The 450,367-nt window shown below is 60.3% G+C and carries 431 protein-coding genes, 10 tRNA genes, 5 pseudogenes and 2 riboswitches (2 of these 448 cut by a window edge); of the genes and pseudogenes, 256 read left to right on the forward strand and 190 right to left on the reverse strand.

Annotation, left to right across the window (positions count from 1 at the left end):
* The 5 genes from tatC to FHT93_RS00655 form a co-directional block, all read left to right on the forward strand.
* Positions 1-702, forward strand: the 3' portion of a protein-coding gene (gene tatC / locus FHT93_RS00635; protein ID WP_183845889.1) for a twin-arginine translocase subunit TatC. It extends 126 nt beyond the left edge of the window; 702 of the gene's 828 nt are visible here — the last part of the coding sequence; its start codon lies off the left edge, out of view; its stop codon occupies positions 700-702.
* 94 nt (positions 703-796) lie between these two features.
* Entirely contained in the window at positions 797-2,080 is a 1,284-nt protein-coding gene (gene serS, locus FHT93_RS00640) for a serine--tRNA ligase (protein ID WP_183845890.1), read from the forward strand.
* A 4-nt stretch (positions 2,081-2,084) separates the two neighbouring features.
* The gene (gene surE, locus FHT93_RS00645; protein ID WP_183845891.1) at positions 2,085-2,858 is read left to right on the forward strand and encodes a 5'/3'-nucleotidase SurE; all 774 of its coding nucleotides are present in this window, start codon (positions 2,085-2,087) and stop codon (positions 2,856-2,858) included.
* Entirely contained in the window at positions 2,855-3,508 is a 654-nt protein-coding gene (locus tag FHT93_RS00650; protein ID WP_112545771.1) for a protein-L-isoaspartate(D-aspartate) O-methyltransferase, read from the forward strand. The genes surE and FHT93_RS00650 overlap by 4 nt, the downstream gene beginning before the upstream one ends.
* 260 nt (positions 3,509-3,768) lie before the next feature.
* Positions 3,769-5,376, forward strand: coding sequence for a peptidoglycan DD-metalloendopeptidase family protein (locus tag FHT93_RS00655; protein WP_183845892.1), 1,608 nt, complete (start codon positions 3,769-3,771; stop codon positions 5,374-5,376).
* Positions 5,377-5,474: 98 nt separating this feature from the next.
* On the opposite strand, the gene FHT93_RS00660 is transcribed toward FHT93_RS00655, so the two are convergent.
* Positions 5,475-6,347 carry an ATP-binding protein gene (locus FHT93_RS00660; protein WP_183845893.1) on the reverse strand — a complete coding sequence of 291 codons (873 nt, stop codon included), beginning with the start codon at positions 6,345-6,347 and terminating at the stop codon, positions 5,475-5,477.
* Between the two features lie 209 nt (positions 6,348-6,556).
* Between FHT93_RS00660 and yajC the strand changes: the two genes are divergently transcribed.
* The 5 genes from yajC (at position 6,557) to FHT93_RS00685 (ending at position 11,246) form a co-directional block, all read left to right on the forward strand.
* Positions 6,557-6,904 carry a preprotein translocase subunit YajC gene (yajC, locus tag FHT93_RS00665; RefSeq protein WP_112545768.1) on the forward strand — a complete coding sequence of 116 codons (348 nt, stop codon included), beginning with the start codon at positions 6,557-6,559 and terminating at the stop codon, positions 6,902-6,904.
* Between the two features lie 43 nt (positions 6,905-6,947).
* The gene (gene secDF / locus FHT93_RS00670; protein ID WP_183845894.1) at positions 6,948-9,467 is read left to right on the forward strand and encodes a protein translocase subunit SecDF; all 2,520 of its coding nucleotides are present in this window, start codon (positions 6,948-6,950) and stop codon (positions 9,465-9,467) included.
* A 4-nt stretch (positions 9,468-9,471) separates the two neighbouring features.
* Positions 9,472-9,858 carry an Mth938-like domain-containing protein gene (locus tag FHT93_RS00675; RefSeq protein WP_112545766.1) on the forward strand — a complete coding sequence of 129 codons (387 nt, stop codon included), beginning with the start codon at positions 9,472-9,474 and terminating at the stop codon, positions 9,856-9,858.
* Positions 9,859-9,860: 2 nt separating this feature from the next.
* Positions 9,861-10,709 (forward strand): phytoene/squalene synthase family protein, encoded by an 849-nt coding sequence (locus tag FHT93_RS00680; RefSeq protein WP_183845895.1) that lies wholly within the window; start codon positions 9,861-9,863, stop codon positions 10,707-10,709.
* A 69-nt stretch (positions 10,710-10,778) separates the two neighbouring features.
* A complete protein-coding gene (locus FHT93_RS00685) occupies positions 10,779-11,246 on the forward strand; it encodes a hypothetical protein (protein ID WP_112968504.1) in 468 nt (155 codons plus the stop codon).
* 11 nt (positions 11,247-11,257) lie between these two features.
* Here FHT93_RS00685 and trmFO read toward each other — a convergent pair whose 3' ends face one another.
* The 5 genes from trmFO to FHT93_RS00710 form a co-directional block, all read right to left on the reverse strand.
* The gene (trmFO, locus tag FHT93_RS00690; protein ID WP_183845896.1) at positions 11,258-12,691 is read right to left on the reverse strand and encodes a methylenetetrahydrofolate--tRNA-(uracil(54)-C(5))-methyltransferase (FADH(2)-oxidizing) TrmFO; all 1,434 of its coding nucleotides are present in this window, start codon (positions 12,689-12,691) and stop codon (positions 11,258-11,260) included.
* A gap of 76 nt (positions 12,692-12,767) precedes the next feature.
* Positions 12,768-13,082: a hypothetical protein gene (locus FHT93_RS00695; protein WP_183845897.1), complete on the reverse strand. Its 315-nt coding sequence runs from the start codon at positions 13,080-13,082 to the stop codon at positions 12,768-12,770.
* A gap of 4 nt (positions 13,083-13,086) precedes the next feature.
* Positions 13,087-13,326 carry a hypothetical protein gene (locus FHT93_RS00700; protein WP_112545761.1) on the reverse strand — a complete coding sequence of 80 codons (240 nt, stop codon included), beginning with the start codon at positions 13,324-13,326 and terminating at the stop codon, positions 13,087-13,089.
* 124 nt (positions 13,327-13,450) lie between these two features.
* Entirely contained in the window at positions 13,451-13,594 is a 144-nt protein-coding gene (locus tag FHT93_RS00705; protein WP_112545790.1) for a DUF1127 domain-containing protein, read from the reverse strand.
* Positions 13,595-13,888: 294 nt separating this feature from the next.
* The gene (locus tag FHT93_RS00710) at positions 13,889-14,035 is read right to left on the reverse strand and encodes a DUF1127 domain-containing protein (protein WP_112968501.1); all 147 of its coding nucleotides are present in this window, start codon (positions 14,033-14,035) and stop codon (positions 13,889-13,891) included.
* 856 nt (positions 14,036-14,891) lie between these two features.
* Here FHT93_RS00710 and FHT93_RS00715 point away from each other — a divergent pair.
* From FHT93_RS00715 to tig, 4 genes are all read left to right on the forward strand, one after another.
* The gene (locus FHT93_RS00715; RefSeq protein ID WP_183845898.1) at positions 14,892-16,010 is read left to right on the forward strand and encodes a DUF2157 domain-containing protein; all 1,119 of its coding nucleotides are present in this window, start codon (positions 14,892-14,894) and stop codon (positions 16,008-16,010) included.
* Positions 16,007-16,597, forward strand: coding sequence for a GDYXXLXY domain-containing protein (locus tag FHT93_RS00720; protein ID WP_112968499.1), 591 nt, complete (start codon positions 16,007-16,009; stop codon positions 16,595-16,597). Before FHT93_RS00715 ends, FHT93_RS00720 begins: the two co-directional genes overlap by 4 nt.
* Positions 16,598-16,751: 154 nt before the next feature.
* Positions 16,752-16,836 (forward strand) — tRNA-Leu (locus FHT93_RS00725).
* 187 nt (positions 16,837-17,023) lie between these two features.
* Complete coding sequence (gene tig / locus FHT93_RS00730; protein ID WP_113117152.1) at positions 17,024-18,517, forward strand: trigger factor; 1,494 nt, start codon at positions 17,024-17,026, stop codon at positions 18,515-18,517.
* A 564-nt stretch (positions 18,518-19,081) separates the two neighbouring features.
* Here tig and FHT93_RS00735 read toward each other — a convergent pair.
* From FHT93_RS00735 to map, 5 genes are all read right to left on the reverse strand, one after another.
* The gene (locus tag FHT93_RS00735) at positions 19,082-20,863 is read right to left on the reverse strand and encodes a radical SAM protein (RefSeq protein WP_183845899.1); all 1,782 of its coding nucleotides are present in this window, start codon (positions 20,861-20,863) and stop codon (positions 19,082-19,084) included.
* 310 nt (positions 20,864-21,173) lie between these two features.
* The gene (gene sthA / locus FHT93_RS00740; protein ID WP_112545756.1) at positions 21,174-22,580 is read right to left on the reverse strand and encodes a Si-specific NAD(P)(+) transhydrogenase; all 1,407 of its coding nucleotides are present in this window, start codon (positions 22,578-22,580) and stop codon (positions 21,174-21,176) included.
* Between the two features lie 99 nt (positions 22,581-22,679).
* The gene (locus FHT93_RS00745) at positions 22,680-23,270 is read right to left on the reverse strand and encodes a dual specificity protein phosphatase family protein (RefSeq protein WP_112968497.1); all 591 of its coding nucleotides are present in this window, start codon (positions 23,268-23,270) and stop codon (positions 22,680-22,682) included.
* A 71-nt stretch (positions 23,271-23,341) separates the two neighbouring features.
* Positions 23,342-24,154, reverse strand: a complete 813-nt coding sequence (gene radC / locus FHT93_RS00750; RefSeq protein ID WP_112968496.1) for a DNA repair protein RadC — start codon at positions 24,152-24,154, stop codon at positions 23,342-23,344.
* Positions 24,155-24,162: 8 nt separating this feature from the next.
* Positions 24,163-24,999 (reverse strand): type I methionyl aminopeptidase, encoded by an 837-nt coding sequence (map, locus tag FHT93_RS00755; RefSeq protein ID WP_183845900.1) that lies wholly within the window; start codon positions 24,997-24,999, stop codon positions 24,163-24,165.
* Between the two features lie 246 nt (positions 25,000-25,245).
* Between map and FHT93_RS00760 the strand changes: the two genes are divergently transcribed.
* The 3 genes from FHT93_RS00760 (at position 25,246) to FHT93_RS00770 (ending at position 26,525) form a co-directional block, all read left to right on the forward strand.
* Positions 25,246-25,905: a TetR/AcrR family transcriptional regulator gene (locus FHT93_RS00760; RefSeq protein ID WP_112545752.1), complete on the forward strand. Its 660-nt coding sequence runs from the start codon at positions 25,246-25,248 to the stop codon at positions 25,903-25,905.
* Positions 25,906-26,025: 120 nt separating this feature from the next.
* On the forward strand, positions 26,026-26,199 hold the full coding sequence (locus tag FHT93_RS00765; protein ID WP_183845901.1) for a hypothetical protein: 174 nt from the start codon (positions 26,026-26,028) through the stop codon (positions 26,197-26,199).
* Positions 26,196-26,525 (forward strand): DUF6105 family protein, encoded by a 330-nt coding sequence (locus FHT93_RS00770; RefSeq protein ID WP_112545751.1) that lies wholly within the window; start codon positions 26,196-26,198, stop codon positions 26,523-26,525. The genes FHT93_RS00765 and FHT93_RS00770 overlap by 4 nt, the downstream gene beginning before the upstream one ends.
* Here the strand turns inward: FHT93_RS00770 and ruvX are convergent.
* Positions 26,465-26,956, reverse strand: coding sequence for a Holliday junction resolvase RuvX (gene ruvX, locus FHT93_RS00775; RefSeq protein WP_112968495.1), 492 nt, complete (start codon positions 26,954-26,956; stop codon positions 26,465-26,467). The genes FHT93_RS00770 and ruvX overlap by 61 nt on opposite strands.
* Before the next feature lie 178 nt (positions 26,957-27,134).
* Between ruvX and FHT93_RS00780 the strand changes: the two genes are divergently transcribed.
* From FHT93_RS00780 to FHT93_RS00800, 5 genes are all read left to right on the forward strand, one after another.
* A complete protein-coding gene (locus FHT93_RS00780; protein WP_112545749.1) occupies positions 27,135-27,839 on the forward strand; it encodes a metal-dependent hydrolase in 705 nt (234 codons plus the stop codon).
* Between the two features lie 125 nt (positions 27,840-27,964).
* Complete coding sequence (gene gatC / locus FHT93_RS00785; protein ID WP_112545748.1) at positions 27,965-28,252, forward strand: Asp-tRNA(Asn)/Glu-tRNA(Gln) amidotransferase subunit GatC; 288 nt, start codon at positions 27,965-27,967, stop codon at positions 28,250-28,252.
* A 60-nt stretch (positions 28,253-28,312) separates the two neighbouring features.
* On the forward strand, positions 28,313-29,794 hold the full coding sequence (gatA, locus tag FHT93_RS00790) for an Asp-tRNA(Asn)/Glu-tRNA(Gln) amidotransferase subunit GatA (protein ID WP_113013589.1): 1,482 nt from the start codon (positions 28,313-28,315) through the stop codon (positions 29,792-29,794).
* A gap of 103 nt (positions 29,795-29,897) precedes the next feature.
* Positions 29,898-30,032, forward strand: coding sequence for a hypothetical protein (locus FHT93_RS35875; RefSeq protein WP_281413499.1), 135 nt, complete (start codon positions 29,898-29,900; stop codon positions 30,030-30,032).
* A 72-nt stretch (positions 30,033-30,104) separates the two neighbouring features.
* Positions 30,105-30,380, forward strand: a complete 276-nt coding sequence (locus FHT93_RS00800; protein ID WP_112968492.1) for a hypothetical protein — start codon at positions 30,105-30,107, stop codon at positions 30,378-30,380.
* 52 nt (positions 30,381-30,432) lie between these two features.
* On the opposite strand, the gene FHT93_RS00805 is transcribed toward FHT93_RS00800, so the two are convergent.
* On the reverse strand, positions 30,433-30,690 hold the full coding sequence (locus FHT93_RS00805; protein WP_112545745.1) for a YjhX family toxin: 258 nt from the start codon (positions 30,688-30,690) through the stop codon (positions 30,433-30,435).
* 416 nt (positions 30,691-31,106) lie between these two features.
* Between FHT93_RS00805 and FHT93_RS00810 the strand changes: the two genes are divergently transcribed.
* The 6 genes from FHT93_RS00810 (at position 31,107) to FHT93_RS00835 (ending at position 35,405) form a co-directional block, all read left to right on the forward strand.
* Positions 31,107-31,616 carry a GNAT family N-acetyltransferase gene (locus FHT93_RS00810; RefSeq protein WP_112968491.1) on the forward strand — a complete coding sequence of 170 codons (510 nt, stop codon included), beginning with the start codon at positions 31,107-31,109 and terminating at the stop codon, positions 31,614-31,616.
* A gap of 88 nt (positions 31,617-31,704) precedes the next feature.
* A complete protein-coding gene (gene gatB / locus FHT93_RS00815; RefSeq protein WP_112545743.1) occupies positions 31,705-33,210 on the forward strand; it encodes an Asp-tRNA(Asn)/Glu-tRNA(Gln) amidotransferase subunit GatB in 1,506 nt (501 codons plus the stop codon).
* Positions 33,211-33,376: 166 nt separating this feature from the next.
* Positions 33,377-33,883, forward strand: coding sequence for a GNAT family N-acetyltransferase (locus tag FHT93_RS00820; protein ID WP_112545742.1), 507 nt, complete (start codon positions 33,377-33,379; stop codon positions 33,881-33,883).
* On the forward strand, positions 33,883-34,350 hold the full coding sequence (locus FHT93_RS00825) for a GNAT family N-acetyltransferase (RefSeq protein WP_112545741.1): 468 nt from the start codon (positions 33,883-33,885) through the stop codon (positions 34,348-34,350). The genes FHT93_RS00820 and FHT93_RS00825 overlap by 1 nt, the downstream gene beginning before the upstream one ends.
* A 102-nt stretch (positions 34,351-34,452) precedes the next feature.
* On the forward strand, positions 34,453-34,848 hold the full coding sequence (locus FHT93_RS00830) for an NADH:ubiquinone oxidoreductase subunit NDUFA12 (RefSeq protein WP_112545740.1): 396 nt from the start codon (positions 34,453-34,455) through the stop codon (positions 34,846-34,848).
* A 116-nt stretch (positions 34,849-34,964) separates the two neighbouring features.
* Positions 34,965-35,405 (forward strand): DUF2155 domain-containing protein, encoded by a 441-nt coding sequence (locus FHT93_RS00835; RefSeq protein ID WP_112545739.1) that lies wholly within the window; start codon positions 34,965-34,967, stop codon positions 35,403-35,405.
* A gap of 122 nt (positions 35,406-35,527) precedes the next feature.
* Here FHT93_RS00835 and FHT93_RS00840 read toward each other — a convergent pair whose 3' ends face one another.
* From FHT93_RS00840 to FHT93_RS00865, 6 genes are all read right to left on the reverse strand, one after another.
* Complete coding sequence (locus FHT93_RS00840; protein ID WP_183845902.1) at positions 35,528-36,457, reverse strand: DUF2167 domain-containing protein; 930 nt, start codon at positions 36,455-36,457, stop codon at positions 35,528-35,530.
* Between the two features lie 74 nt (positions 36,458-36,531).
* Positions 36,532-37,149, reverse strand: a complete 618-nt coding sequence (aat, locus tag FHT93_RS00845) for a leucyl/phenylalanyl-tRNA--protein transferase (RefSeq protein WP_112545737.1) — start codon at positions 37,147-37,149, stop codon at positions 36,532-36,534.
* 6 nt (positions 37,150-37,155) lie between these two features.
* Positions 37,156-38,508, reverse strand: a complete 1,353-nt coding sequence (gene accC / locus FHT93_RS00850; RefSeq protein ID WP_112545736.1) for an acetyl-CoA carboxylase biotin carboxylase subunit — start codon at positions 38,506-38,508, stop codon at positions 37,156-37,158.
* A 10-nt stretch (positions 38,509-38,518) separates the two neighbouring features.
* Complete coding sequence (accB, locus tag FHT93_RS00855; protein WP_112545735.1) at positions 38,519-38,995, reverse strand: acetyl-CoA carboxylase biotin carboxyl carrier protein; 477 nt, start codon at positions 38,993-38,995, stop codon at positions 38,519-38,521.
* Between the two features lie 21 nt (positions 38,996-39,016).
* Positions 39,017-39,454 carry a type II 3-dehydroquinate dehydratase gene (gene aroQ / locus FHT93_RS00860; RefSeq protein ID WP_112545734.1) on the reverse strand — a complete coding sequence of 146 codons (438 nt, stop codon included), beginning with the start codon at positions 39,452-39,454 and terminating at the stop codon, positions 39,017-39,019.
* 242 nt (positions 39,455-39,696) lie between these two features.
* Complete coding sequence (locus tag FHT93_RS00865) at positions 39,697-40,455, reverse strand: DsbA family protein (RefSeq protein WP_112545733.1); 759 nt, start codon at positions 40,453-40,455, stop codon at positions 39,697-39,699.
* A gap of 206 nt (positions 40,456-40,661) precedes the next feature.
* Between FHT93_RS00865 and FHT93_RS00870 the strand changes: the two genes are divergently transcribed.
* Complete coding sequence (locus FHT93_RS00870) at positions 40,662-41,819, forward strand: aminotransferase class I/II-fold pyridoxal phosphate-dependent enzyme (protein ID WP_112545789.1); 1,158 nt, start codon at positions 40,662-40,664, stop codon at positions 41,817-41,819.
* A 6-nt stretch (positions 41,820-41,825) separates the two neighbouring features.
* Here FHT93_RS00870 and FHT93_RS00875 read toward each other — a convergent pair whose 3' ends face one another.
* Positions 41,826-42,617 carry an aldolase gene (locus FHT93_RS00875; RefSeq protein WP_112545732.1) on the reverse strand — a complete coding sequence of 264 codons (792 nt, stop codon included), beginning with the start codon at positions 42,615-42,617 and terminating at the stop codon, positions 41,826-41,828.
* Positions 42,618-42,639: 22 nt separating this feature from the next.
* Positions 42,640-43,341, reverse strand: a complete 702-nt coding sequence (locus tag FHT93_RS00880; protein WP_112545731.1) for a haloacid dehalogenase type II — start codon at positions 43,339-43,341, stop codon at positions 42,640-42,642.
* A gap of 87 nt (positions 43,342-43,428) precedes the next feature.
* On the opposite strand from FHT93_RS00880, the gene FHT93_RS00885 reads away from it, so the two are divergent.
* Complete coding sequence (locus FHT93_RS00885) at positions 43,429-44,280, forward strand: LysR substrate-binding domain-containing protein (RefSeq protein WP_112545730.1); 852 nt, start codon at positions 43,429-43,431, stop codon at positions 44,278-44,280.
* On the opposite strand, the gene FHT93_RS00890 is transcribed toward FHT93_RS00885, so the two are convergent.
* Entirely contained in the window at positions 44,277-45,614 is a 1,338-nt protein-coding gene (locus FHT93_RS00890) for a tlde1 domain-containing protein (RefSeq protein ID WP_112545729.1), read from the reverse strand. The two genes, FHT93_RS00885 and FHT93_RS00890, sit on opposite strands and share 4 nt — an antisense overlap.
* Before the next feature lie 278 nt (positions 45,615-45,892).
* Positions 45,893-47,722, reverse strand: a complete 1,830-nt coding sequence (phaC, locus tag FHT93_RS00895) for a class I poly(R)-hydroxyalkanoic acid synthase (RefSeq protein WP_112545728.1) — start codon at positions 47,720-47,722, stop codon at positions 45,893-45,895.
* A 148-nt stretch (positions 47,723-47,870) separates the two neighbouring features.
* On the opposite strand from phaC, the gene FHT93_RS00900 reads away from it, so the two are divergent.
* The 4 genes from FHT93_RS00900 to recJ all read left to right on the forward strand — a co-directional run bounded on the left by FHT93_RS00900 (position 47,871) and on the right by recJ (position 53,362).
* Entirely contained in the window at positions 47,871-48,293 is a 423-nt protein-coding gene (locus FHT93_RS00900) for a hypothetical protein (protein WP_112545727.1), read from the forward strand.
* Positions 48,294-48,517: 224 nt separating this feature from the next.
* A complete protein-coding gene (locus FHT93_RS00905) occupies positions 48,518-49,735 on the forward strand; it encodes an LL-diaminopimelate aminotransferase (RefSeq protein WP_112545726.1) in 1,218 nt (405 codons plus the stop codon).
* A 65-nt stretch (positions 49,736-49,800) separates the two neighbouring features.
* Positions 49,801-51,126 (forward strand): homoserine dehydrogenase, encoded by a 1,326-nt coding sequence (locus FHT93_RS00910; RefSeq protein WP_112545725.1) that lies wholly within the window; start codon positions 49,801-49,803, stop codon positions 51,124-51,126.
* A 433-nt stretch (positions 51,127-51,559) separates the two neighbouring features.
* Complete coding sequence (gene recJ / locus FHT93_RS00915; RefSeq protein WP_183845903.1) at positions 51,560-53,362, forward strand: single-stranded-DNA-specific exonuclease RecJ; 1,803 nt, start codon at positions 51,560-51,562, stop codon at positions 53,360-53,362.
* Positions 53,363-53,377: 15 nt separating this feature from the next.
* Here the strand turns inward: recJ and FHT93_RS00920 are convergent, their stop codons facing one another.
* From FHT93_RS00920 to gloA, 6 genes are all read right to left on the reverse strand, one after another.
* A complete protein-coding gene (locus tag FHT93_RS00920; RefSeq protein WP_183845904.1) occupies positions 53,378-54,547 on the reverse strand; it encodes a TMEM43 family protein in 1,170 nt (389 codons plus the stop codon).
* Between the two features lie 304 nt (positions 54,548-54,851).
* Positions 54,852-54,926, reverse strand: a tRNA-Glu gene (locus tag FHT93_RS00925).
* A 338-nt stretch (positions 54,927-55,264) separates the two neighbouring features.
* Positions 55,265-55,339 (reverse strand) — tRNA-Glu (locus FHT93_RS00930).
* 74 nt (positions 55,340-55,413) lie between these two features.
* Positions 55,414-55,488 (reverse strand) — tRNA-Glu (locus FHT93_RS00935).
* Between the two features lie 194 nt (positions 55,489-55,682).
* Complete coding sequence (locus FHT93_RS00940; protein WP_183845905.1) at positions 55,683-56,780, reverse strand: D-Ala-D-Ala carboxypeptidase family metallohydrolase; 1,098 nt, start codon at positions 56,778-56,780, stop codon at positions 55,683-55,685.
* A 101-nt stretch (positions 56,781-56,881) separates the two neighbouring features.
* Positions 56,882-57,322, reverse strand: a complete 441-nt coding sequence (gloA, locus tag FHT93_RS00945) for a lactoylglutathione lyase (protein ID WP_112545722.1) — start codon at positions 57,320-57,322, stop codon at positions 56,882-56,884.
* Positions 57,323-57,516: 194 nt separating this feature from the next.
* Between gloA and FHT93_RS00950 the strand changes: the two genes are divergently transcribed.
* From FHT93_RS00950 to FHT93_RS00980, 7 genes are all read left to right on the forward strand, one after another.
* Positions 57,517-58,095 carry a cold-shock protein gene (locus FHT93_RS00950; RefSeq protein WP_112545721.1) on the forward strand — a complete coding sequence of 193 codons (579 nt, stop codon included), beginning with the start codon at positions 57,517-57,519 and terminating at the stop codon, positions 58,093-58,095.
* A complete protein-coding gene (locus FHT93_RS00955; RefSeq protein ID WP_113013603.1) occupies positions 58,095-58,583 on the forward strand; it encodes a DUF192 domain-containing protein in 489 nt (162 codons plus the stop codon). The genes FHT93_RS00950 and FHT93_RS00955 overlap by 1 nt, the downstream gene beginning before the upstream one ends.
* 83 nt (positions 58,584-58,666) lie before the next feature.
* Positions 58,667-58,743, forward strand: a tRNA-Pro gene (locus tag FHT93_RS00960).
* A 632-nt stretch (positions 58,744-59,375) separates the two neighbouring features.
* Positions 59,376-59,681, forward strand: coding sequence for an ETC complex I subunit (locus FHT93_RS00965; RefSeq protein ID WP_112545719.1), 306 nt, complete (start codon positions 59,376-59,378; stop codon positions 59,679-59,681).
* 54 nt (positions 59,682-59,735) lie between these two features.
* Positions 59,736-59,812: transfer RNA gene (locus tag FHT93_RS00970), tRNA-Arg, on the forward strand.
* A 1,176-nt stretch (positions 59,813-60,988) separates the two neighbouring features.
* Positions 60,989-61,519, forward strand: a complete 531-nt coding sequence (locus tag FHT93_RS00975; RefSeq protein ID WP_183845906.1) for a DUF4231 domain-containing protein — start codon at positions 60,989-60,991, stop codon at positions 61,517-61,519.
* 64 nt (positions 61,520-61,583) lie between these two features.
* Positions 61,584-61,859 (forward strand): hypothetical protein, encoded by a 276-nt coding sequence (locus tag FHT93_RS00980; RefSeq protein WP_183845907.1) that lies wholly within the window; start codon positions 61,584-61,586, stop codon positions 61,857-61,859.
* A 14-nt stretch (positions 61,860-61,873) separates the two neighbouring features.
* Here the strand turns inward: FHT93_RS00980 and FHT93_RS00985 are convergent, their stop codons facing one another.
* Positions 61,874-62,398, reverse strand: coding sequence for a DUF992 domain-containing protein (locus FHT93_RS00985; protein WP_112545716.1), 525 nt, complete (start codon positions 62,396-62,398; stop codon positions 61,874-61,876).
* A 188-nt stretch (positions 62,399-62,586) separates the two neighbouring features.
* On the opposite strand from FHT93_RS00985, the gene FHT93_RS00990 reads away from it, so the two are divergent.
* Together FHT93_RS00990 and FHT93_RS00995 are read left to right on the forward strand one after the other, a co-directional pair.
* Positions 62,587-62,760 carry a hypothetical protein gene (locus FHT93_RS00990; protein WP_183729581.1) on the forward strand — a complete coding sequence of 58 codons (174 nt, stop codon included), beginning with the start codon at positions 62,587-62,589 and terminating at the stop codon, positions 62,758-62,760.
* 276 nt (positions 62,761-63,036) lie between these two features.
* Positions 63,037-63,768: a hypothetical protein gene (locus FHT93_RS00995; RefSeq protein WP_113013606.1), complete on the forward strand. Its 732-nt coding sequence runs from the start codon at positions 63,037-63,039 to the stop codon at positions 63,766-63,768.
* Between the two features lie 63 nt (positions 63,769-63,831).
* Here FHT93_RS00995 and FHT93_RS01000 read toward each other — a convergent pair whose 3' ends face one another.
* The 4 genes from FHT93_RS01000 to FHT93_RS01015 all read right to left on the reverse strand — a co-directional run bounded on the left by FHT93_RS01000 (position 63,832) and on the right by FHT93_RS01015 (position 68,100).
* Positions 63,832-64,605 carry an amino acid ABC transporter ATP-binding protein gene (locus FHT93_RS01000; protein WP_112968471.1) on the reverse strand — a complete coding sequence of 258 codons (774 nt, stop codon included), beginning with the start codon at positions 64,603-64,605 and terminating at the stop codon, positions 63,832-63,834.
* A gap of 15 nt (positions 64,606-64,620) precedes the next feature.
* A complete protein-coding gene (locus FHT93_RS01005; protein WP_112547849.1) occupies positions 64,621-65,766 on the reverse strand; it encodes an amino acid ABC transporter permease in 1,146 nt (381 codons plus the stop codon).
* Position 65,767: 1 nt separating this feature from the next.
* Positions 65,768-66,970, reverse strand: a complete 1,203-nt coding sequence (locus FHT93_RS01010) for an amino acid ABC transporter permease (RefSeq protein WP_112547848.1) — start codon at positions 66,968-66,970, stop codon at positions 65,768-65,770.
* A gap of 104 nt (positions 66,971-67,074) precedes the next feature.
* Positions 67,075-68,100, reverse strand: coding sequence for an amino acid ABC transporter substrate-binding protein (locus FHT93_RS01015; protein WP_112547847.1), 1,026 nt, complete (start codon positions 68,098-68,100; stop codon positions 67,075-67,077).
* Positions 68,101-68,480: 380 nt separating this feature from the next.
* Between FHT93_RS01015 and FHT93_RS01020 the strand changes: the two genes are divergently transcribed.
* Positions 68,481-69,671: a cystathionine beta-lyase gene (locus tag FHT93_RS01020; protein WP_113013672.1), complete on the forward strand. Its 1,191-nt coding sequence runs from the start codon at positions 68,481-68,483 to the stop codon at positions 69,669-69,671.
* Between the two features lie 15 nt (positions 69,672-69,686).
* Here FHT93_RS01020 and FHT93_RS01025 read toward each other — a convergent pair whose 3' ends face one another.
* Together FHT93_RS01025 and FHT93_RS01030 are read right to left on the reverse strand one after the other, a co-directional pair.
* Positions 69,687-70,835 (reverse strand): FAD-dependent monooxygenase, encoded by a 1,149-nt coding sequence (locus FHT93_RS01025; RefSeq protein ID WP_183845908.1) that lies wholly within the window; start codon positions 70,833-70,835, stop codon positions 69,687-69,689.
* A 28-nt stretch (positions 70,836-70,863) separates the two neighbouring features.
* Positions 70,864-71,109 carry a zinc-finger domain-containing protein gene (locus tag FHT93_RS01030; RefSeq protein WP_183845909.1) on the reverse strand — a complete coding sequence of 82 codons (246 nt, stop codon included), beginning with the start codon at positions 71,107-71,109 and terminating at the stop codon, positions 70,864-70,866.
* A gap of 146 nt (positions 71,110-71,255) precedes the next feature.
* Here FHT93_RS01030 and FHT93_RS01035 point away from each other — a divergent pair, with 146 nt between their 5' ends.
* From FHT93_RS01035 to clpA, 6 genes are all read left to right on the forward strand, one after another.
* Positions 71,256-72,041 (forward strand): alpha/beta hydrolase, encoded by a 786-nt coding sequence (locus tag FHT93_RS01035; protein WP_183845910.1) that lies wholly within the window; start codon positions 71,256-71,258, stop codon positions 72,039-72,041.
* A gap of 131 nt (positions 72,042-72,172) precedes the next feature.
* The gene (gene cysE, locus FHT93_RS01040; protein ID WP_112547844.1) at positions 72,173-73,006 is read left to right on the forward strand and encodes a serine O-acetyltransferase; all 834 of its coding nucleotides are present in this window, start codon (positions 72,173-72,175) and stop codon (positions 73,004-73,006) included.
* Between the two features lie 137 nt (positions 73,007-73,143).
* Positions 73,144-73,347, forward strand: coding sequence for a DUF3126 family protein (locus tag FHT93_RS01045; RefSeq protein ID WP_007827403.1), 204 nt, complete (start codon positions 73,144-73,146; stop codon positions 73,345-73,347).
* Between the two features lie 286 nt (positions 73,348-73,633).
* A complete protein-coding gene (locus FHT93_RS01050) occupies positions 73,634-74,002 on the forward strand; it encodes a phasin family protein (protein ID WP_112968468.1) in 369 nt (122 codons plus the stop codon).
* A 263-nt stretch (positions 74,003-74,265) separates the two neighbouring features.
* Positions 74,266-74,616, forward strand: a complete 351-nt coding sequence (gene clpS, locus FHT93_RS01055) for an ATP-dependent Clp protease adapter ClpS (protein WP_112547853.1) — start codon at positions 74,266-74,268, stop codon at positions 74,614-74,616.
* Positions 74,617-74,626: 10 nt separating this feature from the next.
* Entirely contained in the window at positions 74,627-77,119 is a 2,493-nt protein-coding gene (clpA, locus tag FHT93_RS01060; RefSeq protein WP_112547842.1) for an ATP-dependent Clp protease ATP-binding subunit ClpA, read from the forward strand.
* A 64-nt stretch (positions 77,120-77,183) separates the two neighbouring features.
* On the opposite strand, the gene FHT93_RS01065 is transcribed toward clpA, so the two are convergent.
* The 5 genes from FHT93_RS01065 to FHT93_RS01085 all read right to left on the reverse strand — a co-directional run bounded on the left by FHT93_RS01065 (position 77,184) and on the right by FHT93_RS01085 (position 80,481).
* Positions 77,184-77,474, reverse strand: coding sequence for a Dabb family protein (locus FHT93_RS01065; RefSeq protein WP_112547841.1), 291 nt, complete (start codon positions 77,472-77,474; stop codon positions 77,184-77,186).
* Between the two features lie 59 nt (positions 77,475-77,533).
* The gene (locus FHT93_RS01070; protein WP_037106265.1) at positions 77,534-77,962 is read right to left on the reverse strand and encodes an HIT family protein; all 429 of its coding nucleotides are present in this window, start codon (positions 77,960-77,962) and stop codon (positions 77,534-77,536) included.
* A gap of 51 nt (positions 77,963-78,013) precedes the next feature.
* A complete protein-coding gene (locus FHT93_RS01075; protein WP_183845911.1) occupies positions 78,014-79,216 on the reverse strand; it encodes a GNAT family N-acetyltransferase in 1,203 nt (400 codons plus the stop codon).
* Between the two features lie 78 nt (positions 79,217-79,294).
* Positions 79,295-80,014, reverse strand: coding sequence for a glycerophosphodiester phosphodiesterase (locus FHT93_RS01080; RefSeq protein WP_113013610.1), 720 nt, complete (start codon positions 80,012-80,014; stop codon positions 79,295-79,297).
* On the reverse strand, positions 80,014-80,481 hold the full coding sequence (locus FHT93_RS01085; protein ID WP_029868877.1) for a RidA family protein: 468 nt from the start codon (positions 80,479-80,481) through the stop codon (positions 80,014-80,016). The genes FHT93_RS01080 and FHT93_RS01085 overlap by 1 nt, the downstream gene beginning before the upstream one ends.
* A gap of 150 nt (positions 80,482-80,631) precedes the next feature.
* Between FHT93_RS01085 and FHT93_RS01090 the strand changes: the two genes are divergently transcribed.
* The 18 genes from FHT93_RS01090 to lpxB all read left to right on the forward strand — a co-directional run bounded on the left by FHT93_RS01090 (position 80,632) and on the right by lpxB (position 99,389).
* Positions 80,632-81,471, forward strand: a complete 840-nt coding sequence (locus FHT93_RS01090; RefSeq protein WP_029868876.1) for a cell envelope integrity EipB family protein — start codon at positions 80,632-80,634, stop codon at positions 81,469-81,471.
* 205 nt (positions 81,472-81,676) lie between these two features.
* The gene (locus tag FHT93_RS01095) at positions 81,677-82,753 is read left to right on the forward strand and encodes a toxic anion resistance protein (protein ID WP_183845912.1); all 1,077 of its coding nucleotides are present in this window, start codon (positions 81,677-81,679) and stop codon (positions 82,751-82,753) included.
* Positions 82,750-84,336 carry a substrate-binding domain-containing protein gene (locus tag FHT93_RS01100; protein WP_183845913.1) on the forward strand — a complete coding sequence of 529 codons (1,587 nt, stop codon included), beginning with the start codon at positions 82,750-82,752 and terminating at the stop codon, positions 84,334-84,336. The genes FHT93_RS01095 and FHT93_RS01100 overlap by 4 nt, the downstream gene beginning before the upstream one ends.
* 7 nt (positions 84,337-84,343) lie before the next feature.
* Positions 84,344-84,961 carry a 5-bromo-4-chloroindolyl phosphate hydrolysis family protein gene (locus FHT93_RS01105; RefSeq protein WP_113117123.1) on the forward strand — a complete coding sequence of 206 codons (618 nt, stop codon included), beginning with the start codon at positions 84,344-84,346 and terminating at the stop codon, positions 84,959-84,961.
* Positions 84,961-86,064, forward strand: a complete 1,104-nt coding sequence (locus FHT93_RS01110; RefSeq protein WP_183845914.1) for a substrate-binding domain-containing protein — start codon at positions 84,961-84,963, stop codon at positions 86,062-86,064. Before FHT93_RS01105 ends, FHT93_RS01110 begins: the two co-directional genes overlap by 1 nt.
* A gap of 208 nt (positions 86,065-86,272) precedes the next feature.
* Positions 86,273-87,040 carry a 30S ribosomal protein S2 gene (rpsB, locus tag FHT93_RS01115; RefSeq protein WP_029869058.1) on the forward strand — a complete coding sequence of 256 codons (768 nt, stop codon included), beginning with the start codon at positions 86,273-86,275 and terminating at the stop codon, positions 87,038-87,040.
* A gap of 239 nt (positions 87,041-87,279) precedes the next feature.
* A complete protein-coding gene (tsf, locus tag FHT93_RS01120) occupies positions 87,280-88,206 on the forward strand; it encodes a translation elongation factor Ts (protein ID WP_029869057.1) in 927 nt (308 codons plus the stop codon).
* A gap of 95 nt (positions 88,207-88,301) precedes the next feature.
* Positions 88,302-89,024, forward strand: a complete 723-nt coding sequence (pyrH, locus tag FHT93_RS01125) for a UMP kinase (protein ID WP_029869056.1) — start codon at positions 88,302-88,304, stop codon at positions 89,022-89,024.
* Positions 89,025-89,075: 51 nt separating this feature from the next.
* Positions 89,076-89,636 carry a ribosome recycling factor gene (gene frr / locus FHT93_RS01130; protein ID WP_029869055.1) on the forward strand — a complete coding sequence of 187 codons (561 nt, stop codon included), beginning with the start codon at positions 89,076-89,078 and terminating at the stop codon, positions 89,634-89,636.
* A gap of 37 nt (positions 89,637-89,673) precedes the next feature.
* Positions 89,674-90,417, forward strand: a complete 744-nt coding sequence (locus tag FHT93_RS01135) for an isoprenyl transferase (protein ID WP_029869054.1) — start codon at positions 89,674-89,676, stop codon at positions 90,415-90,417.
* Positions 90,418-90,419: 2 nt separating this feature from the next.
* Entirely contained in the window at positions 90,420-91,250 is an 831-nt protein-coding gene (locus FHT93_RS01140; RefSeq protein WP_113212642.1) for a phosphatidate cytidylyltransferase, read from the forward strand.
* Positions 91,251-91,279: 29 nt separating this feature from the next.
* On the forward strand, positions 91,280-92,413 hold the full coding sequence (gene rseP, locus FHT93_RS01145) for an RIP metalloprotease RseP (RefSeq protein ID WP_112968462.1): 1,134 nt from the start codon (positions 91,280-91,282) through the stop codon (positions 92,411-92,413).
* A gap of 198 nt (positions 92,414-92,611) precedes the next feature.
* Complete coding sequence (gene bamA / locus FHT93_RS01150) at positions 92,612-94,951, forward strand: outer membrane protein assembly factor BamA (protein ID WP_112547851.1); 2,340 nt, start codon at positions 92,612-92,614, stop codon at positions 94,949-94,951.
* A 50-nt stretch (positions 94,952-95,001) separates the two neighbouring features.
* Entirely contained in the window at positions 95,002-96,063 is a 1,062-nt protein-coding gene (gene lpxD, locus FHT93_RS01155) for a UDP-3-O-(3-hydroxymyristoyl)glucosamine N-acyltransferase (RefSeq protein ID WP_112968461.1), read from the forward strand.
* Complete coding sequence (gene fabZ / locus FHT93_RS01160) at positions 96,056-96,523, forward strand: 3-hydroxyacyl-ACP dehydratase FabZ (protein WP_112547831.1); 468 nt, start codon at positions 96,056-96,058, stop codon at positions 96,521-96,523. Before lpxD ends, fabZ begins: the two co-directional genes overlap by 8 nt.
* Entirely contained in the window at positions 96,520-97,338 is an 819-nt protein-coding gene (gene lpxA, locus FHT93_RS01165) for an acyl-ACP--UDP-N-acetylglucosamine O-acyltransferase (protein ID WP_112547830.1), read from the forward strand. Before fabZ ends, lpxA begins: the two co-directional genes overlap by 4 nt.
* Positions 97,339-97,341: 3 nt before the next feature.
* Entirely contained in the window at positions 97,342-98,223 is an 882-nt protein-coding gene (locus FHT93_RS01170) for an LpxI family protein (RefSeq protein ID WP_112547829.1), read from the forward strand.
* The gene (lpxB, locus tag FHT93_RS01175; protein ID WP_112547828.1) at positions 98,220-99,389 is read left to right on the forward strand and encodes a lipid-A-disaccharide synthase; all 1,170 of its coding nucleotides are present in this window, start codon (positions 98,220-98,222) and stop codon (positions 99,387-99,389) included. Before FHT93_RS01170 ends, lpxB begins: the two co-directional genes overlap by 4 nt.
* Positions 99,390-99,419: 30 nt before the next feature.
* On the opposite strand, the gene gltA is transcribed toward lpxB, so the two are convergent.
* Complete coding sequence (gltA, locus tag FHT93_RS01180) at positions 99,420-100,709, reverse strand: citrate synthase (protein ID WP_112547827.1); 1,290 nt, start codon at positions 100,707-100,709, stop codon at positions 99,420-99,422.
* A 464-nt stretch (positions 100,710-101,173) separates the two neighbouring features.
* On the opposite strand from gltA, the gene FHT93_RS01185 reads away from it, so the two are divergent.
* Positions 101,174-103,426, forward strand: coding sequence for a ComEC/Rec2 family competence protein (locus FHT93_RS01185; RefSeq protein WP_210299170.1), 2,253 nt, complete (start codon positions 101,174-101,176; stop codon positions 103,424-103,426).
* On the opposite strand, the gene lexA is transcribed toward FHT93_RS01185, so the two are convergent.
* Positions 103,407-104,132, reverse strand: coding sequence for a transcriptional repressor LexA (lexA, locus tag FHT93_RS01190; protein ID WP_183845916.1), 726 nt, complete (start codon positions 104,130-104,132; stop codon positions 103,407-103,409). The two genes, FHT93_RS01185 and lexA, sit on opposite strands and share 20 nt — an antisense overlap.
* Before the next feature lie 195 nt (positions 104,133-104,327).
* Here lexA and FHT93_RS01195 point away from each other — a divergent pair, with 195 nt between their 5' ends.
* Positions 104,328-105,215, forward strand: a complete 888-nt coding sequence (locus tag FHT93_RS01195) for a VOC family protein (RefSeq protein WP_183845917.1) — start codon at positions 104,328-104,330, stop codon at positions 105,213-105,215.
* A complete protein-coding gene (gene kdsA, locus FHT93_RS01200) occupies positions 105,212-106,060 on the forward strand; it encodes a 3-deoxy-8-phosphooctulonate synthase (RefSeq protein ID WP_112547824.1) in 849 nt (282 codons plus the stop codon). The genes FHT93_RS01195 and kdsA overlap by 4 nt, the downstream gene beginning before the upstream one ends.
* A 13-nt stretch (positions 106,061-106,073) precedes the next feature.
* Here kdsA and FHT93_RS01205 read toward each other — a convergent pair whose 3' ends face one another.
* Entirely contained in the window at positions 106,074-107,885 is a 1,812-nt protein-coding gene (locus FHT93_RS01205; RefSeq protein ID WP_113202922.1) for a methyl-accepting chemotaxis protein, read from the reverse strand.
* Positions 107,886-108,360: 475 nt separating this feature from the next.
* Between FHT93_RS01205 and eno the strand changes: the two genes are divergently transcribed.
* The 13 genes from eno to FHT93_RS01270 all read left to right on the forward strand — a co-directional run bounded on the left by eno (position 108,361) and on the right by FHT93_RS01270 (position 119,647).
* Positions 108,361-109,635, forward strand: coding sequence for a phosphopyruvate hydratase (gene eno, locus FHT93_RS01210; protein WP_112547822.1), 1,275 nt, complete (start codon positions 108,361-108,363; stop codon positions 109,633-109,635).
* A 145-nt stretch (positions 109,636-109,780) separates the two neighbouring features.
* Positions 109,781-110,101 carry a septum formation initiator family protein gene (locus FHT93_RS01215; RefSeq protein ID WP_112547821.1) on the forward strand — a complete coding sequence of 107 codons (321 nt, stop codon included), beginning with the start codon at positions 109,781-109,783 and terminating at the stop codon, positions 110,099-110,101.
* A 146-nt stretch (positions 110,102-110,247) separates the two neighbouring features.
* On the forward strand, positions 110,248-111,294 hold the full coding sequence (gene pdhA / locus FHT93_RS01220) for a pyruvate dehydrogenase (acetyl-transferring) E1 component subunit alpha (RefSeq protein ID WP_112547820.1): 1,047 nt from the start codon (positions 110,248-110,250) through the stop codon (positions 111,292-111,294).
* Positions 111,295-111,309: 15 nt separating this feature from the next.
* Positions 111,310-112,707 carry a pyruvate dehydrogenase complex E1 component subunit beta gene (locus FHT93_RS01225; RefSeq protein ID WP_112547819.1) on the forward strand — a complete coding sequence of 466 codons (1,398 nt, stop codon included), beginning with the start codon at positions 111,310-111,312 and terminating at the stop codon, positions 112,705-112,707.
* 15 nt (positions 112,708-112,722) lie between these two features.
* Entirely contained in the window at positions 112,723-114,072 is a 1,350-nt protein-coding gene (locus tag FHT93_RS01230) for a pyruvate dehydrogenase complex dihydrolipoamide acetyltransferase (protein WP_113202919.1), read from the forward strand.
* A gap of 21 nt (positions 114,073-114,093) precedes the next feature.
* Entirely contained in the window at positions 114,094-114,735 is a 642-nt protein-coding gene (locus FHT93_RS01235; protein WP_112547155.1) for an SGNH/GDSL hydrolase family protein, read from the forward strand.
* 2 nt (positions 114,736-114,737) lie between these two features.
* On the forward strand, positions 114,738-115,316 hold the full coding sequence (locus FHT93_RS01240) for a GNAT family N-acetyltransferase (RefSeq protein WP_183845918.1): 579 nt from the start codon (positions 114,738-114,740) through the stop codon (positions 115,314-115,316).
* Positions 115,317-115,332: 16 nt separating this feature from the next.
* Positions 115,333-116,778: a dihydrolipoyl dehydrogenase gene (lpdA, locus tag FHT93_RS01245; RefSeq protein ID WP_112968452.1), complete on the forward strand. Its 1,446-nt coding sequence runs from the start codon at positions 115,333-115,335 to the stop codon at positions 116,776-116,778.
* A gap of 78 nt (positions 116,779-116,856) precedes the next feature.
* Positions 116,857-117,111 carry a GlsB/YeaQ/YmgE family stress response membrane protein gene (locus FHT93_RS01250; protein WP_183845919.1) on the forward strand — a complete coding sequence of 85 codons (255 nt, stop codon included), beginning with the start codon at positions 116,857-116,859 and terminating at the stop codon, positions 117,109-117,111.
* 13 nt (positions 117,112-117,124) lie between these two features.
* The gene (locus FHT93_RS01255; protein WP_112547158.1) at positions 117,125-117,373 is read left to right on the forward strand and encodes a GlsB/YeaQ/YmgE family stress response membrane protein; all 249 of its coding nucleotides are present in this window, start codon (positions 117,125-117,127) and stop codon (positions 117,371-117,373) included.
* Between the two features lie 104 nt (positions 117,374-117,477).
* Entirely contained in the window at positions 117,478-118,449 is a 972-nt protein-coding gene (gene lipA / locus FHT93_RS01260) for a lipoyl synthase (protein WP_112547159.1), read from the forward strand.
* A gap of 151 nt (positions 118,450-118,600) precedes the next feature.
* On the forward strand, positions 118,601-119,188 hold the full coding sequence (locus tag FHT93_RS01265; RefSeq protein ID WP_112968451.1) for an AAA family ATPase: 588 nt from the start codon (positions 118,601-118,603) through the stop codon (positions 119,186-119,188).
* A gap of 9 nt (positions 119,189-119,197) precedes the next feature.
* Positions 119,198-119,647 carry a type II toxin-antitoxin system RatA family toxin gene (locus FHT93_RS01270; protein ID WP_183845920.1) on the forward strand — a complete coding sequence of 150 codons (450 nt, stop codon included), beginning with the start codon at positions 119,198-119,200 and terminating at the stop codon, positions 119,645-119,647.
* Positions 119,648-119,655: 8 nt separating this feature from the next.
* Here the strand turns inward: FHT93_RS01270 and FHT93_RS01275 are convergent, their stop codons facing one another.
* From FHT93_RS01275 to FHT93_RS01285, 3 genes are all read right to left on the reverse strand, one after another.
* Complete coding sequence (locus FHT93_RS01275; RefSeq protein WP_113013624.1) at positions 119,656-119,961, reverse strand: hypothetical protein; 306 nt, start codon at positions 119,959-119,961, stop codon at positions 119,656-119,658.
* A gap of 78 nt (positions 119,962-120,039) precedes the next feature.
* Positions 120,040-120,534: a CinA family protein gene (locus FHT93_RS01280; protein WP_183845921.1), complete on the reverse strand. Its 495-nt coding sequence runs from the start codon at positions 120,532-120,534 to the stop codon at positions 120,040-120,042.
* Positions 120,531-121,751 (reverse strand): bifunctional 2-C-methyl-D-erythritol 4-phosphate cytidylyltransferase/2-C-methyl-D-erythritol 2,4-cyclodiphosphate synthase, encoded by a 1,221-nt coding sequence (locus FHT93_RS01285; RefSeq protein ID WP_183845922.1) that lies wholly within the window; start codon positions 121,749-121,751, stop codon positions 120,531-120,533. Before FHT93_RS01285 ends, FHT93_RS01280 begins: the two co-directional genes overlap by 4 nt.
* A 141-nt stretch (positions 121,752-121,892) precedes the next feature.
* Between FHT93_RS01285 and dusB the strand changes: the two genes are divergently transcribed.
* The 8 genes from dusB (at position 121,893) to hflX (ending at position 131,997) form a co-directional block, all read left to right on the forward strand.
* Positions 121,893-122,912 (forward strand): tRNA dihydrouridine synthase DusB, encoded by a 1,020-nt coding sequence (gene dusB, locus FHT93_RS01290; protein WP_112968447.1) that lies wholly within the window; start codon positions 121,893-121,895, stop codon positions 122,910-122,912.
* Positions 122,909-124,063 (forward strand): nitrogen regulation protein NR(II), encoded by a 1,155-nt coding sequence (locus tag FHT93_RS01295; RefSeq protein ID WP_183845923.1) that lies wholly within the window; start codon positions 122,909-122,911, stop codon positions 124,061-124,063. The genes dusB and FHT93_RS01295 overlap by 4 nt, the downstream gene beginning before the upstream one ends.
* On the forward strand, positions 124,060-125,511 hold the full coding sequence (gene ntrC / locus FHT93_RS01300; protein ID WP_112547167.1) for a nitrogen regulation protein NR(I): 1,452 nt from the start codon (positions 124,060-124,062) through the stop codon (positions 125,509-125,511). The genes FHT93_RS01295 and ntrC overlap by 4 nt, the downstream gene beginning before the upstream one ends.
* A 183-nt stretch (positions 125,512-125,694) precedes the next feature.
* Positions 125,695-127,962, forward strand: coding sequence for a PAS domain-containing sensor histidine kinase (locus FHT93_RS01305; RefSeq protein ID WP_112547168.1), 2,268 nt, complete (start codon positions 125,695-125,697; stop codon positions 127,960-127,962).
* The gene (locus FHT93_RS01310; protein ID WP_112547169.1) at positions 127,952-129,316 is read left to right on the forward strand and encodes a sigma-54 dependent transcriptional regulator; all 1,365 of its coding nucleotides are present in this window, start codon (positions 127,952-127,954) and stop codon (positions 129,314-129,316) included. The genes FHT93_RS01305 and FHT93_RS01310 overlap by 11 nt, the downstream gene beginning before the upstream one ends.
* A gap of 60 nt (positions 129,317-129,376) precedes the next feature.
* Positions 129,377-130,240, forward strand: a complete 864-nt coding sequence (locus FHT93_RS01315) for a D-amino-acid transaminase (protein WP_183845924.1) — start codon at positions 129,377-129,379, stop codon at positions 130,238-130,240.
* Between the two features lie 110 nt (positions 130,241-130,350).
* A complete protein-coding gene (hfq, locus tag FHT93_RS01320) occupies positions 130,351-130,593 on the forward strand; it encodes an RNA chaperone Hfq (RefSeq protein WP_003539403.1) in 243 nt (80 codons plus the stop codon).
* Positions 130,594-130,671: 78 nt separating this feature from the next.
* Positions 130,672-131,997 carry a GTPase HflX gene (hflX, locus tag FHT93_RS01325; protein WP_113013629.1) on the forward strand — a complete coding sequence of 442 codons (1,326 nt, stop codon included), beginning with the start codon at positions 130,672-130,674 and terminating at the stop codon, positions 131,995-131,997.
* Between the two features lie 18 nt (positions 131,998-132,015).
* Here hflX and mazG read toward each other — a convergent pair whose 3' ends face one another.
* Both mazG and FHT93_RS01335 read right to left on the reverse strand, forming a co-directional pair.
* The gene (gene mazG / locus FHT93_RS01330) at positions 132,016-132,861 is read right to left on the reverse strand and encodes a nucleoside triphosphate pyrophosphohydrolase (protein WP_183845925.1); all 846 of its coding nucleotides are present in this window, start codon (positions 132,859-132,861) and stop codon (positions 132,016-132,018) included.
* Between the two features lie 6 nt (positions 132,862-132,867).
* Positions 132,868-133,455, reverse strand: a complete 588-nt coding sequence (locus tag FHT93_RS01335) for a nucleoside deaminase (protein ID WP_113117113.1) — start codon at positions 133,453-133,455, stop codon at positions 132,868-132,870.
* Positions 133,456-133,755: 300 nt separating this feature from the next.
* Between FHT93_RS01335 and cysG the strand changes: the two genes are divergently transcribed.
* From cysG to FHT93_RS01360, 5 genes are read left to right on the forward strand one after another with little or no spacing between them, the layout of a single operon-like run.
* Positions 133,756-135,192 (forward strand): siroheme synthase CysG, encoded by a 1,437-nt coding sequence (cysG, locus tag FHT93_RS01340; protein ID WP_183845926.1) that lies wholly within the window; start codon positions 133,756-133,758, stop codon positions 135,190-135,192.
* Position 135,193: 1 nt separating this feature from the next.
* Positions 135,194-135,508, forward strand: a complete 315-nt coding sequence (locus FHT93_RS01345; protein WP_112547175.1) for a DUF2849 domain-containing protein — start codon at positions 135,194-135,196, stop codon at positions 135,506-135,508.
* 8 nt (positions 135,509-135,516) lie between these two features.
* Positions 135,517-137,187 carry a nitrite/sulfite reductase gene (locus FHT93_RS01350; RefSeq protein ID WP_183845927.1) on the forward strand — a complete coding sequence of 557 codons (1,671 nt, stop codon included), beginning with the start codon at positions 135,517-135,519 and terminating at the stop codon, positions 137,185-137,187.
* A 10-nt stretch (positions 137,188-137,197) separates the two neighbouring features.
* A complete protein-coding gene (locus FHT93_RS01355; protein WP_112547233.1) occupies positions 137,198-137,710 on the forward strand; it encodes a DUF934 domain-containing protein in 513 nt (170 codons plus the stop codon).
* A gap of 41 nt (positions 137,711-137,751) precedes the next feature.
* The gene (locus FHT93_RS01360) at positions 137,752-138,963 is read left to right on the forward strand and encodes a UbiH/UbiF family hydroxylase (protein ID WP_113013634.1); all 1,212 of its coding nucleotides are present in this window, start codon (positions 137,752-137,754) and stop codon (positions 138,961-138,963) included.
* Positions 138,964-138,994: 31 nt separating this feature from the next.
* Here the strand turns inward: FHT93_RS01360 and FHT93_RS01365 are convergent, their stop codons facing one another.
* Complete coding sequence (locus FHT93_RS01365; RefSeq protein WP_112547178.1) at positions 138,995-139,744, reverse strand: cytochrome c biogenesis CcdA family protein; 750 nt, start codon at positions 139,742-139,744, stop codon at positions 138,995-138,997.
* Between the two features lie 318 nt (positions 139,745-140,062).
* On the reverse strand, positions 140,063-140,998 hold the full coding sequence (locus FHT93_RS01370; RefSeq protein WP_112968438.1) for a flagellin: 936 nt from the start codon (positions 140,996-140,998) through the stop codon (positions 140,063-140,065).
* 322 nt (positions 140,999-141,320) lie between these two features.
* On the opposite strand from FHT93_RS01370, the gene FHT93_RS35470 reads away from it, so the two are divergent.
* The gene (locus FHT93_RS35470; RefSeq protein ID WP_112547180.1) at positions 141,321-141,500 is read left to right on the forward strand and encodes a hypothetical protein; all 180 of its coding nucleotides are present in this window, start codon (positions 141,321-141,323) and stop codon (positions 141,498-141,500) included.
* 53 nt (positions 141,501-141,553) lie between these two features.
* Here the strand turns inward: FHT93_RS35470 and FHT93_RS01375 are convergent, their stop codons facing one another.
* The 5 genes from FHT93_RS01375 to FHT93_RS01395 form a co-directional block, all read right to left on the reverse strand.
* Positions 141,554-141,823 carry a hypothetical protein gene (locus tag FHT93_RS01375; protein WP_112547181.1) on the reverse strand — a complete coding sequence of 90 codons (270 nt, stop codon included), beginning with the start codon at positions 141,821-141,823 and terminating at the stop codon, positions 141,554-141,556.
* Positions 141,824-141,873: 50 nt separating this feature from the next.
* A tRNA-Lys gene (locus tag FHT93_RS01380) sits at positions 141,874-141,949 on the reverse strand.
* A 212-nt stretch (positions 141,950-142,161) separates the two neighbouring features.
* Positions 142,162-143,028, reverse strand: coding sequence for a DMT family transporter (locus FHT93_RS01385; protein WP_113013635.1), 867 nt, complete (start codon positions 143,026-143,028; stop codon positions 142,162-142,164).
* Positions 143,029-143,038: 10 nt separating this feature from the next.
* The gene (locus FHT93_RS01390; RefSeq protein ID WP_183845928.1) at positions 143,039-145,435 is read right to left on the reverse strand and encodes a PIG-L family deacetylase; all 2,397 of its coding nucleotides are present in this window, start codon (positions 145,433-145,435) and stop codon (positions 143,039-143,041) included.
* A 33-nt stretch (positions 145,436-145,468) separates the two neighbouring features.
* Entirely contained in the window at positions 145,469-146,686 is a 1,218-nt protein-coding gene (locus FHT93_RS01395; protein ID WP_183845929.1) for an ROK family protein, read from the reverse strand.
* A 262-nt stretch (positions 146,687-146,948) separates the two neighbouring features.
* Here FHT93_RS01395 and FHT93_RS01400 point away from each other — a divergent pair, with 262 nt between their 5' ends.
* From FHT93_RS01400 to FHT93_RS01445, 10 genes are all read left to right on the forward strand, one after another.
* Entirely contained in the window at positions 146,949-148,205 is a 1,257-nt protein-coding gene (locus FHT93_RS01400; RefSeq protein WP_113013638.1) for an extracellular solute-binding protein, read from the forward strand.
* Between the two features lie 84 nt (positions 148,206-148,289).
* A complete protein-coding gene (locus FHT93_RS01405) occupies positions 148,290-149,162 on the forward strand; it encodes a sugar ABC transporter permease (RefSeq protein WP_162710215.1) in 873 nt (290 codons plus the stop codon).
* A complete protein-coding gene (locus FHT93_RS01410) occupies positions 149,159-150,016 on the forward strand; it encodes a carbohydrate ABC transporter permease (RefSeq protein WP_112547187.1) in 858 nt (285 codons plus the stop codon). Before FHT93_RS01405 ends, FHT93_RS01410 begins: the two co-directional genes overlap by 4 nt.
* Before the next feature lie 3 nt (positions 150,017-150,019).
* Positions 150,020-151,534 carry an argininosuccinate lyase gene (argH, locus tag FHT93_RS01415; RefSeq protein ID WP_183845930.1) on the forward strand — a complete coding sequence of 505 codons (1,515 nt, stop codon included), beginning with the start codon at positions 150,020-150,022 and terminating at the stop codon, positions 151,532-151,534.
* The gene (gene ugpC / locus FHT93_RS01420) at positions 151,534-152,565 is read left to right on the forward strand and encodes a sn-glycerol-3-phosphate ABC transporter ATP-binding protein UgpC (protein ID WP_112547189.1); all 1,032 of its coding nucleotides are present in this window, start codon (positions 151,534-151,536) and stop codon (positions 152,563-152,565) included. Before argH ends, ugpC begins: the two co-directional genes overlap by 1 nt.
* Complete coding sequence (locus tag FHT93_RS01425; RefSeq protein WP_183845931.1) at positions 152,562-153,458, forward strand: sugar kinase; 897 nt, start codon at positions 152,562-152,564, stop codon at positions 153,456-153,458. Before ugpC ends, FHT93_RS01425 begins: the two co-directional genes overlap by 4 nt.
* A gap of 291 nt (positions 153,459-153,749) precedes the next feature.
* Positions 153,750-155,048, forward strand: a complete 1,299-nt coding sequence (locus FHT93_RS01430) for an efflux RND transporter periplasmic adaptor subunit (protein ID WP_112547191.1) — start codon at positions 153,750-153,752, stop codon at positions 155,046-155,048.
* A gap of 12 nt (positions 155,049-155,060) precedes the next feature.
* Positions 155,061-155,777 (forward strand): ABC transporter ATP-binding protein, encoded by a 717-nt coding sequence (locus tag FHT93_RS01435; RefSeq protein WP_113206917.1) that lies wholly within the window; start codon positions 155,061-155,063, stop codon positions 155,775-155,777.
* Positions 155,767-156,969, forward strand: coding sequence for an ABC transporter permease (locus FHT93_RS01440; RefSeq protein WP_112547193.1), 1,203 nt, complete (start codon positions 155,767-155,769; stop codon positions 156,967-156,969). The genes FHT93_RS01435 and FHT93_RS01440 overlap by 11 nt, the downstream gene beginning before the upstream one ends.
* Positions 156,970-157,071: 102 nt before the next feature.
* Positions 157,072-157,686 (forward strand): GntR family transcriptional regulator, encoded by a 615-nt coding sequence (locus FHT93_RS01445; RefSeq protein ID WP_113210598.1) that lies wholly within the window; start codon positions 157,072-157,074, stop codon positions 157,684-157,686.
* Positions 157,687-157,734: 48 nt separating this feature from the next.
* Here FHT93_RS01445 and FHT93_RS01450 read toward each other — a convergent pair whose 3' ends face one another.
* Positions 157,735-158,547: a ferredoxin--NADP reductase gene (locus FHT93_RS01450; RefSeq protein WP_112968646.1), complete on the reverse strand. Its 813-nt coding sequence runs from the start codon at positions 158,545-158,547 to the stop codon at positions 157,735-157,737.
* Between the two features lie 345 nt (positions 158,548-158,892).
* Here FHT93_RS01450 and pcsA point away from each other — a divergent pair, with 345 nt between their 5' ends.
* From pcsA to FHT93_RS01520, 14 genes are all read left to right on the forward strand, one after another.
* Positions 158,893-159,618, forward strand: coding sequence for a phosphatidylcholine synthase (gene pcsA, locus FHT93_RS01455; RefSeq protein ID WP_112547195.1), 726 nt, complete (start codon positions 158,893-158,895; stop codon positions 159,616-159,618).
* Between the two features lie 11 nt (positions 159,619-159,629).
* Entirely contained in the window at positions 159,630-160,610 is a 981-nt protein-coding gene (locus FHT93_RS01460; protein ID WP_183845932.1) for a quinone oxidoreductase, read from the forward strand.
* Positions 160,611-160,649: 39 nt separating this feature from the next.
* On the forward strand, positions 160,650-162,218 hold the full coding sequence (locus FHT93_RS01465) for an ABC transporter ATP-binding protein (protein WP_183845933.1): 1,569 nt from the start codon (positions 160,650-160,652) through the stop codon (positions 162,216-162,218).
* Positions 162,208-163,293: an ABC transporter permease gene (locus FHT93_RS01470; RefSeq protein WP_112968645.1), complete on the forward strand. Its 1,086-nt coding sequence runs from the start codon at positions 162,208-162,210 to the stop codon at positions 163,291-163,293. Before FHT93_RS01465 ends, FHT93_RS01470 begins: the two co-directional genes overlap by 11 nt.
* Positions 163,290-164,210, forward strand: a complete 921-nt coding sequence (locus FHT93_RS01475) for an ABC transporter permease (RefSeq protein WP_112547198.1) — start codon at positions 163,290-163,292, stop codon at positions 164,208-164,210. Before FHT93_RS01470 ends, FHT93_RS01475 begins: the two co-directional genes overlap by 4 nt.
* A gap of 52 nt (positions 164,211-164,262) precedes the next feature.
* Positions 164,263-165,339 carry a BMP family ABC transporter substrate-binding protein gene (locus FHT93_RS01480; protein ID WP_112547199.1) on the forward strand — a complete coding sequence of 359 codons (1,077 nt, stop codon included), beginning with the start codon at positions 164,263-164,265 and terminating at the stop codon, positions 165,337-165,339.
* Between the two features lie 148 nt (positions 165,340-165,487).
* The gene (gene ytfQ, locus FHT93_RS01485; protein WP_063475569.1) at positions 165,488-166,450 is read left to right on the forward strand and encodes a galactofuranose ABC transporter, galactofuranose-binding protein YtfQ; all 963 of its coding nucleotides are present in this window, start codon (positions 165,488-165,490) and stop codon (positions 166,448-166,450) included.
* A 120-nt stretch (positions 166,451-166,570) separates the two neighbouring features.
* Positions 166,571-168,094, forward strand: a complete 1,524-nt coding sequence (gene ytfR / locus FHT93_RS01490) for a galactofuranose ABC transporter, ATP-binding protein YtfR (RefSeq protein ID WP_113148373.1) — start codon at positions 166,571-166,573, stop codon at positions 168,092-168,094.
* Complete coding sequence (locus tag FHT93_RS01495; RefSeq protein ID WP_183845934.1) at positions 168,091-169,101, forward strand: ABC transporter permease; 1,011 nt, start codon at positions 168,091-168,093, stop codon at positions 169,099-169,101. Before ytfR ends, FHT93_RS01495 begins: the two co-directional genes overlap by 4 nt.
* Positions 169,098-170,066, forward strand: coding sequence for a galactofuranose ABC transporter, permease protein YjfF (yjfF, locus tag FHT93_RS01500; protein ID WP_183845935.1), 969 nt, complete (start codon positions 169,098-169,100; stop codon positions 170,064-170,066). The genes FHT93_RS01495 and yjfF overlap by 4 nt, the downstream gene beginning before the upstream one ends.
* Positions 170,067-170,079: 13 nt before the next feature.
* The gene (locus tag FHT93_RS01505) at positions 170,080-170,853 is read left to right on the forward strand and encodes a FadR/GntR family transcriptional regulator (protein ID WP_183845936.1); all 774 of its coding nucleotides are present in this window, start codon (positions 170,080-170,082) and stop codon (positions 170,851-170,853) included.
* A gap of 63 nt (positions 170,854-170,916) precedes the next feature.
* Entirely contained in the window at positions 170,917-172,278 is a 1,362-nt protein-coding gene (gene glmU / locus FHT93_RS01510) for a bifunctional UDP-N-acetylglucosamine diphosphorylase/glucosamine-1-phosphate N-acetyltransferase GlmU (protein WP_183845937.1), read from the forward strand.
* A gap of 108 nt (positions 172,279-172,386) precedes the next feature.
* On the forward strand, positions 172,387-174,213 hold the full coding sequence (gene glmS, locus FHT93_RS01515; RefSeq protein ID WP_183845938.1) for a glutamine--fructose-6-phosphate transaminase (isomerizing): 1,827 nt from the start codon (positions 172,387-172,389) through the stop codon (positions 174,211-174,213).
* 124 nt (positions 174,214-174,337) lie between these two features.
* A complete protein-coding gene (locus FHT93_RS01520) occupies positions 174,338-175,024 on the forward strand; it encodes a DUF502 domain-containing protein (RefSeq protein ID WP_112968420.1) in 687 nt (228 codons plus the stop codon).
* Positions 175,025-175,046: 22 nt separating this feature from the next.
* On the opposite strand, the gene recG is transcribed toward FHT93_RS01520, so the two are convergent.
* Entirely contained in the window at positions 175,047-177,152 is a 2,106-nt protein-coding gene (gene recG, locus FHT93_RS01525; RefSeq protein WP_183845939.1) for an ATP-dependent DNA helicase RecG, read from the reverse strand.
* A gap of 94 nt (positions 177,153-177,246) precedes the next feature.
* Between recG and FHT93_RS01530 the strand changes: the two genes are divergently transcribed.
* Together FHT93_RS01530 and mfd are read left to right on the forward strand one after the other, a co-directional pair.
* A complete protein-coding gene (locus tag FHT93_RS01530; protein ID WP_112547208.1) occupies positions 177,247-177,549 on the forward strand; it encodes a succinate dehydrogenase assembly factor 2 in 303 nt (100 codons plus the stop codon).
* Positions 177,546-181,052, forward strand: coding sequence for a transcription-repair coupling factor (gene mfd, locus FHT93_RS01535; protein WP_113013653.1), 3,507 nt, complete (start codon positions 177,546-177,548; stop codon positions 181,050-181,052). Before FHT93_RS01530 ends, mfd begins: the two co-directional genes overlap by 4 nt.
* A gap of 59 nt (positions 181,053-181,111) precedes the next feature.
* Here the strand turns inward: mfd and FHT93_RS01540 are convergent, their stop codons facing one another.
* Together FHT93_RS01540 and FHT93_RS01545 are read right to left on the reverse strand one after the other, a co-directional pair.
* Positions 181,112-181,783 (reverse strand): DsbA family oxidoreductase, encoded by a 672-nt coding sequence (locus FHT93_RS01540; protein ID WP_112547210.1) that lies wholly within the window; start codon positions 181,781-181,783, stop codon positions 181,112-181,114.
* Positions 181,784-181,908: 125 nt separating this feature from the next.
* Positions 181,909-183,711: an extracellular solute-binding protein gene (locus FHT93_RS01545; RefSeq protein ID WP_183845940.1), complete on the reverse strand. Its 1,803-nt coding sequence runs from the start codon at positions 183,709-183,711 to the stop codon at positions 181,909-181,911.
* 284 nt (positions 183,712-183,995) lie between these two features.
* On the opposite strand from FHT93_RS01545, the gene FHT93_RS01550 reads away from it, so the two are divergent.
* Complete coding sequence (locus FHT93_RS01550) at positions 183,996-184,667, forward strand: invasion associated locus B family protein (RefSeq protein WP_112547212.1); 672 nt, start codon at positions 183,996-183,998, stop codon at positions 184,665-184,667.
* Between the two features lie 155 nt (positions 184,668-184,822).
* Here FHT93_RS01550 and hspQ read toward each other — a convergent pair whose 3' ends face one another.
* From hspQ to FHT93_RS01565, 3 genes are all read right to left on the reverse strand, one after another.
* Positions 184,823-185,152, reverse strand: coding sequence for a heat shock protein HspQ (gene hspQ, locus FHT93_RS01555; RefSeq protein ID WP_007811955.1), 330 nt, complete (start codon positions 185,150-185,152; stop codon positions 184,823-184,825).
* A 154-nt stretch (positions 185,153-185,306) separates the two neighbouring features.
* Entirely contained in the window at positions 185,307-186,716 is a 1,410-nt protein-coding gene (glnA, locus tag FHT93_RS01560; RefSeq protein WP_112547213.1) for a type I glutamate--ammonia ligase, read from the reverse strand.
* Positions 186,717-186,793: 77 nt separating this feature from the next.
* Entirely contained in the window at positions 186,794-187,132 is a 339-nt protein-coding gene (locus tag FHT93_RS01565) for a P-II family nitrogen regulator (RefSeq protein ID WP_003539626.1), read from the reverse strand.
* Positions 187,133-187,476: 344 nt separating this feature from the next.
* Between FHT93_RS01565 and FHT93_RS01570 the strand changes: the two genes are divergently transcribed.
* The gene (locus tag FHT93_RS01570; protein ID WP_183845941.1) at positions 187,477-188,949 is read left to right on the forward strand and encodes an NAD(P)H-hydrate dehydratase; all 1,473 of its coding nucleotides are present in this window, start codon (positions 187,477-187,479) and stop codon (positions 188,947-188,949) included.
* 4 nt (positions 188,950-188,953) lie between these two features.
* On the opposite strand, the gene FHT93_RS01575 is transcribed toward FHT93_RS01570, so the two are convergent.
* Genes FHT93_RS01575 through uvrA form a run of 3 tightly spaced genes read right to left on the reverse strand, consistent with a single transcriptional unit; the run spans position 188,954 to position 193,185 of the window.
* The gene (locus tag FHT93_RS01575) at positions 188,954-189,760 is read right to left on the reverse strand and encodes a DUF72 domain-containing protein (protein WP_183845942.1); all 807 of its coding nucleotides are present in this window, start codon (positions 189,758-189,760) and stop codon (positions 188,954-188,956) included.
* A gap of 24 nt (positions 189,761-189,784) precedes the next feature.
* A complete protein-coding gene (locus tag FHT93_RS01580; RefSeq protein WP_183845943.1) occupies positions 189,785-190,264 on the reverse strand; it encodes a GNAT family N-acetyltransferase in 480 nt (159 codons plus the stop codon).
* Positions 190,261-193,185 (reverse strand): excinuclease ABC subunit UvrA, encoded by a 2,925-nt coding sequence (gene uvrA, locus FHT93_RS01585; protein ID WP_112547218.1) that lies wholly within the window; start codon positions 193,183-193,185, stop codon positions 190,261-190,263. Before uvrA ends, FHT93_RS01580 begins: the two co-directional genes overlap by 4 nt.
* 253 nt (positions 193,186-193,438) lie before the next feature.
* Between uvrA and FHT93_RS01590 the strand changes: the two genes are divergently transcribed.
* A complete protein-coding gene (locus FHT93_RS01590) occupies positions 193,439-193,993 on the forward strand; it encodes a single-stranded DNA-binding protein (RefSeq protein ID WP_183845944.1) in 555 nt (184 codons plus the stop codon).
* Between the two features lie 47 nt (positions 193,994-194,040).
* Here FHT93_RS01590 and FHT93_RS01595 read toward each other — a convergent pair whose 3' ends face one another.
* Positions 194,041-194,688, reverse strand: coding sequence for a MarC family protein (locus FHT93_RS01595; RefSeq protein ID WP_112968411.1), 648 nt, complete (start codon positions 194,686-194,688; stop codon positions 194,041-194,043).
* 225 nt (positions 194,689-194,913) lie between these two features.
* On the opposite strand from FHT93_RS01595, the gene gyrA reads away from it, so the two are divergent.
* Both gyrA and FHT93_RS01605 read left to right on the forward strand, forming a co-directional pair.
* Positions 194,914-197,715, forward strand: coding sequence for a DNA gyrase subunit A (gene gyrA, locus FHT93_RS01600; RefSeq protein WP_183845945.1), 2,802 nt, complete (start codon positions 194,914-194,916; stop codon positions 197,713-197,715).
* Positions 197,716-197,890: 175 nt separating this feature from the next.
* Positions 197,891-198,319: a hypothetical protein gene (locus FHT93_RS01605; protein WP_183847606.1), complete on the forward strand. Its 429-nt coding sequence runs from the start codon at positions 197,891-197,893 to the stop codon at positions 198,317-198,319.
* Between the two features lie 85 nt (positions 198,320-198,404).
* On the opposite strand, the gene FHT93_RS01610 is transcribed toward FHT93_RS01605, so the two are convergent.
* Positions 198,405-198,614, reverse strand: a complete 210-nt coding sequence (locus FHT93_RS01610) for a hypothetical protein (RefSeq protein WP_112547223.1) — start codon at positions 198,612-198,614, stop codon at positions 198,405-198,407.
* A gap of 97 nt (positions 198,615-198,711) precedes the next feature.
* Positions 198,712-198,882 (reverse strand): hypothetical protein, encoded by a 171-nt coding sequence (locus FHT93_RS35985; protein ID WP_348649754.1) that lies wholly within the window; start codon positions 198,880-198,882, stop codon positions 198,712-198,714.
* 197 nt (positions 198,883-199,079) lie between these two features.
* Here FHT93_RS35985 and coaD point away from each other — a divergent pair, with 197 nt between their 5' ends.
* From coaD to tgt, 5 genes are all read left to right on the forward strand, one after another.
* Entirely contained in the window at positions 199,080-199,574 is a 495-nt protein-coding gene (coaD, locus tag FHT93_RS01620; protein WP_112547224.1) for a pantetheine-phosphate adenylyltransferase, read from the forward strand.
* Between the two features lie 26 nt (positions 199,575-199,600).
* The gene (locus FHT93_RS01625; protein WP_112547225.1) at positions 199,601-200,173 is read left to right on the forward strand and encodes a peptidylprolyl isomerase; all 573 of its coding nucleotides are present in this window, start codon (positions 199,601-199,603) and stop codon (positions 200,171-200,173) included.
* 25 nt (positions 200,174-200,198) lie between these two features.
* On the forward strand, positions 200,199-200,708 hold the full coding sequence (locus FHT93_RS01630) for a peptidylprolyl isomerase (protein WP_112547226.1): 510 nt from the start codon (positions 200,199-200,201) through the stop codon (positions 200,706-200,708).
* Positions 200,709-200,779: 71 nt separating this feature from the next.
* Positions 200,780-201,865, forward strand: a complete 1,086-nt coding sequence (queA, locus tag FHT93_RS01635; RefSeq protein WP_183845946.1) for a tRNA preQ1(34) S-adenosylmethionine ribosyltransferase-isomerase QueA — start codon at positions 200,780-200,782, stop codon at positions 201,863-201,865.
* Positions 201,862-202,995, forward strand: coding sequence for a tRNA guanosine(34) transglycosylase Tgt (gene tgt / locus FHT93_RS01640; protein ID WP_112968405.1), 1,134 nt, complete (start codon positions 201,862-201,864; stop codon positions 202,993-202,995). The genes queA and tgt overlap by 4 nt, the downstream gene beginning before the upstream one ends.
* On the opposite strand, the gene FHT93_RS01645 is transcribed toward tgt, so the two are convergent.
* The 6 genes from FHT93_RS01645 to fdhA form a co-directional block, all read right to left on the reverse strand.
* Positions 202,996-203,424: a DUF4864 domain-containing protein gene (locus FHT93_RS01645; protein WP_112547229.1), complete on the reverse strand. Its 429-nt coding sequence runs from the start codon at positions 203,422-203,424 to the stop codon at positions 202,996-202,998.
* 74 nt (positions 203,425-203,498) lie between these two features.
* Positions 203,499-204,764 (reverse strand): beta-ketoacyl-ACP synthase II, encoded by a 1,266-nt coding sequence (gene fabF / locus FHT93_RS01650; protein WP_183845947.1) that lies wholly within the window; start codon positions 204,762-204,764, stop codon positions 203,499-203,501.
* Positions 204,765-204,859: 95 nt separating this feature from the next.
* The gene (locus FHT93_RS01655) at positions 204,860-205,366 is read right to left on the reverse strand and encodes a helix-turn-helix domain-containing protein (RefSeq protein ID WP_183845948.1); all 507 of its coding nucleotides are present in this window, start codon (positions 205,364-205,366) and stop codon (positions 204,860-204,862) included.
* Between the two features lie 62 nt (positions 205,367-205,428).
* Positions 205,429-205,737 carry a hypothetical protein gene (locus tag FHT93_RS01660; RefSeq protein ID WP_113148389.1) on the reverse strand — a complete coding sequence of 103 codons (309 nt, stop codon included), beginning with the start codon at positions 205,735-205,737 and terminating at the stop codon, positions 205,429-205,431.
* A gap of 128 nt (positions 205,738-205,865) precedes the next feature.
* Positions 205,866-208,214, reverse strand: coding sequence for a calcium-binding protein (locus FHT93_RS01665; protein ID WP_183845949.1), 2,349 nt, complete (start codon positions 208,212-208,214; stop codon positions 205,866-205,868).
* 660 nt (positions 208,215-208,874) lie between these two features.
* Positions 208,875-210,065, reverse strand: a complete 1,191-nt coding sequence (fdhA, locus tag FHT93_RS01670) for a formaldehyde dehydrogenase, glutathione-independent (protein WP_112543842.1) — start codon at positions 210,063-210,065, stop codon at positions 208,875-208,877.
* 332 nt (positions 210,066-210,397) lie between these two features.
* Here fdhA and FHT93_RS01675 point away from each other — a divergent pair, with 332 nt between their 5' ends.
* The gene (locus FHT93_RS01675; RefSeq protein WP_112543843.1) at positions 210,398-210,880 is read left to right on the forward strand and encodes a phage regulatory CII family protein; all 483 of its coding nucleotides are present in this window, start codon (positions 210,398-210,400) and stop codon (positions 210,878-210,880) included.
* Here FHT93_RS01675 and FHT93_RS01680 read toward each other — a convergent pair.
* The 4 genes and pseudogenes from FHT93_RS01680 to FHT93_RS01690 form a co-directional block, all read right to left on the reverse strand.
* Positions 210,844-211,008, reverse strand: a complete 165-nt coding sequence (locus FHT93_RS01680; RefSeq protein WP_162710070.1) for a hypothetical protein — start codon at positions 211,006-211,008, stop codon at positions 210,844-210,846. The two genes, FHT93_RS01675 and FHT93_RS01680, sit on opposite strands and share 37 nt — an antisense overlap.
* A 210-nt stretch (positions 211,009-211,218) precedes the next feature.
* Positions 211,219-214,071: a M16 family metallopeptidase gene (locus FHT93_RS01685; protein ID WP_183845950.1), complete on the reverse strand. Its 2,853-nt coding sequence runs from the start codon at positions 214,069-214,071 to the stop codon at positions 211,219-211,221.
* Positions 214,072-214,279: 208 nt separating this feature from the next.
* Positions 214,280-214,479, reverse strand: a pseudogene (locus FHT93_RS35475) (IS30 family transposase); the annotation flags it as partial.
* Positions 214,480-214,591: 112 nt separating this feature from the next.
* Positions 214,592-215,260, reverse strand: a complete 669-nt coding sequence (locus FHT93_RS01690; protein ID WP_183845951.1) for a DUF2161 domain-containing phosphodiesterase — start codon at positions 215,258-215,260, stop codon at positions 214,592-214,594.
* Between the two features lie 190 nt (positions 215,261-215,450).
* Between FHT93_RS01690 and FHT93_RS01695 the strand changes: the two genes are divergently transcribed.
* Entirely contained in the window at positions 215,451-216,062 is a 612-nt protein-coding gene (locus tag FHT93_RS01695) for a TerC family protein (RefSeq protein WP_112543847.1), read from the forward strand.
* On the opposite strand, the gene FHT93_RS01700 is transcribed toward FHT93_RS01695, so the two are convergent.
* From FHT93_RS01700 to metG, 3 genes are read right to left on the reverse strand one after another with little or no spacing between them, the layout of a single operon-like run.
* Positions 216,059-216,871: an MBL fold metallo-hydrolase gene (locus tag FHT93_RS01700; protein ID WP_113117079.1), complete on the reverse strand. Its 813-nt coding sequence runs from the start codon at positions 216,869-216,871 to the stop codon at positions 216,059-216,061. The two genes, FHT93_RS01695 and FHT93_RS01700, sit on opposite strands and share 4 nt — an antisense overlap.
* A gap of 4 nt (positions 216,872-216,875) precedes the next feature.
* Positions 216,876-217,658: a TatD family hydrolase gene (locus tag FHT93_RS01705; RefSeq protein WP_112543849.1), complete on the reverse strand. Its 783-nt coding sequence runs from the start codon at positions 217,656-217,658 to the stop codon at positions 216,876-216,878.
* Between the two features lie 4 nt (positions 217,659-217,662).
* Positions 217,663-219,213: a methionine--tRNA ligase gene (gene metG, locus FHT93_RS01710; protein WP_183845952.1), complete on the reverse strand. Its 1,551-nt coding sequence runs from the start codon at positions 219,211-219,213 to the stop codon at positions 217,663-217,665.
* Positions 219,214-219,445: 232 nt separating this feature from the next.
* Between metG and FHT93_RS01715 the strand changes: the two genes are divergently transcribed.
* Positions 219,446-220,234, forward strand: coding sequence for a sulfite exporter TauE/SafE family protein (locus FHT93_RS01715; protein WP_112968127.1), 789 nt, complete (start codon positions 219,446-219,448; stop codon positions 220,232-220,234).
* Positions 220,235-220,299: 65 nt separating this feature from the next.
* Here FHT93_RS01715 and FHT93_RS01720 read toward each other — a convergent pair whose 3' ends face one another.
* The 4 genes from FHT93_RS01720 to FHT93_RS01735 form a co-directional block, all read right to left on the reverse strand.
* Positions 220,300-221,325 (reverse strand): DNA polymerase III subunit delta', encoded by a 1,026-nt coding sequence (locus FHT93_RS01720; RefSeq protein WP_113015900.1) that lies wholly within the window; start codon positions 221,323-221,325, stop codon positions 220,300-220,302.
* Positions 221,318-221,995, reverse strand: coding sequence for a dTMP kinase (tmk, locus tag FHT93_RS01725; RefSeq protein WP_113015899.1), 678 nt, complete (start codon positions 221,993-221,995; stop codon positions 221,318-221,320). Before tmk ends, FHT93_RS01720 begins: the two co-directional genes overlap by 8 nt.
* A 134-nt stretch (positions 221,996-222,129) precedes the next feature.
* Positions 222,130-223,323: a D-alanyl-D-alanine carboxypeptidase family protein gene (locus tag FHT93_RS01730; protein ID WP_113015898.1), complete on the reverse strand. Its 1,194-nt coding sequence runs from the start codon at positions 223,321-223,323 to the stop codon at positions 222,130-222,132.
* An 83-nt stretch (positions 223,324-223,406) separates the two neighbouring features.
* Positions 223,407-224,537: a septal ring lytic transglycosylase RlpA family protein gene (locus FHT93_RS01735; RefSeq protein ID WP_112968131.1), complete on the reverse strand. Its 1,131-nt coding sequence runs from the start codon at positions 224,535-224,537 to the stop codon at positions 223,407-223,409.
* Positions 224,538-224,976: 439 nt separating this feature from the next.
* Between FHT93_RS01735 and FHT93_RS01740 the strand changes: the two genes are divergently transcribed.
* The 3 genes from FHT93_RS01740 (at position 224,977) to FHT93_RS01750 (ending at position 227,091) form a co-directional block, all read left to right on the forward strand.
* Positions 224,977-225,066, forward strand: a tRNA-Ser gene (locus FHT93_RS01740).
* Positions 225,067-225,285: 219 nt separating this feature from the next.
* Positions 225,286-226,398: an NAD(P)/FAD-dependent oxidoreductase gene (locus FHT93_RS01745; protein ID WP_113015897.1), complete on the forward strand. Its 1,113-nt coding sequence runs from the start codon at positions 225,286-225,288 to the stop codon at positions 226,396-226,398.
* Between the two features lie 438 nt (positions 226,399-226,836).
* Positions 226,837-227,091: a GlsB/YeaQ/YmgE family stress response membrane protein gene (locus FHT93_RS01750; protein WP_112547644.1), complete on the forward strand. Its 255-nt coding sequence runs from the start codon at positions 226,837-226,839 to the stop codon at positions 227,089-227,091.
* A gap of 63 nt (positions 227,092-227,154) precedes the next feature.
* On the opposite strand, the gene FHT93_RS01755 is transcribed toward FHT93_RS01750, so the two are convergent.
* Positions 227,155-227,436 (reverse strand): hypothetical protein, encoded by a 282-nt coding sequence (locus FHT93_RS01755; protein WP_112547781.1) that lies wholly within the window; start codon positions 227,434-227,436, stop codon positions 227,155-227,157.
* A 218-nt stretch (positions 227,437-227,654) separates the two neighbouring features.
* Between FHT93_RS01755 and FHT93_RS01760 the strand changes: the two genes are divergently transcribed.
* The 5 genes from FHT93_RS01760 to glp are packed head-to-tail and all read left to right on the forward strand — an operon-like array spanning position 227,655 to position 233,119.
* Positions 227,655-229,547, forward strand: a complete 1,893-nt coding sequence (locus FHT93_RS01760; protein ID WP_113015896.1) for a SurA N-terminal domain-containing protein — start codon at positions 227,655-227,657, stop codon at positions 229,545-229,547.
* 13 nt (positions 229,548-229,560) lie between these two features.
* Positions 229,561-230,577 (forward strand): anthranilate phosphoribosyltransferase, encoded by a 1,017-nt coding sequence (gene trpD / locus FHT93_RS01765; RefSeq protein ID WP_113015895.1) that lies wholly within the window; start codon positions 229,561-229,563, stop codon positions 230,575-230,577.
* 9 nt (positions 230,578-230,586) lie between these two features.
* Entirely contained in the window at positions 230,587-231,399 is an 813-nt protein-coding gene (trpC, locus tag FHT93_RS01770; RefSeq protein ID WP_113015894.1) for an indole-3-glycerol phosphate synthase TrpC, read from the forward strand.
* Between the two features lie 2 nt (positions 231,400-231,401).
* Positions 231,402-231,899 (forward strand): cyclic pyranopterin monophosphate synthase MoaC, encoded by a 498-nt coding sequence (moaC, locus tag FHT93_RS01775; RefSeq protein ID WP_113015893.1) that lies wholly within the window; start codon positions 231,402-231,404, stop codon positions 231,897-231,899.
* The gene (gene glp, locus FHT93_RS01780) at positions 231,896-233,119 is read left to right on the forward strand and encodes a gephyrin-like molybdotransferase Glp (protein WP_113015892.1); all 1,224 of its coding nucleotides are present in this window, start codon (positions 231,896-231,898) and stop codon (positions 233,117-233,119) included. The genes moaC and glp overlap by 4 nt, the downstream gene beginning before the upstream one ends.
* Here glp and FHT93_RS01785 read toward each other — a convergent pair.
* From FHT93_RS01785 to FHT93_RS01795, 3 genes are all read right to left on the reverse strand, one after another.
* Positions 233,088-234,329, reverse strand: a complete 1,242-nt coding sequence (locus FHT93_RS01785) for a multidrug effflux MFS transporter (RefSeq protein WP_348649755.1) — start codon at positions 234,327-234,329, stop codon at positions 233,088-233,090. The two genes, glp and FHT93_RS01785, sit on opposite strands and share 32 nt — an antisense overlap.
* Positions 234,326-234,778: a MarR family transcriptional regulator gene (locus tag FHT93_RS01790; protein ID WP_113015890.1), complete on the reverse strand. Its 453-nt coding sequence runs from the start codon at positions 234,776-234,778 to the stop codon at positions 234,326-234,328. The genes FHT93_RS01785 and FHT93_RS01790 overlap by 4 nt, the downstream gene beginning before the upstream one ends.
* Positions 234,779-234,878: 100 nt before the next feature.
* Positions 234,879-235,541: a 50S ribosomal protein L11 methyltransferase gene (locus FHT93_RS01795; RefSeq protein WP_113015889.1), complete on the reverse strand. Its 663-nt coding sequence runs from the start codon at positions 235,539-235,541 to the stop codon at positions 234,879-234,881.
* 158 nt (positions 235,542-235,699) lie between these two features.
* Between FHT93_RS01795 and FHT93_RS01800 the strand changes: the two genes are divergently transcribed.
* The gene (locus tag FHT93_RS01800) at positions 235,700-236,482 is read left to right on the forward strand and encodes an alpha/beta hydrolase (RefSeq protein ID WP_113015888.1); all 783 of its coding nucleotides are present in this window, start codon (positions 235,700-235,702) and stop codon (positions 236,480-236,482) included.
* A gap of 53 nt (positions 236,483-236,535) precedes the next feature.
* Here the strand turns inward: FHT93_RS01800 and FHT93_RS01805 are convergent, their stop codons facing one another.
* From FHT93_RS01805 to FHT93_RS01820, 4 genes are all read right to left on the reverse strand, one after another.
* Complete coding sequence (locus FHT93_RS01805; protein WP_113015887.1) at positions 236,536-238,407, reverse strand: DEAD/DEAH box helicase; 1,872 nt, start codon at positions 238,405-238,407, stop codon at positions 236,536-236,538.
* A gap of 98 nt (positions 238,408-238,505) precedes the next feature.
* Positions 238,506-240,368: an adenylate/guanylate cyclase domain-containing protein gene (locus tag FHT93_RS01810; protein ID WP_183845953.1), complete on the reverse strand. Its 1,863-nt coding sequence runs from the start codon at positions 240,366-240,368 to the stop codon at positions 238,506-238,508.
* An 8-nt stretch (positions 240,369-240,376) separates the two neighbouring features.
* Positions 240,377-240,904, reverse strand: a complete 528-nt coding sequence (locus FHT93_RS01815; RefSeq protein ID WP_183845954.1) for a FecR domain-containing protein — start codon at positions 240,902-240,904, stop codon at positions 240,377-240,379.
* A gap of 116 nt (positions 240,905-241,020) precedes the next feature.
* A complete protein-coding gene (locus tag FHT93_RS01820; protein ID WP_183845955.1) occupies positions 241,021-242,160 on the reverse strand; it encodes a citrate synthase in 1,140 nt (379 codons plus the stop codon).
* A gap of 83 nt (positions 242,161-242,243) precedes the next feature.
* Here FHT93_RS01820 and FHT93_RS01825 point away from each other — a divergent pair, with 83 nt between their 5' ends.
* The gene (locus FHT93_RS01825; protein WP_183845956.1) at positions 242,244-243,332 is read left to right on the forward strand and encodes a citrate synthase/methylcitrate synthase; all 1,089 of its coding nucleotides are present in this window, start codon (positions 242,244-242,246) and stop codon (positions 243,330-243,332) included.
* 64 nt (positions 243,333-243,396) lie between these two features.
* On the opposite strand, the gene FHT93_RS01830 is transcribed toward FHT93_RS01825, so the two are convergent.
* The 4 genes from FHT93_RS01830 to FHT93_RS01845 all read right to left on the reverse strand — a co-directional run bounded on the left by FHT93_RS01830 (position 243,397) and on the right by FHT93_RS01845 (position 247,603).
* A complete protein-coding gene (locus FHT93_RS01830) occupies positions 243,397-245,025 on the reverse strand; it encodes a CTP synthase (protein ID WP_112547657.1) in 1,629 nt (542 codons plus the stop codon).
* 143 nt (positions 245,026-245,168) lie between these two features.
* Positions 245,169-245,714: a preprotein translocase subunit SecG gene (gene secG / locus FHT93_RS01835; protein ID WP_112968145.1), complete on the reverse strand. Its 546-nt coding sequence runs from the start codon at positions 245,712-245,714 to the stop codon at positions 245,169-245,171.
* A gap of 108 nt (positions 245,715-245,822) precedes the next feature.
* Positions 245,823-246,593 (reverse strand): triose-phosphate isomerase, encoded by a 771-nt coding sequence (gene tpiA, locus FHT93_RS01840; protein WP_112547659.1) that lies wholly within the window; start codon positions 246,591-246,593, stop codon positions 245,823-245,825.
* Positions 246,594-246,718: 125 nt separating this feature from the next.
* Entirely contained in the window at positions 246,719-247,603 is an 885-nt protein-coding gene (locus FHT93_RS01845) for an alpha/beta hydrolase (protein ID WP_183845957.1), read from the reverse strand.
* Positions 247,604-247,808: 205 nt separating this feature from the next.
* On the opposite strand from FHT93_RS01845, the gene parE reads away from it, so the two are divergent.
* From parE to FHT93_RS01860, 3 genes are all read left to right on the forward strand, one after another.
* Positions 247,809-249,881 carry a DNA topoisomerase IV subunit B gene (gene parE, locus FHT93_RS01850; RefSeq protein ID WP_112547661.1) on the forward strand — a complete coding sequence of 691 codons (2,073 nt, stop codon included), beginning with the start codon at positions 247,809-247,811 and terminating at the stop codon, positions 249,879-249,881.
* A 143-nt stretch (positions 249,882-250,024) separates the two neighbouring features.
* Positions 250,025-251,161, forward strand: coding sequence for an esterase-like activity of phytase family protein (locus FHT93_RS01855; RefSeq protein WP_183845958.1), 1,137 nt, complete (start codon positions 250,025-250,027; stop codon positions 251,159-251,161).
* Between the two features lie 117 nt (positions 251,162-251,278).
* Entirely contained in the window at positions 251,279-252,463 is a 1,185-nt protein-coding gene (locus tag FHT93_RS01860; RefSeq protein WP_112547663.1) for an AI-2E family transporter, read from the forward strand.
* 21 nt (positions 252,464-252,484) lie between these two features.
* Here FHT93_RS01860 and FHT93_RS01865 read toward each other — a convergent pair whose 3' ends face one another.
* Positions 252,485-252,946: a GNAT family N-acetyltransferase gene (locus FHT93_RS01865; protein ID WP_183845959.1), complete on the reverse strand. Its 462-nt coding sequence runs from the start codon at positions 252,944-252,946 to the stop codon at positions 252,485-252,487.
* Positions 252,947-253,073: 127 nt separating this feature from the next.
* On the opposite strand from FHT93_RS01865, the gene FHT93_RS01870 reads away from it, so the two are divergent.
* A complete protein-coding gene (locus tag FHT93_RS01870) occupies positions 253,074-253,481 on the forward strand; it encodes a hypothetical protein (RefSeq protein ID WP_183845960.1) in 408 nt (135 codons plus the stop codon).
* Here the strand turns inward: FHT93_RS01870 and FHT93_RS01875 are convergent.
* From FHT93_RS01875 to FHT93_RS01885, 3 genes are all read right to left on the reverse strand, one after another.
* The gene (locus tag FHT93_RS01875; protein WP_183845961.1) at positions 253,478-254,608 is read right to left on the reverse strand and encodes a DUF2336 domain-containing protein; all 1,131 of its coding nucleotides are present in this window, start codon (positions 254,606-254,608) and stop codon (positions 253,478-253,480) included. The two genes, FHT93_RS01870 and FHT93_RS01875, sit on opposite strands and share 4 nt — an antisense overlap.
* 124 nt (positions 254,609-254,732) lie before the next feature.
* Entirely contained in the window at positions 254,733-255,335 is a 603-nt protein-coding gene (locus FHT93_RS01880; RefSeq protein WP_183845962.1) for a flavin reductase family protein, read from the reverse strand.
* Entirely contained in the window at positions 255,335-255,919 is a 585-nt protein-coding gene (locus FHT93_RS01885) for a nitroreductase (RefSeq protein ID WP_113117057.1), read from the reverse strand. The genes FHT93_RS01880 and FHT93_RS01885 overlap by 1 nt, the downstream gene beginning before the upstream one ends.
* Positions 255,920-256,032: 113 nt before the next feature.
* On the opposite strand from FHT93_RS01885, the gene FHT93_RS01890 reads away from it, so the two are divergent.
* Positions 256,033-257,136 carry a hypothetical protein gene (locus tag FHT93_RS01890; protein WP_112547668.1) on the forward strand — a complete coding sequence of 368 codons (1,104 nt, stop codon included), beginning with the start codon at positions 256,033-256,035 and terminating at the stop codon, positions 257,134-257,136.
* Between the two features lie 29 nt (positions 257,137-257,165).
* On the opposite strand, the gene FHT93_RS01895 is transcribed toward FHT93_RS01890, so the two are convergent.
* The 6 genes from FHT93_RS01895 to FHT93_RS01920 all read right to left on the reverse strand — a co-directional run bounded on the left by FHT93_RS01895 (position 257,166) and on the right by FHT93_RS01920 (position 264,386).
* On the reverse strand, positions 257,166-258,005 hold the full coding sequence (locus FHT93_RS01895) for a lysophospholipid acyltransferase family protein (RefSeq protein WP_112547669.1): 840 nt from the start codon (positions 258,003-258,005) through the stop codon (positions 257,166-257,168).
* A gap of 124 nt (positions 258,006-258,129) precedes the next feature.
* Positions 258,130-260,136, reverse strand: a complete 2,007-nt coding sequence (gene thrS, locus FHT93_RS01900) for a threonine--tRNA ligase (protein WP_112968151.1) — start codon at positions 260,134-260,136, stop codon at positions 258,130-258,132.
* A 152-nt stretch (positions 260,137-260,288) separates the two neighbouring features.
* The gene (locus tag FHT93_RS01905) at positions 260,289-262,886 is read right to left on the reverse strand and encodes an SEL1-like repeat protein (protein WP_183845963.1); all 2,598 of its coding nucleotides are present in this window, start codon (positions 262,884-262,886) and stop codon (positions 260,289-260,291) included.
* Positions 262,887-263,005: 119 nt separating this feature from the next.
* Positions 263,006-263,533, reverse strand: coding sequence for a DUF1697 domain-containing protein (locus tag FHT93_RS01910; protein ID WP_112968153.1), 528 nt, complete (start codon positions 263,531-263,533; stop codon positions 263,006-263,008).
* 1 nt (position 263,534) lies between these two features.
* Positions 263,535-263,936: a membrane protein insertion efficiency factor YidD gene (gene yidD, locus FHT93_RS01915; RefSeq protein ID WP_183845964.1), complete on the reverse strand. Its 402-nt coding sequence runs from the start codon at positions 263,934-263,936 to the stop codon at positions 263,535-263,537.
* Between the two features lie 3 nt (positions 263,937-263,939).
* Positions 263,940-264,386 carry an iron-sulfur cluster assembly scaffold protein gene (locus FHT93_RS01920; protein ID WP_183845965.1) on the reverse strand — a complete coding sequence of 149 codons (447 nt, stop codon included), beginning with the start codon at positions 264,384-264,386 and terminating at the stop codon, positions 263,940-263,942.
* A gap of 340 nt (positions 264,387-264,726) precedes the next feature.
* Here FHT93_RS01920 and folE point away from each other — a divergent pair, with 340 nt between their 5' ends.
* From folE to FHT93_RS01935, 3 genes are all read left to right on the forward strand, one after another.
* Positions 264,727-265,341, forward strand: a complete 615-nt coding sequence (gene folE / locus FHT93_RS01925; RefSeq protein WP_029869256.1) for a GTP cyclohydrolase I FolE — start codon at positions 264,727-264,729, stop codon at positions 265,339-265,341.
* A gap of 25 nt (positions 265,342-265,366) precedes the next feature.
* Positions 265,367-265,819, forward strand: coding sequence for a phosphoribosyl-AMP cyclohydrolase (gene hisI / locus FHT93_RS01930; RefSeq protein ID WP_029869255.1), 453 nt, complete (start codon positions 265,367-265,369; stop codon positions 265,817-265,819).
* Positions 265,820-265,935: 116 nt separating this feature from the next.
* Positions 265,936-266,904, forward strand: a complete 969-nt coding sequence (locus tag FHT93_RS01935) for a patatin-like phospholipase family protein (protein WP_029869208.1) — start codon at positions 265,936-265,938, stop codon at positions 266,902-266,904.
* Positions 266,905-266,928: 24 nt separating this feature from the next.
* On the opposite strand, the gene FHT93_RS01940 is transcribed toward FHT93_RS01935, so the two are convergent.
* Both FHT93_RS01940 and FHT93_RS01945 read right to left on the reverse strand, forming a co-directional pair.
* Positions 266,929-267,363 carry a CBS domain-containing protein gene (locus FHT93_RS01940; protein WP_029869207.1) on the reverse strand — a complete coding sequence of 145 codons (435 nt, stop codon included), beginning with the start codon at positions 267,361-267,363 and terminating at the stop codon, positions 266,929-266,931.
* Positions 267,364-267,460: 97 nt separating this feature from the next.
* Positions 267,461-268,246, reverse strand: a complete 786-nt coding sequence (locus FHT93_RS01945; RefSeq protein WP_183845966.1) for a rhomboid family intramembrane serine protease — start codon at positions 268,244-268,246, stop codon at positions 267,461-267,463.
* A 292-nt stretch (positions 268,247-268,538) separates the two neighbouring features.
* Between FHT93_RS01945 and FHT93_RS01950 the strand changes: the two genes are divergently transcribed.
* The 7 genes from FHT93_RS01950 to FHT93_RS01980 all read left to right on the forward strand — a co-directional run bounded on the left by FHT93_RS01950 (position 268,539) and on the right by FHT93_RS01980 (position 275,073).
* On the forward strand, positions 268,539-269,156 hold the full coding sequence (locus FHT93_RS01950; protein WP_113015872.1) for a PAS domain-containing protein: 618 nt from the start codon (positions 268,539-268,541) through the stop codon (positions 269,154-269,156).
* 122 nt (positions 269,157-269,278) lie between these two features.
* The gene (locus FHT93_RS01955; protein WP_113015871.1) at positions 269,279-269,890 is read left to right on the forward strand and encodes a PilZ domain-containing protein; all 612 of its coding nucleotides are present in this window, start codon (positions 269,279-269,281) and stop codon (positions 269,888-269,890) included.
* A gap of 186 nt (positions 269,891-270,076) precedes the next feature.
* Positions 270,077-271,036 (forward strand): prolyl aminopeptidase, encoded by a 960-nt coding sequence (gene pip, locus FHT93_RS01960; RefSeq protein WP_183845967.1) that lies wholly within the window; start codon positions 270,077-270,079, stop codon positions 271,034-271,036.
* A 383-nt stretch (positions 271,037-271,419) separates the two neighbouring features.
* Entirely contained in the window at positions 271,420-272,025 is a 606-nt protein-coding gene (locus FHT93_RS01965; protein ID WP_113117052.1) for a transglutaminase-like cysteine peptidase, read from the forward strand.
* 217 nt (positions 272,026-272,242) lie between these two features.
* Positions 272,243-272,989: a hypothetical protein gene (locus FHT93_RS01970; protein ID WP_183845968.1), complete on the forward strand. Its 747-nt coding sequence runs from the start codon at positions 272,243-272,245 to the stop codon at positions 272,987-272,989.
* Between the two features lie 119 nt (positions 272,990-273,108).
* Positions 273,109-274,686 carry a D-alanyl-D-alanine carboxypeptidase gene (locus tag FHT93_RS01975; RefSeq protein WP_113117051.1) on the forward strand — a complete coding sequence of 526 codons (1,578 nt, stop codon included), beginning with the start codon at positions 273,109-273,111 and terminating at the stop codon, positions 274,684-274,686.
* A gap of 111 nt (positions 274,687-274,797) precedes the next feature.
* The gene (locus tag FHT93_RS01980) at positions 274,798-275,073 is read left to right on the forward strand and encodes a hypothetical protein (RefSeq protein ID WP_183845969.1); all 276 of its coding nucleotides are present in this window, start codon (positions 274,798-274,800) and stop codon (positions 275,071-275,073) included.
* A gap of 60 nt (positions 275,074-275,133) precedes the next feature.
* On the opposite strand, the gene FHT93_RS01985 is transcribed toward FHT93_RS01980, so the two are convergent.
* From FHT93_RS01985 to FHT93_RS01995, 3 genes are all read right to left on the reverse strand, one after another.
* Entirely contained in the window at positions 275,134-275,571 is a 438-nt protein-coding gene (locus FHT93_RS01985) for a DUF1489 family protein (RefSeq protein WP_112547681.1), read from the reverse strand.
* A 172-nt stretch (positions 275,572-275,743) separates the two neighbouring features.
* On the reverse strand, positions 275,744-277,150 hold the full coding sequence (locus FHT93_RS01990) for an L-serine ammonia-lyase (protein ID WP_112968159.1): 1,407 nt from the start codon (positions 277,148-277,150) through the stop codon (positions 275,744-275,746).
* Between the two features lie 11 nt (positions 277,151-277,161).
* Positions 277,162-277,302, reverse strand: a complete 141-nt coding sequence (locus tag FHT93_RS01995) for a hypothetical protein (protein WP_162710233.1) — start codon at positions 277,300-277,302, stop codon at positions 277,162-277,164.
* Between the two features lie 60 nt (positions 277,303-277,362).
* On the opposite strand from FHT93_RS01995, the gene FHT93_RS02000 reads away from it, so the two are divergent.
* Together FHT93_RS02000 and FHT93_RS02005 are read left to right on the forward strand one after the other, a co-directional pair.
* Positions 277,363-278,130: a DUF599 domain-containing protein gene (locus tag FHT93_RS02000; RefSeq protein ID WP_183847468.1), complete on the forward strand. Its 768-nt coding sequence runs from the start codon at positions 277,363-277,365 to the stop codon at positions 278,128-278,130.
* Positions 278,131-279,144, forward strand: coding sequence for a heparan-alpha-glucosaminide N-acetyltransferase (locus tag FHT93_RS02005; RefSeq protein WP_183845970.1), 1,014 nt, complete (start codon positions 278,131-278,133; stop codon positions 279,142-279,144).
* 11 nt (positions 279,145-279,155) lie between these two features.
* On the opposite strand, the gene FHT93_RS02010 is transcribed toward FHT93_RS02005, so the two are convergent.
* On the reverse strand, positions 279,156-279,548 hold the full coding sequence (locus FHT93_RS02010) for a MerR family DNA-binding transcriptional regulator (protein ID WP_007826104.1): 393 nt from the start codon (positions 279,546-279,548) through the stop codon (positions 279,156-279,158).
* Between the two features lie 63 nt (positions 279,549-279,611).
* A complete protein-coding gene (gene mgtE / locus FHT93_RS02015) occupies positions 279,612-281,027 on the reverse strand; it encodes a magnesium transporter (protein WP_112547684.1) in 1,416 nt (471 codons plus the stop codon).
* Positions 281,028-281,270: 243 nt separating this feature from the next.
* On the opposite strand from mgtE, the gene FHT93_RS02020 reads away from it, so the two are divergent.
* From FHT93_RS02020 to FHT93_RS02045, 6 genes are all read left to right on the forward strand, one after another.
* Positions 281,271-281,765 (forward strand): peptide deformylase, encoded by a 495-nt coding sequence (locus FHT93_RS02020; RefSeq protein WP_113015866.1) that lies wholly within the window; start codon positions 281,271-281,273, stop codon positions 281,763-281,765.
* 75 nt (positions 281,766-281,840) lie between these two features.
* Positions 281,841-282,338, forward strand: a complete 498-nt coding sequence (locus FHT93_RS02025; RefSeq protein WP_183845971.1) for a BON domain-containing protein — start codon at positions 281,841-281,843, stop codon at positions 282,336-282,338.
* A 328-nt stretch (positions 282,339-282,666) separates the two neighbouring features.
* A complete protein-coding gene (locus FHT93_RS02030) occupies positions 282,667-283,038 on the forward strand; it encodes a hypothetical protein (RefSeq protein WP_112968163.1) in 372 nt (123 codons plus the stop codon).
* A gap of 173 nt (positions 283,039-283,211) precedes the next feature.
* Positions 283,212-283,296, forward strand: a tRNA-Leu gene (locus FHT93_RS02035).
* A gap of 438 nt (positions 283,297-283,734) precedes the next feature.
* Positions 283,735-284,307, forward strand: coding sequence for a DUF1190 domain-containing protein (locus FHT93_RS02040; protein ID WP_162710234.1), 573 nt, complete (start codon positions 283,735-283,737; stop codon positions 284,305-284,307).
* Between the two features lie 8 nt (positions 284,308-284,315).
* The gene (locus FHT93_RS02045) at positions 284,316-285,479 is read left to right on the forward strand and encodes a glutathionylspermidine synthase family protein (RefSeq protein ID WP_183845972.1); all 1,164 of its coding nucleotides are present in this window, start codon (positions 284,316-284,318) and stop codon (positions 285,477-285,479) included.
* Between the two features lie 117 nt (positions 285,480-285,596).
* Here the strand turns inward: FHT93_RS02045 and FHT93_RS02050 are convergent, their stop codons facing one another.
* Positions 285,597-285,926, reverse strand: a complete 330-nt coding sequence (locus tag FHT93_RS02050; RefSeq protein ID WP_112547690.1) for a hypothetical protein — start codon at positions 285,924-285,926, stop codon at positions 285,597-285,599.
* Between the two features lie 226 nt (positions 285,927-286,152).
* On the opposite strand from FHT93_RS02050, the gene lipB reads away from it, so the two are divergent.
* From lipB to FHT93_RS02100, 10 genes are all read left to right on the forward strand, one after another.
* A complete protein-coding gene (gene lipB, locus FHT93_RS02055) occupies positions 286,153-286,878 on the forward strand; it encodes a lipoyl(octanoyl) transferase LipB (RefSeq protein ID WP_113117047.1) in 726 nt (241 codons plus the stop codon).
* A 63-nt stretch (positions 286,879-286,941) separates the two neighbouring features.
* Complete coding sequence (locus tag FHT93_RS02060; protein WP_183845973.1) at positions 286,942-287,868, forward strand: DMT family transporter; 927 nt, start codon at positions 286,942-286,944, stop codon at positions 287,866-287,868.
* A 97-nt stretch (positions 287,869-287,965) separates the two neighbouring features.
* Entirely contained in the window at positions 287,966-288,670 is a 705-nt protein-coding gene (locus FHT93_RS02065) for a hypothetical protein (RefSeq protein WP_112547693.1), read from the forward strand.
* Positions 288,671-288,754: 84 nt separating this feature from the next.
* Positions 288,755-290,767: an acetyl/propionyl/methylcrotonyl-CoA carboxylase subunit alpha gene (locus FHT93_RS02070; RefSeq protein ID WP_183845974.1), complete on the forward strand. Its 2,013-nt coding sequence runs from the start codon at positions 288,755-288,757 to the stop codon at positions 290,765-290,767.
* Between the two features lie 105 nt (positions 290,768-290,872).
* The gene (locus tag FHT93_RS02075; RefSeq protein ID WP_183845975.1) at positions 290,873-292,000 is read left to right on the forward strand and encodes an S-(hydroxymethyl)glutathione dehydrogenase/class III alcohol dehydrogenase; all 1,128 of its coding nucleotides are present in this window, start codon (positions 290,873-290,875) and stop codon (positions 291,998-292,000) included.
* Between the two features lie 6 nt (positions 292,001-292,006).
* Positions 292,007-292,378, forward strand: coding sequence for a hypothetical protein (locus FHT93_RS02080; RefSeq protein ID WP_112547696.1), 372 nt, complete (start codon positions 292,007-292,009; stop codon positions 292,376-292,378).
* A 101-nt stretch (positions 292,379-292,479) separates the two neighbouring features.
* The gene (locus tag FHT93_RS02085) at positions 292,480-292,953 is read left to right on the forward strand and encodes a GNAT family N-acetyltransferase (protein WP_183845976.1); all 474 of its coding nucleotides are present in this window, start codon (positions 292,480-292,482) and stop codon (positions 292,951-292,953) included.
* 10 nt (positions 292,954-292,963) lie between these two features.
* The gene (locus FHT93_RS02090) at positions 292,964-293,407 is read left to right on the forward strand and encodes a YaiI/YqxD family protein (RefSeq protein ID WP_112547697.1); all 444 of its coding nucleotides are present in this window, start codon (positions 292,964-292,966) and stop codon (positions 293,405-293,407) included.
* 171 nt (positions 293,408-293,578) lie between these two features.
* Entirely contained in the window at positions 293,579-293,893 is a 315-nt protein-coding gene (sugE, locus tag FHT93_RS02095) for a quaternary ammonium compound efflux SMR transporter SugE (RefSeq protein ID WP_113117043.1), read from the forward strand.
* A gap of 396 nt (positions 293,894-294,289) precedes the next feature.
* On the forward strand, positions 294,290-294,589 hold the full coding sequence (locus FHT93_RS02100) for a hypothetical protein (protein WP_246715530.1): 300 nt from the start codon (positions 294,290-294,292) through the stop codon (positions 294,587-294,589).
* Between the two features lie 63 nt (positions 294,590-294,652).
* On the opposite strand, the gene FHT93_RS02105 is transcribed toward FHT93_RS02100, so the two are convergent.
* From FHT93_RS02105 to crcB, 7 genes are all read right to left on the reverse strand, one after another.
* Positions 294,653-295,048 carry a DoxX family protein gene (locus FHT93_RS02105; protein WP_112547700.1) on the reverse strand — a complete coding sequence of 132 codons (396 nt, stop codon included), beginning with the start codon at positions 295,046-295,048 and terminating at the stop codon, positions 294,653-294,655.
* 128 nt (positions 295,049-295,176) lie between these two features.
* Entirely contained in the window at positions 295,177-296,709 is a 1,533-nt protein-coding gene (locus tag FHT93_RS02110; RefSeq protein WP_029868833.1) for an acyl-CoA carboxylase subunit beta, read from the reverse strand.
* A 138-nt stretch (positions 296,710-296,847) separates the two neighbouring features.
* Positions 296,848-297,300 (reverse strand): hypothetical protein, encoded by a 453-nt coding sequence (locus FHT93_RS02115; RefSeq protein WP_183845977.1) that lies wholly within the window; start codon positions 297,298-297,300, stop codon positions 296,848-296,850.
* A 68-nt stretch (positions 297,301-297,368) separates the two neighbouring features.
* Complete coding sequence (locus tag FHT93_RS02120) at positions 297,369-298,154, reverse strand: ATP12 family chaperone protein (protein WP_183845978.1); 786 nt, start codon at positions 298,152-298,154, stop codon at positions 297,369-297,371.
* A 9-nt stretch (positions 298,155-298,163) separates the two neighbouring features.
* The gene (locus FHT93_RS02125; protein ID WP_112968172.1) at positions 298,164-298,817 is read right to left on the reverse strand and encodes an HAD-IA family hydrolase; all 654 of its coding nucleotides are present in this window, start codon (positions 298,815-298,817) and stop codon (positions 298,164-298,166) included.
* Positions 298,814-299,806, reverse strand: coding sequence for an RluA family pseudouridine synthase (locus FHT93_RS02130; protein ID WP_029868837.1), 993 nt, complete (start codon positions 299,804-299,806; stop codon positions 298,814-298,816). The genes FHT93_RS02125 and FHT93_RS02130 overlap by 4 nt, the downstream gene beginning before the upstream one ends.
* Positions 299,807-299,902: 96 nt before the next feature.
* Positions 299,903-300,280, reverse strand: coding sequence for a fluoride efflux transporter CrcB (crcB, locus tag FHT93_RS02135; RefSeq protein ID WP_029868838.1), 378 nt, complete (start codon positions 300,278-300,280; stop codon positions 299,903-299,905).
* Between the two features lie 121 nt (positions 300,281-300,401).
* Here crcB and FHT93_RS02140 point away from each other — a divergent pair, with 121 nt between their 5' ends.
* A complete protein-coding gene (locus FHT93_RS02140; protein ID WP_029868839.1) occupies positions 300,402-300,665 on the forward strand; it encodes a hypothetical protein in 264 nt (87 codons plus the stop codon).
* A 76-nt stretch (positions 300,666-300,741) separates the two neighbouring features.
* On the opposite strand, the pseudogene FHT93_RS02145 reads toward FHT93_RS02140, so the two are convergent.
* Positions 300,742-301,203: pseudogene (locus tag FHT93_RS02145) on the reverse strand (copper chaperone PCu(A)C); the annotation flags it as partial.
* Positions 301,204-301,476: 273 nt separating this feature from the next.
* Positions 301,477-301,569, forward strand: a riboswitch (glycine riboswitch).
* 155 nt (positions 301,570-301,724) lie between these two features.
* On the opposite strand from FHT93_RS02145, the gene gcvT reads away from it, so the two are divergent.
* The 5 genes from gcvT to FHT93_RS02170 all read left to right on the forward strand — a co-directional run bounded on the left by gcvT (position 301,725) and on the right by FHT93_RS02170 (position 306,868).
* Entirely contained in the window at positions 301,725-302,861 is a 1,137-nt protein-coding gene (gene gcvT, locus FHT93_RS02150) for a glycine cleavage system aminomethyltransferase GcvT (protein WP_112547704.1), read from the forward strand.
* Positions 302,862-302,885: 24 nt separating this feature from the next.
* Positions 302,886-303,248 (forward strand): glycine cleavage system protein GcvH, encoded by a 363-nt coding sequence (gcvH, locus tag FHT93_RS02155; protein WP_029868842.1) that lies wholly within the window; start codon positions 302,886-302,888, stop codon positions 303,246-303,248.
* Positions 303,248-306,112, forward strand: coding sequence for an aminomethyl-transferring glycine dehydrogenase (gcvP, locus tag FHT93_RS02160; RefSeq protein ID WP_183845979.1), 2,865 nt, complete (start codon positions 303,248-303,250; stop codon positions 306,110-306,112). Before gcvH ends, gcvP begins: the two co-directional genes overlap by 1 nt.
* 139 nt (positions 306,113-306,251) lie before the next feature.
* Entirely contained in the window at positions 306,252-306,497 is a 246-nt protein-coding gene (locus tag FHT93_RS02165; RefSeq protein ID WP_029869121.1) for a DUF982 domain-containing protein, read from the forward strand.
* 295 nt (positions 306,498-306,792) lie between these two features.
* A tRNA-Thr gene (locus tag FHT93_RS02170) sits at positions 306,793-306,868 on the forward strand.
* Between the two features lie 49 nt (positions 306,869-306,917).
* Here FHT93_RS02170 and FHT93_RS02175 read toward each other — a convergent pair.
* Positions 306,918-307,886: an SDR family NAD(P)-dependent oxidoreductase gene (locus FHT93_RS02175; protein WP_183845980.1), complete on the reverse strand. Its 969-nt coding sequence runs from the start codon at positions 307,884-307,886 to the stop codon at positions 306,918-306,920.
* Between the two features lie 135 nt (positions 307,887-308,021).
* On the opposite strand from FHT93_RS02175, the gene FHT93_RS02180 reads away from it, so the two are divergent.
* Entirely contained in the window at positions 308,022-308,606 is a 585-nt protein-coding gene (locus tag FHT93_RS02180; protein WP_113148210.1) for a TetR/AcrR family transcriptional regulator, read from the forward strand.
* A 120-nt stretch (positions 308,607-308,726) separates the two neighbouring features.
* A complete protein-coding gene (locus FHT93_RS02185) occupies positions 308,727-309,032 on the forward strand; it encodes a flagellar basal body protein (protein WP_183845981.1) in 306 nt (101 codons plus the stop codon).
* A 14-nt stretch (positions 309,033-309,046) separates the two neighbouring features.
* Here the strand turns inward: FHT93_RS02185 and FHT93_RS02190 are convergent, their stop codons facing one another.
* The 9 genes from FHT93_RS02190 to FHT93_RS02230 all read right to left on the reverse strand — a co-directional run bounded on the left by FHT93_RS02190 (position 309,047) and on the right by FHT93_RS02230 (position 317,073).
* On the reverse strand, positions 309,047-309,667 hold the full coding sequence (locus tag FHT93_RS02190) for a LysE family transporter (protein WP_112968178.1): 621 nt from the start codon (positions 309,665-309,667) through the stop codon (positions 309,047-309,049).
* 105 nt (positions 309,668-309,772) lie between these two features.
* Positions 309,773-310,168: a Fe-S cluster assembly scaffold SufA gene (sufA, locus tag FHT93_RS02195; RefSeq protein WP_112547711.1), complete on the reverse strand. Its 396-nt coding sequence runs from the start codon at positions 310,166-310,168 to the stop codon at positions 309,773-309,775.
* A 95-nt stretch (positions 310,169-310,263) separates the two neighbouring features.
* Positions 310,264-310,638 (reverse strand): SUF system Fe-S cluster assembly protein, encoded by a 375-nt coding sequence (locus tag FHT93_RS02200; RefSeq protein WP_112547712.1) that lies wholly within the window; start codon positions 310,636-310,638, stop codon positions 310,264-310,266.
* Between the two features lie 10 nt (positions 310,639-310,648).
* Positions 310,649-311,890, reverse strand: a complete 1,242-nt coding sequence (locus tag FHT93_RS02205) for a cysteine desulfurase (protein ID WP_183845982.1) — start codon at positions 311,888-311,890, stop codon at positions 310,649-310,651.
* A 12-nt stretch (positions 311,891-311,902) separates the two neighbouring features.
* Complete coding sequence (sufD, locus tag FHT93_RS02210) at positions 311,903-313,177, reverse strand: Fe-S cluster assembly protein SufD (RefSeq protein ID WP_183845983.1); 1,275 nt, start codon at positions 313,175-313,177, stop codon at positions 311,903-311,905.
* Positions 313,178-313,200: 23 nt separating this feature from the next.
* Positions 313,201-313,956, reverse strand: a complete 756-nt coding sequence (gene sufC / locus FHT93_RS02215; protein WP_183845984.1) for a Fe-S cluster assembly ATPase SufC — start codon at positions 313,954-313,956, stop codon at positions 313,201-313,203.
* Positions 313,957-314,036: 80 nt separating this feature from the next.
* Entirely contained in the window at positions 314,037-314,291 is a 255-nt protein-coding gene (locus FHT93_RS02220) for a hypothetical protein (RefSeq protein ID WP_183845985.1), read from the reverse strand.
* Position 314,292: 1 nt separating this feature from the next.
* Entirely contained in the window at positions 314,293-315,762 is a 1,470-nt protein-coding gene (gene sufB / locus FHT93_RS02225) for a Fe-S cluster assembly protein SufB (protein ID WP_112547717.1), read from the reverse strand.
* A gap of 144 nt (positions 315,763-315,906) precedes the next feature.
* Positions 315,907-317,073: a cysteine desulfurase family protein gene (locus FHT93_RS02230; RefSeq protein ID WP_113202585.1), complete on the reverse strand. Its 1,167-nt coding sequence runs from the start codon at positions 317,071-317,073 to the stop codon at positions 315,907-315,909.
* A gap of 215 nt (positions 317,074-317,288) precedes the next feature.
* Between FHT93_RS02230 and FHT93_RS02235 the strand changes: the two genes are divergently transcribed.
* The gene (locus tag FHT93_RS02235) at positions 317,289-317,966 is read left to right on the forward strand and encodes an alpha/beta hydrolase (RefSeq protein ID WP_025668882.1); all 678 of its coding nucleotides are present in this window, start codon (positions 317,289-317,291) and stop codon (positions 317,964-317,966) included.
* Here FHT93_RS02235 and FHT93_RS02240 read toward each other — a convergent pair.
* Positions 317,959-318,486 (reverse strand): GNAT family N-acetyltransferase, encoded by a 528-nt coding sequence (locus FHT93_RS02240; RefSeq protein WP_183845986.1) that lies wholly within the window; start codon positions 318,484-318,486, stop codon positions 317,959-317,961. The genes FHT93_RS02235 and FHT93_RS02240 overlap by 8 nt on opposite strands.
* Complete coding sequence (locus FHT93_RS02245; protein ID WP_183845987.1) at positions 318,483-319,607, reverse strand: anhydro-N-acetylmuramic acid kinase; 1,125 nt, start codon at positions 319,605-319,607, stop codon at positions 318,483-318,485. The genes FHT93_RS02240 and FHT93_RS02245 overlap by 4 nt, the downstream gene beginning before the upstream one ends.
* 120 nt (positions 319,608-319,727) lie before the next feature.
* On the opposite strand from FHT93_RS02245, the gene tyrS (FHT93_RS02250) reads away from it, so the two are divergent.
* Complete coding sequence (gene tyrS / locus FHT93_RS02250) at positions 319,728-320,984, forward strand: tyrosine--tRNA ligase (RefSeq protein ID WP_112547721.1); 1,257 nt, start codon at positions 319,728-319,730, stop codon at positions 320,982-320,984.
* A 126-nt stretch (positions 320,985-321,110) separates the two neighbouring features.
* Here tyrS (FHT93_RS02250) and FHT93_RS02255 read toward each other — a convergent pair whose 3' ends face one another.
* Positions 321,111-324,497 carry a DUF3971 domain-containing protein gene (locus FHT93_RS02255; protein WP_183845988.1) on the reverse strand — a complete coding sequence of 1,129 codons (3,387 nt, stop codon included), beginning with the start codon at positions 324,495-324,497 and terminating at the stop codon, positions 321,111-321,113.
* Positions 324,498-324,614: 117 nt separating this feature from the next.
* Between FHT93_RS02255 and FHT93_RS02260 the strand changes: the two genes are divergently transcribed.
* From FHT93_RS02260 to FHT93_RS02280, 5 genes are all read left to right on the forward strand, one after another.
* Positions 324,615-325,088: a peroxiredoxin gene (locus tag FHT93_RS02260; RefSeq protein WP_112547723.1), complete on the forward strand. Its 474-nt coding sequence runs from the start codon at positions 324,615-324,617 to the stop codon at positions 325,086-325,088.
* Positions 325,085-325,903, forward strand: a complete 819-nt coding sequence (locus FHT93_RS02265; RefSeq protein WP_183845989.1) for a ferritin-like domain-containing protein — start codon at positions 325,085-325,087, stop codon at positions 325,901-325,903. The genes FHT93_RS02260 and FHT93_RS02265 overlap by 4 nt, the downstream gene beginning before the upstream one ends.
* 106 nt (positions 325,904-326,009) lie before the next feature.
* Positions 326,010-327,329, forward strand: coding sequence for a peptidoglycan DD-metalloendopeptidase family protein (locus FHT93_RS02270; protein ID WP_183845990.1), 1,320 nt, complete (start codon positions 326,010-326,012; stop codon positions 327,327-327,329).
* A 97-nt stretch (positions 327,330-327,426) separates the two neighbouring features.
* Positions 327,427-328,974: a DEAD/DEAH box helicase gene (locus tag FHT93_RS02275; protein ID WP_183845991.1), complete on the forward strand. Its 1,548-nt coding sequence runs from the start codon at positions 327,427-327,429 to the stop codon at positions 328,972-328,974.
* 8 nt (positions 328,975-328,982) lie between these two features.
* A complete protein-coding gene (locus tag FHT93_RS02280) occupies positions 328,983-329,405 on the forward strand; it encodes an NUDIX domain-containing protein (RefSeq protein WP_183845992.1) in 423 nt (140 codons plus the stop codon).
* On the opposite strand, the gene FHT93_RS02285 is transcribed toward FHT93_RS02280, so the two are convergent.
* Both FHT93_RS02285 and FHT93_RS02290 read right to left on the reverse strand, forming a co-directional pair.
* Positions 329,406-329,723 carry a TfoX/Sxy family protein gene (locus FHT93_RS02285; protein WP_112968188.1) on the reverse strand — a complete coding sequence of 106 codons (318 nt, stop codon included), beginning with the start codon at positions 329,721-329,723 and terminating at the stop codon, positions 329,406-329,408. It lies immediately after the preceding gene.
* A gap of 10 nt (positions 329,724-329,733) precedes the next feature.
* Positions 329,734-330,228: a flavin reductase gene (locus FHT93_RS02290; protein WP_112547729.1), complete on the reverse strand. Its 495-nt coding sequence runs from the start codon at positions 330,226-330,228 to the stop codon at positions 329,734-329,736.
* A gap of 172 nt (positions 330,229-330,400) precedes the next feature.
* Here FHT93_RS02290 and FHT93_RS02295 point away from each other — a divergent pair, with 172 nt between their 5' ends.
* The 5 genes from FHT93_RS02295 (at position 330,401) to purB (ending at position 334,808) form a co-directional block, all read left to right on the forward strand.
* On the forward strand, positions 330,401-331,483 hold the full coding sequence (locus FHT93_RS02295; RefSeq protein ID WP_183845993.1) for an ABC transporter substrate-binding protein: 1,083 nt from the start codon (positions 330,401-330,403) through the stop codon (positions 331,481-331,483).
* 61 nt (positions 331,484-331,544) lie between these two features.
* A complete protein-coding gene (gene rpe, locus FHT93_RS02300; protein WP_113117022.1) occupies positions 331,545-332,222 on the forward strand; it encodes a ribulose-phosphate 3-epimerase in 678 nt (225 codons plus the stop codon).
* Complete coding sequence (locus FHT93_RS02305; RefSeq protein WP_113117021.1) at positions 332,222-332,950, forward strand: DUF2259 domain-containing protein; 729 nt, start codon at positions 332,222-332,224, stop codon at positions 332,948-332,950. The genes rpe and FHT93_RS02305 overlap by 1 nt, the downstream gene beginning before the upstream one ends.
* Positions 332,951-332,952: 2 nt before the next feature.
* On the forward strand, positions 332,953-333,438 hold the full coding sequence (locus FHT93_RS02310) for a hypothetical protein (RefSeq protein ID WP_183845994.1): 486 nt from the start codon (positions 332,953-332,955) through the stop codon (positions 333,436-333,438).
* A gap of 62 nt (positions 333,439-333,500) precedes the next feature.
* Complete coding sequence (gene purB, locus FHT93_RS02315; protein ID WP_113117020.1) at positions 333,501-334,808, forward strand: adenylosuccinate lyase; 1,308 nt, start codon at positions 333,501-333,503, stop codon at positions 334,806-334,808.
* Between the two features lie 45 nt (positions 334,809-334,853).
* Here purB and FHT93_RS02320 read toward each other — a convergent pair.
* Both FHT93_RS02320 and FHT93_RS02325 read right to left on the reverse strand, forming a co-directional pair.
* Positions 334,854-335,320: pseudogene (locus FHT93_RS02320) on the reverse strand (low affinity iron permease family protein).
* Between the two features lie 118 nt (positions 335,321-335,438).
* Positions 335,439-336,242: a DUF2189 domain-containing protein gene (locus FHT93_RS02325; RefSeq protein ID WP_112547736.1), complete on the reverse strand. Its 804-nt coding sequence runs from the start codon at positions 336,240-336,242 to the stop codon at positions 335,439-335,441.
* A gap of 162 nt (positions 336,243-336,404) precedes the next feature.
* Between FHT93_RS02325 and FHT93_RS02330 the strand changes: the two genes are divergently transcribed.
* The 7 genes from FHT93_RS02330 to FHT93_RS02360 all read left to right on the forward strand — a co-directional run bounded on the left by FHT93_RS02330 (position 336,405) and on the right by FHT93_RS02360 (position 342,324).
* The gene (locus FHT93_RS02330) at positions 336,405-336,959 is read left to right on the forward strand and encodes an alpha/beta hydrolase (RefSeq protein WP_112547737.1); all 555 of its coding nucleotides are present in this window, start codon (positions 336,405-336,407) and stop codon (positions 336,957-336,959) included.
* Positions 336,960-337,069: 110 nt separating this feature from the next.
* Positions 337,070-339,373 (forward strand): EAL domain-containing protein, encoded by a 2,304-nt coding sequence (locus FHT93_RS02335; RefSeq protein WP_183845995.1) that lies wholly within the window; start codon positions 337,070-337,072, stop codon positions 339,371-339,373.
* Between the two features lie 231 nt (positions 339,374-339,604).
* A complete protein-coding gene (gene purC / locus FHT93_RS02340; RefSeq protein WP_007826228.1) occupies positions 339,605-340,369 on the forward strand; it encodes a phosphoribosylaminoimidazolesuccinocarboxamide synthase in 765 nt (254 codons plus the stop codon).
* Between the two features lie 20 nt (positions 340,370-340,389).
* Positions 340,390-340,632: a phosphoribosylformylglycinamidine synthase subunit PurS gene (gene purS, locus FHT93_RS02345; protein ID WP_007826230.1), complete on the forward strand. Its 243-nt coding sequence runs from the start codon at positions 340,390-340,392 to the stop codon at positions 340,630-340,632.
* Positions 340,633-340,677: 45 nt separating this feature from the next.
* Positions 340,678-341,229, forward strand: a complete 552-nt coding sequence (locus FHT93_RS02350; RefSeq protein ID WP_183845996.1) for an RNA 2'-phosphotransferase — start codon at positions 340,678-340,680, stop codon at positions 341,227-341,229.
* Entirely contained in the window at positions 341,226-341,897 is a 672-nt protein-coding gene (gene purQ, locus FHT93_RS02355) for a phosphoribosylformylglycinamidine synthase subunit PurQ (protein ID WP_112968194.1), read from the forward strand. Before FHT93_RS02350 ends, purQ begins: the two co-directional genes overlap by 4 nt.
* Before the next feature lie 22 nt (positions 341,898-341,919).
* On the forward strand, positions 341,920-342,324 hold the full coding sequence (locus tag FHT93_RS02360; RefSeq protein WP_183845997.1) for a hypothetical protein: 405 nt from the start codon (positions 341,920-341,922) through the stop codon (positions 342,322-342,324).
* 93 nt (positions 342,325-342,417) lie between these two features.
* On the opposite strand, the gene FHT93_RS02365 is transcribed toward FHT93_RS02360, so the two are convergent.
* Complete coding sequence (locus FHT93_RS02365; RefSeq protein WP_183845998.1) at positions 342,418-342,678, reverse strand: DUF1127 domain-containing protein; 261 nt, start codon at positions 342,676-342,678, stop codon at positions 342,418-342,420.
* Positions 342,679-342,758: 80 nt separating this feature from the next.
* Between FHT93_RS02365 and FHT93_RS02370 the strand changes: the two genes are divergently transcribed.
* The 4 genes from FHT93_RS02370 to FHT93_RS02385 all read left to right on the forward strand — a co-directional run bounded on the left by FHT93_RS02370 (position 342,759) and on the right by FHT93_RS02385 (position 347,608).
* Positions 342,759-344,177 (forward strand): PLP-dependent aminotransferase family protein, encoded by a 1,419-nt coding sequence (locus FHT93_RS02370; protein ID WP_112547743.1) that lies wholly within the window; start codon positions 342,759-342,761, stop codon positions 344,175-344,177.
* Positions 344,178-344,302: 125 nt separating this feature from the next.
* A complete protein-coding gene (locus tag FHT93_RS02375) occupies positions 344,303-344,881 on the forward strand; it encodes an acyloxyacyl hydrolase (protein ID WP_183845999.1) in 579 nt (192 codons plus the stop codon).
* Between the two features lie 239 nt (positions 344,882-345,120).
* Positions 345,121-347,355, forward strand: a complete 2,235-nt coding sequence (gene purL / locus FHT93_RS02380; RefSeq protein WP_183846000.1) for a phosphoribosylformylglycinamidine synthase subunit PurL — start codon at positions 345,121-345,123, stop codon at positions 347,353-347,355.
* Between the two features lie 19 nt (positions 347,356-347,374).
* Positions 347,375-347,608 carry a BolA family transcriptional regulator gene (locus FHT93_RS02385; protein ID WP_010010652.1) on the forward strand — a complete coding sequence of 78 codons (234 nt, stop codon included), beginning with the start codon at positions 347,375-347,377 and terminating at the stop codon, positions 347,606-347,608.
* Positions 347,609-347,744: 136 nt separating this feature from the next.
* Here FHT93_RS02385 and FHT93_RS02390 read toward each other — a convergent pair whose 3' ends face one another.
* On the reverse strand, positions 347,745-348,890 hold the full coding sequence (locus FHT93_RS02390; protein ID WP_183846001.1) for a hypothetical protein: 1,146 nt from the start codon (positions 348,888-348,890) through the stop codon (positions 347,745-347,747).
* A gap of 166 nt (positions 348,891-349,056) precedes the next feature.
* On the opposite strand from FHT93_RS02390, the gene FHT93_RS02395 reads away from it, so the two are divergent.
* The 5 genes from FHT93_RS02395 to hisC all read left to right on the forward strand — a co-directional run bounded on the left by FHT93_RS02395 (position 349,057) and on the right by hisC (position 353,823).
* Positions 349,057-349,290: a hypothetical protein gene (locus FHT93_RS02395; protein ID WP_112968200.1), complete on the forward strand. Its 234-nt coding sequence runs from the start codon at positions 349,057-349,059 to the stop codon at positions 349,288-349,290.
* Between the two features lie 204 nt (positions 349,291-349,494).
* Positions 349,495-349,833 (forward strand): Grx4 family monothiol glutaredoxin, encoded by a 339-nt coding sequence (gene grxD, locus FHT93_RS02400; RefSeq protein ID WP_112547748.1) that lies wholly within the window; start codon positions 349,495-349,497, stop codon positions 349,831-349,833.
* A gap of 137 nt (positions 349,834-349,970) precedes the next feature.
* On the forward strand, positions 349,971-351,218 hold the full coding sequence (locus FHT93_RS02405; protein WP_113148262.1) for a multidrug effflux MFS transporter: 1,248 nt from the start codon (positions 349,971-349,973) through the stop codon (positions 351,216-351,218).
* Positions 351,219-351,351: 133 nt separating this feature from the next.
* Positions 351,352-352,632, forward strand: a complete 1,281-nt coding sequence (locus tag FHT93_RS02410; protein ID WP_113148193.1) for a multidrug effflux MFS transporter — start codon at positions 351,352-351,354, stop codon at positions 352,630-352,632.
* Between the two features lie 132 nt (positions 352,633-352,764).
* The gene (gene hisC / locus FHT93_RS02415; protein WP_183846002.1) at positions 352,765-353,823 is read left to right on the forward strand and encodes a histidinol-phosphate transaminase; all 1,059 of its coding nucleotides are present in this window, start codon (positions 352,765-352,767) and stop codon (positions 353,821-353,823) included.
* Positions 353,824-353,847: 24 nt separating this feature from the next.
* On the opposite strand, the gene FHT93_RS02420 is transcribed toward hisC, so the two are convergent.
* The 6 genes from FHT93_RS02420 to FHT93_RS02445 form a co-directional block, all read right to left on the reverse strand.
* Positions 353,848-354,672, reverse strand: a complete 825-nt coding sequence (locus tag FHT93_RS02420) for an inositol monophosphatase family protein (RefSeq protein ID WP_112547751.1) — start codon at positions 354,670-354,672, stop codon at positions 353,848-353,850.
* A 16-nt stretch (positions 354,673-354,688) separates the two neighbouring features.
* Positions 354,689-355,519: an inositol monophosphatase gene (locus tag FHT93_RS02425; protein ID WP_112968204.1), complete on the reverse strand. Its 831-nt coding sequence runs from the start codon at positions 355,517-355,519 to the stop codon at positions 354,689-354,691.
* Positions 355,520-355,563: 44 nt separating this feature from the next.
* Positions 355,564-356,430, reverse strand: coding sequence for a tRNA 2-thiocytidine(32) synthetase TtcA (gene ttcA, locus FHT93_RS02430; protein WP_113015824.1), 867 nt, complete (start codon positions 356,428-356,430; stop codon positions 355,564-355,566).
* Between the two features lie 59 nt (positions 356,431-356,489).
* On the reverse strand, positions 356,490-357,419 hold the full coding sequence (locus FHT93_RS02435) for a glutaminase (RefSeq protein ID WP_112547754.1): 930 nt from the start codon (positions 357,417-357,419) through the stop codon (positions 356,490-356,492).
* A 69-nt stretch (positions 357,420-357,488) separates the two neighbouring features.
* Positions 357,489-358,106, reverse strand: a complete 618-nt coding sequence (gene rpsD, locus FHT93_RS02440; RefSeq protein ID WP_112547755.1) for a 30S ribosomal protein S4 — start codon at positions 358,104-358,106, stop codon at positions 357,489-357,491.
* 197 nt (positions 358,107-358,303) lie between these two features.
* Entirely contained in the window at positions 358,304-358,834 is a 531-nt protein-coding gene (locus tag FHT93_RS02445) for a MarR family transcriptional regulator (RefSeq protein WP_113015823.1), read from the reverse strand.
* A 102-nt stretch (positions 358,835-358,936) separates the two neighbouring features.
* Between FHT93_RS02445 and FHT93_RS02450 the strand changes: the two genes are divergently transcribed.
* Positions 358,937-359,272: a cupin domain-containing protein gene (locus FHT93_RS02450; protein WP_112547757.1), complete on the forward strand. Its 336-nt coding sequence runs from the start codon at positions 358,937-358,939 to the stop codon at positions 359,270-359,272.
* Positions 359,273-359,275: 3 nt separating this feature from the next.
* On the opposite strand, the gene FHT93_RS02455 is transcribed toward FHT93_RS02450, so the two are convergent.
* The 6 genes from FHT93_RS02455 to FHT93_RS02480 form a co-directional block, all read right to left on the reverse strand.
* Positions 359,276-360,790 (reverse strand): ATP-binding protein, encoded by a 1,515-nt coding sequence (locus tag FHT93_RS02455; RefSeq protein ID WP_183846003.1) that lies wholly within the window; start codon positions 360,788-360,790, stop codon positions 359,276-359,278.
* A gap of 108 nt (positions 360,791-360,898) precedes the next feature.
* Positions 360,899-362,074 carry an MFS transporter gene (locus FHT93_RS02460; protein WP_113148260.1) on the reverse strand — a complete coding sequence of 392 codons (1,176 nt, stop codon included), beginning with the start codon at positions 362,072-362,074 and terminating at the stop codon, positions 360,899-360,901.
* A 96-nt stretch (positions 362,075-362,170) separates the two neighbouring features.
* Positions 362,171-362,974, reverse strand: coding sequence for a glutamate racemase (gene murI, locus FHT93_RS02465; protein WP_113118027.1), 804 nt, complete (start codon positions 362,972-362,974; stop codon positions 362,171-362,173).
* Positions 362,955-363,785: an RNA methyltransferase gene (locus tag FHT93_RS02470; RefSeq protein WP_112547759.1), complete on the reverse strand. Its 831-nt coding sequence runs from the start codon at positions 363,783-363,785 to the stop codon at positions 362,955-362,957. The genes murI and FHT93_RS02470 overlap by 20 nt, the downstream gene beginning before the upstream one ends.
* A gap of 18 nt (positions 363,786-363,803) precedes the next feature.
* A complete protein-coding gene (locus FHT93_RS02475; protein WP_183846004.1) occupies positions 363,804-365,840 on the reverse strand; it encodes an FUSC family protein in 2,037 nt (678 codons plus the stop codon).
* Positions 365,841-365,990: 150 nt separating this feature from the next.
* Positions 365,991-366,533, reverse strand: a complete 543-nt coding sequence (locus tag FHT93_RS02480; RefSeq protein WP_183846005.1) for a hypothetical protein — start codon at positions 366,531-366,533, stop codon at positions 365,991-365,993.
* A gap of 193 nt (positions 366,534-366,726) precedes the next feature.
* On the opposite strand from FHT93_RS02480, the gene FHT93_RS02485 reads away from it, so the two are divergent.
* Both FHT93_RS02485 and FHT93_RS02490 read left to right on the forward strand, forming a co-directional pair.
* Complete coding sequence (locus tag FHT93_RS02485; RefSeq protein WP_037102662.1) at positions 366,727-367,938, forward strand: NADP-dependent isocitrate dehydrogenase; 1,212 nt, start codon at positions 366,727-366,729, stop codon at positions 367,936-367,938.
* Positions 367,939-368,382: 444 nt separating this feature from the next.
* The gene (locus FHT93_RS02490; RefSeq protein WP_113015819.1) at positions 368,383-369,012 is read left to right on the forward strand and encodes a glutathione S-transferase family protein; all 630 of its coding nucleotides are present in this window, start codon (positions 368,383-368,385) and stop codon (positions 369,010-369,012) included.
* A gap of 62 nt (positions 369,013-369,074) precedes the next feature.
* Here the strand turns inward: FHT93_RS02490 and FHT93_RS02495 are convergent, their stop codons facing one another.
* Positions 369,075-369,926 (reverse strand): AraC family transcriptional regulator, encoded by an 852-nt coding sequence (locus FHT93_RS02495; RefSeq protein WP_113015818.1) that lies wholly within the window; start codon positions 369,924-369,926, stop codon positions 369,075-369,077.
* A 234-nt stretch (positions 369,927-370,160) separates the two neighbouring features.
* On the opposite strand from FHT93_RS02495, the gene FHT93_RS02500 reads away from it, so the two are divergent.
* On the forward strand, positions 370,161-370,793 hold the full coding sequence (locus FHT93_RS02500) for a LysE family translocator (protein WP_113015817.1): 633 nt from the start codon (positions 370,161-370,163) through the stop codon (positions 370,791-370,793).
* An 85-nt stretch (positions 370,794-370,878) separates the two neighbouring features.
* On the opposite strand, the gene alaS is transcribed toward FHT93_RS02500, so the two are convergent.
* Positions 370,879-373,533, reverse strand: coding sequence for an alanine--tRNA ligase (alaS, locus tag FHT93_RS02505; protein WP_183846006.1), 2,655 nt, complete (start codon positions 373,531-373,533; stop codon positions 370,879-370,881).
* 150 nt (positions 373,534-373,683) lie between these two features.
* Positions 373,684-374,772: a recombinase RecA gene (gene recA / locus FHT93_RS02510; protein ID WP_183846007.1), complete on the reverse strand. Its 1,089-nt coding sequence runs from the start codon at positions 374,770-374,772 to the stop codon at positions 373,684-373,686.
* Positions 374,773-375,001: 229 nt separating this feature from the next.
* On the opposite strand from recA, the gene FHT93_RS02515 reads away from it, so the two are divergent.
* Positions 375,002-375,946, forward strand: a complete 945-nt coding sequence (locus tag FHT93_RS02515) for a carbohydrate kinase family protein (RefSeq protein ID WP_113206269.1) — start codon at positions 375,002-375,004, stop codon at positions 375,944-375,946.
* 30 nt (positions 375,947-375,976) lie between these two features.
* Positions 375,977-376,903: a pseudouridine-5'-phosphate glycosidase gene (locus FHT93_RS02520; RefSeq protein ID WP_183846008.1), complete on the forward strand. Its 927-nt coding sequence runs from the start codon at positions 375,977-375,979 to the stop codon at positions 376,901-376,903.
* Between the two features lie 74 nt (positions 376,904-376,977).
* Here FHT93_RS02520 and FHT93_RS02525 read toward each other — a convergent pair whose 3' ends face one another.
* Positions 376,978-379,581: a PAS domain-containing sensor histidine kinase gene (locus tag FHT93_RS02525; RefSeq protein WP_112547768.1), complete on the reverse strand. Its 2,604-nt coding sequence runs from the start codon at positions 379,579-379,581 to the stop codon at positions 376,978-376,980.
* A 307-nt stretch (positions 379,582-379,888) separates the two neighbouring features.
* On the opposite strand from FHT93_RS02525, the gene FHT93_RS02530 reads away from it, so the two are divergent.
* The gene (locus FHT93_RS02530) at positions 379,889-380,989 is read left to right on the forward strand and encodes a flagellar biosynthetic protein FliO (RefSeq protein ID WP_183846009.1); all 1,101 of its coding nucleotides are present in this window, start codon (positions 379,889-379,891) and stop codon (positions 380,987-380,989) included.
* Positions 380,990-381,079: 90 nt separating this feature from the next.
* Here FHT93_RS02530 and dksA read toward each other — a convergent pair whose 3' ends face one another.
* Entirely contained in the window at positions 381,080-381,499 is a 420-nt protein-coding gene (gene dksA / locus FHT93_RS02535) for an RNA polymerase-binding protein DksA (protein WP_007826301.1), read from the reverse strand.
* Between the two features lie 277 nt (positions 381,500-381,776).
* Between dksA and FHT93_RS02540 the strand changes: the two genes are divergently transcribed.
* From FHT93_RS02540 to FHT93_RS02560, 5 genes are all read left to right on the forward strand, one after another.
* The gene (locus FHT93_RS02540) at positions 381,777-382,271 is read left to right on the forward strand and encodes a histidine phosphatase family protein (RefSeq protein WP_183846010.1); all 495 of its coding nucleotides are present in this window, start codon (positions 381,777-381,779) and stop codon (positions 382,269-382,271) included.
* A gap of 72 nt (positions 382,272-382,343) precedes the next feature.
* Positions 382,344-383,819 carry a YcjX family protein gene (locus tag FHT93_RS02545; RefSeq protein ID WP_112547771.1) on the forward strand — a complete coding sequence of 492 codons (1,476 nt, stop codon included), beginning with the start codon at positions 382,344-382,346 and terminating at the stop codon, positions 383,817-383,819.
* Entirely contained in the window at positions 383,816-384,895 is a 1,080-nt protein-coding gene (locus FHT93_RS02550; RefSeq protein WP_113206271.1) for a TIGR01620 family protein, read from the forward strand. Before FHT93_RS02545 ends, FHT93_RS02550 begins: the two co-directional genes overlap by 4 nt.
* Before the next feature lie 210 nt (positions 384,896-385,105).
* Positions 385,106-385,657: a hypothetical protein gene (locus FHT93_RS02555; RefSeq protein ID WP_183846011.1), complete on the forward strand. Its 552-nt coding sequence runs from the start codon at positions 385,106-385,108 to the stop codon at positions 385,655-385,657.
* Between the two features lie 121 nt (positions 385,658-385,778).
* Complete coding sequence (locus tag FHT93_RS02560; protein WP_183846012.1) at positions 385,779-386,393, forward strand: flavodoxin family protein; 615 nt, start codon at positions 385,779-385,781, stop codon at positions 386,391-386,393.
* Positions 386,394-386,485: 92 nt separating this feature from the next.
* Here FHT93_RS02560 and FHT93_RS02565 read toward each other — a convergent pair whose 3' ends face one another.
* On the reverse strand, positions 386,486-386,665 hold the full coding sequence (locus FHT93_RS02565) for a hypothetical protein (protein WP_112547775.1): 180 nt from the start codon (positions 386,663-386,665) through the stop codon (positions 386,486-386,488).
* A 199-nt stretch (positions 386,666-386,864) separates the two neighbouring features.
* On the opposite strand from FHT93_RS02565, the pseudogene FHT93_RS02570 reads away from it, so the two are divergent.
* A pseudogene (locus FHT93_RS02570) lies at positions 386,865-387,080 on the forward strand (hypothetical protein); the annotation flags it as partial.
* A 21-nt stretch (positions 387,081-387,101) separates the two neighbouring features.
* Positions 387,102-387,677, forward strand: a complete 576-nt coding sequence (locus FHT93_RS02575) for an isochorismatase family cysteine hydrolase (RefSeq protein WP_183846013.1) — start codon at positions 387,102-387,104, stop codon at positions 387,675-387,677.
* A gap of 57 nt (positions 387,678-387,734) precedes the next feature.
* On the opposite strand, the gene folK is transcribed toward FHT93_RS02575, so the two are convergent.
* The 3 genes from folK to folP all read right to left on the reverse strand — a co-directional run bounded on the left by folK (position 387,735) and on the right by folP (position 389,581).
* Positions 387,735-388,253 carry a 2-amino-4-hydroxy-6-hydroxymethyldihydropteridine diphosphokinase gene (gene folK, locus FHT93_RS02580; protein ID WP_183847470.1) on the reverse strand — a complete coding sequence of 173 codons (519 nt, stop codon included), beginning with the start codon at positions 388,251-388,253 and terminating at the stop codon, positions 387,735-387,737.
* Positions 388,243-388,611, reverse strand: a complete 369-nt coding sequence (gene folB / locus FHT93_RS02585) for a dihydroneopterin aldolase (protein ID WP_112547776.1) — start codon at positions 388,609-388,611, stop codon at positions 388,243-388,245. The genes folK and folB overlap by 11 nt, the downstream gene beginning before the upstream one ends.
* A gap of 76 nt (positions 388,612-388,687) precedes the next feature.
* Positions 388,688-389,581: a dihydropteroate synthase gene (gene folP / locus FHT93_RS02590; RefSeq protein ID WP_183846014.1), complete on the reverse strand. Its 894-nt coding sequence runs from the start codon at positions 389,579-389,581 to the stop codon at positions 388,688-388,690.
* 207 nt (positions 389,582-389,788) lie between these two features.
* Here folP and FHT93_RS02595 point away from each other — a divergent pair, with 207 nt between their 5' ends.
* Positions 389,789-390,418 carry a DUF922 domain-containing protein gene (locus FHT93_RS02595; protein ID WP_183847472.1) on the forward strand — a complete coding sequence of 210 codons (630 nt, stop codon included), beginning with the start codon at positions 389,789-389,791 and terminating at the stop codon, positions 390,416-390,418.
* A gap of 299 nt (positions 390,419-390,717) precedes the next feature.
* Here FHT93_RS02595 and FHT93_RS02600 read toward each other — a convergent pair whose 3' ends face one another.
* Positions 390,718-391,038, reverse strand: a complete 321-nt coding sequence (locus FHT93_RS02600; protein WP_112547779.1) for a 2Fe-2S iron-sulfur cluster-binding protein — start codon at positions 391,036-391,038, stop codon at positions 390,718-390,720.
* Positions 391,039-391,242: 204 nt separating this feature from the next.
* Positions 391,243-391,614: an Hpt domain-containing protein gene (locus FHT93_RS02605; RefSeq protein ID WP_112547780.1), complete on the reverse strand. Its 372-nt coding sequence runs from the start codon at positions 391,612-391,614 to the stop codon at positions 391,243-391,245.
* A gap of 464 nt (positions 391,615-392,078) precedes the next feature.
* On the opposite strand from FHT93_RS02605, the gene FHT93_RS02610 reads away from it, so the two are divergent.
* Positions 392,079-399,059 carry a hypothetical protein gene (locus tag FHT93_RS02610; RefSeq protein ID WP_183846015.1) on the forward strand — a complete coding sequence of 2,327 codons (6,981 nt, stop codon included), beginning with the start codon at positions 392,079-392,081 and terminating at the stop codon, positions 399,057-399,059.
* Between the two features lie 181 nt (positions 399,060-399,240).
* The gene (locus FHT93_RS02615) at positions 399,241-400,107 is read left to right on the forward strand and encodes a D-alanyl-D-alanine carboxypeptidase family protein (RefSeq protein WP_183846016.1); all 867 of its coding nucleotides are present in this window, start codon (positions 399,241-399,243) and stop codon (positions 400,105-400,107) included.
* Positions 400,108-400,183: 76 nt separating this feature from the next.
* On the opposite strand, the gene FHT93_RS02620 is transcribed toward FHT93_RS02615, so the two are convergent.
* Genes FHT93_RS02620 through FHT93_RS02635 form a run of 4 tightly spaced genes read right to left on the reverse strand, consistent with a single transcriptional unit; the run spans position 400,184 to position 404,256 of the window.
* Entirely contained in the window at positions 400,184-400,798 is a 615-nt protein-coding gene (locus FHT93_RS02620; RefSeq protein ID WP_112547312.1) for an ABC-type transport auxiliary lipoprotein family protein, read from the reverse strand.
* A gap of 55 nt (positions 400,799-400,853) precedes the next feature.
* A complete protein-coding gene (locus tag FHT93_RS02625) occupies positions 400,854-402,224 on the reverse strand; it encodes an MlaD family protein (RefSeq protein ID WP_112547313.1) in 1,371 nt (456 codons plus the stop codon).
* A 9-nt stretch (positions 402,225-402,233) separates the two neighbouring features.
* Positions 402,234-403,085, reverse strand: a complete 852-nt coding sequence (locus FHT93_RS02630) for an ABC transporter ATP-binding protein (protein WP_112968227.1) — start codon at positions 403,083-403,085, stop codon at positions 402,234-402,236.
* A gap of 1 nt (position 403,086) precedes the next feature.
* On the reverse strand, positions 403,087-404,256 hold the full coding sequence (locus FHT93_RS02635) for an MlaE family lipid ABC transporter permease subunit (protein ID WP_183847474.1): 1,170 nt from the start codon (positions 404,254-404,256) through the stop codon (positions 403,087-403,089).
* Between the two features lie 101 nt (positions 404,257-404,357).
* Between FHT93_RS02635 and dgcA the strand changes: the two genes are divergently transcribed.
* Complete coding sequence (gene dgcA, locus FHT93_RS02640; protein WP_112547315.1) at positions 404,358-405,341, forward strand: N-acetyl-D-Glu racemase DgcA; 984 nt, start codon at positions 404,358-404,360, stop codon at positions 405,339-405,341.
* Here the strand turns inward: dgcA and FHT93_RS02645 are convergent.
* Positions 405,293-406,513 carry an MFS transporter gene (locus FHT93_RS02645; protein WP_029869149.1) on the reverse strand — a complete coding sequence of 407 codons (1,221 nt, stop codon included), beginning with the start codon at positions 406,511-406,513 and terminating at the stop codon, positions 405,293-405,295. The two genes, dgcA and FHT93_RS02645, sit on opposite strands and share 49 nt — an antisense overlap.
* Positions 406,514-406,702: 189 nt before the next feature.
* Positions 406,703-407,515, reverse strand: a complete 813-nt coding sequence (locus tag FHT93_RS02650; protein WP_112547317.1) for a UDP-2,3-diacylglucosamine diphosphatase — start codon at positions 407,513-407,515, stop codon at positions 406,703-406,705.
* A 293-nt stretch (positions 407,516-407,808) separates the two neighbouring features.
* On the opposite strand from FHT93_RS02650, the gene FHT93_RS02655 reads away from it, so the two are divergent.
* Entirely contained in the window at positions 407,809-410,121 is a 2,313-nt protein-coding gene (locus tag FHT93_RS02655) for an NADP-dependent malic enzyme (protein WP_112547318.1), read from the forward strand.
* Positions 410,122-410,169: 48 nt separating this feature from the next.
* Here the strand turns inward: FHT93_RS02655 and FHT93_RS02660 are convergent, their stop codons facing one another.
* Positions 410,170-410,703 (reverse strand): ribonuclease H, encoded by a 534-nt coding sequence (locus FHT93_RS02660; protein WP_183846017.1) that lies wholly within the window; start codon positions 410,701-410,703, stop codon positions 410,170-410,172.
* Positions 410,704-410,901: 198 nt separating this feature from the next.
* On the opposite strand from FHT93_RS02660, the gene FHT93_RS02665 reads away from it, so the two are divergent.
* Positions 410,902-411,984, forward strand: a complete 1,083-nt coding sequence (locus tag FHT93_RS02665; protein ID WP_183846018.1) for a DUF2865 domain-containing protein — start codon at positions 410,902-410,904, stop codon at positions 411,982-411,984.
* A gap of 31 nt (positions 411,985-412,015) precedes the next feature.
* On the opposite strand, the gene FHT93_RS02670 is transcribed toward FHT93_RS02665, so the two are convergent.
* Entirely contained in the window at positions 412,016-412,864 is an 849-nt protein-coding gene (locus FHT93_RS02670) for a LysR family transcriptional regulator (RefSeq protein WP_183846019.1), read from the reverse strand.
* Between the two features lie 140 nt (positions 412,865-413,004).
* Here FHT93_RS02670 and FHT93_RS02675 point away from each other — a divergent pair, with 140 nt between their 5' ends.
* Complete coding sequence (locus tag FHT93_RS02675; protein ID WP_183846020.1) at positions 413,005-414,549, forward strand: MFS transporter; 1,545 nt, start codon at positions 413,005-413,007, stop codon at positions 414,547-414,549.
* A gap of 17 nt (positions 414,550-414,566) precedes the next feature.
* Here FHT93_RS02675 and bluB read toward each other — a convergent pair whose 3' ends face one another.
* Positions 414,567-415,268: a 5,6-dimethylbenzimidazole synthase gene (gene bluB, locus FHT93_RS02680; RefSeq protein ID WP_183846021.1), complete on the reverse strand. Its 702-nt coding sequence runs from the start codon at positions 415,266-415,268 to the stop codon at positions 414,567-414,569.
* Positions 415,269-415,309: 41 nt separating this feature from the next.
* Positions 415,310-415,502: riboswitch (cobalamin riboswitch) on the reverse strand.
* 152 nt (positions 415,503-415,654) lie between these two features.
* Between bluB and FHT93_RS02685 the strand changes: the two genes are divergently transcribed.
* Both FHT93_RS02685 and FHT93_RS02690 read left to right on the forward strand, forming a co-directional pair.
* The gene (locus tag FHT93_RS02685; protein WP_183847476.1) at positions 415,655-417,079 is read left to right on the forward strand and encodes a DHA2 family efflux MFS transporter permease subunit; all 1,425 of its coding nucleotides are present in this window, start codon (positions 415,655-415,657) and stop codon (positions 417,077-417,079) included.
* Positions 417,080-417,320: 241 nt separating this feature from the next.
* Positions 417,321-418,388, forward strand: a complete 1,068-nt coding sequence (locus FHT93_RS02690) for a 3-deoxy-7-phosphoheptulonate synthase (protein ID WP_183846022.1) — start codon at positions 417,321-417,323, stop codon at positions 418,386-418,388.
* A 107-nt stretch (positions 418,389-418,495) separates the two neighbouring features.
* Here the strand turns inward: FHT93_RS02690 and FHT93_RS02695 are convergent, their stop codons facing one another.
* From FHT93_RS02695 to FHT93_RS02710, 4 genes are all read right to left on the reverse strand, one after another.
* The gene (locus FHT93_RS02695; RefSeq protein ID WP_183846023.1) at positions 418,496-418,897 is read right to left on the reverse strand and encodes a hypothetical protein; all 402 of its coding nucleotides are present in this window, start codon (positions 418,895-418,897) and stop codon (positions 418,496-418,498) included.
* Between the two features lie 101 nt (positions 418,898-418,998).
* Positions 418,999-419,832, reverse strand: coding sequence for a PD40 domain-containing protein (locus tag FHT93_RS02700; RefSeq protein ID WP_183846024.1), 834 nt, complete (start codon positions 419,830-419,832; stop codon positions 418,999-419,001).
* 27 nt (positions 419,833-419,859) lie between these two features.
* The gene (locus tag FHT93_RS02705) at positions 419,860-421,539 is read right to left on the reverse strand and encodes an NAD+ synthase (RefSeq protein ID WP_183847478.1); all 1,680 of its coding nucleotides are present in this window, start codon (positions 421,537-421,539) and stop codon (positions 419,860-419,862) included.
* A 1-nt stretch (position 421,540) separates the two neighbouring features.
* Positions 421,541-421,729: a hypothetical protein gene (locus FHT93_RS02710; protein WP_113202541.1), complete on the reverse strand. Its 189-nt coding sequence runs from the start codon at positions 421,727-421,729 to the stop codon at positions 421,541-421,543.
* Here FHT93_RS02710 and FHT93_RS02715 point away from each other — a divergent pair.
* The 8 genes from FHT93_RS02715 to FHT93_RS02750 all read left to right on the forward strand — a co-directional run bounded on the left by FHT93_RS02715 (position 421,728) and on the right by FHT93_RS02750 (position 430,859).
* Positions 421,728-422,264 carry a DUF1003 domain-containing protein gene (locus tag FHT93_RS02715; RefSeq protein ID WP_112547326.1) on the forward strand — a complete coding sequence of 179 codons (537 nt, stop codon included), beginning with the start codon at positions 421,728-421,730 and terminating at the stop codon, positions 422,262-422,264. The genes FHT93_RS02710 and FHT93_RS02715 overlap by 2 nt on opposite strands.
* A 127-nt stretch (positions 422,265-422,391) precedes the next feature.
* Entirely contained in the window at positions 422,392-425,124 is a 2,733-nt protein-coding gene (locus FHT93_RS02720) for a winged helix-turn-helix domain-containing protein (RefSeq protein WP_183846025.1), read from the forward strand.
* Between the two features lie 80 nt (positions 425,125-425,204).
* Positions 425,205-425,738 (forward strand): transporter, encoded by a 534-nt coding sequence (locus tag FHT93_RS02725; protein WP_183846026.1) that lies wholly within the window; start codon positions 425,205-425,207, stop codon positions 425,736-425,738.
* Positions 425,739-425,803: 65 nt separating this feature from the next.
* Positions 425,804-426,442: a helix-turn-helix domain-containing protein gene (locus tag FHT93_RS02730; protein ID WP_183846027.1), complete on the forward strand. Its 639-nt coding sequence runs from the start codon at positions 425,804-425,806 to the stop codon at positions 426,440-426,442.
* Positions 426,439-427,674, forward strand: a complete 1,236-nt coding sequence (locus FHT93_RS02735) for an MFS transporter (protein ID WP_113116829.1) — start codon at positions 426,439-426,441, stop codon at positions 427,672-427,674. The genes FHT93_RS02730 and FHT93_RS02735 overlap by 4 nt, the downstream gene beginning before the upstream one ends.
* A gap of 78 nt (positions 427,675-427,752) precedes the next feature.
* Entirely contained in the window at positions 427,753-428,547 is a 795-nt protein-coding gene (locus FHT93_RS02740) for a phosphotransferase (RefSeq protein WP_183846028.1), read from the forward strand.
* A 330-nt stretch (positions 428,548-428,877) separates the two neighbouring features.
* Positions 428,878-429,708: an alpha/beta hydrolase gene (locus tag FHT93_RS02745; RefSeq protein ID WP_183847480.1), complete on the forward strand. Its 831-nt coding sequence runs from the start codon at positions 428,878-428,880 to the stop codon at positions 429,706-429,708.
* A 209-nt stretch (positions 429,709-429,917) separates the two neighbouring features.
* Positions 429,918-430,859: an MBL fold metallo-hydrolase gene (locus FHT93_RS02750; protein WP_183846029.1), complete on the forward strand. Its 942-nt coding sequence runs from the start codon at positions 429,918-429,920 to the stop codon at positions 430,857-430,859.
* A 60-nt stretch (positions 430,860-430,919) separates the two neighbouring features.
* Here the strand turns inward: FHT93_RS02750 and FHT93_RS02755 are convergent, their stop codons facing one another.
* Entirely contained in the window at positions 430,920-431,318 is a 399-nt protein-coding gene (locus tag FHT93_RS02755; RefSeq protein WP_112968242.1) for a GFA family protein, read from the reverse strand.
* 126 nt (positions 431,319-431,444) lie between these two features.
* Between FHT93_RS02755 and FHT93_RS02760 the strand changes: the two are divergent.
* Positions 431,445-431,991 (forward strand): annotated as a pseudogene (locus tag FHT93_RS02760) (hypothetical protein); the annotation flags it as partial.
* A gap of 19 nt (positions 431,992-432,010) precedes the next feature.
* Here FHT93_RS02760 and FHT93_RS02765 read toward each other — a convergent pair.
* Entirely contained in the window at positions 432,011-432,472 is a 462-nt protein-coding gene (locus FHT93_RS02765) for a DUF4440 domain-containing protein (RefSeq protein ID WP_246781530.1), read from the reverse strand.
* Positions 432,473-432,656: 184 nt separating this feature from the next.
* Here FHT93_RS02765 and FHT93_RS02770 point away from each other — a divergent pair, with 184 nt between their 5' ends.
* A complete protein-coding gene (locus tag FHT93_RS02770) occupies positions 432,657-433,406 on the forward strand; it encodes an aminoacyl--tRNA ligase-related protein (protein ID WP_183846030.1) in 750 nt (249 codons plus the stop codon).
* A 94-nt stretch (positions 433,407-433,500) separates the two neighbouring features.
* Here FHT93_RS02770 and FHT93_RS02775 read toward each other — a convergent pair whose 3' ends face one another.
* Entirely contained in the window at positions 433,501-433,911 is a 411-nt protein-coding gene (locus tag FHT93_RS02775; RefSeq protein WP_183846031.1) for an NUDIX domain-containing protein, read from the reverse strand.
* 129 nt (positions 433,912-434,040) lie between these two features.
* Here FHT93_RS02775 and FHT93_RS02780 point away from each other — a divergent pair, with 129 nt between their 5' ends.
* Positions 434,041-434,523: an HIT family protein gene (locus FHT93_RS02780; RefSeq protein WP_183846032.1), complete on the forward strand. Its 483-nt coding sequence runs from the start codon at positions 434,041-434,043 to the stop codon at positions 434,521-434,523.
* Positions 434,520-435,278, forward strand: coding sequence for an NUDIX hydrolase (locus tag FHT93_RS02785; RefSeq protein WP_183846033.1), 759 nt, complete (start codon positions 434,520-434,522; stop codon positions 435,276-435,278). Before FHT93_RS02780 ends, FHT93_RS02785 begins: the two co-directional genes overlap by 4 nt.
* Before the next feature lie 50 nt (positions 435,279-435,328).
* On the opposite strand, the gene tyrS (FHT93_RS02790) is transcribed toward FHT93_RS02785, so the two are convergent.
* Both tyrS (FHT93_RS02790) and FHT93_RS02795 read right to left on the reverse strand, forming a co-directional pair.
* Positions 435,329-436,603 (reverse strand): tyrosine--tRNA ligase, encoded by a 1,275-nt coding sequence (gene tyrS, locus FHT93_RS02790; protein WP_183846034.1) that lies wholly within the window; start codon positions 436,601-436,603, stop codon positions 435,329-435,331.
* A 195-nt stretch (positions 436,604-436,798) separates the two neighbouring features.
* Positions 436,799-437,275: an NUDIX domain-containing protein gene (locus FHT93_RS02795; protein WP_183846035.1), complete on the reverse strand. Its 477-nt coding sequence runs from the start codon at positions 437,273-437,275 to the stop codon at positions 436,799-436,801.
* 78 nt (positions 437,276-437,353) lie between these two features.
* On the opposite strand from FHT93_RS02795, the gene FHT93_RS02800 reads away from it, so the two are divergent.
* Positions 437,354-438,166: a hypothetical protein gene (locus FHT93_RS02800; RefSeq protein WP_183846036.1), complete on the forward strand. Its 813-nt coding sequence runs from the start codon at positions 437,354-437,356 to the stop codon at positions 438,164-438,166.
* 117 nt (positions 438,167-438,283) lie between these two features.
* On the opposite strand, the gene FHT93_RS02805 is transcribed toward FHT93_RS02800, so the two are convergent.
* Positions 438,284-439,657, reverse strand: coding sequence for a 3-deoxy-7-phosphoheptulonate synthase class II (locus tag FHT93_RS02805; RefSeq protein ID WP_183847484.1), 1,374 nt, complete (start codon positions 439,655-439,657; stop codon positions 438,284-438,286).
* Between the two features lie 257 nt (positions 439,658-439,914).
* Here FHT93_RS02805 and FHT93_RS02810 point away from each other — a divergent pair, with 257 nt between their 5' ends.
* Complete coding sequence (locus FHT93_RS02810) at positions 439,915-441,198, forward strand: pilus assembly protein TadG-related protein (RefSeq protein ID WP_183846037.1); 1,284 nt, start codon at positions 439,915-439,917, stop codon at positions 441,196-441,198.
* Positions 441,199-441,303: 105 nt separating this feature from the next.
* Here the strand turns inward: FHT93_RS02810 and gor are convergent, their stop codons facing one another.
* From gor to rpiA, 3 genes are all read right to left on the reverse strand, one after another.
* Positions 441,304-442,689, reverse strand: a complete 1,386-nt coding sequence (gene gor, locus FHT93_RS02815) for a glutathione-disulfide reductase (protein ID WP_183846038.1) — start codon at positions 442,687-442,689, stop codon at positions 441,304-441,306.
* A 108-nt stretch (positions 442,690-442,797) separates the two neighbouring features.
* Positions 442,798-443,388 (reverse strand): DUF2059 domain-containing protein, encoded by a 591-nt coding sequence (locus FHT93_RS02820; protein ID WP_112547343.1) that lies wholly within the window; start codon positions 443,386-443,388, stop codon positions 442,798-442,800.
* Positions 443,389-443,405: 17 nt separating this feature from the next.
* Positions 443,406-444,104 (reverse strand): ribose-5-phosphate isomerase RpiA, encoded by a 699-nt coding sequence (rpiA, locus tag FHT93_RS02825; RefSeq protein ID WP_112547344.1) that lies wholly within the window; start codon positions 444,102-444,104, stop codon positions 443,406-443,408.
* 194 nt (positions 444,105-444,298) lie between these two features.
* On the opposite strand from rpiA, the gene FHT93_RS02830 reads away from it, so the two are divergent.
* Positions 444,299-445,033, forward strand: a complete 735-nt coding sequence (locus FHT93_RS02830; RefSeq protein WP_112547345.1) for an HAD family hydrolase — start codon at positions 444,299-444,301, stop codon at positions 445,031-445,033.
* A gap of 121 nt (positions 445,034-445,154) precedes the next feature.
* Here FHT93_RS02830 and FHT93_RS02835 read toward each other — a convergent pair whose 3' ends face one another.
* Together FHT93_RS02835 and FHT93_RS02840 are read right to left on the reverse strand one after the other, a co-directional pair.
* Complete coding sequence (locus tag FHT93_RS02835) at positions 445,155-447,053, reverse strand: murein L,D-transpeptidase (RefSeq protein WP_183846039.1); 1,899 nt, start codon at positions 447,051-447,053, stop codon at positions 445,155-445,157.
* An 80-nt stretch (positions 447,054-447,133) separates the two neighbouring features.
* Positions 447,134-447,472: a hypothetical protein gene (locus FHT93_RS02840; RefSeq protein WP_162732763.1), complete on the reverse strand. Its 339-nt coding sequence runs from the start codon at positions 447,470-447,472 to the stop codon at positions 447,134-447,136.
* Here FHT93_RS02840 and fumC point away from each other — a divergent pair.
* Together fumC and FHT93_RS02850 are read left to right on the forward strand one after the other, a co-directional pair.
* The gene (gene fumC / locus FHT93_RS02845) at positions 447,471-448,862 is read left to right on the forward strand and encodes a class II fumarate hydratase (protein ID WP_112547347.1); all 1,392 of its coding nucleotides are present in this window, start codon (positions 447,471-447,473) and stop codon (positions 448,860-448,862) included. The genes FHT93_RS02840 and fumC overlap by 2 nt on opposite strands.
* 425 nt (positions 448,863-449,287) lie before the next feature.
* Positions 449,288-450,367: the 5' portion of a fumarate hydratase gene (locus FHT93_RS02850; protein WP_183846040.1), read on the forward strand. Its footprint extends 528 nt past the window's final position; only the first 1,080 of its 1,608 coding nucleotides appear in the window; the start codon lies at positions 449,288-449,290; its stop codon lies beyond the right edge, outside the window.

Genomic DNA, 450,367 nt, shown 5'->3' on the forward strand with positions numbered 1-450,367 from the left:
CACATCTTCAATTACCTCGTCTATCCCTACAAGCTTGCTGTCAGCTGGGCGCATCTCGATGTCGAGAAAGCGCAGCTGATCTATACGGCGCCGCAGGAGTTCTTCTTCACGCAGGTCAAGGTGGCGATGTTCGGCGGTCTGGTGATCGCCTTCCCGATCATCGCTGCACAGATCTACAAGTTCGTCGCTCCCGGCCTCTACAAGAACGAACGCCAGGCCTTTTTGCCGTTCCTGATCGCATCGCCGATCCTGTTCCTGATGGGCGGGGCGCTGGTCTATTTCTTCTTCACGCCGATGGTCATGTGGTTCTTCCTGTCGATGCAGCAGGCGCCGGGTCATGACGAGGTGGCAATTTCGCTGCTCCCGAAGGTCTCGGAATATCTGAGCCTGATCATGACGCTGGTCTTCTCCTTCGGCCTCGTCTTTCAGCTACCGGTGATCACGACGCTTCTGGCTCGTGTCGGCCTTCTGACGTCGCAATGGCTCGCCGAAAAGCGCAAGTTCGCGATCGTGCTTGCCTTCGTGGTCGCCGCGGTGCTCACACCGCCCGATCCCATGTCCCAGATCGGTCTTGCGCTACCGACGATCCTTCTCTACGAGATTTCCATTTACGCGGCACGATTCGTGGAGCGTCAGCGTTCCAAACAGGCGGTTGAAGAGGCCAGCGAATCCTCTGACGTCGCCAACACGGACAGCGTCTGAGCGCATCAGGACGTTTCACTGAGTTCTGCCGTTTCCCATCCGGTCGGGGTTTCCTCCGACCGGTTCATTTATGTTGAAACGATCTGGAACGACGATGCTCGATATCAAATGGATCCGTGAGAATCCCGAGGCTCTCGATGCTGCCCTTGCCAAGCGCGGCGCGGAACCTCTGTCGCAATCTCTCGTCGCCCTTGACGAAAAGCGCCGCTCCGCCGTGCAGAAAGCGCAGGACCTGCTCTCCCGCCGTAACGCCGCCTCCAAGGAGATCGGCGCGGCCATGGCGCAGAAGAACACCGAGCTTGCCGACACGCTGAAGGCCGAGGTCGCCGAGATCAAGGAGACCCTGCCGGCAGCCGAGGAAGAAGAGCGCGCGTTTTCCGCCGATCTCTACGACCAGCTCTCGCGCATTCCGAACGTACCGCTTGACGAAGTGCCTGTCGGCAAGGACGAGAACGACAATGTCGTCACCCGTATCGTCGGCGAAAAACCGCGCTGGAACCATACGCCGAAGGAACATTTCGAAATCGGCGAAGCCCTCGGCTATATGGATTTTGAACGTGCCACCAAGCTTTCCGGCTCGCGCTTCACGGTCCTGACCAACCAGCTCGCCAGGCTCGAGCGCGCGCTCGGCCAGTTCATGATTGATCTGCACACGACCGAACACGGCTATACCGAAGTGTCTTCGCCGCTGATGGTGCGCGCTGAAGCCCTGTTCGGCACCGGCAACCTGCCGAAGTTCGAAGAGGATCTCTTCAAGACGACGGATGGTCGCTATCTGATCCCGACTGCGGAAGTCACGTTGACCAACCTCGTGCGTGAGGAAATCCTCGATCAGGAGAAGCTGCCGCTGCGCTTCACGGCGCTGACGCCGTCCTTCCGTTCCGAGGCGGGCTCCGCCGGCCGCGACACGCGCGGCATGCTGCGCCAGCACCAGTTCTGGAAGTGCGAGCTGGTCTCGATCACCGATGCCGAGAGCTCGCTTGCCGAGCACGAGCGGATGACGGCCTGCGCAGAGGAAGTACTGAAGCGCCTCGGCCTGCATTTCCGCACCATGACGCTCTGCACCGGCGACATGGGCTTCGGTTCGCGCAAGACCTACGATCTTGAAGTCTGGCTGCCGGGCCAGAATACGTTCCGCGAGATCTCGTCCTGCTCCGTCTGCGGCGATTTCCAGGCACGGCGCATGAACGCCCGCTATCGCGGCAAGGACGACAAGGCGACGAAATTCGTTCACACGCTGAACGGTTCCGGAACTGCGGTTGGCCGCTGCCTGATCGCCGTTCTCGAAAATTATCTGAACGAGGATGGCTCGGTCACGATTCCGGACGTTTTGCTGCCCTATATGGGCGGTCTGACGAAGATCGAACGGGCGGCCTGAGCCAATGCGCATCCTGCTGACGAATGACGACGGTATCCATGCCGAAGGCTTGGGTGCGCTGGAACGGATAGCAAGGGCGCTTTCTGACGATGTCTGGATCGTTGCCCCCGAAACCGACCAGAGCGGTCTTGCGCATTCGCTCAGCCTTTCGGAGCCGCTGAGGCTCCGGAAGATTTCTGATAAGCATTATGCGCTGCGCGGCACGCCGACCGATTGCGTCATCATGGGCATCAAGCAGGTGCTGGATATCAAGCCGGACCTCGTCCTGTCGGGTGTCAATTCCGGCTCAAACGTTGCAGACGACGTAACCTATTCCGGTACCATCGCCGGCGCCATCGAAGGAACGATGCAGGGCGTGCGCTCCTTCGCCCTCAGCCAGGCATACGTTTACGATAATGGCGCGCGAATCCTGCCCTGGGAGGTCTGCGAGGCGCACGCGCCTGCGCTCCTCGAAAAGCTGATGACCGTCGATCTGCCCGAAGGCACTTTCCTTAACCTCAACTTCCCGAACTGTCGCCCTGAAGATGTCGAGGGCGTGGAAGTGACGGCCCAGGGCAAGCTTGCCTTCAACCTGCAGGTCGATGCGCGCACCGACGGCCGCGGCTTTCCCTATTACTGGCTGAAATTCGGCGAGCGTGCCGGCGCCTTTACCGAGGGCAGCGATATCCACGCCCTCAAGCATAATAGGATTTCGGTAACACCTTTGAAACTTGATCTGACCGATTATTCCGTGACGGACCGCGTGGCGCGGGCCCTCGGACACGGAGTAAAGGGTTGACGGCAAAACTGGCCGAGAAGGAAGGCTTTGCAGCGCTGGTCTTGAGATTGCGCGCGGAAGGCATTTCCGACATCGATCTGCTGACGGCAGTCGAGCAAACGCCGCGCTCGCTTTTCGTACCACCGCAATTTACCGAGAACGCCTATTCCAGCCGCACGATCCCGATCGAATGCGGCTCCTTTCTGGAGGGCGTCGATTTTGTGGTCCGTCTTTTGCATCATCTGAAGGTCCGACCCGGTCAGCGTGTGCTCGAAATCGGAACAGGCAGCGGCTTCACCGCGGCGGTCATCGGTCGCATCGCGGAGCGTGTGCTGACGGTCGATCGCTACAAGACGCTGACACTTTCGGCCCAGCGCCGAATGGAAGCCCTCAGCCTGCGCAGCGTCATCATCCGCCAGGCTGATGGCAGCGGCGGCATGCAGGGCGAGGGCACTTTCGACCGCATTCTTGTCACGGCTGCTTTCAACTCCATGCCGCGCTTCTATGCCGATCAGCTGGTCTCCGGCGGTTCGATGATTGCGCCGCTGATGATCTCTGAAAACGAATGCCGCATGGTTCGCCTGACGAAAACCGGAAGCCGCTTCGAGCGGGAAGAGCTTTTTGACGCTCCCTATCTGCCGATTGTTCCCCGCCTCGCATCCCAGCTTTAAAGCAAGACACGCAAAACGGGTGCACCGGTTTGCAACAACGACATCCGTAAAACAAAGATCAGAAGCATGGCATGCGAACCTGGAGACTCGCGACATGCATCGGCAGACCGCAAAGCCCTGCGGGCTATGATTTTTTGCCCGCAAACTTATGGTTATCAAGTTCTCAAAAATATAGCACTGATTCCAGCGCCTTAACCGCATGGTAACACTAACGCGCTTTAATAGACTCACAAATGGTTGCGTTCTAAGTGGGTCGAGTCATGCGTTTCAGTCTTTCGCCGAAGTTCGGGAAATCGGCCGGCAATCTTCTGGTCGTCACCTTGCTGGCGAGTGCAGCAACAGGCTGCAGCTCCGATGTAACACGTTTCGGCAGTCTGTTTTCCTCCTCCGGGCAGGATCAGATGACGACGAATTCGATCCCGCGCAGGGGTTTCAACGGGCCGCAGGGCGACCCGGTGCCGCGCGCCGATCTCGGTGGTTCGGCCGTGCAGCCGGCCTACGCTCAGAATGGTGCGATGAACCAGCCCTATCCGGGCCGTCCGAGCTATGATCCGGTTGCCACTTCCCCCGCACGGATGGCATCCGCACCGGTTTCTGTTCAGCGCACCGAACTCGCGCCGCCGAGTGCTGGGTCCGTTTCTCCCCGGCAGCAGGAAAGGAATGTCGCTCTCGCTCAGCCGTTCCCGTCGGCTCCGAAGCCTGATCGCATCGCCCCGGCAGGCGTGAATGCTCCGAGGGATGCTGCCGATACACTGACGACGGGCACGACGCCGAAAGTCTCGGGCTGGTCGGCGGCCAATGCGCCTTCCGTCACGCTGCGTCCCGGTGAAAACATCGCGGTGCTTTCACGCCGGTTTGGCGTTCCGGAAAAAGAAATTCTCCGCGTCAACAATCTGAAGACGGCTTCCGCAGCGCAGCCCGGCCAGGCGATCCTCATCCCGACCTTCAATGGCGGCAACAATCCCGCCAAGGCCGCGGCCCAGTCCGCCGATCTGTCCAAGCCCGGCAACCTGCCGCAGCCGACGAAGGGCCAGGAACAGAAAGTCGCTGTCGTTCCGGGTGCCAACTCGGCTCGCGATAAGGCTGTCGCAAGCGCCGATCCGACAAGCAAGGCTCCTGCAGGCGGCGGCAAGAACCCGAACGGTGGCGCCGGTACCTACACGGTCAAGCAGGGCGACTCGCTTGCCAAGATCGCCAAGGCGACGGGTGCCAACATCGACGATATCAAGGCGGCCAACAATCTGTCGGCAAGCTCGATCCGCATCGGGCAGGAGCTGAAGATTCCGAATGGCACAGCCTCGGCCGACACGATCAAGACGGCCTCCATCCCGGCCCAGAAGGTGGAGCAGGTGAAGCCCGCCCAGCCGGCTGCAGCTCCGGTCCAGACGGCCTCCGCACAGCCGGCGCCTTACAAGGCTCCTGCCGCGACACAGACGGTCGATGATGTCGAGAAGAAGTCCGATGTCAGTGCTGCCGCGCCCGAAGCAACCGGCATCGGCAAGTATCGCTGGCCGGTTCGCGGACAGGTGATCGCGGCCTACGGTGCAAACGTCAACGGCAGCCGCAACGACGGCATCGATATCTCGGTTCCGCAGGGCACGGCGATCAAGGCTGCTGAAAACGGCGTGGTCATTTATGCCGGCAACGGTCTGAAGGAGCTCGGTAACACGGTTCTCGTCCGTCACGACGACGGCACCGTCACGGTTTACGGCAATGCCGATACGCTGAGCGTCACGCGTGGCCAGAAGATCCAGCGCGGCCAGACGGTTGCCGTGTCGGGCATGAGCGGCAACGTCAAGCAGCCGCAGGTGCACTTCGAAGTTCGCAAGGATGCGTCCCCGGTCAACCCGATGACATTCCTTGAGTAGAGAATACTTCCTGAGCAGGTAGAGCGTTTCAGGAATGTGCAAAAGCCCGGCCAGCAGCCGGGCTTTTGTCGTCTTTCAGCTGTGCCGCCAGGTCGTGCTCAAGCGCGGTCGAGATGGATGCGCATGCGGCCGGCCAGATCCTGGATATACTGCCATGCGACACGGCCGGAGCGGGCGCCGCGGGTGGTCGCCCATTCCAGCGCCTCGGCATGCATCTTCTCGCGCTCGAGGCCAAGCTTGAAGTATTCGGCATAGCCATCGATCATCGCCAGATAATCTTCCTGGCTGCATTTGTGGAAGCCGAGCCACAGGCCGAAGCGATCGGAGAGTGAAACCTTCTCCTCCACGGCTTCGGATGGGTTGATGGCCGTCGACTGCTCGTTCTCCATCATGTGGCGCGGCAAGAGATGGCGCCGGTTGGAGGTCGCATAGAAGAGCACATTGTCCGGACGCCCTTCCACGCCGCCGTCAAGCGCCGCCTTGAGCGACTTATAGGCGGTATCGTCGTGATCGAAGGAAAGATCGTCACAGAATACGATGACACGGTGCGGCGTATCCTTGAGGAGGTCAAGAAGCGTCGGCAGGCTGGCAATATCTTCGCGATGCACCTCGACGAGCTTTAGCGATACGCCGCTTTCGAGACGCACATCTTCGTGCACGGCCTTGACGAGCGAGGACTTGCCCATGCCGCGGGCGCCCCAGAGCAGCACGTTGTTGGCTGCGTAACCCTCGGCAAAGCGCACCGTGTTTTCGTGCAGGATATCGCGCACGTGATCGACGCCGCGGATGAGCTTCAACGCCACGCGGTTGGGGCGCTTGACAGGCTGCAGATACTGGCGGGCAGGGGACCAGACGAAACAGTTGGCGGCGGTCCAATCATTGGCGGCAGGTGGGGCGCCGGCTAGCCGTTCGACTGCATCCGCAAGCCTCTTCAGCTCCTGAAGCAGAACGCTATTGATTTCCTCGGCCATCGGGTGCCTCCTTCATAGATTGCAGCGATCATCCGCTTTCGTTTTTTTGATGCCGGGTAGCATGGCCTTTCCACAGCGGAAAGGTTATGAGGCAGCGGAATCGGTACGCTTTCCGGCTGTTTTTGTTGCATTCATCAAGGCTGCAACTATAGTCCGGCGACCTGAAAAGAGAGGCGGGGTTCCGCCGCCCACAGCCTGAGGAGCTTAGCATGTTTATCACCCCGGCATTTGCCCAGAGCGCAACCGACGCTACGAGCGCTTTCGGCGGCTCAGGCCTCGAAATGATCATCCTGTTCGTGCCGCTGATGGTAGTCTGGTATTTCCTGCTCATCCGCCCGCAGCGGGCGCAGGCCAAGAAGCGTGAGGAAACCCTGAAGGCGATCCGTCGCGGCGACCAGATCGTCACCGGCGGCGGCCTCGTTGGCAAGGTCACGAAGGTCGTCGACGAGAAGGAAGTCGAAGTTGAAATCGCCGAAGGCGTGCGCGTGCGCATCGTCCGCACCGGTATTTCCGAAATCCGCGTCAAGGGCGAGCCGGTCAAGGCCGACGCTGCATAACATGCGATAGCAACACCCGCCGGATCGGAAGATAGTCGAGAGAATGCACCATTTTTCCCGCTTGAAAACACTTCTGATCTGGCTGGTCGCGATTGCGGCTGTTGTCGTCGCTGCGCCTAATCTTTTAAGCCAGGCGCAGCTCTCCTCCCTGCCCAACTGGGTTCGTCAGGACCGCGTCACCCTTGGTCTCGATCTGCAGGGCGGTTCCCGCATCGTACTGCGCCTCGAACGCTCCGACATTGTCCGGGATCGGCTGGAGGCCACGGTTGCCAGCGTTCGCGACAAGCTGCGCGGCGCCAACATCCGCTATACGGGGCTCGCCGGTACCGCGCAGACGGTGACGGTCAAGGTCACCGATATGGCCCAGTTGCAGCCCGCAGCCGATCTCCTGAAGTCGCTGACATCGGCCGACGTCTCGCTGCAGCAGAACAATGATGGTCAGTTGACGCTGCAGATCTCCGACAAGGCGATCGATGCTGACACGCTCGCAGCGCAGACCCGCTCGCTCGATATCGTCGCCCGCCGGATCGCCGGTTTCGGCAAAGAGAATTTCACCGTTCGTCCTGATGGTGACGATCGCATCGCCGTGCAGGTGCTGGGCTCCGTCGATGCCGAGCGGCTGAAGAACCTGCTGAACGAACCTGCAGCACTCTCGTTTCACCTCATCGATGAGAGCATGACCGGCCAGCAGGCGCTTGCCGGCCGTTGGCCCGCGACGTCGCAGGTGCTGTATTCTCTGGATGACCCGCCGGTTCCCTATCTCGTCGATCGCACGGTAATCGCTACAGGTGCCGATTTTGCCGAAGTCGATAGCAAGACCGATCCGCAGACCCAGGACAGCGCGATTGTCTACAAGCTGAATGCCGAGGCGGCAAAACGTCTGGCTCAGGCAACGACGGCCAATGTCGGAAAACATCTTGCCATCGTCTTCGACGATCAGGTCATGGCAAACCCGGTCATCGAAGCACCGATTTCAGATGGAAACGGCGAGATATCAGCCAATTTCTCGGAGGAGGGCGTTCAGGATCTTGTCGTCATGCTACGGGCCGGTGCGCTGCCGGCGACGCTGACGTCAGTGGAAGAGCGCACCGTCAGTCCGCTCTTTGGTTCTGAATCTGTTTTCTCCGGCCTGATCGCCGGTATCGTCGCCGTCGTGCTTGTCGCAGCGCTGATGATAGCGCTCTATCGCATGCTCGGCATCATCGCAGTCGTGTCGCTTGCCTTCAATCTGGTGCTGATCGTCGCGGTGCTGAGTGTTGCCGGCGCGATACTGACGCTTCCGGGTATTGCCGGCCTCGTCCTGATCGTCGGCATGGCAGTCGATTCCAATGTTCTGATCTATGAGCGCATTCGCGAAGAGGAGAGGGTACCGCATACGGCTTTCGCACAGGCGGTCGAGCGCGGCTTCTCGCGCGCCTTTTCAACCATCGTCGATGCCAATGTAACGATCTTCATCGCCGCCGTCATTCTGTTTTTCGTCGGCAGTGAATCCATCCGCGGCTTTGCTGTGACGCTCGCCGTCGGCATTCTCACAACCATCCTGACCGCCTTCACGCTGACGCGCGGCTTGGTGGCCGCCTGGCTTGCAAGGCTCAATCCGCGCCATCTGCCGAAGACTGCGCTGACCGGGCTGTTCGAGCACGCCAATATTCGTTTCATGGGCATTCGCCGCTATGTCTTCACGGCATCTGCAGCGCTCTGCATCGCCGCAATGCTCGCCTTCGCAACGGTCGGCCTGCAGCTCGGTATCGACTTCACCGGCGGTTCGCTGATCGAGGTCAAGGCGAAGCAGGGCAATGCCGATATTGCCGATCTGAGCGCCCGTCTGAACGAACTGAACCTCGGACCGGTGCGCGTCGAGCGCATCGGCGATGCCACCAACGCCCTCATCCGTGTCGGCTCGCAGGATGGCGGCGAGAATGCCGAGCAGTCAGTCGCAACGTTCATTCGCGGCGAACTGGCCGAGGACTACGATTTCCGTCGTGTCGAGGTCGTCGGCCCCTCCGTTTCCGGTGAATTGACGATGCTGGCGACGGTCGGCATCCTTGCCTCGCTATTCGCAATCCTAATCTATATCTGGATCCGCTTCGAATGGCAGTTTGCGGTCGGCGCAATCGTTGCGACGCTGCACGATGTCATCATCATGCTCGGCCTCTTCGTGCTCAGTGGGATGGAGTTCAATCTGACGAGTGTCGCAGCGCTTCTGACCGTCGTCGGCTATTCGCTGAACGACACCGTTGTCGTGTACGACCGCATGCGCGAAAATCTGAAGCGCTACAGGAAGATGCCGCTGCCGATCCTGATCGATGCGGCAATCAACCAGACGCTGTCGCGCACCATCCTGACGGCCGCCACGACCCTGCTGGCGCTGCTTGCGCTCTATATTTTCGGCGGTGCCGTCATTCGCTCCTTCACATTCACCATGCTCTTCGGCGTTGCGCTTGGAACATTCTCCTCCATCTATATAGCGGCGCCAGTTCTCATCATCTTCCGGCTGCGCCGGGAGAGCGATGGCGAGGACGAGGGCGATATCAGCATGAAATCCGGCAAGCCGGCGGTATAGGCATATGGCAAAAGGCATTGAAATCCGCGACGCCCATTTCCCGGGCCGCGCTCCCATCGACACCTATGGCAATGGTGGCTTCCGTTTTGCGGATATGTCGCATCGCGGCTCCATCCTTTGCCTGCCGTCGGGCATTCACGGTTGGGACATGGATATGACGAAGCCTCTGTCGGTCGAGAATTTCCGCCAGGTGCTCGATGAGGCGGCCGATATTGAAGTGCTGCTGGTCGGCACCGGCACGGAGCTTCGACGCCTGCCTGCAGAGTTGCGTGCCGCGCTCAAGGCGCGCGGTATCTCCTCAGACCCGATGAGCACGGGTGCCGCCGTGCGAACCTTCAATATCATGCTCTCCGAGCAGCGTGCCGTCGCCGCCGCCCTGATCGCAGTCTGAACATGAGCGATACAAGGACGAACCAGGATATCAGCCTGGCGATGCTGCGCGACACCGATCGCGACCGTTACCTCGCCTGCCTGCTGTCGCCTGATGACAAGCGCGGTGCGCTCGCCGCCCTCTACGCCTTCAATGCCGAGCTCGCCCGCATCCGCGACCTCGTGCACGAACCGCTGCCCGGCGAAATCCGCATGCAATATTGGCGCGATCTCCTGGAAGGCAATGCACACGGTTCGACCGAGGCCAATCCGCTCGCGGCAGCCCTTCTTTCGGCCGTCGAGGCGCACCGGCTGCCACGCCAGACGCTCGTCAACATGATAGAGGCCCGGATTTTCGATCTCTATGACGACCCGATGGAGAGCCGTACCTCGCTGGAGGGCTATGCGGGTGAAACGGCCTCGGCGCTCATCCAGCTTGCAGGCCTCATCCTTTCCCCTGACGAGGCGATGAAATCCGCCGATGCCGCCGGTCATGCCGGTGTGGCGCAGGCTATTTCAGGCATGCTACTCCTGATGCCGCTCCATCAACGCCGCGGTCAGGTCTATATCCCGCTTGAAATCCTGTCCGCGACAGGTCTCGACCGGGAGACTTTTTTGGCTGGCGAGGACAAGCCGCGCATCTCTGCGGCCATCGAAGCTCTTGCCGGGCTTGGTCGCGATCACCTTGCGAAGGCGAGGGCGTCCGTCCTGCCGCCATCGGTCCTGCCCGCCTTCCTGCCTGCTGTGCTTGCGGAACCTGTACTGATGAAGGCGCAGAAGCGCGGTGCCGCCGTTCTGGAGGCCGCGCTTCAGGAGCCGCAATGGCGGCGTCAGATGCGCATGGCATTTGCCGGCATGCGCAAGAAAATCTGACAACGGTCAAACTCGCGCAAGTCTCGTGCGTTATGTCAGGCGTAACCCCATTCTAAACGGAGAATCCGCGTGGGCATTATCGTCTGGTGCGTTCTTTTCGCCATCGTCATCTTCTTCGCCTTCGTGGCGACTCGCATGGCTGCTCAGAACAAGGAAGATGGCCTGCACGATACGGGCCTTGCCATCATCGAATTCGGCCGGGCTTTCCCCAACGAAGCAATCCGCCAGCTCCAGGCGACCGTTGACGGTCAGGCCGTCTTCGTACGCCTGCATGACAACAAGGCTGGTTTCATGCGCAACATGTCGCGCCATTTCGCTTGCCATTTGATCGAGCCGGGAACGGTGCGCGTCCTTGCTTCCGAAACGGGCAGGGGTTTGAACATCGAATTTGTCAATGCACCCTCTCACAACGGCACCTACGAGTTCACCTCGGCCAAGGAGGCGTCGGAGGTCTCGTTATGGCTGCTCGGCAACTATGTTGCCGAGCCGGATAAGGAATTGTCCGCGCCGAATACCTCAGCGGCAAACGGGCATTAGCCGCAGTAATTTCAGGCGCTTTCGGCGAGCTTGATGTCCTGACCCAGCCAGGCGGCGCAATCTGCAAGCGCCCGCTTGGCAATCAACTGTCGCTTCATGATCGTCTTGTCCTTGCCGCGGAAGCGCTTGACGCCTTCTGGCTTGACGATCGAGCCCGGCTGCAATTCCGGAAAAAGACCGAAATTGATGTTCATCGGCTGGAACGAGCGTTTGCCCGGCTCCTCGTCGGTGACGAGATGGCCGCCAGTAATGTGCCCGAGCAGCGAGCCAAGCGCCGTTGTAGCTGGCGGAAGGGAAACTGGCTCGCCCTTGCGTTCTGCCGCGGCAAAGCGGCCTGCCAGCAGACCGACGCTTGCGCTTTCCACATAGCCTTCGCAGCCGGTGATCTGACCGGCAAACCGCAGGCCCGGGCGCGATTTCAGCATCAGTGATGGATCGAGCAAAGTCGGCGAGTTGATGTAGGTGTTGCGATGCAGGCCGCCGAGCCGCGCGAATTCGGCATTCTCGAGGCCCGGGATCAGCCGGAAGATCTCTGCCTGGGCACCATATTTCAGCTTCGTCTGGAACCCGACCATATTGTAGAGCGTGCCGAGCGCATTGTCCTGGCGCAGCTGCACGACGGCATAGGCTTTCACCGTCGGATTGTGCTCATTGGTAAGGCCCATCGGCTTCATCGGTCCATGGCGCAGCGTCTCGCGTCCGCGCTCGGCCATCACCTCGATCGGCAGGCAGCCGTCGAAATAGGGCGTGCCCTCCCACTCCTTGAAACCGACCGCATCGCCGGCAATCAACGCGTCGACGAATGCATTGTACTGCTCCTCGGTCATCGGGCAGTTGATATAGTCCTTGCCGGTGCCGCCGGGGCCGACCTTGTCATAGCGCGACTGATACCAGCAGATATCCATGTCGATGCTGTCACGGTAGACGATCGGTGCGATGGCATCGAAGAACGCAAGGGAATCTTCGCCCGTTTCCGCCTGGATGGCGCCTGCAAGCGATGCCGCCGTCAGTGGACCGGTGGCGATGATCGTCTGATCCCATTCCTGCGGCGGCAGGCCCGAAACCTCTTCACGCACCACGGTGATCAGCGGATGCTCGTGGATTGCCTTGGTCACGGCATCAGAGAAGCCATCACGATCGACAGCCAGTGCGCCGCCTGCTGGCACCTGATGTTTGTCAGCCGACGCCATGATCAGCGAACCGGCCATGCGCATTTCCGCATGGATGACGCCGACGGCGTTGCTGGTAGCATCATCCGAGCGGAAGGAGTTGGAACAGACGAGTTCCGCAAGTCCATCGGTCTTGTGCGCATCCGTGCCGCGCACGCCGCGCATTTCATGCAGGATCACCGGAACGCCCGCATGGGCGATCTGCCACGCGGCCTCAGAGCCGGCTAGTCCGCCGCCAATGACATGAATGGGGGAATAGGAGGAATTATTGGTCATTGGCGGCTGATATCACGCCGGGACATGCGATCCAACAATAGAATCGAAAACGGTGCCCGGCGCCGCCGCAAGCTGGTCAGTCCTGCTCTCGCGTTCCGGGCGACGCTTCGCGCTGGTCGGCATCTTCGAGATCGGCAGCGACGACGTAGGCATCGCCATGTTCCCGCACCGCTTCGCGTTGTGCAGCAAGGTTTGGGAGATCATCGGGAGCCATTTCTTCCGCGTGCTCGCCGAAAGTGTCTATTTCACCCTTCGGTGTTCCGCCGTCCTTACGCCGGGCATCCATCGCACGGGCAGTTTCGTCGGCAATCTCACGCCGGCGAGCGTCGGCTGCCGGGCTGTCTTCTGCCCGCGCATCGTCAGTTGCTTTTTCGAGAAAGGTTCTGGTCAAGGTATCACCTCCAGAAACGGCTGGTCTCGACGGATTGGCGGCCGAGCAGATAGCCGATGCTGAAAGCCAGCACGCCGATACCGACAACGACCGAGCTGGCAGTGTGGGGATGATCGGCCGCGCCCGTTGCGACGGCCTGTACTTCTCGCTTGACCGCGGAGGCGGTGTTCGACGCGGCCTTTCGGATACCTTCGGGTTTGTTCGCGGGCTGGCCGGTAAAGCCTGCATTGAGCTGATTTGCCATGTTGGTCTCCTTTCGTGAAGGAGAACTGACGGAAGGCGCTAGGGTTCCGACAAAGAAGGAGCAAGGCCCAAAAACGAAAACGGCGCCTGATGGCGCCGTCTTGGGGAATGGTTCGTCCGCTTTCTTAGCGGAACGAGCGGGATGCGATGCCGCGGATGTCGTAACGGCTCACACCGATATCGGCGAGCGTCTGGTTGGACAGGTTGCCAAGTTCGTTGAGCGTACGGCGGTAGCTAATCCAGCTCTTTGCAATGCGGATCGGGTTCATGGTTTTTTCCTCGGATGTCTTGTGCAGGCGGCGGGTATCGCCGTTGCTGCGGTTGACATCTATATAGTCGAGGTCCCGCTTTTTGTGCAGTGCAAATAAAAGGCGTCTGCTATGCAAATGTGCAGTCTGATGCTCGCAAATTATGCAGCGCGCGATTTTTGAGCGCGCCAGAAATTAACACTTTCGCAACCTTTGCGGCAGCGAGTGTAGTGCGCAAAAAGAAAACGCCCGCTGCGGGAGCAGCAGGCGTTTTGGGAAGGCAATCTGCTTGGGAGGAGCAGCGATTACCTGTACTTAGCGGGTGGCAGCTTCGCGAGCAACGCGATGGATGTCCGAACGGTCGATACCGAGGTCATGCAATTCGCGGTTGGTCATGCGGCCGAGTTCAGTAACGGTCTGACGATACTTGCGCCAGTTATTGAAAGAGCGAGAGAAGTTCATGTTAATCCCCTTTCCTAGGGCTTGATCCTGCCAGCAGCCATCTCTTCGGCGCTGACCTCTATTTGATGACCAGAATATATGTTGCGCCGCGAAGAACTAACAGAGACAACATTTCAATCCACCTATGCATGATTCGCAGAGCTCTGGCTGTGATTTACAAGCTTTGGCCATTTTCTGGTCAATGAATAGGCAGAATGATTTTTCGCTGATCACCCGGCTTTTGCGAATTGATATTTGGTCCGCGTGCCTGCTTGCGGGAAGTCTTTTCTCCCGGGAACGCCGTCCTGAAAATCCGTGACACCAGATCGCTGCGTATCGGCGTCGATGCTGCCCGCCCCGCTTTGCCGACCGTGCTTAACGAACGCTTGACGATGATTCTCGTGAAAGCCCGAGAAGTCAGGATGCTAATCGTTTAACCATACGTTAAACAAAACGCCCACCGGGGGAGGATCCGGTGGGCGTCATGATGGTGACTGGCAACTGGGAGGAGGAGTGTTGCCAGTCTATCGCAGGGCGCTGGGAGGAGGAGTGCGCATCTGCGAATCTCGTCACGGATATATGGTCCGCAGGCATCCGGAAATCCGGGCCGGGGCGCCATCCCCGTGCTTCGATATCAAGCTAAATAGTATGACTTTTGATGATTTTGCAGTGCAATATATTCATGAGGGCTATGCGGTTCATGCATGCCTCTTTGTAATGGTCGTATATTAGCAATGGTGCGGTTAGTGTTTCGTTAATGCCTGATCCAATTTAGACCAGTGAGGAACTTGTACTTTTGAAATACCGGCATTTCCGTGCGGCGATCCTGCGCTATAAATGCAGAAGCCGAAATTGGCGGGTCGATGCGGGGTAGGGCATGTATCGCGGCAGGTTGGAGCGGGATTTCTCTCTCTGGGTGGAGAAGGGGCTTCTTGAGGAAGGAACGGCCAGGACGCTGCTGGCCGAATACGACGCGCGTCCGGCAAGTTTCAGCCTCGGTCGCGTGCTGATGGGATTGGCGGCCCTACTGCTCGGAGCTGCCCTTTTGCTTCTTGTCGCTTCGAACTGGGAGTACATCCCGCGCCTCGTTCGTGTCGGCCTGATGCTGGCGCTCATCTGGGCGGTGCACATCGGCGCTGCACTCCTTCTTATGCGCGGGGCGCAGGCGACGGCGAGCGGCCTGCTCATTATCGGTGCGCTGAGCTTCGGCGGTGCCATATCGCTCACCGGCCAGATGTATCATCTCTCCGGCGACGAACAGGTGGTCATGTATCTCTGGTTCGCCGTTGCGACCGTTTCAGCCATCCTTTTCCGCTCGGCCGCCGTGACCGTAGTCGCAGGTTTTCTCTCCTGGGCCTCCTTTGCCGTCTACCTCGAGAATTTCGACACGCGCTGGTTCGGCTTCGGTCCTTATGCGCCGCTTGTCATGGCGGCTGTCATCATCGGGCTCGTGCGCTTCACAGGCGCTGCCCGGGCGCGCCATCTCGCCTATCTGCTGGTGGTCGGCTGGCTCGCATGGCTTTATATGATGACGGAGGAAATATCCGTGGCGATCGTCTTCGCCGTTCTCGGCATGCTGGCCTTCTTGCTGACTGCCTTGCCCGTCCGCCCGATTTCCTCGCTCGTCAGAACCGCGGGTGCAGCCCCGGCCTTCTATAGTTTCCTCGTCGCCCTCATGGGGTTGCTCCTGCTCCATATCGAAATGGATGAAGGCGGACGTATGGTGGTGATCGGCCTGCTGACACTGGCTGCCGCCATTGTGGCGCTCGTGCTCCATGGCCGGGATAATGGAGCGGTGCGCTATCTGGCCTACGGCGCTTTCGCCGCCGAGATGTTGTACCTCGCCTCGGTAACGGTTGGCACGATCTTGGGCACGTCGAGCCTCTTCCTTTTCTCGGGCCTGGTGGTCGCTGCCGTGGCCTGGGTCGTCATCCGTCTGGAAAGGCGCTTCGCGTCTGGGCCAGGATCCGTCGAGGCAGGGGAGGAACGCGCATGAGCTTGGCCTTCGCAAGACTGCAAACCGGTCGCTTCTATCTTGTTGCCGCAATCCTCGTCGCGGGCCTGCAGACGCTGATCCTCGGCTACATTATCCAGAGCCGTGCCTCTATCCTCGCAAGCGGTACCGAAGTCTTGCTGAAGACGGCTCCGGTTGATCCGCGCGATTTCCTGCGCGGCGACTACGTCGTGCTGAACTACGACATATCGTCGGTCCCTGTCTCGACAGTCACCGGCGGCATTCCGGCGGAAGCCGGCGAGCAGACCCTGTGGGTGCGCCTCAAACGCCAGCCCGACGGATTCTGGGGCATTGTCGAATCGTCATTCGCCGAATTGCCGGCGGCATCGGATACAGTCGTCCTGCGCAGCCTGCCTTTCTATAGCTATGGTCCCGGTAGCGGCGAAACCATCCGCGTCGAATACGGGATAGAGCGCTATTACGTGCCGGAAGGCGAAGGCAAGCCGCTGGAGGAGGCCCGCAACGAGGGCGTCGTTTCGATCGCCGCCAGCGTTTCCTCCTCCGGTGCAGCGCAGATCCGTAGCCTCGTCGTGGACGGCAAGCCGGCCTATGAAGAGCCTCTCTATTGAGAGCCGGCATGGCTGGCGGGAACGATGCGATTTTGGCCGAAAATCCCTGTCATTTGCCGTTCATTTTTCCTTTGCCTGTTCTAAATCGGGTGTTATAGAGACGCCGCGCTCCGGAAGGCCTCATGCGCAGGCATATGCATGCGGTTTTGCGAACGCGGGTATGGTGAAATTGGTAGACACGCCAGATTTAGGTTCTGGTGCCGCAAGGCGTGGGAGTTCAAGTCTCTCTACCCGCACCAAGCTGCCTTGCAGGGCGGGAGGACTGGAACTCGGTTGTCCCGGATACCCGGAAAGCGAGTGCAGTTCCGCTTAAGGCGGAACGAACAGGAATTGAGAAAAAGCCACGCGCGGCAGTTGGCCGGCGTCGTGCTCACCGAAACGAACGGCGTCTGGGCACGGCCGCCACGGAAATGAAGGTAGGAAGACATGCAGGTTACCGAAACGCTCGCTGAAGGGCTGAAGCGCGAAATCAAGGTCGTTATCCCGGCCAAGGACATGGAAAACAAGCTGAACGAGCGCCTTGCCGACGTGAAGGACAAGGTTCGCATCAACGGCTTCCGTCCGGGCAAGGTTCCGGCCGCTCACCTCAAGAAGGTTTATGGCAAGTCCATCATGGTCGACCTCGTCAACGAGATCGTCCGCGACCAGCCGACGCAGATCCTGTCGAGCCGTGGTGAAAAGTCGGCGACCCAGCCGGAAATCGATATGACGGAAGACCAGGCCGAGGTCGAAAAGATCCTCGCTGCCCAGCAGGATTTTGAGTTCACGCTCTCCTACGAAGTTCTCCCGCCGATCGAACTGAAGTCCAACAAGGGCATCAAGGTCACGCGCGAAGTCGTTGACATCTCCGACGACGAAGTCAACGAGCAGGTTCTCAAGGTCGCTGAAAGCGCCCGCGACTATGCCGAAAAGAAGGGCAAGGCCGCCAACGGCGACCGCGTCAAGATGGACTATGTCGGCAAGGTCGACGGCGTTGCCTTCGACGGCGGCACCGATCAGGACGCTGAACTGGTTCTCGGTTCCGGCCGTTTCATCCCGGGCTTCGAAGACCAGCTCGTCGGCGCCAAGGCTGGCGATGAGAAGACCATCAACGTAACCTTCCCGGCCGACTATCCGGCCAAGAACCTCGCTGGCGCGGAAGCCACCTTCGACGTCACCGTCAAGGAAGTTGCTGCTCCGGCCGACGTTGAAATCAACGACGAACTTGCCAAGAAGCTCGGTCTCGAATCGGCTGACCGTCTCAAGGAAATCGTCCGCGGCCAGATCGAATCCCAGTACGGTTCGCTGACGCGCCAGAAGCTGAAGCGCCAGATCCTCGACCAGCTCGACGAACTGTACAAGTTCGAAACCCCGTCCAAGCTCGTCGAAGCCGAATATAATGGCATCTGGAACCAGGTCAGCAATGACCTCGCCCAGTCCGGCAAGACCTTCGAAGACGAAGACACGACCGAAGAGAAGGCTCGCGAAGAGTACCAGAAGCTCGCCGAGCGCCGCGTTCGCCTCGGTCTCGTTCTCTCCGAAATCGGCGAAAAGGCCGGCGTCGAAGTAAGCGAAGACGAAATGCAGCGCGCGGTCTACGAACAGCTGCGCCAGTATCCGGGCCAGGAAAAGCAGATCCTTGAGTTCTTCCGCAGCCAGCCGGGTGCCGCCGCCTCGATCCGCGCTCCGATCTTCGAAGAAAAGGTCATCGACCACCTGCTGACCGAAATCGACGTCACCGACAAGAAGGTGACCAAGGAAGAACTGCTCGCCGACGAAGAAGGCGAAGCTTCTGAAAAGGCTGACACCAAGAAGGCTGCTCCGAAGAAGAAGGCTGCCGCCAAGACGGAAGCTGCTGCAGACGCTGCTGAAGGCGAAGAAGCTGCTCCGAAGAAGAAGGCTGCTCCGAAGAAGAAGGCTTCCGAGGATAGCGCCGAGTAATCGGTTTTTCCGGACTGAAATTCGAAAGGCCCCGCCGACGTGCGGGGCCTTTTCTTTTTGATCGTGTCAAGATCGTCGAATTCCTGGATACTCTGCAAATGGCCGAGGCTGGCCAGATCATTCAAATTGCTTGAGCCAGAACAAAAGTCGGATTCTTACGGCTTCGGCTTGTTTGGCAACGAGTGATAGCCAATTCAGTTTGGTGTCGGCAGGCGGCGCGTGACCGCATCTGAATACGCAGCGCTGTGAATATCGCCGGCCGCCGCACTCCGCGAGCCTATTGGGGCGACGAGATGCTGGGACGAACAACAGCGCGCCTTTGCTTTGCCGATTGGATGATATAGAGGCTGAGGCAGGACGCGACCGCCATTAACTTAAGAATGGGGTCGGGCGGCAGATTGACGTCACGTCGCTGCCACGAGATCACGTGGCCGTTCTCTCTCGATCGCTCAATCGTCGCTATTACCACGCCGGCCCGAAAATCGGAGTCGATTCTCGGGAAGCTCAATGGTTGGTTCAACGAGACAAAGCACCCCTGGTGCGTCCGGATGGACGCACGGTACTCTAGACAGCCTTGCGTGAGTGGGTCAGTTCGGCGACCTTCTTGATATGGCTGACGGCAGCGGTGCCACCAGCCGTCTTTGTGAAGAGGTCGAGAACATCTTCGTCATCATCGGCAACGGGTGTCAGAGCCTTGTCCATGTAGCTTTTGGCAGCGACATCGCGGGCGATAAAGAAAGCCGAAATGCTAAGCTTGATGATCGTGCCGGCAAGGGAGAGATGCTTGCGGGCGGTGTCGAAGGCAAAGCGCGGCCAGAACAGCAGCGGATGCTCGCGCTTCAGGCCGGGGCGGCGCTCCGAAGGATGCTTCAGGCGAACAAGGCCGCTCTGCAGCGGATGAACGTTCTCGAGCGGCACGGTTGTCGCAAACGAGACGAGAACCTTGACGAGGCTGCTGAGCTTGATGCCGGTTGCCGCGCCGCGCCGCAGCAGGGTCTTCATATGCTCAGGCGAGTAGTAGAGCGGCCAGGCCTCCTGATAGATATCTTCCCACTCCTTCTTGCTCATCTTCGGATGAGCCGTGCAGACATGCTCGACATCGTAGATATTGAGATCGGCGTCCATCTCGACGCCCTTCTTCCAGAGAACCTGATGGTCCTCGGAGCCGGGCAGTGGCGTCAGAACGAAGAATTCGATGACGTCGAGCGGCAGCTCTTCCTGAATGATCTTGATATCGCGGCGGATCGATTCCGGCGTGTCGGCCGGGAAGCCCAGAATATAGCCGGCAAGCGTCATGATGCCCTGTGCCTTCCAGGCCAGCAGCATCTTGCGATATTCGGTGATCTTGTTCTGGTTCTTCTTGGCGGCGGTCAGATTATCAGGATTGACGTTTTCCAGGCCGATGAAGACACGGGTGACGCCGGCGCGTTTCGACTTTTCGATGAAGTTCGGGATCTTGTGGCAGAGCGTGTCCACCTGGATCATCAGGCCGAGCGGAATGCCATCCTTTTCCCTGAGTTCGATCAGGCGGTCGAAGATCGCTTCCCAATCCTTGTTGCGGGCGAAGTTGTCGTCGGTGATGAAGAACTTATGGATGCCCTGCGCCCAGTTCATCCGCACCAGCCGTTCGACATCGTCAGCGGATCGAAAACGCGACTTGCGGCCCTGCACGTTGATAATCGTGCAGAAGGAACATTGATAGGGGCAGCCGCGGCCGGCATCGAAACTGGTGCTGAGGCCGAGCGTGCGCTGGATATTGTCCTTCGGCAGGAAGGGCACCGGCGTGCCGCCGATGCCGGGAAGGTCGTTCATGAAATTGTAGAGTGGCTTCAGTTCGCCGGCTACTGCATCGCGCAGCACCATCTCCAGCCGCCCCTCGGCCTCGCCGGCAAACATGGAAATACCCATCTTGCGGCATTCCTCGAGGCCGATCGCGTCGCCGTCGAGCATCGACAGGCATCCCGAGATGTGAAAGCCACCCATCGAAACCGGCAATCCGGCATCGCGGAAGGGGCGGGCGATGTCGAGTGCGCGGGGGTACTGATTGGATTGGACGCCGATCAGCGCGATCATTCCGAAATTGTCGTTGCGTTTGAACTGCGCCAGGATCGCTGCGAAGTCGATGCGCGTATTGGTCTCGTCGATGACGGTAATGTCGATTGCCGTATCGGCGCCCAATATTTGCCGCTCGGCACAGTCAGCGGCGATCCCGTAAATGGCCGCCAGCGAATTGGAGGGAATCATCGCCCGCCACCAGCGGATCACGTAGCCGTCGTCATCATAGTGCGACGGCTTTATCAGGATAAGTTGAAACCGCCTGCGAGCAGTCTCTGAAATGTGGGCCAAAATATTATCTTTCGTTTTTGGCTGCGGACCGGTCCTTGGTGGCGTCGCAGGCTAGTCTAAGACATGGATTTCATGCTGTCGAAAGGCGCGCACCATACTTGGGAAGGCAACAGACAAAACGCAATAGAACGACCCCCGGTGCGAACAGCTCGAACTTTACCAATATCTTTTGACATAGGATATAGGCAGTTTGCAGGCCTCATATCAGACTACCACAGGATGTGCACATGTTAGCGTCATCGAGAAAAGGCCTGCAGATGCGGGGATGTCACACCTCGATGCTAACGTGGTTGGTCTCCGTCTTGCGTTCTCAAAGTTCGGATTTTATATCGCCCATCCGGTTCCAGGCATCGAGACCGGCGATCTTGTAGGCTTCGGCAAGCGTCGGATAGTTGAAGGTATTTTCGACGAAATATTCGACTGTGCCCTTCAAGTTCAGCACAGCCTGGCCGATATGCACCAGTTCCGTCGCACCTTCGCCCACGATGTGCACGCCAAGCAGGCGACGCGTCTTCAGCGAGAAGATCAGCTTCAGCAGACCGGTCTCAAGGCCCATGATATGGCCGCGTGATGTCTCGCGGAAACGGGCGATGCCGCATTCATAGGGAATGCCGCGTTCTTTCATCTCCTCTTCCGTCAGGCCGCAGGTCGAAATTTCCGGTACGGCATAGATGCCGTAGGGGAAATACTTTTGCGGCTCCTTGGCGACGGCACCGATGGCGACGCGCGCTGCGATGCGGCCCTGTTCCATCGAGGTGGAGGCAAGGCTCGGGAAGCCGACGACGTCGCCGGCGGCATAGATGTTAGGCACGGATGTCTGGAACGTCTCGGGATTGACCTTCAGGCGTCCGCGGCTGTCGGCTTCGAGGCCGATGGCCTCCAGGTTGAGTGTATCGGTGGCGCCCATGCGCCCGGCGGCGAAAAGCACCATGTCGGTCACGAGATGCCGGCCGCTGTCGAGTGTCAGCTGCACCTTGCCTGTCTCAAGTCGCTCGACCTTCTCGGCCTTCGTGCCGAGCAGCAGCTTCATATTGCGGTCGCGCAGCTGATAGGTGAAATCCTCGATGATTTCCTTGTCGATGAAGTCGAGCATGGTCGATTTTGGATCGATGACGGTAACGGCCGTATCCAGCGCCGAAAAGATCGTTGCATACTCGATACCAATGACGCCGGCGCCGATGACGACCATGCTGCGTGGCAGTTCCTCGATATCAAGCAGCTCGTCGCTATCGAGCACGGTCTTGTTGTCGAAGGGCATGTAATCAGGCCGAAACGGCTTGGTGCCGACGGCAAGCAGGATGCTGGCGCCAGTCACCGTCATTGTGTCGCCGTCGTCCTTGATGATCTGCAGAGTATTGGCATCGACGAAGCTTGCCTTGCCGCGAATGTGCTGCACGCGGTTGCGGGCGAACTGATGTTCGAGCACTTCCACTTCGTGGTCGAGTGTGATCAGCAGGCGTCGGCGCAGGTCTTCAGCGCTGATCTCCTGCTTGACGCGGTAGCTGCGGCCGTAAAAGCCGCGCTCGCGCCAGCCGGAAAGATTGAGTGCGGTTTCGCGCAGCGTCTTCGAGGGGATCGTACCGGTATGGACCGAGACGCCACCGACGCGTTTTCCCGCCTCGATGACCAGCACTTTCTTGCCGAGTTTTGCAGCCTGGATTGCGCCACGGCGCCCTGCCGGGCCGCTGCCCACTACCACGAGATCGTACTGGAACATCCTTTAGCCCCGAACTGGAATTGGAATCATATTGCGACGCGAAATGTCGCGCGTTCATCGGTAGCCGGTCAATGTTACAGTTTCTATTTCCGGTACAGTTTAGGAGTTCAGAAAGCCGAACATCGGCTCAAGCCGCTCGAATGTGCGATCCATTGCATAGGCGCCGATGAAGAAAAGCGACAGATGGCCGTAGGTCAGCGAGATCTGCGACTCCGCCGCCATCTCTCCTTCCTTGGCAACGCCGGCGACATAGATCGCCGAAGCCAGCCCCGTACGGTCAGCGCCGGCCTTGCAGTGGATGAGCAACGGCTTGGGTGCAGCGGCCATGATCGCCATCAGCTGGCGCCCTTCCTCGACGGAGAGTTCCTTTGTCGCCGACATACGGAAATCGATATGCTGGACATTGAGTCCCTTTGCCGCGGCGATCTCGTTGTCGTACCAGGCCTCGCCGCTGCTGTCGCCGCGCAGGTTCAGTACGGATTTGATGCCGTATTCCTTGACGAGTTCGCCAAGCTTCGCGGGGGAGGGCTGGGCGGAGCGGTATACCTGGCCATCGACGACCGCATGCACATTCGTCGAAAGCTGCAGGTAACCGAGATAGAGGCCGGTTACGACAAGCAGCAAAAGTGTCAGCCGTATCAGCGATCGAAGGCTTGGCGGCGCGTACAAGCGACCAGGAGAAATGCCCATAATTCCCATCCTGTTTCAGTCGTTCAGCTTGGAGAACGCCAAGATGGCTTTTTCATGCCTTGGTCGCAGTCTTATATCAGGCGCAGCCCTTTGAGGCTTGCTTGTCCATCTTTGCCGATGATGATGTGATCGTGGATGGCGATGCCGAGCGGCTTCGCAGCATCGATGATCATCTTCGTCATGTCGATATCGGCGCGTGATGGTGTGGGGTCGCCCGAGGGGTGGTTGTGCACGAGAATGAGCGCCGTTGCGGAAAGCTCCAGCGCCCGCCTCACGACCTCGCGTGGATAGACGGGTGTGTGATCCACGGTTCCGCGTCCCTGCACCTCGTCGGCGATCAGCGCATTGCGCTTGTCGAGGAACAGGATGCGGAACTGCTCGCGCGTTTCATGCGCCATAGCCGCGTGACAATACTGGATGACCGACGACCACGAGGAGAGCACCTGCTTGCCCCGAAGCTCGCTCTTAAGGGCGCGATGGCCGATGGTGGATATCAGCTTCAGATCCAGTGCCACAGCCTCTCCGACGCCTTTGACCTCCTGCAGCAGTGCGGCCGGTGCGCCGAAGACGCCGGCAAGCGATCCGAAGCGGTCGATCAACGCCTTGGCAATGGGTTTCGTGTCGCGGCGCGGGATCAGTCGGAAAAGCAGGAGTTCGAGGATTTCGTAATCGACGAGCGCCGTATCGCCGTGCTCTCGAAAACGGCTGCGCAGCCTTTCGCGATGGCCGTGATAATGTTCTTCCTTGGCGGGCAGGGCGGCCTTTTTGGTAGAAGCGGCCGCCTTTGCCGGCTGTCCGAAAAACGCTCGTTCATCAGTGACAATGTCCTCGTCCGTATCGAAAGGCAGTTCGTCGCCAGACTGCGGAGCAGGCGCCTTCGCCATGGACAGCGTCACCCGTTCAATGGCGGCAGGCCCGGCCGGTCGAGGCCGGCGGGCGAAAGCGTGAAGATTTCGCAGCCATTGGCGGTGACGCCGACCGTATGTTCGTATTGCGCCGACAGCGAGCGATCGCGCGTCACGGCCGTCCAACCGTCGGCCAGTACCTTCACATGCGGGCGTCCGAGATTGATCATCGGTTCGATGGTGAAAATCATGCCCTCGCGCAGTTCCGGCCCTTCATTGGCGCGGCCATAATGCAGGATGTTTGGCGAATCGTGGAAGAGGCGGCCGACACCATGGCCGCAGAAGTCGCGCACCACCGAACAGCGCTCGGCTTCCGCATAGGCCTGGATCGCTTCGCCGATCGCGCCGGTGCGCGCGCCGGGATGGACGGCAGCGATGCCGCGCATCAAGGACTCATAGGTCACTTCCAGCAGCCGTTCCGCCGCACGCTTGACCTGGCCGACCGGATACATCCGGCTCGAATCCCCGTGCCAGCCGTCCACAACGAAGGTAACGTCGATATTGACGACATCGCCTTCGCGCAGCGGCTTGTCGTCGGGTATGCCGTGACAGACGACGTGGTTGATCGAGGTGCACGTCGATTTCGTATAGCCGCGATAGTTCAACGTCGCCGGATAGGCGCCGTTATCCATGCCGAATTCGAAAACGAAGCGGTCGATTTCATTGGTGGCAAGACCCGGCTTGACGACATCGGCAAGCGCATCGAGGCAACGTGCGGTCAACTGGCACGCGTTGCGCATTCCCTCGAATGCTTCAGGGCCGTAAAGCCTGATGGCGCCGGTATTTTTCGGCGGCGCGGTTGCGGCTTCGATATAATTCACCATTGCAAGGCCTTAGCAGAAATTGTCGTCTCTTTTCATAATGCAGCTATGCCGGGTTCGTCCATCGCGATCAACCGCATGGGCAAGATTTCTCGGCGTGTTATGTCGGGTGAAAAATGCCGCCGGGCCGCCCACCAGCGTCAACAGGGCTGCGGATCATCAATATCCACAGTCTTCTCAATTAGATAGGATTGTAGACGGAAAATTCCACTGTTACTCACCGATTGGTGACAGACCGGGGTTGACCGAATGCTGAATGAAACTGCCGTGGCCGTGCTCGAAAAGACGGGTGCCGCTGAACCTGAAAAGCGCATCCGCGACAGAAGCGCCACCGAGCGCGCTATCTTGAAAGCCGCAAAGAATCTGCTGGCCGAAGAGGGCTTCCAGAATTTCGGCATCAATGCCGTCGCCCGCCGCGCCGGCTGCGACAAGCAGCTCATCTACCGCTACTATGGCGGTCTCGACGGTCTTGTCGAGGCGATCGGCGCCGATCTCGGCAATTGGGTCAAGGACCGGATTCCCGAAGATACCGGCGGCATGTTCCTTTTGACCTATGGCGACCTGATGGAGCGGCTGTCGCTGCTCTTCCTGGAAGCGCTGCGTGACGATCCCTTGATGCGCCGTATCGTCGCCTGGGAGGTTTCGGAAAATACCGAGCAGGTGAAGCGCCTTTCCGAAGCGCGTTCGAAAGCGCTGGGGCTCTGGCTCGACCGCATGCGCGGTTCGCTGATGCCGCCCAAGGGCGTCGATACCGCGGCCGTCAATGCCCTGATCTTTGCTTCCATCCAGCACCTCGTGCTTTCGGCCGCTGCCGGCGGCCAGTGCGCGGGCCTGGTGTTGAAGAACGGCAAGGACTGGGAGAAGGCGGCAGGCGCGTTGAAGCGGCTGGTGCGCGGCGTCTACGGCTGAGCTATTCACAGCCTCCGCTCCCGCGTTAACCTTAACATTTGGTTTACGTTGCGTGGTGCTGGTTAACTCGCCAGTGTGGCCCACATTAGAAATGTAACGAATGTGGACCCGAGTTCAGTGATGGGAACCAGAGCAGCCAGAACCGCGTTGCTTGTCGCGGCGATGATGTTTTTCGCCGTACTGGCGCTGGATATCGCCGTGCCCACGCTCGTACTCTGCGTCATGGCGTCGTCGGTCTGGCTCGTGTCTCTTGATATGCCGGTCCTGCGCAAGCACGAAGGAGGGGCCGCATGAAGTGGTTTCTGATCTTCTGGGCCGGTCCGATCGTCTTCCTGGCGGGATGGTACTGGCTTTCCTACTATGATCTGAACTTCGGCATCTTCATGCTGACGCGGCAGGTCCATGACCTGACCTTCCAGATCTACGGCAAGGCGCTCGGCCTGCCGCCGCAGGAAATCCCGCCGCTCGTCGCCCGCGCCATCGCCGTCGACAGCCTCGTCGTTTTTGCCATCATGGGCTTCCGCAAGCGCGGCCAGATCTCCGCCTGGTGGAAGGCGCGTCACGCCTCCGTGTCGTCAGCCGATCTCGCCAGCAAGGAAAGCCTGTCGAGCGCGCCCTGAAGGATGAAGCTTGCGGCGGCCGAATCGATCCGTTCGGCCCGTTTTGCCCGCGAGACATCCATTTCCAGCAAGGCCCGTTCTGCCGCCACCGTCGATAGTCGCTCATCCCAGTAAACGAAGGGTGTGGCAGTCTTCTGCTCCATGTTGCGCACGAAGGCCCGAGTCGCCTGTACGCGCGGCCCCGCTGATCCGTCCATGTTCATCGGCAGGCCGATGACAAAGGCTGTGACCTTTTCCTTTGCAGCAAAACCCAGCAAGATCTCGGCATCGATGGAGAACTTCTCCCGCTTGAGGACGGGACGCGGCGTCGCAAAGCGGCGTCCGAGATCGGACATGGCAAGGCCGATCGTCTTGGTGCCGAGATCGAGGCCGGCGATCGCCTGCCCAGGGGCGAGTATTCCGGCCAGTTCCTCGATCGTCAGCACCGTCATTGCCATGTCATCCTGTCAAGAGAAATTGAAGTTCCCGCCGCTTTTCTTTGCGGCCATATCGGCTATGTCCTTAGAGCAATTCCAGAAAAAGTGCGAAACGGTTTTCCGAACCGGAACCACGTTAAACCATTCTGGTCCCGGAAATCGCTTTTGTATCATGTGATTAAGGAGACTTTTCATGAAGATCATCTGGCTCGGGCATTCCGCTTTCCGTATCGAGACGAAAGCCGCCAAAATCCTGATCGATCCCTTCCTGAGCTATAATTCGTCCTTCGAGGGTCAGGATATCAAGAATGTGACCAACGGCATTACCCACATCCTGCTGACCCACGGCCACGGCGACCATGTCGGCGATACCGTAGCGATCGCCAAGGAAACGGGCGCCGTCGTTCTCGCCAATGCCGATCTTGCCTCCTGGCTCGGGACCAAGGGCGTTGAAAAGCTGGAAATGGGCAATACCGGTGGCACGGTTTCGCTCGGCAGCTTCACCGCCACCTTCACCAACGCGCTGCATTCTTCGGCCCAGATGACGGAAGACGGCGTTTCCCATTCGCTCGGCAACGCGAACGGCCTCATGCTGCATTTCGACGATGAGCCGAGCCTCCTCCACATGGGCGACACGGACATCTTTTCGGATATGGCGCTGATCAACGAACTGCATCAGCCCGATATCGGTATTGTGCCGATCGGAGATCGCTTCACCATGGGCGGCGCGGTGGCCGCACTTGCCTGCCAGCGCTACTTCAACTTCAAGACGGCTATTCCCTGCCACTACGGCACCTTCCCGATCATCGACCAGACGCCGGAAAAATTCATCGCCGGCATGGAAGCCTCCAAGACGCAAGTGAAGGCGCCGAAGCCCGGCGAAAGCCTGTCGCTCTGACGCGCTAGCCCTCAAATCCCGCGGTGTTTGAGGGCAGGAATTCTGCATTGTCCAAAAGGCAAACCCGTTGCACAGGACGGACATGGTCTTTATAGCGATAGGAAAATTCCTATCCGGAGAATGCCATGTCCGTTGACCTCGCCACCGTTAAGCGCGTTGCGCGCCTTGCCCGTATTGCCGTCTCGGAAGAAGAGGCAAATCGCATGGTCGGCGAATTGAATGGTATCCTCGGCTTTGTCGAGCAGCTCTCCGAAGTCAATGTCGACGGCGTCGAGGCCATGACCTCGGTAACGCCGATGGACATGAAGAAGCGCACGGATGTCGTCAACGACGGCAACAAGGCTGAGGACGTCGTTGCCAATGCGCCGATCACCGACCACAATTTCTTCCTGGTGCCGAAAGTCGTCGAATAAGGCGCTTTATCCGCCTCTTTCCGACCCTGTTGCCATTTTCAGATCTGAAGCGAAAACACGATGAGCGAACTCACCAGCCTGACCATTGCCGAAGCCCGCCGCAAGCTGCGCGCCAAGGAAATCACCGCGACCGAACTGACCGAGGCCTATATCTCGGCGATCGATGCGGCCAATGCTCATCTCAACGCTTACATCAAGGTCACGCCGGATCTCGCCCGTCTCATGGCGAAGAATTCCGACGAGCGGATCGCCGCCGGCAAGGCAGGCGAACTCGAAGGTATCCCGCTCGGCATCAAGGACCTGTTCGCCACCGTCGGTGTGCATACCCAGGCTTGCAGCCACATTCTCGACGGTTTCGAGCCCCGTTATGAATCGACCGTGACCCGGAACCTCTGGGATGACGGTGCGGTCATGCTCGGCAAGCTGAACATGGACGAGTTCGCGATGGGCTCTTCCAACGAAACCTCGCACTATGGCGCGGTCATCAACCCCTGGCGCGCCGCCGGCTCCAATCAGCAGCTCGTTCCGGGCGGCTCTTCCGGTGGTTCGGCTGCAGCCGTTGCCGCCCATCTTTGCGCAGGTGCAACTGCAACCGACACAGGCGGCTCGATCCGCCAGCCGGCTGCCTTCACAGGCACCGTCGGCATCAAGCCGACCTATGGCCGCTGCTCGCGCTGGGGCACGGTTGCTTTCGCGTCCTCGCTCGATCAGGCCGGCCCGATCGCCCGCGACGTGCGCGATGCTGCAATCCTGTTGAAGTCGATGGCGAGCGTCGATGCCAAGGACACGACCTCCGTCGACCTGCCGGTTCCGGATTACGAAGCCGCCATCGGCCAGTCGCTGAAGGGCATGAAGATCGGTATTCCGAACGAATACCGCGTCGACGGCATGCCCGACGAAATCGAATCCATCTGGCAGCAGGGCATCGCCTGGCTGAAGGATGCTGGTGCCGAGATCGTCAACATCTCTCTGCCCCACACGAAATACGCCCTTCCGGCCTATTATATCGTGGCTCCCGCCGAAGCCTCTTCGAACCTCGCTCGTTATGATGGCGTGCGTTACGGGCTCCGGGTCGACGGCAAGGATATCGTCGATATGTACGAGAAGACGCGCGCTGCCGGCTTCGGCCAGGAAGTCAAGCGCCGCATCATGATCGGCACCTATGTTCTGTCGGCCGGTTACTACGACGCCTATTACCTGCGCGCCCAGAAGGTCCGCACGCTGATCAAGCGCGATTTCGAACTTGCCTTCGATGCCGGCGTCGATGCCATTCTGACGCCCGCAACCCCGTCATCGGCCTTCGGCGTTGCCGACGAGGACCTCGCATCCGATCCGGTCAAGATGTACCTCAACGACATCTTCACGGTGACGGTCAACATGGCCGGTCTGCCGGGCATCGCCGTTCCCGCCGGCCTCGATCACAAGGGCCTGCCGCTCGGCCTGCAGCTCATCGGCAAGGCCTTCGACGAGGAAACCCTCTTCAAGACCGCTCATGTCATCGAGCAGGCCGCAGGCAAGTTCACTGCCGCCAAATGGTGGTGATGGCCCAACGATCCGAAAGAATGCAGACGCCGGCCACAAGATGGTCGGCGTTTCTCTTTTGCCGATGCATTTGAGGATCAGTTGAGTCGGACCGGCGAAGGTCATGGCTGAAAACCCGGTCATGCTGTGTCTGAAGGAGCTTGAAGTCCTGGAAACCATTGCCGGCAAGGTTGGTCACCTGACCGTCCACAACGGTACGGGCGGATTGATGAACGACATCATCAATCTCCGCGATTGAGGAAAAGCAGGCGCCGTCTCGGTTTTTGAGGCGGCGCCTGCTATAGAGGGCCGACTCTGCAGGGAGGGCCTCATGCCGAAACAGGATCTTGCGCGGTTGATCGAGGCCTTTGATCGCCTCGCTGCCAAAGGCTTCAAAATGGGGCCGGAGTGGGAGGCAGTTCATGAGATCTGCCAGAACCACGAGGGCGAACAGCCCTTCGACTGGGGGCATGCACTTTGTCACCGTGTCGAAGGTGACGACTGGAATGCAGGCTACTGGTATCGCCGTGCCGGCAAGGTGATCGGCGCCGGCACGATCGCCGACGAGTGGACGGCGACCCGCGCAGAGCTTTCGGAAAAGCTTTGAAACCGTCCTGGCCGCGCGAAGACCTCGTCGCGCGGCCAGGCTTTTGTCAGTCCTATCTGTTATCGACCTGTGCCCTGACGAGCTTCAGCCCCCGTTCGGTGATCCGGTATGGCTGACCGGCTGAAGACTTTATTGCCTTCAGCCGCTTCAGTTTGCGGAAAAGCTCCATGCCGAAGCCGGGATAGACCCAGCCGTCGCGGGTGAAGCAACTTACCGTTTCGATCTTTCTGTTGTCGTTGCGGGTAATTTCGATGCGGCCGCCTTGGGCCATAAGGTGCAGGATGCGCTGTTCTGTGCGCGAGATGTCCATTGCTGTTGATCCGGAAACGCGCCTTCATGAAGGCGCACGAAAACGATCTGGCGCTCGGGCTTATCCGATACGCCGCGGCTTCGTTTTTCGGGCCCATGCGCGCGAGGCTGTGCTTGCGGGCAGGGCCTTTACCGGGTCTCAGACAGGTTAGACATAAACACCTCTTGGGCAATTCCAGCAAAAGCGTTCAGCGGTTTGCGTCCGGAATTGCGTGTAGAAAGAGATAGGGCATTTCCGTGTTTCGCAGAAAAGCGGAAATACCCTTACGTGCTTTCTATCAATAACCACAATTTGGTCAAGCGAAGGCAACCTGCAGAAAGTGGCGGATAAACCCGGTTTGGCTGTTTATCTCATTGGAGGCACTGGAAAATTGCCCGACTCAATGGTCTACTTCGTACTCTAGCGCGGAGGTGCCATTGATCCACATTCGCAATGCCCGCGAAGGCGAAACGGAACTCTTGAGCGAAATCGGCTTGAGAGCCTGGCAAAGAGCGATGGCATTGATCGGCGAATCGGACGCAATGACGGATGGCGCCCGCAACGCCTTCCGGACCTTCGTGGACAATAACTGGCTCACCATTACGGTCGTCGAGCAGAACGGGCAGGTTGCCGGCTGGGCGGCGCGCGAGGGGCTGGACGAGACCATTTCCGACTTCTGGATCGATCCGAGCTTCAACCGCCAGGGGTTGGGCACGGCACTTCTCGAACATATCGAAGCCGACATTTTCGAGCAGGGCTTCGAGGAGGCGGCGATGCAGACCCATTCGGGAAATACCGAGGCGATCTCCTTCTTCCAGAAGCATGGCTACGCCATCCACTGGCTTTCTGTCGCCTATAATCCGAAGCTCGACCGCGACGTGCCCTCCGTCGGTCTCAGCAAACATCTCGGCCCGCAGGAGCCGGAAGGTTACGGTCCCGGTTTCTAGACCCTTGTCGAGGCACTGAAAGCCTTGCACCGGCAGGCCATTTCCTTTACCTCACCAGATGAAAAGAACAGCCTTTAAAGAGCATCCAATGACCCTTGTCGACGTTCGCACGCCTGATCCGAAACGTTATATCCCCGGCGCCACTGGCGATTGGGAAGTCATCATCGGCATGGAAGTCCATGCTCAGGTGCTCTCCAACTCCAAGCTTTTTTCCGGTGCGTCGACGGAATTCGGCAAGCCGCAGAATTCGAACGTCTCGCTCGTCGATGCCGCCATGCCCGGCATGCTGCCTGTCATCAACGAGGAATGCGTCAAGCAGGCGGTGCGCACCGGTCTTGGCCTGAAGGCTCAGATCAACAAGCGCTCTATCTTCGACCGCAAGAACTACTTTTATCCGGACCTGCCGCAGGGCTACCAGATCTCGCAGTTCAAGGATCCGATTGTCGGCGAGGGCAAGATCGTCATCTCGCTCGGCCCCGATCGTCAGGGCCAGTTCGAGGATATCGAGATCGGCATCGAGCGCCTGCACCTGGAGCAGGATGCCGGCAAGTCGATGCACGACCAGCATCCGACCATGTCCTATGTCGATCTTAACCGTTCCGGCGTGGCGTTGATGGAAATCGTCTCCAAGCCGGATATGCGCACGTCGGATGAGGCCAAGGCCTACATGACGAAGCTGCGCTCGATCGTGCGCTACCTCGGCACCTGCGACGGCAATATGGATGAAGGCTCCATGCGCGCCGACGTCAACGTCTCCGTCCGCCGCCCGGGCGAAGCCTTTGGCACGCGCTGCGAAATCAAGAACGTCAATTCCATCCGCTTCATCGGCCAGGCGATCGAATACGAAGCCCGCCGCCAGATCGGCATCCTGGAAGATGGCGGTTCGATCGATCAGGAAACCCGCCTCTTCGACCCGAACAAGGGCGAGACGCGGTCCATGCGCACCAAGGAAGATGCGCATGACTATCGCTACTTCCCCGATCCGGATCTGCTGCCGCTCGAATTCGACGACGCCTTCGTCCGCGAGCTTGCCCAGCATCTGCCGGAACTGCCCGACGACAAGAAGGAGCGTTTCGTCCGCGAGTTGGGTCTCTCTATCTACGATGCCTCCGTGCTTGTCTCGGAAAAGGCGATTGCCGATTATTTCGAAGCCGTTGCCGAAGGCCGTGACGGCAAGGCGGCCGCCAACTGGGTCATCAACGATCTGCTCGGTGCCCTGAACCGCACCGGCAAGGATATAGAGGAAACGCCGGTCTCTCCGGCACAGCTCGGCGGCATCATCGACCTCATCAAGGCCGAGACCATTTCCGGCAAGATCGCCAAGGATGTTTTCGAAATCATCCTCAACGAAGGCGGCGACCCCGCCGAGATCGTCGAAAGCCGTGGCTTGAAGCAGGTGACGGATACCGGCGCCATCGAGAAGGCTGTCGACGAGATTATCGCCGCCAACCCGGACCAGGTCGCCAAGGTCAAGGCAAAGCCGACGCTTGCCGGCTGGTTCGTCGGTCAGGTCATGAAGTCGACCGGCGGCAAGGCCAATCCGCAGGCCGTTCAGGCCCTCGTCAAGGCCAAGCTCGGTATCGAGGAAGAATAGGCCGAAGGCTGGAGCGTTGTGCGTCCACTCGGACGCACGAAGGACGCTCTAATTCTTTGAAGCTACGCATAGGCTTTCCGAGAATCGTTTCCGATTTTCGGGCCGGTGCTGTAGGCCGAATGGTCAGAAGCGGTTTTCGGAAGACCGATGCCGCAAGGAGAAGGTCTTGGTCTATTTTGTCCGAACGGCTGGCGAGCGCGATCTGGAAAAGGTTCGCGCTCTCCTGGTCGAGAGCTTCCATAGGGCCTATGACGCCAGTCACGGCGTCGCAAAGGTCGATGAGCTGATCACCAATCTCTTTTCGCCGACCGCGCTGAAGGCGCGGCTGACGAAGAAGAACGCCGAATTCCTCGTGGCCGATGATGGCAGGAATATTGGCGGCATGGGTTATGCGGCGATGTCGTCCGAGATGACGAAAACCGTGATGTTGCACCTTCTCTACGTGAAGCCGGATCTGCAGCGCCAGGGCATCGGCCGCGATATCTTCGCAGAGCTCGAAACCTGCTTCCCGGATGCGGAGATCATGCGGCTGGAGGTCGAGGTTCAGAACCAGGAAGCCATCCATTTCTATACCCGGCTCGGCTTTGTCGAAGCTGGCCGCAACGAGAATACTGGCCCCAGCCAGTCCGGCATTCCGACGCTGGTTTTCGAGAAAGCGCTCGAGTTCCACTAATGGCATCCGGCGAGATTATCATCCGCGAAGCACGTGAAGCCGATCTGCCGGTATTGATCGCCATGTTTGCCGCCGATCCGCTTGGCGGTCATGGTGACACGATTGATCCTGAGGCCTATCCCGATTACGTCCGGGCCTTTGCGACGATTGCGGCATCCTCCACCCAGACGCTTTATGTTGCCGAATGGGACGCTGACGTCGTCGGCACCTTCCAGACGATGATCACCACCTCGCTTAACGCACGCGGCTCATCCGCCATGATTGTCGAAGCGGTGCAGACGCGCGCCGATTTGCGCGGGCAGGGGATCGGTGCGCAGATGATCGAATTTGCCATTGCCGAGGCGAAAAGTCGCGGTGTCAGGCTCATCCAGCTGACATCGAATGCGGTACGCAAGGATGCCCATCGTTTCTATGAAAGGCTGGGCTTCAAGCCGTCGCATCTTGGTTTCAAGATGGCTCTGAAATGACCGCGTTTTCGGTCGGAATCACTGGACAATTGGGCTTGGCGGCGCCATAAGCGAAAAAGCCTATCTGCTTTCGTCCGCGTCCTGCGGCCACGAGGAAAAGACATGATCAAGTTCCTGCTGCACACCTTCACCTGGTGGAACAATTACACCTTCGGCACGCTGTTCGCCCTTCGTGGCTTCAAGCGGGTTGGTGAAGACGAGTTGGGCAATGTCTATTACGAAGGCGGTCTTTCCTCCTACGGTCTGCCGAAGCGCTGGGTGATCTACAGCGGCTATGCCGAAGCCTCCGCCATTCCTCCGGGCTGGCATGGCTGGATGCATCACCGCACCGATGTTCCTCCGTCCAAGGAAACCTACGTCGCCAAGGAATGGCAGAAACCGCATCGCGCCAACCCGACCGGTTCGCCGCAGGCCTATCGTCCGCCAGGCTCGCTGTCCGTTGCTGGTGAGCGTCCGCGTGTGACGGGCGACTACGACGCCTGGACGCCCGGTAACTGAGATCAAGGCATCCGATGGCGGGTTTCACCCCGCGCTTTGGCCACAATTGACCTTTACCCGCAGGTTGGCCGCAATCGCTGCGGCCATGAACCTGATACTTGCTGGAGACGGGTAGTATGAAGCTTTCCCTGCGAAACATGGTCCTGCCAGCTGCGGGAGCTGTATCGCTGTTGGCGCTCTCCGCCGGGCTTCTTTCCAATCAGGCACAGGCCGCCCGCATCGACAATCCGGTCGCTGTCTTCTCCGGCCTCGACAAGATCACCGGTCGCATCACCACGTTTGACGTCTATGTCAACGAAACGGTCCAGTTCGGTGCCCTGCAGGTGACGCCGAAGGCCTGCTATTCGCGCGACCAGTCAGAAGCCCAGAAGATCGATGGTTTCGTCGAAGTCGACGAGATCACACTGGATCGCAAGATCCGCCGCATCTTCACCGGCTGGATGTTTGCCGACAGCCCGGGCCTCAATGCCGTCGAGCATCCGATCTATGACGTCTGGCTGAAGGACTGCAAGCAGAACTCCGACGTCCCGCCACCGGACAGCGCCGGCGCCAAGTAAAAGCGAGCACCTGATCGGCCAGACTTTCGGCTGCGAGATACGATTTACAGCAAGATGATGGCGGCGCCGGATGCGTGTCGCATACAATCGGTTCGATGCGACACGCCTGTTGATGCTGGTCGCTATGCGTTGGGCGTTTTGTTGCCCGTGAAGAGCTTCTTCACAAAGCTGACCGCCCCGCCAAATACCACGAAGACGAGGATCCAAGCCTTCTTCAGGAAGGCGGCGGCGATAGCCAGCAGCCCGATCTTGGCGGCAACCTTGGCGCCAGCACCTGCAGCGATCATGCCTGCCATCCCATAGGCAGCGATCTTGTCGCCATCCACGTGATCGCCGTAGGCCATTCCCTTGTCGAACTGTACCAGCTTGGTCACGGTTGGAACGGCGGTCTCGATTTCCTTCAGCTGCTCGAGACCGGCAACGAAGTCGAATTGAAAGACCCCCTCACGGCCTAGCGTGCGCACGGAATAGTTCAGTGTATGCTGCGTGTTTCCATTCTCGTTGAACAGCAGGTCGCGCGCCCAGTGCAGGGCGTGTGCGGACTGATCATAATGCGGGGCAGAAGCCCAGCCGACGAGTGTCACCGTCGGAAAGCCCTGCTTCTGTCGCTCGGTATTGCTCTCCGAAATGGAGTCCTTGATGTTCTGCAGCAGGTCATCGTAGTCGATCGTCGCTGCGTCGGCGTCCGATACATAGCCATCCGCGCTGTATTCGACGACCGAACCCCATGACCCGGCATCAGTCGGGGAGTATTGCGCAGGAAATAGCATGCCCAGTGCGTCAGCCGCCGCTCCCGGAGGGTTTCCCCAGATGTCGACAAGCACGGTTTTCGTATCTTCGGGGCTTAGAAAATAAAACCCTTCAGGTACGTTCAGCGTCGCCTTCGCAGTCGGCAGCTTGATTGCCCCTTGCTGGAAATCGAGCTTCTCCAGAAGCGGCTTCTCTTCATCGGAGAAGTCGGTCCTGTTCGGAAATATTTCCTGATAGGGGCGCGCATCTGCTGCTCCGGCAGCGAGTGCGAGCAGGATCGCAGCCGCAATATATCGCTTCAAAATTCCATCCTCCATTGTATTTCGACCTTAATTGAATCAGTCAAAAAATCAACGCAGGGATGAAAATTTCAACCTTAAAACTGCAGATGTGGTGATTCCATCGCATCGGCGAGCAGCAGCGCATAATCCGCCTTTGGCACGTCGAGCGCCCCGAACGTCTTCAGATGCTCTGTGGTGAACTGCGTATCGAGTAGCGTGAAGTGTTTCTGCCGCAAACGCTCCACCAGATGTACGAGACAGATCTTCGAAGCATCGGTGCGCCGCGAGAACATGCTTTCCCCGAAGAAGGCGGAACCGAGCGATACGCCATAGAGACCTCCGACGAGTTCATCGCCATCCCAGGCTTCTACGGAATGGGCATGGCCCATGCCGTGCAGAGCGGAATAGAGCGTTCGGATCGTCTCGTTGATCCAGGTGCTCGGGCGATCGGCCGTCTCTTGCGCGCAAGCGGTCATGACGGCATCGAAGGCGCTGTTGAAGCGGATCTCGAAGGGCTTTTGCCGGATCGTCTTTCGAAGACTTTTGGAAACGTGGAAACGGTCGTCCAGCGGCAGGACGCCGCGGACATCAGGCTCTACCCAGAAGATTTCCGGATCGTCGGCAGATTCGGCCATGGGGAAGAGGCCGATCGAATAGGCGCGCAGGAGGATCTCCGGGGTAATACCTGGCGATTTCCTGCGCGCTCCTGCCATTCTGTCCTATGCTGCCGGCTTGCTGTTGGCGAGATACTTTTCCAGCCAATGGATATCATAGTCGCCATTGGCGATATCCTGGTTGGAAACGAGATCCTGGAACAGTGGCAGCGTTGTCTTGATGCCGTCAACGACAAATTCATCGAGCGCACGGCGCAGGCGCATCATGCATTCGACGCGCGTACGGCCATGGACAATCAGCTTGCCGATTAGGCTGTCGTAGTAGGGCGGGATCTTGTAGCCCTGATAGGCGCCGGAATCGATGCGCACGCCAAGACCACCCGGTGCATGGAAATGCGTGATCGTGCCGGGTGAGGGCACGAAGGTGCGCGCATCCTCGGCATTGATGCGGCATTCGATGGCATGACCCTGGAAATGCACCTCGTCCTGCGTGACCGACAGACCGCCGCCGGAGGCGACGCGGATCTGCTCATGCACAAGGTCGATGCCGGTGATGGCTTCGGTGACCGGATGCTCCACCTGCAGTCGGGTGTTCATTTCGATGAAATAGAACTCGCCATTTTCGTAGAGGAACTCGATCGTGCCGGCGCCACGGTATTTCAGCTTCTTCATCGCGTCGGCGCAGACCTGGCCGATCTTCATGCGCTGTTCGACGTTGAGCGCCGGAGAGTTGGCTTCTTCCCAGACCTTCTGGTGGCGACGCTGCAGCGAGCAGTCGCGTTCACCGAGATGGACCGCATTGCCTTCGCCATCACCGAATACCTGGATTTCGATATGGCGCGGCTTTTCGAGGTACTTTTCCATGTAGACGGCGTCGTTGCCGAAGGCTGCGGCTGCCTCGGTGCGGGCCGTCGACCAGGCCTCGATCAGATCGGCTTCGGTCTTGGCAACCTTCATGCCGCGTCCGCCACCGCCGGCCGTTGCCTTGATCAGCACCGGATAGCCGATATAGGCAGCCGTCTTCAGCGCATCCTCTTCGGTCTTCACCTCGCCGTCGGAACCGGGAACGACGGGAATGCCGAGTTCCTGCGCCGTCGTCTTGGCGGTGATCTTGTCGCCCATGATGCGGATATGCTCCGCCGTCGGGCCGATGAAGGTGATGCCGTGGGCTTCGAGGATATCGGCGAATTTGGCGTTTTCCGACAGGAAGCCATAGCCTGGATGCACGGCGTCAGCGCCAGTGATCTCGCAGGCCGCGACAATCTGATGGATGTTGAGATAGCTCTCACGCGACGGCGGCGGGCCGATGCACACACTCTCGTCAGCGAGGCGAACATGCATGGCGTCGGCGTCTGCCGTCGAATGCACGGCAACGCTTGCAATGCCGAGTTCCTTGCAGGCGCGCAGCACGCGAAGGGCGATCTCGCCGCGATTGGCTATGAGGATCTTCGAGATCATTGGCAAAGCCTTATTCGATGACGACGAGTGGCTGGCCGTATTCGACGGGCGAACCGTCTTCGACGAGGATCTCCGTGACCTTGCCGGACTTGGGCGAAGGGATCTGGTTCATCGTCTTCATCGCTTCGATAATGAGCAGCGTCTGGCCTTCCTTGACGGTGGCGCCGAGTTCGATGAACGCGCGCGCGCCCGGGGCCGGAGCCATGTAGACCGTGCCGACCATCGGCGCGTTGACGGTATTGGCCGGGTTACGTCCGACTGCCGCCGGAGCCGCAACTGCGGCAGCCGCGACCGGGGCTGCTGCAGCTGGCGCCGCATAGGCGGGAGCGCCGATCGGCGCCTGGATATACTGGGGCGTGCCTGCGCGCGAAACGCGGATACGCAGATCTTCCTGCTCGACTTCGATCTCGGTCAGATCCGTGTCCTTGAGGATGTTTGCGAGATCGCGGATCAGCGCCTGATCGATACCGGATTTCTTTTCAGCCATGAGTGTAGCCCTGTCTTCTTCTTATGCCGTGATGTTCTTCAGCGCGTGCAGCGCCAGGATGTAGCTGTGAGGCCCGAAGCCGCAGATCACGCCCTTGCATGCAGGCGCGATCATCGACTTGTGGCGGAATTCTTCCCGTGCATGCACGTTGGATATGTGGAGCTCGATGACGGGAATGGAAATGGCACGGATCGCATCGTGCAGTGCGACCGACGTATGCGTATAGGCGCCTGCATTGATGGCGACGCCGGCGGCCTTTTCATCCGCCTCGTGGAACCAGTCCACCAGCATGCCTTCGTGATTGCTTTGACGGAAGTCGATGTCGAACCCGAGTTCGCGGCCCGCAGCCTTGCAGTCCGCCTCGATGTCCTTGAGAGTCTTGCCACCATAGATGCCAGGTTCTCGCTTGCCCAGCATATTCAGGTTGGGCCCGTTCAGGACAAAAATCGTTTTCGTCATCGAATGTTCCGTTTGGCGCACCGGCTCTGGACCTCGGTGGATCAAGCAACCGTACGCGGTTCAGTGTATTCCTCGCGTCCGATGCCAGCCTCTCGGTGACAAAGGCACGGGAATGCGCGAGCGCCACCTATAGACTCCACGCGGACTTATTGAAAGCCCTTACGGAATCGGCAGGAGGCGCCGCGCCATGTTTGTCCACATGGCTGAAGCACTTCGATTTAGGCGATTTGATGGGCGGTGCGTCAGCAGCTCGTCTTGCCGCAGGCCCGCATGTTCTTCACCTTGGCCTCAAGATCGTCGATGCCGACGGCGCCGGGCACCATTTCATTGCCGATCACATAGGACGGCGTACCGCTGATGCCGAGATTGGCGGCGAGCTGATAGGTCGCCTGCACGATATCGTCGTTCGGGCTTTTTTTCATCTCCGCGCGGATCTTGTCTTCGCTGACACCAAGGGAAGAGGCGACCTGGATTGCAGTGTCCTCGGAGGCGCGGCCGTCACTGCCGAGCAGAGCGACGTGGAAATCGCTGTACTTTTCCGGCGCAATCCGGCGGAAGGCATCCGCAACGCGGTGCGCGGCAACCGAATCCGGCCCCAGGATCGGGAATTCCTTCAGCACGAAACGGACATTCTTGTCCTTCTTCAGGAGCGCCTGCATGTCGGGCAGGGCGTGGCGGCAATAGGTACAGTTGTAGTCGAAGAACTCGACGACGGTGACATCGCCCTTCGGGTTGCCGAGTGTCACGTCATTCTTGGAATCGAAGATGCCGTCGGTATTGTTCTCGATGGCCATGGTAGCCTTTACCTGCTGGGCCATCTGCTGTTTCTTCTGCAGCGCATCCTGCACGTCGAGCATGATCTCAGGATTTTCGATCAGATACTGCTTGATGAATTCACCAAGTTCCTTCTTCTGCTGGTCGTCGAATGCAAATGCCTGAGCCGGAAGGGCGATGGAGGCTGCAAGCGCCAGCGCGGTGAGCGTTTTGGAGAAGAAGGCCATGGTATCCTCGTCGTCGGCTGATGGGTTTTCGGAGCGAAATTACCATTGCCGGGTTAATGGGCTTGGATGCGTCCGCATCAAATTACGGCGCGTCGGGCCGCCATCAAACAGGAATTTTCCTCCGATCCAAGCCCTCGCGGGATTGTGATGAGCCGATTATTGCGGCAATTGTCTGGCCGTCATCTGAAGCCAGGCAGGAAGTGATCGTGTTTTCCATCTCGAAACGCAGCGAAGTCGAACCGTTCCATGCAATGGATGTTCTGGCCGAAGCGACGAAACGACGTGCAAGCGGCCATCCCGTCATTTCCATGGCCGTCGGCCAGCCCTCCCATCCGGCGCCCAAGGCCGCACTCGATGCTTCCCGCGCGGCACTTGCCGAAGGGCGCATCGGCTATACGGATGCGCTTGGCACGGCGCGGTTGAAGCAGGGGCTCGCCTCGCATTATCGCAACCGCCATGGCCTGGAGATCGATCCCGCCCGCATTGCCGTCACGACCGGCTCATCGGCCGCCTTCAATCTCGCCTTCCTGTCGCTCTTTGACGCCGGCGACGCGGTCGCAATCGCCCGGCCAGGCTACCCCGCCTACCGCAACATCCTCGGCGCTCTCGGCCTCGACGTTGTCGAAGTGCCGGTCACGGCGGACACGCATTTCACGCTGACGCCCGAAAGCCTCGAAGCGATCCAGCTGGAAAAGGGCGTGAAACTGAAGGGCGTGCTATTGGCAAGTCCTGCTAATCCAACCGGCACTGTGACCGGCCGCGAAGGCCTGAAGGCGCTCGCCGCCTATTGCGATGCCAATGACATCGCCTTCATCTCCGACGAAATCTATCACGGCCTGACCTTTGCAGGAGAAGAGACGAGCGCGCTGGAACTGACGGACGAGGCAATCGTCATCAATTCCTTCTCCAAATATTATTGCATGACCGGCTGGCGTATTGGCTGGATGGTGCTGCCCGAGCAGCTGGTGCGCCCGATCGAACGCGTGGCCCAGAGCCTCTATATCTCGCCGCCGGAACTTTCCCAGATCGCTGCCACGGCTGCCCTCGACGCCAACGAAGAATTGGATCGGGTCAAGGCAAGCTACGCGGCAAACCGCGAATTGCTGCTTGATCGGCTGCCCAAGATCGGGTTAGCGCCGGCTTCCCCGATGGACGGCGCTTTCTACGCCTATGTCGATGTCTCGCGCTTCACCAATGACAGTATGGATTTCGCCCGTCGCATGCTGGCCGAGATCAATGTCGCTGCCACGCCCGGCCTCGATTTCGACCCGGTCGAAGGACCGCGCACGCTGCGCATGTCCTATGCCGGTTCGCAGGCTGAGATCGCCGAGGCGGTGGAACGTATCGGCGCCTGGCTGAAGTAACGGCGCTTAGTTCCGGTATTCCGGCGCTTGGCGGTCGAGAACGCGCCTGACGCTTTCTAGATGCAGCCGCGCACTTTCCGGATCGCCTTCGCGCATCTGTCGGGCAGCCTGCTCGGCGATGTCTGTCGAAACCGGGATGAGCCGCCGACCGGTGCTCATCGCCTTGAGCTGAACCTCGGCTGCCCGCTCCAGATAATAGAGATCGTCCCAGGCTTCGGCGATATTGGGCGCGCAGACCATCACGCCATGGTTCTTCATGAATAGAATGTCCTTGTCGCCGAGCACGGCGGCAATCCTGTCACCCTCGCGTTCGTCCAGGGCCAGCCCGTTATAATTCTCGTCGACGGCAACGCGGCCGTAAAATTTCAGTGCCGTCTGACCGGCCCAGACGAAGGGATCGCCCTCGACCATGCTGAGTGCGGTTGCATTCGGCATATGCGTGTGGAAGGCGGCTCCGACGCGCGGCGACATCCTGTGCAGCCGGGCATGGATGAAAAAGGCGGTTGCTTCGGGCACGCCATCGCCGGCAACGACATTGCCTTCGAAATCGCAGATCAGCAGTGACGAGGCGGTCGCTTCCTGAAAGGCCCAGCCGAGCCTGTTGACGAGGAAAAAATCGGGATGACCGGGTACGACGGCCGAGAAATGGTTGCAAATGCCTTCCTCGAGCCCAAGCCGAGCCGCCATTCTGAGGCACGCCGCCAGATCAACGCGCGCCTGCCAGATCTCGTCAGTATCGAGCGGCAGGTTGCGCAATAATGCCGGCTGCCCTTTCGCGAGGTTCAATTCATGAGCCATGTCTCGTCTCCAGTCGCGTCAATTACATCCAGCCGTTCGCTGCAAAGATGGCAGGCACCTTGTCGAGCGTCGGCACGATCTCGCTGGGGCGGTAGTCGCTGAGGGGTTTGCGCCCGGTGCCGCGATCCACCCAGATTGCACGAAAACCGAGTTCGCGCGCCGCCACAAGGTCAAGATGCGGGCTTGCGCAGATATGCACGAGATCATTCATATCGATGCCGAGCGCTTTCCATGCATGCCGGAAGATTTGCGGCGACGGCTTGTAGGCTTCCGCCTGCTCGGCGGTGATCACCCGGTCGATGAAACCGCCAAGCTGCGCGACATTGCCGGCGATGATCGCGTCGTCGGTATTGGAGATAATGGCAAGCCTGAAGCCGGCAGCTTTCAGCTTGCCGAGCGTCGCAACGACTTCGGGGAAAGGTGGCATCCGGCCGATCGACGAAGTCAACAGGTCGGCATCGGCGCCATCGAAGGGCAGGCCGAATTCCTTCATCGCCAGTTCGAGCGCGAGCGCGGTGACCTGTTTGAAGGATCGGTGCGGCCTTTGCTCTTCGAGTTCATGTTCGTAACGGTCATAGACGGCGATAAAGGCTGGCTGGTCGATATTGCCGCCCTTTGCCGACAGGATTTCATTCATGGCGGCAAGCAGGCCTTCATCCCATTGAATCAGCGTGCCGTAGCAATCGAAGGTCAGCCAGCTCGGCCGGTTTCCGGGAAGTGTCATCTGTGGTCTCCGTGCTTTTCCTCATATTGACAAGAAAGCAGCTCATTGAGAAATTAAATGTCCTAATAACCGGCAGTGGAAAATCGAATGAGCTACCCCTTCGATCTCGATCTTCTCCGAACTTTTGCGGCTGTCGTCGACGCCGGTGGCTTCACACGGGCGGCCGAGCGCATTCATCTCACTCAGTCCACCGTCAGCCAGCAGGTCCGGAAGCTGGAGGCCAATATCGGCCACACCCTTCTTCTGCGCGACAAGTCGACGGGTGGCATTCAGACGACCGAAGAAGGGGAGCTTCTCTTGAGTTATGCTCGACGCCTGCTGGCGACAGCCGAAGAGGCGATGGAGCTTATGCGCAAGCCCGCGGCACCCAAGACAGTCAGGCTCGGCGTTCCCGAGGATTTTGCCGGCCGCAGGCTCATCGATCTCCTTTCGGGCTTTTCAGCGGCTTCTCCGCATATAAGGCTCGATACGGTGAGCGGCTGGAGCGTCGAGCTTCGCCGTCTTCTGGAAGCAGGTGAAATCGATCTTGCGCTCATCAAGCGTGAACCGGGCGATGGTAGCGCCCTGGCAAGCTGGACGGAGGAATTGGTCTGGGTTGAAAGCATGCATCGGCCGGTGCGGGACGAGACGGTACCGCTTGCCGTCTTTCCTGTCGGCTGCATTTACCGCGAAAGAGCAATCCGTTTCATCGAGCGCAGCGGGCGGCGCTGGCGTATCGCCTATACGAGCCAGGGGTTGATGGGTGTGCAGGCTGCTGTGGCTTCCGGCCTCGGCATCAGCCTGCTGCCGTCGGATGCGGTCCTGCCGGAGCATCGTCAGCTTGTGGCCGCGGATGGCTTCGATCCGCAGCCGGCGTCCGAACTCGCCCTGGTCAAAGGACGGCTCCGTCTGTCTGCGGAGAGCCGTTCCCTGGCGGATTTCCTCGCGGCTAAGCTTTAGGTCCGCGAAGAGAAGAGCGAAGCGAGCGTCGAAGCCGGCTTGTTGTTCATCCGTGGCACGACGACAAGCTGCCGGATGTCACCGCGCCTGTAGGCGGCCAGGAAGCGCTTGTAATCCTTGAAGGAAACGCAGCCGTTGGAATCGCCGTTCTTGCCGAGCATATAGGTGTGGGCCAGAAGGCCGACGCGGTTGAAGATCGCGTCCGAGCCCTGCACCGGCGTCAGGCGAATGGCGGCCACGCCATGGAACAGGGATTCGCGCATCGTCAGATTATAGGTATGTGGTGGCGTCGGTCCGCGCATTTTCTGATTAGTGTAGCGCGGATTGTCGCGCATCTTGCCGAGACCGGAATGGGCCTCCAGCCGCTCGCCGTTCGGCAGATAGACAGTCGCGTTTTCGATGTCGTAGATCGCGACACCAGCACGCACGCGCGGCGTAAAGACCGGCTTGTCATAGCGCGGCACCGCATCGTCATCGTCATCTTCGATTGGTGAGTTCGGCTTGGCATAGGCAAGCACGGGCTCGGCAGAGCGCTGAGAACCCTTGGAAGCAGGAGCCGGCTTGCCGACAAGACCGTCGGGCCGCGCCATCGGCAGCGGGACAGAATCCTCATCGGGGGCAAGAACCAGATCGAAAGGCGGTGCACCGTCGTCAGCTTCGGCAACTTCGATCTGCGCCGGCTTGTCGGCGGCAGGAGCAACTGCGCGGTTAAGCTGCTGCGGATCGACCGGAATAGGCATGACACGCGGACCCGCGTCGGCAAGGGCGACCATGGCGGGCATTTCGGCCGCAGCCACGGCTTCCTTCGACGGAATGATGATCCGGTCGGCGTCATCTTCACCGGCCGCCAATGAAGCGGTTTCCACGGTCGCATCGGGCGTCTTGATTGTGTCGTCCTTGCTGAAACGCGAATTGCCGGAGGCGGCTACCGGCTGAAGTTCCGCGACGGCAACGCCATTGGTCTTGGCCAGCGCCAGCTTTGCATTCGAGGCAGCCGATGTGCTTTGCGCATGCGACTGGATCAACTGTGCCGTCAAAGGCACCACCGGCTTTGCGTCGAATGCCGCAAGCCTTGAAGCCTTGTTCACATGGATGAGACGCTCATGCGTGACGGCAACCTGTGTCGCTCTTAACGCGGCAACCGGGGAAATCTCCTTTTGTGTGGAGAACGGCATCGACACCGATTGCATCGTCGCGACAGTGCCGATAAGCCACGTGGAGGTCAAAAATCCGGCGATTGCGATGCCGGTTAGAAAACCGCGAGATCTGCCTGAACGAACAGGGGATCCGCCAAAAGGGGCGACGTTATTGAACGTCCCTACCGCAAACGCCATACTCTACTCGTCTTCCAAAACGCGCCACGCAGGCCGGCAGCACTGGCTTACTGATTTTTGCCGGAGCCGCTAACTGCCCAAAAAGGCCGAATTTGGGCCTGTTCGCGACATGCGACCGTTTCTTAAGGATGACGAACTATAGTTTCCAATTGGTTTACAGGCGAAGCTCTCTGCTTCGATTGTCGCGAAAACAGACGCAATATTTTAGAAGAAGCTATTTTTCAAAGACTTGCCGTAGCCCGCTGAAGGCAAGCCGGCGACAGGGAATTTTTCCGCGTTCAGCTGCGCGCCATCACATAGCTTCCGGGAGCTTCCTCGATCGCATTGAGCGCTGCTCCTCCGACCTTGCGGGCAGCCACATGCTCGCCGGCTTGCGATTCGATCCATCCGTGCCAGTGCGGCCACCAGGAGCCTGCCGTCTCCTTCGCCTTGGTGAGCCATGCGTCATAATCGCCTTTGGCGGGGCCGCCCGTCCAGAACTGATACTTGTGCTTGTCTGGCGGGTTGACGACGCCGGCAATATGGCCGGAGCCTGCAACGACGAACTGCACCTTGCCGCCGAAGTACTGGCTGCCGACGAAGACAGACTTTGCCGGCGCGATGTGATCCTCGCGCGTCGCAAGATTATAGATCGGGATCTTGACGTCCTTCAGAGATAAGGTCTTGCCGTCGAGGATCATCTCGTCCTTGGTCAGCGCATTCCGCAGATAGCAGTTGCGCAGGTAGAAGGCATGGTTCGCCGCCGCCATGCGAGTCGAATCGGCATTCCAGAACAAGAGGTCGAAGGGCAGGGGCTCCTGGCCCTTCAGGTAGTTGTTGACGAAATAGGGCCAGATGAGCTCGCCCGCCCTGAGCATGTTGAAGGCGGTCGACATGCGTGAACCATCGAGATAGCCGAGCTCCTGCATGTGCGCTTCGAGCGCCTGAAGTTGCTCCTCGTCGACGAAAACCTTCAGATCGCCGGCGTGGGTGAAGTCGACCTGGGTGGTGAAAAGCGTTGCGCTCTTGATGCGCTTGTTCTTCTCCCTGGCGTGCAGGGCGAGGGTTGCGGCAAGGAGCGTGCCCCCGACGCAATAGCCGATGGCGTTGACTTCCTTTTCACCGGTCGCCTTTTCGATCGTTTCCAGCGCGAAATCGACCCCCTCCCGCGCATAAGCGGTCCAATCCTTCAGTGCATGGCGGCTATCCGGATTGACCCAGGAGATCACGAAAACCGTATGTCCCTGGTCCACGCACCATTTGATGAAGGATTTCTGCGGGTTGAGGTCGAGAATATAGAACTTGTTGATCCATGGCGGGCAAATCAGCAGCGGCCGCTTCAGCACGGTCTCCGTCGATGGCTCGTACTGGATGATCTGGCAGATCTCGTTCTGGGCGATCACCTTGCCCGGCGTCAGCGCCATATCGCGGCCAACGGCAAATTTGGTCATGTCGGTCTGGCGCAGCCGCAGCTCGCCGCGACCGGCGATAATATCCTCGGTCAGCATCTTCATGCCGCGGACGAGGTTTTCGCCGCTGGTCGCGATCGTCTCACGATAGACTTGGGGATTGGTGACCACGAAATTTGTGGGCGAGAGCGCCGCCGTAATCTGCTTCACGTAGAAGCCGGCCTTGTGCTTGGTGTGCTCGTCGAGCCCCTCGGTCTCGGCAACCAGCTTTTCGGCCCAGTCTGCAGTGACGAAATAGACCTGTTTCAAGAATTCGAAGAAGGGGTTCTTCTGCCAGTCCTCGTCGGCGAAGCGTTTGTCTTTGCGCTCGACCTCCTGTTCGACCGTCTCGCCTTGCATGCGCTGCATCGAGCGCATCCAGATGCCGAAGAAGGAGGTCATCAGCTGTGTCTGCGCTTCGAAAGTGCGGCGTGGATCGGCGATCCAGTATTCCGTCACCCTGGAGAGCGTTTTCACCATATCGGTGACGGGTTCTACGGCCGTGTCGGTGATTTCGCCCCGCTCGCGTGGGCCGAGCCATGCCGAAGCTGCCTTGCCGAGGTTTTCGAGCGCACGGGCGAAATTGAGCGCCATGGCCTCGGGATCCTTCAGCATATAGGGATCGAGATCCTTGGCGTCGAAATCCAGCTTGGCACCATTCTCCCGCTTGCTGTCGGTCACGCACTTCCTCCGGCGGCAGCATCCATTGTTTGTCCGTTGTACATCTGCTGCGTTGAAGAAAACAAGTTCCGCACACCCGCTCTCATGCTATTGCTTTGTCGCTGCGACGAATTTAACAGTCGAAGCAGGCAGGATTGGATCATCAGGCATGACGACGACAGGCATTGGGCATTTCGTGACCTTCACCCGCACCGCAGCAATCTGCGCGGCGGCCGCGGCCATGGCCTTTGCGCTTGCCGGATGCAACAAGACCGCCGAGGAGAAAAAGGCTTTCGCCCAGCGCATGGCAGCACCGACTGCAGTCGTGATGCCCGCTTCCAAGGGCGAACCCGTTGAAGGTGGCCTGACCAAGAGCCCCGACGGCTACCCGTCGTTCGGTGCGCCGCTGACGGCCGCCAACGTTCAGATGAACGACGAACAGGCGGCCGAGTTGCAGCATCAGCTGAGCGCCCTTGGTGCCAAGCGCCAGGCAGGCACAATCTCGGAGGCGGAGTATCAGCGCCGCGTTGCCGAGATGCGGAAGCTGGCTGCCGACCACGGGGCCGAAACGCTCTCCGAAATCACCAAATAAGCCTTGCCTTTCAGGCGATTTGGACGCAAAGCCTTCCGGATGGATCGGAAGACACAATTTTCCCGATAATGCGCTTCGTGCGCGGCCTCTCCGTCAAAGATTTGCCGCGCAGTTAAGTTGAAGAGGAATACGGCGCTGCGAGTCTGAAGCTCGTATCGCAGCTGCCGGGAGACGGAACGAGCTTCGACAGCGGTCACGTTGGCCGCATTTCCATGGGGAAAGAGATGGAAGAGTTTCACAAAGTCCGGCGTTTGCCGCCTTACGTTTTCGAACAGGTCAACCGTTTGAAAGCGAGCGCGCGAGCGGGCGGGGCCGATATCATCGATCTCGGCATGGGAAACCCCGACCTTCCGACCCCTCAGGCGATCGTCGACAAGCTCTGCGAAGTCGTCCAGGACCCGCGCACGCACCGTTATTCGTCCTCCAAGGGCATTCCCGGTCTGCGCCGCGCCCAGGCTGCCTACTATGCGCGCCGATTCGGCGTGAAGCTGAATCCCGACACGCAGGTGGTCGCGACCCTCGGCTCCAAGGAAGGCTTTGCCAACATGGCGCAGGCGATCACCGCGCCGGGTGACGTCATCCTCTGCCCGAACCCGACCTATCCAATCCATGCTTTCGGCTTCCTGATGGCCGGCGGCGTGATCCGTTCCATGTCGGTCGAGCCGGACGAAAGCTTCTTTCCGCCGCTCGAGCGCGCCGTGCGCCATTCAATCCCGAAGCCGCTGGCGCTGATCCTGAACTATCCGTCGAACCCGACGGCTCTCGTGGCGACCCTCGACTTCTACAAGGACGTCATTGCCTTCGCAAAGAAGCACGACATCATCGTGCTGTCGGATCTTGCCTATTCGGAAATCTATTTCGATGGCGAGCCGCCACCGTCGGTCCTGCAGGTTCCGGGAGCAATGGATGTGACCGTTGAGTTCACCTCCATGTCCAAGACCTTCTCCATGCCCGGCTGGCGCATGGGCTTTGCGGTCGGTAACGAGCGACTGATCGCCGCGCTGACGCGTGTGAAGTCCTACCTCGATTATGGCGCCTTCACGCCGATCCAGGTTGCCGCAACCCATGCCCTGAACGGCGATGGCTCCGACATTGCGGAAGTTCGCAATGTCTACAAGCGCCGCCGCGACGTCATGGTCGAAAGCTTCGGCAAGGCCGGATTCGACGTGCCTCCACCGGCCGCTACCATGTTTGCCTGGGCGAAGATCCCGGAAAAGTTCCGTCATCTCGGCTCGCTGGAGTTTTCCAAGCTCCTGGTCGAGAAGGCTGACGTTGCAGTTGCCCCCGGCATCGGCTTCGGCGAGCAGGGCGATGATTACGTTCGTCTGGCACTCGTCGAGAACGAACACCGCATCCGCCAGGCTGCACGCAACATCAAGAAGTTCATGTCGACGGCAGACGAGACGATGCACAACGTCATCTCGCTCAACGCCCACCGTTAATTCCAACCTCGAAAGACAGCCGCATTTTTGCGGCTGTCTCTCACCAGACATTTCAGGATCGATCCATGGCAGACGCCCTCAAAATCGGCATTGCGGGCTTGGGTACCGTTGGTGCCTCGCTTGTTCGCATCATCAAGCAGAAGAGCAATGAACTTGCAGTCACCTGCGGCCGTCCGATTACGATTACGGCAGTTTCGGCTCGTGACCGTTCGAAGGACCGTGGGATCGATCTGACCGGAATCACCTGGTTCGACCGTCCGGAAGATCTTGCCGAGAAGGCCGATATCGACGTTTTCGTTGAACTGATCGGCGGCGCTGAAGGCGCGGCCAACGTCGCTGTTCGCGCCGCTCTCTCCCGTGGTCTCCATGTGGTGACTGCCAACAAGGCGCTGCTTGCCTATCACGGCGTCGAGCTTGCAACGATTGCCGAGGAAAAAGGCTCGCTTCTGAATTTCGAAGCGGCCGTTGCGGGTGGCATCCCGGTCATCAAGGCGCTGCGTGAATCGCTGACGGGCAACACGATATCGCGCGTCTATGGCATCATGAACGGCACCTGCAACTACATCCTCACCAAGATGGAGAAGGAAGGCCTGTCCTTTGCCGATTGCCTGAAGGAAGCCCAGCGCCTCGGTTATGCCGAAGCCGATCCGGCCTTCGACATCGAAGGCAACGACACCGCCCATAAGCTCTCGATCCTGACCACGCTCGCCTTCGGCAACAGGATCGCGGCCGATGATATCTATCTCGAAGGCATCACCAATATCTCGATCGAGGATATCCGTGCCGCGGCCGACCTCGGCTACCGCATCAAGCTGCTCGGCGTCGCTCAGCGCACGGAGACCGGCATCGAACAGCGCGTGCATCCGACCATGGTGCCCGTCGATTCGGTCATCGCTCAGGTCGATGGTGTCACAAACGCCGTCGCGATCGAATCCGATATCCTCGGTGAGCTGCTGATGGTCGGCCCGGGTGCCGGCGGCAATGCCACGGCGTCCTCGGTGCTTGGCGATATCGCCGACATCGCCAAGAGCCAGCCGGGCGCACAGCGCGTTCCCGTTCTCGGCCATCCCGCCAAGTCGCTTGAGACTTACCGCAAGGCGCAGATCCAGAGCCATGAGGGCGGCTATTTTATCCGGCTGACCGTTCTCGACCGCACCGGCGTTTTCGCGAGCGTCGCCACGCGCATGGCGGAAAACCAGATTTCTTTGGAATCGATCGTCCAGCGTTCCAAGCAGCATCTGGCGCCCTCGCACCACCAGACGATCATCCTCGTCACCCACGCGACGATGGAAGACTCAGTGCGCAAGGCAGTTGCTGCGATCAAGGAAGAGGGCTACCTCGTCGGGGAGCCGCAGGTGATCCGCATCGAGCGTCCTAAGGAAGAATCCTGACATTTATTCCAGATTGGAGCAGATCAGCCCGTCCGGGATCACTCGGACGGGTTTTCTGTTATTAATCAAAGTACTTCACAAAAATTTATATTAACAGATATGCGGATATAGATATAATCATCCCGGGAGCCGTTGGAGTCGCGGGTGAGGAAGATCAAGCAGACGCATGACATACGCATCGAGCCCGAGAGCCCTCGGGCGGGTTCACCGAAATTTGATCCGACAGCGCTTGGAGCCGCCCTTGAATGCGAGCCGCCTCAGGGACGAAATTGGGCCACGCTGCTGATTCTGCTGTCGATCGTTTTCGTCCAGCTGTTTGTTATCGGATTGGTTATCTGGACAATTTTCCGGTAATCCACAGGGCCTGAAATCAACCGCTTTGCTATCCGTCCCGCATCTGTAAAAAGGGCAGATGATGAAAGCGGAGTTTGGCATGGCAGATCAGGTCGATCCGGTACCGCGCGCCTTCCTTGGCGTCGAAAAATCGGTTCTCGACAATCGCTGGGTTTCGCGCCTTGATCAGGCCGGGCAGAACCGCGCGCTCGCCATGTCGCAGATGCATGGTTTACCGGATCTGATCGCACGCGTCCTTGCCGGACGCGGTGTGACCGTCGACGAGGCCGTCGAATTTCTGGATCCGACGATCCGCAGCCTCATGCCCGATCCCTACAAGCTGACGGATTGCGAGAGGGCGGCCAAGCGTCTTGCGGCTGCGATCCGTGATGGCGAGCCGGTCGCGATCTTCGGCGACTATGATGTCGATGGCGCGGCATCCTCCGCACTCATGTATCGTTTCCTGACCCATTTCGGCGTCAAGGCGCATATCTACATTCCCGATCGCATCTTCGAAGGTTACGGCCCCAATCCAACGGCCATCAATCAGCTGATCGACAATGGCGCTAACATGATCGTCACGGTCGATTGCGGCTCCACCAGCCATGAGGCGCTGGCTGCTGCCGCGGACCGCAACATCGATGTCGTCGTCATCGATCACCATCAGGTGACACACGAGCTGCCGCCTTGCCATTCCCTCGTCAATCCAAACCGCGAAGACGATCTTTCCGGTCTGGGGCACCTTTGCGCGGCCGGCGTCGTCTTCATGGTGCTTGTCGCAACGTTGCGTCTGCTGCGTGAGGCAGGCGACAAGCGCATCCTCGCGATAGATCTCCTGCAGTGGCTGGATATCGTGGCACTTGCCACCGTCTGCGATGTCGTGCCCCTCAAGGGCCTCAACCGTGCCTATGTGGTCAAGGGATTGGTCGCCGCGCGCCACCAGAGCAATGCGGGCCTCGCCGCGCTATTCCGCAAGGCGGGCCTTGCTGGCCCGGTTACGCCCTATCATTTCGGTTTCCTGATTGGTCCGCGCATCAATGCCGGCGGGCGAATCGGCGATGCAGCGCTTGGAAGCCGTCTGCTGACGCTGGATGATGCCGTAGAGGCTGAAGCCATCGCCCAGCGGCTGGATGAGCTCAACCGCGAGCGTCAGGCCATGGAAGCCATCATGCTGCAGGAGGCCGAAGCCGAAGCGCTTGCCGAATATGGAGACGGCGAGGGCGCTTCCGTCATCGTTACCGCCCATGAGAAATGGCATCCCGGCATTGTCGGCCTCATTGCCGCGCGCCTGAAGGAAAGGTTCAAGCGACCTGCCTTCGCCATCGCCTTCGATCCATCCGGCAGGGGTACCGGCTCGGGCCGCTCGATCAATGGCTTCGACATGGGCAGGATGGTGCGCGCCGCGGTCGATGAGGGACTGCTCGTCAAGGGCGGCGGTCACGCCATGGCGGCAGGTCTGACTGTCGAGCGCAGCAAGCTCGGTCTCTTGCGCGCCTTCTTCACCGAGAAGGCACAGAAGACGGTCTCGGCCCTTGTCGCCAACGAAACGCTGAAGATCGATGGAGCCATCGCTGCAAGCGGTGCGACCATCGAGCTTATCGATCGTCTGGAAACCGCAGGCCCGTATGGCTCGGGACATTCCCAGCCGGTCTTTGCCGTGCCGGCGCATCGTGTGCGTGATTCCCGTCTGGTCGGCGAACGGCACGTGAAAGTGACATTGGAAGCCATGGATGGCGCGCGCCTTGACGGCATCGCCTTCAGGGCTGCGGAGACTCCGCTCGGCAACCTGCTCCTCAATTCACGCGGCGCCAATCTGCATGTCGCAGGCTCTCTCGGTGCTGAACATTATCAGGGCTCGCGCAGGATCCAGCTGCGCATTAGTGATGGCGCGCCGGCCAAGTGACCGCCCCAAGGGCCATCAGGCCGGCTGCGGCTGAGACAACGGCGCCTTTCTGCGAAGGCGGCTTACGGCCAGGGCAAGCAATAGACCGCCCGCGATGATGCCGATGGCAAGCAGCGGCCTGTAGGCGAACCAGGCAATGGCGATGACAACAGGGCCGATCAGCAGCGTCAGCACGAAGGCCGCGATGCTCGTACCGAAGCCAATGACCGTGCCGATAAATGGAATCAGGTCGCCAAGAATGGGCAGGAGTCCAAACATCAGCTTGAAGCTGACGAACAAGCCGATGAGGCCGGCGACGCGCACAAGCCAGGTGATGATATTGTTTTCACTCTCGGCCGATTTGAACATCCGGCTGGCGTCCACATCGCCGGCGGCGGTCAGGAAGATATCGCGGTGGTTCGTCGTTTCGTAGGGAACGAGCGCGCTGTGATTCTGCTTGGCGACAACGCTTGCCGTTTCCACGTCGATCCGATGATAGCTGATCCTGAGGTCGCCGATGGCAGGCAGGTTTTCGTTCAGGCCGATATAGGCACCCTCTGCATTTCGCTTTGCCGGCCGGCCAGCGCCAATCTCTGCTCCTATGCGCTGCACGTCGCTGTCAGCGAGCGCGAGGCGTGAAGAGTAGCCGATGCCTGCCATGTCCTTGCCAGGCACGGAGAAGACGCCGACATGGGCCGTTTTTGTGGTGAAGGTAGCGCCGTCAGGCATGCCGGTTGGATTTTGATGATCATCCGGCTGTTTGAAGCGGCTCGAATCGACCACATCCGGGCTCCATTCCCTGGTGTAGGAATAGGTGGTCGTCGTCTCCTCGCCGCCGCCCAGTGTCTTTTTGGTCTGGCTCTCGCTCTTTTCCACCCACTGATACATCTCGACTTCGCGGGAGAGACCCACAGCGCCATCGGCGGTGATACCGAATTGACTATCCTGCGGGAGCTGATCGGATTTCACCGATCCGCTGATATGGACCAGCTTGCCTTCATTGGCCGGATCGACAGCCATACCATCGACCGAAATCACCTGTGACGCACCTTCGGAAAGGGCGCGATAGGTCTGGATCGCACGCCCTTCGTTCCATACCAGCAGCCAGATACATCCAATAAGCAGCACAAGGCCGATCAGTGCACCGGTCAGCGCGTTTTTGATGCGCGCAAACCACGAAGTATAGGTCGTGTCCGTATAGCTCATGTCCGAAATCACCTGTCGCCGAGAGCCCGCTGGATTGGCGGTCTGCAAAAATATTTCAATAAACTAAGCGACGACGGCTAATCCCGGGTAAATGCCGAAAATGATTCTTGGCTGGTCATGCCATTGAAAACAATGACCTTTCGGCAAGATGGCCGAGAGGAGCCAGAAACCGAACTTTGCGTTACAGAAGGCAGTGCCGGATGGGGGAAATGTCACCCCATTTGCCTCATCAATTCGCATGGCAGGCGTAGCTGCGCCAGCAAAGGCAACACTATGAAAATACGGGGAAATAACAAGGAGACAGTGGCACGCCCTAGGGGAGTCGAACCCCTCTTTACAGAATGAAAATCTGTCGTCCTAACCGATAGACGAAGGGCGCGTGCTCTGTGGTGGCGCCCTTATAGTCAGCACCTTTCTGCGCCGCAAGCGGCAAAATGAGAATTTTTTACCGGATTATGCAGATTTTTTCCGGGCTTGTGGAAAAGTGGGAACCACACGGCCCTGCAGTCCCGTGCGGAGGCGCTGGAAATGCCCGGTGGCCTTACGCTCGCCTGCAGGACACTCCATCTATTCGATCCGCTCATCAGGCCTTCCGAGAATCGATTCCGAATTTCGGGCCGATGCTGGAATGGGAACGTGTAGGAAGAAGCACCAGCCGCTCAGGAGCTTCGACTCATCTGGTCGACTTGATAACAGCCAGGTGATTCTCAGAAATTCTGGTACGCCCTAGGGGAGTCGAACCCCTCTTTACAGAATGAGAATCTGTCGTCCTAACCGATAGACGAAGGGCGCAGGCACTCAGCTCAAATAGGAAGGCTAAAGGCTTTCCACAAGCGGTAGATAGGACATCGGATTGGAAGAAGAAGTGGCACGCCCTAGGGGAGTCGAACCCCTCTTTACAGAATGAAAATCTGTCGTCCTAACCGATAGACGAAGGGCGCGTGCTGTGGTGGCGCCCTTATAGTCAGGCACTTTCGATCCCGCAAGCGGCAAATTCGAAATTTTTCAAAAAAATGACAGGCCGTATCCGCATGTGGAAAATGTAGATTATTGCAGCCGAATCAAAGAGCTGCAGCGGGAGCCGGAATCGGGTTCCGGCCGCTTCACTCAACGTCAGGCTTTCAGAAGTCGAAGGTCAGATCGCTCTTGCAGAAGCGATCGGCGCGCTCTTGCGGCCGCAACCCCAGTTCCAGTCGCGGGCATTGCCCGTGTCCAGGTGGACCGAATCCGTATGGCAATAGGTGCCGACACCGCCGCGGTTCGGGAGTGACCGGATATATTGGGCGATATCCCATTTGCTGATGCCGTCGATCTGGATGTCGGCAGCTTCGCAGCTCTTGTGCATCGATTCTTCGGCGCCCCCGACTTCACGGTTATGCTTCGGGTCGCGGTAACCCGATGTGACAACGACTGGCTTGCCGAAATGAGTCTCAACTGTCTTGATGACCCGCATGAGATCAGGCTTGAAACAGCCGACCTGGACGCTGTCGTTCTGCACATGCAGGCCGTTTGGCGCGACGCGCGTCATCCCGGGCAGCGATGCCTTCTGCAAAAGACCGGAAAGGCTGCTGAGCAGGTTCTGCTTTGGCGCGCTGTAGAGCGCATTCATGGTCGATCCCGGAATGTTTCCGCCGGCAAGCGAGGCGGTTTGCACGGGCGCGATCTTCGTGCTGGTATTCTGCGATGATTGCTGTGGCAGCATCTCGCCCTGTTGCGGCTCGGGCGGCGCGCTGAACACGCTCGATCTTGGGCCGGCGTTCAGTGGCGCATAGGCGTTCCCACCCTGCGGCTGGATGATCGTCGAGGTCGAATTGTTCTGCGGCGGCGGCTGGCGATCGGAGAAGATGCTCATCGCTTGCGCGTTGATTCGCGTCGACTGCATGACCAGACCACCGATATTGGCCGGTTGCTGCTGCTGTTGCATTGACGGATCGACGGGTGCAGCAGCCGTTGCCGCATTCGGATCCTGCGCTGCTGCCTGCGGATTGACGCCGGAAACATTGGTCAGCATCGGATCGCGATAGAGCTGTTTCGGCGCGGGGGATGATGCGGCAGGCATTGCCGCTGCAAGTCGTGGCGCCGGCTGTCCCTCCGCAGCCGGTGTGGCGACGGCGGCCGAATCAAGCGCCTTCTTGTCGGAGACGCATCCGGAAAGCGCCAGGATAGAGCCGGCGATCAACAAAGCTCCGATAGCCTGCCGGCTCGGAGGGGCAATCTTGTTGTTTCTGGTCAACCGAGAAATCTCCGGTGAATGCGGAAGGCGCTCGAAAGCGCGCTTCCGTTACGATTGGGCCGGAGAGTGCCTTGTGAAGCTTGCCCGCAGCTTGGCTCGGCTTACCAGGCGCCGGTATTGCCCATGGACAGCCAGGGTTCGGCCGGGGCCAGTTTTTCGCCCTTCTGCAGGATCTCTATCGAGATGCCGTCGGGCGAGCGTACGAAGGCCATGTTGCCGTCGCGCGGGGGGCGGTTAATCGTAATACCATTATCCATCAACTTCTGGCAGATCGCGTAGATGTCATCCACCTCATAGGCGAGGTGACCGAAATTGCGTCCTCCGGTATAATCTTCCGTGTCCCAGTTATAAGTGAGCTCCAGACAGGGGGCTTTCTCGCTGCGGGCGCGGTCGAGATCATCGCGAGCGGCCAGGAAAACGAGCGTGAAGCGGCCCTTCTCGTTCTCATGGCGGCGGATTTCCTCGAGTCCGAAGAGTGTAGTGTAAAAATGGAGGGAAGCGTCGAGGTCTTTGACGCGAACCATGGTGTGGAGATAACGCATTGTGTTTCCTCTCTCTATTTAGGCTAGCCCATCTGGAGTAACAGACACCAGCTTCGGGCAAGTCATCTCGATAAAATGTACAGTTGGGAATAACCGAAAACTAGGACTTGCGCTTATCCGTTACCAAGATGTTAATCTTGATTTCAAGAATCAGTTAACCGTAACAGTGTGACGCGTATTGAGGGGCTGGCGACATGGCTGACAGGATTTCATCGAATGGCTTCACCGACATTGAAGAGTTGTCGGCGGAACCGGTTGACCTCGTTGAAATCACCGGCGTGGTGAAATGGTTCGACGTGGCCAAGGGCTTTGGCTTCATCGTACCAGACAATGGCATGCAGGATGTACTGCTGCACGTGACCTGCCTGCGCCGCGATGGCTACCAGACCATCCTTGAGGGCACCCGCATCGTCGCGCTCATCCAGCGTCGCGAACGTGGCTACCAGGCTTTCAAGATCCTTTCCATGGATCAGTCGACTGCGGTCCATCCGTCGCAGCTGCCGCCGGTTCGCACCCATGTGCAGGTCACGGCAACGAGCGGCCTCGAGCGCGCTCTGGTGAAGTGGTTCAACCGCACCAAGGGCTTCGGCTTCCTGACGCGCGGTGAGGGTACGGAAGACATCTTCGTGCATATGGAAACCCTGCGCCGCTTCGGCCTGACCGAACTGCGCCCCGGCCAGGTGGTGCTCGTGCGTTTCGGCGACGGCGAGAAGGGCCTGATGGCCGCCGAGATCCATCCTGACGTTCCGAGCCCGGTTGGCCGGTCTCACTGATGCGCAGCCTGTTTTCTGTTGAGATGATGAGAAGCGCCTTCATGGCGCTTTTTTTCATCGCCGCCCTGCCGGCATTCGCGCAGCAGGACATGCGCTTCGATAAAGAACCGCTGATCATCCAGACGGCCGCCGGCAAGATGCTGCACTTCACCGTGGAGATCGCCGCCACCGGCGAGCAGCGCGCCTACGGCCTGATGTTCCGCAAATCGATGGCCGAAAACGCCGGCATGATCTTCGATTTCGGCGTATCGCGGCGTGTGACCATGTGGATGGAAAATACCGTCCTGCCCCTCGACATGCTGTTTGCAGACGACAGGGGCGTGATCACCCATATCAAGGAAGACGCCACGCCCTATTCCCGCGACATCATCGATTCGATGGGGGAGGTCCGCTATGTGGTCGAGGTGAATGCCGGCGTCGCCCGCAAGCTCAATATCCGCCCCGGCGATCGCCTCGTCAGCGCCACGATAACGAAAAAGGCGAAGTAAGCCTGTGAAATCTGCCGGGTGCGGTGGATTTATGGGGTTGCTAGGGCAGGGGGAAGCGTGTATTCCCGCTGCCATTAACGGCTCGGAGTGTAGCGCAGTCTGGTAGCGCATCTGGTTTGGGACCAGAGGGTCGGGAGTTCGAATCTCTCCACTCCGACCATTATTCTCCCAATATTTTCCGCAATTTGAGGCAGTCTCGCATCTGACCGATGCCTGATGGGGATAGGCCCGATCTTGCTCGCGAGTTCGCAGTTGGGAAGATGGTGACGATGTCATCGATGTCGCGAAGCACGCCTATTCAGGCGTGCCGTGATTCAGCCCTGAGCAAGCAGGCCGACATACTGAGCATAGCTGATCACGGCATAAAAAAACGCAGTGATAGTAGCTCCGATCATGATGGCATGAAATTCTGCAGAGGTTCTCATAGCTCGCACCCGTGTCACAACGGTTGGTAGGCACCCTAGTCGCCTCCGCCGGTCATAACAATTAGAAAGCGATCAAAACATGCAACAATCCGAAACATATCGGATCGTGTGACAAGATTGCCCGCTTATCCACACCCGGCTGCGAACAAGGGCTGCGCTCAAGCGCTCAATCCAATAAACGCGCCACGAGACATTCGGTTTCGTTGCTCAGTCACTGCAGTGGCAAAGGCGCTTTTCCCTTGAAAAAACGGGGATTCGCGGATAATCAAAATTCACTTCTTCCTGCCATCTTCGGTGTGGAAGCGGCCTGTCCCTTGGCCGAGTTATGAAAGGCGGGAAATGCCCGCATATCGGAGGCGCCGCAGTCATGTCTGCTAAGATCTATCGTCCGGCCAAGACTGCAATGCAGTCCGGTAAGGCCAAGACCCACCTCTGGGTGCTGGAATTCGATCAGGAGCAGCCGCGCAAGATCGACCCGATCATGGGCTACACATCCTCAGGCGACATGCGCCAGCAGGTGAAGCTGACCTTCGAAACGCAGGAACTCGCCGAAGCCTACGCTAAGCGCAACGGCGTCGAATATCGCGTCATCCCGCCGAAGGATCCTGTTCGCCAGGTGGTCGCTTACCCGGATAATTTCCGCTATACCCGCACGCAGCCCTGGACGCACTGATCCGTCCGAGGTTCAGTCACAGAAATGCTGGTGCCGTTCGTGGCGGCATCCAGAGGCCCCTTAGCTCAACTGGATAGAGCAGCTGCCTTCTAAGCAGCAGGTCGCAGGTTCGAGTCCTGCAGGGGTCGCCATCTTTTCAATGACTTAGCAGAGCACCATTCTTGACTGATCGCTTTGGGGTAACGCCTGGGGTAATAGCAGCAGCAAGCAATGCTTTTGCAATCTCGACGCCAGAGCCATCGAAGGCTTCAGGGTATGGCAGGAGACAAATGACAGACCGTCATCTCGCGCTGAGATGAAGAGGCTCTTCCAGCGCGCCGCGCCGTTGCACCTGAAGCCAGGGGCACCGCCGAATTGTCCCCCATCCCGAATCCTCCACCCAGAAGTGCAATCAAAAATTGCATTGCTTGCTGCAGATGCCGAGCGCCCTGGGTCACATCACGCGAAAATTTTCAGCCGATCAGAAGGCAGGACCATGACAGGCAGACGTACCGAGGCGGACTTCGTCGTAGCCGCGATTGGTGGTGGCCGGCATGAAAGCGTTACCGCGGTTGGCTCGTGCGCCGCTGGTCGACGATACGACCATCTCTTTGACGAATGCTGATCTCGTAGCTCACCCCGCGGCGGACTCCGCGATAGGTAAAGTACCTGCCACGGCAATTAACCTGACGGACGCCGCGAAAGCCTCGCGTACGAAGCAGCCGCGCACCCTGAGGGCAGGATATACCTCGTCCGTGGTTTAGGCTGGTGCCGGAGCCGACGATAACCTGAGCGCTCGCTACTCGGGGAACCGCGACCGGTGAGACAAAGGAAGCCAGAGCAAGCGTACATGAGAGAAGCGAAGATCCAAGAAGAGACTTGATACTCATAATCAACCTCTGGGTTAGCCGCGAAAAAATCAGGCTATGAGAAGGTCGCCTAAGTTGTGAGTCAATACAAGATGTGAAGGTCATGCGGTCGTGTGGCTAGCTGGCGCGTAATCCTGTTCGAGCCGTTTTGCACCACTATAGGCCACCCCTGTGCTACGGAACGGGCTGACCCGGCGTGAAAAGCACCAGATACGCCACTGCGACAATGATCGCGATGACGAAAATCGTCAGCACGAACTTGATCATGCCTTTGCTGGCTTTTTGCTCTGTGTTGATCATGCGCTAGCAACAAGCTTGGTACGAAAAAGGTTCCGGGCGATGGCGCGGATAAGCAGCAATCCGCGCGATAGAAGAAGTGTGTCATTTCTATTGGCAAATCTCAGATTGTGCGCTTCCTTATTGAACCAGCGGAACGCCAATTGAACGAGAGGGGCCAATATGAGCGAACCGCAAATCTTATCACCGATTGCCGTGCCGGCGTCGAAACTAACGCCTGATCAGATTAGTTACGATGAGCAAGAAGACCGGCTTCTGCGGATCATCTCTGAATCTCTCGACTACTACCGCAAGCAAATCGAAAAAGCAGGAAAGTGGCATCGTAGACTGACCGTTTCCACGATGGTTCTGTCTCTTTTAGCGCCGGTTTTCGTTGCAGGGTCCGCGGCGGCGGATGCGCTAAAAATCCCGGGCGCAGCGCTCGGAGTAATCGGTGTGCTGATAACGCTCGCAATTGCAATTATAGAGGGTGTGAAGCAGATCTATAAATTTGGGGATCAGTGGTCGTCGGCCTACACCGCGAAGTTGGCTATCAGGCGAGCGCGTGATGAGTACAAGTTCAACCGAATTGGTCTCGTGCCAGGTGATGATGCTTGGAAGCAAAACTACCATTCGCTTCGGGCGGCTTACGAGAGCGCTTCAAACGCGCAGACGCAGGATTTTTTCAGGACTTTGCAGCAACCCGACAAATAGAGGATTGCTTATCACTGGGGCCGGGCAATGTTTGCCGCGTGCATATCCGCCAGATCTGGAACGGATGATCCGCCGTGTCTGCTTCAAGCGCGGTTTCGAAAACCGCCAGTGGCTCGCCGATCGGCTTGAGCTTCACTATTCGAAAATCGCTATCGGACCGCGTCTTGAGCGCGCTAAGGAAGTGCGTATGATCGATGACGTCGAAGAGAGCGTCGAGAACGGCGAATTCGATCCGAAGAAGCCGCTCAAGAAGTCCGCGCCATACCTGAAGCTGATCGCCCGGTACAACAAGGCCGGCCGCGCGACCTCAGTCGAATGCGCGGCCGGCCTTGTTTTTTAAGCCTTTTCGCCGTCTCAGCTGCCAGGCGTCAACGTCATGGAAGTGCCGGTTGCAGCCACATTGATGCCGAGCTGGCCGGTGACGCTGATGACCTGAAGATGGATCGAGCCGGACGTACCGCCGAAGAGAACGTTGGTGCCGATGCCGCCAACCAGCGTCGCTTCAGCGGTTGCGCCCTGGTAGAGGCCGGCCAACGAGCCGCGATGGTAGCCGGCGGTCGGGGCGAAGACAGCCCAAAGGAGGCGGCCGCGCGTCGTGAAACCAAGGTCGACGCCGAATTTGCGCAATGCGCCGCTATAGTGCTCCGGCGCTTCGGCATTGCTTGTCGGCTGGAAGACGCAATCGATCTGTTTGGAGGAGCCGAGCAGGTAGCCGACGCCGCCGCCGATATCGCAGCTGAGGTAGCCGATCTTTACGCCCCCGCTGACATCCGGTTCGACAGCCGGGCTTGCCCGTACCATGTCCGCGGCGCTGGCGCCCATGGCGAAGGTCTGAAGCAGTGCGGCTGTAGCGATTGTGGTTGCGAGTATCTTTTTCATCTCAATCTCCTATGGATATCGCAGGAAGGATATAGCGTCGGCTTTGTCATAACCAAGGCAGGAAAGTCTTTGCTGTTATTTTGGTTCCAGGAGCTGACTATGCCAAGCTGTCGCGGTCGTCTTTTAGGGAACCCTATTGGCCCGCATCGGTTGTCCAGATGTCCATTTTTCAAGCGATGGAGATTAGGATGAGTAAGACCAATGCAGACGATATCCGCAAGCGAACAGAGCGGCAGGTAGAAAATACCAGTGCCGGAGGACATCTTGGCGGAACTTATTTCGGCCAGCAGCCGGATGGCAAAACGGCTTCTTCCAGCAGCACAGAAGCGCGCAAGTCCCGCCCGAATGACGGTAGCAACTGACATAAAGGGACAACTGCAAGCATTGCGGCCGGCCGGAAAGGCCGGTCGCCCCTCATCCGAAAGGTGTATGTGTCTCATTGTGAAACAGGCTATGAGATTAATTTTAGATGTCCCTAACTATTCCGCCTTTCCAGATGCTTGCCTGAAACATTCACAACCTTACGGCGTTTAATTCGAACGGGTTACGTCCACTTACGGCTGGCTCGCTCGATCGAAGGTACGCGCGTTCCTCGGTTTATCGCCGGAACTATCCGGCTTAAAAAAACGGAGGAAGTCATGAAGTGCATTTCTCAAAGACGGTCGCTTGCGCTTTTCGCCTCGGCCTGCATTGCCCTGTCACTGCCTGCCGCTGCTGCGCGAGCGCTCGATCTCGGTGTTTCCGCAAATGTTGGAGGAATCAGTGCTGATGTCGGCGCGTCAACGAGTTCGCGTGGGCTGGATGCCAACGCGAACGCCTCCGCCGGCGGCGCCAACGGCGTCAATGCAGATGCCAACGCCTCCCTCGGCGGTAGCAGCGTTGCCAATGCTGACGTAGACGCGACAGTCGGTGGCAGCCGCGGGGTTGCAGCCCACGTGGATGCGGACGTCGGTGGTCGGGATGGCATCGACGCCAATGTCAATCTCGGTGCCGGCGGAAGCAATGGACTGAACGCTGACGTCAAAGCCCGCGCGCTCGGGCGCTCGGGGACGGGCGCAAACGTCAATGCCCGAATCGGCGGTGGAGGTGAAACAGGATCTACGCTTTTCGGCCCGAACGGGTTGAATCTCGGTCTTGGACTCGGCGGTGCAGGTGCAGCCTCAGGCGCTGGTAATGGTAGCGGCGCAGGCACAGGCACAGGCGCAGGGAGCGGCAGCACCCAGTCGGCTATCGTTCAACGATTTCGTGAAATGCCGGTCAATGACCAGCGTAAGCTGCTGATCCGTTGCCGAGATATATCTGTCTCCAGCGGCTATGATTCCGGCCTTGCAGGGCTTTGCGGCCTACTGCGCTCCACGGCCTCCCGCTAGAATGCACGAAAAACCCGCCGGCACGTCAACCGGCGGGTTTCATGCAATTTCAGATCGGCCCTGTTAATGCAGGATCTGGCTGAGGAACAGCTTGGTGCGCTCGTGCTGCGGATTGTCGAAGAATTCGGCCGGTGAATTCTGCTCGACGATCTGGCCCTGGTCCATGAAGATCACGCGGTTCGCAACCTGACGCGCAAAACCCATTTCGTGGGTGACGCAGAGCATGGTCATGCCTTCTTCGGCAAGGCCCACCATCGTATCCAGCACTTCCTTGATCATTTCCGGATCGAGGGCCGAGGTCGGCTCGTCGAACAGCATGATCTTCGGGTTCATGCAGAGCGAGCGGGCAATCGCCACGCGCTGCTGCTGGCCGCCCGAAAGCTGACCCGGATATTTGTTGGCCTGCTCCGGGATCTTGACGCGTCTCAGGAAGTGCATGGCGATTTCTTCCGCCTGCTTCTTCGGCATCTTGCGCACCCAGATCGGCGCCAGGGTGCAATTTTCCAGGATCGTCAGATGCGGAAAGAGGTTGAAGTGCTGGAATACCATGCCGACTTCGCGGCGCACTTCGTCGATCTTCTTGAGGTCGTTGGTCAGCTCGGTCCCATCGACGATGATCTGACCCTTCTGGTGTTCTTCCAGACGGTTGATACAGCGGATCATCGTCGACTTGCCGGAACCGGACGGGCCGGCGATGACGATGCGCTCGCCGCGCATGACCTTGAGGTTGATATCGCGAAGAACGTGGAAGTCACCGTACCACTTGTTCATATTGATGATCTCGACGGCAACATCGGTCGCCGACACGGTCATCTTTTTTGATTGGGCTTCTGCCATTGCTTGTTCCTCTTTTTATCGTTTGTGGCCGGTGTCGAGATGACGTTCCATGAATGCTGAATAGCGTGACATGCCGAAGCAGAAAAGCCAGAAGGTGAAGCCGGCGAAAATCAGCCCGGACAGCGGCGTTACGGCGGTTGCCCAATTGGCGTCGGTGAAGTTGAGGCGAACGATGCCAAGCAGATCGAACATGCTGATGATCGATACCAGCGACGTATCCTTGAACATGCCGATGAAGGTGTTGACGATGCCGGGGATCACCAGCTTGATCGCCTGCGGCATGATGATCAGCCGCATCTTCTGCCAGTAGCCAAGGCCGAGTGAATCGGCGCCCTCGAACTGGCCCTTCGGGATTGCCTGCAGGCCGCCGCGAATGACTTCGGCCATATAGGCGGAGGCAAAGATCGATACACCCACGATCGCGCGCAGCAGTTTGTCCACCGTCCAGCCTGCCGGCAGGAAGAGCGGCAGCACGACGCTTGCCATGAAGAGCACCGTGATCAGCGGCACTCCACGCACGACCTCGATGAAGATGATGCTCACCATGCGGATGACAGGCATATGCGAGCGCCTGCCGAGAGCCAGGAGAATGCCGACCGGGAAGGAGACGACGATGCCGACAAACGAGAGCACCAGCGTCACCATCAGTCCACCCCAGAGCGGCGTGTCGACGACCTCGAGGCCGAACCCGCCGTAGAGCAGGACGAAGGAGATGACCGGCAGCACGATGAAGAGCAGGATCGCATTCAGGCCTTTGCGCGGCACTGATGGAATAAGCATCGGCACGAGCAAGAGCACGAAGAGAATGCCGACCAGCGTCGGGCGCCAGCGCTCGTCGAGCGGGTAGCGCCCGTAGATGAACTGGTCGAACTTGGCATTGACGAAAGCCCAGCAGGCACCGCTCCACCCGTCCGGCTGAATGCCGCCCTGAACTGTCGTGGCACAGAAGGTGCGGTCCGGGCCTGTCCAGACCGCCTGTACGAACAGCCAGTCGATGGCATGCGGCAAGGCCCAGGCGAGGAAGGTCACTGCCAGAAGGGTGAGGACGATATCCTTGGGTGTCGCAAGCAGGTTGCGGCGTATCCAGGCTCCGGCGCCCTTTTCTCCGGATGGCGGCGGCTCCTGCGCCAGCATGGTGGTTCTGACAAAACTATTGCTCATCTTACCTCTCCACCAGGGCCATCTTGGCATTGAACCAGTTCATCAGCAGCGAGGTGAGGATGCTGAGGCTGAGGTAGATCACTGCCCAGATCAGGATCACTTCGACCGACTGACCGGTCTGGTTGAGGGTCGTGCTCCCGACGGCGACGAGATCGGCAAAACCGATGGCAATCGCCAGCGACGAGTTCTTGGTGAGGTTCAGATACTGGCTGCTCAGCGGCGGAATGATGATGCGGAAAGCCTGCGGAATGACCACCAGGCGGGTGATTGCTGAGGGATGCAGGCCGAGTGCCGCCGCCGCCTCCGTCTGCCCTTTCGGCACGCCACGAATGCCCGAGCGCACGATCTCGGCGATGAAGGCAGCCGTGTAGAAGGAAAGCGCCAGGAATAGCGACATGAATTCCGGGCCGACCACCGAACCGCCCGTCAGATTGAATTTGCCGGCGACCGGGAAATCGAAGGAAAGCGGCGCACCTGCGATGAGGAAGGCAAGGAGCGGGAGGCCGACGATGAGGCCGACCGAGACCCAGATCGTGTGGAAGGGCTGGCCCGTTGCCGCTTGCCGGCGATGCGCCCACCGGGCGGTGACGATGGCGGCGATGATCGCGACCAGGAAAGCAATGCCGACCAGCCAGAAACCGTCGCCGAAGATCGGCTTGGGGAAGGCGAGGCCGCGATTGTTCAGATATGATCCGAGCGGCAGATGCAGCGAGTCACGGGCGTTGGGCAGGATCGCCAGAACGCCCGAATACCAGAAGAAGATTACCAGCAGCGGCGGGATGTTGCGGAAGACTTCCACATAGACTGTGCAGAGCTTTGCAATCAGCCAGTTCCGCGACAAGCGGCCGATACCGATGATGAAACCGATGATGGTCGCGGTGATGATGCCGGTAACGGCGATCAGGATAGTATTCAGAAGGCCGACGAGCAGCGCACGGCCATAGGTCGAATCACTGGAATAAGGGATCAGCGACTGGCCGACTTCGAAGCCGGCGCGACCGTTCAGAAATCCGAAACCCGATGCGATATTGGCGCGCGCCAGATTGACTGCCGTATTGTGAGCAATCGACCAGATCAGTGCGACCAACAGGATAATGGTAAGAGCTTGGAAGAAGATGCCCCGAATTGTCGGGTCATAGAGGGCAGACTGGAAGCTCCAGCCGCTCCGAGTCAAAGACGATGAATCCGCAACCTGATGCGTCATGCCTGGCCAATTCCCCACGTTATGCGCCCCTTTTCGGAGCTTTTTTATAGGAGGATGAGGAAAGGCGGTTTCCCGCCTTTCCGGCTTTTCATGCCTGAAGCCGATTAGCGAACCGGCGGAGCGTACTGAATGCCGCCCTTGTTCCAGAGAGCGTTAAGGCCGCGTGCGATCTTCAGCGGGCTGCCCTGGCCGATGTTCTTTTCGAAGACTTCGCCATAGTTGCCGACATTCTTGACGACGTTGTAGGCCCAGTCATTGGTCAGGCCGAGGTCGGTACCGATCTTCGTATCGGCTTCCACGCCGAGGAAGCGCTTGATATCCGGGTTCGGCGAGTTCTTCATCTCGTCGACATTGGCCTGCGTGATGCCGAATTCTTCGGCATTGACCATCGCATAGCCGACCCAGCTGACAACATCGAACCACTGGTCGTCACCCTGGCGAACGGCCGGAGCAAGCGGCTCCTTGGAGATGATTTCCGGCAGGATCATGTGCTCGTCGGGGTTCTTCAGCGTCAGACGCAGTGAGTAGAGACCCGACTGGTCAGTCGTGTAGACGTCGCAACGGCCGGAGTCATAGGCAGCGTTGACTTCGTCAAGCTTCTCGAAGACCACCGGATTGTACTGCAGGTTGTTGGCCTTGAAATAGTCGGCGAGGTTGAGTTCGGTCGTGGTGCCCGACTGAACGCAAACCGATGCACCAGAAAGTTCGAGCGCCGACTTCACGTTCAGGCTCTTGCGAACCATGAAGCCCTGGCCGTCATAATAGTTGACGAAGCGGAAGTTCAGGCCGAGCGCGGTATCGCGGTTGATGGTCCATGTCGTGTTGCGGGCGAGCACGTCGACTTCGCCGGACTGCAGGGCAGGGAAGCGGTTGGCGGCGCTGAGGGGGGTGAACTTCACCTTGTTGGGATCGCCGAAGACCGCAGCGGAAACCGCGCGGCAGAAATCGACGTCGAAGCCCGACCAGTTGCCGGACGCGTCAGGAGCAGCAAAGCCGGCAAGACCGGTGTTGACGCCGCACTGAACAAAGCCTTTTGCCTTTACGTCTCCGAGAGTTGTGGCCGAAGCGGCCGAAGCGCCAAGAGCGAAAACTGCTGCGCCGACAGCTGCGGACAGGAGCTTGTACTTCATTTTTCCCAACCTTTTTTCCGTTGTCTTATATTTTATCATATTGGGGAGCGGCCGAATTGAAATTGCCCGTGTGCCTCCCCGTTTCCCGCAACCCTCCCGGCGCGAGTGGGTCTATCACAGTCGCAAATGTCACTATGGTCAAGTGTCGCGGCCAATAATTGCGGCAAATTTCAGCATTTTGACAGATTACGCTGTACGCATGGGCATTTGGCTAGAAATTGGGCGCCAAGGTGAGGAAAAATGGCGCTAAAATCGCGAGGTCAAACGTCGGCGGCTTCGCAAGGCGAGACGATGACGTCAAGTTGTAGGGGTTGACCCTGATGGCGACGGGGTTCAAAAGTTCGGGCTTCGCATACCCTCGCCAGAAGGCCATTTCCCAAATGAAAGATCTAGACAGTCTCCTGCCGGGCGCCGGCATAAATACCCGTCTTTCCCATATCGGCTATGATCCCAGCGACTATCACGGCTTCGTCAACCCGCCGGTGGTGCGTGCATCCACCGTGCTCTTTCCCGATGCCAAGTCCATGGAGACGCGCAACAAGAAATACACTTACGGCACCCGCGGGACGCCGACGACCGACGCCCTTGCCGAGGCAATCAATGCGCTCGAAGGTTCGGCCGGAACTGTGCTTGTGCCTTCCGGCCTCGCCGCCGTCACGGTCGCTATCCTTGCCTATGTAGCGGCAGGCGATCACGTCCTTATTGTCGACTCCGTCTACGGCCCCACTCGCCATTTCTGCGATACTGTCCTGAAGCGCATGGGTGTCGAAGTCGACTACTTCGACCCGGCGATCGAGGCGGGCATCGAAGCGCTCTTCAAGCCGAACACCACGGTCGTGCTGACCGAAGCCCCTGGTTCCAACACCTTCGAGATGCAGGATATCCCGGCCATTGCGGCTGTGGCGCACAAGCACAGCGCCGTGGTCCTGATGGATAACACCTGGGCCACGCCTCTCTATTTCCGGCCGCTGGACTTCGGCGTCGATGTGTCCATCCATGCCTCTACCAAATATCCGTCGGGCCATTCCGACATCCTAATGGGAACGATTTCAGCCAATGCCGAGCACTGGCCGAGGCTGATCGAGACGCATGGCACGCTCGGCCTTTGCGGCGCGCCCGACGATTCCTATCAGATCCTGCGCGGCCTGCGCACGATGGGCATCCGGCTGGAGCGCCACTACGAAAGCGCGCTTTCGATCGCCACCTGGCTCGAAAACCGCGAGGACGTTGCCCGCGTCCTGCACCCGGCTCTGCCGAGCTTCCCGTCGCACCATATCTGGAAACGTGACTTCAAGGGGGCCAGTGGCATCTTCTCCTTCGTGCTTGATGTAAACGATCCGCAGAAGGCGAAGCCGAAGGCGCATGCCTTCCTCGATGCACTCTCCTATTTTGGCCTCGGCTATTCCTGGGGCGGCTATGAAAGTCTCGCCGTGCTGGTCAATCTCTCCGACCGCAAGATCGCCAAGGCACCGGTCGAAGGCCCCGTCATTCGCCTGCAGATCGGTCTCGAGGATATCGTCGATCTCAAGGCCGACATCGAGCGCGGTTTTGCGGCCGCAAACGCCGTCTGATCAACCGCTGTCGGATCAGCCGACAGGGCGGTAGCCGTAAATCCAGTCGAGATCCGCCGCGAGGCTTTGCGGCGGTTTCAGCGACAGGACAATATCCCGGCCGAGCCGGATCGGTCCGCTTGCATGATAGGCAAAACGGTTGAAGGCGCCGCGCTGACGCAGCTTGGCGATGCGGGGCGCGCGGTGCCGTTCGAAGAGCGGGATGGCTTCGGAAGCTGGGCGGGTGGCGAGGAAGGCTGCGAGCTCGAATGCATCCTCGATCGCCATTGCCGCGCCCTGGGCCGCAAAGGGCATCATGGCATGTGCGGCATCGCCAATCAGCACGGTCTTGTTCCCATCCTGCCATTTGCCCGGCGTTACTTCGAACAGTGGCCAGAAAGTGATGTCGCTGTGCCGTCCGAGCAAGCCGGTGACAGACGGATGCCAGCGGCGGAAGCGTGACCGGAGAAACTCGATCTGAGCCTGTGTCGGTTCGCCTTGCCAGGCCTGCGGTAAAATATTGCCGGCGGTGATCGCCACCATGTTGAAGCCGCCGGTTTCCTTCAGCGGATAGCAGACCATATGCGCCGACGAGCCGAGCAGGGCTGAGACACTGGTAGGATCGAGAAACCCCGGTGCCTCTCCTTCTGCGATGGTAAAGCGGAAGGCGACATTTCCTGAGAATTGCGGGGCAGGGGCGCCTGGTATTGCCTGCCTCAACCGCGACCAGACGCCATCAGCGCCGATGACGACATCTGCCGGACGCTGGCCTTGCGGCAGATCCGACTCGAAGCGCGTTCCCAAATGGAGCGTACAGAGCGGATTGATGCCAACAGCATCCAGAAGCGCCTTCTGAAGCGTCTTGCGGTGCAGGACGCCGTATGGTGCTCCCCAGCGATTCCTGGCGAAGCTCCCAGCAGGAACCGCAGCGAGTTCGCGCAGCGAACTACCCGAAATCAACCGGATGGATTGCGGCTCGAGCCAGACGTCGGTCAGCTCGTCGAGAACACCGAGCTCGGCAAGCACGCGCGATGCATTGGGAGAGATTTGCAGGCCGGCACCCACCTCTGCAAGTTGGGTCGCCTGTTCGAAAATATCCGAGCTGATGCCGCGTCGCGCAAGCGCCAGAGCGGCTGTTAGCCCCGCAATTCCGGCGCCGATGATGGCGGCGTGTTCGACCGGCATGGGATATCCGATCTATAGAAGAGGGAAATTACGCCGCCTTGACGTGGAAGACGCAGCCGGGCGGGTTGGTCTGGTTGCACTTCAGCGAGGCGTTGTAACGATAGAGGGTCGAGCAGTAGGAGCAGACCTTCTCATTGTCGTCGCCCATATCGATGAAGATATGCGGATGATCGAAGGGAACGGATGCGCCGGTGCACATGAATTCCTTGACGCCGACTTCGATAACGCGGTGACCGCCGTCGTTCTGGAAGTGGGGAATGCTGTGGCCGGCCATGTCTGTCTCCGAATGCTTTGAATTCTGCGCGGACCTTATAGGCCTTCGAAACAAAAGTGTAGTGCCAAAGCATGGTTCCCCTGCGAGTTTTTGGCTTCACGCTTGGGGGGCGCTCGACTATGGTCGCGCCAAATAAGGACGGCCCGATGAACCTGAATACGCCTGCATTTTCAAGCTTCACGCATGATGGATTGAAACTCGCTTTCTTTGATGAGGGCGATCCCTCCGGCCCGCCGGTGCTGCTGATTCATGGTTTCGCCTCGTCAGCCAACGTCAATTGGGTTCATCCGGGCTGGCTGAAGACGCTGGGTGATGCCGGCTATCGTGTCATCGCCATCGACAACCGAGGTCATGGCGCCAGCGACAAGCCGCGCGATGCCGAAGCTTACAGGCCGTGGTTCATGGCGGGCGATGCGATCGCTCTGCTCGATCATCTCGGTATCCCCGAAGCCAATCTGATGGGCTACTCGATGGGTGCGCGTATTTCCGTCTTTGCTGCACTTGCCCATCCGAACCGCGTCCGCTCGCTGGTGCTTGGTGGCCTCGGTATCGGCATGACGGACGGAGTGGGCGACTGGGATCCGATCGCCGATGCACTGCTTGCCCCTTCTCTGGCCGATGTCACCCATCCACGTGGCCAGATGTTCCGCGCTTTTGCCGACCAGACGAAGAGTGACCGCGAGGCACTTGCCGCCTGCATCAAGGGTTCGCGTGATCTCGTCGCCCGCGCTGATATGGGCAAGATCGACGTGCCTACCCTGATCGGGGTCGGAACCAAGGACGATATTGCTGGTTCCCCCCAGGAGCTCGCGGCGCTGATGCCTGACGCCGAAGCGCTGGATATCCCCGGTCGCGACCACATGCTCGCCGTGGGTGACCGGGTCTTCAAAAAAGCCGTGTTGGAATTCTACGCAAAGGTTGCTGCCGGCTGATATCGCCAGCGGGTGACATAAACGTGATCTCCAGGAAAAAGCGTTGAATCGGTGTGCCCCCGGCACCCATTTATGTTATCGGCGTTTTCCTCTATATAATCGCATCCCAACGGGAAATGAGGAGGCCGGAAATGGTCGCTAAGACGGATATCCGCACGCTGGACGCAGCCCATCCGCTGAAAGTGATGGATCCTATCTGGGATAGTCTGCGAGAAGAAGCGCGCCTTGCGGCGGAAAGCGATCCGGTGCTGGCGGCTTTCCTCTATTCGACGGTCATCAACCATCGCTCGCTCGAAGAATGCGTCATCCATCGCATCTGCGAGCGCCTCGACCATCCCGACATGCAGGCAAACCTGCTGCGCCAGACCTTTGAGGAAATGCTCGACGACTGGCCGGAATGGAGCTCGATCCTGCGCGTAGATATTCAGGCAGTCTATGATCGCGACCCCGCCTGCCTGCGTTTCATGGAAGCCGTCCTCTACTTCAAGGGCTTCCACGCCCTGCAGACGCACCGGCTGGCGCATTGGCTGCTGAACCGCGGCCGTCGCGATTTCGCGCTTTATCTGCAGAGCCGCTCCTCCAGCGTCTTCCAGACGGATATCAATCCGGCCGCCCGCATCGGCAAGGGCATCTTTCTCGACCATGCGACCGGCCTCGTGGTCGGCGAAACGGCTGTCATCGGCGACAACGTCTCCATTCTGCACGGCGTCACACTCGGTGGCACCGGCAAGGAGGGCGCCGACCGTCACCCGAAGATCGGAACGGGCGTGATGATCGGCGCGGGTGCCAAGATTCTCGGCAATATCGAGATTGGCTTCTGTTCGCGTGTTGCCGCCGGGTCGGTCGTGCTGAAGCCGGTACCACCCAAGACGACAGTGGCCGGTGTGCCCGCCAAGGTCGTCGGCGAGGCAGGCTGCTCGGAGCCGGCACGCGTCATGGATCAGGTTATCGGCGCAGATATCTGAGCCTTCATTGGAAAAATGCGGAAAAGCGCCTAGTTCCTGGCATGGACAGTCATTGCTAACAGGATCTCGCGACCTTTACAGCGCCGCTTTACCTGTGCAAGAAGCGGCCAACCGAGATCGCTTACGGAGATGAGAGAGTGAAGCCAGAAGAAATCAAGAAGCTCGACGCCTATTTCAAACGCACGCTGAACCCGCAGATCGTGGTGAAGGCGCGCCCGCGCAAGAACGACTCCGCGGAAGTCTATATTGGCGAAGAATTTCTGGGCGTCATCTACATCGACGACGAGGACGGCGACCGTTCCTACAATTTCTCGATGGCAATTCTCGACGTCGATCTCTGATCGAACGTCACGTTGATCAAAAGCCGCGCATCGCCGGGCGATGCGCGGCTTTTTTGTTGGACGGCCGCCGCCAAATGGGCGTATTCGCCAAAATTTCTGCTAACCCTGCGGTTGCATGCGGCTGATATATTTTAGCAAAATCAATAAAAGACGGACGTGCCCAAAAAGTCGGTCTCTGGCGTGAATACTGACTACAACCACTGGATGTTTTGCAATGCACAAGACTACTTGACTCTTTGTGCGTTGCAGCTACCCTCTGCCTGCAACAGCCAATTGGAGGATGGTCATGTTCAATTTCGACGATGCGAACCGGAAGAGCAAGGAAACCGTGGATTCGGTGCTCAAGAGCTATTCCGATACCGCCAAGGGTTTTCAGGCGATCGCCTCTGAGGCGGCCGAATATTCCAAGAAGTCCTTTCAGGATGCCGTCACCCATTTCGAGACGCTGTCGGGCGTAAAGAGCTTCGAGGCGGCCTTCGAATTGCAGACCAACTATGCGAAGTCTTCCTATGAGGCTTTCATCACTGAGGCGACCAGGCTCGGCGAAATGTATGCCGACCTCGCTAAAAATGCTTATAAGCCCTACGAGGCGCCGATGGCTGCCGCTGCCGCCAAGGTTTCGAAAGCCTCTCCGGTAACCCCTGCCGCCGCATAAATCTGGTGGCGCATCGCGCCCCACCTATTGAAAATCAAAGACCGGCACCGCATTTGCGGCCGGTCTTTTTTGTTTCCCGAGGCATGCTCCGGTTTTTACGCAGACTTTTTTGGCCTTTGCGTCAAGTCCTGCGGAATTGTGATTGCAGTCGGAAACAAGGGGCTTAAAATCGCTCTATTATGAACTACCTTAGTGTTTCAGATATTCGGCGGGAAAGCACCCCTCCCATGCTGCTCGCCGGATTGATTGAGGAATGAATGAAAATGATCGCCAAACCGATCCGGATGCAGAACGACAGCGAAAGGAACGGGGACAACGGAAATCGAACCTCGGTCATCACGCGCACCAAGCCGAAGACCAAGAAGCCCAACGTTTATCGCGTACTGCTTTTGAATGACGACTACACCCCAATGGAATTCGTCATCCATATCCTGGAGCGTTTTTTTCAAAAGGATCGGGAAAGTGCCACCCGCATCATGTTGCATGTCCATAACCATGGCGTCGGCGAATGCGGAATATTCACATACGAGGTAGCGGAGACCAAGGTGAGCCAGGTGATGGACTTTGCCCGGCAGCATCAGCATCCGTTGCAATGCGTCATGGAAAAGAAGTGAGGAACTGAACGTGCCAACATTTTCGCCTAGTCTTGAGAAGGCGCTCCATCAGGCACTGACCTTTGCCAACGAGCGGCATCATGAATATGCGACGCTCGAGCATCTGCTGCTCGCCCTGATCGACGATGCCGATGCGGCTGCGGTCATGGGTGCCTGCAATGTCGACCTCGACGCGCTCCGTAAAACGCTCCTGGAATATGTCGATAACGAACTCTCCAACCTGGTCACCGGTTATGACGAGGACTCCAAGCCGACCTCCGGCTTCCAGCGCGTCATTCAGCGTGCGGTGATTCATGTCCAGTCTTCGGGCCGCGAGGAAGTAACCGGCGCCAACGTGCTGGTTGCGATCTTCGCCGAGCGCGAAAGCCATGCTGCCTATTTCCTGCAGGAGCAGGAAATGACCCGCTACGACGCCGTCAACTACATCTCCCACGGCATTGGAAAGCGCCCCGGCGCATCCGAGAACCGGCCGCCGCGCGGCGCTGAGGATGAGTCTGAATCCAAGCCGACCGCACGCGGCGGCAATGAGGAAGAAGGCGGGCCGAAGAAGCAGCAGGACGCCCTGAAGGCTTACTGCGTGAACCTCAACGAGAAGGCCAAGGGCGGCAAGATCGACCCGCTGATCGGCCGTCACGCCGAGGTCAACCGGACCATCCAAATCCTGTGCCGCCGCTCCAAGAACAATCCGCTCTATGTCGGGGATCCCGGCGTCGGCAAGACTGCCATTGCTGAAGGCCTCGCCAAGCGCATCGTCGAAGGCAAGGTGCCGGAAGCACTGGCTGACGCCACCATCTTCTCGCTCGACATGGGCACGCTGCTTGCCGGCACACGGTATCGCGGCGACTTCGAAGAGCGCCTGAAGCAGGTCGTCAAGGAACTGGAAGAATATCCGGGCGCCGTGCTCTTCATCGACGAAATCCACACCGTCATCGGTGCGGGTGCAACGTCGGGCGGCGCCATGGATGCCTCGAACCTCTTGAAGCCGGCCCTGTCTTCTGGAGCGATCCGCTGCATCGGTTCGACCACCTACAAGGAATATCGCCAGTTCTTCGAAAAGGATCGGGCTCTGGTCCGTCGCTTCCAGAAGATCGACGTCAACGAGCCGTCGATCGATGATGCGATCGAGATCATGAAGGGTCTGAAGCCCTATTTCGAAGAATACCACCACCTGCGCTACTCGAACGAGGCGATCAAGACGGCTGTCGAACTCTCGGCCCGTTACATCTCGGACCGCAAGCTGCCGGATAAGGCGATCGACGTCATCGATGAGACCGGTGCGGCCCAGATGCTGCTGCCGCCGTCAAAGCGCCGCAAGCTGATCACCGAAAAGGAGATCGAAGCGACGATTGCGACGATGGCCCGCATCCCGGCGAAGACCGTCTCGAAGGACGACGAAGCCGTTCTTGCCAATCTCGAGCAGGAACTGCGCTCGGTGGTCTATGGTCAGGATACGGCGATCGAAGCCCTGTCCACCTCGATCAAGTTGGCACGTGCCGGCCTGCGCGAGCCGAACAAGCCGATCGGTGCTTACGTCTTCTCCGGCCCCACTGGCGTCGGCAAGACGGAAGTCGCCAAGCAGCTTGCCGCCTCGCTCGGCGTCGAGATGCTGCGCTTCGACATGTCGGAATATATGGAGCGGCATACGGTTTCCCGTCTGCTCGGTGCACCTCCCGGCTATGTCGGTTTTGATCAGGGCGGCCTGCTGACCGATGGCGTCGACCAGCATCCGCATTGCGTGGTCCTGCTCGACGAAATCGAAAAGGCTCATCCGGATATCTACAATATCCTCTTGCAGGTCATGGACCACGGCACGCTGACCGACCATAACGGCAAGAAGATCGACTTCCGCAACGTCGTTCTGATCATGACGACCAACGCGGGCGCTTCGGAAATGGCCAAGGCCGCCATCGGCTTCGGTTCGTCCAAGCGTACCGGCGAAGACGAAGAGGCGCTGACCCGCCTGTTCACGCCGGAATTCCGCAACCGTCTCGACGCGATCATCCCGTTCGCACCGCTGCCGACGGCCGTCATTCACAAGGTCGTGCAGAAGTTCATCATGCAGCTGGAAGCTCAGCTCTCGGAACGCAACGTCACCTTCGACCTGCACGAGGATGCGATCGCCTGGCTATCGGAAAAGGGTTACGACGAGAAGATGGGCGCCCGCCCGCTTGCCCGCGTGATCCAGGATGCCATCAAGAAGCCGCTGGCGAACGAAATCCTCTTCGGCAAGCTGAAGAAGGGCGGCGTCGTCAACGTCACCGTCGGCACGAAGGAAGACGGCAAGCCCGGCCTCATTCTGGAAGCCATTCCGGAAACGGCGCCCATCAAGCCGAAGCCGGAAGCCGAACTGGTTCATCCGGAAGCGATCGACGAGGATGATGGCGAGCTGAAGACCAAGCCGGTCAAGAAGACGAAGGCGAAGACCGTGCCGCAGCCTGAGCCTGAAGTCCGCGACGCTCCCAAGAAGGGCTCGACGGTTCCTAAGGTTCCGCGCAAGAAGTAAGCTTCGGGACTGATAATAAACAAAGGCCGCTGAGAAGCGGCCTTTGTTGTTTTTAGCGGAATGTTCAGAGCTTCGCGTAGTCGATCTCGAGGAAATCCGCGACCTCAGGCACCCAGCGATCGCGCACGAAGGCCACATGCAGCGGGTGGACGTTATAGGCGTCGTAGCCAGCCTGATCGTCGAACTCCATCGAAAAGCCGAAGGTGAAATCGTTCTTCGGGCTTGTCTGGCGCAGTTGCTCGAAATTTCTGACACTCGGGATCTGCCTGAGCGTCAGCGCCTCTCCCAGGAAAGCCTTCTCTTCAGCGGATCCGGCAGGGTGTTTGAGGCGGAACGCAACAGTGTGGCGGATCATGGTTTTCTCCTAAATCGATGAAGCAACTTGGCATTTCGAAAAATGGGCTGGCGTTTCGGTTACGCGAGTTCCGCTTTGATCTTCTCTGCATTGGCGGCAAGCACGGCGCCGTCCTCCATCTTGCCGGAATGCGGCTTGAGCGCCACGCCCTCGTGCCGAGGGATGACGTGAAAATGCAGGTGGAAAACGGTCTGACCTGCCGCCGGCTCGTTAAACTGGGCGATGAACACACCATCAGCGTCGAAGGCTTCCTTGACCGCATTGGCGACTTTCTGGACGACGGTGATCGTATGGGAAAGGGAAGCGGGGTCGGCATCAAAGATATTGCGGGAAGGTGCCTTCGGCAGGACCAGAACATGACCCGGCGCTTGCGGCATCACATCCATGAAGACAACGGTCTTGTCGTCCTCGTAGACGCGATGTGACGGGATTTCACCGCGCAGGATCTTGGCGAAGATATTGTTGTCGTCATAGGCGGCGCTGGTCATGGCGAAATCTCCTCGTGTTTCCCATCGCGTAGCGCGGCGGAGCCAAGCGCGTCAATCCTCCTGCAGCCGTTCGCCCTTGCGGAAGGGCGTATGCTCGGCAAGCATCTCATTCATGTATTCGACATCCTCTCGCTCGCGCTCGAGATAGTCGGAAACCGCACGCCGCAATCCCGCATGGGCGATATAATGGGCGGAATGCGTTGTCACCGGCAGGTAACCGCGGGCAAGCTTATGTTCGCCCTGCGCGCCGGCCTCCACTTTCTTGAGGCCCTTTTCCAGTGCGAAATCGATGGCCTGATGGTAGCAGACCTCGAAATGCAGGAAGGGATGGTCCTCGATGCAGCCCCAGTGCCGCCCGTAGAGCGTATCGCCGCCGATGAAGTTGATGGCGCCTGCAACATAGCGGCCTTCGCGTTTTGCCATGACGAGCAGGATGTCGTCAGCCATCCGCTCGCCGATCAGCGAATAGAATTTGCGCGTCAGATAGGGCCGCCCCCATTTGCGGCCGCCAGTATCCATGTAGAAGGCAAAGAACTGGTCCCAGATCTTTTCGGTCAGATCCCGTCCCGTCAGCCAGTCGATGGAAATGCCGTTCTCCACCGCCGTTCGACGCTCCCTGCGGAGTGCCTTGCGCTTGCGGGAGGCGAGCGTTTCCAGGAATTCATCGTGGTTGGCATAACCTTCATTGATGAAATGGAACTGCTTGTCCGTGCGATGAAGATAGCCGTCGGTGTCGAAGACCGACATCTCGTCCTCGGGCACGAAAGTGATATGCGCCGAGGAAATATCGAGGCGGCGGACCACCTCCTTGAGGCTTTCCGCCATGGCATTCTGTATTGGCAGTCTTGCAAATCCATCGGCTACCAGCAGACGCGGACCGGTCGCGGGCGTGAAGGGGATCGAGCATTGCAGCTTCGGATAATAGCTGCCGCCGGCCCGTTCAAAAGCGTCGGCCCAGCCATGGTCGAAGACATATTCGCCCTGGCTGTGGTTCTTGAGATAGCCGGTAAGGGCGCCGACGAGCTCGCCCTTGTCCGTCTCCAGAAGCATGTGGTGGCCGAGCCAGCCCGTCTGGGCGGTGGCCGAGCCGGATTCTTCCAGCGACGAGAGAAAGGCATGCGAGACAAAGGGATTATAGGCGACGGTGTCGCACGTCCTCGATGCTCCCGAAAGGCTGGACCAGCGCTCGGAGGAAATCGCGGTGAATGATCGCTCGATGCGAATGGAAAGTTCGTCTGACGATTCGTCTGTCATGAAGCAAATGCGAAGCCGTTGGGAGGAGGGAGCGGGCTCCCTCCCAGTCTGCGCACGATCTTGTCGAAAAAGCGAGCGTCAAACCGCCGCGCGCGGATCGAAGCCCTCGAAAGTCATTTGGTCGGCATTGTCGAAGGTGCGCTTGCGGGCATCTTCGTCACGGACTGTCCAGGTTATGACAGGAATGCCCTTGTCGCGCTGGCGCGAGATGAAAGAGTTCGGCAGGTCCGCATAATAATAGGAGATGAAATCGAGGCCAAGCTCCATCGCCTTCTCATGCGTGGCATATTCTTCCGCCGTGTTGCCGTTGGCCGTCAGCCCGACCGGGTAGGGGGCGCCGAGCTCCTTCAGGTCCTTCAGCAGCCAATGGTCGAAGCTCATCAGCGCGACCTTGCCTTCATAGCCCTCGAGGACTTCGAGAACGCTTTCGGCAAAGCCTTCGTCATCGGCCTCGCGGCCCTTGAGTTCCAGAACCAGCGGCACCTTACCCTGCACGAGGTTGAGAAGCTGCTTCAGTGTCGGCACCTTGTCCTTCGTGCCACCGATGGCGATCAGCCCGAGCTCCCCGGAGGTCCGCTCACGCACGTCGCCCTTCAGGTTGCAGAGACGTTCCAGATCTTCGTCATGAAAGATGATTGGCACGCCATCCGACGCGTAATGCAGATCGCATTCGATGGCAAAGCCTGCTTCGACGGCTCGTGAAAAAGCCGAGAGCGTGTTTTCCCAGACGGTATTGTTGAGGTCGTGATAGCCACGGTGCGCAACCGGCAGCTCTTTGATCCAGGCGGCATTCGTCATTATGCGATTTCCATGATAGCATCGATTTCGACTGCAGCACCAAGGGGCAGGGCTGCCATGCCGACGGCAGCGCGGGCATGTTTGCCGGCTTCGCCAAGTACGTTGGCAATCAGGTTCGAAGCACCGTTGATGACAAGGTGCTGTTCGATGAAATCAGGCGTCGAGGCAACGAAGCCGTTGAGCTTGATGACGCGGCGGATGCGGCCGAGGTCGCCGCCGAGAGCCGCCTTTGCCTGAGCGAGAATATTGATGGCGCAAAGCTCTGCCGCGCGCTGGCCGGTGGCGACATCGACATTCTTGCCGAGATGGCCCGACACGGCGACCTTGCCGCCTTCAAGCGGCAGCTGGCCGGAGATGGTGAGCAGATTGCCGCTGATGACATAGGGGACATAATTGGCGGCGGGTGCGGCAGCTTCGGGCAGGGTTATCCCCATTTCCGAGAGACGCGTTGCGATTTGATCGGACATTTTCGTCTCCGCTTTTGTTGTCAATTCTTCAAAAATTATGCATCAAGACTAGAATCTTTAATGTGACAGTTTCGAGCCTCGACTTGGCCGCCTCGATTTGGCCGAAACGGTTCTTATAACATCGCGGACGAGTCCAACAGGAGTTAATGAATGTTCCGATCGTCACTTGCCGCTCTTCTTCTCGCAAGCGTCTCCGCCAATGTTTCGGCGGCCGCGCCGGCGACGAGCGCTGCGATCGCGACCGGGCTTGTCGCTCACCGCGCCGTCTACGACCTGGAACTGAAGGATGCTTCGGAACGCTCGGGCATCGCTTCCATGTATGGCCGCATGGTCTATGAGTTCGACGGCAATTACTGCGAAGGCTTCACCACCAACTTCCGCTTCGTCACCCAGATCGACACGGGCGACAACGTGCGCGTCAGCGATCAGCAGACCAAAACCTTTGAAAGCCTGAAGGACGGCAAGTTCACTTTCGACACCAAGTCCTTCACCGACGATCAGCTCGACAAGGAAGTCAACGGTGCGGCCGAAGACAAGCCGGAGGGTGTGAAGGTCGATCTCAAGCAGCCGGCAAGCCGTGAACTGCAGCTCGCGGAAAGCCGTTTTCCGACCGAGCACATGCTCGACGTCATCCAGAACGCCAAGGACGGCAAGCGTTTCTTCGAGGCGCGCGTTTTCGACGGCTCTGACGACGGCGACAAATCCCTGGTAACGACGACGATCGTCGGCAAGCAGGAAACTCCGGCTGCGGACGAGGCCGATGCCGACAATGCCGGCGAGTTTGCCAAGTCTTCGTTCTGGCCGGTGACGATCTCCTATTTTAACGAGAATGCCAAATCCGACACGCTGCCGGTCTATCGCATGTCGTTCAAGCTCTATGAGAACGGCATCACCCGGGATCTGACGATGGATTATGGAGACTTCGTCCTGACCGGCAAGCTCGCCAAGCTCGAGCTGCTCGACAAGAAGGCTGCGCCTGCCTGCCAGTAAGATGGCTTTTGCGCCGACGTAAGCGCCTGTCATAAAACAGTATTTCTAGTACAGCTAAACTGCCGTCCCGCAGATGAGTCGCCGCGGGCCGGTCTTTGCGGAATTCTGCCTTTCCGGTCCTGCGTGGCGTTTGACCCATTTGCTCCGATTATGGGGTCGCAATTCGTAACACCAATTGCGCCACAAGCCGAGAAAGACGACCCGAATGGCCGATACCGATCTCGCGACTGTCCAGAATGCTCCCCTGCCGGCGATTGCCGCCGACCCCCGGGAAGTCGCCCGCATTACGGACACCATCAGCATTGCAGACCGTGCCGGCATCTCCGTTTACGGCGACCGCGCGCAGCAAGCCGTCAGTGGCTATGCCGACAGGATCCTGCGCGAGGTGCGCAACAAGGATCTTGGCGAGGTCGGAAAGCTTTTGACCGACATCATCCTGAAATCGAAGAGCCTTGATCCCGCGTCGATCAAGGACAGGGGTTTCCTGAGCCGCGTGTTCCTCTCCGCGAAGGCGCGTCTCGAGCGCTTCAAGGAGGAGTTCGAGGATGTCGCCGGCCAGATCGACCGCATCGGCCTGGAGCTCGACCGCCACAAGGATACGCTGCGTCGCGACATTGCCCTTCTCGACGACCTGCATGAAGAGACGAAGCAGTCGATCGTGAAGCTCGATGCCTATGTCCAGGCAGGCAAGAATTTCGCCGAGCAGTTTCGTTTGATCGAGCTGCCGAAGTTGAAGAGCGCTGCCGATGCCGCATCCTCCAGCCCCGGCGGCGGCATGCTGGAAGCCCAGACCTATCAGGACAGTGTCCAGGCGCTCGACCGGCTTGAAAAGCGCATCTTCTATCTGCAGCAGGCGCGCCAGCTCGGCATTCAGCAGCTTCCGCAGATCCGCATCGTCCAGGCCGGCGACGAGACGCTGATCGAGAACCTGCAGGCGACCTCGGCGCTGACGGTTCCCGCCTGGAAGCAGAAGATGGTGATCCTTCTGGGGCTCACACGGCAGAAATCGGCCCTGGACCTGCAGAAGACGGTGACCAACGCCACCAATGATATGATCCGCCAGGCCTCCGAAATGATGAAGGATCAGGCGATCGCCATCGAGCAGCAGTCGCAGCGCGGCATTGTCGATATGGAAACACTTGCCAAGGCCAATCAGGATCTGATCGATACCGTCACCGGCGTGCTGCGCGTGCAGGAAGAGGGGCGCAAGAAGCGTGCACAGGCCGAGCAGCAGATGGAACAGCTGACAATCGACCTCAAGAAGGCGATGACCCAGGCGTGAGCGGCAAAATCATTATCCGATCACTCGTGTCCGCGCTCACCCTGTCCGGCCTGGTGGCACTTGCAGGATGCGATGCTTTCACCAGCGGCCCGAATTTTTCCATCGTTTCCGGCTCGGAAAATACCATCCTGCAGCCGATCGTCGAGGAATTCTGCAAGGAGAAGCACGCGACCTGCTCCTTCAAATATGAGGGCACCCTCGATATCGGCCTTGCGCTGCAAAGCGATCAAGGCGTGGAACAGGATGCCGTGTGGCCGGCCTCCAGCGTCTGGGTCGACATGTTCGATGCCAAACGCAGGGTCAAGGACCTGACATCGGTGGCGCAGACACCCGTCATCCTCGGCGTGCGCAAGTCGAAGGCCGAGCAGCTCGGTTGGGTCGGCAAGGATGTCTTCATGAAGGATATCCTGACAGCGGTGAACAGCGGATCGCTGAAATTCCTGATGACATCGGCCACCCAGTCGAATTCCGGTGCCAGCGCCTATCTCGCCATGCTTTCAAGCGCGCTCGGCAACAAGCCTGTCATCGAGCCGGGCGATCTCGACAACAAGACTGTGCAGGACACCGTTCGAAGCCTGCTTGCCGGCGTCGTGCGCTCCTCTGGCTCGTCGGGCTGGCTTGCCGACCTCTATACGGACTCGGCCGGCAAGGGCACGGTCTATGATGCGATGTGGAATTATGAGGCTGTCATAAAGGAAGCCAACGACAAGCTGTCAGGCATCGGCAAGGAGCCGCTCTATGCCATTTATCCCGCCGATGGCGTGGCGATGGCGGATTCGCCGATCGGCTTTGTGGATCATGGCCGGGGTCCCGAGGTCCAGGCCTTTTTCAAGGATCTGCTCACCTATCTACGTTCGCCCGATGTGCAGAAGAAGATTGCCGAAACCGGCCGCCGCCTGCCGCTCGGCAGCGTCACCGCCGAAGCTGAGCCGAGCTGGAATTTCGATCCTGCCAAACTGGTGACCGCGATCCGCATGCCGGAGCCGGCCGTGATCCGCCAGGCGCTCACGCTCTATCAGGCGGCGCTGCGCAAACCGTCATTGACGGTACTCTGCCTCGATTTCTCCGGCTCGATGCAGGGAGATGGCGAGAACAGTCTGCAGCAGGCGATGCGCTTCCTCTTCACGCCCGAGGAGGCAAGCAAGGTTCTGGTGCAATGGTCGCCGGCCGACCGCATCTTCATCATTCCGTTCGATGCCAATGTCCGCGATATCTTCTCGGCCTCGGGCGACACGATGGAACAGCAGGGGCTTCTCAACGCCGTTTCCGGACAGCATGCAGGCGGCGGCACCAATATGTATGCCTGCGCCGAACGCGCACTCCAGCAGATGACGAAGACCGGGGACCTCGGCAATTATCTGCCGGCGATCATCATCATGACTGACGGCAGATCGGATGACCAGAGTGCAGCCTTCATGAGCGACTGGAACGCGATGGAACCACGCGTGCCGATTTTCGGGATCACCTTCGGCGATGCGGACAAGACCCAGCTCGACAGTCTGGCGGCAGCGACCGCGGCACGTGTCTTCGATGGCCGGTCGGACCTTGCGACGGCTTTCCGCACCGCCCGCGGCTACAACTAGGACCGGCATGCGCAACTGGCTCGGCAATGACGGCAACTGGATCATGGCGGGATTGGTGACCGCCATTCTCGTCCCCGTCCTGACGTTTGCCGCCGGCATGCCGTTCTGGATTGCCGCCGTCATTGGCCTTCTGGTTTTTGCCGGCCTCGTTTTCCTTCTGGCGCCACGCAGGCTTTTCGAAGGTCTCGATATCAAGGTCATCGGCCGCGGTCGTCTCGCCTTCGCAAGGGAATTGCTGGAAGCGGCGGTGCCGTCCGCGCAAAGGCTGGAGGCGGCAGCCGACGATATCACCGATAAGCAGACCGCAGCGCGCGTGCGTCACCTGGCTGAAATAGCCGCCGATGTCTTCCGCACGGTGGAGGCAAAGCCGGAGAGCGCCAATGCCGTACGCCGTTTCCTCAGCTACTATCTGCCGCGTGCGGCCGAGGTTGCAGAGGGCTTTGCGGCAATCGAGGCGAAGCGCGCGCCTGACATCAAGCAGTTGGAGGACGTCCGCGCTGTACTGGTAAAGCTGGAGGATGCCTTCGTTCACTATGCCGACAGCCTTGTCGATGATGCGCTTGGCACGCTCGACACCGACCTGCGCCTCATTCAGGCATCGCTCAAAGAGGATCTCGGACGCTGATGGCTCTCTCCCGCCGCGCCTTTGGAGTTGGACTGCTTGCCACCGGTATCGCCGGCACGGGCGGTTATTTCGCCGTTCGCGACCGGCCAGAGCTGCAGGGCCTGCTGGGGACGCGTACAAAGCTGTTCGGCTTCGTCGGTGGCGAGAAAGAGGCTTTCCTTGCCGATCCCGACGTCGTCGGCGCCGTCAAGGACTACGGCCTATCGATCGACAGTCGCGTCGCCGGCTCGGTCGAGATGGTTCGCGAGCAGGCCTTGCTGTCGCAGAACCCGCAATTTCTCTGGCCGTCGTCGTCCATCATGGTGGATATCGCCCGCCAGAGCGGCGTGAAGATCCGCGATGACAGGGTCATGCTGAACACGCCTGTCGTCGTCTACACATGGCAGCCTGTCGTGGATGGACTGATCAATTCGGGTCTCGTGACCGTAGTCGACGGTCATCATCAGCTCGACCTTAAGGCCTTGCTCGACGCCATTCTTGCCGGCACCGACTGGTCGAAGCTCGGCGTCGCCACACTTTACGGCCGGGCGCGCATCGTCTCCACCGATCCGAACCGATCGAATTCCGGCTTCATCTTCTCGGGCCTTGCGCTCAGCCTCTTCAGCGGCAATGTCGCAACACCAGATGATCTCACCCGGTTTGGCGGCAAGGTGCAGTCGATCTTCCGCAACATGGGTTTCAAATCGCCGTCTTCAGGCAAGCTGTTCGATCAGTATCTGGCAGGCGGCCTCGGCGGCGAGCCGATGATCGTCGGCTACGAGAATCAGCTGGTCGAATGGGCGCTTGCCGATTCCGACAGGTGGAGCCGCATCCAGTCGGGGCAGGGGGCGAAGCCCGTCGTCCTCTATCCGCGCCCGACCGTCTACTCGGCCCACCCGCTGATCGTCGTCGACCAAACGGCCGAACGACTGATCGAGGCACTGACGAGCGCAAGGCTGCAGGAGCTTGCCTGGACCAAACATGGTTTCCGCGGACCGCTCGGCACGGCGACCGGCGATACGCAGGGGACGATTGCCGGCCTTCTGCCATCCGAGATCGATGCGGTGCTGCCGATCCCGGATGCCGGTGTCATGCTGGCGTTGCTCAACATGCTGGCAAACTGAACCGTTCGGGTCTATATATCGAGCGCTGTCCAAGGCAGATTTTTTGGCACAAGCCTTGCTTTTGCGGAAAATCGAATGTAAGGGCACGCGCATTCCACACGTAAGGCATGGGATCGTCCGGGAGAAATCCGGCTTTTCCGCCCGGTGGCATCTTCAAAGAGGATGCTGTTCGCCTTGCGGAGGTTCAACCGGCAAAGGAGTAAAAGGCATGGCATTGCCTGATTTTTCTATGCGCCAGCTTCTCGAAGCAGGCGTCCACTTCGGTCACCAGACGCACCGCTGGAACCCGAAGATGAAGCCCTACATTTTCGGCGATCGTAACAACATCCACATCATCGACCTGGCTCAGACCGTTCCGATGCTGTCGCGCGCCCTCCAGGTCGTGTCCGACACCGTTGCTCGTGGCGGCCGCGTTCTCTTCGTTGGCACCAAGCGTCAGGCTTCCGAGCTGATCGCTGACTCGGCCAAGCGTTCTGCCCAGTACTACGTCAATTCGCGTTGGCTCGGCGGCATGATGACGAACTGGAAGACGATCTCCAACTCGATCCAGCGCCTGCGCAAGCTCGACGAAATCCTGAGCTCCGAGCAGTCCGGCTACTCCAAGAAGGAGCGCCTGAACCTCGAGCGCGAGCGCGAAAAGCTCGACAAGGCCCTCGGTGGTATCAAGGACATGGGCGGCACGCCGGACCTGATGTTCATCATTGACACCAACAAGGAAAAGATCGCGATCGACGAAGCCAAGCGCCTCGGCATCCCGGTCGTCGCCATCATCGACTCGAACTGCGATCCGGACCTGATCGACTATCCGATCCCGGGCAACGACGACGCCTCGCGCGCCATCGCTCTGTACTGCGACCTGATCGCCCGCGCTGCGATCGACGGTATCGCCCGTCAGCAGAGCGGATCGGGCCGCGACCTCGGCGCTTCGACCGAAGTTCCGTTCGAGCCGGCGCTCGATGAGGCGAGCGAAGCCTGATAAAAGCGGGTGGAGCAAAGCTCCGCCCAAGCTTGCAAGGATTGGGAAAGGCCGCTCGCGACTCTCAGAAGTTCGGCGGCCTTGCCCGTTTCAGGCGGAAGCTGTGATTGCTTTTGCCTCCATGAATTCTGTATGGCGCGTCTTCATAACGCTGTCATACATACAGGTACATTTCGTGCCTCAATCCGGTGCCGCACCGCGTTCTGCGGGCCACCGAATAAACCGACAAGAGGAAGCTTATGACCGAGATTACGGCTGCACTGGTGAAGGAACTGCGCGAAAAGTCCGGCGCAGGCATGATGGACTGCAAGAAGGCGCTGACCGAGACCAACGGCGACATCGAAGCCGCGATCGACTGGCTGCGCGCCAAGGGCATCTCCAAGGCCGACAAGAAGTCCGGCCGCGCCGCTGCTGAAGGCCTGGTCGCCATCGCCGGCGCCGGTCACAAGGCTGTCGTCATCGAGCTCAATTCCGAAACCGACTTCGTTGCCCGTAACGATGCCTTCCAGGATCTCGCACGCGGCATCGCTGAAGTTGCGCTTTCCACCGACGGCACCGTCGAAGCCATTTCGGCTGCGACCTATCCGGCATCCGGCAAGCCGGTCGCCGACACCATCAAGGAAGCGATCGCAACCATCGGCGAGAACATGACGCTTCGTCGTGCAGCCAAGCTGGAAGTCGAGCACGGCGTCGTCGCCACTTACATCCACAACGCTGCCGGCGACGGCATCGGCAAGCTCGGCGTTCTCGTCGCGCTGAAGTCGGTGGGTGACAAGGCCGTCCTGTCCTCGATCGGCCGCCAGGTTGCCATGCACATTGCCGCGACCAACCCGCTGGCGATCCGTGCCGAAGAAGTCGATGCGGCAGTCGCCGAACGCGAACGCAACGTCTTCATCGAGCAGTCCCGCGAATCCGGCAAGCCGGAAGCCATCATCGAAAAGATGGTCGAAGGCCGCATGCGCAAGTTCTTCGAAGAAGTAGCCCTTCTCTCGCAGTCTTTCGTCATCAACCCGGAACTGACGGTCGGCGCTGCGGTCAAGGCAGCCGAAAAGGAAGCCGGCGCTGCGATCGAAGTCGTCGGCATGGCCCGTCTGCTCCTCGGCGAAGGCGTCGAGAAGGAAGAGACCGACTTCGCAGCCGAAGTCGCTGCTGTCGCCAAGGGCTGATCTTTCAGCCATATTTGGGAAAACCGAAGGGCATCGCGTGACAACGCGGTGCCCTTCGTGTATCGGGCAATTGCGGCAATATACGAGGAGCCAACATGACGTCGGAACCAATCTACAAACGTGTTCTACTCAAGGCTTCTGGGGAAGCCATGATGGGTTCGCAGGGCTTCGGTATCGACGTTGCGGTGGCAGACCGCATCGCGTCCGACATTGCCGATGCGCGGCAGATGGGTGTCGAAGTCGGCGTCGTCATCGGCGGTGGTAACATCTTCCGTGGCGTCGCGGTTGCGTCCAAGGGTGGCGACCGCGTCACCGGCGATCACATGGGCATGCTCGGCACGGTCATTAACGCGCTGGCGCTGGCGACCTCGCTGCGCAAGCTGAATATCGATACTGTGGTTCTGTCGGCAATCTCCATGCCGGAAATCTGCGAGAGCTTCTCGCAGCGCGCCACGTTGTATCATCTGTCGCTCGGCAGGGTGGTTATTTTCGCCGGCGGCACGGGCAATCCTTTCTTCACCACTGATTCTGCTGCAGCGCTGCGCGCCGCCGAAATGGGCGCCGAGGCAATCTTCAAGGGCACGCAGGTCGACGGCATATACACCGCCGATCCGAAGAAGGATCCGGAAGCGACGCGTTTCGACCATCTGACGCACAAGGAGGTTCTCGACCGGGGCCTTGCGGTCATGGATGTGGCCGCTGTTGCACTCGCGCGCGAGAATTCCATTCCGATCGTTGTTTTCTCGATTCACGAGAAGGGACGTTTCGCTGAAATCTTGACGGGTGGTGGTCTCAAGACCATCGTGTCCGACAACTGATAGGGAGCTGTGCCGTTGCCGGCGCAAATCTTCTGAGACAGGAGAATAGGTATGAGTGAAGGTATCGACATCAAGGAACTGAAGCGCCGCATGGATGGCGCGGTTTCCGCGTTCAAGAGCGACATTGCATCGCTGCGCACAGGCCGCGCTTCGGCCAACATTCTCGATCCGGTGACGGTGGAAGCCTATGGTTCGCGCATGCCGCTGAACCAGGTCGCCAACATCACGGTGCCGGAGCCACGCATGCTGACGGTATCCGTCTGGGACAAGAGCATGGTCGGCGCCGTGGACCGTTCGATTCGCGAATCAAATCTCGGCCTGAACCCGATCGTCGACGGTCAGAACCTTCGCATCCCGCTGCCGGAGCTCAACGAAGAGCGCCGCAAGTCACTCGTCAAGGTCGCCCATGACTATGCCGAAAAGAGCAAGGTTGCGATTCGCCACGTACGACGCGACGGCATGGACGGCCTTAAGAAAGCCGAAAAGGATGGCGTAATCGGCCAGGACGAAAGCCGGGCACAGTCGGAACGTGTTCAGAAAATGACGGACGATACGATTTTGGAAATCGACCGCTTGCTTGGCGAGAAAGAAAAGGAAATCATGCAAGTCTAGTATACTTGCGTCCCCGCCAAGAAAGACCGGACAGAAAATGTCGGAAACCTCATTTTTGACTGCGCCAGAACATGTTGCCATCATCATGGATGGCAACGGTCGTTGGGCAAAGCAGCGCGGCCTGCCGCGGACGATGGGACACCGCAGAGCGGTCGAGACCGTTCGCCAGACCGTGCGCACTGCCGGCGATCTTGGCATCAAATATCTGACGCTCTTTGCCTTTTCCTCCGAGAACTGGCGTCGCCCGGAGGCCGAGGTTACCGATCTTCTCGGCCTCCTGAAGGCTTTCATCCGCAGCGATCTCGCTGAGCTTCACCGGCAGAATGTGCGCATCAGAGTGATCGGCGACCGTGTCAACCTGCGCAGCGACATTCTCAAGCTCCTGCTGGAAGCCGAGGAAACGACCAAGGCCAATACGGCGCTGACACTCGTCATCGCCTTCAACTACGGATCTCGCGACGAGATCGCCCGCGCCATGATGAGCCTCGCCAAGGATGTGGAGGAGGGGCGTCTCAGGTCGCAGGACATCACGCCCGCGCTGATCGATGCCCGGCTGGATACGGCCGGCATTCCTGACCCCGATCTCATCATTCGCACCAGTGGCGAAGAGCGGCTCTCCAATTTCCTGTTATGGCAGGCTGCCTACTCGGAATTCGTCTTCCTGCCGGAATATTGGCCCGACTTCAGCCGCGAGCTCTTCCTATCGGCGCTTGAGAAGTTTGCCTCGCGCGATCGCCGCTTCGGTGGTCTTTCCGCTCAGGCCGCAGCAGTGAACACCTGACGATGAAGCAGGAACTGAAGCTCCGTATCGTTTCAGGCCTGATTCTCGCGATCATCATTCTTGCCGCCACCTGGTATGGCGGCTTTATCTTCCGCATTGTGGCGGCGGCGATCGCGCTCCTGATCTATTATGAATGGTCGACGATTACAGGCATCGCCCGCGACCGGGTCACGAACGTGCTCGGCTGGGTGGGCGAGGTGGTGGTTGCCCTGCTCGTTTTGGCAGGCGCATTCGAATATGCCTTGGGAATGCTGATCGCCTTGACCGCTCTCGGCATCGCCATGATCTTTCTGCATCGCGCCAGCCGCTGGTTCGCTCCGGGCCTTTTATATGCAGGGGGTACTGGACTGGCGCTTGCCGCGATCCGCGGCGATGAAACGCTTGGCCTCTATGCGATGCTCTTCATCTTCGCGGTGGTCTGGGCAACCGATATTCTCGCCTATTTCGTCGGACGCGCGATTGGCGGTCCAAAGCTTGCTCCGCGCATCTCGCCCGGGAAGACCTGGTCCGGGGCCGTAGGTGGTGCCATTTCGGCTGTCATTGCCGGAGCCGTCATTGTCCATTTTCTTGTTCCGGAAGCCGTGGATCGCGCCGCAGTGATCGCGCTCATCCTGTCCGTCTTCAGCCAGTCAGGCGATCTTTTCGAAAGTTTCATCAAGCGAAAATTCGGCGTGAAGGACTCCAGCCGTCTCATTCCGGGACATGGCGGGGTCATGGACCGTGTCGATGGACTGATTTTCGCCTGTTTTTCAGCGTTCTTGCTTGCTGGCCTTTTTTCGCTGATAAAGGGCACCGGGACGACCTCGCTCGGTGCGGCATTGTTCGGCCTTTGATCGTTGCGGCCAGATAGAAGAAGGAACTCATGGAAGCGGTGACCGGAATATTCGGTTTTTTGACGGGCTATATCGTCCCCTTCGTCATCGTGCTGTCGCTGCTCGTTTTCGTGCATGAAATGGGCCACTATCTCGTCGGGCGCTGGAGCGGTATCCGTATCCTCGCCTTTTCCGTGGGCTTTGGCCCGGAGATTGTTGGTTTTACCGATCGTCACGGAACGCGCTGGAAGATCTCGGCGATCCCGCTCGGCGGCTATGTTCGCTTTTTCGGGGACGAGGATGCGTCCAGCAAGCCGGATACCGACAAGCTGGCAGTGATGACGGACGAGGAGCGCGAGCGTTCCTTCGCCGGGGCAAAGCTGTGGAAGCGTGCCGCAACCGTCGCAGCCGGCCCGATCGCCAATTTCATCCTGGCTATTGCCATCTTCACGGTTCTTTTCGCGGTCTATGGCCGCACTGTGTCCGATCCGGTCGTCGCCGAAGTGAAGCCGGACAGCGCAGCTGCGGCGGCCGGCGTATTGCCGGGCGACCTGCTCGTCTCCATCGACGGGACCAAGGTCCAGACTTTTGACGACGTGCGCCGCTATGTCAGCATTCGTCCGAACCAGAATATTGTCGTCACGGTCGAGCGTAACGGCGAGAAGATGGATCTGCCGATGGTGCCGCAGCGCACCGACATCACCGACCAGTTCGGCAACAAGATCGAGGTCGGTCTGATCGGGATCGTCACCAACGAAGAGGTTGGCCACTTCCGACTGCAGACCTTTACGCCGCTGCAAGCGCTGCATGAAGGCGTCATCCAGACCTGGCATATCGTGACCGGCACCTTCAAATATATCGGCAACCTGCTCACCGGAGCAATGAAAGCCGATCAATTGGGTGGGCCGATCCGCGTGGCGCAAGCTTCGGGCCAGATGGCTACGCTTGGAATAGGCGCGCTGCTGCAGCTCGCTGCGGTTTTGTCAGTTTCGATTGGATTGCTGAATTTGATGCCGGTTCCGGTACTTGATGGCGGCCACCTGATGTTCTATGCGGTGGAAGCGGTCAGGGGAAGGCCGCTCGGTTCTTCGGCTCAGGAAATTGCGTTTCGCATTGGCCTGGCCATGGTGCTTACATTAATGGTTTTTGCGACCTGGAATGACATTAGCGCGCTCATTGGGTAGTGCGTATGAGTGAAGGAAAATTACTGTTTATTTACGATGTTTCAAAGCTGTAGTGGCGAATGGGTCACGGTTCGAAATGAAGTAAACAGAAATTAACGAGCTCCCTTGCTTGTATGTCAAAAGCGGGTAAAACGACACACGTGGCCGGAATCGGGTCTCTCCCGGGGCCGGAGACGAGGGAAAAAGGTAATGGGTGAAATGAAGGCTGGTTCAAGGTTTTTGAACGCAGTATCGGCGATTGCGCTGTCTGCTAGTGTTGTTGCTTCTGGCGCAGGTGCTTTGACTTTCGTTTCGGCTACAGCTGCGCAAGCTGCCGTCATTCAGCGGATTGACGTGCGCGGTGCGAGCCGTGTCGGTGCCGAAGCCGTTCGGTCGAACCTCACCATTACCCCCGGCAAGAGCTTCTCCAACACGGATATCGACGACTCCGTAAAGCAGCTTTACGGCACCGGCTATTTCTCTGACGTCAAGATTTCGGTTTCCGGCAGCACGCTCGTCGTCAACGTTCAGGAAGCCCAGCTCGTCAACCAGGTCGTCTTTAACGGCAACCGCAAGGTCAAGGACGACAAGCTCGCCGCCGTCGTCAAGACGCATGCCGCTGGCCCGTACAGCGATGCGCAGATCCAGTCCGACATCGCCGCGATCAAGGAAGCCTATGCGGCGACCGGCCGCAGTGAAGTCGAAGTGACGACGCAGGTCGTGCCGCTCGGCGAAGGCCGCGTCAACCTCGCTTTCGTCATCAACGAAGGCGACCGCACCAAGATCGCCGCCATCAATTTCGTCGGCAACCAGGCCTATAGCGCCGGTCGTCTTGCCGCTGTCATTCAGACCAAGCGTTCGAACTTTCTCTCGTTCCTGACCCGCAAGGACGTCTACAACGAAGACAAGCTGCACGCTGATGAAGACGCGCTGCGCCAGTTCTACTACAACCGCGGTTATGCCGACATGCGCATCGTTTCTTCCGATGCCGCGTTCGACGAATCCACGAACAAGTACACGCTGACCTTCAACATCGAAGAGGGCCCGCGTTATGACTTCGGTCCGGTCAGCGTCCAGTCGACCGTTGAGGGTGTCGATGCCCAGCAGCTTCAGTCGCTCGTCGATACGCGGGAAGGCCAGGTCTACAGCGCCAAGGAAGTCCAGAAATCCATCGAGGCGATTTCGGATCAAGTGGCTTCGGCCGGTTATCCCTTCGCGCGCGTCACGCCGCGCGGCAACCGCGACCTGAACAACAACACGATCGGCGTCGAATACCTGGTCGACCAGGGCGAGCGCGCCTATGTCGAGCGTATCGAAATCCGCGGCAACAGCCGCACGCGCGATTACGTTATCCGCCGCGAGTTCGATCTCAGCGAAGGCGATGCCTTCAATCAGCAGATGATTACCCGCGCAAAGCGCCGTCTTGAGGCGCTCGGCTACTTCTCCTCGGTCAACATTTCAACCCAGCCGGGCAGCTCGCCTGACCGTGTTGTCATCGTTGTCGATGTGCAGGATCAGTCGACCGGTTCGTTCGGTATCGGCGCCGGTTATGCGGCCGGCGGCGATGGCCTGCTGCTCGAAGCTTCGATCGAAGAAAAGAACTTCCTCGGCCGCGGTCAGTACATCCGCGTTTCGGCCGGTGGCGGTGAGGAAGGCTCGCGCTCCTACGGTATTAACTTCACCGAGCCCTACTTCCTCGGTTATCGCCTTGCTGCCGGTTTCGATGTCAATCACAGCGAGACGTCGAGCAACGACAACTACGATTACGAAGAAACCAGTGGTGTCCTCCGCGTAACGGCGCCGATCACCGAAGATCTGGCAACGACGTTCCGCTATAACTACAAGCAGATGAAGTACGATTCCAGCGGAAGCAGTCTGGACGATTTGTCCGCTACCTATCAAAACCTGGTCAACGAAAGCCCGTGGACTCGGTCTTCCATATCGCAGACGCTGACCTACAATACGCTGGACGATACCGTCCTGCCGCGTGAAGGTATCTATGCCACTGCGACGCAGGAAATTGCAGGCCTGGGCGGCGACTCCCAGTACTACAAGATCTACGGTAAGGCCCGTTACTACCACCTCCTCGCTGACGATGCCGACATCATCGGCTCCGTCTCGGCGTCAGCTGGTTATGTCGTTGGCTTCGGTGATCACCTGAACGTCTTCGACCAGTTCACGCTGACTAATTCCGATATCCGCGGCTTCGAGAACAAGGGCATCGGCCCGCGTATCACCAGCCCGGACGATCCGCTCGGTGGTACGACCTACTTCACCGCTTCTGCCGAAGCGACGTTCCCGATGCCGGGCTTCCCGCGTGACTTCAACCTGCGCGGCGCAGTCTTTGCGGACGCCGGTACGCTGTTCGGCAATGATGTCGAGCTTCTCGGCGCGGATACCGAAGAAGGTGATGGTTCGTCCCTGCGCGCTTCGGTCGGTGTCGGTGTGATCTGGCAGTCGCCCTTTGGCGCGTTGCGTGTCGACTATGCGATCCCAGTCTTGAAGGAAGACTTCGACAAGACTCAGCGCTTCAAGTTTGGCATTAACAACCAATTCTGATATCGGCAGTCCGGAACTGTAAATTTCAATTCCGTTCTGGAGTTTTGCCGATGGAGCAAAATACTTTTTTTCTGCCCCATGAAGGCGTGAAGCTCGTTGAGTTGGCGCAATTTCTTGGGGCGGAACTTGCCAATTCCGCTCATGGCGATGTCATCGTCCGTTCGGTCTCGCCGATCGCGAGAGCGCAAGCGGGCGATATCTGTTATATCCTCTCGCGCCGTAATCTTGACGAGTTCTCGACCTGTTCGGCATCGGCGGTGATTTGCGACAAGGCGATGGCCGGGTTCGTGCCGTCGAATATCCCGGTCGTGATCTCATCCAATCCACATGCAGCCTTTGCTATGGCCGGCGGATATCTTTATCCCGCAGCGCTGAAGCCGGTGACGTTTTCCTCCGGCGAGACGGAGATTGCGCCAAGCGCGATCATCGATCCGACCGCACGCCTCGAGAAGGGCGTGATCGTCGAACCGATGGCGATCATCGGCCCCGGAGCGGAAATCGGCGAAGGAACGCGCATCGGCGCGCAATCGATCATCGGTCCGAACGTCAAGATTGGCCGAAACGGCTCGATTGCGACGGGCGTGAGCATTCTCTGTGCGCTTATCGGCAATGGTGTCATCATCCATAACGGCGTGCGCATCGGTCAGGACGGCTTTGGTTACGCACCTGGCCCGCGTGGCATGATCAAGATCGTGCAGATTGGCCGGGTGATTATCCAGGACAATGTCGAGATCGGTGCCAATACCACGATCGACCGCGGCGCCATGGACGATACCGTCATCGGCGAGGGAACCAAAGTCGATAACCAGGTCCAGATCGGCCACAACGTTCGCATCGGCCGTCATTGCGCCATCGTTTCGCAGGTCGGCCTTGCCGGCAGCACGATTGTCGGCGATGGCGTGCAGATCGGTGGACAGGTCGGCCTGAAGGGGCATATCACCATTGGAGACGGCGTACAGATCGCTGCAAAGAGCGGTGTGATGACCGACCTTGCTGCGGGCGGCCGCTATGGCGGAATACCGGCGCGTCCTCTAAATGATTATCTGAAAGACGTTGCCCAGATCATGGCAAAATCTGGAGTGCGCGGAAAAAAGGGAGCCAAGAATGACTGAGGAAACAGCCAGCACGCTTTCTTCGGCAGACATCATGGAAATCATGAAGCTGTTGCCGCACCGCTATCCGTTTTTGATGGTCGACAAGATCATCAATATCGACGGCGACAATGCAGCCGTAGGCATCAAGAATGTCACGGTCAATGAGCCTCATTTCACCGGTCACTTCCCTGAAGCACCGATCATGCCAGGCGTACTGCTTGTCGAAGGCATGGCGCAGACGGCCGGCGCGATCTGCGCCAAGAAAGAAGGCCAGACCGGCAACCTCGTCTACTTCATGACGATCGACAATGCCCGCTTCCGCAAGCCGGTCGTGCCGGGCGACCGCGTTGAATATCACGTGCAAAAAATCAAGCAGCGCGGCAATATCTGGAAATTCCATTGCGACGCAAAGGTCGAGGGCGCGCTCGTCGCCGAGGCCGATATCGGCGCGATGATCGTACGTAAGGACAATGCATGAGCATGATTGCCGAAAGCGCCAGAATTCATCCCATGGCCGTTGTCGAGGACGGTGCCACGGTCGGTGAAGGCGTGGTGGTCGGCCCTTTTTGCCATGTTGGCCCCAAGGTCACGCTTCAAGACAATGTTGAACTGATCAGCCATGTGGTTGTACTCGGTCTGACGACCGTTGGTGCCGGTACGCGTATATTTCCTTCGGCCGTCATCGGCGGAGACTCCCAGAGTGCCCGTCACAGTCACGTTGATACGACCTTGATCATCGGCCGCAACTGCACCATTCGCGAAGGCGTCACGATGAACACCGGCACCGTCGAGCATGGCGGTTCGACTGTCATCGGCGACAACAGCCTTTTTCTCGCCTATTCGCATGTCGCGCATGATTGCCGGGTCGGCAACCATGTCATCATGTCCAACAATGTCATGCTGGCTGGCCACGTTGCGATCGGCGATCACGCAATCATCAGCGGTGGCGCGGCTGTGCACCAGTTCACCCGTGTCGGCAAATACGCCTTTGTCGGCGGTCTGTCCGCCGTGAGTTACGATGTCATTCCCTACGGTATGCTGAATGGCAATCCGGGCATCCTGAGCGGCCTCAACGTCGTCGGCATGACACGCGCCGGTGTTGATCGCGCTGTTATTCATACCGTTCGCCGTGCCTACAAGGCGATCTTCGAGGGTCCCGGCTCGATCCGCGAGAATGCCGCCCAAATTCGTGACGAATATGCCAATTGCGAGCAGGTGGTCGAAATCCTCGATTTTATCGCGGCCGAGAGTGATCGCGCGCTGTCTTCGCCGAGCCGGGGACAGAAGGGCTGATCGGTGGCTTCTGCTGGTGACACCGCTGAAGGCCGACTGGCGATTATTGCCGGCGGCGGCCTTCTGCCGTCCTATGTCGCCGAGGCTGCACGTTCTGCCGGCGAAAACCCTGTCATCGTTGTCCTGAAGGATGAGGGCGACCGTCGCTGGGACGGTTTCGACCATGCCACGATCGGTATCGGTGATTTCGCTGCCCTGGATAGGCTCTTCAAGAAATATCGCATTGACCGCGTCGTCATGTCGGGCAGCGTGCGCCGTCGGCCGGAATGGCGTGAGGTGCGGCCGACACTGCGCATACTGCGCAAGGTTCCCTCGGCCATCCGCACGCTCTTGTCCGGTGGAGACGACACGGTTCTGCAGATGGTCATCAAGCTGATCGAAGGCGAGGGATTGCGCGTGGTCGGCGCGCACGAGATCGCGCCGGATCTTCTTGCAACTGTCGGCCCTCTCGGCGCTATTGTGCCTGGGGATGACGATCGGCGCGATATCGCTCGTGCTGGCGAGGCGGCGGAGGCACTTGGCCGTCTGGACATCGGCCAGGGCGCTGTGTCGATCGGCGGTCGTGTTGTCGCGATGGAGGGGCTGGAGGGCACAGACGGCATGCTGGAGCGCGTGGCAGCGCTCAGGACCGCGGGACGTATTTCGCCGCGTCGCCGCGGTGTGCTCGTCAAGCTCTGCAAGCCGCAGCAGGATATCCGCGCCGATCTGCCTGCGATTGGCGTTTCCACTATTCTCAACGCCAAGGCCGCGGGTCTTGCGGGAGTCGCGATCGAGGCTGGACGATCTCTGGTGCTGGGTCGTGACGCACTTATCAAGGCAGCAGACGAGAACGGTCTTTTTGTCTGCGGTATCGACAAGGGGTTGCCGGGATGGGGGCTTCAATGAGCGAAAGACCGCTGAAGATTGCCGTCATAGCCGGCGAAGTCTCCGGCGATCTCTTGGGCGCAGATCTCATCGCCGGGCTCAGGAAGATCTATTCCGGACCTATCGAGCTTGTCGGCGTCGGCGGTGAGGGGCTGCAGGGCCAGGGACTGAAATCGCTGTTCGATTTCTCCGAGCTTTCCATCATGGGCATCACGCAGGTGCTGGCAAAGCTGCCGAAGCTCTGGTCCCTCATCCGGCAGACGACGGCGTCGATCATTGCCGCGAAACCCGATATTCTGCTCATCATCGATAGCCCGGATTTCACCCATCGCGTCGCAAAACGCGTGCGCACGGCGCTACCGGATCTGCCTGTCGTCAACTATGTCTGCCCGAGTGTCTGGGCTTGGAAGGAATACCGCGCGCAGCGCATGCTCGCCTACGTCGATCATGTGCTGGCCGTTCTGCCTTTTGAGCCCGAAGCGATGCAGCGCCTCAATGGCCCGACCACCACTTACGTCGGGCATCGTCTGGTCGCGGATCCCGCGCTTCTGGAAACCCGCCGCCTGCGCGACGGTCGGAGGCCGGGCAATGGCACGATCCTGCTTCTTCCCGGCTCGCGTTCGTCAGAGATCAGGAAGCTTCTGCCTTATTTCGAGGCTGCCGCTCATGAGCTCGTTGCCCGCAATGGCGCGATGCGCTTCATTCTGCCAACGGTAGCGCACAAGGAGGCACTCGTACGCGAACTGACGGCGGGATGGTCGGCCAAGCTTGACATCGTCGTCGGTGCCGAGGCGAAGTGGAAAGCCTTCGCTGAAGCCGATGCGGCCATGGCGGCATCCGGAACCGTGATCCTTGAACTGGCGCTTGCCGATGTTCCCGTCGTTTCCGCCTACAAGGTCGACTGGATCATGCGCATGCTGACATCGGGCATCAAGACCTGGACCGGCGCATTGCCCAATCTGATCGCCGACTACGCCGTCGTGCCGGAATATTTGAACGACATTGTTCGTGGTGCCAGCCTCGCACGCTGGATGGAAAGGCTGTCAGCCGACACCTACCAGCTCAAGGCGATGAAGGAGGGTTACGAGCTCATCTGGCAGCGCATGCGGACGAAAAGTCCGCCCGGAGAGCACGCGGCGCAGATATTGCTCGATGTTCTCGCCAACAAAAAACCCGGTCATTCCTGACCGGGTTCTTTTTTGTCTAAAGGTTAGCTCTTAGCGCTTGGAAACCGGCACGTAATCGCGCTTCGGCTCGCCGATATAGAGCTGGCGCGGACGACCAATGCGCTGTTCCGGATCTTCGATCATTTCGTTCCACTGTGCGATCCAGCCGACGGTGCGAGCGAGAGCGAAGAGCACGGTGAACATCGTCGTGGGGAAGCCCAGAGCCTTCAGCGTGATACCCGAATAGAAGTCGATGTTCGGATAGAGCTTCTTCTCGATGAAATAGGAGTCGGTCAGAGCGATACGCTCGAGTTCCATCGCAACTTCGAGAAGCGGATCGTCCTTGATGCCGAGTTCGCCGAGGACTTCATGCGTGGTCTTCTGCATGATCTTGGCGCGCGGATCGTAGTTCTTGTAGACGCGGTGACCAAAGCCCATCAGGCGGAACGGATCGTTCTTGTCCTTGGCGCGAGCGACATATTCCGGAATGCGGTCAACCGTGCCAATTTCCGTCAGCATGTTGAGAGCTGCTTCGTTAGCACCGCCGTGAGCGGGGCCCCAGAGGCAGGCGATGCCGGCAGCGATACAGGCGAACGGGTTGGCGCCCGAAGAGCCGGCGAGACGGACCGTCGAGGTCGACGCGTTCTGCTCGTGATCGGCATGCAGGATGAAGATACGGTCCATGGCGCGTGCAAGCACCGGATTGACGACATATTCTTCGCACGGAACGGCAAAGCACATACGCAGGAAGTTGGACGCGTAGTCCAGGTCGTTCTTCGGGTAAACGAAGGGCTGGCCGATATGGTACTTGTAGGCCATGGCAGCGAGCGTCGGCATCTTGGCGATCATGCGCAGGCTGGCGACCATGCGCTGGTGCGGATCGGTGATGTCGGTAGAGTCATGATAGAAGGCCGAAAGCGCGCCGACGCAGCCGCACATGACGGCCATCGGGTGGGCGTCGCGGCGGAAGCCGGTGAAGAAGCGGCTCATCTGCTCGTGCACCATGGTGTGGTGCGTGACGCGGTAGTCGAAGTCCTTCTTCTGAGCTGCGGTCGGCAGCTCGCCGTAAAGCAGCAGGTAGCAGGCTTCGAGGAAGTCGCCGTGCTCGGCCAGTTGCTCGATCGGATAGCCGCGATGCAGCAGCACACCCTCGTCACCGTCGATATAGGTGATCTTCGATTCACAGGATGCGGTCGACGTAAACCCGGGATCGTAGGTGAAGGAAGCCGTGTTCTTGTAGAGTGCACCGATATCGATGACATCAGGTCCAACCGTGCCTTTTCGCACGGGCAGGTCGACTGATTTTTCACCGATTTTGATTGTAGCGCTTTGATCCGTCATGCTGATCCTCCGGAGTGGCGGTGGCGCCGCAAAAGCGCCATAAGAGTTAAGCGTCCTCAGCGATAGCTATATGATCGGGAAGCTAATGCCAAGTTACCGTGATGCCATTTTGTGCATCGCGGCATCATCTTTTAGGCAGTGCAGCGATGAGCTGAATGCATAGCAGAACACCATGATTTGACTGGTTTTTTCGCTCCTGTGAATTTTCCTCGTATTTCAATCGATTATTGTTTGCGCGTTTTGATCTGAGGTTGCATTCTGACGGTATCCGGGGGCGGGTCCAGGCGATTATGACGGGGTTGGAGACAAGAGAACGGTACGAGCAATCCATTGATGAAAATATGGATTTTGCTGGTGTCGTGCCGCGCGCCGTTGTGCCTCTATCGGTTCGGACGCAGGTTGCGATCCCGTTTCGATGGCGATTGGCAACCGTTGCAAAACGATACGCCGGGTCGTCCGTGCGTATGGCGGCCGAAGAAGCCGGCCACGGTCGCCTCGTTCTCTTCTCGCCGGTCTTCCTTGGTGCGGGTGCTGCGACCTGGTTTCTGGCAGCCTCGAACGTTCCGGCGGTCTCGCTCGGCCTTTGCCTGCTCGTTCTCCTCATTGCCGTTGCGCTCTGCGGCCACGCCCGGACGAGACTGCGGGCAATACTGCTTGCCCTGCTTCTCTTTGCCGGCGGAATGCTCTCGGCACAGATCGAAACATGGCGGGCAAGGACGCTGATCCTCGATTCAGCCGTGACGACAACGCTGACTGGCCGGATCGAACGGCGAGAAGGCGATGGTGAAGGGCGCTGGCGTTATATCCTTGACGTCACCGGCACGGATGCCCCCGAAATCAAGCGTCCTCCCGAGCGCATCTCTGTGCTCGTACGCGGCGCCGCCCGGCCCTTTGAACTCGGCGATATCATTGAGGGCAGGGCGCGTCTGACGCCTCCGGCAGGACCCGCGCTTCCTCACCTCAACGATTTTGCCTTCAGCGCCTATTTTGACGGCATCGGTGCCAACGGCTTCTTCTATGGAGCACCGAAGAAGGTTACAGAACAGCCGGAACAAGCGAGCTCTGTCGGCGAAGCCGCCCTGGAGTGGTTCTACCGCCTGCGAAGCGGCATCGGCGATCGGATCCGCTCCACTCTGCCGGGCGACACCGGGGCCTTTGCCGCTTCACTTGTCACCGATGAGAGACGAGCGATCTCGGATGAAACGACGGAGGCACTGCGGCAGTCCGGCCTTGCCCACATCGTGGCGATCTCCGGCCTCAATATGGCACTCTCCGCCGGTATCTTCTTTGTCGGGCTGCGCGTCATTCTCAGCCTGTTCCCGGGTATTGCGCAGGCGTGGCCGATCAAGAAGATCGCGGCAGCCGGCGCACTCGCTGCGGTGACGGCTTACTATCTGATCTCGGGTTTTGCCGTTTCAGCCGAACGCGCCTTCATCATGATGGCGATCATGCTGGTTGCCGTCTTCTTCGACCGGCCGTCGATCAGCCTCAGAAACGTGGCGCTGTCGGCTCTCGTGATCCTCGCGGTCTCACCATCGGAAGTGCTCGGACCGAGCTTCCAGATGTCTTTCGCCGCAACACTTGCCCTGGTCGCCGGATACGACCTCTGGAAAGGGCGGCCGATGAGGGAGAATGCCTTTGCCAAACTTCCGATCATGAAACCTTTCTTCATGGTCGGCGGCTTCTTCGGCGGCATTTTCCTGACGTCTCTCATCGGTGGGTTCTCGACGGCGCTGTTTTCGATCGAACATTTCCACCGGCTGACTGCTTACGGCTTGCCGGCAAATCTCGCGGCCATGCCGGTTATTTCCTTCATCGTCATGCCGGCCGGCATGCTGGCGATGCTGCTGATGCCTTTTGGTCTGGATGGCTGGCTATGGCCGGTGGCAGGCTTCGGGCTAGACCTGGTGATCGCCATTGCAAAGGCGGTGGCGGGGTGGGGCGGCAATATAGATGTTGCCCGCTTACCCGGCTGGTACTTTCCGGCAGCCGTCTTCGGCTTCCTGTTGCTGACCTTGCTCAGAACCCGGTTGCGGCATATCGGAACCGCGATAATCACTGTTTCAACGTTCGCTGTTGTGTTGCTTCCATCAGAAGCGGTGCCCGACGTCGCCATCTCGGAAGACGGCAGCCTGGTCGCTGTAATCGATGGAGAGGCAATGGCTTCAAACCGTGAAAAGCCGCCAGCCTTCATTTTCGAACAATGGCAGAGGGCACTTGCCATCGAAGAGCATCAGAAGCCGGTTATGCTTCAAGCAACCAAGACACCCACCATGTCAGATGGCAAAAGATTGCAGCTGTCACCCGATCAACAGAATGAAGCCAGAGAGGCAATGAGGCAGGTACTCGCCATCAGCCCTACGTCACGATTCTCTTGCCAAAAGCGCGCCTGGTGTACTGCCTTGCTGGGCAATGGAAAGAAACTGACTGTCATCGAAAATGCTGCCTATCTCGGGCCAGCCTGCGATACGGCCGATATTGTCGTAACCCCTGTCCGATTGCGCTTCGACCGTTGTCGTTCCGGCGCGCTGCTCTTTACCGGCGAGACGCTGCGCAAGACAGGTTCTGTCGAGCTTCGCTTCACAGATAGTGGAATCGATGTCGCAACCGCATTCGGCCCCTTGCAACGCCCCTGGATGCGCCACCGCGCCTATGACTGGCGCAGCGATACATTCGCAGACGCAAGCCAGTCACCGGTCAGTGATAGCGGCGAATGAGGCCGACGAGCTTTCCCTGAACCTTCACTCGATCCGGCGGAAAAATGCGGGTCTCATAGGCAGGGTTTGCAGCCTCGAGCGCAATCGATGCGCCCTTGCGGCGGAAGCGCTTGAGTGTTGCTTCCTCGTCGTCGACGAGGGCAACGACGATATCACCCGGGTTGGCGGTGCTGCCATTGCGGATGATGACGGTGTCGCCATCGAAGATGCCGGCTTCGATCATCGAGTCGCCGCGAACTTCGAGCGCATAATGTTCGCCGGAGCCGAGCATATCGGCAGGAACGGTGATGTCATGCGTATTGTTCTGGATTGCCGAGATTGGCACACCGGCGGCGATACGGCCCATGACCGGGACGGAGACCGAGTTGCCGTTATCGGTAGCAGGCGCTGGCTTTGCCGGAGCGGGCGCTGCAACGGGCTGCGGCTTGCCGAGGCTGCCTTCGATGACGCTCGGTGAAAAGCCGCGACGTGGCTGCAGGCTGGGGCTGTAGGCCTCCGGCAGTTTGATGACTTCGAGCGCACGTGCGCGGTTCGGAAGCCGGCGAATGAAGCCGCGTTCCTCAAGCGCCGTGATCAGCCGGTGAATGCCGGATTTCGAGGCCAAATCCAGAGCATCCTTCATCTCGTCGAAAGACGGAGGAACGCCTGACTCCTTCATCCTTTCGTGAATGAAAAGAAGGAGTTCCTGTTGTTTGCGCGTAAGCATGGCGTGCACCCCAGTCTTGAAACAAATCCAGAACGGACACTATATGTTCCATATGTGTTCTGCAAGTAGCTAAATTTTCGTAAAACTTCTGTCCATTCTGGTGAGAATTTTATTTTTCTCGCGCCCGGGCCTTCCCGGCCTTGTCTCGCAACACCTGCTGAAGCACATCTCCTTGTGACTGTTGGAGGGGACCTAATGAGCCAAGATACGCTTGCAATCGATCATCTCGTTTTGCCGGTTACCGATATCGACCTTGCCCGCGAAAGACTGGGCAAGGTTGGTTTCACTGTGGCGCCGGATGCCCGTCATCCTTTTGGGACCGAAAATGCCTGCGTTTTCTTTGCCGACAAAACCTATCTGGAGCCCCTGGGTGTCGCGAGCGTCGAAGAGAGCGAGGAGGCAGCACACGATGGCAATGTGTTCACCGCCCGCAATCAAGCTTTTCGCTTCCGCTGCGGCAGCGAAGGACTGTCCGCGATTGCCTTTGCGACGGCAGATGCAAAGCACGAACATGCTCGATTTGTGAAGGACAGTATGAGTGCCGGTTCTGTGCTGCAGTTCGAGCGCCCTGTTAAAATGCCGGATGGCACGGAGAATATTGCCGGCTTCCGGCTGGCCTTCGCTGGCGACTTGCGGGCACCGGATTTCTTTCTCTTCGCAGTCGAACGCGTCAATCCGCTTCCTGCCGACCGGACCGCGCTTGAGACCCATGCCAATGGTGTCACAGGCATTGCCGAGATCGCGCTCGCGGCCCCCGAGCCGACAGCCTTCGGTGAGTTCGTTCGCTCCACGGCAAAAGGCGCATCTACTGAGGTCACGAGTTTCGGGCTGGACGTGCCCACCGGAAACGCAAAGATCAGCCTGATGACCCCGGAAGGGCTGGAGGCTTATTTCGATCTTGCCACGTCGGATACCGATCGTGGTCTGCGCGGTCGGGCGATCCGCTTTGCTGTCGGCGATCTGGCCGTGACAGAAGCGCATTTGGCTGCTAACGGGGTGACCTATACACGCAAGGGCAACCGTATTCTGGTGAAGCCTGCGCCCGGCCAGGGCGTACTCTTCGCCTTTGAGGAAACATCATGAGCTCTACTACCAACTCCGTGGTGACGGTCGGCGAAGGCGCCGGTAAGGTCACCTTCTCCAATGCTTCACGCCTGTCGCTGATTGCTGGCGCTTGCGAAATGGAAAGCCGCGATCATGCGTTCATGGTTGCCGGCACATTGAAGGAACTCTGCGCCAAGCTTGGCATCGGGCTCGTCTACAAGACCTCCTTCGATAAGGCGAACCGGTCTTCCTTGTCGAGCAAACGCGGTGTCGGCCTTGAAAAGGGGCTGGAAGTTTTCGCCGATCTCAAGAAAGAACTCGGCATTCCGGTTCTGACCGACATCCACAACGAAGAACAATGCGCCGAAGTGGGTAAGGTCGTCGATATCCTGCAGATACCAGCCTTTCTGTCTCGCCAGACGGATCTCCTGGTCGCGGCTGCCAAGACCGGCCGCGTTATCAACGTCAAGAAGGGCCAGTTCCTGGCGCCTTGGGACATGAAGAACGTGCTCGGCAAGCTGAACCAGAGCGGCAATCCGAACATTCTGCTCTGCGAGCGCGGTGCGTCCTTCGGTTACAATACGCTGGTCTCCGACATGCGTTCACTGCCGATCATGGCGGCAACGGGCGCCCCCGTCATTTTCGACGCCACGCATTCAGTCCAGCAGCCTGGCGGGCAGGGGGAAACCTCCGGAGGTGAGCGGCAGTTCGTGGAGACGCTGGCCCGTGCAGCCGTGGCAGTCGGCGTTGCCGGTGTCTTTATCGAGACCCATCAGGATCCTGATAACGCCCCCTGCGACGGGCCGAACATGGTCTACCTCAAGGACATGCCGCGACTTCTCGAGAAGCTTCTCGCCTTCGACGCGATCGCCAAGGCCGCCTGAACAGCGGGCGGCATCAGGCTGCCGCGCGGGACGGGCGCTTTTCCTCCAGTGCGAAGCGGGAGAGCATGCGCCCGAGCTGGGACGCCTCGGTGCCGAGCTCCTGGCATGCGGCGTTCGTTTCCTCGACCATGGCTGCATTCTGCTGGGTCACCTGATCCATCCGGTTGACGGCAGCGTTGACCTCGACGAGCGCGACCGACTGTTCCGAAGACGAGCGCACGATCGCTTCGATCAGCGCCGTCACCTGCAGCACCTGGCGGTCGATATCGCCGAGTGCCTCGCCGGTACGGTTGACAAGTGCAACACCCGCGGAAACCTGTCGCGACGACGTCTCGACGAGAAGCTTGATCTCCTTGGCGAGATTGGCGGAGCGTCCGGCGAGCTCGCGGACTTCCTGAGCGACGACGGCAAAGCCTTTCCCCGCGTCTCCGGCGCGTGCTGCCTCGACACCCGCGTTGAGCGCCAGAAGATTGGTCTGAAAGGCGATCTCATCGATGGCGTTGATAATATCGCCGATCCTGACCGCTGAGTCCTCGATCTTCTCCATGGCAGTCACTGCTTCACGAACAATCTCGGCGGAATGCGCCGCGCTCTCCTTCGTGGCTGACATCATCGCATTGGCTTCATGGGCCCGCTCCGAGGAGTTTTTCACCGTGACCGTGATCTGATCCAGTGCCGAAGCCGCCTGTTCGAGGGAAGCTGCCTGGCTCTCGGTGCGCTGTGCCAGATCATTGGTGCTGAGCGCGATTTCGCGCGAACTGTCGCCGACCGTATTCGTGGCGGCATAAATGTCTTTCATGGCATCGGAAAGAATGATGATGCTGGTGTTGAAGGTCTCGCGAAGCTTCTCGTAAGTATTGGCGAACTGCTCGTCGAGACGCACGGTCAGGTCGCCGCGTGAGAGACGTTCCAGGCCTGCGCTCAGGCTTTCGATAACGCGCTGGCGCGTGGCATTCTCCACGCTCTTCGATGCGTCCAGTTCGGCATCGCGGCGCATCTGTACCTGCCGTTCCTCGTCCTGCAGCGCGCGTATAGCGTTGCGTTCTTCTGCCGATTCGCGAAAGACCGTGACCGCGCGCGCCATTTCTCCGATTTCGTCGGATCGTCTGACATAGGGAACTTCGCGGGAATAGTCGCCGCTCGCAAGCACCGCCATATAATCGCGCATCGCCGATAGCGGCACGATTGCGCGCCGGCGGAACATGTAGAGCCCGACGACGATAATCACGAAGGAAAGCGCGGCGGCCGATAGCGTAACGGCGGAGAGCAGTTCCGTTTGATCCGCTGCCTGCTTTTCGGCGTCCATCTGGAAGGCGTTGGCCATCGCCACGAGTTCGTTTACGGCCGTTTCGTGAACATGAAAATTCGTAGCAAGCTTGGGGAGCGCCGATTCGATGGCGGCCTTGTCGCCCTTCAGGATTGCGGGTATCGCCTCCTCGTTCATGACTTGCCAGAACGCGTCGCCCTTGACGAGAACGTTGTCGAGAAGCTTGCGCTTGAGATCGGCGCTGAGCGGCGTTTCGGACCAATATTTGCGGCGGTCTTCATAAGCCGACTTCAGAACCGTTTGGATGCGTTCGATATTGGCCTTTGCCGAGGCTGGCTGCTCGACGGCTTCGAGCGCGAGCATGTAGGGTTCGATGACATAGAGCGGCGGCGGGAGAATATCGGCGACAAGATCCTTGCCGTAGATGATCTGCTTATACATCAGCCCGTTCACACGAAGCATGTTGAGTGCGTAGTTCTGCAAGCCGATGGAGGTCACCAGTCCGAGGATGACAACGGCACCGAAAATGGCAAGGCTGCGTGCAATATTGAGTTTCATCTGTGCCCCATGTGAAATGCCGCCAAGAGAGTCGATAAAATCGCGTTCTGGTTGTTTTTGGCGCGAGGCTGCAGCTTTTCATCCCTGCCGTTCCGTATCGCCCCAAGGGCTGAAACGACTGACTTCTGAGGATCTCACACGGGTATTAAAATTAAGCCGGGATGGTTACCGAAGGCTGAAATCAAGGGGCATGTAACCGTCCAAAATTGGGGCTATTCCAGGGATTTTCAGCCGTGGGTTGCTATCGACGGTGGCGGCCTGCCAACATTCTGCCCCGGATGGACTGTTTATCATCTTTCGACGGGTGGGATATGCTGACCGGCGACTGCCGTTCCCTTCAAAACCCTGACATGAATGTGCTATAGGCCACGTCTGATGCGCTGCTTGAACGTGCAAAATTGCGGCATTGTAATTTGCGCACCTTCGATTAAGACGATTTCAAACGATTTATCCACCCACCGAGCAGGAAGAGACCATGACTGCAATTACCGATATCATCGCCCGCGAGATTCTCGATAGCCGTGGTAACCCCACCGTCGAAGTCGACGTCTATCTCGAAGACGGCAGCATGGGCCGTGCAGCTGTTCCCTCGGGTGCTTCGACCGGCGCGCACGAAGCCGTCGAAGTCCGCGATGGCGGCAAGCGTTATCTCGGCAAGGGTGTTGAAAAGGCTGTCGAAGCTGCCAACACGGAAATCTTCGACGCCATCGGCGGCATCGATGCTGAAAACCAGATCCAGATCGACAAGATCATGATCGAACTCGACGGCACGCCAAACAAGTCGCGCCTCGGCGCCAACGCCATCCTCGGCGTTTCGCTTGCTGTCGCCAAGGCTGCAGCGCAGGCTGCCGGCCTGCCGCTCTACCGTTACGTCGGCGGTGCTTCCGCAAGCCTTTTGCCGGTCCCGATGATGAACATCATCAACGGCGGCGCGCATGCCGACAACCCGATCGACTTCCAGGAATTCATGATCCTGCCGGTCGGCGCAGATTCGATCCGCGAAGCCGTCCGCATGGGTTCGGAAGTTTTCCACACGCTGAAGAAGGAACTGGCGGCACAGGGCCACAATACCAACGTTGGCGATGAAGGCGGATTTGCGCCGGGCCTGAAGAGCGCTCCGGAAGCCCTCGACTTCATCATGAAGTCGATCGAGAAAGCCGGCTACAAGCCGGGCGACGACATGTGCCTCGGCCTCGATTGCGCCTCGACCGAATTCTTCAAGGACGGCAAGTACGTACTGGAAGGCGAAGGCCGCACGCTCGAGCCAGGCGCCATGGCCGAGTACCTGGCAGAACTCGCTGCCAAGTATCCGATCATCTCCATCGAAGACGGCATGGCTGAAGACGACTGGGAAGGCTGGAAGACGCTGACCGATCTCGCCGGCAAGAAGTGCCAGCTGGTTGGCGACGATTTGTTCGTCACCAATTCGGCTCGCCTGCGCGACGGTATCCGCATGGGCGTCGCCAACTCGATCCTGGTCAAGGTCAACCAGATCGGCTCGCTGACGGAAACGCTCGATGCCGTCAACACGGCGCACAAGGCGGCCTACACCGCCGTCATGTCGCACCGCTCCGGCGAAACCGAGGACTCCACGATCGCCGATCTCGCAGTTGCCACCAACTGCGGCCAGATCAAGACCGGCTCGCTGTCGCGCTCGGATCGCCTTGCCAAGTACAACCAGCTGATCCGTATCGAAGAAGGTCTCGGCCCGCAGGCTCAGTACGCTGGCCGCTCCATCATCCGCGCCTAATACGCGCTTATAAATCAGCCATTTGGAACCCGCGCTCCGGCGCGGGTTTTTTGTTGAGTCTGGCCGGGAATGGCTCAGAGTCAACGAACGGTTAATCTCTGCGCGCTAGATTGAAATGATTGGTAATGCGTTAGAGCATGCGTGTATGTGGACAAAGCATCATAAGAAGAGAAAGACAGGTCGCTTCGTCATTCCGGCCATGACGGTCGCCTTCCTCTCCTATTTCGGTTATCATTGCATTCACGGTGACTATGGTCTGCGTGCGACGGAGGCGTTCGAGCGTCAGCGTGTCGCGCGCGAGAAGGAACTGGCTGTGCTGAAGGCCAAGCGTGAGCATCTGGAGGCGCAGGTTGCGCTCTTGAGTGACGGCTCGCTGGACAAGGATATGCTCGACGAAAAGGCGCGGTATCAGCTCAACATGTCGCGCGCGGACGAGATCGTTATTTACAATCACTACCGCAATTAACCGAATTTAGGTTAATCTAAAATTCCATTTATTTATCAGTAATTTAACGGCGAATATGAGCCATGCAATTATGGCATTGCTGTGGTCATTTTTCTTCCCTATGGTACGCGCCACCTGAGAACCGATAAACCCATAGGGAGGGTTGAATGGCGTTGCGCAAAACCGCGACCGTTTCCAGCCGCAAGACAAACGCGAAATCTGCTGCCAAGGCATCGAATGGCGGTCCCATCGCCGATTTCGATCGCGATGAGGAGCTGAAGGCATATCGCGAGATGCTGCTGATCCGTCGTTTCGAAGAAAAGGCGGGCCAGCTTTACGGCATGGGCTTCATCGGTGGTTTCTGTCACCTTTATATCGGCCAGGAAGCTGTCGTCGTCGGCATGCAGATGGCGCAGAAGGAAGGCGATCAGGTCATTACCGCCTATCGCGACCATGGTCATATGCTGGCTACCGGCATGGAAGCCCGTGGCGTCATGGCGGAGCTGACCGGGCGTCGTAACGGCTATTCCCACGGGAAGGGCGGTTCGATGCACATGTTCTCCAAGGAAAAGCATTTCTACGGCGGCCACGGCATTGTCGGTGCCCAGGTTTCGCTCGGAACGGGCCTTGCCTTTGCAAACCGTTATCGCGGTAATGACAGCGTCTCGATCGCCTATTTCGGTGACGGTGCTGCCAACCAGGGTCAGGTCTACGAGAGCTTCAATATGGCTGCTCTCTGGAAGCTGCCGATCGTCTATATCGTCGAAAACAACCGCTACGCCATGGGCACCTCGACGGCTCGCGCCACGGCGCAGTCGAATTATTCGCTCCGTGGTTCCGGTTTCGGTATCCCCGGCGTGCAGGTCGACGGCATGGACGTTCGCGCCGTCAAGGCCGCTGCCGATGAGGCGCTTGAACATTGCCGCTCCGGCAAGGGCCCGATCATCCTGGAAATGCTGACCTATCGTTATCGCGGCCACTCCATGTCCGATCCGGCGAAGTACCGCACCAAGGAAGAAGTGCAGAAGATGCGCTCCGAGCAGGATCCGATCGAGCAGGTTCGCCTGCGTGTGATGGAAAAGGGCTGGGCAACCGAAGACGATCTCAAGGCGATCGACAAGGAAGTCCGCGACATCGTTGCCGACAGCGCCGATTTCGCCCAGGCCGATCCGGAGCCGGATGCATCCGAGCTCTATACCGACATTCTGCTCTAATCGGGGAGGGAACCCATGCCTATCGATATCCTCATGCCCGCCCTTTCTCCGACGATGGAAGAAGGCACGCTGTCCAAGTGGCTCAAGCAGGAAGGCGACAAGGTCACTTCAGGTGACGTGATTGCCGAAATCGAAACCGACAAGGCGACGATGGAAGTCGAAGCCGTTGACGAAGGCGTCATCGGCAAGTTGCTGGTTCCGGCCGGCACTGAAAACGTCAAGGTCAATGCCAAGATCGCCGTCCTGTTACAGGATGGCGAATCCGCCGACGCGATTTCCGCAGCCCCGGCTGCCGCTCAGCCGGCTCCAGTTGCCGCCCCCCAGGTCGCGCAGGAAGAGAAGCCGACGAATACTGGTTCGGCTGCCGCTCCAGTTCCGGCTGAACCCAAGGCTTTCGTACCGAACGATCCGGAAATCCCGGCTGGTACCGAAATGGTTTCGATGACGGTGCGTGAAGCGCTTCGCGATGCCATGGCTGAAGAAATGCGCGCCGATGACAGCGTTTTTGTCATGGGCGAGGAAGTCGCTGAATACCAGGGCGCCTACAAGGTGACCCAGGGTCTTCTGCAGGAATTCGGGGCTCGCCGCGTCATCGACACGCCGATCACCGAGCACGGCTTTGCTGGCGTCGGCGTCGGTGCTGCCATGGCCGGCCTGAAGCCGATCGTCGAATTCATGACCTTCAACTTCGCCATGCAGGCGATCGACCAGATCATCAACTCTGCTGCCAAGACGCTCTATATGTCGGGTGGCCAGATGGGCGCTCCGATAGTCTTCCGCGGCCCGAACGGTGCTGCTGCCCGCGTCGGCGCCCAGCACAGCCAGGACTACGCAGCCTGGTACAGCGCGATCCCGGGCCTGAAGGTCGTCATGCCCTATACGGCATCCGACGCCAAGGGTTTGCTGAAGGCTGCCATCCGTGATCCGAACCCGGTCGTCTTCCTCGAAAACGAGATTCTCTACGGCCAGCATTTCGATGTACCGAAGCTCGATAATTTCGTTCTGCCGATTGGCAAGGCCCGCATCCATCGTCCGGGCAAGGATGTCACCGTCGTCTCCTTCGGCATCGGCATGACCTATGCGACGAAGGCGGTCGCCGAACTCGAAAAGATCGGCATCGATGTCGAACTGATCGATCTGCGCACGCTTCGTCCGATGGACCTTCCGACCGTGATCGAATCGGTCAAGAAGACCGGTCGCCTGGTTACCGTCGAGGAAGGTTATCCGCAGAACTCGGTCGGCACGGAAATCGCCACCCGCGTCATGCAGCAGGCCTTCGACTATCTCGATGCGCCGATCCTGACGATCGCCGGCAAGGACGTTCCGATGCCTTACGCTGCCAATCTCGAGAAGCTCGCGCTTCCGAATGTCGGCGAAGTGGTCGATGCGGTGAAAGCCGTTTGCTACAAATAAGGAGAGGGCCTTTCGATGCCGATCAATATCACGATGCCCGCCCTCTCTCCGACCATGGAAGAAGGCAATCTGGCCAAGTGGCTGGTCAAGGAAGGCGATAAGGTCAAGTCCGGCGATGTGATCGCCGAGATTGAAACCGACAAGGCGACGATGGAAGTCGAAGCCGTTGACGAAGGAACGGTCGCCAAGATCGTCGTCGCGGCCGGCACCGAAGGCGTGAAGGTCAATGCCCTGATCGCTGTTCTCGCCGCTGATGGCGAAGATGTCGCCGCTGCTGCAAGCGGCGCCGGCTCTGCCGCTCCGGCACCGAAGGCTGCCGCCGCTCCGGCTCAGGCCGAAACAAAGGCTGAGGCCGCACCTGCTCCGGCACCGGCGGCTCCGGCCGCTGCCCCGGCGCCGGCTGCAGTCTCTTCGAACGGCGCACGCACCTTCTCCTCTCCGCTTGCCCGCCGCCTTGCGAAGGAAGCCGGTATCGATATTTCCGCCGTTGCCGGCACCGGTCCGCATGGCCGTGTCGTCAAGAGTGATATCGAGGCTGCCGCTGCAGGTGGTGGCGCCAAGGCGGCCCCGGCTGCTGCTGCAGCTGCCCCGCAGGCTGCTGCTCCGGCCGCTGCCGCTCCGAAGGGAGCTTCGGACGAAGCCGTGCTCAAGCTCTTCGAACAAGGCTCCTACGAGCTCGTACCGCACGACGGCATGCGCAAGACGATCGCCCGCCGTCTCGTTGAATCCAAGCAGACCGTTCCGCACTTCTACGTTTCGGTCGATTGCGAACTCGACGCGCTGATGGCGTTGCGTGCGCAGCTGAATGACGCCGCTCCCCGCAAGGACAGCGCGCCGGCCTACAAGATCTCGGTCAACGACATGGTCATCAAGGCCCTGGCGCTTGCACTGCGCGACGTTCCGGATGCCAACGTTTCCTGGACCGAAAACGCCATGGTCAAGCACAAGCATGCCGATGTCGGCGTCGCTGTCTCGATCCCCGGCGGTCTGATCACCCCGATCGTCCGCAAGGCCGAAGAGAAGACGCTCTCGACCATCTCGAACGAGATGCGCGATCTCGGCAAGCGCGCCAAGGACCGCAAGCTGAAGCCCGAGGAGTATCAGGGCGGCACGACCTCGGTCTCCAACATGGGCATGATGGGCGTGAAGAATTTCGCAGCCGTCATCAACCCGCCGCATGCGACGATCCTCGCAGTCGGCGCGGGCGAGCAGCGTGTCATCGTCAAGAACGGCGAAATGGCGATTGCAACGGTCATGACCGTCACGCTCTCGACTGACCATCGCTGCGTCGACGGTGCTCTCGGCGCCGAACTGCTTCAGGCTTTCAAGGGCTACATCGAAAATCCGATGGGCATGTTGGTCTAAGCAGGACGCGGGAGGGCGGACATGACGAAGACTGTTCTTTGCTATGGTGACTCGCTGACCTGGGGCTATGACGCCGACACGATCGGTCGTCATGCCTATGAGAACCTCTGGCCGAGCGTGCTTCAGGCTACGCTCGGAAGCGAGGCTCGCGTCATCGCGGAAGGCCTGAACGGCCGCACCACCGCCTTTGACGACCATCTTGCCGATTGCGATCGCAACGGCGCACGCGTTCTGCCGACCATCCTGCAGACGCATGCGCCGCTCGATCTCGTCATCTTGCTGCTCGGCACCAACGACATGAAGCCGGTTGTCGCCGGCTCGGCCTTTGCCGCATGCCAGGGCATCGGCCGTCTGGTGCGGCTGATCCGCAATCATGCCTGGCCCTTCGAATTCGACGGGCCGGAGATCCTGATCGTGGCGCCGCCGGCGATCTGCGAGACGGGCAATGTGCCCTTCGCGGCATCCTTCCCCGGCGGTATCGAGGAATCGGCAAAGCTTCCGACGCTTTACCGTGACCTTGCCGATGAACTCGGCTGTGGCTTCTTCGACGGCAATTCCGTCGCCAGGACCACGCCGCTCGACGGCATTCACCTCGATGCAGAAAATACACGCGCGCTCGGTCGGGGCCTGGAACCCATCGTGCGGGTGATGCTGGGGCTCTGACGGTGGCCGCCTTCCTCGCCCTCCGAGAGGCCTCCCGCCGGGATGCCTCGGAACTGGCGATCCTGGCGGATATCGCGTCTCACGGTTTTGCCTCATGGCTCTGGTTTGCCGATGTTGCCAGCGGCATGAGCGATACGCCGCTCGAGCGGGGCCGGCTGAAGATGAGCGATGAAGCGCTCGGCGGCTGGAAGAACGCCATCGTTGGCGAGGCCTATGACGAGATCGCCGGAATGGCGATCGGCTATGAAGTGGATGAAGGCATACGCGATCTCGAAGCCCGGCATCCGGCCCTGGAGCCGATGCTGGCGATGCAGAGATCGGTGATCGGGCATTGGTTCATTGGCAGTCTCGCGGTCTATCGCCATATGCGCGGTATCGGCATCGGCAAGAGGCTGCTGGGAGACCAGCTCGCAAGGGCAGATCGGCTGTCGGTCAGCCTGATCACGTCGGATAGTAACGAAGCGGCTCTGTCGCTTTACGGAAGAAACGGATTTTCGGAAGCGGCGCGTATGAATGCCGTGCCGCTCTTCGATAACAGCAAGAAGCACGCATGGGTTTTGATGACCCGCGCGGGAGCGTAACAAAGGCAGGAAAGCAATGGCTCAATCCTACGACGTCATCGTCATCGGTTCCGGTCCGGGCGGCTATATCGCCGCCATCCGCGCCGCACAGCTCGGCCTCAAGGTCGCCTGCGTCGAGCGCGAACATTTGGCTGGTATCTGCTCAAACTGGGGCTGCATCCCGACCAAGGCGCTGCTGCGCTCCGCAGACGTTCTTCATACCGCCCAGCATGGCAAGGACTACGGCCTCGTGCTGGAAGGCACGATCAAGCCCGATATCAAGGCGATCGTCACCCGTTCGCGCGGCATCGCACATCGCATGAACAACGGCGTCGGCTTCCTGTTCAAGAAGAACAAGGTCGATGTCATCTGGGGTGAAGCCAAGATCACCAAACCCGGCGAGATCGTCGTTTCAAAGACGACGAAGAAGCCGATGGAACCGATGGGCCCGGTGCCGAAGAATGCGCTGGGCGAGGGCACCTACACCGCCAAGCACATCATCGTTGCGACCGGCGCCCGTCCGCGCGCCCTGCCGGGCATCGAGCCGGATGGCAAGCTGATCTGGACCTATTTCGAAGCAATGAAGGCTGACGAACTGCCGAAATCCCTGCTCGTCATGGGCTCGGGCGCCATCGGCATCGAATTCGCAAGCTTCTATCGCACCATGGGTGTCGACGTTACTGTCGTCGAAATTATGAGCCAGGTCATGCCGGTCGAGGATGCGGAAATCTCTGCGCTCGCCAAAAAGCAGTTCGAACGCCAGGGCATGAAGATCCATCTCGAAGCCAAGGTGGCCAAGGTGGAGAAGGGTGCAAACTCGATCACCGCGACCATCGAGAAGAAGGACGGCACGACCGAGACGATCACCGCCGACCGCATGATCTCGGCCGTCGGCGTGCAGGCCAACGTCGAGGGCATCGGCCTGGAAGCTGTCGGCGTCAAGACCGATCGCGGCTTCATCGTCATCGATGGCTACGGCAAGACCAACGTGCCCGGCATTTACGCAATCGGTGACGTCGCCGGTGCGCCGCTTCTGGCGCATAAGGCAGAGCATGAAGGCGTCATCTGCGTCGAAAAGATTGCGGGCCTGCCGAATGTTCATCCGATGGACAGGCAGAAGATCCCGGGCTGCACCTACTGCAATCCCCAGGTCGCCTCCGTCGGCCTGACGGAAGCCAAGGCCAAGGAGCAGGGCCGCGATGTCAGAGTCGGCCGCTTCCCCTTCAGCGCCAATGGCAAGGCCGTCGCGCTTGGCGAAGACCAGGGTCTGGTCAAGACAATCTTCGACAAGAAGACCGGTGAACTGCTTGGCGCCCACATGGTCGGTGCCGAAGTCACCGAACTCATCCAGGGCTTCGTCGTTGCCATGAACCTGGAGACGACGGAAGAAGAACTGATGCACACGATCTTCCCGCATCCGACCATTTCGGAGACGATGAAGGAAAGCGTGCTGGATGCTTACGGCCGCGTTCTGAACGCTTGATAATTTCCTGATCTGCCCTTTATCCGGGGATGGAAAATTCCGTCCCCGTCAGGGTGGAAAAAACGAAAGGAAATCATCATGTCTATGGGCACGCAGTCGCTTCTCATCTTTCTGCTGATCGGCCTTGTCGCGGGCTTTCTCGCAAGCCTGGTCGTTGGTGGGGGTGGGTTGATACGGTGCCTGCTCAGCGGCATCATCGGCGCGTTCGTGGGCGGGTTTCTGTTCAATGCGCTGGGTATATCGCTGCGCATTGAAAATGCATTGGTGGTTCAGATCATCCACGCAACAGTCGGCGCCATTGTCGTGGTGCTGATCGCAAGGGCGATAGCGTAGGGCAAGGAATAGGATGGAAGGCGTCGGCTGGATATCGGCAATCATCATCGGCGGACTTGCAGGCTGGCTTGCGGGCAAGCTGATGGAAGCGCGTTATGGCGTCTTGCTGAACATTGTCCTCGGCATCGTCGGCTCGGTCGTCGCTACCGCCATCCTGGCGCAATTCCACATTGAGGTCGCCGGTGGAAGGTTCGGCTATTTCGTAACCGGCTTCATCGGCGCCTGTCTGCTGATATTCTTCGCGCGGCTGGTTCGAAGATAAAGTGCGAAGATCGGGCGCATCTCCTAGATCGAAAGATTTGAATTAAGGAGCGATGCGCAATATGAGAAGCCGGGCCGCATCGGGCGGCGGAAAGTTGAACTGACATGGTCACCATTCTCGACACGATCAATCCCGACGTAAAGCGCGTACGGCATCCGGAAAAGGCGCATCGCCCCGATACGGAAGTCCTGCGCAAGCCGGACTGGATCCGTGTGAAGGCGCCGACTTCGAAAGGCTATGCCGAGACCCGTTCGATCGTGAAGGAGCACAAGCTCGTCACCGTCTGCGAAGAGGCAGGCTGCCCGAATATTGGCGAGTGCTGGGACAAGAAGCACGCCACCTTCATGATCATGGGCGAGATCTGTACCCGCGCCTGCGCCTTCTGCAATGTCGCCACCGGCAAGCCGAATGCCCTCGACATGGCCGAGCCTGAAAACGTCGCAAAGGCCGTCAAGCAGATGGGCCTCAGCCACGTCGTCATCACCTCTGTCGATCGTGACGATCTGGAAGACGGTGGCGCCGAGCATTTCGAAAAGGTGATCTGGGCAATCCGTGCCGCATCGCCGCTGACGACGATCGAAATCCTGACGCCAGACTTCCTGAAGAAGCCCGGTGCGCTGGAACGTGTCGTCGCCGCCAAGCCCGATGTCTTCAACCACAATATGGAAACCGTTGCCGGCAACTACCTGACGGTTCGCCCTGGCGCACGCTATTTCCATTCCATCCGCCTGCTGCAGCGCGTGAAGGAACTCGACCCCACCATGTTCACCAAGTCCGGGATCATGGTCGGCCTCGGTGAAGAACGGAACGAGGTTCTTCAGCTCATGGATGACCTGCGCACCGCCGATGTCGATTTCCTGACGATCGGCCAGTATCTGCAGCCGACCCGCAAGCACCACAAAGTCGAAAGCTTCGTGACGCCGGAAGAGTTCAAGTCCTACGAGACGGTCGCCTACACCAAGGGCTTCCTGATGGTCGCTTCCAGTCCGCTGACCCGTTCCTCGCACCATGCCGGCGACGACTTCGCCCGCCTGAAGGCTGCACGCGAGAAGAAGCTGCTGCTAGCCGCGGAATAAGCCCTTACATCTTGACTTGAAGAGGCCGCGGCGATTTTTTGCCGTGGTCTTTCTTTGTGCGCTTCGTTGTCATCTTCAGGTCATGTGAAGCAGCTAGCCAGCACGCCGCTTTCCCGGTTGCCATCGGCAAACGGCTAGGAGGAGTGGAAGCATGCAAGGGCAGGCCGACCAAACGATCAACTATGTCGATGACGTCTTTGCAGCCGCCCGGATCCGTGATGCAAGGCGCATCATGGTGATCGGCTGCTCCGGCGGTGGCAAGTCGACGCTTGCGCAGAAGCTGGCGCGTCGGTTCGAACTCACCTATCTCTCGATCGACCGCGATATTCTCTGGCTGCCCGGCTGGGTGGAACGCAGCAAGGAAGAGCAGCGCCAGCGGATCGTCGAAAGGATCGCCGGCGAGCGCTGGATCATGGACGGCACCAATACCTCCACTTTCGATATCCGCCTGCCGCGCACCGATATCGTCATCTGGGTGCGCATGCCGCGCCTGCTCTGCGTCTGGGGTGTGGTGACGCGCTGGCTGAAGCATATCGGCCGCACACGTCCGGACATGGCACCGGGCTGCATAGAAAAGGTGGACTGGAAGTTTCTGGAATTCATCTGGACCTTCGAGACGAAATTTTCACCGCGGGTGACTGCCGCCATAGCAACCCATGGGCCGCATGTGCCGGTTTTGCAGGTGAAATCCCGCAGCCAAATGCGCGCGCTTCTTGATCTTCTCGGTGTGCCGGCTTAACTGCGCTTCATGCCGCAATTCGAAACGCATCGCCCCGTCCCGCACACGCCCGACCAGATGTTCGACCTCGTGTCCGATGTCGAACGTTATCCGGAATTTCTCCCGCTTTGCGAAGCCCTGTCGGTGAAGAACCGCAAGGAACGCGATGGCAAGTTGCTGCTGATCGCCGATATGACCGTCGGCTACAAGGCGATCCGCGAAACCTTTACCACGCAGGTGCTGCTGAACAGGGCCGAGCGCATCATCGATGTCAAATATATCGACGGTCCGTTCCGCTACCTCGACAACCGCTGGCGGTTTGTCGAGGCGGAAGGCGGCGGTTGCACGGTCGATTTCTTCATCGACTATGAGTTCAAGAGCCGTATTCTTGGCGCGCTGATGGGCTCAATGTTCGACAGGGCTTTCCGCATGTTCACGGAAGCCTTCGAAAAGCGGGCAGCGACGATCTACGGCCGGTAGAACCTTGGTCAACGATCGATGAAATGGTCGAAGATCTGTGTTGCCGGATAGGCATAGGAACCGCGATCGGTGAAGCTGTAGCGATACAGGCAGCCTCTGAGCGCAGCGTTGTAGAGCAGGCTGGTGGTATCAGGCGATCCGCGATAGCCCAACGCTTCCGGCTGGCAGCGGCTGAGCGCATGGTCGTATTTGCGCAGCAGGACCGGATCGGAATCCACCCGCACGCCGCCATAAACCTGATAGTTGGATGGTGCTTCAGCCGCAGAAACGCAGGCGAGGCTCAAGACGACACCGATGCATGCGAAATATCTCATTTGACTGGTTCCTCAATACGGCTCTTGCCTGGACGCGGCAGAAACTGACGTTACTGCCTTTTGTTGCGTTACTCAAAATCACACAATCTCGATAAGCATTTGAAGTGCCGTGCGGATCGTCGCCAGCCGGACATCCGTGCGGCCGATGTCTCCGTACAGCATCTTACGATGGACAAGCTTACCTGAACGTGATTTCGCCGCAAGATGCACCAGCCCGACCGGCTTTTCCGGCGATCCGCCTCCAGGACCGGCGATACCCGTGACAGCAACCGCCAGGTGAGCGCGGGAGCGGAAGAGGGCGCCATGCACCATTTGCCGGGCCGTCTCCTCCGAAACCGCACCGAAACGGGCAAGCGTTTCCTCCTGCACGCCGAGCATCTGCATCTTGGCCACGTTCGTATAGGTCACGAAGCCACGGTCAACGACAGCAGACGATCCCGAAATTTCCGTGAGCGCGCCGGCAATCAGTCCGCCCGTGCATGATTCCGCTGTCGAGACCATGAGGCCTGCAACCGTGAAGTCCCGGATGATGTCTTCCGCCATCGCCGTGATGTCTGCGGGAAACAGGCTCATCGCTTCGTGCTTCCATAGACGACGGTCGCGGTTGCGATTGCCGCGATGCCTTCGCGGCGGCCGACGAAGCCGATCTTTTCGTTGGTGGTGGCTTTTACCGAGCAACGCTCAATGTCTATGCCGAGAAATTCCGAAAGATTGGCGCGCATGGCCTCGCGATGTGGCCCGACCTTCGGCGCCTCCGCAATCAGCGAGACATCCGCATTGGTAATCGTGCCGCCGTGCGCGCGCACGATCTTTGCAGCATGCTCGATGAAGATACGGGATGCAGCACCCTTCCATTGCGGATCGGAGGGCGGGAAATGGTCTCCGATATCGCCGGCGCCACAGGTGGCAAGCAGCGCGTCCGTCAGCGCATGCAGCGCCACATCGGCATCCGAATGGCCCTTGAGCTTCTGGTCGTGCGGAATGAAGACGCCGCAGAGCGTCACGCCGTCGCCGGGCTCGAGCTGATGCACGTCATAGCCGTTGCCGGTCCGCACATCGGGAATACGGGCGCCCGAGAGTTTGTCGTCGGCCATGGTGATATCGCTCTTCACTGTCAGCTTCACGTTCGTTGCAGCGCTTTCGACGATGGTCACGGGAATGCCGAACCACTCGGCAATCGAGGCATCGTCGGTGAAATCCGTCCTGCCGCTTTCCGCTGCCTTTTCATGCGCTTCGAGGATCGTGGCAAAATCGAAGGATTGCGGCGTCTGGGCCGCATAGAGCTGATCGCGGGGGATGGTCTTGAGCACGGTTCCGTCGCTGCTGGCCTGCTTCAGCGTGTCGGCAATAGGCACGGCGGGCAGCACGGCTGGCGCGCCGGCTGAAAGCGTATCGGCGATCCGGTCGAGAAGCTGGTGGTCGAAGAAAGGACGCACCGCATCATGGATGAGTACATGGCTGATGCCCTTATCCCTAAGGTGCCGAAGACCTGCCAGCACCGACTGCTGTCGGGTCGCGCCACCGTGAACCGTCTCGATCGGCGTTGCCGAGATGATGTGTCGGGACGCTCTGGCAAAGAGTGCCTCGTCGTCGGGATGGATGACGACGACGATCTGCGTTGCCGGTTCCCATGTCATGAAATTTTCAAGCGTGTGGACGATAACCGGCTTGCCGCCGATCATCCGGTATTGCTTGGGGCCTTCTTCCGACGATCCGGCGCGTTCCCCACGGCCTGCCGCAACGACGACAATCCCAGCCGATATCGGTTGCTTAGTATGCATTTGCAGCATAAATCCCTGAAATATGCGGAATGGATGTCAGTTGCTCTATCGTCTTGCTTCGGCCTTTTCCAGCATTTGCCCAAAAAATATCAATTCGGGCTCGACCCTCTTGGCAAGCCGTAGATCTATGGCTAAAAATAATGCAGTTACATGGTGTGCCTGAAAGATAATCATTTGATTTCCAAGGACCTCGCAACGCCTTTTCGAATCGGACCGGTGTCCGTGCGGAACCGCGTTGTGCTTGCGCCGATGTCGGGTGTGACGGACATGCCGTTCCGAGAGCTCGCCTGGCGTTATGGCGCAGGCCTCGTCGTGACCGAAATGGTGGCGAGCCGGGAGCTGGTGAACGACACTGCCGAATCCTGGGCACGCCTTCGGGCCGCCGGTTTCCGTCCGCACATGGTGCAACTCGCCGGTCGCGAGGCATACTGGATGGCCGAAGCCGCCAAGATCGCGGCCGATCATGGCGCCGACATCATCGACATCAATATGGGCTGCCCGGCCAAGAAGGTCATCGGCGGCTATTCCGGTTCGGCGCTGATGCGCGACCCGGATCATGCGCTTGAACTTGTCGAGGCGACGGTCAGGGCTGTCGATATCCCCGTGACGCTGAAGATGCGTCTCGGCTGGGACGAGAATTCCATCAATGCGCCGCATATCGCGAAGCGCGCCGAAGAGGCGGGGGTAAAACTCATCACCATCCATGGCCGCACCCGCATGCAGTTTTACACGGGCAGGGCGGACTGGGATGCAATTCGCCCCGTACGCGATGTCATTTCCGTGCCCCTGATCGCCAACGGCGATGTCGAAACGGCTGAGGATGCGCAGGAGATCTTGCGCCGCTCGGGCGCCGATGCCGTGATGATCGGCCGCGGCAGCCAGGGCAGGCCGTGGCATGCCGGTGTCCTGGCAGGAGCCCGTGAACCCGAGCGCGAGGAGATTGCTGCAATTGCCATCGAGCACTATCGCATGATGCTGGAATTCTATGGCGAGGCAGTTGCCGTCAGGCATGCCCGCAAACATCTCGGCTGGTATCTGGAGCGCTTCGCGCCGGACCTTTCCGGCGAGGGAAAGGCTGCGATCATGACATCGCGCGATCCTGATGATGTGATCGCCCGCTTCGGCGATGCGATGGCGGCAGGTGCGGTAGAGCGGCGGGAGGCGGCATGAGCACGGACGGCACGACTTCCCCTGAAAATGCGGTCAACACCATGGCGATGGCAGTGCTGAACGCTATCCAGAACCCTGTCGTCATGGTCGATGAGGGCGGTTTCATCGTCTTTGCCAACTGGGAGGCCGAAGCCTTCTTTGGCGCCAGTGCCGCGCATCTCTCCCGCTACCGCATTTCGACCTTCATTCCCTTCGGCAGCCCGCTTCTGGCCTTGATCGACCAGGTGCGCGAACGCAAGGCCCCGGTCAATGAATACCGCGTCGATTTGAGCTCGCCGCGTCTCGGCCAGGACAAGCTCGTCGATCTCTACGTTGCCCCCGTCATTGCCGAGCCGGGCTCGGTCGTTGTCGTCTTCCAGGAACGGTCGATGGCAGACAAGATCGATCGGCAGCTGACACATCGTGCCGCAGCCCGCTCGGTCACGGGTCTCGCCTCCATGCTTGCGCATGAGATCAAGAATCCGCTCTCCGGTATCCGCGGTGCTGCACAGCTTCTCGAACAGTCCGTGATCGACGACGACCGCGCGCTGACGCGGCTGATCTGCGACGAGACCGACCGCATCGTTTCGCTGGTCGATCGCATGGAAGTGTTTTCCGATGAGCGCCCGGTCGACCGCGTGCCGGTCAACATCCATTCCGTGCTTGATCATGTGAAGGCCGTCGCAAAGGCGGGCTTTGCCCGCAATATCCGCGTGATGGAGAATTACGACCCGTCGCTGCCGGCCGTCTACGCCAATCGCGATCAGCTGGTTCAGGTCTTCCTCAATCTGGTCAAGAACGCTGCCGAAGCCGTCGGCGATCGTCCGGATGGTGAAATCATCCTGACGACCGCCTATCGCCCAGGCATCCGCCTTTCGGTCGCCGGCACGCGCGAAAAAATCTCGCTGCCGCTGGAATTCTGCGTCATCGATAATGGTCCTGGCGTGCCGACGGACCTGCTGCCGCATCTTTTCGACCCCTTCATCACCACCAAGACGAATGGCAGCGGCCTGGGTCTCGCCCTCGTTGCCAAGATCATCGGCGATCATGGCGGCATCATCGAATGCGACAGCCAGAACAACCGCACGATTTTCCGTGTCCTCATGCCGGCCTCCAAGGATGCCTCGCTTGACGACGCCGCTATTGCAAGCTCGACAGGACCCAATAGATGACAGCCACGATCCTCGTTGCAGATGACGATGCGGCCATCCGCACGGTGCTCAATCAGGCCTTGAGCCGCGCCGGTTACGATGTGCGCATTACTTCCAATGCCGCGACGCTGTGGCGCTGGGTTTCAGCCGGCGAGGGCGATCTCGTCGTCACCGATGTCGTCATGCCCGATGAGAATGCCTTCGACCTTCTGCCTCGCATCAAGAAGGCGAGACCGGAACTGCCCGTTCTCGTCATGAGCGCGCAGAATACGTTCATGACGGCGATCAAGGCATCGGAAAAAGGCGCCTATGACTACCTGCCGAAGCCGTTCGACCTGACGGAGCTGATCGGCATCATCGGCCGGGCGCTTGCCGAGCCGAAGAAGAAGCCGGCCAAGCTCGACGAAGACATGCAGGACGGCATGCCGCTCGTCGGTCGTTCCGCGGCCATGCAGGAAATCTACCGCGTTCTCGCCCGCCTGATGCAGACGGATCTGACGCTGATGATCACCGGCGAGTCCGGTACCGGCAAGGAGCTCGTGGCGCGTGCGCTGCACGATTACGGCAAGCGCCGCAACGGCCCCTTCGTCGCCATCAACATGGCCGCCATCCCGCGCGATCTCATCGAATCCGAACTCTTCGGCCATGAGAAGGGCGCCTTCACCGGCGCGCAGACCCGCTCCACCGGTCGTTTCGAACAGGCCGAAGGTGGGACGCTGTTCCTCGATGAAATCGGCGACATGCCGATGGATGCCCAGACGCGTCTTCTGCGCGTGCTGCAGCAGGGCGAATATACGACCGTCGGCGGCCGCACGCCGATCCGCACCGATGTGCGCATCGTGGCTGCCACCAACAAGGATCTGAAACAGGCGATCAATCAGGGTCTGTTCCGCGAAGACCTCTATTATCGCCTCAATGTCGTGCCGCTGCGCCTGCCGCCGCTGCGCGATCGTGCCGAAGATATCCCCGATCTCGTCCGTCATTTCGTCCAGCAGGCCGAAAAGGAAGGTCTCGGCTCCAAGCGCTTCGATCAGGAGGCGCTGGAGCTGATGAAGGCCTATGCCTGGCCCGGCAACGTGCGCGAACTGGAAAACCTTATCCGCCGCCTGATGGCGCTTTATCCACAGGATGTCATCACTCGCGAAATCATCGACGCCGAGCTTCGCTCCGATGTCCCCGATAGCCCGATCGACAAGGGCCCGATCCGCAGCGGCACGATGACGATTGCCCAGGCCGTCGAAGAGAATATGCGCACCTATTTCGCCAGTTTCGGCGAAAACCTGCCGCCGCCGGGCCTTTACGATCGCATATTAACGGAAATGGAATATCCGTTAATACTTGCGGCATTGACGGCCACCCGCGGCAACCAGATCAAAGCCGCCGATTTGCTGGGCCTGAACCGCAATACGCTGCGCAAAAAGATCCGCGAACTCGGCGTTTCCGTCTACAGAAGCTCCCGTACCGCCTGACCTTCGACCTTGACATTGTGGCGAAGTGCGTTGCATTTTCGCCACAATGCGTTGCTTAAAGGTCACGCACAGGGTTTGGACATTCGCCCACGATCGAGTCGTTTGGACGCCGGTTTTTCGAAACCGGCGTTGGTTTGGCTTTCTCGTTGGGCGCGGCGGCGCTGCCGACCGAAGAGAGGCTGGATGGACGAAGAAGGGGTATCGCCGGAAACGGCGAACGAGGCGGTGACAACGGTGACCGACCGTCGCGCCCTGTTTGCCGTACCCGGCCTTGTGCTTGCTGGCGGCGCGCTGGTTTGCGCGACCGTCACGCTCTTCGTGCTGCTCGGTGTGACGCCGATTGCTCCGACCTCGCACGTCGTAATCGGCTCTGTCGTCATCAATTCGTTCTTTGTCCTCGGCCTGATCGCGTTGATCGGTCGTGAAGTCGCGCGGCTTTTCAAGGCCCGCACGCGTGGCCGTGCGGCTGCCCGCCTGCACATCCGTATCGTCGTGCTTTTCTCGATCGTCGCGATCACGCCGGCGATCCTGGTGGCGATCTTTGCCAGTATCACACTGAATGCCGGCCTTGACCGGTGGTTTGCGCTCAGAACTCAGGCGATCGTCAGCTCGTCTCGCAACATCGGCCAGGCCTATATGCTGGAAAATGCCAGCTATCTGCAGGGTCAGACGGTTTCGATGGCAAATGATCTTGAGCGTAACCGCGCGCTCTACAGCCTCGACAAGACCGGCTTCGCCGACCTGATGACCCGCCAGGCAAGGGGCCGCGGCCTGCTCGGCGCCTTCCTCGTCGAGCGCGATGGCTCGGTCAATGTCCAGGCCGACATCACGACCGAAAAGCCGCTGCCCGCCATCCCGCAGGATGCGCTGGAAAAGGCGGCCGCGGGCCAGCCGACGCTGATCCCGCCGGGCGTGACCAACCTTGTCGGCGCCATCATCAGGCTCGAATCGATCCCCGGAACCTTCCTCTATACGGTGCGTGCCGTGGACCCCAAGGTCATGAATGCCATGCGCATGATGGAGGAGAACGCCACCGAATACCGTTCGATGGAAGCCGGCCGGGTTTCTCTGCAGATCGCCTTTGCGGTTCTCTACATCGGCTTTGCTCTGATCGTGCTGCTTGCGGCGATCTGGACCGCGATTGCGGTCGCCGACCGTATCGTGCGGCCGATCCGCCTGCTGATTACCGCCGCCGATAGCGTCGCATCGGGCAATATGGATATTGTCGTGCCTGTCCACGCTGTCGATGGCGACGTCGCCAGCCTGTCGCGCACCTTCAACAAGATGATCTCGGAAATTCGCACGCAGCGGGACGAAATCCTCGAGGCGAAGGATGAGGTGGACGATCGCCGCCGCTTCATCGAGGCCGTTCTGTCGGGTGTGACGGCTGCTGTGATCGGTGTCGAGCAGGACCGGCGCATTACCATCGTCAACAGTTCTGCCGAAACGCTGATGGCGCTGCAGGCCGACGAGTTGCTTGGCAAGCAGCTGTCGGAGGTCGCGCCGGAAGTGGATCAGGTGCTGACGGAAGCCGCCGCACGCTATCGCGGCGATTTTCGCAAGCAGATCGCGCTGGTGCGCGGCGGCACCGTGCGTACGCTGAGCGTCCAGGTGACGCGTGAGGAAGTGCGGGATCTGAGTGAATCCTATGTCATCACGCTCGATGACATCACCGATCTCGTCATTGCCCAGCGCTCCACCGCCTGGGGCGATGTCGCCCGCCGCATTGCTCACGAGATCAAGAATCCGCTGACGCCGATCCAGCTATCGGCCGAGCGCATCCAGCGTCGTTACGGCAAGCAGATCGACGAAAACGATCGCGCCGTTTTCGACCAGTGCACGGATACGATCATCCGCCAGGTCGGCGATATCGGCCGCATGGTCGACGAGTTTTCCGCATTTGCCCGTATGCCGAAGCCGACCAAGGAGCCAAGCGATCTGCGCTCCATCCTCCACGACGCGATTTTCCTGCGCGAGATGGGCAACAACCATATCGCCTTCCTGCAGGAACTTGGCGAGGAGCGGCTCGAAGGCATGTTCGACAGCCGCATGCTGGGGCAGGCTTTCGGCAATCTGATCAAGAACGCGGTGGAAGCGATCGAAGCCGTGCCGAGCGAGGAGCGCGAGGAGCGCAAGATCCTGGTGCGCACGTCGCTCGATGAGGCACGCGACCGCTTCACGGTCGATATCATCGACAACGGACGTGGCCTGCCGGTCGAAAACCGCCACAGCATTCTGGAGCCCTACATGACGATGCGCGAAAAGGGCACCGGTCTCGGCCTGGCCATCGTCAAGAAGATCATCGAAGAACATGGCGGGCAGCTCGAACTGCATGATGCGCCCGCAGATTTTGACCAGGGAAGAGGAGCCATGATCCGCGTGCATCTGCCACGCCGCGATGTGGCCACGGCCCCGGCAGCCAGTGACAAGGAAAGCGTTTATGGCCTCTGATATTCTCGTCGTCGACGATGAACACGACATTCGCGAGATCGTTGCCGGCATCCTGTCGGATGAAGGGCACGAAACCCGCATGGCGCATGACAGCGACAGCGCCCTGGCGGCGATTTCCGATCGCGTGCCGCGCCTGGTCTTTCTCGACATCTGGATGCAGGGCAGCAAGCTCGACGGCCTCTCGCTGCTGGACGAGATCAGGACCCGCCATCCCGAGCTTCCCGTGGTGATGATATCAGGTCACGGCAACATCGAGACGGCTGTTTCCGCCATCAAACGTGGCGCCTTCGATTTCATCGAAAAGCCCTTCAAGGCGGATCGCCTGATCCTGATCGCCGAACGGGCGTTGGAAAACTCCAAGCTGAAACGCGAAAATATCGAGCTCAAGCGCCGCGCCGGGGATGCGCTGGAGCTGATCGGCACCTCGGTCGCCGTTTCGCAGCTGCGCCAGACGATCGAAAAGGTCGCCCCCACCAACAGCCGCATCATGATCTTCGGCGCATCCGGCTCCGGCAAGGAGCTGGTGGCGCGCATGATCCACAAGAAGTCGACGCGCGCCAACGGCCCCTTTGTCGCGCTCAATGCCGCCAACATCACGCCCGACCGCATGGAAGTTGCACTGTTCGGCACCGAGGGCGCACCAGGGCAGGCGCGCAAGATCGGTGCACTGGAAGAGGCTCATCGCGGCATCCTCTATCTCGATGAAGTCGGCGAAATGCCGCGCGAGACGCAGAACAAGATCCTGCGCGTGCTGGTCGATCAGCAGTTCGAACGTGTCGGTGGTTCCAAGCGCGTCAAGGTCGATGTGCGCATCATCTCCTCGACCGCCTACAATCTGGAAAGCCGCATCGCCGAGGGCTGGTTCCGCGAAGACCTCTATCATCGCCTCGCGGTCGTGCCGGTGCGCGTGCCGCAGCTGTCCGAACGCCGGGAAGATATTCCCTTCCTAGTCGATCAGCTGATGCGCCAGATCTCCGAACAGGCGGGTATCCGGCCACGCCGCATCGGCGATGACGCCATGGCGGTGCTGCAGGCCCATGACTGGCCGGGCAATATCCGTCAGCTCCGCAATAATATCGAGCGGTTGATGATCCTTGCCCGCACGGACGGTCCGGATGCGCCGATCACTGCAGACATGCTGCCGACCGATCTCGGTGACATGCTGCCGAAGGTCTCGGCCAAGAACGACTACCACATCATGACACTGCCGCTGCGCGAAGCCCGCGAGATGTTCGAGAAGGATTATCTGATCGCCCAGATCAACCGCTTCGGCGGCAATATCTCGCGCACGGCCGAATTCGTCGGCATGGAGCGCTCGGCTCTGCATCGCAAGCTGAAGTCGCTCGGCGTCTGATGTTTTTCCGGCGCGGGCTCGTGTCGCGTCGGTTCCCTCCTTTGCCTGAAGCAGGTTTCAATGCCAAGAATTGCCTATGTGAATCGACGTTACGTCCCGCATTCCGATGCCATGGTGCACGTGGAGGATCGTGGCTATCAGTTTGCCGATGGTGTCTATGAAGTCTGCGAGGTCCGTCACGGGCTGATCGTCGACCTGACCCGGCATCTGAACCGTCTCGACCGTTCGCTCAGTGAACTGCGCATCGCCTGGCCGATGAGCCGTGCAGCGCTGACGCAGGTGATTCGCGAGACGCTGCGCCGCAACCACGTCCGCAACGGTCTCTTCTATCTGCAGGTGACGCGTGGCGTCGCCCGCCGTGACCATGTCTTCCCGGCAGCCGGCACCCCGCCCTCGATCGTCGTGACGGCCAAGAGCACGGATCCATCCATCATCGCCAGGAAGAATGCCACTGGCATAAAGGCGATCACCGTTCCGGACAATCGCTGGGACCGAGTCGACATCAAGTCGGTCGGGCTATTGCCGAACGCGCTTGCGCGCCAGCAGGCCAAGGAAGCTGGAGCCCAGGAAGCGATCTATATCGATGCCGAGGGCATGGTGAAGGAAGGGGCTGCAACGAATGTCTGGATCGTCGATGCCGACGGTACGCTGGTAACGCGGCCCGCCGACCATGGTATCCTGCGGGGTATCACGCGTACGACTCTCATCGATGTCGCAGCCAGATTGGGGGTCAAGATCGTCGAGCGGAAATTCTCCGTTTCGGAGATGATGGCAGCCCGCGAGGTCTTCATCACCGCCGCCACAAGCATTTGTTTTCCGGTCGTTTCCGTTGATGGACAGGCCATTGCGAATGGTCATCCCGGAAGCCTTTCGCAGAATATTCGGGAAGCCTTTTTCGACGTTGCGGAAAAGATTACGATTTGATACCAAGATTTGCTGGACAGGAGGAATGAGGGTGCCACCTGCCTTGCTGGAGAGGTTGATTGATATTCTACCGGCTTGATCAGGCCGGCAATAAAGAAAGAAGCGGCGCGATGGCGGAACGTTCTCAGAATCTGCAGGACTTATTTCTCAATACTGTACGTAAGCAAAAGATTTCCCTGACAATCTTTCTGATTAACGGCGTAAAACTCACAGGCGTTGTCACGTCTTTCGACAATTTCTGTGTTCTTCTCCGTCGTGACGGACATTCGCAGCTCGTGTATAAGCACGCGATCTCGACAATCATGCCTGGTCAGCCAATGCAGATGTTCGAGAGCGAAGAAGCAGCGTCCTAACCAAGGCCGGCCGTCATTTCGACACGCGATACAAAAAACGATTCCATCATCCCTGAAGCTGCCAAGCACAGGGATGATATGCGCGCGACCGTCGTTGTGCCGGTGCTCAAATCGCGCTCGCGCGGCGGGCAGAGCGAATCGGCATCGACCCGAACGCCGGAAAGCCGTCTCGACGAGGCGACCGGCCTGGCGCAGGCAATCGATCTCGACGTCGTCAATGGCTCGATCGTGCCGGTCAACGATCCACGCCCGGCTACGCTTCTCGGAACGGGCAAGATCGAGGAAATCAAACACCTACTGGACGAGCGCAACTCCGGTCTTGTGATCGTCGATCACCCGTTGACGCCGGTGCAGCAGCGGAATCTGGAAAAGGAATGGAACGCCAAGGTCATCGACCGGACGGGCCTGATCCTCGAAATCTTCGGCCGCCGTGCCTCGACCAAGGAAGGCACGCTGCAGGTCGATCTTGCGCATCTGAACTATCAGAAGGGCCGCCTGGTCCGAAGCTGGACCCACCTTGAACGCCAACGTGGCGGTGGCGGCTTCATGGGTGGTCCGGGTGAAACCCAGATCGAAGCCGACCGGCGCCTGCTGCAGGACCGCATCATCAAGCTTGAGCGTGAGCTGGAGCAGGTGGTCCGCACCCGCCAGCTACATCGCGCCAAGCGCAGGAAGGTGCCGCATCCGATCGTGGCGCTCGTCGGTTACACCAACGCCGGCAAGTCGACGCTGTTCAACCGCATTACCGGAGCAGGGGTCCTCGCTGAAGACATGCTCTTCGCCACGCTCGACCCGACACTGCGCCGCATGAAGCTGCCGCATGGCCGCACCGTCATCCTGTCCGATACCGTCGGCTTCATCTCCGATCTGCCGACCCATCTGGTCGCCGCCTTCCGCGCCACGCTGGAAGAGGTGCTGGAAGCCGATCTCATCCTCCATGTGCGCGATATGTCTGACGTCGACAGTCAGGCCCAGAGCGCTGACGTGCTGCGCATCCTGAATGACCTCGGTATCGACGAGGCTGAAGGCGAACGCCGCATTCTCGAGGTCTGGAACAAGATCGACCGGCTCGAACCCGAAGCCCATGATGCCATGGTGCAGAAGTCCTCCGGCATGAAGAATGTCATTGCCGTTTCCGCCATCAGCGGCGAGGGCGTGGACGGGCTTATGGATGAAATCAGCCGCCGTCTATCCGGCGTCATGACGGAAACGACTGTCACCTTGCCTGTCGACAGGCTGGCGCTATTGCCCTGGCTCTACGACCATGCCGTGGTCGACAGCCGCGAGGACAACGAGGACGGTTCCGTGACGCTGGACCTCCGCCTGTCCGAGACGGAGGCCGCCGAACTCGAGCGCCGCATCGGCAATGGTGCGAAGCCCGCCAAGGAAGACTGGGAGCGATAATCCCATTTGGGCGAAGTTTCACTCCGCCCCGGCTACGACAGCCCGCTCAATTGCCTTGGCCGCCTGCCAGATCTCTTCCATCCGCTCCAGGCTGGCTGCTTCCAAGCTCTCGCCTTCTGCATCAAGAACCGTCTCTATATGATTGAATCGGCGCCTGAACTTCGTGTTCGTTCCGCGCAGTGCCTGTTCCGGATCGGCCTTCACATGCCGACCGATATTGACGACAGCGAAGATCAGGTCGCCGAGTTCGTCGCTGACCTTTGACTTGTCGCCGTCGCGCAGTGCAACACGCAGTTCATCGACTTCCTCCTCGATTTTGTCGAGGATCGGTTCGGGCGCCGACCAATCGAAGCCGACCTTGGCCGCTCGTTCTTGTAGCTTCAGCGCTTCGGTCAGCGCCGGAAAGCTGCGTTGCACCGAGCCGAGGAAGCCGGCCTTGAAATCTTCTGTCATGCCGCGCCTCGCCCGGCGCTCGGCGCGCTCGCGCTTCTCTGCCTGCTTGATCTCGTCCCACTGTTTCTTCACGGCGTCGGGCGTGTCGGCATCCGAACGGGCAAACACATGCGGATGGCGGCGGATCATCTTGCGGGTGATGGCTTCCACGACATCGCCGAACGAGAATTCCCCGGCTTCCTCGGCCATGCGCGCATGAAAGACCACCTGCAGCAGCAGGTCGCCAAGTTCATCGCAGAGGTCGTCCATGTCCTTGCGCTCGATCGCGTCGGCAACTTCATAGGCTTCTTCGAGCGTATAGGGTTTGATGCTCTCGAAATCCTGCTCGACGTCCCACGGGCAGCCGGTCTCGGGATTGCGAAGTGCCGCCATGATTTCGATCAGGCGCGAAATGTCTTTCGAAGGTTCCATGGTCTCTCAGTTCAGCGGAATGTCGTTGGCACTCTTGGTTGCCTGATAGGTGTTGGAAAGGGCGTCATAGCGGGACTTGATCCGTGCGGTCTGCCGCTTGAGGTCGGCTTTCAGCTGTTCATCCTCGGTCTCAACGAGATCGGCGATCGCAAAGCTGTTCCAGAAGGCGTTCTGCCGCCGGTAGCCGCCGGGTTCAAGGCCGAAGACCTCCTTCAGGATTTTCAGGTCATGCGGGATCGCGAAGCTGTCGCGCGAATCCTCGTGGCTGAAGAAGTAGTAGAAATTATCGAAGCCGGCCCACGTGATCGCCGACATGCACATGGTGCAGGGTTCATGAGTGGAGAGAAAGATCAGGTCTTTCGTCGCGGGTTTGTCGTTGAGCTCGTAGAAGCGCTTCAGCGTGTGCACTTCGCCGTGCCAGAGCGGGTTTTCGAGCTCGTTATTGGTTTCGGCGACAATGAGCGAAAGATCGGATTTGCGCAGGATAGCCGCCCCGAAGACCTTGTTGCCGGTGGCGACACCAAGTTCCGTCATCGGCAGGATATTCTCTTCCATGACCTGCAGCAGGCGGGAGGCGATTGTCTTTTCCGGCATGAAATTCTCCTGTTCGTGTTATCCTACCGTCCATCGGAATGAAGCGGAATGCGCAACTGTTTCGCGGGCGACTTTGCCACAGGCTTTATTGGCGTCGCTTCCCGTGCAGCCCCGCAGTCCGCGGCGAAAAACCTAATCGACACGCTCAGGATATGTGGCTTTTGCGCCGCACGGGTGAGTTTTCTCAAATCACTGATCAACCGGGTAAAAGAATACGTGACTGGCCGGCCTTTGGAATTCTGTTTCTTCATTCGCTTGTCCAGAGAATGCATATTCGGGCAACTTCGAAGTGGATTGAGAATGCCTCCCAGGACTGAACAGCTTTCGGTATTTCCCGCCTTCTTTCGCGTGGAAGGCCGGATCGCCGCCGTTTTCGGCAATGGCGACGAAGCATTCGCCAAGGTTCGCCTGCTGTTGAATACGCAGGCGCGCATTGTTGCGCATACTGATCGCCCTGAAGCCGATTTCCACGCTTTTCTGATTGCCAACCGCATCGATACCGTCCGCGAAGCTTTTACGTCTGACCAGGTCGATGGTGCTGCTCTGGTGTTTGCGGCAACCGGCGACGCGGAACAGGATCGCCGTATCGTCGATGCGGCCCGCGCGGCCAAGATCCCGGCCAATGCCGTCGACCAGCCGGATTATTGTGATTTCTTCACCCCCGCTCTCGTCAATCGCGCGCCCGTTGCCGTCGCGATCGGCACGGAAGGGGCAGGGCCGGTGCTCGCCCAGATGATCCGCGCCCAGATCGATCAGCTCCTGTCACCCTCGCTCGGGCGTCTGGCGGCTCTGGCGACGAACTATCGCAAGACGGTTGAGCATCTCGTTCCACGCGGCGTTTCCCGTCGCATCTTTTGGCGTCGCTTCTTCTCCGGCCCTGTCGCCAATGCTGTCGCCAACGGCAACATCCCGCAAGCTCGCCGCGCCGCCAACGGTCTGCTGCGTTCGCTGGATCGCGTCGAAGGTCATGTCTGGCTTGTCGGCGCCGGTCCGGGCGCCGAGGATCTCCTGACCTTGCGTGCGCAGCGCGTGATGATGGAAGCCGATGTCATCGTCTATGACGCGCTCGTACCGCAGGCGATCGTCGATATGGGTCGCCGTGATGCGGAGCGTCTTTCGGTCGGCAAGCGCAAGGGCTGCCATTCGAAGTCTCAGGAAGAGATCAATGATCTCTTGGTCGATCTCGGTCGCCAGGGCAAACGCGTCGTACGCCTGAAGAGCGGCGATCCGCTTGTCTATGGCCGGGCAGGCGAAGAGATGGCCGCCCTGCGTGCCGCCGGCATCTCCTTTGAGATCGTGCCTGGCATCACCTCGGCATTTGCCGCTGCCGCTGATTTCGAGCTGCCATTGACGCTTCGCGGCGTCGCCTCTTCGCTGGTTTTCACGACCGGACATGATCTGACGGGTGACGTGCTCCCGGACTGGGCAAGCCTCGCCGTATCGGGCGCCACAATCGCCGTCTATATGGGCAGCACGGTTGCAGCTTCCGTTGCCGAGAAGCTGATGCAGGCAGGCATTCCCGCCGAAACCACGGTTGCCGTCATCGAGAATGCCAGCCGTGCCGATCGCCGGCTGCTTCATGGCATTTTGCGCGATCTTCCCGACCTGCAGCATCGTGACGAATTGACTGGCCCGGTCATGGTCATTATCGGCGATGCTGTCGCAGGCGCCAATTTCGAACTGTCCGAACCTCTGGTGCGTGAACGCGCCCGGTTCGATGAACTTGCAAGGAGCTGACATGGTAGACAAGGTTCTGACCGCCAACCGCCTGGGCGATGGCATCGCCGTCTGGCTGAACGCCAACGGCGAGTGGGTGACCTCGTTGCAGGAGGCACTCGTTGCCCGCCATGCCGAAGCCGTCGCTGCCCTTGAGGAGATCGGCAAGAAATCCTACGCCGACAACAAGGTCGTCGACGTTGCCGTCGTCGACGTCCAGGAGACCAACGGCCAGCTCTGGCCGCTGCGCCTGCGTGAGCGCATCCGCGCCCAGGGCCCGACCATGGAATATGCGCCCGGCTACAAGCCGGCCGATCCCGAATTCATTGCAGTCTGAGGAAGACGATGTACCGTTACGACGAATTTGACCACGCCTTTGTCGCCGAGCGCGTCGAGCAGTTTCGCGATCAGGTCCAGCGCCGCCTTTCCGGCGAACTGGCTGAGGACGCATTCAAGCCGCTGCGCCTGATGAACGGCGTTTACCTGCAGCTTCATGCCTACATGCTGCGTATTGCCATTCCCTACGGCACGCTGAGCTCGCGCCAGATGCGCATGCTCGCACATATCGCCCGCACCTATGACCGCGGTTACGGCCATTTCACCACGCGCCAGAACCTGCAGTTCAACTGGCCGAAGCTGTCGGACATGCCGGACGTTCTTGCCGAGCTCGCAACGGTCGAGATGCACGCCATGCAGACGTCGGGCAACTGCATCCGCAACGTGACGGCCGACCACTTCGCCGGTGCTGCCGCCGATGAAGTCGCCGATCCGCGCCCCTATGCCGAAATCCTGCGCCAGTGGTCTTCCGTCCATCCGGAATTCTCCTTCCTGCCGCGCAAGTTCAAGATTGCGGTAACAGGCGCCGAGCGCGACCGCGCAGCCATCCAGGTCCACGATATCGGCCTGCATCTCAAGAAGAACGACAAGGGCGAGATCGGCTTTGCCGTCTACGTCGGTGGCGGGCAGGGCCGCACGCCGATGGTCGCCAAGCTGATCCGCGACTTCCTGCCGGAAGAGGATCTTCTGTCCTACACGACCGCCGTAATGCGCGTGTATAACCTGCATGGTCGCCGCGACAACAAGTACAAGGCCCGCATCAAGATTCTCGTCCACGAAACCGGCGCCGAAGAACTCGCCCGTCAGGTCGAGGTCGAATTCGCCCAGTTGAAGGATAGCGAGCTGAAGCTGCCTGAACAGGACGTTCAAGCGATCACTGCCTATTTCGCACCGCCGTCCCTGCCGCAGCGTGCCGAGGGCTGGGAAAATCTTGCCCGCTGGAAGAAAGCCGATCCGGCTTTTGCCCGCTGGGTGCAGCAGAATGTCCAGCCGCACAAGAACCCCGATTACGGCATGGTGACGATCTCGTTGAAGCCGATCGGCGGAATCCCGGGCGACGCCTCCGACTCGCAGATGGATGCCATTGCCGATATCGCCGAGGAATATGCCTTGGACGAAATCCGCGTCAGCCATGAGCAGAACCTCATCCTGCCGCATGTGGCGCTCGCCGATCTCGAAGCCGTCTATCGTGGCCTCGTTGCGATTGATCTCGCCGAAGCCAATGCCGGCCTGATCACCGATATCATTGCCTGTCCGGGGCTGGACTATTGCGCACTTGCCAATGCGCGCTCCATTCCGGTTGCGCAGGAAATTTCCCGCCGCTTCGGCGATCCGGCCCGGCAGGCCGAGATCGGTGAGCTGAAGATCAAGATCTCCGGCTGCATCAACGCCTGCGGCCACCACCATGTCGGCCATATCGGTCTTCTGGGTGTTGAAAAGAAGGGCGCTGAACTCTACCAGATCACGCTTGGCGGTTCGGGCGACGAGCATACCTCGATCGGCGAAATCATCGGCCGCGGCTTCGAGCCGGACAAGGTGACGGATGCCATAGAGACGATCGTCGACACCTATCTCGGCCTGCGCCTCGATCCTTCGGAAATCTTCCTCGCGGCCTATCGCCGCGTCGGTCCGCAGCCTTTCAAGGATGCGCTCTACGGTTCGGCCCAGGAAGCGGCATAAGGAGGGGATGATGACGAAGATCTGGAGAGAGAGCGGTTTTGTCGAGAACGACCCGTGGGTGATCGAAACCGACGAGGTCAAGGCATCAGGCGACCAGAAGCCGCTGCTGACGCTCGACGAGCTGATCGCCAAGGCGGATGAAAGCAACGATGTTGGCCTCGGCGTGGTTATCAAGCCGGCTGACGACGTGCTGAAGCTTGAGCCCTATCTGTATCGCCTGGAGATTGTGGCTGTGGCATTTCCGGCCTTCAACGACGGCCGCGCCTTCAGCCATGCGTCGCTTCTTCGCCAGCGCCTCGGTTACACCAACGAGCTGCGTGCGGTCGGCGATGTGCTGATCGACCAGGTACCGCTGATGCTGCGCGTCGGCATCGACAGTTTCGCGGTCACCAACGAGACGGCGATCCGCCGCCTGTCGGAAAAGCGCCTGCCGTCCATTCCGCATCATTATCAGCCGGCGGTGCGTGACGCCGAAGCCGGCAAGGGCTATAGTTGGCGCCGTCAGGCAAAGCCGGCCGCCTGAGGCTGCCGGTTCTGCCGTCTTCTTGATGACGGAACGATAGCATGAGCAAATTCGAAGTGGCGGTGATCGGCGGCGGTCTCGCCGGCATGATCGCCGCAGTCGCCCTGGCGCGCGGCGGTCGCAATGTGGCGCTGGTCGCCCCTCCCGCTCCCAAGGAGGACCGCCGTACCACGGCACTGATGGACCAGTCGATTCGCTTCCTGGATCGGCTCACACTCTGGGAGAAGCTTCGTCCGGCAGCCGCACCTCTTAGCAGCATGCGCATCATCGACGGCACAAACCGCCTGCTGCGTGCTCCGACCACGACGTTCCGCTCTGCCGAAGTAGGGCTCGATGCCTTTGGCTACAACTTCCCGAACAAGGCGCTGATGGATGTGCTCGAAACCGCGATTGCGGCGGAGGGCAACATTACCCGTTTCACCGGCATGGCCGAGACGATCGGCGTCGCTCCTGACGCCGTGACGGTCGCGCTCGCGGACGGCGAAGAGATCGTTGCCGACTTCGCCGTCGGCGCCGATGGCCGCAAGTCGAAGCTCAGGGAAACGGTTGGCATCGATGTCCGCACCTGGTCCTATCCGCAATCGGCCATGGTGCTGAATTTCGCCCATACGCTGCCGCACCAGAATATCTCCACAGAGTTCCACACCGAGCACGGCCCCTTCACGCAGGTACCGCTGCCGGGCAATCGCTCCAGCCTCGTCTGGGTGCAGAACCCCTCCGATGCCGCCGCCCGCATCGAGCTGTCGCTGGCCGAGCTTGGCAATGTCGTGGAGGAGCGCATGCAATCCATACTCGGCAAGGTCACTGTCGAGGAAGGTGCGCAGATCTGGCCTCTGTCAGGCATGATGGCGCATCGTTTCGGCAAGGGCCGCGTAGCACTGGTCGGCGAGGCAGCACATGTCTTCCCGCCGATCGGCGCGCAGGGCCTCAATCTCAGCCTTCGTGATATCATGGCGCTGAGCGATCTCCTCTCTGCCCGCGCGGAATTGCCTGTCGCCGCCGACGCCGGCAGCAGCTTCGACCGCAAGCGTCGTGCCGACATCATGACGCGCACCGCAAGCGTCGATCTCCTCAATCGTTCGCTTCTCTCTGATTTCCTGCCGGTACAGGTGCTGCGCGCCGCAGGGCTGCATGTCCTGTCGGCCATCCCGCCCTTGCGCAATATCGTCATGCGCGAAGGCATCGAGCCGGGGCGCGGCTTCCGCGATATCCCGGATGCGATCAAGGAACGGTTGAAGCGGAAGAAAGCCTGAATTCCATTGCAATCGGCCAGAGCGTCTTTGCTCAGCCGATTTGCATCAGGATCGGAAAGCTCTGTTGAAACCATATCGCCACGTTGCTGACCCAGCCGAGCAGAAAGGCGAGGCCGGTCAGCACGAGGAAGACGCCCATGATCTTCTCCACCGTGCCAAGGTGCCGGCGGAAGCGCGACAGGAAGCGCATGAACGCGCCTGAAAAGCCGGCGGCAATCCAGAAGGGCACGGCAAGGCCGAGCGAATAGACGGCGAGCAAACCCGCACCTGAGCCAACCGTTTCGCGCGATGCCGCAACCCCAAGGATCGCCCCGAGCACCGGCCCGATGCACGGCGTCCAGCCGAAGGCGAAGGCAAGGCCCATGATATAGGCGCCTGTCAGGGTCGCCGGCTTGCCATTACCCTGAAAGCGGGCCTCGCGCGCCAGAAGGCCGATTCGGAAAAGCCCCAGAAAATTCAATCCCATGACGATGATGATCAGGCCGCCGATCTTTGCGAGCAGGTCGAGGTGCTGGCGCAGCACCATGCCGATCGTCGATGCACCGGCGCCAAGCGCCACGAAGACGGTCGCAAAGCCGAGGGTGAAGAAAAGCGCCGAGAAAAGCACGCCGCGCCGCACGTCCGGCCCGGCAGCAACCGCGCCGCCGCCACGGAACTGCTCGACAGAAATGCCCGCCATATAACAAAGGTAGGGTGGAACGAGCGGAAGCACGCAAGGCGACAGGAAGGAAAGCGCTCCGGCAAGCAGCGCGCTCCAAAGGGAAATATCGGCAATCGACACGCATTCTCTCCGGCGGCAGTCTGAGCGATGTTCCTAGCGCCGTGGCGGGGCGATTGCCAATCACCTTTTTGCGCGGACATAGCAGGACGGATCTCCACATTGCCGCAGGCCATGCGGGATGCTTCAATTATCCCAACATGAGACAAGGCGCGTGGATATTAACCGCGCGCAAACCATCATTGGCTCTCTGAGTAGATCGACTCAGACGTGACTGCTGGTATTGCGCGGCATTTGCAGGCACCCCACTGCAAATGCCGGGAGGTCCGGTCTGCGTCCATACGAGGCTGGCGCCGGACCTTCCGCGTGCTCTCCTGCCTGTTAACGACGGAATAGGATCAATATGTTCTGCGTCGATGCATTTGCGATCGATAGCGCCTGAATGGCGAGCTGCTGTTGCGTTTGAAGCGCCGCAAGCTTGGTTGCCTCTTCTTCCATATTGGCATCGACGAGGCGGCCAATGCCGGACTGGATCGAATCGCGGAGATCGCTGACGAAGTTCTGCTGCATGTCGATTCGTTTCTGCATCGAACCGAGCTTGGAAGCGGCATCCGTCATCTTGCCGATCGTTAGGTCCACGCCCTGGAGCGCCACCTGCAGATCGCCAAGGCTCATGTTGGTGACGTCGATTGAAAAAATCGAGGGCATGGTGATCGAAACGCCGCCATACGAACCGACGATGGATGAACCAAGCAGGCCGGACGATGTGTCAATCATGCCACTTGTATTGAGGCCAAAAAGGACGTTCCCGCTCGTGGAGCTGTCGAGAGCGTAATCGGTCGTCTTGACGCTGACACCATTGCTTGCATCGCGAACGAAGGAAGAGATGACATTCTTCGTGCTGTTGCCGCCGACGAGCCAGTTTTCGCCGGCAAAGGAGGCAGACTGGGCAATGCTGAGGAGCTGGGATTGAAGCTGGCTGATTTCGTCCTGGATCTTGGCCTTGTCCACACCCTTTTCGGTTGCGGCGACGATCTTGGCCTTGATCTCGTCGACGACGCTGATGGCGCTGTCCATTGCGGCATAGGCTGTATCGAGTTTGGCAGCGCCGAGACCCAGCGCATCCTGAACGGCGGAAAGCGCCTTGTCATCGGAACGCATTGTCGTGGCGATCGACCAGTAGGCCGGATTATCGGAGGCCTTGTTGATACGATAGCCGGTCGCCAGGCGTTGCTGCGTTTCAGCCAGTTGCTTGTTGATGCTGCGCAACGTTTTTAGCGCTGCCATTGCCGAAGTGTTCGTCAGGATACTGGTCATCGTCTCGTCACCAAAGAAGAGGAAGGCCTATCCGGCATCCTGCCGATCGACGGTACTCAGCATCATGCTCCGACTCGCAAAGGCATCGGGCCGTTCGTACGTCTGTTAAACGCCATGATGGCTAATACATTGCTAATAACGTAAAGCTAGAAGTTGCAATGCCGAGGCGGCCGCGATTGGAGGGCCGTGCGATTCCGAATAGGGATAGCCACGCGAATCAGTCAGGTGGAAATGGGCTGTAAGCCTTTTCCGGCATAAGGCCATTCCGTTGTTGTGACCGCGTGATAGATTATCGCGAGAGAATCCAAGAGGAGAAATATTGATGAGCAGGTTTCGGGCATTTGTGGCAGTTGGCGCGCTGATTGGCATTTCCGTGCTGACGGCATGCGCGACGCCCCCGAATTCTTATGGCTCCGCCTCCGGCTACGTGCCTGGAGATTCGATGAACCTTGCCTGCCGGGACGGTTTCAGGCCGAATGATGGACGCTCCTGCAGCTATTGAGAGTGAGTGAGTCGGGGCGTCAAGCTGCCAGGATTGTGCCTGGCAGTATCCCGTCAATGCAGCTGCGGCTCATCCTCATCGAGAAAGCTCTGCACGCCATCGCGTTCTGCGGTGGCCAGGAATTCTTCCCAAGCATCCAGATCTGTCGCGAACTTGTCTTCCCAGGTCGTCACGACTTCCGTCTGTGAGATGACCTCGAGCGTCCAATCGCCATTGGTGCCAGCCGGCCGATATATGTCGACCAGCACGGTCACTCCGCCGTCTTCGAATTCGCCGGAAAAGTCGGAATGCTCGAGTTTGGGTTCTTTGGGTGTTTTCGGCATTTGACTTCCAGCACCCTCACGCGGCGTACAGTTGGGAAACAAAAGGACTATGGTGAGAGCGTCGGGGTTCGAACCCGAGACCTACTGATTAAAAGTCAGTTGCTCTACCGGCTGAGCTACGCTCTCCCTTTCCGCGAGTGCGAAGCACCCCGGCTGGAAGTGCGCGGAACATATGCAGGCGACCTATCGCGGTCAACCGAAAAAATCTCCTTGTGGACGCATTGCGCACATTTCTTGATGCATGCCATCGTCAGAGGGCGGTATTGCAGCGTCCAGACATTCGAGCATCTGATGCAGGCGCTCGATTGGCGTGGACGATCGATCGACCGAGCGGGACGCTACCGCCGCCTGCGTTCCAGAAAGGCGACTGCCTGCAAGGTTGCGATGATGACGGCGATGCCGATGAATGTGCGGAGATCGGGCACTTCATCGAAGAAGATGTAGCCGCTGGCCGTCGCAAAGACGATCGACAGATAGCCGAAAGGCGCAAGCAGGCTGGCGCTCGCAATCTGATAGGCTCGAAGGAAACAGAATTGCCCGACCTGTGCCAGAAGCCCGATTCCGAGCAGGGCAGGCCAGTCTTCGCCGCGCACGGGTTGCCAGACGAAGAGTGCGGGAATGAAGGTGATGAGGGTCAGGCCCGCCGTATAGAAGACCATCATGACGGTCGTGTTCTCGTAATGCAGCATCCGTGTCTGGATCGTCGCCAGTGCCCCGAAGATGATCGACAACAGCACCGCAATCAGCCCGAGATTCCAGGCGAACGTATCCGGCGCCAGCATGATGAGCACGCCGACAAAGGCAAATACCGCGCCGACCCACCGCCAGCGGCTGACCTTTTCGCCAAGCATGATGACTGCCATCAGCATGGAGACGAGCGGCCGCGTGAAGCCGAGCGCATTGACGAGCAACAGCGGCAGCATGGTGAGCGCCACGAAATTGCTTGTCAGCGCGACGGCATTGCAGCTGATGCGCATGATGTTTCGCAAAGGATCTCTGGAATTGGCAAGCTGCCGGCGATGCCGCCAGATCAACGGCAGAATAAGCACCAGCCCGATCAGTGCGCGAATGAAGACAAGCTGGATGGCCGGGTAGGATGCGCCCTGCATCTTGACCAGCACCGTCATGCCCGTCACCAGTGTCGTATCGGAAAGCAGCCAGAGAATGCCGAAACGGCTATCCCTGGCTGTGGCAAGGCCATCCATCTCGCGTGCCTCAGGCGGGCTGCACGAGATTGGCAAGCAGCCGAAAGGCGCCAGATGTCAGCTTGTCGAGCTGGTGATGCAGCACAAGGCTCGTATGTGTATGCCGGCCCTTGCCGATCTCTGCTGATATCAAGGCACCCTTGAGCGGCTGCTCTTCAGGGTCATGCATGGCAAGCAGCGGCACATAGGCGTCGTCCCAGCGGGCAGCGAAATAAAGGCCCCGCTCTTTGTCCCAGCCATTCCAGTCTGCCGATGTGATTTTGTTCGGACCGCGCAGCAGCGGATGGTCAGGCTCCAGCACAGTCACCTCTGCCGTCGGATCGGTCACGCGCCAGCGGACGGAGGGCGAACCGATGTCGATCCGTTTCGGTGGCGTCGCATCCGGCTGCCAGCCATCAACAGGGCGGTGATAGAGCGTCAGCAGGTGGCCGCCCTCTTCGACGAAGCGATGCAGGCGGGCAGTTGCGGCCGCGAGATCCTTGCGGATGCCGAAGGCGAAGATGCCGACGACGATGGTCGTGAAGTGCGAAAGATCGCCTGACAAAGCCTGAGCATCGAGTTCGGTGACGTCGAGCCCCATGCGACCAAGCCACAGGCCGACGCGATCTGCGCCGCCGCCGACATAGCCGATTTTGGCGCCTTCAGGCAGTTTGAGGTCGAGGGCCAGAACCCGCAGCAGTTCCGGTTCGCGGAAGCTCGTATGGCCGATATGCGGATAGGCGATCGGCGAGATGCGCATGGCCGGTTGCCCGTCCACGAGCGGCGTGATGGTGACGAGGCCGGGTGTTATGGCATCAGGAGCTGAAAGGGTGGTCGCGCCATCAGCCTGGCTGATTGTCCAGCCGGGCGGCGTGGAAAGGCCGACATGCCCCGTTGATGCAGCCTTCATGGTCAGCTTCCGCCCATCGCTTTCTACCGGAATGATGAAGGCATTGGGCTGAAGGGTCAGCGAGTGCCGTGGGGCGATAACGAGCGGCTCTTCGAGATCGACGGCCACTGTGACCGAACGGCCGCCGATCTGCGCCCTGATATCGACGGAAGCATTGCCATTGCCGCCGAGGCTCGACCATCCCGGCTGATACTGCCGGGTCAGCGGCGCGTCCGCCGTCGACGTCAGCTCATAGGCGATTCGCAGCGGGGAGGTTTCTTTGAGGCTTGCCGAAATGCCTTCCGGCAATCTTGCATCGGCATTGACGACTGCAGCGCCGGCATTGCCGCTGAGATGAAGAGTGAGCGTGCCGATCGCGCCAGGCGAAAGCTCGGCCGGCTCGGCAACGGCGCGAACGAAGACCTGCTCGGCCTCGCAAAGGGCTGCATCGATTTCGACAAGCATTCGCCGCAGGCGATGCTCGTGAGCACTGCGGAATGCCTCGGGTGCTTGTTCGAGTGCCTTTTCGATCTCACGCGCCGCTTGCAGCAACGCATTCACGATGGCGGATCGTTCCGGAAAACGTTCGATCGCCTTGCCGATCGCGCCATCCGCCCGCATCAGCGCATCGACGACACCCTGCGGCAAGTCCGTTTCGCGCGCGAGATCAGCCAGTCTCGAGGGAAGCGAATCGAGGATAACGCTTTCTGCCACTGTGCCTTCGGCACTGAGCTTTAAGTGCAGTGGCCAACTATTGTGGCCGATATCACGCCAGCGGCCCATGCCCTGAGAGGCATGGTAGTAGCGCGACCACTCCCCGATATGACCATAACTGACCCCGCTGACTGGCTCGAAACTCGCGACAGTGAGCGGCAATGTCGTGGCTGGTGGCGGAACTTCGTCGTCATAGGTGTCACCGCCGCCCGACCACGCAGGCAGGTAGAATTTGGCTACTTGCCAGGGTGTCAGGCCTTCTTCGAAATGTTCCGGAAAGGCGGCGGGATCGGCGGCAAGGCCGATGGCGGTCTCCGCCGCCCGCGTCATGGCGCGATGGTGTCCATGCTGTCCTGGCACGTCGAGGAAGGTCGGCAGCACGATATCGGGACGTTCCTGGCGATAGGCGCGGACCAGCCGCTCGACGATCCGCTTTTCGCCCCAGCGGTCGAAGGTCCGGTCACCGTTTTTCGAGAATCCGAAATCATGGATTGGATCTTCGGGGCCGTGGCCGAGCCAATGGATATCGGCGTCGAGTTCCCGGGCTGCCTCTTCCATTTCCCGACTGCGCAGGATGCCGAGCGCGCCGAGCCGCTCCGGACCAAGTGCATTCTGCCCGCCTTCGCCGCGGGTCGAGCAGGCGACGACGACGCGCATGCCGAGGCCGAGGCGCAGATAGGCGAGCAGGCCGTTATGCTCATCATCGGGATGGGCGCCGGTATTCATCATGGTGACGGTCGAGGTCAGGCGGGAGAGTGCCCGGTGCAGCCGCGTCAGCGAAAGGCTCCGCTTCTGTTTCTCAATACGATCTCGGTCGGTCAGCATGGTTCCTCCATTGGGGCAGACCGGCGGCGCAGCTCAAGCTGCGTTATCGGCGGCGGTCGGTGATATGTCGAGTTTGGGGGTGACGGCTTCGAAGAGCGGCAGGGCGGCGGCACCGAGTGCGGCCGTCAACTGGCCGGTCTGGCCGCGAATGACGCGCGGCAGCGCGCGCGTCCGCCGGCTGGCGACCGAGACTGGAAGCGTCTGCATGGCCGCGACGATATCATCGATAATGGCGTCGGGCAGGGCGCCGCCGAGGATGACGGTCTCCGGATCGAGAATGTTTTCCAGCATTGCCACCATCGGCGAAAGATAGTCCGCGGTCTCCGCGATCCACTCCTTCACGACGGAATTGCCTTCCCGGTGCAGCACTTCGATGGCCGCAAAATCGGTATTCTCATGGCCGGCCTCGGCGAGCTTCTCCTTCAGTGCATGCAATGAGGCGTAGCGCTCCAGGCAGCCGCGCTGGCCGCAAGGGCAGGGCTTGCCGCGCGGGGCGACAACGACGTGGCCGATTTCGCCGGCATTGCCAAAGGCACCACGGAAGGGCGCGCCGTCATGGATAAGGCCGAGACCGACGCCGACGCCGAAATAGATCATGCAGAAATTGGAGATAGCGCGGCCCGCACCGAACAGCCTTTCACCGACGGCCGCCGCATTCGCGTCGTTTTCGACGATGACGGTCTCGCCGCTGGCTTCGCTCAGAATCGCGGCCGGATTGATGCTGCTCCAGCCGGGCAGTGTGGTGGGGCCGACCGAGCTCATGCCTTCGATTTCGAAAGGGCCGGGCATGACCACGCCGATGCCGAGAAGCTTCGACGGGAAACGCTTGCGCACCTTCTTCACTTCACCGGCAAAGAGCGGGACGATATGTTCCGGGTTGGTATTCACAACCGGCATGATCGTTTCGGAACGGACTTTTCCCGAGAGATCGAGCACTGTCGTCACCATATGGTCGGCGGCGATTTCGACGCCGATCGTCACCGCTCCGTCAGGATTGACGGCAAACTGGATCGGTGGTTGGCCGCGGCCGGAGCGCAGCCGGCCAATCTCCATCAGCAGCTGTTCGTCGACGAGTTCGTCAACGATGTTGGCGACGGCCTGCGCGGTCAGGTGTGTCAGCTTGGCGATATGCATGCGGCCAAGCGATCCATGCATGCGCACGACATCGAGCACGACACGACGATTGTGGTCGCGGCTGCGCTCGGGGTTCTTGCCCATCGCGATCTGCTGCTTGCCGGATTGCCGTGTCATCTCTCCGCCCTCGTCTCTGCCGGTATGGATAGCGCCGATATCATCAAGTGGGCAATAGAATAATTAAACTAAATTATCTTATTGACAAAGCCTCCCATACGAACCAGCCTGAAAGGGTCGCAGTGCGATGCCGAGGAAGAGGAGCCTCAGTTCCATCTTTCCGAGCCAATCAAATCGGGGCGCTGCCGATGTGCGGGATGCCCTGGGGAACCAGATGAGCGCGAGCGGAAGGATGCCGGCTCGGGCAATGGAGGAATAGATTATGCGTCGCGGAATCTTATTGGCTGGCCTGTTTGCCGGCATCAGCATGGTTGCGGTCAACAGCGCCCAGGCGGTCGAAATCGAATATTGGCAGTATGTCTATGATACGCGCGTCAAGGCGATGGACCAGCTGATCGCCAATTTCGAGAAGGCCAATCCCGACATCACCGTCAAGCAGACGACCTTCCCCTATGCCGATTACCAGACACGCGTCGTTGCCGCCAATCTCGCCGGTAACGGCCCTGACGTGATGCAGCTCTTCTATGGCTGGCTCGACCAGTTCATCGCCGGCGGCCTGCTGCAGCCGCTGCCGACAGACGCTTTCCCGCATGACCAGATCGAGAAGGACTTCTTCCCGATCGTGACGGCGATGAAGCGTGGCGACGATTATTACGGCCTGCCGACCGCCGTACGCTCGCTGGCGCTCTTCTACAACAAGAAGCTCTTCCAGGAAGCAGGCCTAGACCCGAACAAGCCGCCGCAGACGGTCGATGAATTCGTCGCCGCCGCTGAAAAGACCGTCAAGCGCGACGCCGCCGGCAACATTGCCGTCGAAGGCACGACGCTCGATATGGGCGGCCAGGATCACCAGTGGTGGCGTGAGGTACTGATCCGCCAGTTTGGCGGCGAGCCCTATACTGCTGACTATTCCAAGGTCACCTACAACAGCGATGCCGGCATCAAGGCGCTGAAATTCTACACCAGCCTGCAGACTGAAAAGAAGGTCGGTCAGACCGGCTTCATGGATGAGGGCCAGGCAGCCTTCCGCGGCGGCAAGGCGGCGATGACGATCGACGGCACCTTCCGCCTCGGCTCCTTCGGCAGCATCAAGGACTTCGAATGGGGCGTCACCGAGCTTCCCGCCAACGCTGACGGCCTGCGCTCCAACTATGCGAGCTATTTCGCCAACGGCATCGGCGCCAAGGTCTCCGGCGAAAAGCTTGAAGCCTCCAAGAAGTTCCTCGCTTACGTCACCTCGCCGGAAGCCATGAAGATCTGGCTCGGCACGGTTGGCGAACTTCCGGCTCGTCGCGAGGCTGCTCTCACCGACGAAAACCTCAAGAACCCGATCTATGCGCCGTTCCTGAAGGCACTCGCTTATTCGCACACTTCGCTCTTCGTGGATGAAGCCGGTCAGCGCCAGAACGCCATCGATATGGTCAACCGCGTTCTGCTTGAGGGCCAGTCGCCCGAGGATTCCCTTGCTCAGGCCGCAACCGCCGAGCAGGAAATCATCGACAACGCAAAGAGCAAATAAGGGACGGCCATGAGTTCCGCACCCGCGAATACGGAAGGGGCGGCTATCAGCCGTCCCGCCGGATCGTTCTGGGATCGGCTGACGATGCGCCAGAAACGCCTTGTCTGGGTCTGGACATTCCTGGCCCTGCCGATCCTGTTTTACTGCGTGATCCGCTTTTATCCGACGCTGCAGGCCTTCTACCTGTCGTTCACCAATTGGAATCTGATGAAACCGCCGAAATTCATCGGCGTCGCCAATTATGTGAAGCTCTATAACGACCCGCAGTTCTGGAAGGTTTTCCGCAATACTTTCACCTATCTCATCATCGGCACGCCGCTGAGCCTGATTATCTCTTTCGTCGTGGCCTTCTTTCTGGATCGCGTGCGTTTCCTGCACGGCCTGATCCGCGCACTCTATTTCCTGCCGTTCCTGACGACGGCGGCCGCCATGGCCTGGGTCTGGCGCTGGTTCTATCAGCCGGCCCCGATCGGAGTCATCAACGACGTGCTCGGCATGATCGGCCTGCCGCAGCAGCAGTTCATCCGCTCCGTAGATCAGGCGCTGCCGTCGATCATGGTGACCTCCATTTGGGCCGGCCTCGGCTTCCAGATCATCATCTTCATGGCCGGCCTTCGCGCCATCCCGAACACATTCTATGAGGCCGCGAAGATCGACGGTCTCGGCGAATGGCCGATCCTCTGGAAGATCACGCTGCCGCTCCTGAAGCCGACGACCGTCTTCCTCGTCGTCTTTTCTTCGATCGGCTTCCTGCGCATCTTCGACCAGGTCTACAACATGACGACCAACGATCCCGGTGGCCCGCTCGGATCGACCAAGCCACTGGTTCTCATGATCTATCAGACGGCCTTTTCATCCTACAACATGGGTTATGCAGCTGCGCAGACCGTCGTGCTCTTCGCAATCCTGCTCTGCGTCTCCCTGCTGCAGCTCTGGATACTGAGGGAACGCAAATGAGTGCCGTGACCACGAACACCGCGGCACCCTTGCCGAAAGCCAATATCCGCCCGGGCGCCATTATCACGTGGACGCTGCTTTTCATCGGCGGCCTCATCATGGTCTCGCCGCTGCTCTTCATGTTTTCGACCTCGCTGAAGACGGCAGGCCAAGTCTACGACCTGCGCCTCATCCCTGCCGAGCCGACGCTGCAGAACTACATCACCGTCCTCTCTGACGGCCGCTTCATGCGCTGGTTCCTGAATTCGACGATCGTCGCCTGCACGGTGACGCTCTCGAACGTCTTCTTCGACAGCCTTGTCGGCTATACGCTCGCCAAGTTCGAATTCCGCGGCCGCTACCTGATCTTCCTCGCGATCCTCTCGACCCTGATGATTCCCACGGAAATGCTTGTCATCCCCTGGTATCTGATGTCGGCGCAGCTCGGCTGGCTCGACAGCTACTGGGGCATCATGTTCCCGGGCATGATGACCGCTTTCGGCACCTTCCTGATGAAGCAGTTCTTCGAGACGGTCCCGAACGATTTCCTCGAGGCTGCCCGCATCGACGGCCTGAACGAATTCCAGATCTGGTGGAAAGTGGCGATGCCGCTCGTCACCCCGGCACTCTCGGCGCTCGCCATCTTCACCTTCCTCGGCAACTGGACGGCCTTCTTCTGGCCGCTGATCGTCACCACCAGCCGCGAACTCTACACGCTGCCGGTCGGCCTCTCCAGCTTTGCCGTCGAGCAATCCATTCAATGGGAAATGATCATGACCGGTGCGGCACTCGCGACATTGCCGACGCTGCTCGTCTTCCTGGTGCTGCAGCGCTACATCGTGCGCGGCGTCATGCTGGCCGGTCTGAAGGGATAAGACATGACCGAAACCAATCCACGCCTTGCCGACAGGAGCGTCTTTCCTGATCCGGTTTACAAGGAAACCGTGTTGAGGCCGCTCTTCGATGGCGCCAAGACGCATCATGTCGATGGCTTCCGCCGCATCGACCGTGCCCATCTCGTCATGCTGGTCGAAACCGGCATTCTGGATCGCGAACAGGCCGGCAAGATCGCCGCAGCACTCGAAGCGATCGATCGCGACATCGACCCGGAAAAACTCGTCTATACCGGTGAAGTCGAAGACTTCTTCTTCCTCATCGAGAAGGAGTTGAAGGCCCGTATCGGCGTCGATATCGCCGGTCGCCTGCACACTGCGCGCTCGCGCAACGACATTGACCACACGCTGTTCAAGCTCGGCCTGAAGGAGCGCATCGACGCTCTGATGGTCAAGGCGCGTACGCTCCTCGATGCCATGATTGCGGCGGCCGACTGGGAAAAGGAGACGTTGATCGTTGCCTATACGCACGGGCAGCCGGCCCAGCCGACAACCTTCGGCCATTATCTTTCGGCGGCGATCGAAGTGCTGATCCGCGATATCGAACGCTTTGCCGAGGCGCGAGAGATCGTCAACCTCAGCCCCATGGGTGCTGCGGCGATCACCACGTCGGGCTTCCCGATCGATCGCGCCCGCGTCGCCGAACTGCTGGGCTTTGCCGCGCCGCTACGCAATTCCTACAGCTGCATCGCCGCGGTCGACTACACAACCTCGACCTACAGCGCGATCGAGCTGATGTTCCTGCATCTCGGCCGCCTGATCCAGGATTTCCAGTTCTGGACGAGCTTCGAGGTGGGCCAGATCTATGTTCCCAATGCGCTGGTGCAGATCTCATCGATCATGCCGCAGAAACGCAATCCGGTGCCGATCGAGCACATGCGACATCTCGCTAGCCAGACCTTTGGCCGAGCCCGCACCGTGCTCGACGTCATGCACAATACGCCCTTCACCGACATGAACGACAGCGAGGGCGAAACGCAGGGCATGGGCTACGAGGCGTTCCATTCTGCCGGACGCGTGCTCGACCTGCTGGCGGCCTTCGTCGCGCAGATCAGCATTGATCCGCAGCGTGTGGCCGACAATATCCGCCGCTCCTGCATCACCATCACCGAACTCGCGGATTCGCTGGTCCGCCTCGAAGGATTGTCCTTCCGGCAGGCGCATGAGATTGCCGCGACGGTCGCTCGCGCCGTCGTCGCCAAGGGCGGCGGTCTTTCGGACGACGGCTATCAGCCTTTCCTCGCAGCTTTCGAGGAATTGGCCGGCCGCAAACCCGGCATCGACAAGGCACAGTTTGCCGAGATCGTTTCGCCGGAACATTTCGTTGCCGTCCGCGCCCGTTTCGGCGGTCCCGCGCCGGCACCGATGGCGGATGCGCTTGCAGCCTACCAGGAAAAGGCTGCCGCATTCGCCGCAGATGCGCAGGAAAATGCAGCGCGCGAAGCCGCCGCTGCCGAGGAACTTCAAACCAGATTCACGGCATTGATGGGGGCCGCCTGATGGCAAATATCGAACTGCAGGGGCTCGTCAAACGCTACGGCAAGCTCGATGTCGTCCACGGCATCGATCTTGCGATCGCAGATGGTGAATTCGTCGTCTTCGTCGGCCCGTCCGGCTGCGGAAAATCCACGACGCTGCGCATGATAGCCGGTCTGGAGGACATATCCGGCGGCACGCTGAAAATCGGCGGCGAGGTGGTCAACGAGCGCGAGCCGAAACAGCGCAATATCGCCATGGTGTTTCAGAACTACGCCATCTATCCGCATATGAGCGTACGCCAGAATATTGGTTTCGGCCTTTACACCTCGAAGCTGTCGCAGGTGGAAAAGGACAAGCGCATCGACGAGACGGCGCAGATCCTCGGCCTGACCGATTATCTCGCTCGCCGCCCCGCAGCACTGTCAGGCGGCCAGCGCCAGCGCGTCGCGATCGGCCGCGCCATGGTCCGCAATCCCTCGGCCTTTCTCTTCGATGAGCCGCTGTCGAATCTCGACGCCCAGCTTCGCACCCAGATGCGCATCGAGATCAAGCGCCTGCACCAGCGGCTCGGCACGACAATCGTCTATGTCACGCACGATCAGGTGGAGGCCATGACCATGGCTGACCGCATCGTTGTCATGAAGGACGGCCACATCCTGCAGGCGGGAACGCCGATGGATATCTACGAGAACCCCGCCGATGTCTTTACCGCACGCTTCATCGGCAGCCCGTCGATGAACCTGCTTCCGGGCACGGCGGCAGCCGATGGTCTGCGCATCGGGCAGGGAGGTCCCCATCTGATCGGCGTGCGCCCGCACGATCTTGTCATTGGCGAGGAAGCCGGCGTTCTGTCGCTCTCGGGCACGGTGACGGCCGTCGAGCCGCTTGGCGCCGAAACGCTGGTGCATTTCGATGTCGCCGGAACATCGGTGATTGCTACGGCCCCCGGTAAAGTGATACCGGCCGTCGGCAGCGCGGTGACTGCCCATGCAGCGTCAGGTGCTCTCTATGTTTTCGATGCAAAAACGGAAAAGGCCCTCGGGCGCCAATGACATCTGATAGTGACATCCGATCGGCGGTGCTCAGCATTGGCCGGACCTACTGCGACCTGATTTTCACAGGTCTGGAGACTATGCCCGTTCTCGGGCGCGAGCTCTTTGCTGATGACCTGCGCATTGCCGCAGGCGGCGGCGCTTTCATCATGGCTGCTTATTCCGCCCATATCGGCCGCAAGACCGCCTTGCTCTCCCGCCTCGGAACGGACGGACTTTCCAACGGTCTGGCGGGCGAACTGCAGGCAAGTGGGGTCGATCTGCGCTTTCTCGACCGGGCGGCCGACGCTGGTCCGCAGGTTACCGTCGCCATCAACAATGGCGAGGAACGCGCCTTTCTGTCGCGCCGCGCTGGCAGCGCTGAACCTGCAACGCTTAAAGAGGCGCTTGCCTGGAGCGAGGCGCGTCACCTGCACATCGCCGAATTCGCAACCCTTGCGGAAATCCCCCACTTGATTGCGAAAGCCAGGGAAAACGGGCTTACGGTATCGCTCGACCCGAGCTGGGACGAGGCCCTGATCTACCAGCAGGATTTCCTCGATCGCTGCGAAGGCATTGATCTTTTCCTGCCCAATGTCGAGGAAGCCGTAGCGATTACCGGACGTTCCGATCCGACGGAAGCACTCGACAGGCTCGCCGAGCACTTCCCGGCCGTCGCGCTGAAAGCAGGCGCCGGCGGCGCTTATTTCGCGGCCGCCAGCGTCCGGCTCCACCAGAATGCTCCCAGCGTCAAGGTCGTGGATACGACGGGAGCAGGGGATGCCTTCAATGCCGGGCTCATCCATGCCTGGCTTGGCGGCGCGAGTGCCGATATATGCCTGCGCGAAGGCATTGCCATGGGCAGCCTGGCGGTTCAGGCTGCGGGCGGCGCTGCGATCCTTCCCTCACGCTAGGGTCTGGGCGATGCCGCGGTCTTTTCAGTGCCGCGGATCGCTCTAATTAACCGGGAGCGGCGCAGAAATCGCTGCACCGGACGGAACCCGGAATATTGGCGTCGAGCCCGGGGCTTGCTGCGGAACAGCTTGCACTTGCCGCGCTATCCAGCTGTTTCCTTACGAATATTTCATGAAATTCAGCCGCATTTCCGTACCATCGTCAGGGCATCGGTAATGTTGGGTTCATGTTCGTTGTGATTATTCTGGCGCGAACAGGCCAGGCATGGCGAAGCATATTTCGAGGATGACATGGACAATCTGGAGGCTGGTAAAGAGACCGGTTCCAAAAATGGCGCAAACGCCGATCTTGCTGCCGTGCTGGCCGCTGGCCGGCAGAGCAGGGGCCGGCGCTGGCGCGGACGGCTGATCGCGCTGGTGCTCCTAATCCTCGCCGCAGCCGCGGCGGCCTATTTCTACACGGGCCGCAGCCGTTCCGAGATCAGCTACACGACCCAGCCTGTCAAGCGAGGCGATCTTACAGTGCTTGTCACTGCCACAGGTTCGGTCCAGCCGACCCAGCAAGTCGATATATCGAGCGAATTGTCGGGCACGATGCGTGAGGTCAATGTCGACTACAACAGCGCAGTGAAGGCAGGCGATATTCTGGCTGAACTCGATACGAACAAGCTGGAGGCAGACGTCAAGAGCTCGCGCGCCAAGCTCAACTCGGCAAAGGCAAATGTGGTCAAGGCGAATGCCGATATGCAATCGGCCGCGACCTCGCTCGACCGCCTGAAGAGCCTCGTCAAGAGCAACGTCTCCACGCAGCAGAGCCTTGACGACGCGACCTATAAATATGACTCGGCTGTCGCCGCCAAGGATATCAACGAGGCCGAGGTCCTGGCCTCGGAGGCGGACCTGCAGCTTGCCGAGGTCAATCTTGGCAAGGCGAAGATCGTCGCACCGATCGATGGCGTGATCCTGACCCGCTCGGTGGATCCGGGTGCGACCGTTGCTGCCTCGCTGTCGGCGCCCGTGCTTTTCACCATTGCCGGCGATCTCAAGAAGATGGAGCTACAGGTGGATGTCGACGAAGCCGATGTCGGCCAGATCGCCGTCGGCCAGAAGGCAAAGTTCACAGTCGACGCCTATCCCGACCGCACCTTCCCGGCCGTCATCGAGCAGATCCGCTTTGCCTCTCAGGTGGTCAACAATGTCGTCACCTACAAGGCGGTGCTTTCGGTCGATAACGCCGACTTGCTTCTACGCCCCGGCATGACGGCGACCTCCGATATCACCGTCGAAGCCGTCAAGGACACGCTGATGGTCCCGAATGCGGCCCTGCGTTACGCTCCGCCGCAGGCAGAAGGCCGTGGCGGCCGTGGTATCTTTAGCCTGTTCCGCCCGCCGCGTCCGCTCCGCAGCGGTGGTGGCGGTGATGCCAAACTGACCGGCACGCAACGCCGGGTCTGGGTGCTGCGCAACGGCCATCCCGCAGCCGTCGTGATCCAGGTTGGCTCCTCGGATGGCCAGTTCACGCAGGTCACCTCGGGCGAGCTTACCGAAAAGGATGCGATCATCACCGATACCGCGACGCGGACGAACTGACGGGAGCCGATGATGGAACGCCCGCCGCTTCTGGAATTCAGGCAGGTCTCGAAGATTTACGGCGAGGGTGCTGCGGCAATCCGCGCGCTCGACCACGTGGATCTTTCAATCCGTACCCATGAATTTGTCGCCATCATGGGGCCGTCCGGTTCCGGCAAGTCGACCGCGATGAACATACTCGGCTGCCTCGATGTGCCGACCTCAGGCGACTATGTTTTCCAGGGCATTTCGACCGGCGGCTTCGACCGCAGCCAGCTGACGCTGCTGCGCCGGCATATGCTGGGTTTCGTCTTCCAGGGTTTCAATCTGCTGTCGCGCACCTCGGCGGTCGAGAATGTCGAATTGCCGCTGATCTATCGCGGCATGGCGGTCGGCGAGCGGCGCAAGCGGGCGCGGGAGGCGCTCGGCCTCGTCGGCTTGTCGGGCAGGGAACATCACAAGACGCAGGAACTCTCCGGCGGCCAGCAGCAGCGTGTGGCAATCGCCCGCGCTATCGTCACCGAGCCAGCCTTGCTGCTCGCCGATGAGCCGACCGGCAACCTCGATACCAAGACCAGCATCGAGATCATGGACCTGATGACGCGGCTGAACCGCGAACAGGGCATCACCATCGTCATGGTCACGCACGAGCCTGATATTGCTGCCTATGCAGGGCGCTTGTTGCGTTTCGTCGACGGCAAGCTGGAAACCGAAGTAGAGCATCAGCGGAGGGCGGAACATGTTCTTTGAAACGCTGAAGCTCGCGCTTCGCGCGATCAGCCGCAATCTGCTGCGCTCCTTCCTCACCGTACTCGGCGTGGTCATCGGCGTTGCCGCCGTCATCGCGCTCGTCACGATCGGCAACGGCACGACGGCGCAGGTTTCGACCGAGTTGTCACGTCTCGGCACCAACATGCTCTTCGTGCGTCCCGGTCAGTTCGGACCCGGCCGTGCCAGTTCCGAGGCGCGGCGCTTCACGCTGAAGGATGTCGAGGCGATCCGTGATCAGGTTCCGGGTCTCCGAGCGGTTGCGCCCTCCAACCAGTCGACGGCAACCGTCATTTTCGGCGGCCAGAACCATTCAACCACGGTCTATGGCACGACCAACGACTATTTCATCGCACAGGACTGGGATCTTGCGCTTGGCCGCAATTTCACGCCGGCAGAAGAGCGCGGCCAGTCGCGCTGCATCATTGGCGAGACCGTGCGAGAGCAGCTTTTCGGGGCTGCGGATCCGACCGGCCAACTGATCCGTGTCGGCAAGGTTTCCTGCCCGGTCATCGGCGTCCTGGCAAAGCGCGGCCAGTCCGGCATGGGCAACGACCAGGATGATGCCGTCATCATGCCGGTCAAGGTCTTCCAGCGCCGCATCAGCGGCACCTCCAATGTGCCGACGATCCTCATCTCGGCGCGAGACGGCGTCTCGACCTCAAAGGTGCAGGCCGATGTCGAGAACCTGCTGCGTGAACGCCGCAAGATCATTCCCGGCCGTCAGGACGATTTCAACGTCAATGACATGACGCAGATCGCTGAAGCCATGACCGGAACCACCACGCTGCTGACGGGTCTGCTTGGAGCGGTCGCCGCCGTCAGCTTGCTCGTTGGCGGCATCGGCATCATGAACATCATGCTGGTATCGGTGACGGAGCGCACCCGCGAGATCGGTATCCGCCTTGCGATCGGCGCGCTTGAAAACCAGGTGCTGACACAATTCCTTGTCGAGGCTGTCGCCCTGTCACTCTTCGGCGGCATAGCTGGCATCATGCTCGGCCTGACGCTTGCCTACGGTACGGTCAGCTTCCTCAATGTGCCCTTCGTGGTCAGTCCGCTCATCATCTTCATCGCCTTCGTCTTTTCAGCAGCGATCGGCATGATTTTCGGCTTCTTTCCGGCGAGGCGCGCAGCCCAGCTCAATCCCATCGAGGCATTGCGCCACGAGTAGAGAGAATGCTCTCGCGCACGGCATGGCTTTGATATATAAGGATAACTTGTCTTCGGCATTGAACCGTGCCAGTATTGATATATCAGCCTCGGATTCGCCCGTATGCAGGAATCGCTAAGTCATCTCGCCTATCTGGCGCTGGAGCACGCTATCGTGACGCTGGCTTTGGCACCGGGTGCGCTGGTGACGGAAAAGCAGCTTATCGATCTTGCTGGCCATGGCCGCACGCCGGTGCGGGAGGCTATCCAGAAGCTTGCCTGGCAGGGGCTGATACTGGTCAAGCCGCGTGTCGGTCTGCAGATTGCTGAAATTCACGCTGAAGACCACGCCAATGTCATGCAGGTGCGCCGCAAGCTGGAGCCGGTTGCTGCGGCTCTGGTGGCAGATGCGGCCAATGAGGAGCAGAGGGGACGGCTTGTCGCCTGCGCGCTGGCGATGGAGGAATGCGCCGTCCGCGGCGATCTCGCGGGCTTCTTCGCCGCAGACAAGGCCTTTGACGAGATCCTTGAGGACGCCTGTCCGAACAGTTTCATGATCGCCGCATTGGGGCCGGTCCAGACCCATTCCCGCCGTCTTTGGTATTCGACCGCCAATCCGGAACGGATGGATCGCTCCATCTCGCTGCATGTTACGGTCATCAAGGCCATTCATCAGGGCGAGGCCGAGCAGGCGCGCGAGGCCATGGCCGACCTCATCGATTATCTGAGCCAGAAATAGAAACGGCCCCGTTTCCGGAGCCGTTGCCTGTGGATCAGGATTACAGCCTCAGCCGACGAAGGCGCGTTCAATCACGAATTCGGCGGGCTTGCTGTTGGCGCCCTCGTCGAGGCCGGCCTTTTCCAGGAGCTCCTTGGTGTCCTTCAGCATGGCGGAAGAACCGCAGATCATGCCTCGGTCAATAGCCGGATCGATCGGCGGAACGCCGAGATCGGTAAAGAGCTTGCCGGAGGAGATCAGGTCGGTGATGCGGCCGCGATATTCGAAATCCTCGCGGGTGACCGTCGCATAGTGGCGCAGCTTGTCGCCGACGACTTCCTGGAGGAGTTCGTCATTCTGGATCTCGTGGACGAGATCGAAGCCATATTTCAGCTCGGAAATTTCGCGCGCCGTATGGGTGAGGATGACCTCGTCGAACTTCTCGTAGGTCTCCGGATCGCGGATGAGGCTCGCGAACGGTGCAATGCCCGTGCCGGTCGAGAACATATAGAGACGCTTGCCGGGGGTCAGCGCATCGAGAACAAGCGTGCCTGTCGGCTTCTTGCGCATCAGCACCTGGTCGCCCGGCTTGATGAGCTGCAGATGCGAGGTCAGCGGGCCATCCGGTACCTTGATGGAGAAGAATTCCAGTTCTTCTGCCCAGGCCGGGCTTGCGATCGAATAGGCGCGGAAAACCGGCTTGCCTTCGACCATAAGGCCGATCATCGCAAACTCGCCCGAACGGAAACGGAAGCCGTCTGGCCGGGTCATCGTGAAGCGGAAGAGCCGGTCGGTATAATGCGTCACGCTCAGCACCGTCTCGGCATAGACGCCGGCGGGGATGGCGGAAGCGAATTCTTCGGTCTTTGCGGGTGCGTTCATTTCGATATCGGACTCGTCGTTCGCAAGAAGATCATCACATGCGAGGCAGATATTACAAAACCCCGTTGAATTAAAGGCAATCCATTCCATCGCATGGCTGGGGAGCGAAATATGCATGTCATTGTCAGGAATCAGTGCTGTGATGAACTGTCGCTTTTGCACTGGCTAAGCTATTCAAAGGATGCATATTAAAGCATGTCTCGCAAAACAGTTCGGCGGTTTTGCGCTAAGGACACGCGGCAAGTAAAAAGATAGAGCGTGGCGAGCGATCCGAAGGATCGTCGCATGCTTCAATAAAAACGACGCCCACCGCGACGCGGGCGCGACAGGTGGTTACGGGGGAACATGAAAATCTTCAACTATAAGCGCGTTCCATACGCGGAAATGCGCGCATTTTCCGTCCATATTCTGACGGCCTCCGGTTCCTTTCTCGCGTTTCTCGGCGTGGTGGCGGCTGCCGAGCACCGCTTCGTCGATATGTTCTGGTGGCTGGGTCTGGCCCTTCTTGTCGATGGCATTGACGGCCCGATTGCCCGCAAGGTGCGTGTCAAGGAAGTGCTGCCCAACTGGTCGGGTGATACGCTCGACAATATTATCGACTACGTGACCTATGTGCTGTTGCCGGCCTTTGCGCTCTATCAGAGCGGCATGATCGGCGAGCCCTGGTCATTCGTTGCCGCCGGCATGATCGTCGTTTCGAGCGCCATCTATTATGCCGATATGGGCATGAAGACCGAGGAGTATTTCTTCTCGGGCTTCCCCGTCGTCTGGAACATGGTCATCTTCACGCTCTTCGTCATGCACGCGAGCGAGATGACGGCCTTTATCGTCGTCACCGTTTCGGTGGTCCTTACCTTCCTGCCGATCAACTTCCTGCATCCAGTGCGCGTCCAGCGGCTGCGCCCGTTGAACCTCGGCATCTTCCTGCTCTGGTCGGCACTCGGCGCCTATTCGCTGCTGAAGCATTTCGATATGCCGCAATGGGCAGTCGTTCTCTTCATCGTGAGCGGCATCTACCTTTACGTCATCGGCGGTGTGCTCCAATTCTTCCCTGCGCTCGGACGCAAGTGAGGTAAACGGCGATGGCAATGACGAAGGCGGTTTCTTTTTCCAGAAATGGCGGACCTGAAGTTTTCGAATATGTCGATATCGATCTGCCGCCGCCTTCCCAAGGTCAGGTGCAGATCCGCCAGGAAGCGATCGGCCTGAATTTCATCGACGTCTATTTCCGCGACGGCACCTACAAGGCTCCGCATCTGCCCTTTGTGACCGGCAAGGAAGCTGCCGGCATTGTGACATCAGTCGGTCCCGGCGTGACTGATTTTGCCGTGGGCGACCGCGTTGCGTATGCGGGCTCTGATGGCGCCTATAGCGCCGAGCGAAACATCGAGACGAAACATCTGGTGAAGGTGCCCGACGGCGTCAGCCTGGAAACAGCAGCCGCCATGATGCTTAAGGGTATGACGGCCGAGTATCTCCTGAACCGCACGTTCAAGGTCGGCCCTGAAACCGTGCTGCTCTTCCATGCCGCAGCCGGCGGCGTCGGCCTCATCGCCGGCCAGTGGGCAAAGGCGCTCGGCGCAACCGTCATCGGCACGGCAGGCTCCGCTGACAAGGTCCAGCTGGCGCTCGAACATGGCTATGATCATGTCATCAATTACAAGACCGAGAAATTTGCGGAACGCGTGCGGGAGATCACGGGGGGCAAGGGCGTCGACGTGGTTTATGACTCGATCGGCCGAGACACTTTCCCACAATCGCTGGATTGCCTGAAGCCACGCGGCCTCTTCGCATCGTTTGGTCAATCTTCGGGCGCGATCGAGAATTTTACCATGGCGCACCTCGCCCAGAGGGGCTCTCTCTATGCCACTCGCCCGACGCTCTTCACTTATATTGCCTCGCGTCAGGAACTGACCGATTGTGCAAACAATCTATTTGATGTTGTGCAGAGCAACAAAGTGCGTATCAATATCAACCAAACCTATCCGCTGCGTGAGGTTGGGCGGGCGCACGCGGATCTGGAAACAAGAAAAACAACCGGAACGACGCTGCTGATTCCATGAGATCCAAAAGGACCGGTCGGCAGAAGAAATGAGGGGAACGTGTCGCCATTGAATGTGCCGGCTTCCGGCGCGTTGTTATCGGTGCAGAAGCTGACGAAATTCTTCGGTAGCTTTGCCGCCTGCAATGAAATCGATCTCGATATAGCGCCGGGCGAAATTCATGCGCTCCTCGGCGAAAATGGCGCAGGCAAATCCACGCTGGTCAAGATGCTCTTCGGCGTTCTGGAGCCGACGGATGGGCATATCCTCTGGGAGGGAACGCCGGTTGCGATCACCTCGCCGGGCGAGGCCCGCAAGCTCGGCATCGGCATGGTCTTCCAGCATTTTTCGCTGTTCGAGGCGCTGACCGTTGCCGAAAATATCGCGCTTTCGCTTGATGACAGCATTCCGATCGGCAGGATCGCCGAAGAGGCGAGGGCGCTGTCTACGGCCTATGGCCTGCCGCTCGATCCGCATGCGCATGTCGCCGATCTCTCGGTTGGCGAGCGTCAGCGCATCGAAATCGTCCGCGCGCTCTTGCAGAACCCGAAGCTCATCATCCTCGATGAACCGACATCGGTGCTGACACCGCAGGAGGCCGACAAGCTCTTCGAAACACTTTTCAAGCTGCGTGCCGAGGGGCGCTCCGTTCTCTATATCAGCCACCGCCTGGAAGAGGTGCAGCGTATTTGCGATCGCGCCACCGTGCTCCGCCACGGCCGTGTGACCGGCGCCTGCGATCCGAAGCAGGAAACGCCCGCCTCTCTCGCCCGGATGATGGTCGGCAGTGAGGTGGCGGCTGTGACCCATCCCGAGCGTAGCGACAAGGGCGAGGTGCAACTCGCCGTTTCGAGCCTTTCCGTTGCAGCGCGCACGCCCTTTGCCATGCCGCTGCGCGACGTCTCCATGAGCGTTCGATCGGGTGAAATCCTTGCCATTGCCGGCGTTGCGGGCAATGGACAGAGCGAGCTGTTCGATGCGCTGTCCGGCGAATATCCGGTGTCGTCGGCCGAAGCAATCGTGATCCGCAAGAAGCCGGTCGGAACGCAGGGAATCACGGCCCGCCGCCTGCTTGGCGCCGGTTTCGTGCCGGAAGAGCGGCATGGTCATGCGGCGGTGTCGGCCATGAAGCTCTCTGACAATCTGGTGCTGGCCCGCAGCCAGTCGGACCGCAAGGCCTTTCTCGGTGTCCTCGGCATTATCAGGCAGGGCGCGGTGAAATCCGCCGCACGGCGCATTTCAGAGGCCATGGACGTGCGCAAGAGCGGCGATGATCCCGCCGCGGGCTCGCTCTCCGGCGGCAATCTGCAGAAATTCATCGTCGGCCGCGAACTCGACCGCCAGCCGGCTGTGCTGGTCGTCAACCAGCCGACCTGGGGTGTGGATGCCGGTGCTGCAAGCCGCATCCGTCAGGCGCTTGTGGACTTGGCAAAAGCGGGCTCCGCCGTCGTCGTCATCAGCCAGGATCTCGACGAAATCTTCGAGGTGGCGACAGATATCGCCGTCATCTCCGAGGGACGGCTTTCAAAACCCTATGCGGCAGGTGAACTCACGCGCGAGAAGATTGGCCTGCTGATGGGCGGCCTGCATGAAGGCAAGCATGCCGCGGAGGCCGCTGATGCGCATTGAGCTTGAAAAGCGCCCGCAGGTCTCGAAGCTCTACGCCTTCGTTTCACCGCTTCTCGCCCTCGTCCTGACGCTGATATTTGGCGCGATCATGTTCGCCATGCTCGGCAAGGATCCGGTCGAGGCACTCGATGCCTTCTTCCTCGAGCCACTTTTGGAAGTCTGGTCGTTGCACGAATTGGCGGTCAAGGCAGCACCGCTGATCCTGATCGCCGTCGGTCTTGCCGTCTGTTATCGCTCCAACAACTGGAATATCGGCGCCGAAGGCCAGTTCACCATCGGCGCGATCACCGGCTCCTATGTCCCGATCATCTTCTACGACTGGCATTCACCGCTTGTACTGCCGCTGATGCTGGTTCTGGGAGCGCTCGGCGGCGCGCTGTTCGCAGCCGTTCCGGCATTATTGAAAGCGCATTTCAACACCAACGAGATCCTGACGTCGCTGATGCTGGTCTATATCGCCCAGCTCTTTCTCGATTGGCTGATCCGCGGCGCATGGCGCGATCCGAAGGGTTTCAACTTCCCGGTCTCGCGCGACTTTGCGCCGGAGGCGATCGTCCCGGCTATATGGGAGGAGTCCGGCCGCGCCCACTGGGCCTTCATTTTCGCGATCGTCGCGGCTGTTCTCGTCTGGTTCATGATGCGCTTCACTCTGAAGGGCTTCGAAGTCGTCGTGCTCGGCCAGTCGGAACGGGCAGGGCGCTTCGCAGGCTTTTCCTCGAAGAAGATGATCTGGTTCAGCTTCCTCTTTTCCGGCGCGCTCGCAGGCCTAGCCGGGATCTGCGAGGTCTCGGGCTCGATCGGCCACCTGCAGCCGGCGATTTCGCCCGGTTACGGCTTCACCGCCATCATCGTCGCCTTCCTCGGTCGCCTCAATCCGCTCGGCGTCATTGCTTCCGGTCTTGTGCTGGCGCTGACCTATCTGGGCGGTGAGGCGGCGCAGCTTTCGATCGGTGTTTCGGACAAGGTCACCCGCGTCTTCCAGGGGCTCATCCTCTTCTTCGTGCTCTCCTGCGACACGCTGATCTATTATAAAATCCGCATCGTCTGGTCGCGGGTGAGAGGCAACGCGGCATGAGCATCTTCGAAGCCATTCTCCTGACGGTTATCACCGCCTCCACGCCGCTCGTCATCGCAGCCCTCGGTGAGCTCGTGACGGAGCGCTCCGGCGTCCTCAATCTCGGCGTCGAGGGCATGATGATCATGGGTGCTGTCGCCGCCTTTGCCGGCGCGCAGATCTCCGGTTCGCCCTATGTCGGCATCATCTGCGGCATTGCCGCCGGCGCGCTTTTCTCGCTGCTCTTCGCCTTCCTGACGCTGACACTGGTGGCAAACCAGGTGGCGACCGGCCTGGCGCTGACCCTTCTCGGCCTTGGCGTCTCCGGCCAACTCGGCGAGCCCTATGTCAGCGTCCCCGGCATTCAGCTGAAAGAGATCGTCGTCCCGCTTCTGTCCGATATTCCCGTTATCGGCCCGGTTCTCTTCAAGCAGGATCTGATCTTCTACCTGTCGATTGCCTTGCTCTTCGGCGTGAGCTGGTTCCTGTTCAGAAGCCGCCCCGGCCTGAAACTCAGGGCGATCGGCGACAGCCACGGTTCTGCCCATGCACTCGGCATTCATGTCATCCGCACGCGCTATCTGGCTGTCATGTTCGGCGGTGCCTGCGCGGGTCTTGCCGGCGCGCAGCTTTCGCTCGTCTATACGCCGCAATGGGTGGAGAACATGTCGGCGGGCCGCGGCTGGATCACGCTGGCGCTGGTGGTCTTCGCTTCCTGGCGCCCGTGGCGGGTCTTTGCCGGCGGTTATCTCTTCGGAGCGGTCACGATCCTGCAGCTTCATGCGCAGGCTTTCGGTCTCGGCATCCCATCGCAGTTCCTCTCGATGCTGCCCTATGCCGCGACTATTGTGGTTCTCATCATCATTTCTCATAATCGACGCACGACGTTGATCAACACGCCCGCGTCGCTTGGAAAAGCCTTCGTACCGGAGCGATAAAACAAGAACACGGACGGGTTTCCGGAATAACTTCAAACCAACAGGGGTCATCATGAAGAAGTTCGCACTCACACTTGCCGCATCGGCCGCAGCCGTGATCGGTATATCCTCAGCCGCCGCGGCGGCGGACAAGACGAAAGTCTGCTTCGTCTATGTCGGCGCACACAATGACGGCGGTTATTCGCAGGCGCACGATGTCGGCCGCCAGCAGATCCAGGCCGAATTCGGTGACAAGATCGAAACGCCCTACCTCGAAAACGTCCCGGAAGGCCCCGATGCCGAGCGCGCCATCGAACGTCTCGCGCGTTCCGGCTGCCAGCTGATCTTCACGACGTCTTTCGGTTTCATGGACGCGACGGTCAAGGTTGCCGCCAAGTTCCCGAAGGTCAAGTTCGAGCACGGCACCGGCTACAAGGCCGGCCCGAACCTCGCGACCTACAATTCGCGCTTCTATGAAGGCCGCTACATCCTCGGCCAGATCGCCGCCAAGACCTCGAAGAATCATGGCGCTGCCTACATCGCCTCCTTCCCGATCCCGGAAGTGGTCATGGGCATCAACTCCTTCGAGCAGGGCGCAAAGTCGATCGACCCGAGCTTCAAGCTCAAGGTCATCTGGGTCAACACCTGGTTCGACCCGGGCAAGGAAGCAGACGCTGCCAAGGCCATGATCGACCAGGGCGTCGACGTGCTGACCCAGCACACCGACACCACTGCGCCGATGCAGGTTGCCGAAGAGCGCGGCATCCACGCTTTCGGCCAGGCATCGGACATGATCGCAGCCGGCCCGAAGGCTCAGCTGACGGCGATCGTCGATACCTGGGGCAACTATTACTCCAAGCGCGTTCATGCCCTTCTCGACGGTACCTGGAAGTCCGAGCAGAGCTGGGACGGCCTGAAAGATGGCATCCTCAAGATGGCGCCTTACACCAATATGCCTGACGACGTGAAGAAGATGGCTGAGGAAACGGAAGCCAAGATCAAGTCCGGCGAACTGCATCCTTTCACCGGGCCGATCAACAAGCAGGACGGCACGCCATGGCTGAAAGCCGGCGAAAAGGCTGATGACGGCACGCTGCTCGGCATGAACTTCTACGTCGAAGGCGTGGATGACAAGCTGCCGGCACAATAAGCAGTTTTTGTAACTCGCAGTTGCGAAAAGGCGCTCTGAAAAGAGCGCCTTTTTTGCTGCAGTGCATACCAAAATGCGCATTTACAAAAGTATTACTATATGATTTTTTGACCCTGCGCCGCGAGACGCGGCATTGGGAGAGGAAATCATGAAATTGAAGACTGCACTTTTGAGTGCCACGATTCTGGCTGCCTGCATGTTCGGTTCGGCTTCGGCCGCCGGCTTGACTGTTGGCTTCTCGCAGATCGGTTCGGAATCGGGCTGGCGCGCGGCTGAAACGACAGTGACCAAGGAACAGGCCAAGAAGCGCGGCATCGATCTGAAGTTTGCCGATGCTCAGCAGAAGCAGGAAAATCAGATCAAGGCTCTGCGCTCCTTCATTGCTCAGGGCGTCGATGCCATTCTCATTGCTCCCGTTGTCGAAACCGGCTGGGACGACGTTCTGAAGGAAGCCAAGGAAGCCAAGATTCCGGTCATCCTTCTCGACCGTACCATCAAGGCTCCTGACGATCTCTACCTGACGGCGGTTACCTCCGACCTGGTCCACGAAGGCAAGGTCGCAGGCGACTTCCTGGTAAAGACCGTCGGCGACAAGAAGTGCAACGTCGTCGAGCTGCAGGGCACCACCGGTTCGTCGCCGGCCATCGCTCGCAAGAAGGGCTTCGAAGAGGCTCTTGCCGGCCACGACAACCTGAAGATCGTTCGCAGCCAGACCGGCGACTTTACCCGCACCAAGGGCAAGGAAGTCATGGAAAGCTTCCTGAAGGCCGAGAACGGCGGCAAGGACATCTGCGCTCTCTATGCCCATAACGACGATATGGCGGTTGGCGCCATCCAGGCGATCAAGGAAGCTGGCCTGAAGCCCGGCAAGGACATCCTCGTCGTCTCCATCGACGCCGTGCCGGACATTTTCAAGGCCATGTCCGAAGGTGAGGCCAATGCCACGGTCGAGCTGACGCCGAACATGGCAGGCCCGGCCTTCGATGCGCTCGATGCATACCTGAAGGACAAGAAGGCTCCGGCGAAGTGGATCCAGACTGAATCCAAGCTCTATACGCCTGCTGACGACCCGATGAAGGTCTACGAAGAAAAGAAGGGCCAGGGCTACTGATTAGAACCTGCAACCGCACCGGTCCATCATGGACCGGTGCGGAACTGCCGGTGCCGGGCCGGGCGTCATGCCCGGTTTTGGCGCAGGCGTAAGGCGCAATATCAGGAAACAGCAGCCCTCATGGTTCACAATTTCGAGAATATTCTCGCAGCCTCGGCCATTTCGAAATTCTTCCCCGGCGCTGTCGCCCTGGACAAGGTGGATTTCACGCTGCGCCGTGGCGAGGTTCACGCCTTGCTCGGCGAAAACGGCGCCGGCAAGTCGACGCTCATCAAATGCATTACCGGCGCCTATCGCCGCGATGGTGGAAGCCTGACACTGGAAGGTCACGAGATTGATCCGGCCGATACGCTGGCCGCCCAGAAGCTCGGCATCGGCACCGTCTACCAAGAGGTCAACCTCCTCTCCAATCTCAGCGTCGCGGAGAATCTGTTCCTCGGCCGCCAGCCGAAGCGTTTCGGCATGATCGATGCCCGCACCATGAACCGGAATGCCCGTGAGCTTCTGGCAGGCTACGGTCTCGATATCGACGTCACCGCGCAGCTCGACCGCTTCTCGGTCGCTGTCCAGCAGATCGTCGCGATCGCTCGCGCCGTCGATCTGTCGGGCAAGGTGCTCATTCTCGACGAGCCCACCGCCAGCCTCGATACCCATGAAGTCGAGATGCTTTTCCGCATCATAAATGACTTGAAGAAGCGCGGATTGGGTATTGTCTTCATTACTCATTTCCTCGAACAGGTCTATGCTGTCAGTGACCGCATCACCGTGCTGCGCAACGGCCGGCTTGTGGGTACGCACGAGGCAGCCGAACTGTCGCGGCAGAACCTGATCGCCATGATGCTCGGGCGCGAACTCGCGCAGACGGAACATGCCGCCAAGGAACGCATGATTGCCGCCGGCGAGGTCAAATATGCTTTCGAGGGCTTTGGAAAACGCGGCAAGGTGAAACCCTTCGATCTCGAAGTCCGCGTCGGCGAAGTTGTCGGCATTGCCGGACTTCTCGGCTCCGGGCGCACGGAAACAGCAGAACTCATGTTCGGCATCGAAAGCGCCGACAGCGGCGTCGCCAGGATCGATGGCGCGCCGGTGACGCTGTCGAGCCCACGTGCCGCAATCGCCAGGGGCTTCGGCTTCTGCCCGGAAGATCGCAAGACGGATGGCATCATCGGCGACCTGTCGATCCGCGAGAACATAGCGCTTGCCCTGCAGGCGCGCCGAGGCTGGGCGCGGCCGCTTTCGCGCGCCGAACAGAATGCGATCGCCGACGAATACATCAAGGCGCTCGATATCCGCACGACCGACCGTGAAAAGCCTATTCGGCTTCTGTCGGGCGGCAATCAGCAGAAGGCGATCCTTGCTCGCTGGCTGGCCACGAATCCCGATTTCCTGATCCTGGACGAACCGACCCGCGGCATCGATGTCGGTGCCCATGCCGAGATCATCAAGCTGATCGAGCAACTGTGCGCCAGGGGCATGTCGCTGATCGTCATTTCTTCGGAACTGGAGGAGCTGGTTGCCTACAGTTCTCGCGTCATCGTGCTGCGCGACCGCGAACATATCGCTGAATTGACCGGTGAGCGCATAACCGCCGCCGGCATCGTCGACGCCATTGCTGCGGGCGACAAACGAACGGAGGATGCATGACTGCCTCGCTGAAGGCGCTGGGCTTTCGTCTTGCGCCGCAATTGATTGCGCTTTTGGTTGTTTTTCTTTTGAATTTCAGCTTCTTCCCGCAATTTCTTGATGTAATTGTTCAAAATGGTCGGCTCTACGGAAGCATCATCGATGTTCTCAATCGCGGCGCGCCCGTTGCGCTGCTGGCGATCGGCATGACGCTGGTGATCGCCACCAAGGGCATCGACCTTTCAGTCGGCGCAGTCATCGCGATTTGTGGCGCCGTTGCAGCCTCGTCGATCGTCGAAGGCAATTCGCTTGCCTATACGCTGGCACTCACTGTCGTCGTCGGCCTGCTCTGTGGCTTCTGGAACGGATTCCTCGTCGCCGTCCTCAACATACAGCCGATCATCGCCACGCTCGTCCTGATGGTCGCCGGACGCGGGATCGCCCAGCTCATCACCGAAGGCGCCATCATGACGTTCAACGATGACGGGCTGATCTTTCTCGGCAGCGGCTCCTTCGCCTTCCTGCCGATGCCCGTCGTCATCTGGCTGATCGTCGCCCTGATGGTCATCCTGCTGGTCCGCCGCACCGCGCTCGGCATGCTGATCGAGGCTGTCGGCATCAACAGACGCGCGAGCACGCTGTCAGGTGTACAGACGCCGGTGCTGCTGATGGCGGTCTATATGCTGAGCGGCCTCTGTGCTTCCATCGCGGGCATCATCGTCGCCGCCGACATCAAGGGTGCGGACGCCAACAATGCCGGCCTCTGGTTGGAGCTCGATGCCATCCTCGCCGTGGTTGTCGGTGGCAACTCGCTGCTCGGTGGCCGCTTCAGCATCGTCGGTTCGCTGGTTGGCGCTATGATCATCCAGGCGGTCAACACCGGTATTCTGCTTTCCGGCTTTCCGCCGGAGTTCAATCTCATCATCAAGGCGATCATCATCATCGTCATTCTGGTCATCCAGTCGCCGGCCATGCAATCGCTGACCAGCTTCCTGAGCCGCCGGACGGACGCAAAGGGGCGCAAATGAATTCCAAATACTTGCCGCTCCTTGCGACGATCGTCATCTTCGTGCTCGCCTACGCGGTTTGCACGCTGCAATATCCGAACATCCTGTCGACGCGCGTCATCGGCAATCTGCTGACGGATAACGCATTTCTCGGCGTTGCCGCCGTCGGCATGACCTTCGTCATCATCTCCGGTGGCATCGATCTGTCGATTGGATCCGTTATCGCCTTCACCGGTGTTTTTCTCGCAGTGATCCTGCAGAATACCAGCATTCATCCGCTGGCCGCCTTTGCGATCGTTCTCATCATCACGACCGCCTTCGGTGCCGTGATGGGTATGATCATCCATTTCCTGCAGATGCCGCCGTTCATCGTGACACTTGCCGGCATGTTCCTCGCTCGCGGCATGGCCTATGTCCTGTCGATCGACAGCATTCCGATCAATCACGAATATTATTCGACGCTGACCAGCCTCTATTATCGTTTGCCGGGTGGCGGACGTCTGACGCTGATCGGCGCCATCATGCTGATCGTGTTCGCAGCCGGCATATTCATCGCGCACCGCACCCGCTTCGGGACCAATGTCTATGCGCTGGGCGGCGGCGTGCAGACGGCACAGTTGATGGGCGTTCCAGTGGCGCGCACGACGATCCAGATCTACGCCTTGTCGGGTTTTCTGGCGGGCCTATCCGGAATCGTTTTTTCCCTATACACCTCTGCAGGATATTCTCTTGCGGCGGTGGGCGTCGAACTGGATGCCATCGCAGCAGTCGTCATCGGAGGGACGCTGCTGACAGGAGGAGCGGGATTCGTGGCAGGGACCTTCATCGGTCTGCTGATCCAGGGGCTCATTCAGACTTACATCACTTTCGACGGCACGCTGTCGAGCTGGTGGACGAAAATCCTGATTGGCCTGCTGCTTTTTGCATTCATGGTGATGCAGAAGGCCATCCTTTTCCTTTCCAGTCTGAACAGGAGATATGGCTAGGAGGAGAGTCGTATTGCGCAACAGATCGCTTGAAACCCGTAAGGTAGGGCGAAGAACCCGAACAAGCCACGCGCATGTCGTCGATGAACTCGGCCGGGGAATCGTTGCCGGCACCTATCCCGTCGGCGCGATCCTGCCCGGAGACGGAGAACTGGCGCAGCGCTTCAAGGTTTCGCGTACGGTGCTGCGTGAAACGATGAAGACGCTTGCTGCCAAGGGCATGGTCGTTGCAAAGGCGCGCGTCGGTACGCGTGTTACGGAAAAGAACTTCTGGAACATGTTCGACACCGAAATCATATCCTGGCATTTCGCCAACGGTGTGAGTGAAGAATTCCTCCTGCAGCTTTACGATATCCGTCTCGCTTTCGAACCTTTCGCGGCCGGCCTCGTGGCCGAGCGTGCAAAACCGGACGAGATCGAATGGCTGCGCGGCCTGGCGCTCGACATGGCCGCAAGTGACCATACGGCCGACAGCCTGGCACTTGCCGATCTGCGCTTCCATCTCGCCGTTTCAGAGGCGTCCCATAATCCCTTCATGCGCACGCTTGGCGGGCTCATCGAGGCGGCACTCGTCGGCATGTTCCGCATGAGTACGCCGCCATCCGAGAACGGTTTCGCCAACATTGCTGAAACCCATATGCGCATCGTCGACGCGATTGCGGCCGGCGACGCCGCTGCAGCTCGCAGGGCGATGGAAATTGTCATCGTTGAGGGCAGGGACCACGTCCACGAAGCCTTCTCCGCGCTTTCCGAGCCCATCGTTTCCCTGCCGATTTCGTCTTTTTGAAGCGTCGCCTTGCTGCTATGAGCGGCGGAAGAGCCGCCTCGCAATGGATTCTCGGAGTCTGCCATGGAACGCACCTGCCTTGCCGTCATTCTCGCCGCCGGTGACAGCACCCGAATGAAATCCGCAAAGTCGAAGGTGCTTCATGAGGTCGCCAGTCGACCGATGATCGCTCATGTCGTCGATGCCGTGGCCGCAACCGGAGTGTCTTCCGTTGCCCTCGTCGTCGGCCGGGATGCCGAGAAAGTAGCAAAGGCTGCCGATATCGGTGGCGTGACGGTTAAATCGTATGTTCAGGAACAGCGCCTCGGTACCGGCCACGCCGTTCTGGCCGCCCGTGAGGCGATTGCCGAAGGCTATGACGATATTCTCGTGACTTACGGCGACGTGCCGCTGCAGACCGCCGGTCCGCTGCTCGAAGCCCGCAAGGCATTGGCCGAAGGCAGCGACATCGTCGTCATCGGTTTCCATACGGACCGTCCGGCCGGCTACGGACGCCTGCTTGTCAAGGATGGCGAATTGATTGCCATCCGGGAGGAGAAGGACGCCACGGACGCCGAGCGCGCCGTCAAGTGGTGCAACAGCGGCCTCATGGTGATCAACGGCCGCAAGGCGCTCGACCTGCTGTCGCGCATCGGCAACAGTAATGCCAAGGGCGAATATTATCTGACCGATCTCGTCGAGATCGCCCGCTCGCTCGGTGGCCGCGTCACTGCCGTCGATGCGCCTGAGGTCGAGATGGCCGGCTGCAACAACCGCGCCGAGCTCGCGGCGATCGAACGCTTCTGGCAGGAGCGCCGCCGCCACGAACTGATGCTCTCGGGTGTGACTATGATCGCGCCGGAAACGGTATTCCTTTGCTACGACACCGTCATCGGCCAGGATGCACTGATCGAGCCGAATGTCGTCTTCGGCCCCGGCGCCGTTATAGATGGCGGTGCGGTCATCCATGCCTTCTCGCATATCGAGGGCGCGCATGTAAGCGAAGGCGCGACGGTCGGTCCCTTCGCCCGTCTGCGTCCGGGTGCCGATCTCTCGGTTGGATCCAAGGTCGGCAATTTCTGCGAAGTCAAGAACGGCAAGATCGGCGAGGGCGCCAAGGTCAACCACCTGACCTATATCGGCGATGCCGTTATCGGCTCCGGTAGCAATATCGGCGCCGGCACGGTCACCTGCAATTATGACGGGGTGAACAAGTTCGAGACCGTCATCGGCAAGGACGCTTTCATCGGCTCGAATTCCTCGCTGGTTGCTCCGGTCACGATCGGCGACAGCGCCTATATCGCATCGGGCAGCGTCATCACCGCAGACGTGCCTGATGATGCACTCGCCTTCGGCCGTGCCCGACAGGAGATCAAGCCCGAACGCGCCAAGCTTCTGCGAGAACGGGCGCTCGCCATCAAGGCGGCAAAGAAGGCCAAAGGCTGAGCCTTCTTCGGTAACGTGCGGAAACCGAAAGTGACCGCCGTACCAATTGAGAAATAAGCGGGAATCGCTAGGAGTGGCCTCACTGAACAGGTCTGAGGGGACGTTTGAATGTGCGGAATTGTTGGGATCGTCGGAAATGCGCCGGTTGCGAGCCGTCTTGTCGATGCGCTGAAGCGGCTGGAATATCGCGGTTACGATTCCGCCGGTGTCGCCACCATCCATGATGGCGCGATGGATCGCCGCCGCGCCGAGGGCAAGCTCTTCAACCTCGAAAAGCGTCTCGACAGCGAGCCATTGCCCGGAACGACCGGCATCGCCCATACGCGCTGGGCAACCCATGGCGTGCCGAACGAGACCAACGCCCATCCGCATTTCGTCGAAGGCGTCGCCGTCGTCCACAATGGCATCATCGAGAACTTCTCCGAACTGCGCGACGAGCTGAGCAGCGAGGGCGCGGCCTTCCAGAGCCAGACCGACACGGAAGTCATCGCCCATCTGATGGCGAAGTATCTGCGTGAAGGCCTGACTCCGCGGGAAGCCATGTTGACGATGCTGAACCGCGTCACCGGTGCCTATGCGCTGGCCGTGATGCTGAAGGACGACCCCGGCACGATCATGGCTGCCCGCTCTGGCCCGCCGCTCGCCATTGGCTATGGCAAGGGCGAGATGTTCCTGGGCTCGGATGCTATCGCGCTGTCCCCCTTCACCAACGAGATCACCTATCTCGTCGACGGTGACTGGGCTATCATCACCCGCGAAGGCGCGACCGTGCTCGATTTCTCTGGCAAGGTGGTCAAGCGCCCGCGCCAGATTTCGCAGGCGACCGCTTATGTGGTCGACAAGGGCAATCACCGCCATTTCATGGAAAAGGAAATCTACGAGCAGCCGGAGGTTATCTCCCACGCGCTCAGCCACTATGTGGATTTCACCGCCAACACGATCAGCCCGAATGCATCCGCCATTGATTTCAAAGCCGCGACCGGCCTTGCGATCTCGGCCTGCGGCACGGCCTATCTCGCCGGCCTGATCGGCAAATACTGGTTCGAGCGTTATGCCCGCCTGCCGGTCGAAATTGATGTCGCCTCGGAGTTCCGCTACCGCGAAATGCCACTGCAGCCGTCGCAGGCCGCTCTCTTCATCTCGCAGTCCGGCGAAACCGCCGATACGCTGGCTTCGCTGCGCTATTGCAAGGACAATGGCCTGAAGATCGGCGCCGTCGTCAATGTGCGGGAATCGACTATCGCTCGCGAATCCGATGCCGTCTTCCCAATCATGGCCGGGCCGGAAATCGGCGTTGCCTCCACCAAGGCTTTCACCTGCCAGCTTGCCGTGCTTGCATCACTGGCGATCGGCGCAGGCCGGGCCCGAGGCACGATCAGCCCCGATGACGAGAAGGCGATGGTCCGCCACCTTGCGGAAATGCCGCGCATCATGAGCCGTGTCCTCAATCTCATCCAGCCGCAGATGGAAGGCTTGTCCCGCGAACTCTCCAAGTGCAAGGACGTGCTCTATCTCGGTCGCGGCACCAGCTTCCCGCTTGCCATGGAAGGCGCGCTGAAGCTCAAGGAGATCTCCTATATTCACGCGGAAGGTTACGCGGCGGGCGAACTGAAGCATGGGCCGATCGCGCTAATCGACGAGAACATGCCTGTCATCGTCATTGCGCCCCATGACCGGTTCTTTGAAAAGACGGTGTCCAACATGCAAGAGGTCGCAGCCCGTGGCGGCCGCATCATCTTCATCACCGACGAGAATGGCGCTGCTGCTTCCAAGCTGCCGACCATGGCGACGATCACGCTGCCCAATGTCGACGAAATCATCTCGCCGATGATCTTCTCGCTCCCAATCCAGCTGCTTGCTTACCATACGGCAGTCTTCATGGGCACGGACGTCGACCAGCCGCGCAACCTCGCAAAATCGGTGACTGTGGAGTAAGCCCTTCGAGGCTGAAACATGTTGTGCAACAAGGCGAATTCTGGCAATTTTGTGCCTTGCGGACACAGGGGGAAGGTCGGTCAACCGGCCTGTCTAAAGACTGAAACGGAGTTCATCAGAAAAGATGTCCGAGAAGGCCCCCCGAGTGCCGGTCGCCATGCGGCTACGAAATAATTTCCTCGCCGGCCTGATCATCTGCGCACCGATCGCGATCACCATCTGGCTGACCTGGACCTTCATCCACTGGTCGGACAGCTGGGTGCGCCCCTATATCCCGGCGCGCTGGAATCCCGAGAGTTATATAAACTTCGCCATTCCCGGGTTCGGCCTGTTGACCGCGGTGATCATCATCACGATCGTCGGCTTTCTCGGCAAGAATCTCATCGGTCAAAGCATCGTCCGCTTCGGTGAATCCATCGTCCAGCGCATGCCGCTGGTGCGCACGATCTACAGAAGCGTGAAGCAGATCTTCGAAACGGTCCTGAAGGAGCAGTCCAATTCCTTCAAGAAGGTCGGCCTGATCGAATATCCAGGTCCGGGCCTCTGGGCGCTGGTCTTCATCGCGACCGATGCCAAGGGCGAGATCGGCTCAAAGTTCAACGCCATGGGGCAGGACATGGTCGCCGTCTTCCTGCCGCCGACGCCGGTGCCGACGGCCGGCTTCCTGATCTTCGTACCGCGCGAAAAGATCGTCATGCTCGACATGAGCCCGGAAGATGCCGCCAAATTCCTGATATCGGGTGGCCTCGTTGCCCCGGAACACCTGCCGGTCGTGCGCCCCAAGCCGAAGGCAATATCCAAGGTCGACTAGCCTTTCCCGGCCGGGAACGGCTCTATCCGGCTCGCAGGAAACGGATCGCCTCGTCGCGGCGGAAGAGATAGAGCAGGGTGCGCACGGCCTCGCCACGCTCGCTCGTCAGGTCGGGATCGCGTTCGATCAGATAGGCGGCATCCTTGCGGGCGATTTCCAGCAAATCGGCATGCGCCTCGATACTGGCGATACGGAACCCTGGCGTACCTGACTGGCGCGTCCCGAGGATTTCGCCTTCGCCGCGCAGTTTCAAATCCTCTTCGGCAATCCGGAAACCGTCTTCCGTATCGCGCATGATGGATAGACGCGCATGGCCTGTCTCGCCGAGCGGTCCCTTGTAGAGCAGGATGCAGGTCGAGGCCTCGTCACCGCGGCCGACGCGACCGCGAAGCTGGTGTAACTGCGCCAGCCCGAAGCGCTCGGCATGTTCGATCACCATGATCGTCGCATCGGGCACGTCGACGCCGACCTCGACGACGGTTGTCGCCACCAGCAGCCGCAATTCGCCACTCTTGAAGGCGAGCATCACGGCGTCCTTCTCCGGCCCGCTCATGCGGCCATGAATGAGGCCGATGCCCGGACCGAGTGCGGAGACGAGCGTCGCATGCCGCTCTTCCACCGACATCAGATCGATTTCTTCGGACTCTTCGACCAGCGGGCAGATCCAGTAGGCCTTCTTGCCTTCGGCAAGCGCACTCTTCAGCCGACCGACAATCTCGCCGGTCCGCTCGGTCGGGATAGTGATAGTGGTAATCGGCTTTCGGCCGGCCGGCTTCTCCGTCAGCTTCGAGACGTCCATATCGCCGAAAGCCGCCAGCACCAGCGTGCGCGGGATCGGCGTTGCCGTCATGACCAGCATATGCGGCGAGATGCCCTTTGCCGTCAGGCGCAGACGCTGGTGCACGCCGAAACGATGCTGCTCGTCGACGACGGCCAGCATCAGGTTCTTGTAGTTGACGCTATCCTGGAAGAGCGCATGCGTGCCGATGACGATCTGCGCTTCGCCGGAGGCGATGCGCTCGAGAATGTCCTCCCGCTCGCGCCCCTTGGTGCGCCCCGTCAATACTTCGACGCTAAGGCCGGCGGCGGCTGCGAATTTCGAGATCGTCGCATGATGCTGGCGTGCGAGGATTTCCGTCGGCGCCATCAGCACGGCCTGACCGCCGCTTTCGAGGACAGCGGCCATCGACAACAGCGCCACCAGCGTTTTGCCGGAGCCGACATCGCCCTGCAGAAGCCGCAGCATGCGTTCTTCGCCGGCCATATCCTTCAGCACGTCGGCTACGGCTTCGGTCTGGCTCTTGGTTGGAGAAAAAGGGAGATTTTGCAATATCTTGCCGCTGATTTCTCCAGTGGCATGTACGGGTTGTCCAGCCACCTTGCGCAGCCGCTGGCGCACCAGCGCCAGTGATAGCTGGCCGGCCAGGAATTCGTCATAGGCAAGGCGGCGGCGGGCAGGGGTCTGCGGATCAATATCGGACGTATCCCGCGGCTCGTGCAGCATGTGGAAACTGTCGCGGATCGAGGGCAGGCCCTGTTTTTGCACCAGCGCCAGATCGATCCATTCCGGAAGTTCAGGCATGCGCGGCAATGCCGCCTCGATGATTTTGCGCAAGGTCTTAGGAGAAAGCCCCGCCGTCAGCGGATAGATCGGCTCGACCAGCGGCAGGTTCTCACCCTCGCTTGCTCTGACGATATAGTCGGGGTGAACCATCGATGCGCGGCCGTTGAACCAGTCGACCTTGCCGCTGACGGTCACTTCCTCGTCGATCGGCAACTGCTTTTCCAGCCATGCTGCCTGGCCACGGAAGAAGACGAGCGTCAGTTCGCCGGTCTCGTCATGCAGGAACACCCGATAGGGAACGTTACGATTGCCGCGCGGCGGCGCCTGATGCCGGTCGACGCGCGCCGTGATCGTCACGATCGCGCCTTGTGGCGCACGGGCGATCCCCGGCTGGTTGCGCCGGTCGACCAGCGAGGAGGGCGCATGAAACAGAAGATCGATGACCCGGCAATCATCCGGTGTTTCACGCTCGAGCAGCTTGACGAAAAGCTCGGAGATCTTCGGGCCGACGCCTGGAAGGCCCGAAACGGGGGAAAACAGCGGATCGAGAATGGTGGGGCGCATGGGCGCCAAAATGCGATGAACAATAGGGCCTTGGCAAGGCTGACAAGCCGCTTTCCAGGGTCTATAGAGGCGCATCAACAAGGAAGGTGATGCCATGACAGGAGTAACGCTCACGAGCGCCGGTCTCGACCCCCGACGCCGCCGGATTCTTTTCCGCTGCTGGCATCGCGGCATCAGAGAGATGGACCTTGTCTTCGGCCAGTTTGCTGAAAATGAACTTCCCACGATGAGCGAAGTCGAGCTCGATGAATTCGAGACGATCATGGCGGAAGAAGATAATGACCTGGTGCGCTGGATCATGGGAACCTGGCCGACTCCCGAGCATTTACAGACGCCCATGTTTGCCCGCATTGCCGCCTACAAACCCGACTTCGAGACCCCCAGGACGCCGGAATGATCCCTGGTTTTGATGCCAAGAAGCTCGCAGCCGCCGCCGAGCCGCTGACGATCGGCAATGTGCCTGCAGGCATGGAGCCGCTGCTGCTGGCCGAGCTCGCCCGCAATGGCGAGCCGGTCGCCTATGTGATGTCGGATGGTCAGCGCATGGCTGATCTGGAGCAGATGCTGGGCTTCGTTGCCCCTGATATTCCGGTCCTGACGCTGCCCGCCTGGGACTGTCTTCCCTATGACCGCGTTTCGCCGAGCGCCGATACTTCGGCGCGGCGACTCGCCGCCCTTTCAGGCCTGATCGCGCATCGCAAGAAGCCGCATGCGGCAATCGTGCTGGTGACAGCCAATGCCATGCTGCAGAAGGTGGCGCCGCAGGATATCATCGAAAGCCTGACCTTTTCCGCGCGCCCCGGCAATCAGGTGCGGATGGACGATATTGCCGGACGGCTGGAGCGCAACGGCTTCGAGCGTGTGGCGACCGTGCGTGAGGTCGGAGAATATGCGGTGCGCGGCGGCATCCTCGATGTCTTCGTGCCCGGTTCGGAAGAACCGGTTCGTCTGGATTTCTTCGGCGACACACTGGAGAGCATCCGCAGCTTCGATCCGGCCAGCCAGCGCACGATCGGCCAGGTGCGTTCCCTCGATCTCAATCCGATGAGCGAGGTGACGCTGACGCCCGATACGATCAGCCGCTTCCGCAAGAACTACCTCTCCATGTTCGGCGCCGCCACGCGCGACGATGCGCTCTATCTCGCCGTATCGGAAGGTCGTCGTTACCCCGGCATGGAACACTGGCTTCCCCTGTTCTACGAGAAGCTGGATACGGTGTTTGATTACCTCTCCGGCTTCCGCATCGTCACCGATCACACGGTGCGTGAAGCGGCCGAAGAGCGTTCCAAGCTCGTTTACGACTATTACGAAGCGCGCCACAATTCCGGTCAGCCGGCCAAGGGTCAGATGGCGCAGGGCACGCCCTATAAGCCGGTGTCCCCCGGCCAGCTCTATCTCGACAGCAAGACATTTGCGCGCACGCTCGATGCGATCAACGCCATCCGCGTGTCGCCCTTCAACGAGCATGAGGGCGAGGCGCGCCGCGTCGTCAATCTCGATGCGCGCCAGGGGCAGCGCTGGGCGCGCTCGAATGCCGAAGGCGGCGGTGATGCCGAGCGCGTCAATGTCTTCGACGTCGTCGTCAAGCACATCGCAGACAAGCGCGCCGGCGGTGCGAAGATCATCATCACTGCCTGGACCGAAGGGTCGCTCGAGCGCTTGCTGCAGGTGCTGAACGAACACGGCCTCGAACGCGTCAAGCCGATTATGGCGTTGAAGGATGTCTCCAGCCTTGCGAAGGGTGAGGCGGCTGCGGCCGTGCTCAGCCTCGAATCCGGATTCGAGACCGGCGATCTCATCGTCATCGGCGAACAGGATATTCTCGGCGACCGCATGGTGCGCCGCTCGCGTCGCCGCAAGCGCGCCGCCGACTTCATCTCGGAAGTCGCTGGTCTGGACGAGGGATCTATCGTCGTCCATGCCGAACACGGTATCGGCCGTTTCGTCGGCCTACGCACCATCGAGGCGGCCGGTGCGCCGCATGCCTGTCTTGAGCTGCAATATGCCGATGAGGCAAAGCTCTTCCTGCCGGTCGAAAACATCGATCTCCTGTCACGCTTTGGCGGCGAGGGCACGGAAGTGCAACTCGATAAGCTCGGCGGCGGCGCATGGCAGATGCGCAAGGCCAAGCTCAAGAAGCGCCTGCTGGATATGGCCGATGCCCTGATCCGCATCGCGGCCGAGCGCCTGACGCGTCACGCGCCCGTGCTGACGACGCCGGAAGGGCTCTACGACGAATTCGCCGCCCGTTTCCCCTATGACGAAACGGAAGATCAGGAAAACGCCATCGAGGCCGTGCGCGGCGATCTCGGCGCTGGCCGACCGATGGACCGTCTCGTCTGCGGTGACGTCGGCTTCGGCAAGACGGAAGTGGCACTTCGCGCCGCCTTTGTCGCGGCCATGAATGGCGTACAGGTCGCTGTCGTCGTGCCGACCACGCTGCTCTCTCGCCAGCATTTCAAGACATTCTCCGAGCGCTTCCGCGGATTGCCGGTGCGCGTGCAACAGGCTTCGCGCCTTGTCGGCTCCAAGGAATTAGCGCTGACCAAGAAGGAAGTCGCCGATGGGAAGACGGATATCGTCGTCGGCACCCACGCGCTGCTTGGCTCGGGCATCAACTTCGCCAATCTTGGCCTGCTGATCATCGACGAAGAGCAGCACTTCGGCGTCAAGCACAAGGAGCGGCTGAAGGAGCTGAAGAGCGACGTGCATGTGCTGACGCTCTCGGCAACGCCGATCCCGCGCACGCTGCAGCTTGCGATGACCGGGGTGCGTGAGCTCTCGCTCATCACCACGCCGCCGGTCGATCGTATGGCGGTGCGCACCTTCATTTCGCCCTTCGACAGCCTCGTCATCCGCGAAACGCTGATGCGCGAGCATTATCGCGGCGGCCAGAGCTTCTATGTCTGCCCGCGTCTTGCCGACCTCGAAGATATCCACGCCTTCCTGCAGTCCGACGTGCCGGAGCTGAAGGTCGCCGTCGCTCATGGCCAGATGCCGGCCGGTGAACTCGAAGACATCATGAATGCCTTCTACGAAGGCCGTTATGACGTCCTGCTCTCGACCACCATCGTCGAATCCGGCCTCGACGTGCCGACGGCAAATACGTTGATCGTCCACCGTGCCGATATGTTCGGCCTTGCCCAGCTTTATCAGCTGCGCGGCCGTGTCGGCCGTTCGAAGGTGCGCGCCTTCGCGCTCTTCACGCTACCGGTCAACAAGGTGCTGACGGCAACCGCCGAGCGCCGCCTGAAAGTGCTGCAGTCGCTGGATACGCTCGGTGCCGGCTTCCAGCTCGCAAGCCACGACCTCGATATCCGCGGCGCCGGCAATCTGCTCGGCGAGGAACAGTCCGGCCATATCAAGGAAGTCGGCTTCGAGCTTTACCAGCAGATGCTGGAAGAGGCCGTTGCCGAAGTGAAGGGTGTCGACGAGATTGCCGATACCGGTTGGTCGCCGCAGATTTCCGTTGGCACTCCGGTCATGATCCCCGACAATTACGTGCCTGACCTGCACCTGCGCATGGCGCTCTATCGTCGCCTCGGCGAGGTGAGCGAGCTCAAGGAGATCGATGGCTTCGGCGCCGAGATGATCGACCGTTTCGGTCCGATGCCTGTCGAAGTCCAGCACCTGCTGAAGATCGTCTACATCAAGTCCCTCTGCCGCACGGCCAATGTCGAGAAGCTTGATGCCGGCCCGAAGGGTGTTGTCGTCCAGTTCCGCAACAAGGAATTCCCGAACCCTGCCAATCTTGTCGGTTATATCGGCAAGCAGGGCGCCATGGCGAAGATTCGTCCCGACCACAGCCTGTTTCTGACCCGCGACTTGCCCACCCCGGAAAAGCGCCTGCAGGGTGCGGCCGTCATCATGACGCAGCTTGCGGAACTGGCCAAAAGTTAAGGGCAGCCCGGCGAAACCGGACTGCCCTTACTCTCATCCGTTAGCTGGGATCGACGGTGTCAATTCATCCCGGCGCGTGCTTCGGCCTTTGCCTTGGCGATTTCGCGCAGCGCTTCTGCCAAAACATCCGGTGTCTGTGCGCCACTGACAGCATATTGCTGGTCGAAGATGAAGAACGGCACGCCATTGACGCCCATGCGCTGCGCCGCGTCGATTTCCGAGAGAATGACGCTGCTGTCGGCATCGGACGCGAGCAGCGCAGCAATGACGGAGCGCTGCAGGCCTGCCTTCTCGGCGATATCGAGCAGCACTTCATGATCGCCGATATTGCGGCCCTCTTCGAAATTGGCCTTGAACAGTGCCGAGACCACGGCCTCCTGCTTCTGCCTGTCTTCGACAACTGCCCAGTGGATCAAGCGGTGCGCGTCAAGTGTGTTCGGCCCGATCTTGATGGCTTCGAAATTGAAGTTGATGCCGACTTCACGACCGTAGTTGGTCAGCATCTTGTGCGCTTCGGCAACGCGTTCGGCGCCACCGAGTTTCTGCTCCAGCATCTTCTTCTGATCGACGCCTTCGCGCGGATAATCCGGATTGAGACGATAGGGGCGCCAGTTGATATCGACACCGATTTCGTCCTGAACCTCGGCTATCGCGAGCTCCAGCCGCGCCTTGCCGAGATAGCACCAGGGGCAGACGACATCAGAGACGACGTCGATGGTGATGCGTTCCATTGTGATTTCCTATTCTGCCATCCCTCAACAAGAGTTGGCTCGATGCATAGAAGATGTTGCCGGCGATCTTTAGAGGAAGGCCGAGGCAAGAGAAAGGAAATAGAGCGCTACGCTCAATGATGTGATTATTGCGCGCTCGTATCCCACCACGTTTGCAATTGATAGCCATAGAGCGGCACCGCATCCGGATGACCGATGCGTTTGTTGCGGGCAACCCATTGCTGATCGATGTGGTAGAGCGGCAGCACATAGTGGTTGGAGAGCAGCAGCCGGTCATAGGAGCGCACAGAAGCGGTGAAATCCTCCGTCGAGCGGGAGCGCAGCAGGTGATCGATCAATGTATCGAGATTGGGATCATTGGCGCCCGCGAAGCTGTCTGTACCCTGGCGCGTGCGTGCCGCCGACGACCAGCGGCCGAGCTGCTCATTGCCGGGTGACAGTGAAGAAGTATAGGCCTTCATGATCATGTCGTAGTCGAAACTGTTCGTCCGGCTCTGATATTGCGAATCGTCGACGGTGCGGATCGACGCCGCGATGCCGATCGTTTGCAGCGAACGCTGGTAGGCGACGGCGAGTTTTTCCTGATCGGGATTTTGCGTCATGATCTCGAAGGCAAGCTGCTTGCCGCTCGCATCTGCCATCTTGCCGCCCTGGATCGTGTAGCCCCCCTGTTTCAGGAGGTCGACAGCCTGCTTCAGCACCTTGCGGTCGCGTCCCGAACCGTCCGTCACCGGCAGCTTGTAGCTGCCGTCAAGGATGGTGGGGTCGATCCGGTCCTTGATCGGTCCGAGCAACGCCAGTTCACGCTCATCCGCCGGTACCCCGAAACTCGACAGATCAGAGTTCTGCCAGAAGCTTTGCGTGCGCTTGTAAGCGCCGGAGTAGAGGTTCTTGTTGGCCCATTCGAAATCGAAGACCAGCGACAGGCCTTCGCGCACCTTGATATCGCCAAAGATCGGCCGCCGCGTATTGAAGACGAAGCCCAGCATGCCGCTCGGCAGTTTCGGCTTGAAAACATCCTTCACAACCGTGCCCGATGTTGCGGCCGGGAAATCATAGGCATTGGCCCAGTGCCCGGGATTGCCCTCCAGATAGATATCGACATCGCCTTTCTTGAATGCCTCGAAAAGCGTCGTGTCCTGCAGAAAATACTGCACGGTGAGCTGGTCGTAATTGTCCATGCCGACCTTGGCCGGAATGTCCTTGCCCCAATAGTTCGGGTCGCGCTCGTAGGTGATGCTCTCGCCGGGTTTCAGGCTCTTGATCTTGTAGGGACCGGAGCCGATGGGAGGCGTGAGCGAACTGCGGTCGAAACCATCAAGTGCGATCGCATGTTTCGGCAGGATCGGAAACAGGCCGAAGATCATCGGCGTCTCGCGATCTGCCTTGTCGTTGAAGGTGAAGCGTACGCTGTGGTCGCCGACCTTCTCCATTTTCGAAACGAGATTGAGGCGGCTGGAGAAGGGCACGCGTCCCTTGTCACGCAACAGTTCGAAAGAAAAGATCACGTCTTCGGGTGTAACCGGCTGCCCGTCCGACCACTTGGCTTTCGGGTTGAGGTTGAACTGAATGAAGGTGCGGTCTTCATCCCATTCCACCGTTTCCGCCAACAGGCCGTAGAGCGTGAAGGGCTCGTCGCTCGAACGCTGCAACATGGATTCATAGACGAGGTTGCCGAATTGCGGATCCCACATGCCGCGCGCCGTTGTGCGCATGCTTTTCAGGATAAAAGGGTTCAGGCTGTCGAAAGTGCCGACCACGCCATAGGTGATTTTCCCGCCCTTCTTCACGTCGGGATTGACGTATGGGAAGTGCTTGTAATCGGCAGGCAGCGCCGGCGCGCCGTGCATGGCGATACCATGCACGGGTTCTGCGGCGACTGCTCCGCTGATCAGCGTGAAAGCGGCGAGAAGGGCGATCCGAAGCATTCTGAAATTCCTCGATGCGTGGCGACGGGCACGATTCGCCGGCAGGGTAACATGCGAGCGTCCAATTCCAACCGGACCCGCCGTTTTCTTTACCTATGTGCCAAAATGCCCGCGAAATTGCCAAAGAAATGCTGGATATCTTCCACAGCGCGATGTAACACGTGACCCGAAGTTTTGGGGTCATGCATTTGCCTTAATTTTTTAAGAGGTGGAGTGCCGAACGACCCGGTGGTTGGGGCGGCCGAACGTAGCCCCGCAACGGATATCAGGAGACGGAATTCGTTATGATGTTCAAGTCTGAAAAGAAAATGCGGGCAGCACTGTCCGTTATGGCAGTGATCTTCGGTGCCTCGGCTCCGGTCTCGTCCTTCGCACAGGATGCAGCCGCCCAGGCTCCGGCAGCGTCGGCTGACGCGCCCGCACAGGCCGCAGGTGCCCCGCGCCTCGGCTGGTACAAGACCTGCAGCAAGCAGGAAGACAACGACATCTGCGTTGTTCAGAACCTGGTTCTCGCCAATGGCGGCCAGCTGGTTACTGCCGTTGGCTTGATTTCGGTCTCCGGCAAGATCAACCGCAAGATCCTTCAGGTTTCTGTTCCTGCTGCGCGCCTGATCCCCCCGGGCATTGCAATGCAGATCGACGGCGGCAAGGGCCAGAAGCTCGATTACGCCGTCTGCCTGCCCGACAAGTGCACGGCTGAAATTCCGCTGACGGACGCCATGATCGCAAGCCTCAAGAAGGGCAGCGACGTGGTCTTCACCTCGATCAACTTCCGCCGTGCTGCAAACCCGATCAAGGTTTCGCTCGAAGGCTTCACGGGCGCTTATGACGGCGAACCGGTTTCCGAATCGAAGCTTGCCGAAAGCCAGCGCAGCCTGCAGGACAGCATGCAGAAGAAGGCTGAAGAAGCCCGCAAGAAGCTGGAAGACGCCCAGAAGGCAGCAAAGGCCCAGTAATCGGGACTTTCACGAATTGACGAAAAACCCGGCTTCAGGCCGGGTTTTTTGTTGCCGGCTTGTCGCGCAAAAGTGTGAGCCGTTTTGCGCGACATGCGAGAAAAGAAAAAGGCCCCGACATGCGGGGCCTTGTCATAGAGGTCATGTGACCCGACTTAGTGGGCGAAGCTCATCTTGGGTTTGAACTGGCCCGTCGGGCCGCGGTCGAAGATCTGCTCGACCTGCGGATTGCGAAGCGGCGTATCGCTCTCGTCGCTCACCAGGTTCTGCTCGGAAACATAGGCGACATATTCGCTGTCATCGTTTTCGGCAAGCAGATGGTAGAACGGCTGGTCTTTGCTGGGGCGGACTTCCGCGGGAATGGAATTCCACCATTCTTCCGTATTCGCGAACTCCGGATCAACGTCAAAGATGACGCCGCGAAACGGAAAAACCTTGTGCCGAACCACTTCGCCTATGCTGAACTTTGCAACTCTTTCTTTCATGGTACGACTTCCTTTCTCACCTGATTTGGTGATCGGCCCCCCGCAAATCAAGATTTTTTGCGGGACTTCGTCACATGATTGTCATGTCTGCCCATCGGTTTTCATGACCTCGGGGTCGAAAAAAGCCCCGGCGAACCGGGGCTTCTCTCTTGTTTTATGCCGAGTAATACATGTCGTACTCGACCGGATGCGGCGTCATTTCGAAGCGCATCACTTCAGCCATCTTCAGCTCGATGAAGGCATCGATCTGATCGTCGTCGAAGACGCCGCCAGCCGTCAGGAACTTGCGGTCCTTGTCGAGGCTTTCCAGCGCTTCACGCAGTGAGCCGCAGACGGTCGGGATCTTCTTCAGTTCCTTCGGCGGCAGGTCGTAGAGGTCCTTGTCCATGGCCTTGCCGGGATGGATCTTGTTCTTGATGCCGTCGAGGCCTGCCATCAGCATGGCGGCAAAGGAGAGGTAAGGGTTCGCCATCGGATCCGGGAAGCGGACTTCGACACGCTTTGCCTTCGGATTGGTGCCGAACGGAATGCGGCAGGAGGCCGAACGGTTGCGCGCGGAATAGGCGAGCAGAACCGGTGCTTCGTACCCCGGGACGAGACGCTTGTAGGAATTCGTCGACGGATTGGTGAAGGCGTTGATCGCCTTGGCATGCTTGATGATGCCGCCGATATAGTAGAGGCAGGATTCGGACAGGCCTGCATATTCGTCGCCGGCGAAGGTCGGCTTGCCGCCCTTCCAGATCGACTGGTGAACGTGCATGCCCGAACCGTTGTCACCGAAGATCGGCTTCGGCATGAAGGTTGCCGTCTTGCCATAGGCATTGGCGACCTGATGGACGACATACTTGTAGATCTGCATCTTGTCGGCGTTGCGAACGAGCGTGTCGAACTTGATGCCGAGTTCGTGCTGCGCGGCAGCCACTTCATGGTGGTGCTTTTCAACGACGACGCCCATTTCCGAGAGAACCGTCAGCATTTCCGAACGCATGTCCTGGGCGCTGTCGATTGGCGGAACCGGGAAATAGCCGCCCTTGACGCGCGGGCGGTGGCCGAGGTTGCCGGTCTCGTAGTCGGTATCGTCGTTCGACGGCAGTTCGGTCGAGTCGAGCTTGAAGCCGGTATTGTAGGGATCAGCCTTGTACTTGACGTCGTCGAACACGAAGAATTCGGCTTCCGGGCCGACGAAGATCGTGTCGCCGATGCCGGATGCCTTCAGATAGGCTTCGGCCTTCTTGGCAGTGCCGCGCGGGTCGCGGTTATAGGCTTCGCCGGAAACCGGGTCGAGGATGTCGCAGACGATGACCATGGTCGATTGAGCGAAGAACGGGTCCATGTGCACAGTGTCCGTGTCGGGCATGAGCACCATGTCGGACTCGTTGATGGCCTTCCAGCCGCCGATCGAGGAGCCGTCGAACATGACGCCATCGGCGAACATGTCTTCATCGACGCAAACAACGTCCATCGTTACGTGCTGCAGCTTGCCCTTGGGGTCGGTAAAGCGCAGGTCGACGAACTTGACGTCGTTTTCCTTGATCTGCTTCAGGATTTCGCTTGCACTCGCCATAAGATGCTTCCTCTGTTTTGTGATGATGTTACGTTATGTGCGATGAGGATGGGTGAGCTTGCCCGAAGGCAAAGCTTTCAGATGGCATCGATACCGGTTTCACCGGTGCGGATGCGGATGACCTCTTCGACGTTGGAAACAAAAATCTTTCCGTCGCCGATGCGCCCCGTCTGCGCGGCCTTGCGGATCGCGTCGATGACGGCCTCCGCATTTTCATCTGCGAGCACGACCTCAACCTTCACCTTCGGCAGGAAATCGACGACGTATTCAGCGCCGCGGTAGAGTTCGGTGTGGCCCTTCTGGCGACCGAAGCCCTTCGCTTCCGTGACGGTGATACCCTGCAGACCGACTTCCTGAAGGGCTTCCTTCACCTCGTCCAGCTTGAAAGGCTTAATGATCGCTTCGATCTTTTTCATGAGAAAATGTCTCTCCGCTTCTCCTGTTACGGCAGGAACGTTCCCGCTCGCGGAATATGATGCAGATATCGTGCCAGTTTGAAATCCGTCTCGCGCAAAAAATCGCGGAATTTTATGTGCGCGACCTTGTTTGCCAGCGTTTCAATGTCGTTTTGATGAAAAATGAGGTGAGTAGGGGCGCATTTTTATCGAAAATGATACAAAACCTGAAAAAACCATTCCATTTTCGACTTCTCGATGGCTCTTGCGATTCGATGAAAAATTAATCAGATGCATAAAATATGATCTTTTGTTTTCTCGATCATGCGGTTGTTTTTTAGGCGTTTTTTGAATTGAATAGGGCCATGAGCCAACGCCTTTCCGATCTCCTCCTCACATCTGCCGAAATGGCCGCCGCTGATAGGGCTGCCGCTGAAACTGGAATCGACTCCTACGGCTTGATGGAGAAAGCGGGTGCCGCTGTCGCCGCCGCTGCGCTGCGGCTTTATCCGGGCACTCCACGTTTTGCCGTCCTCTGCGGTCCCGGCAATAATGGCGGCGACGGCTATGTGGTTGCCCGGCTTCTGCAGGAGAGTGGCGCACGTGTGGAGATCTTCTATCTCGGCGATCCGGATAAGCTGAAGGGGGACGCCGCACGGGCGAGGGCAGCCTGTGCGCTGAAGGGCTTGGACATAGGCAACTATGATCCGGAGCAGGGCGATATCGTCGTCGACGGTCTCTTCGGAGCGGGTCTGGCGCGCGATGTGCCGCCCGATGTCGCCGATCTGATCCGCAAGGTCGGCAGGGCGGGCACGCCGGTCATTGCCGTAGACCTCCCATCAGGCCTCGACGGGCGCACCGGTGCCGTGCTCGGAGCCGCCTTCCGCGCGGCGCATACCGTGACCTTCATGACCCGCAAGCCCGGCCATCTTCTCATGCCGGGCAGAGAGCTTTGCGGCAGCCTCGAGGTCTTCGATATCGGTATTCCGAGCCGCATCATCCGGGCGCAGACGACTGGCCTCGTGGCCGAGAATACGCCCGCCGCCTGGCGCGCTGCCATGCCGGCCGAGCAGTTGGAAACACAAAAATACAAGCGCGGCCACCTTGTCGTGTTTTCGGGAGAGGCGAGCAAGACGGGCGCAGCCCGCATGTCGGCCATGGCGGGCCTGAAAGCCGGGGCCGGACTGGTGACGATCGCAGCGCCGACCGAAGCCCTGTCGGCCAACAGCGCCCATCTGACCGCCATCATGCTGCACGCGATCGATGACGCGGCAGCCCTAAAAGGCTGGCTTGGAGATGCGCGGCTTCAGACCTTCGTTCTCGGACCCGGTTTCGGGATTGGAAAGAAAGCCCGTAAATTCGTGTCCCTGCTCCGGGACCGGCACGTCGTTCTCGATGCTGACGGTATCAGCTCATTCAAGGATGACCCGCAGGCGCTGTTCGACCTGTTCAAGGGGGAGCCGCGGCTCGTGCTGACGCCGCATGATGGAGAATTCGCTCGCCTCTTTCCCGATATTGCCGCAGACGAGAAGGCGGGTAAGGTCGACAAGGCGCTCGCAGCCTCGAGTCGCGCCAACGCCGCCGTCATATACAAGGGTGCCGATACCGTCATCGCCTCGCCGGATGGGCGTGCACTGATCAATACCAACGCGCCGGTCTGGCTCGCCACTGCAGGCTCAGGAGACGTATTGGCCGGCATCATCGGCGGCCTGCTCGCCCAAGGAGTGCCGGCTTTCGAGGCGGCCGCTGCCGGCGTCTGGCTGCATGGCGAAGCCGGCGATCGCGCCGGTAAGGGCCTGACCGCCGAAGATCTCGCCAGCCACGTGCTGCCGTTTTGAGCTCTTAACCGTTTACCCGCTTCTGCAAGGCCATTGCCCCATGCGGCGCATTGACCTTGCCCTCATGGATCATGAAGGCGAAGACATCGCGCGGTTCAATTTTGACCTTGCGGTCCTTGTCGATCAGCGGCAGGTCGTCAGGCACCTTGCCTTCGGCCCAGACCTGCAGCCGCTTGGTCCAGTCCTTCAGTTCCGGCTCCGGGTAGCAGGTCGGAATATCGTCCGATCCCTTCTGCAGGCGCGTGTAGACGAAATCCGCCGTTACGTCGGCAATCATCGGATAATCGAAATGTTCGGCGCAGACGGGCGCCACCCCGTATTTTTCGAGCAGCGCAATGAATTCAGGCACCTTGAAGGAATCGTGCCGGACTTCCACGACATGGCGCAGCTTCAACCCGTCCTGCTTTTCCGGCAGCAGCTTCAGGAAGGCTTCGAAATCATCGGGCTCGAATTTCTTGGTGGGCGCAAACTGCCAGAGCAACGGGCCGAGATGATCGCCAAGCTCGCTAATGCCGGACGAGAGGAACTTCTCCATCGACTCCCAGGCTTCGGCGAGCACTCGCCTGTTCGTGGTGTAGCGCGTCGCCTTCAGCGAAAAAACGAAACCATCAGGCACGTCGGCGGCCCATTTGGCGAAGACTGTCGGTTTCTGCGTGCTATAATAGGTGCCGTTGACCTCAATGACCTTCAACTGGCGGCTGGCATAGTGCAGCTCGTCCTTCTGCTTGAGATCGTCGGGAAAGAAATGGCCGCGCCACGGCTCGAATGTCCAGCCGCCGATACCCACACGGATCGTGCCCGATTTGCTCATCTCTTCCTCCTCGCTTGCGATCCCTCAGATCGCGCCAACCTTCTTCGTCCTGTCGATCGCTTTCGACATGTCGACGATAGTCCACCCTGGCCGATTGGGATGGGGGCGGCGACCCGTTTCCTGAAAACCGAAGGCGGAATAGAGCGCTATGTTCCGCTCCATCAGCGCATTGGTATAAAGTCGGATCTCCGGCACAACCCATTCCCGCGCTCTGTCCTCCAGCCAGGTAAGCATTGCAACGCCGTGTCCCGATCCCTGAAACTCAGGCGCGACGGCGATGCTGAAGAGCATAAGATGGTCCGGGTGGCGTTCAACAACGACCAGTCCCGCAATCCTGTCGTCAGCCTCCCGCAACCAGATCTCTCCGCGATCGAGCCGGTGCCCGTAATCTTCGGTTACGGGCACCGGCGGCGCGCCGAAGCTTTGTGTATAAGGGGCAAAGGCAGCTGCGGTCAGCGCCACGACAACCGGTAGATCCGCTTCCGTGGCACGCCGCATGGTCATTCCGCCGCCGCGAACGTCTTCTTGACCGGTCGCCGCTCCAACAATTCCTTCAGGAAATGACCGGTATAGGAGCGCTTCTCCTTGACGATGGTCTCCGGCGTGCCGACGGCCACGATCTCGCCGCCGCCGTCACCGCCTTCAGGGCCGAAGTCGAGGATCCAGTCGGCAGTCTTGATGACTTCGAGATTGTGCTCGATGACCACAACCGAATTGCCCTGATTGACCAGCTCGTGCAGCATTTCCAGAAGCTTGGAGACGTCATGGAAATGCAGGCCAGTTGTCGGCTCGTCGAGGATATAGAGCGTGCGGCCCGTCGAACGCTTCGACAGTTCCTTGGCGAGTTTGACGCGCTGTGCCTCACCACCCGAGAGCGTATTGGCCTGCTGGCCGACCTTGATATAGCCAAGGCCGACATCGAACAGTGACTGCAGCTTGTCGCGCACGCCTGGAACCGCCGCGAAGAACTCGACACCTTCTTCCACCGTCATGTCCAGCACGTCGGAGATCGACTTGCCCTTGAAAGTCACGTCGAGCGTTTCGCGGTTATAACGCTTGCCGTGGCAGACGTCGCAGGTGACATAGACGTCGGGCAGGAAATGCATCTCGATCTTGATGACGCCATCGCCCTGGCAGGCTTCGCAGCGACCGCCCTTGACGTTGAAGGAAAAGCGGCCCGGCTGATATCCGCGCGCCTTGGCCTCAGGCAGGCCGGCGAACCAGTCGCGGATCGGCGTGAAGGCGCCGGTATAGGTCGCCGGATTGGACCGCGGCGTACGGCCGATCGGCGACTGGTCGATATCGATCACCTTGTCGATATGTTCGAAACCGTCGATGCGGTCGTGATCGGCAGGGATTTCGCGCGCACCCATGACACGACGCGCTGCAGACTTGTAGAGCGTTTCGATCAGGAAGGTGGACTTGCCGCCTCCCGAAACACCCGTAACAGCCGTGAAGACGCCGAGCGGGATCGCTGCGGTGACATTCTTCAGATTGTTGCCGCGCGCGCCGACGACCTTGATCTCCTTGCCTTTCTTCGGCTTGCGTCGCTCGTCGGGCAGTGCCACCCCGAGTTCGCCGGACAGATATTTGCCGGTGAGCGACTTCGGATTGGCCATGATCTCCTGCGGCGTGCCATGTGCCACCACCTGTCCGCCATGGACGCCGGCAGCAGGCCCGATATCGACCACGTCATCAGCCGTCAGGATCGCATCTTCGTCATGCTCGACGACGATAACCGTATTGCCGATGTCGCGCAGGTGCTTCAGCGTTTCGAGAAGCCGGGCATTGTCGCGCTGGTGCAGGCCGATCGACGGCTCGTCGAGCACGTAGAGAACACCCGTCAGGCCCGAACCGATCTGCGAGGCAAGCCGGATACGCTGGCTCTCGCCGCCCGACAGCGTGCCGGAATTGCGCGACAGGCTGAGATATTCGAGACCGACATCGTTGAGGAAGCGCAGGCGGTCGCGGATTTCCTTGAGAATGCGCACGGCAATCTCGTTCTGCTTGGCATTGAAGGTCGCCGGTAGCGTCTCGAACCAGTCGCGCGCGATGCGGATCGACATTTGCGTCACTTCGCCGATATGCAGCTTGTTGATCTTGACCGCGAGCGCTTCCGGCTTCAGGCGAAAACCATTACAGGCCGGGCAGGGGGCGGCCGACATGAAGCGCTCGATATCCTCGCGCGCCCAGGCCGAATCCGTTTCCTTCCAGCGCCGCTCAAGATTGGGCACGATGCCCTCGAAATTCTTCGAGGTCGTGTAGGAGCGCGCGCCATCGGCATAGTGGAATTCGATCTTCTCCTCGGTACCATTGAGAATGACATCCTTGGCTTTCTCAGAGAGATCGTTCCAGCGGCTGCCGAGCTTGAAGCCGAAATGCTTGCCGAGCGCCTCAAGCGTCTGGTTGTAATAGGGCGAGGTGGACTTGGCCCACGGCGCAATCGCGCCATCCCGCAACGTGCGCTCCGGCTCAGGCACGATCAGGTCGGTATCGATCTTCTGCTGCGAGCCGAGACCGTCGCAGGTCGGGCAAGCACCGAAGGGATTGTTGAACGAGAAGAGCCGCGGCTCGATTTCCGGAATGGTGAAGCCGGAGACCGGGCAGGCGAATTTTTCCGAAAACAGCACACGCTCATGCGTCTCGTTGAGCGACTTGTTGGCAGAGCCACCAGCCGAGGTTTCCTCCGGCGGCAGCGGCTTGTCGGCAAATTCGGCAACGGCGAGCCCATCGGCGAGCTTCAGAGCGGTCTCGAAACTGTCGGCCAGACGCGAGGCCATGTCGGGGCGCACGACGATACGGTCGATGACGATATCGATATCGTGCTTGTATTTCTTGTCGAGAGCAGGCGCATCAGCGATCTCGTAGAACTGGCCATCGATCTTGACGCGCTGGAAGCCCTTTTTCATGAGATCCGCCAGTTCCTTCTTATACTCGCCCTTGCGGCCGCGGATCATCGGCGCGAGAATGTAGAGCCGCGTGCCTTCCTCGAAGGCCAGCACACGGTCGACCATCTGGCTCACCGTCTGGCTTTCGATCGGCAGGCCGGTGGCCGGCGAATAGGGGACGCCGACGCGTGCGAAGAGCAGGCGCATGTAGTCGTAGATTTCGGTGACCGTACCGACCGTCGAGCGCGGGTTGCGCGATGTCGTCTTCTGTTCGATCGAGATTGCCGGCGAAAGCCCGTCGATCTGGTCGACGTCAGGCTTCTGCATCATTTCCAGGAACTGGCGGGCATAGGCCGAAAGGCTTTCGACATAGCGGCGCTGTCCCTCGGCATAGATCGTGTCGAAGGCGAGCGAGGATTTGCCGGAGCCCGAAAGGCCTGTCATAACGATGAGCTTGTTGCGCGGCAGATCGAGGTCGATGCCCTTCAAATTATGCTCGCGCGCGCCACGGATGGAGATCGTCTTCAGTTCGCTCATCGTCTCTGCTTCAAGTCGTTTGGGGAATAACAGCCCTTATTTAGTGATGCCGGCGGGCGAGTCGAGGCTGAATGTCCGGAACAACAAAGGTTTTCGATTCTGTTGACAGGATCATAGCGAATAATTAGAACAAATAAAGAACAAAATTCCTTGTGGATGACAGGAACTGGATACGCACCGCCTGTCCTCTATGGTTTAAGGTGCGCCGATGATTTTAAACGCCGCCGGGCAGGGCGGCAGTAAGGTGAATGATATGGCTGGCAGTGTGAACAAGGTAATTCTGATCGGAAACGTGGGCGCCGACCCCGAAATCCGCCGTACGCAGGATGGCCGGCCGATCGCCAATCTTCGTATCGCGACCTCGGAAACCTGGCGTGACCGCAATTCCGGCGAGCGCCGCGAGAAGACCGAATGGCACACGGTCGTTGTCTTCAACGAAGGCCTCTGCAAGGTTGTCGAGCAATATGTGAAGAAGGGCGCCAAGCTCTATATCGAAGGCGCGCTGCAGACCCGCAAGTGGCAGGACCAGACCGGCAACGACCGCTACTCGACGGAAATCGTGCTGCAGGGCTTCAACTCGACCCTGACGATGCTCGACGGTCGTGGTGAAGGCGGTGGCGCGGGTTCCGGCTTCGGCGGCGGTCGCGGTGGTGACGACTTCGGTGGCGACGATTATGGTTCCAGCCCGTCTTCTGGCGGCGGTGGCCGAAGCAGCGGCGGCGGTAATCGTGGCGGTGGCAGCAGTGGCGGTGGCAGCAGCAGCGGCGGCAACTTCTCGCGCGATCTCGACGACGATATCCCGTTTTGAGCGACGCTATTCCCGAGCTTTGACGACGGCGCCCGAGGGCGCCGTTTTCATGTCGGCGTGGCGCTGATCAGATTAAGAGCGGATTTTGCACCGTCCACGACGAACTGCGCGGCAAGTGCTGCGAGGATTACACCGAGGAGGCGGGTCAGGATCGCGCGGCCGGTCACCCCGAGGAAACGGTCGAGCCGGTCGGCGAGGAACAGCACCATCAGGGTGATCAGCAGACACGCAGCGATGACGCCGATCAGCTGCGCACGTTCGACCGTGGAGGGCAGGGTTCCTCCGAGCAGAATCGTCGCCGAAATGGCGCCCGGTCCGGCAATCAGGGGCAGGGCAAGCGGGAAGACGGCGATATTCTCGATATGATCCTTGGTAATTGCGACTTCCGTCGTCTTTTCCTTGCGATCCTGGCGCTTCTCGAAAACCATTTCGAAGGCGATCCAGAAAAGCAGCAGGCCGCCCGCCAGCCGGAAAGCGCCGATGGAAATACCGAGCACGCCGAGCACGCTGGAGCCGAATAGCGCAAAGACCGCAAGAATGATGAAGGCGATGGTGGTGCCGCGCAGCGCCACCTGCTTTCGCTCCGGCCGGCTCATGCCGACAGTGAGGCCGAGAAAGAGGGGCGCAAGCCCCGGTGGATCGATGGTGACGAGCAGCGTCGTGAACGCGTTGATCAATTGGTCGGCGCTTGCCATCGCTTCTTCAAAACCCCATATAGATGCTTGTTTTTCATGATTGTGCTGTGCCGATTCCGATTTGGCAAATGCGTGATCGCTGATTGTCTACCTATCGCGGGCAAATACCATTATTTGCCCTCTTTCGACCGTAAAAGCCTGTTCAAAACCCCTGGCCAAATTGGCGCGGGAACAGGCTTTCCGCTATAAATCTTCGAGTGATTCTAGAAGAGAACGTGAACCGTTTTGACTGAGCAAACACCCCCCGGCGGCGGGAAGCTCCCGCCAGGCATCGAGCCGATCTCCATTATGGAGGAAATGCAGCGGTCATATCTCGATTACGCGATGAGCGTGATCGTGTCCCGCGCACTTCCCGACGTGCGCGACGGCCTGAAGCCCGTGCACCGGCGCATCCTCTACGGCATGTCCGAGCTCGGCATCGACTGGAACAAGAAATACGTCAAATGCGCCCGCGTCACCGGGGACGTGATGGGTAAATACCATCCGCACGGCAATGCCGCGATCTACGACGCGCTCGCCCGTATGGCGCAGGACTGGTCGCTTCGTCTGCCGCTGATCGACGGCCAGGGCAATTTCGGCTCTGTCGACGGTGACCCGCCGGCGGCCGAACGTTACACCGAATGCCGCCTGCAGAAGGCCGCTCATTCGCTGCTCGACGATCTCGACAAGGAAACGGTCGATTTCCGCGACAACTATGATGGTACGCTCTCCGAGCCTGTCGTCGTTCCCGCAAAATTCCCGAACCTTCTGGTCAACGGTGCTGGCGGCATCGCCGTCGGTATGGCGACCAACATTCCGCCGCATAACCTCTCCGAAGTCATCGATGGCTGCATTGCGCTGATCAATGATCCGGCGATCGAACTGCCGGACCTGATGCAGATCATTCCGGGTCCCGACTTCCCGACCGGAGCCAAGATTCTCGGCCGCTCCGGCATCCGCTCGGCCTACGAAACCGGCCGCGGTTCCGTCGTCATGCGCGGCGTTGCCACCATCGAGCCGATGCGCGGCGACCGCGAGCAGATCATCATCACCGAGATCCCCTATCAGGTGAACAAGGCGACGATGATCGAGAAGATGGCCGAACTGGTACGCGAGAAGCGCATCGAAGGCATCTCCGACCTGCGCGATGAATCCGACCGCCAGGGCTATCGCGTCGTCGTCGAATTGAAGCGCGACGCCAATGCCGACGTCATCCTGAACCAGCTTTATCGCTATACGCCGCTGCAGACCTCCTTCGGCTGCAACATGGTGGCGCTGAACGGCGGAAAGCCGGAACAGCTGACGCTACTCGACATGCTCCGCGCTTTCGTCGCCTTCCGCGAGGAAGTTGTTAGCCGGAGAACAAAATTCCTGCTTCGCAAGGCGCGCGAACGTGCGCACGTCTTGGTCGGCCTCGCGATTGCTGTTGCCAATATCGACGAAGTCATCCGTGTCATCCGTCAGGCGCCGGACCCGCAGTCGGCCCGCGAAGAACTGATGACCCGCCGTTGGCCGGCAGAAGATGTCGAAAGCCTGATCCGCCTGATCGACGATCCGCGGCATCGCATCAATGACGACCTGACCTATAACCTCTCGGAAGAGCAGGCCCGCGCCATCCTCGAACTGCGCCTTGCCCGTTTGACGGCTCTCGGCCGGGACGAAATTGGCGATGAACTCAATAAGATAGGCGAGGAGATCAAGGATTACCTCGATATCCTGTCATCGCGTATCCGCATCCAGACGATCGTCAAGGACGAGCTCACTGCCGTCCGCGACGAGTTCGGCACGCCGCGCCGCACCGAGATCATCGACGGCGGTCTCGAAATGGACGATGAAGATCTCATCGCCCGTGAAGACATGGTCGTTACCGTTTCGCATCTCGGCTATATCAAGCGTGTGCCGCTAACGACCTACCGTGCGCAGCGCCGCGGCGGCAAGGGCCGTTCCGGCATGACCACCCGCGACGAAGATTTCGTTAGCCGGCTATTCGTGGTCAATACCCACACGCCGGTCCTGTTCTTCTCCTCGCGCGGTATCGTCTACAAGGAGAAGGTCTGGCGCCTGCCGATCGGCACGCCGACCTCGCGCGGCAAGGCGCTGATCAACATGCTGCCGCTCGAACCTGGCGAGCGCATCACCACGATCCTGCCTCTGCCCGAGGATGAGGACAGCTGGGATAATCTCGACGTCATGTTCTCGACGACGCGTGGTACGGTCCGCCGTAACAAGCTCAGCGACTTCGTCCAGGTGAATCGCAACGGCAAGATCGCCATGAAGCTGGAAGACGAGGGTGACGAAATCCTCTCCGTCGAGACCTGCACCGATCAGGACGACGTGTTGCTGACGACGGCGCTCGGCCAGTGCATCCGCTTCTCGGTCGATGACGTCCGCGTCTTTGCCGGCCGCAACTCGATCGGCGTGCGCGGCATCAACCTCGGCGATGGCGACCGGATCATCTCGATGACGATTGTCGGCCATGTCGATGCCGAGCCCTGGGAGCGCGCTGCCTACCTCAAGCGCTCCGCCGCCGAACGTCGTGCGACGGGCGTGGACGAGGAGGATATCGCTCTGGTCGGCGAAGAAGTCACCGAAGAGGGACAGCTCTCCGACGAACGCTACGAAGAGCTGAGGGCACGCGAACAATTCGTGCTGACGGTCTCTGAAAAGGGTTTCGGCAAGCGCTCGTCCTCTTACGATTTCCGCATCTCCGGCCGCGGCGGCAAGGGTATCCGTGCCACCGATACATCGAAGACAGGCGAAATCGGCGAACTGGTCGCCGCCTTCCCGATCGATGATGGCGATCAGATCATGCTCGTCTCGGATGGCGGTCAGCTGATCCGCGTCCCGGTCGGCGGCATCCGTATCGCCAGCCGCGCTACCAAGGGCGTGACAATCTTCTCCACGGCCAAGGATGAGAAGGTCGTCTCGGTCGAGCGTATCAGCGAGCCGGAAGAAGAAGAGACGCCCGAGAATGGTGACGAAGCCGTGGTCTCCGAAGGTGAAGCTCCGGCAGCGGGCGAAGCCGACGAAACCCCATCGGTTGAGTAATTCACCACATTCACATAGCAAACCGGGCGGCACCTGCCGCCCGGTTTTTTTATTGCGCTATGAAGAGCTTGCCGATTCATCCTGAGGGGAATGTTGTGGGCAGCTGGACAAGGCGAGGGGTGCTGGCCGGTGTTTCGGCTGCAACCGGCGCGGCGCTTCCTGCTTCTGCCGCAAAGTGATCCCGGACCAGCCTTTCCAGCGGAACTCCATTGAAGATGGCGCTGCCGTATTTGCTGCAACAGGTGAGGACACGGCTGCCGTGGTCTTTCCGGCCGGCAACATCCAGCCCGGCGCTTTACCCGAGGGTGTCTCGATCCTTGCGATGGGGCAGGGCTTTGCCGTCGTTACAAGCGAACGCAGCGACTATCTGCGCGCGCTCTATGGCAACGAGCTCTATTGGTTCTGCCGTTGCGAAACAGCGGCTGTCTGGCGCTTCGGCCGCCATTCTCGACATGAGAAAAGCCGGATGCAAAACATCCGGCTTGCATTCATGCTTTTGCGCTGCGGGAGCGGCTTCAGAAAGCCTTATGCTTTTCTTGGAGCGATTTCACTTCCTCGCTTTCACGGCGCAGAGCGGAAATCGTGGAGGTCACGGACACAATGAACATGATGCTGATGAGTGCTGTGAAAACTGTCAGGATCGTGAACATGGTGGCGTTCCTTTCTTTAGGGAGTTGCGTTCAAGCTCCTCAGTACTGACCGAGAACGCTTACGGAGCGAGCCGAAGCGAACGGACCATATACCTTGGAAGCATCGACCTTCTGATTGTCATAGAGAGCGATTGTGGCAGTCAGCATGCCCGTGACCATTACCATCCAGAGCATGTTAATCATCGTGATCTTGCCAGGCATCTTTGTTCCCTTCCTGCCGCGCTTACGCATCTCATATGTGTCGATCATTTGAACGCATCCGTCTTTAAAAGGTTCCGCCGGATGTTGGCGGGGTGTTTACCAATCGTGATCTGAAGCGACCTTGAATGTCACGTTCATCTGCCGTTCAGAAATCAAATCGATTAGAACGTGTGCGGCCAAGCTGTCTCATGATCGCCGCATGTTCGCTGACCTCCGGGCGTACCCAGCCAATCTGATGCTTGTCGGCGACGTAACCGTAGAAAAACTCGGCGAACAGCGAGGAAATAACGGCTACTGCGATGAGGATGATCAGCATGATCGGGGTCTTTCCGGGGAGTGACGCTACCAGGACCGGCAGCGTCTGGGTTGATGATGCGAATAAAGCAGATCCCATCTGAGCGGACCTTGAACGTGCCGTTCATTCATCGTTCAGCCGCGCCGGGCGGTCTGGCTAAATGACTTGCGGGAAACGGGCTTCCATGACAAAAGGCGTCAAACGAACGGCCGGACCAAATGACCACAGCTTTCTATCCGGGGTCCTTCGACCCGATCACCAATGGACATGTTGATGTGCTGGTCCAGGCGCTCAACGTCGCCGAAAAGGTGATCGTCGCGATCGGCATCCATCCGGGGAAGGCACCACTCTTTTCATTCGACGAAAAGGCAGCATTGATCCGCGCGTCGCTGGGCGAGGTGCTGCCGGAAAAGAGCGCGCATATCGATGTCGTCTCCTTCGACAATCTCGTCGTCGACGCGGCGCGCGCGCATGGCGCAAGCCTGCTGATCCGTGGCCTGCGTGATGGCACCGATCTCGATTATGAAATGCAGATGGCCGGCATGAACAGGCAGATGGCGCCTGATATCCAGACTATCTTTCTGCCGGCAGGCACGGCCTCGCGGCCCATTACCGCCACATTGGTGCGCCAGATCGCAGCCATGGGCGGCGATGTCAGCGCCTTCGTGCCGGCGGCCGTCTTGCAAGCCCTGAAATCCAAGCGCAAAGCCTAGGCGGATACCGCCGCAATGGAGCTCACATGAAACTCTTCTATCTTGCATTTGCCGGCGTGCTCTATCTCGCCTCCTTCGCGGGCGACGCTTTTGCGCAGGCGGCCGATCACTACATCACCATCCAGCTGAAGAGCGGCCCGGTTGTCATCCAGCTGCTGCCGGATGTGGCGCCAAAGCATGTGGCGCAGATCGAAGCGCTGGTGAAGAAGGGCGAATATGACAATGTCGCCTTCCACCGTGTCATCCCGGGCTTCATGGCCCAGACCGGCGACGTTAAATATGGCAACATGGAAAAGAACTTCGATGCTGCCCAGGCCGGCACCGGCGGCTCCGACCTGCCTGACCTGCCGGCCGAATTTTCCAAGACGCCTTTCGTGCGCGGCACGGTCGGCATGGCACGCGCCCAGGACCCGAATTCCGCCAACTCGCAGTTCTTCATCATGTTCGATGACGGTTCCTTCCTGAATGGCCAGTACACGGTCGTCGGCAAGGTTGTTTCGGGCATGGAAAACGTCGACAAGATCAAGAAGGGCGAAGGCCAGAACGGCGAAGTCAGCAATCCTGACCGCATGATCAAGGTCACGATGGGCAAGAAGTAAATTCACGACAAGAAGGAGAACGACAATGGCCGAGATCAAGGATCCGGAAAACACCATCATTCTGGAAACCACCAAGGGCAAGGTTGTCATCCAGCTTCTGCCGCAGGTCGCGCCCGAGCATGTCAAGCGCATCAAGGAACTCGCCCGCGAGAAGGCCTATGACGGTGTCGTTTTCCACCGCGTCATCGCCGATTTCATGGCGCAGACGGGTGACGTACAGTTCGGCAAGAAGGGCGGCGACAACTTCAATCCGGGCCGCGCCGGCATGGGCGGCTCTGAAAAGGACGATCTGAAGGCTGAATTCTCGGCAACGCCGCATGTTCGCGGCACCTGCTCGATGGCCCGCTCGCAGAGCCCGAACTCGGCGAACTCGCAGTTCTTCATCTGCTTCACCGACGCTCCCTGGCTGAACAAGCAGTACTCGGTCTGGGGCCAGGTCATCGAAGGCATGGATAACATCGACAAGATCAAGAAGGGCGAGCCCGTCTCCGATCCGGATTCGATCGTCTCCATGCGGGTTGCCGCCGACGTCTGATTGTGATTTCTGCAGGAACCCGCCCTTGCGCGAGAGCGCGGGGCGGGTTTCGCTTTGCCTGGAAGGCTTTGATGCGCGTAGACCTCTTCGATTTCGACCTGCCGGATGAACGCATTGCGCTGCGGCCCGCTGAGCCGCGCGACAGCGCGCGGCTGCTTGTCGTCGATCCGGACGGGCAGCCGGTTCTTTCCGATCATCGCGTCTTCGACCTGCCGTCCTTCCTGCGCGCGGGCGATGCGCTGGTCTTCAACGATACCAAGGTCATCCCGGCACAACTCGAAGGCATCCGCCACCGTGAGGGTGCGGGCGGTCAGCAGGTTTCGGCGACGCTGCATATGCGGATCGGCGCCAACAAGTGGAAGGCCTTCGCCAAACCCGGCAAGCGTATCAAGGAAGGCGATCGTATCGCTTTCGGCCATGGTGGCGAAAGCTGCATGATCGGCTCGCTCGACGCGACCGTCGAGGAAAAGGGTGACGCCGGCGAAGTGACGCTCGCCTTCGATCTTTCCGGACCTGCGTTGGATGAGGCAATCGCAGGCGTCGGCCATATTCCGCTGCCGCCCTATATCGCCGCAAAGCGTCCGGAGGACGAACGCGACCGCGCCGATTACCAGACCATCTATGCGCGGGAGGAGGGCGCCGTCGCCGCCCCGACCGCCGGTCTGCACTTCACGCCCGCACTTTTCGACGCACTGGACAAAGCTGGCATCGAACGCCACTTCGTGACGCTGCATGTCGGCGCCGGCACTTTCCTGCCGGTCAAGGCCGACGATACCGACGATCACAAGATGCATCTCGAAAGCGGCTATGTCAGCGCCGAGATTGCTGCGAAGCTGAATGCCGTCAAGGCGAGGGGCGGACGCATCGTCTGCGTCGGCACGACCTCGCTCCGGCTGATCGAGAGCGCCGCCGAAGAGAGCGGCGAGATCAGACCCTGGGCGGGCGCGACAGGCATCTTCATCACGCCTGGTTACCGCTTCAAGGCGGTCGATATACTGATGACCAATTTCCACCTGCCGCGCTCTACACTCTTCATGCTGGTCTCGGCCTTCGCCGGTTTCGAGACCATGCACGCGGCCTATACGCATGCCATTTCGACAGGCTACCGCTTCTATTCCTACGGCGACGCGAGCCTTCTTTTCCGGAAAGACCGATGACCACTGAGAATTTCCAGTTCACCCTGAAGAAGACCGATGGCGGCGCTCGTCTCGGGGAAGTTTCCATGCCGCGCGGTACCATCCGCACGCCGGCCTTCATGCCTGTCGGCACGGTCGGCACGGTCAAGGCCATGTATCTCGACCAGGTGCGTGACACCGGCGCCGACATCATTCTTGGCAATACCTATCACCTGATGCTGCGCCCGACGGCCGAGCGCGTTGCCCGTCTCGGCGGATTGCACAAGCTCATTCGCTGGGAGCATCCGATCCTGACGGATTCCGGCGGCTTTCAGGTCATGTCTCTCTCCGGTCTGCGCAAGCTCGATGAGCAGGGCGTCACCTTCAAGTCGCATGTCGACGGCAGCCTGCATCACATGTCGCCGGAGCGCTCGATCGAGATCCAGGGGCTGCTTGGCTCCGATATCCAGATGCAGCTCGACGAATGCGTGGCATTGCCGGCCGAGCCCAAGGAAATCGAGCGCGCCATGGAGCTTTCGCTGCGCTGGGCCGAGCGTTGCAAGGTCGCGTTCGGCAATCAGCCGGGCAAGGCGATGTTCGGCATTGTCCAGGGTGGTGACGTGCCGGCCCTGCGTGTCCGGTCGGCCGAAGAACTGGCAAAGCTCGACCTCAAAGGCTACGCCGTCGGCGGTCTTGCTGTCGGCGAGCCGCAAGACGTCATGCTGAAGATGCTGGAGACGACGCTTCCGGTCCTGCCCGGTGAAAAGCCTCGCTATCTGATGGGCGTCGGCACACCCGACGACATCCTGAAATCCGTCGCCCGTGGTATCGACATGTTCGACTGCGTCATGCCGACCCGCTCGGGCCGTCACGGTCTGGCCTTTACCCGGCGCGGCAAGGTCAATATCCGCAACGCCCGCCATGCGGAGGACATGCGCCCGCTCGACGAACAATCGAACTGCCCGGCGACGCGCGACTATTCCCGCGCCTATCTCCACCATCTCGTCCGCGCCAACGAAGCGCTCGGCGGCATGCTGCTCTCCTGGCACAATCTGAACTATTATCAGGAACTGATGCAGGGTATCCGCAAGGCGATTGCCGAAGGTCGCTTCGCCGATTTCATGGCCGAGACCATCGAGGAATGGGCGAGGGGTGATCTCGAACCGGTGTGATCAGATGCCCTTGCTGTCGGCGTTCGGCACGATCTGCACGCCGTTGATCTTGAAGCTGCCATCAGGCTGACGAGCAACCTGATAAATCGCCGTCCAGTCCTTGCCGTCGCGGCCGGAAATCAGCACTTCCTGATAGATCATTGCACCGTCGTCGATCGATCTGCTGCGCCCGAAGGCATAGTTGCCAGGGTGATAGACCGGCTCGTAGCTTTTCTTCACCATCGCGAAGAAGACGTTTTTGTCTGGATACATGGCCTTGATGCCGGGCGCAGCGAAGGAATAGGCGGTATCCGCGTCGTCCTTGAGGAATGCCCTGATCTGCTCCTCGATCATCGTCTGTGTTGCCTGCACGGGATCTTCGGCGCGGGCCGCCATGCCTGACATCACGGATACAGCACACAGAACCAGCACTGCGAAGAAGGCGCGCATAGGATCATCTCCGGCTATGTCAGCAGAAGTGTAGGCTATTTTGCGCGCAAGGAAAGAGCCCGATAAACCAGGGCTCAGGACCAGCGACGGAAGAGAGCGCTGGCATTGACGCCGCCGAAGCCGAAGCCGTTGGTAATCGCATATTCCATCGCCACCTTGCGGGCCACCCTGCCCACGAGATCAATGCCTTCTGCTGCGGGATCGGCCGTCTCGAGATTGCGGGTCGGCGGGGCGAGCTGATCGCGCAGCGCGAGGATTGTGAAGATGGCTTCAAGCCCGCCGGCTGCACCCAGGAGATGGCCCGTCGCCGACTTGGTTGCGCTGACGGCGATGCCGCCGTCGCGACCGAAGACCGTACCGATTGCAGCGATCTCGCCCTTGTCACCGACCGGTGTCGAGGTCGCATGGGCGTTGAGATGCTTCACCTCGGCGGCCGGGATCCTGGCTTGCCGCAATGCTGCTTCCATCGCCCGGCGGGCACCGTCGCCATCTTCCGGGCCTGCCGTCATGTGATAGGCGTCAGCGGCCGTGCCGTAGCCGACGAGTTCGGCAAGCGGCGTTGCGCCGCGCGCCAGCGCATGCTCAAGGGTTTCGATGACGAGAATTCCGGCTCCTTCGCCCATCACGAAACCATCGCGCGCTGTATCGAAGGGACGCGACGCAAGTTCGGGTCTGTCGTTGAAACCGCTCGAGAGTGCGCGCGCTGCTGCAAAACCGCCGAGACTCACCTTGTCGATGCAGGCTTCCGAGCCGCCGCAGATAGCGACGTCAGCCTCGCCGGAGCGGATCATCCGCGCCGCATCGCCGATCGCCTGGACACTTGCCGCGCAGGCCGTTACCGGCGCGCCCAATGGCCCCTTGAAGCCGTAGCGTATGCTGACCTGACCGGCCGCCAGGTTGACGAGGAAGGAAGGCACAGTAAAGGGCGACAGCCGTCGCACGCCGCGGGTTTCAGCCGTGCGCACTGCATCCGTTATTGCCGGAAAGCCGCCGACACCCGACGCGATGATCGTGGCTGTCCGCTCGCGCGCATCGACGCTCTCGGGCATCCAGCCGGCCTGGCGCACCGCTTCGTCCGTCGCCATCATCGCAAACTGGATGAAGCGGTCCATCTTCTTCTGGTCCTTGGGCGGCACGGCGCGATCGGGATCGAAACCGGCTTCACTGTCCTCCTCGATGGAGGGAACGACGCCGCCGACCTTGGCGGCGAGATCGCCGACCACATTCTCCGGCAGCACGCGCAGGCCGGAACCACCAGCGACGAGCCGGTTCCATGCGGTCTCGACGCCAACGCCAAGCGGCGAAACAAGTCCCATACCGGTGACAACAATGCGTTCCATGGATTTGACCTTTCTAAAGCAATTCCAGTAAGAGCGCGAAGCGGGGTTGCGTCCGGAATTGCGTAAAAACCAAGAGATAGAGCATTGGAAATGCTCTAAGCGTCGATGCCGAGGTAGTAGGCACGCATGCGGGCGATCCGTTCGCGGTCGCCGTCATCGGCAGCCGGTCCCGGCAGCAGGCAGGTGTTTTCGGGTTTCAATTCTTCGCCGCTGGCTGCATCCACCAGCATGGGCTCGCGTTCCTCGCCGGAAGCGGCGTTGCCGAGCAGGAAGGCAAGATCCTCCTGCGGAACGTGCCGGCGTCCCCAGGAAAACAGAGCCATCAGAACGGGGAAGAAATCACGTCCCTTGGCAGTCAGCACATATTCGTAGCGGGCAGGGCGCTCGTTGTAGAGGCGCTTTTCGAACAGTCCTTCATCGATCAGATGCGCAAGCCGCCGCGTCAGGATGTTCGGCGCGATGCCGAGGCTCTTCTGGAATTCGTCGAAACGCGCCAGCCCGTGAAAGGCGTCGCGAAGGATCATCATGCTCCACCAGTCGCCGGCGCTGTCGAGCGCGCGGGCGGCGGGGCATTTGAAATTGGCAAAGCTCGTTCGTTGCATGATGCAAGTCACTACAGAAGTCACTTGCATCATGCAAGCGACTTACGCGCGTAAGCGACTTGTCAGGCATCATACCGCTCGAAGATCCGCGCTAGGAGAACGCCGGTTACGAGAACGCCGGCTGCTACAAAAACAGTGTCGCCCGGCGTCCCGATATAAAGCGGCCCGATATTGGCAAAGAGCAGGAAGGCGACGAGGAAATTGAACCAGCCCCAGATGACATTGGTGGCCGGAGAACTGAGCTTCGCCCCCTGCAGGCGAGCGAAAGGTGTGCGAAAAGGTCGGCCGCTGACGCCATTGACGAAATGTGGCATGCCATTGGTCAGGAATGCGGCGGCGATGAAATGAATGATGTAGGCAGTCCAGGGCAACGGTCTCTCCGCTCGGCTGATGGGATCCTGCTGACAATGTTGGGCAGGACCGGCGCAGGACAAGAAAAAGGGGCTCCGAAAATGGAGCCCCATCCAGGATCGCCGCTTGAAGACGTCAGGGTCGGATGTCAGATGAACAGGAAATCATCGTGATGAAGTGCCGCCAGATTGGAGAGTGTCGCGATCTGTACGGCCGCGCCGCGCCCGCTTCCATCTGCATCGTAGAATAGCTTTCCCGTTGTCTGGTCGTAGATCAGACGGTCGTTCGAATCCAAAGCCTTGGTGCCGAGCACGAAGTTTTCGGCCGAAAAACTCGCTGGATCGATGGCGGTGAAAATCTCGTGATCGAGCACGATCTTGTCACCGGTGCTTTCCGAGAAGTCTTCGATCTTGTCGATGTTGTTGTAAGCGCTGGGCTTGAAGTCGAAGACGAAAGTATCGGCTCCAGCTCCGCCGTTCAGGACATCGTTGCCGTTGCCGCCGATGAGCTTGTCGTTTCCTGCGCCACCCGACAGGGTATTGGCTGCATTGTTGCCGGTCAGCACGTTATTTTCGCCGCTACCTGTGGCATTGATCGCCGATGAGCCTGTAAGCGTCAGGTTTTCAACTGTTCCAAGGGCATTCTCAAGATAGAAGGATATGGAGGCATTGACGGTGTCGATGCCACCGCCGCCCGTCTCGTCGACGATGTCGCCCGCCGAATCCACCTTATACGTGTCGTTGCCAAGGCCGCCGATCATTCGGTCTTCGCCTCTGCCGCCATCGAAATAATTGTCGCCGGAATTGCCTGTCAGAACGTTGTTCATGACATTGCCGGTCGCATTGATGTCGTCGGCACCCAACAAGGTCAGGTTTTCGACAGTTCCGGTCACGTGGTCCTTGTCCATCAGGCTGAGGGAGACATAGGACTTGATGGTGTCCTTGCCGGAGCCGCCAGCCTCGATGACCACATCATTGATGTTGTCGACGATATAGGTATCGTCACCACCACCGCCCTTCATGGTGTCTGCGCCCGTGCCGCCATCCAGTACGTTGGCTCCGTAGTTGCCGACGAGAATATTGGCAAGGTTGTTGCCAGTCGCGTTGATATTGGCGTTGCCGGTCAGGGTCAGGTTTTCGATGGCGCCGATCGCATGTGCGGCATCGGCCAGACTGAAGCTGATCGATGACATGACGGTATCGGTTCCGCCGCCGCGGCTTTCATCGACAATGTCGGTCGGGGAGGTGACCGTAAACGTGTCGTCTCCGGTGCCGCCATAGATGTGGCCGGGTTCCGGACGGGCGCCGCTATCTGCGGCTATGTTGATAATGATGGGATGGTCGACAACGTCCAGGTTGAGCGAGGATATGTTGCTGAAGCTTTTGACCGGCGTATCGCCCGCCAGCGGGTCGTAGACCTGCACGGTCCCGAAAGCTCCGCCCAGGTTGACGCTGACGTTGGTCGCAGCCGCCTGGATCGCCTTGTCGGTCGTCTGGTTCCATATATCCGGCTCGTTCCAGATGATGATCTGGTAGCTTCCGTCGGATTTCTCCGTCAGGTAGCTGCGCGCCGTGGAAGGCAGTCCGTTGATGGAATAATTGAGCGTGCCCGGATTGAAGCTCGCCTGGGTCGCGCCGTCGTCTTCGAGAATTTCGGTCAGATTGTGGATCGCCATTGCTGCCGGTTTCGGCGTGTAATCCAGGCGAAACAGCCCGAAATGCTTTTCCTGATCGGAACCCTGCGGATCCGAATAGGCATCGAGAAGCTGGTAGATGAAGGTTCCCTTGGATCCCAGAAAGGCGCCGTCCATCAGAGTGTTGAGAAGCAGTTTTGCCTGCGTCGTCTCGTCGACGCCTTCCCATCCGCCGTTGGTATCGGCGGTCAGCGATGTGTGATAGCCGATCTCGGTGATGGTAAGCGGCTTGCCGGGATCGGCCTGCATCTGGTTACCGGATTCACGCGAGAGCCAGGAGAAGGGCTGGTCGCCCTCTTTCGCATAGGTGTGGATCGTCGTGTAATCGTTGGAAGAGGCAACCGTGTAACCGGTAAAGCCGAGAACCGGAATGTCCTTCAACAGCGGATCGGCATTGACTGCATTGAACAGGTCCTTCTGGTAGGCAACTGCCGCAGCCTCTCCCGACAGACCTTTATAAGCCACCGGCCAGTTGTTGACCTCGTTCGGGCCTTCGATGCCGACGATCGAGCCCGGATGCGCTTCGACGAAGGCATGCAGCCGCTGGACGACGGTGGCGGGAGTGTCATCTCGCCCGGAAACAAAAACGAATTTGACACCCGCATCGGCCGCATCCCCAAGATGACCTTGACCGTAGGGGTCGGAGACAGGGGTAGGGGCATGATCTCGAACTGTGTCGAGACCAAGGTAGCCCAGGGCTTTAACAACTTCCGCGATATTGGAATATTTCCCGTCGGTGTAGTCGATATGTGTGTCGATCCCGAATGAATCGATAACGTCAGTAATCCTAGTAGCTTGGGCCATTTCATCCTCCTCGCCTGGAAGTAGAAAACATTACTTCGATGGTATAGTGATTCCCTTCAAAAGTAGGGCCTGATTTACAGTAGAATCCGCCAAAGTTATGATCGCGTTAACCATATTGTATTGTTCGCAATATGATTGCTAAGCGCTGCGTTGGAGGCGATCCGATATTTGCGGACTCGGCATCTCGGCTGTCGGAGCGGCGGGAAGAGCCTTGTTGCCCAAAGCGATAAGGCTTGGTCGCAGAGCGGAAGAACGCCGCAGGCGATATCGATGATATCGTGCTCGGCCGGAGGGCCGGTGTCCGCATCAATGCTTACGGTCAGGGGTGATGCCGGAATTGAAGGCGAGGTCGTGTCGATTCGACCCGATGTAGTGGCCGCGCAGCACGGCGACGCAGATTACGCTCCAGTGCTCATCAAGCCGGAACCGGCAAGCTCGCAAGAGCTCGCCCACATCGCGCTCTATTCAGGTGTCGGCGGAGGTCTTCATCAAAGTCGCGGATTGCTCCGTCATTTCATGCGTGACGACGCCGCTGATGGATCAGATCAGCCATACATTCTGTCAACAGTCGTTGGCTGGCGAGGATGTAGGGGAGGCACGGTCGATCTTATTACCCATAGGGAATGCCGGGGGCGTTTCCGCCCCGGCACATCGTATCGATCACGCCGCTTTGGCAATTGCGCCATGCGGGTCGAGAACGAATTTTGTCGCAGCACCCTGGTCGAAGCTCTCATAACCCTGGGCGGCATCCTCAAGCGAGATCACCTTGGCATTGACGATATCGGCAATGGGCAGCCGGTCGTGCAGGATCGCCTGCATGAGCTGGCGGTTATATTTGAGCACAGGTGTCTGACCGGTGTGGAAGGACTGCGCCTTGGCCCAGCCGAGACCGAAACGCAACGACAGGCTGCCCTGCTTGGCCGCATTGTCCACCGCGCCCGGATCCTCCGTGACATAGAGGCCGGGAATGCCGATGGAGCCTGCGGCACGGGTGATTTCCATCATCTGGTTCAGAACGATCGCCGGCTGCTCGCCGCCGGAATGTCCACGTGCTTCGAAGCCGACGGCATCGATGGCGCTATCCACTTCATTAGTGCCGACCACCTCTGCGATCATGTCTCCGAGACGGTCGCTCTTCGAGAGATCGATGGCCTCGAAGCCGACGCGGCTGGCATGGGCGAGGCGATCCTTGTTGAAGTCGCCGATCATGACGACGGCCGCGCCGAGGATACGGGCGGATGCCGCCGCTGCGAGGCCGACCGGGCCGGCACCTGCGACATAGACGGTGGAGCCGACGCCGACGCCGGCCCTGACGGCACCGTGGAATCCGGTCGGCAGGATGTCGGAAAGCATGGTGAGATCACGGATCTTGGCCATCGCCTTGTCGCGATCGGGGATTTTCAAGAGGTTGAAATCGGCATAGGGGATCGTGACATAACGGGCCTGGCCGCCGATCCAGCCGCCCATGTCGACATAGCCGTAGGCGCCGCCGGCCCGCGACGGATTGACCGTCAGGCAGACGCCGGTGTCCTGTGATTTGCAGCAGCGGCAGCGCCCGCAGGCAACATTGAAGGGCACGGAGACGATGTCCCCGACATCGAGCATTTCGACGTCGATGCCTTTTTCGATGATCTCGCCGGTAATTTCATGTCCTAGCACCAGACCCGGCATGGCTGTGGTGCGGCCACGGACCATGTGCTGGTCGGAACCGCAGATATTGGTGGAGATGACCTTCAGGATGACGCCATGTTCGATACGACGCCCGTCCGGTGCCTCGAGTTTCGGATCGTCAATGTCGCGGACTTCCACTTTTCCGGGCCGCAAGTAGACGACGCCACGGTTCTTGCTCATTTCCGTCTCCTCCGTTGAAATGCAGCAACGCGCCAGCAGCTCCTCCCGCAGCGGTTGCCTGTCACAGAGTAGACCAGAAAGTTCTGAGCGCCGTCCCGAAAGCGACGCCTTGCGGGCGGAAACCGCAAAACCGGGTCAAAGGGCAGGGCGCTCGATGCGGTCCGGCCACCCGCTTCGGCGGACTCGAAGACAGGTGGCCTTTCCCCGGCAGGCGGGGTGCATCCTGCCAGGGCGCCGCATTAGCACCGTCGTGACGGATACAATATCAAAACGGTAGCTCCCTTTTGACGTGGCTTCCGCTATAGTTGCAGGGATAGAGCCTGGGGGCCATCATGACGCAGCGCGGCCGTGCCTTCGCAGACATCGTCTACACTATCCTGATCGTGGAGAAGGCCTATCCGGTAGAGGTCGTCGCGACCGCGTTGGGCATGAATTATGCGGCCTTTCACTCACGTCTGATCAGCCGAACATGTTTTTCCGCAGAGGAAATCCAAAATCTGCTGGAAGTCGTGCCGGATCCCCGCTTGGCATCCTATCTGTTCGAGAAAAGTATCTTTGTTGCGGCGGAGCGTTCTTCCGACTGGCAACAGCAGCAGCCTGCCGGGTCGCTGCAGCGGGGCGCCACGCGCGTGGTCATCGAGGCGACGGACGTGCTCGAAATTGTGGATGCCGCACTTGCGGGAGGCGGGATGGATCACCGCAAGCAGCGACTGGTGCTCAAGGAAATCGAGGATGCGGAGAGGGCGCTTGCATCCCTTCGCCTCTCTCTCAACGGCGCCTATGCCGGGCCGTCCTTGCGCATCAGTAAAAGATAGGCTTCACCCTCTTCCTCGAGCGAGAGCATCGCCTCGATGATCGTCAGGCGCGTCTCCTCAAGGAAGGACTTCCTGGCGCCGCCAGCGGTCGCCAGCTGCCGTTCCACGGAAAGAAGCCGAAGTTTCAAGAGGTTTTTCTGGCGCACAATGCGTGCATATTCCTGGAGGGGACGAGAATGGTCGGAAGACATGCGAAAGCCGGTGATTTTTGCTTACGCATCTAACCGGCCTGACCGAGCTTCGCCATCAAAACGATCCTGTCGTTTTTACGCAGGCCGACGAGCAGGATCGGAACAGATCCCGAAGCGACAGCTCGCTTCGGGATCCAGTCTTCAAACCTATCGAACCGCTGCCGGAAGTACCTCGAATTTCCAGAACTTGTCCGGCTGGAAGTAGGTCGTGGCAAACTGGCGAATGTCCTCGGCGGTGACTTTGTCATAGCCGGCAAGATTGTCGCGTATCCGTTCCAGACGGCGAGGGTCCGTTTGAGCGCCGTTCAGATATTGCACCCAATATTCGTTGCTCTGCTGCTGGTGTTTCAACGTCTCGATAATCGGTGCGCGAGCCCTGACCAGTTCGTCCGGCGAGACATCCTTCGATCTGAGGTCATTAGCGATCTTGTCCACGAGCGCATAGAAATTCTCGACCTTGTCCGGCGTTGTCTCGACATAGAGATAGGCGTAGCCGTAGCCTGGAATGTCCCACGACAGATCCATCGCGCCCTGCGGACTGTAGGTCGCACCTTCGGCAATCCGGAACTGGTCGATCAGCCTGTTTTCGAAGATCTGGCCGGCGATGTTGGCGACAAAGCCCCGCTGCATGTCCGAGAGCATATCGCCAACGGGGGCAGCGACGATCGCCGCGGCGTTGTCGCTCCGGCCGTTATGAGTCCGCATGACGGGTTTTTCGGTGGGGGCGGGGAAACGCACATCGTTTGCAATGTTGTCTGTTGTCGCATCCGGGCGAGCCGGCAAAGCCCCGAAGGTTTCAGCCGTCAGACGGATTGCTTCGTCCGCCGTTATGTCGCCGACAATGGTGATATCGATCGGGCCTGCGGAAATTTGCGGCCGGAACAGCGCTTCGAAATCTTCCAGTTTCGTGGCGGACAATTGCGCCCTGTCCGGGAAAGTCCAGCGCGGGTCGCCGGAATGCACAAGGCCTGCGAAATCGCGGCCGATGACGGCCCCTGGCGTCGCCTCATACTGATCGAGGTTGTTCAAATAGGCTTGCCGGACGCGCTTGAAAACTTCCGGCCGGTAGGTGGGATCGGAAGTGTAGGCGGCCATGATCTGCAGTTGCGTCGCCAGATCCCCCGTCTGTGTCTGGCCGGTGAACTGGAAGGAGCTGTCATCCACCGAGAAGTCGATGCCGGCGATTTTGGCGGCCAGCGCTTTCTGTAAATCCGGGTAATCCATTGCCTTGGTGCCCGACAGGACCACGGCCGGTGATGTCCAGATCGGCAGGGGACGGTCATTCGGCAGTCCCAGCCGGCCGTGACCAATATCCTCGCGTACCAGCACTTCGTTGGCGCGCAGCTTGGTCGGCTTGATGGTCAGCCGCACGCCGTTGGCAAAACGCACCATGGTCAGGCCGAGATCCTCGACAACGCGGCGTTCGACAACAGCGCCGGGTTCGCCGAAATGGGTATAGGGCCAGACGACCGCCGCTGCGGCGGACGGCGCGGTGACCGGAACGGCACGGGAAGCGTCATATGCCTGCCTGATGTCGCTGGCGCCGCCTTTTGGCGCTTGAGCAGTCTGCAGGACGAGCTGCGGGCCGTTCCCGGAAAAGACACGCGCGACAACCTCGTTGACCTCGGCCGCTGTCAGCCCCTTGGTGATCGTCTCGAACATCGAAAGATCTTCCGCGGGGGAGGTGAAGACCTCATTGTCGTCCACGCTGCTCGCCAGCATGGAGGCGATGTCGGTGCTCGTGCGCGTCGCAGCACCGGCGGCCGCCGCTTCAAGGAGAGAGCGATATTCGACGATTTCCCGGTCGAGCTCGGCCTGCTCGGCGCCGAATTGCTGGAAACGGCGCTGTTCCTGATCGATGGCCGCGAGCGCCTGCTGCCATTTGTCCGTCTCGGAATTTGCCGTGACGACAACGATATGGGCCGAGTCGAAAAGGTCCTGAGAGCCGACGGCAGCGCTGATGAAGGGAGCATTGGCCCTGTTGGCCATGGCGCCTAGTCGACGTTTGAGTACCAGCAGACCGAGATCTTCGACCAGCTGCTGGCGACGCTTGGCAAAAGTGTCAGGCGAAGCATCATAGGGCCGCGTCCAGGCGATCTGAACATTCGTTGTGCCGCCCGGAACCGCGATGACCTCGGCGCTTTCGCTTTTCGGCTTCAGCGTGCCGAGATCGGGCTTTGGCGGGGCAGGGATGGCAACCTTCCAGTCGCCAAAGCGCTGCCTGATCTCCAGTTCCATGGCAGCGGGATCGACATCGCCCACCACGATCAGCGTGGCGCGATCGGGCCGATAATTCGCATGGTAAAAATCACGCAGCAGATCGACAGGGGCATTGCTGATGATGTCGACCTTGCCGATCGGCGCGCGCATCGTCACGCGCTGGCCGGCGAGCATGGAATTCGTGACGCCGATCGCCGCGCGGTATTGCGGCGTGTCGCGCAGCCGCTCTTCCGAAAGGATGACGCCGCGCTCGCGGTCGAAGGCGCCGGCATCGAACGTCAGCTCGCTTGCCGTCTCGCGCATCAGCATCAGGCCGGTGGAAATCGTATCCGCGTCAACCTCGGGCAGATCGAGCGAATAGACGGTCTCGTCATAGGAGGTGTTGGCGTTGGTATCAGGCCCGAAGGCCAGGCCCTTGCGCTGCAGGATACGGATCATCTCGTCCTGTCCGACATGCGTCGAGCCCTTGAAAGCCATATGCTCGAGGAAATGCGCAAGCCCCTGCTGGTCATCTCTCTCGTCCAGCGAGCCGGCGCCAATCCGGAAACGGATGGCCGCTTGTCCCGTTGGCGTGGCATTGCGCATAATCGCAAACCGCATACCGTTTTCGAGCGTGCCGAAGCGAATGCCGGGTTCGGCCGGCAGGTCGCTGATCGTCTGCGGCCACGGCGCGGATGGATTTTCCGCAAGGGCCGGCGAGCCTGAGATGAAGAGTGCGGCAAGCGAGGCCGCTGCCAGGAGTTTGGAAAGGATAGGAAATTTCATATATTTAAGGGGCATTTTGTCCTGGTGCCGGGCACGGGGTGTTTGACTTCGGCCGGACTATCAGACAGGTCGCGACTCGCATCAACGTCTATTTTCCGTCATGGATAAGAGTTGAAAAAATGCACCTATCTATAAAATCAGGAAAATTTGAGGAAGGTCGGTCGGACTTCGACTTTACCTGCGAGAAACGTACCAGCTTCCGGAGTTCAGCCCGCCGTTCTCAAGCCATTCATGCGCTGTCACACAGTAGCAGCCATTGAGATCCGGAATCAGCTTGTCGACGAATGTGTTGCGCTTGAACTCACGAAAGATCGTAGATCGATGCCGTCCGGGCTTCCCGCCAATGATTTCGATATCTAGGCCAGCCATTCGCCAGCGGGCGATCTTGCGCCGTCGACGGTCGGCGAGGGTCAATGAAATCATTGGCAGGTCGCACTTGGAAATAGAATGTACCCCTCCCTGCACGGAGATCGCATAAGATAGATTATGGAACTAAAACAGATGCCCAAACCACATCACACCTAATGCTAGCCCACTACTGCGCCGCCTGCATCTCCGGCTGCGGCCACCGCTGCAATGCGTCGCGTCCGGCCTCCGTCAGACCGTAGACGCCTCTGTCGAGCCGTTCGAACCAGCCATAGACATTGGACAGCAGGATCTTGCCAGCCTCCGGCACGCCGGATCGGATGTCACGTACGCGCAACGGACCTGATGCCAGTGCTGCTGCGCAGCCAAGCGCCTGCTGGCGATATGCCGTCATGACCGGAGCGCGCGTACTGCCGCCAAGCGCCGGATCTCCGCGCCGTTTCTGGTGCTCGCGCATCAGCCTCGAGCGTCGCTTCGGATTGGTCCGCGGCATCGGTGACACGGAGCCGACAATGACGCTGACGTCGCCGGTGTCCGAAATCCCGAGCATGCCGATGCCAAGCCGCCGGCAAAGGTCGCGGTAGCGTTTGTCTGCTTCCCGGCCTTTGCCCTTGGCTGAAATTCGCGCCGCGATCCAGACTTCGTCAGATACGGCCGCGCGATCGACGGCCTGCAGAATGAGCTCCAGATTGAAGCTCATCTTCAGCTCGCAGACGACGACAACAGGCGGATCGTCATCGCTCAGGCCGACGAGATCGCAGCCGGCGACTTCGCCCTTGACGACATAACCTACCTTTTCGAGAAAGCCTTTCACGGGCAGATAAAGCGAAGTTTCCATGGGCCTGCAGATCGAAGAAGAGAATCGTTCCATAATCTACATCGATCCGCTGATACGGGACACCGCATCGATTGCCATGAGCCGGATTGCCTGGGATAGCGTGGATGGGCATTATCGCATCCCTTCCAAGGTTGACGGAAAACCCTCAAGACGCTAGCACGCTCGAAGCGTATTCCGGGGGTAATTCAATATGGATATTTTCACAGCGGCCGGTTTGACGGCTCTGCTGCAGGTCATTGCTATCGACCTTGTTCTCGCCGGCGACAATGCCGTCGTCATCGGCCTTGCTGCTGCCGGCCTGGAAGCCACGCAGCGTCGCAAGGCAATCATTGTCGGCATTCTGGCGGCAACGGTGCTCCGCATCCTGTTCGCATCCGTGGCCGTCTATCTGCTGGCAATCGTCGGATTGCTGCTCGCCGGCGGCCTGTTGCTGCTCTGGGTCTGCTGGAAGATGTGGCGTGAGCTGCGTGCCGGCCATGGTGAAGAACATGCGGCCGAGGCTGGCGCAGCTGCGCCGAGGAAGACCTTCTTTCAGGCTGCGACACAGATCGTCATCGCCGACGTTTCCATGTCGCTGGACAATGTTCTTGCCGTTGCCGGCGCCGCTCGCGAACATCCGAGCGTGCTGGTGCTGGGCCTCGGTCTTTCCATTGCGCTAATGGGCATCGCCGCGAACTTTATCGCCCGCCTGCTCAACAAACATCGCTGGATCGCCTATGTCGGCCTGCTGATCATTCTCTATGTTGCACTCGACATGATCCATCGCGGATATCTCGAAGTCGCGCCTTTTATCGGCGCCTAGAGCTCGACTTCGAAGCTCATCTGATCGAACGCCGGCACCACATGGTCCGGCGTTTCAGCCATAACCACGTCATAATCGAGCGGCGTATGCATATGCGTCAGGATTGCCCGTTTCGGCCTTAGCCGCTCGATCCAGTCCAGCGACTGTTCCAGTGAGAGATGGCTGGGGTGGTAGGCATATTGCAGGGCATCGATGATCAGCATGTCGAGGTTTTGCAGCTTCTCCACCGTTTGTGGCGGAAAATCGCTGACGTCGCTGCAATAAGCCACATTCCCGATGCGGAAGCCGAGCGAATGGATATCGCCATGCTGTTGCAGATGCGGCATGAAGGCGATCGTTCCGCCCGGCCCATGGATTTCAACGGGCTTTTCCAGATCCTCGATCACGATTGGCAGCACGATCGGCGGATAATTGCTGCCCGGCGGCGTTTCCAGGCAGTAGCCGAATGCTTCCCGCAACCTGCCCATGGTGAACTGGTCGGCAAAGATCGGCACGCGGCGGCGGGTATTGTGGAAATAGCCGCGCAGATCGTCGATGCCGTGAATATGGTCGGCATGCGGATGCGTGTAGAGGACAGCGTCCACATGATCGACCCCTGCCCTGATCATCTGCTCGCGAAAATCCGGACCTGTGTCGATAACGACAGTCGTTGCCGCGCCACTGGCCGAAAACTGCTGAACCATAAAGGCTGCGCGTGTTCTCTTATTCTTCGGATTGTTGGGGTTGCAGGCACCCCAGTCACCGGTAATGCGCGGCACACCGGGCGACGACGAACAGCCGAGAATGGTGAACCGCAGCCGCCGTATCACGCCGCTAGATCCTCGGCATCTTTGAAAACAGGCGGAAAGCGTTGTCAGTCGTGAACCGTGCGACTTCCTCGTAGGGAAGGCCGATCGTATCGGCCAGTACCTCGGCCGTATTCACGACGTATGACGGCTCGTTGCGCTTGCCGCGCCAGCGCTTGGGCGCCAGATACGGCGCATCGGTTTCGACAAGCAGCCGGTCGTGCGGAATGGTCTTTGCGATCTCGCGCAGCTCTTCGGATTTCGGAAAGGTCAGGATGCCCGAGAAGGAGATATAGCCGCCGAGCTCGACGCCAGTCTTTGCAAGCTCCGGACCGGCCGAGAAGCAATGCAGGATGAAGGGGAAGGCGCCCTTCCCTGTCTCCTCGGTCAGGATCGCCGCCATGTCTGCATCGGCGCTGCGGCTATGGATGACGAGCGGAAGCTGTGTTTCCCGGGCAGCGGCAATATGGCGGCGAAAACCGGTCTGCTGGTCCTCCGGCTTCTGCGTGTCATAGAAATAGTCGAGGCCAGCCTCGCCGATCGCGACGACCTTCGGATGTTCATTGGCGAGCCGAACGAGATCTTCCGTCTGGATATCCAGTTCGTCGCCCGCATTGTTGGGATGCGTGCCGACCGAACAGAAGACGGAAGGATATTTCTCGGTGATGGCGAGCAGTCCGTCGAGCTTGCGCACGCGGGTGCAGATCGTCACCATCTGCGCCACACCGGCCCCATGGGCACGTGAAACGATCTCGTCGCGCTCCGCATCGAAATCGGCAAAGTCCAGATGGCAATGCGTATCGACCAGCACGGCTTTAAGCCTCCGGAGCCACGTAGCGCGGGAAGACCGGCGTCGGCGCCTCGATCGGTGTTCCTGGCACGAGACGGCCCGTTTCACCGAGGCTAGCGAAGTCACGCTTGTCCACAGGTGCGGCCACGAGATCGAGCAGCTTGCCGGCCGATTCCGGCACGAAGGGCTGCAGCAGGATCGCGATCTGGCGCACCACTTCTGCGGTTACATAGAGCACCGTACCCATGCGCGCCGGATCGGTCTTCTTGAGCGCCCAAGGCTGCTGACCGGCGAAGTAGCGGTCGGTTTCGGAGACGACGGTAATGATAGAGGCCAACGCGCGGTGAATGAGCTGCTTGCCCATGTCTTCGCTTGTCGAGGCATGCAGCGCATCGGCCTGGGCCAGCATCGCCTTGTCCTCATCTGTCAGCGGTCCGCATTCCGGGATCTTGCCGTCGCAATTCTTGAAGATCATCGACAACGAGCGGCTGGCAAGATTGCCGATGCCGTTGGCAAGATCGGAATTGATACGCGTGCCGATCGCCTCTTCGCTGTAGCTGCCGTCCTGTCCAAAGGAGACTTCGCGCAGGAAGAAGTAGCGCACCTGGTCGAGACCGAAATGGTTCACCAGATTGACGGGATCGACGACATTGCCGAGCGACTTCGACATCTTCTCGCCCTTGTTGAGCAGGAAGCCGTGGGCGAAGACGCGCTTCGGCAGCGGCAGCTTCGCCGACATCAGGAAGGCCGGCCAGTACACGGCATGGAAACGGATGATGTCCTTGCCGATGATATGCACGTCGGCCGGCCAGTATTTCGCCCGCGGTCCGTTGCGGTCTTCGATATAGCCTGTAGCAGTGATGTAGTTGGTCAGCGCGTCGACCCAGACATACATGACATGGGCCGGATCGTTCGGTACCTTGATACCCCAGTCGAAGGTCGTGCGTGAAATCGACAGATCCTTGAGGCCTGACTTGACGAAGGAGATCACCTCGTTGCGGCGCTCGGCCGGGCCGATGAAATCGGGGTTCTCCTCATAGTGCTTCAGCAGCCGGTCCTGATATTCGGAGAGCTTGAAGAAGTAGCTTGCCTCTTCTACCCATTCGACCGGCGTGCCTTGCGGTCCGTAGCGCACGCCGTCGGCGCGCAACTCGGTTTCGTTTTCCTGGTAATAGGCTTCGTCGCGCACCGAGTACCAGCCGGCGTAGGAATCCTTGTAGACATCGCCGTTGTCGGCCATCAGGTTCCAGATGTTGCGCGAAGTCTCGTGGTGACGCTCCTGCGTGGTGCGGATGAAGTCGTCGTTCGAAGCATTGAGCAGCTTCGCCATCGCCTGGAATTCACCGGAATTGCGGTCTGCAAGCGCCTGCGCCGTGATACCTTCGGCGCGCGCCGTCTGCTGCATCTTCTGGCCGTGTTCGTCAGTCCCCGTCAGGAAGAAGACATCCTTGCCGTCGAGGCGCTGGTAGCGCGCCATGGCATCGGTCGCAATCAGCTCGTAGGCATGGCCGATATGCGGCTTGCCGTTGGGATAGGAGATCGCGGTCGTGATGTAGAAGGGGGTCTTGTCTGTCATGGCGGCCAATTCCGGCTTACTCTATAAATCGTCCGCCGCTCTTAGCGCATGTCTCGCACAAGCGAAACATCAAGTTTGGCAGCCGCCTACGATTTCACGGACACTAGGCCTCGAACTTGACTCACGTTCGGGCGCCATCTACCCCTTGTCCGGCAACGGGGTGGGACAGACGCGAAGTGCCATTTTTCATTGATCGGAACAGTCACGGCCGCGCGCCTTCGGAGGCGCATATTTGACGTTCGAGCCTCTCTATTCCCTGTCCGGTCTCATGGTGGGAGCATTGGTCGGGATCACCGGCGTCGGCGGCGGTTCGCTGATGACGCCCCTGCTCGTGCTCCTTTTCGGTGTCCACCCGGCAACCGCCGTCGGGACCGACCTTCTCTATGCAGCAATCACCAAGACGGCCGGCACGGCTGTTCACGGCATGCATGGACGCGTCAACTGGAAGATCGTCGGCAGTCTGGCGGCCGGCAGCGTGCCCGCCGCGCTGTCGATGCTCTGGCTCATGGCCGGCGTCGACCGTAAAAGCATTGGCGTCACGAATACCATCACCACCGCGCTCGGCTGGCTGCTGGTCATGACCGCAATCATGCTGATTTTCCGCAGTCAGATCCTTGAATTCGCTCGTCGTGCCATCGGTGAGCGCATGCCGCCGAAGCCGGCAAGCATCGTCGCCTTCACCGTCGTTCTGGGCTTCGTGCTCGGTGTGCTCGTCACGCTGACATCGGTCGGCGCCGGCGCTCTGGGCGTGACGATCCTGCTGATCCTCTACCCCAGGCTCGACGTGCGTGAGATCGTCGGTTCGGATATCGTCCACGCCGTGCCGCTCACCCTGATCGGCGGTATGGGATACTGGTTCATTGGAGAGATCGACTGGGCTATGCTCCTTGCCCTGCTCGTCGGTTCCATTCCCGGCATCATCCTCGGCAGCCTGCTTGCGCCCAAACTGCACGAACGCACCATCCGCATTGTGCTCGCCATTACGTTGGCGATTGTCGCCTGGAAACTGTTGACGGGCTGACCGGAGCAATTCCTGCAAGCTGTGCGGCGGTTTCGCGTTCGCAACTGTGTAAAAACAAAGACGCTTCAGGCGCGGGGTTGCTTGATCTCGGAAAGCACTTCCATGATCGTCTGCTTGCGATCGAGATTGTAAGCGCCGGAGATGGTCAGTTTCTCCGTGATTTCGGAATAGAGCCGCGCAAGGCGGTCGGCCGCCGCGATTTGTCCCTCGACGGCAGCAAGGCGCGCGCGGTTCATCACGTCATCGCCGACATGGCTGACGAAGAAATCGAAGATCGTCTCGGCTTCCCTGCCGGAAAGTGCATCCGCAAGCCGATGCATGGCCTTTCGTGCCGCAGGTCCCTCGGAGGACAGAACCTCGTTATAGGCCTGGATGATCTCGCCGCCGCCATAGTTCAGCAGTTTCAGAGCCTCACCGACACTGCCCTTTGCGGCAGAGAGCAGTGCCTGCCCCTCCCCCTCGATGCCGAGATGGGCTAGGGCTGAAACAAGGGCGCGATCGTCGAGCGGTGCAAGCTTCAGCGGCAGGCAGCGCGAGCGGATCGTCGGCAGCAGCTTGCCCGGCGCATGTGAAAGAACGAGGAACATTGCGCGCTTCGGCGGCTCCTCAAGGATCTTCAGAATGGCGTTTGCCGCATTCCGGTTCATGTCGTCGGCGGGATCGATGATGACGATACGCCAGTTGCCCGTGCCTGAGGTTTGCGAGAAGAATTTGCCGGCCCGGCGCACTTCGTCGATGGTGATTGCCGATTTGACCTTGCCGGTCTTCTCGTCGACAGGGCGGGAAAGATGCAGGAGATTGTGTGAGGCTCCCGAGGCGATCTGTCGGCTGACGGCCGAGGCCGGATCCGGATCGGCAATGCGCTGCGGTGCGGCCGCGGGATCGGGATGCGACAGAACGTGATTGGCGAAGCGGAAGGCCAGCGTCGCCTTGCCGATGCCCTCCGGCCCCTCGAGCAGGATTGCATGATGTCCTTTGCCCGAGCGGTAGAATTGCGCCAGGAAATCCTCTGCCTCTTCATGGCCGAAGAGCTTCGTATTCTCGGCTGGCCATATGGCGCCGTCGAGCAGACCGGGCCTCTCCTCACTCATGATGGGCCGCTTCCGGCATCCGAACTTCGGCTGATGGTTTCAGCAATTGCCTGACGATGGTAACGATCTCCGCGGCGATCGCCTCTTCCGTCTGCGTGGCATTGACGACATGGCAGCGTTCAGGCTCGCGCGCGGCGATGTCCAGATAGGCCTCGCGGCGCTTCTCGTGCGTTTCGAGCGTTTCCTTCTCGAACCGGTCGGGACCGTCGGCATTTCGCTTGCTGACGCGCTCCAATCCCTGCTTGGCCGGAATATCGAGGATCAGCGTACAGTCGGGCATCACGCCGTTGATGGCGATGCGCTGCAGCGTCTCGATGAAATCAGGTTCCAGATTGCCGGTGACGCCTTGATAGACGCGCGAGGAATCCATGAAGCGGTCGCAGAGCACGATCTTGCCCGTGTAAAGCGCCGGGCGGATGATCTCTTCCACATGATCATTGCGGGCAGCGGCAAAAAGGATCGCCTCCATGCGGGTGCCGAAGGCTTCCGCAGCGCCTGAAAGCAGCACATGGCGCACAGCTTCCGCGCCTGGCGAACCGCCCGGTTCCCTGGTCAGCAGCACGTCATGGCCATCGGCCTTCAATGCCTCGGCAAGTCGGCGGATCTGCGTGGACTTGCCCGCGCCCTCTCCGCCTTCAAACGTAACGAACAAACCCTTACCGGATGACAATGATACTTTCCCGCATTCTGAGCGCCGTGCTCTTTCTCTATCTATCCGAAGATAGTGCGCAGCGAAACCTTTTGCCGCGGCGACATATTCGCCTTCCCCGGCAAATTACGGCTATCTGCGCCCGAAAAGAAGCGTCAGCTCTGCTCGGACTTGTCCCATAGCCAGGAGAAGAACAGCGATTCGCCAAGCTCGAGCAGCGCATCGATCGCACGGCTGCTGAGCGAGCCCACCTCCACGGATTGCACCGTATAGAGCGGCACTTCTCGCAGCATCCTGTTGCCGGAAACGATCCGCAGCGTGCCGACTTCCGTATCCGCCTTGACTGGCGCCATCAGTGGCCAGTGATAGACGATGCGGGCAGCAAGCCGGTCCGGATTGTTGATCGGAATGTAAACGCTGACCGGCGCCTTGGCGACGAGATCAACTGTCCGCGCCGTGCCGCCATAGACACTTGCCGCTCCGATGACTTCCGTGTCTGCAAAGACCTGACGGCTCTCGAAGGCTGTCAGCCCCCATTCCAGCACGCGCTTGGCTTCTTCCGTGCGCTCCTTGTCGGAGGCGATGCCGGCAAGCGCCACGAAGAGCCGCCGTCCGTTGCGCTGCACGGAGGCGACGATTGAATAGCCCTCGCCTTCCGTGAAGCCGGTCGCGAGACCGTCCGCTCCGAGATCCATGCCCAGCAGCGGATTACGGTTGCGCTGGAAGATCTTGTTCCACTCGAAGTCAGGCTGGGCGAAATAGGAATAGAGATTGGGATAGGATGTCTGCAGATTGGTGGCGAGCGTCACCAGTTCCCTGGCCGTCACCTTGCTCTTGCCATCCGGGATTCCGGTTGAATTGCCGAAGACGGCCTTGTCCATGCCGAGATCGCGTGCGCGACGCGTCATCGATGCCGCAAACTGGTCTTCGCTGCCGCCCATGCCCTCGGCAAGGATGATGCAACCATCATTGGCGCCCTGGATCGCCACACCCTTGATCAGATCCTCGACGCGAACCCTCGATTTCAGCGCCGCAAACATCGTGGCGGCACGCGAAGGCGCACCGCCCGTGCGCCAGGCATATTCGGAGACGGGATATTCGGTATCGAGTGAAATCTGCCCCTTGCTGACGGCATCGAAAACGAGATCCATCGTCATCAGCTTCGCAAGCGCGGCGGGTGCGAAAACCTGGTTCTCGTTCTTGGCGAGAAGCACAGTGCCGGTCGAAGCTTCGATCATATAGGCCTGGGTGGCCTTGGTGACGAAACCGGCCTCGGTTCCTTCTGCCGCAACGGCAGCAGAAGCAGGCAAAAGCAGGCATGCAAGAAGGCGAAGCAACGGCTTCAACATCGCAATTCCCATTGATGGTGCGGGTTGACTCAGGAGGGTAAAGCGAGCCGGAAGCCGATGCAATTACACTTTATCGTTGGGCTTTATCGCGCCTTTGCGTTGCCGCCATTCTGGCGCTTGAAGGAGGCGAGAATGGATTCCTGCGTCAGACCGTCATTTCGCACCATCACGGCATCGAACGCGAGCGGAACCTTCACGGTGATCGCATCCTGATAGTTCATCGCAAGCGACGCGCCCTTCGACCAGCCGTTCGGGCGTTCAAGGGGAATGGGTCCGATTTCCGGCAGGACCACGGCCTGTTCCATCGCCTGCGCGCCATTGGCGAAAGCCGGGGGCGGCTGCAGGAAATGGCCGCCTGCCGGCGCCCGGATCGGCACGGGGGCCTGAGCCGGCGCCGCATTGTATTTGGCACTCGGCGAGTTGCCCGCATAGGCAGCGGACGAGAATGGCACCGGTACGCTGTCAGGCGAAGGGTCGGAATAGCCGCCGAGGCTCTGCAACTGGTCGCCGGTGATCTTCTTGCTGTTGGAGGCAACCATCACGCCGCTCGCGATCTGCCCACCGCCCGGATAGATGCCCGGAAGACGGCTGCCCTTCGGAACATAGGAAGCCATCAGATAGGGCATATCATGACCGTCGAGCGGCGCCTTGCCGACATACTGAACCCGAACGTTGCCCGTACCGCTGTGCTGCAGGTCGAGCATGGAGGCGGTCTTGTTCGAAAGGTCGATGATGCGACCTTCGTGATAGGGACCACGGTCGTTGACACGGACGATCACGGACGAACCGGTTTCAACGTTCGTCACACGCGCATAGCTGGGCAGCGGAAAGGTCGGATGCGCAGCGGAAAGATGCATCTGGTCATAGACTTCGCCGTTCGCAGTCAGGCGGCCGTGGAAGGCAGATCCGTACCAAGAAGCGATGCCCACCTTGTTATAGGAGTAGTCCTCCCTCGGGTAATACATCTTGCCCTTCACCACATAGGGATCGCCCACCATGTAGCGGCCACCGCCCTTGGGGATATTGTTGCCGTTGGCAACACGCGGGCTGGCTTTGACGCCATACTCGCTTTCGGAGAAATATTCCTTGCCGTGGGATTTCTTCTTGGGAACCGCCTGCGTTGTGCCGCAAGCCGCCACCGTTGCGCACACCGCCGACAATGCCAGCCACCGTGCCGCCGTTGCGAAAGACGCCGCCCCGTAATTCAGTTTCATATGCCCCACGCCACCAAAGACCGTTATGGTTAAGGAACTCACTCGTGAATGAGTTGGAGTGCCTTATTCCGTGCCTTCCTAACGAGACTTTAATCTTGTGGATATCATGGCGAATTTGCGAACGATTTCGGCACGATAGCGAGAATTCTAATGATTATGGTTAATATTTGGTTGATTTTAATCTGTGCGGGAATGAAATCGCTCATGTATTTCCGCATGTTGAACCGTTTCGGATCGTGACAGTACCTTTTGGCAACCACGATGGTCCTGCTCCGCAGCAGGACACATTATGGCAGTTTATCCGTCCGAGCTGTCAGAGCACATTGACGCTGAAGTCCGAACCGCTATAAAGCCAGCCAAACCGCGATTTGGCCGTCGGCGGGACGAGTCCTTGTCAAAACGAGGGCCCGTCAGCAAGGACGGACCGGATCAACTGGATGGAAGAGTGTCCGAGTGGTTTAAGGAACCGGTCTTGAAAACCGGCGTGCGGGAAACCGTACCGTGGGTTCGAATCCCACCTCTTCCGCCATCCGTTATTGAATCTATTGGCTGCTTTTCCTCCTGTCGCCGAGTTCCTCATCGCTTGTTCCGGCGAAGACGACCCGGGCCAGCGGCATCAAATCGTATTTCACCATCCTCTTGATTTTGGGATAGGTTCGCCCGAACGATATCTGAAAGCTGGATTGCGTTGTCCGGGCTCCCAAAACGGCGAGTTCAGTAACGCGGTTGGAGGATGGAGGGGAATTGCATGGCGGAGGTACTGGACCTCGACTGCGTCGTCGTGGGCGGAGGGGTCGTCGGGCTTGCGGTCGCGCGCGAACTTGCAATGTCCGGCCGCGATGTGGTTCTTCTCGAGGCGGAGCCGATAACCGGCAGCATTACATCGGCCCGCAACAGCGAGGTCATCCATGCCGGGCTCTACTATGCCACCGGCAGCTTGAAGGCTGAACTCTGCGTTGCCGGAAAACATCGGCTTTACGACTATTGCCGGGAGAGAAATATCCCCCACAGGGCCTGCGGCAAACTCGTTGTCGCGGCGAGTGAGGAGGAGGTTGGATATCTTGAAAAGCTGTCGAGGCAGGCTGCCGCCAACGGCGTCGAAGACTGCTATCTGATCGATGCTGCGGAGCTTGCCCGCAGGCAAGCACAGATCAGGGGCTTTGCCGCACTTGTCTCGCCGTCAACCGGCATTATCGACAGCCATAGCCTCATGCAGGCCTACATCACGGATATAGAGGCCCATGGCGGAGCCGTTATTTGCAATTCTCCCGTCATCGACGGTGAGTTCACTGCCGACAAGGTTCGCCTCGCAGTCGGCGGCCGCGATCCGGTAGAGATCGAGACACGCCTTGTGGTCAATGCCGCCGGCCTGAATGCCTGGGCGCTGTCAGAAAGCCTGTCCGGCCTGGACGCCGGCACGATCCCGCCGCGTCACTACGCCAAGGGATGTTATTTCGCTCTATCCGGCGGTGCGCCCGCAACGCAACTGATCTACCCCGTCCCTGAGCCCGGCGGTCTCGGAGTGCATCTGACACTCGACCTTGCTGGCCAGGCACGTTTCGGTCCTGATGTCGAGTGGATCGAGACGATTGACTATGACGTCGATCCGCGCCGCGCAGACAAATTCTATTCCGCAATCCGCCGCTATTGGCCCAATCTGGCGGATGGCGCGCTGCAGCCCGCCTATTCGGGTATCCGTCCGAAAATCGCCGGACCAGCCATAGGCGGCAGCGGCGACTTTGTGATCCAGGGGCCGGCGCAAACCGGTCACCCCGCCTATGTGGCACTCTACGGAATTGAAAGCCCCGGCCTGACCGCCTCGCTCGCCATCGGGCAGAGGGTGGCAAGACTTGCCGGATAGACAATCTTCTGTCGTCCGCCGGCTTTGATCGAGCGAGAGCCGTAGAGATCCTATCGACCAAAGTTTCTTCTCCGATAATGCAAATTGAGAGTGCTCCGGTTCCAGGTGATTTAATATTAGGTGTATTGCATGTAATGACGTGGCAATTTTACTTAAATTTCATGCTTAACTACTTATTAATGAGCGGCTTGCGCAGTTGAGGCGATAAACTATGCTTGCTCCCAATAAAGGGAGGATATGATGTTCAACAAGAGCTTGCTGATGCCGGCTGGCTTTGCCGCATTGGCCTTTTCCGGCCTGATGTTTCAGATCGCGACACACGCACTTTCGACGCCAGTGACGGTGCTTCATCCCTGACGCCGCCAAACCGCTGCCGCGACGGAACTTATTTCGATTGTGCGCGTTTTATCTCACGTTTTGCCTAGGAGGGAGATCACTATGGAAAACGAAGGTGTGGGTTGGATTGCAGCCATCATCATCGGCGGCTTCGCCGGATGGCTGGCGGAGAAATTCATGAACAGCAACATGGGCGTGTTCATGAACATATTGCTCGGCATCATCGGCGCGATTGTCGCCAATTGGATCCTCGGTATCCTTCATATCCAGCCGTTGACCGGCTGGCTCGGATACCTGGTCACGGGTTTTGTCGGGGCATGCATCCTGATCGCGCTCGGGCGCCTCGTCCGCCGCTGACCTGACACGGAAAGATCGCTGGAAAGATTGAAAAGCCGGACGTCCTGCGTCCGGCTTTTTTCATTATCGGCGGCTGAGGAGACCGAAGAGATAGGCGACGCCTGCCGTGATGGCAATCGCGGTCAGGGGCTCTTCACGCACCTTGTCGCGGACGCGCTCGGTCATGACAGAGGCTTCGTCGGCCACTGCGGTCTTTGCGCCCTGCCCCAGAGCGATCACGCTCTCCGAAAGGCGGGCCAGATCCTCGCGCAACGCAGCAACCTGCGCGGACAGATCTTCGGCGGCAACTTCAGCCTTGACGCGCGCAGCGGTGGATTCGGCGGAAGCGGTTTTCAATTCGGCCATGGTCTGCTCCTGTTTGATGGAATGCCGCTTCAACGAAATGAAGACTGGAAAGGTTCCGCAATGTAGCATCTTTTGTCGTTCGCGGCGGGTCAGCGAGAGCGTGTGCAAGCCTCGCAAGCTTTTCGTGCGACAAGCCTTCATTTCCTCGCAGCTTTGTTTTATGGAACGACGAATGTCTGCCCTTCCGGGGCCAATGATAATGCGAGGTTTGCGTTTCCATGTTCCATTTTCTGAGAAGAGCTGCTCAGACCTGGGTTGCCAAGCTGCTCCTGCTCCTCCTCGTCGCCTCCTTCGGCATCTGGGGCGTGTCGCGTGAGCTGATAAGCGGCGGCAACAGCACGACGGTGGTCACCGTCGGCGACCAGCATGTGGACGTCAACGAATTCCGCCTCGCCTATCAGCGTCAGATTGCGTCTCTGAGCCAGCAGTTCGGCATGCGCCTCACACCCGAGCAGGCGCGCGCTTTCGGCGTTGAACAGCAGGTCCTCGCCCAGCTCGTTGCCGGCGCCTCGCTTGATCAGCTTGCCGATGACATGGGGCTCGGTCTTTCCGAGGACCGTCTTGCCCAGTTGATCGGTGACGATCCGGCTTTCAAGGCAGTCAACGGCCAGTTCGACCGCTCGCTCTTCACCTCGCGTCTGCGCAATGCCGGCATTCGGGAAGACGACTATATCAAGGATCGCAGCAAGCAGGCTGTCCGCAGCCAGATCATCGAAGCCGTCGCGAATGGCTTCCAGGCGCCTGCGACACTCGTCAACGCGCTGAAACTCTATGGCAGTGAGAGCCGCAGCGTCGATTACCTGCTGCTTACGAACGCCAATATCGAGCCGATCAAGGCGCCGGCCGATGACGTGCTCTCCAAATGGTTCGAAGATGCCAAGCAGCGCTACCGCGCACCGGAATATCGCAAGATCGCCTACCTGAAGCTTCAGCCGGATGATATCGCCGATCCCGCGACCGTCACCGACGACCAGATCAAGGAAGCCTTCGACAAGGCAAAGGCGGCTTATACGACGCCGGAAAGCCGCACGCTTGAACAGTTGACCTTCGCCAGCAAGGATCTCGCCAATGCGGCCGAGACCGCGCTGAAGACCGGTACGAGTTTCGATCAGCTCGTTACCGATCAGGGCAAGACTGCGGGCGACGTGCTGCTCGGAGAATTCACCAAGGACAAGGTTCCGGATCAGGCCGTTGCCGACGCCGCCTTCGCCGTCAAGACCGACGGCGGCACGACGCCTGTCGTCGACGGCAGCTTTGGACCTGTGATCCTGCGCGTGACCAACATCAAGCCGGAGACCACCAAGAGCTTCGACGAGGTCAAGGAAGAGCTCCGCAAGCAGCTTTCGGTCGCCAATGCTTCGCAGGAAGTGATCAACGTTCACGACCGTATCGAGGATATGCGCGCCGGCGGCACATCTCTTGAAGAGATCGCTAACCAGCTCAAGCTGAAGGCCGTCGTCATCGACGCCATCGACATGACGGGTGCCGACAAGGACGGCAATCCGGTCAAGGATATCCCGGCGCAGCAGCAGCTTCTGGCGGAAGCCTTCAAGACCGATGTCGGCGCCGATGCGGTTGCCATTTCCGTCGGCAATGACGGCTATGTCTGGTTTGATGTCCGCGATATCATGCCCGAGCGTGATCGCCCGCTTGCCGAAGTGCGCGACAAAGCCGTCCAGGACTGGACCGCCGAGCAGCAGAAGGCCGAGCTTGCCAAGAAGGCAGCCGAGTTGAAGGCCGAGGCGCAGAAGGGCACGTCGCTTGCCGATATCGCCACGCCGCTCGGAATCGCCGTCGAAAGCAAGAGCGGCTTTACCCGCTCGACCGACGATCCGGTTCTCGGTCGCGCTGGCATCAACGCAGCCTTCTCGGGCCCTGTCGATACCGTCGCAGCAGCCGTTGGCGCCGATCCGAGCACCCAGATCCTGCTGAAGGTGACCGAGGTCAACGACCAACCGACGACCGATGCCCTTGATAACCGCGACCAGCAGATCACCGCCATGGCAAACGCCGCCGGCGACGATATTCTGGATCAGATGGTCAACCTGTTGCAGAGCCAGTACGGTACACAGGTCAACCAGAAACTCGCCGAACAGGCGACCGTCCGCTAGGGGGAAGCGACGCATGACCGATCTGAAGCCGCTTCTGGCCAAGGCAGCAAGCCGCGAGCCCCTGACCCGTGACGAGGCCCGCCAGGCCTTCGATATCCTGATGTCCGGCCAGGCAACGCCTTCGCAGATCGGCGGCTTCCTGATGGCGCTTCGCGTTCGCGGCGAGACGGTCGACGAGATCGTTGGTGCCGTCACCACGATGCGCTCCAAGATGCTGCGGGTGGAAGCGCCTGCCGACGCGATCGATATTGTCGGCACAGGCGGTGATGCCAGCGGCACCTACAACATATCGACGCTGGCGGCGCTGATCGTCGCCGGCGGAGGCGTCCCGGTCGCCAAGCACGGAAACCGCGCGCTGAGCTCGAAATCCGGCGCCGCCGACAGCCTTGCGGCCCTTGGCGTCAATCTCGAGGTTACCCCGGAGATGATCACCCGCTGCATCGCAGAAGCCGGTGTCGGCTTCATGTTCGCGCAGCAGCATCATTCGGCCATGCGCCATGTCGGGCCGACGCGCGTCGAACTCGGAACGCGTACCATCTTCAACCTGCTCGGTCCCCTCTCCAATCCGGCCGGCGTCAAGCGCCAGCTTCTCGGCGTCTTCGCGCCGCAATGGGTGGTACCGCTTGCCGAAGTCATGCGCGACCTCGGCGCCGAGAGTGTGTGGGTCGTCCATGGCGACGGCCTTGATGAAATCACGACGACCGGCACGACCAGCGTTGCAGCGCTCGAAAACGGCAAGATCCGTACCTTCGAGCTTTCGCCTGCTGATTTCGGTGTGGCGCCTCGCGTGCTCGCCGAGATCAAGGGCGGCGACGGCACCGTCAATGCTGCAGCACTGCGCGAGGTGCTCGGTGGCGCCAAGAACGCTTACCGCGATATTGCGCTCGCCAATGCTGCCGCGTCCCTCGTCATCGCAGGCAAGGCAGAGACGATCCGTGACGGCATGACGCTTGCAACGGAATCGCTCGATAGCGGCGCAACCGCATCTGCGCTCGATAAACTGATCGCCGTATCCAACGATATCGACTAGGATCGTCTCATGACCGATATCCTGAAGAAGATCGAAGCCTACAAGCGCGAGGAGATCGCTGCCGCCAAGACAAGGACCTCGCTTGCCGATCTGAAGGCCATGCAGGCCGGGCAGTCCGCGCCGCGCGGCTTCCGCAAGGCGCTCATCGCCAAGCGCGATGCCGGAGAATTCGGCCTGATCGCCGAGATCAAGAAGGCAAGCCCCTCCAAGGGGCTTATCCGTCCCGATTTCGATCCGCCTGCTCTCGCCAGGGCTTACGAAGCCGGTGGTGCTGCCTGCCTTTCCGTGCTGACCGATACGCCGAGCTTCCAGGGCGCACCGGAGTTTCTGACGGCAGCGCGCGCCGCCTGCGCCCTGCCCGCACTGCGCAAGGATTTTATGTTCGAGACCTATCAGGTCCATGAAGCCCGCGCCTGGGGTGCCGACTGCATCCTGCTCATCATGGCCTCGCTCAGCGATGACGATGCCGAGCGCCTGCAGGACGAAGCCTTCTCGCTTGGCATGGATGTGCTGGTCGAAGTCCACGATGCGCGGGAAATGGAACGTGCGCTCAAGCTGTCTTCGCCGCTCGTCGGTATCAACAACCGCAACCTGCGCACCTTCGAAGTCAGCCTCGCCGTCAGCGAGACGCTGGCTGCAATGGTTCCTGACGATCGTCTTCTTGTCGGCGAAAGCGGTATCTTCACCTATGAGGATTGCAAGCGTCTGCAGGCCGTCAGGATCAATACCTTCCTCGTCGGCGAAAGCCTGATGCGCAAGGATGACGTCGCGGCCGCCACACGCGCGCTCCTGACAGGCGAAGCCGCAATCGCGGCCGAATGAGCATGAGCGGCGAAAAGCCAGGCCTCACTCATATCGGTGCCTCTGGCGAGGCGCATATGGTCGATGTCTCCGACAAGGCCGAGACCGTGCGCATCGCCACTGCCGAAGGCTGTGTGAAAATGGCGCCGGAGACGCTTTCGCTCATCCTTCAAGGCAATGCCAAGAAGGGCGACGTCATCGGTACCGCTCGCCTTGCCGGCATCATGGCCGCCAAGCGGACGGCCGACCTCATTCCTCTCTGCCATCCGCTTATGCTGACAAAGGTCACGGTCGAGATCGAAGAAGATGCCGACCTGCCCGGCCTGCGGGTCACGGCCACTGCCAAGCTCACCGGCAAGACCGGTGTGGAGATGGAAGCGCTGACTGCTGTCTCCGTCGCATGCCTGACGATCTACGACATGGCCAAGGCCGCCGACAAGGCGATGGAGATCGGCGGTGTCAGGTTGCTTGAAAAATCCGGCGGCAAATCCGGCGATTTCCGCCATCCGGGGGCAAGATGAACCTTCTGCCGGTCGCCGAGGCCCTGAGCCGCCTGCTGTCCAGTGCCGCGCCCGTCATGGCGTCCGAAACGCTGCCGCTCGCAGAGGCTGAGGGTCGCGTTCTGGCCGCCGACCTCACGGCCGGTCTGACCCAGCCGCCATTCAATTCTTCAGCCATGGATGGCTATGCGCTGCGCCGCGAGGATGCGCCGGAGCCGGGCGCCGTTCTGAAGGTCATCGGCACATCGTCCGCCGGCCACGGCTTCGAAGGTAGCGTTGGCCGCGGCGAGGCTGTCAGGATCTTTACCGGCGCACCCGTACCGTCGGGTGCCGATAGCGTGTTGTTGCAGGAGGACGCGGAACAGATCGAAGGCGGCATCAGAACCAATTTCCCGGTGCGGCAGAATCAGCATGTTCGCCCACGCGGTCAGGATTTCACCGAAGGCGAAGTGGTGTTGCCCGCCGGTACGATCCTCGATTTCTCGCGGCTGACGGTCGCAGCCGGCATGAACCGGCCCGATGTCGCGGTGTTGCGCCGTCCCGTCATCGCCATTCTTGCGACCGGCGACGAACTTCTGCCGCCCGGAAGCACGCCTGGTCCCTCACAGATCATCGCCTCCAACACCTTTGGCGTCGCGGCCCTTGCCCGCCGCGCCGGTGCCGACGTGCTCGATCTCGGCATCGTGCCTGATGACAAGGCGAAGATCACGGCAGCGATCGACAAGGCGCGCAATGCGAAAGTCGATGTGATCGTCACCCTCGGTGGCGCCTCGGTCGGCGATCATGATCTGGTGCAGGCGACATTGATCGAAGCCGGCATGCAGCTCGATTTCTGGCGCATTGCCATGCGCCCCGGCAAACCGCTGATGGTCGGCAGCTTCGGAAAGACCCATGTTCTTGGCCTCCCCGGCAATCCCGTCTCGAGCCTCGTCTGCTCGCTGCTCTTTCTGGAGCCGCTGATCCGTAAGCTTGGCTCGCTGCCATCGGTCCCGCGCGAGACGATGGCGGAGGCCGCCGTCACGCTGCGCGCCAATGATCACCGTCAGGACTATGTGCGCGCCAAGCTCTCGAAATCCGCTGCTGGCGGCTGGCTTGTCGAACCCTTCGACAAGCAGGATTCATCGATGATGAAGACCTTCGCCCATTCGGACTGCCTCATCATTCGCCCGCCGCATGCGCCGGAATTGCCGGCGGGAGCCACCTGCCCGGTCATGCTTCTGCGGCCAGATCTCCTCGCCTGACATTTCTTGAGGCGACCGCAAGCCAGAAGCAGAGCTGTGCCAGCACGCTTGCGCCGAGGATTACGGTCGCCGCGGCAAGTCCGGGGTCACCGCCTATGCCCGAAAGCGCACTGCAGATAGCGCCGACGGCCATCTGCGTCGAGCCGTAAAGGCCGGAGGCCGAGCCGGTGACTTTCGGATTGACGCTGACGGCGAGCGTCAGCGCATTGGGCGAGGCCACGCCCGCGCCGATCGTATAGACCATGATCGCAGCCATCATCGGCAGAAGCGTCAGATGATGGCTCACGGCGAGGCCGAAGAAGACCAGTGCGGCAGCAATGCTGACGAGATTGGAAATCACCATCAGTCGCTTCATCGCAAACCGGCCGATCAGCCGCGTGGCGATCATGCTGCCGATCCAGTAGCCGAAGATCAACAGTGCAAGACAAATGCCGACCTCCGTTGCCGGGCGGCCAAGCTCGTTGATGACGATGAACGGGGCGGATGCCGTGAAGGCATACATGGAGGTCGTCGCACAGCCGCCGCCAACGGCATAGCCGACGAATGAGCGCGACGCGAGCAGCCCCAGATAGTCACGGCTCAGTGACTTCATGGAAGCCTCGGAGTTGCGGCTGCCAGTTTCCGGCACCTTGCGCCATGTCAGCAGCAGATTGACGATGCCGAGCGCGCAGAGGGCCACGAAGATCGAACGCCAGCCGAGCGTAGAAGCAAGCGCGCCGCCGACGATCGGGGCAAGCCCCGGCCCGACCGTGACCATCAGGTTCATGATCGCAAGCCGCTTGGCCGTTTCATCGGGGCTGGACGTGTCGCGCACGATCGCGCGGGCAATGACAAGCCCGGCGCAACCACCAAAGGCCTGGAAGAGCCTGGCCGCGATCAACGCATGCACGCCGGGCGAGACAAGTGCGGCGACGCCGGCGAGCGTATAGAGCACAAGCCCGCTCATCAGCACCGGCCGGCGTCCGTAGCGATCCGAAAGCGGACCATAGACCAGCTGGCCGACGGCAAGGCCGAAAATGTAGAGACTGACGGTCAGTTGCATCTCGCCGATCGAGGCACCGAGATCGGTGGCCGCTGCCGGAAGCGCAGGCACGAAAATATGCATGGCCAGAGTGCCACTGAAGGTAATGAGCCCGAGTAGCCAGACCGGTATGTGACGCTTTGCGCCAAGTGGTCGCGCTTCGTTCATCGGGCCTGGATGCGTATTCACTGTTCTGGTTCCTCGAGCTGCCGGGCAAGCACGTCGCTGATGTGATCGAGCACGCGCCACGTGGTTTCGATGTCCTCGCGCGGCAGCAAGGCAAGCGCCTCCTCGCGGATGCCCAGCGCCACGCGTTCGACCGCCTCCACGGTCCTCCTGCCCTCTTCCGTCAGCAGGATTTCCTTTGCACGCCTGTCTTCGCCTTCTCGTCGCTCGACCAGTCCCGCCTTCTCCAGATTATCGATCAGGCGTACGACCGAGGAATTGTCGAGTGAGAGCGAGGCGGCCAGTTCCTTCTGGTGCATCGGCGTCGGCGAGCGGGCGATACGCAGCAGCGGCAGCCATGTCGCTTCCGTCAGCCCGAAAGGCTGCAAACGCAGATTGGCGACACGCCGCCAGTAGCGAGCGGTCTGGGAGATGAGGCTCCCGAATGAGGTTGTGATCTTGTCGTCGGTCATGTCAATATCGATGGGATAGCAATAAATGACATGTCATCTATTGTGGCGCAAGACGAAAGTGTGATTGGTGCGTCGTTTCAAGCGATGAACTTTTCTCGGTTCACTTCAGTCGGAAAACAGCGCTGTCGGCGGTCGAGAGGCTCTGGGCTCCGCCAAAATCCGGCACCGCATAGTTTGCAAGCCGCAGCAGTGAGTTTGTGGGAAGGGGCGCCCTGCCGGGATCGCCGACGAGCACATCGAGACCGGCCATGCGGCAGCGTTCGAGAAAAGGCAGGACACGCTCCGCCAACGCCTCGTCATAGAAGATATCACCGGCCAGCATTACCTCGGCAGCAGGCGGAGCATCTCCCATGATGTCGCCGAGTTCCGTCTCGATCATGACACCGTTCGCTGCAGCGTTCATCAGCGTAGCGGCAATCGCCTTGTCATCTATATCAACGGCCAGAGCATGTGCTGCACCGCATTTCATTGCCGCAATGGCGACAAGACCGGAGCCTGTGCCGAGATCGATGATGCGTTTGCCGGCAACCGTTTCGGGATGGTCGAAGAGATAGCGCGCAAGCACGGCGCCACCTGCCCAGGGATAGGCCCAGTAGGGCGGCATCAGATCGGAATCATCAGCCATTGCAAGCCGATAGAGGCCGCTCCTCGGTGTCGCCGTATGCAGCCTGACCTTAGGTATGGAAGGCACTTCCGAAAGCGGCAGGTTCGCCTTGATGAAGGCCGTCAGGTCGAGACGATCATCTGTGGACGCCGGTCTCATCTGCTATCGATTGCCTCGTTGCGACAGGCCTTCAGGCCCCCCGGACGGCATAATACCTCGCTGGACCTTTGTATAGTTATGGAAGCCCGCGCCCCCGCGTAATTTCCACCCGCGATCCCCCAGGGGTTCGCCCCTATTTCCTAAAGCTGGAGGAACTTATGCAACCGATCACCAGACGCTCATTCTCGGCCGCTCTCGTTGCAGGGGCCGCACTCAGCATGTTTCCGGCTGCCAGCCGGGCCGCCACCGTCACCAAGGCAAAGAATGTCGTTCTCGTCCATGGCGCTTATGCCGATGCATCCTGCTGGCTGGATGTCATCCCTCATCTGCAGGCCGCCGGTCTGAACGTGATGGCCGTTCAAAACCCCCTCACCTCTTTTGCCGACGACGTCGAAGCCACCAAGCGTATCCTGGCGCTGATGGATGGTCCGACCGTGCTGGTCGGCCATTCCTATTCCGGCATGCTCGTCACCGAAGCTGGTGTCGATCCCAAGGTCACGGCACTCGTCTACATCGCCGCTCGCGCGCCGGATGCCGGCGAGGATTATACCGCGCTTGCCAAGCAATATCCGACGCCGCCGGCCAGTGCCGGCCTTGTTCACAATGGCGGTTACGCCCAGTTGAGCGAGGAAGCTTTCGTGAGAGACTTCGCCGGCGATCTGCCGGTTGCCCGCGCCAAGGCGCTCTATGCCGTGCAGGGCCGCATTTCCGATACGCTGTTCACTGCCAAGACGACGGTTGCCGCCTGGCGCTCCAAGCCGTCATGGTATGCCGTTTCGAAGAACGACCGCACCATCAATCCCGATCTCGAACGCTTCATGGCAAAGCGCATGAATGCGACGACTGTGGAGCTCGACGCCAGCCACGTTTCGCTGATCTCGCAGCCGCGCGCCGTCGCCGATCTCATCCTCGCAGCAGCCGGTCAAGACGAACATATCTGAGACCTTCGCTGCATGCCGGCCGCATTGCCTTACCAGTGCGGCCGGCGACTGCGTTAGCGGTCCTTTTTCTTGCCGAACTTGCCCTTGCCGCCTTCGAACTTGCCGCCTTCGAATTTCGGCTTCGGGCCTTTCTTCGTCCAGGGCTTGTCGTCCTGACGCTCGGCACTGGCGGGCCTGTCCTTGCCGAACTTGCCCTTCGGCTTCTCGCCGCGGAAACGATCATCGCCACGATCCTCGAACGGCTTCTTGGCAAAGGGTTTGGCAGCCGGTTTGCTGAAATCAGGCATGCCGTTCAGCCTGACCACGCGGATACCGCGTTCCATCGTCTTGTTCGGGCCGAGTGCGCCGAGAAAACCATCGGCGCTATCAGCAGCAATTTCGACAAAGGTTTCATCCGGCTGCATCTTGATCGCGCCGATCTCACGCTTCGTGAGATTGCCGTTGCGGCAGAGCATCGGGATCAGCCAGCGCGGCTCGGCATTCTGCTTGCGGCCAACGGAGACCGAGAACCAGACGCTCGGACCGAAGTCGTCGCGCGGTCCCTTCTGCGCCGGAGCAAATTCGCGTGCCTCGCCGTTGTCGCGGCGTTTGCGGGCGCGGTCGTCCTGCACCGAAACCTCGATCAGGTCTTCCGGCGCCGACTGATTGGCGCGGTAGAGGCGCACGAAAGCGGCGGCAAGCGTCTCGGCACCATGGCTGGCGATCAGCTTCTGTACGAGATCCTGTTCTTCATCCTGCGGCTTGTCGGCAAAGATCGGATCTGCGAGCAGCCGCTCGTCGTCGCGTTCAGTCACTTCTTCGACGGACGGCGGACGTGCCCAGGTGGCATTGATGCCGGCATTTTCCAGCAGTCGCTCTGCCTTGCGGCGAACGTTGAGCGGCACGATGAGCGCGCTGACGCCCTTGCGTCCCGCACGGCCCGTACGGCCGCTGCGATGCAGCAGCGTTTCCGGATTGGTCGGCAGGTCGGCATGCACGACGAGATCGAGGCCCGGCAGGTCGATGCCGCGTGCGGCGACATCGGTTGCGATGCAGACGCGCGCGCGTCCGTCGCGCATGGCCTGCAGCGCATGGCTGCGCTCGTTCTGGGTCAATTCGCCGGAGAGTGCCACGACATTGAAATTGCGGTTGTGGAACCGTGCCGTCAGGTGATTGACGGCCGCACGCGTCGAACAGAAGACAATCGCATTGCGCGCCTCGTAATAACGCAGCACGTTGATGATAGCGTTTTCACGGTCGCTTGGAGAAACGACGAGCGCGCGATAGTCGATGTCGATATGCTGCTTCTCTTCCGCCTGCGTGCTGATGCGCACGGCATCGCGCTGATAGCTCTTGGCGAGCTTGGCGATCGCAGCTGGAACCGTTGCCGAGAACATCAGGGTACGGCGCTCATCGGGCGCCGCTTCGAGGATGAATTCCAGATCTTCGCGGAAGCCGAGATCGAGCATCTCGTCTGCCTCATCCAGCACGGCAGCCTTGAGCTCGCTCATGTCGAGCGCATGGCGGCGGATGTGGTCGCAGAGACGTCCCGGCGTGCCAACGACGATATGCGCACCGCGTTCCAGCGCACGGCGCTCGCTGCGGATATCCATGCCGCCGACGCAGCTGACGATCACTGCGCCTGCCATTTCGTAGAGCCATTCCAGCTCGCGCTTGACCTGCAGTGCCAGTTCGCGCGTCGGCGCGATCACGAGAGCAAGAGGTGCGGCGGCTGGCCCGAAACGCTCGGCGCCTTCAAGCAGCGTCGGCGCAAGCGCCAGGCCGAAGGCAACGGTCTTGCCCGAGCCGGTCTGGGCGGAAACGAGAGCGTCAGATTCTGCGAGCGCCGGATCGAGCATCGCCTTCTGGACGGGGGTAAGTTCTGTATAGCCGCGCTTCTGCAACGCCTTGGCGATCGCCGGAGAGACGCCGTTATAGTCAGTCATTTGTTCGATCTTTCGGAGCTGTCAGGCGCAGCGAGCGCCGTAGCCGGAAACGTCCGGCCGAAGAGTTGGGCCGTTCCTACTCGCTCCGGCTGCGAATGTCAAAGTGTCTCGCCGCGCCATGTGTAGATGGCGATGCCGCCGGAGCGGCCGCGAAGCTTCGTATCGAACGGTCCGGCTAACCGCCCCGTGTGCAAGGGAATGGCATCGGGACCGGCGGCGTCGAGCAGTCCGGCGCTGAGTGCAAGTTCCGCACCGCGGCTTGCCGCCACTTCCATCAGTCGCTGCGCGACATTGACGGTATCGCCCGTCGCGGTGATCTGCTGCCGGTCGCCGGTGCCAAGACGCGAAGCGACGATCGGGCCGCAATGGGCGCCGAGCTTGAAGCCTATCTTCCTGCGCCGAAGCTCCGGATGGCCTGCGAGGAAGAGGCGCGTGCGATCGGCAAGCCGTATGGCGCAGGCTGCGGCCCGCGCCGCATCGTCCGCCGCCGGTGCCGGCAATCCGAAGAGGATCATGGCGCCGTCACCCATGAAGCTGGTGATCGCGCCCCCGAGAAGCCGTACTTCCTCATCAATCAGTTCAAAGAAGCCGCTGAGGATCTCGCGCACCATGGCCGGTCCGACCGCTTCGCTGAGGCCGGTGAAGCCCGAGAGATCGATGAAGACGACGGAAGCGTTCTGCCGCACGGGCTCGGCCAGGAATGCCGGGTCGCGCGCCAGCCACTCCCCGAGGCCAGGCGCCTCGATGCGCTGCAGGCGCTCGGATTGATCGGCAAAGTGCCGCGCACGGCGGCGGTCTCGCCAGAGTTCTGCGGCGCCGAAAATAATCGCAGGCGGGAGTGCAGCCGCAATCGGCAATGCAGCACTCAGCCAGTAACCGTTCGCGAAAGCAGCAAGGTTGAGCATCGCCCAGGCAATGACCGTGAGGCAGATGATGATAAAGCCGAGAGCGCTGCGGCGCCAGGCGACCAGCGCGACCAGGAGAACAGGCAAGGCCGTCGCAATGCCGGCATCCGCCTGCCGTGTTCTGCTGTCGCGTACCATGCCATCGCCGGCGATCAGATGGGTGATTGCCGTCGACATGACTTCGACACCCGGCAGGATGGGATCGAACGGTGTGGGAAAGACATCGCCGCCGCCGGTAACTGTTGCGCCGATCACCACAACCTTGCCGGTGATGGCATCCGCCGGCAGCTTGCCATCGAGCGCATCGGCAGCGCTGAAGGTGCTGATGCTGCCCGCAGGACCATAGAACGTCAGCGGCAGGCGCTGGCCCGTATCCGTTGGAATGCGGTGAGCACCGAGCCGGATGCCATCGTTTTCGATCAAGGGTTCAGCGCCGAGCGCAATCGAGGCCGCGCGCAACGGAAAGGCTGCGTCCAGACGGTCGGCGGCGCGAGAAAACAGCGGGATGAAACGCGGTACGCCGCTTTGGTCCGTCGCGACATTGACGATACCGAGCGGCGCAGCCTCCGCGAAGCGCGGCTGCGGCAGCAGAAGCTGCTGTGCTTCGGGTACCGCTGCAAGCGGATCCTCGGCATTTGCCGTCACTGACTGGAGACTTTGTGGAAAGGTCGCGGCACCGGCGATGATGCTGGGCGCGGACTTGATCGCCGTTGCGAGCGCCGCATCCCCCTCCTCCGTGCCGGGATCGACGAGCAGTATATCGAGAGCCAGCGCCCTTGGTTTCAACGCCCCGATGGAGGTTACAAGTTGTGCAAGCGTCTCCCGCTTCAGCGGATAGCCATGTGCTGCCGCGGTGCGGTCATCGATCGCGATAATGGAAACGATATCGGGCGGAGACCGGACACCGACGATCATGCTGCGCAGATCGACAAGCGTGGCTTCCACACGCTCGATCAGGCCGGAGTTCGACTGCTGCTGCAGATGGAAATAGCCGAGGGCAGCGCCCCACAGACCGGCGAGCAGCAGTGCGATCACTGTCGGAAGCCGGTGGTTCATGAGACCGCTTATTGACCGAGGCGTGAAAGAAGAGCCGCGACGCGGGGCGCCGGCCAGGTGCGAACGGTGAGCGCAGCCGTTCCGCGCGTCACGTCCACCCCCTCGCCCGGTCCAAGCACGACGGCTGCCCCTGCCGGACGGCGTACGCCGACGCGGCCGCGTGTGACCAGTACGGAGGTCGTGCCGCCTTTGACATCGACGGCCCATTGGGTCCCGCGAACGGCCGCGATCGCCTGCGGTGTCACCACCTGGAAACCGCCGCGATGCTGGCTGCTGTCCACGTCGACAAGGGCAGCCTTGCTGCGCAATGACAGCGAATCCGGACTGCCGTCGCGATTGCGATCGATGAGTGTGAAGGATGCTCCGCGTTCGGCGGTGATATTGACGCCGCCAGGGCAGCGGAAGATCTGGTTGCCATTCGCTGCCCGCGAAATCGCGCAGCCGGCGGACTGGGCATAAGCTGCTCTCTGAGGCAGGAGCCCGATGGTCAGGACAGCGAAAAACAGGCTGAGGGAGATTGCTGGGATGGCTTTCATGATCCGCCTCTCATGACCGCCGGTACATCCTCGAAGGCGCCGGCCGGTCGATACTAGCTGAATTCGCCGGTTTCCCTATGCAAAAATCGGAGGCCGTGCAAGCCATTCGGAAACATTCAGGGTCCGCTCGGTGACGGCCCGATGTAGCGAGCGCGAGGGCGAATCAGATGGCCGCTTTCGATCTGCTCCATCGCATGCGCCAGCCAGCCGGCTGTGCGCGCCAGTGCGAAGATGATGATCGGCGCCTCCTCCGGCAGTTTGAAGGCGGCCGTCATGGCGGCAAGCGCGAAATCGGCGTTGACCGGCTCGCCCACCATCTCTTCGCCGGCCCGCTGAACATCGCGGAAGATTGGCGGCACGTCGAAAGACGAGAGCAGAACGCGTGCCCGCACATCGCCGTCGGGATAAAGCGGATGTCCGAAGGCCCCCAGCCTGCTTCCCCGCAGCAACTGGTGGCGGATCGCGCACTCCGCCCCGATGCTGGATGCGGCTTCGACAAGGGCATCGATACTCCGCCACGCCGAGCCATGCAGTGGGCCGGTCAGCGTCGAGAGACCCGAGAGCACGGCGGCAGAAAGTGCCGCTCCCGTCGAAACCGTGACGCGGACAGCGAAGGTCGAGGCATTCAGCTCATGATCGGCGAACATGACGAGCGCCCGACGCAGGCAATCGGCGGCCTCCGGCCTGCCCCAGCATGCAGCAAGACGGTGATGCAGGGAATGGTCTGTCGGGCCTGGCGCCAGTGCATCGGCAATGGTGGAAAGCACGCTGCATGCTTCCATCTGCAAGGCGGGGCGCGCACGTCCGAGCGACGGCAGATCGGCGCTCACCCGTCCTGCCAGCGCCAGAAGTGCAGCCTGAATGGCAGGCGCTGCCGGCTCTGGCGCGCGCGCTGCCACGCAGGTAAAACTTTCCGCGTTCCAAAGGAGCAGCGCAGTCTCCTCCAGCGTCGCATGCACTGAAAGCTCCGTCGCATCCCGCCCCCGATAAAGCAATCGTCCCGCGGCAATGGTTGAGATCGCGGATGCCAGCACGGGATCGCCCCAGCTGATTGCCTCGGCGGCGACCGTCTCGCTCTTGCGTCGGCCGGCATGCCGCTCGGCAAGCCGTTTGACGTCGCTTTGCTGATAGAGGCTGCGGCGCGGGTCGGCTGGGTCGGCCTTGGCACGGATGCGACCCCGGCTGACATTGGCATATAGCGTCTGCGGCTTGGTGCCGAGTTCCGCCAACGCTTCCTCTGCTGTCACCCAGGTCATCGCAACCTCATATTGATCAATTACATCAAGATTGACGTCAACCAAACTAGGTCCGATCTTTCTTCTGGTAAAGGAGAAAACCCATGAAAAATGGTTTGGAAGATGTCATTGCCGCTGAAACACAGCTCTCGGATGTCGACGGCGAAGCGGGCCGGCTGATCATCCGCGGCATATCCCTGGATCATCTGGCCGGGCGCAGTACCTATGAAGATGTCGCCGCGCTGCTGCTGGATGGATTGATCGAACCGCATCTCGATGCAACCGATTTGCGCCGCCGGCTTGGCCAGGCGCGACGGGTAGTTTTCGCGGAAGTCAAAGCCGCCGATTCCCGCTTGTTGGCGCTGCCGCCGGTCGATGCGATGCGAGCACTCGTCGCCCGGTTGCCGGACGGTGAAGATATCGACACTGCGCTTCGCCTGCTTGCAGCACCCGCTGTCTTCCTGCCGGCGGTTCTGCGCCTGCAGCGCGGCGAGAAGCCGGTAAAGCCCGATGCCGGCTCGTCGCATTCAGCCGATATCCTGCGGATGCTATCGGGCACGGTGCCGAGCGCCGAGCAGACGGGTGCACTCGACACCTATCTCGTAACGATCTCCGATCACGGCCTCAACGCCTCAACCTTCGCATCGCGCGTCATCGCCTCCACCCGCGCCGGCCTCACCTCCTCGGTGCTGGCGGCGATCGGCGCACTGAAGGGACCGCTGCATGGGGGCGCGCCGGGGCCGGTGCTCGATATGCTTGACGGTATCGGGAGCGATGCCAATGCCGGCCCCTGGCTGCGCTCGGCGCTCGATCGCGGCGAACGGCTGATGGGCTTCGGCCACCGTGTTTACCGCGTGCGCGACCCGCGTGCCGATGCGCTGAAAAATGCGCTGAAGCCGCTTGTTGCTGCAGGTCAGGTGAATACCGGCCGCATCGCGCTTGCCGAAGCTGTTGAGCAGGCAGCGCTCGCGATCCTGAAGGAGCGCAAGCCAGACCGACCACTGGATGTGAATGTGGAATTCTATACCGCGTTGCTTCTGGAAAGCCTCGGCTTCCCGCGCGATGCCTTCACCGGCGTCTTTGCGATCGGCCGCACTGTCGGCTGGGTCGCCCATGCCCGCGAACAGGGGCTGGAAGGTCGTCTCATTCGTCCCCGCTCGGTCTACGTGGGACCGCTGCCGCAGGCGGCGTGACGGAATGAAAAAAGCCGCTCCCTCGTTTCGGAGGGAGCGGCTGGAATTGTGTAACAGCGAAGAATTAGACCAATCGGCTCTGTTCCGTCGCCGCTTCGATGAAGCTTGCAAAGAGCGGATGCGGATCGAGCGGGCGGGACTTCAGTTCAGGATGGTACTGAACGCCGATGAACCAGGGATGGTCGGGATATTCGATCGTCTCCGGCAGGACGCCGTCAGGCGACATGCCCGAGAAGACGAGGCCGCAGTTTTCCAGCCGGTCCTTGTAGTCGATATTGACTTCGTAGCGATGGCGGTGACGCTCGGAGATATCGGTGGAGCCGTAAATATCCGAAATCTTCGTGCCCTTCTTCAGGGACGCCTTGTAGGCGCCGAGACGCATCGTGCCGCCGAGATCGCCCGCTGCCGTGCGCTTCTGCAACTCGTTGCCCTTCACCCATTCCGTCATCAGGCCGACAACCGGCTCCGGCGTCGGGCCGAATTCGGTCGAGGAGGCGTTCGAGACATCGGCGAGGTTGCGCGCAGCCTCGATGACGGCCATCTGCATGCCGAAGCAGATGCCGAAATACGGCACCTTGCGCTCGCGGGCAAAACGCGCCGCATGGATCTTGCCTTCCGAACCGCGCTCGCCGAAGCCGCCCGGTACCAGAATGCCGTGCACCTTCTCGAGATACGGTGCCGGATCTTCCTTTTCGAAGACCTCCGACTCGATCCATTCGAGCTTGACCTTGACGCGGTTCGCGATACCACCGTGATGCAGCGCTTCGATCAGCGACTTATAGGCATCCTTGAGGCCGGTATACTTGCCGACGATCGCGATCGTGACTTCGCCTTCCGGGGTGCGGATGCGGTTGCAGACCTCTTCCCACTGGTCGAGGCGCGGCTTGGGAGCCGGCTCGATCCCGAAGGCGGCAAGCACTTCGTCGTCGAGGCCTTCCTTGTGATAGGCCATCGGCACGTCGTAGATATTGGCAACGTCGAGCGCCTGAATGACGGCGGAAGGGCGCACGTTGCAGAACAGCGACAGCTTGCGGCGTTCGGCTTCCGGGATTTCCCGGTCTGCGCGCACCAGCAGGATGTCGGGATGAATGCCGAGCGCCTGGAGTTCCTTGACGGAATGCTGCGTCGGCTTGGTCTTCAGTTCGCCGGCTGCCGGAATATAGGGCATCAGCGTCAGGTGCACGTAGATTGCAGTGCCGCGCGGCAGGTCGTTGCCGAGCTGACGGATCGCTTCCATGAAGGGCATCGCCTCGATATCGCCGACCGTGCCGCCGATTTCGCAGATGACGAAATCATAGTCGTCATTGCCTTCGATGACGAAATCCTTGATCTCGTTGGTGACGTGCGGGATGACCTGAACGGTCGCGCCGAGATAATCACCGCGGCGTTCCTTGTCGATGATGTTCTTGTAGATGCGGCCGGTGGTGATGTTGTCGGTCTTGGTCGCCGAGCGTCCGGTAAAACGCTCGTAGTGGCCAAGATCGAGGTCGGTTTCCGCGCCGTCGTCGGTGACGAAGACTTCGCCGTGCTGGGTCGGGCTCATAGTGCCCGGATCCACGTTCAGATAGGGGTCAAGTTTGCGAAGCCGGACCCGATAACCACGGGCCTGCAACAACGCTCCGAGAGCCGCGGCCGCAATTCCTTTTCCGAGGGAAGAAACCACGCCGCCAGTGATGAATACGTATCGCGCCATGGGAGTCACCGGATACCTTTTCAAAAACGATTCCACCAGCCCAAAAATTCTTTTCCAGAACTTTTGGTGCGTGGCGCAAGAATCTGAACAAAAGAAAACCGGCAGACCCGAGGGCCTGCCGGCGGTTTATTTTCTGGACCGGCTTATTGTCCCGTGGGGACGCCGGAAGGCTGTGCCGGCGCGGTCGCGGCGGGAGCCTCAGGCTGGGCCGGAGCCGTCGTCGTCGGAGCAGCCGGGGCGGTCGCCGCAGGGGCGCTCGCAGCCGGTGCCTGAGTTGCAGGCGCCTGCGCTGCAGGAGCTTGCGTTGCCGGGGCAGCCGGTGCCGGTGCCGCAGCGCCGCCATTCGGAATGCCGCTATTATCGGCAGGCTGGGCCGGAGCCGGCGTGTTGCCACCGCCGAGCGAATCGAGAATGCCGTTGCCCTGCCCGCTCGTTGCCGGAATGCGATTGAGAATATCGGTCGGGCGGCTTTCGTAACGGGTCAGGATGCCGAGGCCGAGCGAAGTAAGGAAAAACAGCGTCGCCAGGATCGCCGTCGTGCGCGTCAGCGCATTGGCCGTGCCACGGGCCGACATGAAGCCCGATCCGCCGCCGATACCGAGACCGCCGCCTTCGGAGCGCTGGATGAGCACGACGCCGACGAGCGCGAGCACGATCATGAGATGGATGACAATCAATACGGTCTGCATGGGTCCAGTCCTGCCCGTCTGAGGACGGACATAAAGTAAAAATCTGGCGGCTCTTTACATGAGGTCATCAGCTATTCCAAGCCCTTCGGCCAGGAATATGCAATCGACTCAGGCGAGCAGCGCCTCGTATGTGCCGTAGATGGCGAGGAAGTCGGTGGCTTTCAAGCTCGCGCCGCCGATCAGCGCACCATCGACATTGTCGACGGCAAGCAGTTCGCGGGCATTGCCGGGCTTGACCGAGCCGCCGTAGAGAATGCGCATGCCCTTGCCCTCATCACCGAAGCGGTGGACGAGTTCGGAGCGGATGAAGGCATGGGCGATTTCCACGTCCTTTGCCGTCGGTGTCAGCCCGGTGCCGATCGCCCAGACGGGCTCATAGGCAATGACGGTATTGTCAGCAGTTGCTTCCCCCGGCAGCGAGCCGGAAAGCTGGCGCTTGAGAATGTCGAGCGTCTGATAGGCGTCGCGCTCTTCGCCGGTCTCGCCGACGCAGACGATCGCCGTCAGGTCTGCCTGATAGGCGGCTTGCGCCTTGCCGCGGATCATATGGTCGGTCTCGGCATGGTCGATGCGCCGTTCCGAATGGCCAACGATCACGTAAGTGCCGAAGCAATCGGCGATCATGTCGGCCGAAATATCGCCAGTATGCGCGCCGGACTGGGCCTGATGGCAATCCTGTCCGCCGATCGCAAGTGGGCTGTCGGTCGCAAGCGCGGTCGAGACGTAAAGCAGTGTCGCCGGCGGGCAGATCAGCGTTTCGACCTTGTCGGACAGGGGAACCATGACGCCCTGGGCAATCGCCTTGATCTGGTCCAATGAATCGCGCGTGCCGTTCATCTTCCAGTTCCCCGCCACGAGCGGGCGTACGTCAGGTGTCATGCTGCTCTCCCAAAATCCGCATATCCGGCGGCCTTAGCAAAAGCGTGGCTCAAAGGAAAGCGCCTGGGGTGGCCGCGGCGAAATATGATGGCCTGAAAGCCCTATGTGACCTGGAATCTGCCCGTTCAGGACGCCAGAACCCAGTTCAGCACTCTGCGCCAGTCGATCATGCGGATCGGCGTCCCATGATTGCCATTCTGGAAGAGCGTGAAATGCGTCGGGTATTTTGCCTTGTGGAGCTTCTCGTACAGCGCCTGCTGGTCGGTGGCGGCATAGACAGGGTCGCGGCTTCCATGGGCAAACCAGAGCGGCAGCTTGGCCTTGTAGAACGGGCTTTTCGCAAAATCCGGGTCCGACACGCCGCTCATGATCAGCATCCCCTTCAGCCGTTTGACGCTCTCGGCGTCACGGGTGATGCCCCAGCAGATCTGGCTGCCCATCGAGGCGCAGCTGAGGATGACCGGGCGGCCGGGAGACTGTGCGCTTGCATAGCGGATGAGCCCGGCAATGGCGGTCACGCCAGTGGCGTCGAAGGTTTTGACCGTCGGCGAATAGTAGACGCCCCCATTACCGGCCGTAAGGTTCTTCAGCCGGTTGAAATTGCCGCCGAAGGAATAGTCGTTGGCGCCGAGGCGCCGGTCGCCGTCGCGGCCATGGATGAAGATGACCGTGAAGGCGGCATTCTCAGCCGGTCCCACCCTGGTGACGTCGAGTCTGGTGCCGTCGAGCGACAGCGTTTCGTCCGCCTGCAGTTTCTTGACACCGAGCGAGACATATTTCTGCTGTACCCGCTTTTGAGGGATCTGGTCGCGCCCATTAATGTCGCGCATCTCGTCGTAATCGATCACTTCCGATGCGCCGTCATCGCCCGTCTGCAGCACTTTCTGCGTCGAAAACAGATCGTCCTTGTAGGGCGGCAACGTCTCGGCCGAGGTGGTCGTGACAGCCGCGGACAGGAAAAAGGCCGCAATTGCAGTGATTATGGTGCAATGACTTGTGGACATCGGCATGCAGATGGTTCCCAAAGAGCTGCCGCGACTTGCCATTCGGCGCCCGGCAACGCAAATCACATCTTGAAAAGCTCCGCAAATCCGGGGCGCGTCGCGTATCGGGGCGCTTTCTGTCAGAATTCCCCTGATTCGCAAACGCGATACGGACCGCGACTATTGTGGGCCAGCGGCGGCCCTTCACGAGAATGAAGATCTGAACGGTTCCATGGAAGACAGCAACGACCTCTTTTCCGGAATGCCCCTCACGCAAAAGCAGGAGGAGGCTGCAAAGCCTGCGGCACCTGCCGAACGGCCCGCCGCAGCTGCGGCACCCGCTGCCGCGCGCCCTGCCCCGGCAACGTCGAACGGCGATGATTATGGCGCCTCATCGATCCGTGTTCTGGAAGGTCTGGAACCGGTGCGCATGCGCCCCGGCATGTATATCGGCGGTACCGACGAAAAGGCACTGCACCACCTCTTTGCCGAAGTCATCGACAACTCGATGGACGAAGCGGTGGCCGGCCATGCCGATTTCATCGACGTGCATCTCGATATTCAGGGTTATCTGACTGTCACCGACAACGGCCGCGGCATTCCGGTCGAGAACCATCCGCAGGTTCCCGGCAAGTCGACGCTCGAAGTCATCATGACCAAGCTTCATGCCGGCGGTAAGTTCGACGGCAAGGCCTATGAGACCTCTGGCGGTCTGCACGGCGTCGGCGTCTCCGTCGTCAATGCACTGTCGGATGTTCTCGAAGTCGAAGTGGCTCGCAACCGCAAGCTCTACCGCCAGCGCTTCTCGCGCGGCGTGCCGCAGGGTGGCATCGAGGAACTGGGTGATGTGCACAATCGCCGCGGCACCAAGGTTCGCTTCCACCCCGACCCGCAGATCTTCGGCGACCACGCGAAGTTCGATGCGGGCCGAGTCTTCCGCATGGCCCGGTCGAAAGCCTATCTCTTCGGCGGCGTCGAGATCCGCTGGAGCTGCGATCCGGGCGTGCTGCCCGAAGGCTCCGACGTGCCTGACAAGGCCGTCTTCCACTTCCCCGGCGGCCTGAAGGATTACCTGCAGGCGACGATGGGCAAGGAATTCACCGTCACCCGCGAAATCTTCGCCGGCAAGAGCGAAAAGGTTGCCGGCCACGGTGCGCTGGAATGGGCGATCACTTGGTATGGCGGCGATCCGCAGGTTCACTCCTATTGCAACACCATTCCGACACCCGAAGGTGGCACGCATGAGGCGGGTTTGCGCATCGCGCTGACCAAGGGCCTGAAGAGTTATGCCGAACTGACGCAGAACAAGCGCGCCGCGCAGATCACCACCGACGACGTGATGATTTCGGCCGTCGGCATGCTCTCGGTCTTCATCCGCGAACCGGAATTTGTCGGCCAGACGAAGGATCGACTGGCGACGGTCGAAGCCCAGCGCCTTGTCGAAAACACTCTGCGCGACCCGTTCGATCACTATCTCGCCGATAATCCGGGTGAAGCCGAGAAGCTTCTCGACTGGGTAATCGAGCGAGCCGAAGAGCGCCTGCGCCGCCGCAAGGAGAAGGAAGTCAACCGCAAGACCGCGGTACGCAAACTGCGCCTGCCCGGCAAACTTGCCGATTGCTCGCAGAACACCGCCGAAGGCGCCGAACTGTTCCTGGTCGAGGGTGACTCGGCAGGTGGCTCCGCCAAGCAGGCACGCAACCGCGCCAACCAGGCGATCCTGCCGCTGCGCGGCAAGATCCTCAACGTCGCCAGCGCCGGCCGCGAGAAACTCGGGGCGAACCAGCAGATCTCCGATCTCGTCCAGGCGCTCGGCTGCGGCACGCGCTCGAAATATCGCGAAGAGGATCTTCGCTACGAACGCATCATCGTCATGACCGATGCCGACGTCGACGGCGCGCATATCGCTTCGCTGCTCATCACCTTCTTCTATCAGGAGATGCCGGAGCTTGTGCGCGGCGGTCATCTCTTCCTCGCCGTGCCGCCGCTCTACAAGATCACGCAGGGCGCAAAATCTGCATATGCCCGTGATGACGAGCATCGCGCCGAACTGATGGAGACTGAATTCAAGGGCAAGGCCAAGATCGAGATCAGCCGCTTCAAAGGTCTCGGTGAAATGCTGCCCGCCCAGCTCAAGGAAACCACAATGGACCCGTCAAAGCGCACGCTTCTGCGCGTGCTGATCGACGAGGTGGATTTCGAAGGCACGCGCAATGCCGTCGACGACCTGATGGGGACCAAGGCCGAGGCACGCTTCCGTTTCATCCAGGAACGTGCGGCTTTCGCCGAAGACCTCGATATTTAAGCCTTAGCGAATTCATAGAACTGACGAAGAACCGTTACGCTTCCGTCAAAATACCGGCGCAATAGAACGGCCGGCGCTCTGCCCGCCCGAGAGGTCACTGCAGCGCCGGCCCTCTTGTTTCAACCCTTTGCCGGATATTTGCCATGACCAAGCGTTTTCTCGCGACTGCCGCTTTCGTTTTCCTGTCCAGCACCGCTTCCGTTTTCGCAACCGATATTGGCGCGACCGTCGAGACCGCCTGCCCCTTCGGCGATTGCGCCGCTGCAATCTCACTTTCTTATCTCGGTGAATTCGTCATCCCGACCGGTCAGATGGAAAACGGCGTTGAATTCGGCGGCATTTCCGGCCTCGATTTCGATGCCGCCACTGGCCATTACATTGCCATCAGCGACGATCGCTCCGAAAAGGCCCCGGCCCGCTTCTACGATCTTGATATCGATGTCGACGCCGCCGGCCTGAAGGGCGTCACCGTCGTCAAGCATGTCACCTTCCAGGACAAGAACGGCCAGCCTTTTGCCTCGCGCACCGTCGATCCTGAATCCATCCGCTTCGGCAAGGACGGCATTTACTGGGGTAGCGAAGGCGACGCCAAGGCGCTGATCGCCCCCTTCGTGCGCGTCACCTCTCCTGATGGCGCCTTCGTGCGCGAGTTCAAGTTGCCCGACGGTTTTGCACCGACCGCCGACAAGTCGACCGGCATCCGCGACAACCTCGCTTTCGAGGATATCGCAGTGTCTCCATTCGGTGATGTCTTCGTCGGCGTTGAGGCAGCCCTCTATCAGGACGGCCCGAACCCCAGCCTGACGACAGGCAGCCTGTCGCGCATTATCCGCTACGACGGCGCAACCGGGGAGCCGAAGGCTCAGTATGTCTATCCGGTCTCGCCAATCCCGCAGGCCGCCACGAAGGCCGATGGCGGCAACGACAACGGCATGTCGGAAATGATTGCGCTTGATGATCACCGCCTGCTTGCCGTCGAGCGCAGCTATGCCCAGGGCTTCGGCAACAACGTCAAGCTTTTCATGATGGATCTCGACGGCGCGACCGATGTCTCCGCCATCGCCTCGCTTGCCAAGAACGACCAGCGCGTCGTCCCGGCCCGCAAAAGCCAGGTGCTGGATCTGCGCGCCATCGGCCTGACGCCCGACAACATCGAGGCCATGGCAATCGGCAAGGCGAAGGACGGTACTGATGTCCTGATCCTCGGTTCGGACAATAATTTCTCGACCGGCCAGAAGAGTCAGTTCTACGCCTTCAAGATCAACCACCGCCCTCAATAATATCGAGGCGATCGGAAGCTAAAAACAGCCACGCTTTGTATACGCTTTATCCGGGCGGACCTTGAAACCGCCCGGTTCATAGCCCATAAACTAGGACAACAATAAAAAGAGGCGCGCGTGGGTGTGTTTGATCGTCAGAAAACCAATACGGAGCCGCGATGGCTGGGGCCATCGGCGACGATACGTACGCCGCTGATACCCTCCATTTCGGCTGCTCGCTGGCTGCTCGTGCTCGTTGCCGCAGCCGGCGTCTACTTCTTCTACGGCTTCGTGGTGCCGGTGCTTGCAGCCCTCGTCATTGGCTTTGCGAGCTGGCCGCTTTACCGCAAGCTCCTCGCCCGCGTGGGCGGCAATACGACTATTGCCGCGACCATCGCAATCATCCTTATTCTCACCTTCCTCGTCATTCCCATCGGCCTTGCCGTTGCCTACACGACCGGTGAAGTGCGCACCTGGGTTGCCTGGGCGATTCACGCCAACCGCTTCGGGGCGGAAACGCCGCAATGGATCATCGCGCTGCCGTTCGCCGGTCCCTATCTCGATGAGCTCTGGACGAAATATATCGGCAGCCCCGGCGCCATGGGTGAACTCATCCAGGCCGTCAGCGGCGCTCATATCGGCAACATTTACCGCGCGGTTCTGGCGGCGGGCGGCGGCGCCTTCCATCTGCTCCTGACGCTGCTGTTCATGCTGATTGCGCTCTTCTTCGTCTATCGCGACGGCTTCTCCTTCTCAAAGCAGATCGACATGCTGGGCGAGCGCATCCTGCCGAACCGCTGGGAGCGTATTTCCCGCGTCGTGCCTGCCACGATCAGTTCGACCGTCATGGGCATGACGCTGATTGCTATCGGTGAAGGCATCGTGCTCGGCGTCGCCTATTGGATTGCCGGCGTGCCCTCTCCGGTCACGCTTGGCGTGCTGACCGGCGTCATGGCGCTGATCCCGGGTGGCGCGCCTCTCTCCTTCACGCTGGTATCCGTCTATCTGCTCGCCAGCGGTTCGCATGTCGCCGGTATCGGGCTCTTCGTCTGGGGCACGGTCGAACTCTTTATCGTCGACAAGACGCTACGCCCGAAGCTCGTCGGCGGACCGATCAAGCTGCCGTTCCTGCCGACTTTCTTCGGCCTGGTCGGCGGCGTGAAGACGATGGGCTTCCTTGGCCTTTTCATCGGCCCGGTTCTGATGGCGCTCCTGGTCGCTATCTGGCGGGAATGGATACATGAGGTCCGCACCGCCGATACAGGCCCGCAGATCCTCCTCGACGAGCAGGCCCCCCCGGTGCAACGCGCCGCCGAGGGCTGATTTCCCTGTCAGCGAAGGTCGTCAGACAGTCAGCCGTTTTTCCATGAAAAGGCTGAGCGGATCTGGCTGATAGGGGCCGAAGGGCTCGATTTCGATGTATCCGTATTTCTTGTAGAGGCCGATCGCCTCGGGCTGGTAGATGCCGGTTTCCAGACGCACTGCCATAAGCCCTTTCTCCAAGCCAATTTCCTCCAATCGGTCCATCAGCCGGCTTGCGACCTTCAGGCCCCGCGCTTGCGGGTCGACGAACATGCGCTTGATCTCGGCCGTGCCGTCGCCCGCTTCGACCAGCGCGCAGCAGCCCACGATCTCGTCGTCGTTGCGCGCCACGAGGAAGCTCACCGACGGCTTTTCCAGGGTTGAGATATCGACGAGATGGTTGCTCTCGGGCGGATAGAGCGACTGCGCATACGCATCGGAGAGATCAAGAAGGCGGATCACGCCATCCTGGCGCGGCGATTCCAGAGCGATGGTGACAGGCATTTTCTCTCCTATTGCGACGAATGGCGCGAATTTTCCCGGATGACGGGGAGTTAACGTCGCTGCCTTCATTCCGTTGGAATTGTGCTGTCGAAGGTGATGACACGCTCAATAGCCATGGAGGCAATATATGCAAGCCGTCCTCATCGCCATGACGATCCTCGGTTGCGACGATTCCGTCAGCCAATGCAATTATGTGGCCACGGTGGACAAGCACTGGGAAACCGTCGTCGCCTGCGATGCCGAGGCTGAACAACGGCTGAAAAACTACGCCAATGCCAGCTATCCGACGGTCATTGCGGTCTGCGAGGCGCCGAAATCGCTTGCCGCTGCCGAACCGGCCAAGCCGGCACCATCCGCTCCAACAGCGCCCGAGGTCGCCGAACAACAGGATGGTATTGGGGCTTTCATGGACAATATCGCCGAGCGTGTTCGCGCCAATCTGCCTTCCGGCCAGCACGTGAAGAATACCCTGGCGAAGCCATTGCATTTCGTCTCTGCGAGCTATTCCTGGGCCGCTGCTCGCTTTACCGACTAGGCAGCAGCCAGCGACGCATAGACACGGGCCGAGCGGCGCTGCTCGGCCACATGCAGCTTCTCCACCATATCGAGCAGCTCGCCGACGGCATCATGCTGCCCCACCCGGCCGTGGAATTTCTGAAGCAGACGCCCGCAGATGCTGCCGAGCAGCGAGGTCGACGTCTTGCGGGAAGCCTCGCGCCACAGGAACGTCGCTTCCACGAAGATGATGCTGATATCCCGCGGCAGACCTGCCGATTCATAGAGCGCGCGCACGGCATGCATGCGGCCGGTAGCAAGGATTGCGCGTACGCGCCGGTCGCTGCACCCGGACAGATTGACGATGGCGCAAGCGAAGAACTCCACCTTGCCGCAGCAGAGTGCGTGCATGAGGAAGGACGGCGTCAGACGGTCGTTCAGGCGAAGATGTTCGACCAGATCAGGCACTTCGATGAGCGCGATATCGCCGGCAATGGAAACGATTGCCGCTTCGGTCGCTTCACGGCTGATGCGCTGCAGCCTCTGCAGGCCGATTGCCGCCTGCGCGAGCGGCAGGCCGACCAGCGCATTGCTGACATGCTGTGTCAGAAGCTGGCGGGCATCTGCCGGTAGGTCGATGCGGTCCAGAAGCAGGTTTCTGATGTCGCTGACATCGCCAAGCCGTTCGGCAATCCGTTTCAGGGACTGGGTGGAAATCGTGGCGCCGTCGTTTTCCAGGAGGCAGAGAACTTCGTCCTCATCGCCAACCTCGGCAAGTGCTGCGGAAACCGGGCGCGTCACATGGGCGCGTGCCGCAATCAGCATCCGTGTCGTGCCACTGCCGCGTGCTGCGAGATCGACGAGATCGGCGTCGGTCAGGATGGGCGAGCAGGTGACCGCATGGCAGGCGATCTCCGGCTGGTCTTCGGCGAGCGAAAGAATGATGTTGCGCGGTGCATGCGGCGCCCAGGCGATCGCTTCGGCGAGCGCTAAGCGCACACGCGGCGACGGATCGTCGAGCAGATAGGTCATTGCCTTCTCAGCCGCGTCGCGCCGCTCGTCCGACATTTCGCATCTGAGGTAGACGCGTCCGAGGGCATTTGCAGCGGCCGCCCTGTCGGCGGTCTTGGCCGTTTCAGCCCAACGAAGAAATGCCTCTATGATCACGACCACGCCCCAGCACTGAACGCGATTCCTTCGCGTCTCATTCAATACAGCGACGGTAGCCTGAAAAAGTTTATGATTGGTTCACCATATTTGTTAGGGTTTGCGCGGCCTTACGTGGAAACCGTCAGACCTTCGGCCTGAACATCTCGAAGACCTCGCTTCCTTCGCAATAGTCCATATAGCCCATGCGCGCGACCGGGCGCGCCAGCGCCTCATCGAACCGGCCATTGCTGATGATAGCCTCATCGATATGGATGCCGACAACCTGCCCGAAGACGAAGACATTCTCGGTCGGCTCGCCGGACAGCGTCTTCGGCTCGATGATCTCGGTCACCTTGCATTCCAGCACGGCAAAGGCCCCAGCCACATAGGGCGCATCGATCAGTTCGGCCTGCTTCGGTGTCAACCCTGCGAATTCGAATTCGCTCGTTCCGTAAGGTAGCGCGGACGAGGAAAGGTTCATCTTCTCCGCCAGATTACGGCTGACGAAATTGCACGTGAAAACACCGGTCTCCCTGGCATTTCGCTGGCTGTGCTTGTGCCCAATCGACGAAAACATCACCAACTTCGGCTTGTCGGCTACCGCGTTGAAGAAGGAATAGGGCGCAAGATTGAGCGTTCCGTCCCTGCCCTTGCTGCCGATCCAGCCGATCGGGCGTGGTGCCACGATCGCCTTGAAGGGATCATGCGCCAGCCCGTGCCGATTGGTGTCCGTCGTATAGAACATCAGTCTTCCCCGCCGACCCAGGTGACCGTTTCGGTCAGTTCAGGGCGCGGACGCTCGACGGGCGGAAAGGTCGTCGAACCGATATGGATGAAGCCGGCAACCTTTTCTCCCGGCTGGACGCCGAGCAGCGGATAGGCGCGCTCGTCGAAGGCGAACCATTCCGTCAGCCAGTTGGCGACATAGCCGTGCGCATTGGCGGCCAGGATGACATTGAGGCATAGCGCGCCCGCCGACATGATCTGCTCCCATTCCGGGATTTTGAAATGCGGGCCAGCCTTGCTGACGATGCCGACAATGACGGGCGCACGGGTAAAGCGCGTACGCTCCACCTGGATCATTTCCTCGGACAGATCGGGTTTTGCTTCGAGGGCAAGCTTCAGCAGTTCGTCGCCAAGCCGCACGCGTTCCTCGCCGCGATAGACAATGAAGCGCCAGGGGGCGAGCTTGCCGTGATCGGGAACGCGTGAAGCAAGGCGCAGGATTTCTTCGATTTCCGGCTTCTCCGGTCCAGGTTCGCACATCTGGAACGCGGGGATGGAGCGGCGCACGGAGAGGTAATCGATCAGCTTGATATCGGATTTCATGCGGGGGAAACTCTCATTTGTATGCAGAGGGAGGCCGGAGGTCTTGAATTTGCCACGGCATTGGTCTTGAAGTGGACTTTGCGATTTCAGAAGTCAATCGGTTCACGAACAGGATGTCTGGCATTTTGCCTTTTGCACGGATCGGCCTTGCTCTTGCCCTGATGCTGACGCCGTTTGGCGCTGCCGCCCAGGATGCCTTCAAGGAATTCAAGCAGCTTGAATCCACGCCCAAAATGCCGAAGCTCAACGCGTTCATCGCGCCGGGCGCGGCTCAGGAAGGCGTGCGCCTGCGTGATGTCTCGCTGGAAGCCAAATTGACGGCCGATGGCGCGCCGGTTGAAGACGGGCTTTCCTGGTATGTATTCAGCCCTGTTGCCGGAAATGACGGCAAGCTGCCGCTGATCGCCAGTTCTCGTGGCGGCACTGCGGCCTTCCAGCTCGCTGCCGGAGATTATTTCGTCAATGTTTCCTTCGGCCGCGCCGGCGTCACCAAGAAGCTGACGGTGCCGGATGATGGCGAGGTCGATAAACAGGTCATGGTTCTCGATGCCGGCGGGTTGCTGCTCAATGCCGTCTCCGGCTCCGACGTCCGTATTCGCCCGGATCAGCTGAGCTTCTCGATCTATTCCGCCGAGGTGCGCGACGATGGCGAACGCGGCCTTGTCATGGCCGATGTGCCGCCGAATACGGTCGTGCGTCTCAACGCCGGCACCTATCATGTCGTTTCCGAATACGGCGACGTGAACGCGAGCATCCGGGCCGACATCCAGGTGGAGGCGGGCAAGCTCACCGAAGCGACGATCCAGCACAGGGCGGCACAGATCAATTTCAAGCTGGTTTCGGAAACCGGTGGCGAAGCGATAGCCGATACGGCCTGGTCGATCCTGACGGCAGCAGGCGACAGCGTCGGCGAAAGCGTGAGCGCCTTTCCGACCATGGTCCTGTCCGAAGGTGAGTATACGGCGGTCGCCCGCAACAAGGACAAGATCTATCAGCGTGACTTCACCGTCGCTGCCGGCGTCAATACCGATGTCGAAGTGCTGATGAAGAACCAGCAGGCCCAGCAGCCGATTGCCCCGGCTGCGACAGCCTTATCCCCGGGACCGGCCGCCGCCGGGCCGAAGGGCGTGCCGCAGCCCGGCGGTGAGATTCCGCCGCAGCCGGCTTTGCCGTCTTATGAGGATCTTCAAAACGGCGATGGCGCCAGCCTCGACTGACGTCGCCGCATCCGAACGATCGGGAAATTTCAGCTTGCGCGCTTGAGGAAGGCTTTCTTCTTCGGCGCCATCGAGAAGACGGCGTCAAAGAGGCGGACGAGCAGATCCTTGCGGTCGCTGCCGCTGCTCAATTCTTCCCAGGACAATACCCTGCCGACATGCGCCGTGATCGTGCTGCCTGAGAGACGGCGAAATTCGCGGATCAGCAGCGACAGACGCAGCGTCATCGAAACCCGGCTGGCGAGATGGAAGAGCCGGCCGTTCTGGCCCTCAAAATAGATCGGCAGCACGCTGGCGCGCGCCGCCTGGATGAGCTTGGCCGGGAACATTTTCCAAGGCAGGTCCTCGGCGCGGCCGAAACCCTTCTTTGCTGTAGCGACACCACCGGCCGGAAACACCACGATGGTCGTACCTTCCTTCAGCAGGCGGACAGCCTCGTGACGGCTCTTCATGTTCATTGCCATCGCTTCCTTTGTCTCCTCGAAGGAGATCGGTAGCGAGTAAGGGGCCATTTCCGGCACCTTCAGGAGATCATTGTGGATCAGCACCCGGAACGGGCGGCCAAGCTGTTCGGCAAGCGCCAGCACCGCAATGCCGTCGCCGATGCCGAAGGGATGGTTCGCAACGATGACGATGGGCTCGGTCGGCACCGGCTCAAGCGGCCAGTTGCCCTTCACCTCGACTTCCACATTGATGAGATCGAGCATCTTGCCGAAGACGCGATCGCTCTTGCCGACGATGTCGCGGCGCCAGATGTCGTAGAGCCGTACGTAACGGTCACGGCCGGAAAGGCCCTCGATGGAGCGGATCAGCCAACGCTTCAGGCGCGGATCCCGTTCGTTCGCGTAGGAAAGCTCTTTGAAGCGCACTCTAATGCCTGCCGGGATAAACCCGTCCCCTGTTTTGTGGCGGCTATATTACTGTTGCATGTCAGATTTCTGACAGCGCCGGACAGATCGATGCCGGGCGCTGTCATTGTCCAAGAAGGCAGTTTCAGGCTGCTTTGGCCTTCTTTGCCTCGAGCTTACGACGGATATCGGGCGCAGTTGCCTCCAGGGCAAGGCTTTCGATCGCCGAATCCAGCGACATCGACGTTTGCTCCTGGCTGCCGAGCCGGCGGATATTGACCGTGCGCTCTTCCGCTTCCTTCTTGCCGCAGACGATGATGACGGGAACTTTCGTAACGGAATGTTCGCGGATCTTGTAGTTGATCTTCTCGTTACGGAAGTCGGTCTCGACATGCAGACCGGCGTCGCGGAGCGCATCGGCCACTTCCTGGCCGTAAGCATCGGCTTCCGAAGTGATCGTGGCGACGACGACCTGCAGCGGCGAGACCCACAGCGGCAGATGGCCGGCGAAGTTCTCGATCAGGATGCCGAGGAAGCGTTCCATCGAGCCGCAGATGGCGCGATGGATCATCACCGGCTGCGTCTTCTCCGAATTGCTGTCGATATAGAAGGCGCCGAAACGTTCCGGCAGGTTGAAGTCGACCTGCGTCGTGCCGCATTGCCATTCACGGCCGATGGCGTCCTTCAGCGTATATTCGAACTTCGGGCCGTAGAACGCGCCCTCGCCCGGCAGAATGCCGGTCTTGATGCGTCCTTCGGACTGCGCCTCGATCGTCTTCAACACATCGGTCATCACGGCTTCCGCCCGATCCCACAGCGCATCGGAGCCGACGCGCTTTTCCGGACGGGTGGAGAGCTTGACGACGATTTCCTTGAAGCCGAAGTCTTCGTAGACCGACAGGATCAGATCGTTGATCTTAAGGCATTCGGCGGCCATCTGCTCGTCGGTGCAGAAGATGTGCGCGTCGTCCTGCGTGAAGCCGCGCACGCGCATCAGGCCGTGCAACGCGCCTGAAGGTTCGTAGCGATGCACGAGACCGAATTCGGCGAGACGGATCGGCAGCTCGCGATAGGACTTTAAGCCATGCTTGAAGATCTGCACGTGGCCGGGGCAGTTCATCGGCTTCAGAGCAAAGACGCGGTTATCCGCTTCCTTGTCTTCCGGATGCGTCATCGCATGCGCCGATTTCACGGCGAACATGTTTTCCTGATACCAGCCCCAGTGCCCCGACGTTTCCCAGAGCGCGGTGTCGAGAACCTGCGGCGCGTTGACTTCTTCATAGTCGACGGCGAGCCGGCGACGCATGTAGGAGACCAGCGACTGGAAGATGCGCCAGCCCTTGCCATGCCAGAAGACGACGCCCGGGCCCTCTTCCTGGAAATGGAACAGGTCCATTTCGCGGCCGAGCTTGCGGTGGTCGCGCTTTTCAGCCTCGGCCAGCATATGCAGGTAGTTGTCGAGATCGGCCTGGTCAGCCCATGCCGTGCCGTAGATGCGCGACAGCATGGCGTTGTTGCTGTCACCGCGCCAATAGGCGCCGGCAACCTTCATCAGCTTGAAGGCGCTGCCGATCTGGCCGGTGGAGGCCATGTGCGGACCACGACAAAGGTCGAACCATTCGCCCTGATTGTAGATCTTCAGATCCTGGCCTGCAGGGATCGCGTCGACGAGTTCGACCTTGTACTGCTCGCCCTTGGCGGCAAACACTTCCTTGGCCTTCTCGCGCGACCAGATCTGCTTGGTGAAGGGCGCATTGCGGGCAATGATCTCCTTCATCTTCTTTTCGATCTTCGGCAGATCGTCGGGTGTGAACGGTTCGTTCTTGGCGAAATCGTAATAGAAGCCGTTCTCGATGACCGGGCCGATCGTCACCTGCGTGCCGGGCCACAGTTCCTGCACGGCTTCTGCCATCACGTGCGCAGCGTCATGCCGGATAAGCTCCAGCGCGCGCGGGTCCTTGCGCGTGACAATCTCAATCTTGCCGTCGGTCACGGCATCGGAAAGGTCTTGCACGGTACCGTCGATCGCAATGGCGACGGCGCTCTTGGCAAGCGATTTGGAAATGGATTCTGCGACATCCTTGCCGGTCGCGCCAGCCGGGAAGCTGCGCACCGAACCATCGGGAAATGTCAGGGAAACGGATTGGGACATTCAAATTCTCCTTGTCCAGTCCCGCCAACGAATGCGGGTGGTTGAAACGGAAGCGTCATCTGCTCGGGATGCCGCTGCCGCCTGATACTGATATTTGGTGTCTGAGTAAAGGAAAAGCGAGACACTTCCGACGCAGAGACGGGAGGGAGCGCCTATCCGCCATAGCTATTCTTATAGTTCTTGAGGGCCGATTTCAGAGGCTGATCGATCTCATCGTCCATGGGGCCATCGTAGAGACCGCGTCGCGACAGGCTTCTTTTCAGCGCCGTGCGCGTGAAGGGCGAAAACGATTTCAGCTCATCGGCAATCTGTCCGTCGCCCTGCCGGATTGCCAGAAGGATGTTCTCCGCTGCATTATCGGAGCTGAAAGTCACGTCATAAGCATAGGCAAGTCGATAGGCGGCTCTTTTGTAGCCCATGTCTGCCGCTCGCAGATACCATTTGATGGCTTCCTGCCGGTTGACGTCAGTGCCTAGCCCATCATCGTAGAACCGCCCAAGCGCGAACATGCCCTCGGCCGAATTGAGTTCGGCTGATTTCTTGTAATAGTTGAAAGCGATCGCTTGATCCTGATCCTTGCCGCTTTCGTAGTACCACGCGAGATTGAGGGCACCGGCCGCAGATCCGGCGTCGGCCGCCTTCTGATACCAGTCGCGAGCGATGGTCTGGTTCTCTTCCGTGGCGATGCCATTCTGATAATAGTAGCCGACGGCATTCATGGCGTCGGGGTATTGCTTGAAGGCTGCCATCATGAACCAGCTGAGCGCCTTGGAGCGGTCAATGGGCACGCCCTGCCCATACTCGTACATATCGCCCAGGGAATATTGTGCTTTCGCATTGCCGTTGGCGCCGGCCTTCGTCAACCATTCGAGGGCCTTGCCATAGTCCTTCTGGTTTCCATCCGCTAGGCGATAGAGTGTCCCGAGCCTATACATCGCGTCGGCGGATTTCTTGTTGGCTGCAGCTTCGTACCATTCGATCGCTTTGGCATAGTCACGGGCGACCCCATCGCCATCCTCATATTTGATCCCGAGCAGGATCATCGCCGTAGCGTTGCCGGCGGCGGCACCCTTTTCCAGATAGTCGGTCGACTTGCCGTCGTCCCGCGGCAGTGTGGCATCATTGGCGTACATGTCACCAAGCTCGACAAAGGCCTCGGCATATCCGTTCTCTGCCGCGACCTTGAACCAGTGCACCGCCTCTCTGGAATCCTGGGTTGTCCCCTCGCCTCTGCCATATAAAAGCCCGACGGAATATTGCGCCTTGGCCGAGCCACTTTCCGCCGCCTTGAGATACCAGACAAAGGATTTTTTGACGTCGGCCGTCGTCCCGGCGCCGCTATAGAAGCAGTCGGCGACCTCGATAAATGCCTCGGTATCTCCCGCGTCAGCCGCTTTATGGAACCATTCGAAGGCTTTTACCGCATCCTTTGGGAGGCCGTTACCCTTTTCATAGGAATAGGCGAGCGCCCGCATGGCATAGGTGTCGCTGTACGCCGCAGCTTTTTCCAGCCATTTTACGCCAGTCGCGATGTCGCGGGGGCCGCCTATTCCGAAATAGAGCGCGTCGCCGAAACGCCGGGCGCCGGCAGTACTTCCAAGCTTGGCAGCTCTCTCATACCAGATGCGCGCTTCACTTTCGTCCGCCAGCACACCGTTGCCGCCCTCGTAGAGCATGCCCACATACGCCATGGCAGAGGCGTCGCCACGACCGGCAGCTTCCTTCAGCCAATACATGGCCTCGCCATAGCGCCGATCAGGCATATTAAGAAACAACATGCCCTTGCCATAGTATGCGGCCAGCGTTCCCAGTCCTATTGCTTCATCCAGCAGGCTTTCGGCCTTGGCGAAGTCGCGCGGCAACTCCTTGCCCGCGATATAGACATCCGCCAGCTGTTTCATGGCATCGCCGTCACCAAGCGCGACCGCTTTCTCAAGCAGTTCCACGGCAGTCTTTTTCTGGATTTTGTCGCCGTCTCTCAAATAGTATCGCGCAAGCCTTCTCATACCTTCGACAGAGCCGCTTCGTACCATTTCGTCGAACATGGCGACGGCGCGCGTAACGTTCTTCTCCGTGCCGATGCCCCTGGCGGAAAGATACGCCAACTCCGCTGCTGCGACATCGTTGCCTTGCTGCGCCGCTATGGAAAGCAGCTCGAAACCTCGCTTGGGGTTGATTGGAACGCCAGCCCCGTCAATATAAAGCCACGCAAGCGAACGTTTGGCAGGGATGTAGCCGAGTTCATCTGCAAGCTCGAAATAGAAGCGCGCCGTCGCGAAATCCTGAGCAACACCCCACCCCAGCCTATACATCTCTCCCAGATATTCGGCCGAGCGCGCGTCACCGGTTTTCCATGCCTTTCTCAACCAGGACAACGCCACGTCGAAGTCTTGCTGGCGCCCTTTGCCGTTCGCATAAGCGGTCGCAAGATAGACCATCGAGGGCGCGTGCCCCTGTGCCGCCAGGGCTTCGAAACCGGCAAGCGCCGGCTCGTATTGCTGAAGGTTGAACTGGCTGGCGAGCGTGAAATAACGAGCATCCCTAGAGTCGGGGGCCGCCTTTAAATAGGTCTGGCAGGCGGCAAGCGCGTCCCGCCAATGGGCGAGATAAGCGACATCGACGTCGTCCCCTGCCAGACGGCGGCACTCGGCCCAGGTGGTGTCGGTCACATTTGCAGCGTGTGCCGAAAAGCTGGCGATGGAGCAGGCAAGAAAGAGCGACGCGGTCGCGAAATATTGAAAGAGTTTCATGAGCGCAAAATTTGAAAAACGGGGCGGGAAACACAGTGATATCCCCAAGTTTTTCAACTGCAAGTATATTTTTTTGCCGAGAGGCGAAAAGCGCGGGTAGCGTGCTCTTCAGGCGGCGCCTAGACCACCATTTCAAAAAGGCCGCGCACGGTGTTCCAGTTGCGCATCGTGCCGACGCCCATGCGCTTGGTCGTGAGCGCCGAAAGCAGTTTCGACTGGCTCGGCTTGCCGTGAAAATCGATCCAGAGATCGCAGCCGACCAGCTTCATTCGTTGTCCCTCGACAAGAAGCTGCTTCAGTGCCTCCACCTTTTCCGGGTCGATCGGCAGGCGGTTGACGCGCACGATCACCTGATCCCCGATACCGTCCTTGAACGGATTGGCACCGCAGAGCGCCATCCAGGTGCAGTCGCTGCGCACGATAATGTCGACATGCTTGCCGAACTTTTCTTCAAAAGCCTCTTCCAACTGCTCTTCGACCTCGTGCGGCCGCATTCCGTCCGCCTCGAAAACCAGGTTGCCGGTGGACACAAGCGTGCGCGGGTCGTGATAGCCGAGTTCTTTGGCGAGCGCGCGCAGATCTTCCATGATGACGCGTCGCTCGGAGGTGAGGACGATGCTGTGCAGAAGTGCGATGAAGGTACACATCTTATGCCTCCTTCCGCCCAAGGGCGAAATAACGCCAGGGCGTGAACCAGCGGAAACGGGATGCGAGAATGTCCGGCACCGGGTCGAGGCCGCTTGTGCCGCCGGGGCCGCATCGGCCGACGCGGAAAAGCGTCATCCAGCCGCCGGCCCACAGCCCGTGGCGCGCAACCGCCTCGTAGCCATATTCGGAACAGGTCGGGATATGCCGGCAGGAATTGCCGATGAAGCCTGAGAGTGTCAACTGGTAGAGACGGATCAGCGCCATGCCAAGCAGGCGGTCCGGCGTCTTGCGGAACGGACCCCGGTAGTTGCGCGAGAATGTTTTCTGCGGGTCGGCGCGAGGCTTCGGGGCGGCGGCACCGCCCTCGTCCTCCTCCTCACGTAGCAGACAGAATTCGCACATGGCTCACGCCTCGACGGTTTCAGCGCGTCTTGCCTCTATCTGTCCGATGGCGTCCACGACGGCATCGAAGGTCAGCATGGTGGAGGCGTGACGCGCCTTGTAATCACGCACGGGAAGAAGATAGCGCATGTCGGCGAACCGTCCATCCGGACCTTCGCCATCTTCTTTCAGCATGGCGAGCATATCCTGGCGCGCCTTGCGCACTTCGCCCGATGTCGCGCCGACGACATGGCGGGCCATGATCGAGGAGGACGCCTGCCCGAGCGCACAGGCCTTCACGTCATGCGAAAAGGCGCTGATCGTATCGCCATCCATTTTCAGCCAGATGCGCACTTTCGAACCGCACAGCCTCGAATGCGCCTGGGCGCTCGCATCCGCGTCGTCAAGCGTGCCGGTCAGCGTGATATTGCCGGCAAATTCGAGGATTTTGCTGTTATAGATGTCGTCCATGACGGATTTGGCTCCAAAAACGCCTAAAAGCGACGCTAATTCCTATGTGATTGTCGTGTAAACAAAAAACACACAGTCAAACGACAGCATACTTACATACCGGGGTCGTCTTCCTATATGTATGTCGTTCGAGGGTCATCGAAATGCAATGGCCCCGAACAACTTTGATTGGAGAACCAATACGTTTGCCAATCGGGTTTGACTGGGAAACCGTGCCGGAAGGGTTCGAGAAAACGAGCCTGGAAAGCCCCGGAACCTGCCAAAGGTGCAAGAATTCCCGCTTGGGGTACCAGTGGCTAGTCCGACTACGGTCCGCGTTGCGGGCAGGAGAGCATTGAATATGGACGCCATCGTCAAGAATTTTCCGCATACCGTCCACGAATCCGATCGCCCTTCCCAGCAGGAAGCAGAGGACGCAGTGCGCGTCCTGTTGCGCTGGGCCGGTGACGACCCGTCGCGTGAGGGCCTGCTGGATACGCCTGCCCGTGTTGCCAAATCCTATCGCGAGCTCTTCGCCGGTTACGAGATGAGCCCGGAAGACGTGCTCGGCCGGACCTTCGAGGAGGTTGCCGGTTATGACGACATGGTGCTGGTGAAGGACATCCCCTTCTTCTCCCACTGCGAGCATCACATGGTGCCGATCATCGGCAAGGCGCATGTCGCCTATATGCCTGACGGCCGCGTGCTCGGCCTTTCCAAAATTGCTCGTGTCGTCGAAATCTACGGCCGCCGCCTGCAGACGCAGGAAACGATGACTTCGCAGATCGCCAAGGCCATCGACGAAACGCTCCGTCCGCGCGGCGTCGCCGTCATGATCGAGGCCGAACATATGTGCATGGCCATGCGCGGCGTTCAGAAGCAGGGCTCGACCACATTGACGACAACCTTTACAGGAACGTTCAAGACTGAGCCGGCCGATCAGGTCCGATTCATGACAATGGTAAGGGGCCGCTGAGACCGGCTCCCTCAGGAGGGCCGCGATGAGTGAACTGATTTTCAATCAGCCATCGGACGATAAATCCGAGCTGGAGGACGCTGGCGATTTCACGCCGCGCTTCGACGATCGCGGCCTGATCACAGCCATCGTCACCGATGCCGGCGACGGCGAACTGCTGATGGTCGCCCACATGAATGCCAATGCGCTGGCGCTGACCATCCAGACCGGCATCGCCCACTACTTCAGCCGCTCGCGCGGCAAGATCTGGAAGAAGGGCGAAACCTCGGGCAACCTCCAGACTGTCAAGGAAATCCGCACCGATTGCGATCAGGACGCCATCTGGCTGAAGGTCGAGGTCGCCGGTCATGACGCGACCTGTCACACCGGCCGCCGCTCCTGCTTCTACCGCACCATCACCCTGGAGGATGGAAAGCCCATGCTGACCATTGTCGATGACGACCTGCATTTCGATCCCAAGGATGTGTACGGAAAATAGACCGAATCCCCGTCACCTGCCCCTTATTGCGACGCAAGTCGGTTCCATATACCCTTTGGAAAGGGTTCGGGGCTGTTAATGGGAACCCGAGTGTTCTGCCGGGAGGGAGGAACGCCATGCTGGGCTGGAATATGCATCGTCAAAGCGCCGAGGGCGGAGGTTCTGCCACAACAGCGCTCCAGGATACGGCAATTCCCCCAGTCGAAACCCCCTCAGAAAAGAAAGCAAAGCTTGCCCTGGCACTCGGCGGCGGCGCCGCGCGGGGCTGGGCGCATATCGGCGTATTGCGTGCGCTCGACGAAGCCGGCATCGAGATCGGCATGATCGCCGGCACCTCGATCGGCGCGCTCGTCGGCGGCTGCTATCTCGCCGGCAAACTCGACGAGCTGGAAAGTTTCGCCCGTTCGCTCACCATGCGCCGCATAGCAAGCCTTCTCGACCTGACGATCGGTGGCTCCGGTCTCTTCGGTGGCATGCGCCTGACCAAGCGCATGCAGGAGCATCTGGAAGGCCTGACGATCGAGGAGCTCGACCGGCCCTTCGTTGCCGTCGCAGCTGAGGTCAACACGGGCCACGAAGTCTGGATCGCCAATGGCTCGCTGATCACGGCGATCCGTGCCTCCTACGCCCTGCCCGGCATTTTCGAGCCGGTGCGCAGCAATAACCGCACTTTGGTCGACGGCGCGCTCGTCAATCCCGTGCCGGTTTCCGTCTGCCGCAGCTACGAGCAACCGCTCGTCGTCGCCGTCAATCTCAATTATGATCTCTACGGCCGCTCCGCCGTCGTCCGCCACAATGCCAGCCTCTCGCCCGCCGAAGTGCAGCAGCAGAAGCAGGCTCCCTATTCCGCGCGTATGGGCATGACCGGCGTCATGGTGCAGGCCTTCAACATCATCCAGGATCGGATCGCGCGGGCCCGGCTTGCCGGCGACCCGCCGGACATTTCACTGCAGCCGCGCCTGTCGGACATCGGCCTGTCGGAGTTCCATCGTGCGGGGGAAGCCATCGAACGTGGCTATGAAGAAGCCCGGGCAAGGCTGCCCGAGCTGCAGCGAATGCAGGAACTCTACGCCAGGCACCCGTAGTGCCCGGTGCGAAGCCTTATTCCCTTAACTAGCAATATAAGCCTTGATCTCTTCGGCTTCGCGCTCGACTTCGGCGATGCGTGATTTCACGACGTCACCGATCGAAATGATGCCGGCAAGCTTGCCGTTGGCTTCCACGGGAATGTGGCGGAAACGCTTGCTGGTCATCAGCTCCATGAGCTCGTTGACCGAGGTCTGCTCGTTGCAGCGAAAGACCTTCGAGGTCATGACGGAAGAAAGCGTCTGATCGAGCCCGTCCTTGCCGGACTTGGCGATGACATGCACGAGATCGCGCTCGGTGAACATGCCGGAAATCTTGTTCTCCATGCCGACGACGACGATCGCGCCGATCTTCTTCTTACTGAGAATCGCAGCAGCTTCCGAAACCGTTGTATTCGGCCCGGTAGTGACGACGTCACGACCCTTCAGATCGAGTATTGCTTTGACGGAACTGGCCATATGGACCTCCTATGGAGAAAGTGAAACACTTCTCGGAAACACAGGTTCCGCGGCGGTCTCTCCTCCCATCGCGGAGATCAATGGTGCACTCGTTGGGTCAGGATTGCAACTCGTCGTCCGGCCAAGCCTGTTGGAAATTCTCCTGCGGCGGCTTCCGGTCGAAGAGCGCAAAAAGGAAGAAGCCGAAGACGAAACCGCCGATATGCGCATCCCAGGCAATCTCCTGGCTGCCATCGCCGACGAGCGGAATGCCGACGGCGATAAGCGCGTTGCCGACCAGCCAGAGCAGCATGAAGATGATCACCGTGCGGCTCTGCATTGCCTGCAGCACCGACAGTTGCGGATTGAGATGCGCGGGACGAACCATCTGTCGCCCGGAGGGAAAGGCAAAGCGGCAGGCCGCGCCCATGAGGCCGGAGACGACACCGGATGCACCGATGAGCAGTCCATCGCTGCCCCAGTTCAGCGCTGCATGCAGCGCCGCCGAAGCGATGGCGGAAAGAATCCAGAAGATGATGAAGCGGAACGTGCCGATGCGGCGAACGACCGGCGCGCCGAAGGCCATCAGCCAAAGGCCGTTGAAGACGATGTGCTCGACGCTTCCGTGCAGCAGCGAATAGGTGACCGGCGTCCAGTAGAGCTGCGGCCCCTGCTCAGCAAGTGAAATGGCATAGCGCAGCGGAATGAAGCCGAAATTCAACTGAAACCAGTAAAGCCCGTCCCGAGACAGCAGCGACTGCCCGGCATAGATCAGGATCAGAAGCAGGAGCGTGGCAAACAGCGCGGGCGGAAGATTGAAAACCGGCTGGCGCGGCGGCCTGGCCGGCGGTTCGGGCTGCATAGGCTGGAATGCCTGATCAGGCCCGGACGTCTGTTCGTTCATGCTCATCTCGCCTCGTTGCAGGCCACAGCCATACAGGAGCCGGCTTCAAAAAAAAAGCCGTCCGGAACTGGCCGGACGGCTCGCCTGGGTTCCCCGAAGGATGGCCCCTCCCCTGGCAGTCTTGTGCAGAACTTCACTGTTTGAAGTGATGGAGAGACGGTCTCACGACAGGCCTAGGCGCTCAAGCGAAACCCTTCCTTAACCTTAACTCGCCGGATTTGGCATGAAATCCGCAAGGTAGAAGGTGAAGGGGCGAAAACCGCCCGCCAATGAACCGAAATGAGACATTGCCATGCGCCTTCAGATCACGATCGACATTTTCGACTACTGGAATGCTCTGCGCGGCGGGCGCGATGCGCCGCTGAAATCGCAGATCGAGCCTGGCGCGATCCCACATCTCCTGTCGAGCCTCTTCATTCTGGAGACGGAGGAAGACCGGCATATCCGCTTCCGTCTCGCAGGCACGAAAATCTGCGATCTCTTCGGCCGTGATCTGCGCGGCGAGCGTTTCTCCGCCCTCTGGGCCAACGGCCAGCACGAGGATATCGAAAAGACAGCGCAGGGCGTCATGGCGCACGCCATCCCGACGCTTTTCAACGCGACGGGCTACAGCACCGCCGGCCATCACGCGGCCTTCGAAATCATCATGATGCCGCTGCGTTCGCCGGAGGGCGGCTGCGACCGGCTCCTCGGCGCCATCGCGCCTGCGGCCGCCGCAAGCTGGCTGGAGATCGTACCGCTCGAGCTGCTCGCGCTTGATCGCAGCCGCCTGCTGCACGACAAGTTCGGCCGCACGGTCGAGGCGGAACCGCGCCGTCCCGTCGAGATCGCCGTGGAAAAACAGGCCACGTTCGGCCAGGCCATGCTGCGTGTCATGTCGCATTTCCTGCATGGAGCAGCCGCTCGCTGACTGTTGCGTTTTGGGTCGCCGCCCCTAGTACTTTAGAGTTAGGCGCTGCTTGTTTCCACAACCTTCTGTTAAGGGATTGCGGGTAAGGATTGGGCTCTGCGATTTCATAAAGAAGCCCTTTGATGCACTCGTTCCAGCCCGCTCAGACGCACCGACCTGCGCCGCGCCCAGAACAGGGAGTGTTTCAGCGCGTGCCCATCAATATGCAGGGCCGCCTGATGCTTGCGAGCTACGAAGAATTCGAATGCATGGTGATCGATATGTCGCCCGGCGACATGTATGTCACCTGCGCCGGCCGCCCGCGCGCCAATGAACGTGTCGTCGCCTATATCGACCACCTCGGCCGCGTCGAAGGTCATGTGCAGACAGTCGACATGCGTGGCTTCACGATGTCGATCAACGCCACCGAACGCAAGCGCGAGAAGCTTGCCGCCCAGCTCACCTGGCTTGCCAACAAGCACGAGCTCGGCCTGCCGGAAGATCGCCGTCACGATCGTCTGACCCCGCGCGAGACCAAGACCGAACTCATGCTGGAGGACGGCACGCGCTACATGTGCCGCATCATGGACCTGTCGCTTTCCGGCGCCGCCGTCGATGTCGAAGTGCGCCCGACGCTCGGCACGCCCGTTCGTCTCGGTAACATGCGCGGTCGCGTCGTTCGTCATTTCTCGGAAGGCGTTGCGATCGAATTCCTGTCAGTCCAGTCGCGCGAGACGCTCCGCGAATTTCTCTAGAGCAATTCCAGAAAAAGTGCGCTGCGGTTTTTCGTCCGGAATTGCGCCAAACCAAAAAGCAATTCCAGAAAAAGTGCGCTGCGGTTTTTCGTCCGGTTTCGGGCCTGTCAGCCTGCGGCACGGCAGATCCGTCATCTATCCGTCACAGACTTGAAGGATACAGCGCGCCTCAACCAAGGCACGGTCATGTCAGTCCTCTTTCCCGAAATCGAACCGCATGAACATGGCTTGCTCGACACCGGTGACGGCAACCTCGTCTATTGGGAAGCTTGCGGCAATCCGTCGGGCAAGCCCGCGCTCGTCCTGCATGGCGGACCGGGGTCCGGCTGCTCGACAACGGCACGACGCTATTTCGATCCTTCGGTCTACCGCATCATCCTCTTCGATCAGCGCAATTGCGGACGTAGCCTGCCGAACGCCGCCGACGCCGCAACAGACCTCTCGCGAAACACGACTGCCCATCTCATCGAGGACATAGAGCAGCTGCGCAGCCTCTTCGGCGTGGAAAAGTGGACGATCTTCGGAAACTCCTGGGGCTCGACGCTGGCGCTCGCCTATGCGCAAACCCACCCCGCCCATGTCAACGGCGTCGTCATTTCGGGCGTTACGACGACGCGCCGCTCCGAAATCGACTGGCTCTATCGCGGTATGGCGCCGCTCTTCCCCGAGGAATGGCACAGGTTCGGCGAGGTGCTGCCGCCGGCGTTGCGTAGCAGCGATCGGGTGAGCGCCTACCATCAACTGCTCAATCATCCCGAGGAACAGGTGAGGCTGCAGGCCGCGCACGACTGGCATGAATGGGAAGCTGCCACGATCCTGCTTGCCGACCCCGCTGGCCTGCCCCGGCGCTGGTCCGATCCGCTCTATCGTCTGGCACGTGCCCGTATCATCACACACTATTTCCTCGAGGGCGCCTGGCTCGAGGACGGCATACTCCTGAAGAATGCCGGGCGTCTCGCAGGCATTCCTGGCGTCCTGATCCACGGACGTTTCGACATAGAGGCACCACTTGTCACCGCATGGGAACTTGCGCGCGCATGGCCCGGTGTCGAGCTCGTGGTGCTGCCGAAGGCCGCCCATTCCACCGAAAACGCTGATATTGCCGCCGCGATCGTGGCTGCGACGAACAGGTTTCGTGATCTCTGACGAAATTATTTTTTCGGCGGCACATCCGGACATGAGCCGGAATCGGCTTTTGGAGAAGCGATTCAGCCCATTTGGGAACTGCGGCCGGATTTGCCCCAACTACCGCTCCCGCCACAGGCCGCCGCAGAAATTTATCCGGCTTACCAGATATTGTTAACGGCCTGCCCGGTTTTCGGTCATTTCCGGTCCAAAAGTCTTTTTCCTAAACCTTCAATTTTAATCGAATTTGCGACGAATGCGTCTTTAATTTTAGTCGTATTCGAGATGGATTTAATTCAATTTCGCTGCGTATTTGAATCAACTAAGCCATTAATTTGATTGCGTAATTTTGCGTGAGATAAAAACGTCCGTGTCATTGTCGTCCTCATAACGGGGAGACGATAATGTCAATTCGAAATCTACTGAAGAGCGGCCTTCTGGCCGTCGGCATGATAGCGGCAATGGCGGGCGCAGGACAGGCATCACCCGCCAGCATGACGCTTGCAGGCAATGCGAGCCCGCCAATCGGGCACTATGAATTCTGCCAGGCCAATCCGAAAGAATGCGCCTATGCCGGCGGCGATGCCGGCCCTGCGATCCTTACCGAGGATCGCTGGAAAAAAATCCTTGAGATCAACTATACCGTCAATTCCACCATCCAGCCGATGACGGACATGGAGATCTATGGTGTCGAGGAGCGCTGGGCCTATCCGAAGACCGCTGGCGACTGTGAGGACTTCGCGCTCCTGAAGCGGAAGATGCTGATCGACGCCGGCTTCTCTCCGTCCGATACGCTGATGACCGTCGTGCTGCAGCCGAATGGTGAGGGCCATGCTGTGCTGACGGTGCGTACCGACCACGGCGACTTCATTCTCGACAACATGCGCAACAAGGTGCTGCTTTGGTCGGATACCGAATACACCTACCTGAAGCGCCAGTCCGCCGATGATCCGGCCCGCTGGACGAAGCTGCAGGACGGCCGCGCCGTCGCAGTCGGCAGCGTGAAGTAACAGGCATACCGGCTCCGGTCAGTCCCCGCATCCCCGTCCCGACCGGCGCCCAGAGCCGTTCCCGCTGTCCCGGGAACGGCTCGCTTCTTTTGTGGCGCTTCCTTTTGGTTGAGTTAACGACCCGTTAACTCCCGCTATTCCATCATCTCCCCGAGATTCATCACCGGCACCGACGACTCGCGTTCTTCTTACGGCGGCCCGATATCCGAGGAAGACGATGAGCCATTCCGCCGCGGGCCATCCTGCCGAGCAACCCCTTCTCTCGACCCGGTTCCTGGTTCGTGTCACCGCGACGATTGCGGTTCTGGCGCTGCTGACGGTTGCGATCAGCATTGCCGGTCGCTGGTTCGGTCGTCACATCTCGCTTGCCGGCAATACGGAAAACACCGATGGGATCACACTCACCATCGGCCGCGATACGATCGGCCTGCCCGCCAACACGATTCGCTTCCCCAGCGAACGGCATGACGGCGCCGCCGAACGGGTCGATCTTTACCTCGCCTGGCCGGAAATGCAGGGCTACAGCAAGGAAACGCGCCAGCGTTTCGACGACATCGCCCAATCGTCAGGCCTGATTTTCCTGCAGATCACGCAAGGCACGATGTCACGGGACATGTCGGGCCGGCTGGAACCGATCTATTCGCATCTGATGGATGGCGCCGCCGAACCTTTCGCGCATGGCCTGACGCTGCACCGCCTGCGGGCCGATGCCGGTTACAACGGTGAGATATTGCTGACCGCATCGCGTGAAGGGGCTGCAGATTATGTGGTTCGCTGTGTCTTGCCCTCGTCTGCCGAAGTCGCGACCAGCGGCGATTGCCAGCGCGATATCAAGGTCGGCAAAGATTTAAGTGTGCTTTACCGGTTCTCAAGTCGTCATTTGGCCGACTGGGACCATATTGATGCCGCGATCAGGACCTTTGTGGAAACCCGGCTTGTGAGCCGGTCTGCAACACCCCGCTAAAATCCCCGCAAATGTCTGAAGAAACGATTCATCATAAACGGATTGGTAACGCTGAACCGGTAGTTTTCCAAGACAGCCGGTTACGCAGTAGGGGGTGCGTGGCCCGCCGAACATCCGAAATGCAAGCGAAGAGTGGAATAGTGTCAAGGTCAATTTCCTCCGTATCATCGCCGTGGTCTGCCGGTTTCCTCGCAAAGGTGCTGACGATCCTTTCGATGGCTATCGCGATCGTCGCGGTCGACTCGGTCAATGCCGAAGCGGAAGCTGCAAATCCGAAGTATGCCGGCATCGTCGTCGATGCCCGGACGGGAAATGTTCTCTACAGCGAGAATGCCGACCGTCTGCAGTATCCAGCGTCGCTCACGAAGATGATGACGCTCTACATGACCTTCGAGGCACTCGAGCAAGGCCGTATCCGCCTCGATACGCCCGTCCCCTTCTCTGCTCACGCATCCGCTCAGGCGCCGACCAAGCTCGGTGTGCGCGCCGGCGGCACGATTACTGTCGAACAGGGTATCCTCGGTCTCGTGACGTTGTCTGCCAATGACGCGGCGACCGCGCTCGGTGAAATGCTCGGCGGCTCGGAAGATCGTTTCGCCCAGATGATGACGGCCAAGGCGCATGCGCTCGGCATGACGCGCACGACCTATCGCAATGCCAACGGCCTGCCGAATACCGCGCAGATGACGACGGCCCGCGATCAGGCTCGCCTCGGCATCGCTCTTCGGCAGCATTTCCCGCAATATTACGGCTACTTCAATACGCGCGCCTTCAAGTTCGGCAATCGCGTCATTCGCAGCCATAACCGCCTCGTCGGCTCGGTCCGCGGCGTCGATGGCATCAAGACCGGTTATACCCGCGCTGCCGGCTTCAATCTGGTCAGTTCCCTGCAGGTCGACGGCAAGTCGATCGTCGGCGTGGTTCTGGGCGGTGCCTCCACCCCTGCCCGCGACTCGCAGATGCGCAGGCTGCTCGATGCCTATCTGCCAAAGGCCGCCGCCAGCGGCGGCACGCTCGTCGCACAGTCGAAGCAGATGCCCGAGATGATCGAAACGCCCGCTCCGGTTTCTCCTGCCAAGGTTGCCCAGGTCGCGGAAAAGAAAACAATCCCGGCCAATCAGCCGCCAGTCGCGGCAGCCGCTGCCGATCTCGGTCTGCCGCACAAGGGGCCGCTTCCGGATAGCCGTTATCAGACTGCAAGCACCGAAGTTGCCTATGCGGAAACCGCCGCACCGAAGACAGGCAATCCCTTGCTGGCGCAGCCGATGCCGTCTCCGACCAAGGTAAAGACCGTCGCGATCAAGCAGCAGCAGGCCTCCGCCGCCGTCCCGACGCCGGCAGCTGCCTATGTGCCGCCGGAACAGGGTGACACCTCTGTCGACGAATTGACGACGGCCTCCACCAAGGCTGCCCCTGCAAAGGACGTTGCCGCCAAGGAAGTGCCGCAGCCGTCCGGCTGGGTCGTCCAGATCGGTGTCTCTTCCAGCCGGGAAATGGCGATGGACCTTCTGGCAAGCGCCAAGGCCAAGGGTGGCAAGGCGCTGAACTCCGCTAAGCCTTTCGCCGTCGCCTATGCCAGCGGAGCCGATCAGGTCTACCGCGCCCGTTTCGGCGGTTTCGACGACCAGCGTGATGCCGTCAATGCCTGCAAGGCCCTCAAAAAGGCCGGCGTGAAGTGCTGGGCGGCCGCACAATGAGATATCTGGCGCTGCCTGTCACTGACTTGGCGGCGCTCCCGCCTGCCGGCTGCGATGTTCGCGCCGCCGGCAGTCTATCCTAGTCGATTTGTATTGCGTACGGGGAAGATGATGACGATCAACGAGAATGTACCAAATGCGCCTGCGGGGCGCCGGGCGGTCAATAAGGGACGCTCCGGCCTGCACCCGCTGCACGAGGCAGCACTCCGCCTCGCCGAAATCGGCCTGCAGCGCCCGAAGGCGAAATCGCCGAAAACCCGTGATCTCATCAACCTGCTGCTATGCCACGGCGCGCGCGCCTGGCGCTACTCGCAGCCAGAGGCGCATATTCACCTGCACATCACCTCGCCCGACGGCAATTCGCCGGTCGTGCTGCGCTTGCGGTAGAAGCAATTCCAGCAAGGGTGTGCAGCCCTTTACATCCGGAACCGCTAGGGACGAGAAACCTTACAGCAATCCGAGTTCCGAAAGCTCGCGGCGCAGGTCCGCGGGCATTTCCGCGATGCCGGCGCCGAGACTGTGGAGATCGCGCGGCACGTCCTCATCAGGATAATAACGCCAGCCCTGGAAGGCACGCTTCGGCTGAACCGAAGTTTCGATCACTTCGGGCCCGAGGACGAGATGGCAGCGTCCAATGCCCTCACCGTCGGTAAACGTCTGAACGTCCAGGATTTTCTGCCGCGCCTGAACCTGCCCCTTGATTACCCAATAGAGGGAGCCGCCATCGAGCAGCTCGTCCACGCGCTTCGGTACCATGCGGGTCGTATGGACCGAGTGCGGTTCCAGTCCGGCGGCAATGGCGCGCAGCGAACGCTCAGCCACCCATTCGCGCAGGTCTTCGATCGAGTCGCAGCCGACGCAGAGCTTGATGAGATTTAATGCCATGCTGCCGTTGAAATCCTTTTGGCCGGCAGCGTCAAGCGGCTAACGCAAGTCGAGCAAAAGTGTGCAACGGTTTTGCGTCAACGACATGCGCGAAATAAAGCATGTCGAGCAAAAGTGTGCGGCGGTCTTGCGTCAACGAGATGCCTAAAGCAAAGCCTTAAAGTCCGCAAACTCAGCATTCAACGACATTGACGGCAAGGCCCCCTGTCGAGGTCTCCTTGTATTTCTCGCTCATGTCGTTGCCGGTCTGGCGCATGGTCTCGATACAGGCATCGAGCGGCACGAAATGCTGGCCATCGCCCTTCACAGCGAGCGATGCGGCTGTGACCGCCTTAACCGCACCCAGCGCATTGCGTTCGATACAGGGCACCTGCACGAGGCCGCCGACTGGATCGCAGGTCATGCCGAGATGGTGTTCGAGTGCGATCTCGGCGGCATTTTCGATCTGTGCAGGCGTGCCGCCCATGACGGCTGCGAGGCCGGCGGCTGCCATGGCGGCAGCCGAGCCGACCTCGCCCTGACAGCCGACTTCCGCGCCCGAGATCGAGGCATTGTGCTTGATGATGCCGCCAATCGCCGCTGCGGTCAGAAGATAGTCATGGATCCCCTTCCGGTCCCAATCCTCGTGGAAATGCTCGTAGTAGCGGATCGTTGCCGGGATGACCCCGGCCGCGCCATTGGTCGGCGCAGTCACGACGCGCCCGCCTGCGGCATTCTCCTCGTTGACCGCCATCGCGTAGACGCTCAGCCAGTCGTTGGCGAGCAGCGGGTTGACGCGGTTGCTGCGCCATTCTTCCTGAAGCTTGTCGTGGATGTGCTTGGCCCGGCGCCGGACGTTGAGGCCGCCGGGCATGATGCCCTCGACCTTCAGCCCGCGCTCGATGCAAGAGCGCATTGCTTCCCAGATGCGGTCGAGACCGGTATCCAGTTCTTCACGGCTGCGCTGGCTTTCCTCATTGGCGCGTTTCATTTGCGCAATCGACAGGCCGGAGCGCTCGGCCATATCAAGCATCTGCTTGGCGCTGGCGAAGGGGTAAGGCACCTTGTAATTGCCTTGTTGCGCCTTCTTGCGCGCCCGCATCTGTTCGAGCTCCGTATCGGTGACGACGAAGCCGCCGCCGACGGAATAATAGATGCGCTTGACGAGAAGCCGCCCGTCCTTGTCATAGGCCGAGAAACTCATGCCGTTGGCGTGGCCCGGCAGCGGCTGCTTCTTGTCGAAAATCAGATCCGTCTTCGGCTGAAACTGGTAGCCCGGGTGGCCCTCCGGCGTGATCCGGCCGCTCTTTTCCACGCCATCGATAGTGGCGTCCATATGATCCGGGTCGACCTTGTCGGGCGCCTCGCCCATCAGGCCGAGGATGACCGCCCTGCCCGTACCATGGCCGATGCCCGTATGGGCGAGCGAACCGTGCAGGCTCACCTTGATGGCGGCGACCTGAGCGCCGATGGAAGGACGCGGCCATTCATCGGACAGGATAAGGTCGAGGAACCGGTTGGCAGCCGTCATCGGTCCCATCGTATGCGAGCTCGACGGGCCGACACCGATCTTGAACACATCGAATACCGAAAGAAACATGGAGGCGCCTTCTAAAATTCACGATGCAGACTATGCGAGCCCGGCTCGACATCCGCGTGGCGGACCGACATCGCCTTGAACCGGTGCGACATCAGGCCGGACACTAATTGGAAGCCGCTCATCTTGCCAGTGATTCTCATCTTGCCGGTCATTGCAGCATTCGAATGCATCTGTAGAGTGGCCGCATTTATACGGGAACTGACTCGCTGATGATGACGACCGCGGATTATATCGCGCTTGCCTTCTTTATTTTTATCTGGATGGGCTATTCCTGGCTGCTGCGCGGCCGGACTTTCTTCGGGCGCACGAGCCTGACCCATGCCATGGCGGAGCGGCGGCGTGAATGGATATATAATTCCCTGCGCCGTGATTTGAAGATGATCGACACCCAGATCATGGCCGGGCTGCAGAACGGGACGGCCTTTTTTGCCTCGACCTCCATTTTTGCCATCGGCAGCTGCTTTGCGCTTCTCGGCGCAACGGAAAAGGTCGATGCAGTCTTTGCCGACTTGCCTTTCGTCTTTCATAGCGGCCATGCCGTCTTCGAAATGAAGGTCGGCGGCCTTGCTGCCTTGTTCGGCTATGCCTTCTTCAAGTTCGGCTGGTCTTACCGTCTCTTCAATTATTGCACCATCCTGTTCGGCTCCATGCCCATGATGCACGATACCGACAAGGATATCTTTGCCGCCGAGCGTGCCGCCGAACGTGTCATCCGCATGAACGTCCTTGCCGGCAGCCACTTCAACGAGGGGCTTAGGGCTATCTTCCTGTCGATCGGCTACCTCGGTTGGTTCATCAATCCCTATGTCTTCATCGGAACGACATCGATTGTCGTCTTCGTGCTCACCCGCCGGCAGTTCTTTTCGGCAGAACGGCTGGCGATCATGGAGCCGCAAGTGTCACCAAATCTCCATCTTTCTCCTGTTCTGCCCAATACGCCTTCACCGACTGACGGCGACGAATTGTCCGGGAGATTGTGAATGACATTGCCGGCAACGGAAGCGGCGCCTTATGCAAAACCGCCGCGCATCGGCCTTGTGGACACGGCGCGGGGTGCGGCGCTCATTGCGATGGCCACCTATCATTTCAGCTGGGATCTCGAATTCATGGGCTATCTGCAGCCTGGAACGGCCGAGACCGGCTGGCTGAAGATTTATGCCCGGGCGATCGCCGCCACCTTCCTGTTCATCGTGGGTGTCAGCCTCGTGCTCGCCAGCCGGCCGGACATTCGCTGGCCCTCCTTCTGGAAGCGTTTTGGCATGATCGCCGCTGCGGCCGTGCTCATATCGGCGGCGACCGCCTATCTTGTGCCCGGGGAATGGATTTACTTCGGCATCCTGCATTCCATTGCGGTTCTGAGCCTCATCGGCGTGGTCTTCCTGCGCCTGCCCTTGCCTTTGACGTTGCTCGTCACGCTGGCACTGCTAGTCGGCTGGATTGCTGATATTTTCGTGATGCCGGGCGTGCTCGGTTCGCACCTGTTCGATCCGAAATATCTTGCCTGGCTCGGCTTTGCGGCCACGCCCGATCGCTCCAATGATTTTGTGCCGCTCTTCCCCTGGGCGACACCCTTCTTCCTCGGCATGAGCCTTGCGCGCCTTGCCTTCCGAACGAACCTGCCGCAGCGGCTGGCGGCGTTAGGCACAGGCGGCACATGGCTTGCGCGCCTCGGCCGCCACAGCCTCGCCTTTTACCTCATTCACCAGCCGGTGCTGATCGCGATCGCTTACGGTCTGACATTCATCATCGCGCCGCCGAAGCCCGATCCGGTCGCGACCTATCTGCGCCAGTGCAACACGTCCTGCACGGTCGAACAGGGTGAAGCGGTCTGCCGCAGCTTCTGCCAGTGCACGCTCGAGCAGTTGCAGGCGCAGCAGCTCTTCACGCTGTTTCAGGCAGGTCAGGTCAAAGCCGACGATGAGAGGATCATGGCGCTTGCCGGCCAGTGCAGCGCCCAAATCGAGCCCGAGCTGCAGCCAGAGCCCCAACAGTGATCAAGCAATGATCAGGTGGTGACGCCGATTTCTGCGAGGCGGCCGAGGCAGGCCTCTTCGATATTGTCGAGCTCGGTAATCGTTTCGTCGATATCCTTGCGCTTCTGGCGCAGGTCTTCACGCTTTTCGTCCACGCGCTTCATCAGCAGCTTGAGCTGGCCGAGCTCGCCCGGCGGCTCCTTGTAGACCTGGATGATTTCGCGGATTTCGGCAATGGTGAAGCCGATACGCCGGCCCCGCAGGATTTCCTGGATGAGGCGCCGGTCGGCAGGTCGAAACAGGCGCGTGCGTCCGCGACGTTCCGGATGGATCAATCCCTCATCTTCATAAAAGCGAAGCGTGCGCGTCGACACTCCGAATTCGCGCGTCAGCTCCGTTATGGTATAGTATTTGTTCACTAGCATCTCATCCCCGTCATCGACCTGACATATTATTGACTTTTACGTAATAGTCAATTTCGGCAGGTTTCAGATGCCGAACCACCATGTCGCGAGGCCGAGGAAGGCGAAGAAGCCGGTGCAGTCGGTCACGGTCGTGACGAAAACGGATGAAGCGATCGCCGGGTCGGCTCCCATCTTGTCGAGAAGCAGCGGCAGCAGGATGCCGGCAAGCGCCGCCGCCATCAGATTGATGATCATGGCTGCGCCGATGACGGCGCCGAGCTGATAGTTGTGGAACCAGGTGCCGGCGATGGCGCCGAGCAGGATGGCGAAGAGAATGCCGTTCAGAATGCCGACGCCCGCTTCTCTTCGGATGATGCGCCCCGCATTATAGATATCGAGATCGCGGGTCGCGAGCGCGCGCACCGTCACGGTCATGGTCTGTGTGCCGGCATTGCCGCCCATGGAGGCAACGATCGGCATCAGCACCGCGAGTGCGATCATCTTCTCGATCGAACCGTCGAACAGGCCGATGACGCTGGCCGACAGCATCGCCGTACCGAGATTGATCAGCAGCCAGAGGAACCGCGAGCGCACGGTCGAGATCACATTGTCGGACAGTTCTTCGTCGCCGACACCGCCGAGGCGCTTGATATCCTCGTCCGCTTCTTCATGGATCACGTCGACCACGTCGTCGATGGTGAGCACGCCGACGAGGCGTTCGTTCTCGTCGACGACGGCAGCCGAAAGAAGGTCATACTGTTCGAAGAGCTGGGCCGCCTCTTCCTGGTCCATCTCGGCCGGAATCGGATGGTTCGTCTCCCGCATGATGGCTTCGATCTTTGACTGCCGCTTGGTGCGCAGGATCTGGTCGAGATCGACGGCGCCGAGCAGCTTGAAGGTCGGGTCGATCACGAAGATCTGCGAAAAGGAATAGGGCAGATCCTCTTCGTCGCGCATGTAGTCGATAGTCTGCCCGACAGTCCAGAATGGCGGCACGGCGACGAATTCGGTCTGCATGCGTCGGCCGGCGGAGCTTTCAGGGTAATCAAGCGCGCGGCGAAGGCGAACCCGCTCCGTGAATGGCAGTTGCGCGAGAATCTCTTCGCGGTCTTCCTGGTCGAGATCTTCGAGAATGTAGACCGCGTCGTCGGAATCCAGTTCGCCGATCGCCGCGGCAATCTGTTCGTTCGGCATCTGATCGACGATTTCGCGGCGGATCGTCTCGTCCACCTCGGTCAGCGCCGTCATGTCGAAATCGTCGCCGAGCAGATGCACCAGTGCCAGACGCTGATCCGGCTGGATCGATTCGAGCAGGTCGCCTATTTCCGATTCGTGGAGGCGCGCGACATTCTGGCGGAGAAACAGCGTGTCGCGATCGGCAATAGCGGCGCCGAGGCGCACGAGGAAATCGCTGCGCACATTGCCGTCTTCATTATAGATATCGACGTCTTCGTCTGCCGGACGTTTGCGATTGCGGTCTTCGGTATCGGTCGTCGTCATATGCCGCCCTCGCATTTCTGTCAGATTTCAACGACTGTCGCGCCGCATTCGAAAATGTCGGCTGAAAATGCATTGTCAACAAGCGGATAAGCGAATTCCGCCCTGCCCTTTTGGTCGCCGGAATGCACATCGACCTGCTAGCTGAAAGCATTTCTGCCGTAAAGCGCAAACCTATGCTTTCTGATGACAATGCCTGTGGCCAGCTATAGTTTCCGCTGCCATTTATCGAAAGGAAGCTCAGCCGTGCCGATCCGCCCGATTCTCCGCTATCCGCATCCCGGCCTGAAGACGGTCTGCACGCCGGTGACCGCGTTCGATTCGGCCCTTTCCGCCCTTGCCGACGATCTGCTGCAGACGATGCGCGCGGCACCCGGCGTTGGCATCACCGCTGCCCATATCGGCGTCTTCCAGCGCCTGACGGTGCTGGAAATCGACAAGGCGGACGGCGTGCGCATCTACGCCAATCCGGAGATCACGTGGTTTTCAGATCAGACGATGGTTCATATGGAAGGCAGCGTCTCCATGCCGGGCGCGACGGACGAGGTCACGCGGCCGAGCGCGGTTCGTTTCCGCTACCAGGGTCTGGATGGCCATCAGCATGAAGAAGAGGCCACCGGCTTCCTCGCCATCTGCATCCAGCATGAGATCGATCAGCTCGACGGCATTTTCTGGCTGCAGCGTCTGTCGCGGCTGAAACGTGACCGGCTGATCAGGAAATGGGAAAAGACGAAAAGCTGAGTCGCGCTATTAAACGCGCGAACCAAGTGCGCCCTTCCGACGTTTGCCTTGCAGTGAAACCGGAAGGAGACGGAAATGCCTGGCAAGAACGACAAGTCCTCGCTTTCCCGCGAGGAAGACTACCGCGACTTCGAAGAGCGCAATCTGGACGACGGCTGGCCCTACGCGGACGGCAGCGGCGCCAAGGCTGCCGACAGTGAAAACCGTGCCTACGGCGAAACCTCGGCCAATTTCGACCGCGACCGCAATAGCGGCTTCCGCATCGACGGCACGGACGAGGACGGCAACGAGAATCGCCTGAAGGATTCGCTTGAGCCTGACACGATCGACCGCGACGAAAGCGACGATCTCGAAGCCCGCGTGACCGAGAACCTGGAGAATATCCCCGAGGTCGATATCGACAGTGTGGAAGTTCACGCCGACGGCCATACCGTGACGCTGGAGGGTTCTGTCGAAACGATCGGGATTGCCCGCAAGGTCGAACTTGGCGCCCTGTCGGTAGACGGTGTCCATCATGTCCGCAACCGCCTGCACACAACCGGTGTCGATGCCCATATCCCGAACGAGGATTGAGGCGAAAAACACAAAGTCGCCACATTTGAAAACCGGGAAGCGGCCTGCTTTCCGGTTTTGCTGTCTCTAAAATTAAAAATAGTTAATCAATCAAAGATTGCAGGATTGTAATCTTTCGGAAAGCCCTGACATCTCAGGCAATTAACTGTGCCGGCTAAGGTAACGTGCCCTTCAAAAACGTTGACAAATATGTGATTTTGTTCGGACAAAACGCCGCAACAGAGCTGTCATCTTTCTCACAAAATCGCCCAAATTGGAGCGCGAGCTTATCGTGCCGAGGGTTGGATTTACGTTGTTGAATTCAACAATAGATTGAGGAGATAGACCCATGCGCATGAAGTTCGCCGCCGCCGCCACCCTGTTTGCCGTCAGCATGGCAAGTGCCGCTTTTGCACAGCCGAAATTTATGGACGACTATTCCAATAATGGTGATGGCCTCTACCAGACGCCGGTCGCGCCGGCGAAGCCTATTCACTACCCGACCCATGTAGCCCCCCCGGCCTATTCCAGCGACTATACGAATGATAGTGACGGCTTCGCACCGGCCGCGATGGCCAAGCCCGCGAAGGTCGACAACACTGCCACCGCCAGCATCAAGCCTCTTCCGGATTGCCACAGCATGGTCGGCCCGAAGGGTTCGCATCAGAAAGGTGCCGATAGCGGCGCAAGCCGCACTGAGGCCTGCCGCGCAATGCACTGACATGATCCGAGAAAGGGCCGGTTTCCGGCCCTTTTCCTTTGCAATTTCAATGCTCCACACGGCGTAATCCACACCTCGGGCAAGCTTTTAAAAAAAACTGTCACATCGCGCTTGTGTCCGTCAGAGGCTTTTGCTACATGCTGCCTCGCCGACGCAAATCGGCCTACCACGATGCGGTCGTGGCGGAATTGGTAGACGCGCAGCGTTGAGGTCGCTGTGGGGCAACCCGTGGAAGTTCGAGTCTTCTCGACCGCACCAAAGAAACCCGCTTCGGCGGGTTTTTTCTTTTTGGCCAAAGGTTTAGTTCTCCGGTCCTAATGGCCCTGCCGCAAGAAGTAGCGCGCGGCAGCCCTTTCCCGCCGATATCGCCTCTGGTGGATATCACAGCGAAGCCAGCCGGCACTTGCTGCAATTCTGGTGCGCAATCTGCCGCTTGACTTCCATCTGGAATTGAGAACATAGATGGAACGCTTAGGGGTTCAGGGGTGTTCCTTTCATGAAAATTATTTCGATCGGCAATTTTTGACGTTTCGCTAGAAGAACTAGCTTCCGCTGATGCCGGTTCCTGCGTGAGGTAGCTCACGCTCGCTGGCAATCCAGCCTTTCTCATACATTCGAACGCAAGCCGGACATTTCGGCTTGGCGCTTATTTCGCTTTGCCCGCGCATTGCATCGCGCCTAACCATGGGGGACCGCATGACATCGGAAGATCGCTATAAATACGTCAAGGGCGGCGTAGCACTCGCGATTCTCGGAACCCTCGTTATCGGCCTTTACATCGACTCGCTGTATCACGGCGATACCGAGACGGCGGCCTACAAGACGGTCGATGACTGCCTTAAGGACAACAAGTTCGGTCCTGACGACTGCAAAAGCAGCTTCGCGATCGCTCGCGATGAACATCTGAAAAGCTCCCCCTCCTACGATAAACGCGAGGATTGCGAGGAGGAATTCGGCGACGGCCGTTGTGAGCAGACCTCTTCGGTCCATGCGTCCGGAGGAGGACATTTCAGCCCTTATCTCGGCGGGTATCTCGTTGGTCAGCCCGATAAGAAGGTCAATGGCGTCTACTATCCGGCTGTGCCCGCATCGGCGTTGTACGAGAGCCGCCATGTTCCGGGTTTCGTGGACGCGCGGGGCATTCTGGTCACCAACAAGGTCGGCGGCTTCAAGATGGCCTATCAATCCGCCGCTCACTATAAGCCCGCAGCCCCCACGACGACGCTCGCCCGCTCCGGTTTTGGCGCCCGCCACTTTGCTGCGTCCTGAGGCTCAAGATGAAGCGCATCGCGACCGGCGAAAGACCTGACTGGGTGCGGAAACTCGAAGACCTCGATTTCACCATCCACCACATGTATGGCGAACTCTATTGGGATGAGCGCAATGCCTACCAATTCACGCTCGCTGAGATCGAGGATGGTCTCGAGGATCCGACCAACGAGATTCTGCAGCTCTGTTACAAAGCGGTCGATCGCATTTGCGCCGATCCCGCATTGATGACGCGCATGGCGATCCCGGCCGAGTTCCAGGCCGCCGTCAGCAGATCCTGGAAATGGTCCGATCGTGATATCTACGGCCGCTTCGACCTGCGTTACGATGGCAAGGGTCCGGCAAAACTCTTCGAATTCAATGCCGATACGCCGACGTCACTCTTCGAAAGCGCTGTCATCCAGTGGGAATGGCTCCAAGACATGAAGCGCCTTGGCCGGTTGAGCGCCGACGCCGACCAGTTCAATTCGATCCACGAGAAGCTCATCGGTGCTTTCCAGTATTTCAAGAATGCCAGCGACAGCGGCGTCTTCCATTTCGGCTGCATCACCGACAATGAGGAAGACTATCTGACGACCAAATATCTCGCCGACGTTGCCTTCCAGGCGGGCTTCGAAGTTGTGGTGCTCGATATGGAAGAGATCGGCATCGATCCCGAGAACTGGTTCACCGATCTCGAAGACCGCCGAATGGAGAATCTCTTCAAGCTCTACCCGCTGGAATTCATGGTGCACGAGGAGTTTGGCGCGCATCTCATCTCCACGCCCACAAAGATCCACGAGCCGCTGTGGAAGATGACGCTGTCGAACAAGGGCCTCCTCGCCGTCCTCTGGGAAATGGCGCCCAACCATCCGAACCTGCTGCCCGCCTATTTCGCCGACGATCCGCAGGCGCTGCGTCTGGAAAACGCCGTCAGAAAACCGCTCCTGTCGCGCGAAGGCGCAAATGTCACGCTGACGTCGGGGGAAACGATAATCGCGGTGGACGGCGAATATGGCGCAGAGGGCTACATTGTGCAGGAAACCTGCCTGCTTCCGCAGTTCGGCGAGGATTATGCCGTGATCGGCTCCTGGGTCGTCGCCGGCGAAGCCTGCGGCATCTGCATCCGCGAGGACAAATCGCCTATTACCCAGAACCTCTCCCGTTTCGTCCCGCATTTCATCATGGATTGAGATGGCGGTGGCTGCAGCAAGTTGGCCGATTCCTGGATATTACGGAGAACAACGTGGCTGATCGGATAGCTGCGCGTAACTATGTGAGCGGCATAACATGCCGCTCACAGCTTCCTGTTAGCCGAACGTGAAAGTGAATTTGCGGCTGCCAATCGAGCCTGATCCTGTCCCTCGAACGCCTGTCGAAACGAAGCTGAATGAACCACTTTGGCCGTTGCTACATGTGAACGTGCCTTCGCCATTTCGGTGCGTGACGTAAACGAAATTCCCATTGCATTTGAGACCCTTGGTGCTCGTCAATTCGAGCGTTCCGGCCCCGTCGGCATAGCCTGTCGCTTTGCCCGTAAACGTCTCGTCACCACTCTCGGTCTGCCCCTTGAGAGGAAGCGTCATAGCGCAGCCCGACAGGAGCGCTACGAGGAGCGCGGAGGGAAATATGCGTTTCATGAATTACCCCAATAAGATGATTTGCAAGGTTACAATATCTGGATGATTGAATTTTTTTCTATAAGCCGGCCAAGTTATCCCCAGTGTCGCAGGCGGATGCGAGCGTTGGCGTTTTGTTCATGACGTGAGTTGTGCAGCAAAGAGCGATTGAATCGCTCTTCGCCCAAGTCCATATAGAAGCCCGCGCCCGCCCTCTCCATTTTTGCGGATTGCGCCAAGGACTGCCATGCTACGCACCGATCTCGATTTCTCCATGCTCCCGAAACTCGGTTCGCGCGCCGTACGCTGGCGCATCTCAGACGGGCTCGTTCCCTATGAGGAAGCGGTGGAGACGATGGAGCGGGAAGTCGCAGCGATTTCAGAAGGTGGTGATGAACTCGTCTGGCTGCTGGAGCATCCGCCGCTTTATACAGCCGGCACCAGCGCCGACGCGAAGGATCTCGTCCAGCCGGATCGTTTCCCGGTCTTCGCTACCGGTCGTGGCGGCGAATACACCTATCATGGCCCCGGCCAGCGCGTTGCCTATGTCATGCTCGATCTCAAACGCCGCAGGCAGGATGTGCGTGCCTTCGTGGCAGCGCTCGAAGAGGTCATCATCCGCACGCTCGATTCGATGAATGTGCGCGGCGAACGCCGCGAGGATCGTGTCGGCGTCTGGGTCCGGCGACCGGAGAGACCCTTGCTGCCTGACGGCACCATGGCGGAAGACAAGATCGCAGCACTCGGCATCCGTCTGCGCAAATGGGTGACCTTCCACGGCCTGTCGCTGAACGTCGATCCCGATCTCGATCATTTCGGCGGCATCGTGCCCTGCGGCATCTCGGCCTATGGCGTCACCAGCCTCGTCGATCTCGGCCTGCTCGTGACGATGGTCGATGCCGACATCCGCCTGCGCGCCGCCTTCGAAGAGATATTCGGCGAAACCGTCAACGATACAGCACTCTGTCCCTGATTGCCGTCCTTGATTGCCCGGGCTTCCTGTGGTTGATGACATCATCCGCAAGAAGCAGCCGTCATGTCCGAATCTCCCTCCACCCAGAATCCCCTCCGGGGCATGGTCATCATGGCCGGCGCCATGGCCATCCTGCCGACGATGGATGCGATCGCCAAATATATGGCGACCTTTGAGGGCATGTCGCCCGGGCAGGTAACCTTCTACCGCTTCTTCTTCCAGCTCGTCTGTACCCTGCCGATCCTTTTCGCCATGTTCGGTACGCAGGCTCTGTCGGCCAAGCGCCCGTGGATGAATCTGCTTCGCGGCGCGCTGCATGGTGCGGCCAGCCTGCTCTTCTTCGTCGCCGTCAAATACATGCCGCTCGCCGATGTCTTCGCCATCTATTTCGTCGAGCCCTTCATGCTGACGGCGCTTTCGGCGCTGTTCCTCGGCGACAGGGTCGGCTGGCGGCGCTGGATGGCAATCGTCGTCGGGTTCGGCGGCGCCATGATCGTCATCCAGCCGAGCTACGAGATTTTCGGCCTGAAGGCGCTGCTGCCGGTCTTCTGCGCCTTCCTCTTCTCGCTCTATCTCTTCCTCAACCGCGCCATCGGCGAGGCAGATTCGCCGCTGACGATGCAGACCATGTCCGGAATTGGCGGTACGATCTTCATGGCGGGCGCAATGTTTGTCGGAAACAGCTTCGGCAATGCCGACTTCACGCCCTCCCTGCCAGCCTCCTGGCTCGGCCTCGTCCTGCTGCTGATCCTGGGCACGATTTCGGGCTATGCGCACATGCTGGTTGTTAAGGCTTTCCGGCTCGCGCCGCTGTCGCTGCTGGCACCCTTCCAATATTTCGAGATCATTTCGGCGACCGTGCTCGGTTACGCCCTCTTCGGTGATTTTCCGAATTTTTCCAAATGGATAGGCATCGCAATTATCGTTGCATCGGGGCTTTTCATTATCTGGCGCGAGCGCGTGCAGACGCGATCATTAAAATCCGCGTGAAATCCCCAAACTGCAGTTAACCCTTCTTCTTGAGGGATCTTCAATTCGGCACCGATAAAACCATTTCCGGCTTCATGATGAAGTCTGGAGATAAAACATGAGTGAGTTCCGTCTCGCTTTTCCGGCGTGTGTCATCGCCGGGAAGCATCGGCTGACGGCCGAAGACATCGTGCTTTTGCGCAAACACACCTTCCCGGAGGGAATCCGGACTTCCGATCATGTCGTAGTGTTGTTGGCGCTCAATAATTCCTGCCCCGAAAAATGCCCCGAGTGGAACACGTTTTTCATCGAACAGCTGGCAGGCTTCATCGTCGATTACACCTATCCGCAGGGCTCGCTGGACGAGATCAATGTCGCATGGATCATGCGCATGTTCACGACCGACGGCGTCGTCAATTCCGCCCTCGAGCTGGAGCTCATCCTGCATGTCATGGAGCTCAGCGCCCACGTACCCGATGAGCTGCGCGCCCTGGCGCTCGATCAGCTCCGCCTGGCGCTCTCAGAGGATCTCGGCGGCTACAAGCTGACCCGCGCCACCGACCGCAAAAGCATCACGCGGCAGGATGTGGATTACCTGATGCGTGTTTTGAGAAACGTCAGCGACGGCGGCGTCATCGGCGTGTCGCCGGTCGAATATGGCGTGCTGCAGCGCATTGATGCGGTAACCCAGCCTGGCGCCAATCATCAGCGCTGGGGCGAGATCATGGCCGCGGTCGAACTCAGGGACTATGCCCAGCCGAGGCGGAGCCGCTGGCTTCGTATTATCGATGAAGAGCCGGTTGCCGCTGCCGCAGTTGCCTGATCTGCCGGTGATTTCTCAGCCCGATTGTGCGTTCCGGCTTTTTATGCGTAAAACTCCGGAGCGCATTTCCTGGGTGGAGACTCGATGTTCAAGAAGATCCTGATCGCGAATCGCGGCGAGATTGCCTGCCGCGTGATCAAAACCGCTCGCCGCATGGGCATTGCCACCGTTGCGGTCTATTCGGATGCGGATCGGGATGCCCTGCATGTCGAAATGGCCGATGAGGCTGTTCATATCGGCCCTGCCCCGGCAGCCGAAAGCTATCTCGTCGCCGACAAGATCATCGCCGCCTGCAAGGAAACCGGTGCCGAAGCCGTGCATCCCGGCTACGGCTTCCTGTCCGAGCGCGCTTCATTCTGCGAGGCCTTGGAAAAGCAGGGCATCGTCTTCATCGGTCCGAAACCCAAGGCCATCATGGCGATGGGCGACAAGATCGAATCGAAGAAATTCGCGAATGCGGCAAAAGTCTCCACGGTGCCGGGCTATCTCGGCGTGATCGAGGATGCGGCGCATGCCGAAAAGATCGCCGGCGAGATCGGCTATCCCGTGATGATCAAGGCGTCGGCCGGCGGCGGTGGCAAGGGCATGCGCATTGCCTGGAACCAGGCAGAAGTGCGAGATGGTTTCGACCGCGCCCGTTCGGAAGCCAAGAGTTCCTTCGGCGATGATCGCGTCTTCATCGAAAAATACGTCGTCGATCCGCGCCATATCGAAATCCAGGTTCTGGCGGATGCGCATGGCAACGTCGTCTATCTCGGCGAGCGCGAATGTTCCATCCAGCGCCGGAACCAGAAGGTCGCCGAAGAAGCGCCCTCGCCTTTCCTCGACGAGAAGACCCGCGCTGCCATGGGCGAGCAGTCTGTGGCGCTGGCCAAGGCCGTCGATTACCAGAGCGCCGGCACGGTGGAATTCATCGTCGACCGCGACCGCAATTTCTATTTCCTCGAAATGAATACCCGTCTGCAGGTCGAGCATCCTGTGACGGAACTGGTGACCGGCATCGATCTCGTCGAGCAGATGATCCGCGTTGCTGCCGGGGAAAAGCTGCCCTTCGCGCAGAAGGATATCAAGCTGAATGGCTGGGCGGTGGAAAGCCGCCTCTATGCCGAAGATCCCTACCGCAACTTCCTGCCCTCGATCGGCCGCCTGACGCGCTACCGCCCGCCGGCGGAAGGCCGCACCGGCGACGTCGTCATACGCAATGATACCGGCGTTTTCGAAGGCGCTGAAATCTCCATGTACTACGACCCGATGATCGCCAAGCTCTGCACCTGGGCGCCGAGCCGCCTGCAGGCGGTGGAAGCCATGGGACAGGCGCTGGATGCTTTCGTGGTCGACGGCATCGAGCACAATGTTCCTTTCCTCGCGGCCCTCATGAAACATCCGCGCTGGCGTGAAGGCCGCCTCTCCACCGGCTTCATTGCCGAGGAATATCCCGAGGGATTTGCGCCGATGGCGCCGGATGCGGCGGAAGAGGCAGCCCTTGCCGCCATCGCGCTTTCCGTTTCCCTGAGCGAGGCCGGGCGCCGCGAAGGTTTTGCCGATCGTCTGCGGCAGGCAAGCGGCCCGTTGCGCGAAGAATGGGTCGTCAAGCTCGGCGGTAATTATGTACCGGTGGTGAAACTGGTCGATGGCCTCGTCACCATCCCCTTCGAGATGGAAATGGAGGTTGCCGGCCGCACCGAAACCGTTGTCACCGATTGGAGACCGGGCGACCCGGTCTGGCATGGCAGGATTGCCAGCCGCCCGGTAACCGCGCAGATCCGACCTGTTCTCAATGGCCTGCGCATCGACTGGCAGGGTCTATCGGTCAAGGCGCGCGTCTTCACCCCTCGCCATGCCGAGCTCGACCGCCTGATGCCGGTCAAGCTGCCGCCGGATACGTCCAAGCTCCTGCTCTGCCCCATGCCCGGCCTCGTCGTCTCGATTGCCGTCGCCGAGGGCCAGGAGGTCAAGGCTGGAGAGACGCTTGCCGTCGTCGAAGCCATGAAGATGGAAAATGTGCTGCGCGCCGAGCGCGATCTCGTCGTCGGCAAGATCAAGGCTGCGCCCGGCGAGAGCCTCGCTGTCGATGCCGTCATCATGGAATTCGCCTGAAGCATCGACCACGATTTCCGGATGGCCCTCTAAGCCTTTTTTGTGCTTGAGCCACCCTTGCGGAGCGTGCAAGAGTCCGCCACGCAAATCACGAGGAGATCGAAGATGGATGTTCGCGCCGCCGTTGCCGTTCAGGCAGGAAAACCCCTTGAGGTCATGACCGTTCAGCTCGAAGGCCCGAAGGCCGGCGAAGTGCTGATCGAGGTCAAGGCGACTGGCATCTGCCACACCGATGATTTCACGCTATCGGGCGCAGATCCGGAAGGTCTCTTCCCGGCGATCCTTGGCCATGAAGGCGCGGGCATCGTTGTCGATGTCGGCCCCGGCGTCACATCGCTCAAGAAGGGCGATCACGTTATCCCGCTCTACACGCCGGAATGCCGTGAGTGCTACTCCTGCACCTCCCGCAAGACCAATCTCTGCACCTCGATTCGCGCAACCCAGGGCCAGGGCGTCATGCCTGACGGCACCTCGCGCTTCTCGATCGGCAAGGACAAGATCCACCACTATATGGGCTGCTCGACCTTCGCGAACTTCACCGTTCTGCCGGAGATCGCGCTGGCGAAGATCAATCCCGACGCCCCCTTCGACAAGGTCTGCTATATCGGCTGCGGTGTCACGACGGGCATCGGCGCAGTCATCAACACGGCCAAGGTCGAGATCGGCTCGACGGCCATCGTCTTCGGCCTCGGCGGCATCGGCCTCAACGTTCTTCAGGGCCTGCGACTTGCCGGTGCCGACATGATCATCGGCGTCGATATCAATCCCGACCGCAAGGCATGGGGCGAGAAGTTCGGCATGACGCATTTCGTCAACCCGAAGGAGGTCGGCGATGACATCGTGCCCCATCTCGTCAACATGACGAAGCGCCATGGCGACCTGATCGGCGGCGCCGATTACACCTTCGATTGCACCGGCAACACCAAGGTCATGCGCCAGGCGCTGGAAGCCAGCCACCGCGGCTGGGGCAAGTCCGTCATCATCGGCGTTGCCGGCGCCGGCCAGGAGATCTCGACGCGTCCCTTCCAGCTCGTCACCGGCCGCAACTGGATGGGCACGGCCTTCGGCGGCGCCCGTGGCCGCACAGACGTGCCGAAGATCGTCGACTGGTACATGGAAGGCAAGATCCAGATCGACCCGATGATCACCCACACCATGCCGCTCGAAGACATCAACAAGGGCTTCGATCTCATGCACAAGGGTGAGAGCATCCGCGGCGTCGTGGTTTACTAGTCGTCCATGGATCTGCTGAAGAACTGGAAATTGAAATTGAGATACGGAAAGCTGAAAACGGCTTTCCGCCATTTCACGGTTATCGCCGACGGGGAAATCGCCGAGGCCAATCCGGATTTCGAGACCACCTTCGGCATGGCCGCCTTCTTTACTATCAAAGCGTGGGCTACCGACGGCGACGAAGCCACGGATATGGTCGTCAGCATAGGAAGACACGTCGGTTTCAATGCCACCGGCCGCATTTATCTTTACTCGACTGATCCGCAGCAGCCTCCGCAAGACAAGCCATTTGCTTACGACTTGGATTTTCACCAATATAAGCGTGGCGACGACGATGTAGAGGAAGATCCACCTCTACCAGATAGCGGCATTCATTGATTTATCTTGTCGAGAGCCGCCGTGCCATCCTTGCGAAATTTCTATGAGGGCTCTGCGCTCATGTGTTCCATTATATCTATCTCTACTGGGGTTTTGTATCGATGACTGCGCCTAGCTACACAGTCGATCTCAAGGGTCTCGATGAGCTCTCCGCGCGAGAGCTCTACGACCTCCTGCGGATGCGTGTGGATGTCTTCGTCGTCGAGCAGAACTGCCCCTATCCGGAACTGGACGGCAAGGATATCGATGCCTTGCATCTGCGGCTCATGGAGGGCGGCGAACTGCTCGGCTCGACACGGCTCTTGAAGCCCTACGGTGCGCAAGATCCGGCAAAGGTCGGCCGCGTCGTCGTCTCTCCCGCTCATCGCGGCAAGCGACTTGGCGATGCGCTGATGAGCGAATCGATCGCGGCCTGCGAAAGGCTTTATCCGGCAAATCCGATTGCCCTCTCCGCGCAGGCGCATTTGAGCCGCTTCTATGAGTCCTTCGGTTTCGTGAAAATCTCGGAGGAATATCTCGAAGACGGCATTCCCCATATCGATATGGTCCGTCCGCTGGCCACCGAGCCCGCTTGAAGATATCGCCATGATCTATGTCGATGCCGATGCCTGCCCCGTCAAACCCGAAATCCTGAAAGTGGCCGAACGCCTCGGAATGGAAGTGACCTTCGTCGCCAATTCGGGCCTGCGCCCGTCCCGCGACCCGATGGTGCGCAACGTCATCGTCTCCAACGCCTTCGACGCTGCCGATAACTGGATTGCCGACAATACCGGCCCGACAGATGTCGTCGTCACCGCCGATGTGCCGCTTGCGGTCCGCTGTGTCGCCAAGGGCTCCTTCGTGACCGGTCCGACGGGCCGTGTCTTCGACGAAACGAATATCGGCATGGCAAGCGCCATGCGCGATCTCGGCGCGCATCTGCGTGAAACCGGTGAGAGCAAGGGCTACAACGCCGTCTTCAGCCCCAAGGACCGGTCGCGTTTTCTCGAAACGTTCGATCGTCTTTGCCGCCGCGCCAAGAACGCCTGACTTCATTCTCCGGGCGCTGGAATCGGGTGGCATGGCAGCTATGCCAATTCCTAGCTTGAAGTCAGCCGTTCCCTCGTCCATATGAAGTGCGACGCAGACGACTGCGGCGCTCGGGTTTGCCCGGGTCGCAAAAGTCGCGGGGACGGCCTCGCTCTTGATATGGAGAGTATGATGGCCTGGTTCCTGCTTTTTCTCGCTGGCCTTTTTGAATGTGGTTGGGCAATCGGTCTGAAATATACCGATGGCTTCACTCGTCCTATGCCGACCATCCTCACGGTGATTTCGATGGTCATCAGCGTCGTTCTGCTTGGTCTTGCCGTTAAAACCCTGCCGATCGGCACGGCCTACGCGATCTGGACCGGTATCGGCACGGTCGGCACAGTCCTGCTCGGTGTCTGGCTTCTGGGCGATGCCGCAAGCGCCTCGCGCCTGATCTGCATTGCTCTTATTGTTGCAGGCATCGCCGGTCTCAAGCTGACGGCCTGAAGGCAATCATCAGAAATAAACAGGGCCGCGGGAAGAAAACCCGTGGCCCAAACCAATGCCCTCAACCCGAAATTCCTTAACCCTCAAGCCTGGCGGCCGAGGGTTTGATTTTACCCGATCTTCTCAGGGGAGTACGATGCCTTCCAGCTTGGTGGCGAAGGCGCTCTCCCCGCATTTAAGCTGTAATTCGTTTCCTTTGCGGCCTCATCCGCAGTTGCCGGAAGTTTCGCGTCCGGATGGGAAACGATTGATCGATGCATCAACAAGACGTCGTATTCTTGACTATCAGCGAGCACGCTCTCGGCGTTTTTCGACGGGCTGCCTCCAAGGAGGTATGCAATGACAACAGGGACTTCGACAGTATTTCTGGCCGCAACAGCGGCAATCCTGGCCAGCATGTCGGATAGAACCGACGCTCATGAGACAGAGAGCGGCTGGACCTACCCACCTGCCTGTTGCAAGTCTGATCAACTACACCGGGATTGTGATGCCATTCCAACGCTGGATGTCAGGCCAGGGCATCGCGGTTTTTCCGTCTTTCTGCGTGCCGGAGATCATCCGCTTGCCACCAGACCGCATCTCTTTTTCATTCCGTACGGGGATGAGATTCCGTCCGGAGACGGCCGTTATCACATCTGTCTTCATCCGACGGAAAACGACGTGAACTGCTTTTTTGCGCCTCCTGGCAATATCTAGACAGACGTCCGAATGTGGAAGCGCCTGCTAGGCGCTTCCACATCCAGGCCGAGGGCTAAGACGTCACGCTGATGCGTTTCGGTTATCGACGGACCATGCACCGGCGCCGGCAAAGAACAGGTAGAGGAAGATGAAGCAGAACAGCACCGCGCCGTCGCCCTGGTTGAGAGCCGGGAAGAAGCTGTGCGGCATATGCGCCATGAAATAGGCGATCGCCATTTCGCCCGACAGCAGGAAGGCTACCGGTCGTGTTGCGAAGCCGATGAGAATGAGGATACCGCCAAAGGTTTCCAGCAATGCTGCAATCAGGAATAAGGTGGACAGCGGCCCGTCGCCTTGGGCGGCCGGGAAGCCGAAAAGCTTCATCGTACCGTGCTCGATGAACAGAAGCGCGGTCATGATTCTGAGAGCGGCCAGACCATAGGGGCGGTAGGCAGATAGACGCTCGAAAGTTGACATAAAGACTCTCCTTAAGGGTGTACTGCCGAGCGTTATCGTGTCTCTATCGACGACTGAAGACACAATTTGCTGACAGGCGTTCACAACTTTGACTGTGGATAAACACTTGAATAGGCTATTTTATTCGATCATAGCGGAATGTTGTCGTGCTTCTTCCACGGATTGCTGAGGTCCTTGTTCTTCAACATCTTCAGCCCGCGCGCCAGCCGCCGCCGTGTCGAATGCGGCATGATCACCTCATCGACATAGCCGCGTTCAGCGGCCACGAAAGGTGACAGGAAACGGTCCTCGTACATCTTCGTGTGCGCAGCGATCTTTTCGGGATCGGCGATATCCTTGCGGAATATGATCTCGACAGCACCCTTGGCACCCATGACGGCGATCTGCGCCGTCGGCCAGGCATAGTTCAAATCGCCGCGCAAATGCTTGGATGCCATCACGTCATAAGCACCGCCGAAGGCCTTGCGGGTAATGACCGTCAGCTTCGGAACCGTTGCCTCCGCATAGGCAAAAAGCAGCTTGGCGCCGTGCTTGATGAGCCCGCCATATTCCTGTGCCGTGCCGGGCAGAAAACCCGGTACGTCGACGAAAGTGACGATCGGAATGTTGAAGCAGTCGCAGAAGCGCACGAAGCGCGCCGCCTTGCGCGAGGCGTCGCTGTCGAGCACGCCGGCAAGCACCATCGGCTGATTGGCGACGAAGCCGACCGTCGAACCCTCGATACGCCCGAAACCGCAGACGATATTCTTGGCAAAGCTCGCCTGGATCTCGAAGAAATCCCCCTCGTCCGCCACCTTCTGGATCAGTTCCTTGATGTCGTAGGGCTTGTTCGCATTGGCGGGGATCAGCGTGTCCAGCGAATTGTCCGCGTCCGTCACCGACTGGTACCATTCGATTTCCGGCACCGGCGACGTGTTCGACTGCGGCAGGAAGTCGATGAGCCGTCGCACCTGGCTGAGCGTATCGACATCATTGTCATAGGCGCCGTCGGCGATCGACGAGCGTGTCGTGTGCACGCTGGCACCGCCGAGTTCCTCTGACGTCACGGTCTCGTTGGTGACCGTCTTGACCACATCGGGACCGGTGACGAACATGTAGGACGTGTCGCGCACCATGAAGATGAAGTCCGTCATGGCGGGCGAATAGACGTCGCCGCCGGCGCATGGTCCCATGATGACGGAGATCTGCGGAATGACGCCGGAAGCCAGCACGTTACGCTGGAAGACCTCCGCATATCCGCCAAGCGCTGCTACCCCTTCCTGGATGCGCGCGCCGCCCGCATCATAGATGCCGATGATAGGGGCGCGGTTCTTCAGCGCCATATCCTGCACCTTGATGATTTTCTCGGCATGGGCTTCCGAAAGCGAGCCGCCGAAGACGGTGAAATCCTTGGCAAAGACGAAGACGGTCCGGCCGTTGACCGTGCCCCAGCCGGTCACCACGCCGTCGCCGGCGATGCGGCTCTTGTCCATGCCGAAATCGGTGGAGCGGTGCTCGACGAACATGTCGAACTCTTCGAAAGAGCCTTCGTCGAGGAAAAGATCGATGCGCTCGCGCGCCGTCAGCTTGCCGCGCTGGTGCTGCGCGTCGATACGCTGCTGGCCACCGCCGAGACGGGCAATACCGCGGCGGCGTTCGAGTTCTTCAAGAATATCCTTCATGATTTCCCCTCGCCGCTTGCAACGGCCGATTTTACAGCTCGGGCAATTCCAGCAAAACTGCGCAGCGGTTTTGCATGCGGAATTGCGTTAAAACAAAGAGATAGATCATTTCCGGATTCGACGAGAAATGGAAATGATCTATCGCCCGCTGAGTGCGAAGGCGGAGCGCACGCGTGCCGCGATATCTTCCGCAAGAATTTGGTCCGCCAGATCAGGATCTGCGGTCAGGCTGGTGACCTCAAAGGATGTAACTGCAATGACGGATCCGTCCTCCACGGAAGCGGCATCGATACTGACCTTGGCGACGTTGCGGTCCTTCTGGAAGCCGAGACCCTTGACGACAGAAACGATGCGAATCGTCAGCACCACGCGCGGCAGTTCGGTCGTGCGCACCGTTGCACGGATGGCCGCGTTGACGCGATCGTTGATGCCGGAGAGCAGCTCTGCCGACATGGTCGTGCTGGACAAAACCACGGCACTGCGCACGTCATAGACGGGCTTTTCCTGCTTCTTCGGCATAAGGCTGGCACAGGCCGTCAGCGCCACGCAAACAAGCGCCATCAGGCAAATTCTCGACCTCAGCCACGCCATTCAAAATTCCCGCAAATCCCCGTCCGGAGTCGCAGATTTGGTCATAAAGCCCATCAAAGCAATATGATTCAGGCTCTTAGCGCGAAAAAAACATCCGTTGCCGCTTTGAAATCCTCAAAACGCTTGGCCCGGCGCTGCTCGGCTTCTTCGTCGCTTCCCCAATGTTCGATGGTCCAGTCCTCATCGAGATGGGCGAGCGACCAGGCTTCGTCCGGCGTGATCGCGGTCTCGGCGATGGCAAGCGCCAGCAGCGCCGAACCGGTGATCGTCGTCATCGTGTGGAGAGCTGCGAGCTCGAGGGCACTGTCATGCCGGCGCAGTGCCGAGCCGAAGGCGGCGATCGCCTCGCGCGGCTGCTCATAATGCATCACGCCTTCGACAAGGATGAAGCGCGCGCCGAGATCGGCGGCTGCCCAGTCGAGCACCGGATCCCAGCGTTCCATCTGTCGTTCGACCAGCTTTTCGGGGCCTTCGGCCCGATAGCAGAGCAGATCGCTTGACGAAAAGCGCAGAATATCCTCGAAGACGGCCTGCGTGTCTGTCGCGACACCGTCGATCGCCGTGTTGACGAGGCGCGTTGCCGGCATCAGCGAGGGATCGATGACCTCGCGCTGTGCGTCCCATTCGGCGGCCACGAGCTTTGCCAGCGCTTCGCTCGGCACGGCCAGGATCTGGCGGGCCGGCGTGCGCACGGCCTTGCCGTCGAGCATGATGGCGAAACCGTCCTCATTCGGTTCGACGGAAACAGCCTGATAGAAACGCTTTGGCAGCGGCTTCTTCATCTGGATCTGCGCGCGGCGGATCGGATCGGGATGGCTCAGGTCTTCGGAAAGGTCGTTCAGCAGGTCGCGCATGGGCTCACCTCAGGAAAAATGGCGCAAAATCTCGTCAGGATGATAGGCGATCGCATCGGCGCCGTTGGCGATCAGCTCATCCACGCTGGCATATCCCCAGGCAACGCCGATCGCCTTGGCGCCGGCGGCCTTTGCCATCTGCATATCGTAAATCGCGTCACCAATGACAATGGTGTCGGTCGCGTCAATGCCGGTTTCGTCGCAGCATTCGCTCACCATGGCCGGATGCGGCTTGGAGGGGCAATCGTCGGCGGTGCGTGCAACGACGAAATGCTTGTCGAAGCCGTGCGTCTCCATCACCAGCTTCAGCCCGCGCCGGGACTTGCCGGTCACCGCGCCGATCAGCAGATCCTCGCGCCCGGTAAGCGCATCGATCATCTCGCGAATGCCGGGAAAGAGCGGCTCGCGATAATCGAGATCCTGACGCACGACCGAAAACAGCGATTTGTAGTGTGCCGTCATGTCGACATCTTCCTGCTCGACATGCGGCTTGCCCTGCATGCGGGCAATGGCGATATCGAGCGTCAGGCCGATGATCGCCTTGGTCTCCTCGAAGCGCGGCTCGGGCTTGCCGAATTTTTCGAAGGTGCGGCGCATGGTTTCATGGATCAGCCCGGCACTATCGACCAGCGTGCCGTCACAGTCAAAAAGCGCGAGTTTCATTCGTCGTCTCTCTCAGCCCCGGCAAGGTCGAGACCGAGCAGGTTCCATGTCTGTACCATGTGCGGTGGCAGCGGCGCACTGACACGCAAGCGCCCGCCGGATGGGTGCGGGATATCGATATGGCGTGCGTGCAGATGCAGCTTCTTCTGGATGCCGCCGGGGAAATCCCAGTTTGGATCTTCGTCGTAATATTTCGGATCGCCGATGATCGGGTGGCCGATATGCAGCGCGTGAACACGCAGCTGGTGGGTGCGCCCCGTATAGGGCTCCATCTCCAGCCAGGCCAGGTTCTGTGCCGCCGTCTCGCGCACGCGGTAGAAGGAAATCGCGTGATCGGCGCCCTCCTCACCATGCTTGGCGATGCGCATGCGATCACCGTCGGCCGTCGGCTCCTTGACGAGCCAGGTCGAGATCCTGTCCTCGTGCTTGCGCGGCACGCCCTTGACCAGCGCCCAGTAGGTCTTCTTGGTATCGCGCTCGCGGAAGGCAGCCGTCAGCTTCTGCGCGGCACCGCGGGTGCGCGCAATCACGAGCACGCCCGACGTATCGCGGTCGAGGCGGTGAACGAGGCGCGGCTTCTCGCCCTTCGGGCTGGTCCAGGCTTCGAGCATCTGGTCGATATGCCGGGCAACACCGGAGCCGCCCTGGACAGCAAGGCCGGGTGGCTTGTTGAGCACGATGACCTTCTCGTCCTCGTGCAGCACCATTCGCGAGAGCAGTTCGAAATCGCTCGAATGCTTGAGATCCTTGCCGGCGATCGGTCCGGCCTTCGCCTTGGCATCGACATCGAGCGGCGGTATGCGCACCATCTGACCGGGTTGCACGCGGGCATCCGATTTGACGCGGCCGCCATCGATACGCACCTGGCCGGAGCGCAAGAGCTTCTGCAACGGGCCGAAGCCGAGACCCGGGTAGTGGATCTTGAACCAGCGGTCGAGCCGCATGCCCGCTTCATCGGGCTCCACCTTGATGTGTTCTATACCTGCCATGGAATTCTTTCGGAAAATATGGGCGCGATCGAAGCCGGCGCCTCTCTTGCCGCTGCCTTTAGAGCATTTTTCGCAAAACGGAAATCGGAATCGAAATCAGATGAGCGCGCGCATCAGGCCGAGGCCGGCCATGACGGCGACCATCGAGAGCCCGACGCTTGCTGCGATATAGATGCCGCCGGCAAAGACCTCGCCGCGCTCGAAGAGCGTGATGGCATCCAGCGAGAAGGCGGAGAAGGTGGTAAAGCCGCCGAGAAAGCCGGTGATCAGCAGCAGCCGCAGTTCCACCGAAGCATTGAAACGGCGCATGATCATCTCGGCAAAGACACCGATAATGAAGCAGCCGACGACGTTGACGATGAGCGTTCCCCAAGGGAAGCCCGGCCCCATGAGCCGCAGAGAGCCGAGGCCGACATAATAACGCAGAAGCGAACCGATTGCGCCGCCGACCGCGACGAGCAGAGCCTGGAACATGCCCCCGGTTTATTGCGATTCCGCCCTGATTCCAATCGCGGCCGCGGAATTCTTACCATCCGGTAAAATGTGAATGATTTTCTTAAGCCGAATGCGCAGATCGCACCGGTATGACGGGCGCATGACACAGGTCGTTTCCATATCCGCGAATACTGCGGCTGTCGCCTTCGAATCCTTGCGCATCCCGCAGCGCGTGGCAACGGGTACGGCCGCGCGCGAGGCTCGGAAGATCGCGGAACGCCAGCTCAATCAGAGCGGCGAAGATCCCGAGGAAGTGACCAACATCATCCAGAATACCGAAATCGCGCTCGATCTCATGACGAAAGGTTATCGCCAGCCGCAGGCCGGCTTGCAGCAGGCCCTGCAGTCCTACGAGGACGTCTGAGATTTAAAGATTGCTGGGAGGAGCAAAGCCCGCGCCCTGTCGCGGGCTTTTTCTTTGCGGGATCGATTGCCCGATCTTACTTGCCTTGGGCCGATAGTACGTTCAGCACCAGATCGACCTTGCCAGCCTTCTCGAAGGTCAGCGTGACGGGCACCTTGTCGCCCTGCTTGAAGGGCGTCTTCACCTTCTGGAACATCAGATGCAGATTGCCGGGCGATAGCTCCACGGTCTTGCCGGCCGGAATGGCAATACCATCCTTCAGCTGACGCATCTTCATGACATTATCCTGCATGGCCATTTCGTGGATCTGCACTTCGCCTGACGTGGGAGATGTGACAGAAACGAGCCGGTCCTCTGTGGCGCCGTTGTTCTTCACGGTGAAGCCGCCGCCGCCAACGGGCTGGCCGGGGAGCATGGCCTTGGCAAACCCGCCGGAAACTTCGAGATCGCCGACCTTCACCGTGTCGCCATCCGATGACATGTTCATGGAGCCCATGTTGCCCATGTCCATGCCCTGCATGTGCTGGTGGTCCTGACCGATGGCCGATCCGGCAAAGCCGCAGGCGCAAAGAAGTGCCGCAAAAGCCGATGTCCTGACAATGTTCATGGAATATCTCCTCGCTCCAGAGCCTTTCCTGACCGGAGTGTTCCGATCTGATCAGGAAAAGGCTCTCGGCTGCCGTTAGCCAATTTCGCCGCCAAATGCAAAAGCCCTTTTGCCGCTGCCGGCCTCGCTATTCCAAAGCCGCGACAAAAATTTGTGCGGTCGCGACATTTTGCTTGCCAAGGCCTGCCACCCCCGGATAATTGCCGCAACCTTGTTGGGAGAAGCCGGTACGCTGATGCCGGTGCCGAAGGAGCAACCGCCCCGGAAACTCTCAGGCAAAAGGACCACAAGGGGCAGACGGAACTCTGGAGAGAGGCGTTCTCGAAACGTCCGCCGAAGGGATAACAATCTCAGGCACAGGGACAGAGGGGGCTCAAGGAGACAAGGCGCAGCCGCGCCTTCAGTTTTGAGCCCGCGCCCGGAATTTCCGGCGCAAACCCCGGAGGCGTCGTTTGGACGATACTGCTGCCCTCAAGAAAACCCCGCTTCACGCGCTGCATCTGTCGCTCGGCGCCCGCATGGTGCCCTTCGCAGGTTACGACATGCCGGTGCAATACCCGGCCGGCGTTATGAAGGAACACCTGCAGACCCGCACCGCCGCCGGCCTCTTCGATGTCTCCCATATGGGCCAGGTCATCATCAAGGCGAAGTCCGGCAAGTACGAGGATGCGGCACTCGCGCTCGAAAGCCTCGTGCCGGTCGATATTCTCGGCCTTGCCGAGGGACGCCAGCGCTACGGTTTCTTCACGGATGAGAATGGCGGCATCCTCGACGACCTGATGATCACCCATCTCGACGACCATCTCTTCGTCGTCGTCAACGCCGCCTGCAAGGATGAGGACGTCGCGCATCTGCAGAAGCATCTGTCTGGCACCTGCGACATCACCGTGCTCGACCGCGCCCTGATCGCGTTGCAAGGTCCTCGCGCCGTCGAAGCACTTGCCGAACTCTGGGCCGATGTCGCCGCCATGAAATTCATGGACGTGCGCCACTGCCGCCTGCACGACGTTTCCTGTCTCGTCTCCCGCTCGGGTTATTCCGGCGAGGACGGGTTCGAAATCTCCATTCCCGCCGACAAGGCTGTCGATGTCACCAACCGGTTGCTCGAGCATCCCGATGTCGAGCCGATCGGCCTCGGCGCCCGTGACTCGCTGCGCCTTGAAGCCGGCCTCTGCCTCTATGGCAACGATATCGACACGACCACCTCGCCGGTAGAAGCGGCCATCGAATGGGGCATGCAGAAGGCCCGCCGCACCGGTGGCGCCCGCGCCGGCGGTTTCCCGGGTGCCGAGCGTATCCTCGGCGAACTGGACAAGGGCGTTTCCCGCAAGCGCGTCGGCCTGAAGCCGGAGGGCAAGGCGCCGGTGCGCGGCCATGCCAAGCTCTATGCCGATGCAGAAGGCAAGGCTGAGATCGGCGAAGTCACCTCGGGTGGCTTCGGCCCTTCCGTCGAAGGCCCCGTCGCCATGGGCTATGTGCCGGTTTCCCACACGGCACCGGGCACGCAGATCTATGCGGAAGTGCGCGGCAAATATCTGCCCATCACCGTTTCCGCCCTTCCCTTCATCACGCCGACCTACAAACGCTGACCCTTATTGCGAGAGGATTTTTCCATGCTGAAATTTACCCAGGAACATGAATGGCTGAAGCTCGAAGGCGATGTCGCGACCGTCGGCATCACCACCTACGCTGTCGAGCAGCTCGGTGACCTCGTTTTCGTTGAACTGCCTGAGGTCGGCGCCACCTTCTCCAAGGATGGCAATGCCGCGACCGTCGAATCCGTCAAGGCGGCTTCGGATGTCTACTGCCCGCTCGATGGCGAGATCGTCGAAGTCAATCCGGCTATCGTTGCCGACCCGTCGCTCGTCAATTCCGATCCGCAGGGCGCAGGCTGGTTCTTCAAGCTCAAGCTCAAGAACCTCTCGGACGCCGATGGCCTGCTCGACGAAGCAGCCTACAAGGAGCTGACTGCGTAATGACGACGCCTACCGAATTCCAGTTCACCGACTATCAGCCCTATGACTTCGCCAACCGTCGTCATATCGGCCCCTCGCCGTCTGAAATGTCGGATATGCTCGGTGTCATCGGCTACAAGAGCCTCGATGCGCTGATCGACGCAACCGTGCCGCCCGCCATCCGCCAGAAGGCGCCGCTCCTCTGGGGGGCGCCGATGACGGAGCGCGAGGCGCTCGACAAGCTGCGCGAAACCGCCAACAAGAACAAGGTCCTGACCTCGTTGATCGGCCAGGGCTATTACGGCACGATCACGCCGCCGGTCATCCAGCGCAACATCCTGGAAAACCCGGCCTGGTACACGGCCTATACGCCCTACCAGCCGGAAATCTCGCAGGGCCGCCTCGAAGCGCTGCTGAACTACCAGACGATGATCTGCGACCTGACCGGCCTCGACGTCGCCAACGCCTCGCTGCTCGATGAAGCGACGGCCGCTGCCGAAGGCATGGCTATGGCAGAGCGTGTTTCCAAGTCGAAGGCCAAGGCATTCTTCGTCGATGCAGACTGCCATCCGCAGACGATCGAGCTGATCAAGACCCGTGCCGAGCCACTCGGCTGGTCCGTCATCGTCGGCGACCCCTTCAAGGACCTCGATCCGGTCGATGTCTTCGGCGCGATCTTCCAGTATCCGGGCACGCACGGCCATGTGCGCGATTTCACCGGCCTGATCTCCCGCCTGCACCAGACGGGCGCGATCGCCGTCGTTGCCGCCGACATCCTGTCGCTGACGCTTCTGAAATCGCCGGGCGAAATGGGCGCCGACATCGCCATCGGTTCCTCGCAGCGCTTCGGCGTTCCGGTTGGCTACGGTGGCCCGCACGCGGCCTACATGTCGGTCAAGGATGCCATCAAGCGCTCCATGCCTGGCCGTCTCGTCGGCGTTTCCGTCGATGCCCGCGGCAATCGCGCCTATCGCCTGTCGCTGCAGACACGCGAACAGCATATCCGCCGTGAAAAGGCGACGTCGAACATCTGCACCGCGCAGGTTCTGCTCGCCGTCATGGCCTCCATGTACGCCGTCTTCCACGGTCCGAAGGGCATCAAGGCGATCGCCCAGCAGGTCCACCAGAAGGCCGTGCTGATGGCCAAGGGCCTGGAAAAGCTCGGCTACAAGGTTGAGCCGGACACCTTCTTCGACACGATCACCGTCGATGTCGGACATATGCAGGGTCTCATCCTGCGCGCAGCCGTCGCCGAAGGTGTCAACCTGCGCAAGGTCGGTCAGACGAAGATCGGCATGTCGCTCGACGAGCGCACCCGCCCGGCAACGCTCGAAGCCGTCTGGCGCGCCTTCGGCGGCAATTTCCAGATCGCCGATTTCGAGCCGTCCTATCGCCTGCCGAAGGATCTCTTGCGCACCAGCGAATACCTGACGCATCCGATCTTCCACATGAACCGCGCCGAAAGCGAAATGACCCGCTACATCCGCCGGCTCTCCGACCGCGATCTGGCGCTCGACCGCTCGATGATCCCGCTCGGCTCCTGCACGATGAAGCTGAACGCCACGGCCGAAATGCTGCCGATCACCTGGCCCGAATTCTCGGATATCCATCCGTTCGTGCCGGCCGACCAGGCGCTTGGTTATCGCGAAATGATCGATGACCTCACGGAAAAGCTCTGCGCCGTCACCGGCTATGAGGCATTCTCCATGCAGCCGAATTCCGGCGCGCAGGGCGAATATGCGGGCCTTCTGACCATCCGCAATTACCACATTGCCAATGGCCAGGGTCACCGCGACGTCTGCCTCATCCCGACCTCGGCGCATGGCACCAACCCGGCCTCGGCCCAGATGGTCGGCATGAAGGTCGTGGTCGTCAAGGTACGTGAAAACGGCGATATCGATCTCGACGATTTCCGCGCCAAGGCAGAAGAACATGCGGCAAACCTTTCCTGCTGCATGATCACCTACCCCTCGACGCATGGCGTGTTCGAGGAAACCGTCAAGGAAATCTGCGATCTCGTGCATCAGCACGGCGGCCAGGTCTATCTCGACGGCGCCAACATGAACGCCATGGTCGGCCTGTCCCGTCCTGGTGACATCGGCTCCGACGTCTCGCATCTCAACCTGCACAAGACCTTCTGCATCCCGCATGGCGGCGGCGGTCCCGGCATGGGCCCGATCGGCGTCAAGTCGCATCTGGCGCCTCACCTGCCCGGCCATCCGGAAACGGACGGTCGTTCGGGCGCGGTTTCCGCAGCAGCCTTTGGCTCGGCGTCCATCCTGCCGATCTCCTGGAGCTACTGCCTGATGATGGGAGGCGAAGGCCTGACGCAGGCAACGAAGGTGGCGATCCTCAACGCCAACTATATCGCTGCCCGCCTGAAGGGCGCTTACGACGTGCTCTACAAGTCGGCTGCCGGCCGCGTGGCACACGAATGCATCATCGACACGCGCCCGCTGGTCGATAGCTGCGGCGTGACCGTCGATGACGTTGCCAAGCGCCTGATCGACTGCGGCTTCCATGCCCCGACCATGAGCTGGCCGGTTGCCGGAACGCTGATGATCGAGCCGACCGAGTCTGAGACCAAGGCCGAACTCGACCGCTTCTGCGAAGCGATGCTGGCGATCCGTCAGGAAGCCCGCGATATCGAGGAAGGCCGTTCGGACAAGCAGAACAACCCGCTGAAGAACGCCCCGCATACGGTGGAAGACCTCGTCGGCGAATGGGATCGCCCCTATTCGCGCGAACAGGCCTGCTTCCCCCCCGGTGCCTTCCGCGTCGACAAGTACTGGTCGCCGGTCAACCGCGTCGATAACGTCTTCGGCGACCGCAACCTGATCTGCACCTGCCCGCCCGTCGAGGCCTACGCAGAGGCAGCCGAGTAGCGGCCAAGCCAGCTGCCCGAAGCGCAAGTGAAGGGCCGAGCGATCAAAGCCCCTTCCATCATGGGAGGGGCTTTCCTAATTCTGATGGAAATGCGCGAAGGAAATTCACACCATGTCTCAGGATCAAAGCGAAGCAAGAATGCAGGCGCCCTGGTCGAAGCCCGTGCTCGTCGCCCTCGAAGAGCCCGGCCAATATGAGACCATCGCCAATACCCAGGCGGCCTCCTGGGCGATGATCGAGGACTGGCCGACGGAAGATGGTGCCGCACTGGATCAGGCGCTGCTGATCTGCGCCGATGTCATCAAGGGCAAGCGCACCGGCGAGGATGCGCGCAAGGCTTTCATCGCCGCCGCAGTCGAAGCTGGCCTCGACATCAAGGCCTGAGCAGCGGCGATTGGCAAAGAGCCGCGAGACTGGACGATGCGCGGCTCTGCTTTCCCGGCGATGCGGGCGTTCAAACTTTTTCGGGACTTTTGTCCGCACCGGTGAACCATTTTCGATTCTCTGCGTAATCATTCATGCTGGATGCTGTAACGACCAGCTGGGAGAAGGGCTGCCTGCCCCTGTACCGGGCGCCCTTCTCCTGTATCTCCCATCTGCGGCAGGTTAACCTTACTGCCTAACCGTCTATTGAAGCTCCGTTCGCCTGCGGACGTCGTTTCTGGCATAAAGACACCACGCCCCTCGTAGCTCAACGTCAGAGCAGCTGTCTGGTTTGCAGCCGATCCAGGTTCAATTCCTCGGCAGGGGCACCAGTCTCCCGGCCCCCTGCTCTCTGTCGTTGGCGAAGCGAGGGTTTGATGCCTAGAAGCGCTCGCCAACCATTTCTTCACTCCTGGCCCACAATGCCTTCGCCGTTTCGGGATCGAGCGCATAGGAGCGTACGCCCTCGGAAATCGGGCTGATCTCGGCGTCCGTCACGTGTGAGACGTGGCAATTCTCGCAATATTTGCCGCCGATCGCGTCTGCCGTGGCGACGAAACCGGCCCACACGGAAGTCGCTGCACCCTGCGGTATTGTCTTCCACTCGAAGCCCGACTTGCCCTCGGCAGCAAGTGCCGCATTGATCTGCGCCAGCATGCCTTCGATCATGCCGGGGTCGAGATGACGGCCGAGCTCGGTCTGGATGCCGCCGGGATGCAATGCCGTTGCGCGGATGCCGCGCTCCCCGAGGCGTCGGTCGAGCTCCACCGCGAAGAGGATATTTGCGGTTTTCGACTGGGCATAGGCCGCCCAGGGCTCATAGGTCTTGCTCTCGAAATTGAGGTCGTCGAGGCTGAAAGGTGCCATGCGATGGCCTGAGGATGCGACGATCACCACACGGCCACCGGATTTGACGAGCGGCGCGATGCGGTTGACCAGCACGAAATGACCGAGATGATTGGTGCCGAACTGTGTTTCGAAACCGTCTGCGGTGTGGCCGAAGGGGGCGGCCATCACGCCGGCATTGGCAATGATGACATCGAATGGGCTGCCATCCGCAACAAGCGCATCGGCGCAGGCTCGTACGCTTGCCAGAGAAGCAAGATCGAGCTCGACGATCTCAAGGCCGCCTCCATCGGCTGCACCTGCGCGCACGACCTCTGTTGCCACCCTCGCCTTTGCGAGATCGCGTGCCGTACCAACGACTTGTGCTCCATGGGCTGCCAGCACGCGCGCGGTTTCCACACCGAGACCGGCCGAAACACCTGTCACGAAAACACGCTTGCCCTTGAGATCGACGCCGGAAAGCACCTCGTCGGTGGTCGATGTCGCGCCAAAAAGTCCACTCATGATTATCTCCTTGATCATGGACGCACCGCTCCGGGCTGGTGGACCATTGCCCGCCGGCCTCTGATGGAATAAAAGGAGGATGCCTCCAGATAAATACGGAGGGACCCTCCGCTTATCAAGGGGACGTCTCGAAAAATGGCCGGAAAAAGTGACGGGCCTGCCGTCCGAAAGCCGCGTGCGGATGCCGAACGCAATCGCCTTCTGTTGATGGAAACGGCAAAGACCGTCTTCGCCGACAAGGGCTCCAGCGCCAGCCTGGAGGAAATCGCCCGCCTAGCCGGCGTTGGCATTGGTACGCTCTATCGCCATTTCCCGACGCGCGATGCGCTGATTTCCGCCGTCTATCGCAACGAGACTGCCCAGCTTGCGGCTGCGGCCGGGAGCTTGTCCGAAACGCATCCGCCTGTCGAAGCGCTCCGCCTGTGGCTGGTGCAGTTCGTCGACTATGTGGTGACCAAACACGGCATGTCCGAGTTGCTGGATTCACTTGTTGGAGGCACGTCGCAGCTCTATGCCGATTCCGTTACCCCGATCACCGATGCCGTCAATCTGCTGATCGACCGCGCCACTGAGGCCGGCGAGATCCGCCTCACCATGGACCCGCTCGACCTTCTTCGGGCACTTGCCGGTGGTGCAAGCATCAGCTGCGGCCCGGCCTGGAGGCAAGCGGCCCGCCAGCTCATCGATATCCTGATCGCGGGCATGAGGGCCAATCGCTAAGGCCACGTGCCATTCCGACACAGCCGTTCAATCACCCTCGCCTTTCGCTAACCGAAGCCGTTCAGCATTCCCTAAATCCTTGCCGATACAACGCTGGTGTCCGGAACAGGGAAACGGTCGATGAGCATTTCTGCAATCACGCATACGGCTCTCTCGGGAATGCTGGCGCAGACGAAGCGCGCAGGCGCGATCGCCAACAATGTCGCCAATGCGAGCACGCCGGGCTACGGCCGGCTGGACACGAGCTTCCAGTCTGTTGAACCGACGGGTGTTCAGGCAAGCGTCGCCGCGACCGACCAGGACGTGGATTTCGCGACCGAACTGACCGACCTCGTCGAAACCGAACAGAGCTACAAGGCCAATGCCGCGGTCTACGAAACCGGCGCCGATCTCTGGGACGTGCTGATGAGCATCAAGCGCGATTAACGCGCTCTCCTGCTCTATACGATCGAATAAGCCACCGAACCGAGCGCCACCGCGCCGAAGGCGATCAGCATGTAGCTTGTCGCTCGGCCGACCTTGGCCGTGAAATCGGTCGACAGCCGGTCCCTGGCGAGGCTGACGGCGCCGCTCAGGCAGAACCACCAGAGCAGAGATCCCATGAAGACGCCCGAGACGATCATTGCCGAACTGAACCGGCGCGTCTCCTCCGTCAGGCCGAGGCCGGCAAACAGTGCGCCGAACGAGAGAATCGTTGCCGGATTGGAAATGGTCAACAGGAAGGTCGAGATGGTCGTATGCAGGAAGTCGGCTGCATTGATCTTGGCCGCCTTGATCTTTCCCTTGTTTTTCAGCCCGCGCCAGCCGAGCCAGAGCAGCATCAGCCCACCCCCAAGCGCCAGCGGAATGGTGGCCATCGACATGGTTTCGGAGAAAACGGCAATCCCGGCGACAGCGACCAGTGCATAGCTTGCATCCCCGAGCGCGGTCCCTAGTCCGCCGGAAAAGCCATACCAGAACCCCTTCTCGAGGCTGCGGTTGATGCAGAGCGTTCCGATCGGCCCGAGCGGCGCAGTGATGATGACACCCAGGAGGGCGCCCTTGAGGAACAGGAGGAGCATTGTCCGCTTCGTTTCTTCTTAGTCGCTTGTCGATCTCGGACAGGCTCGTCAAAATCAAAAGGCCGCCAATTATGGCGGCCATCAGGCAATTTCAATGGAAAACTGTTAATGCTGAGCCGGAACCACGGCATCGCCGCGCGCGGCAAGGGCTGCGAGATCGGCGGGCTTCAGCTCTACAGATTCACCACAGCCGCAGGCCGAGGTCTGATTTGGATTGGTAAAAATGAAGCCGGAGCGCAGTGTCGTCGTTTCAAAGCCGAGTTCGGTGCCGAGCAGGTAGAGAACGGCCGAAGGCTCGATCCAGACCCTGGCGCCGTCGCGCTCGATCAGGTCGTCCTTGGCATTGGGTTCTGTCACCATGTCGATGGTATATTCCATCCCGGCGCAGCCACCCTTCTTGATGCCGACGCGAATGCCTTTGGCATCCGGCCCGCCATTTTCGACGATCGCCTTCACGCGGTCCGCGGCGGCTGTCGTCATGCTCATTACTGCAAAGCCCATGGGCCAAATCTCCTTCCACGACCGGGGTCAAGATCCGGCGCTTCATGAATCAATGTAAGGCGATCACCTTAAGCGATCAATACCACGGTGCTGTATCAGTACCAGCCAACCGCGACCTGCGCTTCTTCAGACATGCGGTCCGGCGTCCACGGTGGATCGAAGGTCATGGAAACCTCGACGCCCGAAACACCTTCGACTGCGCCCACGGCATTTTCCACCCAGCCCGGCATTTCGCCGGCAACCGGGCAACCCGGGGCCGTCAGCGTCATCATGATTTTCACCATGCGGTCATCTTCGATATCGATCTTGTAGACGAGGCCTAGCTCAAAGATATCTGCGGGAATTTCCGGGTCGTAGACGGTCTTGAGAGCGCCGATCACGTCCTCGCTGAGCCGCGCCAGTTCCGCTTCCGGAATGCTGGAATGCACGATGCCCTCGCGCACGTCGATCTTTTCTTCATCCAGGCTCATGGCTTCTTCCTCAAGCAAAGAACTTGCGCGCGTAGTCGAGCGCATCGGCCAGCGCATCCACTTCGGCGCGGGTATTATACATGCCGAAGGATGCACGGCATGTGGAGGTCACGCCGAAGCGTTTCAAGAGCGGCATGGCGCAATGCGTGCCGGCGCGCACGGCAACGCCCTGGCGGTCGATCACCATCGAAACGTCATGGGCATGGATGCCCGCAAGCTCGAAGGAGAAGATCGCGCCCTTGCCCGGCGCATTGCCAAAGACGCGCAGCGAATTGACCGCCTTCAACCGCTCTTCCGCATAGGCCGTCAGATCAGCCTCATGGGCTGCGATATTCTCGCGGCCGATCTTGTCCATATAGTCGAGCGCATAGCCGAGCCCGATCGCCTGCACGATCGGCGGGGTGCCGGCTTCGAAGCGATGCGGCGGATCGTTGTAGGTGACGATGTCTTCGCTGACTTCGAAGATCATCTCGCCGCCACCCTGGAACGGCCGCATCTCCTTCAGCCGGTCCTTCTTGCCATAGAGCACGCCAATTCCGGAGGGGCCATAGAGCTTGTGGCCGGTCATGACATACCAGTCACAATCGATATCCTGCACGTCGACGGGCAGATGCACAGCACCCTGTGAACCGTCGATCAGCACCGGAATGCCGCGCTCATGGGCGATGCGGCAAACTTCCTTGACCGGGACGATGGTGCCGAGCGCATTCGACATATGGGTGATCGCGACGAGCTTGGTCCTGTCGGTCAAGCTCTTTTCGAAATCCTCGATATGGAAGGCGCCCTCATCATCGACAGGCACCCAGACGAGCTTGGCGCCTTGCCTCTCCCGAATGAAATGCCAGGGCACGATATTGGAGTGGTGCTCCATGATCGTCAGCACGATCTCGTCGCCCTCGCCGATCTTGGGCATGCCCCAGCCGTAGGCGACGGTATTGATCGCCTCGGTCGAGTTCTTGGTGAAGACGATATCGTCTACAGAAGGCGCATTCAGGAAGCGGCGAACCTTTTCGCGCGCCGCTTCGTAAGCCTCCGTCGCGGCATTCGACAGGTAATGCAGGCCGCGATGCACATTGGCATATTCATGGCTGTAGGCATGCGAGATCGCATCGATCACCGCCTGCGGCTTCTGGGCGGAAGCGCCGTTGTCCAGATAGACCAGCGGCTTGCCATGCACCTTCTCCGCAAGGATCGGGAAATCCCTGCGGATGGCTTCGACATCATAGGCGATTGCCGGTACGATCTTGTCCATGGCGTTTTCCGATCAGGCGTGCTTGTCCAGCCAGGCCGAGATGACGCCTTCCAGCGCCTCGACCAGGGCTTCGTCTTCAAGTTCCTCGACAATCTCGGCAACGAAGGCGTTGACCAGCATGGCGCGGGCCTTGTTCTCCGGGATGCCGCGAGCCATCAGGTAGTAGAGATGGTTGTGGTCGATATCGGCAACCGTCGCACCATGGCCGCACTGAACGTCGTCGGCGAAGATTTCGAGCTCGGGCTTGACCGAGAACTCCGCATCATCGGACATCAAGAGCGTGTTGCAGGCCATCTTGGCATCGGTCTTCTGGGCATCGGGCGCAACCCGGATCATGCCCTGGAACACGCCCTTGGCGCGGTCGAAGACGACGTTGCGGATCACTTCCGTCGAGCCGGTATGCGGCACGTTGTGGCCGAGTACCATCGTCACGTCGGTATGCGTGTCGCCGCCGAGCAGGTTGATGCCGCGCAGCGTCAGATCGGCGCCCTCGCCGCTCACCTTGATATTCAGCTCCTGGCGAACAAGCTTGCCGCCGGCATTGATGACGAAGAGCTTCAGCTTTGCGTCAGGGCCGAGATCGATGCGGATCTGGCCAAGATGCGTATCCTCGGAACCCTGCTGCTGCAGGATGATCCAGGTCAGCTCCGTGCCCTGCCCGACCGTGATCTCGCTGACATGCGACACAAGCGCGGCATTGTCGGTCACCGACTGGTGACGCTCAATGACGACACCCTTCACATTCGCGCCAAAGGCAACCGGCAGGCGGGTATGAACGTCGCCGCCAGCATGGATGAACTGGATTTCCAGCGGCTCTTCAAGCTCGGTGCTCTCGGGCACTTCGACGACATAGCCGTCCTTGACGAAGCTGCCATTGATACGGCCGACCGCGTCGTCATTGCCGAGCGCATCAAGGCCTGCAGCGGCAGAACCGTCGATCAGTTTTTCGGAATAGGGAAAAACCTGGACATCGCCAGCCGAAGCCTTGTTGGCTGCCTTGCCCTGGATGACGGACAGAACCGGAGACCCTTCGACCAGCGGCTCCAGCGCTTCCGAACCGGCATCACCGGCCGGAGCCGGAATGTTGCGCAGCAGGTTCTTCAGATCCGTATAGTGCCAGGCCTCGATACGGCGTGTCGGCAGGCCCTGCTTCTTCAAGTCGTCGAGCAGCCGGTCACGCAGCGCGGTGACCGCGCCATTACCCGGCAATTCGCCGATCTTCTCGTTGAAGGCTTCGATCAGCGCCGATTCGGCCGCGGTCAGGCGGCTCGTCGTTTGCATATTCATGGACGTCGTCCTTTCCGCCACGCTCAGGCTGCGGCGCCGATGATATCGGCGTAACCGTTGGCTTCCAGCTCATGAGCGAGCGTCTTGTCGCCGGACTTGATGACCTGGCCCTTGTAGAGAACGTGGACCGTATCGGGCACGATGTAATCGAGCAGGCGCTGGTAGTGGGTGATGACGATAACGGCACGGTCGGGCGAACGCAGCGCGTTGACGCCGTCGGCAACGATCTTCAGCGCGTCGATGTCGAGGCCGGAGTCGGTTTCGTCGAGCACGCACAGCTGCGGCTCGAGCAGCGCCATCTGCAGGATCTCGGCGCGCTTCTTTTCACCGCCGGAGAAGCCGACGTTCAGCGGGCGCTTCAGCATGTCGGTATTGATCTGCAGCTTGGCGGCAGCGTCCTTGACGCGGCGCATGAAATCCGGCGTCGTCAGCTCGTCTTCACCGCGCGCCTTGCGCTGCTCGTTCATCGCAACCTTCAGGAACTGCATGGTGGCGACACCCGGGATTTCGACCGGGTATTGGAAAGCGAGGAAGATGCCCTTGGCCGCACGCTCGGCCGGATCGAACTCGAGAATGCTCTCGCCATTATAAAGGATGTCGCCCTCGGTCACTTCGTAATCTTCACGACCGGACAGCACATAGGAGAGCGTCGACTTGCCGGAGCCGTTCGGACCCATGATGGCGGCCACTTCGCCGGCCTTCACGGTCAGGTTCAGGCCACGGATGATCTCGGTGCCGTCTTCGGCGATGCGGGCATGAAGGTTCTTGATTTCAAGCATCTTTGGTTCCTGCGTTTTGTCTGCGTAGCTCATCGGAGCCTCGCGTAATTTCTAAGGGCATTGACATGTTGTGCTCGGCGCTACCGCCAGAAGACACGAATGACACGGAGAACCGCGGTGGCTATGAGCCAAAGGAATTCAAGAGAACTGGATATCTCCTGAACGATCCCTGACGGCTTTTCCAGTTTTTCCATGCGCTGCCGGAGAAACACATAGGGTCGCCCCGGCGGCCTTTCCGTCTCGTATCTTTGTTCGCGGGGGCCCATCTTCGACAGGATCTCCCCGCGCATATTCGTCAGGCGTTCAAGAATTCGCTTCTTGTCCGCCTCGCTCATGTCAGCCGACCGAGCCTTCCAGCGAGATGCTGATCAGCTTCTGCGCCTCGACGGCGAATTCCATCGGCAGTTCCTGCAGGACTTCCTTGACGAAGCCGTTGACGATCAGCGCGATCGCCGCTTCGGTCGGAATGCCACGCTGCAGGCAGTAGAACAGCTGGTCTTCTGAGATCTTCGAGGTCGTCGCTTCATGCTCGAACTGTGCCGTCGAGTTCTTGGCCTCGATATAGGGCACGGTATGAGCACCGCACTTGTCGCCGATCAAGAGCGAGTCGCACTGCGTAAAGTTGCGGGCGTTCGATGCCTTGCGGTGAGCCGAAACCTGGCCGCGATAGGTGTTCTGCGAAACGCCGGCGGCAATGCCCTTGGAGACGATGCGGCTCGACGTGTTCTTGCCGAGATGGATCATCTTGGTGCCGCTGTCGATCTGCTGATGGCCGTTGGAGACGGCGATCGAGTAGAACTCGCCTCGGGAGTCATCGCCGCGCAGGATGCAGGACGGATATTTCCAGGTGATGGCAGAGCCAGTTTCGACCTGCGTCCAGGAGATCTTCGAACGGTCGCCACGGCAATCGCCGCGCTTGGTGACGAAGTTGTAGATGCCGCCCTTGCCATCCTTGTCGCCCGGATACCAGTTCTGGACGGTCGAATACTTGATCTCGGCATCATCGAGCGCAACAAGCTCGACCACGGCGGCATGCAGCTGGTTTTCATCGCGCTGCGGCGCTGTGCAGCCCTCGAGGTAGGAGACGTAGGCGCCTTCCTCGGCGATGATCAGCGTGCGCTCGAACTGGCCGGTATTCTTCTCGTTGATGCGGAAATAGGTGGAAAGCTCCATCGGGCAACGAACGCCCTTCGGCACGAAGACGAAGGAGCCGTCGGTGAAGACAGCCGAGTTCAGCGTCGCATAATAGTTGTCGGTCGTCGGAACGACGGAGCCGAGATATTTCTGCACGAGATCCGGATGCTCGCGGATGGCTTCGGAGATCGACATGAAGATCACGCCGGCCTTCTTCAGCTCTTCCTTGAAGGTCGTCACGACCGAGACGGAATCGAACACGGCATCGACGGCGATCTTCGGCCTCTCGACGCCGGCGAGGATCTCCTGTTCCTTCAGCGGAATGCCGAGCTTCTCATAGACCTTGAGAATTTCGGGATCGACTTCGTCCAGCGACTTCGGGCCTGGCGTGCTCTTCGGCGCCGCGTAGTAGTGGATCGCGTTGAAATCGATCTTCGGATAGTCGACGCGCGCCCAGGTGGGCTCCTCCATCGTCAGCCAGCGCTTGTAGGCTTCGAGACGCCATTCGAGCATCCATTCCGGCTCCTGCTTCTTGGAGGAGATCAACCGGATGATGTCTTCGGAAAGGCCCTTGGGTGCCTTGTCCATTTCGATGACGGTTTCGAAGCCGTATTTATACTGGTCCACGTCGATCTGGCGGACGCGATCGACTGTTTCCTGGACAGCAGGCATGTCACTCTCCAATCTCGCCGGAGAAAAGGTCCGGCAGCTTGTCAGTGGGGCTATTTTTCTTTGCCCCTGATGTAAGTGGCCAAAAGGGACTTTTCAGCCCTGATGGCAAGTAGAAATTTGCGTTTCCGCAAGATTGTGAGGCGTTCAGGCTGCCTCGCCCGCCAGCTTTCGCCGGGAGGCAATTTTCGCAAAGGCCACAATCGCACGATCCACGTCGTCTTCCGTCGTCGAAAAGCCGAGCGATATGCGCAAGGCCCCGAGCTTCGGATCGCGGCCCATCGCCGTCAGCACATGGCTTTCGCCGACCCTGCCAGAGGAGCAGGCAGACCCCGCCGAAAGCGCCACCCCTTCGAGATCGAAGGCGATCTGGCCGGTCTCTGCCTTCATGGAGGGAAGCGTGAAGAAGATGGTGTTGGCAACGCGCGGACCGTCCGCGCCGTGGATGATGACATCGGGCGCGGCAGCACGCATGCCGGCTTCCAGCCGGTCTCGCAACGCTGCAATTGCCGCATTCCGTTCCTCAAGGTTCTGCAGAGCGGCGTCTGCCGCGGCGCCAAAGCCGATCAGCGCCAGTGAATTCTGTGTCCCCGAGCGGTGACCCTTCTCCTGCCCGCCACCACGGATCAGTGCCTTCGGCATCAGCGCCTCGCCGCGGGCAATCAGTGCGCCGGCACCCTTCGGGCCGCCGATCTTGTGGGAGGATATGATCATGAAATCCGCGCCGATCCGTTCGATCTCGATCGGCAGACGGCCGGCCGCCTGAACGGCATCGACGACGAAGAGCCCGCCATGGGCGCGCACGATCCTGCCCGCCTCTTCGACTGGCTGGATGATGCCCGTCTCGTTGTTGACGAACATGATCGCCACCATCGGCAGGCCGCTCGCCTTGTCGTGAGCGTCGAGAAGAGCGGCCAGCGCCTTCAGATCGACGATGCCGGCGTCAGTGACCGGAATTTCCGTCGTTTTTTCTTTCGGGAAGCGTCCGCCTTCGCGCACGGCCAGATGCTCGACGGCCGAATGATAGAGACGGCCGAGCTTCAGCGGCGTGCGGCCCATGCTGAATTCCGGCGTCAGGACCATATTGGCGGCTTCGGTTGCACCGCTCGTAAAGATCACATTGGCGGAATCAGTGCCTGACAAAAGCGCGATCTTGCGGCGTGCGCCCTCGATGGCGGCACGCGCAGCACGGCCTTCGCCGTGCACGGAATTGGGATTGCCGAAGACATCCACGGCGCGCATGACCGCGTCACGCGCAGCAGGGTGCATCGGCGATGTTGCGTTCCAATCGAGATAAAGGCGTGGCGGCGCCATTGTCTTCGGTCCTGCGCTTGACGAGCTTGCTCGGGCGCGGCGGTGCATTTTTCTTGAAATTTCCGCCGGGCTTGCCGTATGACACGTTCCACGCTGCGTGGATCGCCATGCAAGTTTCGAATTGTTCTAAACTGCGTTTTAGAAAAGCTGACAACCGTCGTCAAGTCATGTTGTCGCCAAACGTAGCGTGAACGCGAAATAAAACCGGAGTACCGATGCCCGAAGTTATTTTCAACGGCCCAGCCGGCCGTCTTGAAGGCCGCTACCAGCCCTCCAAGGAAAAAAGCGCACCGATCGCCGTCATTCTGCACCCGCACCCGCAGTTTGGTGGCACGATGAACAACCAGATCGTCTACCAGCTCTTCTACATGTTCCAGAAGCGCGGCTTTACGACACTGCGCTTCAATTTCCGGGGAATCGGCCGCAGCCAGGGCGAATTCGACCACGGTGCGGGCGAGCTTTCGGATGCCGCCTCCGCTCTCGACTGGGTGCAGAGCCTGCATCCCGATTCGAAGACCTGTTGGGTTGCCGGTTATTCCTTCGGCTCCTGGATCGGCATGCAGCTTCTGATGCGCCGCCCGGAAATCGAAGGTTTCATGTCGATCGCGCCGCAGCCGAACACCTACGACTTCTCGTTCCTGGCACCCTGCCCCTCCTCCGGCCTCATCATCAATGGCGAGGCGGACAAGGTGGCACCTGAAAAGGACGTCAATGGTCTCGTCGAGAAGCTGAAGACCCAGAAGGGTATTTTGATCACCCATCGCACGGTGCCGGGCGCCAACCACTTCTTCAACGGCCAGGTCGATACGCTTATGGCCGAATGCGAGGATTACCTCGACCGCCGCCTGAATGGCGAACTCGTGCCGGAACCGGCCGCCAAGCGCATCAGGTAACGGCTTGCCGCATGGCGGCCGTCATCTCGAATTCTACGCCCTTGACACCTTCGATAAAGATCGGCCCGCGCTCCCGCATGCCGATCTTTTTCAATATGTGCTGCGAGACGAGATTGTCCGGGTGGGTGAAGGCCACGAAATGCGGCGCGATGCCTTCGGCGAAGAACCAGTCCGCGAGCCCCGCTGCGATTTCGCTCGCATATCCCTTGCCCCATTCGCCGGCGTAAAACGCATAGCCCATTTCATATTCGCCGGTATGAAAGAGCGAAATACCGGCTCGCCCGATGAAGCGGCCGTGATCGCGGCTGACGATCTTGTATTTCGTCGTGCCGTCGCGCGCCTGCTCGTCAAAATAGGATCGCAGCCGCTCCTCGCATTTTTCACGTGACCACGGGGCCGCTCCAGACATGTAGCGCGTCGTCTCGATCGTCGAATGCAGGTCCTGGATCAGATCAGCATCGCCGTCTTCCCACATCCGGGCGACAAGGCGCGGTGTTCGGAAAATAACGTCGCCGCTCATCTTTCGGGCTCCGACAGCACGCCGCCGCTCACCGGCTGGCTGACACCTGTGGTGCCGGGATAGGTCAGCGGCAGGCCCTCCAGCGAGCGGACAGCGAGATAGGCCCAGGCTTCAGCCTCCATGGCATCCCCATCGAAGCCGGCCTCTTCGGCGCTCATGACACGAGAGCCGTTCTCGCCGGCCATCTCGGCGAACTCAGCCATGATCGTGCCATTCAGCCGTCCGCCACCGCAAACGATATAGACGGACGGCCAGTCAGGCAGATAACCGGCCGATTTGATGATCGAGCCAGCGGCGACATGCGCCAACGTGCGCGCGCCATCCTCGAGGCTCGCCTCACCGTGCGCCAGTGGCTTGAAATCGCCGCGATCAAGCGAGCGGCGGATATTGCCGCTGAAAAACGGGCTACCGAGGTAGCGCGCGGCGATGTCAGGCACCACCTGCCCGCGCCCGGCGATCTCGCCACCCGGATCGTAAGTCCTGCCCGTGTGCATCTCCACCCACTGGTCGATCAGCGTATTGCCGGGGCCGCTATCGAAGGCAGCGATGCGCCCCTCCGCGCCGATATAGGTGAGGTTTGAAATGCCGCCGATATTGACGAAGCAGACGGCCTGTCCATCCTTCTGGAAGCGGCCGGCGAGCGCCGCGTGGTAAGCAGGCACCAGCGGCGCACCCTGCCCGCCATGCACCATGTCGTTGGCGCGCATGTCATGGACGACGGGGATGCCGGATCGTTCGGCCAGAAGCTTACCATCGCCGATCTGGATGGTCAGCGCATCATCGGGCCGGTGCAGCACGGTCTGGCCGTGGAAGCCCAGCACGTCGATATCGCCCCTGACGAGGCCGAACTTCTCTAGAAATGCCGTAACGGCATCTGCGTGACGCAAGGTCAGTTCGACCTCGATCTCGCGCAGCTCGTCCGGCCGCGCGCCGCGATCGGTCAGCGGGCGCGCCAGATCGAGCGCCCGCTTCAGCCGCTCGCGAAAGCCGCCGTCATAGGCCACGCCCAGAAACGGACCGCGCTCGATGAAGCCTCGTCCGTCTGTCCGGAGCAGTGCCACATCGATGCCGTCCATCGACGTGCCGCTCATCAAGCCGACCGCAGTCCTGACGATATCCATTGCGCCGCGCGCCTTTCATGCGATTCCCGGATGCACTTTTGGAAAAACAGTGCTAAACGCGCCGCGACGGTTCAACAAGCGTCAATCCCATTCCCGTTCGACGTTCAAGAGACGAAGCCCATGCCCGAGTTCAAGTCCGATTTCCTCCGCACGCTGCAAGAGCGCGGCTTCATCCATCAGATCTCTGATGAAAGTGGCCTCGACGATCTCTTCGCCAAGGAAATCGTGACCGCCTATATCGGCTTCGATCCGACCGCGCCCAGCCTGCATGCCGGATCGCTGATACAGATCATGATGTTGCACTGGATGCAGAAGACCGGTCACCGCGCCATCTCGCTGATGGGCGGCGGCACGGGCATGGTCGGCGACCCCTCCTTCAAGGAAGAAGCCCGCCAGCTGATGACCGTCGATACGATCGAAGGCAATATCGCTTCCATCAAGCGCGTCTTCTCGAACTACCTCAATTACGGCGACGGCCCCAAGGACGCGCTGATGATCAACAATGCCGAATGGCTGCGTTCGCTGAACTACCTTGAGTTCCTGCGCGATGTCGGCAAGCATTTCTCGGTCAACCGCATGCTGTCCTTCGACAGCGTCAAGACGCGCCTCGACCGCGAACAGTCGCTTTCCTTCCTGGAATTCAACTACATGATCCTCCAGGCCTACGATTTCGTCGAGCTTGCCAAGCGCTATGATTGCCGCCTGCAGATGGGCGGTTCGGACCAGTGGGGCAACATCGTCAACGGCATCGACCTCGGCCACCGCATGGGGACGAAGCAGCTTTACGCGCTGACCTCGCCGCTGCTGACGACCTCCTCCGGTGCCAAGATGGGCAAGTCGGCCACGGGTGCCGTCTGGCTGAATGCCGACATGCTCTCGGCCTATGACTTCTGGCAGTACTGGCGCAACACGGAAGACGCCGACGTTTCCCGCTTCCTGAAGCTCTACACGACGCTGCCGATGGACGAGGTCGCTCGTCTCTCCGCACTCGGTGGCTCCGAGATCAACGAGGTCAAGAAAATCCTCGCGACCGAGGTCACCGCGATCCTGCACGGCCGCGAAGCTGCCGAACAGGCTGCCGAGACTGCCCGCAAGACGTTCGAAGAAGGCGGTCTCTCCGACAACCTGCCGTCGGTCGAAGTTCCCGCCTCCGAACTCGATGCCGGCATTGGTCTTCTGTCGCTGATCGTCCGCGCCGGTCTTGCCGCCTCGAATGGTGAGGCCCGCCGTCACGTCCAGGGCGGCGCTGTGCGCATCAATGACCAGGCTGTCAGCGACGAGCGCCGGATGATCGGCAGCGGTGAAATCACCGCCGAGGGCGTCATCAAGCTCTCGCTCGGCAAGAAGAAGCACATCCTGATCCGCCGCGCGGCCTGAGCCGCGCAAGCGATACGAAAAGAAAAGCCGGCCGTCGCGCCGGCTTTTTCTTTGCCGCCTGTCAGCATCACGGCGGGTAGAATTTCTCCGTCATGACATTGTCAGGCATCGCTGGTCCCCAGCGGATTACTGGAATTCGAAGATCTGACGGAAGACGCCGGGCGCGATCACCGAGAGCGGATTGATCTGCAGGTTTGGCTGGTCGAATTTTCCGGTCAGCTTGAAGGTGATGCCGATCAGGCCGCGGTCCGAACCATTGCCGAGGATGACCCCGATCAGCGGCAATTCGGCGAAAAGCCGGTTGAGACCGTAAGCCGGCATGAAAGTGCCGGTCATGTCCATATTGCCCTTCCGGTCGCGCACCATTCCCTGGAACGTGGCGCCGATCTGATCGCCGCGCAGCACGCCGTTTTCGATGGAGATCGTCCCGCCGCGCGAGACGACTCGGGCAAAGCCGCGCTGGAAGCGCTGCGAGGAGGTATCGATATCCCGCTTCACGGCTTCGCTGAGACTGCGCTGGTCCGATCCGACCGGTGTGGAGACGATCGACCGCAGGCGCTGTTCGTTGACGATCGAGAAGCGGCGCACGTCGACCGATCCATCCCAGCCGCTGCCTGCGCTGAGGCGGATAGCCAGGTTGAGAAGCCCGCCCTGCATATGCTGGTAAAGATCAGCAAAGCGTGACACGGAGCCGGCATCGCCGCTGGTGATGTTGATGACACCGCCACCCTGCATTCGGCTGACGACCGCCTCGCCGCTGTCGGTGATGCCGGAGAAATTCAGCGATTGCAGCCGGCTGCCGCTCAGGGCGATCTGTGCCTGGAAATTGCCGATCTTCTCGTCATTGAAGCCGATGATGTTCTGCAGCTTTGCCCGCACGCTTACGCTGGTGTCGTCGCTGCCACTACTGTCCGAATCCGATTTCAGCCTGGCGATGATCGGTCGCGCATCGGCGCTGGCGCCGGCTATGGAAATATCGAAGCCGCCTTTGCTGCGCTTCAGTGACAAGCCGAAATCATCGACAGACGACAGCTTCACACTATCGAAATCTGCCGATATCAGGCCGCTCTTGCCGATCATGAGTGCTCCGGTCGCCCCGAAGCCATCGCCCTTCAGGCGGAAATTCTTGACCTGCGTATTGTCAGGCGGGCCTGAAACCTCGAATTCGGCATTGGCAGGAATACCGACACCCTTCGACCAGCCGATCCAGGGAAGATCGAGCGATGCTTTGCCGAGGTCGAGCTGCACGTCCTGCCGGTTTTCGTCCAGCCGTGTCAGCACCAGTTTGACACTGCCGCCGAGGATACTGGACAGGCCAGGCAGCAGCCTGTCGCGCTGGTCGCCGTTGAGTGTTGCCGAAATCACGCGCTGCGGCTCGATGCCGGAAGATTTGTCGACGGGCTCCAGCATGTCGATATCGGCGGAGACGCCATCGATGTCGGCGTTGCCCTTGACCTTTATCTGCTGCGGATCGGCATCGAGCGTGCCGTCAAGATCGGTGATCATACGTCCCGAAAATGGCTTGGCAAGTGCGACATCGGTGAGCTTCATCTGCGCCTGCCATTCGGGCGGCGGCGGGTTCTGCGAGGACAGAAGTCCGAAATGCGCCTTCACATGCGCGTCGATATTGCCCTTGAGGTCGTCAGGCACGAAGCCCGCGCGCTGCAATACCTTGATCGGCTTGTAGGTCAGAAGCTCGCCGACCGCATCCGCTGAACCTGAGACGGAAATGTCGGCGTCCGCCATCAATGGCTTGTCGTAGGTCGATGGCAGCACGAAGGTGCTCGGCTGCAGCGTCACGGAACGCCCCGACGGAAAATAGGAGGTGCCGCTCTTGAGGGAGATGGTCGCCCGCCCGCCCGACAGGTCGAAATGCGCCGCGGTATCACGCACCGGCGGTATCTCGCCGGCGACATTCAGGCGAGTCCCGTCGATGTCGAAGGCAATGCGGAGCTGATTTTCGTCGAGCCGCAGCCCACGGCCTTCTGCCGCCTCGTCCAGGCGCCCTGGCGGGATGTAGACGGAAATGGAGGCATCGGTCACCAAGCCGCCGAAGAGGTTTGCCAGCACCCACACCCGCGCTTTGGACGCCATCCAGAAGGGCCAGAGCTGCTTGATCGCGGTCGTTTGCATCTGCTGCGATTGCCCGGCAAAGCTGATCTCCGGTGATTTCTCGTTCAGCCGGATATGCAGAGCCCCATAGAGGGAGCCAAGCGGCGAGGAAGCCACCATATTCGTGAACTGGAATTCGCGGCCGGCGACGAGATAGCGTCCGGTCGCTTGCAGATCGAAGGACAGCGGCTGCTCGCCGGAATTGGGTGCTGCCGTGCCGCCGCTGATCAGCGCGTCGATGCCGAACCCTTTGCCGGCACTCGGATCGAGCTTGTCGAGATCGATGACCGCGCCGCTGATCGGCAGCACTGTCGGGCCGAGATGGAGCTGCGATTTGGCAATCTCCAATGTCTGCTTGTCGAAGTCATAGGCCAGATTGACTTGCCCATCCGTCAGCTGCTGAGAATCGCCGTCGACATAGATAAGGCCCGGATCGAGCTTGAGAGCGGCATTGAGAAGCGGCTTGGCGCCGTCGGCTGCCCTCACCGCGGAAATGGTGAGATCGCCGAAGGTGTTGAGCCCCTGGCGGATCTCGCCCTGTTCATTGCGCTTCAGCGTAAACGGCGTCAGGTCACCGTGTGATAACGTGGCGATGAGCCGGGTTGCATGCCCGCCCGCCTGCTCGGTGATTACATTGAGATCGGCCGTCTCGCCGTTGATGGAAATCTGGCCGCTCAGCTGCAGCGAGTTCGGCCCGGCATGTTCGAAGGCGAGATTGTCGACGACGAGCGAAAGCGGCCCGTTTGCAGTATCCGCAAGCTTGATATCGATCCCGGAGAAGCGCACGGAATCGGTGGCCCCGCGTTCGATGAAGTTCTCGAACAGGTCGAGATGGGAAAAGATCGTCTCCATTGCCGCCGGGATGGCATCGACGCGCAGATCGTCAAGCTTGATGGGCGCGCTGGATGGAAGCAGCGAGGTGTCGAGGGCGATATCGTCCGCTTCGACCGATGATATGGCGATGCGGCCGCGGAACAGTTGCAGCGGATCGAGCGCCATGCGCATGGAAGCTGTGGTCGAAAGATGCTGACCGCTCTGCTGGTCGATCATGTTGACGTCCCGCGCTTCGAGCGCCAGCCGCATGCCGGAGGTGAAGCGGATGACGGTGGAGCCGACTTCGGCGCGGTATCGCGGCCCGAGCGCGCTGTTCAGCGCCGACTGTGCCTGCTGCGACAGGGGCGCGTCGATGATCCCGCTTTCGATGGTAAAGACGATCGCCGCCAGGATGAGCAGGATGACTGCGCAGAAACCGCCGGTAGCCTTCGCCGTGCCGCGCATGCGGGAGCGCGGCGGCGGGCAATGCACGATAAGAGGATCCTGCACCTGCGCTGAAGGCAGGTTGTGCAAGGCGACGATGTCCTTTTTTCGGAACGTGACCTTTTCGCCGCGGATGGCTGACATGCGCCTTGGGAAACTCCTGAGTTTGGTTTGAATCACTCTGTGCGGGACGCCGTTTCGTCCACTATATACCGGTTCGATATAGTATCTCTCCTAAACCCGGCAAAAGAAAGTTTTGAGATGTCCGCACCCGGTATTGGCTCCCGTGCTCCCGATTTCAGCCTCCCGCGCGACGGCGGCGGGCATATTTCGCTCTCCGATTATCATGGCAAGCCGGTGGTGCTTTTCTTCTACCCCAAGGACGACACGACGGGCTGCACGACGGAATCTCTGGATTTTACCGCACTTGCAGATGAGTTTGCAGCCGCCGGCGCTGCCATCGTCGGCATGTCGCCCGATTCGGCCGCCTGCCACGACCGCTTCATCAAGAAGCACAAGCTGACGGTGGCACTGGCCTCGGACGAGGATAAGACGGTGCTGCAGGCCTATGGCGTGTGGAAGGAAAAGAAGATGTATGGCCGCACCTTCATGGGCGTCGAACGTACCACGTTCCTGATCCGCAGGGACGGCACCATCGCCACCATCTGGCAGAAGGTGAAGGTCGCGGGGCATGCCGAAACGGTGCTGGCAGCCGTCAGGAACCTCGCTGCGTGACGGCGATCACCTCGCTGCGCGGTGGCGCGATCGATGCAATCCGTTCGGCAGATCTCGACCGCAAGACGGAACTGACGCAGGAAAGTGCTAACAGGTGGTTCGCCCGGCGCATCTCGCTGCGCTCGCCGCTGGATGCACCGCTGCCCGAGCGCCCAGGCAGGCCGGAAAAGCCTCTGCTGGTGCCGCCGACCCAGGTCGAGAAGCGGTCGCTGCATACCGTGCCTGGTCGTATCGCCCTGCTCCATGCGATTGCCCATATCGAGCTCAATGCGGTCGACCTGGCGCTGGATATCGTGGCGCGATTTGCCTCGGAGCATGTGCCGAACTCTTTCTTCGATGGCTGGATGCAGGTTGCCTTTGAAGAGGCCAAGCATTTCCGTATGGTGCGCAAGCGCCTCAATGATCTGGGCGCCGACTATGGCGATCTGCCCGCCCACGATGGCCTCTGGCAGGCAGCGCACTCGACCCGCAACGATCTCACCGCCCGCCTTGCCGTCGTGCCGCTGATTCTCGAGGCGCGCGGACTGGATGTTACGCCTGCCCTGCAGGCCAAGATGCGCGAAACCGGCGATCTTGAAAGCGCGGCGGTGCTCGACGTCATCTACAATGACGAGAAGGGCCATGTCGCCGTCGGCGCCAAATGGTTCCGCTTCCTCTGCGCCCGTGAAAAGCGTGATCCAGCAAGGACTTTTCAGGAATTGGTGCGTGCCAATTTCCGCGGTCCGCTGAAGGCGCCGTTCAATGATGTGGCGCGCGCCGAAGCCGGGCTGACGCCCTCCTTCTACAGGGCACTGACCTCGACCAGCCAGAGCTGATTGGTAAGCTCTGGCTTGCTGACGTAAACCGGCTGTTAACCATAAAAGTATGTAATCATCTCCCAATGGGGCAGGCGCTAAAAAGCGAATCTTCGGGGGATCCTCGGTGACGAACGGACATCACAGTCGGGTATTCGGCAAGAGGTCGCAGGAACACGTCCTTATTCTTGCGAGTGGCGACAAGGTGCGTCACATGACGGTCAAACCCTGGATGGCGGCATTGGCTTTCTGCTTCGTCGGGGTCTTTTCGATCGGCTATCTGCTCGCCACTTCCTACCTCGTATTGCGCGACGATCTGATCGGCGCGACCATGGCCCGCCAGGCCCGTATGCAGCACGACTATGAGGATCGCATCGCGGCACTGCGTGCCCAGGTCGATCGCATCACCTCCCGCCAGCTTCTCGATCAGCAGGTCGTCGAGGACAAGGTCGACAAGCTGATGGAACAGCAGATGGCGCTTACCTCGCGCCACGGAAAGCTCGACAACCTGCTCGACCGAGCCGAAAGCTCCGGTCTGACGAGCAAGGATGCTCCGGCGACCGATATCCCGGCGCAGTCCTATGCGCCCGACATCAAGGACAAACGCGCGTCGCTGACCGGCGGCGCGCAGGCAATTGAAAAGATGCTGGCAGGCGACGGCAAACCGGCCGACGCCGAAACCCCTGACAATTCCACCCTTGCCTATGTTCCCGCAGAAGAAACCGTCGGCGATCGCGCCGACCGCATCTTTTCGAAGGTCACGCTCTCGCTGAAGACCGTCGAGCAGGATCAGAAGAGCCGCATCGACCAGCTGACGAGCGACGCCGGCAACGCCGCCAATACGATCGAAGGCGTGCTGGACCGCTTCCATATCGCCGTTCCGGCCGAGACGATCGCCGCCAAGGAAGACGAAGACGCAGTTGGTGGCCCATATGTGGAGCCCGAAAGCAACGACGATTTCAACAATTCGCTGATCCAGCTCGATGGCGCGCTGACGCGTCTGGAAGCGGCGCGCAGCACCGCGGAATCCCTGCCCTTCCGCAATCCGGCCATCGGCAAGGAAGTCACCAGCCCCTTCGGCAACCGGCGCGATCCGTTCCTCGGCCGGCTTGCGCTTCATTCCGGCATCGACTTCCGCTTCTCGCCGGGGGAAAGGATCCGCCCGACCGCGCCGGGCAAGGTGATTGCAGCCGGCTGGACCGGAGGCTACGGCAACATGGTCGAGGTCGATCATGGCAACGGCATTTCGACGCGCTACGGCCATATGTCGGAAATTCTGGTCAAGGTCGGCGATGCGGTTGGCCGCAACAATGTCATCGGGCTTGCCGGCAGCACGGGCCGTTCAACGGGTACGCACCTGCATTATGAGGTGCGCCAGGATGGACATGCGGTCGATCCGATCTATTTCATGAATGCCGGCCTTAAACTTGCCACTTATATAAAATAGCCGGTCGCGGTAACGAATGCTTCACCTCGCTACCTGGGGTGGAGACGCTATTCCTTGACTTGCCGGCCGTTTCGGAATATGTCGCCCACATTGCGGCATGCAATCCTGCCGACTCGCCAGAGACCGGCCGAACGAAACGGAAACAGTTTTCCCTTTGACGACATTTGCTGAACTTGGTTTGAGCCCCAAAGTGCTCTCCGCTGTTACCGATGCGGGCTACACGATCCCCACTCCCATTCAGGCCGGGGCAATTCCCTTCGCGCTGGAGCGCCGCGATATCTGCGGTATCGCGCAGACCGGCACCGGCAAGACGGCTTCCTTCGTTCTTCCCATGTTATCGCTTTTGGAAAAAGGCCGTGCCCGCGCCCGCATGCCCCGGACCCTTATCCTGGAGCCGACCCGCGAACTGGCCGCCCAGGTTGCCGAAAATTTCGAAAAATACGGTAAGAACCACCGCCTCAACGTCGCCCTCCTCATCGGCGGCGTTTCCTTTGAAGATCAGGATCGCAAGCTGGAGCGCGGCGCGGACGTGCTGATCTGCACCCCCGGCCGCCTTCTCGACCATTTCGAGCGCGGCAAGCTCCTGATGAGCGGTGTTGAAATTCTCGTCATCGACGAAGCCGACCGCATGCTCGACATGGGCTTCATTCCCGATATCGAACGCATCGCCAAGCTGATCCCCTTCACCCGCCAGACGCTGTTCTTCTCGGCCACCATGCCGCCGGAAATCCAGAAGCTCGCGGACCGCTTCCTGCAGAATCCGGAGCGTATCGAGGTCTCCAAGCCGGCCTCGGCATCGAGCACGATCACGCAGCGCTTCGTCGCCTCGCACGACAAGGATTACGAGAAGCGCGCTGTCCTGCGCGATCTCATCCGCGCCCAGGAAGATCTCAAGAATGCGATCATCTTCTGCAACCGCAAGAAGGATGTCGCCGAACTCTTCCGTTCGCTGGACCGCCACGGCTTCTCCGTCGGCGCCCTGCACGGCGATATGGACCAGCGCTCGCGCATGACCATGCTTTCCAATTTCAAGGACGGCAACATCAAGCTGCTCGTTGCCTCCGACGTCGCCGCCCGCGGCCTCGATATTCCCGATGTCAGCCACGTCTTCAATTTCGACGTGCCGATTCACTCCGAAGACTATGTTCACCGCATTGGCCGTACCGGCCGCGCCGGTCGTTCAGGGGCTTCCTTCACCATCGTCACCCGCCGCGACCAGAAACATGCCGACGCGATCGAAAAGCTGATCGGCGAAAAGGTCGAATGGCTGAGCGGCGATCTCGCCGCCCTGCCGCCGGCCGAAGAGAGCCGCGACAGCGAGCGCTCTCCCCGTCGCGGCAAGGGCCGTGAGCGGGATAAGGATCGCGGCCGCGAGCGCCGGTCTTCGAGTCATAAATCTGATATCAACGCCGAAGATAATGGTGGCGAAGTCGTGGAAGCAGCAGCAAAGGCCGACAGCGTGAAGAACGAGCGCAAAGCAGAACAGAAGCCGCAGAACAATGCGCGCGGCGGTCGGCCCTATCCGGCAAACGACGACAATCGCGAGCGTCGCCGTCACCGTGATCATGACGATGGCCCCACACCGGTCGGGTTCGGCGACGACATTCCTGCTTTCATGCTGATCGCGGCCAACGCCAAGATCTGAGACCCTCAATGGGCAAGCCCGGCATTGATTTCCCAGGCCTAGGTGTAGGCCTGGTGATTTTGCGCGACGGCAAGATCCTTCTGTACAAGCGCGTCAATCCGCCTGAAGCTGGCTACTGGAATATCGTCGGCGGCAAGGTTGACCATATGGAGCCCGCTGAGGAAGCCGCGCGCCGCGAAGCCGAAGAAGAAACGGGCCTCACAATCGGCCGCGTCGAGCGGATCGGCTCTACCGAGCAGATCATCGAGGCTGACCGCCAGCACTGGATTTCCCTTCTCTATATCGCCCGCGAAGTGACGGGTGAGCCGCAACTGACGGAACCGGACAAGCTGTCGGATTTCGGCTGGTTCGGTCTGGCCGAGCTGCCGGAGCCGCTATCGGCTTTCACGAAGGCCGCGATATCGGCTCTTCCGGCCGGCGAATTGCGCTGATCATTCGGCCCGCAGTGCGGCCTCATAGGCAAGCCGCACCCAGCGTGCCATGACATCTGGGTCGTCATAGGCTTCGTCGGGGATGCTCCAATAGGGCATTTTCACCGCAGCGCCCTTCTTGCCCTCGTAGAACCATTGGCTGGCACCTGCCGCGGCAAATTCCGGTGCACTCTCTTCATCCGCCTTCAGCAGGATTTCGTCGCGCACCTCGAGCGCCAGGATACGGCCGAGATGGTAGATGCCCTTGCCGCCGAACATGCGCTTGATGGTGACGGGTCCAAGCGACTGAAACATTTCCTCGATGCCGGCATTGTCCATCGCTTCAGACCTATACCGAGTGATAGCCGCGGTTCAGATAAAGCAGCGCCGGATGTATTTCGGTAAAGCGCACGGCAGCGACCTCGCCGAAAATGACATTGTGGGTCGGCATTTCCTTGATATCGGTCACCCGGCAATCGAAAACGGCAAGTGCATCGGCAAGGACCGGCGCGCCCGTTACCAGCGTCTCGAAGCGGGCGCTCTGAAAACGCTCGTCGTTTTCGAGCTGCGTGCGGCCCGAAAAGGCATCGGCAACGCCTTCATGGTGGGCGCCGAGCGAGTTCAGCGCGAAGATGCCGCTGCGCCAGAAGATCTCGTTCTTCACATTGGTATTGTTGAGGCAGACGAGAACCGAAGCCGGATTGTCGGAGACCGAGCAGGCGGCCGTGATCGTGACCCCACGCCGCGCTTCGCCGAGCGCCGTCGTCACCAGCTGCACATGGCCTGCATAGCGGCTCATGGCATCGCGATAGAGGCCGGGATCGATATGCTGCCTGTTCAACACATGCTTCTCCACAATCAGTGTCTTGTTTTTGTTATTTTCCCAATATGGCGGGCATCGGTTACATTTTCTACAATAGCACCCGCCAAAAGCTGCAGAATACGCTTGTTTTTCTTTGACGATTGCCGCCGTGCGGATAAAAGGGCATGGACAAGACGAGAGACCTGCACCTTTCATGATGAGCCTGCGTGTCATAGCCGCCCTTCTGTCGCTCATGGCGTTGACGGCCGAAAGCCGCGCGGCCGGCGTGACGATTGGCGTTGTCGCGCCACAGGACGGCACTTTTGCCTCGCTTGGCGCCCAGATTTTTTCCGGCGCGAATTTCCAGATCCGACAGGCGGTCGATACGGTCGTTCCTGTCCCCGAAACCTGCCAGGACAATAGCGGCCAGGCGGTCGCCGATGCACTGATCGCAGCCAAGGTCCAGGTCGCTATTGGCTTCCTCTGCAGCGAGACGCTGGAAGGCGCCCTGCCGAAGCTGAAGGACGCCAATATTCCCGTCATCACGGTGTCCGTGCGCTCGCGCATCCTGATGGAGGATTCGCTGAAGAACGGCTGGCCTCTCTTCCGTCTGGGCCCGCAGGACAGCGATGAAGCCGCCAAGGTCATCCAGATCATCCTGCAGCAATGGACGGCGTCTCCGATCGCCCTTATCGAAGACGGCACGATCCACGGCCGCGAACTGACGGAAGCCGTGCGCAACGCGCTCGAAGAAAATGGCCTGAAGCCCGTTTTCACCGATACCTACCGGCCGGGACAGGAACAGCAGATCGGCCTCGTGCGCCGCCTGAAGCGGGCCGGTGCCACCAAGGTCTTCATCGGCGGAGACAGAAACGATGTCGCCACCATCGCCCGTGACGCGAAGGCCGAAAACATCGCGCTCGACATTCTGAGCGGCGATGCGATGCGCGCGGCAAACCAGCCGCTCGCGCTGGCAGATGGCGTGCGTGCCGTCGTCATCCCCGAATATGCGCTTCTGCCGGATGCAGCCGCGGCCGCCGAGGCCCTGCGCGCCGCGGGGACCGAGCCGGAAGGTTATGTCCTGCCGGCCGCAGCCGCAGCGCTGATTGCCGATCAGGCTGTGCAGGCGGCGGTGGCTGAGGGCAAGCCGGTGGCGGAAAAGCTTATCGGGACGCAATTCAATACGCCGATCGGCCCAGTGACCTTCACACCGGCCCATGAGCTGGCGCAAAATCCCTATCGTCTTCTCGAATGGCGCGGCGATGCTTTCGTTCCGCCGACCGACGGGACGGACTGACCTGTTGAAACTTGCCGTGAGGCGGCGCGCCTGCTGACGGTTGAGATGGAGATCCAGACCCATGACGACACTGCCCATCCGCATCGCCCCATCGATCCTGGCCGCCGATTTCGCAAAGCTCGGCGAGGAAGTGCGCAACGTTACCGCGGCCGGCGCCGACTGGATCCATCTCGACGTCATGGACGGCCATTTCGTGCCGAACATTTCCTTCGGCCCCGATGTCATCAAGTCGCTGCGTTCCTATACGGATGCGACCTTCGACTGCCATCTGATGATTTCGCCTGCAGACCCCTACCTGGAAGCCTTCGCAAAGGCCGGCTGTGACCGCATCACCGTGCATGCGGAGGCCGGACCACACCTGCACCGCTCGCTGCAGACGATCCGCCATCTCGGCAAGAAGGTCGGCGTCACGCTCAATCCGGCAACGCCGCTCTCGGTGGTCGAGAACGTGCTTGACGATGTCGACCTCATTCTCATTATGTCCGTCAACCCCGGTTTCGGCGGCCAGAAATTCATTCCGGCAATGGTAGACAAGATCGCTGCGGCAAAGTCACTGATCGGTGACCGCCCGATCGAGCTTGAGGTGGATGGCGGCGTGACGGTCGATACCGCACCTGCCGTGGCAAAGGCCGGCGGCAACGTGCTCGTTGCCGGATCGGCAATTTTCAAGGGCGGCTCGGTCGAGGCCTATCGCCAGGCCATTACCGCCCTTCGCAACGCGGCTGAGGGGGCTCGCTGATGACGAAGCGCATGTTCATGGGTGGATTTCTTGCCGCCCTGCTGACCGGCATGGCTGCCACGGCCTCAGCCGGCGATATCGCCAATGTGCAGCCTGTCGGCTTTTCCGCCGATGGCAAAGTCTTTGCCTTCCAGGAATTCGGCATGAAGGATGGCAAGGTCCCCTATTCGGATACCTATTTCATCGATACCGACACAGGTGCCGATCTTGAGGGCACGCCCTTCCATCTGGAATTGACGGACAAGGATGCCGATCTTTCCAAGGCCCGCCGCCAGAACCTGACGGCAGCACGCCAGCAGATGGACAAATACGACCTTCTGACCAATCCGGGCCTGATCGCCGCCTTCAACCCGCCGACCGAGCTCGGCTCGCCGATGAAGACGATCCGCTATACGACGCTTGCAACCGACGGTCCTGCGCGTGGAGCCTATACGCTGCTGCTGGGCGATGCCCAGGTCGCGACGCCCGATGCCTGCAAGGGCATGAACCACGTCGTCGGCTTTACGCTGCAGCTCATCGAGAAGGACGGTGCACCGAACCGCCAGCTCGTCCACGAGGACAAGGCCATCCCGGCCGACCGCGGTTGCCCGGTGGAATACCGCATGGGCGGCGCCCTCGTCTATCAGCCTGAATCGGGCAAGCCCGTCCATATCGCCCTCATCCTGGCGCTGAGCGCTTCTCCAGACGGCCGCAACGGCCGCTGGATCGCCGTTCCGGTACACCCCTGAGAATGAACCGTCTTCGGGCGGCGTGGCCGCCCTTATCCGAACTTTTCATCGGCGCCCCGCTCTGGGGCGCCCAGATGCTGGTCTCGGCAATGGCCGGGCTCTACCTGCGCAATGGCATGGAAACGAGCCATGTGCTCGATCTGGCGCTGCTCTATTTCGGCGGCGGCCTGCTTTCCTGGCCCTTCAATCTGATCGCCGGGCGCTACTTCGCGCTCCGTCGAGAGATGGAGACGCGTTTCGCAGCCTTCTTCCTGGCGATGACGATAGGCACGATCCTCATGACGGCCTTTCTCTTCGCCATGGACTACCGGATCTTTTATTCCCGCTGGCATTCGCCGCTCGGTTCCGTCATCTGGATGTTCCAGTTCGTCTTCACCGGTGCGAGCGCCGTCTACCAGTTCCTCGTTCTCGGTCTGGGACTGTTTTTGCCCGTCGGTTTGGTCTGTTTGCTGGCCACCAGCTACGCTCTTGCCAAACGCATGCGTTGAGATTGCCGGCCGTCTTTGCTACAGGGGCCGCAGCTACTGTCACGAAATGAAGGCGCTCGCCCATGATCCCTCGTTATTCCCGGCCCGAGATGGTCGCCATCTGGTCTCCCGAAACCAAGTTCCGCATCTGGTTCGAGATCGAGGCTCATGCCTGTGATGCGCTTGCGGACCTCGGTGTGATCCCGAAATCGGCCGCCGCCACCATCTGGGAAAAAGGTGGCAAGGCGACCTTCGACGTTGCCCGCATTGATGAGATCGAGGCCGTCACCAAGCATGACGTCATCGCCTTCCTTACCCATCTTGCCGAAATCGTCGGCCCCGACGCCCGTTTCGTCCACCAGGGCATGACCTCGTCGGACGTGCTCGACACCACCCTGAACATCCAGCTCGTGCGCGCTGCCGATATCCTGCTCGCCGACATGGACCGCGTTCTCGCCGCCCTGAAGGCCCGTGCCTTCGAGCACAAGGATACGATCCGCATCGGCCGCAGCCATGGCATTCACGCCGAGCCGACGACGATGGGCCTCACCTTCGCCCGCTTCTATGCCGAGATGAGCCGCAACCGCGCCCGCCTCGTCGCTGCCCGTGCGGAAATCGCGACCGGCGCCATTTCCGGCGCCGTCGGCACCTTCGCCAACATCGATCCTGTCGTCGAAGAGCATGTCTGTGCCGCCCTCGGCCTCGTTCCCGAGCCGGTCTCCACGCAAGTCATCCCGCGTGACCGCCATGCGATGTTCTTCGCCACGCTCGGTGTCATCGGCTCATCGATCGAAAATGTGGCGATCGAGATCCGCCACATGCAGCGCACCGAAGTGCTGGAAGCGGAAGAATTCTTCTCTCCGGGCCAGAAGGGCTCGTCGGCCATGCCGCACAAGCGCAACCCGGTCCTGACCGAAAACCTGACGGGCCTGGCTCGCCTCGTACGCATGTCGGTCGTACCCGCAATGGAAAACGTGGCGCTCTGGCACGAGCGCGATATCAGCCATTCGAGCGTCGAGCGCGCCATCGGCCCGGATACGACCATCACCCTCGATTTCGCACTCAACCGTCTGGCCGGCGTCATCGAAAAGCTCGTGGTCTATCCCGAGAACATGATGAAGAACCTCGACAAGTTCCGCGGCCTTGTGCATTCGCAGCGCGTTCTCCTGGCGCTGACGCAGGCCGGCACCTCCCGCGAGGATGCCTATCGCCTCGTGCAGCGCAATGCGATGAAGGTCTGGGAACAGGGCAAGGATTTCCTTGAGGAGCTGCTGGCCGACGCCGAAGTGCGTGCCGCGCTCTCCGAGTCGGATCTCCGCGAGAAGTTCGATCTCGGTTATCACACCAAGCATGTCGACACGATCTTCCGCCGCGTTTTTGGCGACGCTTGATCGACACAAGACATGTCATGAGACGGCGCCCGTGAGGCGCCGTTTTCATTTTCGCTTCCGGGAAGCGGTCGCCGGTGCAGCGCGCTTCTTTTTCTCAGGCTTGTCTACCGGCGTATCGGCCGGCTCTTCCGATATCTCGCAAATCTCTGTTGCGCCTCGGCCTTTTGCGGCCTTGGCCACCAGGCGGTCGAGATGCTTTAGGTCCTCCTCGTCGAGATTTTCGATGCCGATGAAGCGGTTCTCGGCGTGGCTCGTGAGGATGATTTCGTTGAGCTTCGCTGGATGGCCCGTGTATCGCGTGTCTGCGCATTCTGAAGCACGAAGACCATCAGGAAGGTAATGATCGTCGTGCCGGTGTTGATCACCAGCTGCCAGGTTTCCGAATAGCCGAAGACAGGGCCGAGGGCAGCCCAGATGATCACCGCGATGAGTGCCAGAATGAAGGTTACCGGCTTGCCCGCCCACTCCGATATCTTCGTCGCGAAGCGGGCGAATGCATGGCGTACAGTCACCTTGAAATCCTCCTTCGAAGTCGGCGCAAAACAAACTCCAGGGAGGGTTCCGAGGTTCCAGCCTGTATCGAAAATCCGGGGTATCGCGTGAATTCGCGATCCCCCGGGAATTCTGGCGTCACATGGCTTCGCGGCTGATCAGCTTGCGGTAAAGATGCCAGGTCGCATGGCCGAGGATGGGGATGACCAGTGCAAGGCCGATGAAGAGCGGGATCGTGCCGATAACGAGTGCCACGGCTACGATCAGGCCCCAGAGCAGCACTGGTATCGGATTGATGAAGGTTGCCCGGACCGAAGCGACCATCGCAGCCACTGCCCCGCAATCCCTGTCGAGCAGCATCGGGAAGGTAACGACGGTGATCGCCAGAACGACGAGGGCAAAGCCGAGGCCGACCAGATTGCCCCACAGGATCAGCTGCATGCCTTCCGGCGTACCGAATACCTGCTGAACGAAGAGCGACATGGAGCGCGGGAAGACCTCTCCGAGGAGGTTTGCGTAGATGGTCTGCGCCGTGACCAGCCAGACGGTGAACATCCCAAACAGCAGGAGGCCGACGGCGATGATCGACGGCAGGGCCGGCGAATGGCGCACGTCGAGTGCATGTGTCCAGGAGGAATCGAGCCCGGCCTCGCGCCGGCGGCTGATTTCGTAGAGGCCGATCGCGGCTATTGGCCCGATCAGCACGAAGCCCGACATCAGCGGAAAGATCATCGGTGCGAGATTGGCGCCCGAACTCAGCATCGTCAGGAAGATGCCGGCGATCGGATACATGAGACACAGGAAAACGTAGTGCGAAGGCTTCTCGCGGAAATCCTCGAAACCGAGCCTGAGCGCGTCGAAGACGTCGGCAATGCTGATCCTGTTAACCACGGGCCGTGCGAAGTTCTCACCGGCACCCGTCATGACATGAAATGTCGTCATGGCTTTCTCCTCCTCAGCCAAGATGAGCCGGAGGCGAATGTGGCGGCACAAAGCGGGCCGACACGAGAACGCAACCGGCATGCAGCCACCATAGCAAATTTCTTGAGCTAAGTCGCTCTTTCCCTTGACATCGAGGTCAAGCTTTCTCACATCGGCGACATTATGAGAGCTTCAGACGCAGATATCCTCATCATTCCCGGCTATACCAACTCCGGTCCCGACCACTGGCAGAGCCGCTGGGAGGCAAAATTGAGCACCGCGCGCCGCGTCGAGCAGGCGGAATGGTCCAAGCCCGTGCGCGAGGACTGGAGCGTCCGCATCGCCGAAGCGGTCAATGCTTCTACTCGCCCCGTGGTACTCGTTGCCCATTCCCTCGGCGTGCCCTCGGTGATCCACGCAATCCCGATGTTTCAGAAGCGCGTTGCCGGCGCCTTCTTCGTGGCGCCGCCCGATGTCGCCAATCCCGATATTCGTCCGAAGCATCTCATGACCTTCGGTCCCTACCCGCGCGATCCGCTGCCCTTCCCCTCGATCACTGTCGCCAGCCGCAACGATCCTTTCGGCACTTACGAGCATGCCGATGATATCGCAAATAGCTGGGGTTCCTTCCTGGTGGATGCCGGCGAGTCCGGCCACATCAATGCCGAATCTGGTCACGGCCCCTGGCCGGAAGGCACGATGGTCTTTGCCCAGTTTCTGAGCCGCCTGCCCGGCTGAGGAAGCCAAAAAATCCGGCATTTCCAGTGAATTAAGCGATCGCTTTCTAAGCATTTCTTAATGGAAAGACCGCAGACTGCGCTGACGCCAGAAAAGCGAGAGCGCGCCCCGTGAAGCAAAGCCATCCGCCCAAAGCCGCCGCCGATGTCAATCGCGACGAACAGGCTGCTGACGGGTTCGCAAGCTACACCGACGATTCAGATATCAACGAGCGCGAAAGCCGATGGAACTACGCGCTCGTCGGTTCCGGCCTCGGCGTCTGGGACCACAATTACCGTCTCGACAAGAAATACTATTCGCAGACCTGGAAGAGTATTCGCGGCATGGCCCCTGACGAGGAGGCGGACGGCGAGTACGAAGCCTGGCTGCAACTCGTCCATCCCGACGATCGCGATTTTGTCGTCGACGCCATCGAGCGCCAGAATGCCGGTGATCCGGACTATCATGTCTTCGAGTATCGCGAACGCCACAAGGACGGCCACTGGGTCTGGATCGAGTGCCGCGGTGCGCCGGTCGAATGGGATGAGAACGGCACAGCCCAGCGCGTCGTCGGCACGGATACCGACATCACCGCACGCAAGGAAACGCAGGAGATGCTGGCGCAGCTCTCCCGCCGCCTCGACCTTGCTTTGCAGATCAGCGACATCGGCGTTTTCGAGGCCGACATCGACAACGGGACCGTCGAATGGGACGAGCGTCTCATTGCCATCTATGGCCTGAAGGGCATCGATCATCTCTCGGCCGTAACTGCATGGCCTGACGCAATCCATCCCGAGGATCGCGAGCGCGTGCTTGGCACTGTCGAGCGCCATGTCCGCGACCAGACCGGCTTCAATCACGAATTCCGAATCATCAGAGGTGACGGTGCCTTGCGCATCATTCGCGCCCGTGGTGCCTTCTTCGTCGACGGCAATGGCTGCCGCAAGCTGATCGGTGCCAATTGGGACGTCACGGAAGAAGTGGCGCTGCGCAACGAGTTGCGGCGCGCCAAGGATCTTGCCGAAGCCCGCAACCGTGAACTCGAAGCCGCCAAGGAAAGCATCGAGCATCTGGCGTTCCACGACTATCTGACCGGCCTGCCGAACCGCCGCTATCTCGACAAGATGCTGGAGGAACGCTCTGCCCATTGTCGCGAGGAGGGTCTGGCGCTTGCCGTCCTCCATATCGATCTCGACCGCTTCAAGCAGATCAACGACACGCTCGGCCACCGCGCCGGCGATCATATGCTGAAACACGCCGCCAAGGTGCTGCGCGACTCCATTCGTGCCACCGACTTCGTCGCCCGCATCGGTGGCGATGAATTCGTCGTTCTCTGCATCGTCGACACCGCGTCCAAGAAGATCGCCACCGTCGCCGAGCGCATCATCCGCGAGCTGCGCAAGCCCATCAAATACGAGGGACATGATTGCCGCTTCGGTGCCAGCATCGGTATCGCGATCGACAGCGGCCCCAAGCTCGATGAAAAACAGCTCCTGCTCAACGCCGATATCGCCCTCTACCGGGCGAAAGGCTCCGGCCGTAACCGCCACGAATTCTTCTCCAATGCAGCGCGCCGCACGATCCTGACGGCCAAGCGCCTGGCCGATGAAATCCTGATCGGCCTGGAGCGCAATGAATTCGTGCCCTTTTACCAGCCGCAGTTCGATGCCCGCACGCTTGATATCGCGGGTATCGAGACACTGGCCCGCTGGCAGCATTCCGAACATGGCCTGCTCGCCCCCGATCGCTTCCTTGACATTGCCGAAGACCTCGACGTCGTCTCCATCATCGATGCACTGATCCTGGAACAGGCAATCGCCGACAGGAAAACCTGGATCCGCGAAGGCTTCGCCATTCCCCGCATCTCCGTCAATGTCTCCGGCCGGAGACTGTCCGATCCGCAGCTCGGCAAGAAGCTGCGTTCTCTCAAGATCGAGCCCGGCACGGTCTCCTTCGAACTGCTTGAATCGATCTCGCTCGATGATTGCGACGAGGCGGTTACCGCCAATCTCAAGAAGCTGAAGAAACTCGGTATCGATATCGAGGTCGATGATTTCGGCACCGGTCATGCCTCGATCGTCAGCCTGTTGCGGTTGAGCCCGAAAACACTGAAGATCGACCGCGAACTAATCAGCCGGCTGCCGCAATCGGCCGAACAGCGCAAGCTCGTTCGCTCGATCATCGACATCGGCCGCTCGCTGAATGTTCTCGTTACCGCAGAAGGCGTCGAGACGGCCGATCACGTCCGCATCCTGCAGGAGCTCGGCTGCGACATGCTGCAGGGCTATGCCCTCGCCCGGCCGATGCCCGGCCTGCAGGTCCCGGCTTTCATCCGTGGCGAAAGCTGGCGGCGGTCGGAGGGGGAAGCGCGGGCGCTGCAGAGGGATCTGCGTCGATCGGTCGATCGGCCCGTCTCCAAGACGGCCTCCAGATAAAGCCCTGTATAAACCCTCCGAGATTTTGCCTTCATTCCACCGTAAAGAAAAAGGCGGTAGTCTCCTCCTGGCAAGATTTCGATTCTCTTTGCGGTTTTCCCGCCCAAGGCCGGAAACCGGGGAAGGAGTGACAGGCGGATTGTGAAACTCTCTCTTTTCCTTTAAGGGGACGCCACGAGATCGATCCACGCGCACTATCCCAAGAGCGCCAACAGTTAGAGAATAACCACAATGAACCGTCGCCGCCGTATCTACGAGGGCAAGGCAAAGATTCTGTATGAGGGACCTGAACCGGGCACGCTGATCCAGTTCTTCAAGGACGATGCCACTGCTTTCAACAAGAAGAAACACGAAGTCATTGATGGCAAGGGCGTCCTCAACAATCGTATTTCTGAATATATCTTCAGCCATCTGAACAAGATCGGCATTCCCACCCACTTCATCCGCCGGCTCAACATGCGCGAGCAGCTGATCAAGGAAGTGGAGATGATCCCGCTCGAGATCGTCGTGCGCAATGTCGCCGCCGGCTCGCTCGCCAAGCGCCTCGGCATCGAGGAAGGCGTGGTATTGCCGCGTTCGATCATCGAATTCTATTACAAGTCGGATGCGCTCGAGGACCCGATGGTCTCCGAAGAGCACATCACCGCCTTCGGCTGGGCCAATCCGGCCGAGCTCGATGACATCATGGCGCTCGCCATCCGCGTCAACGACTTCATGACCGGCCTCTTCCTCGGCGTCGGCATCCAACTCGTCGATTTCAAGATCGAATGCGGCCGCCTCTTCGAAGGCGACATGATGCGCATCATCCTGGCTGACGAAATCTCGCCGGACAGCTGCCGCCTCTGGGATATCGAGACACACAAGAAGATGGACAAGGACCTCTTCCGCCGCGATATGGGCGGTCTGCTGGAAGCCTATTCCGAAGTTGCCCGCCGTCTCGGCATCATCAATGAAAACGAGCCCGTGCGCGGCACAGGCCCCGTTCTGGTCAAGTAAGTAAAAGCAGGGAAAAACACGTGATCAAGGCTCGCGTCACCGTCACGCTGAAAAACGGCGTTCTCGATCCTCAGGGCAAGGCCATCGAAGGCGCGCTCGGCGCCCTCGGCTTCGGCGGCGTCGGCCATGTCCGCCAGGGCAAGGTTTTCGACCTCGAGCTCGAAGGCACCGACAAGGCCAAGGCTGAGGCGGATCTCAAGGCCATGTGCGAAAAGCTGCTCGCAAACACGGTCATCGAGAATTACGCGATCGCGATCGACTGACGATCATAGGCCCGCCGCATTGGCGGGCCTTCAGGATGAAGCGTCATGCGGGCAAAGCTGGAGACGGAAGTCTCGAAATTCATGAGCTATGTTTTGCGCCATGCGCCGGAAGCCGCAGGCCTGGCGCTCGATGCCGAGGGATGGGTATCCTTCGATGATTTCGAAAGGGCGGTGACATCGAAATATGATGTCACCCGCGACGATATTATCGGGATCATCGAAAACAGCCCGAAGAAGCGCTTTGCGCTGGTCGATAACAGAATTCGCGCCAATCAGGGCCATAGTGTCGAAGTCGATCTGGCATTGAAGGCGGTCGAGCCGCCGGCAATACTCTTTCACGGCACGTCGCTGCTGAACTGGCCGCTGATCGAGCGCGAAGGCCTGAAGAAGATGGAACGGCATCACGTCCATCTCTCTGCGGATGCGCAGACGGCGAAGGTCGTTGCAACGCGCCGCAAGGGCGACCATATAATCCTGCGTGTAGACGCAGCCCGCATGTTTTCAGAAGGGCATTCTTTCTTTGTCTCGGACAATGGAGTATGGCTCGCCGAAAGCGTTCCAGTTCAATATCTTTCGCCAAATGCGGGGACCTTATGAAATCAGCCGTCGTTCAACTTCCGGGCCTCAATCGCGATCGTGACATGATCGCCGCTCTCACCAAGATCTCCGGTCATCAGCCGGTGACGATCTGGCAGACGGAGACGGAAATCCCTGACGTCGACCTGATCGTCATTCCCGGCGGCTTCTCCTACGGTGATTATCTGCGTTGCGGCGCCATTGCTGCCCGCATGCCGGTCATGCAGGCAATCATCGAGAAGGCGAACCAGGGCGTGAAGGTGCTGGGTGTCTGCAACGGCTTCCAGATCCTCGTCGAGGCCGGCCTGCTGCCGGGCGCGTTGATGCGCAACGCCTCGCTGAAATTCGTCTGCCGCGAGATCAAGCTCGAAGTCGTCAATGCCGAAACGGATTTCTCCCGTGCCTATGCAAAGGGCCAGATCATCCGTTGCCCCGTCGCCCATCACGACGGCAACTATTTTGCCGATACGGAAACGCTGGCCGCCATCGAAGGCAACGGCCAGGTCGTTTTCCGCTATGCCGATGGCACCAACCCGAATGGTTCGGTCAACGACATTGCCGGCGTCATGAATACCAAGGGCAATGTTCTCGGCATGATGCCGCATCCGGAAAATCTCATCGAAGCCGCCCATGGCGGTTCGGATGGCCGCGGCCTCTTTGCCTCGGCGCTCGACGTCATCGCCGCCTGATTTCTGCCGAAGAGCAAGATAGATGCGCCCTCGCCTTTTCGCAGTCGTCACTAACGCCGCTGCCTTTGCCGCCCTTGCCGCGCTCGTCGCTGCCTGCCAGTCCTCGACACCTGTAACGGGGCCGGACCGGAGCGCGTTGTCGACCATGGAGCGTGTGGCGCTCGGCGCCAATAGCTGCTGGTTCAAGTCGGGCGACGCAGCTTTCGCCGCTTACAGGCTCGCACCGGAACTCAATTCCTTCTCCGGCCGCCCGCGCATCCTCGTGGTGCACAAGGGCAGCCCGGAAAGCCGGCCGCTGCTCGTGGTGCAGGCCGAAGGCAATCCGGCCAAGATGCAGGCCTTCGGTCCGATGATGTCCGAGCCGGCCGCCGGTCGCATCGCTGCCGACGTCACCCGCTGGTCGGGCGGCAACCGCGCCTGCAGCTAGAGCAATTCAGCAAAATCGTGCAGCGGTTCTGCGCCCGGAATTGCCTGAAATAATGGATGGAGCATTTCCCGTTTTCGAGAAAAGGGAAATGCTTCAGCCTTGATCCCAGAAAAACGACTTGCTGACCTCGCGTGCGGCATCGGAGTGCGACAGGCCGATATCCTTGAGCTGATCCGCCGTCAGTCCGCGTAGCGCCCGGCGTCCCTCCCGCTTCTGGCGCCACAGAAGCAAGCTTGCCCACAAGCGGCCGAGCTGAGTCGTGGCCGGTGTCTGCCTCGGGAGGACAATTTCGTGCGGGCTATCGATAGAGACAATCGATACAATATCACCCTTCATTTGAGGTACAACGGACATCCCTTGCTCCTGTTGTTTCCGTCTTCGTGATTGTCACATAGTCTTGACAGTGTTAGGGTGACAATCTATTCATTGTCACCATGACAAATTGGCTCCCAGATCTCTCGCAGGGCTCCGGCCCGGTCTATATGCGGCTCGCGGACAATATCGAATCCGCCATTGCTTCCGGTGCCTTGCCGGCAGGCAGCAAGCTGCCGCCGCAGCGAAATCTTGCCTATGACATCGGGGTGACAATCGGAACAATCGGTCGTGCCTATGCACTGGTCCATGAGCGCGGTCTCGTCGCCGGCGAAGTTGGCCGCGGCACCTATGTCCTCGACCGTGCCGATACGCCGCCGAGCGAGCAGGTGGATCCCGTTACACTTTCGCTGAGCGGCACCCGCATTGCGGATGCTCCGGCGAACAAGCTTCGCTTCGACACGACCGCCGCCCCCGATCTCGGTCAGGGCAAGATCATCGCCGGCATCATGGCAGAGATCGGCGAGCAGCATCTGGCGGAAATCTCCTCCTATTCGCGCAGCTTCCCGCGCAACTGGTTCGAAGCCGGCCGCCTGTGGCTGGCCCGTGCCGGCTGGTCGCCGGACGTCGAAAACGTTGTTCCGACGCTCGGCGCGCATGCCGCCGCCATATCGGTCATAGCCGCCGTGTCTGCGCCCGGTGACAAGATCGTCTTCGAGAACCTCACCTATACGCAGGTCAGCCGCAGCGTCCGCCTCCTCGGCCGGCGCACGCTGACGGTGGAGTCGGATGAGAACGGTGTCATTCCCGAGGATTTCGAGCGGCTTTGCCTACAGCAGCATCCGAAGCTGATCTTCCTGATGCCGACGGTCCACAATCCGACGCTTGCCATCATGCCCTACGAACGGCGCGTCGCCATTGCCGATATCGCCAGGCGGCATGGTGTATGGATCATCGAGGATGATCTCTATGGCGGCATGGCCAATGACGCTACGCCGTTGCTCGCGGCAATCGCGCCCGATCGCACTTTCCTGGTCAACGGCCTGTCGAAGTCGGTTGCCGCCGGCGTGCGTGGCGGCTGGGTCGCCTGCCCGCCGCATTTCGCCCAGCGCATCAAGGTCACCCACAAGATGGTCACGGGCGGCCTGCCCTTCATCCTGGCCGAAACATGCGCGCGGCTGATCCAGAGCGGCAAGGCGCATGAGATCCGCAATGCAAGCGTTGCAGAGCTGTCAGTCCGTGTGAAGCTTGCGCGCGAGCAGTTGCAGGGTTTCGAGTTCGAATCCCATCCGCATGCGCCCTTCCTGTGGCTGAAACTTCCCGAGCCCTGGATGTCCGGCACGTTCAAGAACGCCGCCTACCGGGATGGCGTTCTGGTAGACGATGAGGATGAGTTCAAGGCGGCCCGTGGAGAGAAGGTCTATCACCGCGTGCGCATCGGAATCTCCTCGCCGAAGGATAGAAACGAGATGTTGTCAGGGCTTATGATATTGAAACGTCTACTGGAAAACGGCGGCTCCGCCTATGATGGGGAAATCTGACCTGTTGCAATTTGGTGTCAGGGCCGTGGAAACGACCGCAACTGGAACACCCGCGCTTTACCGCTGATACCCGGATGTTACCTCTGTCCCATTCCGCTGTTTAAGCGGGAATCAAAGGACAGCAGATGAAATCCGATTTCCGTTCATGCCTGCTACGCCTGTCGAGTATCGCGTCAGCCGCAGTTGTTGCCAGCAGCTTGGGAATGTCATCGGCGCATGCCGCAGGCAGGATCTTCGACGAATTGCGCTTCGGCGCCTCCGCCTCGGTTCAAGGTGGTCATTCCCGAGAAGACGGCGTTTTCCCGGAGATTACGGCCCTCTTCGATCCCTTCGGTTTCGAGCAGGCCACAGGCTGGAAGCAGCAGCTCATGCATCCGCGCGTCCATGTCGGCACGTCGATCGGCACTGAGGGCGAAGCGACACAGTTTTTCGCCGGTTTCACCTGGACCGTCGATCTCAGCGACAAGATCTTTGCCGAAGCCGGTTTCGGCGGCGTCATCCATACCGGTGATATCAGGGGCAATGACGACGGTCCGGATCTCGGCTGTCGCGTGCTCTTCCACGAATATCTCGGTGCCGGCTATCGTTTCACCAGCAATTGGAACCTGACGGCGCAGCTTGCGCATTCCTCGAATGCCAATCTCTGCGACGGTCCGAACGACGGCATGACCCGCGCCGGACTGATGGTCGGCTACAAATTCTGATCGGCCGCGACCGTTCACGACATGGCTGCGAATTCTTTGATACCTGCCCCCTGTTGATGGCAGGCATTTTCCTGTCGCGCGCACTTCCTACATAAGCTAAAGACACGACAAACGCGCTGGGGCATGTCTGTTTTCCGTAAATCACAGGCACGCTCCATCTCTTTGTTTTCACGCAATCCGAATGCAAAACCGCTGCGCACTTTTGTTGGATTGCTCTAGGCAGGGATTTTCGAGAGCTCATGACCATTCCAAACACCATCCAGATCACGCCGGAACTCATCGCTTCCCACGGCCTCAAGCCGGATGAATACCAGCGCATTCTGGATCTGATCGGCCGCGAACCGAGTTTTACCGAGCTTGGCATCTTCTCGGCCATGTGGAACGAGCACTGCTCCTACAAATCCTCCAAGAAGTGGCTGCGCACCCTGCCGACCAAGGGACCGCGCGTCATCCAGGGACCCGGCGAAAATGCTGGTGTCGTCGATATCGATGACGGCGATTGCGTCGTCTTCAAGATGGAGAGCCACAACCACCCCTCCTATATCGAGCCCTATCAGGGCGCTGCGACCGGTGTCGGCGGCATTCTGCGCGACGTCTTCACCATGGGCGCGCGCCCGATCGCTGCCATGAACGCGCTGCGTTTTGGCGAGCCGGATCATCCCAAGACCCGCCATCTCGTCGCCGGCGTCGTTGCCGGTGTCGGCGGCTACGGCAATTCCTTCGGCGTGCCGACGGTCGGCGGTGAAGTGGAATTCGACGCCCGCTATAACGGCAACATCCTCGTCAACGCCTTTGCCGCCGGTCTCGCAAAGTCCAACGCCATCTTCCTGTCGGAAGCCAAGGGTGTGGGCCTGCCCGTCGTTTATCTCGGTGCCAAGACCGGCCGCGACGGTGTCGGCGGCGCCACCATGGCTTCGGCCGAATTCGACGAGTCGATCGAGGAAAAGCGCCCCACCGTTCAGGTCGGCGACCCCTTCACCGAAAAGTGCCTTCTCGAAGCCTGCCTCGAACTGATGAAGACCGGCGCCGTCATCGCCATCCAGGACATGGGTGCCGCCGGCCTCACCTGCTCGGCCGTCGAAATGGGCGCCAAGGGCGACCTCGGTATCCTGCTCGAACTCGACAAGGTGCCGGTGCGCGAAGAGCGCATGACCGCCTATGAGATGATGCTGTCGGAAAGCCAGGAGCGTATGCTCATGGTTCTGCAGCCGGAAAAGGAAGAGGAAGCCAAGGCGATCTTCGTCAAATGGGGCCTCGATTTCGCGATCGTCGGCAAGACCACGGACGATCTGCGTTTCCGCGTCATGCATCAGGGTGAGGAAGTCGCGAACCTGCCGATCAAGGATCTCGGCGATCAGGCGCCGGAATATGACCGCCCGTGGCGCGAATCCGACAAGCGCGCGCCCCTGCCCGCCAACCTCGTCGCCGCTCCCGGGAATTACAACGAAGCGCTGCTGCAACTCGTCGGTTCCGCCAACCAGTCCAGCCGCCGCTGGGTCTACGAACAGTATGACACGCTGATCCAGGGCAATTCGCTGCAACTCCCCGGCGGCGACGCCGGCGTCGTGCGCGTCGAGGGTCATCCGCTGAAGGCGCTGGCCTTCTCCTCCGATGTCACCCCACGCTACGTCGAGGCCGATCCTTTCGAAGGCGGCAAGCAGGCCGTGGCTGAATGCTGGCGCAACATTACCGCAACCGGCGCCCTGCCGCTGGCGGCCACCGACAACCTCAATTTCGGCAATCCCGAAAAGCCGGAAATCATGGGTCAGTTCGTCGGCGCCGTGAAGGGCATCGACGAAGCCTGCCGTGCACTCGATTTCCCGATCGTCTCCGGTAACGTCTCGCTCTATAACGAGACCAATGGTGTCGCGATCCTCCCGACCCCGACCATTGCGGGCGTAGGCCTGATGCCCGACTGGCGCAAGATGGCCCGCATCGGCAGCGCTGTCGAAGGCGACAAGGTTGTTCTTATCGGCACCGACGGCAGCCATCTCGGCCAGTCGATCTATCTGCGCGATATCGTCGGCAGCACCGAAGGTCCGGCTCCCGAAGTCGATCTTTTCGCTGAACGCCGCAACGGCGATTTCGTCCGCTCGGTTATCCGCAATGGCCAGGCGACCGCCTGCCACGATATTTCCTCAGGCGGCCTCGTGCTGGCGCTCGCTGAAATGGCGATGGCCTCGGGCAAGGGCCTCGACATCAGCCTCAGCGAAGGCAAGGGTGCGGCCCATGCCCTGCTCTTCGGCGAGGATCAGGCGCGTTACGTTCTGACGGTTCCTGGTGATGTCGCCGATTTCGTCTGTGCCAATGCAGAAGGCGCCGGCGTTCCCTTCCGCCGCCTCGGCACCGTCAAGGGCGATGCCCTCGTCGTCGACGATCTGATTGCACTGCCGATTCAGCAATTGCGCGATGCACATGAATCGTGGTTCCCTGATTTCATGGATGGCCGCGGCGAGCTTGTCGCTGCGGAATAATGTGCAAGGAGTAACGATCATGGCCATGAAACCCGGTGACATCGAAGACATGATCAAGGCCGGGATTCCCGGTGCCAAGGTAACGATCCGCGATCTGGCGGGTGACGGCGATCATTACGCTGCCGAAGTCGTCGCGGAAGTCTTTCGCGGCAAGAGCCGCGTCCAGCAGCACCAGATGGTCTATGAGGCGCTGAAGGGCAATATGGGCGGCGTCCTGCATGCCCTCGCCCTGCAAACCTCGGCGCCGGATTGACATGCTGGCTTCGGCCGACTGAGGATCTGAAATGAACAGACCCGGCTGGAAGGCTTCTTCCGCCGGGTCTCTTTGTTTTGAAACGGAAGCGATCGGTTTCGAAAGTACGCCTCTTCGCCCTTTCTTTACTGAGCTCTCAGGCCGGCAGCTTGTCGTGCTCGGGATCGGCAAAGACCGATGCCGGCATTGGGCCTGCGGTCAGCAGCGTGAAATCGAAGGAGGATTTCTTGTCCGGACCCAGCACATACTGGCGATGAACGCGTAACTGATCCTTGCGGATCTTCTTGTAGTGCTCCGGTGTCAGCATCTGCCGTACGCGGATATGGATCATGCGCGCTTGCGGCGCGTCCGGATGGCCGGACACGCTGACGACAGGCACCTTGTAGAAATTGATCGAGTCCGTCAGGCACTGCACATCGAGCCAGAAAATATCCGGGCACCGCGCAATCAGCCCGACGCGCGAGCGCAGGAGTGTCGCAGACGACATCAGCGCGCATTGCAGGATCGCGCAGCCAAGTGTGGCAAACACCACCCGCTTGCCCTTGAAGACATCCGGCTCCCGCTCCAGCAGAATGCCGACGACATGGGCCGCAACGCTGGAGCCCATGCTGTGCGAGGAGATGACATATTCATCGGCCTCTTCGTTGAGTGCTGCCCGCATCGATGTCGCGCATTGTTCGAGCCAGTCGTTGAAAACAGGCTTGTCCATGCGTGCGAGCGCCACGGCCATCTCCCAGTCAGCAAAAAGATGCAGCGTGTGGAAGCGCTCCGAGAACGGCAGGAAGCCGAAGATGAAGAAGATGGCCGCGAGCGGCGCGCTCCAGCCGATGTGCCAGACGGGTAGTCCGAGCAAATATTGCAGCGTCAGGATCTGCAGCGTGACGACGATTGCGAGAGCCGTCAGCAGGAAGGGAAAGATGAAGAAGAGGCCAAAGCGCCAGGCATGCCGGAAATAGCCGGCCATGCCGCCCTCGCGCACAACCTGCCAGAAGCTTGCAAAGCCCGCCGCGATGCGGCTTGCCGTATTGCCGGCGCGCAACCGCTGCACCAGCTCGTCATGGTCGAAGACATGGACGCGGGTCTGCGTCTGCCAGCCATCGGCGCGGGTGCCGACATCGAAGGAAATATAGGGACCGGCATCGGCAGTACCCGTCTCGATGTTATAGCCCCAGACGGATGCGCTTTGCCTTGCGGTACGCTCATACCGCGCCCGGTGCGCTGCGCCATCAAGTGGTTCAAATCCGGGGAAATGCAGCACAACCCGCTTGTCGATGAGTTTCATAGTCTTTTTCTTCTTTCCGGCGGGTTGAGTGCGCCGTTGCCAGGATGACGGGTTCGCCTGAAAATACGGCGAAAAACCGGATAAAACCGTCGAGCCGTCTTGCTAAGCGAACTCTTCCGGAATTCAATAGGGGCAGCTGCGTTTCGGCAGGGTCGAGGGGGATTTTGTGGGCAATCTCGTGAATGAACTGGTGTCAGGCGTCGTCAATAGCGTGCTGAAGGAAATCCTGAAGAAGACAACGGGCCGTACCACCACAACCAAGCGCAAGCGCCGCAAGGCAGCGTCTGCAACGGCGAGCCGCACCACCCGCAAGGCAACGCCGGTGAGTCGCAAGCCTGCTCGCAAGCAGGTCAGCAAGCGCCGCACGGCAGCAGGCCGCAGCAGGCAGCGCCGCGCCTAGAGCCTTTTCCACCGATACCGAGATTGAGCCGATCAAGGTCTATCGCAACGAGGCGTAACGCATAGGCAACAACCTGTGCCGCTAAGTGTCGCGGATTGGTCTTTTTTTGGTTTTCGCGGGTGGAATTCCGGCTTCCACATGCTATCTAAGGAAAACGATTGAAACGGCGGGCCTTTAACCTGCCTGTTGAAAGGATTAGGTCCCATGAGCGGTATCAACGAATTCATCGAAAACGAGATCAAGAGCAACGACGTCGTCCTCTTCATGAAGGGCACGCCGCAGTTTCCGCAGTGCGGTTTCTCCGGTCAGGTCGTCCAGATCCTCGATTACATCGGTGTCGACTACAAGGGCATCAACGTGCTCGCCGATTCGGAAATCCGCCAGGGCATCAAGGATTACTCCAACTGGCCGACGATCCCCCAGCTCTACGTCAAGGGCGAGTTCATCGGCGGCTGCGACATCGTCCGGGAAATGTTCCAGGCCGGTGAGCTCCAGCAGCACCTCCAGGAAAACGGCGTCACGGTCAAGACCGCCGTCGCCTGATCGGTCACCGGGCGTCCGTCCGGTTTCCAAATCTGTATCTTGAGTTCGAGGCGCTGCGCCAAGCAGCGCCTTGACCTGTTTATGGGAATTTCATTGTGACAGATTCATCACAAGCCATGTCCGCGGGTCGGCTGCCCATGGGCAAGCTGGAATTTATCGCGCTTGCGGCTTTCCTGATGGCAGTCAACTCGCTGGCCATCGACATCATGCTGCCCGCACTGCAGCAGATCGGCTCCAGCCTCGGCGTCGAGAACGAAAATCATCGCCAGTATGTCGTTTCCGCCTATCTTTTCGGCTTCGGTCTCGCCCAGCTTTTCTACGGTCCCCTTTCCGATCGCTTCGGCCGCCGTGTTCCGCTGCTGATCGGTCTCGGCATTTACGTCGTTGCCGCCTTCGGCATCGCTGTGGTCCCGACCTTTGCCGGGCTTCTGACGCTGCGCTTCATTCAGGGGCTAGGTTCTGCCGCCACTCGCGTCATTACTATTTCCATCGTCCGCGATGTCTACGGCGGAAGGCAGATGGCGGAAGTCATGTCGCTTATCATGATGGTCTTCATGGTCGTGCCGGTCATTGCACCGGGCAGCGGCCAGATCATCATGCTCGTGAGCACCTGGCACATGATCTTCGTCTTCATCGGCACCATGGCGACGGCCGTCGGCATCTGGATGTATCTGCGCCTGCCGGAAACACTTGATCCCGCCAATGTCCGTCCGTTCACGGTCCGCTCGGTGGCGCAGGGCTTTGCGATCTTCTTTTCCAACCGCATCGCTCTCTGTTACACCATTGCCAGCACGATCCTCTTCGGCGCGCTGTTCGGCTTCATCAACTCTGCCCAGCAGATCTATGTCGGCATCTACGGTCTCGGCGTCTACATGCCCGTCGCCTTTGCCGGAGTGGCGCTGTTCATGGCCTTCTCGTCCTTCATCAATTCTCAGCTGGTCGGCCGTTTCGGCATGCGCCGCCTCTCGCACGCATCCCTTCTCGGTTTCTGCGGCTTGAGTTTCATCTGGCTGATGGTGCAGATATCAGGGCCGCAGCCGATGCCTTTCCCGATCTTCATCGTCTTCTTCGCGCTGGTGATGTTCCAGTTCGGCTGGATCGGCTCTAACTTCAATTCGCTCGCCATGGAGCCGCTCGGCCATCTCGCCGGCACGGCTTCCTCGGTCATCGGCTTCATGAGCACGATCGGCGGCGCATTGATCGGAGCCATGGTCGGACAGGCCTTCGACGGCACGGCAACGCCGATGATCGCCGGCTACTTCGGCGTCTCGCTGATCGGTATCGTCTTCGTGCTGATTGCAGAAAAGGGCCGGCTGTTCAGGGCGCAGCATGCGCCGCTGTCGAAGGATGCATCACTTTCCAGCTTCAACGATATCGGGCACTGAGATCAGGCGCCCATATCAGCACTGAAGCTTTCAGACACATCAGGCGGCGGCACAAATTGGTAGGGGTTCGCCGCCCTCCCACACAATATTCGGCCGTTTTCCGGCCGCTCTTCCGTCATTCAGGGGGATACGGATGACTCCGACGCACAAACCGCACACGGAAAACCAGGGTTCTGCCCGCATTGGCATGGGCTTCTTCGAATTCGTGGTGACCATCGCCATCATGACCGCCAGCATTGCCATGGCAATCGACAGCATGCTGCCGGCGCTGCCCAATATCGGCCATTCGCTGGGTGTTACCAGCAACAATGATGCGCAGCTCGTCATCGGCGTCTTCTTCTTGGGCTTCGGCGCATCCCAGATCATATTCGGCAGCCTGTCGGATGCCTTCGGCCGCCGCAACATCCTGCTTGGCGGCCTTGCCTGCTACGTGGTCGGCATGTTTGCCGCTGCGGCCACCGGCAGTTTCGAAATGCTGCTGATCATGCGCTTCGTTCAGGGCATCGGCGGCGCGGCCGTGCGCATCACCACCATGGCGATCGTCCGCGATTGCTTCGGTGGCCGTGAGATGGCGCGAGTCATGTCCTATGTCATGATCGTCTTCATGATCGTGCCGATCGTCGCCCCCTCTGTCGGCCAGCTCATTATCACCTATGCGCATTGGAACTGGATTTTCATCCTGCTCGGCATCGTCGCGACGATTCTCTTCGTCTGGGCGCTGCTGCGCCTGAAGGAATCGCTGCCGCCGGAAGAGCGCATTCCGCTGTCCGTTGGCGCTGTCGCCGATGGCTTCAGGACGGTTCTCACCAACCGCATCACCTGCGGCTACATGATCGGGCTCACCATGTTCACCGGCGTCATCAGCGCCTATGTGATCTCGGTTCAGCAGGTTTTCGGTGAGGTTTACGGCCTCGGCGACTGGTTGCCGATCGCCTTTGCCGCAACGGCAGGCGGCATCGCCGTTGCCAACTTCCTGAACGGCATGCTGGTGCGCACCTTCGGCATGCGCCGCATCTCGCATGCTGCCATGCTGCTTTTCACTATCGTCTCGGCGGTCGGCTTTGTCGCAGCACTTGGCGGCACCCCGTCCTTCGCCTTCTCCTACGCCCTGTTCTCGATCCTGCTGATGATGTTTGCCGTCATCGCCACCAATTTCACCGCGATCAGCCTGGAGCCGATGGGCAATCTCGCCGGCACGGCAACGGCTGTCACCGGTTTCGTGTCGACGACATTCGGCGCCCTCCTCGGCGGCGGCGTCGGCCAGCTGTTCAACGGCACGGTCCAGCCGCTGTTCGGCGGTTTCGCGCTCTTCGGCGCGGTCACCGTCGTCATGGTTCTCTGGGCGGAAAAGGGCAAGCTGTTCACCCATCCCGGCGACAGCCCGCAACTCGACCCCGGTGCGGTTCACATGTAATGCTGCTTGAGGCCTAAAGCGTGCAGCGATCATTCAGCTTCGCTTGCCGCGTTTTAGGCTTTTGTTTTCGCAGTCGCTCTCGCAAGGCCGCTGCACGTTTATGTGCGACATGTCTTTGACCGGAAGTACACGATGAGCCGTTTCTGGAGCCCCCTTGTTCAATCCCTGACGCCTTACGTGGCGGGCGAACAGCCTGTCATTGAAGGGCTGGTGAAGCTCAACACCAATGAGAATCCTTACGGCCCTTCGCCGCGAGCCTTGGCGGCAATCTCGCAAGCCGTCAACGACACGCTGCGGCTCTATCCCGAGCCGACCGGCCTGAAACTGCGCCAGGCGATTGCCTCGAGTCATGATCTCGATCCCGGCGAAGTCTTTGTCGGCAATGGCTCGGACGAGGTTTTGGCCCATACGTTTCAGGCGCTCCTGAAGCACGAACTGCCCCTGCTCTATCCCGATATCACCTACAGCTTCTACCCGACCTATTGCGGTCTCTACGGCATCACCTTCCGCGAGATCCCGCTGGACGAGAAGATGCAGGTGCGCATCGAGGACTACCGCCAGCCCTGCGGCGCGATCATCCTGCCGAACCCGAATGCGCCGACCGGCTCGGCGTTGCCGCTTGCGGCGATCGAGGCGCTGGTACAGGAACATCCGGATCAGGTCGTCGTCATCGATGAAGCCTATGTGGATTTCGGTGGCCAGAGTGCCATTCCGCTCGTGCGGAAATATCCGAACCTGCTCGTCATCCAGACCTTCTCCAAATCGCGCGGCCTTGCCGGCCTGCGCGTCGGTTTCGCCGTCGGCCAGCGGCCGCTGATCGATGCGCTGGAACGGGTCAAGGACAGCTTCAATTCCTATCCGCTGGACAGGCTGACTCAGGCCGGTGCCGTGGCCTCCTGGGAGGACCAGGACTGGTTCGAGAAACATTGCGCGCTGATCGTCGCTAGCCGCGAGCGGTTGACCGCGGCCCTCGGCGAACTCGGCTTCGAGGTTCTGCCCTCCTCCGCCAATTTCGTCTTCGCTCGCCACAGCACCCGCGGCGGCGCCGAACTGGCTGCGGAGCTGCGCAAGCGTGCGGTGCTGGTCAGGAATTTCCGGGGGCAGCGCATCCAGGATTTCCTGCGCATCACCATCGGCACCGATGCCGAATGCGACACGCTCCTTGACGCATTGAAACAGATACTGGCCTGAGTTCGAACTCAGGCCAGTTCAGGCTTAGACGGTCACGATCTCGCGGCGGAAGATTTCCCAGCTCTCCTTGTCCGGCGTAATCAGCAACCCGCCGGTCACATGATGCGGCAGATAGGCCGAACCGTCGAAGCGGGCGGCATAGGCGCCGGCTTCCTGGCAGATCAGCGTGCCGGCCAGGTGATCCCAGGGCATCAGCTTGTTGTACATCAGGTAATGCACATGCCCGCCGGCAAAGGTGCGGTATTCATGTGCCGCGCAGCGGTAGTTGGTGAGGAAGCGAACCTTGGCAAGATTGCCAAGGATTTCGGCGCGCTTTTCCTGCGGCAGGTAGCCGGTGGAAGCCATGCCGACCATCTGGTCGAGCGCGACAGGTTCTGCCACTCGCAGCCGCTGCGCTTCGCCATCCGGCCGGCGCAGCCAGGCGCCGCCGCCCTTCTCAGCCATCACCCAGTCATCGCCCATCGGATCATAGATGATACCGGCAACCGTCTCGCCCTTGGAGACGACCGATGCCATGACGCCGAAGGCCGGAATGCCGGAAGCAAAGTTGAAGGTGCCGTCGACGGGATCGACGACGATGGCGAGATCGGCACCTTCGAGCTTGTCCAGAAGTGCTTCGTCAGCGGCAACCGATTCCTCACCGATGAACAATGCCTCCGGCCAGAGGCGCGCGGCCTCGGCTTTCATCATCCTTTCGGCCTGCTCATCGGCCTCGGTCACGAGGTCGGTCGCTTCCGTCTTGGCGCGCACATCGCTGCTGCCCAGTCGGCGAAAGCGCGGCAGGATCTCGGCTTTCGCTGCCTGCCGCAGGAGATCGGCAAGCTTCATCGTATCTATGGCAGTCGTCATGGCGGTTCCTTTCGGTTTATCTGTAGCCGACGATCTCGTTTCGGATCATCTGCCAGCTTTCCTTGTCGGGAGCAGAGATGATGCCGCCGGAAATCTCGCCGGGCCTGTAGGGCGTTCCGTCGAATTTGGCGGTATGGCCGCCGGCTTCCTGATGGGTCAGCACGCCGGCCAGATGGTCCCAGGGCATCAGCTTGGGGTGGCCGATGAAATGCAGCTTGCCCGAGGACACCATCCAATATTCGTAAGCCGAGCAATTGAACGCGAAGGTCATCTTGACCTTCGCCATATTGCCGGCAACGCGCGAACGATCCGGCTCTACCATATGGCTGCAGGCCATGGCGCCGATCATGAGGCCCAGTTCCAGAGGTTCCGCGACCTTGAGGCGGACAGGCTCGCAATTGCGCTTCCGCTGGAAGGCGCCGGCGCCCTTGAGGGAAACGACCGTGTCGCCGAGGACCGGATCGTGAATGATGCCGGCAACCGTTTCCCCCTTTACCGTCACGGCAAGGATCGTACCGAAAACCGGCATGCCGGCCGCAAAATTGAACGTGCCGTCGACGGGATCGATGACGAAGGCAAGATCGGCATCGGCAAGCGCCGGCACGACCGAACGATCCGCCTCATAGGCTTCCTCGCCGACAATGAGTGCCGAGGGAAAACGCTCGCGGATTGCTGCCGTAAGGTAAGCCTCGGAGCGCAGGTCGGCTTGCGTTACGAGATCGACGGAAGACGTCTTTTCGGAAACATTGGCCGCAGCCGCATTGCGGAAGCGCGGCATGATCTCTTCTTCGGCGACATGCCTGAGGCAATCACCGAGGAACTCTATGTCTTTGTCTGAGAAAATCATTTTGGACTCATTGCATGGAACTGCTGAGGCTCATAGCAAGTCCATTATGACGTTTGGGTGACGGCCAGCGCAGAAAAGTCGAAAAGTTTCGGATCGAGCAGGTGTGACGGGTTCACATGCGCGAGCGCACGCAGCATCGTGTCCTTGCGGCCGGGCATGCGGCGCTCGATATCGGCGAGCATATCCTTCATCGCATTGCGCTGCAGACCGTCCTGAGAGCCGCAGAGATCGCAGGGAATGATTGGAAACTGCATGGCGGCGGCAAACTTGGCCATGTCGTCCTCGGCGCAATAGGCGAGCGGCCTGAGCACCATCAGATTGCCTTCGTCGTTCAGAAGCTTCGCCGGCATGGCGGCCATCCGCCCACCGTGGAAGAAGTTCATGAAAAAGGTTTCGAGAATGTCTTCTCGATGATGGCCGAGCACCAGCGCGTCGCAGCCTTCTTCCCTGGCGATCCGGTAGAGATTGCCGCGGCGCAGGCGCGAGCAGAGTGAACAGTAGGTCGCTCCCTCCGGCACCTTCTCCTTCACGATCGAATAGGTGTCGCGATATTCGATGCGATGTTTGACGCCGATCTTTGAAAGGTATTCCGGCAGCACATGCTTCGGGAAATTCGGCTGGCCCTGATCGAGGTTGCAGGCGATCAGCTCCACCGGCAGCAGCCCGCGCCATTGCAGGTCGAGCAGCAGCGCCAGCAGGCCATAGGAATCCTTGCCGCCGGATATGCCGATCAGCCAGCGTTTCTGGCCCTTGAGCATGTCGAAATCATCGAAGGCCTGGCGCACCTGGCGCAGCAGACGCTTGCGCAGCTTGTTGAAGGAGACCGAGTGGGGCGCGTCGGCAAACAGCGCATGGCCGATGCCGGCTTCAGCCGCTTCCAGATCGTCGGCAATATTGGCTGCGATATTCATCTTGCTACCTGTCTGATGTGCCTGCCCTGCTTAGCAGAAAGCCGCCGGCCAACACAGCCTCAATCGCCGAAAACGGACCAGCCCGTACGCGCCGCCAGCATCTCCAGCGCCACGGCGCCAAGCTGCGAATTGCCGACCTTGTTAAGCCCCGGCGACCAGACCGCGATCGAAGCGATGCCGGGTGCCACCGCAAAGATGCCGCCGCCGACACCGCTCTTGCCCGGCAGGCCGACATGATAGGCAAAATCGCCCGATCCGTCGTAATGGCCGCAGGTCAGCATCAGCGCATTGATGCGCCGCGCCCGTTTCGGCGACACGACCGAATGGCCGGTTAGCGGATTGCCGCCGCGTGCCGCAAGGAACAGGCCGGCGCGGGCCAGCTGCTCGCAGGTCATGGAGAGCGCACACTGGTGGAAATAGACGCCGAGCACATGATCGACGGGGTGATCGAGATTGCGGTAGGAGCGCATGAAATTGGCGAGCGCGAAATTACGATAGCCGGTCGCCGTCTCCGAGCGTGCCACCTTGTCGTCGATGGTGATGGATTCGTCGTCAGCGAGGTAACGCACGAAGCGCAGCAACTCGCCGATCGCCTCGCGCGGCGCATGGCCGGCCATGACGACATCGCTAACGGCGATCGCGCCGGCATTGATGAAGGGATTGCGCGGGATGCCGTGCTCATGCTCGAGCTGGACGATGGAATTGAAGGCTGAGCCCGAAGGCTCGCGGCCGACGCGTTTCCACAGCCCCTCGCCCACCTTGCCGAGCGCCAGCGTCAGCATGAAGACCTTGGAAATGCTCTGGATGGAAAAGGCGACATCGGCGTGTCCGACGCTGTAGACCTTGCCGTCGACGGTGATGATCGACATGCCGAACTGGTTCGGATCGACCTTGGCAAGTTCAGGAATATAATCCGCCACCTTGCCCTCGCCGATACGGGGCGTCAGCTCCTTGTAGATGCTGTCGAGGACTGCCTGCAAATCCACCATCTTCCCTCCGGATACGAAAAAGCCGCCCCGAGAGGCGGCTTTTCCAGAATGCGAAAACGCCTCTCGCGATTAGCGAGAATAGAATTCGACGACCAGATGCGGTTCCATGACAACCGGGTACGGAACGTCGGCAAGCGTCGGAACGCGTGCGAAAGTGGCAACCATCTTGTTGTGGTCGACTTCGACGTAGTCAGGAACGTCGCGCTCTGCGAGCGAAACCGATTCCAGAACCGTAACGAGCTGCTTGGAGCGCTCACGAACTTCGATGACGTCGCCGACCTTGCAACGGTAAGAACCGATGTTGACGCGGACGCCGTTGACCGTAACGTGGCCATGGTTGACGAACTGACGGGCAGCAAAGACCGTCGGAACGAACTTGGCGCGGTAGACGATCGCGTCGAGGCGAGACTCCAGAAGACCGATCAGGTTTTCCGAGGTGTCGCCCTTGCGGCGGTCAGCTTCAGCGAAGATGGCGCGGAACTGCTTCTCGCGCAGGTCACCGTAGTAACCCTTCAGCTTCTGCTTGGCGCGCAGCTGCACACCGAAGTCGGAAAGCTTGCCCTTGCGGCGCTGGCCGTGCTGGCCCGGGCCGTATTCGCGGCGGTTCACCGGGGACTTCGGACGGCCCCAGATGTTTTCGCCCATACGGCGGTCGATCTTGTACTTGGACGATTCGCGCTTGCTCATCGTATTTCCTTTCAAAGTGTTAGGACGGTTTGTTGCCAAACCGCGCGAAGGAAACACGCCCTCCTTTGATCCCGTTTCCGGGAGCCGACAGGATCTTTCCATTACGCGAACGGATCTGATCCACGGGACATGTCAAATGAAACACCGGACATTGCTGCCCGGTGCTGGGGCGTCTTTAGGGATAAGTCACAGGATTGTCAAACAGAATCTGCCACGGCGAGGCCGTTATCGCCGGTTCGCTCAAGGGAGCCTGCGAGCTTGCGCAGCAGAGCGGCAAGCGCCCGGCGCTCGCTTTCCTCAAGCCCGCCGAGATGGGCGAGTTCCCGCTTCATATCTTCGCGGAAGGCGGCTTCTGCGCGGTCAATGCCCTCATCGGTCAGCGCTACCTCGAAGCTGCGCTTGTCCTGGGCCGATCGCTCGCGCCGGATCAGCCCCGATTTCTCCAGCCTGTCCAGCCGATGCGTCAGCCCGCCCGACGAGATCAGCAGAAGGCTGTAGAGCTCGGTCGGCGTCATCTTGTAGGGCGGCCCTGCCCTGCGAATCGTCGCAATTACGTCGAACTCGCCCCGATCGAGATCGAATTCGGCGAATGTCGCCTCGATGGAGGGCCGAACCAGATTGGAGAGCCGGTAGATACGCCCGAGGATGCTCATGGGCGTCGTGTCGAGATCGGGCAACTCCTTTGCCCAAAGGGTGCGTAGGCGATCGACGTGATCTTCCGTTTCCATCATGGCTCCAAACTATCTTGACGAGAAGATAAATTGGGTAAAGTATCTTCTTGAGAAGATAAATTCATAGCGAAGTCCGTAGCGTGATCCAAGGAGGAAATCATGTTCCATGTCATACCGCGTGAAAGCCAGCAGCAATTCGCCAACAGGACCATTCGCTTCGAGGGCCGGGATTTCGGCGCCCCGGTCTCGATCTTCCTGATCGACAACGAGCCTGGCCAGGGCCCGGACCTGCATGTTCACCCCTATACGGAAATGTGGATCGTGCGCTCCGGCAAGGCGCGTTTCACCGTTGGCGAAGAGACGCTGGAGCCCAATCCCGGCGATATAGTCATCGTGAATGCGGAGACGCCCCACTGCTTCAAGAATGTGGGAACAACGCGGCTGGAGCTCACCTGCATCCATGCCAGCCCCGAGATTATCCAGAGCTGGGTCTGAAGCTTATTCTGCGGCGCTCTTCAGGGCGTCGGTATCAGGCGCATCGGCCGAACCCGGTGCAGTCTCGGCCTGCAGGTCCGGGAAGGCGACGATGCGTTTGCCGGTAAAGTCCGCGTGGACGACGATCAGCCCCTGCTCTTCGAAATAGCCAAGCAGCCGGCGCGCGCGCCGGGCCGAATGCGTGCCATAAGCGCGGGCAATGCGGGCATCCGAAGGGCAGGCCTCGCCCCCGATCGCGGCCTTCGCCATCATCAGGAACACGCCCTGAAGATCGTCGGTGACGCCATTGGAGAGCGAAAGCGCCGTCGCCCAGGCTTCCCCTGCGGCCATGTCGGGATCGACGCCGGAGCGGGAAACCGCCACGCGCCGCCGGAAATCCTGCAAGGACATTGGGGCTCCCGGAACACGGCGCATGCGCAGCCGCACCAGGAATTCCTGATAGAGGACTGCATCCGTGCGGAAACCGGAGCCCGGATCGTCGAGGATCTCGGAGAGCACGCCGGAAAGCCGCTCCTCGCGCTCTTCGGCCGACAGTTCCGGCTGCGCCACACGCGGCTCGGCGGCCTGCATGGGGCTGGCGGCCGGCGTCGAGCGCGAGAGCTCGGCGAGAATATCGGTGGTCGGGCGCGGCGCCGGTGGAGCACGCCGTACGATCGGCCGCTGGAACTCTTCCGGATCCGGCGTGAAGATGAGGTCTTCGACATCCTGTGGCGAATCCGGCAGCGGCATCAGCTTCGGGCTGGAAGAGCGCGCCGATGTCTCGACATTGCCGATCTGGATCGGCAGCGGCCGACGCGACAAGGCAGGACCGAGGGCGACGAAATGGCCGCGCTTCAGATCGCGGAACATTTCCGCCTGACGGCGGTCCATGCCGAGCAGATCAGCGGCGCGCGCCATGTCGATATCGAGGAAGGTGCGGCCCATCAGAAAGTTCGAGGCTTCGGCCGCGACGTTCTTTGCAAGCTTGGCGAGACGCTGCGTGGCGATGACGCCGGCAAGCCCGCGTTTACGTCCGCGGCACATCAGGTTGGTCATGGCACCGAGCGACGCCTTGCGCGCATCTTCCGAGACATCGCCGCCGACCGAGGGCGCAAACATCTGCGCTTCGTCGACGACGACAAGAACCGGATACCAATATTCGCGATCGGCATCGAACATGCCGTTGAGGAAGGCCGCAGCCGCCCGCATCTGCTGCTCGATATCAAGCCCTTCCAGCGTCAGCACGCAGGAAACGCGATGCTGGCGGATACGGTTGGCAATGCCGGCAAGCTCGGCCTCGGTGCGCTCGCCATCGACGACGACATGGCCGAACCGGTCGGACAGCGTGACGAAATCACCTTCGGGATCGATGATGACCTGCTGTACCCATTGGGCCGATTGCTCCAGCAGGCGGCGCAGCAGATGCGATTTGCCGGAGCCGGAATTGCCCTGCACGAGCAGACGCGTCGCCAGCAATTCCTCGATATCGAGCGTCGCCGGGTTGCCGGACGCCATTCCCATATCGATGCCAACCTGCACGCCCAATTCCCCTTACAAATTCCAGCCTCCGTCTCTAGCAGATTCGCAGGCGCTGTTGTCGTCAAACCTTTAAAAACCCACAGGGAAAGTCAGGCCTGGAAAGACGTCCTACACCGCCTCGCGCTCGACGAGATCGCCCGCCATGTCGTTTTGCGTCGGAATCAGCAAACGGGTGCAGAGCAGGCTGACGAAGAGTGGTACCAGCAGGACCGCGAGCCCCACGCGCAAACCCAGGAGTTCGCCGAGAAAGCCGATGATCGGCGGCCCGATGAGAAAACCGCTGAGCGCCGCGAAGGAGAGTATGGCAACGCTTGAAGCAGGCGGTCGGTCGGTCAGCGAAGCGACGGCCGTCACCGCAAGCGGAAATCCGACCGAGACACCGACACCGACTGCTGCAAAGCCAAGCAGGGCAAGCGGCGTCGCCGGCGCAAGGAGAACGACGAGCATGCCGGCAAGCGAGGCGATGCCGCAGCCGCGGGCAATGGCAACCGCGCCGAAACGGCCTTTCATGTAGTCACCGCTGAAGCGCCCCGCAGCAACCATGAAAGCGAAAACCGAATAACCGAGACCGGTTTGGGCACCTTCGGCATTCATGACATCGCGGAGATAGACCGCCGACCAGTCGGCGATCGCACCCTCGGTCATCGTCACGCCGAAGACGAAGGCGCAGATCCCCAGCAGGGCAAGGCTTGGCGGCTTGAAGCCGGTCTTTGTCTGCGAATTCTCCGCATGGTGACTTTCAGGCAATTTCGGCAGGCGCAGGCTGGCGACCAGCGCGATCGGCAGGACGATGATCGCCGTGATCAGGATCGACCAGTGCGGTGAAAGCCCGATGGCGATGGCGCCAACGCCGATCAGGCTGCCGGCCATGATGCCGAAGCTCCAGAAGCCATGGCAGCGGCTCATGATGATCAGCCCCGTCGCCTTCTCCGTCACATCCGCCTCGACATTCATGCCGAGTTCCACCGTCGAAAGCGCGACCCCGACGATCATCAGGGCAAGGAAAAGAAGCAAGGCGCTGGGCGCGAAGGCCGGCAGCGAAACCACCGCAAGAAAGAAGATGAACCCATAGATGATCGCCATGCGCCCGCCGATGCGCGAGACGATCCGGCCGGCAAACGGGAGCGTGATCAGCGTACCAATAGGCAATCCCAGAAGGGCTACCGCGAGATCGGCGGTGCCGAGTTCGAGCTTCGCCTGGATATCGGGAATGCGCGGTAACCAGGCGCCAAAGGCGATCGGTTGCAGAAAGAAGATCAGCATCACAAGTCTTTGCAGCGGCACGGCGCATCCCTTTGCATCTTGAGCGGCAAACACCTGCTCGCGATTCCCCGCGGGGATCTTGCGTGATGAGACAGGGGAAATAAAGCGCGCAGTGCCCTATCGCGTGCTCAGGCCGAAACCTTGCATCAGCCGCCGCGTGGCAAAATCCGGATTGCCCGAGGTGAAGACGGCAAAGTCGAAATTGTCAGGATGAACGGCGTCCGCAACATGCGGTACCAGCGTGCGAGCGCGCCGCGCAATGGCTTCCGCCGGATCCAGCCAGTCCACCGGCCAAGGCGCAAGCCTTCGGAACATATTCGCCATGAAGGGATAATGCGTGCAGGCGAGCACGACGATGTCGGTCTTGCGCCCATCCTTCTCGACAAAACATTGGTCAATCTCGGTGAGCACTGCCTCGTCAGAAACGGCGTCACCGCGGATATAGGCTTCAGCCATGCGCGCCAGGTTTTCGGAGCCGACCAGCCGCACATGGCATTGCTGGGCGAAGGACTGGATGAGGTCGCGTGTATAGGCGCGTCTGACTGTACCGGGGGTCGCCAGCACCGAGACGAGCCCGGAGCGTGTGCGCTCGGCAGCAGGCTTTATCGCGGGCACAGTGCCGACGAAGGTCATCTGCGGAAAGGCGGCGCGCAGGTCGGCGCCCACAAGCGTAAAAGCCGTATTGCAGGCAATGATGCAGACCTCGGGATCGTAATCTTCAAGCAGCTTGGCGAAGAGGCCGATGATCCGCTCCTTCAGCGCCTGCTCCTCCCATCCGCCATAGGGAAAGCCGGCATCGTCGGCGATATAGATGAAGCCGCGCTCCGGCATCAGCACGCGCGCCTCGCGCAGCACGGTGAGCCCTCCTATGCCTGAATCGAAGACGAGGACGGGTTTCAGCTCATTCGTCGGCGCTGTCATCGGTGGGCGCTTCCTTGCGGGATCTGGTGGAACCGCCCTTGCGCGGGCTATTGCGCGAGAAGCGGTCGAGAGAGGAGATGACGCCGCGCAGCACGCTGATTTCCTGTTCCGTGAAGGCCCGGCGGGAGAGAACTGCGCGCAGGTTGTCGACCATTTTCGGCTTTTTCGAGGGCGGATGGAAATAGTTGCGGGAATCGAGCGCCTCTTCCAACTGGTCGAACAGGCCGAACAACTGTTCTTTGGTGGAGGGCCGCTGCTCAAGCGCCTGGAACGGCACTGCCTCCAGATCCTCCATGCCGGATTTCATCCATTCATAGGACATCAACAGTACCGCCTGGGCGATGTTGAGCGATGCAAAGGCCGGATTGACCGGAAAAGTGACGATCTCGTCGGCAAGCGCCACTTCCTCATTGGTCAGTCCCCAGCGCTCGCGGCCGAACAGGATACCCGTCGCCTCGCCTGCCCTGAAGCGGCTGCGCAGGTTTCCGGCGGCAAAGACCGGTGAGCGCACCGGCTTGTAATTGTCACGGCTGCGCGCCGTCGTCGCATAGACGAAGTTGAGATCGGCAATCGCCTCCTCGAGTGTCGCGAAGACCTTCGTGCCTTCGATGACGTGATCGGCCTTGGAGGCTGCGGCCTGCGCCTTCTCATTCGGCCAGCCGTCACGCGGATTGACGAGGCGAAGATCGGCAAGGCCGAAATTCGCCATGGCGCGCGCCACCATGCCGATATTCTCGCCCATCTGCGGCTCGACCAGAATGATAACAGGCCCTTCGGCCAAAAGTTGACGCTCGCTGTTGGTGCCCGCCATGGTGCTTATTTGTGCTTCCTATTCCTGATTTACGGGCGCAATAGCTTTGCCGGCCGCAAACGGCAAGTCCTGCGTCTCTGTCGGATAGAGCCGTTCGATGGTCGAGCCGATCATTTCGACGGCGAGTCGCGCCCCTTCCTGCCACAGTGGCAGGTGACGGCTGACGTGCCGCATCTGCTTGCGGGTGACGAGGAAACACTCCGAGCCGCGCGGCGTAAATCTGTCCAGAAGTCCGATCTCTGCGGTGATCCGTCCCTTGAGATCCTCGTCGACGGCATCGGCGGCGTTATTGCGGGCCAGAATGCGCGACCAATAGGTAACGGAGAGGAAAATCGCCAGCGTCTGGCGAATTTGTCCCGGCCTGGTGACAATGGACCAGGTGGAGCCGAGCGGGCGCGCCGAAAGCGTGATGTCGCGGTAGCAGGCATCGACCTTCTGCGAGATGACGATGAGCTCCGGCTGGCTCTTCTTTTCCGATACGGCCAGGAGCAGCTCCTTCAGGGCGTTGAACCACTTGGCGACCGCCGTATCGAGTGTCCCGCGCGTGCGTGCCGGCAGGACGAGGAAGGCGACGAGCGTTCCCGCCACCGCGCCGATCAGCGTCTCCTCCAGTCGCAACTTGAGGAGATCGAAGGTGAGGACACCCATCATGCCATAGACCAGGCAGAGAACGATCGAGATGAAGAAGGTCATCGTCGCATAGGAAATCTGCAGGAAATAGAAGGCAAGGAAGACGCAGACGATTGAAACCGCGATGGCGATGGCCAGCTGGTGCGTCAGCAATGTCGCCAGCACCAGGCCGAAAGCGATGCCGAACAGCGTACCGATTGAGCGCTGCAGCGCCTTGATAGCAGTATCGCCGCGCGAATTGGTATTGCTGAAAACGAGGAAGGACGCCAGCACTGCCCAGAACCAGCGTTCGCGGGAGAGCGCCAACCCAAGCGTCATGGCGATCGCCGCCGCGAGCGTGATCTGCAGGGCCGAGCGCATCAGCGGGTTCTTCAGCGAAAAATCGATCTGCGTTGATGGGCTGGCCTCCTTAATCGAGGCAATCTCGGCAAAGTCGGACCTGCGCCCGGCATCGATCGTCTCCGCAAGCTGCCGGCGTGCGGCACCCAACCAGAGCAACGCCCGCGCTGTCTCGCCCTGCGGCTGGCCTTCCATGTCGGCGACCGCCTTCTCCTGGGCCGAGAGCACTGCCTTGTCATCCTCGATCACCGCATGGACGAGCACAAAGGATGGCGGGCTTTGATAGCTCAGCACGATGGCGCTTTCGGTCGCCAGATGCGCATCGAATAGCCGGATCGCCAGTTCAGCGGCCGGTGCGGAAGCGCCATCGAAAACACCGCCCGGCGGGCGCGGAATGAAGCTCTCGGCCATCAGCACGACTTCCTTCAGCCGGTCCTCCAGCTGGCGCAGTTCCTGCCGGTCGGTCTCATCGACTTTCCCATCAGCAGCAAGGGCAGCGAGCTTGAAGAGGATCTGGTTGATGCGGCCCCGCACGCTCTCGAGCGATCGCAGCAGGTCGCGCCGCCAGTTGTCGGGCAGAAGCACCGCCCTCACCCAATGGCTGACGAGCGCCGAGACAACAGGGCCGACCAGGACGACGGGCAATTCAGCGATTGTCGGGTGGAAGTAGGAGCCCATGAAATAGGAAGTGAAGGCAAACATCCCGATCGCAAAGCCACGAGGACCGTAGACGCGCGCGGATGATGCGAGGAAGATCACCACGAGGAAGATGAAATCCGAGAGAACGCGCTGCGACTCCAGCGCCGCCGCGATACCGACGACGACAAGGCTTGCAAGGCAGCCGAGCAGCCTGGTGATGAGCTGGCTCGCCGAGCCCTTGTCGCGTACCGCGACTCCGCCTTCGATCGACAGCACGATGCCGAGACCATAGGACGCGATCGGCAACGGCACGATGAGCATGTGTATCGAAAGCAGGATCGCGAAGGAGAGCAGGATCGACAGAGTGACTCGTGACCCCATACGCAGGCGCGACAGCGCCGGGTCATTGGCAAGCAGCCAGTCTCGGAACTCAAAGCCGGAAATCACCCTTGCCAGTCCTCATGCGCGCGGGATGTGGCGAACCCGAGAGCGAGATACCGCCGCCTCGGCAAAAATCAAATCACACCAAAATGATGATGCCAAGAGTCATTAGCCGTCGTGTTCTTCGGAGTCGCCAGCCGGTGACCTCTTTGGCAGTCATTCGCCATTGGCGATCTGCACCATGGCCTCCTTGAGCGAGATCGGTCCCTGCCCCTCTTCGCCCTGGATCATGATGTCGTCGATGACGGCCTTGCCGCTCTCCTCGATTACCTCGAAACGCACGGTCGTGAAGGCATCCTTGTTGGGTGCGCCTTCCATGCAGGTCGCCGCCTTGAATTTCACCGTCACTTCGGTCGTGCCGTTTGCCGGCTGGCCGCTTTCGATGGAGAGATCCTGCAGCGGACAGGCATCCTGACCGTTGACGATGACGTCATAGTCGAAGGGCGAAATGCCGTCCTCGTCGGCCGCAGGATTTTGGGCTGCCGCCTTATATTTGTCGCCGAAATCCTTGCTGTAGAGCCGGCCGAGCATTCCTTCGTCGAAAATATCGATCCAGTCGCTGTTCTCGCCCGCCCAGTTTTTCTGCGTGTCCTTTATGATCTCCTTGACCGGCCCAGTCGCATCGGCCGCAAGTGAAAGGCGGGGTGCAAAAGACAGGGCGGCAACGAGGCCGGCGAACAGAACGGCGATCTTCTTCATGGCAAAATGTCCGGGACTCGGGGGGGCTTCTGCCGGCGAGACTAGCCATTTTCCAGCACTTGGCAATGGCGGCAAAAACGCTACGTCCCTGCCCGTTCTGCTTTGCGTTCCCGGCTCACAATGCTATAGCGCTCCGGACCCACATCACCCACCCGGGACAGCTGTCCCTTTCCTAAGCTTACGAGGCAGATACATGAAGAAGATCAAGGTCGCCAATCCCGTCGCCGATCTCGACGGCGATGAAATGACTCGCATCATTTGGCAGCTCATCAAGGATAAGCTGATCCATCCGTATCTCGACCTCGACATCGACTATTTCGACCTCTCGGTTGAAAACCGCGACGCCACCAACGACCAGGTCACGGTCGATGCCGCCAACGCCATCAAGAAGTACGGCGTCGGCATCAAGTGCGCGACCATCACGCCGGACGAAGCCCGCGTGAAGGAATTCAACCTCAAGGAAATGTGGAAGAGCCCGAACGGCACGATCCGCAACATCCTCGGCGGCGTCATCTTCCGCGAGCCGATCATCTGCCGCAACGTTCCCCGCCTCGTCCCGGGCTGGACGCAGCCGATCGTCGTCGGCCGTCACGCTTTCGGCGACCAGTACCGCGCAACCGACTTCAAGTTCCCCGGCAAGGGCAAGCTGACCATCAAGTTCGTCGGCGAAGACGGCACTGTTATCGAGAAGGAAGTCTTCAACGCGCCTGGCGCCGGCGTTGCCATGGCCATGTACAACCTCGACGAGTCGATCCGCGAATTCGCCCGCGCCTCGATGATGTACGGCCTGATGCGCAAGTGGCCGGTCTACCTGTCGACCAAGAACACCATCCTCAAGGCCTATGACGGCCGCTTCAAGGACATCTTCGAAGAAGTCTTCGAGACCGAATTCAAGGATCAGTTCAAGGAAGCCGGCATCACCTACGAACACCGCCTGATCGACGACATGGTCGCTTCCGCTCTGAAGTGGTCCGGCGGCTACGTCTGGGCCTGCAAGAACTACGACGGCGACGTCCAGTCCGACACCGTTGCCCAGGGCTTCGGTTCGCTCGGCCTGATGACCTCGGTTCTCTTGACGCCTGATGGCAAGACGGTTGAAGCCGAAGCCGCTCACGGCACGGTCACCCGCCACTACCGTCAGCACCAGAAGGGCCAGGAAACCTCGACGAACTCGATCGCTTCGATCTTCGCCTGGACCCGTGGCCTCGCGCACCGCGCCAAGCTGGACGACAATGCCGAACTCGCCAAGTTCGCCTCGACGCTGGAAAAGGTCTGCGTCGATACCGTCGAAGCCGGCTTCATGACCAAGGACCTGGCGCTGCTCATCGGCCCGGATCAGCCGTGGCTCTCCACGACGGCTTTCCTCGACAAGATCGACCAGAACCTGCAGGCCGCAATGGCCTGAGCCCTGTCAGCATAAAGATCGAAAAACCCGGCCATTGTGCCGGGTTTTTTGTTGCTGCCACTGTGCTCACTGATGCTAAATTAGCAACGCCTTTGAAAAGTAAGCCTCGCGTAAGTTGCAAAGCCTATTCAGAAACTCGCCTAGGCATGGAGGTTCTGATGGCCAAGAAGAGTTTTGTCCCCGAATTCCTGCAGCTTGTAAGGCTTCTCGCCCGCCGCGAGGGCCAGGATATGATTGTCTTTTACCTTGATCTTGCTTTGCTCGAGACCCAGACCCTGCACTACAATCAGCGCTGGCGATCCCTTCCCGGCCGGACCGCCGGCCCTGACGCAGCGCCGGCGACAGAGGTCATTTCCCGCGCGGCAGTGAAGGCGCCGCCTTCTCCAAGGGTTGAAATCTCCCGCGCCAGCGCTACGAAAGAAGCTTGGGAGAGAGGAAAGCAGGATGACCGAGGAAATCACCTTCTACACCAATCCGATGTCGCGCGGCCGGATAGCGCGGTGGATGCTGGAAGAAACCGGCATACCATATCATACCGAAGTCCTGACCTTCGGCGGGACGATGAAGGAACCGGACTATCTGTCCGTCAACCCGATGGGCAAGGTGCCGGCGATCCGTCATGGGAAGACGATCGTGACGGAATGCGCGGCAATCTGTGCGTATCTTGCGGACACGTTTCCGCAGGCAGGGTTGGGCCCGCAGACGGATGAGCGAGCCGATTACTACCGCTGGATGTTCTTCGCCGCCGGGCCATTGGAAGCGTCCGTCACCTTGAAGGCGCTCGGCTTCGAAATTCCGCAGGAGCGGCTGCGCATGGCAGGTTGCGGTTCGTTCGGTGATGTCATGGGCACGCTGGAAAAGGCGGTTTCGGCCGCCTCCCCCTATATTGCCGGCAAGCGCTTTACCGCTGCCGATGTTTATGTCGGTTCGCATATCGGCTGGGGTCTTGCCTTCGGCAGCATCGAAAAGCGCCAGGCCTTCGTCGATTATTTCGGCCGGCTTTCCGAACGCGATGCCTATAAGCGGGCAACGGCGCTGGATGAAGAAGCGGCGAAGGCGATGCAGGCGGCCTGAAGCAATTCCAGCAAAAGTGCGTAGCGGTTTTGCGTCCGGAATCGCGTACAGAAAAGAGCCGTTTACGCCAGCGGCATGTAGATATCCGTCCGCAATTCGGTCGGCGCGACTTCGCGCGGATTGTTGAGATATTCCTCGAACATCACGCGATCCCGGATCTGCCGGCCGGATGCAGGCAGCCACTGGGCGTAGAGCCACTGATAGGCCTTGTACATATCGGCGTAAGGCCCCTTGTGGTGCAAAACGGCATAATCGCCGCCTTCCACCATGCGTCGCTCCAGCGGCGCATTGGCGGTCATCTCCTCTCCTGCTGCGACACAGGCGACAGAGCGCAGCTTCTCGGGCTGCACGAGATCGGGATCGTCGAGATAGACGCCGATCATGCGCATCTCCGGCTTTGCGAGCCCACGGGCATAGAGCGCGCCGAACAGCGTCTCGAAGGCCTTGCCGATCTCCATATAGGAGCCGGTATGGGGAACGCCGATGAGCTCGAGCTGCGGGATGGTTTTCAGGGTGACATCAAACATGGCTGGTGCCTTTCCGGTGCGTGAGGGTTGGAACTGCGTGTGGCTTCCCTCTTTCCGGTAGCGTGCCGGCGGCATTCCATAGACCGATTTGAAGATGCGGTTGAAGGACTGGAGATTGGGATAGCCTGATCGCTTCGCAATTTCGCTGACATCAAGATCCGTACGGACGATATCGCCCGCCGCGCGATGCAGCCGCAGCCGCTTGACGGTTGCCGCCAGCGTCTCGCCGTAAATCGCCCTGTAGATTCGGTGCCAGTGATAGCTCGACAGGCACGCGATTTCGGCCAGCCGCTCCATATCGAGATCCTCGTCGAGATGATCGTGGATATAGGCCGAGACCCGTCTCAGACGGTTCTCGTAGAGCGCCCATGCCGTTTCACCCACCATGTCAAACCCTTTGCAAATCGATCGGCTCACCAAAGCATAGCCCGATTTGACAAATCCTGCTGACTTGAACCTTAGAGCGCCGTGCGTCCATTCGGACGCACAAAGGACGCTCTAACTCTTTGAATCTACGCGCTAGGCTTTTCCGAAAATCGATTCATATTTTCGGAAAAGCCTGGTGCTGGGAGCGAATCCTGCGTAGACCGGAATTCCGGCTCGAACCCAAGAGGAAGACTGATGCCGGACTTTTCTACATTGATACTCTTTGCCGCCGCAGCGTTGGTGCTCACTGCAACGCCCGGTCCCGATATGCTGCTGATTGCCTCCCGCAGTATCAGCCAGGGACGCACAGCCGGATTTCTGACCTATGCAGGCATTGCTCTCGGCACCTATTGTCACGCGCTCGCCGCAGCTTTCGGGCTCTCGCAGCTCCTCGTGGCCGTGCCCGTCGCCTACGAGGCGGTGCGTTGGGCCGGTTGCCTCTATCTGCTTTATCTCGCCTACAAGACGGTCCGCTCCGAAAGCACCTCCTTTGCGCCGGCCTCGACGCTGAGGCGACTGTCGGGACGGCGCATCTTCTTTGCCGGTCTTGCGACAAATCTGCTCAATCCGAAAATGGCACTCTTCGTCATCGCGCTCTTTCCGCAATTCGTGACTGCCGAGGGCGGTTCGATGGGTGTGCAGATGCTGGTGCTCGCCAGCGTGCTGAACGGTATCGGCCTTGTCGTCAACGGCGCAGTCATCCTGCTCGGCAGTCAGATCCGCTCGCGTCTGGGCTCGATGCGCCGCTTCCCGAAGCTGCCGCAATATCTGCTGGCTGGCGTATTCACCGGCCTCGCCTGCCGCCTCGCATTCCAGACGAGAAACTGACCGCAGGGCGTGCCGAAAACAAAACCGGCTGCGAAATCGATGATCTCGCAGCCGGTTCAAATTTGACCTGTTGTCAGGCGAATGCTCAGCCTGCAAGTGCTGCCGCAACGGCCTCAAGCGCCTCGTCAGCCTTGGCACCATCTGGGCCGCCGGCCTGCGCCATGTCGGGACGGCCGCCGCCGCCCTTGCCGCCGAGAGCAGCAGAAGCGACGCGCACCAGATCGACAGCGCTGAAACGGCTGACGAGATCGGACGTCACGGCCACGACGGCACTCGCCTTGCCATCGTCGGAAACACCGATCAGCGTCACGACGCCAGAGCCGATGCTTGCCTTGCCGTCATCGGCAAGCCCCTTGAGATCCTTCGGATCAACGCCGGCCACGGCCTTGCCGAGGAACTTGATGCCGGCGACCTCACGCACGGCATCGGCAGACCCACCCTGCCCGCCGCCCATGGCGAGCTTGCGCTTGGCATCGGCCAGTTCCTTTTCGAGCTTGCGGCGCTCATCCATCAACGCTTCGACACGCGAGAGAACGTCCGACGGTTGCACCTTCAGCGAGGCGGCCAGCGTCTTAACGCGCTCGTCCTGTTCGGCGAGATATTCGCGGGCCGATTCACCAGTGACCGCTTCGATACGGCGAACGCCGGCGCCGACGGCGCTTTCGCCAAGGATGCGCACGAGACCGATCTGGCCGGTTGCCGACACATGCGTGCCGCCACAGAGTTCGACCGAATAAGGCCTGTTGGCTTTGGCGCCATGCAGACCCGTACCCATCGACACGACACGCACTTCATCGCCGTATTTTTCGCCGAAGAGCGCCATGGCGCCTTCTGCAATGGCATCGTCGACACTCATCAGGCGGGTCGTGACCGGAGCATTCTGCAGCACGATCTGATTGGCCATCTCTTCGACGACCTTGAGTTCGTCAGCCGTCATCGGCTTCGGATGCGAAACGTCGAAGCGCAGGCGCTCGGGCGCAACCAGCGAACCCTTCTGGGCAACGTGGGTGCCGAGCACTTCGCGCAGCGCCTCATGCAGGAGATGGGTTGCCGAGTGGTTGGCGCGCAGGCGCGAGCGGCGGGCGTGATCGACTGTCAGCGCGACAGGCTCGCCGGCCTTGACCACGCCTTCGATCACCGTGCCCAGATGCACGAACAGGCCCTCGCCCTTCTTCTGCGTATCCGAAATCTCGATCTTGCCGTGGTCGGAAGAGATCACGCCGGTATCGCCCATCTGACCGCCGGACTCGCCGTAGAAGGGGGTCTGGTTGACGACGATCTGCACCTTGTCGCCGGCCTTGGCTTCGGCCGCGACGGCACCGTCCTTGACGATCGCTTGCACGACGCCTTCGGCCGTCTCGGTGTCGTAGCCGAGGAACTCGGTTGCGCCGTGCTTTTCCTTGAGTTCGAACCAGACGGTTTCGGTCGCCTTCTCGCCGGAACCTGCCCAGTGCGAACGGGCCTCGGCCTTCTGGCGTTCCATCGCATCGGTGAAGCCGGAGATGTCGACGCCGATTTCGCGGGCACGCAGTGCGTCCTGCGTCAGGTCGAGCGGGAAGCCATAGGTGTCGTAAAGCTTGAATGCGGTCTCACCATCCAGCATGTCGCCCTTGGAGAGATCGGCCGTCGCATCCGAGAGAAGCGACAGGCCGCGCTCCAGCGTCTTGCGGAAACGGTTTTCCTCAAGCTTCAGTGTCTCGGAGATCAGCGCCTCGGCGCGCACAAGTTCCGGATAGGCGCGGCCCATCTCCTGCACCAGCGTCGGCAGCAGCCGATACATCAGCGGCTCCTTGGCGCCGAGAAGCTGGGCATGGCGCATGGCGCGGCGCATGATACGGCGCAGCACGTAGCCGCGGCCTTCATTCGACGGCAGCACGCCGTCGGCAATCAGGAAGGCGGATGAACGCAGGTGGTCGGCGATGACGCGGTGGCTGGCGCTGCCCTCGGCCTTTACGCCGACTGCATCTTCGATCGTGCCGGTCAGCGTGCGGAACAGGTCAGTGTCGAAGACGCTCTGGACGCCCTGCAGAACGGCAGCCATGCGCTCCAGGCCCATGCCGGTATCGATCGACGGGCGCGGCAGCGGGTTGCGAACGCCAGGCTCGGTCTGTTCGAACTGCATGAAGACGAGGTTCCAGAATTCCAGGAACCGGTCGCCATCCTCTTCCGGCGAACCGGGAGGGCCGCCCCAGACATTCTCGCCCTGGTCGATGAAGATTTCCGAGCACGGACCGCAGGGGCCGGTATCGCCCATCTGCCAGAAATTGTCTGACGTCGGGATGCGGATGATCTTGTCGTCGGAGAAACCAGCGATCTTCTTCCAGAGCGTCGCTGCTTCCTCGTCCTCGGAATAGACGGTGACCAACAGCCGGTTCTTCGGCAGGTCGAAGCCCTCGGTGACCAGCTTCCAGGCAAGCTCGATCGCATTCTCCTTGAAATAGTCGCCGAAGGAGAAGTTGCCGAGCATTTCGAAGAAGGTCAGGTGGCGGGCAGTATAGCCGACATTGTCGAGGTCGTTATGCTTGCCGCCGGCGCGCACGCATTTCTGCGAGGTCGTCGCCGTCGAATAGGGACGCTTTTCGAGACCGGTGAAGACATTCTTGAACTGCACCATGCCGGCATTGGTGAACATCAGCGTCGGGTCATTGCGCGGCACGAGCGGGCTCGATGGAACGATCTCGTGGCCGTTCTTCTTGAAGTAGTCGAGGAAGGTCGACCGGATATCGTTTACACCGCTCATTTCATGCCCTTCGATGCTGCCAGCAGGCAGGTAAAATTAAATCCATCGGCTTTTATCGTCCGACCTTGCCACTGTCCAGCAACAAACAAAACCGGCCGCATTCTCGTGAGGGAATGCGGCCGGTTCAAATTCGTTATGTGCTAGGCTGGATTACATGTCGCCATCGCTAGCATCATCGCCGGCATCCGGGCCGCCATTCTGCAGGAAGCGGTCGGCGATCAGGCCGGCATTCTGGCGCAGCGCCGTTTCGATCTCGCGGGCGAGATCCGGATTGTCGCGCAGGAAGATCTTGGCGTTTTCGCGGCCCTGGCCGAGACGCTGGCTGTTATAGGAGAACCAGGCGCCCGACTTCTCGACGATGCCGGCCTTGACGCCGAGGTCGATCAGTTCGCCGGTCTTGGAAACGCCCTCGCCATACATGATGTCGAATTCGACCTGCTTGAAGGGAGGCGCCATCTTGTTCTTGACGACCTTGACGCGCGTCTGGTTGCCGATGACCTCTTCGCGTTCCTTGACTTGGCCGATACGGCGGATGTCGAGGCGGACGGAGGCATAGAACTTCAGCGCGTTGCCGCCTGTCGTCGTTTCCGGCGAACCGAACATGACGCCGATCTTCATGCGGATCTGGTTGATGAAGATCACCATCGTATTCGACTTGGAGATCGAAGCCGTCAGCTTGCGCAGCGCCTGGCTCATCAGGCGGGCCTGCATGCCCGGCAGGTTGTCGCCCATTTCGCCTTCGATTTCGGCGCGCGGCGTCAGCGCTGCCACGGAGTCGACGACGAGAACGTCGATCGCGCCGGAGCGCACCAGCGTATCGGTGATTTCGAGCGCCTGTTCGCCGGTGTCGGGCTGCGAGATCAGGAGGTTCTGCAGGTCGACGCCGAGCTTGCGGGCATAGACCGGATCGAGAGCGTGTTCGGCATCGACGAAGGCGCAGATGCCGCCCTTCTTCTGCGCTTCGGCAATGGTCTGCAGCGCGAGCGTCGTCTTACCAGAGCTTTCCGGACCGTAGATCTCGATGATGCGACCCTTCGGCAGACCGCCGATGCCGAGGGCGATATCGAGGCTGAGCGAACCTGTGGAAACCGTTTCGATCTCGACGATGTTCTCGTTCGAGCCGAGTTTCATGATCGAGCCCTTGCCGAACGACCGCTCGATCTGTGAGAGTGCCGCTTCGAGCGCCTTGCTTTTGTCCACCGATTTGTCCTCTACGAGCCGCAATGAATTCTGAGACATTCGATCCACCTTTAGGTTATTGACGCTGCTCTAGCAATGTCGCCGCTGATGCGAAGTTTGTACCTGATTTGTTCTTATTTCGCAATGGGGTTGCAAATAATTGAAAGAAAAAGGTAAAACGGCCTGTGTTCTATTTTTGTTTTATCGATGCAAAGCAACGGCTTAATGTCCCGCAGGCACTGAATCCTGCCGCTTTGCGCCGCATTCGATTCGCTTTCGAGGTGCAGAAATGAGCGGCAAGATTCTTGTCCTCGGCGGCGCCCATATCGATCGTCGCGGCCGTATCGCCGGTGAGACGGCACCGGGGGCCAGCAACCCCGGCTCATGGTTCGAGGAGCCGGGCGGCGGCGGCTTCAACGCGGCGCGCAATCTTGCCCGTCTCGGCTTCGACGTGACGATGATCTCCCCGCGCGGCGGCGATCCGATCGGCGAAATGGTGAGCGAGGCGGCCGACTTTGCCGGCATCAACGACCGTCCTTTCGTCTTCCTCGACCGCAAGACGCCGAGCTATACGGCGATCATTGAGAAGGACGGCAATCTCGTCATCGCGCTCGCCGACATGGAACTCTACCGCTTCTTCGTGCCGCGCCGCCTGTCGATCCGCTGGGTGCGCGATGCCTTCGCCGCCACCGATTTCATCCTCTTCGATGCCAATCTGCCGGAGGAAACGGCAGCCGCGATCGTTGCAAGGGCCAAGGCGCTCGGCAAGCCGGTCGCGGCAATTGCCATTTCACCGGCCAAGGTCGTGCGTCTCCTGCCCTGCCTCGGAGGCATCGACTATCTCTTCATGAATGAGGCCGAGGCTGCAGCCCTCACCGGCAAGCGGCCGGACGACGCTGCCGGCTGGCCGTCGCTGCTCGGTGACATCGGCGTTGGCGGCGCGGTCGTCACCCGCGGCCAGCGCGAGCTTGTCGCCTTCAAGAACGGTCGCGCACTTCTCCTGCAGCCGCCGATTTCTGACAATGTGGCCGATGTCACCGGTGCGGGAGATTCGCTCGCAGCAGGCACACTGTCTGCCTTGATGTGTGGCCATCCGCTCGAAGAAGCGGTCCGCCATGGTGCGGCGGCAGCCGCCCTCACCGTCCAGTCGCGGCATGCGGTGAACGAAAATCTCGCGCCGGACCTTCTTCGCGACATGCTTTCGCTTGTCCCGGCCGCCAGAATTCTGCAATGAAGCGGCAACATCGATAAACGGATACGGATCATGACCAAACCTATCTCGCCCCTCCTGCCGATCTCCTATTCCAAGGAAGTCGCCGCCGGCAAGCAGCGCGGCGCACCGATCGTGGCGCTCGAATCGACCATCATCACCCACGGCATGCCCTACCCCGGCAATATCGAAATGGCGCGTAGCGTCGAAGCGATCATCCGCGACCAGGGCGCCGTTCCCGCCACCATCGCCGTGATCCACGGCACGCTGCATATCGGCCTGGAGGCCGCCGAACTGGAACAGCTCGCCAAGGCCAAGGACGTGATGAAAGTATCGCGCGCCGATATCGCCTTCGCGATCGCCGAGCGCCGCACGGGTGCAACGACTGTCGCTGCCACGATGATTGCCGCGGCACGCGCCGGCATCAAGGTTTTCGCGACCGGCGGCATCGGCGGCGTGCATCGCGGTGCCGAAGAAACCTTTGACATCTCCGCCGACCTGGAAGAACTGGCCCGCACCGGCGTCATCGTCGTCTGTGCCGGCGCCAAGGCTATCCTCGATATTCCGAAGACGCTGGAAGTGCTGGAGACCCGCGGTGTGCCGGTCGTCACCTATGAAAGCGATGAATTCCCGGCCTTCTGGTCGCGGGCCTCAGGCATCCGCAGCCCGCTGACCCTGAACAGCCCGGCCGCGATCGCCAATTTTCAGACGACGCGCGAACAGCTTGGCATCGACGGCGGCATGCTGATTGCCAACCCGGTGCCGGAAGCCGACGAAATTGCCCGTGAGGAAATGGAAATCTATATCGAGCGCGCCCTCGACAGCGCCGAGCGTGACGAAATCACCGGAAAGGCGGTGACGCCTTACCTGCTGAGCACAATCTTCGACCTGACGGATGGCCAGAGCCTGAAGACGAATATCGCGCTCGTGGAGAACAATGCGCGGCTAGCGGCAGAGATTGCCGTCGCACTCGGCGAATAACCGATCGTCCCCGGGGTTCCCCCCGCCAATATTACTGAGAAATTTAAGGGGCGCTCCAGCGCCCCTTTTTCGTATCAGCTATCCAGCGTCTCTTTCACCGCCACAGCCAGTTGCTTCAGCGAGAATGGCTTCGGCAGGAAGCCGAACTTGGCTTCCGGCGGCAGGTTGCGGGCGAACGCATCCTCGGCGTAACCGGATACGAAAATGAACTTCAGATCCGGATAGTTCTTGCGCAGCTCGCGCAGCAGCGATGGTCCGTCCATCTCGGGCATCACCACGTCGGAGACGACGATATCCACCTTGCCTTCGAGCTCCTCCATGATCTCGAGGGCCTCGACGCCGGAGCCGGCCTCGTGGACCGTGTAGCCACGCGTCTCCAGCATGCGCTTGCCGCCGCGCCGCACCGCTTCCTCGTCCTCGACGAGCAGGATGACGGCGGAGCCCGTCAGGTCTTCGGGCTGCTTCGGCTGCACCAGTTCCACGACGTTCGCGCCACCTGCCGCAACTGCCTGATCGGCTGCCTCCGCCTCGGCGGCAACGGCCGGTTCGACGATATGGCGCGGCAGGAAGATGCGGAAGGTGGTGCCCTTGCCGACTTCCGATTCCGGCTGGATATAGCCGCCGGACTGCTTGACAATACCGTAGACCATAGCGAGGCCAAGACCGGTACCCTTGCCCACTTCCTTGGTCGTGAAGAAAGGCTCGAAGATCTTGTCCATGATCTCGGGCGCAATACCGGTGCCGGTATCGGTCACTTCCACCAGCACCATGTCCTCATGCGGCATGTAGGAGTAGTTGAAGGCCGCGACCTCGGCGGCCGGCAGGTTGCGCGTGCGCAGCGTCAGCGTGCCGCCCTTCGGCATCGCATCGCGCGCATTGACACTGAGATTGATCAGCACCTGCTCGAACTGCGAGAGATCGGTTTTGACCGGCCAGAGATCCCGGCCATATTCGACGTCGAGCTTGACGTTCGTGCCTGAAATCAGCCGGTCGACCAGCATGCGAAGATCGCCGACGACATCGGTGAGGTTGAGCACCGTCGGCCGCATCGTCTGCTTGCGCGAGAAGGCGAGCAGCTGGCGCACGAGAACGGCCGCACGGTTGGCGTTACGCTTGATCTCCATGAGATCGGCAAAGCTTGCATCGGCCGGCCGCGCCTGCAACAGCAGATGGTCGGAGGATAGCAGGATGGCCGTCAGCACATTGTTGAAGTCATGCGCGATGCCGCCGGCGAGCGTGCCGACTGCATTCATCTTCTGCGTCTGCGCCATCTGCGCTTCGAGCGCCTTCTGCTCGGTCACTTCCACCGCATAGACGATGGCCGCCTCCTCGGGCGCCTCGTCGCTCTGGTCGATCACGGCATTCACGTAGAAGCGGAAGAAGCGCGCCTCGTCCGTCGGCGTGCGGGAATCGATCGGCGCGATATCGCCCTGCCGGTCCTTGGCGGCGGCAAGCGCTGCGGCGAGCTGCGGCCGGTCGCTCTCCTGCACGATCGTTTCCATCAGCGCGCCGCGCTCCAGATCGTCACGCGAGACGATATTGGAGAACAGCTTCAGGAAAGGCGCATTGGTGCGCAGGATCTTGCCCTTGCCGTCGACGGAGGCAATCGCCATCGGCGTATTGTTGAAGAAGCGGGTGAAGCGCATGGCGGCTGCCGAGGCCGATTGCCCGTTCTCGCCATCCTTGTCGCGCGTGAGCACGATGGTGCGGCTTTCGCCCGGCGCCCCGTCGCGCATGGAAGTGACGCGGTGGATGATCTGCACCGGCAGGCTCTGGCCGTTCGATTTGCGCAGGTCGAGATCGAGCGTGACGGTCTTCTTCAGACCCGGTTCGGCCTGCACGGACTGGATCAGCGCCAGCCCCTCGCCGGCGACGAGATCGCCGATATTCATCGAGCCCGGCATGAACTTGGTGAGGTCGAGCCCCAGCCATTCGGCAAGCGTCGCATTGAGATAGAAGATTTCGCCCTTGCGCCCGGCGGAAAAGAAGCCTGACGGAGCGTGGTCGAGATAGTCGATCGCGTTCTGCAGCTCCTTGAAGAAGCGCTCCTGGTCCTCGCGCTCGGCGGTGATATCGGTGATCTGCCAGATCTGCAGCGGCTTGCCGTCGCCATCGTCAGGCTGCAGCAGCCGGGCCTTGAGACGATACCAATGTGCGCCGGCGCTGCTTCCCGGTCCGACTGCGCGCAGCAGGCGGAATTCCTCGCGCCCCTCCCGGCCTTCACGCAAGCCGTTCACGAGGCGGTAGAGCGCCTCATTCGATTCGCGGTGGCGCGACAGCAGCGTTTCCAGCGTCTGCACCTCTGTTGCCTTGCGTGCGCCCGTCAGCGCCCCGTAGGCGGCGTTGGCGTAGACGATGCGGCCCTTCTCGTCTGTGATCAGCGAACCGTCCGGATGGCTGTTCAGGAAGGCGCGCGCCAGGCTGTCGGACTGGCGCTGCGGCATGACCTCGATGAAGCCGATAACGGAGGAAACGAGGAAGAAGATGCCGACCATCGCGAGAACGCCGAGACAGCCGAGTACCAGCTCGTTGCCGAGCGAATCTTTGAAGAAGACGAAGGCTGCCGCCGCCGCAATCAGCACGATCGCCAGCAGAATGATGCGTATCGCCGTGCCAGAACGCCCCCCACGATCCACAAGCGGCGCGTTATAGTCGTCGACCTGACGCGATTTCGTCATCTATTCCTCGCATAAGCCCCTCCTGCCGCGCTCGCTAACATCGCTGCGAAACAGGAATCAGGCACTCTTTCCTTCTTATCAACTTGCTGCGCCCGCAAAAACAGCAGGTTTCGTCAGACTGCTTGAATTCACAGGCAAACGCGCCAGTTTTCTTGCAAGCCCGCTGGTGTAACCTCGAGAGCTTGCCGGCCAAATAACTGCACAACACGAAATCACCTTCGCCGGTGACTGGACAGACCCGGCGGCTCTTGCCTAAGGAGCGGAAAAGTCGTCTGTTGTGCCATAATGCGAAATGGAGTGAGTGCCTATGTTCGATGATGTTGTAGGAGCTTACGGTAGCCGCTTCCTGCTTGCCGCTGGCGGCGTCGGTATTGCCCTCATCCTGCTCATCCTGGTTCTGTGGTTCCTGCGCAACCGCGCGCCCTCGCCCTTCGTTCGTGGCGGGCGCAACCGCCAGCCGCGTTTGCAGGTGCTCGATGCCGCCGCCGTCGATGCCCGCCGTCGCCTGGTGCTCGTGCGTCGCGACAATGTCGAACATCTCGTCATGATCGGCGGTCCGACCGATATCGTCATCGAAAGCCGCATCCTGCCGGAAACCGAAGCCGAAAGCGGAAGTGATTTCCGCCCGCAGCCGGTCGAGGAGCGTTCACCCGCTCCGGAGCGTGAAGTCGTCCAGCCGCGCCGCGAGCCGCAACCAGCGCCGCAGCCGAGGCCGGTCGCCGCTCCCGTCGCACCGCCTGTGGCTGCAAGCGCCGAACCCGATCTCGAACCCTATAGCCCGGCACCGGCTGCGGTCATCGTCCCGGTCATCGCACCGCCGGCCGAGCCTATCCGTCAGCGCTCCGAGCTCCCGGTTGCTCCAGCCGTGGCTCCGCCGATGTCTGGGCAGCAGGCCTCCGCGCCACAGGTTTCTGCTCCGCCGCTGAGTGCCGAGCGCGATAGCCCGCAGCGCATGTCGCAGCCTCAGCCACGGCAGCCCGAACGCCCAGCTCCGCAACCGGTGCCCGATACCGCCAACGCTGCCGATATCCTCGATGCGGCCCGTCAGCGCGTGCTGCCGCAGCAGCGTATCGAACCGGAAGTATCCACCCCGCCGGCCCAGAGCATTCCCGCCGTCTCGCGCGGTGCCCCGGTCGCCACGGAAGATGGCGGTCTGCAATCGGCTGCCATCCGCCGGGATTTCCAGCGCATCCTTGATGAGGAAATCTCGGCCAATCCGGCCGCCGAGCGCGTCGTTCCCGTACCCAATGCGCAGCAGGCGCGCCCTGCCCCGCAGCCAGGTTCCCCTCAGCCCGGCTCGATGCCGCGCCGTGATCCTGAAATGGCGCCAATGACAGGTGCGGATGCTGCCCTTCAGAAGGAAGTTGCCCGCATCTTCGGCGAAATGAGCGTCAATCGCGACAAGTAGTCCGGGGTCGGATCGCCTGGAGCAAACCGGTAAAACAAAAAGGCACCGCGATCGTCCCGTGGTGCCTTTTTCAATTCCGGTCGGGAGCGATTATTCGTCCCGGTAAACCTTTTCGCGACGCTCGTGGCGTTCCTGGGCTTCGATCGACAACGTGGCGATCGGGCGGGCGTCGAGACGCTTGAGACCGATCGGCTCGCCGGTTTCCTCGCAGTAACCGTAAGTACCGTCTTCGATGCGCTGCAGGGCTGCGTCGATCTTGGAGATCAGCTTTCTCTGACGGTCGCGGGCGCGAAGTTCGATCGCCCGGTCGGTTTCTGAGGATGCACGGTCTGCAAGATCGGGGTGGTTTGCGCTCTCCTCGGCCAGATGGTCGAGCGTTTCACGCGCTTCTCTAAGGATATCGTTTTTCCAGGCAACCAGCTTGGCTCTGAAATAAGCTCGCTGGTTCGTATTCATGAACTCCTCGTCTTCCGAGGGAACATAATTGCTAAGATCGATCTTCTCACTCAACGCGATTCTCCTGAAGAACATCTCATCTGGCGGGGTGTATATCCCAAGGGCTATCCGCGATTCAAGCCAAATAAGACACGTAAACAGATTTTTAAATCTGTCACAAATTTGAGCTAACAGTCTATTTTCTCATCATTATTCCGAACCGAGATTTTTGCTTCGCCTTCAACATGCCGTGTTGAGCATGGCGTTTCGCACTATTGAAGGCCGGCTGGCAGTTGACGTTGCGGGAGTGCAACCGCTACTGAAAAGGCTCCGTTCGAAGCTGGATTTGCCCATGGCCGCCCTCCTGCCTCCACCCCACCGGATCTACCTCCTGCGTCACGCCGAAGCCGCCTGGGCCGAGCCCGGACAGCGCGATTTCGACCGCCCGCTGAACGAGAAGGGTTTCGGCGATGCCGAGATTGTTGCCGACCGCGCAGCCGACAAGGGCTACCGTCCTGATGTCCTGATCAGCTCGACCGCGCTTCGTTGCCGCGACACCGCCGAGGCCGTGCATCGAGCCATGGGCGAAACGCTCGACATGCTCTTTGTCGACACGCTCTATAACGCCTCCGTCGACACCTATCTCGAAATTATCGACGCGCAGGATGTGGGAAGCGTCATGCTCGTCGGTCACAACCCGACCATGGAGCAAGCCTTATTGGCGCTGATCGGCCAAAAGGCTATGGCAGCCTCTGTGCCGAAAGGTTTCCCGACAGCCGGTCTCGCTGTCATCGACTATGTCGCTACGACTTCGGCATGGCGTCTCGTCGATTTCGTCGTCGACTGAGCTTTCGCGCCGCTTCTTTTTCGGGCCGCGGCCCCTCCCTATATTGCAGGCAGTGCCACCAGGGATTCCGATTTGCCGCCACGCCTGACATCCTTTGCCGACGACGCGCTGATCGCGTTGGATAATCTTGCGGACCGCGCCAGCGGTCTCGTCAATCCGACCATCCGGCTCGGTGTCACCGGCCTTTCCCGCTCCGGCAAGACCGTCTTCATTTCCTCGCTGGTCCATAATCTCCTGCATGGCGGCCGCCTGCCGCTCTTCGAAGCGGTGCAGTCCGGCCGCGTTTCGGCGGTGCGTCTGGAGCCTCAGCCGGATGATGCCGTGCCGCGCTTCCAGTATGAGGATCATATCCGCGCGCTGGTAAAGGAGCGCATCTGGCCGGATTCCACCCGCGCGATCTCGGAGCTGCGCATCACGCTCGATTATCAGAGCGCCAGTTCCTGGACGCGCATGTTTTCCCCCGGCCGGCTTTCCATCGATATCGTCGACTATCCCGGTGAATGGCTGCTCGACCTGCCACTGCTCGGCAAGGATTTCCGAACGTTCAGCGAGGAAACCATCGCCCTTGCCGCAACCGGCATCCGCGCCGAGCTGTCGAGCGCCTGGCTGGGTCTGACGAGAGCGACGGACATCAATGCTCCCGCTGACGAAATGGTCGCCCGCGACCTCGCAGTGAGCTTTGCCGACTATCTGAAGGCCTGCAAGGCGGACGAGCGTTCTCTCTCCACCCTTCCTCCCGGCCGCTTCCTACTGCCCGGTGATCTCGACGGCTCGCCTGCCCTGACCTTCGCCCCGCTTGCCCTGCCGCCCGAAGGCCGGCCGAAGCATGGCTCACTCTGGGCGATGATGGAGCGCCGATACGAGGCCTACAAGTCCGTGGTCGTCAAACCCTTCTTCCGTGAGCATTTCGCCAGGCTCGACCGGCAGATCGTTTTGGTCGACGCTCTCCAGGCGATGAACCGCGGTCCGGAAGCCGTGCAGGATCTGGAACGCGCGCTGACCGATGTGCTGGCCTGTTTCCGCCCCGGCACCAATTCCATCCTGTCATCGCTGCTCGGCCGGCGCATCGACCGCGTTCTGGTGGCCGCCACCAAGGCCGACCACTTGCACCACGAGAGCCACGACCGGCTGGATCGACTCACGCGCCGTCTCGTCGATCGCGCCATCGACCGCATCGGCATGGCCGGCGCCGGCATCGATGTCATGGCACTCGCCTCCGTGCGCGCCACGCGCGAAGCCACCGTGCGGCGCGACGGCCACGACCTGCCCGTCATTGTCGGCACGCCTATGACTGGTGAAAAGATCGCCGGCGAGATCTTTGACGGTGAGCGCAAGACGGCGATCTTCCCAGGCGACTTGCCGGAAGATCCGCAATCGCTGTTCGAACGCATCGAAGCCGGCGACAGCACGGTCGAGCTACCCGATGTCAATGTGGTGCGCTTCCGTCCCCCGCAGCTTGAGGAAACCGGCGGCGGCATCAAGCTTTCCGTGCCGCATATCCGTCTTGACCGCGCCATGCAGTTCCTGTTCGGAGACCGCCTCGCATGAGCAAGCCGCCGATCGACCAGCCCAATCCGCCGCGTCGCGCCCCTGCCGCCTTCACCTATGAGGAGGAAAACGCAGCACCCGAATCCCCCCGCGCGGAACGCCGCAAGCCGGCAAGCTTTTCCGGCGAGGTGGTGCTGACGCCGGATGAGGAGGATCCCTTCCTCAATCCGGAACGGGGTCTGAGCCCGCTGCCGGTCGCGACTCCGCGCAAGCGCCGCACCTCCTTTGCCGGCATCGCCGCAGGCGCCTTCGGCATCCTCCTGTCGCTTGCCTTCGGCCTCTGGACCGACCAACTGATCCGCGACCTCTTCAGCCGTGCCGACTGGCTGGGTTACACGGCGCTTGCCGTGCTCGCGATCGGCATCCTCGCCGTTATCGCCGTCGTCGTCAGGGAGACGGCGGGCATGATGCGGCTTGCCGCGGTGCAGACCATCAAGGCCGAGGCAGACGCCGCGATCCTCGAAACCCGCCCCGCCAAGGCTCGTGCCGTCGTCGCCCGCCTGACGGGCCTGCTCGATAACAAGCCGGAAACTGCCAAGGGCCGCGCCACGCTGAAGGAAACCGAAAGCGACGTCATCGATGCTCCGCATCTGATTGCGCTTGCCGAGCGCGAACTCCTTGGCCCCCTTGACCGCCGGGCGCGCGCGCTGATCGTCAATTCCTCCAAGCGTGTCTCTGTCGTCACGGCCGTCAGCCCGCGCGCTATCGTCGATCTGCTCTACGTGCTCTATGAGGCCGCCCGCCTGATCCGCGCCATGGCCGAACTGTACGGTGGTCGCCCCGGCACGCTCGGCATGCTGAGATTGATGCGCGATGTGCTTGCCCATCTTGCCGTCACCGGTTCGATTGCCGTCGGGGACAGTCTCGTGCAGCAGGTGCTGGGTCATGGACTTGCCTCGAAGCTCTCGGCGCGACTCGGCGAAGGCGTGATCAACGGGTTGATGACGGCGCGCATCGGCATTGCCGCCATGGATCTCTGCCGCCCGCTGACTTTCAGGGCGCTGAAGCGGCCGGGAATCGGTGACTTTATCGGTGATTTGACACCGTCGATGACGACGCGAAACGGCAATCCTTAAGAAAAAGCTGGATTGCGACACATTCCGGCCTTCTTATCAAACCTGCAGAAAATTCCAGCGGATTCAATGCGCTACACGCGCCGCCTCAGAAACCTTGCCTAGCGAAAGCCCTGTATTTCCACGCATTTTGGCGCCTCGGAAAGAAAGGATTAACCATTTTTCGGCAAAACTTCGGACCAGTTCCCGAGTGGTGTTTGCCAAGGAAAATCCATGTACTCGCGCAAGTTTCTTTTTGTATGCGGCCTGGCCGCCGCGGCATTGTCTCCGGTGGCAGATGTCGCTTCCAACGCCACTGCCGCAACCCGCGACAAAGCCTTCTTCGAATCTATCGCCGGCACCTGGAAGGGACCGGGCGAAATCGTTGCCGGCAAGTACAAGGGCACGAAATTCACCTGCAATCTCGTCGGCTCGCCGGCCGATGATTCCGCTGCCGGCATCAAGCTCGACGGCACCTGCCGCGTCGGTGTCTTCAAGCAGCCGATGACAGCCGTCATCTCCCAGTCCGGTTCCACGTACAAGGGCAAGTTCCTGGACGGCGCCAAGGGCAAGGGCCTCGACGTTGTTTCCGGCGCCGTTACCGCAGATACCGTCGTCGTCGGCATCAATCGTTCCAAGCTGAACGGTGCGATGATTGCCCGTGTGCGGGACGACAAGACCATGAATGTCACCGTTTCGGTCAAGGTCGAAAGCCAGATGATCCCGGTTATCGGCCTGACACTGACCCGCCAGGTGGATGAAATGGCTGTCGGCTCGATCCAGTAAGCAATTCATTCGGATCGGATTTTCCTGAAGCGGCGGGTTTCCGCCGCTTTTGCTTTTTGGGCGTGGGGAACCATGAGCATTTGGTCGGGTTGTGTGCGGACGAACAACCCGGAGATCGATCGTGCCCCTGAAAGCTCTCGCCCTGAATGCCACGCTGAAATCCAGCAGCGGTGAGCCCTCCTCCACCGACCGCATGCTCGCCCTCATCGGCGAAGCGATGCGCAAACAGGATGTGGAGACGGAAACGATCCGCCTTGCTGACCATAATATCCTTCCAGGTGTGGCGTCCGACGAGGGACCTGGCGATGCCTGGCCCGATATCCGAAAGATGATTCTCGATGCCGACATCCTCGTTTTCGGCACGCCGATCTGGCTGGGACAACCCTCCAGCGTTGCCAAGCGCGCTTTGGAGCGTATGGATGCCTTCCTTGAAGAGACGGACGATCAGGGCCGTATGGTCTCCTGTGGCCGCGTAGCGGCAGTGGCCGTTGTCGGCAATGAGGATGGCGCCCATCACGTCTCGGCCGAACTCTATCAGGCATTGAATGATGTCGGCTTCACCATATCGGCCAATGCTGTGGCCTACTGGGTGGGCGAAGCCATGGGCAGCACCAATTTCGTCGATCTCAAGCAGGTACCTGAAACGGTCACGACGGCAGTCGACATGCTGGCGCGCAATACGGTTCATCTGGCGAAACTGCTCAAGCAGAACCACTATCCGGGCAAAGCCGAATGAGTGATACTCCAGTGGGCGGACACTGAGCTCCGCTCAAAAGTAGACATGAAAAAAGCCCGCTTCTGCGGGCTCCTTTCTGTATCGGTCAGGTTTTAGTTTGTGTTTTTGTGGCTCTGCTGACCGGCCTTCACATGCTGTTCATGCGTGCCGCCGCGGGTACCCGAACTGGATTGATTGTCGCGCGACGAAGCCTGCTGCTGCGAGCCGGTATTCTTGTGGCTCTGCTGACCTGCCTTGACGTGCTGTTCGTGTGAACCGCCTTGGTTTGCCATGATCAATTCTCCTTTCGGTAATTGTCTGCGAGAGCGGCTTGACTGCCGTCTCGTTAGGTCAACCGCTCGGGCGCCGCCACGTTCCCCATCTTAATATTTCGTGATGGTATCGGATCATTTCCCGCCACGCGCCGTTCTTCGTAAACGGCAGGCTTGCTCCTGCCCAGCTATGGAGACGAAGGCCATGAACGCAACCCACACGGATACGGAAACAAGGAGCCTGAAGCTCGCCAGGGAATATCTGCGCCTTGGCGGACACCGCCGCTCCAAGATCGACGACAACATCACCACTGTGCGCCAGTGGGAGAAGGATCCCCCGGAGGCTGAACGCTTCTGGCAGGAGCAGGTGCAGCCGCTTTCAGCAGCCGACCGCAAGCAGGTCGAGGATTTCCTGCCCAGCATCAATTCGCCTTGAATGCTCGAAGCTGCAGGTTCGATGCGCGAAAACTGGATCCATCTCTGCATCGACATGCAGAGGATGTTCGCGGAACAGACAGCTTGGCATGTGCCATGGATGGCGACGGTGTCGCCGCAGATTGTTGAACTCTCCGCACGGTATGCGGAGCGAACGATTTTCACGCGCTTCGTTCCTCCGCCGAGTGCCGATGCCATGCCCGGCATGTGGAGGACTTACTACGAAAAATGGCCAATGATGACGGGCGAGCACCTGCTGCCGGCGCTCGTGGACATCGTTGCCGAACTGAAGTCTTTCTCGCCGCCCGCCCGCTTCTTCAACAAGCGAACCTACTCTCCCTGGGTCGACGGCCGGCTCCACGAAACGCTTGCGCAGGAAAAGGTCCGGGCCATCGTCATCACCGGCGGCGAAACCGACATCTGCGTGCTTGCTGCAGCACTTGGCGCAATCGATCTCGGGTACCGCGTCGTCTTGTTGAAGGATGCCGTCTGCAGCAGCGCCGACGAGACGCATGACGCCACGCTCGAACTGCTGGGCCGCCGCTTCTCGGTGCAGGTGGAGATCACCGAAACGGATGCATTCCTCACCGGTCTCTGACGCATGGGCGAGGCTTACGGGCCCGTTCAAGTTTCGCAGCCTGCACTTGATGACCCCTTAAGTCTTGTGCCACCACTCGCGGCTCTCGTCTGCGATCTCGATACCCGCGATGTCGGCGCCGGCCAGCCAGTCGGAAACCGCCCTGCCCCTGACTACGAGTTCGGGCGCGATATCCGCAAGCGGCATCAGCACGAAGCCTCGCTCCGTCATGCGCGGGTGCGGCAGTTCCAGCCGCGGCGCATCCTGCTCGATACCTTCATAAGTCAACACGTCGATATCGAGCGTGCGCGGCCCCCAGCGCTCGATGCGTTCGCGCTTCATCTCCCGTTCGATCGACAGGCAGAGATCGAGCAGCGCTTCCGGTGCAAGCCGCGTTTCCACCGCCGCGCAGGAATTGAAGAAATAGGATTGATCGGTCTTGCCCCAGGGCGGCGTGCGATAAAGCCGCGAGACGGCAGCCACGCGGCAGTCCGGATGGCTGTCCAGCACCGCAAGCGCCGACGCCATCGACTTGACCGGGTCGCCGATATTGCCGCCGAGACCGAGCGTTGCGAGGCGGAATGGATTATCGGGCACGGTGCTCAACAGTCACCTGCACGAAATCGAGCACGCCGGGGATCGGCGCATTCGGCTTGCGCACCGTGATCTTGGCCCTGATGATCTGCGGGAATTTCTTGCAGAGGCCCTTGGCTATATCGAACGCCAGCGCTTCGATCAGGTAGCGCCGCTGGCCAACGACGATCTCCTCGATGATGGTAAAGGCGGTTCCGTAATGCACCGTCTCGTCGATGGAATCGTTTTCCAGCGCGCTGCCGGCTTCCACTTCCAGTTCTGCATCCACGAAGAAACGCTGGCCGAGGAATTCCTCTTCGGCATGGACGCCATGCCGGGCGAAGAAGGCGCAATTCTGCATCAGGATCGTATAGGTACTCATGACGGCCTCCCCCTAAGACATGTCGCGCAAAATTCTCTATCGATTTTGCGGTAACGACATGTGAAAAAACAGAGATTCAAAGTGCGGCATGCGGATCTGATGGATCGTGACACGCTTTGGAAATATCGTTCCGGGCAGCCAGCATAGCATCGGCTACGGCAAGCGCATCCCTGTTGATTGCGACATTGTGTACGCGGAAAACAGCCGCGCGCTGAATGCGCAACAGCGCGCTCGTCGCCGCCGTTGCCGCATCGCGCTCCGCCGGCTCCCGGCCGGTGACGGCGCCGAGGAACCGTTTGCGCGACGTGCCGGCGAGAAGCGGCAGGCCGAAGCGGTGCAGCTCTTCGAAACGCGCCATCAGCTCCAGATTTTCGCCCGGCGTCTCCTTGGCAAACCCAAAGCCTGGATCGAGCACGATCCGGTCGCGCAGCACGCCGGCTGCAGAAGCGATCTCGAGCGAGCGCTCGAGAAAGAAGACCTGGTCTTCGATGATATCGGCAAGTTTCTGCCGGTCGCGACCGGTATGCATGATGCAGAGCCCTGCCCCGGTTTCAGCCGACAGCGCGGCGATTTCGGGTTCTCTCTGCAGGCCGAAGACATCGTTGACGATATGGGCGCCGGCACTGATGGCTCGCCGCGCCGTTTCCGCGCGATAGGTATCGATGGAAATCAGGGCTTGCGTGCGTCCTTTGAGCGCTTCGATAACGGGCAGTACCCGCGCCTGTTCCTCCGCCGGGCTGACGGAGGCCGCGTCCGGCCGCGTCGACTCACCACCGATATCGAGAATGTCAGCGCCGTCTGCAACTGCCTGAAGCGCATATGCGACAGCCCTGTCGACCGTGTCGTAGCGCCCGCCGTCGGAGAAGGAATCCGGTGTCACGTTGATGATAACCATGATCACCGAGCGCTTGCCGAGCTCGATCTCGCGGCCATGGGCCACACGCCAGAAACTGCTGTCGAGCTGCTTCACCAGCCTAATCCCGTCGCTAAAGCGTGTCTGCGATCATCCAGATCCGCTTGCCACACTTTAAGCCTTTGTTTTACGTATGTCGTTATCGCAAGACCGCCGCGCAGTTTTGCGCGACATGCTTTATCGAAAAAAGGCCGCTATCCGATATTGCGCTTGTGGTGGCTATGCCCCAAGCTCCGCCAAACTTCAACACAGGTTCAGTTCAGAATGCCGCTTGCGTTGCGTTATATACGCCTTCCCGTCGCCTTTTCAGTGATTGCCCTTTTCCTCTGCGGCCCCGCGGCAGCCGAAGTCGTTGCGACGAAAAGCTATTCCTATTTCAATATCAAGGGGAAGACGGCAGACCAGCTGGACGATGAGCTGAGTCGTCGCGGCCCGACGGCGAACGGCTCCTCCGCCCGCCACCCCGGCGCCACCAAGATCCGTTTCGGTGGCGAGGCGACCTATATTCAGGAAGGTGGCCGTTGCCGCGTCGGCAACGTCAAGGTCACCGTCCACACACAGATCATCATGCCGCGCTGGAACAACCGCAAGGGCGCCAGCCGCGAGCTGTCGATGATCTGGGATGCGCTGTCGAGCGATATCCGGCGCCACGAGGAACGCCATGCCGAGATAGCCCGCACCCAGGCGCGCGTCATGGAACGCGAACTCAAGGCGCTTCCTTCGCAGCGCAGCTGCGAAGCCATGCAGGAACTCGTCTCGGATGCTTCGGCTCGCGGGATAGAGGAGCACGATAAGTTGCAAGCCCGATTCGATCGCGTCGAGGCGGTCAATTTTCAGAATCGGATGCTGAGACTGCTTAACAACCGACTCAAGGGCAAAGGCGGCGAAAGATAAGCCCTTTTTGCCTTCAAGGCGAGAACAGATCGTTAGCTGCGCAATGAAACTTGTGCGAAGCTTGTGGAACTCCCAGGCTTTTACCAATCATTTTTCATTCTGGTGGACTCAACCGGAACGCGGTAATATGACTATATTCGAAAGTGCAGTAAGGCAGCTGGCTTTCGTGACGGTGTTCTCCTGGCGCGTTCCGAAGCCGCGGGTGTTCCTCCCTCATCCGTAGGTAATGCGCCCGCCTCGCCTCGCTCGCCTCCGGCGTGCGAGGCTCTCTTTTTGGGAAAAGCCGCTATTTTGGGGATTTATGCCTGCCGTTCCGGCACGTGCACGGTGAGCCCGTCATAGGCGGCCTTCATCCTGATCTGACAGGAAAGGCGCGAGGTCGGACGCACGTCAAAGGCGAAGTCCAGCATATCCTCTTCCATCGCTTCCGGCGGGCCGACGACCTCGGTCCACTGCTCGTCGACATAGACGTGGCAGGTCGCACAGGCGCAGGCGCCGCCGCATTCGGCTTCGATGCCGGGCACGGAATTGCGGACCGCATTCTCCATCACGGTGGAGCCTTGATCGACATCGAGGTCGAAGCGCGTTCCGTCAAAGGCGACGATGGTAAGTTTAGGCATCAGGATGATTTCCGGTCTTTCATAGGAGATGGGCGGATTTTCTTCCGATAATTCGGCGCGTCAGTCAACATGCCGGTTTCGCCTGCAAACCTCGCAGATCAGGCAAGGCTCCGCCATTCTCAATGCGTCATCGAGGAAGTCGCAAAAAGACCCGCCGTTCCCAAATGGAACAGCGGGCCTAGCTTCTTGCTGACCTGTCCTGCCTTATCCGCGGCAGAGTTTCAGAATGAAATTCTCGGCATCGACAACGGCCGCACCGAGTGCTGCCATCGCGGCGACATCGCCATTGTTCTCTTCCACCGCTTCCGCTGACTGCGAAACCCGGAAGGCGCCGACTGAACTTGCCGCTCCCTTCAGGCGGTGCGCTGCAGCACCCACCCTAGCGGACTCGCCGCTGGCAATGTCCTGCAGGCAGGCGCGCGCCTGGCGCGCAAACATCTGGAGAACTTCGATTTCCACCGTCTTGTCGCCCATCGTCTGGCGCGCGAGATGGACAAGATCGATCGGCCGGATCTTGGAAGGCGAAGGCCCCGCGGAATTGTCGGGTGCTTCGAAAGCGATGCTCACTGCTGCCATTTGCCAATTCTCCCGTCTTGTATTGCCCGCGCTTGCTACTGTTGTGCGGTCGGAGAATGGCGATCCCGTTAAATTCCGGCACATTCGGCGTGGAAATCTAACCATATGGTTAACGTCCCTTAAATATCGCTAAAATATCGGCTTTTGGCCCGCTTCGAAATTTTAAAGGTGTTAACAACAGGTTAAGAGCGATGGAAACGCAAGGGTTCATTAATTGTGTAAGGCACCCAGATGTGTCACTACGATACTGTTGAGGCGGGCTCCTGCCGCGCGCCTTTGCCGTCAGAGTGGATAATGGTAGTGTTTTGATACCTTTCGTTTGCAAAATCGGCTATCTACTCTGAAATGACATGCTTATCCGTCCGTCTTGGGATGGAAGGCTGGAACGGCGAAGGTTCTTTCCGGGCGAAGGCGATGGCCCGGATGCGCTGCCGGACTTGCCGGGAATTGTGAGGCGTATCGGAATGGCGAATAACAAATACAATGAATCGATCGAGGACAAAGCGTTCAAGGCATTGGACGAGGCGCTTCAGATTGATTTCGGCCAGGAAAACGTGCCGTCTCGCCGCGGTAACGCGCCCCACGCCCCGGAGGCTAATGTGACTGACCCATCCAATGCCCGCAATCAGGCCCAGGAAGAAGCACAGCGCCGCCGCGGCCGCGCCGCCCGAACCGGCGACCAGCAGGCTCCGCGGGCACCCGCCTTCTCTCCGGCCAACGATGCCAGCCGCAATTCACCCGCCTCGCTTCTGAAGTCGCTGGAAAACGGCTCCAGCCGCTCTGCCCTGCGCACGGCCGCTCTCGTCTCGATCCTGTGGGTCGTCATCGGCCTCGGGCTGATGTTCATGCTCTATGCGCCGCAGATCTCGCAGATCCGCTCGCTGACCGATCTTGCCGCCCTGCCGGGCGTGATTGCCGGCCTTGTCGGCATCATCGTGCCGGTCATGATGTTCTATGCCTTTGCCATCATGATCTCGCGCGCCCAGGACATGCGCAACGCCGCCCGCTCGATGGCGGAAGTGGCGCTGCGCCTCTCCGAGCCGGAAACCATTGCTTCCGAACGCATCATGACGGTCGGCCAGGCCGTGCGCCGTGAAGTCTCCGCCATGAACGAAGGCATCGAGCGTACCATCGCGCGCGCCTCCGAACTCGAAACGCTCGTGCATTCCGAAGTGAATGCGCTGGAGCGCTCCTATGCGGATAACGAACTGCGCGTGCGCGGCCTCGTCCACGAACTTGGCTCCGAGCGTGAGGCGATCGTCAATCACGCCGACCGCATCCGCTCTTCCATCGCCGGCGTCCACGACCAGCTTAAGGAAGAACTGTCGCTGGCGACGGAAGAGATTGCCATCCGTCTTGCCACCTCGGGCGAAGCTTTCGCCTCGCTGATCGATACGCGCGCTGCTGCGATCATGGAGAAGTCGGACAGCGCCATCCAGTCGCTTGGCACGCTGCTTGCCGCCAAGACCGATACGCTGCTCCATACATTGACAGCCTCCGGTCTTGCGATCGGCAATGAATTCGACAATCGCCTGGACGCGCTGACCAGCACGATCAACGAACATGGTGAGCGCCTGCTCACCCAGTTCGAGACGCGCGCCTCGACGATGGATGCAAGCACCGAGCGCCTGAATGCCGCCCTGCAGGAGCGCACCCAGCAGCTCAACGAAATTCTGGTGTCCCGCACCCGCGAGATCAATCAGAGCCTGACATCAGGTGAACGCACGATCACCGGCACGCTCGACGACGTGCTCTCCAGATTGAACACCGCTCTCGATGAAAAGGGTGCGAGCTTCCGCCAAAGCCTGCAGTCGAGCGCCGACGATGCGGTCATGGATCTCGACGTGCGCTCCGGCTTCTTCGAAGAGCGCCTGCAGACGACCGTCGCCCAGCTTTCGACAGCCTTCGACGAACGCGTCGCCGAATTCACCGATGCCTTCGACAAGCGTTCCGGCTCGCTCGATACCAAGCTCATCGAAAGCCTCACCCGCATCAACGAGACGCTGTCCGGCAACGCGGATTCCATCGAAGGCATCCTCAATAGCAATATCGAGCGCCTTGGCACGTCCATGACCGAACAGTCGCTGGCGCTGGCGACGGCCTTGGCAACCGGTCAGGAAGTGCTGGACAGCACCCTTTCCAGCCGTGCAGACGAGATCACCTCGGCGCTGACGAACCGCACCGGCGAACTCGGCTCGGCGCTGAGCAACGCCACGTCAGAGATTTCGCTGGCGCTGGCAGCCGGCACGTCCGACTTGCAGAACAATCTCGCCGCCCGGGCAGCCGAATTCCGCGACACGCTGCAGACGACCACGACAGACATCACCACTGCCGTCAACAGCGGCACCGAAAAGGTGACCGGTGCATTCAGCGGCCGCGCCGAAGAGCTGAGCGGCGTTCTCGCCGCCCGCGCCGCCGAAATCACCGGCGCGCTGAAGACCGCGCATACCAACCTCGACAGCGTGATGGCCGAACGCGGCGGAGCGCTGATCGGCGCCCTTGCAGACCACCACAGCCGCTTCGACGAGGCGCTTTCGAGCCGTTCCGAAGCCATTATAAATACTGTCTCGGGCACCCATGACCGCCTCGCCGAAACCCTTGACGAGAAGGCGATGGCGCTGGCGATCTCGCTGAACGAGACGCAGTCGCGCATCGAAGACACGCTCTCGACCCATTCTGAATCGCTCATCAACGCCGTTTCCGGCACCCATGAGCGCCTTGCCGAAACGCTCGATGAAAAGGCGATGGCGCTTGCCATTTCGCTGAACGAAGGCCAGGCCCGTATCGAGGATACGCTGGCGACCCGCTCGGAAGCCATTATCGAGGCTGTCTCCGGCACCCATGAGCGCCTTTCCGAAACGCTCGACGAAAAGGCGATGGCGCTTGCCATCTCGCTGAACGAAGGTCAGGCCCGTATCGATGATACGCTGGCGACCCGTTCGGAGGCATTGCTCAGCTCCGTTTCCAGCACGCATGACCGCCTCGCCGAAACCCTCGACGAGCGGGCTATGGCGCTCGGCATTTCGCTGAACGAAACGCAGTCGCGCATCGAAGACACGTTGTCGACGCGTTCGGAAGCTCTGATCAATGCCGTCTCCGGCACGCATGACCGCCTCGCCGAGACCCTCGACGAGCGGGCCATGGCGCTCGGCATTGCGTTGAACGAAACGCAGTCGCGCATCGAAGACACGCTGTCGACGCGTTCGGAAGCGCTGATCAATGCCGTCTCCGGCACGCATGACCGCCTCGCCGAGACCCTCGACGAGCGGGCCATGGCGCTCGGCATTGCGCTGAACGAAACGCAGTCGCGCATCGAGGATACGCTGTCGACGCGTTCGGAAGCGCTGATCAATGCCGTCTCTGGCACCCATGACCGCCTCGCCGAAACGCTCGACGAAAAGGCCATGGCGCTTGCAATCTCGCTGAACGAAAGCCACAGCCGCCTGGAAGATACGCTGACAACGGGCGCCGACGCTTTCGCCAATGCAGCCGCCGGCACGCATGAACGGATCGCCGCAACGCTCGGCGAAAGCCAGCTCCGCATCGAGGAGGCGCTCGCCAATCGCGCCGAATCCATCGTCAATGCCGTCACGAACAGCGCCGACCGCTTGTCCGATACGCTGGACGAGAAGACGATGGCGCTCGCCATTTCGCTCGACGACGGCCAGAGCCGCTTCGAGTCTGCGCTCGAAAACCGCAGCAACTCCATCATGGATACCGTTGCGAATGCCGAAGAGCGTGTTGCCGGCGCCTTTGCCGACCGCACGGAAGCGATCCGCGCCGCGTATACGGATAACCAGGCACGCCTGGAAACGGCGCTCGCCGAGCATACGTCGACCCTGTCCGAAGCCCTCGATGCCGGCAGTGTCCGCATGGAAGGTATTATCGGCAGCATGACGGGCCGCATCGAGGATGGCCTGACCGACGCCCAGCAGCGTATGGCCGCCCTTGCCAACGATGCCGCAAGCAATGTCGAAGGCGGTCTTGCCGCCGCGCATGATCGTATCCGCGCCACGCTCGACGACCGCACGAATGCCATCACGCTGACGCTGAGCGAGGCCCATAACCTCATCAACGACACGCTCTCCGAACAGGCGACCTCGATCGGTACCTCGGTTGCCACGAGCATCAGCATGCTCGAGATGTCGCTGGAGGATCGCGAAGCTGCTATCCGCCAGGCCATCGACGGCAGCGCCCAGGCGCTCGAGGATCGCATGCGCGAAGGCGCCGGCCAGATCGCCGGCCGCTTCCAGGAAGCTGCGAACACGATCTCGCGTTCGGCCGCCGATTTCTCCGGGCATCTCGACCATTCCGTCGACAACCTGACGGGCCGCTTCACCGAAACCGGCGCCCGTGTCGAGGCCAGCCTTGCTGCCATCGAGACCCGCATTGCCGATGGCGTCGGCGGGCTCGCCGACAAGGTCGATGCTGCGGGCAACCAGATCTCCGGCCTCCTGGATGACGGCGTCTCCCGTCTGGGCTCGATCGGCGACGACGCAGCCCAGCGCATCGCCGCAACGCTCGGCACCAGCGCCGCAAACCTGACCCAGGCGCTCGACAGCCGCGGCGCCAGCCTGAAGGATGCTTTCGACGGCCGCGCCGCCAGCCTGACGGATGCACTGCAAGCCGGCAGCGCCAACCTCACCCAGGCCCTCGACAACAGCAGCGCCAACCTTACGCATGCTCTCGACAGCCACAGTGCCAACCTCACCCAGGCTCTGGACAGCCGCCGGGCACATCTTGCCGAAACGCTCGACAGCAGCAGTGCAAATATGGCCCAGTCGATCGACGGCCGGACCTCGGCTTTGGGCGACATGATGGATCGCGGCACTGCGCGCATCGAAGAGCGTCTCTCCACCATGGACCGCGCTCTGACCGTCGGTCTCGATGCCGTCAACCGCACGATCGAAGGCAAGGCAGCTGGTCTTGCCGCAAGCCTGCGCAACGCTGTCGCCGAAGCTGCCGAAGGCATGGATGGCGAAGCCACCAAGTCCTCCGAGCTGCTCAGCCGCACCGGCCAGCAGTTCGCCGAAGCCATGGACGAGCGTTCCTCGCAGATCGTCAATCGCGTCGCCGAGGCACAGAGCCGCCTCGCCGGCCAGGCTGCCGCCGTTGCTCAGACCTTCTCCGAGGCCGGCAACGTCATCGTCAGCAAGGTGGCGGAGGCCGAAAACATCGTCAGCAGCCAGGTCAGCGCCATCAACCACGCGCTGGCCGATGCCGGCCAGACGCTGGCCGCGCACGGCAACTCGATCCGCTCGACGCTGACGGATGCCGGCAGCCAGATCACATCCAGCATGGCCGAGGTCGACCGTGCGCTTGAGGCCCGCAGCAGCATCATTCGCTCCAGCCTGGAGCAGCGTGCCCGCGAAATCGACACCACGCTCACCGATATCGACAAGGCGCTGGAAGCACGCGGCAACTCGATCCGCTCAACGCTCGACGAGCGCAGCCGCGACCTGAACTCCATGCTTGCCGGCCGCTCCACCGAGCTGTCGCGCATCCTGGATGAGACGGCGCGTCCGATCATCGACCGCTACACGGACGCCGGTCAGGAAGCTGCAGCTCGCATCACCGCGGCAGCAAGCCTGAGCGCCGAGCGCCTGCGTGCGGAAAATGAAGCCCTCACCGAAGCCGTTGCCACCCGCGCGGAAAACGTCGCCAATGCCGTCGCCGCCATCGAGAACAGCCTGACGAACAACGTCAACGGTCTCGTTCAGCGCCTGTCGGAAAGCAGCGCCGCCATGTCTGTCATGATGACGCGGGCGGCCGATCAGCTGAGCGGCGTCGACAGCCGCCTCGGCGATACGACCACGCGCTTTACGGACTCTGCCGCCAAGGCTGCCGAAATGGTCTCCGCATCGACCCGCCTTCTCGAAGGCAAGGTCGACCGCCTGTCGGATATTTCGGGCCAGACGCTCGCGCAGGTCGGCAGCATCATCGGCCGCTTCGACGACCATTCGAAGGTTCTGGGACAGGCCTCGCATCTTCTTGCTGCCGCCCAGTCCGGTCTCGTCTCGACGCTCGAAGAACGCGAGACCGCCCTGCAGACGCTGGCAGCTGGCCTCGTGCAGCGTTCTGGCGAGATCGAAAAGACCATGCGCGGCCTCGGCGGCATGATCGAAACGGTATTCGAGCGCGCCGAGCAGCGTTCCAATCAGGTTACCGGTACGCTGCGTCAGAGCGTGCAGGCCTCGTTTGCCGATATCGGCCGCGTGCTTTCGGACACCGAGAAGCGCGCCGAAGAGGCAGCGTCCAACATGCGCGAAGCCATCAATCGCGCCGGCGAGGAAGCCAATGCCACGATCGACACCAGCTTTGCCAATGTCGAGCGCCGTTCGGGCGACCTCACCAACCGCCTGCGTGGCGGGCTGACGGCTTCGCTGTCGGAAGTCGAGCGCATGCTCGGCGAAGCCGGGCGCGCCTCCGATCATGCGGCGCAGAACCTGCGTGAATCGCTTCGCGATGCGATCGATGAAGCGGTCGGCCGCTTCTCGGGTGCAACGGAAGAGATCCGCCGCTCAGCAGCCGATATCCGCAACGAACTCGACACGACCCGCGCTGAACTGAAGCGCGGCGCGTTCGACCTGCCGGAAGAAGCCAAGGAAAGCGCGTCCGCCATGCGCCGCGCTGTTGCCGAGCAGATCAAGGCCCTGCAGGATATTTCGCAGATCGTTGGCCGCTCCAGCCAGCGTCTGGAAATCTCCGAGCCGGTCGCCCGCACGCTTGCCCAGGCAGAACCTGCGCCTCGCGTCACCCAGCCGGTGATCCCAACGGCCCCGGCCCCGCAGCCGGCACCGACAGCCCGCCAGTCGATCGAATCCATGGGCCTGCGCGGCGCCATTGCGCCCACCCCGGCTTCTGCGCCCGCGCCGCAGCGCCCGGTTGCCCAGGCTCCCCAGCCGGCACCTGCTCCGCAGGTTCGCCAGCAAGCGCCGCGGACGGAACCCACCAGTGGCGGCTGGATCAGCGATCTCCTGCGTGGAGCCTCGCGTGACGAGGCCGAAGAAGCGCCGCGTGCGCCGGCCCGCCCGGCAGCGGAAGCTGCTGCTCCGGCCCCTGCTCCCGCCCAGCGTGCCAATGATGCGCGCAACCCGCGCCATGTCGTTGAATCGCTGAACTCGCTTTCGGTCGATATCGCCCGCGCCATTGATCACGATGCCTCGGTCGATCTGTGGCGCCGCTACCAGCGCGGCGAGCGCGACGTCTTCACCCGTCGTCTCTACACGCTGAAGGGCCAGCAGACCTTCGACGAGATCAAGCGCAAGTACGACCGCGAGCCGGAATTCCGCACCGCCGTCGATCGCTACATCGGTGATTTCGAAAAGCTGCTCGCCGACGTCGCCCGCACCGATCCGAACCGCACGGTCACGCAGTCGTATCTGACTTCGGATACCGGCAAGGTCTATACGATGCTTGCCCACGCCGCAGGCCGGTTGAGCTGAGTTGCCGGGCAAAACCTGACATGGTGAGACAAAAAGGGTCATCTGTGGATGACCCTTTTTTATTGCCCCGGCTCCTTCATTCCGTCACAAACATCCCTGATCCGCATGCAGCAACGGGCATAAGGCCCAGCCAGACCATAGCCAAGCCACTTGCTTGCCACGACAGAGACCGTAGACATTGATGACCAAGACGACCTCCCGGCTGATAGCCGCCGCCCTATCCTCAGCATTTCTTCTGGGCGCGTTCATTCAGGCCGAAGCCGGCCAGGCAAGTTTTCTGGTGGATGTGCAGACCGGCCAGGTTCTCGAAGCGTCCAATCAGGACGATCTGAATTATCCGGCATCGCTGACGAAGATGATGACGCTCTATCTCACCTTCCAGGCGCTGCATGACAAACGCCTGACCTGGGATCAGAAGATCACCATGTCGGAAAATGCCGAGAGCAAGGAGCCGTTCAAGCTTGCCGTCGGCGCCGGCCGCAAGGTCACGGTCAAGGAGGCTGTCGAAAGCATCGTCGTTCTCTCGGCCAATGATTCCGCTGTGGCGCTCGCCGAACAGCTGGGCGGCTCCGAACAGGCCTTCGGCACACTGATGACGGAAAAGGCCCGTCAGCTCGGCATGAAGGACACTGTCTTCAAGAACCCGTCGGGCCTGCCGGATCCGGAACAGGTGACCACCGCGCGCGATATGGCCACACTTGGCGTTTCGCTGATGCGCGACTTCCCCGACGAGTTCAAGCTCTTCTCCATGCGCGGCTTCCAGTTCCGCGGCATGAAGCTGCGCGGCCACAACAACCTCATGTACCGCTACAACGGCGTCGACGGCATCAAGACCGGCTTCACGGATGCATCCGGCTACAACGTTGTGACCTCGGCCGCCAAGGATGGCCGCCGCGTCGTCGGCGTCGTCATGGGCGAAAAGACCGCCAGCCTGCGCGACGACAAGATGGCCGGCCTGCTCGACAGCTACCTGCCTTCAGCGTCCACGGCGACAGCCTCGGCAACGGGCGGCACGCCGACGATGACGGATGCCCAGCCGACGAAATAAGCGGTCGCGATACGCTAGAAACAAAAGGCCCGAAACCGTATGGCGGTTTCGGGCCTTTTCATTGAAATGAGATGCCTTAGATCGACTTCAGCGTCCAGCCGACGATCTGGTCGGTCACTGCCGTAAACGCTCGATCGAGCCCCTTCACGAAGCCCGCATTGTCACCGCCGGCAGCCGCCGTCGCGCGGAAGACCTGCTGGGCGCGCACTGTACCGTTGCGGTCGTTGAGGATCTTCACGGAGATCTCCACGACGGCCTTGTTGCCGGAGGAAGCATCGATTTCGAAAGATCTGATGTCGCTCACGACCTGATAGTCGATCGCCAGTCCCTGCCCCGGCTTGCCGACGCCGCCGAGCTTGCCGGAATTCTCGAAGGCTTCGACGAGCTTTGCCTGCACCATGCGCGGCAGCGTATCGCTCCACTGCGAGCGTGACAGATACTGGATTTCCGAGGGCGAAACGCGGATGACGATCTGGTCGCTGTTCAGCGCCTTGAGCGCAGTCGGGTCGGCAATCAGGATCTGCTTGTTTTTGGCCGACGGACCGCTGCCATCGACTGAGGCTGCCGAGAGATCATAGGTGTCGTTCTTTGCCGTCGTTCCGCAGCCTGCGAGAAGGGCTGCCGTCAGCGGCAAAATAATCGCCGTTCCGCGGATCCAGGAACGGCGCGACATCACATGCGATAGACCCATATTACGCTACCCCTGACCTCTGTTTTCTTTCCCGCAATTCCCGACCGAAATTGCTCTAGCGCCGTGTGCGCCCGTCATATTGCTTGACCGTCGGTCCGCCGAAGATGATCCGCTGCGGATTCTGGTCGAAATTGCTGATGGCATTGTTGAGATTGTTCGCCGTGCCGCGCAACTCATTGACCAGCGTCTGGACGTCGCTGAGCCCGCTGCCCGAGAAGCGCTGCAGGTTGTCGGCGATCGGCCCGATGCGCGCATTGACGCTGTCGGCAACCTTCTTGAAGGATTCGAGCGTCGCGCGCGCCTCGGTAAAGAGCGAATTGGTATTGTCGGAGCCGAGCAGAGCATCGACCTTGATGAGGATGCCGTCGACACGGGTCGAAGCCGAGTTCAGCTTGTTTGCCATCTGCTGAACATCCTGGATCGTCTGGTCGATATCCTTCTTCCGGTCCGCCACGGTGTTGGTGACATCGCGGATCGAGGCGACGGCAGCGCGTGCATCCTTCGTCGCCTGGGCGATATCGTCGACCGAACCCTTTATCTTGTTGGTGTCGATGGCGGCGACCAGTGTATCGACACGATCGAGTGTGACCTGTGCCTTTTTGCCGAATTCATTGTAGGTCGTCACCGTCTGGTCGACCTTGTCGACAAGCCCCTTCAGACCGCCGGAGGCGTCGGCTATGTCTCGGCTCACCTTCTCGGCATTGCTGAGGATCGTGTTGATCTTCTTCGCGTCGACCGCCTTCACCAGATCCTCGACGGCCGCAAGCGTCGAATCGACACGGCCCGAGACATTGCGCACCGTATTGGAGAGATCGCCTACACTCTGCAGGAAGCTGTCGATATTGCCGGAATTCTTGGCCAGCGCATCCGAGAAGGTTTCGGCATTCTGCAGGGTCTTGGTCAGCGGTCCGCGCGCATCGCGCACGAAGCCCTGCACATCGCCAACGGCATCATTGGCACGGTCAAGGATCTTGTCGGCAGTTGCGAGCAGGTTGGTGACGCTCGACTGGTCGGCGACGATGACGGCGCGTTTGCCGCTTTCCAGCGCCTGCTGGAGAATGTTCTTGTCTTCCTTGCGGCCGCCGGAAAGCTCGATATAGGCCGCACCCGTCAGGCCCTGGATTTCAAGCGCTGCCTTGGTGGAGGGATAGATCGGCGCATCCGAGCGAACTTCGGTAAAGGCCAGCGAATATTGCGGGTCGTCGGCATCGATCGAGAGCGTCTGCACCGAGCCGACCTGAATGCCGTTGAACCGGACAGGCGAACCGACGCTGAGGCCGTTGGCTGAGCCCGGGATGCGCACGATCAGCTCGGCCATCGGCCCGCTGCGGCCATATTCGGCCATCCAGTAGACGAAACCGAATGCGGCCGCGATCACCAGAACGGTGAAAAAGCCGACGATCGTGTAATTGGCTTTGGTTTCCATCGTCTCCGGTCACTTCCCGCTGTCATGCTGCGCCCGGGCCGCCGGCGCGTCGTCCTGCGGCACGATCGAACGCGCGCGCTTGCCCTTGAAGTAGGCCTGAACCCACGGATCGTCGTAGGCCAGCATGTCGTCGATCGTTCCTTCCACCATTACCCGCTTCTTTCCAAGCACGGCAATACGGTCGCAGACCGAGAACAGGCTGTCGAGGTCGTGGGTCACCATATAGACTGTTAACCCCAGGCTATCGCGCAGATTGGCGATCAGCTCGTCGAATTCCGCAGCCCCGATGGGATCGAGGCCTGACGTCGGCTCGTCGAGGAAGACGAGTTCCGGGTCGAGCGCCAGCGCGCGGGCAAGTGCCGCGCGCTTGATCATGCCGCCTGAAAGCTCGGAAGGATATTTGTCGGCCGCATCGGCCGCGAGCCCCACCATGCGGATCTTCAGATGCGCGAGCTCATCCATCAGCGAACTCGGCAGGTCCAGATATTCACGCATCGGCACCTGGATATTCTCCTTGACCGTCAGCGAGGAGAAGAGCGCGCCCTGCTGGAAGAGCACGCCGAGACGCATGTCGAGCGCATTGCGTTCCTGCTCGTTGAGCTCGTCGAAATCCTGGCCAAGAATCTTGATGGTGCCGGAACGGCGCGGCAGCAGGCGCAGAACGGTGCGCATCAGCACCGATTTGCCGGTGCCGGAAGCGCCGACGAAGCCGAGGATCTCGCCGCGGTAGATATCGAGGTTGAGCTTGTCGAGCACGACCTTGGAGCCAAAACCGACAGTGACGTCACGCGCTGAAAGCACGATGTCGCGATCACCGTTCCTGGTCTCTTCGATCGGTTGCTGATCCACGTTGTCCGCCATGTCAGAAATCGATCGCTGCATAGAACATCGCAAAAAGTCCGTCCATCAGGATGACGACGAAAATCGCCTTCACGACGGAGGCGGTCACATGCTGGCCGAGCGATTCGGCGCTGCCGCCGACCTTCAGGCCTTCGACCGCCGCGACGATGCCGATGACGAGCGCCATGAACGGCGCCTTGATCATGCCGGCCAATATGGTCGAAAGCGTTACGGCCTCATGCAGGCGCGACAGGAAGGTGGCGAATGTAATGCCCGAATAAAGATAGGCGACGGCAGCGGCACCCGCCAGCGAAGCAAAGTTGGCAATCACGGTCAGAAGCGGCAGCGCAACAGTGAGCGCCACCAGCCGCGGGAAGATCAGCACGCCGATCGGGTTGAGGCCCATCACCTTCAGCGCGTCGACTTCCTCGCGCATCTTCATGGAGCCGATTTCGGCGGTGATGGCACTGCCCGAGCGGCCGGCGATCATGATCGCGGTCAGAAGCACGCCGATTTCACGAAGCTGCAGGATGCCGACAAGGTCGACGACGAAGATTTCCGCGCCGAAATAGCGAAGCTGGAAGGCGCCCTGCTGCGCAATGATCGCGCCGATCAGGAAGGACATCAGCAGGATGATCGGAACGGCCCGCACACCCATATGGTCGATCTGGTTGACGATCGAAGCGGGCGACACGCCGCTGCCCCGGCCGAACTTCATCTGCGCACCGCGCACCGCCGATCCGAGGATGTACATGGCGGCGGCCAGATTGTCCCAGACATCAAAGGTCATCCGGCCGATCGGCGCGAAGACGCGCTCCATGAGCGAACCCTTTTCCTTCTGCTCGGACTCCTGCTTATCAGGCTCCTTGGAGAAGGTGGCGATCAGCTCGTCGATATGCTGGTTCGTGCCTTCGAAACGGACCGTCCGCCCCGCTTCTTCCTGTTGTTTCTTTAGCCGGCAAAGCAACCAGATGCCGGCCGTGTCGATATCGGTGACATTGGAAAGATCGAGTGTCAGGTCGCCGCTATTGCTGCGTGCGAGCTTGTCGAAATCCTGCAGGACGAGATGGAGGTTGGCGCTGCGCCAATTGCCTTCGAGATGCACATGCTGGCCCGAGCCCTCGGCTCGGTCGTCCACATGCAGCGAGGCGGCGTTGCGTTTCTCGGACTTCAAAATACTTGTGTCTTTCAATGCTTGCAGCGACAGTCCCGACTCGCGAACGTGATATTCGCCGCCCGGCGCGTTAATATACAGAAGCAACGCGCAATTTCCATGCTCGCAGGAGAGCAAATATGCCGCGCAATCTTGATATCCAGATGAATTCATTCCCGATTGCGGGAACTTTCACCATCTCGCGCGGGGCAAAGACCTCCGCAGAGGTGATCACCTGCACGCTGACAGAATCAGGTGCCAAAGGATGGGGCGAATGTGTGCCCTATCGCCGCTATGGCGAGACGACGGAAAGCGTGATGGCGCAGATCGAAGCGGCCCGCCCACTGATCGAGGATGGCATCTCCCGGGCCGCACTGTTGCATGCCATGCCGCCGGGCGCGGCCCGCAATGCCGTCGATTGCGCGCTGTGGGATCTCGAAGCCAAACTGTCAGGCCGGAGCGTTGCCGACCGGCTCGATCTGCGCAAGCTGAAGTCCCTGACGACAGCCTATACGATCTCGCTCGGAGAACCCGATGTCATGGCAGCCCAGGCGCGTGAACATGCCCAGCGCCCGCTTCTGAAGGTCAAGGTCGGAACTGGCGATGACGAAAGCCGCATTTTGGCAGTGCGCGCCGCCGCGCCCGATTCCGCCATCATCCTCGATGCCAATGAAGGCTGGCCGGAAGACAGGCTTGAACATCATCTTCGTATCGCTGCCGAAGCCAATATCGCGCTGGTGGAGCAGCCGCTGCCGGCCGGCCGTGACGACATGCTGGCCGAGATCGCTCGCCATGTGCTCGTCTGCGCCGATGAAAGCGTCCATCACACCGGCGACCTCGCAAGCCTTGCCGACCGCTATGACGCGATCAACATCAAGCTGGATAAGACCGGCGGCCTGACGGAAGCCCTGGAAATGAAGGAGGAAGCCCAGCGGCTCGGCTTCTCCATCATGATCGGCTGCATGGTCGGCACCTCGCTTGCGATGGCGCCCGCCGTGCTTCTGGCGCAGGACGCCGATTTCGTCGATCTCGACGGCCCGCTGCTGTTGGCCCGCGACCGCGAGCCCGGTCTGAATTATGCCGGCTCCCTCGTATTCCCGCCTGACGCCAGCCTTTGGGGCTGAAGATAATAGGCGATGATGACAAGGGCGAGCCCGAAGGCCGCGACACAGGCCATGACATAAAAGCTGTCGAGGCCGAGCGCGGAATAGATGTAGCCTGAGGCGATCGTCATCAGGCCGGAGGCCATGCCGATATAGAAGAAATAGGCACCCTGGGCCGAGGCTTCCTGCGTCTCCTGTACCGTCGCAACGATGCGCCGCTGCACGCCGGTATGCACGAAGGCATAGGTAAAACCGTGCAGGCATTGCAGCATGAAGAAGCCGATGAAGCTCGTTTCCATCGGGAAGAACACCCAGCGGCAGATGCTGACGGCGCAGCCGAAGCGGATCAGCGTCCAGGCATTGAAGCGACGGTTGAGCCGCCGCGACAGGAAGAACACCGTCACCTCGGAGGCGACGCCGGCGCTCCAGAGCAGGCCGACCGCTGTGCCCGAAAAACCGAGCTGGTGCCAATAGATCGAGGAGAAGGCGTTGAGCAGCGCATGGCTTGCCTGCTGTATGGAAACGCCGAGCAGCAGAAGCAGCAGATGCGGCTCGCGCAGGCCGCTGCCCGTCGTCGCCGGGAGATTGATCGGCTGGCCGCGCCGCCGTGTCGGCCCGATGCGCGGACAGAAAACCGCCATGACGATTGTCAGCGTGAAGCCGAAGATCATCACCGGCAGCACCATGGCGCCGCCCCATTTGCCGACCAGTTCGCCGCCGATCAAAGTGGAAACAATGAAGGCAACCGAGCCCCAGACGCGCATGGAGCCATAATCGAGCCCCCAGCGGCGCACCCCCGAAATGACAATCGATTCGACGACCGGCACATAAGGAGCGAAGGTCGCGCCCTGCAGCGCAAAGACGATCAGCACCGGCCAAAAATTCGTGGTCCAGTAAAGCGCTATGGCGGTCAGCAGCGAGAGGATGCCCGACCAAAGGAGCACATGCGCCCTCTCCTGCATGCGGTCGGCAAAGACCGCCACGATCGGGGCCACGAGAACGCGCACCACCATGGGTACGGCCAGAATCGTGCCGATCTGGTGGTCACTGAACTGGTGGTCTGCAAGCCAGACGGGGAAGAAGGGCAGAACGATGCCGTTGACCAGCAGCGGCGCGCTGTAGCACAGCGCGCTAAGCTGCCGGAAGCGCGGCGGCGCTCCCTCACCCGTCGAGGGATTTTGTGCGGGAATCATGATGGACCTGAAGGAAACTGACCGTTGCCTAACACATCCAATCCGACACGACTATGGCGAGAAATAGCCCGCCTGTAACGTTTCGGACATAACTCGAAACGATTTAAAAAATTAATTGGGCCTGTCGCCTGACGGCAACGGCTAAATTCATGATGCACCGGCCAGGCCGGTGCGGTACGCACACATTATTCAGGCAGCCTGCGGGGCGAGATCGCCCTCTTCAAGCAATTCGACAGAGGTCAGGGCCGGCACGTTGCTGGTCAGCGCACGCCAGGTAATGAGTTCGAACCGGCCGTCCTCATGCTCGACGATTGCCGTGCAGCTTTCGACCCAGTCGCCGGTGTTGATGTAACGGACACCGTCCATATCCTCGATCACGGCGTGATGGATATGGCCGCAGATGACGCCATCGGCACCGCTCTTGCGGGCTTCTTCGGCAACCACGCGCTGGAATTCGCCGATGAAGTTGACGGCATGTTTCACCTGCAGCTTTGCCCAGGCCGAAAACGACCAATAGGGCATGCCGAGGCGGCGGCGCACGGCAGCCAGCACGATATTGATGCGGATCGCCATATCGTAGGCCCAATCGCCGAGATAGGCGAGCAGCCGGGCATTGCGTACGACTACGTCGAATTCATCGCCGTGCAGGATCAGATACTTCTTGCCGTCGGCGCCGTCGTGGATGATGCGGTCGACGACTTCGATGCCGCCGAAATGCGTGCCCGGAAAGGCGCGCAGGAATTCGTCGTGATTGCCGGGAATATAGACGACGCGCGTACCCTTGCGTGCCTTGCGCAAGAGTTTTTGGACGACGTCATTGCAGACCTGCGGCCAGTACCAGCTGCGCTTCAGGCGCCAGCCGTCGATGATATCGCCAACGAGGTAGATCGTGTCTGCCTCATGGTATTTCAGGAAATCCAACAGGAAATCCGCCTTGGCGGCCTTCGAGCCGAGATGCACATCGGAAATGAAGAGGGTGCGGAAGCGCCGGGGTTCCATCATGTCTGTCACAAGCCTTTCCGCTCGTGTCCCATCGTTCTTCGTCTGGTCTTCCAAAATCAGACTCGTGTATCAGGAAGATGACAAACCGCAGGAAAGCCCTGCAAAGCCGCTCAATCCACCGATAAGAGCCCTTCCCGGTCGGACTGCCGCAGCTGACCGGGAAAACTCCGATGTCAGCTCCCCGTTACCATCAGATCAAAAAGTTCCACTGCGCTTATTTCCGTACTGTTCCCACGGGTCGATTGATGTATGGAGGAAGCTTCAAAAGACTTCGAACAACGCTGGAGGCGGCGATGGATCACCACGAAAAATCCAAATCGGAAAAGAATTTGACGGGCGGCAGCCTCGACGAGCAGGCGCTTTTCTTCCACCGCTATCCGCGCCCCGGCAAGCTCGAAATCCAGGCGACCAAGCCGCTCGGCAACCAGCGCGACCTGGCGCTTGCCTATTCTCCCGGTGTCGCCGCTCCCTGCCTCGCCATCCGTGACAATCCGGAGCAGGCGGCCGATTATACGTCCCGCGCCAATCTCGTCGCCGTCATCTCCAACGGCACCGCCGTGCTCGGCCTCGGCAATATCGGCCCGCTTGCCTCCAAGCCGGTCATGGAAGGCAAGGCCGTCCTCTTCAAGAAATTCGCCGGCATCGACGTCTTCGATATCGAAGTGGATGCGGCAGATGTCGACCAGATGGTTTCCACCGTCGCCTCGCTGGAGCCGACCTTTGGCGGCATCAACCTCGAGGATATCAAGGCGCCGGAATGCTTCCGCATCGAGAAGCAGCTGCGCGAGAAGATGAAGATCCCGGTCTTCCATGACGACCAGCATGGCACCGCGATCATCGTCGCAGCCGCCATCCTCAACGGCCTCGAACTCGCCGGCAAGAAGATCGATGAGGTGAAGATCGTCGCCTCCGGCGCCGGTGCCGCCGCCCTTGCCTGTCTCAACCTGCTGGTGACACTCGGCGCCAAACGCGAAAACATCTGGGTCCACGATCTCGAAGGCCTCGTCTATGAAGGCCGCGTCGAGCTGATGGACGAGTGGAAGGCGATCTACGCTCAGAAGAGCGACACGCGCACGCTTGCCGAAAATATCGGCGGCGCCGACGTTTTCCTCGGCCTGTCAGCCGCTGGCGTGCTGAAGCCGGAACTCCTGGCGCAGATGGCCGAAAAGCCGCTCATCATGGCGCTTGCCAATCCGACGCCAGAGATCATGCCGGATCTTGCCCGCGCCGCCCGCCCCGATGCGATGATCTGCACCGGCCGCTCCGACTTTCCGAACCAGGTCAATAACGTTCTCTGCTTCCCCTATATTTTCAGGGGTGCTCTGGACTGTGGCGCCGAGACGATCAACGAGGAAATGAAGATGGCGGCAGTGCGCGCGATCGCGGCCCTCGCCCGCGAGGAGCCATCGGACGTTGCGGCCCGCGCCTATTCCGGCGAAACCCCGGTCTTCGGGCCCGACTACCTCATCCCCTCGCCCTTCGATCCGCGCCTGATCCTGCGCATCGCGCCTGCCGTTGCCAAGGCTGCGGCCGAAAGCGGCGTAGCGCGCCGCCCGATCACGGATTTCGACGCCTATCTCGACCAGCTGAACCGCTTCGTCTTCCGCTCCGGCTTCGTCATGAAGCCGATCTTCACGGCGGCCAAGGTGGCGGAGCGCAAGCGCGTCATCTTCTCCGAAGGCGAAGACGAACGCGTGCTGCGCGCGGCCCAGGTGCTGCTTGAAGAAGGCATCGCCGAACCGATCATCATCGGCCGTCCTCAAGTCATCGAAACGCGCCTGAAGCGTTACGGCCTGCGCATTCGCCCGCTGCAGGATTTCGATGTCATCAACCCCGAGGACGATCCGCGCTTCCGCGAATATGTCGATCTTTATCTGCAGCTCGTCGGGCGCCGCGGCGTCATCCCGGAAGCGGCCCGTACCATCGTGCGCACCAACACGACCGTCATCGGTGCCTTGGCGCTGAAGCGTGGCGAAGCCGATGCGCTGATCTGCGGCCTTGAAGGCCGTTATGAGAAGCATCTGCGTGACGTGCGCCAGATCATCGGCAAACGCCCGAACGTGCGCGATTTCTCCGCGCTCAGCCTGTTGATCTCGCAGCGCGGCGCGACCTTCTTCACAGACACCTATGTGACCTTCAACCCGACGGCTGAAGAAATCGCCGAGGCGGCGGTTCTGGCCGCCGAGGAAATCAAGCGCTTCGGCATTACGCCGCGTGCTGCCCTGGTCTCGCATTCGAACTTCGGCTCGCGCGAGTCTGAAAGCGCAAGCAAGATGCGCAACGCCTTGCAGCTGGTTCGCGAGGCGGCACCGGATCTCGAAGTCGACGGCGAAATGCATGGCGAAAGCGCGATCTCCGAGGAGCTGCGGCGCCGGGTCATGCCGCATACTACGCTGCATGGCGAAGCCAACCTGCTGGTCTTCCCGAACCTCGATGCGGCCAATATCACCCTCGGTGTCGTCAAATCGATGACCGACGGCCTGCATGTTGGCCCGATCCTGCTCGGCACGGCGATGCCGGCCCATATCCTGGCGCCGTCGGTCACCTCTCGCGGTGTGGTCAATATGGCAGCGCTTGCTGTCGTCGAGGCATCGCAGCCGGCGTAACTTGCGCTGCGGCCGTCTGTGAAACGACGGCCGCTGACATCAGGCACATCAGGCACGCCGTATCGAGCGGCGTCCCTGATCCGACAGTTCATCCGCGCGTTCGTTGCCTTCAATGCCGGAATGACCCTTGCACCAGACAATTGTTATCGATGGATTCCGGGATAGCTCGATGTCGAGCGCTTTCCAGAGCTTGGCATCCGATATCGCTCTGTTTCTGGCCCTGCCGTTCGGATTGCTTTTCTTCCAGCTATTGTTCCTCCAGATGGGGCGCCAGCTGTTGCAGCCTTCGACGGTGTAGACGGAATCGGACCAGATGATCGCGGCTTCGCCGGGTACCGCGCGGCTGACCCAGATTGTCGCCTCAAGCAACGCGGTCAGTTCCATCGTGTTGTTGGCGCCATTCTCCACGCCCCCGAAACCGGTGCCTATTTCCACCCCATCGCGATAGGCGATGAAGGCCCACCCGCCGTGCCCCGAGCGAGGCTCAAAACAACCGTCCACGAAGAGGTGCAGGCCGTGCCCGGTTTCCGGTATTCCTGCTGTCGCCTCGGTGAGGTGAGTTTCGTCGGAAATGCCTGTCATATCAGCTGTCTAGAGATCAATAGACTCCCCGCGTGATTGCAGGAGCGAAGGTATGCAAGCATTAGGCTTGCTGGATAAGATTGCAAAAATGCGCTAGGAATTACTGCGAGCTTATTAAGGGAAATACGTTAAGACAAAGCGCGGTGGATTGAAGCCGCAATTCACCGATAGATGCTTTTCTCATTCCGGGACGACGTCGTGAAGCGCCGAAACCTGTATCTTGTTTTCTTTCTGGCATTCGCGGTTCCGGCAGCAGCTGAGACCAACGCGATCTGCGAAGATCTGCGCGGACGCCTGGCCGATCTGCCGCAAACTTTCGGCAATAATGGTCCCGAGATGCGCCAATATGCAGGCGCGCTTGCCGAACAGAATCTGGAACTGCGCAAGGTGCGCGGCGATCTGCGCCGATATGGCTGCACCTCCGGCAGCATGGTCGTCCTCGGCGGTGAGAATGCGGGATTTTGCGAGGAGCTCGAGCAGGCGCAAGCAAAGATGGTCGACAATATCCGCTATCTGCAGGACCGCCGTAGCGAATTGCGCCAGTCCGGCGCCGATCCGGCCCGCGAAGGCCTGATGGCGGCCCTCGAAGACAATGGCTGCAACAGCGACAGCTTTACAGAATCCGCGCAAGGTGACGCTTATGCACCCGCTCCTTCCATCGAGGAGCAGGCAATGCGCGGCGATACCTTCATTCCACTCGGCGGCGGTGAGCGTTACGGCCTGCCGCGGGCCGAAATGCTTTCGCCCGTCAGCACCATCTGCGTGCGCACCTGCGATGGCGGCTTCTTCCCGATCAGCAACAATACCACTTCGGTCGATTTCGGCCGCGATGCCGCAACGTGCTCGAAAATGTGCCCCGGTGTGGAGACGGAACTCTATTACCGGGATATTTCCAGCACCGAAGCCTCGAACATGATCTCGACGGCGACAGGCGCGCCCTATGGCGCGATGAAGAACGCGTTCGCCTACAAGACCCGCGCGCCTGGCGAAAAATCCGCCTGCTCGTGCAATCTCAGTGCCTATTACGAGGAAATGCGCAAGAGCCAGACGGCCTCTGCTCCGGCGCCTGAGCCGAAAAGCTCCATCACCACGATCCACACCGAAGCCCCGAAAGCGGCGAGCGCCCCGCCTGCCCCGCAGGCGCAAGTACCGGATCGTCCCTATAATCCCGCGAGCAACAAGGTGCGCCAGGTCGGCCCGCAATTCCTCGCCGGCGATCAGGGCAAGATCGATCTCGCCAATCCCGCGGCATCGGGCCCGCAGCCCCAACAGCAGCAATAATCACGATCTCGGTGCAATAGAAACCGCGCTATCAGCTGGACACGCGATGCTCTCTGAAGGCGGCTGCCAGCGTGCGTAGTGCCGCGCGCGATTTGGCGTCCGTCAGCGTCGAATGCAGCACGATCTCCGAAGACGGCAATGGCGGCAGGCCGAAACGCTCGCTGACTTCGACAGTGCCGACGGGGGCCAGGCGATAGGAGAAGGTTGAAACGGCAAGCCCGGCCGAAACGGCTGCGGTCACAGCCGAAGAGCCGCCGCCGAGGAACACTCCGGTCCAGGGAATGCCCGCCACATCGAGCGCGCGGGTGCAGACAGCCCGCACTCCGCATGTCGGCGAGAGTGCTGCAAGACGCAACGGCTCGCCGCGGCGATACTCGAATTGCGGCGTGGCGAACCAGCCGAAATGCTCAGGCCCCAGAACCTCGCCGTCGCGCCGATCTTCGTCCCGGCGGATGATCGCCGCATCCAGTTCGCCGCGATCGAAAGCCGCAAGCAGGGTGCAGGAATTATCGATCCGCACTTCGATCGTCAGACCCGGATCATGGGCGTTGAGGCGTGCAAGCAGTGTCGGAACCTCCGGCCCTGCTACATGCGCGGCAATGCCGATCGTGAAGTGGCGGCGCGACGAGGAGAGCGCCGCAACGGCCCTGTCATGGGCCTCGAGGAATTCCCGTGCGGCCTGTAGAAACACTGCCCCCTGCGCCGAAAGCCGCACCAGCCGGGGCGTGCGTTCGATCAGCCGGTGGCCGAGCCGCTCCTCCAGCCGCTTCAATTTGACGCTGATCGCTCCTTGCGTGCTGCCGAGTTCGTTCGCAGCGCGGGTGAAACTCTTGTTGTCGGCGATCGCCACGAAGGCCTGAACGGAATCGACATCGAGCATGGTTGAAACCAATCATTCGAATTTGTTGTGTCTGAAATATGTAATCATCCAATTTTGTAATGATCAAGTCCCGCCTATGCTGACGCAAATGGACCACAGCGGATGTCACGTTGTGCGCCTCAACGTCGAAAGGCCAAAACATGCCCCCTGATTCCCATTCATCCCCTCGTGCGCGGGGCATCATTGCCCTGCTGGCTGCCTGTCTCTCCTCGCTGATGTTCGGCCTCGAAATATCGAGCGTGCCGGCAATCCTGCCCACTTTGGAAAAAGTGCTTCACGCCGATTTCAGTGCCCTGCAATGGATCATGAACGCCTATACGATCGCCGTTACGACGGTGCTGATGGCCGCAGGCACATTGGCCGACCGCTACGGCCGCAAGCGCGTCTTCCTGATCGGCATTGCCGTCTTCGGCCTCACCTCGCTGATTGCCGGACTCGCGCAGGATGTTTCGCTGCTGATCGTTGCTCGTTTTCTGCAGGGAATGAGCGGCGGCTTCATGCTGATCTGCCAGGTAGCCGTGCTCTCCCATCAATTTCGCGAGGGCCGCGCCCGCAGCATCGCCTTCGGCTGGTGGGGCATCATTTTTGGCATCGGCCTGGGCTTTGGCCCGATCGTCGGCGTCGGCATCGTGGCGGTGGCCGGCTGGCAATGGGTATTCCTCATCCATGCCGTGCTGGCGGGCGTGACAATCGCTCTCGCGCTGACGGGAATTCAGGAATCGCGTGATCCCGCGGCCGGACGGCTCGATATCGCCGGCATCGCCACCCTTTCGCTGGCGGTCTTCTGCCTTGCCTTCTTCATCACCCAGGGGCCTGCTCTCGGTTTTGCGAGCCCGGCTGCGCTTGGCATTATAGGACTTGGCGCCGCAAGCCTCGTCGCCTTCGTCGTTGCCGAAAAGCTGAACCCGCGACCGATGTTCGATGCCTCGGTGTTCCGCATCCGCACCTTCTCGGGCGCCATTGTCGGTTCGGCCGCCATGAACATCAGCTTCTGGCCTTTCATGATCTATTTGCCGATCTGGTATGAAGCCGGCCTCGGTTACGGCAGTGTGGCCGCCGGCATCGCCTTGCTGGCCTATACGCTGCCGACGCTGGTCGTGCCGCCGCTTGCCGAGCGGCTTATGCTGCGCTATCGGCCGGGCATCATCATTCCCGGCGGCCTTTTCACGATCGGGCTGGGCTTCCTGCTGATGAAGTCAGGCAGTGCCGCCGCTGCGCCAAGCTGGCTGACGATGCTGCCCGGCGCGCTGCTTGCCGGCATCGGGCTTGGCTTCACCAATACCCCGGTCACCAACACGACAACCGGTGCGGTATCCAGCGACCGCGCCGGCATGGCCTCCGGCATCGACATGAGCGCCCGGATGATCTCGCTCGCGATCAACATCGCGGTCATGGGCTTCATCCTGTTCAGCGGCGTGCTCTCCCATCTGAAGAACGTCTTGCCGAACTCGATGGATGCCGGCGACCTGCGCCTGCTTGCCGAACGGATCTCCGCCGGCAGCATCGCCGCCCTGCCTGATATTCCGGCCGAGACGGTCCATGATGCGCTGGTCGCAGGCTTCGGCGGTGTCATGCTCTATGGAGCGATCGGCGTCTGGCTTCTCGCTGCTGCGAGCTTCCTCACCTTTGGCCATTGGAGGACACCGGCCTGCGCCAAGGATTGCAGCACCCAGCCGGCCGAGTGAAGCACACCCGCGCCGGCTCAGACCGGCGCGGCCTCGCCTTCCACCTGCCCCCAGCCGTCATGGAAGACCAGTTCTTCCAGCGCCACCCGCTGCCGCCAGCCTTTGACCGCCAGTTCCGGTTCATCGTAGAGCCGGTCGACGAAGCCGGCGCAGAGCCAGGCGACGACTTCGATATGATCGGGAATGCCAAGTATCTCCTTGAGGTCGCCCTCGCGAAAGATGCTGACCCAGCCGATGCCGACGCCTTCGGCACGGGCCGCGAGCCACAGGTTCTGGATGGCGCAGACGGTGGAATAGCTGTCCATGCGCGGATTATGCGTGCGTCCCAGCACAACGCTGCCGCTGCGGGTGGGATCGCAGGTCACGCAGATGCCGAGCGGCGCCTGGACAATGCCTTCAAGCTTCAGCGAACGATACTTTTCCTGCCGCTCGCCGGTGAACATGCGGGCCGCTTCCTCATTCGCCCCGAGGAACGCATCGCGCACGCGCGCCCTCACCTCGGCACTTTTCACCAGAATGAAATTCCACGGCTGCATGAAGCCGACCGAAGGCGCGTGGTGCGCGGCGGTCAAAAGCCGCGTCACCAGATCATCCGGCAAGGGATCGGGCAGGAACTGGCTGCGCACGTCACGCCGCGTCATGATCGCGTGATAGACGGCCTCGCGTTCGGCCGCAGAAAAGCTGGATGCCGGACAAACGGCATCATCAATGGGTCGCATCGTCAAATCCCCAACAACGCAACCGCCCGCCGTCCGCGCGGGTTGGGTCTATCTTGCCAGGCCGGTCTTCTGACTCGGCGTCCTCCGCTTGGCCGCTGCCTTCCCGGCCGAAAAGCCAGTGGCGTAGTTTGAACGGCGAGCGTCGGCCTTACAGCGTTGGGCACGTCCCGGTCTTTCACCGGATTCCCGATTCTCCCGCTGGTGACAGCGGGCACCTGACAGGCGATCTATGGCGCGGAAAGGGCATGGCCGCAAGCCACATGCGACATTCATTTCGTGGACAGGTTGAAAATGCTGGCCTAGAACGAGACCCTGATCCGAGCGGCGCCACTGGCGCCGAATCCCTTCTCCTTGCATCCCGGTTGCCCGTGTCCCGCCTAACGCCGATGATACTTGCGGTCGCCCTGTTCATGGAACAGATGGATTCGACCGTGATCGCCACCAGCCTGCCGGCTATAGCGGCCGATATCGGCACTTCGCCGATCGCGCTGAAGCTTGCGGTAACCAGCTACCTTGTGGCGCTTGCGATCTTCATTCCGATCAGCGGCTGGATGTCGGATCGCTTCGGCGCGCGCAACATTTTCCGTCTGGCAATCTTCGTTTTCATGGCCGGTTCGATCGCCTGCGCCTTTTCCAATTCCATCGCCGCCTTCGTCATTTCCCGCCTCATCCAGGGCGCCGGCGGCTCGATGATGACACCGGTCGGGCGATTGCTGCTGGTGCGCGGCACACCACGTCACCAGCTGGTGAATGCCATGGCCTGGCTCACCATTCCGGCGCTGATCGGCCCGATCATGGGCCCGCCGATCGGCGGCTTCCTGACGACCTATTTGAGTTGGCACTGGATTTTCTGGATCAATGTGCCGATCGGCATTATCGGCATTGCGCTGGTCACCCGCTTCCTGCCGGCAATTGAGCCACGCAGCCCGAAGCCGATGGATTTTCCGGGTTTCTTCCTGTCCGGGATCGGCTTTGCCGGTTTCGTCTTCGGCATATCCGTCATCAGCCTGCCGGCCGTTCCCGTCATTTACGGCTATGTCACCGTCGCGGTCGGCGTCCTCTCCGGCATCCTGTATTTCGTCCATGCCAGGCGCACGCCGCATCCGCTGCTTGATCCGAAAATGTTCCGCTACCCGATGTTTCGGGCGGCGATCCTCGGCGCCTCGAATTTCCGCATGGGGCTCGGCGCGCTGCCCTTCCTCATGCCGCTGATGCTGCAGCTCGGTTTCGGTCTAACACCGCTGCAGTCTGGCTCTGTCACCTTCGTCAGCGCACTCGGCTCCATGGGCTCGAAATTCGCTGCAACCCGCACCTATAACGCCTTCGGCTTCCGCAACGTCATCGCCCTCACTACCTTCCTTGCCGCAATCTTCCTCGGCGTGAACGGCCTCTTCACTGCTGAAACGCCGATCTATCTCATCATGGGCTCTCTTCTCGTCGGCGGACTGCTGCGCTCCATGGCCTTCTCAGGTGTTAACGCCATGGCCTTCGGGGATGTCGACGAGGCCGACAGCAGCCAGGCGACGGCCATCAATGCCGTGGCGCAGCGCATCTCCATGGCCATGGGTGTTGCAGTCGCAGGGACGATCCTGGAAGTGTCCGCGAGCTTCCACGGCGGCCAACTCACGGTCACCGATTTCCATATCGCCTTCTTTATCGTGGCAGGGATTTCCTCGCTCGCCTGCATCACTTTCCTGCGCCTGCCCGCCAATGCCGGCGATGACATGACGACACGCCGCGCCAAGCATGGACATGCCGAAGCGGCTGCGCCGGAAGATGCCCAGAGAGAGGCAATGGCCGAAAGCCGATAAAACTTCACAGGCCTGTCATTTTTCCTCACAGAATCCACGTGACAATTCCAATTCGCATGTCTACATAGGCGGCATGTCGATTTCGTCCGTTTACGCATCGCGATTTTATTCGTACCGCTGCTTCCAGCGGATGCGGGTCTGTGCGTAACCGAAACTAACGCGACGACACACCCGAACAGCCGCTAGTCAACCTGGCGGCTTTTTTGTTCCGCCACGGTATGACCAAACAGGAGAGCATACCGTGACTGACACTATTGATGATCTGCGCATCGTCGAGATCACCCCGCTGACCAAACCTGCCGATATTATCAAGGAAATCCCGCGTGACCGAGCGGTGACCGAGACCGTGACCGGCACGCGCGACACGATCCATAATATCCTGACGGGCAAGGACGACCGCCAGCTGGTCATCATCGGTCCCTGCTCGATCCATGATCCGGCAGCCGCCCGCGAATACGCCTCCCGCCTCGTTGAGCAGCGACGACGCCTCTCCGGCGATCTCGAAATCGTCATGCGCGTCTATTTCGAAAAGCCCCGCACCACCGTCGGCTGGAAGGGGTTGATGAACGATCCGCATCTCGACGGCAGCTACCGTATCGAGGAAGGTCTGCGCCTCGCCCGCCGCCTGCTGCTCGACATCAACGCCATGGGCCTGCCGGCCGGCTGCGAATTCCTCGATACGATCACGCCGCAATACATCGCCGATCTCGTCAGCTACGGCGCCATCGGCGCGCGTACGACCGAAAGCCAGATCCACCGTCAGCTCGCCTCGGGTCTCTCCTGCCCGATCGGCTTCAAGAACGGCACGGACGGCAGCGCGCGTGTCGCGCTCGACGCGATCATGGCGGCTTCCCAGCCGCACCATTTCCCGGCTGTCACCAAGGATGGACAGGCAGCGATCGCCTCCACCCGCGGCAACGAGGACTGCCACATCATCCTGCGCGGCGGCAAGCGCCCGAACTATGAGGCAGCCGACGTCCAGGCCGTCATCGCCGAGGCAACCAAGCTCGGTGTCGACCCGCGCATGCTGATCGATGCCAGCCACGCCAACAGCGGCAAGGATCCGATGAACCAGCCGAAGGTCGTCCACGACGTCGCCGGCCAGATCGTCGCCGGCAACGATCACATCAAGGGCATGATGATCGAGAGCAATCTCGTCGCCGGCCGTCAGGACCTCGTTCCCGGCAAGCCGCTCGTCTACGGCCAGTCGATCACCGACGGCTGCATCGGCTGGGACATGTCGGTCGACGTTCTCGAGGATCTGGCTCAGGCCGTCCGTGATCGCCGCAAGGCCGCTGTTGCGGCTTGATAGGCAGCATCAAGCGCGGCGGGCAGACACCCGCCGCCCATTCACATAATGCCGATATTGCGCCGCCTCTCCTTAACCGGTGAGGCGCCCGATCGCCAGTGAGGCTTTCACGAAATGCGCCTGTGCAAGCACTTAGAGGCGACAAGCAAATTATAATCGGCCACCGCGCGGATAGAGTCGAGATATTCACTCTCGTCGTCAACGACGTCACTTAAAAACAGGTGCGCAATCTTGTCCTGTGACTGGAGCGCGACCTCCTCTTCAGGCGAAAGTGGCAGATCATCGAAGAAGTTCATGGCGTTGTAATTTCTGAAGTAGGTCTCGTTGCCACAAGCATATTTAATATCATGCTGAATATAGAATTTGGCTATGGGGAGCGCCATCTGGTTCAGAGTTTGAGACTCCTGGTATTTTCCGAACCATCGCAGATACTCGACCGGAAACATAACAAACAGTAAAGTACGGCAGCAGATCAGGCAGGCGAATGCCGCGAGCAATACCTTGCGCATAGTTGTGTAACGATCCCTCTCATGAACGGGTAATGCCTATTTCAGAAGGGTCGCGTGAGGCTTGAGGCGCCACCGCCATCATCAAATGGCGGTGCGCCCTCTCAAGATCTCGCCGGAAAATACCGTACGAAAGCGAATTCCTCGCCATCGGGCGACCAGTTCGGCACGTTGATCGTGCCCTGCCCGCCGAAAAGCTCGAACAGCTCCGTCAGGTTGCCGCCATCCATGTCCATCATCCTGAGGCGCACATTGAGATCGCGCGGATGATCGAAGACGTCGGGGTCGTAGGAAAGGATCAGCACCTTGTCATTGTTGGGTGATGGATGGGCGAACCAGTTGCCGTAATTGTCCGATGTCACCTGCTCGAGACCCGTGCCGTCGGGGTGGATGCGCCAGATCTGCATCAGCCCGGTGCGGCTGGAATTGAAATAGATCCACTGCCCGTCGGCCGACCAGTCCGGCCCGTCATTGCGGCCCTCGCCATGCGTCAGCCGCTTCTCCTCACCACCATTGACCGAGATCGTATAGATATCGAAGACGTCGTTGCGGATGCCGCAATAGGCAAGCTCGCGCCCGTCTGGCGACCAGCCGTGCCAGTAGGACGGCAGGTTCCTGGTGATCAACCGCGGCTTGCCGCCCTCGATCGGCAGGATGTAGATCGCCGACTTGCCGAACTCGGTCTTGTCGGAGATGACGATCAGTTCGCCATCGGGCGAAATACCGTGGTCGTTGTTGCAATGGACCGCGAAGCCGGTATCGACACGCTCCACCAGGTCGCTGCCATCGAGACGCAGGCGATAGAGCAGCCCGTCGCCATTGATCAGCAGATAGGCGCCGTCGCGCGAGAAATTCGGCGCCTCCACCAGCGCTTCCGTCTGCCAGATGACACGGCTTTCGCCCCGCCGCACATTGTAGATTTCAACTGAGCTGCGCATTCATCCCTCCCAGATATTTGAAGCGTCTCAGCGATCCCGGAACCGGTTGGTGATCGGGTAGCGCCGGTCGCGGCCGAAATTCTTCTTCGTGATCTTCACGCCCGGTGCCGACTGGCGGCGCTTGTATTCGGCGAGATAGAGCAGATGCTCGATGCGGTGCACCGTCTCGACATCATGGCCGCGCGCCACGATCTCCTCGACCGCCATTTCCCGTTCGACCAGGCATTCAAGAATGTCGTCGAGCGCTGGATAAGGCGGCAGCGAATCCTGGTCCTTCTGATCCGGGCGAAGTTCGGCCGACGGCGCCTTGTCGATAATATTCTGCGGAATGACTACACCTGAGGGGCCGAGCGCATCCGGCGGCACATTCTCGTTGCGCCAGCGGGCCAACGCATAGACCTGCATCTTGTAGAGGTCCTTGATCGGGTTGAAGCCGCCGTTCATGTCGCCGTAAAGCGTCGCATAGCCGACCGACATTTCCGACTTGTTGCCCGTGGTGACGACCATCGAGCCGAACTTGTTGGAGATCGCCATGAGGATGACGCCGCGTGCGCGGCTCTGCAGGTTTTCCTCGGTGATGCCGCTGTCTGTGCCCTCGAAGAGATTCGAGAGCGCGGATGAAAAGCCAGCAACCGGTTCTTCGATCGGAACGATGTCATAGCGGCAGCCAAGCGCCTTGGCGCAATCGGCGGCGTCCTTGAACGAATCCTCCGATGTATAGCGGTATGGCAGCATCACCGTGCGCACCCGCTCTTCGCCGAGCGCATCGACGGCAATCGCCGCGCAGATCGCCGAATCGATGCCGCCGGAAAGCCCGAGCACGACATTCTTGAAGCCGTTCTTGTTCACATAGTCGCGGAAACCGAGCAGGCAGGCGCGGTAGTCGGCTTCTTCGCTCTCGGGTATGCGTGCCATCGGCCCTTGCGAGCAATGCCAGCCGTTTTCGGTGCGTTTCCAGGTCGTCACGGCCAGTGCCGTTTCGAACTGGCTGAGCTGGAAGGCGAGCGACTTGTCGGCATTGAAGGCAAAGCTTGCGCCATCGAAGACGAGCTCGTCCTGGCCGCCGAGCTGGGCGGCATAGACCATCGGCAGCCCGGTTTCGATCACCTGTTTCAGCACGACCTGATGGCGGATATCGACCTTGCCGCGATAATAGGGCGAACCGTTCGGCACGAGCAGGATTTCCGCCCCGCTTTCGGCCAGCGTCTCGCAGACACCGAGATCACCCCAGATATCCTCGCAGATCGGAATGCCGATGCGAACGCCGCGGAAATTCACCGGACCCGGCATGGCGCCCTGATCGAAGACGCGCTTCTCGTCGAACTCGCCATAGTTCGGCAGGTCGATCTTGTCTCTGACGGCGATCACCTTGCCGCCGTCGAGCACGGCGATGGAATTGTAGCGGCCCGTCTCGTCCTGGCGCGGGAAGCCGATGACGACGCCCGGTCCGCCATCGGCGGTATCGGCCGCGAGGCTTTCGACAGCCTTCCAGCAGGCTTGGATGAACGCCGGCTTCAGAACGAGGTCTTCCGGTGGATAGCCCGAGATGAAAAGCTCGGTCATCATGAGCAGTTGCGCGCCCTGGCGGGCTGCATCGGCACGCGCCTCGCGCACCTTGGCAAGGTTTCCGGCGACATCGCCCACCGTGGGGTTCAGCTGGGCGATGGCGATGTTGAACGTATGGGAGAGAGCGTTTTCCTGTGTCATGTCATTCATTTAATCCGCCCCTTCGTGCACCGCAATAAGCGGCGTCAAAAGCCGTATCGATCTGCGGCGAAAATTTGATGAATGCTGACTCACACCTCTGTTTGCCTTGCGCGACGCCGATACGCATTGCAATTTGCGGCAGTGGCGGAATACTGCGCGCCAATTCGATCCATTCCCGGGACAATGCCATGTATAATCTTCCTAATTTCGTCCACCTGCATTTCGGCAAATCGGCCGAAGAACTGGGTGACATCGAAAAGCGCGTGCTGGCCAAGGCACATGAGCGCAAGATCATCTCCACCGACATCAACGCTGCCATTGCTGCCGAATCCTCCGTCGGCCAGCGGTTGGCGGATGGCATCGCCCGCGTCGGCGGCTCATGGTCTTTCATCCTCGCCTTCCTCGCCTTCCTCGTGATCTGGACGGTCATCAACACGGTCATCCTGATGACCCGCGCCTTCGACCCCTATCCCTTTGTTTTCCTGAACCTGATCCTCTCCATGCTCGCCGCCATCCAGGCGCCGATCATCATGATGTCGCAGAACCGTCAGGCCGAACGCGACCGTTTCGAAGCGGCCAAGGATTACGAGGTGAACCTGAAAGCCGAACTGGAGGTGCTCTCGTTGCATCAGAAGATCGACATGCGGGTTCTGACGGAACTGACCGCGCTGCGCGAAGACGTCTCCCGGCTGAACGCAATCCTTGGGGAACGCGGACAGGCTTGACGCCGCTAAAATAGCGTGGCCTTAAACATCTGAAATCCCCTTGCAATTCCCGCGCTGCCGCTGCGTTTCATTTGACAGGGCGCTGCTATTGGGATCAACCTGCCGGCACCACCGCAAGGGGCCGGGTTTGGAAGAAGAGTTTCACTTCGGCGCATTTTCGATCGTGCCCGCCAGGCGCAGCCTGATGCGGGACGGTTCCGCCGTGCCGCTCGGTAGCCGCGCCATCGACATACTCCTGTTTCTGCTCCATCATCCGGGCGAGTTGAAGACCAATGCCGAGATCGTCAGGCAGGTCTGGCCGGAGACTTTCGTGGATGAAGCCAATTTGCGCGTCCATGTTTCGGCGCTGCGCAAGGCATTGGGCGACGTCAGGCGCGAGCCGCAGTTCATCGCCAATGTGCCGGGCCGCGGCTATACGTTCATCGCTCCCGTCAACCGCCGCAGCAACGGCGCTGAGCCTGCCGCCCCCTCACCGATACCTCAGAAATCCCGCCCGGAACGCCTGCCTCGGCGCATCTTCGGCCGCGAACAGACGATCGCGGCCGTAACCGGACAGCTTGCGAAGAGCCGGCTGGTGACGATTGCCGGTCCTGGCGGCATCGGCAAGTCCACCGTCGCCCGCGCCCTGATTGCGCGCGGCGGCTTCGAAGGCGAAATCGTCTGGATCGACCTGTCGGAAGTCGCGACCGGAAATCTTGTGCCCACCGTCTTGGCGTCTGCGCTCGGCATCCTCTCCCGCAGCGATGACATCGTCAGGGAAATCGCCGTCCATCTGCAGCCACGCAACCTCCTGCTCGTGCTGGATAGCTGCGAGCATGTCGTGGCCGATATCGCCGAGCTTGCCGAGGATCTGCTCGCGGAAGCACCCGATCTGCATATCCTCGCCACCAGCCGTGAGCCGCTGCGCGCCGATGGCGAACGTGTTCACCGCCTGCTGCCCCTCGACCTGCCGGCGTCCGCCGTGACAGCGGAAGCTGCTCTCGTCTCGCCCGCCGTCCAGCTCTTTGTCGAACGCGCCGATGCCTGCCTCGGCGGTTACGAACTGACGGATGAGGATGCTGCCGATGTCGTCGATATCTGCACGAGGCTCGATGGTATCGCACTGGCAATCGAGCTTGCCGCCGGCAGGCTGGAGTCGATGGGCATTGCCGCCCTCTCCCGCTCGCTGTCCGACTGTTTCCGGGTATTGACCCGCGGCCGGCGCACGGCCCTGCCGCGCCACCAGACGCTGCGCGCCACGCTCGACTGGAGCTATCTCATCCTGTCGCAGCAGGAGCAGCAGGCTTTGCGCGAACTTTCCGTCTTCCGCGGCCGCTTCAGTGGCAGGGCCGCAGGTGCCGTGCTCTCCGGCAGTGAGCCAGAGGATCTGCTTGCCGCCCTCGTCGCCAAATCGCTGGTCGTGGTCGAGAACGCGACCGACGAAACGCTTTACCGGCTGCTGGATACGACGCGCCTCTATGCCGGTGAGAAGCTTGCCGCATCGGGCGAGCTCCCCGGTGCCATGGCCCGCTTCTCCGCTCATCTCTCCGTCGCGCTCGAAAGCGCCGAGCAGGATCTCTACGCCGCCCTGCCGGAGGAATGGCCTGACGATTTCGCCCAGCAGGTTCCGGGTTTGCGCGCAGCCGTCGACTGGGCCTTCGGTCCATTCGGCGATGCGTTGCTCGGCGTGCGTCTGACGGTCGCTGCCCTGCCACTCTTCTTCCGCCTGTCGCTGCTTGACGAATGCCTGGCCGCGCTGACCCATGCGATCGCCTTTCTCGATGCCCGCCCAGGCCTGGATGAGAGGAGCCGCATGAAGCTCTATGCCGCACTGGGCTGGCCGCAGCTGCGCGCCACCCATGCGCCGGAACTCGGCGTCGCTGCCTGGACGACGGCCAGGCGCATTGCCGAGGAGCTCGGCGATATCGACCATCAGTTGCGCGCCATCTGGGCGCTCTGGGTCGACATGCTGAACCGCGCCGAGCCCCGCCAGGGGCTGGAGCTGGCGGCGCGTTTTACAGCCCTTGCTCCCTCCTCCTCCGATCCGAGCGATATCATCATCGGCAGGCGCATGAGGGCCGCAACGCTGCATTGGCTCGGCCGCCATGCCGAAGCCCGCGATGAGCTTCTGGCCATGCTGGCCGACTACGAGCATGTGCCTCAGGCGCACCACTCCGTGCGCTTCCAGTTCGACCAGCGCGTGACGGCGCGCATCATCCTGGCCCGTTGCCTCTGGATGTCGGGCGACGAGAAGGCCGCGCTGGACGAGGCCGAAGAGACAATGCGCTACGCCCGCGAGATCGGCCACAACCATTCGATCAGCAATCTGCTCGCCGAGGCCGTCTGCCCGCTTGCGCTTCTCTCCGGCAATGACGAAGAAGCCGCGAACGCGATCCGGCTGCTGCGCGACCATACTAAGGCCCTGTCTCTCGATGTCTGGCACACCTATGCCGACAGCTTCGAGGCGGAGCTGCATCTGCATGCCGGCGAATACCGGCTCTGCCTCGCAAAGCTGCGTCCGGCGATGGATATCCTCGATCGCGCCGGCTTCAACCTCTTCCGCACCTACTTCCAGTCCATCGAGGCGCGAGCCCTCTCCGGCCTCGGCCAGCATGTAGAGGCCGGCAGCGTAATCGATGCTGCGCTTGTCCATTGCGATGTCTCGGGCGAGCGCTGGTGCCTGCCCGAACTCCTGCGGGTGAAAGCGCTGGTCACCGTAAAGGGACAAGGCCCGGACGCACTGGATGCCGCTTCGGCGATCCTCGAAGTGGCACGCACAGCTGCAAGACAGGATCGCGCCGCCGGCTGGGAACGTCGCATCAACGTCGAACTCGAAGCCCTCGGCCATGAGCCGGCGCAGCTTTCGGGTGCTGCGGGCTGACCCCTTTACACCGATTTACAACGATCAACTCGTCCGCCACTCGCCATCCGTGCATCATTGCCCTTCAAGAGGAGCATGCCATGGACGGCGACATACCCATTCGTTTTCTGATCGTTCTCGCCATGAATGGAGATAGCAGCGAGGCCCGGATCTCACGCCTCGCGCCGGCCTATTATCTTTTCAGAGACGCACATGCAGAAGTCGTCCTCGCAACCCCGTCAGGCGGATTCCCTGATCTGACCAGCGAGTTGCGTCAGACCGCGCATCCGGAACCATCGACCCGCCGCTTCCTCGCCGACCGCTCTGCCCGAGATGATCTCGCCGATACGCTACATCTCGGCCAGATCGTGACGGAGGATTTCGATGCTGCCTTCTGTATCGGTCTTTCCGGTCCGCTCTGGTTGGCCGATGGCGTTGCAGCCACGATCCGCACTTTCCTGACCTTGGGCAAGCCCGTCGCCATCGTCCCCGGCAGGCATCTGGACATAACACCTGAAGGTGCTTCCGCCGGTCTTCTGATCCTCGGTGATAGCCAATCCTCTCCGCTTCTATCGGCCCATGCCTTGCTCAAGGTGGCGCTGGAACAGCGCAACGCCCGGGCAACGGGCGACTGAAAGCCTCTCTCAAGGTTTGCAAAGAAACATTTGCAAAGAATCGTTTGCGATATTAGGCTGTCACCATGAAACCGCCAGTCCCTACACAGGCGTCAGCCACCTCGCGTAACGTCAGCGAGATCGTTCCCGATGTCACCGCGCTGAAGGCGCTCGCCCATCCGGTGCGCCTGCGCATGCTCGGCATGCTGCGCATAGATGGTCCCGCAACGGCAACCCAGCTTGCCGCGCGCCTCGGCCTCAACAGCGGTGCCACGAGCTACCACCTGCGCCAGCTCGCCCAATATGGTTTCATCGAGGACGCGCCTGCGACATCGCGCCGGGATCGCTGGTGGAAGGCGTCCCACGAGATCACCTCGGTGCGACCGGCGGAAAGCGAAGGTGAGGCTTTCGACATGGACGTCGCCTTCGCGCAGGCGATACTCTCCCAGCAGGTCGGCCAGATGCAGAAGGCCGCCGAGGAATATGCCGAACTGCCGCTCGAATGGCGCAAGGCCAGCACCGCAAGCGACATCGTCATTCCCTTGACCGCCGAGAAAGCCGAAGCCCTGACGACGCGGCTGAACGAGTTTCTCATGGAAGCGATGCGTGAAGCCCCGGCCCTTGGCGAGCCACTGCCCGCCGACACGGTGCCTTTCACTGTCATGCTGCACGCCTTTCCCTATCCGGGCCGCCTGCCGCATGGCGAGGAAGAGAGCGAGCCATGAGCCGCAGCCCCTTTGTCGCGCTCGCAGTTGCAGAAACGCTCTCCCTTTCGGGCACGCGCCTCTCGGGCATCGCCATTCCCTGGTTGGTACTGAGCACCACAGGCAGCGCCATGCTGACCGGCATCGTCGCCATGATGGAAATGCTGCCCTATGTCGTCGCCAAGGCACTCGGCGGTCCGATGATCGATCGCGTCGGACCCAAGCGCGTCGCCATCGTTTGCGACAGCGCCTCGGTGATCACGGTCGGTCTCGTGCCGCTCCTGCATCTCCTCGACCTGCTCACCATGCCGATCCTACTGCCGATCGTCTTTGTCATGGGGGTGCTGCGCGGCCCCTCCGATGCTGCAAAACAATCCATGGTCCCCGATATTGCCGGGCTTGCCGCCGTGCCGCTGGAGCGTGTCACCGGCGTCATCGGCGTCATCGACCGCCTCGCATCGACGGTGGGGGCGGCAGGTGCCGGTGGGCTGATTGCCCTTGTCGGGCCGAGCCAGGCGCTGGTGGTCAACGCCGTCACCTTCGCCGCTTCCGCGCTGATCGTCGCTATCGGCATTCCTGCAATTCGGCATGCAGTGAAGTCCGCAGCATCCGGCATCAAGGCCTATGGGCGGGAACTCGCGGAAGGCTGGCACTTCATGCGGCGTGATGCCGTGCTCGTCGCAATCGTGCTGATGGTAGCGACCACCAACTTGCTCGATCAGGCCTACTATGTCGTCCTGGTTCCGGTCTGGACCCAGGGTTCGGGCCATGGCCCGGCCCTGCTCGGAACCCTGTTTGCCGTCTTCTCCTGTGCGTCGATGATCGGCGCTGCGATTGCCGCCATGATCGGCGAGCGCCTACCGCGGCTTGCCGTCTACACGGTCGCCTTTCTGTTGACGGGTTTCCCCCGCTTCCTGGTCTTTGCAATGGACTCCCCACTCGCCCTGATCTTCGCGATCCTCGCGATCGGCGGCTTCGCCTCGGGCTTCCTCAATCCCATTCTCACGGCTGTGCTTTTCGAGCGCATCCCGAAGCCGCTGATGGGGCGCGTCACCTCGCTGAATGCCGCACTCTGCTGGGCGCTCATTCCCTTCGGCGGCCTTGTCGGCGGCGCGCTGATCGATGGCTTCGGCCTCTCGGCCGCACTTTTCCTGACGGGCCTTGCCTATCTCGTGACGACGCTTGCACCGCTGGCACATCGCAGTTTCCGCGGCTTCGACAAGAGGCGGGCGGGTGACGTCGCGATCTCCTGAACAGATCGCAAGCGGTGCATGGGCAAAGGTGCCTGTTTCCGCTATTCGGTCATGAGCGAACCATGCCGGGGGACGACGATGCCGATTTCAGAGGAAATCCCGCTTGCCGGCGGCAATGTCAATGCCGGCGTTGTCAGGGTTGGCAATACTGTCCGCCGTGCGATCGGCCCAAACAGCGGCAATGTCCACAAGCTCCTGGAGCAACTGGAGAGGCGAGGCTATGGCCATGCCCCGCGCTTCCTTGGCATCGATGCCAGCGGAAGAGAAATCCTCTCTTACATGGCGGGTTCTGCGACGATGCCGGACACGCTCTGGACGAATGATGCCGCGCTCGTCGAAGCCGTGGGCATGTTGCGGCAATTCCATGACGCGACGAAAGACCTGGATTTCGTACCCGATGGCAATTGGGCCTACACCTACCCCATTGCCGACCGCAACGACGTGATCTGCCACAATGATTTCGCACCCTACAACATGATCTTCCGGGACGGCCTTCCGATCGCGATCATCGATTTCGATCTGGCAGGCCCGGGTCCGCATTTGCGAGACCTCGCCTACCTTGCATATTGGTTTGCCCCGCTTTCCTTTTCCTCCGAAGACCTGGCCGAACACGCCGCCCGCGAACTTGCTTCCGGCAGCCCCCGGCTCAAGCTGCTCTGCTCGGTCTACGATACCAACGATCATGCCGCCCTGCTCGATATGGTGGCTGAGGTGCTGGAGCACATGGGTGATGAGGCGGCGGCCGAGAAGATGGTTGGCCGAGACGCCGCGGTCAGATTGCGCGACGGCGGCCACTTCGAGCATTGGCGCAGGGAAGCAAGATCGTTCGAGGAGAACAGGCAGGCCGTCCGGCGCAACATGCAGCGGCTCTGAGAAGAAAAACCTGCTGATAACATATTGTGTTCATGAGGTAATTACGCCTAATGGCGCATTGCTGTCATTATTGCTTTGCATCAATTTACGACGGTTAACTCGCATCGCCGCCGGAAGTGGGGCAGCTTGTTCTCGTCGAAGAGGCGCGGAGAAGCCCACACGGAGGCGATCATGCCCACAGCTGAGAATGAACGCAGCATTGCACTGACAGCGGATGCCACACGGCGGGACGTTCTTCTGGCAGGCGGCGCGGCCATTGCGGCCCTCGCCCTGCCGAAAACCACGCTTGCCGCAACCAGTTCAACATCATCAGAAAATCGGAGCCAGACCATGCCTTTCATCAAGACCAAGGACGGAACTGAAATCTTCTACAAGGATTGGGGTTCGAAGGACGCCCAGCCGATCGTCTTCCATCACGGCTGGCCGCTCAGCGCCGACGATTGGGACGCACAGATGATGTTTTTCCTCGAAAAGGGTTTTCGCGTCATCGCCCATGACCGCCGTGGCCACGGTCGCTCCACCCAGACATGGGAAGGCAACGAGATGGATACCTATGCGGCTGACGTTGCCGCACTGACCGATCACCTCGATCTCAAGAATGCCGTCCATATCGGCCACTCGACCGGCGGCGGCGAAGTCGTCCACTATGTCGCCCGCGCCAAGGAAGGTCGTGTCGCCAAGGCCGTGATCATCGGCGCCGTGCCGCCCATCATGGTCAAGTCGGACAAGAACCCCGGCGGCCTGCCGCTCGAAGTCTTCGACGGCTTCCGCGCAGCCCTCGTTGCCAACCGCGCCCAGTTCTACCTCGATATACCCACCGGCCCCTTCTACGGCTTCAACCGTCCGGGCGCCAAGGTCAGCCAGGGCGTGATCGAAAACTGGTGGCGCCAGGGCATGATGGGCGGCGCCAAGGCCCACTATGATTGCATCAAGGCCTTCTCGGAAACCGACTTCACCGAAGACCTTCAGAAGATCACGGTTCCGGTTCTCGTCATGCATGGCGACGACGACCAGATCGTTCCCTATGCCGACTCGGGACCGCTCTCCGCCAAGCTCCTGAAGCACGGCACGCTGAAGACCTATCCGGGCTTCCCGCACGGCATGTGCACCACGCACCCGGAAGTCATCAATCCGGACCTCCTGGCCTTCATCAAGGGCTGAGTTTTCTCTCGAAGAGTTGCCGGCGCGCCCTTGTGGCGCGCCTTTTTCTTCCTGATATGCGGTATGGTTGTCTGGTATGGTGTCGCGGCATCAGCCGTAAAGAACTGAAAATAAATGTAAATAATTGATAATATTGAATTTTATAGGCGAAGTCCTATCGGTGTGCTGTTATTGTCTCCTCATGGTGATACCGAAGAGGAGACGAGCAGATGAGCAATCCGGATAATCTCGGCCTGTCGGCCACGCGCCGTCAGCTTCTGGCCGGCGCCCTCTCGGGCGCGGCGGCCCTTGTCCTGCCGCGCGGCACCCATGCGGCGGAGTCCTTTCGCTTTACGCACGGCGCCTTCGATATCACTGTCGTCAGCGACGGCTTCATCACCCTGCCCGCCGACGTCCTGCTTCCCGACGCGACGCCGGAAGAGCGCCGGCCGATATTGGCGCAGCTCGGCGGCGATGCGGCGGGTGCGCCAGTCCAGGCCAATATTCCGCTCATCCGCCACGGCAGCGATCTGATCCTGATAGACAACGGTTCCGGTACGAACTTTCAGGCAAGCGCCGGCAAGCTCGCCGCCAACCTGAAGGCAGCAGGCATCGAGCCGGAAGCCATCACCAAGGTGATCTTCACTCACGCCCATCCCGATCATTCGGGCGCAACGACCGTGGCCGGCGGCAAACTGCTCTATCCGAATGCCCAGTATTTCGTCAGCGAAACAGAATGGAACTTCTGGACCGACAAGGACTACGAGACCCATATGCCCGCCGTCCTGCACGATTTCGCCCGCGGCGCGCAGCGCGATCTCTTTGCGGTGAAGGACCGGCTCACCCTCGTCAAGCCGGGTCAGGAAATCCTGCCTGGAATGCAGGTGGTCGAAACATCGGGCCACACGCCGGGCCACATCTCGCTGGAACTGGCCGGCGACGGCAATCTCCTCATCACCGGTGACGCCTGCACCAATGACGTGATCTTCTTCGAGCACCCCGCCTGGCATTTCGGCTTCGATACAGATCCCGAAACCGCCCTGAAGAACCGCCGGATGCTTCTTGACCGTGCTGCGTCGGAAAAGATCAAGCTGCTCGGCTATCACTGGTCCTATCCGGGCGTCGGTCATGCCGAACGCAAGGACAGCGCCTACCGCTTCGTGAAGGCCTAAAGCAATTCCAGCAAAAGTGTGCAGCGGTTTTGCGTCCGGAATTGCGTGAAACAAAAAGCTCTACGGCCGTCCCGCAGCATATTGCGGAACGCCATCTGGAATCTCGTAGAAATCGCCCTTACCGGCACAGAAGATATGATAGCCGAAGCTGAGCCCGTTCTGTTCGTCGAAAGCGCCGGCCAGGATGGAAATAGCCGGCCCGCCCAGCCTTTGCCAGAACAGTGCCGAACCGCATTGCGAGCAGAAACCGCGCCGGGCCTCATCGCTTGACTGATACCAGCGCAGGTTTTCCTCGCCTGTTATCGTGACGGCCGAAACCGGCACGTCGGCCGAGGCATAATAAAGCCCTGTCTGCCGCCGGCACTGCGAGCAATGGCAGCCGACCAGGACATCGGGCCTCTCCCGCGCTTCGAACCGCACTGCGCCGCACAGGCACCCGCCCGCATGATGTTCGTTCATGTCCGTTCCCCCTGAAATAGTCCGGGAGAGTGACGTCGGTACAACAGCCAGTCAAATCCAAAGCGCTGATCAAAGGCTTCAGGAAAACTGATGCGTTGGAGCAGAGCATCATCAGTTGCAGGGCGATCTGTCGATGCCAGCATGATGGATATCCTTTCGGCTGCCGCAATCGCCGCCAACCAGAAGAAGCAGGTGGCCGTCAACCTGAGCGCCGCAGTCCCCGGCATTGCCGGCACGAAACTGACGCTCGCAATCGGCGAGCCGCCGAAGGAACTGGCCTCCACGCCGTCGGCACCACGGGTGCGGTCGTACGCACCGCCCAGGTGCGGCTCGCATTTGAACTGAATGTTCTTGGCATCAGCTCGATTGCCGGCATCAAGCTGCGCAGGACATTTCCGCCAAGACCATCAAGAATGTTTCGACCAGGGACACGCTGACCTCGACGGTCACCAGCCTGCTTACCAATACCGACATCCAGGTCACCATCCTCGGTCTCGGTATCGGCCTGCCGAAGGCCGTCATCCAGGGCGCGGTCGCCGATACGCTGACCGGGCTTGCCAAGCCGCTCGACGAGCTGCTTTTCAACACGCTGACCCTGCTCGGCGTCAAGATCGGCGAAGCCGATGTGCGGGTGACGGATGTTCGCTGCCAGCAGTCGGTACTGGTGCAATAGCGATGAGCACCGAACCGGCTCACCCCATCGGGGTGCCCTGATGGAAGACGATCTTCCAACCATCGGCGGCCTGACGCCAGATGGTCGAATGGCGCGTTACGCGCTGCGGCTCCTCGAGAATGTAGGAGAGAAGGAAGAGCCTGTCCGCCAGCACCGTGATGGTGAAATCCCGGCAGGGCCAATCATGCGGCTCTGGCCCTTTCTCGTAGCGCGCAAGCGACGTTTCGATCGCATAGCCGCGCTGATAGACTTTTCCGCTCGCACCGATCTGCCAGAAATTGCTATCGGTCATCCGTTCGAGATCGGCACGCGACGTGCCGAATTCGCGCCGGTGAAAGATCGGCTCGCGGGCCGCAAGTTCTCTAAGAATATGGTCCAGATCCATGTCGCTCATGACGGCAGAATGCATGGATGAAGCGTTGCTCGCAAGGCGAGCGGCCGATTTGACAAGCGCCGGTCCCGCGGATACGACGTCAGCCATGAGTTCCAACAGCGCGCCTCTCTCCCGTCTCGACCGCACCTGCCCGCAGGTTGCCGTTCTGCGCGCTTTTGGCGGACGAGGTCTCCGCGTCCAGCCGTAGCGTCCGGATGCCCTGATGCGTCCGGCGAACTGCTGGACGTAAAGCCCCCATCCTTCTGTTAGGGCTGCCAGGGAGACAGGCACCGTGCTCAATCTTTTCAATGTCAATTCGTTCGTCCACTGGGAAGAGCGCGAAATCAACATGGGTGACCACATGGTCCGTTTCTTTTCCGAGGAGGTGCGAACCTTCCTCCGGTCGGTCAACCCGGCCTGGGATGTCAGAAGGGTCGAGGCGCCGGCGCTGACGCCTCGCGCCCTCATTTCGGACGCCTACACCAATGCCGATATATGGGCGCAGGAGCAAATGACCGAGACCGAGGCGCCGCTCGTGCTGAGGCCGGAAACGACGCCCTCGACCTACGTCTATATGCAGCACATTCTCGGCAATCATTCGAGAACGCGTCTGCCCCTCTGCGTCTGGCAGGCCGGCCGATCCTACCGGCGCGAACAAGAGCAGCCGACCAAGCACATGCGCCTGAAGGAGTTCTGGCAGCTGGAATTCCAGTGCGCCTACACGGCTGACAGCGGCAACGACTATCATGCCGCCGCACTGGAGCCTGTGCGCCGAATGATTGCCGCGCTCATCCCGCTGCCGACCCGCATCGTGCCTTCCGACCGGCTGCCCGCCTATTCGCAGACAACAGTCGATGTGGAGGTGGATAACGGCGACAAGTGGATGGAAGTCTGCTCTATCTCCCGCCGCACGGATTTTCCCGAGCGCTACAGGACGCAGCCGAAGAAGGGGCCGGTTGTGGAACAGGATGTTCTCGTGCTGGAAATCGCCATCGGCCTTGATCGCTGCGTCTACAACTGGGATCTTGCGACGAGCCTGTAAGACATTGCGGGCCGCGTTTATTCAGGAATTCGGCCCGCACTTTAAATATAGATATATCTATATGTATTGTCCGGTCTCAGGCAATTGACTTCGATTAGCCACGCATATCACCGGCCAGAGCCTGTTCTTGAATCTCGTGGAAGATCGAACACCATTGTGGGTGGCCCAAATCGTCTAGCGCCTCGGCCTGAACGGGCGTGGCCCACTGCGCCGCCGTATGTTCATCTCCAAGCAATACAGGTTCTCCACCCTGCCATTCGCTCACGAGGAAGAGATGATAGATCGTGTCTTCCTCGGGCTGCTCGGCGAGCTTTCGAAATCGGGATGGGGTCAGGCCAACTTCCTCTTTTGCCTCGCGCACCATTGCCGCCGCGGGGCTCTCGCCGGCTTCAACATGGCCGCCGACCAGATCCCAGCAATCAGGAAAGCGCTCTTTGTGCCCTGCACGTCGGACCAGCAGAACCCGTCCTTCCCGCCAGAAAATGGCGCATGCAATTTCAGTCAAGACATTCCCTCTCGGTGCGTCTGCAATTTGCCCCGACAAGAAGCGAAAGTCACGGCCCTTGCCGAAGCACGTCATCGTCAGCCAATTTGCGAATCTGCGCGCATGCCCACGTAAGAGAGGAAGGCATCCTTGGAAATTCCTGCACAGTTCCATGTGTCCGAAACATCCGGCTGGCTGGTGAACCATCGTATCAATTCCGCCCTGCCCGGCTATCTCATGGTCAGCTCGCGAAGCTTCACCAACGATCTCGCAGACCTGTCGGCTGAAGCCTTGTGCGAGCTCGGCCCGCTATTGGCGAAAGCTCAGCATGCCCTCGGTAAGGTGCTCGGCGCAAAGCGCGTCTATATTGGCCGCTACGGCCACTCGCCCGGCTTTCCCATCCACTTCCACATCATCCCGATCTACGGCTGGGTGGAAGACCTCTTCTGGCAGGATCAGCGCTACCGTCTGCTGCAGACCTTTGCCGAAGGCCCGGGCGAAACGCCGACCGATGGCGCCGAGCTGACCTTCTTCATCTGGCGCGAATTCTGCGAGCGGGCCGAGCCGCCACAGATAAAGGGGCCATCCGTTACCGAGACGATCGAATTGCTGAGAAAGACATTGCGCGCATGACATTCGCAGACCAGGCATTCACAATATCAGTCGATCATATTCATTGCCGCTGCGCCGGAGCCTTCCGGCTCTCCGAGCCGGTCGAGGCGCTGCGGCGGGCCGGCTGGGATCGCTTCATCGAAAGACACCCAACGGCCTTCGACGGGCAGCTCCTGCGCTTGGCCGAGCATCGCATCGAGAATGGCGAATTGACCATCATGGCCCAAAGCACGAGCTTCTCCGCCTATGTCGTGACCCGCCATGCCGGCTTTGCCGCGGAGCACCCCGACGCCGAGCGCTCCGATCCGCTTGGGCTCACCATTATCCTTGTTACCGCGGACCAGCAGGTGATCGTCACCAAGCGGAGCCTGACTGCGGAGCAGAATCCAGGCGCCCTTTATCTGATCGGCGGTTATGCGGAACCGGGTGCCAGCGAAGAAGTCGATCTCTTCGACGAGGCGGCCCGCGAACTTGCCGAGGAGGTTGCCGTCACCGATATCGATCGCTCCGCCGCCTTCGCGATCGGCCTCGCCTACGATCCCGTCCATTGCCACCCCGAGCTTTTCATTCTGGCATCGAGCCGCTCCACATCAGCCGTGATCCTCGATGGCGCCCATCATGCACCAGACCGCAACGAGGCGGCGGAACTCTTCGCGTCACCGCTGAGTGATATCCTGAACGACGATGGTTTCCTGCCCGACGCGCCCAGGACATGGAGCTTCGTCAAGGCTCGGTCTTTCCTGCAACGGCATTTCCGTCAGCACCATGCCCTTTGACATCGGCGAGCGGGCCGCCTGCCGTGTGAGGCAGCCCGTTCGCGATGGCATTACGGTTCCGGCCGTAGCAGCACATGTTTCTTCCGGCCGACCGACAGGCGGATGACGCCCTCCTCCATGTCGGTATTGGTAAGCCGCATGGCTTCATCGGAGACGTTGCTGCTGTTGACACGCACGCCGCCGCCGAGGATCAGCCGCCGCGCCTCGCTTTTCGACCTTGCAAGCCCCGATGCGACAAGCGCATCCGGCAGCGGCAGGCCCTGGCGCAGCAGATCACCCTTGGTGGTAACCGTCGGCAGTCCCGCAGCGGCCTCGCCGTCTTCAAACATGCGGCGAGAGGTCTCGGAGGCTTGCGTCGCCGCGTCTGCGCCATGGCAGAGCGGTGTCACCGCGTCGGCAAGCACCTTCTTTGCAACATTGATCTCGGAGCCGCGCAAAGCTTCCAGGCGCGCAATCTCGTCAAGCGGCAGCTCGGTGAAGAGCCGCATGAAGCGGCCGACATCGGCATCCTCGGTGTTGCGCCAGAACTGCCAGAATTCGTAGGGCGACAGCCGATCTGCATTCAGCCAGACCGCACCCGATGCGCTCTTGCCCATTTTCGCACCCGACGCGGTCGTGAGCAGCGGCGCCGTCAAACCGAACAGCGTTCGCCCGCCGGCACGCCGCCCGAACTCGACGCCGCTGAGAATATTGCCCCATTGGTCCGAACCGCCGAGCTGCAGCAGGCAGCCATGCGTTTCGGCAAGCACGTGAAAGTCATAACCCTGCATGACCATGTAGTTGAATTCGAGCAGCGAGAGCGACTGCTCTCGCTCCAGCCGCTGGCGCACGCTCTCCGAGGTCAGCATCCGGTTGACGGAGAAATGCGGACCGACCTCGCGCAGGAAATCCAGGTATTTCAGGCCACCAAGCCAGTCGGCATTGTTGACCATGAGCGCATCGGTCGGCCCGTCGCCGAAGGTCAGGAACCGCTCGAAGATGCGCCGGATGCCGGCGAGATTGGCGGCGATCTGTTCTTCGCTGAGCAATGGCCGCGACGTATCGCGAAAGCTCGGATCGCCGAGCCGCGTCGTGGCGCCGCCCATCAGCGCGATCGGCCTGTGGCCGGTCTTCTGAAACCAGCGCAGCATCATGATGGGGATGAGATGCCCGACATGCAGGCTGTCGGCCGTGAGGTCAAAACCGTTATAGGCTGTCGCGATCCCGGTGCCGAGCCGGTTGTCCAGGGCTTCGAGATCAGTGCATTGCTGGATGAAACCGCGCTCCGCGAGAACGCGCAGAAACTCCGATCGAAGCTTGATGGAAGGCTGAAAATTGATGGTCATGAGGGTCTCCAGTGGGGCCGTCAGGCCGGAGACCTTCTGCTGAAACACGCGCCGCCGACCGTGCGGCGTTCGGGTTTTCGAATAGATGACCGTCGCCGCTCTATGGGAGCAGCGCGTAATACAGGCCGGACAGGGTCGGTACATGGGTCATGCGCAATGCATACAGGGCGCGTGGTGTCACGACAAGGGCCTCGGTCACCGTCTCATGGCGATCGGCAGCGCAGGCTGCGAGACTGCAGTCTTCATGAGATCGACGATACCATCCGGGAAAATGACGTCGGCACTGGCAAGCAGTTCTTCCGTCGACCACCAGTGGTGATCCGCCATGACCTCTCGTTCCAGATCCGTCCAGCCGCTATCGGAGATCGCCCCACGCTGAGTCCGCACCACAAAAAACTGCTCCTCGGCGCGCACCATCTCGCCATTGTGGAGCTGAAATTCGAAAGACCGGCTGTCGATCGATGATCCCACCTGATCCACATGGAGGCCGGTTTCCTCCGTGAGCTCGCGCAAGGCCGCGGCCTCGAACGTCTCGCCCTCCTCAAGCCCGCCGCCCGGCGTTGCCCAATATTGCCGTCCCGCAAGCGCGCCCGATCTGAAGACGAATTTGAAAAGCAGGACGCACCCGAACTGATCGAGCAGAAGCAGCCGCGCGGCCGGACGTGTTCGCATCAAACTTACCTCTTGTGTCATCGCTCATGAGAATGGCAATGGAAGAAAATCGCAACCTCCGGTGAAAAAAAGCATCAGATGCTTCGTTTCGGCTTTCGTTTCGCAATCGTCGTCTTTCTGACCCTGCTCACACAGATCGGCGGTATCGCTTATCTCGTCGGCATCGTGGTTGCACGCCTTTGGGCCGTGCGCAGATTTGTGCCGAAGCTTGCAATCTTCCTGCTCGTCTATACCAGCCTGACGATTGTCACCAGCATCGTTGCGCCGATCTTCGGGCGTGTTCCCCTGTCCTGTCTGGCAGACGCTGCAGACAAGCTTGTCTTCCGCTCACCGATCTACTGCGCCCTCAATCGAAATTATGTCACGCCTGCAGTGCGCGATCTGGCCTATGCCCTTGCAGACAATATGGACAGGCAATTCCCCGGCGCGACAACGATCGCACTGGATGCCAATTTTCCCTTCCTGACCGGCTTTCCGCTGCTGCCGCATTTGTCGCATACTGACGGCAGGAAGCTCGACTTCGCCTATTATTACGAGGATTCCAGCGGTAGTTTCCTTGATGGCGTCACCCGCTCGCCAATCGGCTACTTCGCTTTCGAACAGCCCGCCAATAGTGATGAGCAGCCATGCGAGGGGCGGAACGACTGGCTGACGGGGCGTTGGGACCTCGATTTTCTCCAGCCGCTTTTTCCTGCCTACCGGCTTCAGAAGCAACGGACAGTGGCGGCGGTGAATTGGCTCACCACCGAGGGCGTGAGCCGGTTCGGAGTGGAGAAGGTATTTCTTGAACCGCATCTGAAAAAAGCGCTCGGCATCACCGATGATCATGTGCGGTTTCAGGGATGCCGCGCTGCGCGTCACGACGACCATCTTCATGTTCAGTTGCGGTGATGCCCTCGCCTCCCTTATCGGTGGGCTTATCACAGGGGGTAATGGCGATGCCTGTGACTCCACAAACAAAAAGCCCGGCTCTAGGCCGGGCTTTTCAAACTCTATCGGCTAATCGCCTCAGGCCCTTGCGGCCATCCGCTTCTCGTCACGCCCGCCCTTCATGCGCTCGGCCAGCAGGAAGGCCAGCTCGAGTGCCTGGTCGGCGTTGAGGCGCGGGTCGCAATGGGTGTGATAGCGATCCTGCAGGTCCTCGGCCGTGACGGCGCGGGCGCCGCCGGTGCATTCGGTCACGTCCTTGCCGGTCATCTCGATATGGATGCCGCCCGGGTGCGTGCCTTCGGCACGGTGGATCTGGAAGAAGCTTTCGACTTCCGAGAGGATCCGTTCGAAGGGCCGCGTCTTGTAGTTGTTGAGCGTGATCGTGTTGCCATGCATCGGGTCGCAGGACCAGACGACCTTCTTGCCCTCGCGTTCGACGGCGCGGATGAGCTTCGGCAGGCTGTCGGCGACCTTGTCATGGCCGAAGCGGCAGATCAGCGTCAGGCGGCCGGCTTCATTGGCCGGGTTCAGCGCGTCGATCAGCTCGATCAGGTTGTCGGGCTGCAGCGACGGGCCGCATTTCAGGCCGATCGGGTTCTTGATGCCGCGGAAATATTCGACATGCCCATGGTCGAGCTGGCGGGTGCGGTCACCGATCCAGATCATGTGGCCGGATGTGGCGTACCAGTCGCCGGAGGTGGAGTCGACGCGGGTCAGCGCCTCTTCGTAGCCCAGCAGCAGCGCCTCGTGGCTGGTGAAGAAATCGGTCTCGCGCAGGCTCGGATTGTTTTCCGAGGTGATGCCGATCGCCTTCATGAAATCCATGGTTTCGCTGATGCGGTCGGCAAGCTTGCGGTAGCGCTCGCCTTGCGGGCTGTCCTTGACGAAGCCGAGCATCCACTTGTGCACGTTGTCGAGATTGGCATAGCCGCCCATCGCAAATGCGCGCAGCAGGTTCAGCGTTGCGGCCGACTGGCGGTAGGCATCGAGCTGGCGCTCAGGGCTCGGGATACGGGATTCCGGCGTGAATTCGATGCCGTTGACGATATCGCCGCGATAGCTCGGCAGCGAAACGCCGTTCTGCGTTTCCATCGGCGCCGAACGCGGCTTGGCAAACTGGCCGGCGATGCGCCCGACCTTCACGACGGGAAGCTGGGCGCCAAAGGTCAGCACGACGGCCATCTGCAGGAAGGCACGGAAGAAGTCTCTGATATTGTCGGCGCCGTGCTCCAGGAAGCTCTCGGCACAATCGCCGCCCTGCAACAGGAAGGCATTGCCTTCGGCGACATTGGCAAGCGCGCTCTTCAGGCGGCGGGCCTCGCCGGCAAAAACCAGCGGCGGATAGGTGGAGAGCGTGGCTTCAGTCGCCGTCAGCGCGGCCGCGTCGGGATATTCCGGAACCTGCTGGATTGGCTTGTTCCGCCAGCTGCTCGGGGTCCAATTCTGTGCCATGTCGCTCATCTGCTTCCCCACCCGGTTTACCCGGATGCCTGCCCGTTAAAGAATGCGGCGGCTTATAAACCTTTCGGCTTCCCTTGCCTAGTAGCGCATTCGGCGCCCCGAAAGAGTTTCCATCGCCGGCTCGCAGCGTCACTCCGGCTGCGCCAATGCGACGTCGAACCCGGCGTTAAGGCGATATATACCATGCTATTTTCCGGCTAATTTAGATTTCGTATGTAAAGCAGACCCTAATAATATAGGGGTTGAGCATGGGTATCCTTTCGTCCGCGTTCCTTTCGGACCGATCCGGCAATTTCGGCATCATGACGGCGTTGCTGATGGTGCCGCTGGTAGGCTCCGCCGGTCTGGCGCTGGACTATGCCCATGCACTGAGCCTGCGCACCGAGCTCTATGCCGCGGCCGATGCTGCAGCCGTCGGCTCGATTTCCGAAAAATCGGATGCGGTGGCGGCTGCCATGACCATGCAGGGAGACGGCACCATCTCGGTCGCCAAGACCGATGCCCGCAGCATCTTTTTCTCGCAGATGTCCGGCGAACTGACCTCGGTGGCGGTGAACCTGAGCATCGACGTCACCAAGACGGCCAACAAGCTCAATTCGAAGGTCACCTTCAGCGCCTCCGTACCCACCACCTTCATACATATCCTCGGCCAGGACTCGATCACCATATCGGGCTCGGCGACGGCGGAATATCAGACCGCATCCTTCATGGATTTCTACATCCTTCTGGATAACACGCCGTCCATGGGTGTCGCCGCAACGCCGACCGACGTTTCCAAGCTGCAGGCCAAGACCGGCTGTGCCTTCGCCTGCCACCAGATGGACCAGGCCTCCAACAACTACACGATCGCCAAGAGCCTCGGCGTCGCCATGCGTATCGATGTGGTGCGCCAGGCAACCCAGGCGCTGACCGATACGGCCAAGACAGAACGCGTCAGCGCCGACCAGTTCCGCATGGGCGTCTACACCTTCGGCACCAAGGCCGAGGACGCCAAGCTGACGACGATCTCAAATCTCACCTCGGATCTGACGACGGTGAAAAACTACACCAACGCCGTCGACCTGATGACCATTCCCTATCAGAACTACAATCAGGACCAGCTCACCAGCTTCGACAGTGCTATGACGCAGATGAACACCATCATCGATCCGGCCGGCGACGGCACGTCGAACACCAAGCCCGAAAAAATCCTGTTCTTCGTGTCGGATGGTGTGGGCGACAGCTACAAGCCTTCGACCTGCACCAAGAAGACGACCGGTGGCCGCTGCCAGGAGCCGATCGACACGTCCTTCTGCAAGCCGCTCAAGGATCGCGGCGTCAAGATCGCCATTCTCTACACCACCTACCTGCCGCTGCCGAGCAACAACTGGTACAATACCTGGATCAAGCCCTTCCAGAACGAGATACCCACGCGCATGGCCGCCTGCGCCTCGCCGGGCCTCTATTTCGAGGTGTCACCGACCGAGGGCATTGCTGATGCCATGAAGGCACTGTTCCTGAAGGTTATCCGCGCGCCGCGCCTGACGAGCTAAGCATGTCGTCCAGCCCTGTGAAGCCGTTTCGCGACAAGGACGGCATAAGACAGGGATCACCCTCGCCTGCCGCCTGTGCGGCAGGAATCAATTCATGAGGATGGATCAGACGCGCTTGCCGTCGCGGATACGGTAGCTCGGCGCGTACATGGTCACCAGTTCTTCGGCTGCCGTCGGGTGCAGCGCCATGGTGCGGTCGAAATCGTCCTTGGTGCAGCCAGCCTTCAGCGTGACGCCGAGGATCTGCGCCATTTCACCGGCGTCATGCCCGAGAATATGGGCGCCGACCACCTTGCGGCTTGCGGCATCGACGATCAGCTTCATCATCATCTTTTCTGCCCGGCCCGAGAGCGTTGCCTTCAGCGGCCGGAACTGGGCGCGATAGACTTCCAGCTCCTTGTAGCGCTTGGCCGCCTCTTCTTCGGAAAGACCGACCGTACCGATCTCCGGCTGCGAGAAGACCGCCGTCGGGATGAGGTCGTAATCCGGCTTGGTTGGATTGTCCTTGTACTCCGTCTCGATGAAGCACATCGCCTCATGGATCGCGACCGGCGTCAGCTGTACCCGATCGGTGACGTCGCCGAGCGCATAGATGTTCTCGACATTGGTACGAGAATAATCGTCGACGATGATGGCGCCGCGCTCGTTGACTGCAACGCCCGCCTTTTCGAGCCCCAGCCCCTTCGTGTTCGGATCGCGACCAAGCGCAAGCATGACGATACCGGCGTTGAGCGTGCCGTTCTTCAGCGTCTCGATAACGAGGCCGTCTTCACCCTTCGTCACCTTCTGCATCACGTCCTGGCAGAGGATGCGGATGCCCTTGGCGACCATTGCCTCATGCAGCCCGCGGCGCAGGTCCTCGTCGAAGCGTGAGAGGATTTCGGTACCACGATAGATCAGCGTCGTCTCGACGCCGAGCCCGTGGAAGATGTTGGCGAATTCGACGGCGATGTAGCCGCCGCCGGCAATCAGGATCGATTTCGGCAATTCTTCCAGGTGGAAGGCCTCGTTGGAGGAAATGCAGAGCTCGTGGCCGGGCAGCGCCTCATGCGGGTTCGGCCTGCCACCGGTCGCGATCACGATGGTCTTGGCCGTCACCGTCTCGCCCGTCTTCAGGAGCCTGATCGTATGCGCATCGACGAGTTCGGCGCGTGTCTCCAGGATTTCGGCATTGGCGCCGGCAAGGCCCTTCTTGTAGAGCCCTTCCAGCCGCGCGATCTCATTGTCCTTGGCCGCGATCAGCTTCTGCCAGTCGAACGCGCTTTCGCCGACGGTCCAGCCGAAGCCGGCCGCATCCTCGAAATGTTCGTGGAACTGCGAAGCATAGACGAAGAGCTTCTTCGGCACGCAGCCGCGGATCACGCAGGTGCCGCCGTAGCGATATTCCTCGGCGATCGCCACCTTCTTGCCGAGCGAGGCTGCAACGCGCGCGCTGCGCACGCCGCCCGAACCGCCGCCGATGACAAAGAGGTCGTAGTCGTAGGAAGGCATGATGATCTCCGGAGGGAATCGCTGGACGGGTTTTCAACATATAGGTGGCAGCGCCACAAAAACAAAAGCCCGGACGAGGCCGGGCTTTTGTCGAAATGAAGGATGGTCTTACTTCTTGGCAGGTGCCGGAGCAGCGGGGGCAGCCGGCGCTGCTGCCGGAGCCGGCGTTACCGGGCTGTCGGTTGCCGCCGGCGGAGCCTTGATGACCTTGGAAAGCTCGGCATTGCTCTGCTTTTCCAGATCACGGGAAATGCCCTGCGCCCAGATATCGGCAGCCTTGGCGGTTTCACGCGAAGCGACGGGGCCGTCGCGCAGCAGCTTCTTGCCGACGTCGGAATTGTAGAAGTCGGCGATCGCCTTCAGCTCTTCGACCGAGAAGGCCTTGGCATAGGTCAGAGCCGCTTCTTTTTCGAGGTCGGCACGACGCGGTGCCAGAGCCAGAGCCTGGGTGTCGACGGTCGCAGTGATCACGTCCTGATAGTTCGGCGAGTCCTGGATGAGGCCGGCCTTCAGGCGCTCGGCCAGACCCGGCAGGATATTGTCATACTGGGTGGTGGCGCCGATGGCATCCATGGCTGCGCGGGCAGCCTTCAGCTGCTCCTCGGAAACTTCCTGCGCTCTTGCGGCAGAGCCGAAGGCAAGCCCGGAAAGAACGATGGTCGCAGCGGCAAGACGGCCAAGACCTGCAATGTTCATCATGAGTTTCTATGCTCCTGTTATCTGTTTGCCTGCAGCGTACGGGCGCCTGCAGGACCGGCAATGATCGCAAGCGCCGCCATGTTGATGAAAAGCCCGTGCTCCACGACACCGGGTATGGAATTCAGTTCCCTCGCAAGCGCCTCTGCATCAGGAATGCGGCCAAAAGATGCATCGATGATGTGATGTCCGCCGTCGGTCGTAAAGTCTCCGTCACCGGACTGACGCAGCGTCAGTTCGCCGGAAAGCCCAAGGCGCGAGGCGGTCTTTTCGATCGCCATGCGCGTCGAAACGAGACCGAAGGGATTGACTTCGATCGGCAGCGCGAAAGCGCCGAGCGTCTCGACCAGCTTGCTCTCGTCGGCAATGACGATCATCCGGCTCGAGGCTGCAGCGACGATCTTTTCGCGCAACAGCGCGCCGCCGCCGCCCTTGATGAGCCGGAGTGCCGCATCGACCTCGTCGGCACCGTCGATGGTGAGATCGAGCTGCGGCAATTCGTCCAGCGATTTCAGGGGGACACCGAGTTCGACGCAGAGCCGCGCCGTGCGCTCGGACGTCGGAACGCCCTCGACCTTGAAACCGGCGGCGACCTTTTCGGCGAGCAGGCGGACGAATTCTTCAGCCGTGCTTCCCGTCCCGATTCCAAGCCGCATGCCGTATTCGACATGGACGAGTGCTGCCTCGGCGGCCTTGATCTTCATTTCGCGGGCATCCATGCGCCGCCAGCTCCTGATATTGCGTTTGATGTGCTGTTTACACGGCTCGTATTGCAAACGAAAGCCAAAATCATCGTCCTGCGATTGAAAGCCACGCGTTTCGGCTGCGACTTTTCCGTCTGCCGCCGCGCCGTTGCTTTTCGCCTGTTCATCGCCTACTCCCGGATGACCCTACTCCGTAAAGAGGCACGACTTTGACCCCCGCTCCCGAAAATGCCGGCCAGGCTCCCTCCAAGAATAAAGGCCTCGTCGTCTTCGATCTCGACGGCACGCTGCTCGATACCCATGTCGACCTGGTCGAAAGCCTGAACTACACGATCGCCGCTCTTAATCTTGAGCCCGTCACCTATGACGATCTCACGCATCTCGTCGGCCAGGGCGCCCGTGTGATGATCGAACGCGCCTGCAAACTGCAGGGCCGCCCGATCTCGTCGGAGGAACTCGGCCCACTCGTCGAGCGCTTCGTCGCCCATTATAGTGCGAACATGCCCGGTCATACCGAGCCCTACCCTGGCCTCGTCGCTGCCATGGACCGCCTGAAGGCCGATGGCTATGCGCTGGCCGTCTGCACCAACAAGCTGGAAGGTCTCGCCACCGGTCTTTTGGAGAAGCTCGGCCTGACGCATTATTTCGAGGCGATCACCGGCGGCGATACGTTCGAACATCGAAAGCCCGATGCCAGGCATCTGACCGGCACGATCGAGCGCGCCGGCGGCCATGTCTCCCGCTCGGTGATGGTCGGCGACAGCATCAATGACATTGCGGTGGCCAAGAACGCCGGGGTGCCTGTGATTGCGGTTCCCTTCGGCTATTCGGATGTACCGGTGTCGAGTTTGGCCCCGGATGTGATCATCACGCACTATGATGAGCTGACGGTGGAATTGGTGGAAGGATTGCTGAAGGGGGCTGAGGCAAAGGTTGCTGTTTGAGGGCTGATAGAGCTGGCCGTGCCGATTGCGCTTAGGGCTCCTCTCTTCTCAACTCGCACCCTCAAATACAAGACGGGCGGCCCGAAGACCGCCCGTCAAAATCCTCATCCGGCGTCAAGCGTCAGATCTGCGCCTCACGCGACTTGGTCGTCACATCGAATGCCTTTTCCACATAGGCATCGCGGCCATAGACGTCGTCGAAATACTCGATCACGCCGTCCTTGTTTGGCCATGCGGTGAAATAGGACACGTAGACCGGAATCTTCTGCGGCACCTTCACCGCATGGTTCTGGCCGGTAGCGATCTGCTTGGCGACGTCGTCGACCGTCGTGCCGAGAACGGCAGCGGCCATCGCGCGCGGATCGGACAGGCGCACACAACCGTGGCTGAGTGCACGCATGTCACGCTTGAAGAAGCTCTTCGAAGGCGTGTCGTGCATGTAGATGGCGTGGCTGTTCGGGAACAGGATCTTCAACTCACCGAGCGCATTGTCGCTGCTCGGCGGCTGGCGGACCGAGATGTTCTGGGTCGAGCCGTACCAGTCGACGCTGGAGGACGGAACGGCGCGGCCGCCGACTTGGACCTCGTAGCCCATCTGGTCCAGATAGTTCGGGTCCGAGCGCAGCTTCGGCAGCATCTCGTTGATGATGATCGACTGCGGCACGCCCCAGAACGGGTTGAACTCGACAGTTTCGATCTCGTCGTCGAAGAAATAGGTCTGGTTATTCTTGCCGCCGACGACGGTGCGCATCGCAAGCTGCTGCTTGGAGTCGTTATAGTAGTAGGCCATGAAGGCCGGCTGGTTGATCATCACGTAGCGCGGGCCGAGATCCGCGGGCAGCCAGCGAGCCTGCTCCATGGCGACGACGAGCTTGCCGATCCTGGAGCCGTTCGAGTCGCCGCCAGTCATGGTGCGCACGGTCGCCTGGCCGATCACGCCATCGGGCTTCAGGCCATGCTCCTTCTGGAAGTCCTCGACCAGTGACACGATGTCGGGCGAATAGTCGCTGCTGCCGGTATAGGCCGAGAAGGTGGCAGCATGCGCCGTCTTCAGCTCTTCCGAACCATGCTTCTGGATTGCCTTGACGATATTGGCCACTTCCGGCGAGCTGTCGCCCGGCCGCAGCAGGCTGTCGAGCGAAATGGTGATCTGCTCTTCATAGCCGCCGCCGAGGCCACGCAGCTTCGCAAGCTCGGCCTTCAGCGCCAGGAACTGCGTGCCGTCGGGGTTGCGGCTGGAAAGATAGGCCGCAACGTCAGGGCTCATGCGCGACAGCTTCAGCACCGGATCGAGCTTGACGACCTTGCGCTGGAAATCATGATAGCCGGAGAGCTTGTTCGGATCGACGCGGCCGCGAGTCGTATCCTGCACATAGGAGAGAACCTTGGAGGAAAGCGCGAGCTCGAACTGCGTCAGCGCACGGTCACGGACGTCAGGATCCGGATTGGCCGGATCGATGCTCGGCTCGGATACTGCGTAATCGGCGGGGTCGAGGCCGACGCTTGCCGCATCGGCGAGTACGCTCAGCGCCGCCTTGCCGCGCTCGTTGACACCCTCGCCGGACACCCAGACCAGCGGGTTCTTGCCGTCGCCGTAATAGCCCTGCAGGGCCTTGGCGACATCCGGATTGGCGCGGACCTTGGCTTCCGTCAGAAAATGGCGCTGCGGAGCGCCGTCGGTGGTGGTCGAACCGGAGACGTCGGCGACTGCACCGGTGACGACGGGATCTGCAAACTTCGTCGTGTCGACGATCTGCAGCGTTTCGGCCTTGTAGGTGTAATAACGCGGGCTGGAAACCTTCGGCAGCGCCGCTTCCGGATCGATATCGCCGCCAAGCCCGTTACGATTGCCCGGATTGCCACGCATTGGAGCCGAAGGGTCCATGATGATCGTGCTCTGACCGCTTCTTGCCCGGTCGCCGCGCAGCATATCCATCAGCGTATAGGCATGCGCAGGAATCGCGCCCATTACGCAGGAAAGTGCCAATGCGGAAACCGCGCTTTTCAAAACGAACTTCATCTTGTTTTCCAGTCCCAGTATAATGCTGTTGTCGAGCAAATGGCTCAGATCAATTCTTCACGGCAGCCGCGGCCCATTCATCAGAAACCGGCCTGAGGCGCCAGCGTTTTCAGGCTCAACTTTGTGTGACGGAGTCGAACGCAAGCGCCGTGCAGCAGTTCACACAAAATTATGAAATTATTAGTTAATTTTTTACCGAATTTTCCGGTTTGAGAAAGTGCGCTTTCTGTCGCTATTTGCATTAATTTCCCTGCGTGGCCGAAAAAACACGCCGCTGAAGCGCCTGAGCGGGGATGCAAAACATGAGATCCGTCTTCAATATTTCGTATGGCGTCTGGTTTTCTTGGCAGGTTTTCCACCCTATAAGTCCTCATCTTCAAAGACTGCCCAACAGCATGTGACAGGAAGGCATGAGCCATGAGTTCAACCCGCACCGAAACCGACACATTTGGCCCGATCGAAGTCGCCAGCGACCGATATTGGGGCGCGCAGGCGCAGCGTTCTCTCGGCAATTTCAAGATCGGCTGGGAAAAACAGCCGCTCTCGATCGTGCGTGCGCTCGGCATCGTCAAGCAGGCGGCCGCCCGCGCCAACATGGCGCTCGGCCAGCTCGATTCCGACATCGGCAAGTCTATCGTGGATGCCGCCCAGGAAGTGATCGACGGCAAGCTGAACGACCATTTCCCTCTGGTCGTCTGGCAGACTGGTTCCGGTACGCAATCCAATATGAACGCCAATGAAGTGATCTCCAATCGCGCGATAGAAATGCTCGGCGGCGTCATGGGTTCCAAGAAGCCCGTGCACCCGAACGATCACGTTAATATGAGTCAGTCGTCGAACGACACCTACCCCACGGCCATGCATATCGCCTGCGCCGAACAGATCGCCCATCACCTGCTGCCGTCCTTGAAGCATCTCCATGCCGCGCTCGACATGAAGGTCACGGAGTTCAGCCACATCATCAAGATCGGCCGCACGCACACGCAGGATGCGACACCGCTCACGTTAGGTCAGGAATTCTCGGGTTATGCCGCGCAGGTGGGCTCCGCCATCAAGCGTATCGAAATGACCCTGCCCGGCCTCTGCGAACTCGCCCAGGGTGGCACCGCCGTCGGCACCGGGCTGAATGCACCGGTCGGTTTTGCCGAAAAGGTTGCCGAAGAGATCGCCGTCATCACCGACATGCCCTTCGTGACCGCGCCGAACAAGTTCGAGGCCCTCGCCTCGCATGATTCGATGGTCTTCGCCCATGGTGCGATCAATGCGGCAGCGGCCGCCCTCTTCAAGATCGCCAACGACATCCGTCTGCTCGGCTCCGGCCCGCGCGCCGGCCTCGGCGAACTGGCCCTGCCGGAAAACGAGCCCGGCTCCTCGATCATGCCCGGCAAGGTGAACCCTACTCAGTGCGAGGCTCTCACACAGGTCTGCATCCACGTCTTCGGCAACCACGCGGCTCTCACCTTCGCCGACAGTCAGGGCCATTTCGAGCTCAACGTCTACAATCCGATGATGGCTTATAACTTCCTCCAGTCGGTGCAGCTGCTCGGTGACGCCGCCGTCTCCTTCACCGACAATTGCGTCGTCGGCATCGAGGCCCGCGAGGACAATATCAAGGCCGGCCTCGAGCGCTCGTTGATGCTGGTGACCGCCCTTGCCCCGAAGATCGGCTACGACGCCGCCGCCAAGATCGCCAAGACCGCCCACAAGAACGGCACGACGCTGAAGGAAGAGGCCTTGGCGAGCGGGCTGGTGACGTCGGAAGAGTATGACGCGATCGTGCGCCCGGAGACGATGATCAGCCCCAAGTGAGTTGATGAATTGAAGTATGAAAGGGCCGGCTTAGCCGGCCTTTTTTGTTTGGTGGAGCAGCGCCCCTTCCTCGATCGCCATGTCAGATAACCAGGACAGTGGTGCGCCGTGGCCCCCTCATCCGCCTGCCGGCACCTTCTCCCCGCAGGGTAGAAGGGGTGTCTTTGCGGCGTCTCGTTCCCCATCAGACGTTCCATTCGATCGTTGACGGTGACACGGATACCCCCTTCTACCCAGCGGGGAGAAGGTGGCCCGAAGGGTCGGATGAGAGGGCTAGGACGCACGACCTCGCTTGTCATCTGCCCTGATGCGTAGCGAAACCACCGCGGAATTTTCACCACCAATCCCCCACCCTTCCCAATTGCTTTTAGCTCCAGCCAGATTTAGACCCGTTCCAAACTATCGCACCCAGAAAGGTCACTTCGATGGCTGACGATCTCTTCCCACTTGGCACCGACAACACCCCCTACCGCAAGATCAGCAGCGACCATGTCTCTGTCGATACTTTCAAGGGCCAGGAGATCCTGACCATCGATCCCGAGGGTATCCGCCTTCTTGCCGAAACCGCCTTTGCCGACATCAACCATCTGCTGCGCCCCGGTCACTTGAAGCAGCTGGCCACAATCCTCGACGATCCCGAAGCGACCGACAATGACCGTTTCGTTGCCTACGACCTCCTGAAGAACGCTAATATCGCCGCCGGCGGCGTGTTGCCCATGTGCCAGGATACGGGCACTGCGATCATCATGGGCAAGAAGGGCCGCCGCGTCTGGACCGAAGGCGGCGATATGGCAGCCCTCTCCAGGGGCGTTCTCGACGCCTATGAAAAGAAGAACCTGCGCTATTCGCAGCTCGCGCCCATCAAGATGTTCGAGGAAAAGAACACCAAGAACAATCTGCCGGCGCAGATCGATATCTATGAGGAAGGCACCGACAGCTACGACTTCCTCTTCGTCGCCAAGGGCGGCGGTTCGGCCAACAAGACCTTCCTCTTCCAGGGCACGCCCTCGCTCCTGACGCATGATCGCATGCTGGACTTCCTCAAGGAAAAGATCCTCACCTTGGGTACGGCAGCCTGTCCCCCCTATCATCTGGCTGTTGTCATCGGCGGCACCTCGGCCGAGATGAACCTGAAGACCGTCAAGCTTGCCTCCACTCGCTATCTCGATGAATTGCCGACTGAAGGCTCGGAAGACGGACACGCCTTCCGCGATATCGAGATGGAGAAGGAAATCCACAAGCTGACGCAAAGCCTCGGCGTCGGCGCCCAGTTCGGCGGCAAGTATTTCTGTCATGACGTGCGCGTCATCCGCCTGCCCCGCCATGGCGCCTCGCTGCCGATCGGCCTCGGCGTCTCCTGTTCCGCCGACCGTCAGGCCAAGGGCAAGATCACCCGCGATGGCATTTTCATAGAGCAGCTGGAAACCGATCCGTCCAAGTACCTGCCCGAGATCGACGAGGCTAAGCTCTCCGAGTCCATGGTGCGTGTCGATCTCAACCGGCCG

This window comes from Rhizobium sp. BK379 (assembly GCF_014193955.1).
In the GTDB taxonomy this organism is placed as follows: domain Bacteria; phylum Pseudomonadota; class Alphaproteobacteria; order Rhizobiales; family Rhizobiaceae; genus Rhizobium.

What these genes read in the sequence shown, in the direction of transcription:
- serS (WP_183845890.1), top strand. Translation starts at nt 797, where the DNA reads ATGCTCGATATCAAATGGATCCGTGAGAATCCCGAGGCTCTCGATGCT.
- surE (WP_183845891.1), top strand. Translation starts at nt 2,085, where the DNA reads ATGCGCATCCTGCTGACGAATGACGACGGTATCCATGCCGAAGGCTTG.
- FHT93_RS00655 (WP_183845892.1), top strand. Translation starts at nt 3,769, where the DNA reads ATGCGTTTCAGTCTTTCGCCGAAGTTCGGGAAATCGGCCGGCAATCTT.
- FHT93_RS00660 (WP_183845893.1), bottom strand. Translation starts at nt 6,347, where the DNA reads ATGGCCGAGGAAATCAATAGCGTTCTGCTTCAGGAGCTGAAGAGGCTT.
- yajC (WP_112545768.1), top strand. Translation starts at nt 6,557, where the DNA reads ATGTTTATCACCCCGGCATTTGCCCAGAGCGCAACCGACGCTACGAGC.
- secDF (WP_183845894.1), top strand. Translation starts at nt 6,948, where the DNA reads ATGCACCATTTTTCCCGCTTGAAAACACTTCTGATCTGGCTGGTCGCG.
- FHT93_RS00675 (WP_112545766.1), top strand. Translation starts at nt 9,472, where the DNA reads ATGGCAAAAGGCATTGAAATCCGCGACGCCCATTTCCCGGGCCGCGCT.
- FHT93_RS00680 (WP_183845895.1), top strand. Translation starts at nt 9,861, where the DNA reads ATGAGCGATACAAGGACGAACCAGGATATCAGCCTGGCGATGCTGCGC.
- trmFO (WP_183845896.1), bottom strand. Translation starts at nt 12,691, where the DNA reads ATGACCAATAATTCCTCCTATTCCCCCATTCATGTCATTGGCGGCGGA.
- FHT93_RS00700 (WP_112545761.1), bottom strand. Translation starts at nt 13,326, where the DNA reads ATGGCAAATCAGCTCAATGCAGGCTTTACCGGCCAGCCCGCGAACAAA.
- FHT93_RS00705 (WP_112545790.1), bottom strand. Translation starts at nt 13,594, where the DNA reads ATGAACCCGATCCGCATTGCAAAGAGCTGGATTAGCTACCGCCGTACG.
- FHT93_RS00710 (WP_112968501.1), bottom strand. Translation starts at nt 14,035, where the DNA reads ATGAACTTCTCTCGCTCTTTCAATAACTGGCGCAAGTATCGTCAGACC.
- FHT93_RS00715 (WP_183845898.1), top strand. Translation starts at nt 14,892, where the DNA reads ATGTATCGCGGCAGGTTGGAGCGGGATTTCTCTCTCTGGGTGGAGAAG.
- FHT93_RS00720 (WP_112968499.1), top strand. Translation starts at nt 16,007, where the DNA reads ATGAGCTTGGCCTTCGCAAGACTGCAAACCGGTCGCTTCTATCTTGTT.
- tig (WP_113117152.1), top strand. Translation starts at nt 17,024, where the DNA reads ATGCAGGTTACCGAAACGCTCGCTGAAGGGCTGAAGCGCGAAATCAAG.
- sthA (WP_112545756.1), bottom strand. Translation starts at nt 22,580, where the DNA reads ATGTTCCAGTACGATCTCGTGGTAGTGGGCAGCGGCCCGGCAGGGCGC.
- FHT93_RS00745 (WP_112968497.1), bottom strand. Translation starts at nt 23,270, where the DNA reads ATGGGCATTTCTCCTGGTCGCTTGTACGCGCCGCCAAGCCTTCGATCG.
- radC (WP_112968496.1), bottom strand. Translation starts at nt 24,154, where the DNA reads ATGGCGAAGGCGCCTGCTCCGCAGTCTGGCGACGAACTGCCTTTCGAT.
- map (WP_183845900.1), bottom strand. Translation starts at nt 24,999, where the DNA reads ATGGTGAATTATATCGAAGCCGCAACCGCGCCGCCGAAAAATACCGGC.
- FHT93_RS00760 (WP_112545752.1), top strand. Translation starts at nt 25,246, where the DNA reads ATGCTGAATGAAACTGCCGTGGCCGTGCTCGAAAAGACGGGTGCCGCT.
- FHT93_RS00765 (WP_183845901.1), top strand. Translation starts at nt 26,026, where the DNA reads ATGGGAACCAGAGCAGCCAGAACCGCGTTGCTTGTCGCGGCGATGATG.
- FHT93_RS00770 (WP_112545751.1), top strand. Translation starts at nt 26,196, where the DNA reads ATGAAGTGGTTTCTGATCTTCTGGGCCGGTCCGATCGTCTTCCTGGCG.
- ruvX (WP_112968495.1), bottom strand. Translation starts at nt 26,956, where the DNA reads ATGACGGTGCTGACGATCGAGGAACTGGCCGGAATACTCGCCCCTGGG.
- FHT93_RS00780 (WP_112545749.1), top strand. Translation starts at nt 27,135, where the DNA reads ATGAAGATCATCTGGCTCGGGCATTCCGCTTTCCGTATCGAGACGAAA.
- gatC (WP_112545748.1), top strand. Translation starts at nt 27,965, where the DNA reads ATGTCCGTTGACCTCGCCACCGTTAAGCGCGTTGCGCGCCTTGCCCGT.
- gatA (WP_113013589.1), top strand. Translation starts at nt 28,313, where the DNA reads ATGAGCGAACTCACCAGCCTGACCATTGCCGAAGCCCGCCGCAAGCTG.
- FHT93_RS35875 (WP_281413499.1), top strand. Translation starts at nt 29,898, where the DNA reads ATGGCTGAAAACCCGGTCATGCTGTGTCTGAAGGAGCTTGAAGTCCTG.
- FHT93_RS00800 (WP_112968492.1), top strand. Translation starts at nt 30,105, where the DNA reads ATGCCGAAACAGGATCTTGCGCGGTTGATCGAGGCCTTTGATCGCCTC.
- FHT93_RS00805 (WP_112545745.1), bottom strand. Translation starts at nt 30,690, where the DNA reads ATGGACATCTCGCGCACAGAACAGCGCATCCTGCACCTTATGGCCCAA.
- gatB (WP_112545743.1), top strand. Translation starts at nt 31,705, where the DNA reads ATGACCCTTGTCGACGTTCGCACGCCTGATCCGAAACGTTATATCCCC.
- FHT93_RS00825 (WP_112545741.1), top strand. Translation starts at nt 33,883, where the DNA reads ATGGCATCCGGCGAGATTATCATCCGCGAAGCACGTGAAGCCGATCTG.
- FHT93_RS00830 (WP_112545740.1), top strand. Translation starts at nt 34,453, where the DNA reads ATGATCAAGTTCCTGCTGCACACCTTCACCTGGTGGAACAATTACACC.
- FHT93_RS00835 (WP_112545739.1), top strand. Translation starts at nt 34,965, where the DNA reads ATGAAGCTTTCCCTGCGAAACATGGTCCTGCCAGCTGCGGGAGCTGTA.
- aat (WP_112545737.1), bottom strand. Translation starts at nt 37,149, where the DNA reads ATGGCAGGAGCGCGCAGGAAATCGCCAGGTATTACCCCGGAGATCCTC.
- accC (WP_112545736.1), bottom strand. Translation starts at nt 38,508, where the DNA reads ATGATCTCGAAGATCCTCATAGCCAATCGCGGCGAGATCGCCCTTCGC.
- accB (WP_112545735.1), bottom strand. Translation starts at nt 38,995, where the DNA reads ATGGCTGAAAAGAAATCCGGTATCGATCAGGCGCTGATCCGCGATCTC.
- aroQ (WP_112545734.1), bottom strand. Translation starts at nt 39,454, where the DNA reads ATGACGAAAACGATTTTTGTCCTGAACGGGCCCAACCTGAATATGCTG.
- FHT93_RS00865 (WP_112545733.1), bottom strand. Translation starts at nt 40,455, where the DNA reads ATGGCCTTCTTCTCCAAAACGCTCACCGCGCTGGCGCTTGCAGCCTCC.
- FHT93_RS00875 (WP_112545732.1), bottom strand. Translation starts at nt 42,617, where the DNA reads ATGGCTCATGAATTGAACCTCGCGAAAGGGCAGCCGGCATTATTGCGC.
- FHT93_RS00880 (WP_112545731.1), bottom strand. Translation starts at nt 43,341, where the DNA reads ATGACACTTCCCGGAAACCGGCCGAGCTGGCTGACCTTCGATTGCTAC.
- FHT93_RS00885 (WP_112545730.1), top strand. Translation starts at nt 43,429, where the DNA reads ATGAGCTACCCCTTCGATCTCGATCTTCTCCGAACTTTTGCGGCTGTC.
- FHT93_RS00890 (WP_112545729.1), bottom strand. Translation starts at nt 45,614, where the DNA reads ATGGCGTTTGCGGTAGGGACGTTCAATAACGTCGCCCCTTTTGGCGGA.
- FHT93_RS00900 (WP_112545727.1), top strand. Translation starts at nt 47,871, where the DNA reads ATGACGACGACAGGCATTGGGCATTTCGTGACCTTCACCCGCACCGCA.
- FHT93_RS00905 (WP_112545726.1), top strand. Translation starts at nt 48,518, where the DNA reads ATGGAAGAGTTTCACAAAGTCCGGCGTTTGCCGCCTTACGTTTTCGAA.
- FHT93_RS00910 (WP_112545725.1), top strand. Translation starts at nt 49,801, where the DNA reads ATGGCAGACGCCCTCAAAATCGGCATTGCGGGCTTGGGTACCGTTGGT.
- recJ (WP_183845903.1), top strand. Translation starts at nt 51,560, where the DNA reads ATGGCAGATCAGGTCGATCCGGTACCGCGCGCCTTCCTTGGCGTCGAA.
- FHT93_RS00920 (WP_183845904.1), bottom strand. Translation starts at nt 54,547, where the DNA reads ATGAGCTATACGGACACGACCTATACTTCGTGGTTTGCGCGCATCAAA.
- gloA (WP_112545722.1), bottom strand. Translation starts at nt 57,322, where the DNA reads ATGCGTTATCTCCACACCATGGTTCGCGTCAAAGACCTCGACGCTTCC.
- FHT93_RS00950 (WP_112545721.1), top strand. Translation starts at nt 57,517, where the DNA reads ATGGCTGACAGGATTTCATCGAATGGCTTCACCGACATTGAAGAGTTG.
- FHT93_RS00955 (WP_113013603.1), top strand. Translation starts at nt 58,095, where the DNA reads ATGCGCAGCCTGTTTTCTGTTGAGATGATGAGAAGCGCCTTCATGGCG.
- FHT93_RS00965 (WP_112545719.1), top strand. Translation starts at nt 59,376, where the DNA reads ATGTCTGCTAAGATCTATCGTCCGGCCAAGACTGCAATGCAGTCCGGT.
- FHT93_RS00975 (WP_183845906.1), top strand. Translation starts at nt 60,989, where the DNA reads ATGAGCGAACCGCAAATCTTATCACCGATTGCCGTGCCGGCGTCGAAA.
- FHT93_RS00980 (WP_183845907.1), top strand. Translation starts at nt 61,584, where the DNA reads ATGATCCGCCGTGTCTGCTTCAAGCGCGGTTTCGAAAACCGCCAGTGG.
- FHT93_RS00985 (WP_112545716.1), bottom strand. Translation starts at nt 62,398, where the DNA reads ATGAAAAAGATACTCGCAACCACAATCGCTACAGCCGCACTGCTTCAG.
- FHT93_RS00990 (WP_183729581.1), top strand. Translation starts at nt 62,587, where the DNA reads ATGAGTAAGACCAATGCAGACGATATCCGCAAGCGAACAGAGCGGCAG.
- FHT93_RS00995 (WP_113013606.1), top strand. Translation starts at nt 63,037, where the DNA reads ATGAAGTGCATTTCTCAAAGACGGTCGCTTGCGCTTTTCGCCTCGGCC.
- FHT93_RS01000 (WP_112968471.1), bottom strand. Translation starts at nt 64,605, where the DNA reads ATGGCAGAAGCCCAATCAAAAAAGATGACCGTGTCGGCGACCGATGTT.
- FHT93_RS01005 (WP_112547849.1), bottom strand. Translation starts at nt 65,766, where the DNA reads ATGAGCAATAGTTTTGTCAGAACCACCATGCTGGCGCAGGAGCCGCCG.
- FHT93_RS01010 (WP_112547848.1), bottom strand. Translation starts at nt 66,970, where the DNA reads ATGACGCATCAGGTTGCGGATTCATCGTCTTTGACTCGGAGCGGCTGG.
- FHT93_RS01015 (WP_112547847.1), bottom strand. Translation starts at nt 68,100, where the DNA reads ATGAAGTACAAGCTCCTGTCCGCAGCTGTCGGCGCAGCAGTTTTCGCT.
- FHT93_RS01020 (WP_113013672.1), top strand. Translation starts at nt 68,481, where the DNA reads ATGAAAGATCTAGACAGTCTCCTGCCGGGCGCCGGCATAAATACCCGT.
- FHT93_RS01025 (WP_183845908.1), bottom strand. Translation starts at nt 70,835, where the DNA reads ATGCCGGTCGAACACGCCGCCATCATCGGCGCCGGAATTGCGGGGCTA.
- FHT93_RS01030 (WP_183845909.1), bottom strand. Translation starts at nt 71,109, where the DNA reads ATGGCCGGCCACAGCATTCCCCACTTCCAGAACGACGGCGGTCACCGC.
- FHT93_RS01035 (WP_183845910.1), top strand. Translation starts at nt 71,256, where the DNA reads ATGAACCTGAATACGCCTGCATTTTCAAGCTTCACGCATGATGGATTG.
- cysE (WP_112547844.1), top strand. Translation starts at nt 72,173, where the DNA reads ATGGTCGCTAAGACGGATATCCGCACGCTGGACGCAGCCCATCCGCTG.
- FHT93_RS01050 (WP_112968468.1), top strand. Translation starts at nt 73,634, where the DNA reads ATGTTCAATTTCGACGATGCGAACCGGAAGAGCAAGGAAACCGTGGAT.
- clpS (WP_112547853.1), top strand. Translation starts at nt 74,266, where the DNA reads ATGATCGCCAAACCGATCCGGATGCAGAACGACAGCGAAAGGAACGGG.
- FHT93_RS01065 (WP_112547841.1), bottom strand. Translation starts at nt 77,474, where the DNA reads ATGATCCGCCACACTGTTGCGTTCCGCCTCAAACACCCTGCCGGATCC.
- FHT93_RS01070 (WP_037106265.1), bottom strand. Translation starts at nt 77,962, where the DNA reads ATGACCAGCGCCGCCTATGACGACAACAATATCTTCGCCAAGATCCTG.
- FHT93_RS01075 (WP_183845911.1), bottom strand. Translation starts at nt 79,216, where the DNA reads ATGACAGACGAATCGTCAGACGAACTTTCCATTCGCATCGAGCGATCA.
- FHT93_RS01080 (WP_113013610.1), bottom strand. Translation starts at nt 80,014, where the DNA reads ATGACGAATGCCGCCTGGATCAAAGAGCTGCCGGTTGCGCACCGTGGC.
- FHT93_RS01085 (WP_029868877.1), bottom strand. Translation starts at nt 80,481, where the DNA reads ATGTCCGATCAAATCGCAACGCGTCTCTCGGAAATGGGGATAACCCTG.
- FHT93_RS01090 (WP_029868876.1), top strand. Translation starts at nt 80,632, where the DNA reads ATGTTCCGATCGTCACTTGCCGCTCTTCTTCTCGCAAGCGTCTCCGCC.
- FHT93_RS01095 (WP_183845912.1), top strand. Translation starts at nt 81,677, where the DNA reads ATGGCCGATACCGATCTCGCGACTGTCCAGAATGCTCCCCTGCCGGCG.
- FHT93_RS01105 (WP_113117123.1), top strand. Translation starts at nt 84,344, where the DNA reads ATGCGCAACTGGCTCGGCAATGACGGCAACTGGATCATGGCGGGATTG.
- FHT93_RS01110 (WP_183845914.1), top strand. Translation starts at nt 84,961, where the DNA reads ATGGCTCTCTCCCGCCGCGCCTTTGGAGTTGGACTGCTTGCCACCGGT.
- rpsB (WP_029869058.1), top strand. Translation starts at nt 86,273, where the DNA reads ATGGCATTGCCTGATTTTTCTATGCGCCAGCTTCTCGAAGCAGGCGTC.
- tsf (WP_029869057.1), top strand. Translation starts at nt 87,280, where the DNA reads ATGACCGAGATTACGGCTGCACTGGTGAAGGAACTGCGCGAAAAGTCC.
- pyrH (WP_029869056.1), top strand. Translation starts at nt 88,302, where the DNA reads ATGACGTCGGAACCAATCTACAAACGTGTTCTACTCAAGGCTTCTGGG.
- frr (WP_029869055.1), top strand. Translation starts at nt 89,076, where the DNA reads ATGAGTGAAGGTATCGACATCAAGGAACTGAAGCGCCGCATGGATGGC.
- FHT93_RS01135 (WP_029869054.1), top strand. Translation starts at nt 89,674, where the DNA reads ATGTCGGAAACCTCATTTTTGACTGCGCCAGAACATGTTGCCATCATC.
- FHT93_RS01140 (WP_113212642.1), top strand. Translation starts at nt 90,420, where the DNA reads ATGAAGCAGGAACTGAAGCTCCGTATCGTTTCAGGCCTGATTCTCGCG.
- rseP (WP_112968462.1), top strand. Translation starts at nt 91,280, where the DNA reads ATGGAAGCGGTGACCGGAATATTCGGTTTTTTGACGGGCTATATCGTC.
- bamA (WP_112547851.1), top strand. Translation starts at nt 92,612, where the DNA reads ATGAAGGCTGGTTCAAGGTTTTTGAACGCAGTATCGGCGATTGCGCTG.
- lpxD (WP_112968461.1), top strand. Translation starts at nt 95,002, where the DNA reads ATGGAGCAAAATACTTTTTTTCTGCCCCATGAAGGCGTGAAGCTCGTT.
- fabZ (WP_112547831.1), top strand. Translation starts at nt 96,056, where the DNA reads ATGACTGAGGAAACAGCCAGCACGCTTTCTTCGGCAGACATCATGGAA.
- lpxA (WP_112547830.1), top strand. Translation starts at nt 96,520, where the DNA reads ATGAGCATGATTGCCGAAAGCGCCAGAATTCATCCCATGGCCGTTGTC.
- lpxB (WP_112547828.1), top strand. Translation starts at nt 98,220, where the DNA reads ATGAGCGAAAGACCGCTGAAGATTGCCGTCATAGCCGGCGAAGTCTCC.
- gltA (WP_112547827.1), bottom strand. Translation starts at nt 100,709, where the DNA reads ATGACGGATCAAAGCGCTACAATCAAAATCGGTGAAAAATCAGTCGAC.
- FHT93_RS01185 (WP_210299170.1), top strand. Translation starts at nt 101,174, where the DNA reads ATGGCGGCCGAAGAAGCCGGCCACGGTCGCCTCGTTCTCTTCTCGCCG.
- lexA (WP_183845916.1), bottom strand. Translation starts at nt 104,132, where the DNA reads ATGCTTACGCGCAAACAACAGGAACTCCTTCTTTTCATTCACGAAAGG.
- FHT93_RS01195 (WP_183845917.1), top strand. Translation starts at nt 104,328, where the DNA reads ATGAGCCAAGATACGCTTGCAATCGATCATCTCGTTTTGCCGGTTACC.
- kdsA (WP_112547824.1), top strand. Translation starts at nt 105,212, where the DNA reads ATGAGCTCTACTACCAACTCCGTGGTGACGGTCGGCGAAGGCGCCGGT.
- FHT93_RS01205 (WP_113202922.1), bottom strand. Translation starts at nt 107,885, where the DNA reads ATGAAACTCAATATTGCACGCAGCCTTGCCATTTTCGGTGCCGTTGTC.
- eno (WP_112547822.1), top strand. Translation starts at nt 108,361, where the DNA reads ATGACTGCAATTACCGATATCATCGCCCGCGAGATTCTCGATAGCCGT.
- FHT93_RS01215 (WP_112547821.1), top strand. Translation starts at nt 109,781, where the DNA reads ATGTGGACAAAGCATCATAAGAAGAGAAAGACAGGTCGCTTCGTCATT.
- pdhA (WP_112547820.1), top strand. Translation starts at nt 110,248, where the DNA reads ATGGCGTTGCGCAAAACCGCGACCGTTTCCAGCCGCAAGACAAACGCG.
- FHT93_RS01225 (WP_112547819.1), top strand. Translation starts at nt 111,310, where the DNA reads ATGCCTATCGATATCCTCATGCCCGCCCTTTCTCCGACGATGGAAGAA.
- FHT93_RS01230 (WP_113202919.1), top strand. Translation starts at nt 112,723, where the DNA reads ATGCCGATCAATATCACGATGCCCGCCCTCTCTCCGACCATGGAAGAA.
- FHT93_RS01235 (WP_112547155.1), top strand. Translation starts at nt 114,094, where the DNA reads ATGACGAAGACTGTTCTTTGCTATGGTGACTCGCTGACCTGGGGCTAT.
- lpdA (WP_112968452.1), top strand. Translation starts at nt 115,333, where the DNA reads ATGGCTCAATCCTACGACGTCATCGTCATCGGTTCCGGTCCGGGCGGC.
- FHT93_RS01250 (WP_183845919.1), top strand. Translation starts at nt 116,857, where the DNA reads ATGTCTATGGGCACGCAGTCGCTTCTCATCTTTCTGCTGATCGGCCTT.
- FHT93_RS01255 (WP_112547158.1), top strand. Translation starts at nt 117,125, where the DNA reads ATGGAAGGCGTCGGCTGGATATCGGCAATCATCATCGGCGGACTTGCA.
- lipA (WP_112547159.1), top strand. Translation starts at nt 117,478, where the DNA reads ATGGTCACCATTCTCGACACGATCAATCCCGACGTAAAGCGCGTACGG.
- FHT93_RS01265 (WP_112968451.1), top strand. Translation starts at nt 118,601, where the DNA reads ATGCAAGGGCAGGCCGACCAAACGATCAACTATGTCGATGACGTCTTT.
- FHT93_RS01270 (WP_183845920.1), top strand. Translation starts at nt 119,198, where the DNA reads ATGCCGCAATTCGAAACGCATCGCCCCGTCCCGCACACGCCCGACCAG.
- FHT93_RS01275 (WP_113013624.1), bottom strand. Translation starts at nt 119,961, where the DNA reads ATGAGATATTTCGCATGCATCGGTGTCGTCTTGAGCCTCGCCTGCGTT.
- FHT93_RS01280 (WP_183845921.1), bottom strand. Translation starts at nt 120,534, where the DNA reads ATGAGCCTGTTTCCCGCAGACATCACGGCGATGGCGGAAGACATCATC.
- FHT93_RS01285 (WP_183845922.1), bottom strand. Translation starts at nt 121,751, where the DNA reads ATGCTGCAAATGCATACTAAGCAACCGATATCGGCTGGGATTGTCGTC.
- dusB (WP_112968447.1), top strand. Translation starts at nt 121,893, where the DNA reads ATGGTGTGCCTGAAAGATAATCATTTGATTTCCAAGGACCTCGCAACG.
- FHT93_RS01295 (WP_183845923.1), top strand. Translation starts at nt 122,909, where the DNA reads ATGAGCACGGACGGCACGACTTCCCCTGAAAATGCGGTCAACACCATG.
- ntrC (WP_112547167.1), top strand. Translation starts at nt 124,060, where the DNA reads ATGACAGCCACGATCCTCGTTGCAGATGACGATGCGGCCATCCGCACG.
- FHT93_RS01305 (WP_112547168.1), top strand. Translation starts at nt 125,695, where the DNA reads ATGGACGAAGAAGGGGTATCGCCGGAAACGGCGAACGAGGCGGTGACA.
- FHT93_RS01310 (WP_112547169.1), top strand. Translation starts at nt 127,952, where the DNA reads ATGGCCTCTGATATTCTCGTCGTCGACGATGAACACGACATTCGCGAG.
- FHT93_RS01315 (WP_183845924.1), top strand. Translation starts at nt 129,377, where the DNA reads ATGCCAAGAATTGCCTATGTGAATCGACGTTACGTCCCGCATTCCGAT.
- hfq (WP_003539403.1), top strand. Translation starts at nt 130,351, where the DNA reads ATGGCGGAACGTTCTCAGAATCTGCAGGACTTATTTCTCAATACTGTA.
- hflX (WP_113013629.1), top strand. Translation starts at nt 130,672, where the DNA reads ATGCGCGCGACCGTCGTTGTGCCGGTGCTCAAATCGCGCTCGCGCGGC.
- mazG (WP_183845925.1), bottom strand. Translation starts at nt 132,861, where the DNA reads ATGGAACCTTCGAAAGACATTTCGCGCCTGATCGAAATCATGGCGGCA.
- FHT93_RS01335 (WP_113117113.1), bottom strand. Translation starts at nt 133,455, where the DNA reads ATGCCGGAAAAGACAATCGCCTCCCGCCTGCTGCAGGTCATGGAAGAG.
- cysG (WP_183845926.1), top strand. Translation starts at nt 133,756, where the DNA reads ATGCCTCCCAGGACTGAACAGCTTTCGGTATTTCCCGCCTTCTTTCGC.
- FHT93_RS01345 (WP_112547175.1), top strand. Translation starts at nt 135,194, where the DNA reads ATGGTAGACAAGGTTCTGACCGCCAACCGCCTGGGCGATGGCATCGCC.
- FHT93_RS01350 (WP_183845927.1), top strand. Translation starts at nt 135,517, where the DNA reads ATGTACCGTTACGACGAATTTGACCACGCCTTTGTCGCCGAGCGCGTC.
- FHT93_RS01355 (WP_112547233.1), top strand. Translation starts at nt 137,198, where the DNA reads ATGACGAAGATCTGGAGAGAGAGCGGTTTTGTCGAGAACGACCCGTGG.
- FHT93_RS01360 (WP_113013634.1), top strand. Translation starts at nt 137,752, where the DNA reads ATGAGCAAATTCGAAGTGGCGGTGATCGGCGGCGGTCTCGCCGGCATG.
- FHT93_RS01370 (WP_112968438.1), bottom strand. Translation starts at nt 140,998, where the DNA reads ATGACCAGTATCCTGACGAACACTTCGGCAATGGCAGCGCTAAAAACG.
- FHT93_RS35470 (WP_112547180.1), top strand. Translation starts at nt 141,321, where the DNA reads ATGAGCAGGTTTCGGGCATTTGTGGCAGTTGGCGCGCTGATTGGCATT.
- FHT93_RS01375 (WP_112547181.1), bottom strand. Translation starts at nt 141,823, where the DNA reads ATGCCGAAAACACCCAAAGAACCCAAACTCGAGCATTCCGACTTTTCC.
- FHT93_RS01385 (WP_113013635.1), bottom strand. Translation starts at nt 143,028, where the DNA reads ATGGATGGCCTTGCCACAGCCAGGGATAGCCGTTTCGGCATTCTCTGG.
- FHT93_RS01390 (WP_183845928.1), bottom strand. Translation starts at nt 145,435, where the DNA reads ATGCTGACCGACCGAGATCGTATTGAGAAACAGAAGCGGAGCCTTTCG.
- FHT93_RS01395 (WP_183845929.1), bottom strand. Translation starts at nt 146,686, where the DNA reads ATGACACGGCAATCCGGCAAGCAGCAGATCGCGATGGGCAAGAACCCC.
- FHT93_RS01400 (WP_113013638.1), top strand. Translation starts at nt 146,949, where the DNA reads ATGCGTCGCGGAATCTTATTGGCTGGCCTGTTTGCCGGCATCAGCATG.
- FHT93_RS01405 (WP_162710215.1), top strand. Translation starts at nt 148,290, where the DNA reads ATGCGCCAGAAACGCCTTGTCTGGGTCTGGACATTCCTGGCCCTGCCG.
- FHT93_RS01410 (WP_112547187.1), top strand. Translation starts at nt 149,159, where the DNA reads ATGAGTGCCGTGACCACGAACACCGCGGCACCCTTGCCGAAAGCCAAT.
- argH (WP_183845930.1), top strand. Translation starts at nt 150,020, where the DNA reads ATGACCGAAACCAATCCACGCCTTGCCGACAGGAGCGTCTTTCCTGAT.
- ugpC (WP_112547189.1), top strand. Translation starts at nt 151,534, where the DNA reads ATGGCAAATATCGAACTGCAGGGGCTCGTCAAACGCTACGGCAAGCTC.
- FHT93_RS01425 (WP_183845931.1), top strand. Translation starts at nt 152,562, where the DNA reads ATGACATCTGATAGTGACATCCGATCGGCGGTGCTCAGCATTGGCCGG.
- FHT93_RS01430 (WP_112547191.1), top strand. Translation starts at nt 153,750, where the DNA reads ATGGACAATCTGGAGGCTGGTAAAGAGACCGGTTCCAAAAATGGCGCA.
- FHT93_RS01435 (WP_113206917.1), top strand. Translation starts at nt 155,061, where the DNA reads ATGGAACGCCCGCCGCTTCTGGAATTCAGGCAGGTCTCGAAGATTTAC.
- FHT93_RS01440 (WP_112547193.1), top strand. Translation starts at nt 155,767, where the DNA reads ATGTTCTTTGAAACGCTGAAGCTCGCGCTTCGCGCGATCAGCCGCAAT.
- FHT93_RS01445 (WP_113210598.1), top strand. Translation starts at nt 157,072, where the DNA reads ATGCAGGAATCGCTAAGTCATCTCGCCTATCTGGCGCTGGAGCACGCT.
- FHT93_RS01450 (WP_112968646.1), bottom strand. Translation starts at nt 158,547, where the DNA reads ATGAACGCACCCGCAAAGACCGAAGAATTCGCTTCCGCCATCCCCGCC.
- pcsA (WP_112547195.1), top strand. Translation starts at nt 158,893, where the DNA reads ATGAAAATCTTCAACTATAAGCGCGTTCCATACGCGGAAATGCGCGCA.
- FHT93_RS01460 (WP_183845932.1), top strand. Translation starts at nt 159,630, where the DNA reads ATGGCAATGACGAAGGCGGTTTCTTTTTCCAGAAATGGCGGACCTGAA.
- FHT93_RS01470 (WP_112968645.1), top strand. Translation starts at nt 162,208, where the DNA reads ATGCGCATTGAGCTTGAAAAGCGCCCGCAGGTCTCGAAGCTCTACGCC.
- FHT93_RS01475 (WP_112547198.1), top strand. Translation starts at nt 163,290, where the DNA reads ATGAGCATCTTCGAAGCCATTCTCCTGACGGTTATCACCGCCTCCACG.
- FHT93_RS01480 (WP_112547199.1), top strand. Translation starts at nt 164,263, where the DNA reads ATGAAGAAGTTCGCACTCACACTTGCCGCATCGGCCGCAGCCGTGATC.
- ytfQ (WP_063475569.1), top strand. Translation starts at nt 165,488, where the DNA reads ATGAAATTGAAGACTGCACTTTTGAGTGCCACGATTCTGGCTGCCTGC.
- ytfR (WP_113148373.1), top strand. Translation starts at nt 166,571, where the DNA reads ATGGTTCACAATTTCGAGAATATTCTCGCAGCCTCGGCCATTTCGAAA.
- FHT93_RS01495 (WP_183845934.1), top strand. Translation starts at nt 168,091, where the DNA reads ATGACTGCCTCGCTGAAGGCGCTGGGCTTTCGTCTTGCGCCGCAATTG.
- yjfF (WP_183845935.1), top strand. Translation starts at nt 169,098, where the DNA reads ATGAATTCCAAATACTTGCCGCTCCTTGCGACGATCGTCATCTTCGTG.
- glmU (WP_183845937.1), top strand. Translation starts at nt 170,917, where the DNA reads ATGGAACGCACCTGCCTTGCCGTCATTCTCGCCGCCGGTGACAGCACC.
- glmS (WP_183845938.1), top strand. Translation starts at nt 172,387, where the DNA reads ATGTGCGGAATTGTTGGGATCGTCGGAAATGCGCCGGTTGCGAGCCGT.
- FHT93_RS01520 (WP_112968420.1), top strand. Translation starts at nt 174,338, where the DNA reads ATGTCCGAGAAGGCCCCCCGAGTGCCGGTCGCCATGCGGCTACGAAAT.
- recG (WP_183845939.1), bottom strand. Translation starts at nt 177,152, where the DNA reads ATGCGCCCCACCATTCTCGATCCGCTGTTTTCCCCCGTTTCGGGCCTT.
- FHT93_RS01530 (WP_112547208.1), top strand. Translation starts at nt 177,247, where the DNA reads ATGACAGGAGTAACGCTCACGAGCGCCGGTCTCGACCCCCGACGCCGC.
- mfd (WP_113013653.1), top strand. Translation starts at nt 177,546, where the DNA reads ATGATCCCTGGTTTTGATGCCAAGAAGCTCGCAGCCGCCGCCGAGCCG.
- FHT93_RS01540 (WP_112547210.1), bottom strand. Translation starts at nt 181,783, where the DNA reads ATGGAACGCATCACCATCGACGTCGTCTCTGATGTCGTCTGCCCCTGG.
- FHT93_RS01545 (WP_183845940.1), bottom strand. Translation starts at nt 183,711, where the DNA reads ATGCTTCGGATCGCCCTTCTCGCCGCTTTCACGCTGATCAGCGGAGCA.
- FHT93_RS01550 (WP_112547212.1), top strand. Translation starts at nt 183,996, where the DNA reads ATGATGTTCAAGTCTGAAAAGAAAATGCGGGCAGCACTGTCCGTTATG.
- hspQ (WP_007811955.1), bottom strand. Translation starts at nt 185,152, where the DNA reads ATGAAAGAAAGAGTTGCAAAGTTCAGCATAGGCGAAGTGGTTCGGCAC.
- glnA (WP_112547213.1), bottom strand. Translation starts at nt 186,716, where the DNA reads ATGGCGAGTGCAAGCGAAATCCTGAAGCAGATCAAGGAAAACGACGTC.
- FHT93_RS01565 (WP_003539626.1), bottom strand. Translation starts at nt 187,132, where the DNA reads ATGAAAAAGATCGAAGCGATCATTAAGCCTTTCAAGCTGGACGAGGTG.
- FHT93_RS01570 (WP_183845941.1), top strand. Translation starts at nt 187,477, where the DNA reads ATGAGCCAACGCCTTTCCGATCTCCTCCTCACATCTGCCGAAATGGCC.
- FHT93_RS01575 (WP_183845942.1), bottom strand. Translation starts at nt 189,760, where the DNA reads ATGAGCAAATCGGGCACGATCCGTGTGGGTATCGGCGGCTGGACATTC.
- FHT93_RS01580 (WP_183845943.1), bottom strand. Translation starts at nt 190,264, where the DNA reads ATGACCATGCGGCGTGCCACGGAAGCGGATCTACCGGTTGTCGTGGCG.
- uvrA (WP_112547218.1), bottom strand. Translation starts at nt 193,185, where the DNA reads ATGAGCGAACTGAAGACGATCTCCATCCGTGGCGCGCGCGAGCATAAT.
- FHT93_RS01590 (WP_183845944.1), top strand. Translation starts at nt 193,439, where the DNA reads ATGGCTGGCAGTGTGAACAAGGTAATTCTGATCGGAAACGTGGGCGCC.
- FHT93_RS01595 (WP_112968411.1), bottom strand. Translation starts at nt 194,688, where the DNA reads ATGGCAAGCGCCGACCAATTGATCAACGCGTTCACGACGCTGCTCGTC.
- FHT93_RS01610 (WP_112547223.1), bottom strand. Translation starts at nt 198,614, where the DNA reads ATGATCGACACATATGAGATGCGTAAGCGCGGCAGGAAGGGAACAAAG.
- FHT93_RS35985 (WP_348649754.1), bottom strand. Translation starts at nt 198,882, where the DNA reads ATGCTGATCATCCTCATCGCAGTAGCCGTTATTTCCTCGCTGTTCGCC.
- coaD (WP_112547224.1), top strand. Translation starts at nt 199,080, where the DNA reads ATGACCACAGCTTTCTATCCGGGGTCCTTCGACCCGATCACCAATGGA.
- FHT93_RS01625 (WP_112547225.1), top strand. Translation starts at nt 199,601, where the DNA reads ATGAAACTCTTCTATCTTGCATTTGCCGGCGTGCTCTATCTCGCCTCC.
- FHT93_RS01630 (WP_112547226.1), top strand. Translation starts at nt 200,199, where the DNA reads ATGGCCGAGATCAAGGATCCGGAAAACACCATCATTCTGGAAACCACC.
- queA (WP_183845946.1), top strand. Translation starts at nt 200,780, where the DNA reads ATGCGCGTAGACCTCTTCGATTTCGACCTGCCGGATGAACGCATTGCG.
- tgt (WP_112968405.1), top strand. Translation starts at nt 201,862, where the DNA reads ATGACCACTGAGAATTTCCAGTTCACCCTGAAGAAGACCGATGGCGGC.
- FHT93_RS01645 (WP_112547229.1), bottom strand. Translation starts at nt 203,424, where the DNA reads ATGCGCGCCTTCTTCGCAGTGCTGGTTCTGTGTGCTGTATCCGTGATG.
- fabF (WP_183845947.1), bottom strand. Translation starts at nt 204,764, where the DNA reads ATGGAACGCATTGTTGTCACCGGTATGGGACTTGTTTCGCCGCTTGGC.
- FHT93_RS01655 (WP_183845948.1), bottom strand. Translation starts at nt 205,366, where the DNA reads ATGCAACGAACGAGCTTTGCCAATTTCAAATGCCCCGCCGCCCGCGCG.
- FHT93_RS01665 (WP_183845949.1), bottom strand. Translation starts at nt 208,214, where the DNA reads ATGGCCCAAGCTACTAGGATTACTGACGTTATCGATTCATTCGGGATC.
- fdhA (WP_112543842.1), bottom strand. Translation starts at nt 210,065, where the DNA reads ATGAGCAAGAACCGTGGCGTCGTCTACTTGCGGCCCGGAAAAGTGGAA.
- FHT93_RS01675 (WP_112543843.1), top strand. Translation starts at nt 210,398, where the DNA reads ATGACGCAGCGCGGCCGTGCCTTCGCAGACATCGTCTACACTATCCTG.
- FHT93_RS01685 (WP_183845950.1), bottom strand. Translation starts at nt 214,071, where the DNA reads ATGCCCCTTAAATATATGAAATTTCCTATCCTTTCCAAACTCCTGGCA.
- FHT93_RS01690 (WP_183845951.1), bottom strand. Translation starts at nt 215,260, where the DNA reads ATGGAAACTTCGCTTTATCTGCCCGTGAAAGGCTTTCTCGAAAAGGTA.
- FHT93_RS01695 (WP_112543847.1), top strand. Translation starts at nt 215,451, where the DNA reads ATGGATATTTTCACAGCGGCCGGTTTGACGGCTCTGCTGCAGGTCATT.
- metG (WP_183845952.1), bottom strand. Translation starts at nt 219,213, where the DNA reads ATGACAGACAAGACCCCCTTCTACATCACGACCGCGATCTCCTATCCC.
- FHT93_RS01720 (WP_113015900.1), bottom strand. Translation starts at nt 221,325, where the DNA reads ATGAGTGAGGAGAGGCCCGGTCTGCTCGACGGCGCCATATGGCCAGCC.
- FHT93_RS01730 (WP_113015898.1), bottom strand. Translation starts at nt 223,323, where the DNA reads ATGTTGAAGCCGTTGCTTCGCCTTCTTGCATGCCTGCTTTTGCCTGCT.
- FHT93_RS01735 (WP_112968131.1), bottom strand. Translation starts at nt 224,537, where the DNA reads ATGAAACTGAATTACGGGGCGGCGTCTTTCGCAACGGCGGCACGGTGG.
- FHT93_RS01745 (WP_113015897.1), top strand. Translation starts at nt 225,286, where the DNA reads ATGGCGGAGGTACTGGACCTCGACTGCGTCGTCGTGGGCGGAGGGGTC.
- FHT93_RS01750 (WP_112547644.1), top strand. Translation starts at nt 226,837, where the DNA reads ATGGAAAACGAAGGTGTGGGTTGGATTGCAGCCATCATCATCGGCGGC.
- FHT93_RS01755 (WP_112547781.1), bottom strand. Translation starts at nt 227,436, where the DNA reads ATGGCCGAATTGAAAACCGCTTCCGCCGAATCCACCGCTGCGCGCGTC.
- FHT93_RS01760 (WP_113015896.1), top strand. Translation starts at nt 227,655, where the DNA reads ATGTTCCATTTTCTGAGAAGAGCTGCTCAGACCTGGGTTGCCAAGCTG.
- trpD (WP_113015895.1), top strand. Translation starts at nt 229,561, where the DNA reads ATGACCGATCTGAAGCCGCTTCTGGCCAAGGCAGCAAGCCGCGAGCCC.
- trpC (WP_113015894.1), top strand. Translation starts at nt 230,587, where the DNA reads ATGACCGATATCCTGAAGAAGATCGAAGCCTACAAGCGCGAGGAGATC.
- moaC (WP_113015893.1), top strand. Translation starts at nt 231,402, where the DNA reads ATGAGCGGCGAAAAGCCAGGCCTCACTCATATCGGTGCCTCTGGCGAG.
- glp (WP_113015892.1), top strand. Translation starts at nt 231,896, where the DNA reads ATGAACCTTCTGCCGGTCGCCGAGGCCCTGAGCCGCCTGCTGTCCAGT.
- FHT93_RS01790 (WP_113015890.1), bottom strand. Translation starts at nt 234,778, where the DNA reads ATGACCGACGACAAGATCACAACCTCATTCGGGAGCCTCATCTCCCAG.
- FHT93_RS01795 (WP_113015889.1), bottom strand. Translation starts at nt 235,541, where the DNA reads ATGAGACCGGCGTCCACAGATGATCGTCTCGACCTGACGGCCTTCATC.
- FHT93_RS01800 (WP_113015888.1), top strand. Translation starts at nt 235,700, where the DNA reads ATGCAACCGATCACCAGACGCTCATTCTCGGCCGCTCTCGTTGCAGGG.
- FHT93_RS01805 (WP_113015887.1), bottom strand. Translation starts at nt 238,407, where the DNA reads ATGACTGACTATAACGGCGTCTCTCCGGCGATCGCCAAGGCGTTGCAG.
- FHT93_RS01810 (WP_183845953.1), bottom strand. Translation starts at nt 240,368, where the DNA reads ATGAACCACCGGCTTCCGACAGTGATCGCACTGCTGCTCGCCGGTCTG.
- FHT93_RS01815 (WP_183845954.1), bottom strand. Translation starts at nt 240,904, where the DNA reads ATGAAAGCCATCCCAGCAATCTCCCTCAGCCTGTTTTTCGCTGTCCTG.
- FHT93_RS01820 (WP_183845955.1), bottom strand. Translation starts at nt 242,160, where the DNA reads ATGACCTGGGTGACAGCAGAGGAAGCGTTGGCGGAACTCGGCACCAAG.
- FHT93_RS01825 (WP_183845956.1), top strand. Translation starts at nt 242,244, where the DNA reads ATGAAAAATGGTTTGGAAGATGTCATTGCCGCTGAAACACAGCTCTCG.
- FHT93_RS01830 (WP_112547657.1), bottom strand. Translation starts at nt 245,025, where the DNA reads ATGGCGCGATACGTATTCATCACTGGCGGCGTGGTTTCTTCCCTCGGA.
- secG (WP_112968145.1), bottom strand. Translation starts at nt 245,714, where the DNA reads ATGCAGACCGTATTGATTGTCATCCATCTCATGATCGTGCTCGCGCTC.
- tpiA (WP_112547659.1), bottom strand. Translation starts at nt 246,593, where the DNA reads ATGACACCTGACGTACGCCCGCTCGTGGCGGGGAACTGGAAGATGAAC.
- FHT93_RS01845 (WP_183845957.1), bottom strand. Translation starts at nt 247,603, where the DNA reads ATGCCGATGTCCACAAGTCATTGCACCATAATCACTGCAATTGCGGCC.
- parE (WP_112547661.1), top strand. Translation starts at nt 247,809, where the DNA reads ATGGAAGACAGCAACGACCTCTTTTCCGGAATGCCCCTCACGCAAAAG.
- FHT93_RS01855 (WP_183845958.1), top strand. Translation starts at nt 250,025, where the DNA reads ATGACCAAGCGTTTTCTCGCGACTGCCGCTTTCGTTTTCCTGTCCAGC.
- FHT93_RS01865 (WP_183845959.1), bottom strand. Translation starts at nt 252,946, where the DNA reads ATGCCTGTCACCATCGCTCTGGAATCGCCGCGCCAGGATGGCGTGATC.
- FHT93_RS01870 (WP_183845960.1), top strand. Translation starts at nt 253,074, where the DNA reads ATGCAAGCCGTCCTCATCGCCATGACGATCCTCGGTTGCGACGATTCC.
- FHT93_RS01880 (WP_183845962.1), bottom strand. Translation starts at nt 255,335, where the DNA reads ATGTTCTATACGACGGACACCAATCGGCACGGGCTGGCGCATGATCCC.
- FHT93_RS01885 (WP_113117057.1), bottom strand. Translation starts at nt 255,919, where the DNA reads ATGAAATCCGATATCAAGCTGATCGATTACCTCTCCGTGCGCCGCTCC.
- FHT93_RS01890 (WP_112547668.1), top strand. Translation starts at nt 256,033, where the DNA reads ATGTCTGGCATTTTGCCTTTTGCACGGATCGGCCTTGCTCTTGCCCTG.
- thrS (WP_112968151.1), bottom strand. Translation starts at nt 260,136, where the DNA reads ATGTCCCAATCCGTTTCCCTGACATTTCCCGATGGTTCGGTGCGCAGC.
- FHT93_RS01905 (WP_183845963.1), bottom strand. Translation starts at nt 262,886, where the DNA reads ATGAAACTCTTTCAATATTTCGCGACCGCGTCGCTCTTTCTTGCCTGC.
- FHT93_RS01910 (WP_112968153.1), bottom strand. Translation starts at nt 263,533, where the DNA reads ATGTGTACCTTCATCGCACTTCTGCACAGCATCGTCCTCACCTCCGAG.
- yidD (WP_183845964.1), bottom strand. Translation starts at nt 263,936, where the DNA reads ATGTGCGAATTCTGTCTGCTACGTGAGGAGGAGGACGAGGGCGGTGCC.
- FHT93_RS01920 (WP_183845965.1), bottom strand. Translation starts at nt 264,386, where the DNA reads ATGGACGACATCTATAACAGCAAAATCCTCGAATTTGCCGGCAATATC.
- folE (WP_029869256.1), top strand. Translation starts at nt 264,727, where the DNA reads ATGGACGCCATCGTCAAGAATTTTCCGCATACCGTCCACGAATCCGAT.
- hisI (WP_029869255.1), top strand. Translation starts at nt 265,367, where the DNA reads ATGAGTGAACTGATTTTCAATCAGCCATCGGACGATAAATCCGAGCTG.
- FHT93_RS01935 (WP_029869208.1), top strand. Translation starts at nt 265,936, where the DNA reads ATGCTGGGCTGGAATATGCATCGTCAAAGCGCCGAGGGCGGAGGTTCT.
- FHT93_RS01940 (WP_029869207.1), bottom strand. Translation starts at nt 267,363, where the DNA reads ATGGCCAGTTCCGTCAAAGCAATACTCGATCTGAAGGGTCGTGACGTC.
- FHT93_RS01945 (WP_183845966.1), bottom strand. Translation starts at nt 268,246, where the DNA reads ATGAACGAACAGACGTCCGGGCCTGATCAGGCATTCCAGCCTATGCAG.
- FHT93_RS01950 (WP_113015872.1), top strand. Translation starts at nt 268,539, where the DNA reads ATGCGCCTTCAGATCACGATCGACATTTTCGACTACTGGAATGCTCTG.
- FHT93_RS01955 (WP_113015871.1), top strand. Translation starts at nt 269,279, where the DNA reads ATGCACTCGTTCCAGCCCGCTCAGACGCACCGACCTGCGCCGCGCCCA.
- pip (WP_183845967.1), top strand. Translation starts at nt 270,077, where the DNA reads ATGTCAGTCCTCTTTCCCGAAATCGAACCGCATGAACATGGCTTGCTC.
- FHT93_RS01965 (WP_113117052.1), top strand. Translation starts at nt 271,420, where the DNA reads ATGTCAATTCGAAATCTACTGAAGAGCGGCCTTCTGGCCGTCGGCATG.
- FHT93_RS01970 (WP_183845968.1), top strand. Translation starts at nt 272,243, where the DNA reads ATGAGCCATTCCGCCGCGGGCCATCCTGCCGAGCAACCCCTTCTCTCG.
- FHT93_RS01975 (WP_113117051.1), top strand. Translation starts at nt 273,109, where the DNA reads ATGCAAGCGAAGAGTGGAATAGTGTCAAGGTCAATTTCCTCCGTATCA.
- FHT93_RS01980 (WP_183845969.1), top strand. Translation starts at nt 274,798, where the DNA reads ATGACGATCAACGAGAATGTACCAAATGCGCCTGCGGGGCGCCGGGCG.
- FHT93_RS01985 (WP_112547681.1), bottom strand. Translation starts at nt 275,571, where the DNA reads ATGGCATTAAATCTCATCAAGCTCTGCGTCGGCTGCGACTCGATCGAA.
- FHT93_RS01990 (WP_112968159.1), bottom strand. Translation starts at nt 277,150, where the DNA reads ATGTTTCTTTCGGTATTCGATGTGTTCAAGATCGGTGTCGGCCCGTCG.
- FHT93_RS01995 (WP_162710233.1), bottom strand. Translation starts at nt 277,302, where the DNA reads ATGACCGGCAAGATGAGAATCACTGGCAAGATGAGCGGCTTCCAATTA.
- FHT93_RS02000 (WP_183847468.1), top strand. Translation starts at nt 277,363, where the DNA reads ATGACGACCGCGGATTATATCGCGCTTGCCTTCTTTATTTTTATCTGG.
- FHT93_RS02005 (WP_183845970.1), top strand. Translation starts at nt 278,131, where the DNA reads ATGACATTGCCGGCAACGGAAGCGGCGCCTTATGCAAAACCGCCGCGC.
- FHT93_RS02010 (WP_007826104.1), bottom strand. Translation starts at nt 279,548, where the DNA reads ATGCTAGTGAACAAATACTATACCATAACGGAGCTGACGCGCGAATTC.
- mgtE (WP_112547684.1), bottom strand. Translation starts at nt 281,027, where the DNA reads ATGACGACGACCGATACCGAAGACCGCAATCGCAAACGTCCGGCAGAC.
- FHT93_RS02025 (WP_183845971.1), top strand. Translation starts at nt 281,841, where the DNA reads ATGCCTGGCAAGAACGACAAGTCCTCGCTTTCCCGCGAGGAAGACTAC.
- FHT93_RS02030 (WP_112968163.1), top strand. Translation starts at nt 282,667, where the DNA reads ATGCGCATGAAGTTCGCCGCCGCCGCCACCCTGTTTGCCGTCAGCATG.
- FHT93_RS02040 (WP_162710234.1), top strand. Translation starts at nt 283,735, where the DNA reads ATGACATCGGAAGATCGCTATAAATACGTCAAGGGCGGCGTAGCACTC.
- FHT93_RS02045 (WP_183845972.1), top strand. Translation starts at nt 284,316, where the DNA reads ATGAAGCGCATCGCGACCGGCGAAAGACCTGACTGGGTGCGGAAACTC.
- FHT93_RS02050 (WP_112547690.1), bottom strand. Translation starts at nt 285,926, where the DNA reads ATGAAACGCATATTTCCCTCCGCGCTCCTCGTAGCGCTCCTGTCGGGC.
- lipB (WP_113117047.1), top strand. Translation starts at nt 286,153, where the DNA reads ATGCTACGCACCGATCTCGATTTCTCCATGCTCCCGAAACTCGGTTCG.
- FHT93_RS02060 (WP_183845973.1), top strand. Translation starts at nt 286,942, where the DNA reads ATGTCCGAATCTCCCTCCACCCAGAATCCCCTCCGGGGCATGGTCATC.
- FHT93_RS02065 (WP_112547693.1), top strand. Translation starts at nt 287,966, where the DNA reads ATGAGTGAGTTCCGTCTCGCTTTTCCGGCGTGTGTCATCGCCGGGAAG.
- FHT93_RS02070 (WP_183845974.1), top strand. Translation starts at nt 288,755, where the DNA reads ATGTTCAAGAAGATCCTGATCGCGAATCGCGGCGAGATTGCCTGCCGC.
- FHT93_RS02075 (WP_183845975.1), top strand. Translation starts at nt 290,873, where the DNA reads ATGGATGTTCGCGCCGCCGTTGCCGTTCAGGCAGGAAAACCCCTTGAG.
- FHT93_RS02080 (WP_112547696.1), top strand. Translation starts at nt 292,007, where the DNA reads ATGGATCTGCTGAAGAACTGGAAATTGAAATTGAGATACGGAAAGCTG.
- FHT93_RS02085 (WP_183845976.1), top strand. Translation starts at nt 292,480, where the DNA reads ATGACTGCGCCTAGCTACACAGTCGATCTCAAGGGTCTCGATGAGCTC.
- FHT93_RS02090 (WP_112547697.1), top strand. Translation starts at nt 292,964, where the DNA reads ATGATCTATGTCGATGCCGATGCCTGCCCCGTCAAACCCGAAATCCTG.
- sugE (WP_113117043.1), top strand. Translation starts at nt 293,579, where the DNA reads ATGGCCTGGTTCCTGCTTTTTCTCGCTGGCCTTTTTGAATGTGGTTGG.
- FHT93_RS02100 (WP_246715530.1), top strand. Translation starts at nt 294,290, where the DNA reads ATGTCGGATAGAACCGACGCTCATGAGACAGAGAGCGGCTGGACCTAC.
- FHT93_RS02105 (WP_112547700.1), bottom strand. Translation starts at nt 295,048, where the DNA reads ATGTCAACTTTCGAGCGTCTATCTGCCTACCGCCCCTATGGTCTGGCC.
- FHT93_RS02110 (WP_029868833.1), bottom strand. Translation starts at nt 296,709, where the DNA reads ATGAAGGATATTCTTGAAGAACTCGAACGCCGCCGCGGTATTGCCCGT.
- FHT93_RS02115 (WP_183845977.1), bottom strand. Translation starts at nt 297,300, where the DNA reads ATGGCGTGGCTGAGGTCGAGAATTTGCCTGATGGCGCTTGTTTGCGTG.
- FHT93_RS02120 (WP_183845978.1), bottom strand. Translation starts at nt 298,154, where the DNA reads ATGCGCGACCTGCTGAACGACCTTTCCGAAGACCTGAGCCATCCCGAT.
- FHT93_RS02125 (WP_112968172.1), bottom strand. Translation starts at nt 298,817, where the DNA reads ATGAAACTCGCGCTTTTTGACTGTGACGGCACGCTGGTCGATAGTGCC.
- FHT93_RS02130 (WP_029868837.1), bottom strand. Translation starts at nt 299,806, where the DNA reads ATGGCAGGTATAGAACACATCAAGGTGGAGCCCGATGAAGCGGGCATG.
- crcB (WP_029868838.1), bottom strand. Translation starts at nt 300,280, where the DNA reads ATGTTCCAGGCTCTGCTCGTCGCGGTCGGCGGCGCAATCGGTTCGCTT.
- FHT93_RS02140 (WP_029868839.1), top strand. Translation starts at nt 300,402, where the DNA reads ATGACACAGGTCGTTTCCATATCCGCGAATACTGCGGCTGTCGCCTTC.
- gcvH (WP_029868842.1), top strand. Translation starts at nt 302,886, where the DNA reads ATGCTGAAATTTACCCAGGAACATGAATGGCTGAAGCTCGAAGGCGAT.
- gcvP (WP_183845979.1), top strand. Translation starts at nt 303,248, where the DNA reads ATGACGACGCCTACCGAATTCCAGTTCACCGACTATCAGCCCTATGAC.
- FHT93_RS02165 (WP_029869121.1), top strand. Translation starts at nt 306,252, where the DNA reads ATGCAGGCGCCCTGGTCGAAGCCCGTGCTCGTCGCCCTCGAAGAGCCC.
- FHT93_RS02175 (WP_183845980.1), bottom strand. Translation starts at nt 307,886, where the DNA reads ATGAGTGGACTTTTTGGCGCGACATCGACCACCGACGAGGTGCTTTCC.
- FHT93_RS02180 (WP_113148210.1), top strand. Translation starts at nt 308,022, where the DNA reads ATGGCCGGAAAAAGTGACGGGCCTGCCGTCCGAAAGCCGCGTGCGGAT.
- FHT93_RS02185 (WP_183845981.1), top strand. Translation starts at nt 308,727, where the DNA reads ATGAGCATTTCTGCAATCACGCATACGGCTCTCTCGGGAATGCTGGCG.
- FHT93_RS02190 (WP_112968178.1), bottom strand. Translation starts at nt 309,667, where the DNA reads ATGCTCCTCCTGTTCCTCAAGGGCGCCCTCCTGGGTGTCATCATCACT.
- sufA (WP_112547711.1), bottom strand. Translation starts at nt 310,168, where the DNA reads ATGGGCTTTGCAGTAATGAGCATGACGACAGCCGCCGCGGACCGCGTG.
- FHT93_RS02200 (WP_112547712.1), bottom strand. Translation starts at nt 310,638, where the DNA reads ATGAGCCTGGATGAAGAAAAGATCGACGTGCGCGAGGGCATCGTGCAT.
- FHT93_RS02205 (WP_183845982.1), bottom strand. Translation starts at nt 311,890, where the DNA reads ATGGACAAGATCGTACCGGCAATCGCCTATGATGTCGAAGCCATCCGC.
- sufD (WP_183845983.1), bottom strand. Translation starts at nt 313,177, where the DNA reads ATGAATATGCAAACGACGAGCCGCCTGACCGCGGCCGAATCGGCGCTG.
- sufC (WP_183845984.1), bottom strand. Translation starts at nt 313,956, where the DNA reads ATGCTTGAAATCAAGAACCTTCATGCCCGCATCGCCGAAGACGGCACC.
- FHT93_RS02220 (WP_183845985.1), bottom strand. Translation starts at nt 314,291, where the DNA reads ATGAGCGAGGCGGACAAGAAGCGAATTCTTGAACGCCTGACGAATATG.
- sufB (WP_112547717.1), bottom strand. Translation starts at nt 315,762, where the DNA reads ATGCCTGCTGTCCAGGAAACAGTCGATCGCGTCCGCCAGATCGACGTG.
- FHT93_RS02230 (WP_113202585.1), bottom strand. Translation starts at nt 317,073, where the DNA reads ATGGCGCCGCCACGCCTTTATCTCGATTGGAACGCAACATCGCCGATG.
- FHT93_RS02235 (WP_025668882.1), top strand. Translation starts at nt 317,289, where the DNA reads ATGCCCGAAGTTATTTTCAACGGCCCAGCCGGCCGTCTTGAAGGCCGC.
- FHT93_RS02240 (WP_183845986.1), bottom strand. Translation starts at nt 318,486, where the DNA reads ATGAGCGGCGACGTTATTTTCCGAACACCGCGCCTTGTCGCCCGGATG.
- FHT93_RS02245 (WP_183845987.1), bottom strand. Translation starts at nt 319,607, where the DNA reads ATGGATATCGTCAGGACTGCGGTCGGCTTGATGAGCGGCACGTCGATG.
- tyrS (WP_112547721.1), top strand. Translation starts at nt 319,728, where the DNA reads ATGCCCGAGTTCAAGTCCGATTTCCTCCGCACGCTGCAAGAGCGCGGC.
- FHT93_RS02255 (WP_183845988.1), bottom strand. Translation starts at nt 324,497, where the DNA reads ATGTCAGCCATCCGCGGCGAAAAGGTCACGTTCCGAAAAAAGGACATC.
- FHT93_RS02260 (WP_112547723.1), top strand. Translation starts at nt 324,615, where the DNA reads ATGTCCGCACCCGGTATTGGCTCCCGTGCTCCCGATTTCAGCCTCCCG.
- FHT93_RS02275 (WP_183845991.1), top strand. Translation starts at nt 327,427, where the DNA reads ATGCAATCCTGCCGACTCGCCAGAGACCGGCCGAACGAAACGGAAACA.
- FHT93_RS02280 (WP_183845992.1), top strand. Translation starts at nt 328,983, where the DNA reads ATGGGCAAGCCCGGCATTGATTTCCCAGGCCTAGGTGTAGGCCTGGTG.
- FHT93_RS02285 (WP_112968188.1), bottom strand. Translation starts at nt 329,723, where the DNA reads ATGGACAATGCCGGCATCGAGGAAATGTTTCAGTCGCTTGGACCCGTC.
- FHT93_RS02295 (WP_183845993.1), top strand. Translation starts at nt 330,401, where the DNA reads ATGATGAGCCTGCGTGTCATAGCCGCCCTTCTGTCGCTCATGGCGTTG.
- rpe (WP_113117022.1), top strand. Translation starts at nt 331,545, where the DNA reads ATGACGACACTGCCCATCCGCATCGCCCCATCGATCCTGGCCGCCGAT.
- FHT93_RS02305 (WP_113117021.1), top strand. Translation starts at nt 332,222, where the DNA reads ATGACGAAGCGCATGTTCATGGGTGGATTTCTTGCCGCCCTGCTGACC.
- FHT93_RS02310 (WP_183845994.1), top strand. Translation starts at nt 332,953, where the DNA reads ATGAACCGTCTTCGGGCGGCGTGGCCGCCCTTATCCGAACTTTTCATC.
- purB (WP_113117020.1), top strand. Translation starts at nt 333,501, where the DNA reads ATGATCCCTCGTTATTCCCGGCCCGAGATGGTCGCCATCTGGTCTCCC.
- FHT93_RS02325 (WP_112547736.1), bottom strand. Translation starts at nt 336,242, where the DNA reads ATGACGACATTTCATGTCATGACGGGTGCCGGTGAGAACTTCGCACGG.
- FHT93_RS02330 (WP_112547737.1), top strand. Translation starts at nt 336,405, where the DNA reads ATGAGAGCTTCAGACGCAGATATCCTCATCATTCCCGGCTATACCAAC.
- purC (WP_007826228.1), top strand. Translation starts at nt 339,605, where the DNA reads ATGAACCGTCGCCGCCGTATCTACGAGGGCAAGGCAAAGATTCTGTAT.
- FHT93_RS02350 (WP_183845996.1), top strand. Translation starts at nt 340,678, where the DNA reads ATGCGGGCAAAGCTGGAGACGGAAGTCTCGAAATTCATGAGCTATGTT.
- purQ (WP_112968194.1), top strand. Translation starts at nt 341,226, where the DNA reads ATGAAATCAGCCGTCGTTCAACTTCCGGGCCTCAATCGCGATCGTGAC.
- FHT93_RS02360 (WP_183845997.1), top strand. Translation starts at nt 341,920, where the DNA reads ATGCGCCCTCGCCTTTTCGCAGTCGTCACTAACGCCGCTGCCTTTGCC.
- FHT93_RS02365 (WP_183845998.1), bottom strand. Translation starts at nt 342,678, where the DNA reads ATGTCCGTTGTACCTCAAATGAAGGGTGATATTGTATCGATTGTCTCT.
- FHT93_RS02370 (WP_112547743.1), top strand. Translation starts at nt 342,759, where the DNA reads ATGACAAATTGGCTCCCAGATCTCTCGCAGGGCTCCGGCCCGGTCTAT.
- FHT93_RS02375 (WP_183845999.1), top strand. Translation starts at nt 344,303, where the DNA reads ATGAAATCCGATTTCCGTTCATGCCTGCTACGCCTGTCGAGTATCGCG.
- purL (WP_183846000.1), top strand. Translation starts at nt 345,121, where the DNA reads ATGACCATTCCAAACACCATCCAGATCACGCCGGAACTCATCGCTTCC.
- FHT93_RS02385 (WP_010010652.1), top strand. Translation starts at nt 347,375, where the DNA reads ATGGCCATGAAACCCGGTGACATCGAAGACATGATCAAGGCCGGGATT.
- FHT93_RS02390 (WP_183846001.1), bottom strand. Translation starts at nt 348,890, where the DNA reads ATGAAACTCATCGACAAGCGGGTTGTGCTGCATTTCCCCGGATTTGAA.
- grxD (WP_112547748.1), top strand. Translation starts at nt 349,495, where the DNA reads ATGAGCGGTATCAACGAATTCATCGAAAACGAGATCAAGAGCAACGAC.
- FHT93_RS02405 (WP_113148262.1), top strand. Translation starts at nt 349,971, where the DNA reads ATGGGCAAGCTGGAATTTATCGCGCTTGCGGCTTTCCTGATGGCAGTC.
- FHT93_RS02410 (WP_113148193.1), top strand. Translation starts at nt 351,352, where the DNA reads ATGACTCCGACGCACAAACCGCACACGGAAAACCAGGGTTCTGCCCGC.
- hisC (WP_183846002.1), top strand. Translation starts at nt 352,765, where the DNA reads ATGAGCCGTTTCTGGAGCCCCCTTGTTCAATCCCTGACGCCTTACGTG.
- FHT93_RS02420 (WP_112547751.1), bottom strand. Translation starts at nt 354,672, where the DNA reads ATGACGACTGCCATAGATACGATGAAGCTTGCCGATCTCCTGCGGCAG.
- FHT93_RS02425 (WP_112968204.1), bottom strand. Translation starts at nt 355,519, where the DNA reads ATGATTTTCTCAGACAAAGACATAGAGTTCCTCGGTGATTGCCTCAGG.
- ttcA (WP_113015824.1), bottom strand. Translation starts at nt 356,430, where the DNA reads ATGAATATCGCAGCCAATATTGCCGACGATCTGGAAGCGGCTGAAGCC.
- FHT93_RS02435 (WP_112547754.1), bottom strand. Translation starts at nt 357,419, where the DNA reads ATGGTGGATTTGCAGGCAGTCCTCGACAGCATCTACAAGGAGCTGACG.
- rpsD (WP_112547755.1), bottom strand. Translation starts at nt 358,106, where the DNA reads ATGAGCAAGCGCGAATCGTCCAAGTACAAGATCGACCGCCGTATGGGC.
- FHT93_RS02445 (WP_113015823.1), bottom strand. Translation starts at nt 358,834, where the DNA reads ATGGAAACGGAAGATCACGTCGATCGCCTACGCACCCTTTGGGCAAAG.
- FHT93_RS02450 (WP_112547757.1), top strand. Translation starts at nt 358,937, where the DNA reads ATGTTCCATGTCATACCGCGTGAAAGCCAGCAGCAATTCGCCAACAGG.
- murI (WP_113118027.1), bottom strand. Translation starts at nt 362,974, where the DNA reads ATGACAGCGCCGACGAATGAGCTGAAACCCGTCCTCGTCTTCGATTCA.
- FHT93_RS02470 (WP_112547759.1), bottom strand. Translation starts at nt 363,785, where the DNA reads ATGGCGGGCACCAACAGCGAGCGTCAACTTTTGGCCGAAGGGCCTGTT.
- FHT93_RS02480 (WP_183846005.1), bottom strand. Translation starts at nt 366,533, where the DNA reads ATGAAGAAGATCGCCGTTCTGTTCGCCGGCCTCGTTGCCGCCCTGTCT.
- FHT93_RS02485 (WP_037102662.1), top strand. Translation starts at nt 366,727, where the DNA reads ATGAAGAAGATCAAGGTCGCCAATCCCGTCGCCGATCTCGACGGCGAT.
- FHT93_RS02490 (WP_113015819.1), top strand. Translation starts at nt 368,383, where the DNA reads ATGACCGAGGAAATCACCTTCTACACCAATCCGATGTCGCGCGGCCGG.
- FHT93_RS02495 (WP_113015818.1), bottom strand. Translation starts at nt 369,926, where the DNA reads ATGGTGGGTGAAACGGCATGGGCGCTCTACGAGAACCGTCTGAGACGG.
- FHT93_RS02500 (WP_113015817.1), top strand. Translation starts at nt 370,161, where the DNA reads ATGCCGGACTTTTCTACATTGATACTCTTTGCCGCCGCAGCGTTGGTG.
- alaS (WP_183846006.1), bottom strand. Translation starts at nt 373,533, where the DNA reads ATGAGCGGTGTAAACGATATCCGGTCGACCTTCCTCGACTACTTCAAG.
- recA (WP_183846007.1), bottom strand. Translation starts at nt 374,772, where the DNA reads ATGTCTCAGAATTCATTGCGGCTCGTAGAGGACAAATCGGTGGACAAA.
- FHT93_RS02515 (WP_113206269.1), top strand. Translation starts at nt 375,002, where the DNA reads ATGAGCGGCAAGATTCTTGTCCTCGGCGGCGCCCATATCGATCGTCGC.
- FHT93_RS02520 (WP_183846008.1), top strand. Translation starts at nt 375,977, where the DNA reads ATGACCAAACCTATCTCGCCCCTCCTGCCGATCTCCTATTCCAAGGAA.
- FHT93_RS02525 (WP_112547768.1), bottom strand. Translation starts at nt 379,581, where the DNA reads ATGACGAAATCGCGTCAGGTCGACGACTATAACGCGCCGCTTGTGGAT.
- FHT93_RS02530 (WP_183846009.1), top strand. Translation starts at nt 379,889, where the DNA reads ATGTTCGATGATGTTGTAGGAGCTTACGGTAGCCGCTTCCTGCTTGCC.
- FHT93_RS02540 (WP_183846010.1), top strand. Translation starts at nt 381,777, where the DNA reads ATGGCCGCCCTCCTGCCTCCACCCCACCGGATCTACCTCCTGCGTCAC.
- FHT93_RS02550 (WP_113206271.1), top strand. Translation starts at nt 383,816, where the DNA reads ATGAGCAAGCCGCCGATCGACCAGCCCAATCCGCCGCGTCGCGCCCCT.
- FHT93_RS02555 (WP_183846011.1), top strand. Translation starts at nt 385,106, where the DNA reads ATGTACTCGCGCAAGTTTCTTTTTGTATGCGGCCTGGCCGCCGCGGCA.
- FHT93_RS02565 (WP_112547775.1), bottom strand. Translation starts at nt 386,665, where the DNA reads ATGGCAAACCAAGGCGGTTCACACGAACAGCACGTCAAGGCAGGTCAG.
- FHT93_RS02575 (WP_183846013.1), top strand. Translation starts at nt 387,102, where the DNA reads ATGCGCGAAAACTGGATCCATCTCTGCATCGACATGCAGAGGATGTTC.
- folB (WP_112547776.1), bottom strand. Translation starts at nt 388,611, where the DNA reads ATGAGTACCTATACGATCCTGATGCAGAATTGCGCCTTCTTCGCCCGG.
- FHT93_RS02595 (WP_183847472.1), top strand. Translation starts at nt 389,789, where the DNA reads ATGCCGCTTGCGTTGCGTTATATACGCCTTCCCGTCGCCTTTTCAGTG.
- FHT93_RS02600 (WP_112547779.1), bottom strand. Translation starts at nt 391,038, where the DNA reads ATGCCTAAACTTACCATCGTCGCCTTTGACGGAACGCGCTTCGACCTC.
- FHT93_RS02605 (WP_112547780.1), bottom strand. Translation starts at nt 391,614, where the DNA reads ATGGCAGCAGTGAGCATCGCTTTCGAAGCACCCGACAATTCCGCGGGG.
- FHT93_RS02610 (WP_183846015.1), top strand. Translation starts at nt 392,079, where the DNA reads ATGGCGAATAACAAATACAATGAATCGATCGAGGACAAAGCGTTCAAG.
- FHT93_RS02615 (WP_183846016.1), top strand. Translation starts at nt 399,241, where the DNA reads ATGACCAAGACGACCTCCCGGCTGATAGCCGCCGCCCTATCCTCAGCA.
- FHT93_RS02620 (WP_112547312.1), bottom strand. Translation starts at nt 400,798, where the DNA reads ATGGGTCTATCGCATGTGATGTCGCGCCGTTCCTGGATCCGCGGAACG.
- FHT93_RS02625 (WP_112547313.1), bottom strand. Translation starts at nt 402,224, where the DNA reads ATGGAAACCAAAGCCAATTACACGATCGTCGGCTTTTTCACCGTTCTG.
- FHT93_RS02630 (WP_112968227.1), bottom strand. Translation starts at nt 403,085, where the DNA reads ATGGCGGACAACGTGGATCAGCAACCGATCGAAGAGACCAGGAACGGT.
- dgcA (WP_112547315.1), top strand. Translation starts at nt 404,358, where the DNA reads ATGCCGCGCAATCTTGATATCCAGATGAATTCATTCCCGATTGCGGGA.
- FHT93_RS02645 (WP_029869149.1), bottom strand. Translation starts at nt 406,513, where the DNA reads ATGATTCCCGCACAAAATCCCTCGACGGGTGAGGGAGCGCCGCCGCGC.
- FHT93_RS02650 (WP_112547317.1), bottom strand. Translation starts at nt 407,515, where the DNA reads ATGATGGAACCCCGGCGCTTCCGCACCCTCTTCATTTCCGATGTGCAT.
- FHT93_RS02655 (WP_112547318.1), top strand. Translation starts at nt 407,809, where the DNA reads ATGGATCACCACGAAAAATCCAAATCGGAAAAGAATTTGACGGGCGGC.
- FHT93_RS02660 (WP_183846017.1), bottom strand. Translation starts at nt 410,703, where the DNA reads ATGACAGGCATTTCCGACGAAACTCACCTCACCGAGGCGACAGCAGGA.
- FHT93_RS02670 (WP_183846019.1), bottom strand. Translation starts at nt 412,864, where the DNA reads ATGCTCGATGTCGATTCCGTTCAGGCCTTCGTGGCGATCGCCGACAAC.
- FHT93_RS02675 (WP_183846020.1), top strand. Translation starts at nt 413,005, where the DNA reads ATGCCCCCTGATTCCCATTCATCCCCTCGTGCGCGGGGCATCATTGCC.
- bluB (WP_183846021.1), bottom strand. Translation starts at nt 415,268, where the DNA reads ATGCGACCCATTGATGATGCCGTTTGTCCGGCATCCAGCTTTTCTGCG.
- FHT93_RS02685 (WP_183847476.1), top strand. Translation starts at nt 415,655, where the DNA reads ATGATACTTGCGGTCGCCCTGTTCATGGAACAGATGGATTCGACCGTG.
- FHT93_RS02695 (WP_183846023.1), bottom strand. Translation starts at nt 418,897, where the DNA reads ATGCGCAAGGTATTGCTCGCGGCATTCGCCTGCCTGATCTGCTGCCGT.
- FHT93_RS02700 (WP_183846024.1), bottom strand. Translation starts at nt 419,832, where the DNA reads ATGCGCAGCTCAGTTGAAATCTACAATGTGCGGCGGGGCGAAAGCCGT.
- FHT93_RS02705 (WP_183847478.1), bottom strand. Translation starts at nt 421,539, where the DNA reads ATGACACAGGAAAACGCTCTCTCCCATACGTTCAACATCGCCATCGCC.
- FHT93_RS02715 (WP_112547326.1), top strand. Translation starts at nt 421,728, where the DNA reads ATGTATAATCTTCCTAATTTCGTCCACCTGCATTTCGGCAAATCGGCC.
- FHT93_RS02710 (WP_113202541.1), bottom strand. Translation starts at nt 421,729, where the DNA reads ATGGCATTGTCCCGGGAATGGATCGAATTGGCGCGCAGTATTCCGCCA.
- FHT93_RS02725 (WP_183846026.1), top strand. Translation starts at nt 425,205, where the DNA reads ATGGACGGCGACATACCCATTCGTTTTCTGATCGTTCTCGCCATGAAT.
- FHT93_RS02730 (WP_183846027.1), top strand. Translation starts at nt 425,804, where the DNA reads ATGAAACCGCCAGTCCCTACACAGGCGTCAGCCACCTCGCGTAACGTC.
- FHT93_RS02735 (WP_113116829.1), top strand. Translation starts at nt 426,439, where the DNA reads ATGAGCCGCAGCCCCTTTGTCGCGCTCGCAGTTGCAGAAACGCTCTCC.
- FHT93_RS02740 (WP_183846028.1), top strand. Translation starts at nt 427,753, where the DNA reads ATGCCGATTTCAGAGGAAATCCCGCTTGCCGGCGGCAATGTCAATGCC.
- FHT93_RS02745 (WP_183847480.1), top strand. Translation starts at nt 428,878, where the DNA reads ATGCCTTTCATCAAGACCAAGGACGGAACTGAAATCTTCTACAAGGAT.
- FHT93_RS02750 (WP_183846029.1), top strand. Translation starts at nt 429,918, where the DNA reads ATGAGCAATCCGGATAATCTCGGCCTGTCGGCCACGCGCCGTCAGCTT.
- FHT93_RS02755 (WP_112968242.1), bottom strand. Translation starts at nt 431,318, where the DNA reads ATGAACGAACATCATGCGGGCGGGTGCCTGTGCGGCGCAGTGCGGTTC.
- FHT93_RS02765 (WP_246781530.1), bottom strand. Translation starts at nt 432,472, where the DNA reads ATGGCTGACGTCGTATCCGCGGGACCGGCGCTTGTCAAATCGGCCGCT.
- FHT93_RS02785 (WP_183846033.1), top strand. Translation starts at nt 434,520, where the DNA reads ATGACATTCGCAGACCAGGCATTCACAATATCAGTCGATCATATTCAT.
- tyrS (WP_183846034.1), bottom strand. Translation starts at nt 436,603, where the DNA reads ATGACCATCAATTTTCAGCCTTCCATCAAGCTTCGATCGGAGTTTCTG.
- FHT93_RS02795 (WP_183846035.1), bottom strand. Translation starts at nt 437,275, where the DNA reads ATGCGAACACGTCCGGCCGCGCGGCTGCTTCTGCTCGATCAGTTCGGG.
- FHT93_RS02800 (WP_183846036.1), top strand. Translation starts at nt 437,354, where the DNA reads ATGCTTCGTTTCGGCTTTCGTTTCGCAATCGTCGTCTTTCTGACCCTG.
- FHT93_RS02805 (WP_183847484.1), bottom strand. Translation starts at nt 439,657, where the DNA reads ATGGCACAGAATTGGACCCCGAGCAGCTGGCGGAACAAGCCAATCCAG.
- FHT93_RS02810 (WP_183846037.1), top strand. Translation starts at nt 439,915, where the DNA reads ATGGGTATCCTTTCGTCCGCGTTCCTTTCGGACCGATCCGGCAATTTC.
- gor (WP_183846038.1), bottom strand. Translation starts at nt 442,689, where the DNA reads ATGCCTTCCTACGACTACGACCTCTTTGTCATCGGCGGCGGTTCGGGC.
- FHT93_RS02820 (WP_112547343.1), bottom strand. Translation starts at nt 443,388, where the DNA reads ATGATGAACATTGCAGGTCTTGGCCGTCTTGCCGCTGCGACCATCGTT.
- rpiA (WP_112547344.1), bottom strand. Translation starts at nt 444,104, where the DNA reads ATGGATGCCCGCGAAATGAAGATCAAGGCCGCCGAGGCAGCACTCGTC.
- FHT93_RS02835 (WP_183846039.1), bottom strand. Translation starts at nt 447,053, where the DNA reads ATGAAGTTCGTTTTGAAAAGCGCGGTTTCCGCATTGGCACTTTCCTGC.
- fumC (WP_112547347.1), top strand. Translation starts at nt 447,471, where the DNA reads ATGAGTTCAACCCGCACCGAAACCGACACATTTGGCCCGATCGAAGTC.
- FHT93_RS02840 (WP_162732763.1), bottom strand. Translation starts at nt 447,472, where the DNA reads ATGGCTCATGCCTTCCTGTCACATGCTGTTGGGCAGTCTTTGAAGATG.